The 328,567-nt window shown below is 65.3% G+C and carries 274 protein-coding genes, 3 pseudogenes and 1 riboswitch (1 of these 278 only partly in view); of the genes and pseudogenes, 191 read left to right on the top strand and 86 right to left on the bottom strand.

Annotation, left to right across the window (positions count from 1 at the left end; genetic code table 11):
- The 8 genes from CH306_RS28750 to CH306_RS29425 all read left to right on the top strand — a co-directional run.
- On the top strand, positions 1-103 hold a 103-nt coding region (locus CH306_RS28750), incomplete at its 5' end, for a biotin/lipoyl-containing protein (RefSeq protein ID WP_141215328.1).
- A gap of 11 nt (positions 104-114) precedes the next feature.
- A complete protein-coding gene (locus CH306_RS01700; RefSeq protein WP_052050232.1) occupies positions 115-579 on the top strand; it encodes a MarR family transcriptional regulator in 465 nt (154 codons plus the stop codon).
- Positions 580-745: 166 nt separating this feature from the next.
- Positions 746-2,899: an MMPL family transporter gene (locus CH306_RS01695; RefSeq protein ID WP_373453895.1), complete on the top strand. Its 2,154-nt coding sequence runs from the start codon at positions 746-748 to the stop codon at positions 2,897-2,899.
- Between the two features lie 24 nt (positions 2,900-2,923).
- The gene (locus CH306_RS01690) at positions 2,924-3,343 is read left to right on the top strand and encodes a DUF302 domain-containing protein (RefSeq protein WP_032397636.1); all 420 of its coding nucleotides are present in this window, start codon (positions 2,924-2,926) and stop codon (positions 3,341-3,343) included.
- A gap of 52 nt (positions 3,344-3,395) precedes the next feature.
- On the top strand, positions 3,396-3,665 hold the full coding sequence (locus CH306_RS01685; RefSeq protein WP_032397635.1) for a metal-sensitive transcriptional regulator: 270 nt from the start codon (positions 3,396-3,398) through the stop codon (positions 3,663-3,665).
- A gap of 157 nt (positions 3,666-3,822) precedes the next feature.
- Positions 3,823-4,302: a Fur family transcriptional regulator gene (locus CH306_RS01680; protein ID WP_032397634.1), complete on the top strand. Its 480-nt coding sequence runs from the start codon at positions 3,823-3,825 to the stop codon at positions 4,300-4,302.
- Between the two features lie 79 nt (positions 4,303-4,381).
- Positions 4,382-6,562, top strand: a complete 2,181-nt coding sequence (gene katG / locus CH306_RS01675; RefSeq protein WP_230597033.1) for a catalase/peroxidase HPI — start codon at positions 4,382-4,384, stop codon at positions 6,560-6,562.
- Between the two features lie 151 nt (positions 6,563-6,713).
- On the top strand, positions 6,714-6,848 hold the full coding sequence (locus CH306_RS29425) for a hypothetical protein (protein ID WP_254923937.1): 135 nt from the start codon (positions 6,714-6,716) through the stop codon (positions 6,846-6,848).
- A 4-nt stretch (positions 6,849-6,852) separates the two neighbouring features.
- On the opposite strand, the gene CH306_RS01665 is transcribed toward CH306_RS29425, so the two are convergent.
- Positions 6,853-7,851, bottom strand: coding sequence for a fumarylacetoacetate hydrolase family protein (locus CH306_RS01665; protein ID WP_179272938.1), 999 nt, complete (start codon positions 7,849-7,851; stop codon positions 6,853-6,855).
- A 113-nt stretch (positions 7,852-7,964) separates the two neighbouring features.
- On the opposite strand from CH306_RS01665, the gene glsA reads away from it, so the two are divergent.
- A complete protein-coding gene (gene glsA / locus CH306_RS01660) occupies positions 7,965-9,212 on the top strand; it encodes a glutaminase A (RefSeq protein WP_094645448.1) in 1,248 nt (415 codons plus the stop codon).
- Here the strand turns inward: glsA and CH306_RS01655 are convergent.
- Positions 9,168-10,367, bottom strand: a complete 1,200-nt coding sequence (locus CH306_RS01655; RefSeq protein ID WP_094645447.1) for an NAD(P)/FAD-dependent oxidoreductase — start codon at positions 10,365-10,367, stop codon at positions 9,168-9,170. The two genes, glsA and CH306_RS01655, sit on opposite strands and share 45 nt — an antisense overlap.
- A gap of 47 nt (positions 10,368-10,414) precedes the next feature.
- Entirely contained in the window at positions 10,415-10,837 is a 423-nt protein-coding gene (locus CH306_RS01650; RefSeq protein WP_143545408.1) for a hypothetical protein, read from the bottom strand.
- Between the two features lie 202 nt (positions 10,838-11,039).
- Here CH306_RS01650 and CH306_RS01645 point away from each other — a divergent pair, with 202 nt between their 5' ends.
- Positions 11,040-11,726, top strand: coding sequence for a HemK2/MTQ2 family protein methyltransferase (locus CH306_RS01645; RefSeq protein WP_094645445.1), 687 nt, complete (start codon positions 11,040-11,042; stop codon positions 11,724-11,726).
- Positions 11,727-11,772: 46 nt separating this feature from the next.
- Positions 11,773-11,937: a CDGSH iron-sulfur domain-containing protein gene (locus CH306_RS01640; protein ID WP_082074008.1), complete on the top strand. Its 165-nt coding sequence runs from the start codon at positions 11,773-11,775 to the stop codon at positions 11,935-11,937.
- On the opposite strand, the gene CH306_RS01635 is transcribed toward CH306_RS01640, so the two are convergent.
- A complete protein-coding gene (locus CH306_RS01635) occupies positions 11,919-12,926 on the bottom strand; it encodes an iron-containing redox enzyme family protein (RefSeq protein WP_094629389.1) in 1,008 nt (335 codons plus the stop codon). The two genes, CH306_RS01640 and CH306_RS01635, sit on opposite strands and share 19 nt — an antisense overlap.
- 125 nt (positions 12,927-13,051) lie before the next feature.
- Here CH306_RS01635 and CH306_RS01630 point away from each other — a divergent pair, with 125 nt between their 5' ends.
- Entirely contained in the window at positions 13,052-14,233 is a 1,182-nt protein-coding gene (locus tag CH306_RS01630) for a zinc-dependent alcohol dehydrogenase (RefSeq protein WP_094645444.1), read from the top strand.
- A gap of 65 nt (positions 14,234-14,298) precedes the next feature.
- Here CH306_RS01630 and CH306_RS01625 read toward each other — a convergent pair whose 3' ends face one another.
- Positions 14,299-15,252: a hypothetical protein gene (locus CH306_RS01625; RefSeq protein WP_094629387.1), complete on the bottom strand. Its 954-nt coding sequence runs from the start codon at positions 15,250-15,252 to the stop codon at positions 14,299-14,301.
- Between the two features lie 212 nt (positions 15,253-15,464).
- Here CH306_RS01625 and CH306_RS01620 point away from each other — a divergent pair, with 212 nt between their 5' ends.
- Together CH306_RS01620 and CH306_RS01615 are read left to right on the top strand one after the other, a co-directional pair.
- Complete coding sequence (locus CH306_RS01620) at positions 15,465-15,857, top strand: OsmC family protein (protein ID WP_032398274.1); 393 nt, start codon at positions 15,465-15,467, stop codon at positions 15,855-15,857.
- A 39-nt stretch (positions 15,858-15,896) separates the two neighbouring features.
- Positions 15,897-16,733 carry a YihY/virulence factor BrkB family protein gene (locus CH306_RS01615; protein ID WP_094645443.1) on the top strand — a complete coding sequence of 279 codons (837 nt, stop codon included), beginning with the start codon at positions 15,897-15,899 and terminating at the stop codon, positions 16,731-16,733.
- Here the strand turns inward: CH306_RS01615 and CH306_RS01610 are convergent.
- The 4 genes from CH306_RS01610 to CH306_RS01595 form a co-directional block, all read right to left on the bottom strand.
- Positions 16,681-17,505, bottom strand: coding sequence for a CDP-alcohol phosphatidyltransferase family protein (locus CH306_RS01610; protein WP_094629385.1), 825 nt, complete (start codon positions 17,503-17,505; stop codon positions 16,681-16,683). The genes CH306_RS01615 and CH306_RS01610 overlap by 53 nt on opposite strands.
- A gap of 13 nt (positions 17,506-17,518) precedes the next feature.
- Positions 17,519-17,749 carry a hypothetical protein gene (locus CH306_RS01605; protein WP_230596994.1) on the bottom strand — a complete coding sequence of 77 codons (231 nt, stop codon included), beginning with the start codon at positions 17,747-17,749 and terminating at the stop codon, positions 17,519-17,521.
- 85 nt (positions 17,750-17,834) lie between these two features.
- A complete protein-coding gene (locus tag CH306_RS29420; RefSeq protein ID WP_256981001.1) occupies positions 17,835-20,156 on the bottom strand; it encodes a glycosyltransferase in 2,322 nt (773 codons plus the stop codon).
- Positions 20,153-21,088: a WcbI family polysaccharide biosynthesis putative acetyltransferase gene (locus CH306_RS01595; RefSeq protein ID WP_256981000.1), complete on the bottom strand. Its 936-nt coding sequence runs from the start codon at positions 21,086-21,088 to the stop codon at positions 20,153-20,155. Before CH306_RS01595 ends, CH306_RS29420 begins: the two co-directional genes overlap by 4 nt.
- A 168-nt stretch (positions 21,089-21,256) precedes the next feature.
- Between CH306_RS01595 and CH306_RS01590 the strand changes: the two genes are divergently transcribed.
- From CH306_RS01590 to CH306_RS01570, 5 genes are read left to right on the top strand one after another with little or no spacing between them, the layout of a single operon-like run.
- Positions 21,257-22,342 carry a glycosyltransferase gene (locus CH306_RS01590; RefSeq protein ID WP_094645441.1) on the top strand — a complete coding sequence of 362 codons (1,086 nt, stop codon included), beginning with the start codon at positions 21,257-21,259 and terminating at the stop codon, positions 22,340-22,342.
- Positions 22,339-23,448, top strand: coding sequence for a glycosyltransferase (locus CH306_RS01585; protein ID WP_032397620.1), 1,110 nt, complete (start codon positions 22,339-22,341; stop codon positions 23,446-23,448). The genes CH306_RS01590 and CH306_RS01585 overlap by 4 nt, the downstream gene beginning before the upstream one ends.
- On the top strand, positions 23,445-24,452 hold the full coding sequence (locus CH306_RS01580) for a glycosyltransferase (protein ID WP_094645440.1): 1,008 nt from the start codon (positions 23,445-23,447) through the stop codon (positions 24,450-24,452). The genes CH306_RS01585 and CH306_RS01580 overlap by 4 nt, the downstream gene beginning before the upstream one ends.
- Positions 24,449-25,279 carry a galactosyltransferase-related protein gene (locus CH306_RS01575; RefSeq protein ID WP_094629380.1) on the top strand — a complete coding sequence of 277 codons (831 nt, stop codon included), beginning with the start codon at positions 24,449-24,451 and terminating at the stop codon, positions 25,277-25,279. Before CH306_RS01580 ends, CH306_RS01575 begins: the two co-directional genes overlap by 4 nt.
- A 34-nt stretch (positions 25,280-25,313) precedes the next feature.
- On the top strand, positions 25,314-26,336 hold the full coding sequence (locus CH306_RS01570; RefSeq protein ID WP_032397617.1) for an LLM class flavin-dependent oxidoreductase: 1,023 nt from the start codon (positions 25,314-25,316) through the stop codon (positions 26,334-26,336).
- A gap of 42 nt (positions 26,337-26,378) precedes the next feature.
- Here the strand turns inward: CH306_RS01570 and CH306_RS01565 are convergent, their stop codons facing one another.
- Positions 26,379-27,575, bottom strand: a complete 1,197-nt coding sequence (locus CH306_RS01565; protein ID WP_045196069.1) for an esterase/lipase family protein — start codon at positions 27,573-27,575, stop codon at positions 26,379-26,381.
- Positions 27,576-27,923: 348 nt separating this feature from the next.
- Here CH306_RS01565 and CH306_RS01560 point away from each other — a divergent pair, with 348 nt between their 5' ends.
- The gene (locus CH306_RS01560; protein ID WP_179272937.1) at positions 27,924-29,180 is read left to right on the top strand and encodes a PucR family transcriptional regulator; all 1,257 of its coding nucleotides are present in this window, start codon (positions 27,924-27,926) and stop codon (positions 29,178-29,180) included.
- Positions 29,177-29,905, top strand: coding sequence for an EAL domain-containing protein (locus CH306_RS01555; protein WP_094629377.1), 729 nt, complete (start codon positions 29,177-29,179; stop codon positions 29,903-29,905). The genes CH306_RS01560 and CH306_RS01555 overlap by 4 nt, the downstream gene beginning before the upstream one ends.
- An 82-nt stretch (positions 29,906-29,987) precedes the next feature.
- Here CH306_RS01555 and CH306_RS01550 read toward each other — a convergent pair whose 3' ends face one another.
- Complete coding sequence (locus CH306_RS01550) at positions 29,988-30,185, bottom strand: CsbD family protein (RefSeq protein WP_027496220.1); 198 nt, start codon at positions 30,183-30,185, stop codon at positions 29,988-29,990.
- 120 nt (positions 30,186-30,305) lie between these two features.
- Between CH306_RS01550 and CH306_RS01545 the strand changes: the two genes are divergently transcribed.
- Positions 30,306-30,767: a hypothetical protein gene (locus tag CH306_RS01545; protein WP_094629376.1), complete on the top strand. Its 462-nt coding sequence runs from the start codon at positions 30,306-30,308 to the stop codon at positions 30,765-30,767.
- Between the two features lie 66 nt (positions 30,768-30,833).
- On the opposite strand, the gene CH306_RS01540 is transcribed toward CH306_RS01545, so the two are convergent.
- From CH306_RS01540 to CH306_RS01530, 3 genes are all read right to left on the bottom strand, one after another.
- Positions 30,834-31,382 carry a Dps family protein gene (locus CH306_RS01540; RefSeq protein ID WP_032397614.1) on the bottom strand — a complete coding sequence of 183 codons (549 nt, stop codon included), beginning with the start codon at positions 31,380-31,382 and terminating at the stop codon, positions 30,834-30,836.
- A 79-nt stretch (positions 31,383-31,461) separates the two neighbouring features.
- Complete coding sequence (locus CH306_RS01535) at positions 31,462-32,529, bottom strand: TerC family protein (RefSeq protein ID WP_032397613.1); 1,068 nt, start codon at positions 32,527-32,529, stop codon at positions 31,462-31,464.
- A gap of 354 nt (positions 32,530-32,883) precedes the next feature.
- Positions 32,884-34,098 carry a PucR family transcriptional regulator gene (locus CH306_RS01530; RefSeq protein WP_094645438.1) on the bottom strand — a complete coding sequence of 405 codons (1,215 nt, stop codon included), beginning with the start codon at positions 34,096-34,098 and terminating at the stop codon, positions 32,884-32,886.
- A 176-nt stretch (positions 34,099-34,274) separates the two neighbouring features.
- Here CH306_RS01530 and CH306_RS01525 point away from each other — a divergent pair, with 176 nt between their 5' ends.
- Positions 34,275-35,717: an amino acid permease gene (locus CH306_RS01525; RefSeq protein ID WP_032398266.1), complete on the top strand. Its 1,443-nt coding sequence runs from the start codon at positions 34,275-34,277 to the stop codon at positions 35,715-35,717.
- Positions 35,714-36,613 (top strand): universal stress protein, encoded by a 900-nt coding sequence (locus CH306_RS01520; protein ID WP_094645437.1) that lies wholly within the window; start codon positions 35,714-35,716, stop codon positions 36,611-36,613. Before CH306_RS01525 ends, CH306_RS01520 begins: the two co-directional genes overlap by 4 nt.
- 10 nt (positions 36,614-36,623) lie before the next feature.
- Here CH306_RS01520 and speB read toward each other — a convergent pair whose 3' ends face one another.
- A complete protein-coding gene (gene speB / locus CH306_RS01515; RefSeq protein WP_094645478.1) occupies positions 36,624-37,583 on the bottom strand; it encodes an agmatinase in 960 nt (319 codons plus the stop codon).
- Between the two features lie 117 nt (positions 37,584-37,700).
- Here speB and CH306_RS01510 point away from each other — a divergent pair, with 117 nt between their 5' ends.
- The 3 genes from CH306_RS01510 to CH306_RS01500 are packed head-to-tail and all read left to right on the top strand — an operon-like array spanning position 37,701 to position 40,863.
- Positions 37,701-38,333: a helix-turn-helix domain-containing protein gene (locus CH306_RS01510; RefSeq protein ID WP_045196061.1), complete on the top strand. Its 633-nt coding sequence runs from the start codon at positions 37,701-37,703 to the stop codon at positions 38,331-38,333.
- A complete protein-coding gene (locus CH306_RS01505; protein ID WP_094645436.1) occupies positions 38,330-39,181 on the top strand; it encodes a carbon-nitrogen hydrolase family protein in 852 nt (283 codons plus the stop codon). The genes CH306_RS01510 and CH306_RS01505 overlap by 4 nt, the downstream gene beginning before the upstream one ends.
- Positions 39,178-40,863 (top strand): flavin monoamine oxidase family protein, encoded by a 1,686-nt coding sequence (locus tag CH306_RS01500; RefSeq protein ID WP_094645435.1) that lies wholly within the window; start codon positions 39,178-39,180, stop codon positions 40,861-40,863. The genes CH306_RS01505 and CH306_RS01500 overlap by 4 nt, the downstream gene beginning before the upstream one ends.
- A 5-nt stretch (positions 40,864-40,868) precedes the next feature.
- Here the strand turns inward: CH306_RS01500 and CH306_RS01495 are convergent, their stop codons facing one another.
- Both CH306_RS01495 and CH306_RS01490 read right to left on the bottom strand, forming a co-directional pair.
- Positions 40,869-41,579 (bottom strand): YoaK family protein, encoded by a 711-nt coding sequence (locus CH306_RS01495; protein WP_094645434.1) that lies wholly within the window; start codon positions 41,577-41,579, stop codon positions 40,869-40,871.
- Positions 41,580-41,607: 28 nt separating this feature from the next.
- Entirely contained in the window at positions 41,608-43,104 is a 1,497-nt protein-coding gene (locus tag CH306_RS01490; protein WP_094645433.1) for a PucR family transcriptional regulator, read from the bottom strand.
- 130 nt (positions 43,105-43,234) lie between these two features.
- On the opposite strand from CH306_RS01490, the gene gabT reads away from it, so the two are divergent.
- Both gabT and CH306_RS01480 read left to right on the top strand, forming a co-directional pair.
- A complete protein-coding gene (gene gabT / locus CH306_RS01485) occupies positions 43,235-44,599 on the top strand; it encodes a 4-aminobutyrate--2-oxoglutarate transaminase (RefSeq protein WP_094645432.1) in 1,365 nt (454 codons plus the stop codon).
- 1 nt (position 44,600) lies between these two features.
- A complete protein-coding gene (locus CH306_RS01480; RefSeq protein WP_094645431.1) occupies positions 44,601-46,052 on the top strand; it encodes an NAD-dependent succinate-semialdehyde dehydrogenase in 1,452 nt (483 codons plus the stop codon).
- An 83-nt stretch (positions 46,053-46,135) separates the two neighbouring features.
- Here CH306_RS01480 and CH306_RS01475 read toward each other — a convergent pair whose 3' ends face one another.
- Genes CH306_RS01475 through CH306_RS01455 form a run of 5 tightly spaced genes read right to left on the bottom strand, consistent with a single transcriptional unit; the run spans position 46,136 to position 52,470 of the window.
- Positions 46,136-47,368, bottom strand: a complete 1,233-nt coding sequence (locus CH306_RS01475) for an NADP-dependent isocitrate dehydrogenase (RefSeq protein WP_094629369.1) — start codon at positions 47,366-47,368, stop codon at positions 46,136-46,138.
- A gap of 41 nt (positions 47,369-47,409) precedes the next feature.
- Complete coding sequence (locus CH306_RS01470) at positions 47,410-48,531, bottom strand: ABC transporter substrate-binding protein (RefSeq protein WP_094645430.1); 1,122 nt, start codon at positions 48,529-48,531, stop codon at positions 47,410-47,412.
- Positions 48,532-50,295: an ABC transporter permease gene (locus CH306_RS01465; protein WP_094645429.1), complete on the bottom strand. Its 1,764-nt coding sequence runs from the start codon at positions 50,293-50,295 to the stop codon at positions 48,532-48,534.
- Entirely contained in the window at positions 50,292-51,407 is a 1,116-nt protein-coding gene (locus CH306_RS01460) for an ABC transporter ATP-binding protein (RefSeq protein ID WP_094645428.1), read from the bottom strand. Before CH306_RS01460 ends, CH306_RS01465 begins: the two co-directional genes overlap by 4 nt.
- 28 nt (positions 51,408-51,435) lie before the next feature.
- Positions 51,436-52,470: an Ldh family oxidoreductase gene (locus CH306_RS01455; protein WP_094645427.1), complete on the bottom strand. Its 1,035-nt coding sequence runs from the start codon at positions 52,468-52,470 to the stop codon at positions 51,436-51,438.
- A 173-nt stretch (positions 52,471-52,643) separates the two neighbouring features.
- On the opposite strand from CH306_RS01455, the gene CH306_RS01450 reads away from it, so the two are divergent.
- Entirely contained in the window at positions 52,644-53,561 is a 918-nt protein-coding gene (locus tag CH306_RS01450; protein ID WP_094645426.1) for a LysR family transcriptional regulator, read from the top strand.
- A gap of 49 nt (positions 53,562-53,610) precedes the next feature.
- On the opposite strand, the gene CH306_RS01445 is transcribed toward CH306_RS01450, so the two are convergent.
- Together CH306_RS01445 and CH306_RS01440 are read right to left on the bottom strand one after the other, a co-directional pair.
- Positions 53,611-54,639 (bottom strand): Glu/Leu/Phe/Val family dehydrogenase, encoded by a 1,029-nt coding sequence (locus tag CH306_RS01445; RefSeq protein WP_094645477.1) that lies wholly within the window; start codon positions 54,637-54,639, stop codon positions 53,611-53,613.
- A gap of 255 nt (positions 54,640-54,894) precedes the next feature.
- Entirely contained in the window at positions 54,895-55,374 is a 480-nt protein-coding gene (locus CH306_RS01440) for an Lrp/AsnC family transcriptional regulator (protein WP_032397602.1), read from the bottom strand.
- A 134-nt stretch (positions 55,375-55,508) separates the two neighbouring features.
- Between CH306_RS01440 and pdhA the strand changes: the two genes are divergently transcribed.
- The 4 genes from pdhA to CH306_RS01420 are packed head-to-tail and all read left to right on the top strand — an operon-like array spanning position 55,509 to position 61,109.
- Positions 55,509-56,591: a pyruvate dehydrogenase (acetyl-transferring) E1 component subunit alpha gene (gene pdhA / locus CH306_RS01435; protein ID WP_094629361.1), complete on the top strand. Its 1,083-nt coding sequence runs from the start codon at positions 55,509-55,511 to the stop codon at positions 56,589-56,591.
- Positions 56,588-57,583, top strand: a complete 996-nt coding sequence (locus tag CH306_RS01430; protein WP_032397600.1) for an alpha-ketoacid dehydrogenase subunit beta — start codon at positions 56,588-56,590, stop codon at positions 57,581-57,583. Before pdhA ends, CH306_RS01430 begins: the two co-directional genes overlap by 4 nt.
- Positions 57,584-57,631: 48 nt before the next feature.
- A complete protein-coding gene (locus CH306_RS01425; RefSeq protein WP_094645425.1) occupies positions 57,632-58,924 on the top strand; it encodes a dihydrolipoamide acetyltransferase family protein in 1,293 nt (430 codons plus the stop codon).
- 37 nt (positions 58,925-58,961) lie between these two features.
- Entirely contained in the window at positions 58,962-61,109 is a 2,148-nt protein-coding gene (locus tag CH306_RS01420; protein WP_094645424.1) for a thiamine pyrophosphate-dependent enzyme, read from the top strand.
- Between the two features lies 1 nt (position 61,110).
- Here the strand turns inward: CH306_RS01420 and CH306_RS01415 are convergent, their stop codons facing one another.
- Complete coding sequence (locus tag CH306_RS01415) at positions 61,111-62,580, bottom strand: MDR family MFS transporter (RefSeq protein ID WP_094645423.1); 1,470 nt, start codon at positions 62,578-62,580, stop codon at positions 61,111-61,113.
- 147 nt (positions 62,581-62,727) lie between these two features.
- On the opposite strand from CH306_RS01415, the gene CH306_RS01410 reads away from it, so the two are divergent.
- Positions 62,728-63,345: a TetR/AcrR family transcriptional regulator gene (locus tag CH306_RS01410; RefSeq protein ID WP_032397596.1), complete on the top strand. Its 618-nt coding sequence runs from the start codon at positions 62,728-62,730 to the stop codon at positions 63,343-63,345.
- Positions 63,346-63,413: 68 nt separating this feature from the next.
- On the opposite strand, the gene CH306_RS01405 is transcribed toward CH306_RS01410, so the two are convergent.
- Positions 63,414-64,559, bottom strand: coding sequence for an NAD(P)/FAD-dependent oxidoreductase (locus CH306_RS01405; RefSeq protein WP_094645422.1), 1,146 nt, complete (start codon positions 64,557-64,559; stop codon positions 63,414-63,416).
- Positions 64,556-65,047, bottom strand: coding sequence for an Lrp/AsnC family transcriptional regulator (locus tag CH306_RS01400; RefSeq protein WP_094629356.1), 492 nt, complete (start codon positions 65,045-65,047; stop codon positions 64,556-64,558). The genes CH306_RS01405 and CH306_RS01400 overlap by 4 nt, the downstream gene beginning before the upstream one ends.
- A 171-nt stretch (positions 65,048-65,218) precedes the next feature.
- On the opposite strand from CH306_RS01400, the gene CH306_RS01395 reads away from it, so the two are divergent.
- The 3 genes from CH306_RS01395 to CH306_RS01385 are packed head-to-tail and all read left to right on the top strand — an operon-like array spanning position 65,219 to position 67,128.
- Positions 65,219-65,791 (top strand): antibiotic biosynthesis monooxygenase, encoded by a 573-nt coding sequence (locus CH306_RS01395; protein WP_094645421.1) that lies wholly within the window; start codon positions 65,219-65,221, stop codon positions 65,789-65,791.
- A gap of 25 nt (positions 65,792-65,816) precedes the next feature.
- Positions 65,817-66,587 (top strand): tyrosine-protein phosphatase, encoded by a 771-nt coding sequence (locus tag CH306_RS01390; RefSeq protein ID WP_094645420.1) that lies wholly within the window; start codon positions 65,817-65,819, stop codon positions 66,585-66,587.
- Between the two features lie 16 nt (positions 66,588-66,603).
- Positions 66,604-67,128 (top strand): peroxiredoxin, encoded by a 525-nt coding sequence (locus CH306_RS01385; RefSeq protein ID WP_032397591.1) that lies wholly within the window; start codon positions 66,604-66,606, stop codon positions 67,126-67,128.
- Positions 67,129-67,141: 13 nt separating this feature from the next.
- Here the strand turns inward: CH306_RS01385 and CH306_RS29415 are convergent, their stop codons facing one another.
- A complete protein-coding gene (locus CH306_RS29415; protein WP_254923930.1) occupies positions 67,142-67,264 on the bottom strand; it encodes a hypothetical protein in 123 nt (40 codons plus the stop codon).
- 82 nt (positions 67,265-67,346) lie between these two features.
- On the opposite strand from CH306_RS29415, the gene CH306_RS01380 reads away from it, so the two are divergent.
- Positions 67,347-68,474, top strand: coding sequence for a class I SAM-dependent methyltransferase (locus CH306_RS01380; protein WP_094645419.1), 1,128 nt, complete (start codon positions 67,347-67,349; stop codon positions 68,472-68,474).
- A 4-nt stretch (positions 68,475-68,478) separates the two neighbouring features.
- Here CH306_RS01380 and CH306_RS01375 read toward each other — a convergent pair whose 3' ends face one another.
- Positions 68,479-68,904: a hypothetical protein gene (locus CH306_RS01375; protein WP_032397589.1), complete on the bottom strand. Its 426-nt coding sequence runs from the start codon at positions 68,902-68,904 to the stop codon at positions 68,479-68,481.
- A gap of 197 nt (positions 68,905-69,101) precedes the next feature.
- Here CH306_RS01375 and CH306_RS01370 point away from each other — a divergent pair, with 197 nt between their 5' ends.
- Positions 69,102-69,950 carry a Bax inhibitor-1/YccA family protein gene (locus tag CH306_RS01370; RefSeq protein ID WP_032397588.1) on the top strand — a complete coding sequence of 283 codons (849 nt, stop codon included), beginning with the start codon at positions 69,102-69,104 and terminating at the stop codon, positions 69,948-69,950.
- Between the two features lie 67 nt (positions 69,951-70,017).
- Here the strand turns inward: CH306_RS01370 and CH306_RS01365 are convergent, their stop codons facing one another.
- Together CH306_RS01365 and CH306_RS01360 are read right to left on the bottom strand one after the other, a co-directional pair.
- Complete coding sequence (locus CH306_RS01365) at positions 70,018-71,238, bottom strand: acetyl-CoA C-acetyltransferase (RefSeq protein WP_032397587.1); 1,221 nt, start codon at positions 71,236-71,238, stop codon at positions 70,018-70,020.
- A 71-nt stretch (positions 71,239-71,309) separates the two neighbouring features.
- Positions 71,310-72,323, bottom strand: a complete 1,014-nt coding sequence (locus tag CH306_RS01360) for an SGNH/GDSL hydrolase family protein (protein WP_094632317.1) — start codon at positions 72,321-72,323, stop codon at positions 71,310-71,312.
- A 96-nt stretch (positions 72,324-72,419) separates the two neighbouring features.
- Between CH306_RS01360 and CH306_RS01355 the strand changes: the two genes are divergently transcribed.
- A complete protein-coding gene (locus tag CH306_RS01355; RefSeq protein ID WP_032397585.1) occupies positions 72,420-73,805 on the top strand; it encodes a cystathionine beta-synthase in 1,386 nt (461 codons plus the stop codon).
- A 53-nt stretch (positions 73,806-73,858) separates the two neighbouring features.
- Here CH306_RS01355 and CH306_RS01350 read toward each other — a convergent pair whose 3' ends face one another.
- Entirely contained in the window at positions 73,859-75,031 is a 1,173-nt protein-coding gene (locus CH306_RS01350; RefSeq protein ID WP_094645418.1) for an acyl-CoA dehydrogenase family protein, read from the bottom strand.
- 81 nt (positions 75,032-75,112) lie between these two features.
- On the opposite strand from CH306_RS01350, the gene CH306_RS01345 reads away from it, so the two are divergent.
- The 12 genes from CH306_RS01345 (at position 75,113) to CH306_RS01290 (ending at position 89,556) form a co-directional block, all read left to right on the top strand.
- Positions 75,113-76,285 carry a cystathionine gamma-synthase gene (locus CH306_RS01345; RefSeq protein ID WP_032397583.1) on the top strand — a complete coding sequence of 391 codons (1,173 nt, stop codon included), beginning with the start codon at positions 75,113-75,115 and terminating at the stop codon, positions 76,283-76,285.
- Entirely contained in the window at positions 76,282-77,058 is a 777-nt protein-coding gene (locus CH306_RS01340) for a glutamate racemase (RefSeq protein WP_094645417.1), read from the top strand. The genes CH306_RS01345 and CH306_RS01340 overlap by 4 nt, the downstream gene beginning before the upstream one ends.
- Positions 77,059-77,181: 123 nt before the next feature.
- Complete coding sequence (locus tag CH306_RS01335) at positions 77,182-78,366, top strand: MFS transporter (RefSeq protein ID WP_094632323.1); 1,185 nt, start codon at positions 77,182-77,184, stop codon at positions 78,364-78,366.
- A gap of 199 nt (positions 78,367-78,565) precedes the next feature.
- Positions 78,566-79,837, top strand: a complete 1,272-nt coding sequence (gene mdo / locus CH306_RS01330; protein ID WP_032376592.1) for an NDMA-dependent methanol dehydrogenase — start codon at positions 78,566-78,568, stop codon at positions 79,835-79,837.
- 82 nt (positions 79,838-79,919) lie between these two features.
- The gene (locus tag CH306_RS01325; protein ID WP_094645416.1) at positions 79,920-80,957 is read left to right on the top strand and encodes a MadB family AAA-type ATPase; all 1,038 of its coding nucleotides are present in this window, start codon (positions 79,920-79,922) and stop codon (positions 80,955-80,957) included.
- Positions 80,954-82,471: a MadC family VWA domain-containing protein gene (madC, locus tag CH306_RS01320; protein WP_094645415.1), complete on the top strand. Its 1,518-nt coding sequence runs from the start codon at positions 80,954-80,956 to the stop codon at positions 82,469-82,471. Before CH306_RS01325 ends, madC begins: the two co-directional genes overlap by 4 nt.
- Before the next feature lie 197 nt (positions 82,472-82,668).
- Positions 82,669-83,856, top strand: a complete 1,188-nt coding sequence (locus CH306_RS01315; protein WP_256981006.1) for an iron-containing alcohol dehydrogenase — start codon at positions 82,669-82,671, stop codon at positions 83,854-83,856.
- On the top strand, positions 83,853-85,241 hold the full coding sequence (locus CH306_RS01310; protein ID WP_179272936.1) for a MadS family sensor histidine kinase: 1,389 nt from the start codon (positions 83,853-83,855) through the stop codon (positions 85,239-85,241). The genes CH306_RS01315 and CH306_RS01310 overlap by 4 nt, the downstream gene beginning before the upstream one ends.
- Positions 85,238-85,918, top strand: a complete 681-nt coding sequence (locus CH306_RS01305; RefSeq protein ID WP_303396071.1) for a MadR family response regulator transcription factor — start codon at positions 85,238-85,240, stop codon at positions 85,916-85,918. Before CH306_RS01310 ends, CH306_RS01305 begins: the two co-directional genes overlap by 4 nt.
- A 120-nt stretch (positions 85,919-86,038) precedes the next feature.
- Positions 86,039-88,219 carry a molybdopterin-containing oxidoreductase family protein gene (locus tag CH306_RS01300; protein WP_094645414.1) on the top strand — a complete coding sequence of 727 codons (2,181 nt, stop codon included), beginning with the start codon at positions 86,039-86,041 and terminating at the stop codon, positions 88,217-88,219.
- Between the two features lie 36 nt (positions 88,220-88,255).
- Positions 88,256-88,570, top strand: a complete 315-nt coding sequence (gene fdxA / locus CH306_RS29330) for a ferredoxin (RefSeq protein ID WP_032397576.1) — start codon at positions 88,256-88,258, stop codon at positions 88,568-88,570.
- Positions 88,567-89,556, top strand: a complete 990-nt coding sequence (locus CH306_RS01290; RefSeq protein ID WP_218829650.1) for an NAD(P)/FAD-dependent oxidoreductase — start codon at positions 88,567-88,569, stop codon at positions 89,554-89,556. Before fdxA ends, CH306_RS01290 begins: the two co-directional genes overlap by 4 nt.
- Before the next feature lie 18 nt (positions 89,557-89,574).
- On the opposite strand, the gene CH306_RS01285 is transcribed toward CH306_RS01290, so the two are convergent.
- Positions 89,575-90,600: a helix-turn-helix domain-containing protein gene (locus CH306_RS01285; RefSeq protein ID WP_082322636.1), complete on the bottom strand. Its 1,026-nt coding sequence runs from the start codon at positions 90,598-90,600 to the stop codon at positions 89,575-89,577.
- A 247-nt stretch (positions 90,601-90,847) separates the two neighbouring features.
- Between CH306_RS01285 and CH306_RS01280 the strand changes: the two genes are divergently transcribed.
- The 8 genes from CH306_RS01280 (at position 90,848) to CH306_RS01250 (ending at position 99,547) form a co-directional block, all read left to right on the top strand.
- Complete coding sequence (locus CH306_RS01280; RefSeq protein ID WP_179272935.1) at positions 90,848-91,408, top strand: molybdenum cofactor biosynthesis protein MoaE; 561 nt, start codon at positions 90,848-90,850, stop codon at positions 91,406-91,408.
- Positions 91,291-92,430, top strand: coding sequence for a GTP 3',8-cyclase MoaA (gene moaA / locus CH306_RS01275; RefSeq protein ID WP_306437702.1), 1,140 nt, complete (start codon positions 91,291-91,293; stop codon positions 92,428-92,430). The genes CH306_RS01280 and moaA overlap by 118 nt, the downstream gene beginning before the upstream one ends.
- A gap of 18 nt (positions 92,431-92,448) precedes the next feature.
- Positions 92,449-92,691, top strand: a complete 243-nt coding sequence (locus CH306_RS01270; RefSeq protein ID WP_045196011.1) for a MoaD/ThiS family protein — start codon at positions 92,449-92,451, stop codon at positions 92,689-92,691.
- Entirely contained in the window at positions 92,688-93,950 is a 1,263-nt protein-coding gene (locus CH306_RS01265; RefSeq protein ID WP_094645410.1) for a molybdopterin molybdotransferase MoeA, read from the top strand. The genes CH306_RS01270 and CH306_RS01265 overlap by 4 nt, the downstream gene beginning before the upstream one ends.
- Positions 93,951-94,083: 133 nt before the next feature.
- Positions 94,084-95,100: a helix-turn-helix domain-containing protein gene (locus tag CH306_RS01260; RefSeq protein ID WP_094645409.1), complete on the top strand. Its 1,017-nt coding sequence runs from the start codon at positions 94,084-94,086 to the stop codon at positions 95,098-95,100.
- 151 nt (positions 95,101-95,251) lie between these two features.
- Entirely contained in the window at positions 95,252-96,517 is a 1,266-nt protein-coding gene (locus CH306_RS01255; protein ID WP_094645475.1) for an acyl-CoA dehydrogenase family protein, read from the top strand.
- Between the two features lie 291 nt (positions 96,518-96,808).
- Positions 96,809-97,096, top strand: coding sequence for a hypothetical protein (locus tag CH306_RS28745; protein WP_179272934.1), 288 nt, complete (start codon positions 96,809-96,811; stop codon positions 97,094-97,096).
- 105 nt (positions 97,097-97,201) lie between these two features.
- The gene (locus tag CH306_RS01250) at positions 97,202-99,547 is read left to right on the top strand and encodes an HNH endonuclease (protein ID WP_094645408.1); all 2,346 of its coding nucleotides are present in this window, start codon (positions 97,202-97,204) and stop codon (positions 99,545-99,547) included.
- A 35-nt stretch (positions 99,548-99,582) separates the two neighbouring features.
- Here the strand turns inward: CH306_RS01250 and mftM are convergent, their stop codons facing one another.
- A complete protein-coding gene (mftM, locus tag CH306_RS01245) occupies positions 99,583-100,410 on the bottom strand; it encodes a mycofactocin oligosaccharide methyltransferase MftM (protein WP_094645474.1) in 828 nt (275 codons plus the stop codon).
- A gap of 291 nt (positions 100,411-100,701) precedes the next feature.
- Here mftM and mftA point away from each other — a divergent pair, with 291 nt between their 5' ends.
- Genes mftA through mftD (CH306_RS01220) form a run of 5 tightly spaced genes read left to right on the top strand, consistent with a single transcriptional unit; the run spans position 100,702 to position 104,803 of the window.
- Entirely contained in the window at positions 100,702-100,815 is a 114-nt protein-coding gene (gene mftA / locus CH306_RS01240) for a mycofactocin precursor MftA (protein ID WP_082073741.1), read from the top strand.
- A gap of 2 nt (positions 100,816-100,817) precedes the next feature.
- A complete protein-coding gene (mftB, locus tag CH306_RS01235) occupies positions 100,818-101,117 on the top strand; it encodes a mycofactocin biosynthesis chaperone MftB (RefSeq protein WP_032397573.1) in 300 nt (99 codons plus the stop codon).
- Positions 101,118-101,151: 34 nt separating this feature from the next.
- The gene (gene mftC, locus CH306_RS01230; RefSeq protein ID WP_094645407.1) at positions 101,152-102,384 is read left to right on the top strand and encodes a mycofactocin radical SAM maturase; all 1,233 of its coding nucleotides are present in this window, start codon (positions 101,152-101,154) and stop codon (positions 102,382-102,384) included.
- A complete protein-coding gene (mftD, locus tag CH306_RS01225; protein WP_094645406.1) occupies positions 102,384-103,562 on the top strand; it encodes a pre-mycofactocin synthase MftD in 1,179 nt (392 codons plus the stop codon). The genes mftC and mftD (CH306_RS01225) overlap by 1 nt, the downstream gene beginning before the upstream one ends.
- Before the next feature lie 8 nt (positions 103,563-103,570).
- Positions 103,571-104,803 (top strand): pre-mycofactocin synthase MftD, encoded by a 1,233-nt coding sequence (mftD, locus tag CH306_RS01220; protein WP_256980999.1) that lies wholly within the window; start codon positions 103,571-103,573, stop codon positions 104,801-104,803.
- Between the two features lie 43 nt (positions 104,804-104,846).
- Here mftD (CH306_RS01220) and CH306_RS29410 read toward each other — a convergent pair whose 3' ends face one another.
- Entirely contained in the window at positions 104,847-105,173 is a 327-nt protein-coding gene (locus CH306_RS29410) for a LuxR C-terminal-related transcriptional regulator (protein ID WP_256980293.1), read from the bottom strand.
- Positions 105,174-105,397: 224 nt separating this feature from the next.
- Between CH306_RS29410 and CH306_RS01210 the strand changes: the two genes are divergently transcribed.
- Together CH306_RS01210 and CH306_RS01205 are read left to right on the top strand one after the other, a co-directional pair.
- The gene (locus tag CH306_RS01210) at positions 105,398-109,171 is read left to right on the top strand and encodes an nSTAND1 domain-containing NTPase (protein WP_094645405.1); all 3,774 of its coding nucleotides are present in this window, start codon (positions 105,398-105,400) and stop codon (positions 109,169-109,171) included.
- A gap of 27 nt (positions 109,172-109,198) precedes the next feature.
- Positions 109,199-109,390 carry a hypothetical protein gene (locus CH306_RS01205; protein ID WP_094645404.1) on the top strand — a complete coding sequence of 64 codons (192 nt, stop codon included), beginning with the start codon at positions 109,199-109,201 and terminating at the stop codon, positions 109,388-109,390.
- A gap of 9 nt (positions 109,391-109,399) precedes the next feature.
- Here the strand turns inward: CH306_RS01205 and CH306_RS01200 are convergent, their stop codons facing one another.
- Together CH306_RS01200 and CH306_RS01195 are read right to left on the bottom strand one after the other, a co-directional pair.
- Positions 109,400-110,146, bottom strand: a complete 747-nt coding sequence (locus CH306_RS01200) for an IclR family transcriptional regulator (RefSeq protein ID WP_230596990.1) — start codon at positions 110,144-110,146, stop codon at positions 109,400-109,402.
- Between the two features lie 2 nt (positions 110,147-110,148).
- The gene (locus CH306_RS01195) at positions 110,149-111,657 is read right to left on the bottom strand and encodes an APC family permease (protein ID WP_032397566.1); all 1,509 of its coding nucleotides are present in this window, start codon (positions 111,655-111,657) and stop codon (positions 110,149-110,151) included.
- A 250-nt stretch (positions 111,658-111,907) separates the two neighbouring features.
- On the opposite strand from CH306_RS01195, the gene CH306_RS01190 reads away from it, so the two are divergent.
- The gene (locus CH306_RS01190) at positions 111,908-113,485 is read left to right on the top strand and encodes a flavin monoamine oxidase family protein (RefSeq protein ID WP_032397565.1); all 1,578 of its coding nucleotides are present in this window, start codon (positions 111,908-111,910) and stop codon (positions 113,483-113,485) included.
- A gap of 32 nt (positions 113,486-113,517) precedes the next feature.
- On the top strand, positions 113,518-114,168 hold the full coding sequence (locus tag CH306_RS01185; RefSeq protein ID WP_094645403.1) for a Rid family hydrolase: 651 nt from the start codon (positions 113,518-113,520) through the stop codon (positions 114,166-114,168).
- A 62-nt stretch (positions 114,169-114,230) separates the two neighbouring features.
- Here the strand turns inward: CH306_RS01185 and CH306_RS01180 are convergent, their stop codons facing one another.
- The 3 genes from CH306_RS01180 to CH306_RS01170 form a co-directional block, all read right to left on the bottom strand.
- Positions 114,231-114,962 (bottom strand): aspartate/glutamate racemase family protein, encoded by a 732-nt coding sequence (locus tag CH306_RS01180; RefSeq protein WP_094645402.1) that lies wholly within the window; start codon positions 114,960-114,962, stop codon positions 114,231-114,233.
- A 10-nt stretch (positions 114,963-114,972) separates the two neighbouring features.
- Positions 114,973-116,526 (bottom strand): NCS1 family nucleobase:cation symporter-1, encoded by a 1,554-nt coding sequence (locus tag CH306_RS01175; protein WP_094645472.1) that lies wholly within the window; start codon positions 116,524-116,526, stop codon positions 114,973-114,975.
- 125 nt (positions 116,527-116,651) lie between these two features.
- Positions 116,652-117,368 carry a GntR family transcriptional regulator gene (locus CH306_RS01170; RefSeq protein WP_032398253.1) on the bottom strand — a complete coding sequence of 239 codons (717 nt, stop codon included), beginning with the start codon at positions 117,366-117,368 and terminating at the stop codon, positions 116,652-116,654.
- Positions 117,369-117,438: 70 nt separating this feature from the next.
- Here CH306_RS01170 and mftE point away from each other — a divergent pair, with 70 nt between their 5' ends.
- From mftE to CH306_RS01105, 13 genes are all read left to right on the top strand, one after another.
- Entirely contained in the window at positions 117,439-118,125 is a 687-nt protein-coding gene (mftE, locus tag CH306_RS01165; protein ID WP_094645401.1) for a mycofactocin biosynthesis peptidyl-dipeptidase MftE, read from the top strand.
- 125 nt (positions 118,126-118,250) lie between these two features.
- Complete coding sequence (gene mftF, locus CH306_RS01160; RefSeq protein ID WP_094632433.1) at positions 118,251-119,648, top strand: mycofactocin biosynthesis glycosyltransferase MftF; 1,398 nt, start codon at positions 118,251-118,253, stop codon at positions 119,646-119,648.
- 33 nt (positions 119,649-119,681) lie between these two features.
- Entirely contained in the window at positions 119,682-121,175 is a 1,494-nt protein-coding gene (mftG, locus tag CH306_RS01155; RefSeq protein ID WP_094645400.1) for a mycofactocin dehydrogenase MftG, read from the top strand.
- 50 nt (positions 121,176-121,225) lie between these two features.
- Positions 121,226-121,363 carry a hypothetical protein gene (locus CH306_RS28940; RefSeq protein ID WP_176459466.1) on the top strand — a complete coding sequence of 46 codons (138 nt, stop codon included), beginning with the start codon at positions 121,226-121,228 and terminating at the stop codon, positions 121,361-121,363.
- A 109-nt stretch (positions 121,364-121,472) separates the two neighbouring features.
- Positions 121,473-122,768 (top strand): transcriptional regulator, encoded by a 1,296-nt coding sequence (locus CH306_RS01150; protein WP_032397560.1) that lies wholly within the window; start codon positions 121,473-121,475, stop codon positions 122,766-122,768.
- A 146-nt stretch (positions 122,769-122,914) separates the two neighbouring features.
- A complete protein-coding gene (exaC, locus tag CH306_RS01145; protein WP_032397559.1) occupies positions 122,915-124,438 on the top strand; it encodes an acetaldehyde dehydrogenase ExaC in 1,524 nt (507 codons plus the stop codon).
- Complete coding sequence (locus CH306_RS01140) at positions 124,438-124,977, top strand: DUF779 domain-containing protein (RefSeq protein WP_176459467.1); 540 nt, start codon at positions 124,438-124,440, stop codon at positions 124,975-124,977. Before exaC ends, CH306_RS01140 begins: the two co-directional genes overlap by 1 nt.
- 80 nt (positions 124,978-125,057) lie before the next feature.
- Entirely contained in the window at positions 125,058-126,035 is a 978-nt protein-coding gene (locus CH306_RS01135; protein WP_094645399.1) for a cation diffusion facilitator family transporter, read from the top strand.
- Positions 126,036-126,175: 140 nt separating this feature from the next.
- Positions 126,176-127,630 (top strand): ethanolamine permease, encoded by a 1,455-nt coding sequence (gene eat, locus CH306_RS01130; protein ID WP_032397557.1) that lies wholly within the window; start codon positions 126,176-126,178, stop codon positions 127,628-127,630.
- On the top strand, positions 127,627-129,039 hold the full coding sequence (locus tag CH306_RS01125) for an ethanolamine ammonia-lyase subunit EutB (protein ID WP_032397556.1): 1,413 nt from the start codon (positions 127,627-127,629) through the stop codon (positions 129,037-129,039). The genes eat and CH306_RS01125 overlap by 4 nt, the downstream gene beginning before the upstream one ends.
- Positions 129,040-129,128: 89 nt before the next feature.
- Complete coding sequence (gene eutC / locus CH306_RS01115) at positions 129,129-129,902, top strand: ethanolamine ammonia-lyase subunit EutC (protein WP_094645398.1); 774 nt, start codon at positions 129,129-129,131, stop codon at positions 129,900-129,902.
- A gap of 54 nt (positions 129,903-129,956) precedes the next feature.
- Positions 129,957-131,573, top strand: coding sequence for an AMP-binding protein (locus CH306_RS01110; RefSeq protein ID WP_179272928.1), 1,617 nt, complete (start codon positions 129,957-129,959; stop codon positions 131,571-131,573).
- A gap of 31 nt (positions 131,574-131,604) precedes the next feature.
- Positions 131,605-133,551, top strand: coding sequence for an acetoacetate--CoA ligase (locus CH306_RS01105; RefSeq protein WP_094645396.1), 1,947 nt, complete (start codon positions 131,605-131,607; stop codon positions 133,549-133,551).
- Here CH306_RS01105 and CH306_RS01100 read toward each other — a convergent pair.
- A complete protein-coding gene (locus tag CH306_RS01100; protein ID WP_094632367.1) occupies positions 133,527-133,961 on the bottom strand; it encodes an acyl-CoA thioesterase in 435 nt (144 codons plus the stop codon). The genes CH306_RS01105 and CH306_RS01100 overlap by 25 nt on opposite strands.
- Positions 133,962-134,034: 73 nt before the next feature.
- Between CH306_RS01100 and CH306_RS01095 the strand changes: the two genes are divergently transcribed.
- The 10 genes and pseudogenes from CH306_RS01095 to CH306_RS01050 form a co-directional block, all read left to right on the top strand.
- Positions 134,035-135,492, top strand: coding sequence for an amidohydrolase (locus tag CH306_RS01095; protein WP_094645395.1), 1,458 nt, complete (start codon positions 134,035-134,037; stop codon positions 135,490-135,492).
- A gap of 80 nt (positions 135,493-135,572) precedes the next feature.
- Positions 135,573-136,022 carry a hypothetical protein gene (locus tag CH306_RS01090; protein WP_094645394.1) on the top strand — a complete coding sequence of 150 codons (450 nt, stop codon included), beginning with the start codon at positions 135,573-135,575 and terminating at the stop codon, positions 136,020-136,022.
- On the top strand, positions 136,019-137,509 hold the full coding sequence (locus tag CH306_RS01085; protein ID WP_094645393.1) for a sensor histidine kinase: 1,491 nt from the start codon (positions 136,019-136,021) through the stop codon (positions 137,507-137,509). Before CH306_RS01090 ends, CH306_RS01085 begins: the two co-directional genes overlap by 4 nt.
- Before the next feature lie 10 nt (positions 137,510-137,519).
- A complete protein-coding gene (locus tag CH306_RS01080; RefSeq protein WP_094645392.1) occupies positions 137,520-138,179 on the top strand; it encodes a response regulator transcription factor in 660 nt (219 codons plus the stop codon).
- 72 nt (positions 138,180-138,251) lie between these two features.
- Entirely contained in the window at positions 138,252-139,751 is a 1,500-nt protein-coding gene (locus tag CH306_RS01075; protein ID WP_094645391.1) for an SLC13 family permease, read from the top strand.
- Positions 139,752-139,781: 30 nt separating this feature from the next.
- Positions 139,782-140,975 carry a glycerate kinase family protein gene (locus tag CH306_RS01070; protein WP_094645390.1) on the top strand — a complete coding sequence of 398 codons (1,194 nt, stop codon included), beginning with the start codon at positions 139,782-139,784 and terminating at the stop codon, positions 140,973-140,975.
- 155 nt (positions 140,976-141,130) lie between these two features.
- Positions 141,131-141,556 (top strand): PPOX class F420-dependent oxidoreductase, encoded by a 426-nt coding sequence (locus CH306_RS01065; protein ID WP_094645389.1) that lies wholly within the window; start codon positions 141,131-141,133, stop codon positions 141,554-141,556.
- 283 nt (positions 141,557-141,839) lie between these two features.
- Positions 141,840-162,710: a non-ribosomal peptide synthase/polyketide synthase gene (locus tag CH306_RS01060; protein ID WP_256980998.1), complete on the top strand. Its 20,871-nt coding sequence runs from the start codon at positions 141,840-141,842 to the stop codon at positions 162,708-162,710.
- A 53-nt stretch (positions 162,711-162,763) separates the two neighbouring features.
- Positions 162,764-184,537 carry a non-ribosomal peptide synthetase gene (locus CH306_RS01055; protein WP_094645388.1) on the top strand — a complete coding sequence of 7,258 codons (21,774 nt, stop codon included), beginning with the start codon at positions 162,764-162,766 and terminating at the stop codon, positions 184,535-184,537.
- Between the two features lie 242 nt (positions 184,538-184,779).
- Positions 184,780-190,503, top strand: a pseudogene (locus CH306_RS01050) (amino acid adenylation domain-containing protein); the annotation flags it as partial.
- A gap of 70 nt (positions 190,504-190,573) precedes the next feature.
- Here CH306_RS01050 and CH306_RS01045 read toward each other — a convergent pair.
- The 8 genes and pseudogenes from CH306_RS01045 to CH306_RS01010 all read right to left on the bottom strand — a co-directional run bounded on the left by CH306_RS01045 (position 190,574) and on the right by CH306_RS01010 (position 197,811).
- Positions 190,574-191,512, bottom strand: coding sequence for an esterase/lipase family protein (locus tag CH306_RS01045; protein ID WP_094645470.1), 939 nt, complete (start codon positions 191,510-191,512; stop codon positions 190,574-190,576).
- Between the two features lie 149 nt (positions 191,513-191,661).
- Positions 191,662-192,576, bottom strand: coding sequence for a glycosyltransferase (locus CH306_RS01040; protein ID WP_094645386.1), 915 nt, complete (start codon positions 192,574-192,576; stop codon positions 191,662-191,664).
- A 21-nt stretch (positions 192,577-192,597) separates the two neighbouring features.
- The gene (locus tag CH306_RS01035) at positions 192,598-193,452 is read right to left on the bottom strand and encodes an ABC transporter permease (protein WP_045195971.1); all 855 of its coding nucleotides are present in this window, start codon (positions 193,450-193,452) and stop codon (positions 192,598-192,600) included.
- Between the two features lie 10 nt (positions 193,453-193,462).
- Entirely contained in the window at positions 193,463-194,320 is an 858-nt protein-coding gene (locus tag CH306_RS01030) for an ABC transporter permease (protein WP_032397547.1), read from the bottom strand.
- Entirely contained in the window at positions 194,317-195,288 is a 972-nt protein-coding gene (locus CH306_RS01025; RefSeq protein WP_032397546.1) for a daunorubicin resistance protein DrrA family ABC transporter ATP-binding protein, read from the bottom strand. Before CH306_RS01025 ends, CH306_RS01030 begins: the two co-directional genes overlap by 4 nt.
- A gap of 120 nt (positions 195,289-195,408) precedes the next feature.
- The gene (locus CH306_RS01020; protein WP_094645469.1) at positions 195,409-196,362 is read right to left on the bottom strand and encodes an AurF N-oxygenase family protein; all 954 of its coding nucleotides are present in this window, start codon (positions 196,360-196,362) and stop codon (positions 195,409-195,411) included.
- Between the two features lie 32 nt (positions 196,363-196,394).
- Positions 196,395-197,303 carry a prephenate dehydrogenase dimerization domain-containing protein gene (locus CH306_RS01015; RefSeq protein WP_094645385.1) on the bottom strand — a complete coding sequence of 303 codons (909 nt, stop codon included), beginning with the start codon at positions 197,301-197,303 and terminating at the stop codon, positions 196,395-196,397.
- Between the two features lie 12 nt (positions 197,304-197,315).
- Positions 197,316-197,811, bottom strand: a pseudogene (locus CH306_RS01010) (hotdog fold domain-containing protein).
- 491 nt (positions 197,812-198,302) lie between these two features.
- Between CH306_RS01010 and rpsJ the strand changes: the two are divergent.
- The 11 genes from rpsJ to rpsQ are packed head-to-tail and all read left to right on the top strand — an operon-like array spanning position 198,303 to position 203,603.
- Entirely contained in the window at positions 198,303-198,608 is a 306-nt protein-coding gene (rpsJ, locus tag CH306_RS01005; protein ID WP_003938093.1) for a 30S ribosomal protein S10, read from the top strand.
- A 14-nt stretch (positions 198,609-198,622) separates the two neighbouring features.
- The gene (gene rplC / locus CH306_RS01000) at positions 198,623-199,288 is read left to right on the top strand and encodes a 50S ribosomal protein L3 (RefSeq protein ID WP_032398245.1); all 666 of its coding nucleotides are present in this window, start codon (positions 198,623-198,625) and stop codon (positions 199,286-199,288) included.
- A complete protein-coding gene (gene rplD, locus CH306_RS00995) occupies positions 199,285-199,962 on the top strand; it encodes a 50S ribosomal protein L4 (RefSeq protein WP_008718317.1) in 678 nt (225 codons plus the stop codon). The genes rplC and rplD overlap by 4 nt, the downstream gene beginning before the upstream one ends.
- On the top strand, positions 199,959-200,264 hold the full coding sequence (gene rplW, locus CH306_RS00990; RefSeq protein ID WP_027496310.1) for a 50S ribosomal protein L23: 306 nt from the start codon (positions 199,959-199,961) through the stop codon (positions 200,262-200,264). Before rplD ends, rplW begins: the two co-directional genes overlap by 4 nt.
- A gap of 39 nt (positions 200,265-200,303) precedes the next feature.
- Positions 200,304-201,140 (top strand): 50S ribosomal protein L2, encoded by an 837-nt coding sequence (rplB, locus tag CH306_RS00985; RefSeq protein ID WP_008718311.1) that lies wholly within the window; start codon positions 200,304-200,306, stop codon positions 201,138-201,140.
- A 13-nt stretch (positions 201,141-201,153) separates the two neighbouring features.
- Positions 201,154-201,435 carry a 30S ribosomal protein S19 gene (gene rpsS / locus CH306_RS00980; RefSeq protein WP_008718309.1) on the top strand — a complete coding sequence of 94 codons (282 nt, stop codon included), beginning with the start codon at positions 201,154-201,156 and terminating at the stop codon, positions 201,433-201,435.
- Positions 201,432-201,854: a 50S ribosomal protein L22 gene (gene rplV, locus CH306_RS00975; RefSeq protein WP_037188319.1), complete on the top strand. Its 423-nt coding sequence runs from the start codon at positions 201,432-201,434 to the stop codon at positions 201,852-201,854. The genes rpsS and rplV overlap by 4 nt, the downstream gene beginning before the upstream one ends.
- Positions 201,854-202,663: a 30S ribosomal protein S3 gene (gene rpsC / locus CH306_RS00970; RefSeq protein WP_027496312.1), complete on the top strand. Its 810-nt coding sequence runs from the start codon at positions 201,854-201,856 to the stop codon at positions 202,661-202,663. The genes rplV and rpsC overlap by 1 nt, the downstream gene beginning before the upstream one ends.
- A 3-nt stretch (positions 202,664-202,666) precedes the next feature.
- Positions 202,667-203,083 carry a 50S ribosomal protein L16 gene (gene rplP / locus CH306_RS00965; protein WP_027496313.1) on the top strand — a complete coding sequence of 139 codons (417 nt, stop codon included), beginning with the start codon at positions 202,667-202,669 and terminating at the stop codon, positions 203,081-203,083.
- A complete protein-coding gene (gene rpmC / locus CH306_RS00960) occupies positions 203,083-203,328 on the top strand; it encodes a 50S ribosomal protein L29 (RefSeq protein WP_027496314.1) in 246 nt (81 codons plus the stop codon). The genes rplP and rpmC overlap by 1 nt, the downstream gene beginning before the upstream one ends.
- Positions 203,325-203,603, top strand: coding sequence for a 30S ribosomal protein S17 (rpsQ, locus tag CH306_RS00955; protein ID WP_032397542.1), 279 nt, complete (start codon positions 203,325-203,327; stop codon positions 203,601-203,603). The genes rpmC and rpsQ overlap by 4 nt, the downstream gene beginning before the upstream one ends.
- A 63-nt stretch (positions 203,604-203,666) precedes the next feature.
- Here rpsQ and CH306_RS00950 read toward each other — a convergent pair whose 3' ends face one another.
- Genes CH306_RS00950 through CH306_RS00935 form a run of 4 tightly spaced genes read right to left on the bottom strand, consistent with a single transcriptional unit; the run spans position 203,667 to position 209,853 of the window.
- On the bottom strand, positions 203,667-205,004 hold the full coding sequence (locus tag CH306_RS00950; RefSeq protein WP_045195954.1) for an AIM24 family protein: 1,338 nt from the start codon (positions 205,002-205,004) through the stop codon (positions 203,667-203,669).
- Positions 205,005-205,031: 27 nt separating this feature from the next.
- On the bottom strand, positions 205,032-208,157 hold the full coding sequence (locus CH306_RS00945) for an ATP-binding protein (RefSeq protein WP_094645468.1): 3,126 nt from the start codon (positions 208,155-208,157) through the stop codon (positions 205,032-205,034).
- A 17-nt stretch (positions 208,158-208,174) separates the two neighbouring features.
- Positions 208,175-208,819 (bottom strand): hypothetical protein, encoded by a 645-nt coding sequence (locus tag CH306_RS00940; protein ID WP_094645384.1) that lies wholly within the window; start codon positions 208,817-208,819, stop codon positions 208,175-208,177.
- On the bottom strand, positions 208,816-209,853 hold the full coding sequence (locus CH306_RS00935) for an endonuclease domain-containing protein (RefSeq protein ID WP_094645383.1): 1,038 nt from the start codon (positions 209,851-209,853) through the stop codon (positions 208,816-208,818). The genes CH306_RS00940 and CH306_RS00935 overlap by 4 nt, the downstream gene beginning before the upstream one ends.
- 239 nt (positions 209,854-210,092) lie before the next feature.
- Between CH306_RS00935 and rplN the strand changes: the two genes are divergently transcribed.
- Genes rplN through CH306_RS00915 form a run of 4 tightly spaced genes read left to right on the top strand, consistent with a single transcriptional unit; the run spans position 210,093 to position 211,543 of the window.
- Positions 210,093-210,461, top strand: a complete 369-nt coding sequence (gene rplN / locus CH306_RS00930; RefSeq protein ID WP_032397538.1) for a 50S ribosomal protein L14 — start codon at positions 210,093-210,095, stop codon at positions 210,459-210,461.
- Positions 210,462-210,779, top strand: coding sequence for a 50S ribosomal protein L24 (rplX, locus tag CH306_RS00925; RefSeq protein WP_032397537.1), 318 nt, complete (start codon positions 210,462-210,464; stop codon positions 210,777-210,779).
- A gap of 1 nt (position 210,780) precedes the next feature.
- Positions 210,781-211,353, top strand: a complete 573-nt coding sequence (rplE, locus tag CH306_RS00920) for a 50S ribosomal protein L5 (protein ID WP_008718275.1) — start codon at positions 210,781-210,783, stop codon at positions 211,351-211,353.
- 4 nt (positions 211,354-211,357) lie between these two features.
- Positions 211,358-211,543 carry a type Z 30S ribosomal protein S14 gene (locus CH306_RS00915; RefSeq protein ID WP_008718273.1) on the top strand — a complete coding sequence of 62 codons (186 nt, stop codon included), beginning with the start codon at positions 211,358-211,360 and terminating at the stop codon, positions 211,541-211,543.
- 92 nt (positions 211,544-211,635) lie between these two features.
- Here CH306_RS00915 and CH306_RS00910 read toward each other — a convergent pair whose 3' ends face one another.
- Positions 211,636-212,334 carry a DUF6885 family protein gene (locus CH306_RS00910; protein WP_094645382.1) on the bottom strand — a complete coding sequence of 233 codons (699 nt, stop codon included), beginning with the start codon at positions 212,332-212,334 and terminating at the stop codon, positions 211,636-211,638.
- Between the two features lies 1 nt (position 212,335).
- On the bottom strand, positions 212,336-213,703 hold the full coding sequence (locus tag CH306_RS00905; RefSeq protein WP_094645381.1) for a glutamine synthetase family protein: 1,368 nt from the start codon (positions 213,701-213,703) through the stop codon (positions 212,336-212,338).
- A 395-nt stretch (positions 213,704-214,098) separates the two neighbouring features.
- Between CH306_RS00905 and rpsH the strand changes: the two genes are divergently transcribed.
- The 9 genes from rpsH to map all read left to right on the top strand — a co-directional run bounded on the left by rpsH (position 214,099) and on the right by map (position 219,786).
- A complete protein-coding gene (gene rpsH, locus CH306_RS00900) occupies positions 214,099-214,497 on the top strand; it encodes a 30S ribosomal protein S8 (protein WP_008718266.1) in 399 nt (132 codons plus the stop codon).
- A 14-nt stretch (positions 214,498-214,511) separates the two neighbouring features.
- Positions 214,512-215,051 (top strand): 50S ribosomal protein L6, encoded by a 540-nt coding sequence (rplF, locus tag CH306_RS00895; protein WP_032397535.1) that lies wholly within the window; start codon positions 214,512-214,514, stop codon positions 215,049-215,051.
- A gap of 1 nt (position 215,052) precedes the next feature.
- Positions 215,053-215,469, top strand: coding sequence for a 50S ribosomal protein L18 (rplR, locus tag CH306_RS00890; protein ID WP_032365631.1), 417 nt, complete (start codon positions 215,053-215,055; stop codon positions 215,467-215,469).
- A 34-nt stretch (positions 215,470-215,503) separates the two neighbouring features.
- A complete protein-coding gene (gene rpsE, locus CH306_RS00885) occupies positions 215,504-216,175 on the top strand; it encodes a 30S ribosomal protein S5 (RefSeq protein WP_032397534.1) in 672 nt (223 codons plus the stop codon).
- On the top strand, positions 216,175-216,354 hold the full coding sequence (gene rpmD / locus CH306_RS00880) for a 50S ribosomal protein L30 (RefSeq protein ID WP_032397533.1): 180 nt from the start codon (positions 216,175-216,177) through the stop codon (positions 216,352-216,354). Before rpsE ends, rpmD begins: the two co-directional genes overlap by 1 nt.
- A gap of 2 nt (positions 216,355-216,356) precedes the next feature.
- The gene (gene rplO / locus CH306_RS00875; protein ID WP_032397532.1) at positions 216,357-216,800 is read left to right on the top strand and encodes a 50S ribosomal protein L15; all 444 of its coding nucleotides are present in this window, start codon (positions 216,357-216,359) and stop codon (positions 216,798-216,800) included.
- 315 nt (positions 216,801-217,115) lie between these two features.
- Positions 217,116-218,438, top strand: coding sequence for a preprotein translocase subunit SecY (gene secY / locus CH306_RS00870; protein ID WP_032397531.1), 1,323 nt, complete (start codon positions 217,116-217,118; stop codon positions 218,436-218,438).
- Positions 218,435-218,989: an adenylate kinase gene (locus CH306_RS00865; RefSeq protein ID WP_032397530.1), complete on the top strand. Its 555-nt coding sequence runs from the start codon at positions 218,435-218,437 to the stop codon at positions 218,987-218,989. The genes secY and CH306_RS00865 overlap by 4 nt, the downstream gene beginning before the upstream one ends.
- On the top strand, positions 218,989-219,786 hold the full coding sequence (gene map / locus CH306_RS00860) for a type I methionyl aminopeptidase (protein WP_032397529.1): 798 nt from the start codon (positions 218,989-218,991) through the stop codon (positions 219,784-219,786). The genes CH306_RS00865 and map overlap by 1 nt, the downstream gene beginning before the upstream one ends.
- 2 nt (positions 219,787-219,788) lie before the next feature.
- Here the strand turns inward: map and CH306_RS00855 are convergent, their stop codons facing one another.
- The gene (locus CH306_RS00855) at positions 219,789-220,682 is read right to left on the bottom strand and encodes a glycosyltransferase (RefSeq protein ID WP_179272929.1); all 894 of its coding nucleotides are present in this window, start codon (positions 220,680-220,682) and stop codon (positions 219,789-219,791) included.
- Between the two features lie 347 nt (positions 220,683-221,029).
- Between CH306_RS00855 and infA the strand changes: the two genes are divergently transcribed.
- The 9 genes from infA (at position 221,030) to CH306_RS00810 (ending at position 226,343) form a co-directional block, all read left to right on the top strand.
- Positions 221,030-221,251 (top strand): translation initiation factor IF-1, encoded by a 222-nt coding sequence (gene infA, locus CH306_RS00850; RefSeq protein ID WP_005140011.1) that lies wholly within the window; start codon positions 221,030-221,032, stop codon positions 221,249-221,251.
- A gap of 89 nt (positions 221,252-221,340) precedes the next feature.
- Positions 221,341-221,454: a 50S ribosomal protein L36 gene (rpmJ, locus tag CH306_RS00845; RefSeq protein WP_025347279.1), complete on the top strand. Its 114-nt coding sequence runs from the start codon at positions 221,341-221,343 to the stop codon at positions 221,452-221,454.
- Between the two features lie 204 nt (positions 221,455-221,658).
- The gene (gene rpsM / locus CH306_RS00840) at positions 221,659-222,033 is read left to right on the top strand and encodes a 30S ribosomal protein S13 (protein WP_008718227.1); all 375 of its coding nucleotides are present in this window, start codon (positions 221,659-221,661) and stop codon (positions 222,031-222,033) included.
- Positions 222,033-222,446 carry a 30S ribosomal protein S11 gene (gene rpsK / locus CH306_RS00835; RefSeq protein ID WP_027496331.1) on the top strand — a complete coding sequence of 138 codons (414 nt, stop codon included), beginning with the start codon at positions 222,033-222,035 and terminating at the stop codon, positions 222,444-222,446. The genes rpsM and rpsK overlap by 1 nt, the downstream gene beginning before the upstream one ends.
- Before the next feature lie 21 nt (positions 222,447-222,467).
- On the top strand, positions 222,468-223,073 hold the full coding sequence (gene rpsD / locus CH306_RS00830; protein ID WP_032397528.1) for a 30S ribosomal protein S4: 606 nt from the start codon (positions 222,468-222,470) through the stop codon (positions 223,071-223,073).
- 99 nt (positions 223,074-223,172) lie between these two features.
- Positions 223,173-224,237: a DNA-directed RNA polymerase subunit alpha gene (locus tag CH306_RS00825; protein WP_008718222.1), complete on the top strand. Its 1,065-nt coding sequence runs from the start codon at positions 223,173-223,175 to the stop codon at positions 224,235-224,237.
- A gap of 34 nt (positions 224,238-224,271) precedes the next feature.
- Positions 224,272-224,859 carry a 50S ribosomal protein L17 gene (gene rplQ, locus CH306_RS00820; RefSeq protein ID WP_032397527.1) on the top strand — a complete coding sequence of 196 codons (588 nt, stop codon included), beginning with the start codon at positions 224,272-224,274 and terminating at the stop codon, positions 224,857-224,859.
- Positions 224,860-224,864: 5 nt separating this feature from the next.
- Positions 224,865-225,755, top strand: a complete 891-nt coding sequence (gene truA / locus CH306_RS00815) for a tRNA pseudouridine(38-40) synthase TruA (RefSeq protein ID WP_094645379.1) — start codon at positions 224,865-224,867, stop codon at positions 225,753-225,755.
- Between the two features lie 30 nt (positions 225,756-225,785).
- A complete protein-coding gene (locus tag CH306_RS00810; RefSeq protein WP_032397525.1) occupies positions 225,786-226,343 on the top strand; it encodes an NADPH-dependent FMN reductase in 558 nt (185 codons plus the stop codon).
- Between the two features lie 7 nt (positions 226,344-226,350).
- Here the strand turns inward: CH306_RS00810 and eccE are convergent, their stop codons facing one another.
- A complete protein-coding gene (gene eccE, locus CH306_RS00805; RefSeq protein WP_179272930.1) occupies positions 226,351-228,045 on the bottom strand; it encodes a type VII secretion protein EccE in 1,695 nt (564 codons plus the stop codon).
- Between the two features lie 94 nt (positions 228,046-228,139).
- Between eccE and eccB the strand changes: the two genes are divergently transcribed.
- Positions 228,140-229,633 carry a type VII secretion protein EccB gene (gene eccB / locus CH306_RS00800; protein WP_256981003.1) on the top strand — a complete coding sequence of 498 codons (1,494 nt, stop codon included), beginning with the start codon at positions 228,140-228,142 and terminating at the stop codon, positions 229,631-229,633.
- A 7-nt stretch (positions 229,634-229,640) separates the two neighbouring features.
- Here the strand turns inward: eccB and mycP are convergent, their stop codons facing one another.
- The 3 genes from mycP to CH306_RS00785 all read right to left on the bottom strand — a co-directional run bounded on the left by mycP (position 229,641) and on the right by CH306_RS00785 (position 233,814).
- A complete protein-coding gene (gene mycP / locus CH306_RS00795; protein WP_373453959.1) occupies positions 229,641-231,062 on the bottom strand; it encodes a type VII secretion-associated serine protease mycosin in 1,422 nt (473 codons plus the stop codon).
- Entirely contained in the window at positions 231,029-232,696 is a 1,668-nt protein-coding gene (gene eccD, locus CH306_RS00790; RefSeq protein WP_094645376.1) for a type VII secretion integral membrane protein EccD, read from the bottom strand. The genes mycP and eccD overlap by 34 nt, the downstream gene beginning before the upstream one ends.
- Before the next feature lie 128 nt (positions 232,697-232,824).
- A complete protein-coding gene (locus CH306_RS00785; RefSeq protein ID WP_032397521.1) occupies positions 232,825-233,814 on the bottom strand; it encodes an LLM class flavin-dependent oxidoreductase in 990 nt (329 codons plus the stop codon).
- A gap of 212 nt (positions 233,815-234,026) precedes the next feature.
- On the opposite strand from CH306_RS00785, the gene eccCa reads away from it, so the two are divergent.
- From eccCa to glmM, 8 genes are all read left to right on the top strand, one after another.
- On the top strand, positions 234,027-238,025 hold the full coding sequence (eccCa, locus tag CH306_RS00780; RefSeq protein WP_094645466.1) for a type VII secretion protein EccCa: 3,999 nt from the start codon (positions 234,027-234,029) through the stop codon (positions 238,023-238,025).
- Positions 238,022-239,476: a type VII secretion-associated protein gene (locus CH306_RS00775; protein WP_094632405.1), complete on the top strand. Its 1,455-nt coding sequence runs from the start codon at positions 238,022-238,024 to the stop codon at positions 239,474-239,476. Before eccCa ends, CH306_RS00775 begins: the two co-directional genes overlap by 4 nt.
- 159 nt (positions 239,477-239,635) lie before the next feature.
- A complete protein-coding gene (locus CH306_RS00770) occupies positions 239,636-240,001 on the top strand; it encodes a WXG100 family type VII secretion target (RefSeq protein WP_176459470.1) in 366 nt (121 codons plus the stop codon).
- A 64-nt stretch (positions 240,002-240,065) separates the two neighbouring features.
- Positions 240,066-240,347 (top strand): WXG100 family type VII secretion target, encoded by a 282-nt coding sequence (locus CH306_RS00765; protein ID WP_032397518.1) that lies wholly within the window; start codon positions 240,066-240,068, stop codon positions 240,345-240,347.
- Positions 240,348-240,471: 124 nt separating this feature from the next.
- A complete protein-coding gene (locus tag CH306_RS00760) occupies positions 240,472-240,813 on the top strand; it encodes a TraR/DksA family transcriptional regulator (RefSeq protein WP_094632409.1) in 342 nt (113 codons plus the stop codon).
- Between the two features lie 199 nt (positions 240,814-241,012).
- Entirely contained in the window at positions 241,013-241,456 is a 444-nt protein-coding gene (gene rplM / locus CH306_RS00755) for a 50S ribosomal protein L13 (protein WP_032397517.1), read from the top strand.
- On the top strand, positions 241,453-241,977 hold the full coding sequence (gene rpsI, locus CH306_RS00750; protein WP_032397516.1) for a 30S ribosomal protein S9: 525 nt from the start codon (positions 241,453-241,455) through the stop codon (positions 241,975-241,977). The genes rplM and rpsI overlap by 4 nt, the downstream gene beginning before the upstream one ends.
- A gap of 106 nt (positions 241,978-242,083) precedes the next feature.
- Complete coding sequence (gene glmM / locus CH306_RS00745; protein WP_094632411.1) at positions 242,084-243,439, top strand: phosphoglucosamine mutase; 1,356 nt, start codon at positions 242,084-242,086, stop codon at positions 243,437-243,439.
- 4 nt (positions 243,440-243,443) lie between these two features.
- Here glmM and CH306_RS00740 read toward each other — a convergent pair whose 3' ends face one another.
- A complete protein-coding gene (locus CH306_RS00740; RefSeq protein ID WP_032397514.1) occupies positions 243,444-244,484 on the bottom strand; it encodes an LLM class F420-dependent oxidoreductase in 1,041 nt (346 codons plus the stop codon).
- Positions 244,485-244,635: 151 nt separating this feature from the next.
- Here CH306_RS00740 and CH306_RS00735 point away from each other — a divergent pair, with 151 nt between their 5' ends.
- The 3 genes from CH306_RS00735 to CH306_RS00725 are packed head-to-tail and all read left to right on the top strand — an operon-like array spanning position 244,636 to position 247,063.
- On the top strand, positions 244,636-244,941 hold the full coding sequence (locus CH306_RS00735; protein ID WP_094645375.1) for a type VII secretion target: 306 nt from the start codon (positions 244,636-244,638) through the stop codon (positions 244,939-244,941).
- Entirely contained in the window at positions 244,938-246,779 is a 1,842-nt protein-coding gene (locus CH306_RS00730; RefSeq protein WP_094645374.1) for a hypothetical protein, read from the top strand. Before CH306_RS00735 ends, CH306_RS00730 begins: the two co-directional genes overlap by 4 nt.
- A complete protein-coding gene (locus CH306_RS00725) occupies positions 246,776-247,063 on the top strand; it encodes a hypothetical protein (RefSeq protein WP_143545406.1) in 288 nt (95 codons plus the stop codon). The genes CH306_RS00730 and CH306_RS00725 overlap by 4 nt, the downstream gene beginning before the upstream one ends.
- A gap of 21 nt (positions 247,064-247,084) precedes the next feature.
- Here the strand turns inward: CH306_RS00725 and CH306_RS00720 are convergent, their stop codons facing one another.
- Positions 247,085-247,945: a dienelactone hydrolase family protein gene (locus tag CH306_RS00720; RefSeq protein ID WP_032397510.1), complete on the bottom strand. Its 861-nt coding sequence runs from the start codon at positions 247,943-247,945 to the stop codon at positions 247,085-247,087.
- A gap of 98 nt (positions 247,946-248,043) precedes the next feature.
- Here CH306_RS00720 and glmS point away from each other — a divergent pair, with 98 nt between their 5' ends.
- The 8 genes from glmS (at position 248,044) to tsaD (ending at position 256,402) form a co-directional block, all read left to right on the top strand.
- Positions 248,044-249,906 carry a glutamine--fructose-6-phosphate transaminase (isomerizing) gene (gene glmS, locus CH306_RS00715; RefSeq protein ID WP_032397509.1) on the top strand — a complete coding sequence of 621 codons (1,863 nt, stop codon included), beginning with the start codon at positions 248,044-248,046 and terminating at the stop codon, positions 249,904-249,906.
- Between the two features lie 8 nt (positions 249,907-249,914).
- A complete protein-coding gene (locus tag CH306_RS00710; RefSeq protein WP_094632419.1) occupies positions 249,915-251,348 on the top strand; it encodes an NAD(P)H-hydrate dehydratase in 1,434 nt (477 codons plus the stop codon).
- Positions 251,349-251,428: 80 nt separating this feature from the next.
- The gene (gene alr, locus CH306_RS00705; RefSeq protein ID WP_094645372.1) at positions 251,429-252,631 is read left to right on the top strand and encodes an alanine racemase; all 1,203 of its coding nucleotides are present in this window, start codon (positions 251,429-251,431) and stop codon (positions 252,629-252,631) included.
- Between the two features lie 3 nt (positions 252,632-252,634).
- Positions 252,635-253,654 carry an alpha/beta fold hydrolase gene (locus tag CH306_RS00700; protein ID WP_094645371.1) on the top strand — a complete coding sequence of 340 codons (1,020 nt, stop codon included), beginning with the start codon at positions 252,635-252,637 and terminating at the stop codon, positions 253,652-253,654.
- The gene (tsaE, locus tag CH306_RS00695) at positions 253,647-254,156 is read left to right on the top strand and encodes a tRNA (adenosine(37)-N6)-threonylcarbamoyltransferase complex ATPase subunit type 1 TsaE (RefSeq protein WP_094645370.1); all 510 of its coding nucleotides are present in this window, start codon (positions 253,647-253,649) and stop codon (positions 254,154-254,156) included. Before CH306_RS00700 ends, tsaE begins: the two co-directional genes overlap by 8 nt.
- A 52-nt stretch (positions 254,157-254,208) precedes the next feature.
- On the top strand, positions 254,209-254,880 hold the full coding sequence (gene tsaB / locus CH306_RS00690) for a tRNA (adenosine(37)-N6)-threonylcarbamoyltransferase complex dimerization subunit type 1 TsaB (RefSeq protein WP_094645369.1): 672 nt from the start codon (positions 254,209-254,211) through the stop codon (positions 254,878-254,880).
- Positions 254,877-255,368 (top strand): ribosomal protein S18-alanine N-acetyltransferase, encoded by a 492-nt coding sequence (gene rimI, locus CH306_RS00685; RefSeq protein WP_032397504.1) that lies wholly within the window; start codon positions 254,877-254,879, stop codon positions 255,366-255,368. The genes tsaB and rimI overlap by 4 nt, the downstream gene beginning before the upstream one ends.
- Positions 255,365-256,402: a tRNA (adenosine(37)-N6)-threonylcarbamoyltransferase complex transferase subunit TsaD gene (gene tsaD / locus CH306_RS00680; RefSeq protein WP_032397503.1), complete on the top strand. Its 1,038-nt coding sequence runs from the start codon at positions 255,365-255,367 to the stop codon at positions 256,400-256,402. The genes rimI and tsaD overlap by 4 nt, the downstream gene beginning before the upstream one ends.
- On the opposite strand, the gene CH306_RS00675 is transcribed toward tsaD, so the two are convergent.
- Positions 256,387-258,015 carry an Hsp70 family protein gene (locus CH306_RS00675; protein WP_094645368.1) on the bottom strand — a complete coding sequence of 543 codons (1,629 nt, stop codon included), beginning with the start codon at positions 258,013-258,015 and terminating at the stop codon, positions 256,387-256,389. The genes tsaD and CH306_RS00675 overlap by 16 nt on opposite strands.
- Before the next feature lie 533 nt (positions 258,016-258,548).
- Here CH306_RS00675 and groES point away from each other — a divergent pair.
- Complete coding sequence (gene groES / locus CH306_RS00670; RefSeq protein ID WP_008718149.1) at positions 258,549-258,848, top strand: co-chaperone GroES; 300 nt, start codon at positions 258,549-258,551, stop codon at positions 258,846-258,848.
- A gap of 97 nt (positions 258,849-258,945) precedes the next feature.
- Positions 258,946-260,559 carry a chaperonin GroEL gene (groL, locus tag CH306_RS00665; RefSeq protein ID WP_032397502.1) on the top strand — a complete coding sequence of 538 codons (1,614 nt, stop codon included), beginning with the start codon at positions 258,946-258,948 and terminating at the stop codon, positions 260,557-260,559.
- 67 nt (positions 260,560-260,626) lie between these two features.
- On the opposite strand, the gene CH306_RS00660 is transcribed toward groL, so the two are convergent.
- On the bottom strand, positions 260,627-260,920 hold the full coding sequence (locus CH306_RS00660) for a WhiB family transcriptional regulator (protein ID WP_027496361.1): 294 nt from the start codon (positions 260,918-260,920) through the stop codon (positions 260,627-260,629).
- A gap of 719 nt (positions 260,921-261,639) precedes the next feature.
- On the opposite strand from CH306_RS00660, the gene CH306_RS00650 reads away from it, so the two are divergent.
- The 3 genes from CH306_RS00650 to CH306_RS00640 all read left to right on the top strand — a co-directional run bounded on the left by CH306_RS00650 (position 261,640) and on the right by CH306_RS00640 (position 264,185).
- Positions 261,640-262,467, top strand: a complete 828-nt coding sequence (locus CH306_RS00650; RefSeq protein WP_254924058.1) for a hypothetical protein — start codon at positions 261,640-261,642, stop codon at positions 262,465-262,467.
- 136 nt (positions 262,468-262,603) lie between these two features.
- On the top strand, positions 262,604-263,182 hold the full coding sequence (locus CH306_RS00645; RefSeq protein ID WP_032397500.1) for a sigma-70 family RNA polymerase sigma factor: 579 nt from the start codon (positions 262,604-262,606) through the stop codon (positions 263,180-263,182).
- Positions 263,175-264,185 (top strand): anti-sigma-D factor RsdA, encoded by a 1,011-nt coding sequence (locus CH306_RS00640; protein WP_094645367.1) that lies wholly within the window; start codon positions 263,175-263,177, stop codon positions 264,183-264,185. The genes CH306_RS00645 and CH306_RS00640 overlap by 8 nt, the downstream gene beginning before the upstream one ends.
- An 84-nt stretch (positions 264,186-264,269) precedes the next feature.
- On the opposite strand, the gene CH306_RS00635 is transcribed toward CH306_RS00640, so the two are convergent.
- Positions 264,270-264,674 (bottom strand): DUF5319 domain-containing protein, encoded by a 405-nt coding sequence (locus CH306_RS00635; protein ID WP_032378069.1) that lies wholly within the window; start codon positions 264,672-264,674, stop codon positions 264,270-264,272.
- Between the two features lie 298 nt (positions 264,675-264,972).
- On the opposite strand from CH306_RS00635, the gene guaB reads away from it, so the two are divergent.
- From guaB to guaA, 4 genes are all read left to right on the top strand, one after another.
- Complete coding sequence (guaB, locus tag CH306_RS00630; protein ID WP_179272931.1) at positions 264,973-266,496, top strand: IMP dehydrogenase; 1,524 nt, start codon at positions 264,973-264,975, stop codon at positions 266,494-266,496.
- Between the two features lie 57 nt (positions 266,497-266,553).
- A complete protein-coding gene (locus CH306_RS00625; RefSeq protein WP_032397499.1) occupies positions 266,554-267,693 on the top strand; it encodes a GuaB3 family IMP dehydrogenase-related protein in 1,140 nt (379 codons plus the stop codon).
- 186 nt (positions 267,694-267,879) lie between these two features.
- Complete coding sequence (locus tag CH306_RS00620) at positions 267,880-269,634, top strand: GMC oxidoreductase (RefSeq protein ID WP_094645366.1); 1,755 nt, start codon at positions 267,880-267,882, stop codon at positions 269,632-269,634.
- A gap of 30 nt (positions 269,635-269,664) precedes the next feature.
- Complete coding sequence (gene guaA / locus CH306_RS00615; RefSeq protein ID WP_032397497.1) at positions 269,665-271,254, top strand: glutamine-hydrolyzing GMP synthase; 1,590 nt, start codon at positions 269,665-269,667, stop codon at positions 271,252-271,254.
- 5 nt (positions 271,255-271,259) lie between these two features.
- Here the strand turns inward: guaA and CH306_RS00610 are convergent, their stop codons facing one another.
- Together CH306_RS00610 and CH306_RS00605 are read right to left on the bottom strand one after the other, a co-directional pair.
- A complete protein-coding gene (locus tag CH306_RS00610) occupies positions 271,260-271,511 on the bottom strand; it encodes a hypothetical protein (RefSeq protein WP_094629821.1) in 252 nt (83 codons plus the stop codon).
- Positions 271,508-272,896, bottom strand: a complete 1,389-nt coding sequence (locus CH306_RS00605; RefSeq protein WP_256980996.1) for a PspC domain-containing protein — start codon at positions 272,894-272,896, stop codon at positions 271,508-271,510. The genes CH306_RS00610 and CH306_RS00605 overlap by 4 nt, the downstream gene beginning before the upstream one ends.
- Before the next feature lie 264 nt (positions 272,897-273,160).
- Here CH306_RS00605 and CH306_RS00600 point away from each other — a divergent pair, with 264 nt between their 5' ends.
- From CH306_RS00600 to CH306_RS00570, 7 genes and pseudogenes are all read left to right on the top strand, one after another.
- Complete coding sequence (locus CH306_RS00600; protein WP_373455174.1) at positions 273,161-274,450, top strand: sensor histidine kinase; 1,290 nt, start codon at positions 273,161-273,163, stop codon at positions 274,448-274,450.
- Complete coding sequence (locus CH306_RS00595) at positions 274,447-275,094, top strand: response regulator (protein ID WP_032397495.1); 648 nt, start codon at positions 274,447-274,449, stop codon at positions 275,092-275,094. Before CH306_RS00600 ends, CH306_RS00595 begins: the two co-directional genes overlap by 4 nt.
- Positions 275,095-275,160: 66 nt before the next feature.
- Positions 275,161-275,355: pseudogene (locus tag CH306_RS29820) on the top strand (MerR family transcriptional regulator); the annotation flags it as partial.
- Between the two features lie 41 nt (positions 275,356-275,396).
- Complete coding sequence (locus CH306_RS00585) at positions 275,397-276,203, top strand: hypothetical protein (protein WP_094645363.1); 807 nt, start codon at positions 275,397-275,399, stop codon at positions 276,201-276,203.
- Positions 276,204-276,292: 89 nt separating this feature from the next.
- Positions 276,293-276,994 (top strand): YqeB family protein, encoded by a 702-nt coding sequence (locus CH306_RS00580; protein ID WP_256980287.1) that lies wholly within the window; start codon positions 276,293-276,295, stop codon positions 276,992-276,994.
- 7 nt (positions 276,995-277,001) lie between these two features.
- Positions 277,002-278,138: a sensor histidine kinase gene (locus tag CH306_RS00575; protein ID WP_045195882.1), complete on the top strand. Its 1,137-nt coding sequence runs from the start codon at positions 277,002-277,004 to the stop codon at positions 278,136-278,138.
- On the top strand, positions 278,117-278,806 hold the full coding sequence (locus CH306_RS00570; protein ID WP_032397492.1) for a response regulator: 690 nt from the start codon (positions 278,117-278,119) through the stop codon (positions 278,804-278,806). The genes CH306_RS00575 and CH306_RS00570 overlap by 22 nt, the downstream gene beginning before the upstream one ends.
- A gap of 8 nt (positions 278,807-278,814) precedes the next feature.
- Here CH306_RS00570 and CH306_RS00565 read toward each other — a convergent pair whose 3' ends face one another.
- Complete coding sequence (locus tag CH306_RS00565; protein ID WP_256980995.1) at positions 278,815-280,038, bottom strand: serine/threonine-protein kinase; 1,224 nt, start codon at positions 280,036-280,038, stop codon at positions 278,815-278,817.
- Between the two features lie 205 nt (positions 280,039-280,243).
- Here CH306_RS00565 and CH306_RS00560 point away from each other — a divergent pair, with 205 nt between their 5' ends.
- From CH306_RS00560 to CH306_RS00545, 4 genes are read left to right on the top strand one after another with little or no spacing between them, the layout of a single operon-like run.
- Positions 280,244-281,056: a hypothetical protein gene (locus CH306_RS00560; protein ID WP_179272933.1), complete on the top strand. Its 813-nt coding sequence runs from the start codon at positions 280,244-280,246 to the stop codon at positions 281,054-281,056.
- A complete protein-coding gene (locus CH306_RS00555; protein WP_094629814.1) occupies positions 281,053-282,627 on the top strand; it encodes a Y-family DNA polymerase in 1,575 nt (524 codons plus the stop codon). The genes CH306_RS00560 and CH306_RS00555 overlap by 4 nt, the downstream gene beginning before the upstream one ends.
- Positions 282,628-282,649: 22 nt before the next feature.
- Positions 282,650-283,414 carry an alpha/beta fold hydrolase gene (locus CH306_RS00550; RefSeq protein ID WP_373453511.1) on the top strand — a complete coding sequence of 255 codons (765 nt, stop codon included), beginning with the start codon at positions 282,650-282,652 and terminating at the stop codon, positions 283,412-283,414.
- A gap of 9 nt (positions 283,415-283,423) precedes the next feature.
- Positions 283,424-283,933, top strand: coding sequence for a hypothetical protein (locus CH306_RS00545; RefSeq protein ID WP_094645360.1), 510 nt, complete (start codon positions 283,424-283,426; stop codon positions 283,931-283,933).
- A 10-nt stretch (positions 283,934-283,943) separates the two neighbouring features.
- On the opposite strand, the gene CH306_RS00540 is transcribed toward CH306_RS00545, so the two are convergent.
- Together CH306_RS00540 and CH306_RS00535 are read right to left on the bottom strand one after the other, a co-directional pair.
- Positions 283,944-285,944 (bottom strand): SDR family oxidoreductase, encoded by a 2,001-nt coding sequence (locus CH306_RS00540; protein WP_094645359.1) that lies wholly within the window; start codon positions 285,942-285,944, stop codon positions 283,944-283,946.
- Between the two features lie 34 nt (positions 285,945-285,978).
- Positions 285,979-288,108 carry an MMPL family transporter gene (locus CH306_RS00535; protein ID WP_094645358.1) on the bottom strand — a complete coding sequence of 710 codons (2,130 nt, stop codon included), beginning with the start codon at positions 288,106-288,108 and terminating at the stop codon, positions 285,979-285,981.
- 140 nt (positions 288,109-288,248) lie between these two features.
- On the opposite strand from CH306_RS00535, the gene CH306_RS00530 reads away from it, so the two are divergent.
- The gene (locus tag CH306_RS00530) at positions 288,249-291,524 is read left to right on the top strand and encodes an error-prone DNA polymerase (protein ID WP_094645461.1); all 3,276 of its coding nucleotides are present in this window, start codon (positions 288,249-288,251) and stop codon (positions 291,522-291,524) included.
- A gap of 23 nt (positions 291,525-291,547) precedes the next feature.
- Positions 291,548-292,048 carry a metallophosphoesterase family protein gene (locus CH306_RS00525; protein ID WP_032398227.1) on the top strand — a complete coding sequence of 167 codons (501 nt, stop codon included), beginning with the start codon at positions 291,548-291,550 and terminating at the stop codon, positions 292,046-292,048.
- Between the two features lie 15 nt (positions 292,049-292,063).
- On the opposite strand, the gene CH306_RS00520 is transcribed toward CH306_RS00525, so the two are convergent.
- Entirely contained in the window at positions 292,064-292,789 is a 726-nt protein-coding gene (locus tag CH306_RS00520) for an SDR family NAD(P)-dependent oxidoreductase (RefSeq protein WP_094645357.1), read from the bottom strand.
- 75 nt (positions 292,790-292,864) lie between these two features.
- Here CH306_RS00520 and CH306_RS00515 point away from each other — a divergent pair, with 75 nt between their 5' ends.
- The gene (locus CH306_RS00515; protein ID WP_032397483.1) at positions 292,865-293,704 is read left to right on the top strand and encodes a helix-turn-helix transcriptional regulator; all 840 of its coding nucleotides are present in this window, start codon (positions 292,865-292,867) and stop codon (positions 293,702-293,704) included.
- A gap of 122 nt (positions 293,705-293,826) precedes the next feature.
- A complete protein-coding gene (locus CH306_RS00510; RefSeq protein WP_094645356.1) occupies positions 293,827-294,756 on the top strand; it encodes an SDR family oxidoreductase in 930 nt (309 codons plus the stop codon).
- Positions 294,757-294,771: 15 nt separating this feature from the next.
- Here CH306_RS00510 and CH306_RS00505 read toward each other — a convergent pair whose 3' ends face one another.
- The 3 genes from CH306_RS00505 to CH306_RS00495 all read right to left on the bottom strand — a co-directional run bounded on the left by CH306_RS00505 (position 294,772) and on the right by CH306_RS00495 (position 299,093).
- On the bottom strand, positions 294,772-295,656 hold the full coding sequence (locus CH306_RS00505) for a methyl-accepting chemotaxis protein (RefSeq protein ID WP_256980994.1): 885 nt from the start codon (positions 295,654-295,656) through the stop codon (positions 294,772-294,774).
- A 240-nt stretch (positions 295,657-295,896) separates the two neighbouring features.
- The gene (locus tag CH306_RS29735; RefSeq protein WP_094645355.1) at positions 295,897-298,272 is read right to left on the bottom strand and encodes an HNH endonuclease signature motif containing protein; all 2,376 of its coding nucleotides are present in this window, start codon (positions 298,270-298,272) and stop codon (positions 295,897-295,899) included.
- A gap of 266 nt (positions 298,273-298,538) precedes the next feature.
- The gene (locus CH306_RS00495; protein ID WP_176459253.1) at positions 298,539-299,093 is read right to left on the bottom strand and encodes a DUF6764 family protein; all 555 of its coding nucleotides are present in this window, start codon (positions 299,091-299,093) and stop codon (positions 298,539-298,541) included.
- Between the two features lie 176 nt (positions 299,094-299,269).
- Here CH306_RS00495 and CH306_RS28740 point away from each other — a divergent pair, with 176 nt between their 5' ends.
- Entirely contained in the window at positions 299,270-299,533 is a 264-nt protein-coding gene (locus CH306_RS28740) for a hypothetical protein (RefSeq protein WP_141214721.1), read from the top strand.
- A 118-nt stretch (positions 299,534-299,651) separates the two neighbouring features.
- Here the strand turns inward: CH306_RS28740 and CH306_RS00490 are convergent, their stop codons facing one another.
- A complete protein-coding gene (locus tag CH306_RS00490) occupies positions 299,652-300,116 on the bottom strand; it encodes a tRNA (cytidine(34)-2'-O)-methyltransferase (protein WP_179272905.1) in 465 nt (154 codons plus the stop codon).
- A gap of 33 nt (positions 300,117-300,149) precedes the next feature.
- Between CH306_RS00490 and CH306_RS00485 the strand changes: the two genes are divergently transcribed.
- From CH306_RS00485 to CH306_RS00475, 3 genes are read left to right on the top strand one after another with little or no spacing between them, the layout of a single operon-like run.
- On the top strand, positions 300,150-300,758 hold the full coding sequence (locus CH306_RS00485; RefSeq protein WP_094645353.1) for a pentapeptide repeat-containing protein: 609 nt from the start codon (positions 300,150-300,152) through the stop codon (positions 300,756-300,758).
- Between the two features lie 56 nt (positions 300,759-300,814).
- Positions 300,815-301,672 (top strand): bifunctional methylenetetrahydrofolate dehydrogenase/methenyltetrahydrofolate cyclohydrolase, encoded by an 858-nt coding sequence (locus tag CH306_RS00480; RefSeq protein ID WP_032397475.1) that lies wholly within the window; start codon positions 300,815-300,817, stop codon positions 301,670-301,672.
- A gap of 11 nt (positions 301,673-301,683) precedes the next feature.
- On the top strand, positions 301,684-302,001 hold the full coding sequence (locus CH306_RS00475) for a DUF3017 domain-containing protein (RefSeq protein WP_045195859.1): 318 nt from the start codon (positions 301,684-301,686) through the stop codon (positions 301,999-302,001).
- 15 nt (positions 302,002-302,016) lie between these two features.
- Here the strand turns inward: CH306_RS00475 and metX are convergent, their stop codons facing one another.
- Complete coding sequence (gene metX, locus CH306_RS00470) at positions 302,017-303,165, bottom strand: homoserine O-acetyltransferase MetX (protein ID WP_373453515.1); 1,149 nt, start codon at positions 303,163-303,165, stop codon at positions 302,017-302,019.
- The gene (locus CH306_RS00465) at positions 303,159-304,508 is read right to left on the bottom strand and encodes a bifunctional o-acetylhomoserine/o-acetylserine sulfhydrylase (protein ID WP_082073732.1); all 1,350 of its coding nucleotides are present in this window, start codon (positions 304,506-304,508) and stop codon (positions 303,159-303,161) included. Before CH306_RS00465 ends, metX begins: the two co-directional genes overlap by 7 nt.
- A 172-nt stretch (positions 304,509-304,680) precedes the next feature.
- Positions 304,681-304,803: riboswitch (SAM riboswitch) on the bottom strand.
- A 334-nt stretch (positions 304,804-305,137) separates the two neighbouring features.
- Between CH306_RS00465 and CH306_RS00460 the strand changes: the two genes are divergently transcribed.
- Positions 305,138-306,277: an MFS transporter gene (locus tag CH306_RS00460; RefSeq protein WP_032398222.1), complete on the top strand. Its 1,140-nt coding sequence runs from the start codon at positions 305,138-305,140 to the stop codon at positions 306,275-306,277.
- 12 nt (positions 306,278-306,289) lie between these two features.
- On the opposite strand, the gene CH306_RS00455 is transcribed toward CH306_RS00460, so the two are convergent.
- Positions 306,290-307,333, bottom strand: a complete 1,044-nt coding sequence (locus tag CH306_RS00455) for an ABC transporter substrate-binding protein (RefSeq protein ID WP_094630126.1) — start codon at positions 307,331-307,333, stop codon at positions 306,290-306,292.
- Between the two features lie 172 nt (positions 307,334-307,505).
- On the opposite strand from CH306_RS00455, the gene CH306_RS00450 reads away from it, so the two are divergent.
- The 9 genes from CH306_RS00450 (at position 307,506) to yhjD (ending at position 315,435) form a co-directional block, all read left to right on the top strand.
- Entirely contained in the window at positions 307,506-308,180 is a 675-nt protein-coding gene (locus tag CH306_RS00450; protein ID WP_094645352.1) for a response regulator transcription factor, read from the top strand.
- Positions 308,177-309,151, top strand: coding sequence for a HAMP domain-containing sensor histidine kinase (locus tag CH306_RS00445; RefSeq protein WP_094645351.1), 975 nt, complete (start codon positions 308,177-308,179; stop codon positions 309,149-309,151). Before CH306_RS00450 ends, CH306_RS00445 begins: the two co-directional genes overlap by 4 nt.
- An 87-nt stretch (positions 309,152-309,238) precedes the next feature.
- The gene (locus CH306_RS00440) at positions 309,239-310,669 is read left to right on the top strand and encodes a DUF4153 domain-containing protein (RefSeq protein ID WP_094645350.1); all 1,431 of its coding nucleotides are present in this window, start codon (positions 309,239-309,241) and stop codon (positions 310,667-310,669) included.
- 40 nt (positions 310,670-310,709) lie between these two features.
- Entirely contained in the window at positions 310,710-310,994 is a 285-nt protein-coding gene (locus CH306_RS00435) for a DUF6412 domain-containing protein (RefSeq protein WP_094630129.1), read from the top strand.
- A gap of 62 nt (positions 310,995-311,056) precedes the next feature.
- Positions 311,057-311,395, top strand: coding sequence for a DUF6412 domain-containing protein (locus CH306_RS00430; RefSeq protein ID WP_141214722.1), 339 nt, complete (start codon positions 311,057-311,059; stop codon positions 311,393-311,395).
- 63 nt (positions 311,396-311,458) lie between these two features.
- Positions 311,459-312,361: a membrane protein insertase YidC gene (yidC, locus tag CH306_RS00425; RefSeq protein WP_094630130.1), complete on the top strand. Its 903-nt coding sequence runs from the start codon at positions 311,459-311,461 to the stop codon at positions 312,359-312,361.
- Between the two features lie 71 nt (positions 312,362-312,432).
- The gene (locus CH306_RS00420) at positions 312,433-313,239 is read left to right on the top strand and encodes an exodeoxyribonuclease III (RefSeq protein ID WP_082074005.1); all 807 of its coding nucleotides are present in this window, start codon (positions 312,433-312,435) and stop codon (positions 313,237-313,239) included.
- Between the two features lie 71 nt (positions 313,240-313,310).
- Positions 313,311-314,351 carry a tryptophan--tRNA ligase gene (gene trpS, locus CH306_RS00415; protein ID WP_032397468.1) on the top strand — a complete coding sequence of 347 codons (1,041 nt, stop codon included), beginning with the start codon at positions 313,311-313,313 and terminating at the stop codon, positions 314,349-314,351.
- Between the two features lie 64 nt (positions 314,352-314,415).
- Positions 314,416-315,435 carry an inner membrane protein YhjD gene (gene yhjD, locus CH306_RS00410; protein ID WP_045200025.1) on the top strand — a complete coding sequence of 340 codons (1,020 nt, stop codon included), beginning with the start codon at positions 314,416-314,418 and terminating at the stop codon, positions 315,433-315,435.
- 22 nt (positions 315,436-315,457) lie between these two features.
- Here the strand turns inward: yhjD and CH306_RS00405 are convergent, their stop codons facing one another.
- A complete protein-coding gene (locus CH306_RS00405) occupies positions 315,458-316,768 on the bottom strand; it encodes a D-alanyl-D-alanine carboxypeptidase family protein (protein WP_094645349.1) in 1,311 nt (436 codons plus the stop codon).
- Positions 316,769-317,008: 240 nt separating this feature from the next.
- Between CH306_RS00405 and CH306_RS00395 the strand changes: the two genes are divergently transcribed.
- The gene (locus CH306_RS00395; RefSeq protein ID WP_094645347.1) at positions 317,009-317,383 is read left to right on the top strand and encodes a hypothetical protein; all 375 of its coding nucleotides are present in this window, start codon (positions 317,009-317,011) and stop codon (positions 317,381-317,383) included.
- Between the two features lie 36 nt (positions 317,384-317,419).
- Here CH306_RS00395 and CH306_RS00390 read toward each other — a convergent pair whose 3' ends face one another.
- Genes CH306_RS00390 through CH306_RS00380 form a run of 3 tightly spaced genes read right to left on the bottom strand, consistent with a single transcriptional unit; the run spans position 317,420 to position 319,881 of the window.
- Positions 317,420-318,082, bottom strand: a complete 663-nt coding sequence (locus CH306_RS00390; protein ID WP_032397466.1) for a response regulator transcription factor — start codon at positions 318,080-318,082, stop codon at positions 317,420-317,422.
- Positions 318,067-319,536 (bottom strand): sensor histidine kinase, encoded by a 1,470-nt coding sequence (locus CH306_RS00385; protein WP_094645346.1) that lies wholly within the window; start codon positions 319,534-319,536, stop codon positions 318,067-318,069. Before CH306_RS00385 ends, CH306_RS00390 begins: the two co-directional genes overlap by 16 nt.
- Positions 319,537-319,560: 24 nt before the next feature.
- Positions 319,561-319,881, bottom strand: coding sequence for a hypothetical protein (locus tag CH306_RS00380; protein WP_052050084.1), 321 nt, complete (start codon positions 319,879-319,881; stop codon positions 319,561-319,563).
- Between the two features lie 213 nt (positions 319,882-320,094).
- On the opposite strand from CH306_RS00380, the gene CH306_RS00375 reads away from it, so the two are divergent.
- The 4 genes from CH306_RS00375 to CH306_RS00360 all read left to right on the top strand — a co-directional run bounded on the left by CH306_RS00375 (position 320,095) and on the right by CH306_RS00360 (position 324,274).
- Positions 320,095-321,099 (top strand): substrate-binding domain-containing protein, encoded by a 1,005-nt coding sequence (locus CH306_RS00375; RefSeq protein ID WP_094645345.1) that lies wholly within the window; start codon positions 320,095-320,097, stop codon positions 321,097-321,099.
- A gap of 29 nt (positions 321,100-321,128) precedes the next feature.
- On the top strand, positions 321,129-322,187 hold the full coding sequence (locus CH306_RS00370) for an ABC transporter permease (RefSeq protein ID WP_094645344.1): 1,059 nt from the start codon (positions 321,129-321,131) through the stop codon (positions 322,185-322,187).
- A gap of 2 nt (positions 322,188-322,189) precedes the next feature.
- Positions 322,190-322,972: an ATP-binding cassette domain-containing protein gene (locus CH306_RS00365; protein ID WP_094645459.1), complete on the top strand. Its 783-nt coding sequence runs from the start codon at positions 322,190-322,192 to the stop codon at positions 322,970-322,972.
- A 96-nt stretch (positions 322,973-323,068) separates the two neighbouring features.
- Complete coding sequence (locus CH306_RS00360; RefSeq protein WP_094645343.1) at positions 323,069-324,274, top strand: acyl-CoA dehydrogenase family protein; 1,206 nt, start codon at positions 323,069-323,071, stop codon at positions 324,272-324,274.
- A gap of 64 nt (positions 324,275-324,338) precedes the next feature.
- Here CH306_RS00360 and CH306_RS00355 read toward each other — a convergent pair whose 3' ends face one another.
- From CH306_RS00355 to sdhC, 4 genes are read right to left on the bottom strand one after another with little or no spacing between them, the layout of a single operon-like run.
- The gene (locus CH306_RS00355; protein WP_008718029.1) at positions 324,339-325,121 is read right to left on the bottom strand and encodes a succinate dehydrogenase iron-sulfur subunit; all 783 of its coding nucleotides are present in this window, start codon (positions 325,119-325,121) and stop codon (positions 324,339-324,341) included.
- A 1-nt stretch (position 325,122) separates the two neighbouring features.
- Positions 325,123-326,874 (bottom strand): succinate dehydrogenase flavoprotein subunit, encoded by a 1,752-nt coding sequence (gene sdhA, locus CH306_RS00350; RefSeq protein WP_032397463.1) that lies wholly within the window; start codon positions 326,872-326,874, stop codon positions 325,123-325,125.
- Positions 326,875-326,890: 16 nt separating this feature from the next.
- The gene (locus tag CH306_RS00345) at positions 326,891-327,343 is read right to left on the bottom strand and encodes a succinate dehydrogenase hydrophobic membrane anchor subunit (protein ID WP_032397462.1); all 453 of its coding nucleotides are present in this window, start codon (positions 327,341-327,343) and stop codon (positions 326,891-326,893) included.
- The gene (sdhC, locus tag CH306_RS00340) at positions 327,343-327,753 is read right to left on the bottom strand and encodes a succinate dehydrogenase, cytochrome b556 subunit (RefSeq protein WP_082073728.1); all 411 of its coding nucleotides are present in this window, start codon (positions 327,751-327,753) and stop codon (positions 327,343-327,345) included. Before sdhC ends, CH306_RS00345 begins: the two co-directional genes overlap by 1 nt.
- Before the next feature lie 265 nt (positions 327,754-328,018).
- Here sdhC and CH306_RS00335 point away from each other — a divergent pair, with 265 nt between their 5' ends.
- Together CH306_RS00335 and CH306_RS00330 are read left to right on the top strand one after the other, a co-directional pair.
- Positions 328,019-328,432, top strand: coding sequence for a cytidine deaminase (locus CH306_RS00335; protein ID WP_032398212.1), 414 nt, complete (start codon positions 328,019-328,021; stop codon positions 328,430-328,432).
- Positions 328,425-328,567, top strand: partial view of a thymidine phosphorylase gene (locus CH306_RS00330; protein ID WP_094645342.1) — the start only. It continues 1,141 nt past the right edge of the window; 143 of the gene's 1,284 nt are visible here — the first part of the coding sequence; its start codon is at positions 328,425-328,427; the stop codon falls past the right edge of the window. Before CH306_RS00335 ends, CH306_RS00330 begins: the two co-directional genes overlap by 8 nt.

The raw sequence follows: 328,567 nt of genomic DNA, 5'->3' as shown, positions 1-328,567 counted from the left end.
GGAAAACCCCGTCAACGCCCACAAAGCAGGCACCATCACCGGCCTGACCGTCACCGCAGGCGACGCCATCACCCAAGGCACCGTCCTCGCAGAGATCAAGTAGGGGAGTGTCCGATGACTGCCATCGCTGAATCGTTCGACGGTGGTACCTCGCCGGTGCATTCCACCGAGCTCGAAATCGTGTCCACGGTGCTGCGCATGGCGTCGGCCGCGCGGGTCCGTCTGGCGGAGGCACTGGACGCGCAGGGGCTGAGCTGGGCGAGGTACGAGGTGCTGGAACTGGTGTCCAGGCGAGGGCCGATGTCCTACAGTGCGCTGTCGCGGGAGTTGGTGCGGCACCGGACGAGTATCACCGCCACGACGGCCAGTCTCGTCGAGTCGGGGCTGTTGGTGCGGAGCGCCAATCCGCGAAATCGGCAGCAGTACATGGTCGAGGCCACCGACTCGGGGCACCGTGCGGTCACTCGGGCCGAGCGTGCGCTCGAACGCGCTCGGTCGAGGATGGCAGTCGATGCCGATTCTGCTCGGACGCTCGAGGTGTTGCGCGGCATCGAGAAGCAGTGGAACGGTCGGCGCTGACCGGCAGGTGACAACACCGGGCCGTCGGCTCTGAATGCAAGTACCCCTGGGGTGATACCCCCAGGGGTACTTGCATACCCCCTTGGGTATGTGCGAAGGTGGGCATGTTCGATCGATCCGGGGTTTCGTCTGCCCCCTTCGATACCCCCACCCGTATAGGAGCACCATGTCGCTGCGTGATGCCGAAGTTCTTCGTCCACCGGATGATCGGCCGGTAGCCGCGCCGGGCCTACTCGGCCGTGCGGGCGGCGCGATGGTGACCCATCGACGATGGGTGTTCGGTGTGTGGCTCATCGCGCTCGTCGGCCTCGGTTCGTTCGCGCCCTCGGTGTTCTCGTCCCTCGCCGGAGCGGGATGGCAGGCGAACGGATCCGAATCCGTTCAAGTTCGAGAATTGGCCCAGCAGCACTTCGGCGGTAATTCCTCCGCCGCGGTGCAGGTGGTCGTCCACTCCGACGCGGAACCCATCACCGATCCCGCTGTTCGGAACGTGATTGCCGACGTGTCCGATGTGTTCGCCGGTGACACCAGATTCGGGGACGTCGTTGCGCCGCAACCGGGGATGACGATCAGCCCGGACGGCCGAACCGGCATCGTCATCGCCGGGGCGAACGGCACGACCGACGAGATGGTCGAAGCCGTCGACGATGTGAAGGAGCGGTTGACCGCGCTCTCGACCGACGGAATCGAGGTGTACCCCACCGGTTCGTCGGCCCTGTGGTCGGACTTCAACCAGGCGAACCACGACGCGATGATCCAAGCCGAATTGTTCTCGTGGCCGGTCACATTGGCGATCATGGTGCTTGCGTTCGGATCACTCGTCGCCGCCGGATTGCCGCTGCTGCTCACCGTTGCCGGTCTCGTCGCATCGGCTGGTGGTCTCGTTCTGCTCAACGGAGTCACGCCGATCTCGGTGTGGGCCATGAACTTCGCGATGATGTTCGCGCTCGCGCTGGGAATCGACTACGCGCTGTTCGTCGTCGCTCGATTCCGCGATGCGTTGCGTCACGCAGACCCTCGGGCGGCAGTGGCCGAAACCATGGACACCGCAGGCAAAGCCGTCGTGTTGTCCGGGCTGACGGTGCTGGTGAGTCTGTCCGCAGTGTTGCTGGTCCCCGCGCCTGCGGTGCGCACGATGGCTGTCGGAATCATGCTGGCCGTTGCCTTCGTGTTGCTGGCGACCATGACACTGCTCCCTGCGGCGTTGGGCGCGCTCGGACCCAGGGTCGACGCCGCCTCGTTGCCGTACGCCAAGCGGCAGGAACATCGATCCCCGAAGTTCGCGGCCTGGGGCGAGTTGTTGCACAAGCACCCGTGGCCGTTCGCCGTCGTCTCCGTGGGAATTCTGATCGCCCTCGCCCTACCTGTGCTGGGATTGAAGGTGGCGATGCCGTCGATCGCGGTGGTGCCCGAGAACGCACCGGTGCGCCAGGGCTACGAGCTCGTACAGGCCCAGTTCGGGCCGGGTGCACCGGGAGCGCTGCAGATCGTGGTGCCCGACGCCGATGCTCTCGGCACCGCGACCGCCGCTGCCGGGGTCGACGGGATCTCGATGGTGACTCCGCCACAGAGTGCGGCTGACGGTTCGGGATATGCTCTGCTGCAAGCAATTCCGTCGGTGGATCCGTCCGACGAATCGATGGGTACCATTCTCGCCGATCTGCGATCCACGCTGCCCGATTCGGCACTCGTCGGCGGAGCACCCGCGGAGAACCTGGACCTTCAGCAGGCTCTGAACGACTACCTGCCGATCGTCGTCGGGATCATCCTGGTCCTCGGGTTCGTGCTGCTTCTGGCCGCGCTGCAGGCTCCGCTGATCGCGCTGCTCGGCACTCTGGTGAGCCTGCTGTCCACGGCGGCGGCCTTCGGAGTTGCCAAGTTGATCTTCCAGGACGGCCACGGCGCGTCACTGCTCGGTTTCACCCCGCAGGGATTCCTGGACGGGTGGGGCCCGGTGTTCTTCTTCGCGATGATCTTCGCGATCGCCATGGACTACACGGTTTTTCTGCTGGCCACCGCGAAGGAACACTACGAACGCTCGGGCGATCCCAAGGCTGCTCAGGTCGACGGCTTGGCCCACTCGGGGCGAGTCATCTTTGCTGCCGCGGCGGTGATGGTGGCAGTGTTCTTCACGTTCGCACTGTCGGATCCGTTGCCCCCGAAAGAGATGGGCATCATCCTGGGTGTTGCGGTACTGCTCGACGCGTTCCTGGTTCGACTCGTCCTGCTTCCGGTCCTGCTACGGCTGACCGGACACGGCGCGTGGTGGTCGCCGGCGTGGCTGCGTGCGGTGCTGCCCTCCATTCGCTTTTCGCACTGACACAACAATTTTCGAGGAGTCATCATGAACATCGCATTGTCCACCACACTGACCGACACCGATTTCGCCGACGCGATCGAGAGCACGAGAAAGGCGTTGTCGGAGCAGGGATTCGGAGTTCTCACCGAAATCGACATGCAGGCCACGTTGAAGGCCAAGCTCGGCGAGGACATGGAGCGCTACGTGATCCTGGGCGCGTGTAACCCGGGACTGGCTCATCGCGCCGTCGGAGTGATGAAGCAGATCGGTCTGCTGTTGCCGTGCAACGTCGTGGTCCGCGAGAACACGTCGGTAGCGGGGTCCGTCGTCGTCGAGGCGATGAACCCGGCCATCATGGTCGAGGTCACCGGTGAGCCCGAGTTGGGTGCGGTCGCCTCCGAGGCCACCGTGAAATTGCAGGCGGCGATCGCGGCACTGGGCGGTACCGGATCCGATCTCGCTTGATGCCCCCGGGGGTACCATCGGGTTCACTACCGCAACCACCGAGGAGATCGACATGATCGGCGACGAAGACAGCATCGCACTGGTATTGAACCGGCTCAAGCGCGCGCACGGTCAGCTCGCCGGCGTCATCGGGATGATCGAGAACGGACGCGATTGCAAGGATGTGGTCACTCAGCTCGCTGCTGTTTCCAGAGCGCTGGACAAGGCCGGATTCAAGATCGTGGCAACGGGCCTGCGTGAATGCATGACGGGCGAGAGTGCGGGGGAGAAGGAGCCGATGACCGAGGCCGAACTGGAGAAGCTGTTCTTGGCACTGGCCTGATCCCGTCCCGAATCCAACCGAGGAGTGTAGGGACAGCGAACAGTAGGAGTCGCGGTTGCTCGGTGACGGCGCTGTTGTTCGGCGTCCAGGTCGACATCCGGCGAATTCGTCTGCATACTTGACTTTGTCCAGAAAAGCGGAGGATAGTATTGCTGTGATGCCGATCTCACCGTACGCGGAGCTGTTACGCACCGCCGACATGCGCGTGACCCGTCCCAGGGTCGCGGTGCTCGAGGTCGTCGGATCCAATCCTCATGCAGACACCGACACGATCCTCGGACTCGTGCGATCGGTGCTGCCCGAGGTGTCGCGGCAAACCGTGTACGACGTGCTCAATGCGTTGACCGCGGCGCGCCTGGTGCGGCGAATCGAACCGGCAGGATCTCCCGCTCGGTACGAATCTCGCGTCGGCGACAATCACCACCACGCGGTGTGCCGCTCCTGTGGCGTCATCGCAGACGTGGACTGCGCGGTGGGCGAAACGCCATGTCTCACCGCATCGGACTCCGTCGGTTTCACGATCGACGAGGCGGAAGTCATCTACTGGGGCTTCTGCGCACAGTGTTCGACTGCTCGACGGCAGTCGACAGCTCCTGTTTCGTTCCCTCCCGGTTCTCGGACACAGCAGAGTTCGTGAACCGACCTCGATCACAGCCCGATCGTCAGACCCTGGAAGGAAGCACGTGTCAGAAGATCACACAACACGCGAAAAAGAGATGAACGAGGATCAGCCGCAGGAGTCGGGTGGCAAGTGTCCCGTCATGCACGACTCGATGCCGATGCCCGTCGAGGGCGGTAGCAACCGTGAGTGGTGGCCCAAGTCTCTGAACCTCAAGATTCTGAAGAAGAACCCGGCCGTCGGCGACCCGATGGGTGCCGACTACGACTATGCCGCCGAGTTCAACTCCCTCGACCTCGCCGAGGTCAAGCGCGACATCGAAGCGCTCATGACCAACTCGCAGCCCTGGTGGCCTGCCGACTTCGGTCACTACGGCCCCTTCTTCATCCGCATGGCGTGGCACGCCGCGGGCACCTACCGCAAGCAGGACGGACGCGGCGGTGCCGGAGCGGGCATGCAGCGCTTCGCACCCCTGAACAGCTGGCCGGACAACGCCAGCCTGGACAAGGCTCGCCGGCTGATCTGGCCGATCAAGCAGAAGTACGGCCGCAAGCTCTCCTGGGCCGACCTCATCGTGCTCACCGGCAACGTCGCGATCGAATCGATGGGTCTGCCCACCTACGGTTTCGCCGGCGGACGCGTCGACGCCTGGGAGCCGGACGAGGACGTCTACTGGGGCCCGGAGCAGACCTGGCTGGGCGACGAGCGTTACGACGGTGATCGCACGAGCCTCGAGAACCCGCTCGCCGCAGTGCAAATGGGTCTGATCTACGTCAACCCCGAAGGCCCCAACGGCAACCCGGACCCGGTGCAGTCCGCGCTGGACATCCGCGAGACCTTCGGCCGGATGGCCATGAACGACATCGAGACCGCGGCACTGGCCGTCGGTGGGCACACGTTCGGCAAGACGCACGGCGCAGCCGATCCCGACGAGCACATCGGTGCCGAGCCCGAGGGTGCACCCATCGAGCAGATGGGCCTCGGCTGGAAGAACAGCTACCAGAGCGGTGTCGGTGCGGACGCGATCACCAGTGGCCTCGAGGTCATCTGGACGCCCACGCCCACCCAGTGGGACAACAGCTTCCTCGAGACGCTGTACGGATTCGAGTGGGAGCTCTACAAGAGCCCCGCAGGCGCGCACCAGTGGCGTCCGAAGAACGGTGAGGGCGCAGATCTCGTTCCCGACCCCGCCGATCCCACCAAGCGTCGCCACCCGTCGATGCTGACCTCCGACATCGCGATGCGTGTCGACCCGATCTACGAGCAGATCACCCGTCGCTGGCTCGACCACCCCGAGGAGCTCGCAGAAGAGTTCCAGAAGGCCTGGTTCAAGCTCACCCACCGCGATATGGGACCGGTGTCGCGTTACCTCGGCCCCGAGGTTCCCTCGGAGACCCTGCTCTGGCAGGACCCGATCCCGGCCGTCGATCACGAGCTGATCGGTGAGGCGCAGATCGCCGAGCTCAAGCAGACGATCCTCGACTCCGAACTGACTCAGGATCAGCTGATTTCGGCTGCGTGGGCCGCGGCGTCGTCGTTCCGCGTCAGCGACAAGCGCGGCGGTGCCAACGGTGGCCGTCTGCGTCTGCAGCCGCAGGCAGGCTGGGAGGTCAACGAGCCCGACGAGATCGCACAGGTCATCCGCGTGCTCGAAGGCATCCAGCAGTCGTTCTCCGGGACGGTCTCGTTCGCCGACCTCGTCGTCCTCGGCGGCGTTGCCGCACTGGAGAAAGCGGCGGGAGTCAGCGTTCCGTTCACCCCGGGCCGCATGGATGCGACGCAGGAGCAGACGGACGTCGATTCGTTCTCCGACCTCGAGCCCAAGGCGGACGGTTTCCGTAACTTCCTCGGTAAGGGCCAGAAGCTTCCGGCGGAGTACTCCCTCGTCGATCGGGCAAACCTGTTGTCGCTCAGCGCACCCGAGATGACCGTGCTGGTCGGCGGACTGCGTGTGCTCGGAGTCAACTTCGGAAAGTCGTCGCACGGCGTCCTGACCGACAAGGTCGGAACGCTCACCAACGACTTCTTCGTCAACCTCCTCGACATGGGCACCGAATGGGTCCCCACCGCTGAGGACGGCATCTACGAGGCCAAGGATGCCGCGACCGGTGAGACGAAGTGGACCGGAACCCGTAACGACCTGGTGTTCGGATCGAACTCCGAATTGCGCGCTCTCGCCGAGGTTTACGCCTGCGACGACGCCAAGGACAAGTTCGTTCAGGACTTCGTGGCGGCGTGGGACAAGGTCATGATGCTCGATCGGTTCGAGCTGGCCTGACCTTCTCTACCGAACTCGAAGTTATGGATGGAAACCGTGCTCGATCCATCCATAGCTTCGAGTTCGTCGTTACCGGTCCGTGACCTTTCGTTGCCGATTCGTGTCCTCGGTCCCCGGCTCGCTGCAATTTGCGAGCGGCAAGCTACAAGACATGACACACGACGAGGGGGCGGCAGGAGCCGTCGACCACAACATGGACGAATCACGCAAGGGAGCATCCGGCTTCGGGTCGTTCCTGGAGATGTTCCAGGATGCCTCCACCGACAAATCCGACATCGAGCGCTGAATCCTCAGCGAGTACCGATCGTGTTGGTAACCGATCCGATTCGTTCGATGCTCAGTTCGACGCGATCGCCCGGGGCTATCCAGCGGTCGAGCTCCAGGCCGCATCCGCGGGGAAGCGTGCCGGAGGTCAACAACTCACCGGGGTAGACGTTCTCGCCGCGACTGGCGTACGCGAGTGATTCTCCGATCGAGTACCGCATGCCTGCGGTGCCCGTGGTCGACCACACTTCGTCGTCGACCGTCACGGTGGCCGTCAACGAGTCCAGATACGGTGACACCTCGTCAGCGGTGACGATGTCGGCTCCCATGGAGCTGGCGAAGGTCTTGGTCTTGACCACCGGGCCGAACGGGGTGCGGCGCTGCTCCTCCCACTGGGTGTCGCGAGCACTGATGTCGTCGAACACCACGTACCCACCGATCGCAGCGGTGGCTTCCCGCTCGGACACGTCGCGAACGGGCCTGGTCACCACGGCTCCGAACTCGAGCTCGAAATCCAGTGCCCGGCTGTAGGACGGCCACTCGACCGGAGCTTCGTCGGCGACGACGGTGAGGTGATTGCCCGTGTAGTAGACCGGATGGTCGTCGAACCCCGGTCCCGGACGGAGTGCAGGAAACGTCGACCGTGTGACGGCCTCGAACCCGCGGATGAAGGGGACAGCTCTCGGGAGGTTACGGCGAACCAGGTTGTGCGCAGCCAGATCCCAGTGCGCCTCCCAGCCGAGGAAGCACCGAAGCGACGCAGGAACCACCGGCAGTGTCGGTGCCGGTCGGTCGATCACCGCAACTCCCTCGGACACCGCACGCTGCACCACGGACCGAGCCGAGTCGCGCGCACGTTCGCCGGCGTCGAGAAATCCGAGCACCGTGCGGGTGAGTGGGCGCAGAGCCTCGTCGGCACCCAGCGTCGACACTGCGGCATCGAGATCGACCCAGGCACCGGACTCGGGTGCGTACACGGCCAGACGATCTGTCGAGTCGGCAGCGATCAGGCGTCGCAATCGCACGTCAGGAATCCGATCTTCGCGGGAGGGGCCCTACAACGGTTGAGGAACCAGGAGTGTAAGCGGCAGTACGGCCGCGATGTCAAGGCCTGTTCGTCGAGGACTAGCGTGGACACATGAGATCGCCTGTTCCCGAATACCTCGCATCCGTGTTGGAGGACTGTCGAGAGTTCGACGGCGGGACCGTGACCGAGGGCAACCCGGTAGTGGCCTCGGCGGATCCCGACACGTTCGCGGTCGCACTCGCCACCGTCTGGGGATCGCTGCACGGAGCGGGCGATACCGACACCGAATTCTCGATCCAATCGATAGCCAAAGCGGTCGCATATGCGCTCGCCATCGAGGACAACGGCATCGAGGCGGTGCTCGAGGCCGTCGACGTCGAACCGTCGGGCGACTCGTTCAACGAGATATCGCTGGAAGCAGAGACCGGAAGGCCGCGGAACCCGTTGATCAATGCCGGTGCGCTGGCAGTGCATTCGATGATTCGAGGCCACGGGAGCGAAGAGCGGGCGGGGCGAATGTCGGACCTTCTGAGCAGGATGGCAGGCCGCGAACTCTCCGTCGACCGTCAGGTGTACGAGGCCGAACTGGAATCCGACGACCGGAACACCGCGATCGCGCACCTGCTGAAGTCGGTCGGCCACCTCGGAGCCGAGCCCGCCGATGTCGTCGACGGCTATGCGCGTCAGTGTGCGGTGACCGTGACCTGTAACGACCTGGCCCGGATCGCCGCGGTGATGGCGAACGGCGGCAAAGATCCTCGGACGGGCGAGCAGACACTCGATTCGGCGATCGATCGTCACGTACTGGCGGTCATGGCGACCTGTGGAATGTACGACGGCAGTGGCAGCTGGCTCGCGACCGTGGGTATACCCGCCAAGAGCGGGGTGGCCGGGGCGATCATCGGTGTGTTGCCGGGTCAGGTGGGTATTGCCGTCGTCTCACCCAGACTGAACGAGCATGGCAACAGTGTGCGCGGGGTGGCGGTGTTCGAGAGACTCTCGCGCGATCTGGGCCTGCACATGATGAACGTCGCGCCCAGCGGTGAATCGGCCATCCGCAGCGTGACCGAGGCGGACGGCGTGACCACCGTGGAGCTGCAGGGCGATCTTCGGTTCGCGGGTGCAGAGGCGGTCACGTCCCGTTTGGTCGCCGATGTCGGCGAAAACACCTGTACTACGGTCGATTTCAGTGAGGTACGTGCCATGGACGGCGCGGCTCGACGGCTCCTGCGCGATGCGTTTCGCGCCCTGGACGACGACGGACATCGGGTCGTCGCTCACGACCCCGACGGGTTCATGGAGTCGCCCGACCGGTCAGAGTCGGCCGGCGAGAATCATGTTCCAGTAGGACAGCGGTAGGCCGTATCGGTCGAAGGCCCAGGCGGAGCGCCTCGGCTTCAGCGAATCGAGGAACGACGGCAGCGACGGTGTCAGGGTTCCGGTGCGGTCGAATTCGGCGGCGATCAAGCTGTGTGCGCCGACGGCGATGGGGGCAACGGTGTAGCCGTCGTACTCCGACAACGGTTTCCCGCTACGCGCTGCGATCAGATTGTCGACGAGAATCGAAATCTGTTTGCGCAGTGCGCCACCCGAGGAGTCGGTGTCGATTGCTGCTCCGTCACCCGCGGCCCAGACCTCCGGATACACCCGGTGGCGCAGAGTCCGACCGTCGATGTCGACGACACCGTGCGCCGCAGATCCGGTCAGGTTCGACTCCTCCAGCCACGTCGGACCGCGGAACGGCGGTACGAGGTGCAGCATGTCGTAGCGGATGCGATCGTCGACGCCGTCGTTGTCCGTGACGGTGATGTGTCCGGTCTCCGGATGCAGAGCCGTCACTGCGGTACGGGGGAGTATTCGCACGCCGAGCTCGCGTAGTCGCCCGACGACGATGGCGTCGAGCTCGGGATTGCCCAACATTCGATGTCGATCCACCACCAGTGTGATGTCGATTCCCGGCAGGCGCCCGCTGCGCATCCAGTGGTCCGCTGCGAGAAACAACGGCTTGAGCGTGGTGCCGGTACAGCCCACCGGTGGGCGGGGCACTGTGAACACAGCACTGCTGCCGACGGGGAGATCCCGTGTCAGGCGCCAGGTGGCTTCTGCTCGGTCGAGGTAATTGCTTGCAACACCGGGGAATTCGAGTGCCGCGTGTACTCCGGGCAGGGCGTCGGTGTCCACCACGAGACCCTGGCCGAGAACGAGGTCTCGATAGCCGTACGCCCTGCCGGACGTGCATCGCACCAGACGGTTCACCGGATCGATCGCTGTCACCGAGTCTTCCAGCCAGACGCATCCGGTCGGAATCACCGAACGCTGTGTGCGTTCCGCCTCGGTCAGCGCTGCCTGACCGGAGCCCACGTAGGACAGCAGTGGACGATACGTGTGCACCTGCTCGGGCTCGATGACAGCGACGTCGGAGATGCCCTTCTTCAGCAGCCGCGCAGCCGCGCTGATGCCTGCGTTGCCTCCGCCGACGACGAGCACGTCGTAGGTCTTGCTCGGGGTGGTCACTTACGACACCTCTCGCGAATCGGCAGGCCATACCGTCGCCGAACGGATCACCTGGTGTCTGCTGCCGGTACCGCCACGGACTCGGTCGTCGAGCGACGAACGTCGACTCGCTCCGGTACGAGACCGATGACGGACTGCTGCAGATCTGGTGAAAGCACCACTGCCAGTTTCTGATTCCATCGTCCGAGTCGGATGGAGGTGGCGTCGAGCACGGAGCGGACGCCTGTGGCGACGCCTGCCACCGAGGACAGATCGAGGATCAACGTGCGTCCGCGTTCGGCGGCCTCGCCGAGTGTTTCGGCGAGAACGGGGACGTCCGCGTCACCGATCGTTCCGATCACTCGCACGATGATGTCGGCACCCGCGCTCTCGTTCACCGACAGCGTCATCTCGGGTTCGAGACTCGACGACTCGGACAGCGACGGAACGACTTCCGCGAGGCGTGGCGTAATGGACGGTACGACGATCATGGACACTCCTGTGCAGCCGAACTCCCCACCGGGTGCACGTGAGAAATCGACAGTCGACATTCGGGGACGGCGGGCTACTCCTCAACCACGCTCGACAGGACTACCCCGGGAGGCCGGATCGTAAGCATCGAGACAGCAACGGGTTTGACTGCGAGTCTCACGGGAATACGACTTCGATCGCTACACCGTGGGAGGCACGCCGATGACGACAGCCGAAACCGAATCCGCCAGAACCCTGGCGGCCGTGCACGCCGATCCCGGAGTGTACGAACCGCAGGAGGATTCGCTACTGCTGTGCGATATCGCCGCCACGACGGGCATCGTTCCCGGTGCGCGAGTGCTCGACATGTGCACCGGCAGCGGTGCCGTGGCCATCACCGCCGCACTGTTGGGTGCGCGTGAGGTCGTCGCGTTCGACATTTCCGCACGGGCCGTCGACTGCGCGCAGCGCAACGCGCGCTCGGTGGGCGTCGAGGTGGACGTCAGGTTGGGTTCCCTTGCAGAGGCGGACGCACTCGAATCGTTCGACGTCGTGCTGTGCAATCCTCCGTACGTTCCGTCCGAGGCAGAGCCGACCGGAATGGGACTTCACCGGGCCTGGGACGCAGGTGAGGACGGCCGCATGGTGCTCGACCCGCTGTGCCTGGCAGCCGCCTCGCTGCTGGTTCCGGGTGGAACACTGCTGGTTGTACATTCCGAGTTCTCCGGGCCGCGACGCACCGTCGACATGCTCGCGGACAACGGATTCTCGGTCGTCGAAGAGATCAGGCAATCCATCGATTTCGGCCCGGTGATGCACCGCCGTGCCGGGTGGCTCGAAGCCCGCGGTCTGTTGGCTCCGGGGCGTCGAACGGAGGAGTTGGTGGTGATTCGTGGCGACAAGCGATGACTCGGCCGGCACACGGACGACGGTGAGAATCGTTCGTGGTGGCCCGATGCTGATCGACGGACCGGTGAACATCGAACTCGACGACGGCACGAAAGTGGAGTCGGACCGCTTCGTCGTCGCGGTGTGCACGTGCAAGCGGAGCAAGAGCTATCCGCTGTGCGACACGAGCCACCGCGCGAAGAGGCGACCCTCTCAGTCCAGCGAGGACTGACCGGCCGACCATCGCCGCATCACGTGGTCGGCGAGTTCGTTCTCGACGAAATCCAGTGCGCGCATTCCGAACACCACATCTGCTTCGAGTTCGGGCTCGTGGCGAAGAAGAGTGCCGACCACGTCGTGACGTAGCACCTGCTCGTGCACGGCGTCCGCCTCGACGTGCTCGGCGTAGAACGCGATGCATGCCGACGGTGCATCGAGCCTCCGCAGTCCCTGCACGTAGCGCTGCGAGCCGGGCGACGACGTGATCTCGGTTGCCGCCAAGTGGCCCACGGTGGCACCGCGCAGCCCTCGATGCAAACCGAACAACGACATGAGATTGACCCAGGCCAGTGTCTGTGCCGGGACGCGATCGACGTAACCGAGATACGTCGGGTCGAGATCGGCCGCCACCATCGATTCGGCCCACAGATGCTGGTGCAGGCGGTCGCCCTTGCCGCCGCCGTACTCGTCGAATTCGACCGCGACGTAGGAGGCCTTGGTCTGGCCCGTCAGACGGGGGATGGCCCACGCGTGCGGGTCGGCTTCCTTGAGGTGGTAGACGGACCGGTGCACGAAGTACTCGCGCATCTGCTCCCACGAACCTTCGTCGCGAAGGAACCACGAGGGGCCGCTCCCCGAGGTCGCTTCGATCGACAGCGCGTCCATCTCCGCCACTGCGTCGGTGCCGGGTTCCACGTTCTCTCGCACGTATCGCAGAAAAGCGGATTCCAGCCCTCCTCGTAGCCGGAGGAGCTCGGGGTCCCACTCCCAGGCGTCGTCCACGCCCTCGAACCCGCGGTAGTGCAGTTCGTAGCAGATCAGAAGCGCGAGTTGCGCGTCTCGGGACGTGGGATCGGCCTCGATCGGATCGGGCATCACCGGGGTTCCGGTCGGCACACCCGCGGCCAGCGACCGGGTGACGGCTTCCGAGATCGGCCCGCAGGGGGTGGGTAGGGCGGGAGATCGAGCGGTGGACGGATCGACGGAGAACAACGCGGTCATAGTGGTGGCTACCCGCTGCCGGGCGGTACCAACCACTGCAGGCATATGTGTTTGTGACCTGTCACAACAGGCAATGCGCAGTGCAGCGAACATCGAACTTCGAAGTCGCTTCATGGAAGGACGTCATGCGCGCAGTGACCTGGCAGGGCAAGAGAAAAGTCAGCGTCGACACCGTTCCCGATCCGCGGATAGAACTTCCGACGGACGCGATCGTGAAGATCACGACCACCAACATTTGCGGCTCGGACCTGCATTTGTACGAAACGCTCGGAGCCTTCATGGACGAAGGTGACATTCTGGGGCACGAGCCGATGGGCATCGTCGAGGAAGTCGGCTCGCAGACAGGCGATCTGGCAGTCGGAGACCGAGTGGTCATTCCGTTCCAGATCTCGTGCGGACACTGCTACATGTGCAATTCGAGCCTGTACACCCAGTGCGAGACCACACAGGTTCGCGAACAGGGAATGGGCGCGGCACTGTTCGGCTTCTCCAAGCTCTACGGTCAGGTCCCCGGTGGGCAGGCCGAGTACCTCCGTGTGCCGCAGGCGCAGTTCACGCACATCAAGGTGCCGGAGGGACCGCCGGATTCGCGATTCGTATACCTCTCCGACGTACTGCCCACCGCTTGGCAGTCGGTCGAGTACGCGGCGATTCCCGACGGGGGATCGGTGACGGTTCTCGGTCTCGGGCCCATCGGCGACATGGCAGCACGCATCGCGCAGCACAAGGGCGCACGAGTGATCGCCGTCGACCTGGTCCCCGAGCGCCTCGCCCGCGCCGCGGCACGGGGTATCGAGACGGTGAACCTGGCCGAGCACAGCGGTGGCGTCGGCGACGTCATTCGTGAGATGACCGACGGCAGGGGTACCGATTCCGTCATCGATGCGGTGGGCATGGAGGCGCACGGATCTCCGGTCGGCAAACTCGCTCAGCAGATCGTCGGCATGCTCCCCGATGCCGTTGCTGCGCCGATGATGCAGAAGGCCGGTGTCGATCGACTGGGCGCGCTGTACTCTGCGATCGACATCGTTCGACGCGGCGGAACCATCTCGATCATCGGTGTGTACGGCGGTATGGCCGATCCACTGCCGCTGATGACCATGTTCGACAAGCAGATTCAGCTCCGCATGGGCCAGGCGAACGTCAAGAGGTGGGTGGACGACATCATGCCGCTGCTCGGCGACGACGACCCGCTCGGTGTCGATTCGTTTGCCACACACGAGCTTTCGCTCGAAGAAGCCCCGCACGCATACGAGATCTTCCAGAAGAAGCAGGACGGTGCCATCAAGGTGTTGCTCAAGCCCTAGCGGGTTGCTTCGAATACAGCGATGCGGCCCGGAAGTTCACGGGCCGCATCGGTATTCGCAGAAGGTCAGTCGATCGAGATGACGTCCTTGGCGATTGCTGCCACGCGCGTCTGTCCTGCGGACACGACTCCGTGGCGGTTCTTGTGTGCCTCTTCGTACGCCACGACGGTGCGAACGTCGGTCGGGTTCGTGAGGTCCTTGATGGCGGCAACGGCGTCCGAGACGTTCAGGTCGTCGTAGTCCGCGATCGGCAGCTCGTCGGCGTCCAGGGTTCCGCTGGCCGACCGTGCGGTGTGGATCGCGTCGGCGACGGTGTCGACTCCCTCGCTACGAGTGACGTCCTCGGCTGCTTCGAGTGCTGCATCGCGGCTCGCCGTCAGCGTCTTGACTGCCACGTCACCGGCGTGAGCTCCGCGGCCCAGCAGAGCGGCGAGGCGATCCGGGGTGGCTCGGGCTGCGTCCAGTGCGCGGTCGAGACCGCGGGCCGACCAGGTTGCCGGAGCGTTGACGATCTTGACTGCGGTGCCCGTGGCGGCCTGGAACGGAGTGCGGCGTAGCGCTGCGGGTCCGCCGAGTGCGTCTTCGGCGAGCACGGTTTCGAGCCACTCCACCGTTGCGCTGTGTGCTGTGGCCAGCCGGGTCGCCAACGCGACGACGGTGGGCTCGTTCGCTGCCGTGGCCAGTGCCTTGATGTACTTGGCGCGGCCCAGCAGCTGCTGCTCGAGTGCGAGATCGCCCAGCAGGGCCTCGTCGAACGGCTGCGCCTGCTCCGCGACCGTCTTGACGGCGGCGAGTGTGCGCCCCAGGAACGGTGCAACCAGTTCGGGTAGTCCGCCGAGTCCGCGGATTGCTTCTTCGATGGCTGCCGCGCGCTCACGGCCGTTCGCGGCGTTCTGAGTCAACTCCCTGCGTACCGCCTCGGTGCGCGCCTGAACGACGCGAGTTTCCGCGATCTGAATTTCGGTGTTCGTCAACTGCAGTGCGACACGCAACTGCGCGATCAACGTGGATGTGCTCATGGTGCTCCCCTTTCGGTTCGGTGGTCGTTTGCTCTGGCCGATGCCTGTGGGTCACAGCGTTATGCTCGGCCCTGACAGCAGCGTTACCCGTCGGTAGGTTCGGTCAAACTGATGTATCCGATGTGTGAACATCGACACGTACCCCTCGGTCTCGACCCGGGCGCGTGGACTCCGCCGGTTTCGATCGGCTGCCGAGTGGACATCCGACATCGATGAACACCGAGCTGTACACAGCAACTGTCTCAGCCACCGCGACGGGAGTCACCTCCGACGACGGGGTTCTGTCCCTCGGTGTGCGAGAACCGAAGCAACTCGGAGGGCCGGGGGAGCACACCAACCCCGAGCAACTGATGGCTGCCGCTCTGTCGAGCTGCCTGGTCGAGTCTCTGCGTATCGCGCTCGGAACCGTCGGCGGTAGCGTCGACGACCTCGCAGTGAAGGGCACCGTCGTACTCACCGACTCGGATGCATCCGGCTACGACGCCACGTTCGCCCTCGCAGTATCTCTTCCCGGCACCGACGATCCCGAAGCGGTACTGGCGCAGGCAACCTCGATCTGCCCGTTTCTGAAGGTCATCGATGGTGTGGACATCACCCTTGAATGACGCCGTCGCGGTCGGCGCGTTACTCGGTGCTCGCGCGAGATGACCTCGATACGCACGAGGGCCACGCGCGGAGTCGGCGCGATCAAAGCCGGGTTCGCCCGCGAGGACACCACCTTGATCGCGGGCGGCTTGACCTTCTACGCCGTCATCGCTGTGGTGCCGCTACTGCTGCTGACCATCCGCGCCTGCACCCTGTTGGTGTCGGCGGACTGGGTACGCGGCGGGTTCGACGCCATGTCGGCGTTGTTGCCCGACGCCCTGGGTGCTCGCGCGGCGGTGGATGGATTGGCCACGGCCGGAGTCGAACTCGGCCCGATCGGTGTCCTGATCGCCATCTTTCCCGCGACGTTCTACGGGGAGGGCCTGCGCCGGGCCATCGTGCGGTTCGCACCGACACGAGAGTCGTTCACCGGTTGGCGGGGTCGACTGGCGATGGTCCCGTTCTTCGCCGCCGCACCGGTCTTGCTGGCCGGGGTCCTCTGCGTCGCGCGGCTGCTCGACGCGTCGACCGGCGGTGGCGGAATCGGTGCCATGACGCTGCGCGTGTTCCTCGGCTTCAACTGCCTGTGGGTGATCCTGTCGGTCCCCCTGGCTTGGACCTATCGCGTGATCGCGCCACGCGCGGTGAACTGGCGGGCGTTGATCGTCGGATCACTCGTCACCTCGTCCATCGTCACCGGATTCGTACACGGATTCATCTTGTTCCTGGCGATACCGGTGGACCTGGGTGCGCCGTTCGGAGGCCTCACCGCGATCGGCGGCGGGGTCGCAATCATGTTGTGGATGTTCGTGTTCCATGTACTGGCACTCGCCGGCTGGCTGGTCACCGCCGAATTCGATCGGCTCGACGATGCAGCCCGAACATCAACTGGGTGAACCCGACGGCGGCGAGCGCGCACGTCACCGACATCCCGATGGTCGCCGACGTTCCCGCAGCAGCAGGCGCTGCCCCGGCGACCGTCGCCGTGACCGCAGCCGCGATCACCCGCGAGGGACGCTCCCATATCGTCAGGAAGCCGACGTCCTCGATGCCGGAACCCACCGCGCGGGCACGGGCCATCTCGTGCAGCAACGTCACCACGCCGACCGCGACGACGAGCGGCATCGGGGCACCCAGAGCGAGACCGCTTGCCAACAGCAGCAGGTCGCTGCAGCGATCGGCGACGGTGTCGAGCAGGTACCCCCACTGAGATTGGGAACGGCCGATCATCGCGACCCCGCCGTCGATGCCGTCCAGCAGGCCGGAGATCACGATGAGCAGCGCCGCGATCAACGGTGCGGAGGTACCGGGTCGCGACAGCGCCACTGCAGCCCCTGCCACGACCACAGCGGTGAGGGTGACGGCGTGGGCGGAGACGGACGCGCGAACCAGCGGCGCGCTCAGCGAATAGACCACGCGAAGCCAACCCGAGACCAACGCGGACGAGGAAGGATCGATGCCGTTGTGCAGTGTCGACCACGTCGACAGATACTCGTCGCGAGTCGCCGGCCGTGCCGACGTTCCGTGCTGCTGCGACGTACTGCGCTGATTGACCATCGAGAACCCTTGCTCGCCACTGACTGAGAGGAACTCGACGAGCAGGTGACCGGCTGTTGCGCGTCGAGACTTCGGAGCGGAGTACCCGCCCACGGCGTTCTCAATCCGCACCTCGGCGGACTCGTCAGTCGTTCTCGGAATTGCTCGCTCTGCGGCGCGCTTTCAGTCGGGAGATCTTGATGCCCACGGCTGCGAGCACGATGAGCCATCCCGAGATCAGTACGCCGCCACCGACGAACGCCGCACGGCGCAGTGGGTGTTCATCGGCGTACACGTAACCGACTGTGCCCCAGATCAATGCAATGAGAGCGATGATCGCCATCATCCAGAGCATCGAATACAGCGTTCTGTTCATCGTCCACCCGACCTTGCTGTTCCGTCGTCCCCGACGACCGCCGATACATATTCTTCCATCAGTCGCCGCCGCGCCGTATTCGACGTCACCAGGACAGATCCGGTTGATGCTCACCGGTCGAGATCCCGAACTCGACGGCTGTGCGGTGCATGTGCCCGAAGAGATCCTCGGCCACGTCGAGCGGATCACGACCGAGTGCATCGGCCCACCGCGCCGCGCGCGTCCGCGAACGCGAACTGCGACACTCGACGACGCCGCTGCCGCCGACGTCCACGGTCATACGATCGGCACCGGTTGCCAGCATGCGGCGCAGAGAGTGCTCACCGAACAGTACGAGTCCGCGCACGTGCACGACGATATGGCTGCGGCCGGTGTCGCCGGGCCGACCCGAACGAATGCGCGGGTCGACGTCACCCCACTGCTCTCGCAACGACGCTGCGTCGGGACCGTCGATCCACACCGCGCAGTCATGTTGGCGCAGAACCGATCCGACGGTGGACAGCAGTGACGCCGAGCTGTGTCCGGTTGCATCGACGATCACGATCGTCTCGGGCACGGCATAGACGAGACCGTGGGTACGAGCGGCCGGGTCGGTGATGCGGGAAGACAGCATCAGCGCTTCGAGGTTCTTGCGTTCCCGATCCCCGCCCGTACGCTCGGCCCATTCGGGTCCGTCGTGCCAGGCGACGGCGGCAGGCAGGTGCGCCAGGACGGCACCGGCGTCGTACGCGCGATGCGCGAACTCCCAGTCCTCTCCGCCGTATCCGACGAAGGTCTCGTCGAATCCATCTATGTCGGAGAACAATTCACGGCTGCACGACATCACGGCGCTGATGACGAATCGGTACGAACGTCGATCCGCATCGAGCAAGTCGCGTGAGCGCGAGTACCCGTCCCGAAGCCACCCCGGCTCCGACAGTTCCGGCGGTCCGTGCAAACCTCCGCCGAACCACCCGGCCACGTCCTCGGCGGTCCAGCCCGTCAGATCGGCGTGGCGTCGCCGACCCACGGTGAGCGCATCGGGAACTGCCCCGGTCAGCCGCACCGACTCCGCGATGTACTCGGGTTCGGGGACCGTATCCGCGTCCAGAAAACACAGAATCTCCCCGTCGGCGACCGATGCACCGAGATTGCGCGCCGCCGCTGCACGGAAGCCGCGATCCTCCTGTCGAACGACGGTGATGTCGAGAGCGGGCAGGAAGATATCGACGTCCGGCGCGTCGGGCGACCCGTCGTCGGCGACGATCACCTGGAGCAGGGTGGCCGGATAGCTCTGCAACGTCAGCGCAGTGAGTACGAACTCCAGCTGACGCTGCTGACGAAAGTACGGAATCACCACGGACACTCGCGGGTTGCGATCGACAGACGGGGCGAGATCCCACCGATTGCCCGGTACCACCCACCGGCCGTCGGGCAGCTCCTTGGCCGCTTTCGCACGCTGTTCGTCGAACAATGCGCGGTACAGCACGGCCGCCTGCTCGAGCGTGGGGTAGGCGACCACGTCGTGCTGCTGCCATGTCATGTCGGGATGGCGTAGAGCCTCTGCCATCGCAGCGGCGAGGCCCTCGATCGAATTGTCGTGAATCCACAGGGCCCCGGGGGAGTTGGTCTCCATCTCCTCCACGTACCGACCCCGCGGGACGAGTGGTCGACGGCCTGCCGCGATCCAGGAATTGATCGAACCCGATGCCGATACATGTCGGTGGAACGCAACGGGAATGGCGACCGACTGCAGGATCTCGTCCAGCTCGGCGTCGGGAACGAAACCGGTCGAGGTGAACGATCGGCCGAGTTGCTCTGCAGCAGAACAGAGTTCGTCGATCATGGATTCGTGCCCCGGTGACGCGGAACCGATGGAGAGAACGTCGACGTCGGTGTCCAGCGACGTCATGGCACCGAGTACCTCCTCGTGCCCCTTACCCGGATAGACGAACCCGAGTACACCGACGACCTTTCGCGGGGCGACGCCGTCCGCTGTCCGCTCCGCCGCGCGTCCGATCGGGAGCGGGATGACCCGAACGTCGTGCCGGCGATCCAGGATGTCCTCGAGCAGTAGTCGCTCGTGCATGCTGGAGACCACCACGATTGCCGCGCAGTCGATCACCCGTCGGTAGCAGTCCTTCCGCGCCTCGAATGCGTGGCCGTCGGATGCCTGCGGCACATCGTGGACCGTGACGGTGATGGGCGCTAGATGGCGTTCGGCGAGCGCGGTGAATGCGTCTGCGGCCTCGGTTGCGTTACGTCCGAACAGCCGGTCGGTGAAGTGCACGTGGAGTGCCGTGTCGGAGGGAGGATGCTCGAGGTCGGAGATCACCGGACTGCCTGTTGCGGAGGCCAATTCGCGGGCGCAGCGGACGACACCGTGCTCGTCCGGTCCCACCACCAGATGATGTACCGGCCCGGTCACGGTGCCAGCTCCAGGGTTCGGATCAGCTCGGCGTGTCGTTCGAGGGCCGCGCCGACGAATTCGGGACGAGCTGCGTACCACTGCAGGTGAGCGCGGTGAACGGAATCCGGCGTCAGGTCGGAGCCGTCGACCGACCAGTTCGGCCGTGGATCGCCGTGCAGGCCGAGCGCATTCAGCACTCGACCCTCGACGGGCGCGCGAACACCTCCGAGCAGCTCCCGCCCTGGATCCCGCACCGTGCTACCGATGTTCAGGTGGTCGAGTACTCGCTGAGCCAGGCCGGTGAGCACCACGTTGGTCGCGTGGTTGATCGTGTGGGTGGCATGGCGGCCCGCGTCTCGAAACAGATCGGACGCAACGATATCGGTGTCTCGGTCCTCGCGTCGACGCAACTCGTCGAGACTCGCATCGGCTGCCCGACGTAGACCGTCGTCCGAGACCGGAACGTCCCAGTCCGCGTCGCTGCCGAGGCCGCGATGGACCGCGAGGATCGTGCGCAAGTCGTGATAGGGCACCATGTTCGGAACTGCAGCCGGGGCACTGGGGTGGCGAACGATGACCTGGAAGGGGTGCAACCCCGAATATCGGAGCACCGGCCAACGCACCACGGTGGCGTCGGGCGGTAGCGCGTCGACCAGATCGGGCACGCCCAGGGGCAGCGACCGATAGCCGGCTCGAACCGGTTGGGTGAGCAGCACCGACGCCTGCCGCACGAGTCGGTCGACGTGGGGCAGATCGGAGGATTCGAGTTCGTGCACCGGTGGAATGCGGACGGTCCGCATGGGCATGGCCGGATCGGAGGCAAGGAGGATGCGCAGCGCCTCGGCCTGGCAATTTCCCCAGACGAGGAGGAGCAGTCCGTCGTGCTCGGAGCGACTCGGCTCGTCCGATATGCCGTAGAAGTCGCCGTAGTGGCGGGTGCGCCCGTCCATGCTTGCCCCGACGTCGTGTGCTCGTTCGTGTTGGACCATTCTCTCGTCAACGTAGACCCGGGGGACGGGCTTCGCCAACCCCGATTGAACCTGGGTGCAACTGGGTACTGACTACGTATCGCGTGTCGGGAACAGGCACGATCCACCTGCCTGAACCCGAAGGAATTCATGATTCGCGTTGCATCGGTTCCGTCCTCGCACGCCTATGTCCGACACCTGCAGCCCGTCGTCGGCGACTCCGCACACGCGGCGTCGGCCGAACCGTCGGTGATCGTGCTGCCCGATCCGGCCCCTGTTCGAGTCGACGTACCCGACCAGTGGTGGCCTCCGCGGTTGCTCGATGCTCGGTGGCTCGCCGAACAGACTGACGTGGACTTCGACGTGCTGCACGTGCATTTCGGGTTCGAGTCCTTTTCCCCGGACGAGCTCACCCGTACCGTCGACCATCTACGCGCCCACCGGCAGCCGTTGGTCCTGACGGTCCACGACCTGCACAATCCCCATTTCGCGGACAACGCCGATCACCTGCGGCAGTTGGACGTACTGGTTCGCGCGGCCGCCGCCGTCATCACCCTCACCGCGGGTGCTGCTGCTCGGATTCACGATCGGTGGGGCGTCGAGGCAACGGTGGTCGAGCATCCGCACGTCGTGCCGCTCGAGCGGATGGCACTCCCGCGCCCGGTGTCGGATTCGTTCGTCATCGGTGTCCACGCCAAGAATCTGAGGTCCAACATCGACGCGTTGGCAGTGATGGACGCAGTGGTCGAGGCTGCTCGGGCGCTACCCGACGCAACGGTGAGACTGGACATCGACGAGGACGTCTTCGAGCACTCCAGCCACTGGTACAACCCGACGGTCGGCGCGAAGCTGCTGGACTACAACAGCTTTCCCGACGTCGACGTACGCGTGCACCGACGTTTCGACGACGACGCGCTCTGGGACTATCTTTCGTCGATCGATGTCTCGGTGCTGCCGTATCGATTCGGAACACACTCGGGCTGGCTCGAGGCCTGCCGCGACCTCGGTACCGCCGTCGTCGCATCCGACTGCGGCTTCTACGCAGATCAGGCGCGGGTGCACAGCTTCCGGATGGGCATCGACTCGTTCGATCCCGCCTCGCTCGTCTCTGCCGTGCGGGCATCGCACGCAGAACGCGTTCCGGCAGTCGATTCCGGAACCAGATCAGAACAACGTCAACGAATCGCAGCAACTCATGCGGCGATCTATTCAGCAGTGATCAAGGAGATGCGTTGAACGAGAACCCACTTCGCATCGCGGTGCTGGCGTCATCGAGTTTTCCGGTGGCACAGCCTTTCGCGGGCGGCCTGGAGGCACATGTCTACAACCTGGTGCGTGCGCTCACCGAGCGCGGGCATCAGGTGAGTCTGTTCGCTGCGGACGGGTCGAGCGTCGACCTGGATGCGACCCTGCTACCGGTGCGGACGTTGGATCTGACTCCGATCTCCATCGCCGACGTCGCGATCACACCCACCGCGATTCGTGAGCATCATGCGTATCTGGCGGTGATGCTCGAACTCGCCGGAACACTGTCTCGGTCCTTCGACATCGTGCACAACCACAGCCTGCACTACCTGCCGCTGGCGATGTCGGCGACGCTGTCGGTACCGATGGTGACGACACTGCACACACCGCCGTTCGCGTGGCTGGAGTCCGCAGTTGCGCTGGCTCCTCCCGGTGCCAACACGTTTGCCGCGGTCAGCGAGTTCGCCGCCTCGCAGTGGGCCGATGTCACCGCCGGGACCGTCGTCATTCGCAACGGAATCTCCCTGGCGGACTGGCCGTTCGGTACCGGCGGAGACTACGTGGTGTGGTCGGGTCGGGTGGTCCCCGAGAAAGGGGTGCACCTGGCCATTGCGGCTGCGAAGGAAGCAGGCCGCTCGCTGCGTATCGCCGGACCGCTGAGCAATCTCGAGTATTTCCACGAGTTCGTCGAGCCGATGCTCGACGAGAACATCCGCTACGTCGGTCACCTCGATCAGCCCGCTTTGGCGGCGTTGGTGGCCGGTGCCGAGGTAGCGCTCGTCTCACCGGTCTGGTCCGAGCCGTACGGCCTGGTGGTGGCGGAAGCACTCGCCTGCGGCACCCCGGTCGCCGCGTTCGCACGAGGCGGCATACCGGAGATCGTCGATGCATCGTCGGGAGTGCTGGTAGCGGCCGACGACGTGCACGGCCTCGCGGCGGCGATCCCCGCGGCGGCAGCGCTGAGAAGGTCGGACGTCCGGGCGCGCGCGGAGCAGGTGTGCTCGATGGATCGGATGGTGGACGAGTACGAGGCCCTGTACCACTCGACACTGGCTGCGGCTGCGGACAAGCTCGACGACCGGCTCGCGATCGCATGATCGGGTATTACGCCCACCACCACGGGGTCGGTCACATCACCCGTTCCGATGCCATCGCGCGGTCGATGGCAGAGCCGATGACGGTGCTGTCCTCGCGCGCTCGACCGGCAACGCATGCGGCGGCCGAGTGGATCTCGCTTCCGCTCGACGTCGACGATTCCGTCGAAAGTGCTGCCGCGGAGGATAGTTCGGCCGGAGGGGTGCTGCACTGGGCGCCTCACGACGTGGACGGTCTGACCGAGCGGATGGCGATCATCGCGGAGTGGGTGGCGCGCGAGCGGCCGCGAGCGGTGGTGGTCGACGTATCGGTGGAAGTGGCGATGTTCTTGCGACTGATGGGTGTTCGGGTGATCGTGATGGCAATACCCGGGGAGCGGGACGATCCGATTCACGACCTGGCCTATCGCGCGGCGACCCACATCGTCGCGCCGTGGTCACGCGAGGTCTACGACCCGACCTGGCTGCGTCCCTTCGCGGAGAAGACCACCTATGCCGGCTCGATCAGTCGATTCGCCGAGCGCGAGCGAGTCACTGCCCACGCCGATCCGACGGTGGTGGTTCTGGGTGCCGCCGGTGGCACGGAGCTGACCCGAGACCTGGTGGACTCGTGGTCGGCGGTGGACGCCCGATTCGAGTTCCGCGCACTCGGCGTGGCAGGGGGCGACTGGGTGGACGACGTGTGGCCGGCGTTGTGTTCGGCAGCGCTCGTCGTCACGCACGCCGGCCAGAACGCCGTCGCCGACGTCGCCGCCTCGGGCGTGCCCGCCATCGTCGTGCCGCAGGCTCGACCTTTCGACGAACAGTCGGCCACCGGACGGGCCCTGGCCCACGGGTCGGTCGCCGAGGTGCTCGACACGTGGCCGTCCGTCGCGCGGTGGCACGCAGCGGCGAACCGCGCTCTCGACATCGGTGGCGGTCGGTGGTCGGCTTTGCGTACCGCGGGTGCACCTGCCCGCGCCGCCAGGGCGATCGAGCAGGCCGCACCTCGCGCGGTGCGACAGTGAAGACCGTCGTCGTCACCGTGGTGTCCGGACGACACGAGCACTTGGCCGCGCAGGTGCGTGGTCTGGGTACATCGACCGCAGAGCAGGTCGAGCACGTCGTCGTGTCCATGGGCGACAACACGATTGCCGACCTGCTCGACCGAACCGGTTCGCCCGCCACCTATCTCGAGATGCCTGCGCAGCATCCGCTGCCGCTGGCGGCTGCTCGCAATCTGGGTGCGGCCGCGGCAATCGATCGCGGCGCGGAGTTGCTGGTGTTCCTGGACGTGGACTGCATCCCCGGTCCGGAGACGATCGAGCGATACCGGCGTGCGGCAACACTGCCCGGCAACGAGCGATCGCTGCTCTGTGGTCCGGTGACCTACCTGAAAGAGAAGGACATCGGTGCCGAGGGTGAGGTCCTGAACTCTCTGACCGCGCCGCATCCGGCGCGGCCGAATCCACCGGTCGACACCGTCGAGCACGGAGACAACTTCGACCTGTTCTGGTCGCTGTCCTTCGCGGTCGGGGCGGCGACCTGGGCCGAACTCGGCGGCTTCTGCGAGGACTACACCGGCTACGGCGGTGAGGACACCGATTTCGCAGCGACCGCGGAGGCGTCGGGCATCGGGTTGCGGTGGGTCGGCGGGGCGCACGCCTACCACCAGTTCCATCCGGTCTCCGATCCTCCGGTGGAACATCTCGACGACATCGTCACCAACGCGCGCACGTTCTTCGATCGATGGGGTCGGTGGCCGATGATCGGCTGGCTCGACGCCTTCGCCGCACGCGGCCTCGTCGAGTTCGACGGCTCCCGGATTCGCCGCACGGCCGACCGATTCGTTTAGGCTGGGTCCAAATTCGGCCGAATGGAGTCTGGACGTGCCTACGCCTTCTCACCCGTTGCTTTCGCTCGGATTTCTCACGATCGGGCTCTTCGACGAGTCCGATCCAGCACGCGGCCACGAATCGACGTTGAACATCATCGAACTCGGCGAGCAGCTCGGCTTCGACAGTGCATGGCTTCGGCATCGCCACCTGCAGTTCGGAATATCGTCGCCCATCGCAGTCATGGCTGCGGCGTCGCAGCGGACCCATCGGATAGCGCTCGGTACAGCAGTGACGCCACTGGGTTGGGAGAACCCACTGCGACTGGCAGAGGACCTGGCGACGGTCGACGTGTTGTCCGGTGGGCGGATCAATCCCGGAGTCAGTGTGGGACAACCGATGCAGTTCGACCGGGTCAAGCATTCGCTCTATCCCGACACCGCGGATACCGAGGATTTCGGGTACGAACGGGTATCGAGGCTACTCGGGTTCGTCGCCGGGGAGCCGGCGTCGACGTGGTCGGGGACCGAGGGCATCGAGTCGTATTCCGCTCGCGTGCAGCCGCATTCACCCGGTCTGCGTGGTCGGATGTGGTACGGGGGAGCGAGCCTGCGGTCGGCGCAGTGGGCCGGTGAGAACGAGATGAATCTTCTGGTCAGCAGCGTGGTGCGCGCCGAGGAGTCGACCGATTTCGACGACATCCAGCTCTCCCACATCCGGCGCTTTCGTCGGTTTCACCCGGCCGGGAACGATGCGAGGGTCTCGCAAGGGTTGGTGGTGATCCCGACCGACAGTGCGAGCCCGTCGCAGACGGCCAAGTACGAGGAGTACGTGCGTGGGCGATCGGCACGCACGCTCGAGCCACAGGGTCCGGCTCGGATGATGTTCGCGCCCGACCTCGTCGGGACTTCGGACGTGATCGCCGAGAAGTTGTACGCCAACAAGTCTTTTCGTGAGGTGGACGAGGTGGCGTTCGCACTGCCGTTCAGCTTCGACCACGAGGACTACGTGCAGATTCTGACCGACATGGCACACACGCTCGGGCCCGCACTCGGATGGGCACCTGCACAGCAGTGAGGGCGATCGGGTCGGTGCCCGATCGCCCTCACCCAGGTGTGACTAGCCGCCGGTGATCGGTGAGTTGAAGGCACACGGGATCGACTTCGTGGGGAAGCCCTTCGGATCCAGTGCGTTCTTCACGATGCCGATCGCTCGAGGCGAGACCGAGATCGACAGGTGATCGGACAGATCGATGCCGCAGCCGTCCTGCAACGTGACGTTGTTGACGGTGGCACCGGGACCCGCGGTGAGGAACGTCGTCTTGTAGGGGGTCACCACCTCGTCGTACTTGGTGCCGATCACGGTGTACTTGATGCCGGGGTCGGTGTCGCCGCCCACTGCCAATCCCTTGACCAGAGCGGAATCGATGACCTGGTCCGAGGCGGCGGGTCCGGCGATGGCACCGACAACGCCGAGCACGTTCAGACCCAGGTTGTTGATCGTGCGACCGAGCGTGCCGATTCCGACGAGAGTGGTGCCGTGGTTGGACCCGGCGACGCTCACGACGGTGTTCACCTTGTTCTTGGTCGGATCGGCGGGGTTGGCACCACCCTCGAAGCGAAGGTACTGGCGGGTGACGAGTCCGCCCTGGGAATGGCCGACGATATCGACCTGCGCAGAACCGGTCGCGGTACGCACGGCGTCGATGTACGTGGCGATCTCCTTCGCGCTGGATGCAACGGATGCGGTACCGCGCAGTGACGGGAGGTTGCCGACGATGCTCGGGTCGCTGTCACCGTAGTTCAGCGCGAAGATGCAGTAGCCCTCCTTCTTGAGCGCAGGCGACATCCGCGCGAAGTTGTTGTAGGCGTTCTCCCAGGTGCCGTGCAGCAGCACGACCGGACGCGGATGCGCCGCCGACGGCTTGCAGTTCCAGTCGTTGGCACCCTGAGGTGCGACATTGGGATTGACGATGCTGTAGAGGAATCCGGCCAGGAAGTTCTTCTGTTCCGGTCCGTAACCCGTGGTCTCGGTCCGTGGGTCGTAAGTGACGGTCGCGGGAGCGGCCGATTGGATGTTCGGCTGGGCGATACCCTGGTCGGCTGCCTTCGGTGATGCCTCGGTCGGGCCGGGGGGAACGACAGTGGCACCCTGCACGGTGGCAGGCGGGGCAGGCGGGGCAGGTGCGGGCGCGGGCTGTGCCTGTGCTGCGACACCGGCACCGAGGGTGAGTGAGCACGCCATTGCCGCGATCATCGCAGCGCGCACCGTCGCTGCCTTCCGCGTTGCGCGGAGGGTGGACCGAGAAGTGGTCATGGAGCCTGACTTTCGACGAGGGTTGATGGACAAGGCGGAACAGTAGGTGCGGATTCGGGTCGTATGCGCCCTCCTGCCAGGCGTTTGGAATCTGGCCGCAACCGACGCGTCATCTGTGAGAAATCGTCACAATTGAGCTCCGGGGGACGAATCTGGATGGACTGCCGGATATATTCGGTAAAACAATCCACAGGTTTGATTTTTGTTCTACTGTTCGTGTGTCTGCCGCCCGGTCTCGCTCGATGTGGCTGCACGCGCAACGGTGAGACCGAGCGATCCGTCGAGGAGCCGGTCGGACGGGGAAGCGAACCCGAAGAGGGTGTCGAGTTTCGAGGGGTGGGGTCTTCGGTGACGGCAGCAGAGAGCGTGCACGTGTCGCAAGAGGAGTACGTCAGCGGGCGGCGGGCCTCCGACCGTCTGCGGACGCCGAGAGAGACAGCCGCACGCATGTTGGATCAGTACTTCGGTGAACCCGAGGACACACCACCACCGCGCGAGTGTGCCCGCGGTGAGCTCGACGACATGACGACGACCTGCTGCGAACTGGCGACCGGTGTCCTCGAATCCGGGCGGCTACCGATACCCGGTGCCATGGACGTCTTTCGCGACGCGGCAACCCGATGGGCCCGAGACGGTGTACCGCTCGGCCGGATCCAACATGCCATCAACGAGGGCTGCGCGCTCGCTGTGCGACAGGCGTCCCGTTCGGTCGACGAGGACGCGGGCGATCGGCTGGTCGAGGTAACCGTCCTGGTCATGGAACTGTTGGACGTCGTCACCGCGGCGGTGTCCGACGCCTACCTGGTCGAATTTCGGACGCTGACCCAGAACGGTCCCCGTCACGACGTGGAACTGCTCGACGCGCTGCTGACCGGTGACGGCACGGCTCGTAAGATCGCCGACCGGATGGGTACGCTGCTTGCCGAGGATTATCACGTTGTCGCCCTGCATATTCCGGCGCACGCCGAAGAGGGTGGCCGACGGATCGACGCGGCGATGACGGCGGCTCGAAAGCTGCGAAGAATGCACTCGGCGCTGGCGACGTTCGACGCGGAGTACCTGCCCATCGCCTCGATCAGCCCCACCGGCGGAACCGTCCTGCTGCCCGATGTTCCCGGTGTCGACATCGGCGAACTCGTCGATCGTCTGGCCGACGCGGGTCAGGTGGTGATGACCGCGACGACCGGGTCGGCCGCGGTCGACGACATCGCCACGACCGCGCCCCACCTGTACGAACTGCTCGGTCTGGTGCGTCGACTCGGATACGCACCCGGGACGTACCGGATGTCGGATCTCGTGTTCGAGTACCAGGTGAGCAGGCCGGGCCTGGGTCGCAAACATCTCGTGACACTGATCGATCCGCTGCGCGATTCCGTCGATCTGTTGCCGACGCTGCAAGCGTTCGTCGACTCGGACTCCAACCGAAAGAAGACGGCCACCTGGCTGACGGTGCATCCCAACACCGTCGACTACCGCTTGAAGAGGGTGGAGCAGCTCACCGGGCTCGATCCGATGAAGCCGTCCGGACTGCGAAGACTGCATGCCGCGCTGATCGCCGACCGCCTCGAGGCCCGCCGCGTTCCGGTGGACGAGCGATCACTGTGACTGCGCCGGACGGCGCGGTGCTGGCAGCATCGGCGGCGCTCGATTCGGTGGAGTCCGTCGCTGCTCTGTTTCAGCCCGTCGTCGAACTCGCCACCGGTACCGTCGTGGGATACGAGGCCCTGGCCAGGTGGCCGTCTCCGAGCCTGGCCGTTCCCGAAGACGTCTTCGCGCTGGCCCGAGAGCGTGGGATGGTGGGTCGCGTCGATGTGGCGTGTCGCGCCGCCGCGTTGCGGGCAGCACGCGAGTGCGCGTATTCGCGTCGGGTGCGCTTCTTTCTCAACATCGAGCCGGGTTGTTTCGCCGACGAACGTGACGTCGCCACCCACCTCGATGCGATCGGTGACGACCTCGACGTCGTACTCGAGATCACCGAGCGAGACCTCGACCGAAACGTCCCGTTGCTGATGGCCCTGGTTCGAGGAGCCCGCGCTCGCGGCATGTCGGTGGCCATGGACGACGTGGGTGCCACGCCCGCGACGTTGGAACTGCTGGCCGCCGTCGCGCCGGACATCGTCAAACTCGACGCGTCGATCATCCGATCTCCGTATCGGTCGCGTGCCGCGGTGCGGCAGGTGCGCGCGTACGTCCGCACGAGCGATGCAGTCCTACTGGCCGAAGGAATCGAAACCCACAGGCATCTGCGTCGTGCCAAGTCTCTGGGAGCAACCCTCGGTCAGGGTTGGTTGTTCGGCCGTCCATTGCCGTTGCCGAATCCGCCGATCTGATCGGTGGCCTGCAACGAGGAAACCCCGCACCTTCGACGGCCGAGGCCTGGGTGCGGGGTTTCGATACGACCGATCGAGACGATCAGTTCGTGAACTTGTCCTTGATGTTGCCTGCAGCGTCCGAGACGTCGTCGCCGACCTGCTTGGTCTTGCCCGACGCCTGATCCTTTGCGCCTTCGGCAGCAAGATCGTCGTTGTCGGTCTTGTGGCCGATCTTTTCCTTGGCTTCGCCCACGAGCTCTTCTGCCTTGTGTTTTGCCTTGTCGATGAAATCAGCCATGAGAACTCCTCGAAATCGATTGTCTTCGTCCGTTCGGGGAGAGCTATACCCGCGATCGGAGTCGGTAATCATGCACAGCGCGTCCGGGTTGTGCCGGGCCGATTCGGGTAAGCGCGCTCCATGGATCAACACAACGACGCCGAGTCGGCCTCCGAGACGCCCTCGCCCGAACACCAGCGCCCGAGCGGCGTGGACGACGCGACCGTGGCCGCGGTGGGAAAGCTCTCCGAGGCCCTCGAATGTGTCGAGCGTGCTCGTGGGCATCTCTACTCGTTTCACCAGCTGATGGGGCATGCAGATCTGCTGCTCGGCGACGCGGTCGATGCACTTGCCGATGCAGGCCACACCACTGCATCCGAGCGGATCGACACGGACATGGTCGGTCGTAACATCGCACCGGGGCGGTGGACATTTCAGCTGGTCGAAGAATTCGACGACGGATATTGGGGCCCGTTGCGCGAACACGATCGTGCGGTGCGAAACGAGTTGATGGACGGGCGTCGCCACGTCTTCGAGGCCGAGATGAAGGAGAAGCGTCGAACCCACGGCCGCAGCGGGCACGAGGCCAGGCCGACCGACTGACCCTTCGAAACGACGAACACCGACCTCGTCGGGTCACGACGAGATCGGTGTTCGGATGGACGGTGTCTAGCCTGCTTGCTTCGCCGCGTCGACCTCGCTGGTCGCGTTGGCGGTGGAGAGCTGACCACCGGAATTCTCCAGGTGTGCCCGCACGAACCAGTGGAAGAGTTCGAGTTGCGCGCTCTGACCGATCAGCATGTCCTCGGTCACCGGGTCGATCTCGCCGACCTCTTCGATGTTCTTGCGAGTGGTCTCGATGACCCCGGTGTACACCAGGTCGAGTGCACCGAGGTGCTCGATGGCCGTCGCGCGACCGATCGAGTAGTCGTCCCAGCTGCGCTCGGAGACGATGGTGCCCGGTGTGCCCTTGGCCGAGGAGCCGAGGGTCGCGATGCGCTCGGCGACGTCGTCCGCGAAACCGCGAACTGCTTCGACCTGAGGATCGAGCATCTCGTGTACCGAGATGAAGTTGGGCCCGACGACATTCCAGTGAATGTGCTTGAGAGTCAGATGGAGATCGTTGTAGGCGTTCAGTCGATCCTGAAGGATCGCGGCGACGCGCGCGCCCACTTCCGAGGTGAGTCCGGGAACGGTGTACGAGTTCTTTTCAGCCATGCGCGTTGTTTGCCCCATCCCCTCGGAACACAAACATGCCCCGCCGAATCGAATTCGGCGGGGCATGTGTGGTGAGCGGTCAGGACTTGTCGAGTCTCGGCGAGTCCGTGCCCGACGTTCCGGTCGACGAGGTGCCGGCCGAGGAGGTTCCGTTCGTCGGATCGACGATCGGGCTGTCGGCAGCGACCTGGTCGATCGCGTCTGCCGTGTCTTCCTCGGGAGGATTCTTCAGGCTCAGGATGATCGAGCCTGCCAGGACCACGATGATGACCACCAGGCTGACCAGAGACGGGATCTCGGGGATCGATGTGCTGATCACCTTGTGTCCGGCCTGCAGGATCAGCTTGACGCCGATGAAGGCGAGGATGATCGCCAGTCCCTTGGACAGGTAGTGGAACTTCTCGAGCAACCCTGCGAGCAGGAAGTACAGGGCGCGGAGGCCGAGGATGGCGAACGCGTTCGAGGAGTAGACGATGAACGGGTCGTCGGTCACCGCGAGGACGGCAGGAACGCTGTCCACGGCGAAGACCAGGTCGGCGGCTTCGATCGCCACCACGACGGCGAGAAGTGGTGTGGCCACCCGCTTGCCGGCTTCCTTGACGAAGAACTTGGTTCCTTCGTATTCGTCGCGGACAGGAATGATCTTGCGAAGCAGGCGAACTGCGATCGAGGTACTCGGGTCGTACGAGTCGTCCTCGTCCTTCATCAGCTTGTAGGCGCTGTAGAGCAGGATCGCTGCGAAGACGAACAGAACGGCAGCGAACTTGCTGACGATGGCCACACCTGCGGCCAGGAAGATCGCGCGGAAGACGAGGGCACCGATCACACCGAAGAACAGCACCCGGTGCTGGTACTCACGGGGAACCTTGAAGTAGCCGAAGATCAGCGCGAAGACGAAGAGGTTGTCGACGGACAGACTCTTCTCGAGCAACCAGGCCGTCGTGTACTCGACTCCGGCCGTGGTTCCCAACGTGAAGAACACCACGATGCCGAAGATGATCGCCACGCCGACCCACAGTGCGCTCCACCATGCGGCTTCCTTGAAGCCGATGATGTGCGCACCGCGGTGCGCCAACAGGTCGATGGCCAACAGGATGAGGACGACGGCACCGAATGCCGCCCATGCCCACCACGGGACGACGTTCATGAACGGCCACCTCTATTCGTGAATTTGCTGCCGAGTTGCTTCAACTTCGCCTGATTCTCGGGCTTGGTTGCGTACCGACGTGCTTGATCGATCATCTTCTTGCCCTGTGGGCTGCGAGCGAACGATGTCAATTTCTGTGTCAACGACGCCATCTGTCACACGCTCCTTTTCGTTCTCGTCTGTCTTCGTCCTACCGGTGTTCCGGCCGTGCGTTCGGGCCTCTGCGGAAAACGCTCGGTCATTCCGCGACTACTCCAGTGTGACTGTTCGCTTTCCTGCAGGCATGGTCGTTTTGCGGACACGTTTCGACCGATTTGGTTGCCTGGTTACGGCAATTCGAGCAGTCTGTACCCGTTACGACGGCGAGCGAACCTCGGGCCAGTCGAGCAGCTTCGCTCCGAGTACCGCCGTGTGCAGCGCGAATGCCTCGACGGGGTTGCCCACATTCTGCCCGGTCAAATCCTTTATTCGAGACAATCTGTAGGTCACTGCCCGCACCGACAGATGCATCCGGCGTGCGGTGGATGCGGTGTTCGCGCCGGTGTCGAAGTACACCTGCAACGTCTCCAACAGGGGACCCGCCCCGCCTCGCGCGCCCAGCAACGGTGTCAACAACGTGTCGACCAGATCGGCGATCGCCGCACGGTCACTGATCAGGACGCGGTAGACGAGCAGATCACGCGCATCGATCACGGATGCGTCGAACCCGAGCGAGGCGGCGAGATCGAGCGCGTCGAGGGCTTCCCGATACGACGCGGCGACACCGACCGCCCCGCTGCGTGGGCGGCCGATCCCGATCTGCGTCCGGCCGTATTCCCCTTTGCGCCGGAGGTCGACCGATTCGCTCGACGCCGAGTTGGACGTACCGAGGGCGCGTCCGACCCGGTCGAGGACATGGTCGACGGCGTCGAGGTCGGGTGCCGGGAACACCAGAATCAACCGGTCCTGCTTGGTGGCCACGAGCAATTCGGCGTCTCCCTTGCTGCCCTGCACGCTGCGCTCGACGAGGGTGATGGCAGAGCTGGCGTCGGTGAACGGCTTGGTCGACGTCACCACGGCCACCACGTGCGGGCTCGACAGGTCGAGGCCGAACGTCTGCGCGCGCCCGAGGACCCCGGCGACATCGGAGGTGCCCGAGAGCAGATCGTCGACGAATTCACGGCGGGCGAGTACTTCGGCTCGCACGAGAGTGCGCCGGGCGAGCTGAAATCCCTCGGCCAGTTCGGCCACCGCGTCGTCGACCGCGCGCAGCATGACCTCGCCTGCGGTGACGACTCCGGCCGGGTCGTCCGCGGCGGCGGCGACAGCGGGTAGTTCCCGCCACAGCCGCCACGCAGAGGTCAGGTACAGGTCCAGCAACGCCCGCAGTGCGACGCCTGCGCGGGCAGCAGCATCACCCTGCGCTCGAAACTCCTGCAGCTGCCCGCGGTTCAGTGGGACGCCGGCATCGACGGCGTCGGCGAGAACGTCGAGGAAGCTGCCCAGTAGAGCGACGTCGAGTCCGCCTGCGTCCGAGGCGGCCTGCGCAGCGACCGAATCGAGCGGTAGCGCATCGCGCTGTGTGGCCATCAGTTCTCGTGTCTCCCATCCGACTCGAGGCCAATGGTAGGCATCGAGGCTGCGGCGAAGAAACGGACCGGTGTGGAATCGACCGATTCCACCGCGTGTTCGGCGTGCGAGAGGCGGTATCGGGGAGCACAATCAGCCGATCCGCACCGTTCGTCTCCACGTTGGGAGTGCCGGCCATGACATCGTCGAACAGACCTGCATCGAGTCTGCGATCTCAACTGCTTCGCAGAAAGCCGATCGTGGATCCGGACCAGCAGAGCAGTGGCGGGCTGGAACGGACCATCGGCACCTTCCAACTGACGATGTTCGGCGTCGGTGCCACCATCGGTACCGGCATCTTCTTCGTGCTCTCGCTCGCGGTCCCTGAAGCCGGTCCCGCGGTGGTGCTCTCGTTCCTGGCCGCGGGTGTGGCGGCCGGTCTCGCAGCCATCTGTTACGCCGAAATGGCTTCGGCGGTACCGGTTTCCGGCTCGACCTACTCGTACGCGTATGTGACGATGGGCGAGGTTGTCGCGATGGGCGTCGCCGCCTGTCTGTTGCTCGAGTACGGAGTGTCCAGCGCTGCCGTCGCCGTCGGGTGGAGCGGGTACCTCAACGAGCTGTTGAACAACCTCTTCGGCTTCACCATCCCGCACGCGCTGTCGGCTGCGCCGGGTGACGCCGACCCCGGCATCATGAATCTGCCTGCAGTCGTGCTGATCGTGCTGTGCGCCGTTCTGCTCATTCGTGGCGCGAGCGAGTCGGCGGCGGTCAACGCAGTCATGGTCGTCATCAAACTCGGTGTGCTGGCTCTGTTCGCGATCGTCGGATTCACCGCCTTCGACTCCGGCAACTTCTCGGACTTCATGCCCCTGGGCGCAGCAGGGGTGACGGCGGCCGCGGGCACGATCTTCTTCTCGTTCATCGGACTCGACGCGGTGTCCACTGCGGGCGACGAGGTGAAGGATCCTCAGAAGACCATGCCGCGGGCCATCGTTGCGGCGCTGATCGTCGTCATCGTCTTCTATCTCGTCGTGGCCGTGGCCGCCCTGGGGACGCAGCCGTGGACCGACTTCGCCGGCCAGGAGGAAGCCGGGCTGGCGGAAATCCTGCGCAACGTCACCGGGCAAGCCTGGCCGGCAACGATTCTGGCTGCAGGTGCGGTCATCTCGATCTTCTCGGTGACGTTGGTGACGATGTACGGGCAGACTCGCATCCTGTTCGCGATGGGCCGAGACGGCATGTTGCCCAAAGCTTTCGCCAAGGTCAGCCCCCGCACGCACACGCCGGTCAACAACACGATCGTCGTCGCCGTCGTGATTTCGATCCTCGCCGCGTTCATTCCGCTCGACAAGCTGGCGGACCTGGTGTCGATCGGCACCCTCGTCGCTTTCATCGTCGTATCCATCGGGGTGATCGTGCTGCGCCGTTCGATGCCCGATCTCGAACGGCCGTTCAAGGTTCCGGGATACCCGGTCACTCCGGTGCTGTCGGTCCTCGCCTGCCTGTACATCCTGTCCGGACTGCACTGGACCACGTGGTTCTGGTTCGGGCTCTGGCTCGCGGTGGTGTTGGCGTTCTACTGGTTCTGGGGTCGGCACCACTCGACGCTGCGCGGAGCAGAGCAGGACCTGCGATGAGTGTCCTGATCGCATTCGCGCCGGGGAAAGGCAGCGTCGGTGCCCTCGATCTCGGTGCCCAGATCGCTCGGTCGCTCGGCACCGACATCGATGTGGCGACGGTGGTGCCCAAACCGTGGTCGACTCCGTCGATGGCACGGGTGGATGCGGAGTTCGCCGACTGGGCCGCGACGACTGCAGCCGAGTCGGAGGCGAAAGCGCGCCACTACCTCGAAGACCGGGCACCCGACATCACTGCATCGTTCCACCGATTCGCACACCGCTCGGTCTCGACGGCATTGACCGAGGCGGCCGAGAGCATCTCGGCCTCGATACTGGTTCTCGGCTCCTCGGGCGACGGCGCTCTCGGGCAGGTGGTCGTCGGGTCGACGGCAGACAAGCTTCTGCACTCGTCCCCGGTGACCGTGGCGCTCGCTCCCCGCGGCTATCGGATGCGCGAACGAGCCACACTGACCCGGATCACGTGCGCGTTCTCCGGCGACAGCGAGGCGTCGCGCGTCGTGGGTCCGACCGCCGAACTCGCCCGAGACGCGGGTATTCCGCTCCGCTTGGCGTCGTTCGTCGTCCGGGGAGCGACGATGTATCCGCCCGAGGTCGGCCTACGCGTCGAGGACGACGTTGCCGCAGAACTCGCCGTCGGGTTGACCGAGGCACTGACCGCGGCGATGGACGACGCAGTCGCGGTTGGGCTTTCGGCCGAGCAGGTCACGACCGAACTGGCCATGGCCGGCAGTTGGCGCGAGGCCCTCGACGAGGTTCACTGGCAGGACGGCGAAGTACTGACCATCGGATCGTCCGGGCCGCTGGGGCCGATCGCTCGGGTGTTCCTCGGTTCGCGCGCCACCAAGATCATCCGCCATTCGCCGGTGCCGATCCTGGTGTTGCCGAAACGGTGAGGCGGGCGTCCTACCGGTTGAGGGCGAGCACCGACAACAGCTCGTAGGCGACATGTGCCGCTGCAATCCCGGTGATGTCGGCGTGATCGTATGCGGGTGCCACCTCGACGATGTCGGCCCCGACCACGTGGAGGCCCACGAGTCCGCGCAGGGTGTTGAGCAACTCTCGGGACGTCATGCCACCGGCCTCGGGCGTGCCGGTGCCCGGCGCGTGTGCCGGGTCGAGAACATCGATGTCGACCGAGACGTACACCGGACCGCCGTCGAGGCGTCGACGCATCCGTTCGACGATGCTGGCCACGCCGTCGACCTCGTAGTCGTCGGACCGAATCACCTGGAAGCCCAGGACACGATCGTCCTCGAGATCCTGCTCGCTGTAGAGCGGGCCGCGGATGCCGATGTGCTGTGAGCGTTCGAGATCGATCAGACCTTCCTCGCTGGCTCGTCGGAACGGCGTGCCGTGGGTGTAGGGAGCACCGAAGTACGTATCCCACGTGTCGAGGTGCGCGTCGAAGTGCAGTACCGCGATCGGCCCGTGATCGCGTGCGAGCGAACGCAGAATCGGCAGGGCGATGGTGTGGTCGCCGCCGAGGGTGAGAACCGAGGAGCCGTCGGCGCGCAGGTCCGTCACCGCGTCGTGCACCGTGGTCAAGGCCTCGGTGATGTCGAACGGATTGACGCCGATGTCACCGAAATCCGCCACCTGTTGGCGGGCGAAGGGTGAGACCTTCAGCGCGGGGTTGTACGGACGTAAGAGTTTCGAGGCCGCCCTGATGTGCCCCGGGCCGAAACGTGCGCCGGGGCGGTAACTGACGCCGGAATCGAACGGCACACCGAGGATGGTGACGTCGGCGCGGGACACCTCGTCGAGACGGGGCAGCCGCGCGAACGTGGTCGGCTCGGCGAAGCGAGGGACCTTGGTGGCGTCGACCGGACCGATCGGCGGGTGTTCGGGATTGCTCGGGTTCATCGAGAATTCCTTCCGAATTTTCATCAGTCCGGTGACGTTCGAGTCGACCAGTTCGCCCGGCAAGCGTTACTCTGATGCTCGATCTTGTCAACACAAGTTTCCTGGAAGGCGAGAGCAGTGTCCCTTGCTACGTCGGTCGTCGGCGATGCGCCGCGTATCGGCGCACGGCTCAAGGAGGCTCGGCAGAAGAAGCGACTGACCCTCGACGCACTCGCCGACGCCTGCGGAGTCACCAAGGGATATCTGTCCAAGCTCGAACGCGACCAGGTCAATGCGTCGGTGGCGTCCCTGGTTCGAGTCTGCGCCGCCCTGGAGCTTCCGGTCGGCTCGCTGTTCGACGACGCGCCATCCGGTGAGGTGGTCCGGGCGCAGTCGTTGCCGCGCATCATGTTCGGCGGGGAAGCGATGACCGAGTACCTGTTGACGCCGGTGGGGGAGCGCCGGGTGCAGGTGTTGCTGGGTCACATCGACGCCGGTGGCGGCAGCGGAGCCGAGGCGTACACCCTCCCGCTCGACGTGACGTTCGTGCACGTGATCACCGGCGGGTTGCGGGTGACCTTCGACGCCGAAGCGGACGGCACCTTCGCGGGCGACGAGGTGCTGCTCGGTCCGGGAGATGCGTTCACCTTCTCGCCGCGTCGCAGGCACAGTTTCCGAGCCGAAGGCGCAGACGGTGCTCAGGTCCTGTGGGTACTGGCACCCGCGCTACCCGAGGAGTTGCCGACGAGGAAACAGGAGTTGCAGCCATGACCGTGACCGTGTCTCTCTATCAAGGGCCGGAACTGGCCGGCGATGTCCACGCGAACCTCGCCGCACTCGACGACGCAGCGAGAAACGCGGCCGCAGCAGGTGCATCGATCCTGGTGACCCCGGAGATGTCGGTCAGCGGATACGACATCGGTGATCTGGTGCTCGAACGAGCAGAACCGTTCGACGGGCCGATCTTCGAGAAGGTGTCGACGATCGCTCGATTCCACGGCCTCGCGATCGTCTACGGATATCCCGAACGCAGTCGATCGACGCTCGGTGGCGAGGTGGTGTTCAATGCGGTGCAGGTGGTCGATGCATCGGGACTGTCGGTGGCGCGCTACCGCAAGACCCACCTGTTCGGTGAACTCGATCGCGCGCACTTCACTCCCGGGTCGGAACTGTTGGTGCAGTTCGACTTCGGCGGACTGCGCTGCGGTCTCCTCACCTGCTACGACGTCGAATTCCCGGAAACCGTTCGCGCTCACGCCGACGCCGGAACGCAGTGGTTGATCGTCCCGACCGGCCTGATGACCCCGTTCGAGATCATCGCAACCCACGTCGTTCCGACGCGCGCGTACGAGAGTCAACTGTTCGTCACCTACGTCAATCGCTGCGGCACGGAAGCGAGTCTGACGTACTGCGGACTGACCTGCGCCGTCGCGCCGGGTGGCACCGACCTCGCGCGGGCAGGCGCGCACGAACAGCTTCTGACGGTGGATCTGGATCCGGCCGAACTCCTTCGATCTCGCGCCGTCAACACTCACCTGGACGATCGTCGCCACGATCTGTACCGGACAGTTCTCGACCCGACAGGACCCTCGCGGTCCGAGCAGGAGACCGACCGATGACCACACCCGTCACCCCGGACAGCGCGATCGAATCCGAGGACGACCAACCGCTCACGATGTTCGGTCCTGATTTCCCGTTCGCCTACGACGACTATCTGGCGCACCCGACCGGCCTCGGGAGCGTTCCCGACGCTGCCCTCGGTACGAAGGTCGCGGTGATCGGGGGCGGACTCGCGGGTATGGTCGTCGCGCGCGAGTTGCTCAGGCTCGGCCTGGAACCCGTTGTGTACGAATCGGATCGAATCGGCGGCCGGATGCGGTCGGTGCCGTTCGAGGGGCACCCGGGTGTGGTGGCCGAGATGGGTGCGATGCGGTTTCCGCCGTCGTCGACGGCACTGTTCCACTACCTCGACGCAGTCGGGCTGGAGACCACGCCGTTTCCGAACCCGTTGGCAGAAGCGACCCCCAGTACGGTGATCGACCTCAAGGGCGAGAGCCACTACGCCCAGAAGCTCGAGGATCTACCGCCGGTGTTCGCCGAGGTCGCCGACGCGTGGAACCGGACGTTGGAGGAACACGCCGAACTGATCCCACTGCAGCGGGCCATCCGCAGGCGCGACGTTGCCGAGATCAAGCGAATCTGGAACGAGCTGATCGTGAAGTTCGACGATCAGACCTTCTACGGATTTCTCGCTGCATCCGAACACTTCTCGTCGTTTCGGATGCGAGAGCTGTTCGGCCAGGTCGGTTTCGGAACGGGCGGATGGGACACCGACTACCCCAACTCGATCCTCGAGATCCTTCGAGTCGTCATCACGGCGGCGGACGACCACCACCGCGGAATCGTCGGCGGCTCACAGCAACTGCCGATGCGGCTGTGGACCGATTCGCCGGCGAACATGGCGCACTGGCCCGCGGGAACGTCGGTGGCATCGCTGAACGGCGGCACCACGATGTCGCGTGTCACCGAGATCAGACGTACCGACGGCGGCACCACGATCCACGACGACCGCGGCAACATTCGTACCTACGCGGCCGCCGTCGTGACCGCCCAGAGCTGGATGCTGCTCAGCAACATCAGGTGTGACGACGATCTGTTTCCCATCGACCACTGGACCGCCATCGAACGCACCCACTACATGGGGTCGACCAAGGTGTTCGCACTCGTCGACCGGCCTTTCTGGAAGGACAAGGATCCGGTCACCGGCCGCGATGTGGTCAGCATGACGCTGACCGACCGGATGAGCCGTGGCACCTACCTACTCGACCAAGGGGAGGGCAGGCCTGGGTTGATCTGCCTGTCCTACACGTGGTCCGACGATTCGCTCAAGCTGCTGGCCCTGGACCCGACCGAGCGAATGAACATCATGCTGCGCTCGCTCGAGGAGATCTATCCCGGCGTCGATTTCCGCAGTCACATCATCTCCACGCCGGTCACGCTGTCCTGGGAAACCGAACGCGACTTCATGGGTGCCTTCAAAGCCAACCTGCCCGGTCACTACCGCTACCAGGAGAGGCTGTTCACGCACTTCGTGCAACACCGACTCGACCCGCGACATCGAGGAATCTTCCTTGCCGGCGACGACATCTCGTGGACGGCGGGGTGGGCCGAGGGTGCCATTCATACCGCACTGAATGCGGTGTGGGGCGTCGTGCATCATCTGGGAGGAAAGTCGGCAGTGGGCAATCCGGGACCGGGCGACGTCTTCGATGCCATCGCACCACTTCGATTGGGTGACTAGGTCGCTCAGTGTTTCGGCGATCGCGGCCGGGGAGAGCGCTCGTCGAACACGAACAACGCCAGGGCGATCGTCAGCATGAGGGCAACCACCCAGATCGCCCGTAGCCCGAACAACTCGACCGCAACCGCCCCGAGCAGCGCCCCGCCGAAGAATCCCGAGATCACCGCGCCGAACCGTCGGGCGCGGGTTCCGGCCTCCAGATCGTGTTCGACCACCCGATGGAATGCGGCCATCGCCATGCTGCGGAGATTCCCGGTCGTCATGGTGGTGTTGTACGGCGAATCCACCAGTACGCGAAAGGTGGTCACCTGCACGCCGGCAACGTGAGCGAGAATCACCGAGACCACCGCAGCGGGCACGGTCGCCGGCAGAAAACCGACGACGAGGACCACGAGGATCTCGAACACCAGCACCGCCCGTACCGGTCGTCGCACGATTTTCGCAACCGCGGGCAGCGCGATGAACTCTGCGGTCGCGACGCCCAGGACGAAGGCAGCCAACGGCGGCAGAAAAGCCAGCGCCTCGACCCACCGGCCACCGGCGACATCGACGCCGAGCAGCACCACGTTGCCGGTCTGCGCCCCGGCGAACACCCCGCCACGGGTGATGAAGGTGTACGCATCGAGGAATCCACCGACTGCCGCCAACAGAACACCGAGTCGGACCGATTTCGCAGTTGCGACGGCGATGTGGGGTTCGGGACGAGGCGTGGTCATCGGGAGATCCTGACACGATCGCCGATATTCACGTTGTCGAGGCAAGCAGTGAGAGCAACAGTTCGGCTCGTACCCGCGCCGAGGTCAGATCCACCGCGAGCAGTTCCTCGCACCGCGTGATGCGGTTTCGCAGCGTATGACGATGAACGGACAGATGCGCCGCAGCGGTTTCCCAATGCCCGTTCGCCTCGAGGAACGCCCGAAGCGATCCCACCAGATCGGCGGAATGGGTGCGGTCGTACTCGGCCAGTACCGCGATGGTGACTGCAGCCATGGCACGCAACGACTCCTGCACCGGTTCGGACGCCAACAGCATCGATCCGGTGAACTCGACGATCCGATCGCTCGCGCCGGCTGCGGCGCACGCGAGCGAAGCCTGCTTCAGAGCAACAGGGGTCTCGGAGATGTGTCGGCTGGAACTGAGGCCGACGCACACCGACCTCGGCAGTGAATCGAGCAGTCGAGCAACGACATCGGAGTCATCGCTACCGCGCAACAACACCGCGACACCGGCGTCGGTCGTGCGCGCGAACGTGGGCCGCGCCCGGGCCCGGCACTCGGCATCGACCGCCTCGACGACGCGCTCGGCGGGTCCGCGGACCATCGCAACCCTGACGCGAGAGTCGTCGTCGGCCGCGTCCACGAGGTAGCTCGGTAGCGCGGTGCCGTCGGGGGCAGGCAGATGGCCGTCCAGTAACAACCCGAGCGCGAGCGTGTTGAGTCGGGACTGTTCGGCGCGCAGACGTGTGGGCTTCTCGAGCTCGAGGGTCACCAGCGACACCGCGTGCCCCAGCAGGATCTGCTCGACACCCGTCACCGGGCCTGCGGTACGGATGGCGAGAAAGCTCGACGCCCCGCCGGAGATCGCGACGGAGTGCAGAGTGACGGTGCACCCCGGTTCGCTGACCGAGACCGTGGCCGGTGACGACGACGGGCGAATGCTGCGAGCGACCTCGCGGGCGCGCTCGACGAGATCGGCTGCGGCGGCGGGATGAAACGATTCGGTGCGATTGCCGATCAGCGCCACCGACGTGGACGTGGCGACGGCCAGTTCGCGAACGATCGCGTCGACGCCGCCGTGCAACGCTGCCCGAGTGATACGCGTCTGGACCGAGGCCGCACGGAGAACCTGCTCGTATTCCTGCTCGGCTATGCGCTTCATGACCGCCCTGATCACGGCCGCGAACGGGGTGTCGTACGGGACCTCGACGACGGGAAGGCCGACGGCCTCGGCCGTGTCGAGAATGTGACGCGGGATCGTGCTGTGGGACAACCCGACTCCGAATCCGAGGCAGGCGACACCCGCGGCCGCCAGGGTCCGGACGTAGGTGGCGAGAGCCGGGCCGTCGGCGTCGAAGCCCAGCCCGGTCGTGAGAATAAGTTCACCGCCGGACAGCCAGGGGCTCGGATCGGTGAGCTCGGTCGCCTGCGCGAACGTGATCGGCACACTGCTGCGCTCCGGTCCGCCGCGATGACTCAGGCGGAGGTGTTGCTGCCTCAGCAGCCAGGACATCTGCACGCTCACCTGTGGAACTGTAGCGCTGTGCCTGCCGAAATGGAGTGTGATCCAGCCCTGATGTGTACGAAATGGCGTCGCGCTGTCTCGCTCGGAGAGTCGCATACTGACTGCACAAGCCCACACGAAAGGTGCGACCATGGCCTCGATCGAGTACCGACTTCCGCAGGAACGCAAGATCGTCACCGCCTTCCCCGGTCCGAAGTCCGCGGCGTTGGCGCAGCGCCGCAAGGCCGTCGTCGGTGCAGGCGTGGCGTCGACGCTGCCGGTGTACGTGGCCGATGCCGACGGTGGCGTCGTGGTCGATGTCGACGGGAACTCGCTGATCGACCTCGGGGCCGGAATCGCAGTGACGACAGTCGGTGCCTCGAACCCGGCAGTCGTTGCTGCAGTGCAGGATCAGGTCGCACACTTCACCCACACGTGTTTCATGATCGCGCCGTACGAGGGGTACATCGAGGTCGCCGAGAAGCTCGCCGAGTTGACGCCGGGGGATCACGACAAACGCAGCGTGCTGTTCAACAGTGGTGCCGAGGCAGTCGAGAACGCCGTGAAGATCGCACGGCACGCCACCGGGCGGTCGGCCGTCGTCGTGTTCGACCACGCCTACCACGGTCGTACCAATCTGACGATGGCGCTGACCTCCAAGTCGATGCCGTACAAGAGCGGGTTCGGGCCGTTCGCCCCCGAGGTCTATCGGGCCCCGATGTCCTACCCGTTCAGGGAGGGCCTGAACTCCGACGGTTCCGCGGTCACCGGTGCCCAGGCGGCGGCGCGAGCGATCTCCGTCATCGACAAGCAGATCGGCGCGGGCAATCTGGCCGCGATCCTGATCGAACCCATTCAGGGTGAGGGCGGCTTCATCGTGCCCGCAGAAGGATTCCTGCCTGCACTGGCGGACTGGGCACGCGAGAACGGCGTGGTGTTCATCGCCGACGAGGTACAGGCCGGATTCACCCGCACCGGCGCGTGGTTCGCGAGCGAACTCGAGTCCGTCGTGCCGGACCTGATCACCATGGCGAAGGGGATAGCAGGAGGAATGCCGCTGGCCGCGGTCACCGGCCGGGCCGATCTGATCGACGCCGTGCATCCCGGTGGACTCGGTGGAACCTACGGCGGAAACCCCGTCGCCTGCGCCGCGGCCCTGGCGTCCATCGAACAGATGGAGACACTGAACCTCAACGCCCGAGCCCGCGACATCGAACGAATCGTGTTCGAGCGACTGAATGCGTTGAGTGCCGAGGTCGGCATCATCGGTGAGGTGCGTGGCCGGGGAGCCATGCTTGCGATCGAGCTCGTCGTGCCGGGTGGACGTGAGCCCAACCCCGAGGCCACCAAAGCCGTTGCGGCGGCGGCACTCGCGGCCGGGGTGATCGTGCTGACGTGCGGTACCTACGGCAACGTCATCCGGTTGCTGCCGCCACTGGTGATCTCCGACGAGTTGCTCGGTGAAGCGCTCACCGTGCTCGAAGACGCGCTGCGCGCCGTGGCACAGGAGAACTGACATGTCGGCTGTCGACCTGATCTCCAAGCTGCCCACCGAACTGTGGCTCGGTGGCGTGCAGACTCCCTCTGCGTCGGGCGCGCGATTCTCGGTGCTGAACCCGGCGACCGGCGAGGAGTTGACCACTGTCGCCGACGCCACCGCAGCCGATGGCATCACCGCGCTCGACCTTGCCGCCGAGGCGCAGCCGGGGTGGGCGGCGACGCCCGCTCGTGAGCGAGCCGAGGTTCTGCGGCGCGCCTTCGATCTGCTGCAGGAGCGTGCTGCCGACTTCGCTCTGCTGATGACACTCGAAATGGGAAAGTCGTTGGCGGAGAGCCACGGCGAGGTGAAGTACGGCAGCGAATTCCTACGCTGGTTCGGTGAGGAGGCCGTCCGGATCGGCGGTCGGTTCACCCCCGCTCCTGCGGGCAACGGTTCGATCCTGGTCACCAAGTCGCCGGTCGGTCCGGTCCTGGCGATCACCCCGTGGAACTTCCCGTTGGCCATGGGCACACGCAAGATCGGGCCTGCGCTGGCGGCGGGGTGCACCGTCATCGTCAAACCGGCCGAGGACACCCCGCTGACGATGCTTCTGCTCGGGCAGGTGTTCGCCGACGCCGGGTTGCCGCGTGGCGTGCTGTCGATACTCCCGGCCTCCGACGCCGCGTCCGTCACCGGACCGTTGATGGACGATCCGAGGCTGCGAAAGATCACGTTCACCGGTTCCACCGGAGTGGGAAAACTGTTGGTGCGCAACGCTGCCGATCGTCTGTTGAGGACGTCGATGGAGCTCGGTGGCAATGCCCCGTTCATCGTGTTCGACGACGCAGACGTCGACGCCGCTGTCGACGGAGCGATGCTGGCCAAGATGCGCAACGGCGGCGAGGCGTGCACGGCAGCGAATCGTCTGTACGTCGCGAACTCGGTGCGCGAGGAATTCACCGCGAAGCTGACCTCACGGATCGACGCGCTGACCGTCGGTCCCGGTGATGCGGACGGTACCGACATCGGGCCGCTCATCAACGACAAGCAGCGTCGAACGGTCACCGCACTGGTCGACGACGCCGTCGCGAAGGGAGCCCGAGTGCGCACCGGCGGAGCCGCACCCGAGGGACCCGGATTCTTCTACGCGCCGACGGTGCTCGACCGAATCCCGGCCGACGCGAATCTGTTGCAGGACGAGATCTTCGGGCCCGTCGCGGCAATCATCGGATTCGACACCGAGGACGAGGCCGTCGCCGCAGCCAACGACACCCGGTACGGGTTGGTGGCCTACTTCTACACCGAGAGCCTCGACCGAGCACTGCGGGTGTCGGCAGCACTGGACACCGGCATGGTCGGGGTCAACCGCGGTGCGATCTCCGACGCGGCCGCCCCGTTCGGTGGGGTGAAGGAATCGGGTTTCGGACGCGAGGGCGGGTCGGAGGGCATCGAGGAATACCTCGAGCCCAAGTACATCGCTCTACGGTAGAGCCGCACAATTCGCTCCACTCCACGCTCGGGCACACGGAAGTACGTGACTTCGAGCCTGGAGTGGAGCGTCGTGTGCCGAGATCATCGCCGCATTTCTCGGTCCAATTCGTAGCGGACCGCGTCGAGGAACTGCTCGGTGGTCAGGTAGTGCTGGTCTTCACCGATCAGTGTTGCGAGGTCCTTCGTCATTCGACCGTCTTCGACGGTCCTCACGACGACGTGTTCGAGTGTGCGGGCGAACCGGCCCACGTCGGGCGTTCCATCCAACTTGCTGCGGTGTTCGAGGCCGCGAGTCCAGGCGAAGATCGACGCGATCGGGTTGGTCGACGTGGGTTCACCGGCCTCGTACCTACGGAAGTGGCGTCGCACGGTTCCGTGGGCAGCTTCGGTCAGGCATGTTCTGCCGTCCGGTGTGAGCAGGATGGACGTCATCAAGCCAGGTGAACCGAATCCCTGTGCGACCGAGTCCGATTGCACGTCTCCGTCGTAGTTCTTGCAGGCCCACACGTACCCGCCTTTCCACTTCATGGCCGACGCGACCATGTCGTCGATGAGGCGGTGTTCGTACGTCAGTCCGGCTGCCTCGAACTCGGTCTGGAACTCGGTCCGATAGATGTGCTCGAAGACGTCCTTGAATCGGCCGTCGTACGCCTTCAGGATGGTGTTCTTCGTCGACAGGTAGACCGGATAGTTCTGCTGCAAACCGTAGTTCAACGAGGCCCGCGCGAAATCGATGATGGACTGGGTGAAGTTGTACTGACCCTGCACCACTCCGCCGAGGCTTTCGTCGGTGAACCTCACCAACTCGTGCTGTATCGGTTCGCCTCCGTCGTCGGGGGTGTAGGTGATGGTGACGGTACCCGGCCCGGGCACGGTGAAATCGGTGGCGCGGTATTGGTCGCCGAAGGCGTGACGCCCGATTACGATGGGTTCGGTCCACCCGGGCACGAGTCGGGGAACATTCGAGATGATGATGGGGGCTCGAAAAATAGTCCCTCCGAGTACATTCCGAATGGTGCCGTTGGGCGAGCGCCACATCTGTCGCAGAGCGTACTCCTCCACTCTGCCGGCGTCGGGTGTGATGGTGGCGCACTTCACGCCGACACCGTGGTTCTCGACAGCTCGTGCAGCGTCGACGGTGATCTGATCGTCGGTGGAGTCGCGGGACCGTATTCCCAGGTCGTAGTACTCGAGGTTCACGTCGAGATACGGAAGGATCAGATGATCCCTGGTGTAGTGCCAGATGACTCGGGTCATCTCGTCGCCGTCCAGTTCGACGACGGTGCCCTCGACTCGGGTTTTCGGCTTCGGCATGAGAGGTAGGTCCCTTCAGTGGACTCTACACTGCGGCAGGGTCATTCGTTGTATCCGAAGATCGAGTTCCACGCAGTCTGATCCTCGGCGGAGTGGGTGGTCGATTCCTCCGGGGTGATCCGGTGCACCTTGGGATCGGTGAAGTCGGGGAGCTGAACACCGAGAATGTTCGGCGGATCGACGTCGGTCCGTACCGAGTATTCGCCGAGGTCGGTGAACACCCGCTGGCCGCGGGTGGAGAGGTTCCAGTTCATGAATACCTGTGCGGCAGCAAGATTGCGTGCGGTGTCGGCAACTCCCGTGTAGTAGTCGTACGAGGTGACTCCCTCGTCCGGTACGACGAAATCGACAGGAGCGTTCTCGTTGTTCGCGATGTTCACGCTGCTCACGACGACGGTGCCCGCGTTGATCTCGCCGCGGGCCAAGGCATCGAGCTGGGCACCGATCGAGTCGAACACTCGCGCCTCCGAGGAGTATCTGCGGAGGTAGTCGTCGCCGAGAACATCGCGCTGAAATCGAGTCAGAGCGAGCGCGCTTCCGCCCGAACCGGCCTGCGCGATACCGAGTTTGTCGTCCCAACGATCCTCGAGAAGAGAATTCCACGACGTGGGGGCGTCGGCGTCGTCGACGACAGCGCGGTTGTAGCCGAAGGTGTAGATCGGGTTGAACGTGCGGAAATATCGGTTGTCGTCGAACGAGACGTCATCCTGCAGATTGTCCGCAGTACCGGGCAAGTAGGGCTGGAACAGTCCGCGCTCGGCCAGACCCCGAACGAATCCGGGGTCGGAAATCCGGATGACGTCTGCATCGAGGCGACCGGTACTGTATTCGGCCGTGAGGCGTTCGTAGAGCCGATTGGAGGTCAAGCGAACGAGTTTCACCTCGATACCGGTGTCGGCCTCGAACTGTTCGAGCACCTCGGATTCGGTGTCCTGGGTGTATCCGCTGTACAGCGTTATCGTGCCCTCGGATTCTGCGCGCGACCACAGATCCGGGTCTGCGATCTGCTCGCCGTCGATCACCAGAGCCCCACCTGGTTCGGTGATGGACGCGGCCGACCGTGCCAGCGATGGGGCCTGCGGTGGTGGACTGCATGCGGTCACCGCGGCGACCGCGATCGCGCACACTGCGGCCCCGAACCGCCGGATCGTCGATGTGGTCATCTACTTGGACTCCTTTGCGCCGAATCGGCGGGACAGTGCAGCAAGAACGCCGATCACGACGCAGTAGAGCAACCCGAGTTCGGCTGCCGATCGGATGGATCCGTTGTCGTAGGCGTCGAAGATCGCTATGGACAGCAGTCTGGTGTCAGAGGTGAAAAGGAACAGGGCCGCAGTCAATTCGCGCATCGACAACATGAGCAGCAGCAGAAAGGTCGAGGACAGCCCGATTCGGAGCAGGGGCACTGTCACGAATCGGATGGCCTTTGCTCGGCTCGCGCCGAGCATCACTGCGCTGTCCTCGAGGTCCTGGTCGAGCTGAACGATGGAGGAGGACACTCCGCGGTATCCCTGCGGCAGGAAGACTGCGATGAATGCGACGACGAGGACGGCGAGAGTTCCGTAGATCGGCACCGGCAACGCCAGCCAGGTCCAGAGCAAACCCAGCCCGAGCACGATGGCGGGAACTGCCAACGGCAGCATTGCCAGGTACTCCAGCACCGATCGTCCGGGCGACCTGGTCCGGTACCGGGTGTACGCCAACGCAAAACAGAAAGTCGTGCCTATGGCCGCGGTCGACACACCGACGATGACACTGTTGAGCACAACGTTGTGGAAGTCCGGGTCCTGAACTGTTTGCCCCAGGCTCCACAGGGACAATGCGCCTGCGTCGAACAACTCCCCGAATCGGGCCAGGTACGGGCTGGTCTGGAGCGACGCCACCACGAGGGCTCCCATCGGGAGTGCCACGGCGAGAACGAAGTACAGCCATGCGAGAGCGGCGGCCGGCCAACGCCAGCCCCGAAGTGGCACCTGTCGTGCGCGCACTCCCTTGCCGCTGACGGTGGTGTATTCCTTGCTGCCGGTCACTCTGTTCTGCAAGGCCACGACGATCACGAGCAGAACGGTGAGGACGACGGCGATGGCTGCCGCGTCGTTACTGCGGGCAGGCGCAGCGTTCATGAGTCGATAGATGAGGGTGGGCAGGGTGTCCACGCCGCCGGGTACACCGATGACCTGTGCGACGGCGAAGTTCTCGACGGTCAGGGCGAACACGAGTATGCCGGATCCGATCGTGGCAGGAAGCACGAGCGGAAAGGTGATCTTGCGGAGCATCTGGGTGAGCCCTGCCCCGTGCAGGCTGGCTGCATCTTCCAGATCCGGATTCATCAACGACAACGCCGAGTGAATCATCAGGAACGGATACGGAGCGTAATACAGGCCGAGAACGAAGATCATTCCGGCGAAACTGTAGATGTCGACGAATCCGGGGAGTCCGAGGGCAGTCAGGGCGAGATTGAGGTAACCGGTTGCGGGGCCGGCGAGCAGAGCCCACGCCAGCGCACCGACGAGCGACGGCAGGAACAGTGGGGCAATTCCGATGCCGTAGATCAATTTTCGACCCGGGATGTTGGTTCTTGCGGCCAGGAACGCCAATGTCGCACCGATGAGGAGGGCGAGAATCGACGATCCGATTCCGACGATCGCGGAGCTCCACATCGCCTCTCGAGCCGACTGGCGTCCCAGTAGAGCGAAGTTGTCGAAAGTGAAGTGACCGAAGTCGAAGACGTTGCTGCGGTCGGGATTGTCGGTGAAGGCACCCATGACGATGAAGAACATCGGGCACAGGACGATGAGCGCGAGAAGCGCGATTTGGACGAGTGTCGGAAGGCTCCGCCGCAGCCGACGGTTGCGGGTGCGCGACACCGAGACGCTCGGCGTCGGTGCCGGTGCGTGCCGCGGACGGTCGGTGGTGGGGGCGCTCACGAGTGAGCCCCGACGAGTTGCGTGCGGTCGTCGACCAGCAGCTGTGCGGCTCCGGGTGTGATGTCGACGGCGACCCGTTCTCCCACGTGCAGCGCCCGTTTCGCGGCCCCGGTGGCGAGGGCCTCGATGTTCGGCCCGCCGTCGAGAGTGATGCGGTAACGAATGGACGCCCCCTGGTAGCTCGCGACGTCGACACGCCCTGCCCAACCCACTCCCGTAGCCGGCTCGTCGTGTACGGGCGTGACGGTCATGTCCTCGGGACGCAGGCACACGAGCAGTCGGTCGGCATTGTCGGGCACGGTGGCATCGATTCGGACCGTGAAGTCGTGGTCGGTGAGCGTGACTGCTCCGGACATGCCAGGAGTGGGTGAGCACGCGAACAGGTTGCCCACGCCGAGGAACTCTGCGATCGACCCACTGGCGGGCGCGGTGTAGATCTGATCGGGTGCGCCGCTCTGGACGATTCGGCCGTTCTGCATCAGCGCGATGCGGTCGGCCAAGGCGAATGCTTCCACCTGATCGTGCGTGACGTAGATCGTGGTCAGGCCGAGTCGCAGTTGTAGTTCACGTAGTTCCATTCGCAGGCGTTCGCGCAGACGCGCATCGAGATTGGACAACGGCTCGTCGAGCAACAGGACGTTGGGGCGCATGACCAGGCTCCGTGCGAGGGCTACCCGCTGCATCTGGCCACCGCTCAACAGGCTGGCTCCGCGCTCGGCCAACTCACGCAGCCCGACCAGATCGAGTGTCTCGTACACGCGGGAGACGAGTTCGTCCTTACCGACTTTCTGCATCTGCAGCGAGAATGCGACATTCTCGAACACGGTGCGATGAGGCCATACCGCGTACGACTGAAACACCATTCCGACGTTGCGCTTGTTGGGCGGTACGGTTCGGCCACTGGATGAATCGTGCATCACGTTGTCGCCTACGGTGATTCGTCCTTCGTTCGGACTTTCGAGACCTGCGACGCAACGCATGGTGCTGGTCTTGCCGCAGCCGGATTGACCGAGTAACACGAGCGATTCTCCGTCGGCAATCTCGAGATCGAGGTCGCGGACGACGGTGTTCTTTCCGTAGGCGAGGGTCAAATTCTCTATCGATACCTTCATGGGAATTCCTTCGACTTGTCGGTTCTTCTCAGACCCGAGACTCGACGAGCTGATGCAACGCTCGAATATCACTGTCGTCGAGCGTGATCCCGTCTCGGATCTGCTCGTGGTAACGCGCCATCTCGTATTCGCCCGGTAGTCGAACGGGATCGGCGGGATCTGTTGCCGGAACCGAATGCAACCGATCCCCGAAGTCCTGGACGCGCTCGTGCAGATCGGGCCCGGAGAGCAGCAGCTCGGTGTCGACGAGGACGAAGAAGTGCCCCAGGTTCTGGGCCCGCTCGGGTGAGACGCTCCATGAGCTGACCTTGTCCAGATATGCCGCACCGGAAAGTAATCCGGCGAACAGGTCGACCATGACCGCCAGCCCGTATCCCTTGTGGCCCGCGATGGGCTGCAGGAACCCCGAGAGCGCAGCGCTCGGATCGGTCGTGGGGTGGCCTGCGCTGTCGGTGGCCCACGTGGCGGGAATGGTGCGGCCATCGGTTTGCGCGGCCCGAATCTTCGCTCGTGCTGCGACGCTCAACGCGATGTCGAGAAGAATGGGGTCGCCACCCGGATTGGGGACACCCCATCCCATCGGGTTGTTGCCCACCCGGGTGGCCTTCCCTCCGGACGGTGCGATGGTGGTCGTCGCATTACTGGCGATGATCGCCGCGAATCCCTCCGAAGCAGCCTTGAAAAGGTACGGCATGACCGGCCCGAAATGGTTGCTGTGCCGTGCGAACGCCGCTCCCACACCGCATGTTCGGGCACCGTCCATGGCTGCGGTGAGTGCAGCACTACCGACCAGAGGTCCCACTGCGTTGGCACCGTCGATCAGCGCGAGAGCGGGGGCAGGTCTGGTGGTGGTGACGTCGGCGCGCGGATCCATGCCCCCGATCGCGGCGCGGTCGAGGTACTGGGGGACCCGTTGGATTCCGTGTGTGTGGATGCCGAACAGGTCGGCCAACACGAGGACTTCTGCGATGGTCCGAGCTGACGCCTCGGACATGCCGCACGTGATCAGTGCTCGCGATGCGAGATCTTCGAGTTGGGCGGCGGAAACCGTAACTGTCGACATGGTGCCATGGCTTTCTGTGCAGTCGGGGAGTGTCGAGGAACGTTCGCGGAACAGGTCCGGTGAACGGTGGCCTATGGCCTGGATCACTCTCGAAAGCCACTATGGCAGCGCCGATAGATAAGTAGTAGCCAAGGTTTCTTGAGTCCGACATAAGTGATGCTAAAGTTGGGTAGATGAGGGCCGATTTGACCCGGCTGAAGATCTTGTCGGCTGTCGGACGACACGGATCTATGGCCGCGGCAGCCGACGAGCTGAGATACACCTCGTCGGCCATCTCGCAGCAAATCAGCAAGTTGGAGTCCGAACTCGCCGTCGAGCTCGTCGAGCGACATGCACGCGGTGTGCGCTTGACCGAGGCCGGGCGAGCGGTTGTCGTGAGGGCACGCGCCATCGACGAGCAACTCGACGGGATGAAAGACGATCTCCGTGAGCTCGCCGAAGGGTTCACCGGGACAGTTCGCTTCGGAGTATTTCCCACGTTTGCCGCGTCGTTGTTGCCCGACGTCGTCATCGGACTACGTGAGGCGCACCCGGGAATTCGTCTGTCGATACATTCGAGCCGAATCGCACCTTTGCGGGAGTTGCTCGAGACGCGGCAGCTCGATCTGGCGCTGACGTGGGACTATCCGTGGAATCGAACCGTCGACGAAGGTCTGACCGTTCGCGAAATTCTCAGCGACTCAACGGTATTGATTGTTCGGCGTGATCACGAACTGGCGCACGCGGATACGGTCGAGCTCCCGGATCTGAGCAACGACGACTGGATCGTGCGAGCTGGAGGTCACCCCACCACAGAGCATCTCTGGCGCTGTGCCGACACCGCCGGCTTCACGCCGACGGTGGCGGTCGAAGCGAGCGACTATCAGGAAACGCAGGCCATGGTCGCCGCGGGTCTCGGTGTCACGCTGTGCCCCCAACTCGCCACCAGCTACGTCCGCGGCGAGGTCGTCGTCAAGCGGCTCGCCGCGTCCGTACCGGCACGGCGGATCTGTACGGCTCGTCCGTCGGACGTCAAACCGTCCGTTGCCAGTCTCCGCCTGGAAGGGCTGCTTCATCGGGTCGTGAAGGGATACAACCTTTCTCAGGGGTAGTCCTCCGACAGGCCGTCGTCGGTGCGGGATGCCGGAGGGATACCACCTCTCAGCCCTGGGCGGCCGCGATTCGATCCTCGGCCAGACGATCGGCCGCTGCCCCGAGCAGGATGCCCTCGGCGCGGGCGATGGCGAAGATGCCCGTGACGGTGTCGCGGATCTTGCCGATCGTGGCCATCACCTGAGCCGAATCCTTGCCGCGCAGTTCGCCTTCCACCTGGATCAGGCCGCCGGCGTTGGCGACGTAGTCGGGTACCCAGACGATTCCGCGGGCAGCCAGCATCGCTTCGACGTCGGGTGTGAGCAGTTGATTGTTGGCCGCGCCGCAGACGATGGACGCCGACAACCGGGCCACCGAGGACGCGTCGAGAGTGGCACCCATGGCGCACGGCGCATAGACGTCGATGTCGGCACCGATGATGTCGGATCCCACGGTGACACCGGGGAAGTCGGCGACGATGCGATCGAGGGCAGGCGGATAGGAGTCGCTGACGACCACCTCGGCACCGGCTTCGCGAAGCAGTGAGACGAGGTTGTAGCCCACCTTGCCCGCGCCCTCGACGCCGACACGCTTGCCGGTCAGATCGTCCGAGCCCCATGTGGATTCGGCTGCGGCCAGGAGTGAGAGAAAGACTCCGAGCGCAGTCTGGGGGCCGCTGTCGCCGGTGCCGCCGGCGGTGGTGTTCTTGCCGACGACGTGCGCCGTCTCCTCGGCGATGATGTCGAGATCGTCGCTGTTGGTGCCCACATCGCCCGCGGTGACGTAGGTTCCGCCGAGCGACTTGACGAATCGGCCGTACGCGCCCAGTAGCGTCGGGGTCTTGATGGCGTTGGGGTTACCGATGATCACTGCCTTTCCGCCGCCGAGATCGACTCCCGCGACGGCCGCCTTGTACGTCATTCCGCGGGAGAGGCGCAGCACGTCGGTCAACGCTTCCTGCTCGGAAACGTAAGGGTAGAAGCGAGTTCCGCCGAGAGCCGGACCGAGGACCGTGGAGTGGACCGCAATGATCGCGCGCAGACCGGTGTCGGGGTCCTGGCAGAACACGACGCGTTCGTGTGCGCAGTCGCGCGGCATGTCGGGACGATCGAAGACGCCGGTCGCGGCGGGGAAGGAATCGGACGAGGTGCTCGATGCGGCGGGTTGGTCGGCAACGACGGACACAGGCGGTCTCTTTCGGGTGATGAGGCGGCGGTACCGGAAATGGGTGGTATCCGGAATTCGTGTCCCCGAAGGGTGTCGTGAACGTGCACGCTGGTCAACCGCTGTTGCCGAGAATGTGCATGTTGCACGGTGCATCTCGGATCGACCGAGCCGGGATGGTCGGGCTGCTCAGCGACGACCGTCCTCGGCGAGTTGTTCGAGCAACGGCTTGGTGCGGTACTGGATCAGCTCGCTCATCGCGATGGACATGTTGGTGCGCTCCACCCCGGGGATGTCCAGAATGAGACCTGCGATGCGGTACAGGTCGTCGGCATCGACGGCCGCGATGCGGATGTGCATGTCCGCGGCCCCGGACAGCCCGAACACTTCGAGCACTTCCGGGATGGTGCGAAGGTGTTGGGTCACTGCGGCGAGCGTGTGTTGGTTGACCTGCGCGGTCACGAACGCCTGCAACGGGCGTCCCAACGACTTCGGTGGGATGCGGTGATCGATGGGCGTGAGCGATCCCTTGTCGTCCCAACGGCCGAGGCGCGCCTGCACGGTGTTGCGGGACAGCCCCAACGTGGTGGCGAGTTCGACGCCGGTGGCGCGCGGTTTGGCGCAGAGGGCGAGGAGGAGTCGGGCGTCGGTCTTGTCCAGATCGGTCATTGCGCACTTCCTGTCGCTCGGTCGTTACCCAATATTGTGCACACTGCGCAGTTGTGAAGTCATCACTTGTGCAGGGTGGATGTCGGTGGTGTTCTTGTGAAGGACATCACATCACGACGGAGAGTGCGACGATCATGACTACCACCTCGCTGGTACAGCTGATAAAGGAATCTGGGACGGTGGTCCGCAACGAGACCTACTCGCCGCTGGTCGCCGACATCGACACGGCCGCGATGATGGACTTGTACCGAGATCTCGTGGTCGTTCGCCGCATCGACACCGAGGCGACCGCACTGCAGCGACAGGGCGAACTGGGGTTGTGGGCACCGCTGCTCGGTCAGGAAGCGGCGCAGGTCGGTTCGGCCCGCGCTCTCGACACCGAGGACTTCGTGTTCGCCAGCTACCGCGAGCACGGGGTCGCCTATTGCCGGGACGTCGACCCGACGCAGATGCTGCGCTTCTGGCGCGGATCGACCCTCTCCGGTTGGGACCCGTACGAATACCGCATGACGACGCCGGCCATCATCGTCGGATCTCAGGGCCTGCACGCCACCGGGTACGCCATCGGCATGCAACTCGAGGGGGCCGAGGGCGCAGCCATCACCTACTTCGGCGACGGCGCGACCAGCCAGGGCGATATTTCCGAGGCACTCGGCTTCGCCGCGAGTTTCCACGCACCGGTGGTGTTCTTCTGCCAGAACAACCAGTGGGCCATCTCCGAACCGGTCACGGTGCAGACGAAGGCCACGATCGCCGCTCGCGGTGAGGGATACGGCATCCCGTCGGTGCGCGTCGACGGCAACGACGTTCTCGCCGTCCTGGCCGTCACCAGGGCAGCGCTCGCCCGCGCCCGCGAAGGTAGCGGCCCGACGCTCATCGAGGCCGTCACCTACCGCATGGGCCCGCACACCACCTCCGACGATCCGACGCGATACCGCTCGGGTGCCACCGACGACGAATGGCGCGCCAAGGATCCGATCGATCGAATCGAGAAGTTGCTCAGGCGAATCGGCGTGTTCGACGACGCATTCGCCGCCTCGGTGAAGCGCACCGCCGACGAGGTCGCAGCCGAGCTTCGCCGCGGCTGCCTCGAAACCGTCGAGCCGACCGCGATGTCGGTCTTCGACAACGTCTACGCCGATCCCCACCCCCTACTCGACGACGAGCGCGCCCAATTCGCCTCGTACCAGGCCGGATTCGAAGGAGCTACGTCATGACCACCCTGGAACGGCCCACCAGTCTCCCGTTGGGCAAGGCCATCAATGCAGGTCTGCGACGAGCGATGGAGAACGACCCGAAGGTCCTGCTGATGGGCGAGGACATCGGCAAGCTCGGCGGTGTCTTCCGCATCACCGACGGCCTGCAGAAGGACTTCGGTCCCGGTCGAGTACTCGACATGCCGCTGGCGGAATCGGGAATCATCGGCACCGCCGTCGGCCTCGCGATGCGAGGTTTCCGGCCGGTGTGCGAGATTCAGTTCGACGGTTTCATCTATCCGGCGTTCGACCAGATCGTCTCGCAGGTGGCGAAGTTGCACTACCGCACCAGTGGCAACGTCAAGATTCCGATGACCATCCGGGTGCCCTACGGCGGCGGTATCGGTGCCGTGGAGCATCATTCGGAGTCTCCCGAAGGATACTTCGCGCAGACCGCGGGTCTTCGCGTGGTCACCTGCAGCAACGCCGCCGACGGCTACTCGATGATTCAGCAGGCCATCGCAAGCGACGATCCGGTGTTGTTCTTCGAGCCGAAGCGTCGGTACTGGGAGAAGAGCCCCATCGACCTCGATGCCGACGCGTCGTACCCGCTGCATCGGGCACGGGTGGTCACCGAAGGCACCGACGTCACCCTGATCGCGTACGGACCACTCGTCGCCACCGCACGCAAGGCCGCCGAAGTCGCTGCCCACGAGGGAGTGTCGATCGAGGTCATCGATCTCCGCTCGCTCTCGCCCATCGACTTCGAGACCATCGAGGCCTCGGTACGCAAGACCGGGCGTCTCGTCGTCACCCATGAGGCACCGGTGTTCATGGGACTCGGTTCGGAGATCGCAGCTCGAATTTCCGAACGGTGCTTCTACAACCTCGAGGCGCCGGTGTTGCGCGTCGGTGGCTTCGGCACTCCGTACCCGGCATCGAAACTGGAGAGATTCTTCCTTCCCGATGTCGACCGGATTCTCGACGCAGTCGACCGCTGCCGCTCGCACTGACCTCGCGCTCACCGACCGCCGCCGATACGTACCGAACAGGATTCGACGATGCCCACCATCAAGAGCTTTCCGTTGCCCGACCTCGGGGAAGGACTCACCGAAGCCGATCTGCTGACCTGGCTCGTCGCCGTCGGTGACACCATCGAGCTGAATCAGAACATCGCCGAGGTCGAAACGGCCAAGGCCGCCGTCGAACTTCCCTCACCGTTCGCCGGGGTCGTTGCCGCCCTTCACGTGTCGGAGGGTGACACCGTCGAGGTCGGCGTACCGATCATCGACATCAGGGTCGGTGGCGACGACGAGGGCGGTGTCGAGCCGGAGCCTGTGGCAAGCGAAACCGACGGTGGGGCCGCGGTCGAAGACGGGGACGAGCGCGTTCCGGTTCTCGTCGGCTACGGCGTGGCGAAGGAAGGCTCCAGTCGACGCGGCGGCCGAGGTGCAGCACCGGCCACCCCGACACCGACCGGACAGAACGGGAAACCGCTGGCTGCGCCACCGGTACGAAAGATGGCCAAGGACAACGCCGTCGACCTCGCCGAGGTGCCGGCCACCGGAGACCGCGGCGACGTCACCCGTGAGGACATCGACACCTACCTCGCGGGTGACAACCCGGTCGAGGAGCGGACAGCGGGACGGTTCGGTCGCGAGGAGCGCACACCGATCAAGGGAGTGCGCAAGCACACGGCGGAGGCGATGGTGCGCAGTGCATTCACCGCTCCGCACGTCACCGAGTTCGTCACCGTCGACGTCACCGAAACTCTCACTCTGCTGGACTCCCTCCGTGCGTCCGCTCTCTTCGCGGACGTTCGTCTGACCCCGCTGGCTCTGGTCGCCAAGGCGGTTCTCGTTGCGCTCAAATCGAATCCGTCGCTGAACTCGTCCTGGGACGAGACGAGTCAGGAGATAGTGACCAAGCATTACGTCAATCTCGGTATCGCCGCCGCGACTCCGCGCGGGCTGATGGTGCCGAACATCAAGGACGCTCACGAGAAGTCTCTGGTGGACATCGCCCGCGCACTGTCGGATCTGACGCGGACGGCCAAGGAAGGCAAGAGCAGTCCGGCCGATCTCGCCGACGGCACGATTACCATCACCAACGTCGGGGTGTTCGGAGTCGACGCCGGTACGCCGATCCTCAACCCCGGCGAGGCTGCCATCCTCTGTTTCGGCTCGATTCGCCGCATGCCGTGGGAGCACGAAGGCGAGATCGCACTACGGTCGGTGACGACACTGTCGCTCTCGTTCGACCATCGCCTCGTCGACGGGCAGCAAGGATCGCAGTTTCTCGCGCTCGTCGGCCGGTTGCTGAGCAGCCCGGTGGATATGATCGCGCTGGGCTGATTTCCCGGCTCGTACCGTGTGAAGAAAAGGGGCTTGCGTGGCGGAAGCGATCGACGCGCATTTCCTGGACCGGATTCGGGACGCGGCGACGAGCGGGCCGGAGCTCGCCGATCCGGATCGTGTGCTGAGGTACTTCGATGCGCAGCTCGCCAGTCGGCACCTGGACTTCGCAGCCCGCTGGTTGCAATCGACGGGCTTCGGCTACTACACCATCGGATCGTCCGGGCACGAGTCGAATGCAGCGGTCGGTGCCGCGACGACGGTCACCGACCCGGCTCTGCTGCACTACCGCTCCGGTGGCTTCCATGCCGCACGCGCACAACAGCATTCGGGGTCGAATTCGATCCACGACGTGCTGGCCGGCTTGGTCGCCTCCACCCGCGACCCCATCTCCGGCGGGCGGCACAAGGTGTTCGGGCACCCCGATCTGGGCATCGTGCCGCAGACGTCCACCATCGGGTCGCAGGTCCCGCGCGCGGTCGGTCTGGCATTCGCGCTGGGGCGAGCGAAGGCGCTGCGCCACCGAACGCCATGGCCCGAGGACGCCATCGTGGTGTGCAGCTTCGGCGATGCCTCCGCCAATCATTCGACGACGGTGGGTGCGCTCAATTCGGCTGCGTACTGTGCCTACCAGTCGATTCCTATGCCGATCCTCCTCGTCTGCGAGGACAACGGCATCGGAATCAGTACCCGGTCACCGCGGGGCTGGATCGAGCGGTCGCTCAGCCGATTTCCGTCGATCGAGTACGTGCGAGCCGACGGGACCGACCCGGTCGCGCTGATGCGAACCGTGGACGCCGCTGTCGCCGCGGTGCGGTCGGGGCGTCGGCCGGTGATGGTGCATCTCGAGACGGTGCGGTTGATGGGCCACGCCGGATCCGACGCCGAGCTTGCGTACCGCACCAATGCGGACATCGTCGGCGACTATGCACGAGATCCGTTGCTCGCCTGCGCACGTGCGCTGATCGGGGCCGGTGTGCTCTCGGCAGCCGACGTCGAGGGCCGCTACGAGGCAATGCGCGAGACCGTGATGAGCGAGGCCGAGGCGATGGTCGAGTCGCTGCGGTCCGGGGCGTCGTCGCGCCTGGCCACCGCCGAGGCGGTGATGGCTCCGCTCACCGAACGGAGACCGATCGCGGTGGCCGCAACCGAGCAGAGCCTGCGACCGGCACAGGGCGGGCCGCGGCTGACGCTCGCCGCCATGATCAACAGCACGCTCACAGACATCATGGCGGCGCGCCCGGACGTGCTCGTGTTCGGCGAGGACGTGGCCGTCAAAGGCGGCGTCTACGGAGTCACGAAGGGCTTGCGTAAAAAGTTCGGCGCAGCACGAGTTTTCGACACGCTTCTCGACGAGCAAACTGTGCTCGGCACCGCCCTCGGTACTGCGCTCGCAGGATTCGTCCCGATACCCGAGATTCAGTATCTGGCGTACCTGCACAATGCCGAGGATCAGCTGCGCGGTGAGGCCGCGTCGCTGAAGTTTTTCTCCGACGCCCAGTACACCAACGGGATGGTGGTACGCATCGCTGGTTTGGCGTATCAACGCGGTTTCGGCGGACACTTTCACAACGACAACGCGGTAGCGGTTCTGCGCGATATTCCGGGCATCGTGGTTGCGGTTCCGAGTTCGGCGGCCGAGGCCGCCGGTCTCTTGAGAACCTGTGTGGCACTGGCCACGGAGGAGGGGCGAGTGTGCGTGTTTCTGGAGCCCATTGCGCTCTATCACCGCACCGATCTGCGCGACGGCGACGGAGAGTTGCGGTGCGCCGACGACGCGTCCGCCGAGTTCGCCACCACCGCAATCCATTCGGACGGTGACGATCTGGCCATCGTCACCTTCGGTAACGGGGTGGTGATGAGCAGGCGTGCGGCATCGAGGTTGCGTGAGCGCGGGATCGGCGCGACGGTCGTCGATCTGCGCTGGATCGTTCCGCTGCCGGTCGACGACCTTCTGCGCCGGCTCGACGGCTTCGATCGCGTGTTGATCGCGGACGAGACCCGACACGACGGGGGAGTGGGAGAAGGCGTCGTGACGGCTCTCGTCGAGGGTGGCTACGCGGGTACGGTCCGCCGAGCGGCGAGCAAGAATTCGTTCGTACCGCTGGGCGCCGCAGCCGATCTCGTCCTCCTGTCGGAAGACGAGATCGTCTCTGTGGCGTTGGAGATGGTCGAATCGGATTGACTCAGTGCACCGGCTGTACGGGAGCGACCTCGTCGACATCCTTGCGTGCCGGAGCGCGGATGAAGAACGACGCCGCCACCGCCACCAGAGATACCGCACCGCCGTAGAGGAACGCGGCATGGATGCCGGCCTCCGAACCGCCGAGCTGGGTTGCGCCGTCGGAGATTCGGGCCGCCGCGGTGTTCGACATCACGGTGACGAAGAGCGCGGTTCCGGCAGCGCCTGCCAACTGCTGCACCGTGTTGAAGATTGCGCTTCCGTGCGAGTACAGCGGGGTGGGCAGCGAACCCAGTGCCGATGTCATCAGTGGCGTCATGATGAAGGCGAGTCCCGCCGAGAGAAGCATGTGGATGCCGATCACCACAGGCAGGGCGGTCTGCGCGTCGAGCACGGTCATCGACCACAGGGCGGCGCTCATCACGATGGCTCCAGGAATCACCAACGGGCGCGGCCCGACTCGGTCGAAGATGCGGCCGACGAACGGAGCGAGCAGGCCCATCAGCAATCCGCCGGGGAGCAGCATCAGGCCGGTGTCGAGTGTGTCGAGGCCGCGGACGTTCTGCAGGTACATCGGCAGCAGGATCAGCGCACCGAACAGGGCCATCATCGAGATCGCGATCATGCCGAGGCCGATGCTGAACGTGGTGGTGCGGAACGGTCGCATGTCCAACAGTGCGCCGCCACGGTCCTGGCGCGAGATCTGACGCAGCACGAACACCAGCAGTGCGATCACACCGACCGCCAGTGGTAGCCATACCGGTACCACCGATTCTTCGGCCGAATGTCCCAGGCTGCTCAGGCCGTAGACGATGCCGCCGAACGCCAACGCGGACAACACCACCGATGGGGGATCGAACGAAGGCCGACCGGTTTGCGTCACGTTCTTCACCAGCGTGGTACCGATCGCGAATGCGATCAGTGCGATGGGGAGAACGAGCCAGAACATCCAACGCCAGTTCAGCGAATCGAGGATGACTCCCGAGATCGTCGGGCCGACGGCCGGAGCGACGGCGATGACGATCGAGATGATTCCCATCATCGCGCCGCGCTTGTGCGCAGGGACGACGGTGAGCACCGTCGTCATGAGCAACGGCAACATGATGGCCGTGCCGCTGGCCTGGGTGATGCGTCCGAGCAGGAGCAGCTCGAAGCCCGGGGCGGATGCCGCGAGCAGCGTGCCGACGGTGAACAGCGTCATCGCTGCCACGAAGACCTGACGCAACGTGAATCTCTGGAACAGATACCCCGTGATGGGAATGACCACGGCCATGGTCAGCAGGAATCCGGTGGTGAGCCACTGCGCCGTCGTTGCCGTGATGCTCAGGTCGACCATCAGGGTAGGGAGCGCCACGCTCATGATCGTCTCGTTGAGGATCATGACGAACGCTGCGATGACGAGGATGCCGATCAGCAACTTGCTTCCCGGCGCGAGCTGCGCGTCGGGTGCGTGGGCGGTCTCAGGTGTGGTCATGTGTCGGGAACTTTCGCGTATGGGTTCAAGTGTGGAGAAAAGGTCGTGTTGCGACAGCCTGACTCATTGTGACAGTGACTGTCAACTTGAACATTGCTGGTAAGTTGACGGCGAGAATACGAAGAAGTAGGCGATGGGTGGAGGACAATGAGCGAGCACGTGCCGGACCTGCGAGAGCGACGTCGCCGGGAAACCCAGCTCGAGATCACCCGTGCCGCGCTCGAACTGTTCGAGACGCAGGGTTGCGCAGCAACGACGGTCGACCAAATCGCACGTCGGGCCGGAGTATCGCCCAGCACGTTCTTTCGTAGCTTCGCATCCAAGGAAGAGTCGGTTCTCGGGCTCGCCCCGGAGTTCGAGCTCGACATCGACGCCTGGCTGGCATCGACGGCCCCCGCGAACATCACCCTTGCAGCTATCGAAGCACTGTACGAGCGATCCGTCGAACGATTATCCGCGGCACCGCACGAAGCGCGAGATCGACTACTGCGTACCCGACGGCTGATCGGGCGCGACGATCACCTGCGGTCCGCCGCCTTCGCGACCGACGCCATGACGCTGTGTCGCGTCACCGACTCGGTGGCCGCCAAGCTCGATGGCCACGAATCACGTTCGTACGCACGATTGCTGATCGAGGGTGCCGGGATGGCCATGCGAATCGCCTTCGACGACTGGGCCGAGCGCATCGATGCCGGGCAGGACGCCGACCTGGTGGATATCTACCGAACCACGCTGCGCGATCTACGACGCGTAGTCGCCGGATGACGGTAGACGTCGTGAGTGGAACTTCGTAGCAGGGGTCGCGTTTTCGTGCACGTGGCGCGAAGCGCCTCTCACCCGAAGCGCTGCGGAGCCAAGTCTTCCGCCCGCAGTCCGCGCGCAGTCACGTCGATCGGAAGCGGTTCTCCGCGAACGATTGCCGCGCCGACTCGTGCCAGTGCCGCACAGGTCTGGATTCCGTACCCACCCTGACCTGCGCACCAGAAGAAGCCTTCGATGCTCGGGTCGAAGCCCACGACCGGGGTGCGATCGGGAACGAAACTGCGCAGACCCGCCCAGGACGAGCGCAGATGCCGGCCCGTCAGTGTGGTGGCCTCGGCGATGTCGTCGAACGCCCGCGCGATCTCCAACTCGTCGGGGCGCGCGTCACTCGGCTCGGTGGGCGTCTCGTCTGCAGGGGAGCACAAGAGTTGTGCGCCTTCGGGTTTGATGTAGAACTTCTCGTCCATATCGCTCAACGTCGCCAGATTCGCGGTGTCGAGCTCGTCGGGCGCGGCGACCATGAACACCGACCGACGCATCGGGACGAGTCCGATCGGATCGGCACCCGCCATGCCGCCCACGACGTCCGCCCACGCGCCTGCTGCGTCGACGACGAGGGGAGCAGTGTGGACCGACCCGTCCGTGGTGTGCACGTGCCACAGTCCGTCGACGCGTCCGAGCTGCGTCACGCCTGTCCCGGTGTGGACCTGTCCACCTCGATCGCGCAACCCCCGTACGAAACCCTGATGCAGCGCGTGGACGTCGACCTCCATCGAATGTGGTTCGTAGAGTGCGCAATCGATCAGGTCGGGGCGCAGCGGCGGGAAGAGTGTGCGCGCGTCGGTCGGGGTGACCAATCGGGCGTCGGGTGTCAGTCGGCTGACGTCCGCATACATTGCCTGGAGCGCGTCGCCTCGCCCGATGGCCGCGAACTGCAACAGCGGACGCGGGGCCAGCAGCTCGGTTCGGAAGTGCTCCGGTGGGTCGACCAGAAAGGCCCGGCTGGCCGTCGTCAGGGCCCGAATGGTGCTGTTGCCGTATGTTTCCAGGAACAGGGCGGCCGAACGTCCGGTGGTGTGGAAGGCCAGGGTCGATTCGCGCTCGAGCAGTGTGACGCGTCGGTCGCTCGCGAGTTCGTAGCCGAGCGAGACACCCCCGATTCCGCCGCCGATCACGATGACGTCGGTGGAGTTCCGTTCCCGCTCGGACGTGGTCATGGATTGCTCCCGTTCGTTGTCTCTGCGGTCCACTGCGCGCCGGGTCCGATCGCCTCGTCGAAGATCAGCCAAGTTCGCGTCGACAGTATCCCGTCGAGTCCCTGCAGTTTGTCGAGCACCAGGTGTCGTAGCGCCGAGGTGTCCGGAGCTCGCACCAGAACGAGGGCGTCGAAGTCGCCGCCCATGAGGCTGACGTGTTCGACGAAGGGGAAGGTGCTCAGATCGTCGGCGACGGCGCGCCAGGAATCCTGCCGAATGGACAATGCCACATACGCCGACGCGCCGAACCCCGCTTTCTCGTAGGCGATGCGTGCGGTGAATCCCTCGATGACCCCTTCGTCGACGAGACGGTCGACGCGCACGTAGGCGTGTGCTCGCGAGATGTGGGTGGCCTCCGCCAGGGCGCGCATGGACATCCGGCCGTCACGGCTGAGCTCGGTGACGATACGTCGGTCCACATCGTCGAGCTCGTATTCCTTCTGTGCCATCCGTCCACTCCAGCCGGTTCGTCAGGGGTCTGTGTGGACGAATTGTCACATTGTTTCCGGCATCGAGCCATCGATCTCTGATTCGGCTCCTGATTTGAATGTCGGTCCATATGGCCGCACTCTGTGTAGAACACATCGATCCGCGACGAACACGCGCAGGAGGGGTACCGCATGACCACGACCGACACGCTCGATCACGTCACGACCTCGGTCGCGCGACGCGTTCGTCGGGGATACGAAGCCGACTTCGTGGAGTGGACCGATCGCGGGATGGACATCGTCCGAACCTTTCCCGGATTTCTCGGTGGCGGTTGGCTGCGCAGTTCCGGCGATTCCAACGACTACCACGTGGTGTATCGCTTCGAGACACACGCCGACCTCGACGCCTGGCTGCGCTCGGATGTCAGGCGCACCTGGCTCGGCACCGGCCGTCCCATCGCCGACGACGTTGCGACACATCGACTCTCCGGTGTGGAGGGATGGTTCGAGCCGCAGTCCAACCTCACCGACGCCGTCCGGGTGATCGGTGGTCCGCCGCCGCGGTGGAAGCAGGCAGTCTCGATCGGGGTTGCCTTCTACGCCGTCAGTCTGCTCGTCAACATCGTTGTGACGCCACACCTGACCGACCTGAACGTGGCCCTGCGTACCGCGCTGGTAGTGCTGATGTGCACGCCGCTGATGGTGTACGTGGTGATGCCGTTCGTCACTGCCCGGCTGCGTCGCTGGCTGGTACCGCGCTCGTAGCCTCGCTTTCGATAGGGTCGAACCCATGCCCGACGCCCCGGTACACGATCAATTCGCCCTCGACGGGGCCTGGAACTTCCGTGATCTCGGCGGTGCGCGCACCACGGACGGGGCGACGGTTCGGCCTGGATTGTTCTATCGCGCTTCCGAATTGAGCGCGCTGTCCGAGAGCGGTCAGCGTTCTGTCGGTGACCTCGGGATCCGCACGGTGTTCGATTTTCGTAGCGGTTCGGAGATCGATCGCAGTGGCGCGGACCGAGTTCCGCCGGGCGTCGAGTCGATCTCGGTTCCCTTCGAGATCGTTCGAGGAGTGCGCGCCCCCCACGAAGCTCCCATGCAGGACGAGCAGAGCCAAGTCGAGTACATGATGCGGGCGTACGCGTCCTTCTCGGCTCTCGACGGGGCATCGCACGCGATCAAGCGGGTGGTCGACGCGATCGTCGAGGGGCGCGGTGGCGTCCTGGTGCACTGCGCAGCGGGCAAGGATCGGGCCGGGTGGACCGTCGCGACGGTGTTGCGGGCGGCCGGTATCAGCGAGGACGACATCGTCGCGGACTACTTACGCAGCAACGACGGGATCGAGCCCCTACTCGCTCACGTGCGCCGAACCTGGGTGGGGGCGGCCGACACGGAGGTCCGACCCACCGAGGCGATACTGGGTGTTCGCGCGTCCTATCTGGAGCACGGGCTCGACGTCATGAAGTCGACGCACGGATCGTTCGACGGATATCTGACGCACCTGGGTATCGATCGGGACCTCCGGCGACGTCTGACCGCCGCCCTCGTGAACGACTGAGCGGTAGCCTCGCCCCATGCGTATCGGACATACCGCCCCGGATTTCGAGCTACCGGACCATTCCGGGGAACTGCGTGCGCTGACCGACCTGACTGCGTCGGGCCCGGTCGTTCTGTTCTTCTACCCGGCGGCCAACAGCCCCATCTGCACGGCCGAAGCGTGTCATTTCAGGGACTTGGGCACGGAGTTCGAGAGATTCGGCGCGCAACGTGTCGGCATCAGTACCGACACCCGAGATCGCAACCAGCATTTCGCGCTGCAGAGGTCGTTCGACTATCCGTTGCTGTCCGACTCCGACGGTGCGGTGGCCGAGCAGTTCGGAGTGCGACGAGGCGGGTGGTTCACCCGGCGGCGTCGGCTTCGTGAGCTCGAACGCGGGCGGGCGCATGCAGCCAACCGTGGGTACCTGCGGCAGCTACTGTCCGTGAAGCGGACGACATTCGTGATCGATCGGAACCGAGTGGTGCGGATGGTGGTGCAGAGCGAACGCGGTCACGTACATGCGACCAAGGCGTTGGAGTACCTGCGCTACCTGTCGTGAAGGGCTGTTCTCGCTATTCGTTCGCGCCGCTGAACAGGGCGGTGTAGACGGCAGGCTTCGATGTTTCGGCGTGCGCATCGGTCGATGCGTCGTCGGGATGGCTGAAGAGCGCCTCGTTCTTGTCCTTGTGTTCCATTCCCCGAGCATGCCCCTGATTCGCGGCAATAGCCACTCGCCGCGCGGGCTGTCCGGGCTCGGCCGGGTGGGATACTGCTCGAGTGCCCGATGAATCCCTGTTCGACGCCCTTCGTCGCGAGCCCGACGCCGAGGCACCCAACCTTCACGCCGTCGACGCCGCGGACCGCCTCGTCCTCGATACCGTCGACGAACTGACCGGAATCGACAGGACCAGGCCGATCGCGGTGATCGGCGACCGGTACGGAGCCCTGACCCTCGGGGCCGCCTCTGTCGGGTTCTCCGCGATACGCGTGCATCAGGACGCCGTCACCGGAGTGCGCGCGCTCGAGCTGAACGCCGCGCGGGTCTCGATGGCCGGGACTTACACCCAGCACGCGCTCGGTGCCGAACTTCTCGACGGCGTCGGCGTGGTGCTGATGCAGTTGCCGCGAGGTCTGGCCGAACTCACCGAGATCGCCGAGCACATCGCCGCACACGCATCGTCGGACGTCGTCGTCCTCGCGGGGGGACGAGACAAGCACATGACCCCGGCGATGAACGACGTCCTGCGGAAGTCGTTCGAGACGGTGACGGCCGGCCGCGGACGACAGAAGGCCCGAGTGCTCACCGCACGTGGGGCGGTGGCGTCGGGAATGACGTATCCGGTGAGCAAGAGGATTGCCGACCTGGACTTGACGGTGGTGGCGCACGGGGCAGTGTTCGCAGGTGCGGGCCTCGACATCGGGACCAGGTATCTGCTCGAGTTTGTTCCGAAGATGCTCCCGCGAGCTCGGGTTGCCGTCGACTTGGGCTGTGGCACAGGAATTCTCGCCACCGAGCTGGCGCGCACCAGGCCCGACCTCGAGGTGATCGCCACCGACCGCTCGTCCGCAGCGATTGCATCGGCGGCGGCCACGGCCGAGGCCAACGGGACGCGTGTGTCGGTGCTCGCCGACGATGCGATGTCCACGGTCGAATCGGAGTCGGTCGATCTGGTGGTGTGCAACCCGCCGTTCCACGAGGGTGCTGCGGTGCACACGGGCGGCGCGAGCAAGTTGTTCGCGGCGGCGGGCCGCGTGCTGAGGCCGGGAGGACAACTGTGGACGGTGTTCAACACCCATCTGAACTATCGGCGCGAACTGGCCGACGCCGTCGGCCCCACCGACCTGGTGGGGCGCAACGGCAAGTTCACCGTTGCTCGCTCGGTGCGTTCGAGCGAGCAACGGTAGACGGTCAGGTGACCGGGCCGCCGTCTTCGGGAGCTCCGTCGATCTGTCCCCGGTTGCGTCCGAGGTCCTCGACGAGAGTGCCTTCGACTATTTCGGCCTGACGCTGGCCTTCTGCGTAATCGACGTCCGGATCCTCGTCGGATTCCTCGATGACGTGGTCGACCAGTTCCTCGGTCAACTCGTCGTCGGGGGTCTCGGTGATCGGGCGGTCGAGATCGTCTTCGACGGCGATGTCGGGTTCTTCCTCGCTGAGCTTGAGGTCCAGACTCTCGCCCTCGGCTGCTTCGCGAGCAGTGGTGCCGAAGCTGTTGGCCTCGCTCCAGTGATCGGGGGGATCGACCACGGTGTCACCGTCGTCGTTGCGCACCTCGTCGGAGTCGACGCTCTCGCTGGGGTCCAAGGTCTGGTCGGGTCCGTCTTCGATTGCCATTTCCTCATAGTGCCCGTTTCGATTCGGTGTCACACACGCCGTCGTCTCCGCGTGTCGAGCCCCCACCCGGTAGAGTCCGATTTGTCCGTCGTAGAAGTTCTCCTCCTGGGAACTTTTGTCCGGATGTCAGACGTTCTACTGATGACCGACGGGGAGATCCCCGGTGGGGATCAGAACTTACGAAGGGAAGAGACACGGTGCGCACCTCCAGCAACCCGGTGTTCCGCAACCTGCCCAAGCAGCAGGGCGGCGGCTACGCCACATTCGGATCTGCGACGGCTGGAGCCTCGCAGGCCGCCACCTTCGGCCAGCATCCCGGAACGCAGGCCGACCCGTACACAACCCAGCCCGCACAGCGGGCAATGACCATCGACGACGTGGTCACCAAGACCGGCATCACCCTCGGTGTGCTGAGCGTCACGGCGATCATCTCGTACCTGCTGGTCTCCAACAACACCGCGTTGGCCGCTCCGTTCGTCATCGGCGGTGGCTTGATCGGCTTCGGCCTGGTCATGTTCGCGACCTTCGGTCGCAAGATGGACAACAAGGCCATCGTCCTCGCCTACGCCGCAGCGGAAGGCGTGTTCCTCGGCGCACTGTCGCTGATGTTCACCGGTGTCGCGTTCGGTGGGGTCGGCGGATCGGCCCTCATCGGTCAGGCCGTCCTCGGCACGTTCGGCGTGTTCTTCGGCATGCTGATCGTCTACAAGACCGGCGCGATCCGCGTGACCCCGCGCCTGACCCGCATGGTCGTCGGTGCCCTCATCGGTGTCGTCGTCCTCATGCTCGGAAACCTCGTCGCCAGCTTCTTCATGGAGGACGGTTTCGGTCTTCGTTCCGGCGGACCGCTGGCCATCATCTTCAGCCTCGTCTGCATCGGCATCGCCGCGTTCAGCTTCCTGCTCGACTTCGACCAGGCCGATCAGCTGATCCGCGCACAGGCACCGGAGAAGGCAGCCTGGGGCGTCGCCCTCGGTCTGACCATCACGTTGGTCTGGCTGTACGTCGAGATCCTGCGACTGCTGAGCTACTTCCAGAACGACTAGTACTCACGAGAAAAGCCCCGCCACTCCTTCGGGAGAGGCGGGGCTTTTCTCGTTGTGCTGTCTCGGATCAGCTGAGACGTTCCAGCACCATGGCCATGCCCATGCCGCCGCCGACGCACATGGTCTCGACGCCGAACGTCTTGTCGTGTGTCGTCAGGTTGTTGAGCAGCGTGGTGGTGATCCGGGCACCGGTCATACCGAACGGGTGGCCGATGGCGATGGCACCGCCGGAGACGTTGAGCTTGTCCTCCTCGATGCCGAGGTCGCGCGCCGAACCGAGGACCTGCACCGCGAAGGCCTCGTTGATCTCGAACAGGTCGATGTCGGAGATCGACATGCCCGCGATCTTCAGCGCCTTGCGGGTGGCCTCGATCGGTCCGAGGCCCATGATCTCGGGAGAGGTGCCGGTGACGCCGGTGGAGACGATGCGCGCCAGCGGGGTCAGGCCCAGTTCCTTGGCCTTGGTGTCGCTCATGATGACGAGCGCTGCTGCGCCGTCGTTCAGCGGGCAGGCGTTGCCGGCAGTGATCGTGCCGTTGGGTCGGAAGACCGGCTTGAGCTGGCTGATCTTCTCGTACGTGGTGCCGGCGCGAGGGCCGTCGTCGGTGCTGACCACGGTGCCGTCGGCGAGGGTCACCGGGGTGATCTCCCGCTCGAAGAATCCGGCGTTGATGGCCTCTTCGGCGCGGTTCTGGCTGCGCACGCCCCAGTGGTCCTGGTCCTCGCGGGTGATGCCGGTCAGAAGCGCGACGTTCTCGGCCGTCTGGCCCATCGCGATGTACGCGTCGGGCAGCTCGCCGTTCTCGCGGGGGTCGGTCCAGCTGTCCGCGCCCTCTTCCTGTGCCTTCTTGGTACGGGCCTCGGCGTCGGCGAAGATCGGGTTGTGGCTCTCGGGGAGCGAGTCGGAGCTGCCGTGAACGAAGCTGGACACGCTCTCGACACCGGCCGAGATGAACACGTCACCTTCGCCCGCCTTGATCGCGTGCAGCGCCATGCGGGTGGTCTGCAGCGAGGACGAACAGTATCGCGTGATCGTCGTTCCGGGCAGGGAGTCGTAGCCGAGCTGAACCGCGACGATGCGAGCGAGGTTGTTGCCCTGCATGCCGCCGGGCAGTCCGCAGCCCAGAAGCAGGTCGTCGATGTCCTTCGGGTCGAGCGAGGGCACCTTGGCCAGCGCAGCGGCGACCATCTGAGCGGTGAGGTCGTCGGGGCGAATGTCCTTGAGCGACCCCTTCATCGCCCTGCCGATCGGTGAGCGCGCGGTGGCGACGATGACTGCCTCTGGCATGAGATCTCCTTCGAATCGATACTGCGTACCTGCTTTGCTACCGCCGGGTAGGCGATGTCTCCTGACCGAACTTACAACCCCGCCGAATCGGCGCTGCCGCGACGTACGAGATCCTCCGACGCAGTGGTGATCTCGGCGTCGAGTTCTGCTGTTCGCCGGCGCAGAAATCGGTCGAGGGCTGCGGTGGCACGGGGGATCGGCTTGCGCGATTCGACGGCAGCAGACACCGTCGGCAGTTCGGGCAGCGGACCACCGTGCCACACGCCGAGGGCGGAGGCGAGCACCGGCAGAATCTGCTGTGCGGCAAGCTCGTAGCCGGCCGCCGAGGGATGGAAGCGGTCCGCCGAGAACATGGTGTCGGGGGCCGCCAGAAACTCGGGAGCCAGCAGATCGGCCAGGGCGACCGGATGCCCGCCCGCGCCGAGCGTGCGGGCAGTCTGGGCGTGGGCGAGGCGGCGACCCCAATTGCGGACGACGGTACGCAGCGGCTGCGGAATGGCCGTCACGACACCGAGATCGGGGCACGTACCCACGGCGACGACGCAGCCCTTGGCGGTGAGCCGCTCCACCGCGTCGCCCAGTCGGGCCGCCGAAGCCGGAATGGAGAACTTCTTGGTGACGTCGTTCGCGCCGATGAAGATGACCGCAGCGTCGGGAGGGGCACCTGCGACGAACATGGCGTCGACCTGGCCTTCGAGTCCCTTGGATGTGGCACCGGCAATTGCCTTGGTGCTCAAGCGAATTCGTTGGCCTGTTTCCTCCGCCAATCCTCTGGCCAGCAGAACGCCGGGAACCTCGTCGGCGACGGTGCAGCCGACGCCTGCCGCGGTGGAGTCGCCGAAGATCATCAGATGAATATCTGCTGAACTTCCCAATCGCCACCGTTCCGGGGCCACGCAGCCCGCTGTGTAGACGCCGTCCGCCTCCGGTGGTTTGGCCGTGGTGCGCCCGATGACGCCACGCGCCGCAGCGGCCTGTGCCATCAGATGTCGGTACGCGGCCCAGGACGCCGTCCCTGCTCCCGAGCCTGCCAGCACTGTCGCGGCGCTCGCTTTCGCAGCGGTACGCCATCCGCTCGCCGTCACAGATCGATCCCTCTCCTCATGCCTTCCTCACCATCGTATGCGGGTGTCGACGGCCGTGACCGAGAGTCGAATACCTGCATCTGGGAAGATGGAGCAATGCGCATCGCACAGCACATCACCGAACTCATCGGCAACACCCCGTTGGTGAAGTTGTCCACCGTCATCGGCGACGGCGCCGGCACTGTCGCGGCCAAGATCGAATACCTCAACCCGGGTGGTTCGTCCAAGGACCGCATCGCCGTCAAGATGATCGACGCAGCCGAGGCGTCCGGCGAACTGAAGCCCGGCGGCACCATCGTCGAACCCACGTCCGGCAACACCGGCGTCGGTCTCGCACTGGTCGCGCAGCAGCGTGGCTACAAGTGTGTGTTCGTGTGCCCCGACAAGGTCGGTGAGGACAAGCGCAACGTGCTGCGCGCGTACGGAGCCGAGGTCGTCGTCTGCCCCACGGCCGTCGCGCCCGAGGACCCCAACAGCTACTACAGCGTCTCGGATCGACTCGTTCGCGAGATCGAGGGAGCCTGGAAGCCCAACCAGTACTCGAACCCGGCGGGCCCTGCCAGCCACTACGAGACTACCGGTCCCGAGATCTGGGCCGACACCGACGGCAAGATCACCCACTTCGTCGCAGGCGTCGGTACCGGCGGCACCATCTCCGGCACCGGCAAGTACCTCAAGGAGGTCTCCGGCGGCAAGGTCAAGGTCATCGGCGTCGACCCCGAGGGCTCGGTGTACTCCGGAGGTACGGGCCGCCCGTACCTCGTCGAGGGCGTCGGCGAGGACTTCTGGCCGACCGCCTACGACCCGTCCATCCCGGACGAGATCATCGCGGTCTCCGATGCCGATTCGTTCGACATGACCCGTCGCCTCGCACGGGAGGAGGGCCTGCTGGTCGGCGGCTCGTGCGGCATGGCTGCCGTTGCTGCTATCCAGGTCGCCGAGCGTGAAGGTCCCGACGCGCTGGTCGTCGTGCTGCTGCCCGACGGCGGACGCGGCTACCTGGCCAAGATCTTCAACGATTCCTGGATGTCCTCGTACGGATTCCTGCGTTCACGCCTGGACGGCACCACCGAGGAGACCTCCGTCGGTGCAGTGCTGCGCGGCAAGTCCGGCGCGCTCCCGGACCTGGTGCACACCCACCCGTCGGAAACCGTGCGTGACGCCATCGAGATCCTGCGCGAGTACGGCGTCTCGCAGATGCCCGTGGTCGGTGCCGAGCCGCCCGTCATGGCAGGCGAGGTTGCCGGCAGCGTCACCGAGCGCGATCTGCTGAGCGCCGTGTTCGAGGGACGGGCCGCGTTGGCCGACCCCGTCGCCAAGCACATGAGCGCGCCGTTCCCGCTGATCGGTGCCGGAGAGACTGTCTCCGACGCCACCAAGGCACTCGGCGAATCCGATGCGCTGATGGTCGTCGAGGAAGGCAAGCCCGTCGGCGTCATCACCCGCCACGATCTGCTCGGATTTCTCAGCAAGGGCGCATAGCGGCAGTGGTGCGGTCGAGCGCCCCAGGAGGCACTCGACCGCACCACTGCGCGTCAGCGCACCGCGCTGGTGCCGGTGAGCGCCTGTCCGATCACGAGCTGATGAACCTCGGACGTGCCCTCGTAGGTGAGGACCGATTCGAGGTTGTTGGCGTGTCGTAGCACGGGGTATTCCAGCGTGATTCCGTTGGCGGCCAGGATCGTTCGGCATTCACGAGCAATCTTGATCGCTTCGCGCACGTTGTTGAGCTTGCCGAGCGACACTCGCTCACCCGGTAGCTGACCCTTGTCCTTCAGTCGGCCCAGGTGCAGCGCGAGCAGCTGACCCTTGCCGAGTTCGAGGGCCATGTTGGCGAGCTTGGCCTGGGTGAGTTGGTACCCGGCCAGCGGCTTGTCGAACACCGCGCGGGTCTTGGAGTACTCGATCGCCGACTCGATGCAATCCCGCGCCGCGCCCATGGCACCGAAGACGATGCCGAAGCGGGCCTCGTTCAGGCAACTCAACGGGCCGCTCAGGCCGCGGGCTTCGGGCAGCATCGCGTCGGCAGGAAGCCGGACGTCGTCGAACACCAACTCGCCGGTGATCGACGCGCGGAGCGAGAGCTTCTTCTTGACCGTGTTGGCGGTGAATCCGGGGGTGTCCGTGGGGACGACGAAACCCCTGACCTTGTCGTCGGTCTGGGCCCACACGACGGCGACGTCGGCGACCGGCCCGTTGGTGATCCACATCTTGCTGCCGTTGAGGATCCAGTCGTCACCGTCGCGCTTGGCGCGGGTGAGCATGCCTCCTGGGTTCGATCCGAAGTCGGCCTCGGTGAGCCCAAAGCAGCCGATCAGCGATCCCTCTGCCATGCCCGGTAGCCATTGCTGCTTCTGCTCCTCGGAGCCGTACTTCCAGATGGCGAACATCGCCAGCGAGCCCTGCACCGAGACCAGCGATCGAATGCCGGAGTCGATCGCCTCGAGCTCGAGGCAGGCCAGGCCGTACGCCGTCGCGGAGGTTCCGGCGCAGCCGTAGCCCTCGAGATGCATGCCCAGCAACCCGAGCGAGCCCAGTTCCTTGGCCAGTTCACGGGCCGGCACAGTGCCTTCGTCGAACCAGTCGGCGATGTGTGGACGGATGCGCTCGTTGCCGAACTTGCGGACGGTGTCTCGGATCTGACGCTCCTCGTCGTCGAGGAGTGAATCGATCGCGAACAGTTCGTCGACGCTCTGGGAGTTGGCCACGGTGCCTCTTTCCGCTGGGGGTTGTCTTCGCAGGTTACCCACGACCCCGCCGGGCGACGCAGGCCGATTAGGGTGGAGGGCATGAGTGAGCAGCGCAGCAAGGCAGACAACACCTCCTGGCAGGGCTTTTCCACGAAGGCGGTGCACGCCGGCTACGAGCCGGATCCGCTGACCGGCGCGGTGAACGTGCCGATCTACGCCAGCTCCACCTTCGCTCAGGACGGCGTCGGCGGTATGCGCAGCGGTTTCGAATACGCGCGCACCGGCAACCCGACGCGTCGGCCGCTCGAAGCCAACCTGGCGGCCATCGAGTCCGGCACCTACGGGCGCGCGTTCTCCTCGGGCATGGCGGCGACGGACTGCCTGCTCCGCTCGGCGCTTCGCCCCGGTGACCACCTCGTCATCCCCAACGACGCCTACGGCGGCACGTACCGATTGATCGACAAGGTCTTCACCCAGTGGGGCATCGAGTACTCGGTGGCTGCGGTGTCGGATGTCGACGAGGTCCGCGCGGCGATGCGCCCGAACACCAAGCTGGTCTGGGTCGAGACGCCCACCAACCCGTTGCTCAACGTCGGTGACATCGAGGCGCTCTCGGGCGTCGCGCACGAGGGCGGGGCCAAGCTGGTCGTCGACAACACGTTCGCGTCCCCGTACCTGCAGCAGCCCCTGAGTCTCGGTGCCGACGTGGTGCTGCACTCGACCACCAAGTACATCGGCGGACACTCCGATGTCGTCGGCGGCGCTCTGGTGACCGACAGCGAAGAGCTCGATACGGCGTTCGCGTTCCTGCAGAACGGCGCCGGCGGTGTTCCGGGACCGTTCGACGCGTTCCTGACCTTGCGCGGCATCAAGACTCTCGCGCTGCGGATGGAGCGACACAGCGACAACGCCGAGAAGATCGTGGAATTCCTCGAGGGGCATCCGGCCATTTCGCAGGTCATCTATCCCGGACTCGAATCGCACCCGTCTCATGCGGTCGCGGCGAAGCAGATGCGACGGTTCGGTGGCATGGTGTCGGTGCGTCTGGCCGGCGGCAAGCAGGCTGCACTCGACTTCTGCGCGAAGACCGAGATCTTCACCTTGGCGGAGTCCCTGGGCGGCGTCGAATCGTTGATCGAACATCCCGGCGCGATGACCCACGCCTCGACGGCCGGTTCGTTGCTCGAGGTACCCGACGATCTCGTGCGGCTGTCGGTCGGCATCGAGGACGGTGCCGACCTGGTCGGCGACGTCGAGCAAGCATTGGCATGATCGTCGCACTGATCGACTCGGGCCTGGGGATGCTCCCTACGGCTGCGCGGCTTCGCCACGTGCGTCCCGAGCTCGATCTGGTGCTGATGATGGATCCCGACAACGCTCCCTGGGGACCCAAACCGGATCGGTGGGTGATCGACCGGGTGGTCGCCTCCGCCGAGCACGCCGTCGATCTCGGTGCCGAGGTGGTCGTGCTTCCGTGCAACACCGCCAGCGTGACGGCGCTGAGCCACGTTCGGGCCGCGCTCGGTGACCCGATCCCGGTGGTGGGTACCGTCCCGGCGATCAAACCCGCTGCGGCGCAGAGTGATCGGATTGCGATCTGGGCAACGGCAGCAACGACGGCCAGTGCCTATCAAGCGCGGTTGATCGAGGAGTTCGCCTCGCATCGGACGGTGACGAGCGTGGCGTGCCACGGTCTGGCGGATTCGATCGACCGCGGAGACGAGCGGGGGATCAGCGCTGCGATCGCCGCCGCCGTGGCTGCCACGCCCGACGACGTCCAGTCGGTCGTGCTGGGGTGCACGCACTACCCGCTGGTGCGGGGCGAGATCGTTGCGCAGCTGCCCACCGAGGTGACGATGTTCGACAGCGCCGAGGCCGTGGCCAATCAGACCGTCCGACGCGTCGACGAGGTCGGCTCGAGCGGTTCGGGTACCGGCCGCGTCTCGGTGTGGCTCAGCGGAATCGAGGGCGGGTTGCCTGCGAGCGCGCAGCGGTATCCCGAAGGAAAGCTGCTACTCGACGACCTGCGAGCAGAGCAGCACTGACCCGTCGGGGAATGCAGGACGCTCCCGAGCGTTGTCTTTCACTGAGCTAACGGTCACTGCGGTGAAGGGAAACACATGGTCGGCGTCGAAGTGCGCGGTAGTGCCGGAAGGACCGCGGCGAGGATGCCGCATCGATACGCCTTCTGGGTGGTGGGCGTTGCCTTCATCGTGCTGATGGCGTCGTCGGCAGCACCGTCTCCGCTGTATCCGGTGTACCAGCAGTCGTGGGGATTCAGCGCGATCACACTCACGCTCATCTTCGCCGTCTACGCGGTGGCGCTCCTGGCGACGCTGCTCACCGTCGGCAGCCTGTCGGACCACATCGGTCGTAAGCCGATTCTGATTGCGTCGCTGCTGATGCTCGTGGTGAGCCTGGTGCTGTTCATCGTCTCCGACAGCGTGCCGCTCCTCATCGCCGCTCGGGTGGTGCAGGGGATTGCTGCAGGCGCGGCCACGGGTGCGATGAGTGCGGCCATCATCGATCTCCAGCCCGACGTGTCCACCGGGCCGCTGCTCAACAGCGTGGCACCTTCGTTCGGTCTGGCGGCCGGGGCGCTCGGTGCCGGGTTGCTGGTGCAGTTGGCTCCGGCACCGGAGATCCTCGTGTTCGTTCTGTTGATCGGCGCGGCGCTCGTCCTCGCGGTGGCGCTGCTGTTCGTCCCCGAGACATCGGCGTTGCGCGGCTTCGATTCCCGACGCCACCTCGCGTCGACCCTGCTGCCGAGAATGTCGATCCCGAAGTCGGTGCGGGCACCGTTCCTTCTCATCGCTCCCGCCCTGTTCGCCACGTGGTCTCTCGGTGGTTTCCACCTCTCGCTCGGTCCGTCCATCATCGGCACTGTCTTCGGTGTCGACAACCACATCGTGGGCGGATTGGAGATCTTCGCACTGTTCGGTTCCGGTTCGATAGCAGCTGCCGTGGTGCGCAACGGATTTCCTCGCAGGGTGATGATGATCGGCGCGTCCGTGCTTGCGATCGGTGTGGCGCTGACCTTGGTATCGGTCGAGATCGGCTCGATCGGGCTGTACTTCGTCGGGGCTGTCATCGCCGGGTCGGGTTGGGGAGCAACTTTTCTCGGCGCGATGCGCACGCTCGGTGCCCTGGTTCCCGCAGCGGAGCGAGGCGGGGTGTTCGCCACGACGTTCGTCATCAGCTACCTCGCCTTCAGCGTGCCCGCCGTGGTCGCCGGTCTGTCGGTGCATCGGCTGGGGTTGAGCACGACGGTGGAGGTGTACGGCGCGTTCGTCATCGCGATGGCGTTGTTCTCGGTTCTCGGATTCTCGCTGGCGCAGCGCCGAGATCGGTAGTGCGCCAGAGTCTGTGGTTCTTCCTCTGCCGAGGGTGAGCGAGTACTCCTACCCGATCGGGTAGTTCGGTCGGGTCGTTGGCAGGGTTCCCGCCTCGAGGTGTTCCCAACGCGGTGTGCGGCGGTGGAGTGTGGTCATCAGTGAGACGCCGATCACAGCAGAAGGCGTCTTGTCACTCACACTCACCGAGGAGACACCGATGGTTATCGAGCTCAATCAGATCTGGGAATTCCCCATCAAGGAGTTTCATCCGCTGCCGCGCGCCAAGCTGGGAGTCGGTGCCCACGACATGATCGGTGTCGAGGCCAAGGAACTCGGGTTCAAGCGCTCGCTGCTCGTCACGACCGGTCTGCGCGGTTCCGGAATCATCGAGGAACTGATCGGCAAGATCGAGTACCAGGGCGTCGAGGTGGTCCTCTACGACAAGGTCGAGTCCAATCCCAAGGACTACAACGTCATGGACGGTGCCGCGCTGTACCAGAAGGAGAAGTGCGACAGCGTCATCTCCGTCGGTGGTGGTTCGAGCCACGACGCGGCCAAGGGCATTCGCGTCGTCGTCGCGCACGACGGACGCAACATCAACGAGTTCGAGGGATTCTCCAAGTCCACCAACAAGCAGAATCCACCGCACATCGCCGTATCGACCACTGCAGGAACGGGTTCGGAGACGTCCTGGGCCTACGTCATCACCGACACCTCGGACATGGAGAAGCCGCACAAGTGGCTGGCGTTCGACGAAGCGTCGACACCGACTCTGGCACTGGACGATCCGCTGCTCTACTACACCTGCCCGCAGCAGTGGACCGCGTTCTGCGGCTTCGACGTTCTCGCCCACGGTGCCGAGCCGTACGTCTCGCGTCTCGATTTCGCGCCGTCGCTCGGCAACGCCATCTACTCGATCGGCCTGGTGTCCAAGCACCTTCGTGAAGCGGTGTACGACCCGGGCAACCTGAAAGCTCGCGAGGGCATGATGAACGCCCAGTACATCGCCACGCAGGCGTTCAACTCCGGCGGACTCGGTGTCATCCACTCGATCTCGCACGCGATCAGCGCGTTCTACGACAGCGCTCACGGCCTCAACAACGCCATCGCGCTGCCGCGCGTGTGGGAGTACAACCTGCCCTCGCGCTACGAGCGCTACGCCGAGATCGCCGTGGCCATGGGCGTCGATACCAAGAACATGACCACCGTGCAGGCGGCCGATGCTGCCGTCGAAGCCGCCATCAGGCTCGCCAAGGACGTCGGAATTCCCGACAACTTCGGCTCCATCCGTTCGGCGACGTACGACAAGAACAGGATGAACACCGGCAAGTACGCGGGCAAGGGCGACGTGATCAAGGGCGACGAGAAGTCGGTGCTGAAGATCTCCGAGCACATCCAGGAGGACTGGTGCACCCCGGGCAACCCCCGTGAGGTGACCGTGGAGTCGATGATCCCCGTCGTCTCGCACGCGATCAACGAGTCGTACTGATGCTGCGCAGTGGTGCGGTTATGTGCCCCGGGCGGCGCATGACCGCACCACTGCGGCTCCGCCGCACCACGAAGGGAAACACATGACCTCGCTGTCGACAGTGCGTAGCGACGACACCGGCACCGTTCGATTCACCGACGCCGCCGATCTGCAGCGCGCGCTCGGTGAGCAGGACTACATCGCCGACGACGACCTCGCCACCGTGGTACATCTGGCGACAGCGCTCGATCGCCCACTGTTGCTCGAAGGCCCTGCGGGCGTGGGCAAGACCGAGTTGGCCAAGTCTCTCGCTGCGGCGAGCGGACGGAAGCTGGTTCGGTTGCAGTGCTACGAGGGCCTCGACGACAACCGAGCCCTCTACGAGTGGGACTACGCCAAGCAATTGCTGCATGTGCAGATGCTGCGCGAACACATCGGCGCGCTCACCCAGCACGTCACCGATATCGACGACGCATCGAAGCTGCTCGCCGCCAAGGACTTCGGCCTGTACTCCGAGCCCTTCCTCGCCGTGCGCCCCCTGCTGGAGTCGGTGCTCTCGGAGGAGCCGGTGGTGCTGCTGGTCGACGAGGTCGATCGCACCGAGGAGTCGATGGAGGCACTGTTGCTCGAAGTGCTCGCCGAGAAGCAGGTGACGATCCCCGAGGTCGGCACCTTCACGGCGCGCAGCGATCCGTGGGTGATATTGACCTCCAACGACACTCGTGAGCTGTCCTCGGCGCTCAAGCGACGCTGCTTGCACTTCCATCTCGATTACCCGACGGCTGCGCGGGAGCGCGAGATCGTCACCGCTCGTGCGCCCGAGGTGCCCGCACACATCGTGGCCGAGATCGTCGATTTGGCAACCGAACTGCGCGAACTACCGCTGCGCAAGAGCCCGTCGATCTCGGAGGTGATCGACGCGGCTCGTATCGCGTCGGTTCTCGGACACTCCGAGGACACCCGCAAGTATCTGCTCGCCGCGCTGGTCAAGTACTCCTCGGACATGAAGATCGCCTTGGCCGGGTCGGTCGCCGAAAAACCCTCTGCCGCAACGTCACTGGGAACGATCGTCAACACGACCGCGACGGCCTTTCGCGGACACGGTGGACGCGACAAGGGTGGCATCGGAATACGACGATGACCGGGCACGAGTCGTTCTCGGCATCGGTGGTGCTCGACGTGCTTGCGGCTGTCTTCGGGCGGACGCTGCGGCGCTTCGGAGTAGCGGCGTCGCCGGCCGAGGTGATCGAGGTACGACGCGTCCTCGGTCTCCTCGGGGGCCGGGACCTCACGATTCTGCGTGCGGCCCTGCGCGCGACGTGCGCCAAGTACGACCACGAACAGCACGGATTCGATCTCGCGTTCGAGTCGATGTTCGAGGCCGCCATCGACAGTGCCGTGGACGAGCATCGATCGCCGTTGGGTGCGCAGGTCGCCGGCGGACTTCCGACGGACCTCGAGGTGGGAGCGGACCAGGAGGCCGCCATGTACGCCGAGTACAACGAACGGGCCGTGGAGATCGGGGATCTGCTCGACGCGCCCGAAGCCGACAAGGGCTTCAACCCGCACAAGGACGACGACGACATCAGCCTCTCCTCCGAGGATCACGATCTGTCGATCGACACCGACGGCGACATGGGCCGTCGCGGGGTCACCTACACCGTCGACCTGGAGCGGTCCGGATCGACGGCGGCAGGAGAGTTGGCGTCGAGTACCAGCGGAGCGGTTGCGGGACAGCTGAACTGGGAAGATCCGGCGAGCGTGCTGGCGTGGTTCGACGCCTATGATCCGCGGAGCGTCTACGGCGACGGCGGTGATTCGGGTCCGCTGAGTGCCGCGATGCTGGATCGGATCACCGATGCCGTCGAGGCTTTCGTCGCGGCATTGGGTGAGCTGACCGGCACCATGCCCTCACCGATACCGATCGACGGTGCGGCGCAGGTGATCGGCAGGCACGCCGAGATCGAGCGCGCGAGTCACGAACTGCTGCGGCACATGCGCGGCACCCCGCGCCCTCGGCCGCGCGAGCACTCGCGCGGGCCACTGGACATGAGGCGCACCGTCCGGTCGAGTCTGCGAACCGACGGAATTCCGTTTCGCTTGGTGACGAAGACACCGGTACCGGACAAGGTCCGACTCCTCGTGCTCGCCGACGTTTCGCTGTCGGTTCGGCCGATCACGGCGTTCACGCTGAGGCTCGCACAAGCCATGCATGCGCGAGCGCACCGATGCACGGTGATGGGGTTCGTCGATGCTCCGGTGGACGTGACGACCACCCTGCTCGGCAGCACCGGGGACGGCGCGCTGGCTGCCGTGCTCGCGGATGCGCGTCTGGACCTCGAAGCCAGTAGCGACTACGGCAGCATGTTCGCCGATCTGCTGGACTCGCACGCCGACATACTGAACAAGCGCACCGCGGTGATCATCGTCGGCGACGGCCGGTGCAACGGCCGCCCGGCGGGACTCGATGCGCTGGAGAAGATTCGGTCCAAGGTGCACCGCGTCGCGTGGATCACCCCGGAGGCGCGCCGCTACTGGGCTCAGGCCGCGTGTTCGATGGAGGACTACGAGCAGATCTGCGACCGGGTCGTGGTGGCGAGGGACGGGGAACAGTTGACGGCGCAGGCGGCCGAACTGGGGCATGCGCTGTCCTGAGCAGCGTCCGACCCTGACCGTCGGGGTTCGGGTACCTACCCGATCGGGTAGGTGGGAACCTGGTCCGGTGCTGGTGGGATTCGACGGGCCCCCCTCGTAGGGTTGTAACCTGAATCACATGCCCGGATGTCTCGGGCCGATGGACAGCGAGGGTGTGAACGGTGGACCAGGCAGCTACTGCGAACGTAGGCAAGGCGCTGCACGACCTCGATGATCGACGCAGCCGCCCGGAGGCACCGCGCGTGCTCAAGTTCCATGCCCCGGAGATCGTGTTCGGTCAGGATTCGTTGGGTGAAGTGGCGCACGCGACGCTTCGGCTGGGCGGAGTGCGTCCGCTCGTGGTCACCGATGCCGGTCTGATCGACAGCGGGTGGGCGGGTCAGCTGATCGATCTGCTCACTGCACAGGGCCTGTTTCCCCAGGTGTGGAGCGAGCTGACGCCCAATCCCAAGGATGTCGAGATCGAAGCCGGGTATGCGGTCTACACCGAGTCGGTCTGCGATGTGCTGGTGGCCATCGGCGGGGGATCGGTGATGGATGCGGCCAAAGGCATTGCGATCCTGGCCGGTAACGGCGGCAGAATCCTCGACTACGAAGGTGTCGATCAGGCCACGCGCCCGATCCCACCCTTGGTCATGGTGCCGACGACGTCCGGTACGGGTGCCGACGTGTCCCAGTTCTGCATCGTCACCGATACGGCGCGCTCGACGAAGATCACCATTCTCGGCAGAGCTCTGGTCCCCGATATCACCGTGATCGACCCGCGGCTGCTCACCACGATGCCCGAATGGCTCAACGCAGCAACGGGTTTGGATGCCCTGACTCACGGTATCGAGGCCTTCGTCTCGCTCGGACACAACCAACTCACCGATCACCATGCGCTACGGGCCATCACCATGGTGATGTCGCAGCTGGCACGCACCATCGACGAACCCGCCGACATGGTTGCACGCGGATCGATGGCCCAGGCGAGCCTCGAAGCCGGCCTGGCTTTCACCAACGCGATCCTCGGTGCAACGCATGCCATGAGCCATCAGGTGGGTGGACTGCTCGACCTGCCGCACGGAGTGATCAACGGCGTACTGCTGCCTCATGTCATCCGCTTCAATGCAGCCGAGGATCCGCTGCCGTACGTGGCCATCGCGACGAGCCTCGGACTTCCCGAGGGCAGAGCCCGGCCGGAGGAGGCCGCGATGGCCGTGGCAGACCGCGTCGACCGCCTCGCGCGACAGGTCGGTGTCCCGTCCGGCCTCGCACAGATCGGAGTCAGTGAGTCGGATCTCGATGTGTTGGCCACCAACGCTCTGCACGATGCCTGCATGTCCACCAATCCGCGCTCGGCGACGCACCTCGAGATGGTCGAACTGTTCCGGAGTGCGCTGTGACGTCGGGACCCGATGTGACGTCCGGACCCGACCTGTCGCTACTGACGGGACTGCGCTCGGGCAAGAACACGTTCTACCCCCAGTATCGCGGCGCGGCCGAACGGCTCGAACGCGTCGTCTATGCGCTGGAACTGATTTCGCGGGCGCTGGTGCGGACGGTCGACGGCCCCGAGACGCTCGTGTGCGCGGTCGCGGAAGCAGCTCGTGCTCATCTGAGCGCACAGTGGGTCGTGTTCGCGCTCGCCGACGGTGCACTCCCCGATGCCGGTCCCCGGCGACTGGTGCTCGGACCGGACGCCACGCCGTTCCTTGTCGACAACGTCGAGGGTCCGCCGCTGCCGGACGACGTCATCGACTGCCTCGAGTCGATTCGGACGTCCACGTGCGGTGACGGGCAGACTCCGGTCATCTCGGCCCATCACGCTTTCGTGCCGATCGCGTTCGACGGTGGCGTCGTCGGCGCGTTCGCGGCGTGGACCGGCGACCACCGGGTGCTCGACGCGACCGACGCGGCTGTGTTGAGCATTCTGGCGAGTCAAACGGCTGTGGCACTGCAGAATTCGGCTCTATTCCAGAGTCGTCGACAGCTGCTAGAACGCACCGAGAACGCGTACGCGCAGGCCCACCGCACAGCAGCGGATCTGGCGGCCCGCAACGCCGAACTCGAGGTGACTCAGCGGCAGCTGGGCGCCGCGCATCGACATCAGGTGCTCGACGACGAACGCCATCGCATCGCCCGCGAACTGCACGACAGCGTGACGCAGGCGGTGTTGTCGGCGGGTATGCAGATCGAGGTGTGCCGCAGCGACATTCCGGCCGAGGAACGCGGTGAACGGCTCGATCTGGCCAAGGAGTTGACGCGTCGAGCCGTCGAACAGTTGCGGTCTGCGATCTATGCGCTCAACCATCCGCAGGATGCCGATCGAACGTCCCTGCCCGAGATGCTCGAGCAACTGTCGGTGGTACACATGCCCGACGAGTTGCAGGTGTCGTTGCGAGTGGAGGGAACTCCGGTCGAGCTGAGCAGCGAATGCGAGCACGCTCTGCTGCGCATCGCCGGCGAGGCACTGTTCAACACCGCGGTGCACGCCCATGCGTCGCGAGCAATTCTGAGACTGACCTACTCGCCCGATCAGGTGCAGTTGTCGATCGCCGACGACGGGGACGGCGATCCGGCCCATCTGCGGATGATGCTGCATCTGTCCGAGTCCACCGACGTCGACGGCAGGCATCGAGGATTGGCGAACATGGCGGCCCGGACCCGCGAGCACGGTGGCGTCTTCGAGATCAGGCGTGCCCGTACCGGAGGAGTGCGAGTGACCGTGCGAATCCCCCTCGGGAGCGATCCCCTCGGCAGTACATCGGAGAAGGGCGACACCCTGTGAGCGTACCGACGATCCGCGACGGCCAAGGGCATGTGGCTGCACCCACGGTGCGCATCGTGCTGGTCGACGATCACGCGATCCTGCGCGAAGGGCTACGGTCGGTGCTCGAACGCGAGGCGGATCTGACGATCGTGGGGGAGGCGTCGACGCGGGAGGAGGGACTGGCCGTCGTCGCGCGGGTGGAGCCCGACATCGTGCTGATGGATCTCAAGCTGTCGGCCAGTTCGGATTACGAGGGTCTTGCCTTGTGTGCGCAGTTGGCGAAGGCACACAACGGAATCGGACTGTTGGTGCTCACGACCTTCCTCGACGACCGGCTCGTGGTGGAGGCCGTGCATGCGGGTGCGCGGGGATACGTGGTCAAGGACGTCGACACCACCGAGTTGGTACGCGCGATCCGCGCGGTCTCGCGCGGCGAGAGTGCCTTCGACTCGCGGAGCGCCTCGGCTGTCGTTCGCTCTCTCAACGGCACACCGAGCAGCATCGAGCGCCTGACCGAGCGTGAACTCGAGGTCCTCAGGCTGCTCGCGACGGGCCTGTCCAACAACATGATCGGAGCGCGCCTGTTCATCTCGGCGACGACGGTGAAATTCCACGTCAGCAACATCATGCGCAAGCTCGCGGTGTCCAGACGAGCCGAGGCCGTGTACGCGGCGAGTAAGCAAGGCTTGATCTGACTGCAGAGCCTTCGGGCGCAGAGTGCAAAGTAGACGGCGCTCGGTGTCCTGTCGAGAGCGTCTGGGCGGTGCAGGCTTCGGATAACACATACCAGTGATATCCATGCCGAGGAGCACCCCATGACGACTGTTCAAGAAGGCACACGCCAAGACGACGCTCCCGCAGACCGCCCCGCGGAGCTCACCGTTCTCGGAGCCTGCGGCCAGGACTGTCCGGATTCGTGCTCGATGGTGGTCACCGTCGCGGACGGTGTGGCGACCAGCGTCAACGGTAGCAAGACCAACCCGTACACCAACGGTGGATTGTGCGTGAAGGTGGACAACTACCTGGACAAGGTCTACAGCCCCGATCGAGTCCTGTACCCGCTCAAGCGATCCGGACCCAAAGGCTCCGGTCGCTTCGAGCGAATTTCGTGGGACGAGGCCGTTGCGACCATCGCGGAGAAGTTCACCGACATCGCCGAGGAATTCGGCCCGGAAGCGATCATGCCGTGCAACTACCTCGGCACCCAGGGGATCACGCAGGGGCTCAACGTCGGCGACGCATTCTTCAACCGTCTCGGGGCAACGGTTGCCGAGCGCACCTACTGCGATGCAGGGTCGTGCACTGCGTACGCGATGACGGTCGGCGATACGGCGGGAGTCGACCCGGAAAGCTTCGTCCATTCGAAGTTCATTCTGATCTGGGCGTCGAACATCATGAGCACCAACCTGCACCTGTGGCCGTATGTGGCCGAGGCCAAGAAGCGCGGGGCCAAGGTCGTCGTGATCGACCCGGTCAAAACCAGGACCGCGAAGGCTGCGAGTTGGTACATCCCGATCCGGCCGGGCACCGACGGCGCGCTCGCGCTGGCGATGATGCACGTCATCATCGACGAGGGGTTGACGGACGCGGACTACATCGAGCGTCACACCATCGGTTTCGACGAGCTGGCCGAGCGGGTGAAGCAGTACACCCCGCAGTGGGCATCGGAGGAGACGGGCATCCCCGTCGAGGACATCTACACCCTGGCGCGGGAATACGCGCAGAGTCAGCCTGCCGTGATTCGCATCGGTGTCGCGATCGAACGGAGCGCCGGTGGCGGGCAGAGCGTCCGAGCCATTTCCTGCCTGCCGTCGTTGGTGGGTGCCTGGCGCAAGCCAGGAGGCGGAATCCTGCAGCTACCTCTGTGGGCTTTCCCGGTGAACTGGCCCGAGTTCCTGCAGACGGATCTGCAAACGCCAGGCACGCGGGTGATCAATCTGTATCAACTCGGCGAAGCGCTGACCGGCGGGCTGAATCTGGACACGCCCCTCAAGGCCCTGATGGTCTACAACTCGAATCCGGTGGTGGTGTGCCCGGATCAGAAACGGATGATCGACGGGCTCAGCCGCGAGGATCTGTTCACCGTCGTCAGTGACCATTTCATCACCGACACAGCCGATTACGCTGACATCATCCTGCCGGCGACCACACAGCTCGAGCAGGACGACATCAACTTCTCGTGGGGGCACCTGTTCGTCACCTACAACAATCGGTCGATCGAGCCGATGGGAGAAGCGGTCCCCAACACCGAGCTCTTCCGGCGACTGGCCAAGGCCATGGGCTTCACCGAGCCGGTGTTCTCCCGAACCGACGAGGAACTCATAGCCCTGTCGTACGACTGGAATGCGCCTGCCATGGAGGGCATCTCGATCGACTCGCTCAAACAGCTCGGGTGGCAGCGGCTCAACCTTCCCGGTCCCGACGAGTACGCACCCCACGCCGAGGGCAATTTCCGGACGCCGTCCGGCAAGACCGAGTTCCTGTCCTCGGCAGCGGCGGGCGGCAACTTCGTTCTGCCCCTCTTCCGGCAGGGATCGAACGATCACCAGCCGGGCCAACCGGTGGATCCGCTTCCGCACTACATTGCGCCGCGCGAATCGTCTCGCACCAACCCCGAACTGGCGCAGAAGTATCCGCTCAACCTGCTGACGCCCAAGTCGCACGCCTACCTGAATTCGAGCTTCGGAAATCTCGACATGCATCGCAAGGTGCAGAAGGAGCCGACCCTGCTGATCAACCCAGCCGACGCCGAGCGGCGGGGTGTCGCCTCCGGTGATGTGGTTCGAGTGTTCAACGACCGCGGTGAGTTCACCGTCCTGGCCAAGCTGGACAAGTCGGTCATGGAGGGCGTGACGGTGTGCGCGATGGGCGCGTGGCGCAAGAACATGCTCTCCCTCTCGACCCCGGCCTCGCTCAACCCGACGGCATTCGCGGACCTCGGGAATGCCCCGACGTTCTCGGACACTCTAGTCGACGTGCGACCGCTCGACGCCTGACAACACCTTCCCTACTACGAGAACGAGGATTTCGAGATGGCCTACGTCGTCACCGAACCGTGCATCGACCTGCTGGACAAGGCATGCACCGAGGAGTGCCCCGTCGACTGCATCTACGAGGGTGCTCGGATGATGTACATCAATCCCGACGAGTGCGTCGACTGCGGCAAATGCATGCCTGCGTGCCCCAACGACGCGATCTTCTGGGAACACAAGATCCCGGACGAGCAGAAGCGGTTCGTCGACATCGCAGTGGAGTTCTGCGAGGATGCCGATGCGTCGGGTGGCGCGGAGGATCTCGGTCCGGTCGGACACGACCACCCGGCGATCGACGAAGTGGCGAAGAAGTGAGTGGCGCAACCGATTTCGAGTGTGACCTGATCATCGTCGGCGCGGGCCCGGCCGGCCTCTACGGTGCGTACTATGCGGGCTTTCGTGGGCTGACGGTCACCGTCGTCGACGCCTTACCGCATCCCGGTGGTCAGCTGGCCGCGCTGTACCCGGAGAAGAAGATCTTCGACGTCGCCGGCTTTCCGGCAATCAAAGCGCAGCATCTGGTCGACGCCTTGGTGGAGCAGGCAGAGCAGGCGAAACCGACGTATCTGATGGGACACGTCGCGACCGAGCTCGAAGAATCCGAGGAGGCCGTCCGGATCACGACGGACAAGGGTGTCACCGTCGTCGGGAAGGCGGTTCTGGTGGCAGCGGGGATCGGCAAATTCACGCCGAGACCGCTGCCGGCGGGTTCGGAGTTCCACGATCGTGGGCTTCGCTACTTCGTGCCGAGACTGAACGAGTTGGCCGGCGAACACGTGATGATCGTCGGGGGCGGTGATTCGGCGGTGGACTGGGCTCTGAGTTTGGAGCCGATCGCGAAGTCGGTGGTACTGGTGCACCGCCGCAACGAGTTTCGGGCTCATGCTCACAGCTTGGGACTGTTGGAGCGGTCGAGTGTCGATGTACTCACCCCGTACGAGGTCGAGGAGATCGCGGGCTCGGACGCCGTCGAATCGGTGACGATCGTCGACGGAGCCGGAACCGAACGCCGTCGACTCGCAGTGTCGAGTGTCGTTGCCGCACTGGGCTTCAAAGCGGCATTGGGTCCCATCGGGACGTGGGGTCTGGACAAGCACCAGCGCGATATCGCCGTCGACCGGACGATGCGGACCAATCGTCGGCGAGTATTCGCGGTGGGTGATGTTGCCGGACACCAGGACAAGGTCAAGCTGATCGCGGTCGGATTCGCCGAGGCCGCTACGGCGGTCAACCACATCGCACCACTCGTCGACGGTTCGGCACCGATCGTGCCGGGCCATTCGAGCGACTCGATCCACTGACTCGAGTCGCTCGTCGCGTCAGTACCTCTGTTCTCGGTCGGTCGGCCGTGTCGAGCGCGTCACCGCACGCGGGTCGTCCGACCGGGCACAGACGCTGGCGCGGTACTGCCGCGGACTCATGCCGTACTGCTCACGAAAGGCGCGGCTGAAGACGGCGAGGTCCGCGAAGCCCCATCTCCGGCTGATCTGCCCGAGCGACTTGTCCAGAGTGATGCTGCCGACGATCTCGCGGCGGCAGCGCTCGAGCCGTTTGGTTCTGATGGTGCGGGCCACCGTCGTGCCGCTCGAGGCGAACACACGATGCAACTGTCGCGTCGAGACCAACATCGCCGACGCCACCGAGGTGGGTGAGAGCTCGGTATCTGCGAGGTGGTCCTCGATGTACCGCTGCGCTGACCGAACCAGAGCTGCGCTGGGCGAGTCGACGGTCGAGTTCGTGGTGGTGTTGCGGGCGATCACGCTGACGAGATCGCCGACCTCGTCCGCTATCGCCTGCGCTCCGGTGATGTCCAGTGACGAGCGCGTCGAACTCAGATCGTGAAGAAACCGGCCCAGTAGCCCACTGAATCCGGCGGATCCGTCGAATGCCATCGCCGTCATGTCGCTGGACTCACGGGCGTCGAGCCGAAGCATGTGACGGGGCCAGGTGAAGACCTCCAGTTCCCACTGATCGTCGTCGGGGTGGCCGTCGATGATCCAGTCGAACGGGCGTGAGGTGTCGTAGATCGCGAAGTCGCCCCGCGTCAGAGTGCATTCGCGGCCGTCCTGCACGACGATGGCCGAGCCGCGTCTGATCATTCCGATCTGGACGTACTCGATGCGATCCCGATCGATCAACGAGTCGGTACGCGCGATGTGCTGCGTGGTGGATCTGACACTCGAAACCTGAAGGTGTGCAAGCGACATCGACCGGACGGCCCCGGTGAATCGGCTGTCGGCCACGTCCGCGACGTCCAGTGCGACGAAATGCTCGCTGAGCATGTCGCACCAGTCACTGCGGCTGGTCGTCCGAGTCGGGATCGAGAATCCGGATCTGGACAGCATGGGAACCCCTTTTCGTCGAAGCCCACCGTCGTCGGTCCTGGTGACCGTGTCGTCACTGCGATGCAGGAGCTTTGTTCGAGGTTAGCGCGCAATGTTTCCGGTTGATTCGCTGTTCGTAACATTGCCGGAAAGTCCGATCCGGACGGCGTGGCGAGGTCTCTGCAGGTCAACTAACGGTCGCTGGCGGTCAAATGCACTGCAGCCCTCTGGACCAAGCTGGAACCGAATTCGACGAAAGGGGTGCACCATGGGCGACGTCGATACAGTCGTGCAGCTGGACGGGAACGACAGTGAATCCTGCGCAAGCGGGGTGCGAGTCGCAGTCACCTCCGACGCGTTGTCGGTCGAGGCGGCGACCGCCTGGGCCACCATGCCCCAGTGCGGGGCCGTTGTCACCTTCACCGGGGTTGTGCGCGAGTATTCGAGGGACTCCGCAGGTCAACGGACCGACGGGGTCGTGTCGATCGACTATCAGTCCTACGAGTCGGTCGCGCGCGGACGCCTGTTCGAGATTGCCGAGACGGCGCAACAGCGTTGGCCCGACATCGGCCGTATCGCCCTGCTGCACCGGACCGGATCCGTCGCGGTGGGTGAAGCGAGTGTCCTGGTCTGTGTGTCCGCGGGTCATCGCGTCGCCGCGTTTCTGGCGGCTCAGTTCTGCATCGACATCGTCAAGGCATCCGTTCCGGTGTGGAAGCTCGAACAGCGGGACGCCGCGCAATCCTGGGTGGAGACCGGTGTGCAGATCGAGAACGTCCACCATGCAGCCTCGCAGTGGTCGCCGCTCACCTGCGGTGCCGCCTCGTGAGGGATGTCGTGGCCGACGCGAGAGACGTTCGGGGCCGGCCACTTCGGGACCTGCGTATCTCCGTCACCGACCGGTGCAACTTCCGGTGCGTCTATTGCATGCCGCGGTCCGAATTCGGTCCCGACCACGAATTCTTGAAGACCGCGAAACTGCTGTCGTTCGAGGAGATCGACAGAGTCGCCCGAGCTGCTGCCGACATCGGTATTCGCAAGGTGCGCCTGACCGGTGGAGAACCGCTGCTGCGAACCGGAATTGTCTCCCTCGTCGAGCGACTGAGCGCCATCGACGGTATCGATCTGGCGATGACCACCAACGGTTCTCTGCTCGGCGCACATGCTGCGAAGTTGGTCGACGCGGGGTTGGGGCGGGTGACCGTCAGCCTCGATTCGACGGATCCGGCAACGTTCGCTCGCATGAGCGACACTCGGGTGCCCGTGCAAACGGTACTCGACGGTATCGACGCGGCGGTGGACGCGGGCATGTCTCCGGTGAAGGTCAATGTCGTGGTGCGTCGCGGGGTGAACGAGGATTCGATTCTGACTCTGGCGGAGCGGTTCAAGGGGACCGGCGTCGTGGTGCGCTTCATCGAGTACATGGACGTCGGTGCCACGAATCGGTGGGAGTTGTCCCAGGTCATGGACGTGCAAGCGATCGTGGAGACGATCGGCCGCGTCCACCCGCTGGTGCGGGTCGAGGCGGTGTACGACGGTGAGGTGGCGACTCGATATCGATACCTCGACGGCAGTGGAGAGATCGGCGTGATCGGGTCGGTGTCCGAGCCGTTCTGCGGAACGTGCACGCGCGCGAGGCTGTCTGCCGACGGCAAGGTGTACACCTGTCTGTTCTCGTCGACCGGAACGGACCTGCGCGCGTTGCTGCGCTCGGGGGCGTCGCAGGACGAACTCGTATCCCGCCTCACGGCGCTGTGGGTGCGACGGGACGATCGGTACTCGGAACTTCGAGCGGAAACGAACGAGGATCCGGTGCGAGATCGGATCGAAATGTCCTACATCGGTGGATGATCGAAGGGGGCTGATCGTATGGCCGAGTTGGTGATGTTCGCTGCGGCACGACAGATTGCCGGGGAGGCGTCGAACAGCATGTCGGGATCGACCGTCAGAGAGGTGCTCGATACTGCGGTCGAACGATACGGTGCGTCGTTCGCGGAGGTATTGGCGGTGTCGCGCATCTGGATCAATGGACGATCGCTGGCACGCGACGAGGATTCACCGTGCTCCGATAGGGACGAGATCGCGGTCCTGCCTCCGATCTCCGGCGGATGATGTCGACGACAGTGGACAGCGTCCAGGTCCATCTCCGAACGGTGGACCAACACCGCTGCGCGATAAGAAAACTGGGAGTATCGGCGTCGGTGCGTTCGGTGCCGATCGGCAATGCGGTAGGGGCAACGCTCGCCGAGGATGTCGTTGCCGACCACGCACTGCCGGCCTTCGACAATTCGGCGGTCGACGGATTCGCCGTTCGCGCTGCCGATGTCGTCGGTCCGGAACATCTGCCCGTACGTCTGCTCGTCTCCGCGCGCAGTGTCGCAGGTGGACAACCGGCACCGCTGCACCTTCATCCGGGTGAGTCGGTACAGGTCATGACCGGTGCCGCAGTTCCGTACGGCGCAGACATGGTGATTCCGGTCGAGGGAACCAGTGGGTTCGTCGAGACATTCGGTATCGAGGAGGTGACGATCCACTCGGTCGGCTCGAAGAGCAACATCCGCAGTCGTGCCTCCGACTTCGAGGTCGGCGACGTCGCCGTCCGGGCAGGCACGTCGGTCACGCCGGCACAGGTCGGTGTTCTGGCGGCGCTCGGTCGCACCCATGTGCTGATCGAGTCGGCTCCGATCGTGGCGGTGCTGTCGACAGGATCCGAGGTTCGGCCGGTCGGGACCGAACTCGCACGCGGCGAGTGTTACGACGCGAACTCGGCGATGATCGTCGCGGATCTGCTTCGGTGCGGTGCCGACGTTCACCTCGAACCGGCCGTCGCCGACGACGTCGATGGGTGTCGGGCGGCACTGGCCCGATGCGCGGCGGTTGCCGACCTCGTCGTCACGACCGGTGGGATCAGCGCGGGCACCGAGGAGGTGATCCGGCTTGCGCTTGCAGACCAGGACGTCGAATTCGTCTCGGTTGCAGTCAAACCGGGCAAACCGCAGGCGTGCGGAAAGGTCGAGGGAACTCCGATCGTCTGTCTGCCCGGAAACCCTGTCAGCGCGTTGATCTCGTACGAACTGTTCGTCCGGCCGATCATCGTTGCGGCACTGCGAAACCCGCGAGCAGAGCGAACGATCAGAACGGTCAGGGTAGCGGGGGAGGCCGTTTCTGCCTCACCGGTACCCCGGGTCATGCTGGGCATCGTCGACGGTGAAGGGGCCAGAATCATCCGATCGCATTCTGTCGGTGCGCTCGCCGACGCCAACTGTGTGATCGTGATCCCGCCCTCCGACGGCGACCTCGGGCGGTCCGGTGAGTACCCCGCGTGGATGCTCGACTCTCTCGCCTCGTCGCGGCGAGGCACGTGCATCTGAAGATCCGAGAAATTCTCTCGGCGCACCACTCGTCGATGTGAGGAGAGTGCACGCATTTCGTAACGCAAACGCCTCGGATGGCTTACGCCAAGGGCCTACCGTTGGTGCACTCGAACCTATCGCGGAGTGCATCATGACGTCATTTTGGACAACCCGGGGACTCGGCCCTGCCGATCAGATGAGCTACTGGGCCGACGTCCTGTGTCAGGCATTCACCCCACTGGCACCGTGGCGATCCCGCGATCACGTCGAACGCAGTTCGTCCCGGTCCGGACTGCCCGGGTGGGTGCGCTCTGCGGCTGTCGGAGGTGGCAATGCCGCGGAGATCGCCTCCTGCACCCAGCGAATCGACCACGGAAAGCGTGAAGTCGCCCGCGCGGACGAGGACGTCGTCTTCGTCAACCTCCAACTGGATGGGCACTGTACGACCACCCAGGACGGGCGGCAGTGCACCGTCTCCCGAGGCGAATTCGCCGTCGTCGATTCGACCCGCCCGTACCGCCTCGAGTTCGTCGAACCGGGCAACGACGAACTGTGGCGGGTCCTGTCGTTCCGTCTGCCACGGCCATTGCTGGCAGACGTCGTCGCACCGTCGGCGGGGACCACTGCTCGGCGCTTTTCGAGCTCGTCGGGCTCGGCTCGCTTGCTCGGCTCACTGATGGTCGAGACCTGGCGGAGCGATTCCTCACTGCACTCCACCGAGCGGCAGATGATCGGTGCCGCCCATGTCGATCTGCTCCGCGCGGTGCTGGGAGCAACGGCCGAGCGGGACACCGCGTGCTCGTTGCAGACCGACGAAGCACTCCGGGTGTCCGCGGTTCGGTTCATCGACTCCCGGCTTCCCTTCGGCCGAGTTCCCGCCACCGAGGCAGCCCGCCACGTAGGGGTATCGGTTCGCACTCTCCATGCACTGTTCGAGAGGGCGGGAACGACTTTCGGTGCCGTGGTACGTGAGCATCGAGTCGAGGCGTGTCGTCGTGAGCTTGCCGATTCGCGCGACGATCGGTCGATCGGAACGATCGCAGCGGCGTGGGGATTCTCGGATTCGGCGCACCTGGCCAAGTCGTTTCGATCGCACTTCGGATGCAGTCCGGTCGAATACCGAGCGTCGATGAAGACCAGGGAACTGCCGCAGCTGGTGCAGCGGTAGCGAAACGTTCTGTCCGAGTGTGCAGAACGGTACCGATCACGGCGCAGTCCGGTACAAGACCAGGACGACTCACCCGATGAAACTGGTGTGCAGGGCAGCGTCGCCCGATTCCGTTCTTCACCCCACCAGGACAGACATCGAGGAGTCCCACATGACCCTGAGTTTCGAGCTCAGCCCCGAGCAGATGGCCGTGCGCATGCAGGCGCGGCAAGTGGCAGACGAGATCCTGAGCGAAGTAGCAGCCGCCATTTCGCCCTTGCCCCGGCCGGAGGATCGCTTCTACGCATTGCAGCCGGTCTACAAGCAGCTGGCCGGGCTCGGATTCGTCAAGGGACTGGTTCCCGATCAATACGGCGGCGCGTACTTCGACAATCTGACGTTCGCCCTTGCGGCCGAGGAACTCGCTCGGGTCGACATCAACACTCCGACAGCGTTGCTCGGCACCGGATTGGGACTGAATCCGATCATCAATTTCGGCACCGAGGAACAGAAGAATCGCTGGCTCCCGCTGTTCTGCGACGGCGAGCCTCGGCTGGCTGCGATCGCATACACCGAGGTGACCGGTGGGGCCAACTACGACTCGGAGGACCCGACCGTCGGAATTCGGACCTTCGCGCGACGCGAAGGCGACGAGTGGGTCATCAACGGTGCCAAGCACTACACCACCAATGCTTCGGGCTGGGACGGTCAGGGTGCCGACCTGATCAGCGTGGTGTGCCGCACCGATCCTGCGCTCCCGCCGTCGGAGTCGCTCGCGGTCATCGTCGTGGAGAAGGGGACGCCGGGGGTCGAGATCACCGACATGATCGACACCATCGGACACCGCGCCACCAACTCGCCGCGAGTCGAATTCCGCGACGTGCGAGTGCCGGTCGGCAACCTCATCGGTAAGCCGGGCGACGGGCTGGACATCGTCGCCACCGCCTTCTCCTGGACCTGCTCGTCCATCGCCGCCGCGTGCGTGGGCAGGATGAGGGCTGCATTCGACTACTCTCTGCAGTTCGCCAAGACCGACCACCGGTCCGGTCCGGTACCCGTCATCGAGTACCAGAACGCGGGATACATGTTGGTGGACATCAAGACTCGGATCGAGGCGGTCCGCTACTTCGCATGGAAGGCTGCCGATCACTTCGATCGCACCGGTGGACGCGACCGTGAATTGGCCAACGAAGCAAAGATATTCGCGTCCGAGACGGCCGTGCAGGTGGTGTACGACGCCATGCGTCTCGTCGGCGTCGATGCGTACACGAACCTGACCCCGATCGCTGCGATCATGGAAGACGTCCTCTGCTTCCCGGTGTACGACGGCGGAAACATGGGCGTTCGCCGGCGCAACGTCCACAATCTGCTCAAGGCAGACGGATTCGACTCCCTCGCCGCGGCAGAGAATCGACTGTCGGTACCCGAGACCGCCTAGGCCGATGGCGCTCGTGGTGTCAGGATCCGATCGATCCTGACACCACGAGCGGGCTCGCGCGCTGATCCGGCTCGTACTCACTGGCGAAAGTGCAACGAGGCCAATGGTTCTCGGTCGTTTGGCCGGATGATTCTAAGAATGTTGCGATGCTGACCGATTGTCGGGTCGTCACGGACCGTGAGGTAGTCGGGCACGTGCGGAATCACGTCTTCGACGCTGCGCTGGACGATATGGCCGCGGGTTTCGAGACGGAGAGATCTACGACATGTACGCATTCGGCTCGCGTACCCGGTGCACCGGGCAGCTGACTTCTTGTTCTGCACGGCAGACGTGGTACTCGTCGGCAAGGATCTTCCACACGTCGACGTTTCCAGGGTCATCGCGCGGCGATTCAACGACCGTTGCGGCGAAGTGTTGGAGAAACCGCACGCCCTACTGACGTCGAGACATCTCCTATGGTCGGGCTCCACAAGGCCAGGGTATCGGCACTGCTCACTGTGGTCGGCACCGCACGACCGCGGCTCAGATCACGACATTCCGAGTTCGAGCTCGGCTGATTTGTGCTGCTCGGGGTGGTGAGCACGAGCAGCCGAGTCTGCGCTTTCGTTACTTGTCGGTGGCCCGGGTTAGTCTTCTTTCAGTTCGAACGCACGTTCTGAAATGCTGCTCGCCGGGGGGTGAAAGATGGGTGCACTGCCAGCTGTGTCACTGGAGGCGTTGACCGCTGCCGCGCGTGCGGAGAATCGGCAGGCGGCCCGCAAGATCACCGCCTGTTACGAGGTTCATCGGAGCTGGATCACCCTCGACGCCGAACACAAGCATTACAGCCGGTACGGGCGCACCGAAATGGCCGTCGCGTTGGGGTGCTCGGCGACGGTCGCCGAATCGTATATCTCGGTCGGCGTCGCCTTGCACACCCGACTGCCCCTGTTACGGAAAACATTCGAGACCGGCGAGATCGACCTTCCACGGGTGCGGACGGTGTGCCGGATCCTCGACAACCTCTCCGACGACATCGTCACCTCCGTCGAAGCCGAGGTCGTCGAGGCAGCCCACCGGTTGTCGCCGGGTCCGCTCGAGAAGGAGATCTGGGACATCCTGCTGCGGGTCGCCCCGGAAGAAGCAGCAGCACTACGCGAGTTCGCGAAGAGGTTCCGCACCGTCACCTACACCCCGGCCGGGGAACTGGCCCGGATCCGGGCGGAGTTGACCGCCCCGGAAGCTGCCGCTGCGTGGCAGTTGCTCGAGGAGATGGCCGACACCTTGTGCCCGAAAGACCCGCGCGGGAAGAAGGAACGCCTGTGCGATGCGTTCATGGCCCGCATGCACGGCGAACCCCGACTGGCGTGCCTGTGCCGACGGGATGACTGCCCCAAGGCGGATGCGGCGTTGCCCGATCGGCGGGTGCCGTTGACGATGGTCACCGTCGACATCGCCACCTTGATCGGGTTGCTTGCGAACCCGGCGTATCTGGCCGGGCACGGTTCCATCGACCCTGATCTGGCCCGGGAGTTGGCGCGCAGCAGTCAGTGGCAGATCCTGCTCACCGACGCAGTTACCCTCGCCGAGAAACTCGGACTGGCTGTGCAGAACCCGGCAACCGGGGAATGGGAACGCACTCCGAAAGAGCAGACGCAGGAACAGGACCCAGGGTCGGAAGCGACAGCGGACACGGACGCGGACTCAGGGACGAACACTGCGTCGGGAAGACGCGCTACCGAGACCCACAGCCGCACCGACAGCAACCCGGAGCCCGAGATCGACGCCGAGTCAGAACCCGAGACCGAGACCGAGTCGGAACCCGAGTCCGAGACCGAGACTTGCACGACCACAGGTGCTTCCGTCGACGTCGTCACCGATGCGACCACTGCCCCGGAGGCGGATCCGTCGGACGGATCCGCTGCGCGCGGTGAGCCTGACATCGAATCAACCACCCCAGCTGCACCGGTGTCGGCAGCTCAATCTGCATCCGACCCGGGACCCGATTCCGGCAGTGGCTCCGACGCAGCGCAAGCGCCTGGGCCCATGCTCTCACCGGAGTCCGGCACTGCACCCGACCGAACCGAAACAGGCTCTGCTCCAGAGCGACCCGGGACGGTCCCGCCGACATCAGTATCACCACCGACAACGGGCCCCACGCCAGGAACAGTTATCCCGCCGGAACCGGGCGCGGCGACATCACCGATTTCGAAGCACGATCAAACGGAGAATCATCAGACGGAGGATTCCGCGGGGGACACCTCTGCCCATTCAGCGGCCGATCCAGCTCCTTCCGAGACCGACACCGAGACCGGGGCAGGCGCGGACAGGCAACGACGCACGCAATCGCTGGCCTCCGCCGCAGCCCTGTTCTGTACCCACACTCCCGTCGGCCGGGGCACACGGCACAGCTCTGCCCTCGGTCTGCCCGCCAGCGACCTGGGCTCGACACTGCGGCCGAACCGAACCATTCACAGAGCAGGCCGCACACCCGGCGGCCTCTATCTCGGCACCGCCTCCCTTGCCGCCGCACTCGAAGCCGCCATCGCCGCCGACCCCACCCTCGGAAAGTCGGTACCCCGCGACCCCCTCACCGACCGGGCCCTGATCTACCGACCCGACGCCCTCACCACCGCAGCGGTCCGATTCCGCGACAAACACTGCCGCTTCCCCGGCTGCCACCGCCCCGCCGCACGCTGCCAACTCGACCACGTGAACCCGTTCGACCACAGCAACCCCGTCGGCGGCGGCTGGACCACCGTCAACAATCTGCAGTGCCTCTGCGAGTACCACCACTGCGTCAAGACCGCCGGCTACTGGAAAGCCGTCATGCTCCCCGGCGGAGCGATCCTGTGGACATCGACATCGAAGACCACCCGAATCACCCTGCCCGCCAACGGCACCGCCGTCCCCATCCTCGGAAACGACCTCAGACCACACATCCCCACCCAACCGAGGAACTCCGGCATCATCGCCTATCCCGACCCACCGGACAACCATGAGTCGATAACAGAACCGACCGCCGAAGACACCGGAGAGCCGCCGTTCTAGGTGTGCTGGGGTAACGCCTCGGATGCGAAACCTGTTCAGGTGAACTGGCGTGCCCTGGTCTTGTCGATCACGAGCCACCCGCCGTGGTGCTCCGAGGTCTCGAACATCGAACCCGTCGACCGACCCAATTCCACCAGCGATGATTCGTCGAACGTGCGAACGTGTCCGTGGCAGGCGGTGGTCTCGGTCTCGAAGGGCACTGCAACAACGACACGGGTGCGCGCGATGCGTAGTGCCTCTCTCACGATGCGAGATCCTGTCTCCGCGTCGACGTGTTCGAGGAGATGCAGTGCAGTCACCGTGTCGACGCTGCTGTCTGCGACGGGAACGTTCGCAGCGTCGCACACCACGGTGTCGAGTGTGATCCCGAGATGCGGGGCCACGACGGTGAGTAACCGCATGGTGCCGGCGGAGAGGTCCGTCGCGGTCACCGAGTGGCCTTTCATCGCCAGCCGTAGCGGAAAGAAGCCGAAACACGATCCCATATCGAGCACCGATCCGACGATCAGGTTTTCTGCGTGATCGTGGACGGGAGCGAAATCGGCAGTGCCGGATAGTAGTTCGTCGAGCGAATTGCGATAGTAGGTGGCCCAGGCGTCGACGGGATCGGCGACGGTGGTGCGGACGATCCCGACCAGCACCAACTCGAATTCCCGCTGCGAAAGACCCACATGACGTGCCTGTGCGGTCACGATCGGAACGAGGCGCTCACCGATCTGGGCCGACGTCAGCCCATGACACACCTGCACGGTCGATCCGGTTCGGACCGCGTCGAACTCGAGTCCATGCAGGTGTCGGACCACCACGTTCTCGTGCGCCCAGACTCCATCGGGGCTCGGTGCGAGTGCATCCAGTTCGGTCATCGATGTCATTTCTGTTCGTCGCACGTCCACTCGGCGTGGCCGCCCCTTCGGTGAGGTCGAGCGTTCCACACATCGGTCGACGAATCGGCCACTCCCGACCAGGTCGGGCCGCTCGGACGATGCTGGCCCCGCACGCCGGACGGGACGATACCTACCCATATGGACGGTTGATCGCGACGGCCGACCAGTTCTGCTCTCACCCCGCTTCCGAGTCGTGATCGGCCGCTAGCGTGGTGATCCGAGACACAACCAATCGGATTGTGACCGAGCATATTTCGCAGGAGGTTCCAGATGTCGAAGAAGAACGAGAACGCTGTGGTCGGTACGGCTGTCGTCGAATCCGACTTGATCGAAGAGTCGTTGGTCGAGGAAGTGTCGATCGACGGCATGTGCGGCGTGTACTGATCATGACCACTGCAGTGCGCGACGACCTCGATGCGGTCGGGCTGGATCTGGATTCGCGTTGGGTGTTGCATCCACAGGTGGCGTTGCGTCCGGAGTCTTTCGGGGCTCTGCTCTATCACTTCGGAACTCGCAAGCTCTCGTTTCTGAAGAACCGCACGATCGTGGCGATCATCACCTCGTTTCCCGATCATCCGGACATGCGGTCGGCGATCGAGGCCGCAGGGATCACCGAAGAGCAGTCGGCCCCATACGTGAAGGCCCTCGCAACGTTGGCCGACTCGAGCATGATCACTCGCCCGTAGAGCCTGACCCATTAGTAGAAGAGGACTTCCGCCCATGACCTCCACCCTCGAAAGGCCCGCTCCGGTAGGCAAATTGGTCGACCAGTTCGAACTCGGACTCGACGCGCCCATCTGCTTGACCTGGGAGCTGACCTACGCTTGCAATCTGTCGTGTGTGCACTGCCTGAGCTCGTCCGGTCGCCGTGATCCACGCGAGTTGAGCACCGAACAGTGCAAGTCGATCATCGACGAGCTGCAGAAGATGCAGGTCTTCTACGTCAATATCGGTGGTGGGGAGCCGACGGTGCGCTCGGACTTCTGGGAGCTCGTCGACTACGCGACCGCGCACCAGGTGGGTGTGAAGTTCTCCACCAACGGAGTCAAGATCGACCAGCAGGTGGCGGCGCGGTTGGCCGCGTCGGATTACGTCGATGTCCAGATCTCCATCGACGGCGCAACCGCCGAGGTCAACGATGCGGTCCGCGGACCCGGTTCGTTCGACATGGCGTGCCGGGCGTTGGAGAACTTGAAGGAGGCCGGCTTTCGGGACGCGAAGATCTCCGTCGTCGTCACCCGACACAACGTGAGTCAGCTCGACGACTTCAAAGCTCTCGCCGACAAATACGCTGCGACACTGCGGATCACCCGGTTGCGGCCATCCGGCCGGGGCGCGGATGTGTGGGACGATCTGCACCCGACGGCCGGTCAGCAGCGCGAGCTGTACAACTGGCTCGTCGCCAACGGTGAGGGTGTGTTGACCGGGGATTCGTTCTTCCATCTCTCGGCGTTCGGTGACGCTCTGCCCGGGCTCAACCTCTGTGGTGCCGGGCGGGTGGTGTGCCTGATCGATCCGATCGGCGACGTGTACGCGTGCCCGTTCGCCATTCACGAGAACTTCCTCGCCGGCAACATCGTCCGCGATGCAAAAGACGGCATGGGTGGATTCCAATCGGTCTGGCAGACATCGGAGTTGTTCCAGGATCTGCGCTCGCCGCAGACCTCGGGCGCGTGCACCAAGTGTGCCCACTTCGACGCGTGCCGTGGCGGATGTATGGCTGCGAAATTCTTCACGGGCCTGCCGATGGACGGCCCGGATCCCGAATGCGTCATCGGGAACGGTGAAATGGCGTTGGCGGCGGCGGGGGAGATCCCCAAGTCCAGTGTCGACCATTCCCGTACCGGTCAGCGCAAGACCCCACGAAAGTCGGTGCCGCTCACATTGATGATGCGTCCGCCGGCGAAGATCTGCGACGAGAATCCGCTCGCAGGAATGGAGCAGGAAAGCTGATGGCCAAGAGTGCGTGGTTCGAGACCGTTGCCGAAGCGCAACGGCGTGCGAAGAAGCGTCTACCGAAGTCCGTGTACGCCGCTCTGGTGGCAGGCTCGGAGCGCGGACTGACGATCGACGACAATACGGCGGCGTTCGGTGAACTCGGCTTCGCCCCGCACGTCGCCGGGCTGTCGGACAAGCGTGACCTGTCGACGACGGTGATGGGGCAAACGCTGTCGTTCCCGGTGATGATCTCGCCGACGGGCGTGCAGGCGGTGCATCCCGACGGGGAGGTCGCCGTCGCGAGAGCTGCTGCAGCGCGGGGTATTCCGATCGGGCTGTCCTCGTTCGCGAGCAAGTCCGTCGAGGAGGTAGCGGCGGCGAATCCGCAGACCTTCTTTCAGATGTACTGGGTCGGATCGCGCGAGATACTGCTGCAACGGATGGAGCGCGCACGCGCAGCCGGGGCGGTCGGACTGATCATGACCCTGGACTGGTCGTTCTCCAACGGCCGCGATTGGGGTAGCCCGTCGATTCCGGAGAAGATGGACCTCAGGGCGATGGTGCAGTTCGCTCCGGAGGGCATCGTGCGGCCGAAGTGGTTGTGGGAGTTCGCGAAGACCGGAAAGATTCCCGATCTGACGACCCCCAACCTGACCCCGCCCACGGGTGGTCCGGCTCCGACGTTCTTCGGGGCGTACGGCGAATGGATGGGTACCCCGTTGCCGACGTGGGAGGACGTGGCGTGGCTGCGTGAGCAGTGGGGTGGGCCGTTCATGCTCAAGGGCGTGATGCGCGTCGACGATGCGAAGAGGGCTGTCGACGCCGGGTGCACGGCAATCTCGGTGTCCAATCACGGCGGCAACAATCTCGACGGCACCCCGGCTCCGATCCGGGCGCTGCCCGCGATTGCCGAGGCGGTGGGCGATCAGGTCGAGATCACCCTCGACGGTGGGATTCGGCGTGGCAGTGACGTGGTGAAGGCGCTGGCGTTGGGTGCGCGAGCGGTGTTGATCGGGCGGGCATATCTGTGGGGCCTGTCGGCGAACGGTCAGGCGGGTGTGGAGAACGTACTCGACATCCTGCGCGGCGGAGTCGATTCCGCTGTCCTGGGGCTCGGGCACACCTCGGTACAGGATCTCTCGCCGTCGGATGTGGTGATACCGGCCGGGTTCGACCGCAGACTCGGCGTCTAGAGCGCTGCGTGCTCACCGAGTCCGGTTGGTTCGAGTCCGTCGCGCAGGCCCAGCGGCGCGCGCAGATGCGTCTTCCGAAGTCCGTCTACTCGGCGTTGGTGGCGGGATCGGAGCGCGGAATCACTGCGTCGGACAACACCGCTGCGTTCGCCGAACTCGGGTTCGCCCCGCACGTGGCAGGGCTGTCGAACACCCGTGAGTTGTCGACGACGCTGATGGGGCAACCGCTGTCGTTTCCGGTGATGATCTCCCCGACGGGCGTGCAAGCGGTGCACCCCGACGGCGAGGTTGCCGTCGCGAGGGCGGCAGCGGCACGCGGTGTGGCGATGGGGTTGTCGTTGTTCGCGAGCAAACCCATCGAGGAGGTCGTCGCAGCGAACCCGCAGACGTTCTTTCAGCTTCACTGGGTCGGATCACGGGAGTTGTTGCTGCACATGCTCGATCGGGCACGCAATGCGGGTGCCGTCGGGCTGATCGTGACGATGGACTGGTCGTTCTCCGAGGGGCGAGACTGGGGGAGTCCGGTGATTCCCGATCGCCTCGATCCGAGGGCGATGCTCCGATTCGCACCGGAAGCACTCGCGCATCCGCGATGGCTTGCGCGATGGGCACGCACGGGCACCCTCCCGGATCTGACGGCACCCAACCTCGCTCCGCCCGGAAAGCCCGCGCCGACGTTTTTCGCCGCATATCGCGAATGGAAGTCCACGCCGCTACCCACGTGGGAGGACATCGCCTGGCTACGTCAGCAGTGGGACGGTCCGTTCATGCTCAAGGGCATCTCGCGGGTCGACGACGCGTTACGGGCCGTCGACGCCGGCGTCACCGCGATCTCGGTGTCCAACCACGGTGGCAACAATCTCGACGGTTCCCCGGCGTCGATTCGGGTGTTGGCGTCCATCGCCGAGGCAGCGGGAGAGCAGGTCGAGATCACCCTCGACGGTGGCGTCCGGCGGGGAAGCGACGTGGCGAAAGCGCTCGCGCTGGGTGCGCGGGCAGTGCTGATCGGTCGGGCCTATCTATGGGGGTTGGCCGCGAACGGTCGAGCAGGAGTGGAGAACGTGCTCGACATCCTCCGCGGCGGACTGGATTCCGCGGTACTCGGTCTCGGGCATGCATCGGTGCACACGCTCGGACCATCCGATGTCGTACTACCGACCGACTTCGCTCGCGCCGATCGACTCCCCGTTCCGGAATACCCGACGCCGATGCGAACGAGGACGGCACAACCCATCCGGTGATTCGCGCCCGGCCATCCCGCGCGAGGGGCAGCCGCATCGGCGGTCACCAATCGGACAGTTGAGTGTGACCGTCCTGCAGGGCGCGGGCGAACAGGGCCGCCTTCGTCGGCGCGCTGCGGCCCACTGCCGCGTACTTCTGTCGGACCCGGGTGATGTGTGTGTTGATCGTGCCCACCGATATGTAGACGGACCGAGCTGCGACCGTTTTCGAGTCGGAGGCGAACCAGGCCAGCATGACCTCGATCTCGCGCGCGCTCAACGCAGGCTTGGGGCGACGAGTGTCGGTCGGTGTCGGGAGTGCAGTGGGTGGAAACTCTCTCGGCCTTCGAAACGGGTGATGTACCGCCGATGCCGACGTCTGCTCGAGCACGAAAATTCTCCCCCTCGTGTATCCATCCATCCCCGACCTCAGCGTCCATCGTCGAAGCAATGGCGTCGCGGATCCAGCTGTGCGCGCAAGTCCATACAAGGTCAATACGGACGACTCCGGGTTCCACGTGTGCGTCATTCAAACGCAGCAATTTGCTGTTTGTCCTGCTCAGTGGGCTGTTCGAGGCATCGGTGCATGATCTGCCGGCTCTATAGTTTTCGCCCATGACCTCCGATCGCCCGGATCCCTCGTCGATCTCGGATCGCACCGAATTCGCCGCGGCGTTGCGTGTGATCAGGATCCAGGCGAATGCCACGGTCCGCGACATCGTCGAGCGTTCCGGTGGCCTGCACGGCACGATCAGCGGCTGGTTCTCCGGTCACCACGTACCCACGAAGGCCAGCGCCGAGATGTTCGCCGCGGTACTGGTCGCCTGCGGAGTCGACGACGAGGACGAGCGGGCGCGGTGGTGGGACGCGGTGTCGAGGGTGCGGTCCGTCTCGGGCAGGCGCACGGTCGACCCGGCGAAGGGCAGCCCACCGTACAAGGGCCTGGAGGCGTTCGGGACCGCCGATTCGGAGTGGTTCTTCGGCCGCGACGACGTCATCGACCGTCTGAGTATGCGCGTCCGCGGTGTTCTCGACAACGGTGGAGGCATCGTCTTCGTCGTCGGTGCATCGGGCTCGGGGAAGTCCTCGCTGCTGCGCGCCGGCCTGGCATCGAGGTTCGCTAATTCGGAAATCTGTTCGGGCGTGGGCGATATCCGTGCCTTTCCCGAACGAGTCGGGTCGTTCGCGTCGGGATCGGTCGTCGTTCTGGATCAGGCCGAGGAGTTGTGGACGCTGGCGACAGCGCGCGAGCGCGAGAACTTTCTTCGTGCGGCCTCCGACTCGACCGACTCCGGGTCGGTCCTCGTCATCGGTCTGCGGGCCGACTTCTACCAGAACGCCGTGTCGGAGGATGCTCTGCTGGCCGGACTGTCCGACAACCCTGTGGTCGTCGGCCGCCTCACCGAATCGCAGTTGCGGGAAGTCATCGTCTCGCCTGCAGCGAAGGCGGGAATCACCGTCGACGATGCCCTCGTACAGGTACTGGTCGGGGAGTTGGGTCCGCGTGGATCGCAGTTCGCCCACGACTCGGGTGCCCTGCCGTTGCTCTCGCACGCATTGCTGACGACGTGGCAGGTCTCGAGCGGAAGGACGCTGACCGTCGCGGACTATCTGGCAACCGGCGGAATCGGCGGAGCGGTCGGCCAGAGCGCCGAGGAAGTGTTCTCCGCCTTGACGTTCGAGCAGCAGCGCGAAGCACGCCGCATCTTCATGCGTCTGGTCAATCTCGACGACGACGTGGTCACTCGTCGCCGCGTCGATCGTGTCGAGCTGTTCCACGGAGACGACGACATGAACGTGGTCACCGACGTCGATGTCGTCATCGAACGGTTCGCCGCGCGCAGACTGCTGACCGTCGACGAAGAGACGGTCCAGGTGACGCACGAGGCGTTGCTCACGGCATGGAAGCGGCTGCGTGAGTGGCTCGACGACGACCGTCAGTGGCTGGTCGAACACCGTCGGCTCACCCAGGCGGCCGAACTGTGGGAGAACAACGACCGCGACGAGGGCTCGCTGTTGCCGGAGTCCAGGCTGCTGGTTGTACAGGAATCCGTCGGGCCGGTGCGTCGGCGCGACCTCAACTCCACCGAGAAGCTCTACCTCCAAGCGAGCGCGAATCGAGTCGAGCAACAGTACAGAAACGACAGACGTCGACGACGCACCCTGGAAACGCTCGTCACGGCACTGGCGATTCTGACCGTACTGTCGGTGACACTGGCAGTGACGGCGTTCGTCGCCCGATCGGACGCGAACGCCGGACGGCTCGCGGCCGAACACGCCGAGGCCGAGGCCGTCTCGCGTCAGATCGCCGGCGTCACGCAGCAATTACGAACGCAGGATCCCGGGCTGGCGGCCTACTTCGCGCTGGCGTCCTACGAGGTGGACCGAACGTCCGAGGCGCGATCGGCACTGCTCGATTCCTCGGCGATTCATACTCCGGTGCGGCTGCTCGGTGTCGAGGGCAATGCCGTGACCGCGGTCGACCCACGCGGAGTCATGGTGGCAACAGGCGGTTCCGACGGGCACGTGCGGATGTGGTCGCTCGCCGACGGCCACGCGCGGCTCGGTGAGATCGTCACGCGTGACTCGCGGGTGCTGACGTTCGATCCACGCGGAGGAGTCATCGCTGTCGGTGGAACCTTCGGTGTCGAGCTGTGGGATGTATCGGACCCGGCGACACCGACGAAGTTGTCGAGCACGGATGTGGTCGGTGTGGGGAACCTGTCGTTCTCGCCGGACGGACGATTTCTGCTCGTCGGCACCCAGGACGACAGATTGCCTCTTCTCGACGTGGCAGAACCCGCCACGCCCCGCACGGTCGGTGAAATCGCCCAACCAGGTTCGCCGTCGGCCACGGAATTCAGCCCGGACGGCCGGTTTCTGGTGACGGTCGGTGCCGGCCGCGCGCTGCGATTGTGGGACGCAAGGCAGCTGACCTCGTCTCCGGCAACCCCCACCGTGCCGTTGATCGACATCCCCTCGGACGGATCCACCTACACCGCACTGCAGTTGGCATTTTCTCCCGACAGCAGGACGTTGACAGCGGGTACCACCGGTCGTGAGGTTCTGCGGTGGGCCGTCGACGCGGGCGGACTTTCTCCTCTGCCTGCGTTGACGGGATTCACCAGCTATGTCAACGATGTCGCGTTCAGCGGCGACGGAGTCCAGATCGCTGCGGCGAGCTCGGACAATTCGTCCAAGGTATGGGACGCCGCATCGGGGACGCTGCAGCTCACGCTTCCCGGTCCGATCGAGGTGAGTTCGCTGGCATTCACGCCGGATCGCTCGTCGATCGTGACCGCCAGTGGTGATGGCACAACCCGAATCTGGCCGCTTCCGGGTCCGGCCCTCGCGGACGCCGGAGACACGATCTTCCAGAATCCTGTCGGTGCAGCGGGCACCCGGCTACTGGTCGGTGCAGGTCGTCGCGCGTCCGCAACAACCCTCTGGGATGTCGAGGACGTGGAGCATCCGGTGCCGTCGAAGCCGTTGGTCCTCGGTGACGGAATGGCGCAGACGGGTGCGGTTGCGCTCACGGCCGACGGCACTCTGGCCGCGGTCGGCACCGCAACTGGGGGATTTCAGCTTTGGGACACAACCGATCTCGACGATCCGGTGGCCCTGGGTTTCGTTCGGGAGGCGACCGGCAGCCTGACCGCGGTGCTGGCGTTCGATCGCTCGGGGACGATGTTGGTCGCGTCGGGTCAGAACTCGAACGACGTGTCGGTGTGGTCGCTCCAGGATCCGGCTGCCCCGATGAAGATGTCGACCTTGCAGGCGGGGAACTATCCGGCGGGCATGGCGCTGTCTCCCGACGGTTCGGTACTGGCCATCGCCAGTGTCGGGGGCGTGGTCGAACTGTGGGATATCAGTAACCCGACCGACCCGCGCCGCACGACCACACTCGGCGGATTCGGAGGCTCCGTTCAGGCCGTGGCCATCTCACCGGATGGGCGAACTCTCGCCGCCGGCGGTGCGGATCGTTCGATTCGACTGTGGGACATGACGAATGCGGCTGCCCCGCAACACCTATCTCGCATCGTCGGGCCCTCCAGCCCGATCTACTCGCTCTCGTTCGATCGGTCCGGCACGCGGTTGGCCGCGGGCGACGGGGGATCCTCGGTGTGGCTGTGGAATGTCACGGACCGTGCCGCGCCATCGCAGTACGCTGCCCTCACCGCGTATGGCATGCGTGTCAACGATGCTGTGTTCGCCGCGGACGGACGAGTGCTGGTCGGCGGTGGCACGGCTCGCGATGTCCGCATCTGGCGGACCGACCCCGACGAGGTTCGTACTCAGCTGTGCGAATCCGGGGGGTCGGTGGTGACGGAAGCCGAATGGGCACAGTACCTACCCGGTGTTCCCTATCGGAGGTTGTGCGAGACCTGATGGACTCGTAGATGGTGTATTGGCACCATGACCGACAAGTCTCCGAAGGTCCCCCCGACACTGTCTGCTCTCATCGCGATCGTTGCGTCCTGTGTCGTGGTCTACGTAGCGTCGTTCGAGGACTCGATGTCGACTGCTCTGCAGGTTGTGTTGCTGCTCGTCGGCGTGCTGGTCGCCGGCGGAGCGATCGGCTACACGATCGCGTCCGTTCGTCGCTGAATTGGACTGTCATGGGCGCAGCCTCCCCGCTGATGCTCGGAGCAGATCGATCAGATCGGAGTCGTCCGTCCGTAGTCGTCCGGTCTTGCCGATCGCTGCCAGACATCCACTGACCGAGCCCGATTCGTCTCGAAGTGGAACCGCAATGGCCGAACGCCCGATTCTCATCTCGTCGGTTTCGGTGGCGAGGTCCGACGTGCGAACTCGGGTCAGCTCCGCGGACAGTGCGTTGCTGTCGGCGATGGTGTGTGACGTGAAAACCCGCAGTTTCCCGGTCGGGAGGGTCTCGGAGCGACGTGCCAGCATCATTTTTCCGATGGCCGATGCATGGGGATGTATCAAGATGGCGCTCTCTGCGACCAAATCGTGGTCCGGATCTCGATCCACCAGACTGATGCGGCCGCCTTCGTACGACGCGAGGTACACACCGAATCGAATGTGGGATCGCAGACTGTCCAACACGTCGCGGCGAATGGAATCGGGATCGTGACCGGGATCGGGTCCCGCGAGTTCGCGCGTACGTCGACCGAGCGCGAACCCGGAAAGGTCGTCGATGCGTACGAGGTACCCGTCTGCGACCAACAGATTGAGCAGCCTGTATGCAGTTGCGGGCGCAACCCCTGTTGCCTGTGCGATCTCCTTGGCGCTCGCCCCTGGTCCGATGTGTGCGACGGCTTCGAGGAGAGCGAGCGCTTTCTGTACTGCGCGCGGCTCGTGACCCGAGACCTCGGCGACCCGCGGTGTACGCACGGCCACTGTCATCGCTCCCTGCGCGGCTGCTTGACCAAAGCGACAGCGCCACGGGAGTTCTCACCGTAGGACGCGGAACCGGGCAGCACGTCCGTGGTTTCCGCGCTGTCGAACACACCGATGGATCGAAGGCCGAGAGGTGAGCGCGTACGCAGCCACGAGGCCCATATCGTTCCGGACAGTGCAATGACCGAGAACACCGAGATCAGAACGAGGTTGTCGGTGATCCCGTCGGTGAACAACAGCAGCATCAGGACCCCGACGCCGCAGCCCGAGGCGAGCGCGGCTGCGACGACAACAGGTGTCTCGAGTTCACCGATGCGGCGCAGGAACAATACGGCGGCGACCGCGACGAGTACGTATCCGACGATCAGGGCGGCGCGGGCAGCAAGTTTCACGTTGTCGATCAGCGGCCCTTCCGACACGACCGAGAACAGGATACTGGCCGAAGCGAAGCCGACGACAACACAGACCAGCGCCACGGACGGAGTGCGGAATCGTCGGTGAACAGAGCCGAATATTCGGGGTATCACCCTTTCGATCCCCAGCGTGTAGACCAAGCGAGACGCCGCATTGGAGGAGGCCATCGAGGAGGCCAGCCACGAGCAACTCAGTCCTACGTTCACCGCGATCACGAGCGACGGATCGATGCCGGTGGACGAACCGTGCAGGTACGCCTCGATGAGAGTGCTGCCTCGGCCGGACCACACAGCCCACGCAGCGAAGGTGAACAGTGTTCCGCAGATGATGGGGGTGAGCATCACCGTGCGAGTGACGTTGACGAGCGGGCGACGTGCCTCGGGAGCAAAGAACGTGGCGCTCTCGAAGCCTGCCAGTGAGAACATCGCCGCCAGCGCGACCAGCAGTAGCCCGTGTGACGACTCTGCGGTCTCCACATCGACTGCGCGGCCCGCACCATCGGGAATCATCAGCAGTACGAGGATGAAAACCAGTGAACATACTTCGACGACGAGTATCGCCGTTGCGGCGAACCTGACACCGCGCAGCAGACAGGCCAGGATCGATGCGGCGATCAGCAGGTAGATGGTGATCGTAGGAATGCCTCCGCGCGCATCGATGTGGAACTGGTCGAGCACAGTCATGACGGCCTGGCCGCCGCTGTAGAGAGTCAGCGCTCCACTGGCGCAGTACTTCACGAGCATGGCAGTACCGACGGTGAGCGCAGCGCGAGCTCGCGCGCCGTGGAAGGTGAAGCTGTACAGCCCTCCGGATGCGGCGAGCCTGCGGGTGAACTGCGAAATACAGAATGCGATGAGCGATACGACGATCGTCGCGGCAGCGATCGTCAACACACCTCCGAGCATTGTGTCGTTCGTCAGCATGGCGATGGGCAGCACCACCATCGATGCAGCGGGTGCAGTAGTGGCGATCGACTGGGCGAGTACCTCGACCCCGGACAGCTGTCGCCTTCCGAGCGCGCGGAGAGGTGACAGTGCGGGCTGCGCCGGCTCACCGGCAGAGAACGACCTGGCGATCGCGTGCTCGAGTGCGGACATGGTTGCCGAAAATAGTGGGCGCATGTTGCACGGGCATTGCGAACATGAATCAGCTGGAACCGTACGAGTGGGAATTCCTCGTCCGAAATCCTGTCCGTTCTCACTCGCGCTTTCTCGATGGTTTCCCGAGGTTGATCTTCCCGAATTACCTGCCGTTCAGGATTGCACTCGAAACTTTTCGATCCCGGACCACCGAGGCACCGGGCAGCACGAATGGGAGCATGAATTGCCAGTAACACGGAGATCGTTCATGCGAGGTCTCGGAGTCACGGGAGGGGCCGGGCTCGCCTATGGAGCGATGTCGACGATCGGCCTCGCTCCATCCGCTCAGGCGGTGCCCACACGGTTCAGACCGCCGGCGAGGTCCGACCTGATCGGGAGGGTCGAGGGAAGTCCTTCGGTGGTCGTGCTCGGCGGTGGTCCTGCAGGACTGTGTGCGAGTTACGAGCTCCGCAAAGCGGGATACTCCGTGACGATTCTCGAAGCGAGGAACCGGCCGGGCGGCCGTGTGTGGTCTGTTCGCGGTGGTGCCGAGGAGACGGATCTGAACGGGGAAACTCAAACGTGCACGTTCTCCGACGGCCACTTCTACAACGTCGGCGCGACCCGAATACCGCAGAGCCACATCACGATGGACTACTGCAAGGAGCTCGGTGTCGAGCTCCAGACATTCGGCAATCAAAATGCCAACACCGTAGTCAACTACAAGAGCGACACGGCGCTCAATCAGCAGTCGGTGAGCTACCGAGCGGCGAAAGCAGACACGTACGGATACATGTCGGAACTGCTTCAGAAAGCCGCAAACCGGGGTGCTCTGGACGACGTGCTCAGCCGCGACGACAAGGACGCCCTGTCCGAGTTCCTCAGCGATTTCGGTGACCTGTCCGATGACGGGCGGTATCTCGGATCGACGCGGCGCGGCTATTCGTCCGAACCGGGCGCAGGTGTCGACTTCGGTGCCGAAACGAAGCCGCACAGCATGTCCGACGTCATTCGCAGCGGGATAGGCCGCAACTTCAGCTTCGAGTTCGGTTACGACCAAGCGATGTTGATGTTCTCACCTGTCGGTGGCATGGACCGAATCTACTACGCCTTCGAGGAGTCGATCGGCGTCGACAACATCGTCTACGGAGCCGAGGTCACGTCGATGAAGAACGCCGGCGAGCGCGTCGCCGTCGAATACACGAAAGACGGAAAAGCGGAATCGATCGACGCCGACTACCTGATCTGCACGATTCCACCCAACCTGATCGGACGCCTCGATACGAATCTACCCGCAGACGTGTTGGCGGCGAACAGAGCGGCCAAGCCGTTCTCGTCGGGCAAGCTCGGGATCGAGTACTCACGCCGATGGTGGGAGACCGACGAGCGCATCTACGGGGGTGCCAGCAACACCGACCTCGACATTTCGCAAATCATGTTCCCGTACGACCACTACAACTCCGATCGCGGTGTCGTCGTCGGGTACTACAACAGCGGCAAGAGGCATCAGGCCTTCGAATCCCTCACTCACAAGCAAAGGTTGGCGAAAGCAATCGCCGAAGGATCCATGATTCACGGCGACAAATACACCCGCGATATCGTGAGTTCCTTCTCCGGCAGTTGGCGTCGTACCAAGTATTCGGAGAGTGCGTGGGCCAATTGGGAGGGGTCGGGTGGTTCGCACGGCGGTGCCGCCACGCCGGAATACGAAAAACTGCTCGCACCTGTCGAGCGAATCTATTTCGCAGGCGATCACCTCTCCAATGCAATTGCCTGGCAGCACGGTGCCTTCACATCGGCTCGCCAGGTCGTCACCGCGCTGCACGAGCGCGTCACCACGTCCTGATCGAAATCCCATACCTGTCGAAAGGCACCACGTTGTCACACGTCACTCGCTCACTCATCGCCGCTGCAGCAGCGGGAACCATTCTGTTCACCGCAGCGTGCTCCTCGGATTCCGAGGCCTCGGGCGACACAACCGAAACCACCGCGGGCGCACGGTCGGTGATCGAACCCGGCGAGGACAACCCGATGATCGCGCAAGGCGTCGAGATATCCGGCGATGCAACTGTATACAAGACCAGCGGTATCGGAGGTACAGCCATGAACGACGCTGCTGCGACCGGTACCCCCGAGTCCTACATCGACACCGAAGAGTTCCCGGGTGGCACGTTGCCTCCAGGTGTCACAGTCACCGAAGCGCAAGGCATCAACGTACTGAAGAAGATCCGCGACAACCTCGAACAAGAGGGCTACACACTCGAGGACGTCGTGACGATGCGCGTGTTTCTCGACAACGCGCCCGGCACCGACATCGCCGATTATGCGGGCTGGAACCGTGCTTATCGGCAGTTCTTCGCAAATACGAATCTCGATACGGATGAGACAGAACTCGTTCCGCTCGGTAGCGCGGAGCCTGCGGCACCGCTGGAACGCAACTCCGCGCGACCTTCCCGATTCGCGTTGGAGGTCGCCTCGCTTCCGGTTCCGGGCTGGCTCGTCGAGGTAGAAGTGGACGCGGTCAAGTAGTTGTTCGAGTGCATCGATCTTGCGATCGGATCGAGAAATTGCACTCCAGTGGATTTCGGGCGCTACTGCCTACTGAATCCCTCGAGCATTCCTGTGTAGAGCTTGGCCGGCGGAGAGGCAAATTCGCCGCGCTTTCCGGTACCCAGTCCCAGCGAGACCAGGGACTGCACGAACAACGTGCCCGCGGCCACACCGTCGACCACAGGTACTCCGATCTCGGCCGAAATGTGTCGGCACAGATCGGCCATACCCGCGCAGCCGAGAACCACAGCATCGCTACCGTCCGTCTCGACGGCGACGCGGCACGCCTCGGTGACGATCTTGCGGGCGTCGGGATCGGTCTCGAGATCGAGGACCGGCAGTTCGCACGCATGAATGCCGAGGCAGTGGCGTCCGAAGCCATAGTGGTTCGCCAGATCCTGGGCACGTCCGATGGTGCGTCCGAGTGTGGTGACGACGCTGAAACCTCGACCCAGGAAACTCGCGGCGTGCATGGCCGCCTCGGCGATACCGACGACCGGCCCGGCCGCCAGCTCGCGGGCCGCGTCGATACCGGGATCTCCGAAGCAGGCGATGACGTAACCGTCGACCCCAGCGGCCTCGCCCCGGGCGATCTCGGCGAGAATGCCTGGGACACTGAGTGCTTCGTCGACATGACTTTCGATGGACACGGGCCCCATCGAGGGGCTGACCGCATCGACGACCGTGCCCGGGCCGACCACGGCCCGGGCACAGTCACCGATCGTTGCGGTCATCGAACTGGTGGTGTTCGGATTGATGACCTTGATGAGCACGGAAGAAATCCTAAGCCGTCGCTGGGGCGTCGAAGTTGGTGACAGCCAGCTTGGTTCGTGTCGCCAGGTAGAAGTACATGACGAATCCGATACCGCAGCCGATGAACCAGCTGTACTTCGACGCCGTCGACATGCCGGCGATCTCCATGCCGTCGATGGCCCCGTTGAAGAGGACGGTGAACATCGCGACCAGCGCGCCGACGACGGTGGAGTACACCGCCGCCGGGTTGTAACCCTTGGAGTACCAGTACAGCCCGGTGGACGACATCGAGAACAGCTCGTCGACGACGACCTTCTGCTTGCGGACGAGGTAGTAGTCGGCGATGAGGATGCCGAACAGTGGTCCGATGAATGCACCGAGGGTCTCGAGCGTCAAGTGGATGACGTCGGGGTTGTTGTAGAGGTTCCACGGCGTGATCAGCACCGAGCCGATGGCGGCGATCATTCCGCCCGCGCGCCAGCTGATGCGCTGGGGGCTGACGTTCGAGAAATCGAATGCAGGGGAGATGAAGTTGGCGACGATGTTGATACCGATGGTGGCGATCGTGAAGGTCAGCGCGCCCAGGACGATGGCGAACGTGCTATCGATCCGTGCCACGGTCTCGACCGGGTCGGTGATCAGTTCACCGAACACCGGAAGCGTCAACGACGCAGTGACGACGACGAGTATCGAGAAGACCAGGAAGTTCACCGGTAGACCGAGGAAGTTGCCCTTCTTCACGGCGGCGTAGGACTTTCCGTAACGCGAGAAGTCGCCGAAGTTGAGCATGGGGCCCGAGAAGTAGGACACCACGAGAGCGATCGCACCGAGCATGACCGGAATGGAGCTCAGACCCGTGTGCTCGACTTCTCCGAGGTTCAGATCGATTGCGCCCCAGCCGGCTTTCCAGATGAGGTAGCCGCACAGCATGAACATCACGACGTAGACAGCGGGGCCGCAGAAGTCGATGAACTTGCGAATGGACTCCATGCCCCGCCAGAACACCGCCGCTTGGACGACCCAGAGAAACAGGAAGCTCGCCCAGCCGAGCAGCGAGAGTCCGGCGAAACCGTAGTCGGCGGTGACGGCATACGGAGCGAGAGACGGGAACAGCTTGATCAACACGATGTCGAGAGCGGCCGAGGCCAGGAATGTCTGAATTCCGTACCAGGCCACGGCGATCAAGCCACGAATGATCGCCGGAATGTTGGCACCGAGAACACCGAAGACACTGCGGCAGATGACCGGATACGGAACTCCGGACACCTGGCTCGGCTTGGCGACGAGGTTGCAGAAGAAGTACACGATCGTGATGCCGACGAGCAGCGCGATCAGCACCTGCCAACTGGCCAAGCCGAGCGCGAACAGGCTGCCCGCGGTCACGTAGCCACCGACCGAGTGCACGTCGGACATCCAGAAGGCGAAGAGATTGTACGAGGTCCACGTCTGCTTCTTCAGCGGAGCGAGATCCTCGTTGGTCAGCCGCGGGTCGTAGCTGTCCTTGATCAGGCCACCGCCGACGGGGTGGCCCGCGGCTTCCACGAGATCTCCCGTTTGAGCGGGACCGTGCGCTGTATCTGTCATCGATGCTCCTGACGGCATGGCATTGAGGTGAACGAAGGAGGTGAACGAGCGAATGAGGAAAAGCTAGCGGCGCAGTGTTGCGCACTCGTGACGCGAGCGATATATCTTTCGGATTCGTCCCTCGGCTATTCCGACGGCGGATCGGCAAACAATCCATGGTCGTTCGACAGTGTCGAAATGACCGAATTGAGACGCGTGTGGTGATGTTGTGCTGCGCCGAGCAGTCCCGCGGAATCACCGTCCAGGAATGCCGTGAGCATATCGGCGTGGTCGCTGTGCAGTGATGCCCTGTCGGAACCGGCGACATGCACCATCGGCTGCACGGGTTCGGTGATGTTCCAGGCGGATTCGAGCATGTGCAGCAACCGGTGCATCCGAGAAGGCCGCGTCAGGGACAGATGGAATTCACGTGAGAGTCGGTGATACTCCCGCGAGTCGTCGCGAGCCAGTGACGCTTCGAGCTGCCGATTGATCTCGATGAGGTGTTCACGGTCGGCATCGGTGGCGAATTCGACGGCGATCGGCAGCGCTGCAGTCTCCAGAACCTCTCGGACGATGTACATTTCGCGTAGTTCGGCCGCGGTCAATTGGGCGACCGTGTAGCCGAGATTCGGCCGATGATCGACCAAGCCCTCGCCGATCAGCGTCTTGAGGGACTCGCGCACCGGTATTCTGCTCACCCCGAACAGTTCGGCCACTTCGTTGAGCGGAATAGGGGTATTCGGTGGAGCGTCGCCCGCGAGAATTACCCGACGCAATTCGCGCAGGATCGACGGCTGCGGGCCACCGGGTGCCGATATCGACAATTGCGAGAGCAATATGGACCGACGGCGGGGTGGCACGAATGGAAGATTAACGACCGTGTGTTTCGGCGGCGTGACGGCTTCGTTCCATCCGATATCATCTGCATCCATGTCCAGGGACTCACTCGGTGCTCAGTACTGGCCGGACGTCGACCGGTCGAGGACCCTCGTCGTGCCGGTCGGTTCGATCGAGCAGCACGGACCGCACCTTCCCCTCGACACCGACACTCGTATCGCCGACGCCGTGGCGCGAACCGTTCCGCATGCAACCGTTGCCCCGCCGATCGCCTACGGAGCCAGTGGTGAGCACGAAGGATTTCCCGGCACCGTCTCGATCGGTGCGGCCGCGCTCGAAACGCTTCTGGTGGAGTACGGACGCTCCGCCTGCCGGTGGGCCGAGCGGGTGGTGTTCGTCAACGGCCACGGCGGAAACGCACCGACGGTGCGGACCGCAGTGCTGCAGCTCCGGTACGAGGGCCGCAATGTCGTGTGGTTTCCGTGCGCGATACCCGGAGCAGATGCTCACGCCGGCCGGACCGAAACGTCGTTGCTGCTGCATCTTTCGCCCGAGGCGGTGGACATGACGAAGGCGCAGGTGGGAAATGTGACCGATATCGCCGCCCTGCTCCCGGCACTTCGCGACGGTGGATTGGCTCCGGTCACCGCCAACGGCGTGCTCGGCGATCCGACCGGGGCCGATGCGGAGGAAGGGCGTCGCGCCTTCGAGCAGATGTGCACCCGAGCGGCCGATGCAGTCGGGAGATGGAGTCCCTCCGAGCAGGGCGTGATCTCATGACCGAACCCGGTGAAACGCCTGGTCGCGACCCCGGGCAGAAGCTGCGGAAAACGGGGAACAGGTATGTTCCGTCCGATTTCTCGGGTGGCCGACGCTCCGGCGGCTTGTCCGCTTACGATCTCCTGATGGGTGAAGGTCGGTTGCCTGACGGCTTCGGGGTGCGAGTCGATCCACGCGTACGTACATTCTCCGAAGGGCGCGTCCTGATCGGTGGTTCACCGACCCGCATGCTCAAGCTGGCACCGACCGCTGCGGCCATGATCGGCGACGGGTTCATCGAAGTGACCGACTCGCAGTCCGCGCTCGTGGCCCGCAAATTGCTCGACTCCGGAGTCGGGAATCCGCGGCCGATGTCGATTCCCTCGCCGAGCGACGTCACCGTCGTCGTGCCGCTCAAGAACAACGAGGCGGGGTTGGAGCGCTTGATCGCGTCGCTCCACGGGCTGCATGTCATCATCGTCGACGACGGCTCGGACGTGCCGGTCGCCGTACCGCGGATCTCCTGGAGCGTGGGCAGCATGACGGTGCTGCGGCACGAGCGCTCACGTGGACCTGCTGCCGCACGAAACACTGGCTTGCGATGTGCAACAACGGATTTCGTAGCCTTCTTGGACTCCGACGTCGTGCCACGTAAGGGGTGGCTGGAGGTGATGCTCGGCCACTTCTCGGATCCGGCGGTCGCCCTGGTGGCCCCCCGCATCGTCGCACTCGAGCCCGAGGGCAGTGCGCTGGCCAGGTACGAACATGCCCGCTCGTCGCTCGACCTGGGTCGCAAGGAAGCGGCGGTACGGGCAGGCAGTTCGGTGTCGTACGTCCCCAGCGCCGCGATGTTGATGCGTCGGTCGGTGGCGATGGACTGCGACGGATTCGACGAGTCGATGCACGTGGCCGAAGACGTGGACCTGTGCTGGCGATTGCAGGAAGCGGGGTGGAGGCTGCGCTACGAACCCGTCGCCCACGTCGCGCACGAGCATCGCGTCACCTTCGCCGAATGGTTCGCCCGCAAGCTGTTCTACGGCACCGGTGCCACACCGTTGTCGGCACGTCATCCGGGAATGGTGCCGCCCATCGCGATGTCCCCGTGGACGTTGGTTGCATGTCTGCTCGCCGCGAGTCTGACGCGGATCGGTCTCGTCGGCGCTGCCGCCACACTCGGCGTGACGATCGTTCGCCTGCGCAGGATGTTCGTCGGTCTGGACCAGCCCACTCGGATCGCGGCCATCCTCGCGGCCGAGGGTTTCGTGGCGGGGTTGTGGCAACTGGCGTCGGCCCTGTGTCGGCACTATTGGCCGATCACCCTGCTCGCCGTCTTGTTGTCGAGTCGTATTCGTAGAATCGCACTGGGATTGGCTGTCGCAGAGGCGTTCTCGGATTGGTACAAGCACCGGGAGCCCGGCGGTCTCGATCCGGTGCGTTATGCCTTCTACAAACGAGCCGATGACGTCGCCTACGGAGCGGGGCTGTGGCACGGTGCACTGTCCGCCCGCAGCGTCGACGCCCTCAAGCCCCGCCTCGACGGCTGACGTGGTGCCACCCCGGTCTGCTCCGTCGACGGTGTGAACCCGATCGAGTTCGCCGACGTCATCGTCGTCGGAGGTGGTTCCTGCGGCTGCGTTCTCGCATCGAGGCTCAGTGAGAACCCCGATCGGTCGGTGCTGTTGCTCGAAGCCGGGCCTGCGTTCCACAGCGTCGCCGACGTTCCGGCGGCCGTGCTCGACGCGTCGACACTTCCCATCGGCCCCGGTAGCGAATGGGTGGGAACCTATACGGCCGAACTCGCGGCCGGTGTGTCCCGGACGATCGCGCGAGGCCGGGTGCTGGGAGGCTCCGGCGCAGTGAACGGCGGCTACTTCGTCCGCGCCACGCCGGGTGACTTCGATGCCTGGCCGCAGTCTTTGTGGTCGTTCGATCAGGTGCTGCCGTTCTACATCGGCTCCGAAACCGATCTCGATGCCGACGCGGTCGATCGGTGGCACGGTTCCCGCGGGCCGATGCCGGTCTCGCGCACGTCGGAGCAGGACCGACATCCGCTGACCGCATCGTTCGTGCAGGCGGCCGCGAACGCAGGTTTTAGATTCCACGAGGACATGAACGCACCCGACGCGGCCGTGGGAGGAGTGGGCGCAGTTCCGTCGAACATCCGAAACGGTACCCGTGTAAGTGCCGCTCTGGCATACCTTCTGCCGGTCATCGATCGAAAGAACCTACGGGTACAAGGGAATACGACGGTGTCGTCGTTGATGGTCGAGAAAAACAGGGTGGCCGGGGTCGAGATCATCGTCGACGGTGTACGCAGTATCGTGAAGTCCGACAGGGTGATTCTGTCTGCTGGTGCTGTGCACACCCCCGCGTTGCTGCTTCGATCCGGCATCGGTCCGGCCGAAAGCAGTGTTGCGCTGGGGATTCCGGTGATCTCCGACAATCCGGGCGTCGGCCGTGGCTTCAGCGACCACCCCGAGGTTGCCGTTCCGGTAGCGACGACCGAAGAATTCTCGACGGTATCTCGTGCTCTGGAAGCGGTGTTGCACTCGGGCGACGTCGAGATCAGGCCGTACACCAGGAGATTCGATCGATTGATCTCCGGTCTTTCGCGTGGGCCGCACGTGTTCGGTGTCGGCCTCATGCGCTCGACGGCACGCGGGAGCATCACGCTGCGAAGCTTGGATCCGTTCGAGTCCCCGGACGTGCGATACCGCTATCTCGAATCGGAGGTCGACCGGCGCGCTATGCGCGAGGGCGTCGAACTCGCGCGCGATCTACTGGCGTCGCCGATCATGTCGGAGATCGTCGATGTGCCCGCGATCGACGACCCCCTCGCGGCACTCGGTACGTCGCTGCATCTGTCCGGCAGCGCCAAGATGGGCCCGGAATCGGACCCGGAGGCGGTGCTCGACGACCACTGCCGGGTGCGCGGTGTCGACGGTGTCCTCGTCGTCGACACCTCGGCGTTTCCGGTGGTGCCCAGCCGCGGCCCGCATGCGACGGCGATCATGTTCGCCGAGCGCGCAGCGGCCTTGATTGCAGACCACGGTAGGGGTGTCGAGGCGTAGCGTTCATGGTCTGGGGACCGTTCGGGTTCCCCGATAGATGGGTTACTGCCATGTCGGACAAATCGCCCCGCAACACGATGACCAAGAAATCCGGCAAATCTCTCAAGGACAAGCGCGCGGACAAGCGGGCCAAGTCGAGTGGTGACACCAGCAACGACATCATCACGTCGAGCGCCAAGAAGAAGTAGGCAACCGGGGTCGGCGCGACCGGCCACAGCCGCGCGCGCCGGCCACGGCTGTATCCTGGTCTGTGAGCTGGGTAACAACGATGTGGACAGGTCACGGAGGAAGCGTCGAATGGCAAGCCGATCGGACAGTGGCGGCAACCCCTGGGTCGCAGTGCGTCCCGGCGAGGACGTCGCTGTGCTCGCGCGCCAGATGTCCAGTGCCCACCAATCTTTCGTGGACGACCTCCGTACTCACGGTTCGACGGTGAGGTCCGTCGTACTCGACTCGTGGATGCGCAGTCGCACCAAGGGGGTCGATCCCGACGGCGGAAACGACACTCCGGCATTGACCGGGCCGGATCTCGAGCGCTACCGCAACGGGCATCCGATGGCGATCATTCGTCCGGTCATCCGAAAGCTGCTGGTCGAGGACGCGGCGGACACCGGCTTACTCGTCGCCATCTCCGATGCCGAAGGCCGGCTGCTGTGGGTCGAGGGTGACTCCGCAGCCAAGGACCGAGCGCTCACGATGGACTTCGCCGAGGGGGTCGATTGGAGCGAGGAGAACAAGGGCACCAATGCCCCCGGCACCGCGCTCGCAGTCGACCACAGTGTGCAGATCTTCGCGTCCGAGCATTTCTCTCGGTCGGTGCACGAGTGGAGCTGCTCGGCGGCACCGGTTCACCACCCCACCAGTGGCCACATCCTGGGGGCGATCGACATCACCGGTGGCCCGCGCGTCGCGGTGCCCGAGGTGCTCTCGCTGGTGCGTGCCACCGTCGCCGCCGCCGAGTCCGAATTGCGCCTGCATCTGATGAACTCGCCGAAATCGTTGGGCGACACTGCTCCTCGGCTCGAGGTTCTCGGATCCGGACGGCCGGGAGTGGTGCGTGGTTCCGGCCGGATACCGCTCTCCCAGCGACACGCGGAGATACTGCTTCTACTCGGTGAGCATCCCGAAGGGCTCAGCTCCGACCACCTCGCGGTGCTGCTCGACGAGCAGGAGCTGGACTCGGTGACGATTCGCGCCGAGATGTCGAGATTGCGCAAGGCATTCGGTACCGCAGGCCTGGCGTCGCGGCCCTACCGTCTGGTCGGCGAGCTGTCCTCGGACGTCGGCGACATCCGGCGTGCCCTCGACCGCGGAGACGTCGAGGCTGCTCTTCGTATCTACTCGGGTCCGGTGCTGCCCGGATCGTCCGCGCCCGGCATCGAGGAGATCCGCGAGGAACTGCGGTCCCGAATGCAGGCCGCGTTGCTCCGACTCGGAGATCCGGTGTTACTGGCGCAGTGGACGTCGTCGATTCACGGTCGATCGGACGTGATCGCGTGGGAGGCCTACCGGGCCACCCTGAGCCGAGACTCCGCGCTGTACGGGCAGGTCAGTGCGCGTATCGATCTCCTCGACCGCGAACTCGGAATCTGACGCTATCGCCACTGTCGGTACCTCCGGCAGCAGCGGCAACACAGATGCAGTCGCATCGGCAACGTAGTTGCAACGTTGCAAGCCCTAGTGTCCTGAATCACACACCGCATCAACTGTGAAGCACGTGTCGATCAGGAGGATTTTCAATGTCCGTCTACTCCCGTCCAGGTTCCGCCGATTCCGTCATGTCGTTCCAGTCGCGTTACGACAACTGGATCGGCGGCGAGTGGGTACCGCCGGTCAAGGGTCAGTACTTCGAGAACCCGACTCCCGTCACCGGAGAGAACTTCTGCGAGGTCGCCCGCTCCACGTCCGAGGACATCGAGCTCGCGCTCGATGCCGCACACGCCGCAGCGCCCGCATGGGGCAAGACCTCCGCCGCCGAGCGCGCCGTGATTCTCAACAAGATCGCCGACCGAATCGCCGAGAACCTCGAGTCCATCGCACTGGCGGAGTCCTGGGACAACGGCAAGCCGATTCGCGAGACTCTCAACGCCGATATTCCGCTCGCCGTCGATCACTTCCGCTACTTCGCCGGCTGCATCCGCGCGCAGGAGGGATCACTCTCCGAGATCGACAGCGACACAGTGGCATACCACTTCCACGAGCCGCTCGGAGTCGTCGGGCAGATCATCCCGTGGAACTTCCCGATCCTCATGGCCGTATGGAAGCTCGCGCCCGCTCTCGCGGCCGGAAATGCCGTGGTGCTCAAGCCCGCCGAGCAGACCCCCGCATCGATCCTGCACCTGATCTCGATCATCGGCGACCTCCTGCCTCCGGGCGTCGTCAACATCGTCAACGGATTCGGAGTCGAGGCAGGCAAGCCGCTGGCGTCCAGCCCGCGCATCGCCAAGATCGCCTTCACCGGGGAGACCACCACCGGCCGTCTCATCATGCAGTACGCGTCGCAGAACCTGATTCCGGTGACTCTCGAACTCGGCGGCAAGAGCCCCAACGTCTTCTTCTCCGACGTGCTGCAGGCCAACGACGATTACCAGGACAAAGCGCTCGAGGGCTTCACGATGTTCGCCCTCAATCAGGGTGAAGTGTGCACCTGCCCGTCGCGCTCGCTGATCCAGGCGGACATCTTCGACGAGTTCCTCGCCTTGGCCGCCATCCGCACCAAGGCTGTGCGACAGGGAGATCCGCTCGACACCGAGACCATGATCGGCGCACAGGCGTCCAACGATCAGCTTGAGAAGATTCTCTCGTACATCGAGATCGGCAAGGGCGAGGGCGCACAGGTCGTCACCGGCGGTGAGCGTGCGCAGCTCGGCGGAGATCTGAACGGTGGCTACTACGTCCAGCCGACGATCTTCACCGGCAAGAACAACATGCGCATCTTCCAGGAGGAGATCTTCGGCCCGGTCGTGTCGGTCACGTCCTTCAAGGACTACGACGATGCCATCGACATCGCCAACGACACCCTCTACGGACTCGGTGCAGGCGTCTGGTCTCGCGACGGCGGCGTCGCCTACCGAGCCGGACGCGACATCAAGGCCGGCCGCGTGTGGACCAACACCTACCACCAGTACCCCGCGCACGCCGCGTTCGGTGGCTACAAGCAGTCGGGTATCGGCCGCGAGAACCACAAGATGATGCTCGATCACTACCAGCAGACCAAGAACCTGCTCGTCAGCTACGCCCAGAAGGCCCAGGGCTTCTTCTGATGAACAGCGCTGCGCAGCCCGCGCGGCTGAAGACCACCGTCGAGGCGATGGACCTGCTCCGTCGCCTCGGCGGTATCCACGGGGAACTGATGATGCATCAGTCCGGGGGATGCTGTGACGGGTCGTCGCCGATGTGTTATCCCGCAGGCGAATTCATCGTCGGCGACCGGGACGTTCTCCTGGGGTACATCGACCTTCGGCTGGGGGTCGGTGATGTCCCACAGGACCTGCCGACCGGGAGCGACGGTGTGCCGGTGTGGATCTCGGGATCCCAGTTCCAGGCGTGGAAGCACACCCAGCTCGTGCTCGACGTGGTTCCCGGCCGCGGCGGTGGATTCTCGCTCGAATCGCCCGAGGGAGTGCGGTTCCTCAGCCGCGGACGTGCATACACCGCCGAGGAGAACGACATTCTCGCGCAGCATCCACCACTGGTGGGAGTCGACTGGGAAGAAGGTCGACGGCCGGAGGTTCCCGCAGACCCCTTGGTGGTCGCCGAGGCCGTCGATGCGTGTCCCGTCCCTGGGATGCTTCAGGGCTGAGTGCCTGCGGCAGTGGTGCGGTTGGATGCCGCAGGTGGCACACAACCGCACCACTGCGCGCAGCGCATACAGTGCGAGCGATGAAGAGTTCATCGAAATCCGACGCGGCCGAGGGCGGCGAAAGCCTGCGTACCGTGGTGATCGCATTCGTCGCCAATCTCGGCGTCGCGATCGCCAAGACGTTCGCCGCAGTGTTCACCGGGTCGGCGTCGATGGTTGCCGAAGCCGCGCACTCGTGGGCGGATACCGGTAACGAGATCTTCCTGCTCGTCGCCAATCGTCGAGGTTCGCGCGGGCCCGACGATCGGCGGCCGCTCGGCTACGGGCGCGAGACCTACTTCTGGTCGACGCTCGCAGCCATCGGTCTCTTCGTCGCCGGTGCTGCGGTATCGGTGTGGCACGGCATCACCTCGTTGCTCGCCGGCGAATCGAGCAGCGAGAACTACCTCGTCGCGTATGTGGTGCTCGCCGTCGCATTTCTGCTCGAGGGAGCGTCGTTCCTGCAATCGGTTCGGCAGATTCGCGGTGAAGCGGCCGAATACGACAAGGACTTCCTCGACTACGCACTCGAGACCTCGGATCCGACGCTGCGCGCGGTGTTCGCGGAGGACAGCGCCGCATTGATCGGCATCGTGATCGCCGGTGCGGGAATCGGGTTGCATCAACTGACGGGGTCCGCGGCCTTCGATGCCATCGGATCCATTCTGGTGGGTGTACTGCTCGGAATCGTCGCCTTCGTGTTGATCGATCGAAACCGCCGATTCCTGACCGGCGAACCAGGATCGAGAGCATTATGGAACGCGGTGGTGCAGCGGATCGAGCAACTTCCCGAGGTGGCGTCGGTCAGATTCGTGCGCATCGAGTTCGTCGGTCCCAAACAGATCTACGTGGTGGCGAGTGTCGATCTCGTCGGTGATTTCGCAGAATCACGCATCGCGCACACGCTCCGGCGGCTGGAGCGTGAGTTGGAAACCAACAGGGCTGTGGTGGACGCGGTACTGACAGTCGCCGAACCGGACGAGGGAGACATCGGCGACGTCAACGCCGTCGGAACCTGACGTAATTCGCCCGTCACTCACCGATGACGCGGCGCTTACATCACGGGCCTATCTTGAACCGATTCGCGCGCCACACGTGTTGTGAATCGTCCCCTCGGGCGTGACCCCGCTCCGAGCGAACTTGCTACGAGAGGCTTGCAATGTCCGTGGTAGACCCCCAGTCGTCTCAATCGAAATCCGGCTCTCACGAGGGCACTCGGTCGCACGTCGAGGGCGGTGACTACCTGGCCAAACGTACCCTGAAGAAGGGGACAGCGGGCTGGGTCCTGCTGGCAGGCCTCGGAGTCAGCTACGTCATCTCCGGCGATTACTCGGGGTGGAACCTCGGTCTCGCGGAGGGCGGTTTCGGTGGCCTCCTGATTGCGGCGATCATCATCGCGGGCATGTACCTGGCCATGGTCCTCGGCATGGCAGAGATGTCCTCGGCGCTGCCTGCAGCGGGCGGTGGCTACACCTTCGCCCGCCGAGCGCTCGGGCCGTGGGGCGGATTCGCCACCGGCACAGCCATTCTCATCGAGTACGCGATCGCCCCGGCGGCAATCGCCACGTTCATCGGTGCCTACGTCGAATCACTCGGACTGTTCGGTATCACCGACGGCTGGTGGGTCTACCTGGTGGTCTACGCCGTGTTCATCGGGATCCATCTGTCCGGCGCAGGCGAAGCCCTCAAGATCATGTTCGTCATCACCGGAATCGCACTGGTCGGACTCGTGGTCTTCGCCATCGCCGCCATCGGACAGTTCGACGCGAGCAACCTGACCGACATCGCCCCCACCGACGCCGCCGGAGCCTCCGGATTCCTGCCGTTCGGCTACCTCGGAATCTGGGCTGCCGTTCCGTTCGCCATCTGGTTCTTCCTCGCCATCGAAGGTGTTCCGCTGGCCGCGGAAGAGGCCAAGGATCCGACGAAGAACGTCCCGCGCGGCATCATCGCCGCCATGGGCGTGCTGCTCGTCACCGGTGCCGTCGTGCTGTTCCTGGTGACCGGGGCCGGCGGTGCCGACGCCGTCAAGGAATCGGGGAACCCGTTGGTGGAAGCTCTCGGTGACGGAACCGCGAGCAAGATCGTCAACTACATCGGCCTGGCCGGACTCGTCGCGTCGTTCTTCTCGATCATGTACGCGTACTCACGCCAGCTGTTCGCGCTCTCGCGCGCCGGGTACCTGCCGAAGACGCTGTCCATCACCAACTCTCGCAAGGCCCCCACACTGGCGTTGATCGTGCCGGGCGTCATCGGCTTCTTGCTCTCGTTGACCGGTCAGGGCGGAATGTTGCTCAACATGGCCGTGTTCGGTGCGGCTCTGAGTTACGTTCTGATGATGGTCAGCCACATCGTGCTGCGTCGTAACGAGCCGAACATGGAACGCCCGTACCGAACCCCCGGCGGCGTCGTGACCACAGGATTCGCGTTGGTCATCGCAGCCCTCGCCGTTGTCGCCACCTTCGTCGTCGACTCCACCGCAGCGCTGTGGTGCCTGGCCGTGTTCGTCGCGTTCATGGCCTACTTCGGCATCTACAGCAGGCATCATCTGGTTGCGAATTCGCCGGACGAGGAATTCGCCGCACTGGCCGAGGCCGAGGCCGAACTGGAATGACGATCTACACCCAACAGGTCTCGGGAACCACCTACACCTTCGACGGTCTGGTGGACCTGATGGCCAAGGCGACCCCGCTGCGGTCGGGAGACGAATTGGCCGGTTGCGCAGCTGAATCCGATGCCGAACGAGCTGCAGCGCAGTGGGCATTGTCGGAGGTCTCGCTCGATGTCTTCCTGCACGATCTGCTCGTTCCGTACGAGAGCGACGAGGTCACCCGGCTCATCATCGATTCACACGACCGAATCGCGTTCGGGGCGGTCTCGCACCTGACCGTCGGAGGTCTGCGGGACTGGCTGCTGCAGGTCACCGCAGGGCCGAACGCGGCGGCGACGTTGCGCTCGGTTGCTGCCGGACTGACCCCGGAGATGGTGGCGGCGGTCAGCAAGATCATGCGGAACCAGGATCTGATCGCGGTGTCGCGGGCCGCGCAGGTGACGTCGGCGTTCCGTACGACGATAGGGCTGCCCGGAACACTGACCACGCGACTCCAGCCCAATCACCCGACGGACGATCCCCGCGGAATCGCCGCGGCCACGCTCGACGGACTGTTGCTCGGATCGGGCGACGCGGTGATCGGGATCAACCCGGCCACCGACTCACCGCAGGCGACGGCCGACCTGCTGCATCTGCTCGACGAGATTCGGCAACGCTTCGAGATTCCGACGCAGTCGTGCGTTCTCTCGCACGTGACGACGACGATGGAACTGATCGACAAGGGCGTTCCGGTCGATCTGGTGTTCCAATCCATCGCGGGCACCGAAGGAGCCAATTCGAGCTTCGGAGTGAACGTTCCGCTGCTGCGGGAGGCCAACGAGGCCGGAAGATCGCTGCACCGCGGAACCGTCGGGAACAACGTCATGTATCTCGAAACCGGTCAGGGTTCGGCATTGTCGGCGGGTGCGCATATCGGCACCGGCGACCGCCCCGTCGATCAGCAGACCCTCGAAACGCGCGCGTACGCCGTGGCCCGCGATCTCGAGCCGTTACTGATCAACACCGTCGTCGGATTCATCGGGCCCGAGTACCTGTACGACGGCAAGCAGATCATCAGGGCGGGCCTGGAAGATCACTTCTGCGGCAAGCTGCTTGGACTGCCGATGGGAGTGGACGTCTGCTACACCAACCACGCCGAGGCCGACCAGGACGACATGGACACCCTGCTGACGCTCCTCGGCGCGGCCGGGGTCGCGTTCGTCATCGCGGTTCCCGGTGCCGACGACGTCATGCTCGGATACCAGTCGCTGAGCTTTCACGACGTGCTCTACGTCCGACAGGTTCTGGGTCTGCGGCCGGCACCGGAATTCGAGTCGTGGCTCTCCCGTCTCGGCATGGTGGACGCCGACGGCCGGGTCCTCGACGTCGATGCGGCGGGTTCACCGCTACGGGCCTTGATGAGTGCGCGATGATCGGTGAATCGGAGGTGGCAGGAGTGGAGCCCGCGGAACGACCAGGGAGTGCAGGAGTGGAGCCCGCGGAACGACCAGGGAGTGCAGGAGTGGAGCCCGCGGAACGACCGGAAACAGAGTTCTGGGGCGAGATGCGGGCGATGACGCAGGCCCGGATCGGACTGGGGCGCATCGGTGATTCGTTGCCGACCACGCGGGTGCTCGAGTTTCGCTCTGCTCATGCCGCCGCGCGCGATGCGGTGCACATGCCGCTCGAGGTCGAGGAGTTCGTGGGCCGGGTCGAGCAGGTCGGTCTCGGTGCACCGTCGGTGGTGACGTCGTTGGCGACCAGTCGTGCGGAGTATCTGCGACGGCCCGATCTGGGTCGGCAGCCGAAGGATCTGTCGGCGGTGCCGCATTCCGAGGACGAGATCGGCATCGTGTTGGGCGACGGCTTGTCCCCGCGTGCGCTCGCCGATCACGGTGTGGCGATGCTGGACGCGTTGAAAGCAGAGCTCTCCGATCGTTATTCGATCGCGGCTCCGGTGATCGCGACCGAGGCGCGGGTGGCGCTCGGTGATCATATCGCCGCGGCGATGGGTGTTCGGACGGTGCTGGTTCTGATCGGGGAGCGTCCGGGGTTGTCGGTTGCCGACAGTCTCGGCATCTATTTGACGCATCTGCCGAAACCCGGGTGCACCGACGCCGATCGCAACTGCATCTCCAACATCCATCCGCCGGAGGGACAGGGGTACGCACAGTCGGCACGAATCGTGGCCGGCCTGTTGGCCGGTGCCAGGAGACTCGGGCGGTCGGGTGTGGCGTTGAAGGACACCTCGCGAGCCGATGTGCTCGAAGCGGCCGAGGCCCTCACACTCGAGTGACGTCCCCCTATTCGGGGGTGGCTGTACGTGACCGGGCTCACTACCGTGGGGTCCATGGACAGTTATTCTTCCGGCGCGTCGGATACCGCAGTTCTGGACGACACGATCGGTGCCGATCTGGATCGCACCGCGGCGCTGTACTCGGATCGTGACGCGTTGATCGATGTCGCGTCCGGGCGGCGGTGGACCTACTCGGAGTTCGTCGCCGACGTCGACCTGTTGGCGGCCGGCTTGCTCGTGGCCGGAGTCGAGGTGGGGGACCGTGTCGGAATCTGGGCTCCGAACTGCCCGGAATGGGTTCTCGCGCAATACGCGACGGCCAAGATCGGTGCCGTGTTGGTCAACATCAATCCCGCCTATCGCTCACACGAGTTGCAGTTCGTGCTGAAGCAGGCCGGGGTGTCGGTGCTGTTGTCGGCCACGGAGTTCAAGGGATCGAACTACGTGGCGATGATCGACGACGTGCGCCCCGAGGTGGAATCCCTGCGTGCGGTGCTGTTCATCGGGAGCATCCAGTGGGAGGCGATGACCGATCGCGGGCATCGAGCGTTGGCGAAGACTCCGCGGATGATCACCGATGTGTCCGAGCGACTTGGTCCCGACGATGCGATCAACATCCAGTACACCTCGGGGACAACGGGATTCCCCAAGGGTGCGACTCTCAGCCATCGCAACATCCTCAACAACGGCTTCTTCGTCGGCGAGCTCTGCCACTACACCGCAGAGGACCGCGTCTGCATTCCGGTGCCGTTCTACCACTGCTTCGGCATGGTGATGGGCAATCTCGCGTGCACCTCGCACGGCGCAGCGATGGTGATTCCCGGTCCCTCGTTCGATCCGGTGGCGACGTTGACGGCCGTCGCCGCCGAGAAGTGCACGTCGCTCTACGGAGTCCCGACGATGTTCATCGCCGAACTGGCACTGGAGAATTTCGACGAATTCGACCTCGGCAGTCTGCGTACCGGCATCATGGCCGGATCGCCGTGTCCCACCGAAGTGATGAAGCAGGTCATCGACCGAATGGGGATGGCCGAGGTGTCGATCTGTTACGGCATGACCGAGACGTCTCCGGTGTCGCTGCAGACTCGAAGCGAGGACTCCATCGAGCAGAGGGTGTCGACCGTCGGACGCGTCGGTCCGCACCTCGAGGTCAAGATCGTCGACCCCGTCCTCGGCGAGACGCTGCCCCGAGGCGAGGCCGGCGAGCTGTGCACTCGCGGCTATTCGGTGATGCTCGGTTACTGGCAGCAGCCAGACAAGACCGCGGAGGCGATCGACGGCGAGGGGTGGATGCACACCGGCGACATCGGGGTGATGGACGAAGACGGCTACGTGGCGATCACCGGGCGGATCAAGGACATGGTGATCCGCGGCGGCGAGAACATCTATCCCCGCGAAGTGGAGGAGTTCCTCTACACCCACCCCGACATCCTCGACGCCCAGGTGATCGGTGTGCCCGACCCGAAGTACGGCGAGGAGCTCATGGTGTGGATCAAGATGAAAGACGGTGCAGCGCCTCTCGATTCGACTGCGGTGCGCGCCTTCTGCGACGGACGGCTGGCGCACTACAAGATCCCGCGATACGTGCACGTGGTCGACGAGTTCCCGATGACGGTCACCGGCAAGGTGCGCAAGGTGGAAATGCGCGAACGGTCGCTCGGATTGATCTGAATATCGCCCTCGGGCTGCCATACTCGCTGCCATGACCAGTGCGCTGTGGACACCGACGGATTCCGACGTCGCCGAGGCTTGGGTGACCGAGTTCGCGCGATTCGTCGAGAAACGCCACGATGTGCTGCTACCGGACTACTCGTCTCTGTGGCGATGGTCGACGAACGAGTTGGAACTGTTCTGGCGAGCGGTGTGGGATTTCTTCGAGGTTCGCTCCTCCAGCGTGCCGACGACGGTGCTCGCAGAGCGCGGTATGCCGGGAGCACACTGGTTTCCGGGTACCGAACTGAACTACGTGGACCAGGTCGTTCGGCACGCTCGATCGGGCCGCGCCGCGATCGTCCACGCCCGCGAAGACGGTTCGACGCGGACCGTGACGTGGGAAGAGATGATCGATCAGGCCGGGGCGCTGGCAGGCATGCTGGCCGACGCGGGAGTCCGACGCGGCGACCGCGTCGTCGGATACCTGCCCAACGTCCCCGAGGCGGTGATCGCCTTCCTGGCGACCGCGAGCCTGGGGGCGGTCTGGTCCGCGTGCGGGCAGGACTACTCGGCCTCGGCGGCTCTCGACCGTCTGGGCCAGCTCGAACCAACGGCACTGATCACTGCCGACGGGTACGTGTACGGAGGGAAGTTCCGAGACAAGGCCGCCGACGTCGACGCGCTCACGTCGGGGCTGCCGACACTGCAGGTCGTGGTGACGGTCGGCGAGGCGTCGGGAAACGCAGTGGGCTGGTCTGCCGCAACGGAGCACAGTCGTGAACTGACCCCGGCGTCGGTGCCTTTCGACCACCCGCTGTGGGTCGTGTTCTCCTCGGGCACCACGGGTCTGCCGAAGGGAATCGTGCACGGTCACGGCGGTGTGGTACTCGAGCACCTCAAATCCGTTGCCCTACAGTCCGATCTGGGCCCCGAAGACGTGTTCTTCTGGTACACCAGCCCCAGCTGGATGATGTGGAACTTCCAGATCGCCGGCCTGCTGACCGGTGCCACCATCGTGTGCGCCGACGGCAACCCGGCGTTTCCGGCACCGGATACACTGTGGGACATCGCCGCTCGGTTGGGTGTGACGTACCTCGGTACCAGCCCCGGGTACGTGCTCTCGTGCATCAAGGCCGACACGCATCCCGGCACCGACCACGATCTGTCGGCGCTGCGGGCCGTCGGCATCACTGGGTCCGCGATGCCTGCATCGTCGTCGATCTGGTTGTCGGAGAACATCGGAGCGCACCTGCCGGTCTTCTCCATCTCCGGCGGGACCGACGTGGTGTCGGCGTTCGCCGGGGGAGTGCGGACCGCCCCGGTCTGGGCGGGGGAGCTGTCGGTGCCGTTCCTCGGGGTCGCGCTCGACGCCTACGACGAGGACGGCGAACCTGTCCGCGGTACCGTCGGCGAACTGGTCGTCACCGAACCGATGCCGTCGATGCCGCTGTACTTCTGGAACGACGCCGACGGATCTCGATACCGGGACGCCTATTTCGACACCTATCCGGGCATCTGGCGGCACGGTGACTGGATCACGATGACCGACCGCGGCAGCGTCGTCGTGCACGGAAGATCGGATTCGACGCTCAACCGCAACGGAATTCGCATGGGCAGCGCCGACATCTACCAGGCCGTCGAATCTCTGGACGAGGTGACCGAGGCGCTCGTCTTCGGCATCGAGCTACCCGACGGTGGATACTGGATGCCCCTGTTCGTGGTGGTCCCGGACGGTGTGACCGACGAACTGCGGGAGCGCATCGCATCCGTCATCAGAACACAGGCATCGCCGCGACACGTTCCCGACGACATCATCGCCGCACCCGCGGTACCCCACACCCGGACCGGGAAGAAGCTCGAGGTGCCACTCAAACGCCTCTTCCAAGGTGCCACTGCTGCAGGCACTCTGGATGCGAGTGCCGTCGACGATCCGGCCGCGTTGGCGTGGTTCCTGGATCGGGCGACCGAGTTTCAGCGCGTCCAGCGGGCCAGGTAGGCCTTTTCCTCCGGCGCGATGCGGCGCAAGGTCTCGGCACCGACGTCGACCATCGCCATCCGGGTCGTCGCCACCACGGCGGGCGGTGAATCGGGTGCTGCGCCCGCGGCACGGACCTCGTACCCGATGGTGAAATCGACTGCGCGCACCTTCTCGAACCACAGCGTGACGTCCAGCGGACCGTCCGAGTGCCGAAGCGGCTTCTTGTACGCGATGGTGACATCGGCGATCAACGCACTCTTGATCAGAGACTCGTTGGCCTCGCCCTCGCTGAGCAGCCATTCGATGCGCGCTTCTTCGAGCAGGGTGACCATCCGGGCATGGTTGATGTGTGCGAAGGCGTCCATATCGGACCAGCGCACCGTCACGCTCGCGTGATATCCGACGGGCTCGGTCGACTCTGTCCGCATCGCAACAGGCTCTGGCTTCATCGCTAGAGGATGGCATGCGCGCCCGTGCGGAGGACGCTCTAGAGTCCCAGGAGTGATTATCGCCAATGTCGCACTGGATGGTTCCGGGCTGCTCGTCGACATCGAACTCGCGGGCTCGGTCATCGCGTCGATCACCCCTGCGGGCACCCGACGAGCATCGAGCGACGAGGTACTCGACGGTGGTGGCGGGGTGGCGCTGCCCGGGTTCGTGGACTCGCACGTGCACCTGACACAGTGGGCGGCGGCGCGGCGACGAATCGACGTCGGGCCCGCGGCGTCGGCGGCCGATGCCGTCGCACTGGTGTATCCCTATGCTCGGACAGCAGGCGAATCGGTGGTGCGCGCCAACGGCTTCCGTGACGCGCACTGGCCGGAGGAGCCGCACAAGGACCTGCTCGAGAATGCGCTGCCCGGTGCCCGCGTGGCGATGACGAGCATGGACCTGCACACATTGTGGCTGAGCCCGGCGCTGCTCGACGATCTGGGTATCGATCACCCCACCGGTGTGCTCCGCGATGTCGACGGCCTCGAAGCGGTCATGGCGCTCGAGGAGCAGGACGACCCGGCCGAACTCGATCGGGCCGTGCTCGACGCGACCGCAGCACTGGCGGTCCGCGGTGTCACCGGCGTCGTGGATTTCGAGTTCGCGGACAACAAGACGGTCTGGGATCGACGGTTGACGGCCGGCTCGCCTGCCGTCCGCATCGACACGACGGTGTGGCCCCAATGGCTCGACGAGGCACTCGATCGCGGCGAGCGGACCGGAGACGTCTCGGCCCACTCGGACCTGATCAGACGCGGCCCGCTCAAGGTGATGCTCGACGGTTCGCTGAACACCCGAACCGCGTGTTGCCACGATCGATACCCGGGGATCGACGGGGACGACGCGTACGGGCTGTTGCTCGAGACCCCGGGCAGTCTCTTCGATCTCGTCGCGCGGGCGTCACGCGGCGGCATCGAGTCGGCCGTCCACGCGATCGGTGATCGCGCCAACACCGTCGCGCTCGATGCGTTCGAGCGCGCCGGCTGCGGCGGTCGAATCGAACATGCGCAGCAGATCCTGCCGGAGGACATCACGCGGTTCGCCGCCTTGGGTGTCGCTGCATCGGTGCAGCCGCAGCACGCGATGTCCGATCGCGACATCGCCGAGGATCTGTGGGCAGGACGGCGTTCGGTGGCCTACGGCTACGGAACGTTGCACCGCAGCGGTGCGAGGCTGCTCTTCGGTTCCGACGCCCCGGTCAGTCCGCCGGAGCCGTTGGCGGGAGTCGCGGCTGCGGTGTTCCGTACCGACGACGAGCGACCTCCATGGCACGTCGACGAAGCAGTACCCCTCGAGGTTGCTCTGCGCGCGGCGTGCGGTGGCCGTGGGCCACTCCGAGTGGGGGATGCGGCGGACATCGCCGTGCTCGTCGAGCATCCCGTGCACCGCTCGGTGCACGATCTCGCCGAGACGGAGATCAGAGCCACGATCTGCGCCGGTGCGCTCACTCACGCAGCTGGGGGGTAGGCACCCACTTCGGCACGGACATGAGACATTACTCATGTCGCCTTCATCGCCGTCTCACACACCGCAGAGACCGTGGTGACGTGAAGTTCGCACCCAAGATCGCAGTCCTGGCAGCCGTGGTGATCGTTCCGGTGGGCGTAGCGCTGGCGAGCACCGTACTTGCCGATACCCCGCAGGCACCGAGCTTCGAGCCGCGGGTCACCGTCGGAGTTGCGCCATCGAGCGCGTCGCCCCAGCCGTCCGACGCGGCACCGTCGGCGGCCCCATCGACCGCCCCGGCCCCACTGGGCGATACGGCGCCATCGGCCGACCCGGGCCCATCGATGACCGCAGCTCCTCCCATCGCCACGGGCGCAGCGGGCGCGACGACTCCGGCGGCAGCAGCAGACCCTCCGGCAGCGCCGCAGTCCATCGTCGTCCCCGCCCCGCCGCCTGTCGAAGTCCTACCGGACCCGGACCGGGATGACGACGACGACTTCGGCGACCAGGACGATGCGGACAGCGACGACGCGGAAGACGACGACGGGTGAACTCGACCGAAGAATTGATCGACGACACGAAGGCTCGCACCGAGGCGCTCGCGCCGAAGGGGCCGGTGCCCGAGCCTGCGCTCCGTAGCGCCCGGGTAGGGACGCGGGTTCCGGCGCGGGTGCGCATTCTCGGCTGGCTGTTGTTCGTCATGGCGCTGGCCATGCTGGCCGTCGGGGTTGCCGTGCGAACGATCCTCCTCGCGGAGGTCGAGCGAGACACCGCAGTAGCTCTCGAGCAGGAGATCGGCGAGTTCAGCGAGTTCGCTGCCACCGGTCGCGACCCGGACGACGGGTTGCCGTTCGGCAACGTCGCCGGTCTGCTCCAGTTGCACCTGCAGCGCCAATACCCGGACGATGACGAGATCCTGTTCGGCTACACCGATCGACTGTTGCGTCAGGAACGCAGCGGTCCAGGAGATCTGGTCGCCGATGCGGCTGTCGTGTCGGCCATCGTGAACTCACCCGACAGTGTTGGATCCACGCAGACTTCGGAAGGCGAAGTCGCCTGGGCGAAACAGGTCGCCGAACCGTCCGGCGGGGGCCAGGCCGGAACTTTCGCGATCGGAATTCTCGTCGACCGCGAGCGCGGCGACGTGTCCGACACCGTTCGCGTAGTGGTCGGAGTGTCACTGATGGCATTGCTGTTCACGGGCGGCATCGCCTGGGTGGTGGCCGGACAGATCCTTGCGCCCGTGCGCCTGGTTCGCCGGACCGCGGCCCAAATCACCACCGACGACCTGTCCAGGCGGATCGAGGTGGGCGGTCGCGACGATGTTGCCGAGCTCGCCGACACGTTCAACGACATGCTCGATCGACTGGAGGCCGCGTTCGCCGCGCAGCGACAATTCGTCGACGACGCGAGCCATGAGTTACGAACGCCGATCACGATCGTCCTCGGGCATCTCGAACTGATGGGCGACGATCCCCGTGAGCGCGAAGAGACGGTCCGGCTCGTCACCGACGAGTTGGACCGAATGAACCGGATCGTGGAGGACCTGTTGCTCCTCGCCAAAGCCGAGCGCCCGGATTTCGTCCACAAGCGGCCGGTGGATCTCGAAACCCTCACGCGCGACATCGACGCGAAGGTCCGCGCGCTCGCCGACCGCGACTGGATACTGGGGCACGTCGGTACGGGCTCGGTACGGGTCGATCCGCAACGAGTCACCCAGGCAGTGCTTCAGCTGGCGCAGAACGCGGTGTCGCACACCAGGACCGGTGACCGGATCGTGGTGGGATCGGAGCGTGCCGAAGATCGAGTTCTGTTGTGGGTGAGTGACTCCGGACCCGGTGTGTCCAGCGAGGACGCGAGAACCATCTTCGAGCGGTTCGCCCGGGGCAGTACCGGATCGAGTCGCTCGGACAATGGCGGCGCGGGTCTCGGTCTGTCCATCGTGCGTGCAATCGCCGATGGGCACCACGGTGCCGCGACGCTCGACAGCAGGCCCGGTGCGGGTGCCACATTCGGGCTCGACCTGCCGGCCCGATGAGTGAGCGACGATGAGCCGAATACTGATCGCCGAGGACAACGAGCGCATCTCGTCCTTCGTCGAAAAGGGATTGAAGGCCAACGGCTTCACCACCACCACTGTTGCCGACGGCATCAATGCGATCGACTGTGCGTCGACCGGAGACTTCGACCTCGTCGTGCTGGATCTGGGCCTGCCGGGCAAAGACGGGTTCGAGGTGATCGCATCACTGCGCGGCGCCGGTGTCGGAGTTCCCGTGATCATCCTGACGGCCCGTGATTCGGTGCACGACACCGTGACCGGCCTCGAAGGCGGAGCGGACGACTACATGACCAAGCCGTTCCGATTCGAGGAGCTACTCGCACGTATTCGATTGCGTCTGCGTGGCGGTGACCGAGAGCCCTCGGTCTCCGTTCTGCAATCGGGCTCTCTGGCAGTGGACCTGTTCACCAGACGTGCCGTGGTGAACGATGCGGTGGTGTCGTTGACCTCACGCGAGTTCGTTCTGCTCGAGATGTTTCTCCGTCACCCGCGGCAGGTCCTCTCGCGTGAGCAGATCCTCAGTCACGTATGGGGATACGACTTCGACCCCGGTTCCAACGTCGTCGATGTCTACGTTCGTATGCTGCGCAAGAAGATCGGTTCCGGCCGAATCGAGACGGTGCGCGGGATGGGGTATCGACTGGCCTGAGCGGATCGCTCATGAAAGAACGCTCATCGACTGTTCATCGACGTTTCATCGGTCGGCCCGAGACTGGTTCACATGAACACGGTCAGCTTCAGAACGCAGCCACCTCCGGTCCCGGAACCCTTGCAGTCGTGGCGCTTTCGCGACCTGGTGACCCGCAGGGTGCTTCAGGTCGTCTCGAGTTCGGTTGCGCTGCTGGTGCTCCTGGCCGTACTCGCAGGCGCGGCGGACGGATTACCCGCCGCGGGACGCACCACGCTCGTGGTGTTCACTGCAGCTGTCGCACTCTGGGTGTTCACGAAGATCGACGACACCTACGTCGCCCTCGGTGCCGCACTGGCTCTGGTACTGACCGGTGTGGTGAGCACCGACGGACTGTTCGACACCCTCGGCGAGGAGACCATCTGGCTTCTCATCGCGGCGTTCATCATTGCCGCTGGAGTTCGCGAGTCCGGTTTGGCAACGCGCGCAGCAGTGTTCATCGTCAGCGGCGCGGGCACCGTACGCCAGCTGGCGCACCTGGTGACGGCCGCACTGATCGTGACCGCCTTCGCGATCCCCGCCACCTCAGGTCGTGCGGCACTTGCGCTGCCCGTATTTCTGGCGCTGGCGCAGGCGCTAACCGAGCGCAAGCGAGTGGTGCGGGCGTTGGCAATCCTGTTTCCTACCGTCATCCTGCTGTCCGCCGTGGCGACCCTCATCGGCGCTGGGGCACATCTGATCACCAGCCAGGTGCTCGAGAGCGCCACGGGCACCGGCATCAGCTTCACCGCGTGGTTGTTGCTCGGTGTTCCGCTGGCCGTGGTCAGCAGCCACTGCGCAGCGGAACTCGTGCTGCTGCTGTTCACCGATCGTGAGGATCGTCGAATCCCACTGGCGGTCGACGTGTCCGATCTGGCGTCGCGGCTGCCTACCCCGGTGACGGGACCGCTGACCATCGCAGAGAACCGGGCCGCGACCCTGCTGGCCGTCGTCATGGTGCTGTGGTGCTCCGAACCGTTGCACGGCGTGCACCCTGCCGTCATCGCTCTGCTGGGTGCGTTGATCTCCACGTCACCGCGCTTCGGTACGACCGAGTTCGGGAAGGCTCTCGCTACTGTGCCGTGGTCGCTGCTGCTGTTCATGGCGGCGACGCTGGCCCTGGGGACCGCGTTGACGACGTCCGGTGCGGCAAGGTGGCTCTCGGACGGGTTGTTCACGGTGGTCCCGATCGGGTCGGCACCGCCCTGGGTGTTCATCGCGGTGGTGATCGTCGTCTCGGTTGCCTCGCACCTTCTGATTCAATCTCGCTCGGCGCGTTCGTCCGTCCTCGTTCCGCTGGTCGTGACCACGGCTCTGGCGCTCGGAGTCGATCCCGTGGCCGCGGCATTCGCCTCGACGGCAGCAGCGGGTTTCTGTCACACCATGCCGTCGTCGGCGAAGCCGGTGGCAATCTTTGCCAAAGCCGAAGGTGTGGAGACGTATTCACCGAAGGACTTGCTACGCCTGTCCGCCTTTCTCGCGCCGCTGACCGCAGCGACCGTGCTGTTCTTCGCCGTGGCCGTGTGGCCCCTGCTCGGCACCCCCATCACCTGATCTCCCACTCTCGACAAGGAACCGATCACCATGCCGTCTTCCACTCCACTTCGTTTCGTCGTCGCCCCGTCCGGGTTCAAGGAATCTCTCGGTGCCGACGAGGTCGCGTCGGCTATTGCCGCTGGTATTCGCCGGGTGGTGCCCGGGGCCATCGTCAACTCGGTCCCCCTGGTCGACGGGGGTGAGGGGTCCGCTCGCGCCCTTGCCGGTGCCACCCTGGGCAAGGTGATCGACACCGTCGTGACAGGGCCGGTGGGCAAGCCGGTCGATTCCCATTTCGCTCTTCTGGGAACGGACGGGCCGGTCACAGCGGTCGTGGAGATGGCGGCAGCGGCCGGTCTGTCGCTGGTTCCGCGAGACATGCGCGACCCGACGGTGACCACGAGTCGCGGAGTCGGTGAGCTCATCCGCACCGCCCTCGACTACGGTGCCGAACGAATCCTGTTGGGCTGCGGCGACTCCGGCACCTCGGACGGCGGTGCGGGGCTCCTACAGGCGCTCGGAGTGCGACTCCTCGATGCCGACGGCCTCGAATTGGGCGACGGCGGAGGCGAGTTGACTCGGCTCGACCACATCGATGTATCCGGCCTCGATTCACGGCTGACTCCGGGAAGCGGTGTGGAGATCAGGGTCGCATGCAACCCACACAACATTCTCTGTGGGCCCGGCGGGGTCGCACGGGTCTTCGCACCGCAGAAGGGGGCCAGCTCGACGCAAGTGGAGATCCTGTCGGCTGCGATGGACCGCTGGGCCGAGGTGTTGGAGCGTGACGTGTCGACGCGACCGGCCGGTCTGAACCTCCGCACCGGGCCCGGTACCGGTGCGTCCGGCGGGATGGGGGCAGGCGTGGCAGCGGTCCTGCGGGCCGAGCTGCTACCGCGCTTCGAGGTGATGCTCGATCACGTCGACCTCGACAGTCTCATCGCGACAGCCGACCTGGTGTTGACCGCCGAGGGGGCCATCGACAAGCAGACGCCGAAGGGGAAGATCCCGACGGAGGTCGCCCGCCGAGCCAAGCTTCACGGCAAACCTGTGGTGGCACTCGCGGGAACCATCGGTCTCGACGCCCGCGCCAACTACGACTCGGGTATCGACGCCTTCGCCGGCATCCTGCCCTCTCCGGTCGAGTTGGTCGAGGCGCTCGAACGGGGTGCCGAGTTCCTGACCGACGCCACGGAGCGAGCGATGAGATTGATTCTGGTCGGAGCGACCCTGGGCCACTGAGTCGGCACCGGTCGAGCGGAATCGACCGCGCGCATCGTCCGTACGACGCACGAGAGCTGGTCGGGGATGTCCGAGCAGTGCGAATCGGCCCCGCAGACCTGCGGAAGTGTCCGAGATCGCCGCTTCTGTCGGACCACCCGCGTAGCGTGACAGCGATGACGTCGATCACCGATCCGCGCGTACGCGAGTTTCTGTCCGCGGGTACCCGCACCGGAAAGCTCGGGTACCTCGCCTCCGACGGGAGGCCACTGGTGGCACCCATCTGGTTCGTCGTCGAGGGCGACGCGATCGTGTTCAACACCGGGGGAGACACGGCCAAGGGAAAATCGATCCGCCGTGATCCCCGCGTCGTCCTCACCGTCGATCTCGAGGAGCCGCCGTACGGATTCGTCCAGGTGCAGGGCATTGCGTCGGTCGACGAGGACCCGGCGGAGTTGGTCCGCACAGCGACCGAGATCGCGGCCAGGTATATGGGCCGCGAGCGAGCCGAGGAGTTCGGCATCCGCAACGGCGTACCGGGCGAATTGATCGTTCGGATCACGCCGACCAAGGTAATCGCCGCTTTCGACATGACGGGATGACGACCGACGGGATCCGCGCTGTCGGGCCTGTAGATTGACCGGGTGCCGAATGGAGTCGGAGTGTGTCGGGCGACTCCGAATCGGGTACCGACTTGTAACGACCCGGTGCATACACACGGATATGTACTGAAAGGTAACTTCGACTTGTTTCCGGTGAGAAAATAAGGAACGACGTAGGCAATTTGCTCGATGTGTTCGGTGCCCACCGATCGCTGCCGATTCGGCAGCCGGTGGGGGCGCATGTGATTGTGGGAAAGAGAGGATTCGATTGGACCCGCTAGGTGTGGAAGGTGCTGGACGCGACGACGGAGTCGGCGGTCCTGAGCATTCGTCGTTCCCACTGTCACCGGCCCAATTGGGAATGTGGTTCGCGCAGCATGTGGACCCCTCGGTACCCGCGAACATCGCCCAGTACATCGAGCTGCACGGCGACCTCGATGTGGATCTGCTTCGTCGAGCGTCCTCGCAGGCAGCACTCGAGCTGCAGTCCGGATTCGTGCGCATCGTCGAGATCGACGCCGAGCCCCGGCAGGTCGTCGATCCCACCCTCGACGACTCTCTGAACTACCTCGACCTGCGCGGCGAGGCCGATCCGCGGGCAGCGGCCCTGGCCTGGATGCACGGCGACTACAGCGCGCCCATCGACATTCTCCGCGACCGACTGATCGCCGCGACCGTCCTGCGCCTCGAGGACGACGTCTGGTTCTGGTACGAGCGCGTGCATCACGTTGTGCTCGACGGATTCGGTGCCGTCACGTTCATGAACCGCGCGGCCGAGCTCTACACCGCGGCGGTCGAGGGCACCGAACCGAGCAAGAATCTCGCATCGGACCTGACCAAGGTCTACGACATCGACGTGGCCTACCGTGACTCGAGCCGCTTCGAGGCCGACCGTGAGTACTGGGCTTCGCGGATCGACGGTATCGACGGAGTCACCACTCTCGCCGGTCACACCGCTGCCCCTGCGGCGACGAGCCAGATCGACAGCACAGCTCTGTCCGCCGAGACGATGGAAAGACTCGAAGCCCTGCGTGTCGAGACCGACACGACGATGGCGACCATCGTCATCGCCGGCTTCGCCGCCTACCTCGCGCAGATGACCGGACGTGAGGACGTCGTGCTCTCGCTCCCGGTCACCGCGCGCACCACGGCAGTGTTGCGCCGCTCCGGCGGCATGGTCTCCAACGTCGTTCCTCTACGTCTCGACGTCTCGGGTGACACCACCGTCGAGACGCTGCTCGCGCGCGTCAACGCCGAGGTCTCCGGGGCGCTGCGTCACCAGCGCTACCGGCACGAGGACATTCGGCGTGATGCCGGAGCGGTCAGCGGCCAGGCCTCGTTCTTCGGCCCGTGGGTCAACATCATGCTGTTCTTCGGCGAGGTGCGCCTCGGTTCGATGGTCGGCGGCATCAACATTCTCTCGACCGGCCTCATCGAGGATTTCGGGCTCAACCTCTACACCAGTGTTGCCGGGTCGACCACCCACATCGACTTCGAGTCCAATCCCAATCTGTACGGACCCGAGCAGTCCGGTCGGAACCACGAGAGGTTCGTCGATTTCTTCGCCCGGTTCGTGGCATCGGGGCCGAAGGACGCGGTGTGGGATCTGGCCCTGACCGAAGGTGTCGAACGCGAACTCGTCGTGGCGGAGTGGAATGCCACCGAGCACCCGACCGAACCACGCACGTTGCTGTCCGCCTTCGAGGCCGCCGCGGCCGCGCACCCCGACGCGACGGCCCTGGTGTACGAGGGGGAAGCGCTCACCTACGGCGCACTCTCGGCGCGGGTGAACGGTCTGGCTCGCCACCTGATCGACATGGGGGTAGGCCCCGAGACTCTCGTCGGACTCTCGATCCGCCGTTCGTTCGACCTCGTCGTCGGCATGTACGCGATCGTGGCGGCCGGCGGTGCCTGGGTGCCCATCGACCCCGACCACCCTGCCGATCGCACCGCGTACATTCTGGACTCCGCGCAGCCGCGCTGCGTGCTGATCTCCTCTCGCGACGACGTTGCGCTGCCCGAGGGAACCGAGACGGTTGCGGTCGACCTCGTCGACTGCATGTCCAGGTCCGCGGAGCCGGTTCGGGATGTCGAACGTATTGCGCCACTGCGACTTTCGAACACCGCATACGTGATCTACACCTCCGGTTCGACCGGACGTCCGAAGGGTGTCGCGGTCGAACACGCGGCGATCCACAATCAGATGGAATGGATGCTCTCGGAGTATCCGATGGACGCCTCCGACGTCTACCTGCAGAAGACGGCCACCACCTTCGACGTCTCGCTCTGGGGTTTCTTCCTGCCGCTGCGGGTCGGCGCGACGATGGTGCTCGCCACTCCCGACGGCCATCGAGACTCGGTCTACGTGGCCGACAAGATCGCCGAACATCGAGTCACCGTCACCGATTTCGTGCCGTCGATGCTGACGGTGTTCGTGGCCAACGCGCCCGCGGGCACCTGCAGTTCGCTGCGCCACGTGTTCGTCATCGGCGAGGCACTGCCGGTCGAGACCGCGGCGGCGTTCCGCTCGATGTGTCGAGCCGGTCTGCACAATCTCTACGGCCCCACCGAAGCCGCCGTCTCGGTCACCTATCACCCCAGCGGCCCGCAGGACACCCGCACCGTTCCGATCGGTGTGCCCGAGTGGAACACGAAAGCCTTCGTTCTCGACGGTCGCCTGCGACCCACCCCGATCGGCGAATCGGGAGAGCTGTACCTCGCCGGGGTCCAGTTGGCGCGCGGCTACGTGGGCAGGCCCGATCTGAGCTCGGATCGTTTCGTCGCCAACCCTTTCGGCACCGGCGGCGACCGGATGTACCGCACCGGCGACCTCGTGCGCTGGCGCAGCGACGGCGTGCTGGACTACATCGGCCGGACGGATTTCCAGGTCAAGTTCCGCGGACAACGCATCGAGCTCGGTGAGATCGAAACGGTTCTGCTCGCCCACGAATCCATCTCGCAGGCAGTGGTGTTGGTGGTCCAGACGGTCACCGGTGATCAGTTGGTGGCGTACGTCGTCGCGACCCCGGGACGATCCATCGAATCCGCCGCGGCGATCGAGTTCGCCGGTCACTCCCTACCGTCGTACATGGTGCCTGCAGCGGTCGTCGTACTCGACGCCCTGCCGCTGAACACCAGCGGCAAGCTCGACCGAAAAGCGTTGCCGGAACCGATGTTCAGCAGTGCGAAGAAGTACCGGGCCCCGCAGAGTCGGGCGGAGTACGTCGTCGCCGGTATCTACGAGGATCTGCTCGGGGCCTCGAAGGTCGGTCTGGACGAGGACTTCTTCGAGCTCGGCGGCAACTCTCTGATCGCCACGCAGTTGGTGACCCGAGTGGGCAGCGCTCTCGGAGTTCGCCTCGGCGTTCGTGAGCTGTTCGAGGCTCCCACCGTCGGGGCACTCGCAGCCAGGGCCGAATCGGCGGCTCGGCTCGGGGCGGACACCCCGGTGCTGGAGTCGCGGGAACGGCCCGAGCGTATCCCGCTCTCACCTGCGCAACAGCGCATGTGGTTCCTCAACCGCTTCGACCCCACCACAGCGGTGTACAACCTGCCGTTCTCCGTGCGTCTGACCGGGCCGCTCGACGTGGTGGCACTTTCGGCCGCATTCGCCGACGTCGTCGACCGGCACGAGACGCTGCGTACCGTCTACCCCGAGGTGGACGGCTCTCCCGAACAGGTCGTACTCACGGCGGCGCGGACCCCGGCGACGATTCTGCCGGTCCGTGTCGAACGCGACGAACTGGGCGGTCGCCTGCACGAACTGGTGGGCAAGGGATTCGACGTCACGGTCGATACACCGTTCCGCATCGCACTGTTCGAGATCTCACCGACCGAGCACGAACTCGCGATGGTGTTGCACCACATCGCCGCCGACGGGGCGTCGTTCGGTCCGCTGGCGCGGGATGTGCTGGTGGCGTACTCGAGCCGGATCAAGGGACGCGCCCCCGAGTGGACGCCTCTCGAGGTCCAGTACGCCGACTACGCATTGTGGCAACGTGCGGTACTCGGTCCCGAGACCGATCCGCTGTCGCTGGCGTCGCGCGAAATCGCTTACTGGAGAGCGACTCTCGAGGATCTACCCGATCAGCTGACTTTGCCGTCGAGCAGGCCGCGCCCCGCAGTGTCCTCGAACGCGGGCAGCAAGCTCCGGGTGGACGTTCCGGCTCGTCTGCACGCCTCGCTGGCGAGCCTGGCCCGTGCCAACAACGCCTCGCTGTTCATGGTCATGCAGTCCGCGTACGCGCTGCTGCTCGCCCGGCTCAGCGGCACCACCGACATCGCCATCGGTGCTCCCGTGGCCGGTCGAGGAGAACCCGCGCTCGACGACCTGGTCGGCATGTTCGTCAACACCCTCGTACTGCGCACCGAAGTCGATCCGGCGCTGACGTTCGAGGAACTCCTCTCGCGCGTTCGTGACACGGACCTGTCCGCCTTCGCGCACGCAGACGTGCCGTTCGAACGCCTCGTCGAGGTGCTGAACCCGGTGCGTTCGACGTCCCGGCACCCGCTGTTCCAGGTCGCGATCTCGCTGGAATCGGCAATGTCTCGCGAACTCACCGTCGGTGGCCTGCGCGCCGAAGCCGCCGAATTCGATGTACCCATCGCCAAATTCGACGTACAGCTGTGGCTGACCGAACATCTCGACGACGGCGCACCCGCAGGTATCGACGCGGTGTTCGAGTACGCAACGGATCTGTTCGACGCAGATCTCGTCGAGAGTTTCGCGCGTCGCTTCCTGGCCATTCTGGATGCGGTCACCACGGACGCCACCGTGCCGGTCGGCGACGTCACGATCGTCGATGCCGCGGAGCACCGGTCCGTGCTCTCGCAGTGGAACGCCTCTGGAGACGACGTCTCTCGCGAACTCACGCTGGTGGATCTGCTCGACGCTGCTGCCGCGGCGCACCCCGACGCCGTCGCAGTTCGCTTCGACGGCTCGTCGATGACCTACGCCGAGTTCGACGCTCACACCAATCGCCTTGCCCGCGTTCTGATCTCCCACGGTGTCGGCCCGGAAAGCCTGGTCGCCGTCGCCCTCCCGCGCTCGGCGGAACTCGTCGTCGCGCTCGTCGCGGTGATCAAAGCCGGCGGTGGATACCTGCCCGTCGACCCCAGCTACCCACTCGACCGAGTCGAATACATGCTCGACGACGCGCGGCCGACAACCGTTCTGCTGTCCGGCTCGGACCGAGTGGAACTTCCGTCCGACGTCGAAATTCGCACCGGCGCAGCACTGCTCGACATCGACACCGTCGATCTGTCGTCGGTGTCCGGCGATCCCGTCACCGACGGTGACCGGACGAGTCCGCTGCGGCCCGAGAACGTCGCCTACGTCATCTACACCTCGGGTTCGACGGGCAAGCCCAAGGGCGTGATGATTCCGCATCGCAACGTCGTTCGGCTGCTCGACAACACCGAGTCGGTCTACGGCTTCGGCGCCGACGACGTGTGGACGATGTTCCACTCGTACGCCTTCGACTTCTCGGTGTGGGAGCTGTGGGGCCCGTTGCTCTACGGCGGCACGTTGGTCGTCGTCGACTACTTCACCTCGCGATCGCCGGAGGCATTCCACCGGCTGCTCGTCGACGAGCAGGTCACGGTGCTCAACCAGACACCCTCGGCGTTCTATCAACTCTCCGAGGCCGATCGCACCACGGCAACCGAGCACGGCGAACTGTCGCTGCGCTACGTGATCTTCGGTGGTGAAGCCCTCGAACAACGACGGTTGACCGGGTGGTTCGAGCGGCACGGTCACCGTGCGCCCCAGCTCGTCAACATGTACGGCATCACCGAGACGACCGTGCACGTGTCCTACCGAGCGCTCGACGCCGCGTCCGTCGAGAGCAGTGCGTCGGTGGTCGGCAAGCCGATCGCCGGACTGCGGGTGTTCGTGCTGGACACCCGCCTGCATCCGGTTCCGGTCGGGGTTCCCGGCGAAATGTACGTTGCCGGTGGACAATTGGCCCGTGGTTATCTCGGTCGCCGAGAACTGACATCGGTTCGCTTCGTGGCGAACCCGTTCGCGTCGGGAGCCGACGAGGGGTCGCTGCTGTACCGGACCGGTGACCTCGCACAGTGGAACGCTGCAGGCGAGCTCGAGTACCTCGGTCGTTCGGACGATCAGGTCAAGGTCCGGGGATTCCGCATCGAGCTGGGCGAGGTGGAGGCAGCGGTGACCGCGCAGCCGACCGTCACCCAGGCCGCCGTGATCGTTCGTGAGGACTCTCCCGGTGCAGCTCGGCTCGTCGCCTACGTGGTGTCCGCTGCGGTCGACGGTCGGCCGATCGTCGATATCGAGGACATCAGAACCGGTATCGCAGAGATGCTTCCGGAGTACATGGTGCCGTCGGCCTTCGTGGTGCTCGACGCGATCCCGCTGACCGTCAACGGCAAGCTCGATCGCCGGGCACTGCCGGCTCCGGTGTTCGAGGTGCGCGAGTTCCGTGCTCCGACGACACCGATCGAGGAGATCGTCGCCGACGTCTTCGCCGACGTCCTCGGAGTCGAGCGTGTGGGTCTGGACGACGACTTCTTCGAGCTCGGCGGTAATTCGCTGATCGCCACGCAGGTGGTCTCGCGTCTGGGAGTTGCTCTCGATGCCACCGTGCCGGTGCGCATGCTGTTCGAGGCATCGACCGTGGCGTTGCTTGCAGTGCGGGTGGAGCAGGCCGCAGGAGAAGGTGGCCGCATCGCGCTCGTCGCGACCGTGCGGCCCGAGCGAATCCCGCTCTCGCTCGCGCAGCAGCGGATGTGGTTCCTCAATCGATTCGACGCCGACTCCACCGCGTACAACATTCCGTTCGCACTGAGACTGACCGGCGAACTCGATGTCGCGGCGCTGCAGGTGGCGATCATGGACGTGATCGACCGGCACGAGTCGCTGCGCACCGTCTACCCGGACACCGCAGCGGGCCCGCAGCAGTCCATCCTCGACGCCGCTCAGACGGTGCCGAACCTGATGCCCGTTCCTACGTCCGCGGCCGATATCCAGCGGCAGGTCTTCTCGCTGGCATCGACGACGTTCGACGTGACGGTCAACGTTCCCATTCAGGCACGCCTGTTCGAGATCGGTCCTCGCGAACACGTCATCGCCATGGTGGTGCACCACATCTCGGCCGACGGCTGGTCGATGGGTCCGCTGGCGCGCGACCTCATGATCGCGTACGCCTCGCGCACCGCGTGGGAGAACCCGGCGTGGATGCCGCTGGAGGTGCAGTACGCCGACTACAGCCTGTGGCAACGTTCGGTACTCGGCTCCGAGGACGATCCGCAATCACTGATCTCCGGTCAGGTCGATTACTGGGCCGACATGCTGGCCGGTCTGCCCGACCAGCTCGATCTCCCGACCGATCGGCCGCGCCCGAATCGCCAGTCCTACCAGGGATCGTCGATCCGATTCGACGTACCGGCCGAGGTCCATCGGGGACTGTCCTCGCTGGCCCACACGCACAACGCCTCGCTGTTCATGGTCGTGCACGCTGCTCTCGCGGTGCTGCTCGCGCGTCTGTCCGGTACCGAGGACATCGCGATCGGTACCCCGGTCGCAGGCCGTGGCGACGCAGCCCTCGACGACGTGGTCGGCATGTTCGTCAACACCCTCGTGTTGCGCACCGACATCGAGTCGGGTCGGACGTTCTCGGAGCAGATCGGGCGCGCCCGCGAAGTGGCGCTCGGCGCGTTCGGACATGCCGATCTGCCGTTCGAGCGTTTGGTCGAGGTGCTCAATCCGTCCCGATCGCAGGCGCGGCACCCCCTGTTCCAGGTGATGCTCTCGTTCGAGAACCTCACCCGCACGCACGTGGACCTACCGGGTCTGTCGGTGGACAGCGTCGCTCTCGATGCCGAGGTGGCGAAGTTCGACCTGCAGTTGACCGTCACCGAGTCCATCGGAGTGGACGGTCGCGGGCAGGGCATGGCCGCCGAGTTGACCTACGCGACCGACCTGTTCGACGCCGCGACGGTGAGAGGGTTCTCCGAACGTTTCGTGCGGATACTCGGTGCCGTGGTGGCAGATCCCTCGCTGTCGGTGGGAGACATCGACCTTCTCGACGACGGCGAGCGCGACCGAGTCGTGACAGCGTGGAACCGCACCGAACACGAGGTACCGGACCAGGTGACGCTGGTCGACCTGTTCGATCGTCAGGTGGCCGTGACTCCGGATGCGCAGGCGTTGGTGTTCGAGGGTGAGCGGTTGACGTATGCGGAGTTCGCGGGGCGTGCGAATCGTCTTGCGCGACTTCTGGTGTCGGTGGGGGTTGGTCCTGATTCGCTGGTGGGGCTCGCGATCGGGCGGAGTCTGGACCTGTTCGTGGGTATGTATGCGATCGTGAAGGCCGGTGCGGGGTACGTGCCGATCGATCCGTCGCAGCCGGCGGATCGTAACGAGTACATCGTGGCGACGGCGGCTCCGGTTCGGGTGTTGTCGACGACGCGTGATCATGTGGAGTTCGCGGGGGTCGAGACGGTCGATATCGACACTGTCGATGTGTCGGGTCTGTCGCCGTTGCCGTTGTCCGATGCCGAGCGCACGGCTCCGTTGCGGGCGTCGAATCTCGCGTATGTGATCTTCACGTCGGGTTCGACGGGTCGTCCGAAGGGTGTGGGGGTTTCGCACGAGGCGATCGTGAATCGGTTGTTGTGGATGCAGCACGAGTACGGGTTGAGCGCCGGGGATGTGGTGTTGCAGAAGACTCCGTCGACGTTCGATGTGTCGGTGTGGGAGTTCTTCTGGGCGTTGCAGAACGGTGCGTCGGTGGCCATCGCTGTTCCGGATGGTCATCGGGATGCGTTGTATCTGCTCGATGTGATTGCTCGTGAGCATGTGTCGGTGGTGCACTTCGTGCCGTCGATGATGTCGGTGTTCGTACCCGAGGTGGAGCGACGCCGAGCGTCGGGTGCCTCGCTGCGGTTGGTGTTCGCATCCGGTGAGGCATTGGCTCCCACCACGGCCCGCGCGCTACGGCGGGCAATCGCGGGAGTGGAGCTGCACAACCTGTACGGCCCGACCGAGGCTGCGGTCGACGTGACCTATCACGCTGTTACGGACGAGGATTCGGAGGTGATGCCCATCGGAGCACCGGTGTGGAACACCTCTGTCTACGTGCTCGATTCGCGACTGAATCCCACTCCCGTCGGTGTCGCAGGTGAGCTCTATCTCGCGGGTACTCAGCTGGCACGTGGCTATGTGGGACGCTCGGACCTGACCGCGGACCGCTTCGTGGCACATCCGTTCGCTACCGGCGGGCGGCGCCTCTATCGCACCGGCGACGTCGTGCGGTGGAACCGCAACGGCGAGCTGGAATACGTGGGACGGTCGGACTTCCAGGTGAAGCTGCGCGGCCTGCGCATCGAACTCGGCGAGATCGAATCGGCATTGCTGGCACAACGCTCGATCTCCCAGGCGGTCGTCGTGGTCCGCCACGAGCAACTCGTCGGGTACGTCGTACCGGCCGGTGCCTCGGTGGAGACCGGTGCCGTTCTCGGCGCGCTGCGGTCTCGGCTCGCGGAGTACATGGTGCCGTCGACGCTGATCGTGCTCGAGGAGTTTCCGCTCGGCGCGAGTGGAAAGCTCGACCGTAAGGCGCTGCCCGATCCCGCTTTCGAGGTGACCGAGTACCGGGAACCGACCAACGACATCGAACGCACCGTTGCCGAGGTCTTCGCCCAGGTCCTCGGAGTCGAGCGTGTCGGTCTCGACGACGACTTCTTCGAGCTCGGCGGAAACTCCCTCATCGCAACGCAACTGGTCTCGCGACTGGGCGTGGCCATGGACACCAGAATCGCGGTGCGAGAGCTGTTCGACACCTCCACGGTGGCCGATCTGGCCGCGCGGTTGGGCACACTGGTCGCCACGGGAAGCCGCCCGCCGTTGGTGCCTCAGCAACGGCCGCAACACATTCCGTTGTCGCTCGCGCAGCAGCGAATGTGGTTCCTCAACAAGTTCGACGTCGAATCCGCAGCCAACAACATTCCGATCGCCGTGCGACTGTCCGGTCTGCTGGACCGCCGCGCAATGCAGATTGCGGTCGCGGACGTCGTGGCCCGGCAGCAGTCCCTGCGCACGGTGTTCCCGGAGACCGACGGAACCGCACACCAGGTCATCGTCGACGCAGCCTCGGCCACGCCGGATCTGACGCCCATCGACATCGCCGCACACGAGGTCGCGGATGCGTTGCGAGAACTCGCGACCACCGGATTCGACCTGTCGAAGGACCTGCCCTTCCGAACCAGACTCTTCGAGGTCAGCCCCACCGAGCACCTGTTGGTGTTCGTCGTCCACCACATCGCGGCCGACGGGTTCTCGCTGGGCCCGCTGACCCGAGACGTGATGAACGCGTACGCGGCTCGCTCGCTGAACCAGGAGCCCTTCTGGTCTCCGCTGCCGATCGACTACGCCGATTACAGCCTCTGGCAGCGCCAGGTACTCGGTTCCGAGGACGACCCGCAGTCTGTCGTCTCGCAACAGATCGACTACTGGACAACCGCTTTGGCCGGTCTGCCGGACCAGCTCGACGTGCCGTCCGACCGCCCGAGGCCCGTCGTGGCGTCGAACAGTGGTGCGCTCGTGCGCTTCTCCATCGACGAGGATCTGCACCGCGCACTGATCGATGCCGCCAGAGCAGAGAATGCCTCGCTGTTCATGGTGGTGCACACCTCCTTGGCCGTACTGCTGTCGCGGTTGTCCGGCGAAGCCGACATCGCGATCGGCACCCCGGTCGCCGGACGCGGTGAAGCTGCCCTCGACGACTTGATCGGCATGTTCGTCAACACGCTGGTGTTGCGCACCGAGATCGACACGGCGCGTCGATTCGACCAGGTACTCGCCGACACCCGCGAGACCGACCTGTCGGCTCTGGCCCACGTGGACGTACCGTTCGAGCGACTGGTCGAAATCCTCAACCCCGCCCGATCCACGGCTCGTCATCCCCTCGTGCAGGTGGTGCTCGCGTTCCAGAACCTGGGACAGAAGGATCTCGAACTGCCGGGACTGTCGGTCTCCGGTGTCGATTTCGAGACGCTGGTCGCACTGTTCGATCTGCAGTTCACGTTCGTCGAGTCGATCGGACCCAGCGGTGCTCCGCAGGGCATGACCGTCGACGTCACCTACGCCACCGATCTGTTCGACGAAGCCACGGTCGTCACGCTGGGCGATCGCCTGATCACAGTTCTCGAAGCCGTCGCGGGCAACCTCTCGACCGTGGTCGGCGACATCGAACTGCTCGAGCCCGTCGAACGCAGGCGTGTGCTGGTCGACTGGAACGACACCGAGCACGAGGTCGACCGAGCTCAGACGTTGGCCTCCCTCGGCGGACAGGTCGATTCGTCCTCCACCGCACTGGTTTTCGGAGACGACACGCTCACCTACGGCGAATTCCAGGAGCGGGTCGCCCGCCTGGCTCGGTACCTGATCGCCCACGGTGTCGGACCCGAGAGCGCGGTGGGCATCGCTGCCCGTCGCTCGGTGGAACTGCTCGTCGGAATTCATGCGATCATCGCCGCCGGTGGTGCGTACGTTCCGATCGATCCGGACCAGCCGGCCGAGCGGATCGCGCACATTCTCGGAACCGCGGCACCGGTCTGCGTGCTGACCACGTCGCGCGACGAGGTGGCGGCCGACGGCGTCGAGGTCATCGACATCGACACCCTCGATCTGTCGGGCTTCTCCGATGCGCCGATCACCGACGCGGACCGAATCAGTGCGCTGGCACCGTCGAACACCGCCTACGTCATCTTCACATCGGGTTCGACCGGCCAGCCCAAGGGTGTGGCCGTCACGCACGAGGCGATCGTCAACCGCCTGCTGTGGATGCAGTCGGAGTACGAGCTCGCCGCCGACGACGTCGTGCTGCAGAAGACCCCTGTCACGTTCGACGTGTCGGTATGGGAACTGTTCTGGCCGTTGCAGATCGGTGCCACACTGGTCATCGCGAAGCCCGAGGGCCATCGTGATCCGCAGTACCTGCTCGAGACGATCGAGGCGCAGTCGGTCACCACGGCACACTTCGTACCGTCGCTGCTCGAGGTCTTCGTCTCCGTCGTGGCCGCGGCACCGTCGCCTGCGGCCACCTCTCTGCGGACTCTGTTCGCGTCCGGGGAGGCGCTGCCCGCCGAGGTCGGCGACCGGCTCCGACGCGTCCTGCCGGGCGTGGCGCTGCACAACCTCTACGGTCCAACCGAGGCTGCGGTCGACGTCACCTATCACGCGGTGACGGAGGCGGACGTCGACCTCGTTCCGATCGGTGTGCCGGTGTGGAACACCAGAACGTATGTTCTCGACGCTCGACTGTCTCCGGTCGCTCCCGGGGTGGCGGGCGAGCTGTACCTCGCCGGGGTTCAGCTGGCGCGCGGCTATCTCGGACGGACGGACCTGACGGCCGATCGGTTCCTTCCCGACCCGTTCGGAGAACCGGGTACTCGCATGTACCGCACCGGTGACCTGGTGCGCTGGCGTGCAGTGTCCTCGGGTTCGGGACGGTTGGAGTACCTGGGCCGCACCGACTTCCAGGTCAAGCTGCGTGGACTGCGCATCGAACTCGGCGAGATCGAGACCGTGTTGCGCAGACACCCGTCCGTGGAATCCGCCGTCGTTCTGGTTCGGCAGACCGCTGCCGCGGGCGACCAGCTGGTCGCCTACGTGGTGCCCGCGGTCGGCGGGACCGTCGACGTCGCCGAGCTGGCCGACTTCGCGTCGCGCTCACTCGCGAGCTACATGGTTCCGGCCGCGACCGTCGTGCTCGACGCACTGCCGCTCACGCCCAACGGCAAGCTCGATCGTCGCGCGCTGCCGGAGCCGAACATTGAGCAGCGCCCATTCCGCGCGCCGTCCACCACATCGGAAATCGTTGTGGCAGAGGTGTTCCGCGATGTTCTCGGTATCGACGTCGTCGGTGCCGACGACGAGTTCTTCGCTCTCGGTGGCAACTCCCTCGTCGCCACGAGAGTCGCGTCGAGAATCGGCGCGGCACTCGACACCACCGTGACCGTTCGGACGATCTTCGAGGCCTCGACCGTGTCCGCACTGGCGGCCAAGCTCGACGAGCTCTCGGGTTCGGGCCGTCGAATTCCTCTGGTGCGCACCGATCTACCGGACCTGGTACCGCTCTCGCTCGCGCAGCGCCGGATGTGGTTCCTCAATCGGTTCGACCCCGAATCCGCGACGGAGAACCTCCCTGTCGCCATCGAGCTCGGCGGCGATCTCGACATTGCCGCTCTGCGCGCGGCAGTGGCCGACGTGGTCGAGCGACACGAGTCCCTGCGAACGGTCTACCCGGAGGTCGACGGCGTCGCCTCTCAGGTGATCGTTCCTGCGGAACAGGTGACGCCGGATCTGGTGCCGACTGCGACCACCACCGCCGAACTGCCGTCGGCCCTGGCGGCGCTGGCCATGGGCGGGTTCGACGTCACCGCTGCGCCGCCGTTGCGTGCGGCGTTGTTCGAGCTCGACTCGGACCGCCACGTTCTCGCGTTCGTCACCCACCACATCGCTGCGGACGGCTTCTCGATCGGTCCCATGACTCGGGATCTGATGGTTGCGTACGCAGCCCGTAGCGCGGGCACCGAGCCCGGTTGGACTCCACTCGCCGTCCGCTACGTCGACTACACCCTCTGGCAGCAGGCCGTCCTCGGTTCCGAGGACGATCCGACGTCACCGGTCTCGAACCAGATTCGGCACTGGACTCGTGCGCTGTCCGCGTTGCCGGACGAGGTCACCTTCCCCGGCGATCGTGTCCGCCCGGACCGGTCGTCGTACCGCGGCGGCAACATCACGCTCGCCCTCGACGCCGAGACGCACGGCCGCCTCGGCGACGTGGCCCGCGCCAACCAGAGCTCGCTGTTCATGGTGTTGCACTCCTCGCTCGCCGTGCTGCTGGCCCGACTGTCCGGTGAGACCGACATCGCGATCGGAACCCCGGTCGCAGGGCGCGGTGAGGCAGCCCTCGACGACGTCATCGGAATGTTCGTCAACACACTGGTGCTGCGGACCGACATCGATCACGGCGACGCGTTCACCGAGCTTCTGGCTCGGGCACGCGAGACGGACCTGTCGGCGTTCGCCCACGCCGAGGTGCCGTTCGAGCGGCTCGTCGAGGTACTCGACCCACCGCGGTCGGCTGCTCGTCACCCGCTCGTCCAGGTGATGCTCACCGTGCAGAACATGGAGCAGACCGAGCTCGAACTCCCCGGCCTGAGCGTGCGCGCAGTCGACCTCGACGTCGAGACGGCCAAGTTCGACGTTCAGTTCACCTTCACCGAGAACCACGTCGACGGCGGCATGACCATCGACGTCACCTTCGCCCGCGACCTGTACGACGACAGCACGGCACGTGCACTCGGTGAACGCCTGATCCGCGTCCTCGAGTCCGTCGCCGGCGATCCGGGTCAGCGAATCGGCGACCTCCCGGTGATGGACGAAGCCGAACGCGGCCGGGTGCTCGCGCTCGCCCAGGACGCGCCTGCCGTCGCCGATTCGCTCGACACGATCGTCGATCTGTTCGCCGCTCGGGTGGCCGAGGACCCCGACGCTCCGGCAGTGGTGTTCGAGGGTGCTCACAGAAGTTACCGAGAGATCGACGAGTCCTCGACTGCGTTGGCGAGAGTCCTCGCCGCTCAGGGAGTAGGGCCGGAGTCGTTGGTGGCCGTCGTGCTGCCGCGCACCGCCGATCTCGTCGTGGCACTGCTCGCGGTGCTCAAAGCCGGTGGTGCCTACGTCCCGATCGATCCGTCCTACCCGGCCGACCGGATCGAATTCGTGCTCACCGATTCTCGTCCGGTTGCCGTACTGACATGGACCGGTGTGGACGTCGCGCTTCCCGCAACGCTTCCCAGGATCGATATCGACACGGCCCCGGCCGAGGGCGACGGGGCGTCGGCCGATCCGGTTCCGGCGTCCGCGGCATCGACGGCGTACGTCATCTACACCTCGGGCTCGACGGGCAAGCCGAAGGGCGTTCTGATCCCGCATCGCAACGTCGTACGGTTGTTGGCGAACACGGCTCGGCACTTCGATTTCGGTCGACACGACGTGTGGACGCTGTTCCACTCGTTCGCGTTCGACTTCTCGGTGTGGGAACTGTGGGGCCCGCTGACCACCGGCGGTAGCGTCGTCGTGGTCGACTACTTCACCTCCCGGTCGCCGGAAGCATTGCGGGAGTTGCTCGTTCGTGAGCGTGTCACCGTTCTCAACCAGACTCCGTCCGCCTTCTACCAGCTCGATCAGGTCGATCGCACCGCTGGCTCGGCAGACGACTATTCGTTGCGGTACATCGTGTTCGGTGGTGAGGCGTTGGAACTGCGACGACTCACCGGTTGGTTCGAGCGTCACGGCGACGATTCCCCGCAACTGGTCAACATGTACGGCATCACCGAAACCACGGTGCACGTCTCGCACCGTGTCGTGGACGCGCGGTCCGCGGCGCAGGCATCGGGATCCCTTGTGGGACGCGCCATCTCCGGACTGTCGGTGTACGTACTGGATTCACGGCTGTCGCTGGTACCCGCAGGTGTACCGGGGGAGATGTACGTCTCCGGTGGTCAGGTCGCGCGCGGGTATCTCGGTCGCGCGGGATTGAGCGCGACGAGGTTCGTCGCCGATCCTTTCGCAGGCGACGGATCGGTGCTCTACCGCACCGGCGACGTGGCACGGTGGTCCACCGACGGCGAACTCGAGTTCGTCGGTCGCGCCGACGACCAGGTCAAGATCCGTGGTTTCCGCATCGAGCTGGGCGAGGTCGAATCCGCCGTCGCATCCGCTCCCGCCGTCGGGCAGGCAGCGGTGATCGTGCGCGAGGACACTCCCGGTGCCGCACGCCTGGTTGCGTACGTCGTGCCCGCGGCCGAGTCGACGATCGACATCGACGTCGTCAGGGCAGCGGTCGGGGAGAATCTTCCCGAGTACATGGTGCCCTCGGCGTTCGTGGTTCTCGACGCGATTCCCTTGACCGCCAACGGAAAACTGGACCGACGAGCCCTGCCCGAGCCGGCGGCGCGCACACGTGAGTTCCGGCCACCGACCACTCCGGTGGAGGGCATGGTCGCCGATGTCTTCGCCGACGTTCTCGGCATCGAACGGGTCGGTCTCGACGACGACTTCTTCGAGCTCGGCGGCAACTCGCTGGTCGCGACGCAGGTGGTGTCCAGGCTGGGTGCTGCAGCGCAGACGACCGTTCCCGTCCGCGCGCTGTTCGAGGCCCCGACGGTCGCTGCTCTGGCAGCGCGGGTCGAGCAGGGTTCGGGCGCAGCTGCGCGTCCGGCGCTGGTGGCATCGACGCGACCGAGCCGAGTGCCGCTCTCGCTCGCACAGCAGCGGATGTGGTTCCTCAACCGCTTCGACTCCGAGTCCACGGCGTACAACATCCCGTTCGCGCTTCGGCTCAGCGGACGCCTCGACGTCGACGCGTTGCAGCGTGCCGTCTCCGACGTGATCGAGCGTCACGAAACTCTGCGATCGGTGTACCCGGATTCACCCGAAGGCCCACACCAGGTGATCGTGCCGATGTCGGAGGTGCCGACCACACTCGAGGTGATCGACACCGACGCGGAGTCGGTGACCGCTCGGGTTCTGGAACTTCTGTCGGCGACCTTCGACGTCACGACCCGAGTTCCGCTGAAGACCGCGCTCTTCCGGGTCTCGGACACCGAGTTCGTACTCGGAATGGTCATCCACCACATCAGCGCCGACGGTCTGTCGGTGATGCCGTTGTCCACAGACGTCATGACCGCATATGCCGCTCGCACCCGTGGCTCCGATCCCGCGTGGGCGCCGCTGCCGGTGCAGTACGCCGATTACGCACTGTGGCAGCGCCAGGTCCTCGGATCCGAGGAGGACTCGGAATCTATTGCTGCGCAGCAGATTCGGTACTGGGAAGCTGCGCTGGCCGAGCTGCCCGAGCAGATCGAACTTCCGCTGGATCGTCCGCGTCCCGCCGAGCAGACCTTCCGGGGCGGCCGTATCGATTTCCGGATCGACGCAGCCGCGCACGCTCGACTGACCGAACTGGCACGTGCGCACAACGCGACGGTGTTCATGGCGGTGCACGCGGCGTTCGCCGTCCTGCTCTCGCGTATATCGGGATCGCCGGACATCGTCGTCGGAACCCCCATCGCGGGTCGCGGTGAAGCGGCCATCGAAAACCTCGTCGGCATGTTCGTCAACACGTTGGTGCTGCGGCTCGACGTCGAGGGGGGAGAGAGCTTCGAGGACCTTCTCGACGCGGCTCGAGAGACCGACCTGCAGGCGTTCGCCAACTCCGACATACCGTTCGAGCGGCTCGTCGAGGTGGTCAACCCCACCCGGTCGACGGCGCGTCACCCGCTGTTCCAGGTCGGCTTCTCGTTCCAGAACTTCGCTCGCCGAGAATTCGAGCTCGACGGACTGGACATCTCGGCACTGGACACCGAGACCGGGACGTCGCAGTTCGACCTGCACCTGATCGTCTCGGACGCCCCGCGCGAGGACGAGGTGTCGGGCGGCTTCGATGCCTTGTTGACGTACGCGACCGATCTGTTCGACGAGCGCACCGCTCGCTCGCTCGTCGCCCGGTTCGAGGCCGTTCTCGACGCCGTCGCGGCGTCCCCGTCGACGCCGGTCGGCGATCTCGATCTGTTCCTCGACGGTGAGCTGCCCGCCATCGTCGACGAGTGGAACGACACCGACCGCGACTTCGATTCCGCAGACGGCACCACGCTCGCCGATCTGTTCGTGGACTCGGCAGCGCGCAACGGTGACGCCGTTGCACTCGTGCACGAAGACGGGACGCTGACGTACGGTGAGTTCTCCGAACGGGTCTCGCGTCTGGCCCGCCACCTGATCGGCCTGGGCGTCGGACCCGAAGTGCCGGTGGGGCTTGCCATTCGGCGATCGGTGGATCTGCTCGTGGGCATGTACGCCATCTCCGTGGCCGGTGGTGCCTACGTCCCGATCGATCCGGATCAGCCGGCCGAGCGCAACGCGCTCGTGTTGGAGACCGCAGCTCCGCTGTGCGTGCTGACATCCGGTGCCGTCGGTCCGGAGATCTCCTCTGCAGCCACGGTCGTCGATCTGACACAGCTCGATCTCGCGAGCTTCTCGCCCGCGCCGGTGGATGCCTCGGAGCGCTCGGGTGTTCTTTCCGCCGACAACACCGCTTACGTCATCTTCACGTCCGGCTCCACCGGACGCCCCAAGGGCGTTGCGGTCTCGCACGGTGCCGTGGTCAACCAGTTGAACTGGTTGCGTGCGGAGTACGGCCTCGACGAGACCGATGCGGCGCTGCTCAAGACCGCAGCGACATTCGACCTGTCGGTGTGGGAGTTCTGGTCGCAGTTGACTTCGGGCGGACGACTCGTCGTCGCGAATCCGGAGGGGCATCGCGATCCCGATTACCTGCTCACGCTGGTCCGTCGACACTCGGTGACGACGTTGCATCTGGTCCCGTCGATGTTGTCGATGCTCGGCACCGTTGCCGCGGGCGAACTGTCACCCGATCTGCGACGCGTCCTGGCCATCGGTGAAGCACTACCCGCGGCGGTTGCGCAGGATTTCCGGCGGCACAACGGTTCTGCCGAGCTGCACAATCTCTACGGCCCGACCGAGGCAGCGGTGTCGGTGACCTCGCACCCGGTCACCGATGCCGACACCGTCGCCGTGCCGATCGGTGTGCCCGAGGCCAACACCGCCGTGTTCGTGCTGGACTCTCGCCTGCATCCGGTTCCGGCCGGGGTCACCGGAGAGCTCTACCTCGCGGGCACGCAACTCGCGCGGGGATACTTCGGGCGAGCAGACCTCACCGCGGAACGGTTCGTGGCCAATCCGTTCGACACGAACGGAACGCGGATGTATCGCACGGGCGATCTCGTGCGGTGGCGGGTTCCGCTCGTCGACGGCGAACCGGCAGCGGCCCGCCTCGAGTACATCGAGCGCGCCGACTTCCAGGTCAAGATCCGCGGATTCCGCATCGAACTCGGTGAGATCGAGGCAGCCCTGCGCGCTCAGGCAACGGTGGCCGACACCGCCGTCGTGGTGCACAGCGGCGAATCGATGGGGGACCAGCTGGTCGCCTACGTCGTCGGGCAGTCCGGGGCGATACTCGACGTGGCGAGTGTCGAAGCCGAACTCGCTCGCGCCGTGCCGTCGTACATGGTTCCGGCAGCGTTCGTCGTCCTCGATGCCCTGCCGCTCAACGCCAACGGCAAACTGGATCGACGGGCCCTTCCGGCACCGCAGTTCGAGGTTGCCGAGTTCCGGGCCCCGGTCACTCCGATCGAGGAGATCGTCGCGTCCACCGTGGCGGAACTGCTCGGCCTCGACCGCGCCGGACTCGACGACGACTTCTTCGCGCTCGGTGGAAACTCCTTGGTCGCAACACAATTGGTCTCGAGGTTGGGTCAGGCGCTCGACGCTCAGATTCCGGTGCGAGCAGTGTTCGCGGCGTCCACCGTCGCGGGCCTGGCCGCCCACATCGCTCCGCTCGTCGGTGGCGGTGCGCGCCGAGAACTGACCGTCCGAGAGCGACCCGATCTGCTTCCGCTCTCGATCGCTCAGGAAAGAATGTGGACGATCAACCGGATCGACCCCGGTTCCTCGGCCTACAACATCCCGGTCGCGGTCCGGTTGACCGGCGAGCTCGACATCGACTCCCTGCGCGGGGCATTCGACGACGTTCTCGGACGCCACGAGATTCTGCGCACGGCGTACCCCGACTCGGTGGACGGGCCGGTCCAGCAGATCGGTTCCGTCGCCGAGGTAGGAATCGAGCTGACGCCCAAGCAGGTGGAACCGGATGCGGTGATCTCCCGCCTGACCGAAACCCTCGGTGCCGGGTTCGACGTCACGAAGTCGGTTCCGGTGCGGGCTGCTCTGCTGCAGGTCGGCGTGAACGAACACGTACTGGCCGTGGTGGCTCACCACATCGCCGCCGACGGCTTCTCGATGGGTCCGCTGATCCGGGATGTCATGGTGGCCTACACCGCTCGGGTTGCGGGGGAGATGCCGGCATGGACGCCGCTACCGGTCCAGTACGCCGACTTCGCGCTGTGGCAGCGTGAGGTGCTCGGCAGCGAGAGCGATCCCGACAGTCCGCTCGCGAAGCAGCTCGCGTACTGGACGACCGAGTTGGCGGGAGCACCGGAACAGTTGGCGCTCCCGCTGGATCGACCACGGCCGCCTCGCCCGACGATGCAGGGTGCCTCGTACGATTTCTCGTTCGGCACCGACATCGCATCGGCGATCGAGAAGATCGCTCGCGAACACTCCGCGACGACGTTCATGGTGGTGCACAGCGCCTTCGCCGTGCTGCTCTCGAGGCTGAGCAACTCCTCCGACATCAGCATCGGCACACCCACTGCAGGTCGCGGCGAACAGCAACTCGACGAGCTCGTCGGCATGTTCGTCAACACGCTCGTGTTGCGCACTCGACTGAACCAGAGCGGTACGTTCGTCGAGCTGTTGCAGCAGGCCAAGGACAAGGATCTGGCGGCGTTCGGTCACGCTGACGTCCCCTTCGAGCGACTCGTCGACGCACTCGGCCGGGCGCGATCGAGTGCCTACACTCCGCTGTTCCAGGCGATGTTGACGTTCCAGAACCACGTGACCGGAACGTTCGAGCTGCCGGGTCTGCAGGTGCAGGCCTTGCCCGCGGGCGAGGACCAGGCCAAGTTCGATCTGCAGCTGACCGCCGTCGAACGATTCGACGACACCGGGGCACTGCGCGACATCGAGGCGACGTTCACCTACGCAACGGCGATCCTCGACGAGTCGTCGATCGCGACCTTCGCCGATCGGTTGCTGCGGATTCTGAACGCCGTCGTGTCGGATCCGGACGTGGTGCTGCGGTCGATCGACATCCTCTCCGACGAGGAGAAGGCGGAGTTCGCACCGCGAACCAAACCCAAGACGGTGGACGATCTGCCCGAACTGGTTGCCCGGGCAGCGACCGTCGCACCCGATGCGGTGGCCATCGAACACGAATCGACAACGGTCGATTTCGCTGCTCTGCACGCCAAACTGGCGCAGATGTCGGCAACGATGGGCTCTGCGATGAAGCCGCAGGCTCTGGTGACGGTCACGCTGTCGGCACTGATTCCGGGTATCTTGCCCGCCCTCGGTGCGGAGGGGCTGACCGCCGCTCTGGCATCGTTGATCGAACGGGCGGAGTCGGTGATCGCGTCGTCGTGACGAATGCCGAGTTCGCCGGTTGTGCACGTGGATCGATCAGGAGGAAAAGTTAGATGGCGGTAGGACGTCGAAGCGATGCAGCTCTGACGGTCGAGGACCTTCCGCGCTTGGTTCGGAGCGTTGCAGCGGTCGAACCCGACCGCGTGGCTCTCACGCACCTCGGTACGGAACTGACCTACGCCCGCCTGGACGAGGAGATCACCACCCTCGACGCGGCCATGGGAGGCGTCCTCGGCCCCGACGCGCTGGTCCCGGTCGTGCTGTCCAACACCCTCGCGGGCCTGATCGAGGCCACCGAAGGTGGTCTGGACTCGGTCGTGTCGACCGTCGTCACCGATGCTGTGTCCGTTCTCGGTGCCGACGATTCGACGTCGAGTTCTGCCGATCCCGAAGCCACCACGCTGTACGCGCTGTTCGCCGATCAGGCCGAGCGCACCCCGGACGCACCTGCGCTGGTCTTCGGCGACGAGACTCGCACCTACGCCGAGTTCGCCGCTTCTGTCGAGCGTCTCGCCAGAGTACTGATCGCACAGGGTGTCGGCCCCGATTCAGCGGTGGGACTGTCGATCCGTCGATCGTTCGATCTGCTGGTGGGTATGTACGCGATCTCCGCAGCAGGCGGAGCATACGTTCCGCTGGACCCGGACCATCCGGTCGATCGACTCGGGTACGTTCTCGACATCGCGAACCCGGTCTTGGTTCTGACGACCACGACGGACATGCCTCGGTTGCCCGAGGGCACCGTCACCGTTCTCGTCGACGACGTCGACCTGACCGAGGTGCCGGAAGGGCGGATCACCGATGCCGACCGGCGCGGAGCCCTGACCGAGGACGACCTCGCCTACGTCATCTTCACCTCCGGTTCGACGGGACGTCCGAAGGGCGTGGCGGTGAGCCACCGGGCCATCGTCGCCAACATCTCCTGGCGTCAGCGCGAATATGCGATGAGCACCGACGACGTCGTGCTGCAGAAGACACCGTTCACGTTCGACGTATCGGTGTGGGAGTTCTTCTGGCCGTTGCAGATCGGTGCCACGCTCGTGATTGCGGAGCCCGAGGGCCACCGCGACCCCGCCTACCTCGCCCGCGTCATCGGCGAGCGCAGCGTGAGCGTGACGCACTTCGTCCCGTCCATGCTCTCGGTGTACGTCGCCGAACCCACTGCTGCGCAGGCCGATTCACTCCGAATGGTGTTCGCCTCCGGCGAGGCACTCCCGGCGCGCACCGTCAACGCGTTCCACTCCATCTCGAACGCGGAACTGCACAATCTGTACGGGCCGACGGAAGCGGCCGTCGACGTCACGTACTACCGAACCCAACAGGTGGAAGAGGCCTCGGTTCCCATCGGCGCCGCCGTCGACGACACCGACCTGTATGTGCTCGACGAAGGGCTGCGGCGATCGCCCCGCGGAGTCGAGGGTGAGCTCTATCTCGCGGGCGTGCAGCTCGCTCGCGGATACCTCGGACGCGCCGACCTGACCGCCGACCGGTTCGTGGCCGACCCGTTCGGTGAGCCGGGTGACCGCATGTACCGCACCGGCGACCTGGTGCGCCGACGCGGCGACGGCCTCATCGAGTACATCGGGCGCACCGACTTCCAGATCAAGCTACGCGGCCTGCGCATCGAGCTGGGCGAAATCGAATCGGCGCTGCTCGCCGAGCCCGAGGTGACTCAGGCGGCCGTGCTGCTCCATTCGTCCGAGCAGTCGGAACAGCAGCTCGTCGGATACGTCGTCAGCACCGATCCCGATCTCGATCACGACGGCCTCGCGGACGCCGTGCGACGGCGCATGCCGGAGTACATGGTGCCGTCGGTGTTCGTCGTCCTGGACGAGTTTCCGCTCAACGCGAGCGGCAAACTCGACCGGAAAGCGCTGCCTGCACCCGATTTCGCATCGCAGGTGCAGGAATACCGCGCACCGAGCACCGAGACCGAGACCGCGTTGGTCTCGATCTTCGAGACCGTGCTCGGTATCGAACGCATCGGTGTCGACGACGACTTCTTCGCACTCGGCGGCAACTCCCTCAACGCCACCCGCGTGATCGCGCGGGTCAACGCCGAACGTGGTTCGGCCGTCGACGTCCGTGCCTTCTTCGACGCTCCCACCGTTGCCGAACTCGCCGCGGCCGTTGACGCGTCGGATTCGACCGGCCACCGCATTCCGTTGACCGCGCAGCCGGATCACGACCACGTCCCGCTGTCGCTGGCTCAGCAGCGCATGTGGTTCCTCAACAGATTCGAGCCCGAATCCGCCGTCAACAACATCCCGGTGGCCCTGACCCTGTCCGGTGCACTCGACCTCACGGCGCTGCGTGCCGCGCTCGCCGACGTTCTCGATCGGCACGAGTCGCTGCGCACCGTGTTCCCGGACCGCGACGGTGTCGGCTACCAGCACGTACTCCCATCCGATTCGGCCACAGTCGAACTGGAGATCTCGGCGGCGGACGAGGCGGAGCTTCCCGCCACCCTGCTCGAGTTCGCTCTACGCCCGTTCGACCTGTCGGTGCAGCTACCCTTCCGGACATTGCTGCTCGCGTTGTCGGACACCGAGCACGTGCTCGCGTTCGTGGTCCACCACATCGCCGCCGACGGATTCTCCATGGGTCCGCTCACTCGCGACGTGGTGACGGCCTACGTTGCCCGCTCGAACGGCCACGATCCGCAGTGGACTCCGCTCGAGGTGCAGTACGCCGACTTCACGCTGTGGCAGAGAAAGGTTCTCGGCAACGAGGACGACCCCGAGTCGGTGCTCTCGGCTCAGCAGGAATATTGGCGCGGACGCCTCGGCGGAGCGCCCGACCAACTGGAACTGCCGACCGACCGGCCCCGTCCTGCCGTCGCCACCACCCGAGGTGGCACGTACAAGTTCGAGATCGATGCAGACCTGGTTTTCTCGCTCGAGAAGCTCGGCCGCGCACACGGTGCGACCACCTTCATGGTCGTGCACGCCGCACTGGCGATTCTGCTCGCCAAACTCTCTGCCAGCGAGGACATCTCGATCGGAACACCGGTGGCCGGACGTGGCGACGCAGTGCTCGACAACGTCATCGGTATGTTCGTCAACACCCTGGTTCTGCGCACCGCCGTCGAATCGGACGCGACGTTCGAGGACTTCCTGCGTGAGGTGAGAGGCGTCGACCTCGCGGCGTTCTCGCACGCCGACGTACCGTTCGAGAAGCTGGTCGACGCGTTGGCTCCGGCGCGGTCGCAGGCCCGCCATCCGCTGTTCCAGGTTATGCTCACGTTCCAGAATCTCGACCAGACCTCGGTGGAGATCCCGGGTCTTCGCGTTGCCGCACTCGACTACGAGGCGGATCTGGCGAAGTTCGACCTGCAGGTGACGTTGTGGAATTCGATTGCCGCAGAAGGCGAGCCGTCGGGTCTGACCGTGGCGCTGACCTACGCCGCCGACCTCTTCGACGAATCCACCATGGCCGAATTCGGTCGGCGGTTCGAGCGGATTCTGGCAGCGATCACCGACTCGCCCACGGCCACGATCGGTGACATCCACCTGATCGACCCGGCCGAGCGTACGTCTGTTCTCGCGCTCGGTGCCGGAGAGCCGTCCGAAATCGATTCGGGCACAACGCTGGTCGACCTGTTCGATCGTCAGGTGGCCGAGACTCCGGATGCGCAGGCGTTGGTGTTCGAGGGTGAGCGGTTGACGTATGCGGAGTTCGCGGGGCGTGCGAATCGTCTTGCGCGACTTCTGGTGTCGGTGGGGGTTGGTCCTGATTCGCTGGTGGGGCTCGCGATCGGGCGGAGTCTGGACCTGTTCGTGGGTATGTATGCGATCGTGAAGGCCGGTGCGGGGTACGTGCCGATCGATCCGTCGCAGCCGGCGGATCGCAACGAGTACATCGTGGCGACGGCGGCTCCGGTTCGGGTGTTGTCGACGACGCGTGATCATGTGCAGTTCGCGGGGGTCGAGACGGTCGATATCGACGCTGTCGATGTGTCGGGTCTGTCGCCGTTGCCGTTGTCCGATGCCGAGCGCACGGCACCGTTGCGGGCGTCGAATCTCGCGTATGTGATCTTCACGTCGGGTTCGACGGGTCGTCCGAAGGGTGTGGGGGTTTCGCACGAGGCGATCGTGAATCGGTTGTTGTGGATGCAGCACGAGTACGGGTTGACCGCCGGGGATGTGGTGTTGCAGAAGACTCCGTCGACGTTCGATGTGTCGGTGTGGGAGTTCTTCTGGGCGTTGCAGAACGGTGCGTCGGTGGCCATCGCTGTTCCGGATGGTCATCGGGATGCGTTGTATCTGCTCGATGTGATTGCTCGTGAGCATGTGTCGGTGGTGCACTTCGTGCCGTCGATGATGTCGGTGTTCGTACCCGAAGCTCGGCGCGCACCGCACGCTGCCGAATCGCTCCGCCTGGTCTTCGCCTCCGGCGAAGCGCTTCCCCCCACGACAGCGCATGCGTTGCGCGCTGCCCTGCCACAACTGTCACTGCACAACCTGTACGGCCCCACCGAGGCTGCGGTCGACGTGACCTATCACGCGGTCACGGACGAGGACTCGGAAGTCATGCCCATCGGTGCGCCGGTGTGGAACACCTCTGTCTACGTACTCGACTCGCACCTGGTTCCGGTACCGGCAGGGGTGACCGGCGAGCTCTATCTCGCAGGCACCCAGCTGGCCCGCGGCTACGTGGGACGCCCCGACCTGACCGCGGACCGCTTCGTCGCGGATCCGTTCGGACCCGGGGGTTCTCGGATGTACCGCACCGGTGACGTGGTGCGGTGGCTCCCCGATGGTGAACTGGAGTACATCGGTCGGTCGGACTTCCAGGTGAAGCTGCGTGGCCTGCGTATCGAACTCGGCGAGATCGAATCGGCATTGCTGGAACTGTCCGGCATCGAGCAAGCGGTGGTGCTGGTCCGTCGAGACCAGCTGGTGGGCTACGTCGTTCCCGCCGACGGACCGGTCGACCACAGCCAGGTCCTCGGGGCGCTGCGTGAACGATTGGCCGAGTACATGGTTCCGGCCGCACTGGTCGAACTGGCCGAGTTCCCACTCGGTGCCAGTGGCAAGCTCGACCGAAAAGCGCTGCCGGATCCGCACTTCCAGGCGACCGAGTACCGGGCTCCGACGAATCCCATGGAGGAGATCGTCGGCGAGGTGTTCGCTGCCGTTCTCGGCATCGACCGCATCGGCGTCGACGACGACTTCTTCGCCCTCGGCGGAAACTCGCTCGTCGCAACCCGGGTCGCCTCGCGGCTGGGTACCGAGTTGCGCACGACCGTGCCCGTCCGCGTGATGTTCGAGGCCAGTACCGTTGCGGCCCTGGCGGCAGCATTGGAAAGCCATGTCGGAAACGGGACTTCGGCACCGTTGGTGCCGCAGGAGCGCCCCGAGCAGATCCCGCTCTCCCTGGCACAGCAGCGGATGTGGTTCCTGAACCGCTTCGAGCCCGAATCCGCCGTCAACAACATTCCGGTGGCCATCCGGCTCTCCGGTGCGCTGAACGTCTCCGCGCTGCAGTCCGCAGTCACCGATGTCCTCGACCGACACGAAGCGCTGCGCACCGTGTACCCGAGCGTGGACGGCACCGGGCACCAGGTGGTCCTGTCCGCCGCGTCCGTCGCACCGGACCTGACCCCGATCGCCTCCTCGGCGGAACAGGTGATCGGCGACCTCGTCGCCTTCGCGTCCGAGGGCTTCGACGTGACGGAGTCGGCTCCGTTGCGCGCCAAGCTCTTCCGAATCTCGGACGACGAGTACGTGCTCGTGTTCGTGGTACACCACATCAGCGCCGACGGTTGGTCGATGGGTCCGCTGACCCGCGACGTCATGACTGCGTACGTGGCCCGAGTGGCCGGAGACTCTCCCGCGTGGACACCACTGGCGGTGCAGTACGCCGACTTCGCCGTATGGCAGCGTGACGTTCTCGGAGACGACACCGAACCGGGCAGCCTGATGGCAACGCAGGCCGACTACTGGCGTACTGCACTGGCGGATCTGCCGAGCGAGCTGACCTTGCCGTACGACCGGCCCCGTCCGGCGGTGCAGTCGTACGAGGGCGGGCGATTCCAGTTCGACATCGATGCCGAGGTGCACGAGTCGCTGACCGAGCTGGCCAAGTCGACCGGAACCACGTTGTTCATGGTCGTCCACGGTGCCCTCGCCCTGTTCCTGGCGCGGATGTCGACCTCCGACGACGTCGCCGTCGGTACGGCCGTGGCCGGACGAGGCGAGGCAGTACTCGACGACGTGATCGGCATGTTCGTCAACACGTTGGTGCTGCGCACGAAGGTCGACCGAAGCCGAGGATTCACCGAACTGCTGGCACAGATCCGTGACGTGGACCTCGAGGCGTTCGCGCACGCGGACATCCCGTTCGAGCGACTGGTCGATCTGCTCGAGCCCGAACGGTCGACGGCGCGTCATCCGCTGTTCCAGGTGGCGATCGCCTTCGAGAACCTCCCGCCGAGCCACTTCGAGCTTCCGGGACTCACGGTCTCCGCCGTGGACGTCGAGGTCGACACCGCCAAGTTCGACCTGTCGTTGACCCTGCACGAGAAGCCCGGTGGAGCCGGTCTCGCGGCCAGCTTCGTCTATGCGCGGGATCTGTTCGACGAGAAGACGATCGAAGTGTTCTCGCGCCGATTCCGGTGGTTGCTCGACGCGGTTGCCACCACACCGGACGTTCCGGTCGGCGACCTGTCGATTCTCTACGACGACGAGTACGACCGCCTCACACACGTGCACGGTGACGACGTGCTGGCCGGCGGCACCCTGGCCGAGATACTCACGGCCGGAGCCGCCCTCGATCCGTCGGCCGTGGCCATCAGGTACGAGGGACGATCGATCTCCTACGCCGAACTCGACGCGACCTCCTCCCAGCTCGCCCGCGTTCTCATCGAACGCGGTGCGGGCCCCGAATCCGTTGTGGCACTGGCATTTCAACGCTCCTACCTCATGGTGCTGGCGGTGTGGGCAGTGGCGAAGTCGGGTGCGGCCCACCTGCCCGTCGATCCCACGTATCCGGAGGACCGAATCGGGCACATGATCGCGGACTCCGGTGCCATGCTCGGTCTGACCACCAGCGCGCATTCGGATGCGCTGTCCGCCGGACACCCGAGTCTTCCGTGGTCGAGCCTCGACGACGACGAGTTCGTGGCCGAGGTCCGCACGCGGTCCGCCGAGCCGGTCACCGACGCCGACCGACTGCGGCCCGTCACGTTCCAGAACCCGGCCTACGTCATCTACACCTCCGGCTCGACGGGTAAGCCGAAGGGCGTCGTCGTCACACACGCCGGACTCGGCGGTGTTCTCGATGCAGCAACCGACCTGTACCACCTGAAGCCGGCCTCGAGGTTCCTGCACGTCTGCTCGCCCAACTTCGATCCTTCGGTCCTGGAGTGGATGGCAGCGTTCTCCGTCGGCGCGACGTTGGTGGTCGTACCGGCATCGATTCTCGGCGGCACCGAGCTGTCCGAACTGCTGAAGGCGGAGAAGGTCACCCACACCATCATCACCCCGGCAGTTCTGGGCACGATGGATCCGCACGGTATCGACTCGCTCGAAGTGCTCTCGGTCGGCGGCGATGTGACCACTCCCGAACTGCTCGCCCGATGGGCACCGGGCCGAAAGTACTTCAACGGATACGGGCCGACCGAGACGACGATCATCTCGAGCTTCGCCGAGTTGACGCCCGGCGCACCGATCACCATCGGTCGACCCATCCACGGCATGTCCGTGCTCATCCTCGATTCCCGACTCGAACCGGTTCCGACCGGTGTCGCGGGTGACCTCTATCTGTCGGGCGGTGCGCTCGCTCGCGGCTATCTCGGAAGGCCCGGTCTGTCTTCCGAGCGCTTCGTGGCCAACCCGTACGGCATCGACGGCGCACGGATGTACCGCACCGGCGACGTGGTGCGGTGGACGGACGACCTGCAGCTGCAGTTCGTGGGACGCACCGATTTCCAGGTGAAGGTGCGCGGATTCCGCATCGAGCTCGGCGAGATCGACTCGGCGCTCGCCGCCGATCCCAGCGTCGATTTCGCAGTGACAGTGGGTCATCTGCTTCCCTCCGGCGTCACGACTCTCGTGTCCTACGTTCTGCCCGTGCGCGGCAGCGTGATCGATGTCGAGGAACTCGCCGCCTTCGTCGGAAAGTCATTGCCGGGGTACATGATTCCGGCGTCCATCGTGGTTCTCGATACGATCCCGCTGACCCCGGTCGGCAAGCTCGACCGGACCGCACTACCTGCCCCGGTGTTCGAGGCCGGTCGGTTCAGGGCACCCACCACCGCGGTCGAGGAGACCGTCGCCGATGTGTTCGCCGGTGTGCTCGGCATCGACCGGGTGGGGCTCGACGACGACTTCTTCGCACTCGGCGGAAACTCGCTGATCGCAACGCAGGTCGTCTCGCGGCTCGGCGCGGCTCTGGACACCGTGGTGCCGGTACGGGCCCTGTTCGAGAGCCCGACCGTTGCGGCGCTGGCGGCGCACGTGGAGACAGCCGTCGGGTCCGGTTCCAGGGCGACACTGGCACCGAGACCGCGTCCGGAACGCCCGCCCCTGTCGTCGGCCCAGCAGCGCTACTGGTTCCTGAACCGGTTCGACACCACGTCGTCGGTGGACAACATCCCGTTCGCGGTGCGGCTGTCGGGTGACCTCGACGTCGCGGCGTTGCACTCGGCCGTTCTCGACGTTCTCGAACGTCACGAATCGCTGCGGACGCAGTACCCCGATTCGCCCGAAGGCCCGTACCAGCAGGTACTTCCGGCCGCCGAGGTCTCCCTGGACCTGACCGTCCGCGACCTGTCCGCCGGTGAGCAGGACGATGTCGCGGCGGTCGTCGGGGAATTCTTCCGACGCGGCTTCGACGTCACCGCCGAGGTGCCGGTCGATGCCCGACTGTTCCGCGTCGCCGATGCCGAGTACGTTCTGGCATTCGTCGTCCACCACGTCTCGGCGGACGGAGCCTCGATGGGCCCGTTGGCAGTGGACATCATGACTGCGTACACCGCGCGCTCGACCGGTAGCGCGCCGGACTGGGAACCGCTCCCCGTGCAGTACGTCGACTTCGCCTTGTGGCAGCGTGACGTACTCGGTTCCGAATCCGATCCCGATTCACTTGCCGCCCGGCAGGTTTCGTTCTGGAAGCAGGCTCTGGCCGAGCTGCCGGATCAGCTGGCGCTTCCCGCCGATCGCCCACGCCCGCCGAGCCAGAGCTTCCGTGGCGACACGGTGCGTTTCACCGTCGACGCGGGACTGCACGAGGGTCTCGCCGAACTTGCACGCGCACATCGGTCCACGCTGTTCATGGTCGTGCACTCGGCGTTCGCGGTGTTCCTGGCCAAGCTCTCCGGTTCCGAGGACATCGCCATCGGCAGCCCCATCGCCGGCCGCGGCGAGCGTGCCCTCGATCCCATGATCGGAATGTTCGTCAACACGTTGGTGTTCCGGTCGACGGTCGAGCCGTCGATGACGTTCGAGGAGCTGCTCGCGCAGTCGCGCGAGCGTGACCTGTCCGCATTCGCGCATGCGGATGTGCCGTTCGAGCGCCTCGTCGAGGTTCTCAACCCGGTCCGTTCGACCGCCCGCAACCCGTTGTTCCAGATCGGCCTGAGTTTCCAGAACCTCGCCGATTCGACGTTCGAGCTCCCCGGGCTGACGGTCAGTGCGGTCGACGCCGACACGACGACGGCCAAGACCGATCTGCAGCTGTCGATATCGGACCAGTACGAATCGGATGGTTCACCGGCCGAGTTGGCGGCCGAATTCAGTTACGCCACAGACCTGTTCGACCGATCGACCATCGACGGTTTCGTCGAGCGATTCGTCGAGGTGCTGCGGGCCGTGGCGAACGACCCCTCGGTCGTCGTCGGGGATCTCGATGTCCTCACTGCGACCGAACGCAACACCATCGTGCACGAATGGAACGACACCGCGCATCCGGTCGACTCCGATCCGACCCTGGCGGCACTGTTCGACCGTCGGGTGCAGGCGGACCCGGACGCGATCGCGCTGATCGATGCACGGCAATCGCTGACCTACCGTGAGTTCGACGCACGGATCAACCGGCTTGCGCGGGTCCTGATCGCTTCGGGGGTCGGCCCCCAGGTGACCGTGGCCCTGGCGATCCGCAGGTCCGTCGAGTTGCTGGTGGCCATGTACGCAGTCACCAAGGCCGGCGGCGCGTACGTGCCGATCGACCCCGATCAGCCCGCGGACCGGAACACCTACATCCTCGAGGTCGCCGCTCCGGCGCTCGTGCTCAGCACCGCCGGTGTCGACATCGACACCGCAACGGTGCCGGTCGTGTCGATCGACACCGACCCCAGGCTGCACGGTTCGGATGCGGCGTTGTCCGATGCGCCCGTCACCGACGCCGAGCGCACCGCTCCGCTGCGCGCCGCCAACACCGCGTACGTCATCTTCACGTCCGGATCGACCGGTCGACCCAAGGGCGTCGCGGTGAGCCACCGCGCGATCGTCAACCAGTTGCTCTGGCAGGCAGAGCATTACGGAATCGACAGCACCGACCGGGTGCTGCTCAAAACCGCAGCGACGTTCGACCTGTCCGTCTGGGAATTCTGGGTTGCGACGATCTCCGGCGGTGCCGTCGTGATCGCCGAGGCCGGTGCACAGGGTGATGCGGCCTATCTGGTGGACCTGATCGCCGAACGATCGGTCACCACGCTGCACACCGTGCCCTCCGTGCTCGACGCCCTCGTCGCCGCGTCGGCGGGATCACTTCCCGAGAGTCTGAAGAGGATCCTGGCGATCGGTGAGGCGCTTCCGGTGGCGACCGCAGACCGCGCACTGCGTGCCTCCACCGCGCGACTGGACAACCTGTACGGCCCGACGGAAGCCGCTGTGTCGGTGACCGCACATCGCGTCGCCCGGACGAGCGGCACCTCCGTACCCATCGGTGAACCCGAATGGAACACTCGGGTCTACGTCCTGGACTCACGCCTGGCACCGGTACCGGTTGGCGTGGCAGGCGAGCTCTATCTCGCGGGCGTGCAGCTGGCCGAGGGCTACGTCGCTCGGCCGGACCTGACCGCGGAGCGCTTCGTGGCCGACCCGTTCACTCCGGGCGGACGGCTGTACCGCACCGGCGACCTCGTCACCTGGCGCAAGGACGGCCAACTCGAGTACGTCGGCCGAACCGACTTCCAGGTCAAGATCCGTGGATTCCGCATCGAACTCGGTGACATCGATGCTGCACTGGGGTCGCTGAGCGAGGTCGGCGACGTTGCGGTGCTTGCACTCGACGACACCGGACTCGGTGCCCGGCTCGTGGCCTACGTTGTGCCCGCTGCCGGTGCCACGGTGGACCCCGACGGGCTGCGCTCGGCTCTGTCCGGCCGGCTGCCGTCGTACATGGTTCCGTCGGCTTTCGTGATCCTCGATGCATTGCCTCGCAACGCCAACGGGAAGCTGGACCGAAAAGCGTTGCCGGAGCCGCAGTTCGAGACCGTACAGTTCCGCGCACCGACCAACCCGGTCGAAGAGGCAGTGGCGACGGTGTTCGCCGAGGTGCTCTCGGTGGAACGCGTCGGTCTGGACGACGACTTCTTCGCGCTCGGCGGCAACTCGCTGATCGCGACCCAGGTGGTCTCCCGACTGGGAGCCGCGCTCGACACTCAGGTGCCGGTGCGATCGATATTCGAGTCGCCGACCGTTCTCTCGCTCGCCCGTGCCGTCGAATCCAAGGTGGGCACCGGTGCACGACGGGCCCTCACGGCACGTCCGCGGCCCGACGTGGTTCCGCTGTCGATGGCGCAGCAGCGCATGTGGTTCCTGAGCCAGTTCGATCCGACCTCTGCCGTGAACAACATTCCGGTGGCAATTCGGTTGTCCGGCAATATCGATGCCGATGCTCTGTCGAGTGCCGTCCTCGATGTGATCGCACGCCACGAAATTCTGCGCACCGTCTACCCGGAGGTCGACGGACGAGGCAGTCAGGTGGTTCTCGGTACCGCCGAGGCGGGCGTGACGGTGGCCGTCGACGACGTCGATGCCGGCTCCGTGGAGCAGGTCCTGCGAACCTTCGTCTCGGCCGGATTCGACGTGACCCGTGCCGTTCCGGTTCGGGTCCGGATTCTGCGGCTGAGCGAGTCCGAGTACGTACTGGCGTTCGTGGCGCACCACATCGCCGCGGATGGATTCTCGATGGGACCGCTGACCCGGGACGTCATGCTCGCCTACACCGCCCGCGTAGCGGGGGAGAGTCCGCAGTGGGCACCACTTGCCGTGCAGTACGCGGACTACACCCTGTGGCAGCGGGACGTCCTCGGTTCGGCGGACGACCCCGAGTCGCCACTGGCAGCTCAGTTGGCGTACTGGACGGCGGTCCTCGCGGGAGCGCCGGCGCAGCTCGATCTGGCCACCGACCGTCCACGGCCCGCCGTGGCGTCGTATCGTGGTGCGGCGTACAACTTCTCGATCGATGCGGCCCTGCAGTCGAACATCGCCCGCCTCGCTCGATCCGCCAATGCGACCGACTTCATGGTGGTGCACACCGCCCTGGCCGTGTTGCTGTCTTCGATGGCGGGAACCGACGACGTCACGATCGGAACCCCGGTGGCAGGCCGAGGCGACGCCGATCTGGACGGACTCGTCGGCATGTTCGTCAACACGCTCGCGCTGCGTACCGGGGTGAACCCGGCGGCGTCGTTGCGCGAGCAACTGGCGCTCGTCCGAGACGCCGATCTCGGTGCCTTCGGGCATGCCGACGTGCCGTTCGAGCGGCTCGTCGACGAGCTGGCACCGGACAGGTCTCAGGCCAGGCATCCGATCTTCCAGGTCATGCTGACCTTCCAGAACCTCGAACGGCAGACGTTGACGCTGCCCGAGCTCGTTGTCGAGGGAATAGACCTCGGCAGCGCGTTCGCCAAGTTCGATCTGCAGGTCACACTGTGGGAGAACGTCGACGAATCCGGCGCTCCCGCCGGTATCGACGTCCAATTCGATTACGCCACAGATCTGTTCGACGAGTCGACCATGAGTTCGCTCGCGCGTCGCCTGGTGCGCGTTCTCGGCACTCTCGTCGACGACCCGGATCGCGTGGTCGGTGACGTCGACATTCTCGAGGACGGTGAGCGCTCGCGCGTCCTGGAGGAGTGGAACGCGACCGGGCACGAGGTGGATGTTGCGGCGACGCTGGTGTCCCTGTTCGAGTCCCGGGTTGCGGCGAGCCCGGAGAACATCGCGACGAGCTTCGGCGACGAACGGGTGAGCTATCGCGAGTTCTCGGACCGCGTGAACGCACTGGCGCGAGTTCTCGTCTCGGAAGGGGTGGGCCCGGAAACCGTCGTGGCGACCGCCATGCGGCGATCGGTCGACATGCTGGTGGGCATCTATGCGGTGCTCACCGCCGGTGGTGCCTACGTTCCGGTCGATCCGGATCTGCCCTCCGAACGAATCGGGTACATCCTCGACACCGCGGCACCGGTGGTCCTGCTCACGACCGAGCGAGACGGCACCGAACTCCGATCCGATGTCACCCGAATCCTGGTCGACGCCGTCGACACCACAGGTGTGTCCGCTGCACCGATGACCGACGCCGAGCGGATCGCACCGCTGCGGCCCGCCGACATCGCCTACGTCATCTTCACGTCCGGATCGACCGGTCGCCCCAAGGGTGTCGCGGTGAGCCACGAGTCGATCGTCAACCGATTGCTGTGGATGCAGGCGGAGTACTCACTCACCGAGAGCGACAAGGTGTTGCAGAAGACGCCGGTCACGTTCGACGTGTCGGTGTGGGAGCTGTTCTGGCCGTTGCAGATCGGTGCCGAGCTCGTGATCGCCGAACCCGACGGTCATCGGGATCCGATCTACCTGGTGAACACCGTCGCCGAACGCGGTATCACCGTTGCCCACTTCGTGCCCTCGCTGCTCGCGGTGTTCGCCGCCGCCGACGGCGTCTCGAAGTGCACCGGTTTGCGTGCGGTCTTCGCCTCCGGCGAGGCGCTGCCTGCCTCGGTCGCCTCGGCCCTGCGCGCTGCACTGCCGACCACCGAGCTGCACAACCTGTACGGGCCGACCGAGGCCGCAGTCGACGTGACCTACCACCGCGTGGTGCCGGCCGACATCGCGTCGGTCCCCATCGGCGCTCCGGTCTGGAACACCCGAGTCACCGTGCTCGATGCACGCCTGCACCCGGTTCCGGTCGGGGTACCCGGGGAGCTGTATCTCGCCGGGGTTCAACTCGCCCGTGGATATCTGGGGCGGGCGGACCTCACCGCGGACCGGTTCGTCGCCGACCCGCACGGCACTGCCGGGTCGAGGATGTACCGCACCGGAGACCTGGTTCGGTGGACCACCGACGGTGAGCTCGAATACCTCGGTCGCACCGACTTCCAGGTCAAACTGCGCGGACTGCGGATAGAGCTGGGCGAAATCGAGGCCGCGCTGACGGCACACCCGTCCGTCGACCAGGCTGTGGTCCTCGTGCGTCGGACGCCGTCGGCCGGTGAAATCCTGGTGGGCTACCTCGTGCCCGCTGCCGGGGCGGCGATCGACGCCGACGCGGTCACCGCTGCCGTCGCCGCATCGGTGCCCGAGTACATGGTTCCCGCCGGTCTCGTGACTCTCGACGCCTTGCCGCTCGGCCCGAACGGCAAGCTCGACCGACGAGCGCTACCGGAACCGGAGTTCGGAAGCGACGCCGAATACCGCACCGCCAGTACCGATACCGAACGCATCATCGCGGAGGTCTTCGCGGACGTGCTCGGACTCGACACCGTCGGCGTCGACGATTCGTTCTTCGCGCTCGGGGGCGACAGCATCGTCTCCATCCAGCTGGTCTCCCGCGCGAAGGCACGGGGAATCCAATTCGGGCCACGAGATGTGTTCGAGCGCAAGACCGTCGCGGGTCTCGCCGAGATCGCGGTGACCGTCGGCGAAGGCAGCGACGCGGTCGTGCTCGAGGAACTCGACGGCGGTGGAATCGGCTGGATGCCGTTGCCGCCGTTCGGTGCCGCACTGATGGAGCGCAGTGGGGGCCGGTCGCGCTTCCACCAGGCCGTCACGCTCGAACTCCCGATCGGCATAGACCGAGCCGGAATTCTCGCGACGCTGAACGCCGTGATCGATCGACACGACGTGGTGCGCTCCACCCTGGTCCACGACGACCGTGGGTGGGGGCTCGACGCTGCGGCACCGGGGAGTGTCGACGCGGGCTCGTTGCTGACCGTGGCCGACACGGATTCCGCTGCAACGGCATTCGATTCCGCTGTCGGAACCCTCGACCCCGAGGCCGGGCGCATGCTGGCCTTCGTATGGGTCGATCACGGCCCCACCGAAGCAGGCACGCTCTCCGTCATCGCCCATCACCTCGTGATCGACGGAGTGTCCTGGCGAATCCTGATCCCCGACTTCGTCTCCGCGTGGGCACAGTTGTCCGCGGGAGCGAACCCGGCTCTTCCCGAGGTGGGAACGTCGATGCGGCGGTGGACGCATGCGTTGGTCGATGCGGCCTCGAGCCAGGCGCGCCTGGCGGAACTGCCGATGTGGCGTCGGATCGCCGACACCGAGGACCCCGTTCTCGGCGAGCGTCCCTTCGATCCTGCACTCGACGTCGTTGCCACCCTCGACAGGGTCGATGTCGAACTGACACCCGAGGTGACCCGCAGTCTGTTGACGACCGTGCCGGAGATCTTCCGCGGTGGCGTCGCCGACGGGTTGCTCGCCGGGTTGGCGCTCGCGGTCACGAAACTGCGTGCGGAGCACGGAATGTCGGCACCGGCCACGCTGGTGCAGCTCGAAGGGCACGGCCGCGAGGAAGCAGTGGTGCCTGGAGCCGATCTGGGACGCACCGTCGGCTGGCTGACCAGCCTGTTCCCGGTGCGCCTCGACCTCACCGGTATCGACGTCGATGCCGCATTCGCCGGTGGCCGGCAATTGAGCGAGGCGGTCAAGGCGGTCAAGGAGCAGATGCTGGAGCTGCCCGAGCGAGGAATGGGCTGGGGACTGTTGCGGTACCTCAACCCCGAGACCGCAGCGGAGCTCTCCGAACTCGGCACCGGCCAGATCAGCTTCAACTACCTCGGACGCGTCAACACCGGCGAGGTGCCGGACGAGATGAAGTCGCTCGGATGGCTACCCGCAGCGGACAACGAGCTGTCGGCGGCCGGTGACGCCGACATGGCTGCCAACAAGACCGTCGACATCAATGCCATCGTCCTCGACACCGACGACGGCGGCGTACTGAGTGCGTCGTTCGCATTCCCGACCGGAGCGGTGGCCGAGGCGACCGTCGAGCGGCTCGCACAGCTGTGGTCGGACGCGTTGACCGCGCTCGCAGCGCATGCCGAGGCCCCCGGCTCGGGTGGCCTGACGCCGTCGGACGTGCCGCTGGTTCGGCTCTCACAGCCCGACATCTCGTCCTTCGAGGCGCGGTACCCGGAGCTGACGGACATCTGGTCTCTGTCGCCGCTGCAGCAGGGACTGCTCTTCCACGCACTGTTCGCGGACGCGTCGATCGACGTCTACACGATGCAGGTGGTGCTCGACCTCGCCGGTGACGTCGACGACGATCGCCTGCACCGCGCGGCGCAGACACTCCTGGACCGGTACGACAATCTACGGACGTCCTTCACCGCGACCGCGGACGGCGAGACGGTGCAGATCGTCCAGCGAAATGTTCGGCTGCCCTGGAACACGATCGATCTGTCCCATCTCGACGGACCCGAACGCGACGCTGCCGTGGCCGACGCTCTGGCCGCGGATCAGCGTCGACACTTCGATGTCTCCACCGCGCCGCTGTTGCGATTCCTGCTCGTCAGGATCACGCCGACCACGTACAAGCTCGCGATGACCAATCATCACGTGTTGCTCGACGGATGGTCGTTGCCGCTGGTGATGAAGGAACTGTTGTACCTGTACGCGGCGCAGAGCTCCACCGAGTCGCTGCCTCGGGTGCGGACGTATCGCTCGTACCTGGCGTGGCTCGATCAACAGGACCCGGCTGCGTCTCTGAGCGCGTGGACTCGGGCACTGGACGGTGTCGAGGAACCGACCTTCGTCGCTCCGCCGAGTGTCGGACGAGAGATCTCGTCGAGATCGGCCGAGGCGGAGTCGTCGACCGATGTCGAGACCACTGCGGCGCTCGTAGCGCTCGGTGGCAGGCTCGGCGTCACCGTCAACACTCTGGTGCAGGCGGCGTACGGTCTGCTGGTCGCTCACATCACCGGACGAACCGACGTCGTGTTCGGTGCAACGGTTTCCGGTCGGCCCGCAGGTCTGCCGGGCGTGGAGTCGATGATCGGGCTGTTCATCAACACCATTCCGGTCCGAGTGCGATTCGACCCGGCGGAGACGGTGGAGTCGTACCTCGGCCGGATCCAGGGTGAACAAGCAGATCTTCTCGACCATCACCACATGGGGCTGGTCGACATCCAGCGGGCGATCGGCGTCGGCAATCTGTTCGACACGCTGACCATCTTCGAGTCCTACCCGGTGGACGAAGCGCAACTGACGCAACAGGCCGCGGCCATCGACGGCATGACCGTCGAGGGCGTGAGCTCCAACGACAACACCCACTACCCGCTGACGCTGCTCGTCGTGGCCGAGGACCGAATCTCGTTCACGCTCAAGTACATCAGTGATCTGTTCGATCCCGCGTACATCGACTCCGTGCTGGCACGCCTGGTCGGCATACTCGAGACCTTCGTATCCGACACCACGGTCGCGGTCGGCGACATCGATCTACTCGGGGCTCGAGAACGAACCCGCGTGATCGAGACCTGGAACGACACCGCGCACGAGGTCGACGCAGGCGTCATGCTGACCGAGCAGTTCCGGGCCCGAGTGGTTGCGAATCCGGATGCGCCGGCAGTGGTGTTCGAGGACACGACCGTCACGTATGCGGAGTTCTCGGATCGGGTCGAACGCCTGGCGCGACACCTGGTGTCTCTCGGTGTCGGGCCGCAATCGCTCGTCGCACTCGGAATGCGGCGCGGGATCGACCTCATGGTCGGCATCTATGCCGTCCTCGAAGCCGGTGGTGCCTACGTGCCCATCGATCCGGACCACCCCTCGGATCGAATCGAGTACATCCTCGACACCGCGGAGCCGGTCGTCGTCCTCTCCACCAGTGGTGATCGGGCGGGTCTACCCGAGCGTTTCCCGATTCTCGAACTCGACACTCTCGACCTCACCGTTCACGCGACCGGTGCGTTGACCGACGCCGATCGACTGGCACCGGTGCGCCCGGGAAACACCGCCTACGTCATCTTCACCTCGGGATCGACGGGACGACCCAAGGGCGTTGCGGTGTCGCACCGAGCCGTCGTCAACGAGATGGCCTGGATGGTGCAGCAGTATTCGCTCGACGCGAACGATGTCTACATGCAGAAGACTGCAACGACATTCGACGTGTCGCTGTGGGGATTCTTCCTACCGCTCTGGGTCGGTGCAACGGTTGTTCTGGCCACACCGGACGGCCATCGCGATCCCGCGTACGTCGCCGATCGGATCGCTCGGCACGGCGTGACCATCACCGATTTCGTACCGTCGATGCTCACGGTGTTCGCCGCGTACGCCACAGCGGAACAGTGCCGTTCGCTTCGGCACGTGTTCGTGGTCGGCGAAGCGCTACCGCCGGAAACGGTGACCGATTTCCGAGCGATCAGCTCGGCCGGCATTCACAACCTGTACGGGCCGACCGAAGCCGCGGTGACGGTGACGTTCTGGGAGACCAGGCCGGGGGATGTCTCGACGGTTCCGATCGGTGCGCCGGAGTGGAACACCCAGGCCTACGTTCTCGACGGGCGACTGCACCCGGTGGCAGCAGGAACCGCGGGTGAGCTGTATCTGGCGGGCACCCAGCTCGCCGACGGCTATCTCGGCCGCGTCGACCTGACGATGGACCGGTTCGTGGCCAACCCGTTCGCCACCAACGGTGACCGGATGTACCGCACCGGTGACCTGGTCAGATGGCGTCCGGGCCAGGACACGGTCGGGGTGCTCGAGTACATCGGACGCACCGACTTCCAGGTCAAGTTCCGTGGCCAGCGTATAGAACTCGGCGAGATCGAGACCGCGCTGTTGACTCATCCCGACGTCAATCAGGCCACCGCGGTGGTCGCGACGACAGGTGCCGGAGATCAGCTCGTGGGCTACGTCGTTCCCGGGCCGGACCGAACGCTGGACCCGGCCGAGGTGCGCACGTTCGTCGGCGGTGCACTGCCGGCATACATGGTGCCGTCCACGGTGATGGTGCTCTCGGAGTTCCCGCTCAACACCAGTGGCAAGCTGGACCGAAAAGCATTGCCGCAACCAGTGTTCGAGGTCAAGACGTTCCGCGCTCCCGCAACTGCCGTCGAGGAGACGATCGCGCAGATCTACGCCGAACTGCTCGGCGTGGAGCGCGTCGGATCGGACGACGACTTCTTCGATCTCGGCGGCAACTCGCTCATCGCGACCCGGGTCGCCGCACGCGTCGCTGCGGCGCTCGGCAAGAAGGTCGGTGTTCGAGATCTGTTCGAGGCCTCGACCGTTGCCGCGCTCGCAGCTCGGGCCGAATCGCGTATCGACGACGCGAACGACGTGCCGTTGCGGCGACGGGCACCCGGCGGACGGGTTCCGCTCTCGCTCGCCCAGCAGCGCATGTGGGTACTCAACCGACTGGACCCCGATTCCGGGGCGTACAACATGCCGTTGGCCCTGCGTCTCCGGGGTGAATTGGACGTCGCTGCTTTGCAGGCTGCGGTGACCTCGACGGTGGAACGCCACGAGTCGCTTCGTACCCGGTATCCGGAGGACACCGATGGTTCGCCCTACCAGGAGATCATGGACGTCGAGGGTGTCGTTCCCGACCTGACGCCCGTCGATGCGCCGAGCGATGCCGACACCGCCGATCGTGTTCGCGCGATGATCCACGGCGGCTTCGATGTCACCGCGGCACCACCGATCCGCGGAGCCCTGTTCCGCACCGGCCCGGACGAGCACGTGTTCGTCATCGTCATGCACCACATCAGTGGGGACGGCGCGTCCATGACGCCCCTGGCCCGCGACGTCATGACCGCTTACCTCGCTGCAGCCTCGGGAAATGCCTACACTCCCGAACCGCTGACGGTGCAGTACGCCGACTTCGCCGTGTGGCAACGTCAGGTCCTGGGATCGGACAGCGATCCCAGCTCGATACTGTCCGAGCAGTTGGCATTCTGGGCGGACGAACTGGCCGGCATCACTCCGGTCGTGTCGCTGCCGTGGGACCGACCTCGGCCTGCCACCGCGACACTGCGCGGGGCCGGATTGAGTACCCAGCTCGACGAATCGACCCACTCCGGGCTCGTCGCCATCGCGCGCGAGAACAACGCCACCCTGTTCATGGTGCTGCACGCGGTACTCGGCGTGTTGTTGTCGAGAATGAGTGGCTCGCGCGACTTCGCGGTCGGCACACCCATCGCCGGCCGCGGGCACGAACAACTCGACGGGCTCGTCGGGATGTTCGTCAACACACTGGCGTTGCGGACGAACGTCGACCCGGACGCCACCTTCGCAGAACTGTTGAACACGCTGCGCGAGAACGACCTTCGGGCGTTCGCCAACTCCGACGTGCCGTTCGAGCGAGTGGTCGACGCCATCGCCCCGGACCGACATGCCGGGTACACCCCGCTGTTCCAGACCGTCCTGTCGGTCGAACCGCACGGCGATGCGCGCTTCGAGCTGCCGAACCTGGTGGTCGAACCCGTGAGCGGCTTCGAGCCGACGGCGAAGTTCGATCTGCAGGTGACGGTGGAGACACAGCACGCCGAAGGGGAGTCGGGGACCGGAACCCTGATCGTGGAGTGGGTGTACGCCGCCGACATCTTCGACGAGTCCACCGTGGCATCGCTGGCAGCCCGATTCACTCGTATCGCCGAGGCCGTGGCGGTAACACCGTCTGCGATCGTCGGAGACATCGACGTACTCGATGCCGCCGAACGAGCGGTGCTGTCCGACGCGCGAGAGACCACGGATACCGGTTCGGCACCGGTTCGATCGGATCTGACACTGCCCCAGGTGCTCACCACCGCGGTCGACACCGATCCCGATGCGCCCGCACTGTCCACGGGCGGTGCCGAGACGACCTACCGTGAGCTCGACGAGCAGTCGTCGCGTCTGGCCCGCCTCCTGATCGACCACGGCGTCGGGCCGGGCGTCGTCGTCGCCGTCGCCATCGTGGACGGGGTTCAGGCCGTCGCGACGCGTTGGGCGGTCGCGAAAGCGGGAGCGGCCCTCGTTCCCGTCGATCCGGCAGATTCGGACGGTACGACCGCGTCGGTCGAGCCGACGGGCGCGACGGTTGCGGTCGTCGACGAAGACGACGTACCGGCATGGGCCGGGTCGATGACGGTCGTCCCACTCGGCCGCACCGACATCGTCGATGCGATCGCCGCCCATTCCCCGCGACCGGTGACCTACACCGATCGGACCGCGGTTCTCGGGCCCGACAGTCCGGCCCTGGTCGGGAACGACGGAACCGTCGTCGATCACGGAACCCTCGCGGCACTGGCGGCGAGAGCCGTCACCGAGTGGTCGGTCGAATACGATTCGCGGCTCGCGGTTCCCGCTCGTTTCGACACCGCTGCGGCGGTGCTGGCCGGAGTGGTCGCGGTGACGGCAGGTGCGGCCCTGATCCTCGATCAGGCGCAGTCGGCCGAGGACGCCGCCGAGATCGTGTCCGCGGAATGGGCGACGCACGCGTTCCTCACCGCAGCAGCGATCGCTGCCCTCGAAGAGTCGGCATCCGACGATCGGGAGGATCTCGTCGCCGTCGTTTCGGTCGACGGTGACCGCCACGAGGCGATGCAGGACGGGATCCCGGTGCACCGTCTGCCTGAACCGATCGGGACGGGCCGACCGATAGGCTGAGGCCAACTGCAACGCCGACCACCGCGTGAACGATCAACCGTGGGGGTGACCGTCGGTCGCCTCCACGGTCGACGGTGCGGCGAAGAACTGGTGAGGAGTCATTGCTTAACATGAGTGCGGATGGATCGACCGGCACACCGTCCGAGTCCGGCGGCCGAGCGGGGGGCCGGCCGGCCCGTCCCAGGCCCACCCGGTCTCGGCCGACGCGTACTCGGCCCGCCCGTACCGTTGCGCTGCCGACTCTGCTGGCGGCCGCGGTGGAGAAGAACCCGGACGGCATCGCTGCCGAATTCGGGGACCGGTCGCTGACCTACCGGGAGATCGATTCCCGATCCTCCCGGCTGGCTCGCCTGCTGCTCGCACGTGGAGTCGGGCCAGGGGACTTCGTGGCGCTGGCCCTGACCCGATCGATCGAATCGGTCATGGCGGTGTGGGCGGTGGCCAAGACCGGGGCAGCGTTCGTGCCGATCGACCCCAATTACCCGGCTGCTCGTATCGAGCACATGGCCACCGATTCGGCTGTCCGAATGGGTGTCACAGCAACGCAGTTCGAGGCTGCGATGCCGAACGCGGTGTCGTGGATCGTGCTCGACGCATCCGATGTCGAGGACGAACTGAGTGGGCTGTCGGACGGCCCGGTGGTCGCGGACGATCGCCGCGCACCGATTCGCGCGTCCGATCTCGCGTACGTCATCTACACCTCGGGCTCGACGGGCCTACCGAAGGGTGTCGCCGTCTCCCAGGCGGGCCTGGCACCACTGGCCGCGACCCAGGTCGAGACGTACGGCCTGGACTCCGGTTCGCGCACACTGCATTTCGCGTCCCCCAGTTTCGACGCGTCCGTACTCGAACTGCTCATGGCCGTCGGTGCCGGTTCGACGATGGTCATCGTCGAACCGGGCGTCTACGGTGGTACCGATCTGAGCGAGGTGTTGCGCCGCCACCGAGTCACGCATGCCTTCATCACGCCGGCGGCGCTGGCCTCGCTGGACCCGGCAGATGTGCCCGACCTGCGAGTGCTCGCCGTCGGTGGTGAGGCCTTCTCGTCGGAACTGATGTCGAAATGGGCCACCGACCGCCGGTTCCACAACGTCTACGGGCCGACCGAAGCGTCCATGGTGTGCAACATCTCGCAACCGCTGACCGCAGGCGAGGCGGTGTTGCTCGGGCAGTCGACCAGGGAGATGGGTCATCACGTTCTCGACGACCGGCTGCGTCGGGTCCCGGCCGGCGTGCCGGGCGAGTTGTACCTCACCGGGGCCGGCCTTGCTCGCGGCTACCATCGTCGGTTCGGCCTGACGGCAACCCGTTTCGTCGCCAATCCCTATGCGGTCGAGGGGGACTCGAATCAGGCGAGGCTGTACCGAACCGGAGACATCGTGCGCTGGCGCGACGGGCCGACCGGACCCGTCATCGAATACATGGGCCGCAACGACTTTCAGGTCCAGATTCGAGGATTCCGGATCGAACTCGGTGAGATCGACGCCGTTCTGACCGCACTCGACGGTGTCGAGTTCGCAGCGACCCTCGGCTACCGGGGGCCGACGGGAGCAACGGTTCTCGCGGCCTACGTACTGCCGACGACAGGTGTCGAGCTCGACGTCGACAACCTGCTCGAGGCCGCCGGACGCAGTCTGCCTGCGCACATGGTGCCGTCCGTGGTCACCCCGATCGAGTCGATTCCGCTGACCCCCACCGGCAAGCTCGACCGAGATGCGTTGCCGGAGCCGGTGTTCGAGGTCGCCGAGTTCCGCGCTCCGACGACCCCCACCCAGCAGACGGTAGCCGACATCTTCGTCGAGTTGCTGGGGGTCGAACGCGTCGGTCTCGACGACGACTTCTTCGCGCTCGGCGGCAATTCGTTGATCGCCACCAAACTCGCTGCGAGGTTGGGATCGGCACTCCGCGTGCACGTGCCTGCGCGTTCGGTGTTCGAGTCGTCCACCGTCGAAGCGCTCGCGAACGCAGCCGACTCCGTCGACGCTCCGGTCCGGGCCCGGCTCGATGCCTCGAGGGCCCGGCCGCAACACATTCCGCTCTCGTCCGCTCAGCAACGCATGTGGTTCCTGAATCGACTCGACACCACGTCCGCGATCAACAACGTACCGGTTGCCCTACTGCTGCGCGGGTCGCTCGACGTCGATGCGCTGCAGGCCGCCGTCCTCGATGTGGTGGGTCGCCACGAATCGCTGCGCACCGTCTACCCCGACATCGACGGCAGCGGATATCAGCGAGTGCTCGACGAGGCCGACACGCAGGTCGACACGGCGGTGGTGCCTGTCACCCGCGAGAGCGCCCTGGCCGAGGTGACGCAGTTCTTCACGCGTGGGTTCGACGTCACGACCGAAATTCCGTTCCGCGTTCGACTGTTCGAGGTCACCGATCCCGCCGGTTCGGTACCGGAGTACGTACTGGCCTTCGTGGCGCATCACATCTCGGCCGACGGACTGTCGATGGCTCCGCTGTCTCGGGACGTCATGGCGGCATACCTCGCGCGACGGAGCGGATCGGCACCGCAGTGGACGCCGCTGCCGGTTCAGTATGTCGACTACACGCTGTGGCAACTGGACATGCTCGGTTCCGAATCGGACCCGAACTCTGTTGCCGACAAGCAGATTCGGTACTGGCAGCATGCGCTCGACGGCCTACCCGAACAGTTGGAGCTGCCCGCCGACCGGCCGCGCCCTCGGGTCGCGTCGGGACGAGGGGCGGTGGTGTCGTTCGACATCGAACCCGAGCTGCACGCCCGAGTGCTCGAGTGCGCCCGCACGAGCGAGTCGACCCCGTTCATGGTGGTGCACGCCGCGCTGGCCGTGCTGCTGGCGAGACTGTCGGGCACGGCCGACATCGCCGTGGGTGCGCCGGTGGGTGGCCGCGGCGACGCCCGGCTCGACGATCTGGTCGGCATGTTCGTCAACACGGTGGTGCTGCGAACCCCCGTTGCCCCGGATGCCTCGTTCGCCGAGGTTCTCGACACGGTACGTACGGCCGACCTCGAGGCGTTCGACAACGTCGACGTGCCCTTCGAGCGTCTGGTCGAGGTACTCGATCCGGTGCGCTCGCAAGGACGACATCCACTGGTGCAGGTTGCACTGTTCTTCCAGAACTTCTCACAGGGTTCCTTCGAGCTGCCCGATCTCGGGGTCGAGGCATTCGGTTCCGGCGTGGCATCGGCGAAATTCGACCTCCAGGTGACCTTCACCGAGCGGGGCGACGGCGCAGGACCGGCCGTCGAGTTGATGTATGCGACGGATCTGTTCGACGAGTCGACCATGACGTCCTTCGGGCAGCGGTTGGTGACCGTTCTCGAGGCGGTCACCGCTCGTCCGAGTGTCGTGGTCGGTGACATCGAGATTCTCGATTCGGCTGAGCGCGAACAACTTTCGCTGCGGGGCAACGGCAGCACGGTGGCTGCCGATTCGGGCGAGGTGCTGCTGGACGGCTTCGATCGCACGGTGGTCGAATCGCCGGATGCGGTGGCGTTGGTGTTCGGTGAGCGGTCGCTGACGTATCGGGAGTTCTCGGACCGGGTGGATGCCACTGCGTCGTTGTTGCAGGAGCGTGGGGCCGGCCCCGGCGTGCTGGTGGGGTTGGCCATGCGTCGATCGGTCGAGCTGGTGGTCGGGATGTACGCCGTGCTGCGATCCGGTGCGGCGTACGTTCCGGTGGATCCGGATCAGCCCGCCGAGCGTAACGACTACATTCTCGACACGGCATCGCCGATTGTCGTTCTGTCGACGGCGCGGGACGAATTCGTCACGGGGACAGCGATTCCGGTCGTCGACATCACGGACCCACCGGTGCCGAGCGGGCCGGTGGTGTTCCCTCGCGCGGTGGGTGGCGATCTGGCGTACGTGCTCTTCACGTCGGGGTCGACCGGCAGGCCCAAGGGGGTCGCCGTGGAGCATCGTGCGATCGTCAACCAGATGGAGTGGATGGCGCAGGAGTACGGTCTCGACGCGTCGGATGTCTACTTGCAGAAGACTGCCACGACGTTCGACGTGTCGTTGTGGGGGTTCTTCCTGCCGCTGCGCACCGGGGGCCGGTTGATCGTGGCGGCCCCGGGCGCGCAACGTGATGTGGAGGCCGTTGCGGCCGATATCGCCCGTCACGGCGTGACGGTGACGGACTTCGTGCCGTCGATGCTCACGGTGTTCGCCGAATCGGTTGCTGCGCAGTCCATCTCTTCGCTTCGGCACATCTTCGTGATCGGGGAGGCGTTGCCCGCGCGGACCGTGAGTGCGTGCCGGGCAGTGTCGAACGCGCGGGTGCACAATCTTTACGGGCCAACCGAGGCCGCGGTGAGTGTCACGTATCGCGACGTCTCCGAGGACGTCGCGGTGGACGGTTCGGTGAGCATCGGGGTGCCGGAGTGGAACACCTCTGTCCACGTTCTGGATTCGCGGCTGCATCCGGTACCAGCGGGTGTGCCGGGTGAGCTCTACCTCGCCGGCGTGCAGTTGGCTCGGGGCTATGTTGCGCGGCCCGATCTGTCGTCGGAGCGTTTCGTTGCCGATCCGTTCGGTCCTGCGGGGGCGCGGATGTACCGCACCGGTGATCTGGTCCGGTGGTCGATGGATGCCGGACGGCTCGAGTACATCGGTCGCACCGATTTTCAGGTCAAGTTCCGCGGGCAGCGCATCGAGTTGGGGGAGATCGAGACGGCGTTGACGGCGTTGTCGTCGGTGAGTCAGGCCGTCGTGGTGGTCGCGCAGTTGTCGGTGGGGGAGTCGTTGGCTGCCTATGTGGTGCCTGCTGTCGGTGCCGCGGTCGATGCCGAGGCGGTGCGGTCGGAATTGGGGTCGGCGGTGCCGTCGTACATGGTGCCGTCGGCGTTCGTGGTTCTCGATGCGTTGCCGCTCAATGCAGCCGGGAAGCTGGACCGTCGGGCGTTGCCGGCCCCGGAATTCGAAACCCGTGAGTTCAGGGCTCCGCAGACTCCGGTCGAGGAATCGGTCGCCGCGGTGTTCGCGGAAGTGTTGGGCGTCGAGCGCGTCGGGCTGGACGACGACTTCTTCGCGCTCGGTGGCAACTCGTTGCTGGCGGTCAAGTTGGTCTCCAAGCTCAGAGCAGCCCTCGGCGGCGCGCCGGTACCGCTGAACTGGTTGTTCGTCGACGCGTCGGTGGGCTCGCTCTCCGCGCGGATGACGGCTGCGACGGAGTCGAGCGAGGGGGCGGACTCCACCGGGCTGGGGACGTTGATTCCTCTTCGGCTCGGTGGCTCCTCGTCACCTCTGTTCTGCATCCATCCCATCGTGGGGCTGTCCTGGGCCTTCGGCGGACTGTCGGCGTACCTCGGCGACGACCGTCCGATCTACGGATTGCAGTCGCCTGCCCTCTCCGGTGCCGAGCCGCTGCCGGAATCGATCGAGCAGTGGGCAGCCCTGTTCGTGGACAGGATTCGTACCGTGCAGCCGTCGGGCCCGTACCACCTGCTCGGTTGGTCGATGGGTGGATCGATCGCTCACGCGATGGCCGTGCAACTGCAGCGTGAAGGCGAGTCGGTGTCGACACTGGCCATGATGGATTCGTTCGTCGCGGGCAGGACCGACCACGTCGTGGACCGTCCTGTGTCGGCCGGAGAGATGCTCGGTGGCCTCGGCTTGGGAGCGGACTCCGATCTCGAGATCGGCGAGCTCACGGTCGATTCCGTGGCGGATCTGTTGGCATCGATGCCGGCTCCGTTCGACGAAATTTCCCGCGACCGGGTCGCCGGGATACTGGACGGGATCGCCCGTTCGGCAGAGCTGATCGACTCGTACGTGCCCCCGACATTCGTCGGGCGGTCGATACTCTTCGCGTCGGTCGTCGACGACCCGACCGGAATAGTCGCGGCGTCGACGTGGGAGGACGCGGTCGACGGGGACGTCACCGTGGTTCCTGTGCATTCGACGCACTGGCAGATGGCGTCGCAGTCCGCACTGGCCGAAATCGGACCCGTGTTGCAGACCGAGCTGGACCGGTAGGTCTTCGAACGCGACCGGGGCCTCGCGACGTGATGTCGTCGAGGCCCCGGTGGCTACGGATCGTGCAGTGTCAGCAGGGTGGCGGGGTGGTCGCTGCGTACCCGGGGTCGAGCGCCGACTTGACCATGTACAGCGGCGCGGGATCGGTGACGAGGCCGATGTGCGACGTCGTGGCGGCCGGGCACACGTCCTGAACCCATACGTTGTGCACCGTCGACGGATCACCCGACCGGAGGAACGTGTTGCCCGGAGGTGTCGACACCGTGTCGTTGCGGGTGGCGATGACGGTGTACTCGACTCCCGGTTGGACGTCTCCGCCGTCGTTCAGGCTCGTCAACGTCGTGGAGCCGACCAACTGCTGTGCACCGGCCATGTTGTACGTGAGCGGGGTGAGCGCGTCGCCGGGGAGTCCGAGCGAGGTGAGCAGTTCGGAGAGCTGCTGCAGACCGCCGAACGTCGTTCCGTGGTTGGTGGCACCGAGGGTGACCAAAGTGTGCACCTTGTTGCGGGCAGGATCCTGCGGATCGGTGCCACCGTCGAACTTCATGTACTGGCGCGAGGACGTGCCGCCCTGTGAATGACCGACGAGATCGACCTGTTCTGCACCGGTGGCGGCAAGCACCTCGTCGACGAACCGACCGATCTGCCGTCCCGACTCGGCGATATCACCCGAACCCCAGATGGTCGTGCTCGGATCGAACAGGAGCGAGACGCCGCCGTAGTTGGGCGCGAAGACGCAGTAGCCCTCGCTCTTCAACTGCGGTGCGAGCGTCTTCCACGTCGACGCATCCATCTTCGTTCCGTGCACGAGTACCACCGGACGTGGATGAGCCGCACTGGGCACGCAGCCGAAGTCGTTCGCGCCCTCCAGGACAGGAGTGGCAGACACGGAGGTGCCCGTGGGGGAGGCGGGTGCCGCGGTAGCTGTTCCCGCCCCGGTCAGGCACAGGGCACCGGCAACGGCGGCAGCGACCGCCGTGGGCAGTACTCGGGAAAGCGTGTTCGACATGGCCTCGATCTCGTGTGAAGGCGTGCGATGTGCCGCCGGTTTCGGCAGCTCCGTGTTCTCGACCGTAACATCGGTCATCCATCCGTTACAGGCGCGCGACTCAAGACTGCAGGCCGGGCAGCCCGGCGATCCAGTGGGTGTGTCGGACGTCACCAACAGAAGGCGCGATAGGCGATGCCGCCGCGAACTTCGCCGACCCGGATGAACAGGGCCCTCGCCCAATGACCACGGGCCAATCCGGTCCACGAGGTCGGCAGAAGCGGATTGCGAACCAGTAGGGCGGTCCACCACGAGGCGACGGTACGGACCCTCATGGCCGGGCACCCCTGCGTCCGATAGATTCCGCGCAATTTGGCGAAGCCGAAGCCGAGCCGGAACGATTGTCGCAGCATGGGCCGGAGCTCGGCTCGGAGCCGATAGGCGACGACAGCCTCGGTGCTGAAGCCGAGGGTGTAGCCGGCCAATTGTGCGCGCCAGCAGAATTCCACGTCCTGGCTGGCCCGGAACCGGTTGTCCATGCCACCGACATCGCGATAGACCGACGCCCAGCAGGCCATGCTGGCCCCGATGGCGAAGGGCAGGAAGTCGGTGCGGCCCTGCTCCTCCGGCGGTGTGGTCGGAGTCCAGGACAACGCCCGTGCACTGTTCAACGTGTACGTCTCCACCGCGGTACCGGCTACGTCGAACGACCTGGCCAGCTCGGCGAGGGTTCGTAGCCACGACGGATGCACCACGTCGTCCGCATCGCAGAACATCAACAGCTCACCGGAGGCGTTCTCGGCACCGCGATTGCGGGCATGCGCCGCGCCGACCTGCTGGGATGCGTCGACACAGGTCAACTGCAGTCGATCCCGTAGGGGGTGCGAGGACACGTGATCGCCGACTCGTCCGTCACCGGCATTGTCCGAAATCAGCACATCGAACCGATAATCGGAATCCTGCTCCGCCAATGCCTGCAACTGAGCGTCGAGCAGGGGATCGAGCGAGCTCACCGGAATGATCACCGAGATCGACGGGTGCTCGGGGTGCCCATGGGCCACGACGTCACCTCCCAGCGTGGCCATCGACGGCCGGAGCCTACTCGATCAGCCGGTCGCGGATGCCTTCTTGTACCCCCGAATTGCAGGATAGAGGAACACCACGACCAGACCCAGAGACCACGCCAACGTCTGGAGCACCGGTGTCATGACCGGACCTCCGAGAGCGAGGTTCCTCATGGCATCGACCGCGACCGACATCGGTTGAGCTGCGACGACCGGCTGCAGCCAGAGCGGATACGCCAGAACCGGAACGAAGCCGGCATTGAAGAACATCAACAGGGTGCAGAAGATCGAGACCAGTTCCACCAGGGGAGCATTACCGGCGACGGTCGCGAGGAACGTGACCATCACCGCGAACCCGATACCGAACACGACCGGAATCAGAAGCAACAAGAGTCCGGCCTGGAACCCCTGGGTGAATCTGAACCCCATCGCCACCCCGGCAGCGATGATGACGGTGGTGGTGACGAGCACTCGGACGGCTTCGGCGATCATTCTGCCGAGCAGGCCGGCGGCACGGTGAGTCGGTGTCGTCCAGAACCTGGACAGCAAGCCCGATTTCCGCTCGCCCTTGAGACCGACAGCGCTGACGATGGACCCGAACATGGCCCCGACGAGAGCGATCATCGGAACCTGGCCGTAGATGGCCGGGGCTCCGGTGGCCGCGGAGATCGAGTTGCCGAGTACGACCCGGAACATGACCAGCATCAACGCGGGGTACAGCAAGGCTTGGATCATCGTCGACGGATCGCGCATCCACCGCATCAGAAGTCGCTTGGCCTGGATCAGACTGTGCGTCCCGAGCGCGCGGATCGACCCTTCTCGCAGGGCCATGTTGGGTTCGGGAAAGGTCAAGTTGGATACGCGAGCAGCGTTCACCGACGCTTCGGACATGGTCATCTCGGACTCGTCATTCCGGTCTAGAGCTCGCCCAGATGGCAAGCGGGACGAAGAACACGATCAGGCCTGCGATCCAGGCGAGGGATGGCCACAGCACCTGAAAGGTGACTCCGCCCTCGGCCATGTCCCGCATCGCGAACGAGAACTGAGAGATCGGTTGATTGCGAACGAAGGGGCGGATGAGTTCGGGAAAACCGCTCTCCGGAACGAATCCGCACGAGGCCATGCCGAGGATGAGCTGGGGCAGGGTCAACACCTGGCTGGTCGCTTCGGGGCTCTTCGACAGCGTTCCGATCGCATCGGCACCGATCGACAACGTGGTGCTGATCAGCATGGCCAGTGCACAGAACAACAGGGCCTGACCGAATCCCGCAGTGAATCGAAAGCCGATGACGTAACCGAAGCCGAGAGCGGACACAAGAGACACCAGTGAGCGGACGACACCACTCGAGATGCGCGACACCAGCGGCACACCCCGCACGACGGGCATGGTCTTCAACCGGGAATTCAGGCCACTCATCGCCTCGGCCGAGGCACGCTGCGCCGCGGAGATCGCGGTGAACGCCATGGCCTGCAGCACGATGATCGGCATCAGGAACTGGGCGTAGTCGATGCCCTGCAGACCCATGACGAACTTGAGCGGCAGGTAGAAGCCGACGGTGAAGATGAGCGGGGCGATGACCGCGACCAACAACTCACCCTTGGTGAGCATCGTCCACAGCGCACGCCCGGTGAGGGCCTGCCACTGCACGAATCCCGACGGCTTCGTCCTCGACCGTCGCTTGGGCTGCTGAGCCGTCGAACCGACATCGGTCCGCTGCACGGTCCTCGCCTGCGAACCGGCTACGCCTCGCGTCGTGGCCGTCATGGTGTGGTGCTCGTCTTCGAGTGACCGGTGAGGGTGAGGAACACGTCGTCGAGCGACGGGCGGCGCAGGGCGATGTCGGCGAGCACGATGCCCACCGCATCGATGCGGCGCAGGATTTCCGACAGCGTGGCTGCGCCGTCGGGGGCAGGAACGGAGAGCCGGTCCGAGGCAGCGGTGATCTCGGCGTGAACTGCAGCGGGAACCATGTCGCCGAGGGCTTCGGCGGCCGCGCGGAGTTGGCCGGGATCGAGGGGAACGACCTCGCAGTAGCTGCCGCCGGTCATGGCCTTGAGATGGTCCGAGGTGCCTTCTGCGATGACCGTGCCCTTGTCGATGACGATGATGTTGTCGCTCAGGACATCTGCTTCTTCGAGATACTGCGTCGTCAACAGCACAGTGATGCCCTGCGACTTGAGTGCCTCGACCAACGACCAGACGCCCTGCCGACTGCGGGGATCGAGTCCGGTGGTCGGCTCGTCCAGGAACACGACCTCCGGCCGCACGACGAGGCCGCAGGCGATGTCGATGCGGCGACGCATACCGCCCGAGTAGCCACGGACGGGGCGCTTGCCGGTATCGGACAGGTCGAACTCGTCGAGCAGGGCCTTGGCTCGGGCCTTCGCGGCCTTCTTGTCCAGACCCATCAGACGGCCGAACAGCTCGATGTTCTCGCGGCCGGACAGAGTGTCGTCGAGGGCCGCGTACTGCCCGGTCATCATGATCGAGCGGCGCACTGCCGGAGCGTCGGTCGCGACATCGTGACCTGCGACGAATGCCCTGCCCCGGTCGGGTGCGATCAGAGTGGAGAGCACCTTCACCGTCGTCGTCTTGCCTGCACCGTTCGGGCCCAGAATCCCCAGCACCGTTCCGCGCTCGGCGGAGAAGCTGATGCCGCGCAACGCCTGCACATCGCCGAAGGACTTGTGTACGTCCTCCACGTGTACGGCTGCGTGTTGAGCTGACGACATCGAATCTCCGAGCTGTCGGGGGGAGTGGTGGGACCGGACCCCGTGGAGTCGAGGGCCACTACTTGATAGCGAAATTCGCCGTGGATGTTACTTGTGGGTCGTCGCTGCGTGACTCCGCAGTCAGTCCCAGTCGATATCGATACTGTTCTCGACGTCGAGTTTGCGGCACAGAGACCGCAACCCGCTGTAGTCCTGAACCAACGCGCGGCGGCTCTTGTCCTGCTCGACGTCGACGAGCATCTGCCCGCCACCGCGCACGCCCTCGAGTTCGAGAATGCGTCCCCAGGTGGAGAAGTCGCTGCTCGAGAACGCGTCCATGCCGTCGACCAGCCCGTCCAGGAACTTCTGGCGGTCGTCGGGGCGGAGCCTGTCGAAGACGATCGCAGCCATGTCGTCGGCGATCGACGCATGGCAGTACTCGTCGCGGTTGTGCAGTTTGACGGTGGCCCGGTTGATGGGCTGAATGATGTCGTCGTCCTCGATCAGGTCCAGATACGAGGTGATGGAGATCTCTGCAACCGTCATGAACGCGAGCGAGCTGATCGCCGCCGACCAGGGGTCGTCACTGGTCGCCTGCGCCGCACGCTGCCTGCGCACGGTGGAGCTGAACGGCAACGATCGTTCCGACAGAGCCCACCCGCGTCCGCGTCTGGTCGCAGCGCTCGCGTTGAGGTGCATGAGGGTGTGGTACTGCTCGTCCACCATGGCCTGGGTGACCGCCACAGCGAGGGTGTCACCCATCCCGGTCTCGAACACGTCCTGCGCCAACAGAGCGAAACCGGGATGAACGACGTGCTGCTCGACGTCCATCACGTTCTTGTTGAACGCGATCCAACCCCAGGCACGCAGTCGATCCTGCTGCTCGGCAGTGGCACCGGTGAAGGTGTCGTGCTCGCCGAAGGGGATCAGAGCGTCGGGAAAATCCTGCTTGGTGGTGTCGAACAGATCGTCCAGCTCGGGCTCGGGCTTCTTGACCGTCGCGCGCTGCGACCAGTTCTTCGCCAATCGAGCGACGACCGCACTCTCGACGACATCGTCGGAATCGAACTCCGGCAACGACGGCTGTTCCAACATCGTGTGCCTCGCCTCCGCGCTCGTACTCGTGGTCATCGGTTACCACTGCTACCTCGAACGATACCGAACATCTCCGCGCACACCGCCCGATACCGATCCCCGTTCCCACCCAGAGCGGCCTCGGCCTGCGCCAACAGAGCGGCGAAGTCGGCCTCGGAACCGGAATCGACGGTCTCGCTCACCGTCTGCGTCGCGCGATGCAACGCCGCCCTGGCCTCGGCCGCGTGGGGATTGCCGGCCTGAACATCCCAGTAGACCTCGGGTTCCCCGCCGGTGATCCGCGCCAGTATCGCGAGCATCGACGCGTGCGGGGGAGGCGCAACGGCGTCGATGTCGACGAACGGAAGGTCCAGTTCGGCCAGAGCCAGTCCGAACGCCAGGACGCTGGCGTGCGTCAGCGCCTGCGTCGCCGCGGCGAGGCGATCATGACGTGCGGCGTCGAGAAGGACCACCCGAGCGCCCCACCGCGAGATGCCGTCCAGGAAGGCATCCACCGGCGGGCCGGGTCGATGCACGACGGCCGCAACCGGGCGTCCGGCCATTCCGAGCGACGGGGCGAACATGGGATTGATTCCCAGCGTGGCACCGATCGGACGCGCGCCTTGTACATGGTGGGAGAAGCCGGACTTCACCGACAGGGTCTCCACCAGCAGGGCGTCGGCGCGCACCGCGGACAGGTCGGCCCGCAGCGCCACGGATTCGGGGACGGCCAGAATCACCGTCGTCGCTTCTCTCAGCACCGATTCGACCGGCTCGGCGGGGGCGGTGATGTCGCCGGCGATCACCGTCGAACCGTCGAGCTCCGGGCCAGCGTGCACGTCCACGACGGTCACCGGTACGCCGTCCGCGAGCAGCAGGTCGACCATCAGGCGGCCCACCGCTCCCGAACCTCCGACCACCACTACCGAGTCATGGGACCGCGACCGTGTCACCGAGTTCATCGGTCGAGTATGTCAACGGGACGCCGCGGAGACCCAGATGGTGATGTCCGCGTGCACCACCTCGATGCCCGAGGTGTCTCGGATCGCGACGGGCACGACGATGTCGATGCCGTCGGTGATCGTTCCGAAATCGGGGACCTCGTCGAGTTCGGCGACCGCGCGCAGCGACGTCGTGGCCTTCGTCAGGTACTGGACAGTCATGGACTTGGGAATCCATCGGTGCGTGGTGGGGACGGTCGCCTCGGCGAGCATGCCCATGGCGACCTCGGCGAGGTTGCACGCGGCGATGGCGTGGAAGGTGCCCAGGTGGTTCCGAATGCCGAACCACTTGGGGCGCGGTGACCTCGCAGCGTCCCGGCTCGAGCGCGACGACACGGGGAAGCACGGATGCGAAGTACGGAACGCGCAGACACATGCCGACGGAGAAGAGAGTGGACCCGACAGTGTTGTTCGGTAGCTTCGACCAGGCGCGATAGGTCGCCCCGGTAGTGTTCTCGAGGGTGGTCATGGCGCTACCTTACTGCCCGGTAAGGTAGCTCGGTACCGATCGATCGGCCCCGAGTTGATCTGCTGCCCGGTCTGCGGCATACTGGTCGGGTTGCCTGGACACGGGACGCGCTTGCGTGCGGCCTGAAACAGGTGAGTCGGCCGAAAGGTCGACTGAGCAAGAACATGAGACCAGCGCTCCACGTGAGCGCGTCCGGAACACCAGCTCGATCGGTGCGGATTTCGTTAGATTCGGATGGTTGAAGCGAAAGTTTCAGCGCAGAAGAATGAGCGGAATCGCGACACGCCCGACCGCGTGGACCGGAGAACCATGACAGATGAAGAGCGGCAACGGAATCAGGCCACGCCTGGTCGTCAACGTTTTTCACTGTCGTGTGTGCACGAAGGCAGTTCGAGTCGGTGGGTTTTCCACGGCTCGGGGACTGTGCAGACGAGGTGGAGCAGGCCGAACGGCCCGTTCTACGACCAAGCGGCAAGAAAAGGACACTAAGCGTGGCGGGACAAAAGATCCGCATCAGGCTCAAGGCCTACGACCATGAGGCGATCGACGCGTCAGCGCGCAAGATCGTCGAAACGGTCACCCGTACGGGTGCCCGCGTCGTCGGACCGGTGCCGTTGCCGACAGAGAAGAACGTGTACTGCGTCATCCGTTCGCCGCACAAGTACAAGGACTCGCGCGAACACTTCGAGATGCGTACTCACAAGCGGCTCATTGACATCCTCGACCCGACACCGAAGACGGTGGACGCGCTCATGCGCATCGACCTCCCGGCCAGTGTCGACGTCAACATCCAGTGAGCGCGGAGACAACGATGACTGATAACAAGAACCGGCCTGCGACAGGAATTCTGGGCACCAAGCTCGGAATGACCCAGGTCTTCGACGAGAACAACCGCGTCGTTCCGGTGACCGTGATCAAGGCAGGCCCCAACGTGGTCACCCAGATCCGCACCCAGGAACGTGACGGCTACAGCGCCGTCCAGGTCGCATTCGGTGCGATCGACCCGCGCAAGGTGAACAAGCCCACCACCGGCCAGTTCGAGAAGGCAGGTGTCACGCCGCGTCGCCACATCGTGGAGATTCGCGTAGCCGACGCCTCGCAGTTCGAGATCGGCCAGGAGCTCACCGCTGCAGTGTTCGAGGACGGCGCATACGTCGACGTCACCGGCACCAGCAAGGGCAAGGGCTTCGCCGGAACCATGAAGCGTCACGGCTTCAAGGGTCAGGGTGCGAGCCACGGTGCACAGGCCGTGCACCGTCGCCCCGGATCCATCGGTGGCTGCGCAACACCCGGTCGCGTCTTCAAGGGAATGCGCATGTCCGGACGTATGGGTGGCGACCGCGTCACGACGCAGAACCTCTCGGTCCACAAGGTGGACAGCGAGAACGGTCTGCTGCTGATCAAGGGAGCGATCCCGGGCCGTCGCGGCAACGTCGTGATCGTCAAGTCTGCATTGAAGGGTGGTGCACGGGCATGACCAGCCTCGAGAAGAACACCGAGACCAAGCTGACGCTCGATGTCAAGGAAGCCGGCGGCAAGACCAACGGCACCGTCGATCTCCCCGCGGAGATCTTCGACGCTCCGGCGAACATCGCGCTGCTGCACCAGGTCGTCATCGCACAGCTGGCAGCTGCTCGTCAGGGAACCCACTCCACGAAGACTCGTGGCGAGGTTCGCGGCGGCGGCAAGAAGCCGTACCGGCAGAAGGGCACCGGCCGCGCCCGTCAGGGCTCGACCCGCGCTCCTCAGTTCGTCGGCGGTGGCACGGTCCACGGACCGCAGCCGCGCGACTACAGCCAGCGGACCCCCAAGAAGATGAAGGCAGCCGCCCTGCGCGGAGCCCTCTCCGATCGGGCCCGCAGCGAGCGCCTGCACGTCATCACCGAACTGGTTGCCGGACAGGTTCCGTCCACCAAGGGTGCGAAGACGTTCCTCGCCGAGATCTCGGACCGCAAGAAGGTCCTGCTCGTCGTCGGCCGCGAGGACATCGCAGCCTGGAAGAGCGTGCAGAACCTGGACGGCGTGCACCCCATCGCACCCGACCAGCTCAACACCTACGACGTGCTCAACGCCGATGATGTCGTTTTCAGCGTGGAAGCGCTGAACACCTTCATCGCTGGGCCTGCAAAGAACGAGGAGGCAAGCAAGTGACCACGATCGCCGATCCCCGCGACATCTTGCTGGCACCGGTCATCTCCGAGAAGTCCTACGGACTGATCGAAGAAGGCACGTACACGTTCCTGGTGCACCCGGACTCGAACAAGACGCAGATCAAGATTGCCGTCGAGAAGATCTTCGACGTCACCGTGACCAGCGTCAACACGATGAACCGTCAGGGCAAGCGTAAGCGGACCCGGTTCGGTTACGGCAAGCGCAAGGACACCAAGCGCGCGCTCGTAACGCTCTCCGCCGACAGCAAGCCCATCGAGATCTTCGGAGGTCCGGTCGCGTAAGCGGCTGGGACTCTTCGGATATAGAGGACGAGAAGACTCATGGCAATCCGTAAATACAAGCCGACAACCCCGGGCCGTCGTGGCTCCAGCGTTTCCGATTTCGCTGAGATCACGCGTTCGACCCCCGAGAAGTCGCTGATCCGCCCGCTGCACGGCCGCGGTGGACGTAACGCACACGGTCGCATCACCACCCGGCACAAGGGTGGCGGTCACAAGCGTGCATACCGTCTCATCGATTTCCGTCGCAACGACAAGGACGGCGTGCCGGCCAAGGTCGCTCACATCGAGTACGACCCCAACCGCACCGCGAACATCGCACTGCTGCACTTCGCAGACGGCGAGAAGCGCTACATCGTCGCACCCAAGGGCATCGCCCAGGGATCGCCGATCGAGCAGGGTGCCAATGCCGACATCAAGCCCGGCAACAACCTGCCCCTGCGCAACATCCCGACGGGTACGACCATCCACGCGGTCGAGCTTCGTCCGGGTGGAGGCGCGAAGATGGCCCGCTCCGCTGGAGCGAGCATCCAGCTCCTCGGTAAGGAAGGCCCCTACGCCACGCTGCGTATGCCGTCCGGTGAGATCCGTCGCGTCGACGTGCGCTGCCGCGCAACCGTCGGCGAGGTCGGCAACGCCGAGCAGTCGAACATCAACTGGGGCAAGGCCGGCCGCATGCGCTGGAAGGGCAAGCGCCCGACCGTTCGTGGTGTCGTGATGAACCCGGTCGACCACCCGCACGGTGGCGGCGAGGGCAAGACCTCCGGTGGACGCCACCCGGTCAGCCCCTGGGGACAGCCGGAAGGCCGTACCCGCAAGAACAAGGCGAGCGACAAGCTGATCGTCCGTCGTCGTCGTACCGGCAAGAACAAGCGCTAGGAGGGAGTTCAGAATGCCACGCAGCCTGAAGAAAGGCCCGTTCGTAGACGATCACCTCCTCGCGAAGGTTGACGTCCAGAACGACAAGGGAACCAAGCAGGTCATCAAGACCTGGTCCCGTCGATCGACAATCCTGCCCGACTTCATCGGTCACACTTTCGCCGTCCACGACGGTCGCAAGCACGTACCGGTGTTCGTGTCCGACTCCATGGTCGGCCACAAGCTCGGGGAGTTCGCACCGACCCGCACGTTCAAGGGTCACATCAAGGACGACCGGAAGGCGAAGAGGCGATGACCAACTTCACCCCCACCGCCAATCCGACTGCCAAGGCCGTAGCGAAGCACGTTCGCGTCACGCCGATGAAGGCACGTCGCGTCGTGGATCTGGTTCGCGGGCGCTCCGTCGAGGACGCGCTCAACATCCTCAAGTTCGCGCCGCAGGCAGCGAGCGAGCCGGTCGCCAAGGTGATCGCGTCCGCAGCGGCCAACGCCGAGAACAACCTGGATCTCGATCCCAGCACACTGATCGTCGCCACTGCATTCGTCGACGAGGGTGCAACCCTCAAGCGATTCCAGCCGCGCGCTCAGGGCCGGGCATTCCGGATCCGCAAGCGCACCAGCCACATCACGGTGATCGTCGAAAGCCTGCCCAAGACCGGCGGAACGTCTCGTAACCGTCGTAAGGGCCAGGCGTCCAAGGAAGGGGCTCAGTAGTGGGTCAGAAAATCAACCCGCACGGCTTCCGCTTGGGTATCACCACTGACTGGAAGTCGCGTTGGTACGCAGACAAGCAGTACTCGGAGTACGTCAAGGAAGACGTCGAGATCCGCAAGCTTCTTGCCACCGGCATGGAGCGCGCAGGCATCGCGAAGGTCGAGATCGAGCGCACCCGTGACCGTGTTCGCGTGGACATCCACACGGCACGCCCGGGCATCGTCATCGGTCGCCGTGGCGCCGAGGCCGACCGTATCCGCGGAGCTCTCGAGAAGCTGACCGGCAAGCAGGTTCAGCTCAACATCCTCGAGGTCAAGAACGCCGAGTCCGAAGCTCAGCTCGTGGCTCAGGGTGTTGCCGAGCAGCTCAGCAACCGCGTCGCATTCCGTCGGGCAATGCGCAAGGCCATCCAGTCGGCCATGCGTCAGCCCAACGTCAAGGGCATTCGTGTTCAGTGCTCCGGCCGTCTCGGTGGCGCTGAAATGTCTCGCTCGGAGTTCTACCGCGAGGGACGCGTTCCCCTGCACACGCTCCGTGCCGACATCGACTACGGGCTGTACGAGGCCAAGACCACCTTCGGCCGTATCGGCGTGAAGGTCTGGATCTACAAGGGCGACATCGTCGGCGGTCGGCGTGAACTCGCCGCCGCTGCGGCTCCGGCCGCCGGTGCAGACCGTCCCCGTCGTGAGCGTCCCACTCGTCCGCGTCGCAGCGGTGCCTCGGGCACCACAGCGACCAGCACCGAGGCAGGCCGCGCGGCATCCGCAACCGAGGCTCCGGCCTCGACCGAGCCCACTCAGGAGGGCTGACGCATGTTGATCCCCCGCCGGGTCAAGCACCGCAAGCAGCACCACCCGAAGCGTTCGGGTGCCGCCAAGGGCGGAACTCAGGTGACATTCGGTGATTACGGCATCCAGGCTCTCGAGCCCGCCTACATCACCAACCGTCAGATCGAGTCCGCTCGTATCGCGATCACTCGCCACATCAAGCGTGGCGGCAAGGTCTGGATCAACATCTTCCCGGACCGCCCGCTCACCAAGAAGCCTGCCGAGACCCGCATGGGTTCCGGTAAGGGTTCGCCCGAGTGGTGGATCGCGAACGTCAAGCCGGGTCGTGTGCTCTTCGAGCTGTCGTACCCCGACGAGACCATCGCGCGTGAGGCACTGACTCGCGCCATCCACAAGCTGCCCATCAAGGCACGCATCATCACCAGGGAGGAGCAGTTCTGATGGCTACCGGAACCCCAGCCGCAGAGCTCCGCGAGCTCACCGGTGAAGAGCTGGTCACCAAGCTGCGTGAGTCGAAGGAAGAGCTGTTCAACCTTCGTTTCCAGATGGCTACCGGCCAGTTGGACAACAACCGTCGACTGCGCACCGTCCGTCACGAGATCGCGCGCATCTACACCGTCCTGCGCGAGCGTGAGCTCGGCTTGGCATCTGGTCCTTCCGAGGACACTGCAGGTGACGCGGCATGAGCGAGGAAAAGACTGTGACTGAAGAGCGCAACAACCGTAAGGTCCGGATCGGCTACGTCGTATCCGACAAGATGGAGAAGACGATCGTGGTCGAGCTCGAGGACAGGGTCAAGCACCCCCTCTACAGCAAGATCATCCGTCGTACCACCAAGGTCAAGGCACATGACGAGAAGGGCGACGCCGGCGTAGGCGATCGCGTTCAGCTCATGGAGACCCGCCCGCTGTCCGCCACGAAGCACTGGCGACTGGTCGAGGTTCTCGAAAAGGCCAAGTAGTACCTGCACACAAATGCCCGCTCCCTTCCTGGGAGCGGGCATTTTGCGTTCCGGTGTGCGGCCCTACCTGCCCAGCAATCCTCCGAGCGCGCCGCCGACCCCGGCCTGCTCCCCGCTGCCGCTGCCACCGACCAGGCCACCCGGCGGCTGCTCCGATGGCTGAACCACGACGAATCCCTGACCCGAGAACTCGAGGGTGAAGCGCTCACCCGTCGTTCGACCGATCAGCGTGCCGAGTCCGAACGAATCGTTCTTCTTGACTCTCGTCTGCAAGGACGACGACCACGCGACCGCAGCCTGTGGATCCGCGAAGGTCGGCTGGTCGACGTTCAGCACCACCGGAACCCCGTCCGTGGTGATGGCAATCCGGCCGCGTCCGGAGAACACGCAGTTGAAGAAACCGGCATTGCCGCCTGCCGCGGCACCCTGCACCCGCTTGATGTCGTAGCTCAGCGAACTCTCGAAAGCCAGCACATTGGCACCGTTGATGGTCAACCCGTCCGTGCCGTCCAGGTCGATGAGATGAACGTCCTGAGCGGCGTTGGCGAGAAAGAGGTCGCCCTGACCGGTGACCTTCATCAGAGGAACACCCTCACCCGAGAGCGCCTGTTTCAGAGCCCGGCCGATCCCACCGGACCCCTTCGCCTCGAACTGCAGATTGCCCTGATACGCCACCATCGAACCGGCCCGGGCCATCACCTCGCCGTTCATCCCGATGCGGCACATCTTGCTGCCCTGCTTCTGGATACCCGAACCGGGAACCTCGGCGTGAGCGGGCGCGAACAGTTCACTTCTCATGGCCAGAACTCCTCGAGGGGCTGATGAATCGGTGGACGACGCAGGTGACTGCGTGGGACGGAGAGGTTGCTCGACGGAGGCCGTCGGGTCGGGCGTCGGGTCGTCCTCGTCGATGCTGATGCCGAACGCCGTGGCCAAACCGGCCAGGCCATCGGCGTATCCCTGGCCGACGGCGCGGATCTTCCACTGCTCGCCGCGCCGATAGAACTCCAGACACACCAGTGCGCTCTCGTCGCCGAGTGCATCGGCAGTGAAGCCGACCAGTGCTGTGTCCGACGCATCGGACACCGTCACCGCAGTCGGGCCCGCGGCCGCGAACGTCGCGGGTCCCGTTCCGTCGAGGGACGCAGCCACGGCCACGGTGTCGACGCCGGCGGGGACGGCAGCGGCGTCGAACATCAGCAGGTGACCGGTGGGGGTGCGGCGATACTCGACGCCCGAGGCGGAGGGCTGGTTGTAGAACACCAGGTCCGCGTCCGAACGCACCCGACCGTTCGGACCCAGCAGCAGCGCGGAGACGTCCACCGAGGTCGATGCCGTGAGCGTGACCGTCAGAGGACCGGCCGGAGCGGGGCAGTTCTCCCCGCGAGCGAGGGTTTTCACCGAACCCAGTGTGCCACTGTCATGGCGTCAGGGCTGTCGCGCCAGCTCGATGACCTGTTCCTCGGTCGGCGGACTCTTCGGATGGTAGGACAGGCACAGGGGAGTGGCGGTGCGTCGGAATTCGGCGCCTTCCACAGCCGCGTAGAACTGACCGGCGGGCAGGCGTCCGACATCGGGAACCGAGCCACCCTTCACCCGCGCCATCTCCTTGGCTGCGTCGACCTGCGATGGACTGTTGAGCAGACCGTAGAACTGCGTGGACGCATTGCCTGCGATGCGGTTGTGCAGGCCCTTCGGGGATTGCGTGGCGAACACCAGTCCCAGTCCGTACTTTCTGGCCTGCGACGCCAGGGCCAGGGTGCTGTGCGTTGCCGCTGTGCTCCGGTCGGAGGGTGCGAAATTCTGCGCCTCGTCCATCACGAACAACCCCCCGAGTGGCCGGTCGCCCGCCGGATTCTTCTTGATCCAGGCGAACAACCCCATCTGGAGTTGATTGACGAAACTCTGCTTCTGCTCGTCGGTGGTCAGCCCCGCGAGGTTGATCACCGATACCCGAGCCTTCTTGCCCTCGGCCGGCGTCAGCAGCACAGCTGGGTCGACCGGCGTGCCCGCGCCTGCGAACATCGGATCGTTCGCGGCGGCGGCCTTGAGATTCTCGGCCAGTCCGGCAGCGATGCGTACCGCATCGCGCATTTCGCTCGCGTCCTCGGGGAATTCTTCCAACAGGTCGATGAAGTCGGACAGATCCCCGCCCCGCGAACGACGACCGAACTGGTCGAGGGCCGATTTCAGCACGGCCCGACCGTGTTTCGCCTTCTGTGACGTCCCGAGTACACCTGCGGCCGGTTCGAGCGAGGCCAAAGCGGACTCGATGGAGGCCTCGAACTCGTCCGCGTCGCCGACGACACTGGCGAAGTCGGGTAGCGGCTGGAAGCTAAGCGGCCGGCCGGCCGACTTGCGCGGGGTCCACACCACGACGTCGGTGTCGCGAAGGTACGCCGTTGCCTTGGCCTCGTCACCCGGTGGCCACGTCCTCTCGTCCTCGGGCCACGCGGTGCCCAGCCGAGCCAGGTCGTTGTTGACGTCCAGCACGATCGCCGAAACACCTTGTAGGGCACATTCTTCCACCAGCCGGCGAATCAGAACGGTCTTTCCCGAGCCGGATCCCGCGAAGATCGCCGTGTGCTTGCGCAGCGCCTCGAGTGGAATGGCGACATCGGCACCGGTGCTGACCTCGGCACCGACGACGATGGACGGCTTTCGGCTCGTCGACGACTCCGGTACGGAGGGTGTCGCTTCCGGTTCGATGAGGGCGGTGTCGTCGTCCACGACACTGACTGCAGGCAGCACCGCAGAGAACAATTCGACATCGTGCGCCGGCTTGCGTGCGAGCAACCAGGACGTGAGCGCGGGGGAGTTCTCGGCCAACAGGATCGACAACGCCGCCAGCGCCCTGCGGTCCTCGTCCCCGAGCGGCACCACGACGCCACCGGCGCGGTGCAGGGCCGCGATCGTCTGCTCGGTTTTCGCGCCGTTCGGCCACGGGTCGTTCCTGATCAGGATCAGCCGTCGCCTCGGCATGTCGACGCGCAGGCCCGCCGTCGTCACGGCCCGCTCGACCCGGGCCAACGCGGCCCGCGCGTTGCCGGACGTCACGGCGCGGAAGCACCAGTGCTCTTCGTCGTCGGTGTCGGTGTCGACGGTGTGACGCAGGCGGGCGTGCAGCGCCGGCTTGCCACTCGGCGGCGGATCCTGGGCCAGGCTGTCGTCGGACGACTGATGCTCGTGAATCCACGCCGTCAGACCCGCGGACAACAGTGCGGGAACGATCGAGTCCTCGCTGTCGGGTCGCAACGGAACGGAGACGTCGACCTGTCCACGAAGTTGCTCGTAGCGATCGTCGAGCGCATCGAGTTCGTTGACCCGCGCCGTGGGCAGGTCGGGCGCATCGGTAGGACCGGATCTGTCGGTGAAGCTCTCCAACTCCGACGCGACCCCGGTGTCGAGGCAGTGCCTGATGTGCCGATCGACGGCGATGAGAAGCTGGCGCGGAGTGAAATCCGGGGCCTGCTCGAACGCGTCGGGCGCGACCGGCCACGTCGGGTGCGGTGGCGTGAACCCGGCCTCGAGGAAGCACGCGGCCAGCCGTCGTCCGAGTAGCAGGCGACCGATGTCCGAGGAGGGAATCGGCTTGAGCGACTGGGTGACTCGGAAGCGGTCACGCATCGGCGCGACTCCGCGTGCGGCAATCAGTTCCCAAGCGCTCGACAGCGCGGAGAGCACCGAGGCAGTCCGGGGGAGGGTCTCGCGCAGCGACATCAAGCCGTGTGCGAGCTGTTCGACGACCTTGTCTTCCTGCGCGTCGGCGAACTCCTGATCCGATCCGGTACGAGACTGCGCCACGAGCGTGTCGATCTGATCGATCGCGAGGATGGTCGGACCGGTGATGGCGAGCAGACGCGAGATGTTCTCGGCGATGCCCTGATGGCCGAGCTCGGCCCGGCGGATGCCCCAGGCCGAGAACTCGTCGGGATCGACGTCGTCGATCGACTGCAGGTAGGCGTCGCCCAGATCCTGAACGGCCGAATCGGGGGCGATGGACAGCACGAGCGCGCGCAGCGTGTGCTGCGACGTCCGTCGATGGCGCGGGTGAACCTTGTACACCGCGGTGACGAAATCGTTGAGCGTATCCGCGTCGATCATGCTCTCGCCCATGATCTTCGCGCGCTGATCCTCGGCGATGTCGCCGATCTCGCAGAGCCGTCGAAGCAACAGCCCGAGCTGGCTGTCCGATCCGCGGCCGGACGGACGCATCAGGTCGTCGAGCATCCCCATCAGCGTCGAACGCCAGAATCCGGCGGCGTCGAGCAACCTGATCAGGAAGAAGTACCCGCCCTTGAGCTGTACTTCTTCTCGCACCTGGCCGAGCAGGTGCGTCTTGCCCGAACCGGCCGGGCCGCGCACGACGACTCCGAGCGGACTCGCGTCGTCGGAGGCGTCCGCGTCGTCGTACGCGTTCATCACCTCGAGGAACACGCGTTCGTGCATCCCCGGTACGTGCACGTTCGACTGAGAACGCCACACGTCGTCGGGTGTCGGTGCCCAACTCAGCCGCACCGATTCGAGAGCTCGGATCTGCTCGCTGTCCGTCATCGTCGACTCAACGCCCATCATGGTTCGATCGAGAGAAGGTGGTTCTGCTGATTTCCGACGACGACGGCCGCGGCGCGCTCCTCGTCGGTCAGCGTCTTCTGATTTTCCTCCGGTATCAACGAGACGTCCGGGGCGCGACGCAGGCGCGCGAGAGCGTCGTCCAGATCGGTTCTGGGTATGTCGCGCAATTCGTTTCGCAATCTGGACAGTCGGACGGTGCTGCCGGGTTCGCGGGCGAGCCCGGCGTAGGCCGCGCGAATCGAGGCTTCGATGTCGACTGTCGTGTCGGTCTTCTCGACGGGTTCAGGCTCCTCTGTTCGCGGCGAGAACACATCCGCCGGGCGGGCGTCGGTGCGATCGAGCCACCGTCGCAACCCCGCCAACACGGTGAACATTGCCTTGCCCGCGCCGGTCGATCGAGCCGGTGGTTCTCCGCCGATGAGTTCGCCGCAGATCCGCCATCCCTTGTCGGTGAGTTCGAGAGTCATCGGGCGCACGGACGAATTCACTTCGACGAGACCGGCGTTCTTCAGCTTGTCGCGGGACGCCCTCGCGAGCTCGGGGCCCATCGCTTTGAGTTCGGAGTTCTTGACCGGGCTTGCCTCGGCCATCAGGACCAGCAGCACTGCCGCCTCGGTCCCGTTCAGGTCTTCGGTACTCATCGAGGATCCCCCTTCGATCGTCTTCTCGATACTGCCTCGCGGATGGTAGCTACCGCACGTTGCGGATCGTCGATCACCTGAGCGTTGGTGAAGCGCAACACCATGTAGCCGTGTGTCTGCAGTTGGTTGTCGCGCACGCGGTCATCGGCGAAGCGGTCGACGGCGCGGTGCTCGTTGCCGTCGATTTCCACGACGATCTTCTCGGTGCGCCACAGTACGTCGACCGTGAACGGTCGGCCGAGTTCGCCGAGCCGGATCGAACGATTGTGCTCCCGCCCCGCAGCCCAGTCGTGCACGTCCAGCGCTCGATACAAGCGCTTCTCCGGATCGCTGGCCGGGTGCGGATGTCCCGCGATCGGCGGATAGCTCAGGGGTCGGAACCGATCGACCACGGTCTCGACCCCAGCGGGCACGGCGGGCGCGTGTACCGCCACGGACCGGAACCGGTCCATGTTCGACGCCCCGTCGCCCGTCACCCACACCGCTGCACCGGCGTGCGTGCACAGCCATTCCGCAGCTGTCCCGACGACTCCGGCATCCGTTCCGGCCGGCACGACCAACACGAGCGCAGCAAGGCTTCTTCGACGAGCCGAGGCAAGTATTCGGGTCGAGCCTGCTGCGCGAGTTTCGACGGTGAATGCGGCTCGACGCGGCGCACTCCCCGCGACGGCTGCGTTTGCCAGAGCCCCGACGTAGGGGCCGAAGTGTGCGGTGTCGGCACCGAGCCGAGCGGCGGCGACGCGAGCAGCGCGTCGATCCAACGACGACGAGCCGGAGTGATGGTCGAAGTCGGTGAGCCACAGCGGAACCGAATCGACGGCGGCGTTCTCGAGTTCCGTGACCACTGCATCGACGAGATCGACGGCACGATCGGCCGTCGTGGGATCGATCGCGAAGAACACGATCGCAGGTGCGTCCACCGGTAGAGGGTTCACGGATTCGGCGAGATCACGCTCGGTGACCCCGTGGATGCGCACGACCCGGTCCAGGGGCAGACTCGACCACCACGCGGTGTCGTCGCGCTCCGACGTCATCGCCGCGCCCCGTCGATCCGAAGATGTCCCATCCCCAGAACCGTACCGATTGCCCCGAAGGGCGCAGGTGACGGCGGGTGGCCCGGTGACGACGATTTGGATGCCGGGGACCCGTTCCCCTACACTTGACCGGTTGCCTGTGGCATCGGTGTGCCTTCGTGTGCCCGTACCCAGCAGCCGACCGCGCGTGTCGGGACGGAAATCCGGCACGTACGTACATCCAGGTCAAGGAGAAGTTAGTGATTCAGCAGGAGTCGCGAGTACGCGTCGCTGATAACACGGGCGCGAAGGAAATCCTTTGCATCCGCGTTCTCGGTGGTTCGTCACGTCGCTACGCCGGAATCGGCGACATCATCGTAGCTACGGTGAAGGACGCCATTCCCGGTGGAAACATCAAGAAGGGTGAGGTCGTCAAGGCCGTCATCGTCCGCACCATCAAGGAGCGTCGCCGTCCGGATGGCTCGTACATCCGTTTCGACGAGAACGCTGCGGTGCTGATCAAGCCGGACAACGATCCCCGTGGAACTCGTATCTTCGGCCCGGTCGGCCGTGAGCTGCGTGAGAAGAAGTTCATGAAGATCGTCTCGCTCGCCCCGGAGGTGCTGTAAATGAAGGTGCACAAGGGCGACACCGTTCTCGTGATCGCAGGCAAGGACAAGGGTGCCAAGGGCAAGGTCATTCAGGCCTACCCCGCTGACTCCAAGGTTCTGGTCGAGGGTGTGAACCGCATCAAGAAGCACACTGCGGTCTCCGCCAACCAGCGCGGCGCATCCTCGGGTGGAATCGTCACCCAGGAAGCCCCGATCCACGTATCGAACGTCGCAGTGGTCGACTCGGACGGCAACCCCACTCGCGTGGGCTACCGGACCGACGAAGAAACCGGCAAGCGCGTTCGTGTTTCCCGGAAGAACGGGAAGGACATCTGAGATGACTACCACCGAAAACATCGCGGGCGAACAGCCCCGCCTCAAGGCGCGCTACCGCGCCGAGATCAAAGACGCCCTGAACACCGAATTTGCATACGAGAACGTCATGCAGATCCCCGGCATCGTCAAGGTCGTCGTCAACATGGGTGTCGGCGACGCCGCCCGTGACGCCAAGCTGATCAACGGTGCAGTTGCCGACCTCGCTGCCATCACCGGCCAGAAGCCGGAGATCCGCAAGGCACGCAAGTCCATCGCACAGTTCAAGCTGCGCGAAGGAATGCCCATCGGCGCACGCGTCACCCTCCGTGGAGACCGCATGTGGGAGTTCCTCGACCGTCTGGTCTCCATTGCCCTTCCCCGAATCAGGGACTTCCGCGGCCTCTCGGGCACGCAGTTCGACGGCAACGGAAACTACACGTTCGGCCTCAACGAGCAGTCGATGTTCCACGAGATCGACGTGGACAAGATCGATCGTCCGCGCGGCATGGACATCACCGTAGTAACCACCGCAACCAACAACGAAGAAGGCCGCGCGCTGCTCAAGCACCTCGGCTTCCCGTTCAAGGAGAACTGAGTCCATGGCGAAGAAGGCATTGGTCAACAAGGCCAACAAGAAGCCGAAGTTCGCGGTGCGTGCATACACTCGCTGCAACCGCTGCGGCCGTCCCCATTCCGTGTTCCGCAAGTTCGGCCTCTGCCGTATCTGCGTGCGCGAGATGGCACACGCCGGAGAGCTTCCCGGAGTTCGCAAGAGCTCCTGGTGATCTGAGGCCTCCGGGCTTCACCACACCACGCTGATGGGCGTGGGTTCCGAAAGGAACCCACGCCCATTTCGCGTTTGCTCGGGCATCCCGTCTCAGACCGACCACACGTCGTTTCGTAGATCGAGTGACCGAGTCAGATCCAGTGCGGCAGAACGGTCGTCGTTGTCGACGAGAAGGAGCAGGCCACGTTCGGACATCGCAGACGCGAGAGTGTCGGTGGGAACGGTTCGACATCCGGCCGGCATGCCCGCGACTCCGAGCTCTCGATAGGTATCGGCAATCGCAACCGCGTCCTCGACTGTGTCCATTCCCAGGACGGTCACGAAATGTCCTACGCTCCAATTGAATTCGGTCAGGTTCTCGGTGTGCACATTCGCAATCAGGCCGAACCGGAACTGCACGTCGGCCAGGCGGGTCAGGAGCAGGCGGAGCCCGTCGGAACCGGGGCCCACGATCGGAACCACCACGACGCGTCCTTCGGTCGCCGTCTCGATGCCCGTCGCAAGACCTGACGCTGTGGTCCCGGCCGCATCGATCGATGCGGCCCTCGGTAGGCAATCCCACCCGTCGGTGATCCGGGGCGTTCCGGGCGGACGGGCCGCGACGGTCTCGCCCGGCCAGATCGCGGATCCCGATGCGATCGCGAGTGCAGTCACGTCCGGTGCGTCGTCGCCCACGACGGCCGTCGACGCTATCGATGCCGAGAACGGTCCGCAGAGCTGATCCGGTTGCGGCAGAGCGCTGTTGAGGGCAGAGACGATTGCGCCGACGCCGGGGAACTGTCGCAACATGTCAGTAGATCCAGCGCAGTGATTCGAGCAGTTCGTCCTCGGTGTGGCTCTCCGCCCACGCTGCATCGGCGTCCCGGCAGGCAACGAACGCGCCCAGAAGGTCTTCGCCCAACACGTCTGCGACCAGCGCCGACGACAGTAGGTTCTCCCGTTGTTGGGCATGGGTCGTCGCGAGTGGGGAGATACCGGCGGCGTCGCGACGGGCGTCGTCCCAGCCGCCCACATCCGCCTGAACCGGTGGCGACAACGTCGCCGAATCGGCCACTCCCGACATGCCGGCCGCGATGGTGACGGCAAGCGCCAGATAGGGGTTGGCGGAAGCGTCGCACGCCTTCAACTCGACGTTGGTGTGATCGGGACCGAGTAGGGCAGAACCGGGTATGAGCCGTACTGCCGCTTCGCGGTTCTCGACGCCCCAGAACCCGAAGGCACCGGCCCAGTATCCGGGTCGACGTCGGAGCAAGGATCCCGAACTCGGTGCGGTGACGGCAGTGAGTCCCGGCAGCTCTCGAACCAGGCCCGCGATGTACGACTGCCCGGTCTCCGACAATCCATGCTCTCCGTCTCCGGTGAGAGCGTTGTGCCCGTCGCGAACCAGTGACGTGTGCAGGTGCCATCCGTTGCCTGCACTGCTGGACGCGGGCAGGGGAGCGAAGCTCGCCCGCAGGCCGTGAGCTTTGGCGGCAGAGTGGATCGTCTGCCGCGCGAGAACTTGCGCATCGGCTGCAGCAAGGGGATCGAGTGGCGCGAGCGCGATCTCGATCTGGGACATGCCGTACTCGGCATGAATCTGACCGATGCTCACACCGTTCGCAGACAGGGCGTGCAGCAGCGATACGACGAATTCGTCGACATCGCGGAGCGCGTTGGCGGAGTAGGCAGGTCCTCGATGGGCGGACAGTCCGTCCGATTCCCGGGTCAGGGCGAACTCGATCTCGAATCCGGCCCGCACCTCGAAACCGGCATCGGACGCCTTCTGCACCTGCCGCTCGAGAACAGCGCGTTGGTCGTAGGGCCAGGGAGAGCCGTCCGCGGAGAGCTGCCTGCCGTGTACCCAGGCAAGCCCCGGTTGGCCGGCAAGTGGAACCACGCTCGACGCGTCGTCGATCACCGGAATCAACCGAACATCGCCGGACGGCGTCGACAGTCCCTCGTGAGCGAAGGTGATCCCGTCGTGTGAATCGAACACCGCGAACACCGCGGTGACTCCTACGCCGCGACGTGCGACGGCGGTCAGTTCTGCGGTGGGCACGGTGCGTGATCGGACGATGCCGTTGTTGTCGACCCACCCGATCGTCACCCCGGCGATGGTGCGGTCACGCAGAGTGTGGGTGAGGTGATCGATGTCGACTGCCTTCGAGTCCGTCATGGTCCGACGTTAGCGAAGAAGTGGACGCCGGGGTGTCCGACTGGACCCGAGCCGTCGCGCAATGGTAAGGCGATTTGGTCTTCGGGTGCGCGATGCCTACACTAGAGCGGTTGCCCGGGCTTCGTCGTGCCTGCACGCGAGTCCTTGCAATGGAAACGCAACCTCGAGTTCTCCGCACGTCAGCATCGAAATGCGGAAGCTCGAAACACCTGGCAGTGCAGCGATGCATTGCTTGGAGCGCAACCCCTGACCGGCAACAGTCGGTCAGGACATGTTCACTTCGTTGTAGGCCCACGATGTGACGAGCCAGGCCCGCCGGGTTTTCAAGAATCCAGGGGCACCAGCTCGCGCGTGCTGCATGGGAACCGCTGCGAGAAAGGTGCACAGGTCACACCATGACGATGACCGATCCAATTGCAGACTTCTTGACCCGTCTGCGCAACGCCAATTCGGCGTACCACGACGAGGTGAAGCTTCCCCACTCGAAGCTCAAGGCGAACATCGCCGAGATCCTCAAGCGCGAGGGCTACATCTCCGACTACCGCACGGAAGACGCCGAGGTGGGCAAGACCCTCATCGTCGATCTGAAGTACGGCCCGAGCCGTGAGCGCAGCCTCGCCGGCGTGCGACGCGTCTCCAAGCCCGGTCTCCGGGTATACGCAAAATCCACCAATCTGCCCAAGGTTCTCGGCGGCCTGGGCGTGGCGATCATCTCCACGTCCACAGGTCTGCTCACGGAGCGTCAGGCGGCCAAGCAGGGTGTGGGCGGAGAAGTCCTCGCCTACGTCTGGTAGGGGAGGCCACCACCATGTCACGTATTGGAAAATTGCCGGTACCGGTCCCCGCTGGAGTCGATATCACCATCGACGGCCAGAACGTTGCGGTCAAGGGCCCCAAGGGTGCCCTGAGCCTGACGGTCGCCGAGCCCATCCAGATCGCTCGCGCCGACGACGGCACCATCGCCGTCACCCGGCCCGATGACGAGCGCAAGAGCCGTGCACTGCACGGACTCTCGCGCACTCTCGTCGCGAACCTCATCACCGGTGTCACCAACGGTTACACCAACAAGATGGAGATTCACGGCGTCGGTTACCGCGTCGTACTCAAGGGCAAGGACCTCGAGTTCGCACTCGGTTACAGCCATCCCGTGCTGATCGAAGCACCCGAGGGCATCACGTTCACGGTCGAGTCGCCCACGCGATTCACCGTTGTCGGCATCGACAAGCAGAAGGTCGGTCAGATCTCTGCCAACATTCGTCGTCTGCGGCGTCCGGACCCGTACAAGGGCAAGGGCATCCGCTACGAGGGTGAAGTGATCCGCCGCAAGGTCGGAAAGACGGGTAAGTGATATGAGCCAGCAAACAGCAGACAAGGCGAACGTCGTCAAGCGCACTCCGCGTGGCACCGACGTCTCGACGAAGCGTCGCCTGTCGAAGGCACGTCGTCACTTCCGCCTTCGCAAGAAGATCTCCGGCACGCCCGAGCGTCCCCGCTTGGTCGTCAACCGGTCCTCGCGTCACATCCACGTGCAGTTGATCGACGACCTCGCCGGCCACACGCTGGCCAGCGCGTCGAGCATCGAAGCCGATGTGCGCGCCCTCGAGGGCGACAAGAAGGCCGTCAGTGCGAAGGTCGGCGAGCTCATCGCCAGCCGCGCGAAGGCAGCAGGCGTCGAGGCAGTCGTGTTCGACCGCGGCGGCAACAACTACAGCGGCCGCATCGCGGCACTCGCAGACGCAGCCCGTGAAGGCGGGTTGACGTTCTGATGATGACAATGACTGACAACGGAAGGACAGCCTGATGCCGGGACGTCAACGGCGTGACGGCGGAAGCGGCCCCGCCGGACAGAACAGTGGCCCCAACGCAGGTGGCGACAACAACCAGCGCGGCGACAACCGCGGTGGCGGTCGTGACCGTCGTGACAACGGCCGTGGCGGCAACGCTGCGGACAAGTCGAACTTCATCGAGAAGGTCGTCACGATCAACCGCGTCTCCAAGGTGGTCAAGGGTGGTCGACGCTTCAGCTTCACCGCCCTCGTCATCGTCGGTGACGGCAACGGACTGGTCGGCGTCGGCTACGGCAAGGCCAAGGAAGTTCCCGCGGCCATCCAGAAGGGTGTCGAGGAGGCTCGCAAGAGCTTCTTCCGCGTCCCGATGATCGCCGGCACCATCACGCACCCCATCCAGGGCGAAGCCGCAGCAGGCGTCGTCATGTTGCGTCCGGCCAGTGCCGGTACCGGCGTCATCGCCGGTGGCGCGGTGCGTGCCGTGCTCGAGTGCGCCGGTGTCCACGACGTGCTGTCGAAGTCGCTCGGTAGCGACAACGCCATCAACGTCGTGCACGCGACCGTCGCAGCCCTCAAGGGTCTGCAGCGTCCCGAGGAAGTTGCGGCTCGCCGCGGCCTGACCCTCGAAGAGGTTGCACCCGCCGGAATGCTGCGCGCACGCGCACAGGCAGGAGCGGTGAAGTAATGGCTCAGCTGAAGGTCACCCAGATCAAGAGCACCATCGGCCAGAAGGCGAACCAGCGTGACAGCCTGCGTACTCTCGGGCTCAAGGGCATCCGCCAGACGGTCGTCCGCGAGGACAACCCGCAGAACCGCGGACTGGTCAACACGGTGCGCCACCTCGTAATCGTTGAGGAGGTCTAACCATGACCATCAAACTGCACCACCTGCGCCCCGCAGCCGGATCCAAGTCGACGAAGATTCGTGTCGGCCGTGGTGAAGGTGGCAAGCGTGGCAAGACCGCAGGTCGCGGTACCAAGGGAACCGGCGCACGCAAGAACGTGCCGGCACGCTTCGAGGGTGGCCAGATGCCCCTTCACATGCGGCTCCCGAAGCTCAAGGGCTTCACCAACCGCAACCGTGTCGTGTTCCAGGTCGTGAACCTGCGCGACATCGAGCGTCTGTTCCCCGAGGGCGGTCAGATCGGTATCCCCGAGCTCATCGCCAAGGGTGCCGTTCGCAAGAACGAGCCCGTCAAGGTTCTCGGCGACGGAAACCTGACCGTGAAGGTCGAGATATCGGCCAACAAGTTCACGGGCTCCGCCAAGGAAAAGATCGCCGCTGCCGGCGGTTCTGCAACCGAGGTATGAGCATTGCTCCGATGCGTTGAGTAGCAGCGCATCGAGCAGCAGTTCGTGACGATGGCCGCAGCCACAGCTCTTGGAGCTGAGCTGCGGCCATCGTTGCCTCGGCACCACGTGCCGTACTCGACCGAACGGACAGGGTCCAACACTGACCGTCGGGCGGTTCGATACGCACTGTTAGAGTTCTAGAGTTCACAGAAGTTCGTTTCGATGCGGGCGATGCATGTCGCCTGCAGTCCATGCTCGTGAGGCTCACAGGAGCGCCGGTTGCGCTCCTGACGAAGCACTCGCAGCGTCAACGCAGTCGTGCCAGGAGGATCTTTGCTTTCCGCCTTCGTGTCGGCCCTCAGGACTCCTGACCTGAGACGGAAGATCCTCTTCACGCTCGGTCTGGTGGCCCTGTATCGCTTCGGTGCCACGCTGCCGTCGCCGGGTGTCGACTACGCCAATGTCCGAGCATGCATCGACCAGGTCTCCGGTGGAGACTCGGCGGGCATCTACTCGCTGATCAACCTGTTCTCCGGTGGAGCGCTCCTCCAGCTCTCGGTGTTCGCGATCGGCATCATGCCGTACATCACCGCCAGCATCATCGTGCAGCTGCTCACCGTCGTCATCCCGAAGTTCGAGGAACTCCGCAAGGAGGGACAGTCGGGGCAGGCCAAGATGACGCAGTACACGCGTTATCTGTCGATCGCGCTGGCCATCCTGCAGGCGACCGGCCTGGTGGCCCTCGCCTCCCGCGGCCAACTTCTTCAGGGTTGCCAGCAGGACATCATCGCCGACCAGAGCATCTTCGGCCTCGTCATCATCGTGCTCGTCATGACCGCAGGTGCAGCCGTCGTGATGTGGTTCGGTGAGGTCATCACCGAGCGCGGCGTCGGCAACGGAATGTCGCTGCTCATCTTCGCCGGAATCGCCTCGCGTATTCCCTCCGAGGGCAACTCGATCCTCGAGAGCCGCGGTGGGCTGGTGTTCGGATTCGTCTGCTTCGCAGCGTTCCTGATCATCACCGGCGTGGTGTTCGTCGAGCAGGGTCAGCGCCGAATTCCCGTCCAGTACGCCAAGCGCATGGTCGGTCGAAAGATGTACGGCGGCTCCTCCACCTACCTTCCGCTCAAGGTCAACCAGGCCGGCGTCATCCCGGTGATCTTCGCGTCCTCGCTGCTGTATCTGCCCAACCTGATCGCCCAGCTCACCTCGGCCAGCACCGCGGTCGATCCGAGCTGGTGGCAGCGCATCATCAACGAGTACCTGGTGAACCCGGCCAACCCGGTGTACATCGCGATCTTCTTCGGTCTGATCGTGTTCTTCACGTACTTCTACGTGGCGATCACGTTCAACCCCGAAGAGCGCGCCGACGAGATGAAGAAGTTCGGCGGGTTCATCCCGGGCATTCGTCCGGGCAAGCCGACCGCCGACTATCTGAACTACGTCCTCAGTCGCATCACGTTGCCGGGCGCGGTCTACCTGGGCACCATCGCCGTGCTCCCGAACCTGTTCCTCGATATCGGCAGTTCGGGTGGAGGACAGAACCTCCCCTTCGGTGGCACCGCCGTGCTGATCATGGTCAGCGTCGGCCTGGATACCGTGAAGCAAATCGAAAGCCAGCTGATGCAGCGTAACTACGAAGGGTTCCTCAAGTGAGACTTGTTCTGCTCGGTCCCCCCGGTGCCGGCAAAGGCACCCAGGCCGTCCTCCTGTCCGAGAAGCTGGGCGTTCCGCACATCTCGACCGGCGACCTGTTTCGCGCGAACATCGGTGAGAAGACGCCGCTCGGACTCGAGGCGAAGAAGTACCTCGATGCAGGCGACCTCGTTCCCAGTGAGCTGACCGTCGACATGGTCCGCAGCCGCCTCTCCGAGCCCGACGCCGTGAACGGCTTCCTGCTCGACGGCTTCCCACGTTCGGTGGGTCAGGCCGAGGCACTGGTCGGCATCCTGGCGGACCTGAACGCGAAGCTCGACGCCGTACTCTCGTTCGTCGTCGACGAGGACGTCGTCGTCGAACGCATGCTCGCGCGTGGACGCGAGGACGACAAGGAAGACGTCATTCGGAACCGACTCAAGGTGTATCGGGACGAGACCGCGCCACTGCTCGATTACTACGAGGGCCAACTCGTGACGGTCGACGCGATCGGTGAGGTGGACGAGGTCAACGCTCGCGCGCTGAAGTCCATCGAGGACCACGGCAAGTAATGGCATTCGGCCGTAAACGGAAGGTCGTGCCGTTTCGCAGTGCCGGCGAACTCGACGCCATGGCTGCGGCCGGCGCGGTCGTCGGCGCTGCTCTGGTGGCAGTGCGGGCAGCGGCGGTTCCCGGTGTCTCGACGCTCGAGCTCGACAGAGTTGCCGAGGCCGTCATCCGTGACGCCGGTGCGGTGCCGTCGTTCCTCGGTTACCACGGCTTCACCGGCAGTATCTGTTCGTCGGTCAACGACCGTGTGGTGCACGGCATTCCGTCGGCGGACGAGCTCCTGGTCGCAGGCGATCTGGTGTCCATCGACTGTGGGGCGGTTCTCGACGGTTGGCACGGAGACTCGGCGTGGACATTCGGTGTCGGCGACATCATCGAAGCCGATGCGATGCTGAGCGAGGCGACGAGGCTGTCGATGGAGGCAGGTATCGCCGCGATGCTTCCCGGCAATCGGCTCACCGACGTCTCGCACGCCATCGAATCCGGAACCCACGCGGCCGAGCAGGCGCACGGCCGCAAGTACGGGATCGTCGACGGATACGGCGGTCATGGCATCGGTCGTGAGATGCACATGGACCCGTTCCTCGCGAACGAGGGTGCGCCGGGTAAGGGACCGGAGTTGGTCGTCGGATCCACTCTGGCAATCGAGCCCATGCTGACCCTCGGCACGTACGACACCGACATTCTCGACGACGGCTGGACGGTCGTGACCACCGACGGATCCCGATCGGCGCACTGGGAACACACCGTTGCCGTCACCGAGGACGGGCCGCGGATCCTGACACTACGACCCAGCTAGGGTCACCAGGCCAGTGATCCGTAGCGTCGGCCGCCGCGGACCAGTCCGAGATGCGCAGCCACCAGACGAAGCCAGAGTCGAGTCGGCATCCTGGTCACTGCAGTGGGAAGCAATGGGTTTCGTACGCCGAGCATCAGCAGGGCGACGGAGATCGTGCGAGCCCGGAAGGGCGGGCAGCCGTGTGCTCGGTGGAGTCCGCGTACGTGAGCCGATCCGTACCCGAGCGCGCCTGCCTGCTTCCAGTTCTCCCGACGTCCGGTGCGAAGTCGGTACGACACCAGTGGTTCGGCGATGAAATGCAGTCGATACCCCGCGTGCTGTGCGCGCCACGAGAACTCCATGTCCTCGCTGGCGTGAACGTACTCGAGCATGCCGTCGAGCTCGACGTAGGTCGATCTGCGGCACGCCATGCTGGCACCGATGGCGAACGGTAGGAATGTCGACTTGCCCTGATCCGAGGGCGGTGCGAACGGTGTCGATGCGCGCGTGGCAGCGGAGTTCAGGGTCTCCGTCTCCAGGCCGGTACCCACGATGTCGTACTCGTCGAGGCCGGCGACGATGCGCCGGAGCCAGTTCGGGTGGACCGCGTCGTCGGCGTCGCAGAAGGCGAGCAGGTCGCTGGGGGCGGCGTCTGCACCTCTGTTACGTGCGAACGATGCGCCCGGGGATCCTGCAGCGTCGACGTACTGCAGGTCGAGCGCTCCACGGAGGCAATGGTTCTCGATGTGTTCGCGAAGGCCGTCGGTCGAGCCGTTGTCGCTGACGATCACCGTGAAGGGATGCTCGTAATCCTGTCGAGCGAGAGCTCGCAGTTGATCGTCGAGAACATCCTTGGAGTTGTGAACCGGAATGATGACGGATACGCCCGGGTTGCCGGCGCGCGTGTCTGAGCTCAAGAGGGGTGCCTCGTGGTCGTCGTCGCGGACACGGCCGCCGCTGCGAGGGCAGGCGGGACGGCCCGTGTTGTGCGGCTGGGATACAGCCGGGCAGAACGCTAGCTCAGGAAATCGAACTGGGGCAACCGTTGACCCGGAGCATGGATGCGGAACGCATTTGGCCAGACGTGCATTACCCGGTAACATGGATCGACGGTGCGCCCTGCGTACCGGATGTTCGCGTGCCCTGGTGGCCTGCGAACCGTTCCGGCGACACGTCGGCCCGTCGATTCGGGTCGGTCAGTGGGCACCACGGTAACGGAAACAGATGCAATCAACCAGGTGTGAGAGCCAGGATCGCGGAGGATATGGCCAAGAAAGACGGTGCTATCGAGGTAGAGGGCCGAGTTGTCGAACCGCTGCCCAATGCGATGTTTCGCATTGAGCTCGAAAACGGCCACAAGGTACTCGCTCACATCAGCGGAAAGATGCGTCAGCACTACATTCGCATCCTTCCCGAGGATCGCGTCGTGGTAGAGCTCTCGCCCTACGACCTCACGCGTGGACGCATCGTTTACCGCTACAAGTAAGAGCTTCCCCGGCCACGTCCGGTCGGGGGGAACCATGCTCGGAGCCGCTGCCTGCAGTGGGGCCGAGCTACACACAGGAGATCAACGACGTGAAGGTTCAGCCGAGCGTCAAGAAGATCTGCGAAAAGTGCAAGGTGATTCGTCGTAACGGGCGCGTCATGGTGATCTGCGACAACCTGCGTCACAAGCAGCGTCAGGGATAACCACCGAGCATTTCGCACGTCGGCTTGGCAACAGCTAGAAGATGACCTCCCAGCACCAACCGCGACACACGCGTTGCGGCATACCCCCGGCACGGAGGCCGGGGCCCCACTGAGTTTGTTGAAAGACGCTTCACACCCCAGCGGTGAGAAGGACACAGGGGACGGACTGGGAGCAGACCTCCGGACAAGAAAAGGAAATGCCACATGGCACGTCTCGCAGGTGTGGATCTGCCGCGCGAAAAGCGCATGGAGATCGCACTGACTTACATCTACGGCGTCGGCCGTACCCGCTCGAAGGAAATCCTCACAGCGACGGGCGTCAGCCCCGACCTGCGAAGCAAGGATCTCGGCGACGACGATCTGCGCAAGCTCAGCGATTACATCAACGAGTCCCTCAAGGTCGAGGGCGACCTGCGCCGCGAGGTTCAGGCCGACATCCGCCGCAAGATCGAAATCGGCTGCTACCAGGGTCTTCGCCACCGTCGTGGTCTGCCCGTCCGTGGACAGCGCACCAAGACCAATGCGCGTACCCGTAAGGGACCCAAGCGCACCATTGCCGGCAAGAAGAAGGCGAAGTAATGCCCCCCAAAGCACGCGGTACCGGTCCGAAGAAGGCGCAGAAGACGCGTCGCAGGGACAAGAAGAACGTCCCGCACGGATCTGCGCACATCAAGAGCACGTTCAACAACACGATCGTGTCGATCACCGACCCCGCCGGAAACGTCATCTCGTGGGCGTCCTCGGGACACGTGGGCTTCAAGGGCTCGCGCAAGTCGACTCCGTTCGCCGCACAGCTCGCAGCCGAGAACGCTGCGCGCAAGGCACAGGAGCACGGCGTCAAGAAGGTCGACGTGTTCGTCAAGGGTCCCGGCTCCGGCCGTGAGACCGCGATCCGCTCGCTTCAGGCCGCTGGCCTCGAGGTCGGCACCATCTCCGATGTCACCCCTCAGCCGCACAACGGCTGCCGTCCGCCCAAGCGGCGTCGGGTCTAGCGGGAAGGAAAGGTTTAGAAAATGGCACGTTATACCGGTCCTATCACCCGCAAGTCGCGTCGTCTGCGCGTCGACCTCGTCGGAGGCGACCAGGCGTTCGAGCGTCGTCCCTACCCGCCCGGCCAGCACGGCCGCGCGCGGATCAAGGAGAGCGAGTACCTGCTCCAGCTGCAGGAGAAGCAGAAGGCTCGCTTCACCTACGGCGTCATGGAGAAGCAGTTCCGTCTGTACTACAAGGAAGCCAACAGGACCGTCGGCAAGACCGGCGAGAACCTGCTGACCATCCTCGAGAGTCGTCTCGACAACGTCGTCTACCGCGCCGGACTGGCACGTACGCGTCGTCAGGCCCGTCAGCTGGTCACGCACGGTCACTTCCTGGTGAACAACAAGCGCGTCGACATCCCCAGCTACCGCGTCTCGCAGTACGACATCATCGACGTCCGTGAGAAGTCGGCTCAGACACTGCCGATCCAGATCGCCCGCGAAAGCTACGGCGACCGTCCCGTCGCCCCGTGGCTGCAGGTCGTTCCCAACCGTCTTCGCATCCTGGTTCACAGGTTGCCGGAGCGCGCACAGATCGACGTGCCGCTCCAGGAGCAGCTCATCGTCGAGTACTACTCGAAGTAAGGCGCGGCACGCATGTGAGTCTCCCCGCGAGGCTCACATGCGTCTTCGCCTCCACACGTGGGCGTCAAATAGCGGACGCCCGTACAGGAGGAACACACAATGCTCATTTCACAGCGCCCGACGCTGACCGAAGAGGTCATCGCCGACAACCGCTCGAAATTCGTCATCGAGCCGCTCGAGCCCGGCTTCGGTTACACACTCGGCAACTCGCTCCGCCGCACCCTGCTGTCGTCGATCCCCGGCGCTGCTGTCACCAGCATCCGTATCGACGGCGTCCTCCACGAATTCACCACCGTCCCCGGAGTCAAGGAAGATGTCACCGACATCATCCTGAACCTCAAGGGCCTCGTGGTGAGCTCCGAAGAAGACGAACCGGTCACCATGTACGTCCGCAAGCAGGGCCCAGGCGCCGTGACCGCAGGCGACATCGTGCCTCCGGCCGGCGTCACGGTGAACAACCCCGATCTGCACATCGCGACCCTGAACGACAAGGGCAAGTTGGAGATCGAGCTCGTCGTCGAGCGCGGTCGCGGCTACGTCCCCGCCGTTCAGAACAAGGCATCGGGTGCCGAGATCGGCCGTATTCCGGTCGACTCGATCTACTCGCCCGTGCTCAAGGTCACCTACAAGGTGGAGGCCACCCGCGTCGAACAGCGCACCGACTTCGATCGGCTCGTTCTCGATGTGGAGACCAAGAATTCCATCACCGCGCGGGACGCGCTCGCTTCGGCGGGCAAGACCCTGGTTGAGCTCTTCGGCCTCGCCCGTGAGCTGAACGTCGAAGCAGAAGGCATCGAGATCGGACCCTCGCCCGCCGAGGCCGATCACATCGCTTCCTTCGGACTCCCCATCGAGGATCTGGACCTCACCGTCCGGTCCTACAACTGCCTCAAGCGCGAGGGTGTTCACACCGTCGGCGAGCTGGTTGGTCGTACCGAGTCCGATCTGCTCGACATCCGTAACTTCGGGCAGAAGTCCATCGACGAGGTGAAGGTCAAGCTGCATTCGCTCGGCCTCTCCCTCAAGGACAGCCCCGCGTCGTTCGATCCGAGCACCGTGCCTGGCTACGACGCCACCACGGGCACGTGGAGTGACACCGACGCCGGCTCCTTCAGCGACACCGAAGGTGCCGAGCAGGACTACGCCGAGACAGAACAGCTGTAATCAGCTCGCTGGAGCTCTTACTAGGAGATTCATCATGCCCAAGCCCACCAAGGGCCGCCGTCTCGGCGGGTCGGCGTCGCACCAGAAGGCCATCCTGGCCAACCTGGCGACGTCACTCTTCGAGCACGGCCGCATCACCACCACCGAGTCGAAGGCCAAGCGCCTTCGTCCGCACGCCGAGAAGCTCGTCACCCACGCCAAAAAGGGTGACCTGGCGCATCGTCGTGAGGTTCTCAAGACGATCAACAACAAAGATGTCGTGCACAAGCTGTTCGCCGAGATCGGGCCTTTCTTCGCCGATCGCGACGGTGGCTACACACGCATCATCAAGACCGTCCCCCGCAAGGGTGACAACTCGCCGATGGCCATCATCGAGCTCGTCAACGAGCAGACGGTGTCCAACGAGGCAGATCGCGCACGCCGCGTGAAGGCTTCGCAGGCTGCTCCCGCCGCAACCGAGGCTCCGGCCGAGGACGCGACCGACGAGAACGTCGTCGAGGCTGTCGAAGCCGACGCGACCGACGCCGAGGTGGCCAACGCCGACGCAGTCATCGACGGCATCGAGGACAACGACGCACACGCGTCGGACGCCCCCGAGGCCGAGGAAGCAAAGAAGGACTAGTCCTTTTGAGCTCCGAGCACGATCGAAGCGGGCCCGCCATTCCCTCAGGGGAAGGCGGGCCCGCTTTTTCGGTACCGACCAGATTTCGGCTCGACATCTCCTACGACGGCACGCACTTCTCCGGGTGGGCGCGTCAACCGGGCATCCGCACCGTCTGCGGAGTGCTCGAGGAAGCCTTCACCACGGTGTTGCGGCAGCCGATCGAGCTGACCGTGGCGGGCCGAACCGACGCGGGAGTCCACGCAACGGGTCAGGTGGCGCACTTCGATGCCGTCGACGTTTCGGTCGATCACGACAGGCTGGTCCGGCGAATGGCCCGGTTTCTGCCCACCGATGTTCGAGTGCGAGCCATCAGCACCGTCTCCGGTGATTTCGACGCGCGGTTCTCGGCGTACCGCAGGCACTACGAGTACCGATTCGGCACGGCGCTCTACGGCGTCGACCCCCTCGACGTGGCCGGTGTCGTCTCGTGGCCGAGGCCCATCGATCTCGGTGCGGTGCAGGAGGCATCCGCGAGATTGATCGGTCTGCACGATTTCGCCGCGTTCTGCAAGCGACGTGACGGGGCGACCACCGTTCGAGAACTGCAGCGGTTCGACTGGGAGCGCGACGGCGATCGACTCACCGCGTACGTCAGTGCCGACGCATTCTGCTGGTCGATGGTCCGCAGTCTCGTCGGTGCCATGCAGGCCGTGGGGGAAGGTCGGCGAACTCCCGACTGGGCGCAGTCGCTGTTGACGCGCCGCGAGAGAGCGAGCGAGGTGGCCGTTGCTCCGGCGCACGGCTTGTCCTTGGTTCGAGTCGACTATCCACCGGCCGACGAACTGGCCGCCCGGAACGCGGCCACCCGCGAGGTGAGATCGGCGATCACCGGTTGCTGTGGGGGAGAGGGCTGACCGAACGCCCCCGGGTCTACTGTCGGAGCGATGAAGCCGATACAGCTCGCCGTCGTCGTCGGTAGTGTGCGCGCCGGTCGAGTGGGCCCGACCGTCGCTTCCTGGGTTCGAGGTGTTGCCGCCGAACGCGCCACCGTCGAGGTGGTCGAGGTCGACTTGGCCGATTTCGATCTGCCGAACTCGCTCGTTCCGTGCGAGGACTCCGAGCGCTTCACCAGGACCGTCGGCGGCGCCGACGCCTTCGTGTTCGTCACCCCCGAGTACAACCACGGCGTGCCCGGTGCGTTGAAGACCGCCCTGGACACGGTGAAGTACGAGTGGCGTGGCAAGCCGGTGGGATTCGTCTCGTACGGTGGGCTCGGCGGGGGAATTCGAGCCACCGAACAGCTACGCCAGATCACCGCCGAACTGCACATGGTCTCCGTCCGAGACGTCGTGTCGCTGCATCGGGTGCGCAAGCGGTTCGACGAGTCGGGACGGATCGACGACGCAGCCGCCGTCGACGGCCTCGGGCGTCTTCTCGACCAGCTCGAGTGGTGGGCGGACGCGGTGGCAGGCGCTCGTGGGCGGGCCGACTACCCCGGTTGAGAATCGGTCAAGCACGCACGGCGGGGCGCAGGCTCCGGGGCCGGCCGATGAACGCCGTCTCCTGAGGAATCGTGACAAGCGTCAACTCGACGTCGAGTGGACCGGACCGGACTCGAATTCGATCACCCGACGCATGGGGCTGGACGATCGTCAGATCCGGTTCCGGTCGCGGGGTGCTTCGCTCCTGCTCGGTGTGGCCGATCCGCGGCACGTGCTCGGACAACGAGATCACGGTGACGCCCGAAAGTTCCTGTTGCGCAAGGGGTGCCGAACCGTCGGCGAAGTCGGTGAGGATTACGTCGTACGACGGGCGGGAACGGAACGTGGTGCCGTCGACCAGTAGTCGATCGGGAGCACCGATGGCGTCGAGGAGCGCTCGCCAGGCATGGGGGCGGTCGGTGCGGACGAGGATTCTGGCGCCGGTGGCGATGGCGCGGAAGAGCAGTTGCTGAGCGAGGTAGAGCTCTCCGACGACCCGAACCCGACTCAGACCCGGTCCGAACAGCCGGACCGCGACGCCGTGTCCGCCGGCGTCGGATCCCAGCAGCTGGCCGCAGCCACTCACCGGTAGCAACAACTCGTCGACCGACGAGATATCGAGAACTCGGCTGGGAGACAACGACTTCGGTACGGGTATGGCCAACGGAAGCTGTGCGAGGATACCGTCGCGTTGACTTGCGCTCATCGAGGTCAACGCGTGTACACGAGGCTTCGTGATCGGTGTCCGGGCGGAGAAACTGCACGACCCACGCACGCGCACCTTCCCGGTGTCGCGGGTCGGCTGCAGGTGGAACGACATCGTCGTTCCGAGTGACGGTGTTGCCCACAGGGTGGCGATGTCCTCGGCAGTGATTGCGCTGCAATCGATTCCGAACACCGTGCTCGACGCACCCGGCAGGGGTGCTGTCGACCATGTCTGGGTCAGATCGTCGATACCGACCCCTCGGCACAGGTGCAACACGGCCGACCGAAGCTCGGAACCCGTCAACAGTCGCGAGGACAGACCGTGGGCGTGCAGAGCGCGAAGGACCCGCGTGGTCGCAACGACAGCGGTACGGGCGGCTCCGGCTCTCCCTCCGCCTCTGACCTCGATCGCCCGAGCATTCGCGCGCAAGTCGAGAGTCACTGCTACCCAGACGGTTCGCACCGCTACCGCAGGCAGTGGACCGATGAGTCCCTCGTAGACCTCGGTGGCGACCGAACCTGCCGAGCTGCGGCAGCCGAGTGCGACGACGTCGATCGCGCGGACCTCGATGTCGTGCTGCCGCAGACACGACGCCAACGCATCGACGGGAAGTGCGTGCTGCGTAGCGGCGCTCGCCCTGCCGAGGACGGTGGTGGCGTGCCGGGGCGGGACGATCTCGAGGGTGCAGGTGACGGTGTCGCGCTGCCAATGGACCCCGACCGGGCCGTCTGCGGTGCCGGTGTGTTCCGTGGTGACGCCGACAGCGGGGACACGATCGGCGAGGAGCCGCCAGATGGACCGAACCCAGTCGACGACCGATCTGCGCCGGATCGCCACGAACGGAACGAGCGCCACCGCCGCAGCGACGAGCAGCACCGCCCAGGGCCGCATCTGCGCCGCGAACAGCGGCAGACCGATCGCCACGGCTGCGGTCTCGGCCACGATCACCCGCCGAACCGTGGGTGCGACGAAAGGAACGGCGGCTCGCCTACGCCCTGCCGAATCGGTACGCCTCATCGAAACCCTCCCCCCCGAAGGTCGCACAGCCATCGACGACCGCAACACGGTCGCCGAGGTGTGCGGACGAACTGTACTGTGTCGCGTGACCCGAATGGGGATCGGGTCGTCTGCACAGTCCTGGGGAGGAATCGTGGCGTCGACGCCGACAACGAAGTGGCAGGTCGGCGGTTACCGCTTCCTCGTCCGCAGGATGGAACACGCGTTGATCAGGCGCGACGCTCGAATGCTGCACGATCCGATGAGGTCGCAGACGCGAGCGCTGCTGGTGGGTGTCGTCATCGCCTGCATCGGTTTGGCGGGATGCGCTGCCCTGGCACTGTTTCGGCCACAGGACAAGATCGGCGACGCATCGATCGTGGTCGGCAAGGACTCGGGCGCGATGTTCGTGAAAGTGGACGACGTGTTCCATCCGGTGCTCAATCTCGCATCGGCTCGATTGATCGTCGGCAAGCCGGACGATCCGTCGACGGTCCAGGAATCCGAGTTGTCGTCACGACCTCGCGGCGCACTGGTGGGTATTCCCGGTGCACCGTCTGCGCTGCCGCACGACGGCGACGGCAACGCGCAGTCGTGGACCGTCTGCGACACCGTCGACCCGATCGCAGGAGTCACCTCGACGACGGTGCTGGTGGGCAGTCCTCGCTACGGCGACAGCACGGCTGCGCTCGCCGAGTCCGAGGCGTTCCTCTGGACATCCAACGGCACTGCGTATCTCGTGCACGACGGCACCAGATCTCCGGTCGACCTGAACAACAGGGCGGTGGTCCGCGCACTCGGACTCGAGGACGCGACGCCGTCCCCGGTCAGTACGGGTCTGCTCAACTCCGTGCCCGAATCACCACCCATCGCAGCGCCGTTCGTTCCCCGAGCAGGAGAGGCTCCCGCGTTCCCGTTCGACGGGCGGACGATCGGTTCGGTCGTCAAGGTCGCCGGGCGCGACGTCCAGTACTACGTGGTACTCGAGGACGGAATCCAAGCGATCGACGAAACAGCGGCCCTGCTCATCAAATTCACCGATTCGCAGGGCAGTCCGGATATCGCAGCCGTCAATCCCGACCTGCTCGCTGACGCCCCCACAACCTCGTCCGGACTGGAGGTGTCGACGTTCCCGGCGACCACTCCCGAGATAGTCGATACCGGTGAGCGTCCTGTGGGCTGCCTGACGTGGGAGCCGCTCGCAGTGGCGGACGGCGGACCGTCTGCTCGACTGGTCGAGTCCGCCGGCCGTGGGTTGCCGCTCGAGACCGGTGCACTACCGGTTGCGTTGGCTCAGGCCGATGGGGGCGGTGACGCCGTCGACCAGGTCTATCTGGCACCCGGTAGCGGCGGGTTCGTACGCAGTACCGGCATCTCGACGTCGAGTACACGCCAGGGCAGCGTCTTCTTCGTGGCCGACACCGGAGTGCGCTACGGCGTCGATGGTCCCGAGGCCGCGTCGGCGCTGGGGTTCGGACCGCCGGCACCCGCACCATGGCAGATCCTCCAATTGCTCGGCAGCGGGCCCACTCTGGGGCGCGGACAGGCACTGACGATGCACGACGGAGTCGGCCCCGACCCGCGGGCCGCCGCACTTCCGACGAAGTAGTGCCGGTTCAATCGGATCTACCCCGTCGGCGCAGTGGCACCGACAGGGCGAGCCCGAGCGCCAGGATCACCGCCACCAGCACCGAACCGGTGACCGCTGCGGTCCGCGGGCGATGATCCGGCGCAGGCGGTGGCAACGGCGCAGTCATCGCGACACTGTTCGCAGGCACCGACAGGGGAGCAGCCGTCACCGAATCGGTCACCGCGGCAAGCGGATCGACGATGCCGTGGCCGACGAGGGGGTTCCACCCCTCGGCCGGCGCATGCGCCGTTCGTTGGATCCGGTCCACCACCTCCAGCGCCGACAGTTCGGGGCGGTGGGCGCGCACCAGCGCCGCCACCGCAGCAACGAGCGGTGCCGCAAAGCTCGTTCCGGTCATGGGAACGACGCCATCGGTGCCCCGGGTGCCGTTCGCCAGTCCGTTTCCCGTCGGCGACAGTGAGGTCATATTCGAACCAGGAGCCGCGACGTCGACCCATGGACCGCCCAGGCTGAACGAAGACGGTGTGCCATCCGATTCGACCGAACCGACGGTCAACACGTCGTCGAACCACGCCGGAGTCGCGATGGTCGCGAAGGAGGCCCACGGGTCCGCGTCGGGCCGAAGCGGGTCCGTCATCGGGTTCTGGGCCCGGCAGGCCGCGCTGCCGAGATTACCGGCTGCTGCAACGACGACGACGTTCTTCTCTCGGACGGCGTACTGCACGGCCGCACCGAGCGGACCGTCGGGCACACCGCCTCCGGCGGGCACGCAGGCGACCTCGGAGATGTTGATGACCGAGGCCCCCGCGTCCACCGCAGTTCGGATGGCCATGGCCATGGTGCGTACGTTGCCGTAGCCGGCGGCGTTCTCCGGCTCGCCCGCCTGCTCCTCCTCCGACCTGTTGTCGACGATCTGAAAGACATTGCTGGACTGACGAATCGACAGAATTCGTGCATCGGGTGCGCCTCCGGCGAATCCGCTGCCCGGTGCGGACTGTGCGGCGATCAGGCCGGCGACCATCGTCCCGTGCGCATCGCAGTCGAACAACCCGTCACCTGCGCTGACGTAATCACCGCCGGCGATAAGACCCGGTAGGCGTGGATGAGCGGTCACTCCGGTGTCGATGACGGCGACCACTTGACCTGCCCCACGGGTGATCGGCCAGACCGATGCGAAGTCGAGCGCCTTCAGCGCGGTCGGCACGTCCTGAACATCGGTGGCCGCGGACGGAAGCGCGCAGGCGTTCTTCTGTTCCGTGGGTTCGAGAGGGCCGGGAGGACTCGGCGGAGGCAGCTGGAACGGGTCGATCACCGGACGTTCGGCGCCTGCCGGATACACCCCGATGACCGCGTTCGAAAACAGGGCGAGAGCAGTGAACGCCGCGATGACGATCGTTCGCTGCCGGCGCGGACTCACAGCCCGCGGACGACGCTGTACAGACCGCACACCCACACTGCGATCGGAATGACCAGGGCGATGGCCGCGTACTCGAGCAGTTCGGCCGACCGCCGCATCACCGGCGAGTACGTGCGTGTGGGCACGAAAGCTCCGAAGATCGATGCCGTCACCGCGCCGGCCAGTGCCGCACCGAACAGGGCGAGCGCGTGTTCGGGCAACGCAACGAGCGCACCGATCGACAGCGCCAGCAGAATCGTCGTTCCCCCTGCAACCAACGGAACTGCATGCGTCACCACCGCATAGGTGCGTCCGCGCAGAAGCAGGACGAGCGCACACAATCCCGCGAGCGCGACCCCCGGCCACCGCACGCCGCCGTCGGAATCGGCCGCTGCCGCAACCAGCACGCCCGCCACGACAGCGACAGTGAACGCCGACAGCAGGCCGGACAGACAGCTACGCGCCACAGCTGCGGAGGCCTGCAGATCCGCGAACGAGATCGCGTCGAGCTCGGCTTCCTCGACCGTGTCCAGCGGTGCTCCTGCGGTGGGAACCGGTGGAAGCGGCAACTTGGCCTGCATCATCGACACCCGGGCAGAGAGCGCAATTCCCGCCAGGCCGGTGAGAGCGACCGCGGTGCCGATCGACGGTTGGGGCACGGTGGTGAAAAGCGCGCACACCGACGCGGCGAACGTCAGAACTGCGAGCACGATCGCAGCGGTGAACAGTGCGAACCCGGTCCCGCCGATGCGAAGGGACAGCAGAGCCACAGCGCCCGCCATGGCCGAACCCAGCATCAGCTGAGCCGCACCGAACTGCCCGGGTACCAGCACAGTTCCGCTGGTGAACATCAGCGCTACGGCACATCCGCCGAAGACGACAGCGACGGCGTACTGGTCGTACACCCGCCCCAGAATCACCCCCGCGATCGCGAAGAGAATCGACGCAGTGACGGCAGCGAATCCCTCGATGACACTGCCGACATGCTCGGCTCCCGCACGGATCGGCTCCCGCGCCAGGACCGCGCATGCCACCAACACCGACAGACCGGTGACGACCGAACCCACCGTGCGCGCCGTACGTGCAGTCCACTGCCGAACATCGTCACCACCCGACCGTGCAACCGAATACATGAGGTCGTCGAACAGGGGAACCGGAGCGGGCCGCTCGGCCACACCCAGCACGAGCAACTCCCCGTCGCGCACCGACAGCTCGGCCAACGTCGCAGTCGGCGACAACGGTGGAAACCCGATCCGCGCAAGCGTCCACGCCACCGGCAACCCGTCCGACACGGGATCCCCGTCGCTCGGCACACCGCCTCCCGAACCAGGCGGCACTCCCGCTCTCCCGGGTCGTTCCGCGGGCTCCACTCTTGCTCTCCCGGGTCGTTCCGCAGGCTCCACTCCCGCTCTCCCGGGTCGTTCCGCGGGCTCCACTCCCGCCGCCGCAATCATGTCGACGATTCCCGGAACGAGAAGGGAGACAGGAACGTCGATCGGCAGCGCCATGTCCACCTGCGTGGACCTGGCCAACACCGTCACCCGACAGACGTCCTGCGCGAAGACGGACTGTGCGCCCGATGCCCGCCGACTCGCGTCCGGCGCGGTGGGCGATTGTGTCGGATCGGCAGGTGCCGTGCGCGGTGGCACAATGCCGGCCGATGGACGGCTGTCGGCGCGTGTCATGAAGATCCCCCCGGATACGTACGATTCGCGTGCCGATGCCCGCCCCAGTGGGCATCGGTGTCCAAACCTTACGACATCGCTGCGACAATCAACCGGTCGTCGGAATCCACCTGCGACGTGCGCAGCTCTCAGGCAGGAACCAGATCGCTGACCTGTGCGAGCAACTCGAACGAGCGAAGCCACGACGCGCGGTCGGACACACCGGACGCGACGATCAGCTCGTCCGCCCCTGTGCGTTCGGCGAATCGATCGAGATAGTCCTTCACCATGTCAGGAGTGCCCACCGCCGAGTACTTGGTCATGTTCGCGATCTGTTGGCCCGCAGGCGCTTCGAGGACCATGTCGGCTTCCTCGTCGGTGAAGGTTCGGCCGCGGCCGAGCAGCAGGCTGACGCGACTGCGCTTGGTGCGCAGGAACTGAGCCTGTGCCTCGGCCATCGAATCGGCCGCGATCACATTCACACCCACGATCAGGTGCGGCTCCGACAGTTGCGCGGACGGTCGGAAGTCTCGCCGATAGATCTCGACGGCCTGCTCGAGGGCGTCGGGTGCGAAGTGCGACGCGAAAGCATAGGGCAGGCCGAGTGCGGCCGCGAGCTGCGCGCCGAACAGCGAGGACCCGAGGATGTACAGCGGTACCTCGGTACCCGCGCCGGGAGTCGCGCTCACTCCGGGAATCAGGGACTCCGCCGACAGGTAGCCCTGCAGTTCCTGGACATCCTGGGGAAAGCGATCGGCCGACGCGGGATCTCGCCGCATCGCCCGCATCGTCACCTGGTCGCTGCCGGGGGCGCGGCCGAGACCCAGATCGATCCGTCCCGGGTGCAGCGTCGCCAGAGTGCCGAACTGCTCGGCGATGGTCAGCGGCGCGTGATTGGGAAGCATGATCCCGCCGGATCCGAGCCGAATTCGCTCGGTGTTGGCAGCGACATGCGCGATGAGCACCGACGTGGCCGACGACGCGATCGTCTTCATGTTGTGGTGCTCGGCGTACCAGATGCGTCGGTATCCCCAGTTCTCGGCATGCTGAGCGAGAGTGACGCTTGCATCGAAGCTGTCGCGGACTGTTTCGCCCTCGCCCACATGAGCGAGATCGAGGATGGACAAGGGTACGGACACGGTTGGGGCCAGCCTTTCGTTCGTCGAGCACGCGGCAGAAGAGCCACATCGATGTGCAACGGCGTCGGGCAGCGTTCTATTTCTCGACCGTCCGACGGGCGCGACGGCAGCTGTGGACCGGCCGGTCTTCGATGCGTTAGCCTGTCGTCCTGCGGCCTCGGGGGGAGGCCGCCGCGATGGTGTTCTGGGGGCGTGGCCGTGGGGGCGGATCGATGAGTACCGTGCGCTTCGTTCGCGGTGCCAGACGGGAAGTGCCTCGATCTCCCGGCGGTGAAGTCACCCTGCAGTCGCCACCCGAGATCCCGCGCGCCGTGCCGGGCAATCTGCTGATGAAGCTGATGCCACTGGTGATGGTGTCCGCGATGGTAGGGATGGTCGCGCTGATGTTCACCTCCGGGGCAGCGGCGAACCCGATGATGTTGATGTTCCCGGCCATGATGTTGATGTCCATGGTGGGGATGTTGGCAGGCGGCGGGAAGTCGGGCGGAGCGCGTACGGCCGAGGCGAACGAGGACCGCAAGGACTACCTCCGCTATCTGGATCAGCTCCGCCGCGACGTCGCCGAGACCGAGCGCGCACAACGCCGAGCCCTCGAATGGAGTCACCCGGCACCCGAGACGTTGTGGTCGATCGCCGGAACCGAGCGCATGTGGGAACGGCGACTGTCGGATCCGGATTTCGCGCACGTACGAGTCGGCTGTGGGGATCAGCGGCTCGCCACTCGACTGGTTCCGCCGGGGACCGGGCCGGTGGAAGAACTCGAACCCGTCTCGGCAGTGTCTCTGCGCCGCTTCGTGCGAGCTCATTCGGTGGTGGCCGCGCTGCCGACCGCGGTGTCACTGAGAGGATTCGCGGCGCTGTCCGTATCGGGAGATCGCGACGAGGCCCGGGCGATGGTGCGCGCGATGTTGGCCTCGCTGTGCAGCTTTCACGGACCCGACCACGTCGCTGTCGCGATCGTCTGCGGGCCGGACACCGTGCAGCAATGGGAGTGGGCCAAGTGGCTCCCGCACACTCAGCACGACGCTCTGCGCGACGGTGCCGGGTCCGCTCGGATGATCTTCGGCAGCTTCCTCGAACTCGAGGGAGCACTCGGCGACGTGCTGTCCATGCGCAATCGGTTTGCGCGCGGAGCTGTTCCCGTCGCAGGCGTCGTGCAGTTGGTGATCGTGGTGGACGGCGGGCTTCTGGACAACCGATCGACCGATCTCACCGACACGGGCCTCGATTCCGTCACGATCATCGATCTGTCCGGCCTGTGTCCCGGACTCGCCGCATCGCGTGGCCTTCGGCTGTTCGCCGAGAACGGATCCATCGGAGCGGTCAGCGGAACCACGGTCGAGGTGTTCGCCGTCGCGGATTCGATGAGCACCACCCAGGCGCACACCGTGGCTCGACGCCTGTCGCCGTATCGTGCGCCGTCGTCCTCGTCCGTCGTCGATGTCGTCGACGACGGCGGAGTCCCGATCTCGGGATGGAACAGCCTGGTCGGTATCGCCGATGTCGGTGCACTCGACACGGACCGAGCGTGGACGACGCGGCGCGGACGCGAGAGGCTGCGGGTACCGATCGGTGTCGCCCCCGACGGCAGCGCCGTCGAGATCGATCTGAAGGAATCCGCCGAGAACGGTATGGGACCTCACGGATTGTGCATCGGGGCAACGGGTTCGGGAAAATCGGAGTTCCTCCGCACGCTCGTGCTGGGCTTGGTGTCGACTCACTCGCCGGACCAGCTGAACCTGGTGCTCGTCGATTTCAAGGGCGGTGCGACGTTCGCAGGCCTGGAGTCGGCACCGCACGTGGCCGCGGTCATCACCAACCTGTCCGAGGACCTGGCGTTGGTGGATCGAATGCGCGATGCGCTGGCCGGTGAGATGAACCGTCGGCAGGAATCGCTGCGTTCGGCCGGCAACTTCGCGAACGTCTCCGACTACGAGAGGGCACGAGCCGCGGGAGCGGATCTGGCACCGATGCCCGCCTTGTTCGTGGTTGTCGACGAATTCTCGGAATTGCTCAGCCAGCAACCGGAATTCGCCGAGTTGTTCGTCGCGATCGGTCGGCTCGGGCGTTCTCTGCACATGCATCTGCTGCTCGCCAGCCAGCGCCTCGAAGAAGGCAAGTTACGCGGTCTCGACAGTCACCTGTCCTACCGAATAGGCCTGAAGACGTTCTCCGCGAACGAGTCTCGGTCGGTGCTCGGAGTTCCCGACGCCTATCATCTGCCTGCACAACCGGGTGCGGGCTACCTCAAGTGCGATTCGGCCGAGATCGTCAGGTTTGCCGCGGCGTACGTCTCCGGCCCGTACTCGCCGCCGCGTTCCGGTCCTGGCGTTCGGCCCTCACTCGGAGGCGACATCGGGCCGAAACCCTTCACCGCCTACGCGGTACCGCTCGACTCGGTCGATCTCGGCCGCATCGAGGCTGCCACTGCGCCCGAGGCAGAACCGGATCCGGTCGACTCCCGGAGCACCGGCCCGACGGTGCTGGATGTGGTCGTCGGACGAATTCGGGGTCGCGGAACGCCGGCCCACGAGGTGTGGTTGCCGCCGCTGGACACCGCACCGACCTTGAACCGGTTGCTGCCCGACTCGGTTCTGACCGAGCGCATCGGTCCGCTCGCCGCCCTGCGTGCCCCGATCGGCATCATCGACCGGCCTTTCGATCAGCGCCGTGATCTGCTGACCGTCGATCTGTCCGGTGCTGCGGGCCACGTCGCCATCGTCGGTGCCCCGCAATCGGGTAAGTCGACGGCGCTTCGGTCGTTGATCCTGGCGCTCGCGATGACGCATTCGCCGGCGCAGGTCCAGTTCTACTGCCTGGATTTCGGCGGCGGAACGCTGGCCGGGCTGGCCGATCTGCCGCACGTCGGATCGGTGGCCAACCGGCTCGATGTCGACCGGGTTCGGCGGACCGTGGCCGAGGTCGCCGGCGTCGTTCGGCAGCGAGAGAAGACCTTCCGTGATCGCGGGATCGACTCGATGGCGGAGTTCCGACGGCGTCGTGCAGCGCACCCCGTCGACCCCGAGGATCGGTTCGGTGACGTCTTTCTCGTCATCGACGGCTGGCCGTCCATCAGGTCCGATTTCGAGAGTCTCGAACAGCAGATCGCAACCTTGACGACGCAGGGCCTCGCCTTCGGTCTGCATCTGATCCTCACCGCCTCTCGGTGGGCGGAAGTTCGGCCCGCGACCAAGGACCTGATCGGTACTCGACTGGAACTGCGGCTGGGAGATCCGTCGGATTCGGACATGGGCCGAGCCAAGGCCGCGAGCGTTCCCGAGGGGCGTCCGGGCCGGGGTATGACCAGGGACGGACTGCATCTGCTGATCGCACTTCCACGAGTGGACGACGTCTGTTCCGTCGACGGACTCTCTCGCGCGGTCGGTGAGTCGGTCGCCGCGATCGCGGCTGCATCTGCGGGAACCCCGGCACCGCCGGTGCGCATGCTGCCCGAGCTGCTCGAACGATCCGCGATCGTCGATCGGCTCGGTGATACGTGGCCACGAATCCGCGGCGGTATCCCCGAGCTCGGAGTTCCCATCGGCATCGACGAAGCCGAGTTGGCGCCGGTCGTGGTCGATTTCGCGGAGAATCCACACTTCGTCGTGTTCGGTGACAGCGAGTGCGGCAAGACTTCTCTGTTGCGCGGAATCTGTCGATCGCTCGTCGAGGCGAACTCGTCCGACACCGTCAAACTCGTCGTCGCCGACTACCGCCGAACTCTCCTCGGCGCATTCGATTCCGAGCATCTGGCCGGGTACGCGGCCTCGCAGGCGACGCTGACGGCCATGCTCGTCGACCTCGCGGGCCGCATGGCCGACCGCATGCCGGGGGCGGATGTGACCCAGCAGCAGCTTCGCGAGCGGTCGTGGTGGAACGGCCCCGAGGTGTTCGTCGTCGTCGACGATTACGATCTGGTCGCCACGTCGTCGGGAAATCCGTTGGCCCCGTTGGTGGAACACCTTCCCCATGCACGAGACATCGGGCTGCATCTCATCGTGGCGCGTCGTTCCGGCGGGGCAGGCCGGGCGCTGTTCGACCCGGTGATCGGACGGTTGCGCGATCTGGTCACGCCGGGACTGGTCATGAGCGGAAGCCGCGACGAAGGGAATCTGCTCGGGACGGTACGTCCCAGTGCCATGCCGCCCGGACGTGGGGTGTTCGTCGACCGCTCGGGCCAGGCACTCGTTCAGCTCGGACATTCGAGTTGACGAGCCCCTCGTGGCGTTATGCCGCAGTGCATCTGGGCTACACGCAGATCTCCGTCGTCGCGACGGCCGGAGCCTTCGAGGGTCCGAGAGAGAGCGTCGGATCGGCGTTCGCCACGGCCGAGGGTGGTCGTCTGGTGTTCGGCCGGGGCACGGAGGGAGACGAGATTTCGCCCCTGCTCTGTATCGACGATGCGTCGGTCCCGGTGGGGAGCTCGGTGTGGGACCGGGAGGCGGTACTGCACGGAATCGTGTGGTCGGCCCTGAACGGTGCCGGGGTGCACGACCGACTCGACGTGCTCGAGATCGCGTATCCATCGACCTGGGGCGAGCAACGGACGAGCATCCTTCGTGCACTGTTTGCGACCTCGGCGAACGAGGTGGTGCTCGTGGAGACGGCCGAGGCGGCCCTGTCGTGGTCGGGTGAACGCGCGCCGTCCGCCGCGGTCGTCGTCGAAGTCGGGCCTCTCGACACGTCCGTCGTCGTTCTCGACGAATCGGGGGCGCACGGCGGAGACACCGGCGCGATCCTGCCCTTCGGTACGGGTGACGACGACGGTTGGCGACGAGCGGTCGGGGAGTACGTCCGGTCGTCGGTCACGAACTGCCCCGACGAGGTGTACGTGGTGGCGGCGCCCCGCGTCGGAGAGGATCCCGTCGCCGATCACCCCACTCGATGGTTGACCGGACTCGATGTCGCCCGGTCGCTGTATCGGCGAGCCGGGGCGGATCTCGTCCCCGCGCCATCGGTCCGTGCTGCGACGACGCGATCGGCGGCATGGCTCGACGACGTGGCCGCCCCGCCGCGGCCGCGGGAGAAGCGGCGTCCCCAGCTGCTCGCGGCCGTGAGTGCGGCAGCAGCGGTCATCGTATTCGTCTGCGCAGCTGTGTATTTCACCGGACGTCCTCCCGTTGCTTCCGATAGCGTTGCAGCGCAACCGTTGTCGCCTACCGAGGCCCCGAGTGCTGTGTCGTCCCTCGTCGAACCGTTACCGACCACGACGACCGATCCGCCGACGCCGGTCGAGACGGTGACGTTCGTGTCCGGGCGGGTGTCGATGCGGTTGCCGGACACCTGGACGAAGGTGGACGAAGCGGACCGCATGGTGCTGATTCCGCCGACCCCACCCGAGCGTCGGATCGTCGTCACCGTGGCAGAGCTGTCACCGGGTTCGACGCAGCAGCAGGTTGCCGACGAGCTTCGGTCGGCCATCGATGCCCGTGGGCCGGATTCCACCATCGGATCGCTCGAATCCACCCGCGATTTCGGCGGCCGCGTCGGGATCGCCTACACCGAGAGACCGATCGACGACTCGACGGTGCTGTGGCGCGTGTTCGTCCAGTCCGACCTTCAGGTCAGCATCGGCTGCCAGTTCGAGGGAGACGACGCGACGGTGATCGACGCCGAATGCGGTCAGGCAACGCAGACTCTGGACATCGTTGCGCCGTCGTGAGAGCGGCCCACAGTTTTTCGTGCACGGCCGGAACCGAATCGAGGGGTCGTTGCGTCCAAGGAGATGTAGGGGAGTGAGCGGGCCGACAGTGGCCTCTCGGTCGATCGGCACGTGCGCCGCGGGTGCATGTGAATCGAGTATCGGAGACAAGGAGTCGAAGTGGGATATCCAGGGGGACCGGAAGTTACGGGTTCGTCGAACGGCGTCACGGTCACACCGCAGGAGCTCGTGGCCGCCGGTGCCACGATCGAAGGCCTGAGTGTGTCGATCAACGCGTCCAATTCGGCCGTTCGGTCGATCGTCGAGCAGACCGCCGAGGCGTGGGTCGGCAAGGCAGGCAAGTCTTTTCAGGACGTCATGGCTCAGTGGGACACCAGTGCGCAGAAGATGCGGAGCGCGCTCGAGCAGATCTCCGCGGACATCAAGACGAACGGCCACGGCTATTCGGACGCCGACGACGACAACGTGTCGGCCGTGAACCAGGTGGCCGGATCGCTGAATTCGGGACTGTCCTCGTTCAGGTGAACGTGCATCCGGTGACCACACGACAATCCACACGACCACGCTCGACCAAGGAGACCGATCCGACATGAAATACGACTTCGCGCAGATCGCGGCGCTGACCGAGGCGATGAACAAGCAGGCGAACGTGACCAAGGACCTTCTCGGGGACGTGGACAGCACCGCGAAGCGGCTCTACCAGTCGTGGGAGGGCGACGCGATGACGTCCTACTACGAGCTGCAGCGTCAGTGGAGCTCTGCATCCGACGAGCTCAACCTCATTCTGTCGAGCCTCGTCGCGGCCGCCCGCACCGGTGGCGAGACGATGCACGGCGTCGAGATGGCCAACAAGGCGCGGATGGCTCGCTGACCCGTCGTCACGAAGAGCGGAAGCCCCGACCGAGACCTCGGTCGGGGCTTCCGTCTTCCTCCAGCTCGGTTCTCGTGAGCCGGAGAAACTGGTCACGACGGCGGTCCGGGTGTCTACTGGTTCGGTGACGGACGTCGGAGCAGTACTTGGGGCCGAGCGGTCTCGTGCCGACCGTCGACTGGCGTCGCTTCGGGCCGAACTTGCGTCGGTGATCGAAGGATCGCGGCTGACCACCGACGACGACGAGCACGATCCCGAGGGGTCGACGATCGCGTTCGAGCGAGCGAAGATCGCCGCGCTGATCACCGACACCCAGTCGGAGATCCGCGAGATCGACGCGGCGGTCTCGCGGCTCACGGCCGGGACCTACGGTTCCTGCGAGCGGTGCGGAAGCGAGATCCCGGCGATCAGGCTCGAGGCTCTTCCCGCTGCCCGTCGATGCATGCAGTGTGTGCGCCTGCGCTGACGAGGTCGACGAGTCGAGGCGTCGACGAGCGGAGGTGTTTTGACCTGGGCGTCCGCTCCCGGTATCGTTCCCCGTTGGCGTGTATGGGCTCGCCGCGTACTTCTGTGCGTATCGAGCTCTTGTCCTCGGGTCTCAACTGGCCGCCGAGGGCATCCACTCGTCTTGGCCAGCAGCGACATCATGAAGACAGGAATTTTCTGTGTCTACTTACGCCCCGAAGGCCGGGGACACCACCCGGACGTGGCATGTGATCGACGCCACGGACGTCGTGCTCGGACGCCTCGCCGTCCAGGCCGCGACTCTGCTCCGCGGTAAGCACAAGCCCACCTACGCACCCAACGTCGACGGTGGCGACTTCGTCGTCATCATCAACGCCGAGAAGGTTGCCATCAGCGGCAACAAGCTCGACGGCAAGTTCCACCACCACCACTCCGGCCATCCGGGCGGTCTGAAGTCGCGCTCGACCCGTCAGGTCCTCGAGAGCAACCCCGATCGTCTCGTGGAGAAGGCCGTCGTCGGCATGATCCCCAAGAACAAGCTCGGTAATGCCATCGCGAGCAAGCTGAAGGTCTACGCGGGACCGAACCACCCGCATGCCGCTCAGCAGCCCGTTCCGTTCGAGATCAAGCAGGTGTCCCAGTGACGGCGCCGGAGGGAAATGACGTGACGTCGCAGGAGAACATCGAAGAGATCGCCGCCGACGAGTTCGTGGCAGTCGAAGATCCCGAGGTCGTCTCGGACATCGAAGCCGCAGCCGCTCCGGCCCCGATCGTGTTCGATCGCCCGATCCAGACCGTCGGTCGCCGTAAGGAAGCCGTCGCTCGCGTTCGGCTGTCCTCGGGCACCGGCGGATTCAAGCTCAACGGCCGCACCCTCGAGGATTACTTCCCCAACAAGGTGCACCAGCAGCTGATCAAGGCTCCGCTCGTTCTGGTGGACCGCGCAGAGTCCTTCGACATCGTCGCGCTGCTGCACGGCGGCGGACCGTCGGGACAGGCAGGCGCACTGCGTCTGGCCATCTCGCGTGCACTGATCGAGCTTGCACCCGACGATCGCCCGCCGCTCAAGGCCGCGGGCTACCTCACGCGTGACGCGCGTGCAGTCGAGCGCAAGAAGTACGGCCTGAAGAAGGCCCGTAAGGCGTCGCAGTACTCCAAGCGCTGACGCGTCTTACCCGTTTCATCCTCGAGGGCAGGCATCCAGCAGTATCGGACGCCTGCCCTCGAGGCATTTTCCACCACATTCTCTCCGCTCGAAGGGGTCTTGGTTCATGGCGCGATTGTTCGGCACCGACGGAGTTCGGGGACTTGCGGGCGGGGTTCTGACCGCTGAGCTGGCGTTGAGGATCGCGCGAGCCGCAGCCGCCGTGTTGGCACCGAACGTCGACGGCGTCAGGGCCGTCGCAGTGGTCGGTCGTGATCCGCGGGTGAGTGGGGCGATGCTGAGCGCAGCCGTGTCCGCCGGACTCACCGCATCGGGTGTCGACGTGATCGACGTCGGCGTACTGCCCACACCCGCAGTCGCCTACCTCACCGCCGAATACGACGCGGCGCTCGGCGTGATGATCTCGGCGTCCCACAATGCGATGCCCGACAACGGAATCAAGATCTTCGCTGCCGGTGGACACAAGCTGGACGACGACGTCGAGGACCGGATAGAAGCTGCCCTCGATCCCGAGGGGCGCTCCCGGAACGACGAACCGCCCTACGACGCCACCGGTGCAGCGATCGGCCGTATTGAACTCGCGCACGACGCCGCGGCGCGCTACACCGAACATCTGGCCGGATCGGTATCGCATCGACTCGACGGCGTGACCGTCGTGGTCGATTGCTCGCACGGTGCCGCCTCGGTCGTCGGGCCCGAGATCTACCGGCGGGCCGGTGCGACGGTCGTGGCGATCAATGCAGAACCCGACGGTCTGAACATCAACGACGGGTGCGGGTCGACGCACCTGGAGGGCTTGCAGAAGGCCGTCGTCGAGCACGGAGCCGACCTCGGGATCGCGCACGACGGCGACGCGGACCGATGCCTCGCCGTCGATGCGTCGGGTTCCGTGGTGGACGGCGACGCGATCATGACGGTACTGGCCATCGCGATGCACGACGCGGGCCACTTGACCGACGACACGTTGGTCGCGACGGTGATGAGCAACCTCGGTCTGCACATTGCGATGCGCGAGGCCGGAATCACGTTGCGCACCACCGCGGTCGGAGATCGGTACGTGCTCGAGGAGTTGCGCCGCGGCGGCTTCGCGCTCGGTGGCGAGCAGAGTGGGCACGTGGTGCTGCCCGCGGTCGGAACGACCGGAGACGGGATCGCCACGGCGCTGCGACTGATGGAGCGGATGGCGCAGACCGGGCGTTCGCTCGCGGATCTGGCGTCGGCCATGCGGACCCTGCCGCAGGTTCTGATCAACGTGCGCGTGTCCGACAAAGCAGCGGTGGCGTCGGCACCGTCGGTGTCGGACGCGGTGGCGTCGGCCGAACGGGAACTCGGGGAATCGGGTCGAGTTCTGTTGCGCCCCAGCGGTACCGAGCAGTTGGTGCGTGTGATGGTCGAAGCGTCCGAACTCGACGTCGCGACCCGGCTCGCCGAAGAGCTGGCGGGCCGGGTCGCGTCGGTCTGACGTCTCAGGCGGTGAGTTCGCGCAGTGCGGTCAGCTGCGCGACGCGTCCTGCGGTGTTCTCGGCGAGCGGCGCGACGTTCAGAGTGGTCACACCGGCCTCGGCGAAAGCTGCCACTCGCTCCTTGACGAAGCTTTCCGGGCCGATGAGGTTGACCGCGCGAGCGAGCTCGTCGGGCACTGCCGCGGCGGCCTCCTCCTTCTTGCCTGCCAGGTACAGGTCCTGGATTTTCTCGGCCTCGGCCTCGTACCCGTATCGCTGGGCCAAGGAGTTGTAGAAGTTCTTGCCCTTGGCTCCCATGCCGCCGATGTACAGCGCCAGGTGTGGCTTGACCCAGGGGAGGTACTTCTCCGCATCCTCGCCGATGGCGAGGGTGGGACTTGCGAAGACCTGCAGTTCGCCGAGTGACGGGTCACGCTTGGCCTTGCCTGCGGCGAGCGACTCGCCCCACACGTCGGCGGCCTTCTCCGGGAAGTAGAAGATGGGCTGCCAACCTTCGGCGATCTCGGCGGTGAGTTCGACATTCTTGGGTCCGAGTGCGGCGATGACGACCGGAATGCGATCGCGCACAGGGTGATTGATCAGCTTCAGGGGCTTGCCCAGGCCGGTTCCCCGGTCGGCGGGCAGTGGAATCTGGTAGTACTTGCCCTGGTGCTGCACCTTCTCGCGGCGCCAGACCTGGCGGCAGATCTCGATGACCTCGCGGGTTCGGGCGATGGGTGCGTCGTACTTGACGCCGTGGAAGCCCTCGACGACCTGTGGTCCCGACGCGCCCAGTCCGAGTACGAACCGGCCGTCGGAGACGTAGTCGAGACCGGCGGCGGTCATGGCGGTCAGTGACGGAGTCCTGGTGTAGATCTGGAAGATGCCGGAGGCGATCTTGATCGTGCTCGTCTTGGCCGCGAGGAACCCGAGTTGGCTGACGGCGTCGAACGAGTAGGCCTCGGGCACGAAAATGATGTCGAGACCCGCCTTCTCGAGCTCGGCCACCTCGGCGACGGTCTCGTTGAAACCACCGCTGTAGTTCAGCATCGTTCCGATGTGCATGGGACTCCTCGTTCGGTGAGCAGCTGGTGCAGCCACTTCAGGTACCTGTTACTGACATTTCACATCGGGACGTTACCGCTCTCTGCGGAACCGATGTGAGTCGGCGCACGTCATAGTGAGATAGGGGCACTGCGAGGGGGGACGGGAACGTATGAGCGATGGGGTTCGGGTGGACGTGGACCGAGTTCGCGGCGTGGCGGATGCATTGGCGTTGTCGGCGGAGGCGCTCGGCGACGCCGCCGATTCCGTGGCGGACGCAGGCTTCGGTACCGCGGGGGCAGGACGGATCTACGGTGACCTGGGCGCTGCCTATTCCCAGGCGCACCTCGGGCTCGGGCGTGCAGTCAGGGCCTGGAGGTCGTCGGTCGAGGACATTTCCGAAGCCCTCACCAGCGCGATGAACGAGTACGAGCAACAGGACGACGCCGCCTCGTACGCGATCGAGTCACACCGGTGACACTTCCGTCGGCCTCGTCCGGTGACGGGGCGTCGATCGACGACATTCTCGATGCCAACGCACAAGGACTGCTGTACTTCGAGCGCTTCCTGCCACTGGCGAGCCGCGTTCCGGGCGTCGACATCCCGCGATATCAGGACGTGTGCGCCAGGTACGACGAGCAGCGCGGACTGAACCTGGGCGCGCTCGGAGCCGATGCCGACGCCGTCGGGACGGTGTCCGCCGTACTCACCGATCAACTCGAGGAGCAGGTGCAACTTCGCCGGGTCCTTCAGTTGCGGTGGCACGGTGATGCGGGGGAGGCGGTTCGGACCTACCTTTCGGCCGAACAGGAGAAGGCTTCTCAGTTCCTGGCGTCGATCGAGGACTCTCATCAAACGATGTGTGCGGCCGTCGACGTTCTCCGTGACGCCGTGACCGACAAGGCCGAGCTCGTCGGCGGCATCGACATCGAGCTGGTGGACGGCAAAGATGTCGACCAGATCGACGCGATCGTCGTTGCGTCGGGAATCGAGTGCCTCCCGGTAGATCGAGAGGCGGTGTTCCCGCGATTGGCGTCTGCGTTCGAGGATCTGAAGGACAGGGCGCTCGGCGGTGATGTCTCCGACGAGTTCGCCGCCGAGGTGACCGAACGCTGCAGGCGGTGGATCGACACCGAGTTCGTACCGCGGGTGCAGGGTACGTGCGAGGCAGTCCTCGCAGCATGTACTGCCACGGACATCGCCGTCGAAAGATGTCTGGCTTTGGTGGTGGACGTTCTGGGAAGTGTTCACGAGCCATCGTTCGGCGAACTCGACGAGAGCAGTTGGGCGATGGAACCCGGGACGTCGGCGCTGTGGCCGGGGCCCGACGGCTCGTCCGCCGACCCGGGTCCGGCCGAGATCGGTTCTGCACCGGCCGTTTCCGGAGCCGAACCTGCAGCCGTCGGTTCGGCCGCGGTCGGACCTGCGGCGGTCGGACCTGCTGCGGTCGGACCGGCGGCGTCACTGCCGGGCGGCCACGGACCGGCCGGCGCAGACACCGTGCTTTCGGCCGGATATCCGACCGCTGACAACCCCGCCGGTGACGAGGTGGGGGATTCTCTGGACGGGCTCGTGGATCGAGTCGTCGCCGGCATCGTCGACCGGATCGACGATGCTCTGACCGAGACGATCGACGGTCGAGATCTCGACGGTTCCGGCGACACCGCAGTCGAGAGCCGGGCCGGTGAGAACGACACGAAGGACGCTGCTCCGGACGGCGACCGGCGACCCGAGCCGGCTCCGCTGCCGCCGCCCGGGCAGGCGTCGCCCACGCCCGGCGACGAGCGTGGTCATCTCGAGGCCGAGCTCGATGGGCATCGGGCCCGCATCGCGCTCGAACACGACGGTGTGGTGTCCCTCGAACTCGAGACTCCCGGACTCGGAACACGCTCGTTCGAGATGAGAATCGGACCGTTCGGCCTACCCGAGATCGTCGAGATTCCCGGAGTCGCCGACGCGGTGGACGTACCGGCTCCGGCTTCGGCGTTGCCGTCCGAACCCGTGCTCTCGTCCGAACCCGTGCTCCCGTCCGAACCGGTGCCTGCGACCGAGCCGGTCCCTGCGGCGGAATCGGTGCTCCCATCCGAGCCGGTGCCTGCGACCGAGCCGGTGCCCAACCCCGAGCCGGTCCCTGCGACCGAGCCGGTGCTTCCGTCCGAAGCCGATTCGGATGTGCAGGCGCAGTGCTCACCCGAATCGCCCGACCTCGAGCAGCCTGCCGAACAACACCCGGTGGCTGCCGACAGATCGGTGGCCGATGCACAGCCCGCCGCCCCGAGCACGGGTGCGGGACTGAGCGAAGCAGGGGCGCTGTGAGCACCGACACTGGGTGGCGACGGAAGTTGCATCGAATACGCGACGAGCACCGGGCCGCGATGTCGCGGGCGGCCGAGGCGTTGAGCCGGGCGCAGGCTCCTTCAGTCGACCGAGTCGACCGAGTCGACCGAGTCGACCGACGTTCGGCCGAGGTGAGCGGAGCGGACTCCGACGTCGAGCAGAGGTCGGGCTCGGTGCTGCAACCGGCTCACCTGGACCGGCGAGAACCCCCACCGCGTGTCGAGACCGACCCCGACAACGGGCCGCGATCGTGGCTGGTGTGACACCGTTCGGTGACGATGGGACTAGCCCCGTCCGAGCAACGCCTTGATCGAAGCCGTGGCCTTGGGCTTGGGCTGCTCGTCCAGTGGAGCATGTGGATCGACCGCTCGGGTGCCGTCGATGTCTCCTGCGGTTCCGGCCAGTTCTTCGTAGTCGGAGTCGCCGGTCAGATGGAACAGCAGGAAGGCGGTGAGGACGGCGCGGGTGCGTTGCTGAGTCTTGCGGTCGGGCTTGTTGATGCCGAGTGCGCCGAGGATCCGGCGGCCTTCGACGAATCCGTCCGCCGTCGAGCCGTCGACTCGCCGCAGAATGGACGGTCCGTTCCAGGCCTGGGCGAGCGCGAGTGAGTTGTCGGTGAGCGAGTCGGCGTTCGAATTGTCTCCGACGACGAGTCCCGGCACGGTGAGGCCCGCGGCGGCGTCCTCGGACGAGGGTGCCGTCGGAGCGGGGAACAGCGCGGCGACGGCCTTGATGTCGGATCGCCGGGAGGCGGCGAGAACTGCGGTGCCTGCCCCCATCGCGTGACCGGCCGTGGCGAGTTTGTCCGGATGCACGCTGATGTTGCCCGGGCCCAATCGGACGCCCGTCATGATGTCGAGCACAGTGCCCAGATCGGTGGCAAGACCGCGATGGGACGGTACGAGCCCGCGCTCGGTATCCGGTGCCGCAACCACGATGCCCCAGGACGCGAGATGCTTCAGGGTGTCGGTGTAGTGCTGGGGGCGCAGCATCCAGCCGTGTGCGAAGGCCACGCCGGGCAGGCCGAAGCCCTCGGCGGGGGTATAGACGACACCGGGTTGCCCGGCGAGGGCCAGGTCGCCTCGGAGCACCTTGTGCGGGCCGCGCTTGGAGAGAGCAGATGCCAGCTTCTTCGGTTTCGCCACGAGAGATGACGCTACCGAACCGCGGCGCGTCAGGTGACGGGGACACGTCCACCCGAGCGAATGGGTCGTGCGCGCCCCGCCGAGTACCCTGATTGTCCATGTGCGGAATCGTGGGTTACGTCGGCCACCGCCCAGCTCTGGGTGTGGTGGTCGAGGCGCTTCGGCGTATGGAATATCGGGGTTACGACTCTGCGGGCATAGCAATTCTCGACGGCGCGGGAGCGACGGCAGTCGAGCGCAAGGCCGGTCGCCTGGCCAATCTCGAAGCGGAACTGGACGACATCGGCACCGACACGTTCGTCGGCACCACCGGAATGGGACACACCCGTTGGGCGACGCACGGCCGTCCCACCGACCGCAACGCGCACCCGCATCGGGACGCGTCCGGCACCGTCGCGGTGGTGCACAACGGCATCATCGAGAACTTCGGTCCGCTGCGTGCGGAACTGGAAGCAGTCGGAATCGAGTTCCTGTCCGACACCGACACCGAGGTGGCCGTCCATCTCGTCTCGCGGGCCTACGCCGACGGCCCGACGGCCGGCGATTTCGTGGCCAGCGCGAAAGCAGTTCTGCGTCGCCTCGAGGGTGCGTTCACCCTGGTGTTCACCCATTCCGATCACGCGGACACGATCGTCGCGGCTCGTCGCTCGACGCCCCTGGTACTCGGTGTCGGCGAGGGTGAGATGTTCCTCGGGTCCGACGTCGCTGCGTTCATCGAGCACACCCGCGACGCCGTCGAACTCGGGCAGGATCAGGTCGTCGTCATCACCGCCGACGGCTACGACATCAGCGATTTCGAGGGCAACGAGGCGCAGGGACGTCCGTTCCGAATCGACTGGGACCTGGCAGCCGCCGAGAAGGGCGGCCACGACTACTTCATGCTCAAGGAGATTCAGGAGCAGCCCGCTGCTGTGGCGGATACGTTGCTCGGTCACTTCGACAACGGTCGAATCGTGCTCGACGAGCAGCGATTGTCCGACCAGGAGCTGCGCGACGTCGACAAGGTGTTCGTCGTGGCCTGCGGTAGCGCGTACCACTCCGGCCTGCTGGCCAAGTACGCGATCGAGCACTGGACCCGGCTGCCGGTCGAGGTGGAACTGGCCAGCGAATTCCGGTACCGCGACCCGGTTCTCGACCGTTCGACCCTCGTCGTGGCCATCTCGCAATCCGGTGAGACTGCGGACACACTCGAAGCCGTTCGGCACGCCAAGGACCAGAAGGCGCGGGTTCTCGCGGTGTGCAACACCAACGGCTCGCAGATTCCACGTGAGGCCGACGCTGTGCTCTACACGCGGGCCGGTCCGGAGATCGGCGTCGCGTCGACCAAGGCCTTCCTCGCCCAGGTGACCGCCAACTATCTCGTCGGACTGGCGTTGGCGCAGGCACGCGGCACCAAGTACCCCGACGAGGTCGCGCGCGAATTCGCCGAACTCGAAGCGATGCCCGAGTTGGTGCAGCGGGTGCTCGAGACGGTCGAACCGGTTCGGGCACTCGCGCGCGAGCTCTCGACGGCCACGACCATTCTGTTCCTCGGCCGACACGTCGGATACCCCGTTGCTCTCGAGGGCGCGCTCAAGCTCAAGGAACTCGCGTACATGCACGCCGAGGGTTTCGCGGCGGGCGAGCTCAAGCACGGTCCCATCGCGCTCATCGAGGACGGTGTCCCGGTGATCGTCGTGATGCCTTCGCCCAAGGGTCGGGCGGTGTTGCACTCGAAGATGCTGAGCAACATTCGCGAGATTCAGGCGCGTGGGGCGAGAACGGTCGTCATCGCCGAAGAAGGCGACGAGGCAGTGCGGCCCTTCGCGGACAACTTGATCGAGATCCCGGCGGCCTCGACGCTGTTGCAGCCGCTGTTGTCGACGATCCCGCTTCAGGTCTTCGCCGCCGAGGTCGCCCAGGCACGCGGCTACGACGTGGACAAGCCGCGCAACCTGGCCAAGTCCGTCACCGTCGAGTAGCGATCGGCATGCGCGGCTACTACACACCCGAGCAGATTCGGAACGCGGAAGCGCCGCTGCTGGATTCCCTGCCGAACGGCGTGCTGATGCGCCGCGCCGCGTACGGATTGGCCGCGGTCGTGGCAGGCGAGCTGACCGTGCGTACGGGCGGCGTCGTGGGGCGGCGGGTGACGATTCTGGTCGGTACCGGCGACAACGGCGGGGACGGTCTGTGGGCAGGGGCGTTCCTGCGTCGGCGCGGCGTCTCGGTCTCGGCACTCCTACTCGATCCGACGCGGGCGCATCCCGAGGGTCTCGCGGCCCTGCGATCGTCGGGTGGACGCGTGGTGAGCAGGTGCGGACCTGCCGATCTCGTGGTCGACGCCATCGTGGGCATTTCCGGCAAGGGCCCGTTGCGGCCCGATGCTGCTGCGGTGGTCGAGCAGATCACTGCTCCGATCGTGGCCGTGGACGTGCCCAGTGGAGTCGACGCGGAGACCGGTGCGGCACCGGGGCCTGCCGTGTCGGCCGCTGTGACGGTGACGTTCGGTGCGCGCAAGCCGGTTCACGCGTTGGCCGTACCTCGTTGCGGCCGAATCGAACTCGTGGACATCGGCTTGAAGCTGCCGGCTCCGGCGATGACGTCCTTCGAGCCGGTCGACGTGGGACGGATATGGCCGATCCCGACAGCTACCGACGACAAGTACTCGCAGGGGGTTGTGGGTGTTCTGGCCGGCAGCGACACGTTCCCCGGTGCCGCGCTGCTCTGTGTGGGAGCGGCAGTCGCGGCGACCTCCGGAATGGTCCGCTACGTGGGTAGCGCAGGCGCAGAGGTTGTCTCGCACTACCCGGAGGTCGTGTCCGCACCGAATCTCGACGCGGCAGGGAAGGTGCAGGCGTGGGTGGTCGGTCCCGGATTCGGCACCGACGAGGAGTCGGCGGAGATCGTGCGTCGAGTTCTGGACACGGATCTGCCCGTCGTCGTCGACGCGGACGCGCTCACGGTCCTCGCCCGCAACGAGCGCTGGGTCGCCGGACGTGCGGCACCGACTCTGCTGACCCCGCATGCCGGGGAGTTCGCCCGCCTGACCGGATCCGACCCGGCACCCGACCGAGTGGGATCGGTCCGAGATCTCGCCGCGCGCTGGGGCGTCACCGTGCTCCTCAAGGGACGAGCGACGATCGTCGCCGATGCGGACGGCACCACGTTCGTCAGCGACGCCGGAGGGTCGGCGGCGTCGACCGCGGGCTCGGGCGACGTACTGTCGGGCATCCTCGGGGCCCTGCTCGCGTCGGGGATGGCACCGTCCACTGCGGCTGCCTGCGGCGCGAAGGTCCACGCACTGGCCGCGGCCCGTGCGGCTCACGGGTCGGACGGAGAGTTCGCGGCACCCATTTCTGCGAGCCCACTGTGCGAGTCCATCCGCGACGCCATCCGAACCGTGCGCTCGCTCACGATGTGACCCCGGTCGTGCGTGGCCCACGTTCGATGTCGGATGTGTCACGGGTTGTGGCACCCTGATCCGTCGTATTCGCGGCTCGGATGGCACTATCGAATGTTGTGAGTATCGGTTGTGGCGACGAGGAGACCGATCCTCGGACGGGTTCGGGTGCCGTCGCGACCGTCGACCTCGACGCAGTTGCGCACAACGTCCGCGTGTTGCAGCAGTTCGCCGGGGACGCCGCCGTGATGGCGGTCGTCAAGGCCGACGGATACAACCACGGTGCCGTCGAGGTAGCACGCGCCGCGGTCGCCGCGGGGGCGCAGGAGCTCGGCGTCACCACCATCGGTGAGGCCCTCGAGCTCCGTGCTGCTGGTGTGACCGTCCCGGTGTTGGCGTGGCTGCACCGAACGGACTCCGATTTCGCGGCGGCGATAGCCGGGCAGGTCGGGATCGGGGTATCCACGGCTGCCCAGCTCGACGCTGTGGTCGACGCTGCACGCAGGGTCGGTTCCACCGCTGATCTCTCGCTCAAGATCGATACCGGGCTCAATCGCAACGGGGTCGCGGAACCGGATCTCGACGCCGTTCTCGACGCTACTGCCGTCGCGGTCGCGGAGGGCGCTGTGCGATTGACCGGAATGTTCTCGCATCTGGCCTGCTCCGACGAACCGGCTCACCCCGCCAACGACGCCCAGGCCGAGCGGCTTCGCGACGCGGTGCGGCGCGCCACCCGGCGCGGAACCCCTCCCGCCGTCGTGCACCTGTCCAACTCGGCAGCGGCGCTGACCAGACCCGATCTCGGTTTCGACATGGTCCGCCCGGGTATTGCTCTGTACGGCCTGTCCCCGGTGCCCGAACTGGGAACGTTCGAACTGCACCCGGTCATGACTCTCACGGCGCAGGTGGCGAACATCAAGAAGGTGAGCGAAGGTGAATCTGTGTCCTACGGCTACACCTGGACCGCTCCCGCCGACACCGTGGTCGCCCTCGTCGCTCTCGGATACGCCGACGGGGTCGTCCGCCGCCTCAGCGGGCGGTTCGAGGTGACCATCGCAGGTCGTCGCTATCCCTCCGTCGGGCGCGTGTGCATGGATCAGTTCGTCGTCGACCTCGGCGGCAGTGACTCGGGTGTCGCAGTCGGCGACGAGGCGTTACTGTTCGGACCGGGGGACAGGGGAGAGGCACACGCCCAGGATTGGGCAGACGCGCTCGAGACCATCAGCTACGAAGTCGTGACCGGCGTTCGTGGACGTGTTCGGCGACGGTTCGTCGGCGCTCGCTCAGGGGAGGCGACGATCTAGATCATGCTCGGATTGCTGGAGAGTATTGCAATTGTGGTGCGCGAGACGGCGTTCCGGTCCAACAAGGACCCGCTGGCCACCGAGAACCTCGACCTGATGGACGCAGACCGGGGCAGCATCGTCACGGCGGACGACGGTGTACCCCTCGCGGTGCGCGAGGTGGGTCCGGCGGACGCCGAGACCACCGTGATCTTCGTCCACGGTTACTGCCTGCGCATGTCGTCCTGGCATTTCCAACGGCGGGCGCTCGAACAGCAGTGGGGTTCGACAGTGCGCATGGTCTTCTACGACCAGCGCGGTCACGGGCGTTCCGGGGTACCGAGCCCGGAGAGCTGCACCATCGGCCAGCTCGGCCTCGATCTCGATGCGGTGATCCGCTCGGTGGTACCACGCGGACGCATCGTTCTGGTCGGGCACTCGATGGGCGGCATGTCGATCCTGTCCATGGCGCGGCAACGGTCGGAGGTTCTGCGGCAGCGAGTCATCGGAGCGGTCCTGATCTCGACGACTGCTGCCGGTCTCGCGCAGTCCGGGGTGGGTCGTAGTCTGCAGAATCCGGCGGTCGATGCGTTCCGCGCGGCAGTGCGGACGTCACCGGGCCTGGTGCAGTTCGGCCGCGGCGCGGTACGTGCGCTCATCTCGCCGGTCCTGCGCGCGGCGTCGTACGGTACCCGGGTCTCGCCGCGGTTGGTGGCGTTCTCGCAGTCGATGATCGACGACACCTCCGTCGTCACGATCGTCAACTTCCTCGAGACGCTCGAGTTGCACGACGAGTCCGAAGCTCTGCTGGAGTTCGAGAACATTCCGGTGTCGGTGGTGTGCGGGGACGAGGATTGGATCATTCCGTTCGCCAGCTCGGAGGCTCTCGCTCAGGCCCTGCCGCGTTCGGAGATGGTGCGGGTGCGCCAGGGTGGGCACCTGGTTCAACTCGAATTCCCCGAACAGGTCAACGGCGCGATACAGCGGCTCGTGGCACGGGCGACGGAGGTCGCGGGCAAGAAGCGACGGTGGGGCGTTGTCTGACGAGCCGCTGACCTTGCCGGTGGACGTCGAATTGGTCACTGCCGCAGACACTGCCGAGTTCGGTGCGCGACTGGCGGACGTTCTGGTCGCAGGCGATCTGGTGATCCTCGACGGCCCGCTCGGGGCCGGAAAGACCGCCATGACCAAGGGGATCGCGGCCGGACTCGGTGTGCAGGGCCGCGTCACCTCGCCGACGTTCGTCATCGCGCGAGAGCATCGGCCCGGCCCACGGCCCCGTGGGCTACCGCCGGTTGCGCTGGTCCACGTCGATGCTTATCGGCTCGGGATGACGGGGCAGTCGGCCGTCGACGAACTCGATGCACTCGACCTCGATACCGACCTCACCGACGCCGTCGTCGTGGTCGAGTGGGGCGAGGGATTGGTCGAGAAGCTGACGGACGGCCATGTGTCGGTTCGTCTGACGCGTGATCCGGACTCCGATGTTCGCCGCGCGACGGTGAGTCGGGTGCCCGGCCGGGCGGATCCGCGAGATCGATCCTGACCGGGTACCGGGTGTGCGGCCGAATCCCCGGTGACGGGTAATCTGAAATATCGTGCTTGTACTTGCCGTCGACACCTCGACCCCCGCCGTCACCGCAGGTGTGGTGAGCCTGACCGAGTCCACGGCCGGTGCAGCGACCACGACGCTCGCCACCCGGGTTCGAGTGGACGCGCGATCGCACGCTGAAATCCTGACGCCCAACATCGTCGAGTGCCTGGCCGAGGCCGACATCACCGCAGCCGAACTGGGTGCCGTCGTCGTGGGCGTGGGCCCCGGGCCCTACACCGGCCTACGGGTGGGAATGGCGACGGCTGCGGCGTTCGGGGACGCACTCGGTCTTCCGGTATACGGCGTGTGCAGTCTCGACGCCATCGCCGCAGATGTCTCCGAGCCCGGGTCGCTTCTGGTGGTGACCGATGCGCGCCGACGCGAAATCTACTGGGCGCGTTACGAAGCCGGCGTGCGGGTGGCGGGACCCGACGTTGTCGCCCCGGCCGAGCTCGATAGTCTCGGAGTCGACGCGGTCGCTGGATCGGCCCCGCATGCTGCGGCATTCGAACTTCCGATTCGTGATGTGCAGGCGCCGTCCGCAGCCGGATTGGTTGCGGTTGCTGCCGCCGATATCGGCAGCGGTATCGTCCCGGGCCCGCTCGTCCCGTTGTACCTGCGCCGCCCCGACGCCAAGACGCTCGACGAGCGCGCCGCAGCGAAGGCTGCGAAGTGACGGTGTCGATCGAGTCGATGACGGCGGCGGACGCTGCTCGGTGCGCGTACCTCGAGACCGTGCTGTTCCCGGGTGACGACCCGTGGGCCGAGGATGCGTTCATCGCGGAACTGGCGGCACCACACAATCATTACGTCACGGCGCGGGAGAACGGTGAGGTCGTCGGCTACGCAGGCATCTCTCTGTTGGGGCAGCCGAGCCGCGGAGCGTTCGTCGTCGGAGAGTCCGAGGTGCACACCATCGGTGTCGATCCGGCGCATCACCGCAGAGGAATCGGCGGGCGACTGCTCGACGAACTGCTGCGCGTGGCCGACGAGCACGGTGGGCCGGTCTTTCTCGAGGTCCGCACCGACAACGAGCCTGCCATCGAGTTGTACCGACGCGAAGGGTTCGAGATCGTGGGCACCAGGGCGAAGTACTACCAACCGAGCGGGGCCGATGCCTTCACCATGCGTCGGTTCGAGAAGACGGAAGGACCGGCCCGATGATCGTCATGGGTATCGAAAGTTCCTGCGACGAAACAGGAGTCGGGATCGTCCGGTGGGGCGGGGCAGGCACGTGCGAGCTGATGGCCGACGAGGTGGCCTCGAGTGTCGACGAACACGCGCGGTACGGCGGAGTGGTGCCCGAGGTGGCGTCGCGCGCGCACCTCGAGGCCATCGTGCCGACCATGCGGCGGGCTCTGGCAGCCGCGGACATCGAGCGTCCCGACGCCGTCGCGGTGACGATCGGACCGGGGTTGGCAGGGGCCTTGCTGGTCGGGGTTGCCGCCGCCAAGGCCTACGCCGCGGCCTGGGGTGTGCCCTTCTACGCGGTGAACCACCTCGGTGGGCACGTCGCGGTCGACACGCTCGAGCACGGGCCGATGCCGTCGTGCGTGGCACTGTTGGTCTCGGGTGGTCACACTCATCTGCTGCACGTGGACGATCTGTCTCGGCCGATCGCCGAGCTCGGGACCACCGTCGACGACGCAGCCGGGGAGGCCTTCGACAAGGTTGCACGGCTGCTGGGATTGGGCTATCCGGGTGGTCCGGCCCTCGATGATGCTGCGCGCGAAGGTGATCCGGCCGCGATCGCGTTTCCCCGAGGAATGACCGGCCCACGCGACGCCCGCTACGACTTCTCGTTCTCCGGGGTCAAGACGGCTGTCGCCCGGTTCGTCGAGGCCCGGCAGCGCGCGGGAGATCCGATTCCGGTCGCGGACATCGCCGCGTCCTTCCAGGAATCCGTCGCCGATGTCCTGACGATGAAGGCCGTCCGTGCGGCAACCGACGTCGACGTCGACACGATAGTTCTGGGTGGGGGTGCCACCGCCAACTCTCGCATCCGTTCGCTGATCGAAAGCCGTTGTGCCGAGCAGGGTTTGACGCTCAGAATTCCGAAGCCGCGATTGTGTACCGACAACGGGGTGATGATCGCGGCACTGGGCGCGCACCTCGTCGCGGGCGGAGCACAGCCTTCGGCCTTGACCGCAGTGACCGATCCCGGCCTGTCGGTCGCGATCAGTCAGGTGCCCGGCTGAGGGGCCTGCGCGGACGCGGCGGTGGTCTCGGACGAACGGGTTGTCGACGGCACGGCCGCGGACAGAGGCTCACTCGAAGGGGCCGGTGCAGGCGGCGACCACACCGTCGGTGGTGCCGTCAGTTCCGGCGTGGGCTCCGAACCGCTGACATCGGTGGTCGGCGCGCCGATCGACTCGGTCGGCACCGGCGTGACCTCGGTCGTCGGTACCGGCACGATCTCGGTCGTATCGCTCGGGTCCGAAGACTCGATCGGTTCGGAAGGCTCTACCGGAATCGTGGTGACCGAGGTCGGCGGTTCGATGGGAACTGCGGTGGTGACATCGGGGGACGCAGGATTCGACGTGGGATCGATCGGCCATTCGATCTGCGGGAGATCGGGGGCCGGCCGCAGCGTCGGGGTGCTGGTCGGCACAGCGGTGGTCGTGAACCGAGCCGACGATCCGTCGCCGTCGACGGAGGTTGCCGTCGGGTCGGACCGATCGCCCGGGGTGAGCCCGGCGGTGGGGCGGTTCTCGTCGGGGGACCAGCCCTCGGTGACCGGCGTACCGGCGTCGCTCGATTCGGTCGCGTCGCGGGCGGTACTTCCGGCCGGTGAGACGTTGGGGTCTTCGGCCGGTGCCATTGTCTGCACACCGTAGGCGAGTACCAGTCCGCCCGCGACGACGGCAGCCGCGATCGCACCGGAGTATCGGCTCATCCGGCTCGCGGTGTTGCGCGTGGCCGAGACGAGTTGGTACCCACCACCGACGGCCGATGCGGCGACGGCAGCAGCGCCGACGGCAAGAACGGCGTCGGGTTCCGGCAGTCGAAGGACCGGGGCGTGGAACATGTCGGTGAGCGTGGACGCGAGCAGGGGAATGTGCGCCCCTCCGCCGATCAGCACGATGACCTCGGGTTCGTGAGTGCTCTCGTCGAACACCTGCCGGACGAACCGAGCTGCGGTGTCGAAGGTGGGGGTCGCGGCGGCTTCGAACGCGTCACGGGTGACCGTCAGCGGGATTCCGCTGTAACGCTCGATGCGGACCTCGTCCTCCTGGGAGAGGCGTTCCTTGATCGATCGGTACCGCGCGGAGCCGATTCCTCGGTTGTCGCGGATGTCGTCCCGAAGATTGTCACGGGTCATGTCCTGCACGAGGTTCTTGACGAGCACGTCGAGTGCGTCGCCGGCGACGGCGTCCGACCGGCCGTGCGCCAGTACCGTCTCGGCGGTCCGATCGGTGACGGTGACCGACATGCCCGAGGCTCCGAGATCGACCAGCGCGATCGTGTCGTACCGGTCGATCAGGCCGGTGGTCGCCAGGTGCGCGGATGCGGCTGCGGACTCCGGCACCAGTCGAACGTCACGAGTGGTGTGGGCCAGCGCCGCGCGAATGCCCGCAGCGTGCTCCTCCGTGCGGTAGGTGACGGCGATCGCGTCGGGGGACCGGTGGCCGGGGATCAGGGAGGCCATGAGTTCTATGGACGAGGTGACCAGATCGCCGATGTCGGTGTTGGCTTGACGGTCGGCCGAGACCGTTCGGTACTCGACTGTGCGAGAACCGTCGGTGTCGACGGTGACGAGGGCTGCGCACACGACCTCGGATCCGGTGGATATGCCCACTCCTACCCGCATGCTTCACCTCCCGCCCCTGTGTATCTGTCGGAAATCGACTGCCCTGAGTGCCTTGTCGCGGCACAGCTGCCGATCGTTATCGTTCGTACAGCTCCGTTATCGTAACGTTACTTCGGGCTCCGGCGCGAGTGTAATAGGCCGCTCGGTCCGTTACCCGATGACTGTTCATGGCCTCCTACCTGGCCTTTCGGAGACTTCACGGAGTCCGGGAAAACAGCGAGAAACGACGTGGGTGTTCGGCGTTTCGGGCCCCGATTCAGCAGTCGTCGGATGTGCGTGGTTGCGCGAAGCGGTGGGCGATCGCCCTCGTGCCCACCCGTGCGACCACCGCGCCGCGAACCTGGCGAACCCAGCCCTTGAGTGCTGGCACTCTCGTGTATAGAGTGCTAGTTGGCACCGAGCGAAGTCCCGGCACCCGCGACGACGGGAACGAGTTCAGGCCGTGATTGTCAGAACCGCACGAGAAGTACATACACACAGCTGTCCGGGGATCCGACCCCGGGCGCGTACCCCATAACTTTGGAGGGCTCAACGTGGCGAGCGTGAAAATCAAGCCGCTCGAGGACAAGATCCTCGTCCAGGCCAACGAGGCCGAGACGACGACCGCCTCCGGTCTGGTCATCCCCGACACAGCCAAGGAGAAGCCCCAGGAGGGCACCGTCGTCGCCGTGGGCGAAGGCCGTGTCACCGAGAAGGGCAACCGCATCCCGGTCGACGTCAAAGAAGGTGACACCGTCATCTACAGCAAGTACGGCGGCACCGAGATCAAGTACGCCGGCGAGGAGTACCTGATTCTGTCGGCACGCGACGTGCTGGCTGTCATCGCCAAGTAGGCCACAACGCATCCGCCCCGGTATCCGATTTTCGTGTCGGTCCCGGGGCGGTGTGCGTTCGATCGAGTTTCTTTGCTCGAAGGAGTAACACCGAAACATGGCAAAGCAAATCCAATTCAACGAGGAAGCGCGCCGCGCACTCGAACGCGGCGTCGACAAGTTGGCCGACGCAGTCAAGGTGACGCTCGGGCCACGGGGACGCCACGTCGTCCTGTCCAAGGCATTCGGCGGTCCGACCGTCACGAACGACGGTGTCTCCATCGCTCGTGAGATCGACCTGGAGGATCCGTTCGAGAACCTCGGCGCGCAGCTGGTCAAGAGCGTCGCCACCAAGACCAACGACGTTGCAGGCGACGGAACCACCACCGCGACGGTCCTCGCGCAGGCGCTCGTGCGCGGCGGTCTGAAGAACATCGCCGCGGGCGCGAACCCGATCGCGCTCGGTACCGGCATCTCCAAGGCGGCCGACAAGGTCGCCGAGGCCCTGCTCGCCGCCGCAACCCCGGTCGAGGGCAAGCAGGCGATCGCTCAGGTCGCCACCGTGTCCTCGCGTGACCCCGAGATCGGTGAGCTCGTCGGCGAGGCGCTCACTCGCGTCGGCGCAGACGGCGTCGTCACCGTCGAGGAGTCCTCGACGCTGCTGACCGAGCTGTCGGTCACCGAAGGCGTGCAGTTCGACAAGGGCTACCTGTCGCCGTACTTCGTCACCGACGTCGACGCGCAGGAAGCAGTTCTCGAGGACGCGTACGTCCTGCTGTACCGCGAGAAGATCACATCGCTTCCGGACTTTCTGCCTCTGCTGGAGAAGGTTGCCGAGAGCGGCAAGCCGTTGCTCATCATCGCCGAGGACACCGAGGGTGAAGTTCTCTCGACGCTGGTCGTCAACTCCATCCGCAAGACGATCAAGGCCGTGGCGGTCAAGGCACCGTTCTTCGGTGATCGCCGCAAGGCATTCCTCGACGATCTCGCGGTCGTGACGGCCGGTCAGGTCATCACCGCCGATGTGGGTCTGAGTCTCAAGGAAGCCGGCCTCGAGCTGCTCGGTCGCGCTCGTCGCGTCGTCGTCACCAAGGACGACACGACCATCGTCGACGGTGCGGGCACGCAGGACGACATCGATGCGCGCGTCGGTCAGCTCCGTCGTGAGATCGAGAGCACCGATTCGGAGTGGGATCGCGAGAAGCTCGAAGAGCGTCTGGCGAAGCTCTCGGGCGGCATCGCGGTCATCAAGGTCGGCGCAGCCACCGAGACCGAGCTCAAGGAACGCAAGTTCCGCGTCGACGACGCCGTGGCTGCGGCCAAGGCTGCGGTCGAAGAGGGAATCGTCCCCGGCGGCGGCTCGGCTCTGACTCAGGCAGCGTTGGCTCTGGCCGACGACCTGGGCCTGACCGGTGACGAAGCTACCGGCGTGGCCGTGGTGCGCACCGCGCTCAACGCACCGCTGTTCTGGATCGCCTCCAACGCGGGCATCGACGGCTCCGTCGTCGTCAGCAAGGTGGCAGAACTGCCGAAGGGTCACGGATTCAACGCCGCGACGCTGACGTACGGCGACCTGCTGGCCGACGGCGTCGTCGATCCGGTCAAGGTGACTCGCTCCGCAGTGGTCAACGCCGCGTCGGTTGCACGCATGATCCTGACGACCGAGAGTGCGATCGTGGAGAAGCCGGAAGAGGCTTCCGAGCCTGCTGCCGGACACGGACACGCTCACTGACGTTCGGTGACACCGAGAAAGCCCCCCAACCCGAACGGGTTGGGGGGCTTTCTCGGTGTTGGGGTGACTACACCGCGATGCGGCGGCGATTGTGACGAGCGTGCAGTTCCCGCTCGGTCTCGGACATCCCGCCCCAGATCCCGTAGGGCTCGCTGACATTGAGAGCGTGTGTACGGCATTGAGCGAGTACGGGGCAGCTGCGGCACATTTCCTTGGCTCGCATCTCGCGCTGTGCTCGTGCCCGGCCCCGCTCGCCGTCCGGGTGGAAGAACATGGACGAATCGACGCCACGGCACAGGCCGTGCATCTGCCAATCCCAAATGTCGGCGTTCGGCCCAGGGAGGTGATTCGGCTGCGGCATGGAAACTCCTAGGGTGGTGTGGCTTCTCGGATTCGTGATCCGAATGTCGACAACGTTATGTGGATCGACGAAATCGAGTCAATAGTTCTCTGTCGTGGGCAAATGCATAGTTATGGGGCAAAGAATTAACACGGGCGATATTTACTTCGACTCACCCGCATGCGTGTCCTTCCTGTTGAAGAATCCGCCGACACGCGAGACGATGAGAGTGCACAGGCTGTGCGGCTGCCGATGCGGTGCGCTCCGACGCAGACGTCCCGCGGCGGTTCGACGAGACTCCAGCTGGATCCGACCGGAACCTTGTTGTCGGTATTTCTGCTGATCACAGCAGTGTCGGTGGTGCCGAGCGTAGTCCGGATCAACACCTCGGGCTCGACGTCGGTTCCCTCGACCGAGCCCGCACGGAGTGTCCGAGACGATCGCGTGGATCGCGGGGCGACGTTCGAGTGGGCGCGGATTCGGCAGGCTGTGCGTCGTGAGCCGAATGAGCGATCGAGTGTGCCGATTAACCTATTCGCCACACAGCGTTCAGATTCTCGTCTTCGAATCGGCCCGTGTTCACATTGTTAATTCCTTGAAAACTGCTTTCTGCGCACAGGAAACGATGCGCCGATGCCCCTTTCGGTCCGATAGCGAATTCGCCCCACGTAATAACGTCGCCACGAATCGGTAGGACTCGGGCGCGGTTCGGCGCAGGCTCAGGCCCTACCCTTGCGTCCGTGCCATCAGAGCAGAGCTCGCTGTTCACCGCGACGCAGTCCGAACTCTTCGACGCTGCCTTCGGCAGCAACCCCGGCCGATTTCCGCTCCCGGCCGCCACCGATTCGCGAGAGAGCTGGTTTCGCAGTGTCGCGTTGGCGGGCCAGGGTCGATACAGCGCCGCCGAAATCGAGCTTCGGAGGCATCGGCCCCGTGGCCCGGAACTTCGGTCGCTGCACGCCTCGACCAGAGCGTCGTGGCTGCGTCAGGTGGGCGAACACGAGCGAGCCCGCCGATTCGACGGCATGGCTGTCATTCTCGTCGGTCTCGTAGGGCCGTCGGAATCCGAGGACTCCGTTCAGGCCCGTAGCGATGCGCTGACCGGCCTGGCCGCAGATGCATTGGGAAGCGGACGGTTTCACCTCGCGGACACCCTCCTGGCCCGCAGTGCGGGCCAGCGGCACGGCCACGTCGGTCGGGGATCGTGGCGCCCGGCACTGCGGGCGGCGTGGGTGGCGGCCGAGTTGGCGATGATGCGCGGCGACGGACCCGAGGCAGTCCGACACGCCGAGGCCGCTCGAGCTCTCGCCGAAGATGCCGATTCGTTACGGCACATCGTCAAGACCGACCTGGTGGTTGCGGCCGCACTGAGTTGTGCCGGTGAGACCTCCCGTGCCCGTGAGTCGGCCGTCCAGGTGGCCTGTGCTGCGGAGATGGCAGGTCTGCTACCCCTGCGCTGGGCCGCCACGATGCTCTTCGAGGGAACAGGCGGGGTCGATGCCGGGATGATCGCCTCCGGCGACTTGGCTGCCGCCATCGATCGCCTGGGTGGTTCGACGGTCGGTTGACCAGGACCTGGGTCGGAGTCGGACCGATTGGTTCGGTTGTGACCGGGTGGTGTCGCTATCCTTGGTCTCGTTCCACCACCACGTGGAAGCGCTCCCAGGCGGGTGCGTACCTGTAACGCGGGGAAATTTGTCGACGATGAACAGTGCGGGTGAGGAGCTTGACTCTTTCGTCGTTGCCGCAGCGCAAGGCGATCGACTGGCTCTGTCCCGGGTCTTGGAGTTCATCCGACCACTCGTCGTTCGGTACTGCCGGGCACGGGTCGGTTCGGCCGAACGCGGTCAGCTTTCGGCCGACGACGTGGCGCAGGAGGTCTGTTTGGCAGTCATGACCGCCTTGCCGCGATACCAGGACCAAGGTCGTCCGTTCATGGCATTCGTGTACGGCATCGCGGCTCACAAGGTCGCCGACGCCCATCGCAGCGCCTCGCGTAACAAATCGGACCCGGCCGCCGAAGTACCAGATGTCGTGTCGATGGAGCACGGACCGGAGCAACGCGCTCTCGAATCCGAGTCGAGTCGACAGATGACTGCACTGCTGGACACCTTGCCCGCCAAGCACCGCGAGATTCTGGTGCTCCGACTGATAGTCGGATTGTCGGCCGAGGAAACAGCAGCCGCCGTCGGCAGCACTGCAGGCGCTATCCGCGTGGCTCAGCACCGAGCTATCGCAAAACTGAAGAACGAAGTTGTGAGAGCAGGTGAAATGTATGGCTAGGGACAATGGTCACGGTGGCCCCGGTGAGACCCCGCGTCGCGGAATCTCGCGTATCGGTGAGCACGTGAACTCCACTGGACCGAAGCAGAACGATCCCTATGCCGACATCGGCGCAGACGGTGGTCCAGTGGACCTCGTCGCCGTACGTCGTGACGATGCGTTCATCGACGCGATCAGTGGTGACGGACCGATTGCCACCGATGACGCAGACGAGTACCAACTCGCCCTACTGTTGGCCAACTGGCGAGCAGACGTGGTCACGCCGGCGATGCCGTCCGGACCCTCCCTCGACGTGGTCGTCGCGTCGGTCGAACGCGAGAAGCTCGCCGCCGACATGGCTCGCTCGAGCTCGGCCAACCGCAGTGGACGGATGCGTTTGTTGCGTCCCATCGCCGGTGCCGCAGCCGCGATCGCCGTCGTGATGGGTGGCCTGGTGGTCATCTCGTACAACTCGACACCGGACGATCCGCTGTGGAGCGTCAAGTCGGTCGTCTTCTCCGAGCAGGCCGATTCGACCGTGGCGCAGATCGATACGACGTCCAAACTGCAGGAGGCGGAAAATCTTCTGTCCTCCGGGGACACCACTGCCGCTCGCGCACTGCTCGACGGTGCGTCGAACAGCAGTTCCGCTGTGCTCGACGACGCGCAGCGAGCCGAGCTCGATCAGTGGCTGGCGCGTCTGCTGCAGGAACTGCAGGCTCTGACGCTGCCCGCGCCCGTCCCGCCGCCTGCCGATGTGATCCCGGCTCCGGTGCCCAGCTCGGAGGTCGTGTTGCCACAGGCTCCGGTGGATCAGGTCGCACCCGACACCACGGGTGTGCCGATCACTCCGGCTCCGACGACGACACCCGTGGTTCCGCCCACCACGACGACCCCGAGTCCGACGACGACCACCGATGTCACGCCGACGGTGGTTCAGGAGCCCGATCAGCCGACAGCGACCGCTGGAGGCAGTTCGTCGGAGAACCGCGACCGCATGTCGGTTCCGTCCGGCGGCAGCTGACCGGGTTTCGATTCCCCACCGAACGACGAAGAAGCCCGACACGATGATCGTGTCGGGCTTCTTCGTGTGAAGATGCGGAAAGGGTCAGCTGTCGAATCCGTCGCCGTGCAACGCGTCGTTCATCGAAGCGTCGGCGAACCCGCGGCAGTAATCCCAGGTCACGTAGGCGTCGGGGACGGGGTCGTAGGCGGGCTCGTGCGGACGGACGGTTCCGTCGACCAGAAGCTGCAGAAGGTTCGCCCGCAACATGTCCCAGTCGTGGTAGTGGTCCTGCTGGCAGTCCTCGCAGCACACGACCAGTCCGCGGATGCCGCGGTGGCCGAGCAGTGCCTCGTAGACAGCCAGGTCCGCCAGGTCTTCCTCGACGGCCAGGCGCTCCTGAGGATCGAGAGGTTGGCCGGGCTCGATGGCGTCGAGGGCGGCCGACGGGTCGGCTGGGTCTCCGGCGAACGGATCCGGGGGTAGACCGGGAGGCAGTTGATCGCGCACGCCTCCACGGTACGCAGGACTTGTGGGTCTGCGCCAGCCGTTCGAATGCGACATGCCGGACGCGCCCGCCGCCGACAATGCTGCGGACTGCGATTTCGGTGCTCGAAGCCACTCACAGCGGGAGGCATTCGCACTGGTTGTGCCCTAGCCGATACCATGGTTCACGGCGCTGAACAGATGAGTGCAAGTGCCGAAACTCCATCCGTTCTCCAACACCGCATTGCGGTGCGCCTGCGAGCTCTCACCGGCCGCACGCCGCGCCGAAGTGCAACCAGGCTCTAGGGAGGGCCAGATTCGTATGAGTAGTCCCGGAGCCCACGTCCGCACAGGCGGCGACGATCCCAACAAGGTCGCGATGCTCGGCCTCACGTTCGACGACGTCCTGCTGCTGCCGGCCGCTTCGGATCTGATTCCCAGCTCGGTCGACACCTCGAGCCAGATCACCCGCGAGATCCGCCTGCGGGTACCGCTGGTCAGCTCCGCCATGGACACCGTCACCGAGGCGCGGATGGCCATCGCCATGGCCCGCGCCGGCGGTATGGGCGTGCTGCACCGCAACCTGTCGCTGCAGGATCAGGCGTCGCAGGTCGAGACGGTCAAGCGCTCGGAGGCCGGGATGGTCACCGACCCCGTCACCTGCAAGCCCACCGACTCGTTGGCCGAGGTCGACGCCATGTGTGCGCGCTTCCGGATCTCCGGTCTTCCGGTCACCGACGAGACCGGCGCGCTGGTCGGCATCATCACCAACCGCGACATGCGGTTCGAGGTCGATCAGAACCGCCGCGTCGCCGACGTCATGACCAAGGCACCGTTGATCACCGCGCAGGAGGGCGTCACCGCGGAAGCGGCGCTCGGTCTGTTGCGTCGCCACAAGATCGAGAAGCTGCCGATCGTGGACGGCAAGGGCGCGCTCACCGGCCTGATCACCGTGAAGGACTTCGTCAAGACCGAGCAGCACCCCGATGCCACCAAGGACCGTGACGGTCGCCTGCTGGTCGGTGCCGCGGTGGGAGTCGGGCAGGACGCCTGGGCTCGATCGATGGCTCTGACCGACGCCGGGGTGGACGTCATCATCGTCGACACCGCGCACGGCCACAATTCGCAGGTACTCGAGATGGTCAGCAAACTCAAGGCCGAGGTGGGCGACCGCGTACAGGTCGTCGGCGGCAACGTGGCCACCCGAGCGGGCGCACTCGCCCTCGTCGAGGCGGGTGCGGACGCGGTCAAGGTCGGCGTCGGGCCTGGATCGATCTGCACCACCCGCGTTGTCGCAGGCGTCGGCGCTCCGCAGATCACCGCCATCCTCGAAGCCGTCGCGGCGTGCAAGCCACACGGTGTGCCGGTCATCGCCGACGGCGGTCTGCAGTTCTCCGGCGACATCGCCAAGGCGCTCGCTGCGGGTGCGTCGACCGCCATGCTCGGATCGTTGCTGGCCGGAACCGCAGAGTCGCCGGGCGAGCTGATTCTGGTGGGCGGCAAGCAGTTCAAGAGCTACCGCGGCATGGGTTCGCTCGGCGCGATGCAGGGGCGAGGGGGAGCGAAGTCGTTCTCCAAGGACCGCTACTTCCAGGACGACGTGCTGGCCGAGGACAAATTGGTGCCCGAGGGCATCGAAGGTCGCGTCCCGTACCGCGGTCCGTTGACCCAGGTCATCCACCAGCTCACCGGTGGTCTGCGCGCTGCGATGGGGTACACCGGTTCCAACTCGATCGAGGACCTGCAGAAGGCTCAGTTCGTGCAGATCACTGCGGCCGGGCTCAAGGAGAGCCACCCGCACGACATCACGATGACCGCAGAGGCCCCGAACTACACCACCCGATAGTCGCCTCGGCCCTTCCTCGGCCGATTCGATTCGCTCTCGAAGTAGAAAGGTGCGCGCGTGCGCGACCTCGTTGAAATCGGCATGGGCAGAGAAGCCCGCCGCACCTACCAGCTGGACGACATCGACATCGTGCCGTCCCGTCGTACCCGGTCGTCGAAGGAGGTGTCGACGGCATGGCAGCTCGATGCGTACCGCTTCGACATTCCCGTTCTGGCGCATCCGACCGATGCTCTGGTCTCGCCCGAGTTCGCGATCGAGCTGGGTCGCCAGGGTGGGCTGGGTGTCATCAACGGTGAAGGACTGTGGGCGCGCCACGCGGACGTGCAGGCGAAGCTCGATCAGCTGATCCACATCGCCGAGACCGATCTCGATCCGGACGCACCTATCGCCTTCCTGCAGGAACTGCACGCGGCACCGCTTCGGCCGGATCTGCTGGCCGCGGCCGTCGGTCAGGTCCGTGACTCCGGGGTGACCGTCGCCGTTCGGGTGAGCCCGCAGAACGCTCGCTCGCTCACCCCCGCCCTGGTGGCGTCGGGTCTCGATCTGCTGGTCATCCAGGGCACGATCATCTCCGCCGAGCACGTGGCTCACGGTGAGGACGAGCCGCTGAACCTCAAGACCTTCATCGCGGAGCTGGATGTTCCCGTCATCGCAGGCGGCGTGAGCGATCACCGCACCGCGCTGCACCTGATGCGCACCGGCGCTGCAGGCGTCATCGTCGGTTACGGCTCGGTCGAAGGTGGCACGACCACCGGTGAGGTGCTCGGCATCGGCGTTCCGATGGCCACCGCCATCGCCGATGCGGCCGCGGCACGTCGGGACTACCTGGACGAAACCGGCGGGCGCTACGTGCACGTCATCGCCGACGGCGACATCACCACCTCCGGTGCCCTCGCCAAGGCCATCGCCTGCGGTGCCGATGCTGCGGTTCTCGGTGCTCCGCTTGCCGTCGCCGCGGAGGCTCCCGGCGGAGGTTGGTACTGGCCGTCGGCCGCGGCGCATCCGTCCATGCCGCGCGGGGCGCTGCTGCCGATGTCGGCGGGGGAGCGGCCGAGCCTGGATCAGGTGCTCAACGGACCGTCGCGTGAGTCGTACGGCTCGATCAACCTCGTCGGCGGGCTGCGTCGGTCGATGGCGAAGTCCGGGTACTCCGATCTCAAGGAATTCCAGAAGGTGGGCCTGAACGTCAGGGCTTGATCGACACTGCTCCGACAGGGCGCGTACTCCTTTCACTCAGGGGTGCGCGCCCTTTCTGCTGTATGTCGTCCACGTAAGCCGACCCTGTGTTGGTGATACCTCTCGTAACAGCTAGAATCGGTTGTGGCGGTAGTCACATGGGGGTGTGCATACTGTTCGACAGCATCGGATGTAGCGGAGGTCACCATGGGTTCAGCTGTTCGCGCAACGGATTACGACGTCTTGATCGTCGGTTCGGGCTTCGGCGGAAGCGTCACCGCGCTTCGGTTGGTGGAGAAGGGATACCGCGTCGGCATCCTGGAAGCCGGACAACGCTTCGAGGACAAGGACTTCGCGAAGAACAGCTGGGATCTCAAGCGCTTCCTGTGGGCACCGAAGCTCGGCCTCTACGGCATCCAGCGGGTGCACCTGCTGCGCGACTGCCTCATCCTCGCCGGTGCCGGAGTCGGCGGCGGTTCGCTGAACTACGCGAACACCCTCTACAAGCCCCAGGCACCGTTCTTCGAGGACAAGCAATGGGCGCACATCACCGACTGGAGCAGTGAGCTCTCCCCGTTCTACGACCAGGCCACCCGCATGCTCGGTGTCGTCCGCAACCCGCACATGACCCCCGCCGACGAGGTGATGAAGTCGGTCGCCGAGGACATGGGTGTCGCCGATACCTTCATCCAGACACCGGTGGGAGTGTTCTTCGGCGAAGAACCGGGCAAGACGGTCCCGGACCCGTACTTCGGCGGAGCAGGCCCCGAGCGCACCGGATGCATCGAATGCGGCGAGTGCATGACCGGTTGCCGCCACGGAGCCAAGAACACCCTGCTCAAGAACTACCTTGGCCTGGCCGAGCACGCAGGAGCCGAGATCGTCCCGATGACGACCGTCACCGGTCTCGTTCCCCGATCCGACGGGACCTGGGACGTCGACACCGAACGAACCGGTGCCCGGCTGCGCAAGGGCCGCAAGACCTACAGTGCGGCCAATGTGGTTCTCGCTGCGGGCACCTGGGGTACGCAGAACCTGCTGCACAAGATGAAGGACACGGGTGCGCTGCCCCGTCTGTCGGACACGCTCGGGGAACTGACCCGCACCAACTCCGAGTCGATCGTCGGGGCCGCGAAGCTGGCGGTCGATCCGAACATGGACCTCACACACGGTGTGGCCATCACGTCCTCGTTCCACCCCAGTCCCAGCACACACATCGAACCGGTCCGGTACGGCAAGGGCTCGAACGCGATGGGCATGCTGCAGACACTGATGACCGACGGCGGCGGAAGGATCCCGCGGTGGCTCAAATTCGTGTTCGCGATGATCGCTCATCCGATCCAGTTCGTCCGCGTCGTCAACGTCCGGCACTGGAGCGAGCGCACCATCATCGCGCTCGTCATGCAGAACCTGGACAACTCGATCACCACGTTCACCAAGCGCGGAGCCTTCGGCCGCAAGATCTCGAGCAAGCAGGGGCACGGTGAGCCCAACCCGACGTGGATCCCGGAGGGCAACGACGCCACCCGACGCATCGCCAAGAAGATCGGTGGTGTGGCAGGCGGTACGTGGGGAGAGTTGTTCAACATTCCGCTCACGGCCCACTTCCTCGGTGGCTGCGCGATCGCCTCGGATCCCGAGCACGGCGTCATCGATCCGTACCATCGCGTCCACGGCTACCCGACGCTCAGTGTGGTCGACGGCGCTGCCGTATCGGCCAACCTCGGAGTCAACCCGTCGCTGACGATCAGCGCGCAGGCCGAGCGTTCGGCCGCGCTGTGGCCGAACAAGGGCGAGCTGGATCTCCGTCCGGCGCAGGGGTTGCCGTACCAGCGCCTCGATCCGATCGCCCCGAACTCCCCGGTCGTGCCGGTGGATGCTCCGGGTGGTCTGCGACTGCCGATCGTCGAGATCCGGTCGGGTTCGTCGGCGATGCCCGTCGAGCATTCGGGTGTTGCATGACCACTGCGGCAGTCCCACTAGACTGACCCGGTGACCGACTCCTCTGCACACGATCCCGCACACGCACGCCCGGTTCTCGTCGTCGATTTCGGCGCCCAGTACGCGCAGTTGATCGCCCGCCGTGTGCGCGAGGCCAATGTGTACTCCGAGGTGATCTCGCATACCGCCACTGCCGAGGAGATCGCGGCGAAGGACCCTGTCGCGCTCGTTCTGTCCGGCGGACCCTCCAGCGTCTACGCAGAGGGTGCGCCCGAGCTCGATTCCGCGCTCCTCGACCTCGGCATCCCCGTGTTCGGCATCTGCTACGGATTCCAGGCCATGGCCCAGGCTCTCGGCGGAACCGTCGAACACACCGGAACGCGGGAATACGGCCGCACCCAACTCAGCGTGGACGGCGGTCGTCTGCACGACGGTCTGCCCGCCACGCAGCCGGTCTGGATGAGTCACGGTGATGCCGTCACCGCGGCCCCGGAGGGCTTCACCGTCACCGCCACCAGCGCAGGCGCGCCGGTCGCTGCCTTCGAGAACGAGGGCAAGCGTATGGCGGGCGTGCAGTATCACCCCGAGGTTCTGCACTCCCCGCACGGGCAGCAGGTGCTCAGCCGATTCCTGCACGAGACGGCGGGTATCGCGCCGGACTGGACTGCAGCCAACATCGCCGACGCTCTGGTCGACGCCGTGCAGGAGCAGGTCGGCCCGACGGGCAAGGCCATCTGCGGCCTCTCGGGCGGCGTCGACTCCGCAGTGGCGGCGGCGCTGGTGCAGCGGGCGATCGGTGACCGTCTGACCTGTGTCTTCGTCGACCACGGACTACTGCGCGCCGGCGAGCGTGAGCAGGTGCAGCAGGATTTCGTCGCCGCGACGGGTGCCAAGTTGGTCACCGTCGATGCGGTCGACACCTTCCTCGGCGCACTCGAGGGTGTCTCGGACCCCGAGGAGAAGCGCAAGATCATCGGCCGCGAGTTCATCCGAAGCTTCGAAGGCGCGGTGGCCGAGGTGCTGGGCGAGAACGCCGAGCACGGCGACGCAGTCGAGTTTCTGGTGCAGGGCACGTTGTACCCGGATGTCGTCGAGTCCGGCGGCGGGTCCGGTACTGCCAACATCAAGAGCCACCACAACGTCGGCGGCCTGCCGGACGATCTTCAGTTCGCCCTGGTCGAGCCGCTTCGCGCACTGTTCAAGGACGAGGTGCGTGCCGTCGGACGAGAACTGGGATTGCCCGAGGACATCGTCGGCAGGCAGCCGTTCCCAGGACCGGGTCTGGCGATTCGCATCGTCGGTGAGATCACCCGCGACCGTCTGAACACGCTCCGTCATGCCGATTCGATTGTCCGAGAAGAACTTACGGTCGCGGGCTTGGATCAACAGATCTGGCAGTGCCCGGTGGTGCTGTTGGCCGACGTACGCAGTGTCGGGGTGCAGGGCGACGGCCGTACCTACGGCCATCCGATCGTGCTCCGTCCGGTCTCGAGCGAGGACGCCATGACGGCGGACTGGACTCGTTTGCCCTACGACGTGCTCGAAACGATCTCGACTCGGGTGACCAACGAGGTTCCTGAGGTCAACCGAGTCGTTCTCGACGTCACGAGCAAGCCGCCGGGCACCATCGAGTGGGAGTAGCGGACTCAGCTCTTCTTGCTGGGTCCCAGCAGTAGCGCGAAGCCGACCACCACCGCGACGACGACGAACACCCAGCGGAACTGGACGTCGCCCAGTGCCGCTATCGCTCCCTGGCCGATGAGTGCTGCGACCGAGACGACCATGGTGGCCAGCCCGGCGAGCAGCAGCAGTGCCGAGGGGCCGCGTCGGCTCGAAGTGCGATTCTCGCCGGAGGGATCGTCGTAGTCGCCGACACGGTCGGTCTCGTTCTTCTTCACCGGTTCCCCACTTTCAGTTCGCCGAGTGCCAGATCGCCGACGATCGTCAGTACCGGATCATCGCTGCTCGTTCCCGGGCCGAACCGTGTGTCGGTGGGGCACGAACCCAACGCCGCCTCGCACTGCACGATCACGTTCATCGAATCGGGCACGGTCACCGACGCACTGCCCAGCGCCACGTCGATCTCGACGGTGCGGTTCTCGGTGAGGGCGAGGCCCGTGAGGTCGAGGTCCAGTTCACCCATACCGACGTCGTAGGTGTCCGCGAGATCGGCAACGGCGGTCGGTGCGACGCGCTGGGTTCCCGACGCACTCTCGCCCATGTCCATCGGATCGACCGCTGAGGCCAGGACGACGAAGCCGGCCAGAGGTGCCGCGATCACCAGCAATCCGTAGCCCTTGCGCAGGAATGCGCCGATCACGAGTCCGACGGAGACGACGGCGAGAGCGACGGCTCCGACGCGGCCCGGCGAGGCCCAGTCGCCACCGGTTGCGGCACCGACCGCCGCGGTGATGCCGGCAGCGAGCAGGGCCAGGCCGAGAAAGCTTGCCGTCCACCGTGATCGACGCTTCCGTTCGATCGCCGCGGGCGGGAATGTCCCGGTCGGTTCGGGAAGATCCCAGGCGAACGGTGCCACCCCGAGCGGGTCCCACGACGGCGGAGTCACGGTGTGCATGTCGGTCGGCGTCTCGGTCGGCTTCTCGACGGGTGCGGTTGCCTTGCTCAGGTTCACGGTGTGCGCGTCTGTGCCGGTGCCGGTGCCGGAGCCGGAGTGCTCGACGGTCTTCGGAGTCGGAACGTAGCTCTTCGGCAGAGTCGTGTAAGGCGTGTATCGCTCGTACTGGAACTGCGGCGGACGATACTGCGCGGCCGTCCACTGTTCTGCCGACGTGTTGGAGCCGAAAGGCATGGGGGCGTAGCGGTTACGGGAGAACTCCGCCGTCCGCATGTACGGCGGCGGCTCCGGGCACCGTTGGTGCAGCAACCACAGTCCACCGAGCATCGCCACCAGAGAGATCAGCCCCGAACCCCCGAGTCCGACACCCACCGGGCCGATCGTCGACACCGCGATGACCAATGCCACCGCCACGACCACCATCTTGGTCGTCGAATCGGAGCTGTTGCCGCGCCCGACGAGCGACTCCGCACCCGACGCCGTGTCACCGGCGCGGCTGAGCACCAGCCACGCCGCCAGATACAGCACGATGCCGGTACCGCCGAACAATGTGGAGACGACGAACGCGATCCGAATCAGAACGGGGTCGACGTCGTAGCGATAGCCGATACCGGCCGCAACACCCGCCACATGCCCGCGTTGCGGCAAGCGGTGCGGACGGGTGCGCCACATCTGCTGAAGTTGATCCGAGACGGTCACGTTGCTCATGCCAACCATCGTGTCCGCCACGACCACCGAACACATCAGGGATACCCCTGATCTTCGTCCCCGACATCGGGCCCACCTCGACAAAGCCGCGAAAAACATCAGGGCGAACCCTGATGCGACCACCACCGCATCCGTGCCAGGATCGAGGGCGTGCACCCTGTCGACAATCCACCCGTCGACGCCGCCCGGAACACACCGTCCCCGGCAGGCGACGCGACGGCAACCCACACCACGTCAGCCGTGCCCGTCACAACTGTTCAGCCCATTGCTCCTGCGGGCTCCGCTCCTGCTTTTCCTGTCGCTTCTGCAGGCTCCGCTCCTGCCCCCTACCAACGCCGCGGCGGCGGACGCATCGTCGGCGGCGTGGCAGGCGGGCTCGCCGACCATCTCGGCGTCGACGTGTTCAAGGTTCGGGTGGCGTTCGCGCTGCTGGCCGCATCCGCCGGTGCCGGAATCGCCGCATACGGATTGATCTGGATGTTCACGCCCGCGGGCGAGGACACTGCGCATCCGAGTGCTGCCGAACGCCAGCGTGCGCTCGGGTTGGCTGCCATCGGACTCGGCCTCGCCGTCGGGCTCGCCTGGCTGCTCAGCGGTACCGCTGCATCGGTCATCGTGCCGGTCATCGTCGTGGTGATCGGTGCAGCCCTGGTCTGGCGTGAGTTCGACTCCGAGGGACCACGAACTGCTCTCGGCCTGCCCAAGCATCCGAGCGTATTGAGTTGGGCGAGGGTCGTCGGCGGAGCGACGTTGATCGTGCTCGGCCTCGCCGTGGTGGTGCTCGCCCGCGTCGATCTGGCCGCGCTGCGCTCGTCACTGCTGGCGGTGGTGGTCACTCTCGTCGGCGTCGGCCTGTTGACGGTTCCCATCTGGTTGCGCACCTGGCGCGCGCTCGGTGCCGAGCGGTCCGCACGCATCCGCAACGACGAGCGCGAGGAAATCGCCTCGCACCTGCACGATTCGGTGCTCCAGACACTGGCCCTGATCCAGAAGCAGTCCGATCAGCCGCACGAGGTGATGCGGTTGGCGCGCGGGCAGGAGCGCGAACTGCGCAAATGGCTGTTCGACGGCGGAGACACCGACAACTCCAGCTTGGCCGACGCACTCAAGACCATCTCCGGTGAGGTCGAGGATCAGCACGGCGTGACGGTTCGACCCATCACTGTCGGCGACGTGCACCTACTGCCCGACGACATCGAGTCGGGTCTGTCCCGTGAGAGCTTCACCGCGCTGCTGGGTGCCACACGAGAGGCTCTCGTCAATGCGGCCAAGCATTCCGGTGAGACCAATATCGATCTGTTCGCCGAAACCGAACCGGAACAGGTCAGCGTTTTCGTCCGCGATCGCGGTACCGGGTTCGACGAATCGGAGGTACCCGAGGATCGACAGGGACTGGCGAAGTCCATTCGGGGACGCATCGAGCGTCGCGGTGGCACGGTGCAGGTACGGTCGACCGTCGGCAAGGGAACCGAAGTGCGAATCTTCATGCCTCGCAACGGAGCCTCCGTCACCACCGAATCTTCCGAATCCACCCAGCAGGAGCAGTCGACGTGACCGAACCTTTCCGCGTTTTCCTCGTCGACGACCACGCGGTGTTCCGTTCCGGTGTGCGAGCCGAACTCGCTCGCGAGGCGGACATCGACGTCGTCGGGGAAGCCGGAGGCGTCTCCGAGGCGGTCTCGGGCATCGAATCGACGAAGCCGGACGTGGTGTTGCTCGACGTGCACATGCCCGACGGCGGCGGCGTCGCGGTGTTGAACCGCATCTCCGAGGGGCCGGTCTGTCTCGCCCTGAGTGTGTCCGACGCCGCCGAGGACGTCATCGCCGTCATCCGTGCCGGGGCGAGGGGGTACGTCACCAAGACGATCTCCGGCTCGGAGCTCGCCGACGGTGTTCGACGCGTCGCCGGGGGAGATGCCGTCTTCAGCCCCCGTCTGGCCGGGTTCGTCCTCGACTCGTTCACCGGTCGCAGCGCTGCCCCGGAGCCCCCGCTGGATCCGGAACTGGATTCGCTGACGCCCCGTGAACTGGAGGTGTTGCGGTTGTTGGCACGCGGGTACACCTATCGTGAGATCGCCGAGGATCTGTTCATCTCCGTCAAGACCGTCGAGACCCATGCCTCGAACGTTCTCCGAAAGACTCAGCAGTCCAACAGGAATGCGCTCACGCGATGGGCGCACAAGCGTCGAATCGACTAGGCACCCGACGTCCGGGCACAGGATCACGCTTGACCTTCGACCAACCCGAAGCCTCAGGATTTCACCATGACTGATTCGGCGGAAGAATTCCTGACCATCGGTGCGTTCGCTCGCGCGAGCGGACTCACCCCCAGTGCTCTACGGTTCTACGACGACTGTGCGTTGCTCGTCCCGGCTTTCATCGACGCCAAGTCCGGCTATCGCTACTACTCCCGTGCACAGTTCGAGAGAGCGAACATCATTCGACAGTTGCGCGACATCGGCATGCCTGTCTTCATGGTCATTCCTGCAGGCTCCACTCCTTGCTGGACAAGGTGGCCTCCGCACTCGCCGGCGACGGAGCTGCAGCGGTCGACATCGTGGATCGGCACGTCGACGACCTCGTCGCACGCGCGCGGGCAGCCGCCGAGGCCGCGATCTCGATCCGCCGATTGTTCGACGAAAGATATTGCACAGCAACACTTTCTGCCGTCGAGTTCGCGTCTGCGGTCGAGCAGGTCGCGTCTGCAGCCGGAACGGGCGAGGAGTTTCCGGTGCTGCGGGGTGTGCTGGTCGAGGTGGACGGTGGCACTGTCACCCTCACCGCGACGGATCGGTATCGACTCACCACCCGAAGCCTCGTGGCACAGAGCTCACCCGGCGCAGCCTGGTCCCGTATCGCATCGGTCGGCTCTCTCGGGACGCTACCCGCGTCGGGAAACTGTGTGCTGACGGCAACCGACGACGCGATGGTGTTCGAGTCCGAAGGCGTCCAGCACACTGTGGATCTGGTCGACGGCGACTTTCCCGACTGGCGCACGATCATCGACGGTCTGGCTCCGACCGCGACGAGGGTTGTGGTGCAACGAGATTTCGTTCCTCTCGACAGCGGTACGCTGCGGATCGACGCCGGCCAGGACGGCCTGACGGTCGAGGGTGTCGCGGTCCCCGCTCGGGTGACCGGTTCCGGCATGACGGTGTTCTTCGACGCGGCCGTCCTGCAGGCTGCGGTCGCATCGGCCGTCGGACCGGACCTGATGCTCGATATCGCCGCTCCTGACCGTCCGATGCTGGTGCGGTCGGCGGTCGACGGCGCTCTGACGACACTGGTGATGCCCGTTCTCGGCTGATCGACGGTCGGCGGTCGTTCGGAAGTCGGTGCAGAAGTATCGACTTTCGATGACTGGGTACTTGCTCCCACTCTCGATACCGTGAGGGTATGGACGACAAGATGCTCGGGGAGACGCCACCGGCGGTGCTGTGGTTCTCCCGCGGCGATCGGCTCTTCCTGATCGCCGGTGCCGTGATCATCGGGGGACTACTGGGGTTCGGGCTGCCCTATGTGTCTTCCTGGGGAGCATCGCTCACCTGGATACCGTTTCAGGGTCCGCTGGAGTTGATCGCTTCGTGGTCGCAGTGGTGGGTGCGGTACGTCTGTATCGGGCTGGGAGTACTGCTCGGGCTGGCTCTGGTGGCGGCCGCGTTCTACGACACTGCACGGGTGGCGGTGTCGGAGGTGCAGGTACGTATCACCGAGAGAGGCGAGACCGCCACGATCTCGAAGTCCGAGGTCGGCACAGTCTTCGTGGACGGCAAGGAACTGGTTCTGCTCGACGGTGCCTCGCGTCAGCTGGTGCGGGTGCCGAGCGAGGAGAAGCGTGATGCCATCGAGGCGGCGTTCGAGAAGCGAGGTTGGTCGGTCGCGACCGGCGATCCCTATGCCGATCTCTATCGCCTGTGGGTACCCGAAACTCCCGGTCTGGCACCGGAAGTGAACGCGGTGCTCAAAGCCCGCGCGATGGCCCTGAAGAAGAAGGCCGCGTCCGATGCGCGTGAATTACGTACGGAACTGGACCGACTCGGCGTCGTGGTGCGAGACAAGAAGACGAGCCAGTACTGGCGTCCCCTGGTTCGATCGTGACGGTTCGATGACAACTCTGCTTCGACGGCATCGGGAACGCGCATGGGATGTCGCCGCCATCGCGTTCGCGCTGCTGTTGGTGCTGTCGGTGGCCGCAGGCACCGAGGGGATGACCACCACGCGAACGGTCGTCTCGATCGTCGTCGGCGTTGTCGGTGCCGTGTCGTTGTGGTGGCGTCGCCGGTGGCCGATCGAGATCGCGGTAGCGCTGGCGGTGTGCACGATCCTGACCGACGCTGTCGGTGGTGCCGAGTTGGTGGCCGTCTTTACCGTTGCCACTCGAAAGTCGTGGCGGGTCACCACCGCGGTGGTGGTACTGCATCTCGCGGCGTCGATGATCTGGACGATTCTGTGGGTCGAACAGTCGATTGCGTACACCGCGATGGCCAGTCTCGCCTTTCTGAGTATCCCGGCCGCGTGGGGCATCGTCGTCAAGTCGCGCCGCGAGGTGATCGATTCTCTACGAGAGCGGGCAGAGCGAGCGGAACACGAATCGAATCTGCGCGCCGAGACCGTTCGGGGACTCGAACGCGAGCGGATCGCGCGCGAGATGCACGACGCTCTCGCACATCGGATCTCGTTGGTCAGCCTTCATGCCGGAGCGCTGGAGGTGCGGCCGGACGTCGGTGCGAAAGAAGTCGAGGCGATCGCATCGACCATCAGACTCGGTGCACACGGTGCCCTGGAGGATCTGCGGGAGATATTGGGAGTGCTCCGATCGGGTGTCGCGGCCTCGGCGCGTCCACAGCCGGGGGTGGCGGACATCGGCGAACTGATCGAGGATTCGGAGAAGGCCGGTACTCGGGTGTCGTTCGTCGACGAGTTGCCTTCCGGCGCAACGCTGACGCCCTCTGTTTCCCGCACCGTTCATCGGGTGATCCAGGAAGGTCTGACCAACGCCAGAAAGCATGCGCCCGGCCTGCCGGTGCGCTGCGGGCTTGCGACGGCCGGTGGTGAGCTTCGGGTGTGGCTCGAAAACGGTCTCGGTACAGAGGGTTTCGCGGCAGTACCCGGTTCGCGGTCGGGAATGATCGGTCTGAGCGAACGTGTCGAATTGGCAGGCGGACGAATCGAGTACGGAATCGCGCGTCGCGGCGACGGAGTGGTCTACCGTCTGGAAGCGTGGTTGCCGTGCCCGAAGTAGCCGACGGTCCCGATGTACTCACGGTGTTGCTGGTCGACGACGACGCGTTGGTCCGCGCGGGCTTGTCGCTGATCCTGAGCTCGGATCCTGGAATCAGGGTGGTCGGTGAGGCGGCCGACGGTCGCAGTGGCATCGAGGCAGTGCACGCGTTGTCTCCCGACGTGGTTCTGATGGACGTGCGGATGCCGGTCCTCGATGGGCTCGCGGCCACCGAAATGCTTCGCGCGGAGGGGTTCACGGCTGCCATCGTGGTGTTGACCACGTTCGATACCGACGAGTACCTGCTGCGGGCACTGCGGGTCGGCGCGAACGGATTCCTGCTCAAGGACACGCCGCCGCGGGACATCGTCGACGCGGTGCATCGCGTCGGAACCGGGGAATCGATGCTGTCGCCGACCGCCGTCGGACGCTTGGTTGCCCACTGGCGCGAGCAGGACGCTCGATCGCACGACTCCGCCACCGCGCGGGCGCGGGCCCTGCTCGAGTCCCTGACCGATCGCGAACGCGAGGTGGCGGGTGCTGTCGGGTCGGGGAAGTCCAATGCGGAGATCGGTGCCGAGTTGTACATGAGTGTCGCGACCGTGAAGACCTACGTCTCGCGGATTCTGACGAAATTGGCGTGCAGCAACAGGGTTCAGATCGCGATCGTCGTGCACGAGTCGCGTTGAGGGTTCGTCTACAGCAGGAGTGCGATCACCAGAACGAAAACGACCACGATGGCGAGCACGAGTGCTGCGAGGATCGCGGTAGATGGAATCGACGTTCGGTCGCCGACGACGTCCTCGATGCGCATCAGGACGTCCTCGATCGGGTTCTTCTTCTTTCGCGGTAGATCGAACGGCGGTGGCGAATACGTCGACGGGACCGGATTGGCTTGGCTCTCACCGGGTTGCACGGCCGGCAGGCCCGCGATGGTTCTTCCGAACTCCCTCGACGGACGACGAGATTCGGAGACCGGTGTCGAGCGCCTCGCCCATGCCGGGACCACGCCGTCCGCGGACGTCAGAGGCACCCCGCGCAGCTGAGCTATGCTGCCGCGCTTGCTGATCGCGGCGACGATCATCTCGTCGCGAGCCTGCGCCATGGTGGGGCGTCGGGCAGGATCGGGTTCGAGCATGTGCAGCAACGGGCCCGTGAGATCGCCGCTGCGGGTGGGAGCGATGATCTGCCCCTTGGCAACTCGGTGCAGCAGTGCGATCGAATCGTGATCGATGTCGAACGGCGGTTTGCCTTCGATGGCCGTGTACAGCGTTGCGCCGAGGGAGAACACGTCGCTGGCCGCGGTGGGATCCTGTCCGCGTGCGACCTCGGGTGCGAAATATGCCGGGGTGCCGGTGATCACGCTGTCGTCGGCTGCTTCGACGTCTCCCTTGGCGCGGGAGATGCCGAAGTCGCTGATCTTGACGATGCCCAGATCCTTACCGCGATCGGCGATCAGAATGTTGCCCGGCTTGATGTCTCGGTGCACGATCCCGGCCTCGTGCGCTTCGGTCAGGGCGTCGGCGATCTGCGCGCCGATCTGAGCTACCTCGAACGGTGGTAGCGAATCGGTGGTGCCGAGTGCCTGCGCGAGACTGCGCGATGACAGGTATTCCATGACCAACCACGGCTCACCGTCGACGAGAGCGACGTCGTGCATCGCGATGGCGTGGGGACTGGAGAGTCGGGCTGCGATGCGACCCTCGCGCATGGCCCGGTTACGTACTTCCACGGCCTGCTCCGGGGTCAACCGAGTGGTGGACGTGACCTGCTTGACGGCCACCTGGCGGTGCAGAAGTGTGTCGGTGGCGAGCCATACCGCGCCCATGCCTCCACCGCCGAGTTTGCCGGCCAGGCGGTATCTGCCTGCCAGGAGGTAGTCGGGCCCGACGCCCCGTCGAACACGCTGCTGATCCGTCACGCCCACAGGTTAGTTGACGATGGCTGGACGTGCCCGCAGCCGAGCGACGGAGGCATCTACCAGGGGCTTCGGCATCACCTTGACGAGTTGCCGTCCGAGCGGCTTTACTGAGTGCAGATCGAAATTGTGTTCGAATACGCCACTTCCCGCGTTCGTCGGACACCGAAGTTTCGGCTCGATTTTCTACGCCGCGAAGGGGAGTGACATGACTGTATCGGGAGCTTCCGTCACGCCGGATGTGCTCGTCGGGTTGTCGCTGCCGGAGCGTGTGGCGTTGCTGCGTAGCCGGATGGCCGCCGTGCCTTCTCGGGGCGAAACGGCATCGGTGCGTATCGAGAATTCGGACCCCGTCGAGCCGGTGCACCCGGAACCGTCGATACCGCGTCCGACCCGTCAGCGGCCCGTTCTTCCGGTGCCGTCCGCGCTGATCGAGGTGCTGCCGCACGGTGGACTGGTACGTGGAACGGTGGCCTCGGTTTCCGGTGCCGGCTCGCTCCTGATCGGGTTGGTGGCCGCGGTGACCGGTGCCGGCGGGCATGTCGTCGTCATCGGGCAGCCTCGTTTCGGAATTCTGGCCGCGGTGGAAATGGGTGCACAACTGAGCAAGCTGGCTCTGATTCCCGATCCCGGTCCCGACCCGGTGGAAGTGGCGGCCATTCTGCTCGACGGTGTCGATCTCGTGGTACTCGGTCTCGGCGGTCTGTCGGTTTCGCCCACTCGGGCCAGGGCCGTGGTGGCCAGAGCGCGGAGCAAGGGGTCGACGCTGCTGGTGACCGATGGGCACTGGGACGGGGCAGAGCTACGACTGGACGCATCGGTGCACGGATACGACGGCCTCGGCACGGGCCTGGAGCTGGGCCGCGGCCGACTACGCGGCGTCCGATTGTCGGTGTGCGCTCGCGGCAAGGCGATGCGGCCCCGCACCGTTCGACTCGACCTGCGTTCGGAGAACGGCCGCATCGAGTGGCATGCCGAGGAGCGCGAACAGAATCCGTTGTCGATCGCGGTCTCGACATGAGCATCGATCGTTCCAGCCGTGTTCTTGCACTGTGGTGTCCCGATTGGCCCGCCGTCGCAGCAGCTGCTCAGGCCGATCTCCCTGCGACGCATCCGGTGGTCGTCACCTCGGCCAATCGGGTCGTCGCGTGCTCGGCGACGGCACGGGCGTCGGGTATCAAGCGCGGCCTGCGCCGTCGGGAAGCGCAGGCGCGGTGCCCGGATGTGCACGTCGCTCTCGCCGATACCGATCGTGATGCGCGATTGTTCGAGCCCGTGGTCTCGGCCGTCGCCGCCATCGCGCCGGGAGTCGAAGTGCTGCGACCGGGCTTGCTGGTTCTCTCTGCCCGCGGCGTCGGACGGTATTTCGGTACCGAACATCGGGCCGCGGAACGGTTGATCGACGAAGCGTCGGCTGCCGGTGTGGAATGTCAGATCGGTATCGCCGACGAGCTGTCCACCGCGGTCGTCGCCGCACGGTATGCGCAGGTGGTGCCGCGCGGCGGGGGTGCAGGCTTTCTCGCACCGTTACCGGTGGCAGAACTCTCGGCCGAACCGAGCATGTCTGCGGCCGATCGCGGTGAGCTGGTGGATCTGTTGCGACGCTTGGGTCTACGAACGATCGGCGACTTCGCGGCCCTGTCTCCCGGGGATGTCGCGTCGCGCTTCGGTACCGATGCGGTGTTGGCCCATCGCAGTGCCAGGGGCGAGCCCGAACGTCCGCCGTCGGCCAGGGCTCTGCCGCCGGACCTGGATGTGGAGTACCTGTGCGATCCGCCGATCGATCGGGTCGACGCAGCTGCGTTCGCCGGGCGCGGGTTGGCCGAGCAGTTGCACACCAAGCTCGCTGCCGCTGCCGTTGCGTGTACTCGTCTGCTGGTGCACGCCAGTACCGGTAACGGCGAGAATCTGTCGCGGATATGGCGCTGCGCCGAGCCGTTGACGCCGGAGGGAACAGCCGACCGCGTGCGCTGGCAGCTCGACGGCTGGATCACGGGGCGTAGCGAGAACAAGCCGACGTCCGCGATCACCGTGCTACGGCTCGAACCCATCGAAGTGGTGGCCGCCGGTGAGCTGCAGCTGGGTTTGTGGGGCAGTGTCGGGGACGAGGACGAGAGGGCGCGTCGGGCCTTGGTGCGTGTGCAGGGTCTGCTCGGCGGCGAATCGGTGCTCGGTGGTGTGCTCAGCGGTGGCCGCGGGCCGGCCGAGCGGATCACCCTGCGTCCACTCGGCGACGAACTGGTGCCGATGTCCGATCCGTCGGATCCCTGGCCGGGACGGCTCCCGGAGCCTGCTCCGGCGGCAGTGATCGAGACACGTCCGACGGTGACGCTGATGAATCGGTCGGGGACCGGAATCGGCGTCACCGATCGTGGTGTGTTCGATGCACCGCCGTCGCGATTGCGCTGGGGCACCAAGGAATGGGAACTGACGGGTCTGGCCGGGCCGTGGCCGGTGGACGAGCGATGGTGGGACAGTGGCCACGCGGCGACGGGTCCGACGGCGCGAGCCCAGGTGGTGCTCGACGACGAAAGGGCCTTGCTGCTGGTGTTCGACGAGGGTCGGTGGCGGGTGGAAGGAATCTACGAATAGCGGCACCGCTACCGTCGAGAGAATGCAGATGATGTCGGAGACGGTCGACCTCGATGGCGTCGACATCGCGTATCGCTCGTTCACCCCGCTGGGGCACGCCAACTCGGATTCGGTACCGGTGATGCTGGTGCACGGAATGGGCGGTGACAGCACAACCTGGGATCGGTTCACCCGTGCACTCACCGCGCAGGGCAGCCGAGTGATCACCGTCGATCTGCGCGGACACGGCAAGAGTGCGCACACGTCCACGTACGAATTCGATTCCTTCGGGGCAGACCTGCTGGCGTTGATCGACCACCTAGGGCTCGACGAAGTCGATCTCGTCGGGCATTCCCTGGGCGGATACGCGGTCTCGCTCGTCGCGCAGCGTCGCCCGCAGCTCGTCCGCCGTCTGGTCCTCGAGGAGCTTCCGATACCGATTCGGCCGGGAGACGCTCCGCCGACGCTGACCGGCAGGATGCCGTCGGTGACCGAACTCTGGCACGCAGCGACCAGTGTCGTTCTGCATCCCCGCGCGGTACTCGCCTTCGATCGCTCGATGACCACCACTGCTCTCGAGCAGTTCCGTCGGCCCAATCCACAGTGGTGGGAGTCGTTGGCCGACATCACGGCTCCGACGCTGGTACTTCGCGGAGGTCCGGGCGGAATGGTCGATCCGGACCGGCTGGACGCGATGGTCGCCGAGATTCCGACCTGCCGCGTCGAGGCGTTCCGCACCGGGCACAGCATCCATCGCGACGGATACTCGGCGTTCGAGGCAGCAGTTCTGCCGTTTCTGACGAACTAGGATCCGTGCATGTCTCTGAGCGTGCTCGATCGCAGAATGCTGGGCTGGTCGGCGCTGTTCGTCGTATCCCAGGCCAACATCGCCCGACTGCTCGGCCCCGCAGCTCCGAAAGTGCTTGCCGTACAGACGGCGTGGTCCGCCCAGCGTTACCGGCAGATCCTGGCGAGCATGGACGAGACCGAGATCGCTCGGTTCCGCAGCCACTATCTGCCCGACTTCGTACATCCCGCGATCTATGCCGTCGCGCTGCGTGCAGGCGCGAGGAGCCTGGCGGAGAAGACTCAGCTGAGCCCCGCAGTGACGACGGCATTGGCCGTCGCTCCCGTTGCCTCCGCCGCCGGGGACTACATCGAGAATGTCGTCGGACTGGTGTTGGTCGACAACCGAGAACGGATCGCCGACACCGTCGTCCGCGCCACCACCGTGGTCAGCACCGTCAAATGGACACTCGCCATCGGCACTCTGACGTACCTGAGTCAGGGATTTCTGCGAGTGTGGGCAAAGGCTCTGTTGCGCTGAGTTCTGCCGGTCACCAACTGGTACCGGGGACCAGTCTTCCGACTCGTCGGATCACCTTGCCGATGCGTGCGCTCGGAGCCTTCGGATCGTAGGGACGCACCCGATAGGGCACCTTCCCGTCCTCGATCGTGACCGGCGTTTCACCCTTGGCTGCCGCGGATTCGGGAAATTTTCGGTAGTGCTGATGCATCGTGCGGTCTTTGCCCTTGGGGGCGAACATGGCACCGAATTGCCCGAGTGTTCCCAGTGGAGTGTCGATTCGCTTCGGCTTGTCGCTCAGTGCGCGAATGACGATCGCGGCAGCCTTCTCCGGTGAGAACACCGGACCGACGTTCTTGTCTCCCGTCGGGGTGATCATCGGTGTGTCCACCAGGGGCATGTGAATGGTGGTGTAGGTGATTCCATCCGAGAGTGTCTCTGCGGCAGCCACATCGGTGAAGCCGTCGAGCGCGGCCTTGCTGGCCACGTAGGCCGAGAACCGAGGCGGGTGTCCGAGGACCGCAGCGCTGGAGATGTTGACCACGTGCCCGAACTGACGTTCACGCATGTGTGGCAACAGTGTCAGCACCAAACGGATCGCCCCGAAGTAGTTGACGGCCATGGTGCGCTCGTAGTCGTGCAATCGATCGGTGGATCGATAGAGCGCGCGGCGGATGGATCGTCCGGCGCTGTTCACCAGCATGTCGACGTGATCGTGTTCGCTCAGAACCGTTTTCACGGTCTGATCCACCGATTCGCTGTCGGTGACGTCGCACGAGTAACCGTAGGCGGTGCCGCCCGATTCGCGGATGTGCTCGACCAACTCGTCGAGTTGATCCTGACCGCGCGCGAGCAGAATGACCACCGCACCCTTGCGGGCAGCTGCTTCGGCGCTGGCACGGCCGATTCCGGACGAGCCACCGGTGATGACGATGTGACGGCCGAACAGCGGCCCGCGTGGGTCGTTTCGGCGGTTGCGCTTGGGATCGAAGTTCTCCCGCCAGTGAGTCCACACTCGATCGGCGTACGTCCGCAGCGGTGGCGGCGTGATCGAGCTGCCCTGCAACGCTTTCTGTGTCGATGCCGACTCGAACACGGTGGGCAGAGTCAGGTGTTCGAGCATCACCGGAGGTACTCCGAGATCACGGAGGGCAGCGTCGCGTTGCTTGCGCACGGCCCTGGACCTGGGGGAGACCACGGGAGCGACCAGCGCTCCTGGCACGTCGACGATTCGCGCGCGAGATCCCGCTGCCGACGAGAACGCGGCGTAGACCTCTGCCATCGACTGAGGCGTCGGATTGACCAGATGGAACACGCTGCCGGGAGCGGTGTTTCGATGCACGAGCTCGACGATGGCGTCGGCGACGTAGTCGACCGGAACCAGGTTGGTAGCGCCCATCTTAGGCACCGTGATCGGTACGACGGAGGGCAGCTTGGCCAGCTCCGCGAAGAACGGGAAGAAGAAGTACGGTCCGTCGACCTTGTCGATGGCACCGGTCTCCGAGTGCCCGATGATCGCGGCAGGCCGATACACCCGCCAGTCCGCAGCGCTGTCGCGGACCAACTTCTCGGACTCGAACTTGGTGCGGTGATAGGCAGTCGGAAAATTCTGGCCGAGGTCGAAGTCGTTCTCGGAGAACGTTCCTCGATAGTCGCCCGCAACGGCGATCGACGAGATGTGGTGCAGGCGGGCCCCGGTCTTCTCGGCGAGGCCGATCACCGAGGCAGTTCCGGCGACGTTGGTCGGGGCTTGCTCGTCGCCTGCGGTCAGGTCGTAGACGGCTCCGAGATGGAGGATGTGGTCGATGTCGGTAGGCACGTCTCGGAGTCCGAGCTCCGGCTCGGTGAGATCGCCGACCAGCGGGTGAATTCGGTCGCCGTCGTCGAGGTGCTGTGCCAATCGCTCGAGACGGGCCACCGATCCCGGACGCACCAGCACGTGGATCGCGGCGAGCGCATCACGTTCGAGCAATCGGGGCAGGACGTTCTTCCCGAGAAACCCGGTACCGCCGGTTACGATGTAGTTCGCCATGCGAGCCGACCTTACTCCAAGGTAAGTTCCGGTGCTAGTGCCCGATACCTGCTTTTTCGTGCACTTTCTTCATCCAGGCCGGTGCCCACCAGTTCGCCTCGCCCATGAGTTTGACTAGTGACGGAACCAGCAACATCCGGATGATGGTGGCGTCGATGATCAGCGCCAGGATGACTCCGACGCCGAGGAACCTCATGATCGACAGACCCGAGACGGTGAAGGCCCCGGTGACGACGATCAGTATCAGCGCCGCCGCGGTCACGATGCGTCCGGTGCGTTGAGCGCCGAAGATCACCGCTTCCTCGGTGCTCGCTCCAGCCGCGCGAGCCTCCACCATGCGCGACATCAGGAACACCTCGTAGTCGGTCGACAAGCCGAAGATGACCGCGAGAATGAGAACCACGAACGTCGATTCGAGCGGACCGGGGGTGACGCCGAGCAGGCCGGCTCCGTGGCCTTCCTGGAACACCCACGTGAGTGCGCCGAAGGTGGCGGCCAGGCTCAGTCCGGCCATCAGGACCGCCTTGATCGGCAACACGATCGATCCGAATGCGAGGAACAGCAACACCAGCGTCGAGACGACCATGATCGTGATCATCACCGGTAGCCACTTCGCGATCGCCGCATTGCCGTCGTCGACGTTGGCTCGTCCGCCGCCGACGAGGATCTCGGTACCGTCCGGAGGAGTGATCGCGCGCAGCGTCGCCACTGCGTCGGATTGGGATTCGGCCTCGCTCAGCCCGCCGGTCGGTTCGCTGTAGGACGCCTGCAGCGTCACGAAATCGTCTTTCGAGCCCAGGAATTCGGCTCGGGCGATACCGGGCGTGGATTCCACGGCGGAGGTGAGCGCCGCAATCGGTGCGCCCTGAGGCTTGACGCCGTCCAGGCCGCGCAGAACCACGGTTGCGCCCTCGCCGGTGGATTCGAAGTCGGAGCCGAGAGTCTCGAACGCCATGCGCGCAGGGTTGTCCTTCGGCAGTGCCGTGTAGTCGACCTCTCCGAGCGATACCTTCAGGATCGGGGTGGCGATGATCAGCAAGCCGGCGACGATGACGGCAGCGACGATGCCCGGATGCTTCATGACGCGGGTGACGACGCCGCCCCAGAACTTGTGTGCGCGTGCATCGCCTCGGTCGGACGCTGTGCGCGACCACGTCCAGGAGTTGATGCGGGTACCGAGAATGGCGAGCAGGGCGGGAACCGCGGTCAGTGACAGGACGGCTGCACTCGCCACTGCGGCCATGGCCCCGAACCCGAGAGATCGGATCACTGCCTGCGGGAAGACGAGCATCCCGGCGAATGCGCAGATCAGCAGCAGTCCGGAGAAGACGACGGTCTTGCCTGCGGTGGCGACGGTGCGGATTGTCGCGTCGATCGGCGTCGATCCACCGCGCAGTTCCTCGCGGAACCTGCTGACGACGAACAGTCCGTAGTCGATGGCCAGGCCCAGTCCCAGCAACGACGCGACGTTGATCGAGAACGAGCTGACTTCGGTGAACTCGGTGAGCACTCGCAGGATGGCCAGGGAGCTGAGCACGCTCAGAATGCCGACGAAGACCGGAACCGCTGCGGCGATCACGCCGCCGAAGATGAAGATCAGCAGCAGCAGTGTGATGGGAACAGCGATGATCTCGGAGCGGATCAGGTCGCGTTCGAGGGTTTCGCTGAGCGAGACTCCCACCACCGTTGCGCCGGCGAACTGAGATTCGATGCCGGGCACTTCGAGCTGTGGTGGAAGCTCGCCGAAGGTGTTGAACGTGACGCCCGAGTTCGCGCCGAGGTACACCGTGGCCAACGCCTTGGTTCGGTCCTTGGAGACCAGGAATTCCTTGCTGATCGGGTCTGCGCTCCAGTACGAGGCGACGTTGCCGAGGGTGTATCGACTGCTGAACTCGTCGAGCGTCGCTTGCACCTGTGGTCCGATGTCGTCGATCGACCGGCCCTCGGGGGCGGTGTAGATCGCGACGATGTCGGGGGTCGGTTGGCCTATGCCCTGCACCAGCCGTGCGACCTCGGACGATTCGCTGCCTGCGTCGGCGTAGCCGCCCTCGCTCAGTTTCGAGAAGACGCCGAGTCCGAAGATTCCGCCGACGGCGACGACGGCGACGACAACTGCGAGTGCCCATCGTTTGTGCGATACGACGAACGAGGCCCAACGCGTCACGTCTGTGCTCCGGCTCTGTGAAAGGGATTCGGCGAAAAAGGGTCAGTGGCGATTCGACTCTAGTTGATCCGTGTCGGACCCCCGTGTTCTCATTAGAACAAGTGTTCGATGAGGTGGTGACGTGAGGGAAGGTGGTCTCGATGGGATGGAACGACGGACCACCCACGTGGTCGGAGATGGAACGAGTCCTGTCCGGACGCCCGAAGCCCGTGGCCGAGGGTGACGGAGGTGACAGCCCGGCGTGGTCACGAAAGAGGGACGTCTACGACCGCACCATCGACAAGCCCACTCTGTCGGTGACTCCCTACGCGGAATTGCACGCGCACTCGGCGTTCAGTTTTCTCGACGGTGCCTCGCAGCCCGAGGAGATGGTCGAGGAAGCGGTACGCCTCGGCCTCGAGTCCATCGCCATCACCGACCACGACGGTTTCTACGGGGTCGTGCGGTTCGCCGAGGCAGCCAGAGCTCTCGGTATCGGAACCGTGTTCGGTGCCGAACTCTCGTTGGACACCCATCGATCCCGAGCCGGAGAGACCGATCCCGACGGCACCCACCTACTGGTGCTCGCTCGCGGACAGGAGGGGTATCGCCGGCTCTCGCGTCGGATCGCCGCTGCACACCTGGCGGGCGGGGTCAAAGGTAAGCCGCAGTACGACATCGACGAACTCACCGAATCGGCGGGCGGTCACTGGCAGATTCTCACCGGTTGCCGGAAGGGGCATGTTCGCCAGGCGCTCTCGCGTGGTGGTCCGGAGGCAGCAGAGGCCGCGCTGCGCACACTCGTCGACCGGTTCGGATCCGATCGTGTCACCGTCGAACTCACCCGGCACGGCGTCGCAGACGACGACGAGCGCAACGACGCACTCGCGACTCTGGCGCAGCGGTACGGCCTTCCGACGATCGCCACCACGGCCGCGCACTACGCCGGTCCGCGTAGCAGGAGATTGGCCATGGCGATGGCGGCTGTGCGCGCACGGAGCAGCTTGGACGAGGCTGCCGGTTGGTTGGCACCGACCGGCGGTGGACATCTACGGTCCGGGGCGGAAATGGCCGAACTGTTCCGTCACTATCCGGGCGCGGTGCGCAGTGCCGTCGAGCTCGGTCGTGAGTGTTCGTTCGATCTGAAGCTGATCGCGCCGCGCCTGCCACCGTTCGATGTGCCCGACGGATACACCGAGATCAGCTATCTGCGTCGACTCACGTTCGAGGGAGCCGCCCGTCGGTACGGCTCGCAGTCGGCGAACCCGGCCGCCTATTCGCAGCTCGAGTACGAGCTCGACATCATCGAGAGGCTCGAATTCCCCGGCTACTTCCTGGTGGTCCACGACATCGTCCACTTCTGCAAGACTCACGACATCCTCTGTCAGGGAAGGGGTTCGGCGGCCAACTCGGCTGTCTGCTTCGCGATCGGCATCACCAACGTCGATCCGGTGGCGAACAAGCTGCTGTTCGAGCGGTTCCTCGCACCCGAGCGCGACGGGCCGCCCGACATCGACATCGACATCGAATCCGATCGTCGAGAAGAGGCGATCCAGCACGTCTACGCCAAGTACGGCCGCACTCATGCCGCCCAGGTGGCCAACGTCATCACCTACCGCGGCAAGTCGTCGGTACGAGACATGGCGCGTGCGCTCGGCTTTTCGCAGGGACAACAGGACGCGTGGAGCAAGCAGATCACCCGCTGGTCCGGAATCGGTGATCAGGACGGCGACGGAATTCCCGACTCCGTTCTCGACCTGGCCCGTCAGATCGAAGGCTTCCCACGTCACCTCGGCATTCACTCCGGCGGCATGGTGATCTGTGATCGTCCGATCGCCGACGTCTGCCCGGTGGAATGGGCGACGATGGAGAACCGCAGTGTGCTCCAGTGGGACAAGGATGACTGTGCCGCAGTGGGTTTGGTGAAGTTCGACATGCTCGGACTCGGTATGCTCTCGGCGCTGCACTACATGATGGACCTGATCGCCGAGCACAAGGGCATCGACATCGAACTCGCCTCGATCGATCTGTCCGAGCCCGAGGTGTACGAGATGCTCCAGCGAGCCGATTCGGTGGGGGTGTTCCAGGTCGAGTCCCGCGCGCAGATGGCCACTCTGCCGCGTCTGAAGCCGCGCAACTTCTACGATCTGGTGGTCGAGGTCGCGCTGATCCGTCCCGGTCCGATCCAGGGTGGTTCGGTGCACCCGTACATCAAGCGCCGCAACGGACTCGAGCCGGTGATCTTCGAGCATCCGTCGCTGAAGAAGGCGCTCGATCGAACACTCGGTGTGCCGCTGTTCCAGGAACAGCTGATGCAGATGGCCATCGATGTTGCGGGTTTCAGTGCCGCCGACGCCGATCAACTACGCCGTGCCATGGGATCGAAACGGTCACCGGAGAAGATGGAACTGCTGAGGGGACGGTTCTACGACGGGATGCGCGACCTGCACGGCATCACCGGTACAGCTGCCGACCGAATCTACGAGAAGCTGTCGGCCTTCGCCAATTTCGGCTTCCCCGAGAGCCATTCGCAGAGCTTCGCCTCACTGGTGTTCTACTCCTCCTGGTTCAAGCTGCATCACCCGGCGGCGTTCTGTGCCGGACTGCTGCGCGCTCAGCCGATGGGTTTCTATTCACCGCAATCTCTGGTCGCCGACGCCAGGCGACACGGCGTGCTGGTCCACGGTGCCGACGTCAATGCCAGTCTCGGTCATGCGAACCTGGAGGGAAACGGCCTCGAGATTCGGATGGGGTTGGCGGACGTGAAGTTCATCGGTACTGCTCTGGCTCAGAAGATCGTCGACGCGCGAGACGCACACGGGCCGTACACCTCGTTCCTGGACCTGACGGGACGCGTCGAACTGTCGGTGGCGCAGGCGGAAGCGCTGGCAACGGCAGGCGCACTCGGGTGTTTCGGCATCACCCGTCGAGAGGCACTGTGGGCTGCGGGTGCGGCGGCGGGGGAGCGTCCCGGCCTGCTGCCCGGCATCGGAGCGTCGACGAAAGCGCCTGCGTTACCGGGCATGTCGGATCTCGATCTGGCGTCGGCCGACGTCTGGGCAACCGGTGTGTCACCGGATTCCTATCCCACGCAGTTCTTTCGAGATCGGCTCGATTCGCTCGGCGTGGTTCCCGCGAATCGACTGCTGCAGATCCCCGACGGAGACAGAGTGCTCGTCGGCGGTGCGGTGACGCATCGCCAGCGGCCGGCCACGGCCGGAGGCGTCACGTTCATCAACCTCGAGGACGAGACCGGCATGGTCAACGTGGTGTGCTCGGTCGGGTTGTGGGCCAAGTACCGCAAGTTGGCAATCACGGCTCCGGCGTTGCTGATTCGCGGCAAGGTACAGAACGCCGAGGGTGCGGTGACCGTGGTTGCCGATCATCTGCAACTGATGGATTTACGAGTTGCGTCCAGATCGAGGGACTTCCGATGAAGGGCGGCGTGCACAATCGACGGGTGAAGTTGCTGCTGATCGCCGACACTCATCTCCCGAAACGTGCACGCGACCTGCCCGACGAGGTGTGGGCGGCCGTCGACGACGCGGATGTCGTGATCCATGCCGGTGATTGGGTGGACCTCGCATCGTTCGAGGAACTGTCACGGCGGTCGCGTCGTCTGGTCGCGTGCTGGGGGAACAACGACGGTGACGAGTTGCGCGCGCTGATGCCCGAACGCGCCGACGTCGTGCTCGGCGGGGTTCGGTTCACCGTGATCCACGAGACCGGAGCTGCGACGGGACGTGAACGACGCATGGCCGCGGCGTACCCGGAGACGGACGTGCTCGTGTTCGGCCACAGTCACATCCCGTGGGACACGTTCGCGGACAACGGTCTTCGGCTGCTCAACCCCGGGTCACCGACGGATCGGCGCCGCCAACCGTACTGTACGTACATGACCGCCACAGCCGAAGACGGTGCGCTGACGAACGTGGAGCTGCATCGCATCGCCCCTCGGTAGTCACGACCGAAGTACTCACATTCCGCCGGCCACCCTGACGACGGTTCCGGTCGCGTATCGCGCATCATCGGAGAGCAACCAGGACACGGCTCCGGCGATCTCGTCCGGCGCACCGGGGCGGCCGAGGGGAATGCTCGACGCCATCTTCTGTGGTCGCTGTCGATCGCGATGGAAGTCGGTCTCGATGATGCCCGGTGCCACCGCGTTGACGCGAATGTTCTGCGCAGCAACTTCTTTCGCCAGACCGACTGTCAGCGTATCGACGGCGGCCTTCGCCGCCGCGTAGTGGACGTACATGCCGGGGCTGCCCAAAGTCGCGGCAGCTGAGGAGATGTTGACGATCGAGCCACCCGATTCGACCATCGCCGCGATCGCGTACTTGCAGCAGGTGAGCACACCGACCAGGTTGACGTCGAGGTCTGCTCTGATGGTCTCGATGTCGTTGTCGACCAGCAGCCCGACTGCGCGTGCCGAACCGGCGTTGTTGACCAGACCGGTGACAGCCCCGATCTCGCCGGCGGCACCGAACAGATCGATCACCGCCTGCTCGTCGGTGGTGTCGGCGCGTACGGCGATCACGGTTCGGCCGGATGCCGACAGCTCGGCGGCCAACCCTTCCGCGGCGGTGGCGTCGGAGCGATAGCCGATCACCACATCGTGCCCGTCGGCCACCAGCCGTCGGGATACGGCGGCACCGATTCCGCGACTTCCACCGGTGACGATGGTCAGGGGAGCGCTCATCGTTGAACAATAGCCATCGCGGAGAGGGCACAATTGCGGCAGAGGCAACCGCGTTCGACCGGAAGGGGCTCCGCGGTGATCGATCGATCGGAATTGGCAGTGTTTCTCCGGCAGCGGCGCGAATCTCTGCAACCCGAGGACGTCGGGCTGCCGCGAGGGCAGCGCAGACGGACTCAGGGCCTACGCCGCGAAGAGGTGGCCGAGCTGTGCCACATGTCGACCGACTACTACGCACGACTCGAACGTGCTACCGGACCCGCTCCGTCGGCGCAGATGATCGCCTCGATCGCGCAGGGACTGCATCTGTCGCTCGGTGAGCGTGATCACGTGTTTCGATTGGCCGGGCACAATCCTCCTGCCCGCGGTTCGTCGAGCGAGCACGTCAGCCCGGGAATGCTCCGAATTCTGGACCGCCTGAACGACACGCCCGCCGAGATCGTGTCCGAAATCGGAGAGACGCTGCGTCAGACGCCGCTGGGTGCGGCACTGACAGGTGATGCGTCGCTGCGCACCGGGCCGAACCGGAGTCTGGGATACCGATGGTTCACCGACCCCGAGGCCCGGCAGTCGTACCCGCCCGAAGAGCGTGCGGTGCTGTCTCGGGTGTACGCGTCGGGGCTGCGCGAGATCGTCACTCTTCGCGGACCCGACTCGAGAGCTGCGCACCTGTCCGCAGAATTGCTCGAGGTCAGCGAGGAGTTTCGAACCCTGTGGGCGAAGCGCGAAGTGGGAGTTCACCCACCCGAGTCGAAGCGGTTTCTGCACCCGACGGTCGGCCTGCTGCAACTGAACTGCCAGACACTGCTGGACCCCGAGCAGGCGCATCGACTGCTGGTGTACACGGCAGTGCCCGGCAGCGAGAGCTACGCCAAATTGGAACTGCTCGCGGTGGTGGGAACTCAGGTTCTGTCCTGACGCGATTCGACGGTGGCGGTCGTATCAGTGGATCGGCAAGTCCTGGATGAGCCCGCGGCAATCGTCGAACATGGGTTCTGCAGGTCGAATCCACACGATCAACACCGACACAGGAGCTTGTCATGAGCCGAACAGCACACACATCCCTTCGCGATCTGACGGGCAAGGTGGCCGTCGTCACGGGAGCGAGCGACGGGATCGGAACGGTCATCGCCACGCAGCTCGCCCGCTCCGGTGCCGAGGTCGTGATGCCGGTGCGCTCGGCCACCAAGGGGGAGCGGGCCGCCGAATCGATCCGAGCCGCCGTGCCGGGAGCGAAGGTCGCCACTCGGGCGCTGGATCTGTCGTCGTTGGAATCCGTTTCCGCTCTGGTGAACGATTTCTCATCCGATGGACGGGCGATCGACATACTCGTCAACAACGCCGGTGTCATGCAGCCACCTGCACGCCAGGTCACCCAGGATGGTTTCGAGCTGCAGTTCGGCACCAATCACCTCGGCCACTTCGCGCTCACCCTCGGTCTGTTGCCGCTGCTGCGCAAAGGTGATGCGAGAGTCACCCATCAGACGAGCATTGCGGCACGGTCGGCGACCATCAATTGGGACGATCTCAACTGGGAGCGTTCCTACGACGTCATGAAGGCCTACGGTCAATCGAAGCTCGCGGTGGCTCTGTTCGCACGCGAACTCGAGGCGCGCAGCAGGGCCGGCGGCTGGGGAATCACCAGCAACATCGCTCACCCCGGAGTTTCGCCGACCAATCTGCTTGCGGCACAACCGGAATTGGGGCGCCCGAAAGATTCGGCAGGAAGACGATTGATCGGCGTTCTTGCCCGCGTCGGCATCGCGGGCACGGTGGACAGTGCAGCACGGCCGGGATTGGTTGCAGCCGCGGGTGGAGCCGCGGGTGGGGATCAGTTCTTCGGCCCGAAACGAGTCATCGGCGGGCCACCGACCGAGGTCGGCATGTGGAAGCCGATGCGCAGCATGGACGATGCACGCCGACTCTGGGAGGTGTCCGAACAGCTCACCGGGGTGCGGCTCTCGTCCTGATCCACTCGAAGGTCCTCACTGGGGTGTCGGCGCGGGCTCCCTGGCGTGATCGACGAGATCGTGTACCAATCCGATGATGACGTCCATCTGAGCGATGACCTCGACGCGCAGTCGGTCCTGCTGGTCTTCGGACATCGACGGTGCGTCGGGCCCGTCGAGCGACATCAGTAGGTCGATGTTCGTACGCAGGGCCGTCAGGGGCTCCATCAGTTCCGCTCCTGCGTCGACGATCAGTTGCCCCTGTCGTGCTCGCGAACGAGACAGGGACGCCAACATCTCGTTGAAGCTGTTGGCCAGTGAAGCCAGTTCGTCGTCACCGTTGACATCGATGGGCTCGAAGTCCCCGGTCCGGGCCACACGTTCGGTGCCCGCGCGAAGTCGGCGTACCGGCCTGAGGCCGGTACGGGCCACGGCTGCACCGGCGACGCCGGCAAGCGCGACGAGAAATGCTCCGACGATGACGAGTGCGAGTGTGAGCTTGGCCAGCAAGGGTGACGCTTCATTGAGCGATTCGGCCACCATGATCGTTCCGCCGGAGCCGGTGCGTGCTGCCGACAGGTAATAGCCTCGTACCTCGCGCAGCGACTGCTCGACGGTGCCGTCCACGACAGATTTCTCCGCGTCGTCCAGAACTCCGTCGGAATTGGTGAACGGCTCGGTGCCAGTCGTCGACGTCACCAACGTGCCGTCGGGCGTCACCAGCGCTGCTTTCACCGCGGTGCCTTCGGTGTCTTCTATACCGAAGCCGAAGAGACCCGCCGGAACGCCGGATGCGGCGCTGGCAATGAGAGCGTCGCTGTTGCGTTCGACGCGGTCCACGATCTGTGAGCGGAGGGCCTGTTCTGCGACGAGATAGATCGCGAGAGCACTCACTGCGACTGCCAGGGCTGCCACGCTCATCGTCAATACTCTGATGCGGCCGTGCAACGATAGTGCCCGGGGGCGAGCTCTTGCACGTGAATTGCTCATTTCTCGAGTATGCCGGTCGATGAGCGATGACCATTCTGCAGGCCGCACGGACCGATGTCGTCGTTCGGCCGAGGGCCGACGGTTCATCGTGTTCGTGCACGTGGGTTCGGGTTCCCGACCTCGACGCGAGCGCCGGCACGGGTCCCCAAGGCCTTCACGAAAGTTCGATCTTCAGAAGGGCGGGGTGTCGGTGTCCTGACTGTCCGACGGTGATTCCGACTTCCGGTGGTCGGGTGGGTGGGGGTAGGCGATGATGCCGGAGTTTCTCGGTTGGGTGGGGATGTGTGGTCTGAGGTCGTTGCCGAGGATGGGGACGGCGGTGCCGTTGGCGGGCAGGGTGATTCGGGTGGTCTTCGATGTCGATGTCCACAGGATCGCTCCGCCGGGGAGCATGACGGCTTTCCAGTAGCCGGCGGTTTTGACGCAGTGGTGGTACTCGCACAGGCACTGCAGATTGCCCACAGTGGTCCAGCCGCCGCCGACGGGGTTGCTGTGGTCGAACGGGTTCACGTGGTCGAGTTGGCAGCGGGCGGCGGGGCGGTGGCAGCCGGGGAAGCGGCAGTGTTTGTCGCGGAATCGGACCGCTGCGGTGGTGAGGGCGTCGGGTCGGTAGATCAGGGCCCGGTCGGTCAAGGGGTCGCGGGGTACCGACTTTCCGAGGGTGGGGTCGGCGGCGATGGCAGCTTCGAGTGCGGCAGCAAGGGAGGCGGTGCCGAGATAGAGGCCCCCGGGTGTGCGGCCTGCTCTGTGGACGGTTCGATTCGGCCGCAGTGTCGAGCACGGGTCGCTGGCGGGCAGACCGAGGGCAGAGCTGTGCCGTGTGCCCCGGCCGACGGGAGTGTGGGTACAGAACAGCGCTGCGGCGGCGGTCAGTGATTGCGTCCGTCGCTGTTTGTCGCCGCCGTCGGGTACAGGTGAGGATGTGTCTGCGCCTGGAGTGGTCGCTGCGTTGTTCGTCGCCGGCGGTAGTCCAGGTGTCGGCGGGACCGTCCTGGGTTGCTCGGGTCGATCCGAAGCAGAAGGAGTTCGGGTTCGATCGGGTGCAGTGCTGGGCGGCATCGGTGTTGGTGCAGGTGCCGGATCCGGTGTTCGAGGTGGTTCTCCGGTCGGGACGGGTGTCGAACTCGATGTGCCGACCGCACCTCGTGCCGATGCTGCATGCACGACTGCTGGATCTGAGTCACGGTCGGGATCTGTTTCCGGGTCGGACGCAGATCCCGCCGCTGTCGGTGGTGCTGATGCGGGCGAGGGCGAGGGCGAAGGTGAGAGTGAGGGCGAGGTGGTCGTGTTCGTTACCGGCGTGCTGGTCGGAGATGGCGAGGATGTCGGCGATGCAGCGGTGACGGATCCGTTCGCCGGTTCCACCTCCGGGGCAGTGGTCGCATCGGTGACGACGTCGACGGGAGCACCTGTGGTCGTGCAAGTTTCGGTCTCGGTCTCGGTCTCGGTCTCGGTCTCGGACTCGGGTTCCGGGTTGCTGTCGGTGCGGCTGTGGGTCTCGGTAGCGCGTCTTCCCGACGCGGTGTTTGTCCCTGAGTCGGCGTCAGTGTCAGTGTCCGTGTCCGCTGTCGCTCCCGACCCTGAGTCCGACTCCTGCGTCTGCATTTTCGGTGTTCGTTCCCATTCCCCGGTTTCCGGGTTCTGCACGGCCAGTCCGAGTTTCTCGGCGAGGGTAACTGCGTCGGTGAGCAGGATCTGCCACTGACTGCTGCGCGCCAACTCCCGAGCGAGGTCAGGATCGATGGAACCGTGCCCGGCCAGATACGCCGGGTTCGCAAGCAACCCGATCAGGGTGGCGATGTCGACGGTGACCATCGTCAACGGCACCCGCCGATCGGGCAACACCGCATCCGCTTTCGGGCAGTCCTCCCGTCGGCACAGGCACGCCAGTCGGGGTTCGCCGTGCATGCGGGCCATGAACGCATCGCACAGGCGTTCCTTCTTCCCGCGCGGATCTTTCGGGCACAAGGTGTCGGCCATCTCCTCGAGCAACTGCCACGCAGCGGCAGCTTCCGGGGCGGTCAACTCCGCCCGGATCCGGGCCAGTTCCCCGGCCGGGGTGTAGGTGACGGTGCGGAACCTCTTCGCGAATTCGCGTAGTGCGGCTGCTTCCTCGGGGGCGACCCGGAACAGGATGTCCCAGATCTCCTTCTCGAGTGGACCCGGTGACAACCGGTGGGCTGCTTCGACGACCTCGGCTTCGACGGAGGTGACGATGTCGTCGGAGAGGTTGTCGAGGATCCGGCACACCGTGCGCACCCGCGGAAGGTCGATCTCCCCGGTCTCGAATGCTCTGCGCAGCAGTGGGAGTCGGGTGTGCAGGGCGACGCCGACCGAGATATACGATTCGGCGACCGTCGCCGAGCATCCCAACGCGACGGCCATTTCGGTGCACCCGTATCGGCTGTACTGCTTGTACTCGATGTCGTGGGTGATCCAGCTCCGATGGACCTCGTAACAGGCGGTGATCTTGCGGGCGGCCTGCCGATTCTCCGCACGCGCGGCCGCGGTCAACGCCTCCAGTGACACAGCTGGCAGTGCACCCATCTTTCACCCCCCCGGTGAGCAACGTTTCAGAACGTGCGTTCGAACTGAAAGAAGACTAACCCGGGCCACCGACAAGAAACGGAAGGGCGGTTGGGGAGTGCCGACTTGTATGCCCGAAGGCGGTGATCCGCCGGTGTACGGGCTGTCGTCACGCCGATCGAGAAGTCCGGCCACACCGTATATGTCGGCGGAGCCGATTACCTCGACGAGTTCGTGTCGGGGTAATCGGCTCCGTTCGACTGAATATCTGTTGTGGAACCGGGCAATCAGCTACCGAGGACGCAGAACTGGCCGCTCGTGAGGTTCAGTGCCAGAGACAGGGGTCCCACACAATCGACGCCCTGAGCCTCCGAGGTAGCGCCGGATCCCCACCCGGCGACTGCGAGGGTCGTCTGCCCGGCATCGGCCCACGAGTGCGCGATTCCGCCACCGAGTGCCAGTGCGTAGGCAGTGCCCGCATTCTTGCTCGCTCCGAGGGCGACGCCGTATCCGTTGGCGTACGTAGTCGTCGCGCCGGGGCCGTCGTTGACGCTGACTGCGGTGCCACTGTCGGCAGCACCTGCGGTGGCCCGTCCGGTGCCGTTCGAGGTCGCTCCGCAGCTCGCGGTGTCGTCGACCTGGATGTCGTTGGCCGAAGGCGGAGACACGCAGTTGACGGGGGCTGCCGACGCAGTGGCCGTGCCCGACAGGGCGGCGACCGTCAATCCCGAGCCCATGGCGAATATTGCTGCGGTGCGGGCAATTCGACTGGAGAACCGACTGGATGTGCGCGCGGAGGAGGAGTTGGCGGACGAGAAACGGGGCAGGGAAACAGAGAACAAAAGAAAGCTCCTTCACGAGCGAAACGGGCCGGTGCGGCACACGGTACCCCGCCCCGCCAGTCCATGGCAGCAAGCAGGCGCAGTTTGTGTAACGGTGCCGCAGGCATCCGGTGACGGATCGCCGTAGAAGTCCGGTTTCGCGCACCCCGGCTGCCGCGGTTGGGACCGTCCGAGCCATGTTCAAGTCGCCATCGTGCTCGGTGTCCGATGCGGCGAATTATGTTCCATCTCTTGATATTTCAGTGCATCGAACAGATCTCTTGCTCGTGCCAGAGGTGGCTGGGGGCTCCGAGCGGCAGCAATCCTGGGTGCCGGGCGAACGAAAGAAAATCGTTACCGGGCAGCTGCCGATTGTCGCCGACGATTTGTCGACGCTCACAATGAGTTTCACCGCCGATACCGAAGGCAGCCGTTCGCCTCCGTCGGAGAGTTCTACGTAGTGGTGCAGGTCGTGCACCGGCATCCCGACAACCGCATCCGGGTCGGCAACACGGTCGGTCGGCCGCGAGTAGGGCGTCGCCGGCCGTCCCGGTCAGCGCGCGCTCGAACGCAAACCCGTCAGACGCTGCCTTCGTACCCGTGTTGCCGCCATGCTTCGTACATCGTCACCGCTGCTGCGTTGGCGAGGTTGAGCGATCGACGGCCCGGAATCATCGGAATACGGAGTCGATCGGTCACGCGGGGATCGTCCAGAACCTCGTCGGGCAATCCTGTCGGTTCCGGTCCGAACAGAAGAACGTCGCCGGGTTCGTACGCGACGTCGGCATAGGACCGACTCGCGTGAGCGGTGTAGGCGAACACTCGCGTCGGTGCCAGTGCGGACCAGGCCGACGGCAGGTCTTCGTGAACGGTGACCGACGCCAGATCGTGGTAGTCCAAGCCTGCCCGCTTGAGTTTCGGCTCGGACATGTCGAAGCCGAGCGGGCCCACCAGATGCAGTTCGCAGCCGGTCCCGGCGACCAGGCGTATTGCGTTGCCGGTGTTCTGTGGAATGCGGGGCTCGAAGAACATGAGTCGAAACACCCGGTTCACTCTGCCATCACGAGCCCGGGAAGTATGGGGCAGGTGGACGACGAACAGACGATCGGTGAGGATTTTTCCGACACGCGGCTCGACGGGCAGGAGTGGACCGGTAGGCAGTTCGTTCGATGTACCTTTCGCGACGCGGACATGAGCGGCGTCCGAACCGACTCGGTGGTGTTCTCCGAATGCGACTTCACCGGTACCGACCTGACCGAATCGGTTCATACGAACTCTGCATTTCGATCGTGCACTTTCACTCGGACCAATCTGCAGCACAGCACTTTTCGCCATTCGACCATGATGGGCTCCGTGTTCGTCGACAGTCGCATGCGTCCAGCGACCTACGACGAAGTCGACTTCACCCTCGCATCGCTGGGCAACGCGGACCTTCGCGGCCTCGATCTGACGGGGTGCCGGATGCGGGAAGCGAACCTCGTGTTCGCAGACTTCCGGAAGGCAACCGTGCGCTCGGTCGATTTCTCGGGTGCCAGGGCAATCGATGCGAAGTTCGACGAGGCGGATCTTCGTGGAGCCGTCGCCGACGCATCTCTGTGGGTGAGCGCGAGCGTGCGCAACGCGAAGATCGAGCTGATGCAGGCGGTGGCCTATGCGGCAGCTCATGGGCTCGTCGTCGAGGGTTGACGGTGGTGATCGGACCGGTGCGCCGCTGCTGACGCCGAACCTGGAACAATGACCGGGTGACTGCAACGATTCTCGATGGCAAAGCGACCCGTGACGAGATATTCGTCGATCTCACCGCCCGCGTGGCAACGCTGCGTGAGAAGGGCATCACCCCAGGTCTGGCGACCGTGCTGGTGGGCGATGATCCGGGTTCGGCCGCGTACGTCCGGGGCAAGCACAACGACTGCGCCAAGGTCGGCATCACCTCGATTCGTCGCGATCTGCCCGCGGACATCACCCAGGCAGATCTCGAAGCCGTCATCGACGAACTCAATGCCAACCCCGAATGCACCGGCTACATCGTCCAGCTGCCCTTGCCGAAGCATCTCGACGAGAACGCTGCGCTCGAGCGAATCGATCCGGACAAGGACGCCGACGGTCTGCACCCGATCAATCTCGGACGGCTGGTACTGGGCAAGGATGCCGCACTGCCGTGTACACCTCGCGGGATCGTGCACCTGCTGCGCCGCTACGACGTTGCTCTCGACGGTGCGCACGCGGTGGTCATCGGCCGCGGAGTGACGGTGGGGCGACCCATCGGCCTGTTGCTCACGAGGCGTTCCGAGAACGCAACAGTGACGTTGTGCCACACAGGAACTCGTGATCTGGCCGCCGAGGTCTCACGCGCGGACATCGTCATCGCTGCTGCCGGAGTACCCGGGTTGATCACTGCGGACATGGTCAAGGCGGGTGCTGCGGTGCTCGACGTCGGGGTCACCCGCACCGAGGACGGACTGCGCGGCGACGTCGCAGGCGATGTCGCGGAGGTGGCCGGATTCCTGTCGCCCAACCCCGGAGGTGTCGGCCCGCTGACGCGGGCCTTCCTGCTCACCAATGTCGTCGAACGCGCCGAGCGCGTCGCTGCCGAGAGCTGAGCGAACCGGACGTGAACCATCCAGAGGATGCGCGGCGGGAGCTCGACACAGGATTTCGCGCTGCAGTCACGCGCAATCTACCGATCGTCGCAGTCTCGGTCGTCGTCCTCGCCGCGCTGATTCTGGTGCTGGCCGATCGCTGGCGGCGCGGCGCATTCATCTTCGGATGCGCCGCACTGCTGGCGGCCGTCCTGCGGCTGTGCCTGCCCGAAACACGAGTCGGCACACTGCAAGTGCGCAGTCGCGTGTTCGATGTGCTGGCGCTGGGCTGCGTCGGCGGAGCGATCGTCTTTCTGTCGCTGTCGATCGATCCGCTGGGGACCGACTGACCTTGTCCGGCGGTGTCAGCGCCGTCCGAGGCGGGCCAGCTCCATCGTCTCGGCGAGCAGCTTCGCCACCGAATCGGCCTCGGTGAGGAAACCGTCGTGTCCGTCGCGAGACTGGATCACTTCGAGTCCACGGCACTGCGGGAGTTCGCGAGCGATCTCCTTCTGCAGGCGAAGCGGATACAGGCGATCGGAGTCGACTCCGCCGACGATCGTCGGAACCGGCGTGGACGCAAGGGCTTCGGCCACTCCGCCGCGACCACGGCCCACATCGTGACGGTTCATTGCCTCACTGAGCAGTACGTACGTCGCCGCGTCGAACCGGTTGACGAGTTTGGCAGCCTGATGCTCCAGGTAGCTCTGCGCGGAGTATCTGCCGCCGGCCCACGGGTCTTCGTCGTTCTGCGGTGTGTTCCCGAACCTGTTGTCGAGTTCGCTCTCGGTCCGGTACGTCAGGTGCGCGATGCGTCGCGCGATGCCGAGTCCGGCGGTCGGCGAGGTGCCGGTGTCGTGGTAGTTGCCGCCGAGCCACCCTGGATCGGCCTTGATCGCGGCGATCTGTGTCGTCTGGGTACCGATCTGGTCGGCAGTTGCCCTGGCGCCGACTGCCAGGACCAAGGCGGCCGCCACTCGGTCGGGATGGCCCACGATCCATTCGAGAGTGCGCATCCCGCCCATCGAGCCGCCGACGACGGCTGCGAACCGCTCGATTCCCAGTACGTCGGCCACGGCCGCCTCGGCAGCGACCTGATCACGGATGGAGATGTCCGGGAAGCGAGATCCGTACGGCATGCCGTCGGGAGAAATGCTGCTCGGGCCCGTGGTCCCGCCGCAGCCGCCGAGCACGTTCGTCGCCACGACGCACCACTCGTCGGTGTCGATGGGGCAGCCGGGACCGACCATTCCGTTCCACCAACCGGGCAGAGCGTGATCGGCATCCGGCGGACCGGATACATGCGAGTCCCCGGTCAGGGCGTGCTCGACGAGCACGACGTTGCTGCGGTCGGTGGCGAGTTCGCCCCAGCGTTGCACCGCGACGGTGACCTGGGGGATTCGAGCGCCGTTCTCGAGATCGAGACCACCGATGTCGATGGTTCCCAACCGCCCGTCCGGAGACGGAAGTACCGCCTCCGGACGAACGCCTGTGTCGCAGCTGTGGCTCAAGATGCCGCCGCGCTGAATCCGACCTCGAGGTCGGCGATGATGTCGTCGATTCCCTCGATGCCCACGGCGAGACGCACCAGGCCGGGAGTGACACCCGACGCCAGCTGCTCTTCCGGAGTCAGCTGGGAATGGGTGGTGGAAGCGGGATGGATGACGAGTGAACGCACGTCTCCGATGTTAGCGACGTGGCTGTGGAGAGTGAGTGCGTTGACGAACTTCTTGCCCGCGTCAACGCCTCCCTTCAGCTCGAACGCGATGATCGCGCCCTGCCCCTTCGGCAACAACTCCTGCCCGCGCTGGTACCACGGCGAGGATTCGAGTCCGGCGTAGTTGATCGAGACGACGTCGTCGCGACCGGCGAGGAAGGCGGCAACCTTCTGTGCGTTCGCCACGTGCCGCTCGATCCGAAGGCTCAACGTTTCCAGACCCTGGCTGATGAGGAAGGCGTTGAACGGCGAGACCGCAGCACCGATGTCGCGCAACAGTTGAACGCGTGCCTTCAGCGCGAATGCGGGCGCACCGAGATCGGCGAACACGACGCCGTGGTAGCTCGGATCCGCGGTGGTGAAGTTGGGATGACGGCCCTGCGTCCAATCGAACGTCCCGCCGTCCACGATGACGCCCGCGATCGCCGTTCCGTGGCCGCCGAGATACTTCGTCGCGGAGTGCACCACGATGTCGGCCCCGTGCTTCAACGGCTGCAGCAGGTACGGCGTCGCCACCGTGTTGTCCACGATCAGCGGGATGCCGTTCTCGTGGGCCACGGCCGAGATCCCCGGGATGTCGAGAATGTCGTTCTTCGGGTTCGAGATCGACTCGCCGTAGAACGCCTTGGTCGACGGAGTGATCGCGGCACGCCACTGCTCGAGATCGTCGGGATCGTCGACGAACGAGACGGTGATGCCCAGCTTGGGGAGCGTGTAGTGGAACAGGTTGTACGTGCCGCCGTAGAGCCGCGGGCTCGACACGATGTGGTCGCCTGCCTCCGCGAGATTGAGGATCGCGAACGTCTCGGCGGCTTGACCCGATGCGAGCAACAACGCCGCGACTCCACCTTCGAGGGCGGCGATGCGCTGCTCGACGACATCCTGCGTCGGGTTGATGATGCGGGTGTAGATGTTGCCGGGTTCTGCCAGGCCGAACAGGGCAGCTGCGTGATCGGTGTTGTCGAACGTGTACGAGGTGGTCTGGTAGATCGGCAACGCACGAGCCTTGGTGGTGCCGTCCGGAGTCTGGCCCGAGTGGATCTGCTTGGTCTCGAAGCTCCAGTCGGCGGCAGGATCGGTGAACGGATCCTCGGTGGGGGCCCCGGTGGCGTCGACGACGTCCGGTGTGGAATCGGTCATGGCTGGTGATACTCCGTTTTCTTTGGACGAGTCCGTCTAAGACGATTCGAATGTCGAATGAAGCTCGAGAAGTCGAGCGCTACGGGGCGTATCGGTACAGCAACACATGAGAGAACCTCCTGACAGGCTTCGGACCCTGGGGGCCGAAGGTTCAGTGGGTCCGCTTCCTGCGGACCCGCGCTTGTCGATACGGCACTCGCATACCGGATCGGCCTGGTCGTTCACCCGGGGCACCCCACCGCGGTTGGAGGGTTGCCGGCCAGCAAGCCGGGGCTCGATGCTGGCACTCATGACCTGGCGAATATCCTAGCGGGTGACGGCACATCACCGGAACAAGGGCTCGGCCGGAACTCGAGCAGATGCTCGGGTGAGGACTATCACCGCTCGTAGACGCGAAAACGGGACACCTTCGGGAAGACAATTGACCGGAGCTACGTTCCTGCTTCGGTCGGCCTTCTTTCACAGGCTCGACTCCAGGACGCTTCCTCTGCCCCCGATCTCCACACGAAGGTTGTATTGCTGTGACTGTCACCGATTCCGCTCTTGCCCGAGTCAGCGCTGCGCGCGGCAAGGTGTCGAGTGGCCTGAGTGTCAGTCACCGACCGCACTCCACCCGCCGCAAGCTCGCGATGCTGGCTCTGTCCATCGGCGGCTTCGGAATCGGCACCACGGAGTTCGCGTCGATGGGTCTGTTGCCGGACATCGCGACGACGATGGGGATCTCCGAGCCCTCGGCCGGCCACATGATCTCCGCGTACGCGCTCGGTGTGGTCGTCGGTGCCCCGACCATCGCAGCCCTGGCTGCCCGCGTTCCGCGCCGGATGTTGCTGTTGGCGCTGATGGTGGCCTTCACCCTCGGAAACCTCGGCACCGTGTTCGCGCCGAGCTTCGACGAGCTGGTGGCCTCGCGATTCGTTGCGGGTCTGCCGCACGGTGCGTACTTCGGTGTTGCGGCCCTGGTCGCTGCCCACCTCGCCGAACCCGGCAAACGAGCCAAGGCCGTGGCGATGGTGATGATGGGACTCTCGGTCGCCAACGTCGTCGGCGTACCGGTGGCGACCTGGATCGGGCAGGCGCTGGGATGGCGCAGTGCGTTCACTCTCGTGGCCGTCATCGGTGCCCTCACCGTCGCCGCGCTCGTTCTCTGGATGCCGCGACTCGACGCGATGCCGACCACCAGCCCCATCACGGAGCTCGGCGCACTGCGCCGCAGCCAGGTGTGGATGACCCTGTTCGTGGGCATCGTCGGATTCGGCGGCATGTTCGCGGTGTACACCTACATCGCGTCGACGCTGACCGATGTCGCCGGGCTGGCCCGCGCACTCGTCCCGGTCGCCCTGATGATCTACGGCCTGGGAATGGTCGCCGGAAACTACGCGGGCGGATGGCTCGCCGACCGTTACCAGCTCAAGGGCACCTTCGTCGGCCTGGCCGCCACTGCCGTGTTCCTTGCGGTGTTCGTCGTGGCCGCACACAACCCGATCACCGCGCTACTGCTGGTGTTCCTCATCGGTGCGTCCGGCTCCTCGGTGGTACCCGGTCTGCAGACGAGGTTGATGGACGTGGCCGAGGACGCCCAGACGCTCGCCGCATCGCTCAACCATGCCGCGTTCAACCTGGCCAACGCCATCGGAGCGGCAGTCGGTGGTGCCGTGATCGCCGCCGGATTCGGCTACACGGCACCCGCCGCTGTCGGCTCGGGCCTGGCGGTGGCCGGTCTCGGTGTTCTCGCCACCGCCATGTGGATGGACAAGCGTTCGGCTGCGTAGAGTCGCGCCGAATCAGCCGGTGATGGTCGCGGCAGTTCCCCCGAGAGCTTCGGTCAGTGCCGGGGTGAGCTTGTCGATCACGTACGGCAGGCTGAGCACGCTGGTGAAGTAGATCGCTCCTGCCGTCACACCGTCGGTGAACACGAGGTTGCCGTCCTTCACCGGCTCGAGTGCGTTGTACACCGCTTCCTTCTCCAACTGTGCGCGGTCGCCGGGCTCCTCGGTTCCCCAGATCAACACGTCGGCCGCGTTCAGAACCGACAGGTTCTCCAGCGGGATGCTCGCCTGCGCACTGCCGTCGGCAGGCACGTACGCGTCGATGTCATCCGGGATGACGAAGCCCAGTTTCGTCAGGAAGTCCGTGCTCAACCCGTCCTGGTACGCGATCGCCTTGCCCTCGTAGAACGCGTTCTGGAGGAAGATCGCCTTCTTGCCGGCAAATTCGGGGTGGGCGGCCGCAGCGTCGACGAACTTCTGGTTCACGCCCTCGATCAATGCGTCGATCTCGGACTTCTTTCCGAGTGCACGGCCGATCTTCTCGGCCTGGATGTCCCAGGGTTCGAAGTAGGCAGTCGATGCGTCGGACTGTGCGAGCGTCGGCGCGATGTCGCTGAGCGTGCTGTAGCTCTCCGCCGTGAGACCTGCGTTGGTGGCGATGATCAGATCGGGCTCGAGTGCGGCGATCTTCTCCGTCTCGAATCCGTCGTCGTTCGAGAGCACCTCGGGCTGTGCGTCGCCCAACGCTGCCTGGGCCCACGGCCAGGTGGCGTACGGCTGGTTGCCGTACCACTCGGTGACCCCGACGGGTATCACGCCGAGTGCCAGGACCGTGTCCTGCTCGGTGTACCCGGCCACCACGACGCGAGTGGGCTCGTCCGGGACTACGGTCTCACCGAACGCGTGCTCGATCGTCACCGGGAACGCCGCCGAAACGGACGCGCCACCGGCCGTCGGCGGTGCCTCGTCGGCGGAACTCGAGCACGCAGTCAGCATTCCCGCGGTGGTCAGCGCAATCGCGCACACCGCCCAGGTTCGGTGAAGAGGTCGGATGAGCATCGAGACGCCTTTCGTAAGGGTTGGCTAACACCGGGAAGGGTAGCCGACCCTAATTTCAGCGCGCCACCGAGTCCGCCTGGCCCCGCGACGGCAAACGAGCTGCTCGAACCTTCACCGAACCTCCACATTTCCCGACGGGCTCCTCCACGTGCGCCCTCTAGGGTCGATTCTCATGAGCCGCACAGTTCTCGTCGTCGACGACGAGCCCACGATCTCCGAGGCCGTTGCTGCCCGGCTGCGCGGCGAAGGGTACGAGGTCGTCACGGCCGTCGACGGCCCGTCCGCCGTCGACGCGTGCGCCCGGATCGATCCCGACGTGGTGGTGCTCGATCTGATGCTGCCCGGGTTCGACGGGCTCGAAGTGTGTCGCCGGATTCAGGCGTCCCGCCCGGTGCCGGTGTTGATGTTGACGGCCAAGTCCGACGAGACGGACATGCTCGTCGGCCTGGGCGTCGGCGCGGACGACTACCTGGGCAAGCCGTTCAGTATGCGCGAGCTGGTCGCTCGCGTACACGCCCTGGTTCGGCGTGCCGAGCGTGCGGTGGCCGTCGAACCACAGGCAGTTCGAATCGGTGACGTGCAGATCGACCACCGGGAACGGCGGGTTACCGATCCCTCCGGCGACATCCATTTGACCAGAACGGAATTCGACATCCTCGCCTATCTGGCCGCGCGGCCGCGCACCGCCGTCTCGCGTGAAACCCTGCTGTCGGAACTGTGGGGCTGGGACGATTCGGCCAGTAGCAGGACGGTCGATTCTCACGTCAAAGCGTTGCGGCGCAAACTCGGTGGCGATCTCATTCGCACCGTGCACGGCGTGGGCTACGCCGTGGAGTCTCCGCGATGACGCGAATGCTGCCGCGACCGTTGGATCCGTTGCGGTCGTTCAAGCTCAAGGTCTCGCTCGTCGTGGGCACAGTGTTGGTCCTCGCGAGCGTCGTGTTCTGGATCGGGGCGGGTTGGCAGTTTCGCTACACCCTCCTCGCCGCGCTCGTCGTGTCCTTGGCCGCAACCCAATTCGTCGCCCACGGGATGACGTCACCACTGCGCGAGATGACTTCGGCCGCCAAAGCGATGGCGCGAGGCGACTATTCGACGCGAGTGCGGGCGACATCCAGGGACGAGGTGGGGGAGTTGGCCTTGGCGTTCAACACCATGTCGAGTGATCTGGAAGCAGCCGAGAAGTACCGCCGCGAACTCATCGGCAATGTCTCGCACGAGTTGAAGACGCCCATCGCTGCGTTGCGTGCCGTGCTCGAGAACATGGTCGACGGGGTGACCGAGCCGAATCCCGCGACGCTGGCGGTGGCGCTGCGCCAAACCGAGAGACTCGGAGATCTGGTCAGCGAACTGCTCGACCTGTCGCGGGTGGAGGGCGGTGTGCTCACCATTGCCCCGGAGGAGTTCGCAGTGCGGCAATTCCTCGAGGATGCGACAGCCGTGCACCGCGAACGTGTGTCGATCGTCGTCTCGCCCGGTGATTCGACTGTGGTGGCCGACCGATCTCGCATGACACAGGTGATCACCAACCTCGTCGACAACGCCGTGCGGCATTCCCCCCATTCGAGCACCGTGACGATACGGGCCCATCGGATCGGCGGAGCGTATGCATTCGACGTCGTCGACCAGGGTCCAGGCATCGCGCTCGCCGATCGCCATGCGGTGTTCGACCGATTCACCCGCGGCGGATCCACCGACGGCGGAACAGGTCTGGGCCTCGGCATCGCCCGCTGGGCCACCGAACTGCACGGCGGAACCATCGAAGTTCTCGACAGCGAATTCGGCTGCCACATCAGAGTGGCCATCCCCGAACACTGACTTGCTCGATCCATCCGAACCGCGACTGCATGTCCCCGTACCGCAGCCGCCGACCTTCCATGCCGAAACACAGAAGAAGGAAGCGCCATGACCACGATCGACACTCCGGTTCATCCGACAGCGAAGCACGGTCACTCCTTCTGGGGGCCTCGCACCTGGCCGGTGCTGAGGTATGCGCAGGCTCCCCGTGCGGCGCTGATCGGGGCCGCTGTCGCCGGGCTGATCGGTTCGGTGACGCTGGTGAACAACACATTCGGTGTGCTGATCACTGCCCTCGCCTTCGTGGCCGTCGTGCTCGCAGCGCGCAGCGGCAGGCTCACGCGGTGGGAATGGGCAGGGGCGGCAGGAGTGATGGCATTGGCGAGCGTGTCTGCGCTGAGAGCGGCCGAGTGGATCGTGACGATGTCGACGACGCTCGCCATCGTGGTCGCGGTGGTGGTCCTCTCTCGTGCCTGGACGTGGACGGGAATCGCACTCGGCGCTCTGGTACCGGTGTTTCTGCCGGTGCGCGTGGCTCGGTGGACCCGACGCGGAGCTAATTCGATCGATCTGGAAGGGCCACGGCCGGCGCGGATAGGCATGGTCTCGGTTGTCACGATCGCGCTGCTCGTCGTGTTCGCGGCGTTGTTCGGTGCGGCCGACAAGCGTTTTGCGGATGCGCTGAGTGCGGTGACACCCGAGTTCGATGCCGCGTCCGTCGTCGGGCGCATTGTCGTTTTCGTTCTCACCGCAGCAGGTGCGCTCGCCGTCGCCTACGTCGCGCTGCATCCGCCTCGGTTCGATCGGCTCGCACCGTCGCCGCGTCGAACAGTGCAGTTGTGGGAGTGGATGGTTCCGCTCGGGGCGGTGGTGGCCCTGTTTGCCGTGTTCGTGGGGTTTCAGGTGCCGACGTTGTTCGGCGGGCAGGGACACGTCCTCACCACCGAGGGTCTGACCAATGCCGAATACGCCCGACAGGGCTTCTGGCAATTGCTCGCGGTCACGGTACTGACACTGCTCGTCATCGCTGTGACGGTCGCGAAGGCTCGACGAGAAGACCGGGGAGATCGCATCGCACTGCGGGCGTTGCTCGGAGCGCTGTGCCTGCTGTCGTCGGTGATCGTTGCGTCGGCCCTGCATCGAATGTCGTTGTACGAGCAGCAGTACGGCTACACGACGCTCAGGTTGTTCGTCACGGCTGTCGAGTGGTGGCTGGGATCGGTGTTCGTACTGGTTCTGGTGTCGGGCGTGCGGATGTCGGGGCGCTGGCTACCGAGAGCCGTGGGCGTCGGTGCAGTTCTGACCGTGCTCGCGCTGGCCGCCCTGAACCCGGATGCGTACATCGCTCGGCACAACGTCGATCGCTTCGAGCAGACCGGACGCATCGATACGTCCTACGTGGGTGGGTTGTCGGCCGACGCCGACGCGGAGCTCGACCGACTGCCGAAGTACGTGCGTCCGTGTGTACGGGCCCGCGGTCCGGTCATCGTCGGCGACACCTGGCACCTGTGCACGGACCCCTCGGTATCTGTACCCTGAGCAACGACTCGGGTTCAGTGACACACCAGGGAGGTGCGCGATGCGATACCAGAGCATGGTCGTCACCTCGCTGCTTCTCGTGGCGCTGCACCTGACGATGCCGACCGCAACCGCAGATTTCGCCCTGCTTCTCGTTGCGGCACTGACGACGCTGATGCTGCTCGCGCACCGCGTCGATGTTCCGGCACTGCTGCGCCTGCTGCCGATTATCGGCCCCGCCGCAGAGGAACGCCACCGTCGAGGTGCGTTCCGGCGTCAACATCGACCGGATGCCCCTGGACGCCCGCAGCCGCGCGCGCCCGGTATGCCGGTGGGGGCACTGTAGCTCGAAAGTTCCCCCACGCCTTCGCAACCCGTTGTCCGCGAGGCTGTCACGAGGAACCGAAGATGCTCGATTCTCGACCTGTCCACATGGCGATTCGACGCTACGCCGGGACGCTGGTCGGCGTCCTGGCCGTCCTGCTCGTCGTCTTTGCCGTCGTCGACGCCCAACCCGCCGCACAGATAGCGATGTTCGGTGCGCTGGTCGCGGCGTCCCTGGTCGTGCTCGGTGCGCCGTCCGACCTCGCACTGATCGCACCGCTGTCGTCGTGCGCTGCAGGCGCCGACGGGCGGCGACTTCGGGGATCGTTCCGCAGGCAACAGCAACCCGATGCGCCAGGTCGCCCCATGCCCAGAGCACCCGGTCCGGTCCGTGGACCGGACCGGTGGCTCCACTTCGTCTGAGCCACTGCGAGATCCGGTCGAGACGCCAACCGACCGACTTCTCTCACAGTGAGGTGCTCCACCATGCTCGATTTCGTCTACTATCCCGTCTCCGCCGTGCTGTGGTTCTGGCACCGAGTCTTCGGGTCCGTGCTCGGCCCCGACAACGGTGTCGCCTGGGCCCTGGCGGTGATATTCCTGGTGTTCACACTTCGGGCGCTGCTGATCAAGCCGTTCGTCGGCCAGATTCGTTCGCAGCTCGCCATGAAGAGGCTCCGACCACAGATCGAGGCCGTACAGAAGAAATACTCCGGGGACCGTGCTCGGCAGGCCGCCGAGATTCGGAAGTTGCAGCAGGAGCACGGTTTCAACCCGTTGATGGGGTGCCTGCCCCTGCTGGCGCAGGGCCCGGTTTTCATCGGTCTGCTGCACGTGCTGCGCTCGTTCAATCGAACCGGAACCGGATTCGGTCATCTGGGTATGACGGCGCAGGAGAATGCGAACACTGCGAATTACGTATTCGGCACCGCCGATGTGCAGTCCTTTCTCGACGCACGCCTGTTCGGCGCGCCGATCTCTGCGGCCGTCAACAGTTCTCGGGAGGTGCTCGAGGCCTTCGGTCCGTTCGGTGGAGTGCCGTCGGTGTGGAGCATCGCGTTCGTGGCGGTCCCGTTGATGATCGTCGCTGCGGTGGCCACGCACATGAACTCGCGGGCGTCCGTCGCCCGGCAGGACGCAGCGGCGCTCGCCAACCCACAGACCGCGATCATGAACAAGCTCGTGCTCTGGGTGTTCCCGGCGGGCGTGCTCGTCGGCGGGCCCGTGCTTCCGGTCGCGGTGTTGTTGTACTGGGTGAGCAACAACATCTGGACCTATGCCCAACAGCACCTCGTCTACCGACGCATCGACCGAGAACCGAGTATCTCGCCGGAGGTCACATCGGTGGTCACCGCCCCGAAACCAGGGGCAAAGCCGAGGCGACGGTAGGAGCCTGCGGGAACGACCTCGATGTGCAGCCCACGTCCCGTGTGTCGGTGGGCTCCGCTACCGTCGTCGGCGTGCCGATCACTGTCTCCACTGTCAACGTCAACGGAATTCGCGCTGCTGTTCGCAAGGGCATGCTGCCGTGGCTCGAGGCCACCGATGCCGACGTCATCTGCTTGCAGGAAACCCGCGCCAACGACGGGGAACTGACCAAGGCGCTGGCCCCGGCCCTCGATGCGGGATGGCATCTGGCCTCGGCGGAGCCGTCCGCGAAAGGCCGCAACGGGGTGGCCTTGCTGTCGAAGGCGGCTCCCGATGCCATTCGTACCGGTATCGGGGCCGTCGAGTTCGCCGATGCCGGTCGCTACATCGAAGCCGACTTCGGCGACGTCACCGTGGCCAGCCTGTATCTGCCGTCGGGTGAGGTGGGTACCGAGCGTCAGGACGAGAAGGAACGTTTCATGGCGGCTTTCGCGAAGTACCTGGCGAAGACGGCCAAGTCCGCGAAGTCAGAGAATCGCGATGTGGTGGTCTGCGGCGATTGGAACATCGCACACACCGAGGCCGATCTGAAGGCATGGAAGACCAACCGGAAGAACTCCGGTTTTCTGCCCGAGGAACGGGAGTGGGTGTCGCGGTTGCTCGCCGAGAAGGCCCCGTGGACCGATGTCGTCCGGGTGCTGCACCCGGGTGTCGAGGGTCCGTACAGCTGGTGGTCCTACCGCGGCAAGGCCTTCGACAACGACGCCGGCTGGCGGATCGACTATCAGTTGGCCACCAGTGATCTGGCCGAGCGTGCCAAGGAAGCGATCACCGAGCGGGCCGAGGCGTACGACCAGCGATGGTCCGATCATGCTCCGGTAACCGTGCGCTATCGCTAGAGCGGAGCCTGCGGGTGACGATCTCGGCAGGCAGGAAGTGGGCGTCGATGGGGTCGTGAAAAGATTGCATCATGTCTTCTTCCGACTCCATCGACACTCCGCAGGGTCCGCGTCGGCGGGTGCTCTCCGGCATCCAACCGACTGCCGATTCGTTCCATCTCGGTAACTACCTGGGTGCGGTGCGGAACTGGGTGGAGTTGCAGGACGAGTTCGATGCGTTCTACTTCATCCCGGACCTGCATGCGATCACCGTGCCGCAGGATCCCAAGGAGCTTCGTCGCCGTACCCGTGTGGCCGCAGCGCAGTTGCTCGCCGTGGGCATCGATCCGGAGAAGTCGACGCTGTTCGTGCAGAGTCAGGTGCCCGAGCATGCACAGTTGGCGTGGGTTCTGAACTGCATCACCGGATTCGGTGAAGCTGCGCGGATGACGCAGTTCAAGGACAAGTCCGCCAAGCAGGGTCGCGATCACACCAGCGTCGGACTGTTCACCTATCCGATTCTGCAGGCCGCCGACATCCTGCTCTATCGGCCGAACCTGGTGCCCGTGGGTGAGGATCAGCGGCAGCACCTCGAGTTGACTCGCGATCTGGCACAGCGTTTCAACACGCGGTTCAAGAAGACGTTCGTCGTGCCCGATGCGCACATCATCAAGGGCACCGCGAAGATCTTCGATCTGCAGGATCCCACCGCGAAGATGAGCAAGTCCTCGTCGAATCCGGCGGGCATCGTCAACATCCTCGACGATCCGAAGGTGTCGGCGAAGAAGATTCGTTCGGCCGTGACGGACAACGAACGCGACATCGTGTTCGATCCGGAGAACAAGGCGGGCGTCAGCAACCTGCTGGTGATTCAGTCTGCCCTGTCGGGCGCGAGCATCGACGATCTGGTTGCCGGGTACGCAGGTAAGGGGTACGGCGACCTCAAGTCCGACACCGCCGACGTTCTGACCGAGTTCGTCGTTCCCCTGCGGGAGCGGATGGACGGGTTCATGGCCGATGTGGCCGAACTCGATCGCATCCTCGCGGCCGGTGCGGATCGAGCCAGGGAAGTGGCGAGTCGAACGCTCGCTCAGGTCTACGACAGGGTGGGTTTCCTGCCGCCGGGTGCATAGCATCTACGGCACACCGCGGCGACACGATCCGACAGCAGGCGACGACAGCGAGAAGGTGAGTGCCATGCCAGATTTCAAGGCGATCCTCGAAGACCGACGCAAACGGTGGCCCTGGCTCGATCACACTGTTGTTGCGGCACAGCGGTATCAGGGTCAGAAGGGCGATTACTACGCGGCAGGCATGACGTACTTCAGTGTGTTGGCCTTGTTCCCACTGCTGATGGTCGCCTTCGCGATCGCTGGGTTCGTGCTGGTGAATCAGCCCGAGTGGCTTGCCGAGATCCAGTCGCAGATTGCCGAGAACGTGCCCGGCAGCTTCGGCGAGACGATCAATTCGCTGATCCAGACGGCCATCGAGTCACGGACCAGTGTCGGCATCATCGGTCTGCTCGGTGCCTTGTATGCGGGTCTCGGTTGGATCGCGAACCTGCGCGAGGCACTGACCGCCATGTGGGAGAGCCAGCACGAGCAGGGTGGATTTCTGGCTACCAAGGCCAAGGATTTCGCTGCGCTGCTGGGGCTTGGGACCGCGCTGGTGCTGTCGTTGGCGTTGTCGGCACTGGCCGGAGGTGGGCTGATGCGCAGCATTCTCGAGTGGGCCAATCTCGATTCCGTCCCGGGAGTGGGCGTGGCCCTGCGCGTCTTCTCGATTCTTCTCGCGCTTGCAGGTACCTGGGCGTTGTTCACCTGGGTGATCTCGCGTTTGCCGCGCGAGCCGGTCTCGTGGCACAGCGCAGCCAAAGGAGCCTTGCTCGCTGCCGTCGGGTTCGAGATCTTCAAGCAGCTCGGTGCCATCTACCTGGCCTCGGTGACGAGTGGCCCAGCAGGGGTGGTCTTCGGACCCATCATCGGTCTGCTGGTGTTCGTGTTCACGACGTCACGGCTGGTGCTGTTCTCCACGGCGTTCGCTGCGACCACTCGCGAAAGCCTCGCCGAGGCGCATGTTCCGGCACCGGAGCCGGCGGTGATCAACACCAGGGTCGAGGTCAGCGAAGGGCCGGGTGTGACGGGCGGTCTGGCGCTGGTGGGTGCCGGTGCCCTCGCTGCGCTCGGCGTCGCAGGATTGCGCAACAGACGCCGCTGATCGCTCTGTCGGTCGAGCCGGCTCAGCGGTTGCGTGACAGCCGTCGAGCTCCCCACAGCAGCCCGATCACCACGATCGAACCGATGACACCGATCGCGATGCGAACGACGGTGTCGCCTTGGGCCTGCATCTCCGACTGGCGGGAGCTCGACCCGGACGCCGATGCGGGCGGCTGGGCGAGCGTCGGACCGGCCGCGGGCGTGCGCGTACTCGTCACCGCGGATGTCGATCGCGGCTCCACGAGTTCGCCGACGCCGCGGCCGGAATCGAGCGCGAACCCGTAGTCCAACAGGCGGGCCGCCTGCTCCCACGGCCGGATCGGCAACACGTCACCCTTCATGATCGTCACGACCAGACGCCTGCCGCCCCGCTCTGCTCCTGCGACGAATGTCTGGCGCGCATCGTCGGTGTACCCGGTCTTGCCGCCGAGAGCTCCCTCGTAGTTGTAGAGCAGCTGATTGTCGTTGGAGAGGGCGAACCCGGGTCGGTCTTGGTCGTCCGGGATCGTTGGGTCCCTCGGGTAGCCGGGAAACTGAACGGTTTCGGTCGAAATCAATTGCGCGAAGGTCGGATTGCGCATGGCCGCGCGGTAGATCAACGCCAGGTCGTAGGCCGAGCTCGCCATGCCGGGACCGTCGAGACCGGACGGCGTGGCGGTGCGCGTGTCGAGCGCACCCAGTTCTGCGGCCTTGGCATTCATTTTGTCCACGGTGGCCGCTTCCCCGCCCAACTGCCTGGACAACGCGTGTGCTGCATCGTTTCCCGATGCCATCACCAGACCCTGCATCAATTCGAGATTGGTGTAGACACCGTTCTTCCCGATGCCGACGGCACTGCCCTCGGCGTCGGCGTCCTCTGCGGTCGCGGTGATACGAGAGTTCAAATCCAGCTCGTCGAGGGCGACGATCGCAAGCAGCACCTTGATAGTGCTCGCCGGCCGGTACCGACCGTGCGGATCCTTGGCGGCCAGTACTGAGCCGGAGTCCATGTCGGCCACCACGAACCCGGTGGCCGAGATATCGGCAGGCAACGGGGGAGCCCCGTCCGGCAGCACCGCCCCACATTCGGCGAGCCGGTCGCCGCCGACGGCCTCGGCGGGAATCGGGAGTGGTTGCGGGGCAGTGCTTCCAGGTGCCGGTACCTCGGACAGATCGATCGCCGGGGGCGGTGACGCGGCGAACGGGCAGCTGTCGGTGTCCGGCGTCGTGAACGGCGGTGTCGTCGTCGGAACCGGAGGCTCGGCGGCCGGCTGTGCCAGGGCAGGTCCAGCACCGATTCCGACGAGCGCAATCGATACCGCACATACAGCCGCGAAACTTCTGATCCTTTTCATCGCGAATCACCATAGGCGCTCGGGGGTCGGTCGACGTGGCGACCCACCGGCGAGCATCACCCGAACCACCCTGGTTCTCGTCCCGACATCGTCACCGGCAACGGACGAACGTCGACCCACGAGCCCGTCGCGAGTATGAGAACTCGCTCATGTTGTGCTCCTTCGCTTCTCACGTTCGACCGCGATCGTTGAGTCATCACCGAAACGGTGGCCCACAGAACTCGGATCGAAGGAGCAGACATGAGAATGCCAGGAAAGTTCATGATCGTCGGTGCAGCAGCCGTTGTCGTCACCCTCGGAAGCGTCGGCGCACTCGCGATCGCCGACGACGACCCCACCCAGCAGCGCCCGTCCTCGATCTCGGTGGAACAGCCGCTGCCGGAGGCAGATTCGGCTCCGAACCCGCCGGCAGCTCCCCAGCAGCCCGAGCCGACCCAGATCCCGGACGACCGCTACGACGACGACTGGGACGACCGCAACGACGACTGGGACGACCGCAACGACGATCTGGACGGTCGTGACGACGACTGGGACGATCGCAACGACGACCTCGACGACGATCTGGACGACGACGATCTGGAAGATGACAACGACGACAACGATCGGGACGACTGATGCTCGATCGGTGGCGTCGGCACCGGCCGACGCCACTCATGTCTCGGACAGTCGGTATCCCATGCCGCGGACGGTCTCGATTCGTGCGGCACCGAATTTCGCTCGGAGGTAGCGGACGTAGACGTCGACGACATTCGATCCAGGGTCGAAGTCGTAGCCCCACACCTGCGACAGGAGTTGCTCTCGTGAGAGGACCTGTCCGGGGTGGCGCATGAAGGTTTCGGCCAGGGCGAACTCGCGGGCGGACAGGTCGACGGTGCGGTCTCCCACCACGGCCCGCCGGGTACGCAGGTCGAGGGTGAGGTCGGCGACCGCGAGCTGAGTGGTGTCGACGGTTCGTTTGGTGCCCAGGCGAACTCGGATGCGCGCCAGCAGTTCCTCGAATCGGAACGGCTTCGCCATGTAGTCGTCGGCACCGGTCTCGAGACCGGACACCACGTCCTGGACGCTGTCGCGTGCGGTCAACACGATCACCGGTATCTCGCACTGCTCTCCGCGCAGTCGCTGCAGTACCTCGAAACCGTCCATGATCGGCAGGCCGATGTCGAGTACCACCAGATCGAAGTCACCGCTGCGGGCGTGTTCGTACGCGGACCTGCCGTCGGAGACCGTCGTCGTGCTGAAACCGCTCGCCCTGAGCCCCTTGTGGACGAACGAAGCGATCCGGGGTTCGTCTTCGGCGATCAGGATGCGGGCCATGGTCGATCCTTCTGTGGGGGAGGGGAATCGGGCAGGGGAATCGTGATGGTGAACGTGGCCCCGTGCCCCGGAGCGCTGCCGACACTGACTCGCCCACGGTGGGCCTGTGCGATGGCGGTGACGATGGACAATCCGAGCCCCGCACCCTCGGTGCGTCTGGTTCCGTTGCGGCCGCGGGCGAAGCGCTCGAAGATTCGTTCCTGCTCGTCACGCTCGATTCCCGGGCCGGAGTCGGTGACCCAGAAGCGGATGTCACCGTCGGACAGTTGCGATCCGATGCCGACACGACCGCCGGGGATCGTGTGGTGAGTTGCGTTGTCCGCCAACGCCAGCAGTGCCTGGGTCAGTCGTTGCGCATCCAGCGGCGCGTGGACCGTTGCGCTCGCCTCCAGCACCCATTCCCGGTCGGCGAGGGTGGTCACCTTCTCGAACACGCTTCGAGTGAGGGCGTCGACATCGGTGTCCACCGGCGTGACGAAGCTCGTCTGGTCGGCCCGGGTGAGCAACAACAGGTCGGCGACGAGTCGATTCATCCGATCGAGTTCGTCGTCGACGAGCGCGACGGTATCTCGAACGTCGGCGGGGTCCCCGTGGTCGAGCACGTCGAGATGACCTCGAACGATGGTGATGGGAGTGCGGAGCTCGTGGCCGGCGTCGTCGAGGAATCGGCGCTGACTCGCCGCGCCGGACTCGATGCGGTCGAGCATCGAGTTCAGGGTGTCGATCAGGTCTGCGATGTCGTCGCCTGGACCCGTCGTTCTGGCGTCGGTGATTCGGCCGGACAGGTCGGTCTCGGTGATCGTTCTGGCGGTGGCGGCGATGTGTCTGATCGGCGACATGATGCGGCCCGCGACGAACCATGCCCCTACTGCGGCCAGCACCGAGGTGACGCCACCGACGACGAGCATCAGGGTCGCGGTCTCGTCGGCCGAGGCGCGTTCCTGATCGGCAAAGTAGGCGGCGACCACGACGCCCGGCACCGGGTCGCCCGCCAGCGAGACCGGCACCGCGAGGTACACCACTTCGCCTGCCGCGCTCGAATACGAACCCTCGACCGGTGCGGTGACGGAGCCGACCTCGGCGGTGAAGCCGGTGTCGTCGGACAGTCGCACCGGTGCCTGCTGCCTGCTCTGTACGGCGAACGCACCGTCCACGTAACCCAGGAACTTCTCGTTGGGGCGGGCGAGGTTGTAGGTGATCACCACGCGGAGAACGTCGTTGATGTCGTCGAACGGTGCGCCGGTTCCCGGATCGACGCCTGCGTCGGTGAGGGTGGTGAACTCGGCGATCTCGGTGCGCAGAGATTCGCGCATGCGATTGTCGGTCGCGCGGATCATCAGCAGCCAGGTGGTGACGGTGACGGCCGCGAGAGATGCCAGCACCAACAGCAGTACCCACGAGAAGATCCTGCTCCGAGCGCTCGTCGGGCGCAGGGCGAGCAGTCGCGTCCGCATCACGTGGTCGGTCTCGCAGCAGGGTCAGTCGTCGTCATCGTCATCCCAGTCGTCGTCGAAGTCATCGTCCCAGTCGGCAGGCGGCAGCGGCGGTGGGGGCACGAATCCGTCCGGTGCCACCGGCTGTGGCGCGGGGGTGGGGGCGCTACTGGGCGCGGCGCCGCCCGGTCCCGGTGCAGGGGGAACGGACCCCGGAGTACCCGGGGCGGATTGCACGGGTGCAGCGGGTGCAACGATGGGTGCGGGCAACGGGCTCTGCTCGCCCGTCGATCGAGTCGTCAGCACTGCTGCGACGAGCACGGCGAGGGTGAGCAGTCCCAGGGCCGAGACGATGATGGTTCGCACACGGACGAGTCTGATGACGGCGGATTGTGGCCACGTGAATCGGAGATGAGAGTTCTCTCATGTCCGAGGTCCGGTGCTGCGCACACCGGTTTCGTCGCCTGACGAATAATCGTCGAAGATGCGTGGCGGGTACCGATCGTTTCTTACAGTGATCAGGTCGGCGGGGTGGATTCGTCGGTCGTTCGAGAGCCGGTTGTTGGAAAGGGAAGTGCAATGAGGTTTCGGCAAAGGCGCGGGCCGATCGCGATCGGAGCGGTCTGTGCGGTCGCGGCTCTGACCGTCGCTGCCTGTTCGAGCACCGGCGGTGCTCCTCGCTCCTCCGACGACGGAAACAACGCGGGCGTGGCCGACACGCCGTCGGCAACGATCGCGATGATCACGCACGAGGTTCCCGGCGACACGTTCTGGGATCTGGTGCGCAAAGGTGCCGAGGCCGCCGCGGCCAAGGACAACATCGAACTGCGCTACTCGGCAGATCCGGAGGCACCCAACCAGGCCAACCTCGTCCAGAGCGCGATCGATTCCCGGGTCGACGGCATCGCGGTCACCCTCGCCAAGCCCGACGCGATGGCACCCTCGGTCGAGACGGCAACCGCCGCAGGCATTCCGGTGGTCGCATTCAATTCCGGTTACGACTCCTGGAAGAACATGGGAGTGCAGCAGTACTTCGGTCAGGACGAGACCATCGCCGGACAGGCTGCAGGGGCTCGCCTCACCGAGGACGGTGCACGAAAGACCCTGTGCATCATTCAAGAGCAGGGTGCCGTGGCACTCGAGGCTCGCTGCGCCGGGGTCAGGCAGGGCTTCACCGGTGGCACCACCGAGATCCTGAACGTCAACAGCGAGGACATGCCGTCCGTCGAGTCGACCATCACGGCCAAGTTGCAGCAGGACCCGAGCATCGACCACGTCATCGCGCTGGCCGCTCCGATCGCTCTGACGGCCGTGCAGTCCAAGAACAATGCGGGCAGCGACGCCACGATCGTCACGTTCGACACCAATGCCGCACTCGTCGATGCGATCGAGTCGGGCGACGTGGCGTGGGCCATCGATCAGCAGCCGTACCTGCAGGGTTACCTGGCGATCGACTCGCTGTGGCTCTACCTCAACAACGGCAACACCATCGGTGGCGGTACCCCGGTGCTGACCGGTCCCGCGTTCATCGACACGACCAATATCGGCGCGGTCGCCGAGTACGCCCGAAACGGCACACGCTGAGTGCGTCGCCTCGGCGCGGAAGGAATCTCATGTCCACACAGGCCGATCCGGCTCTGTCCGAACACACCGTGACAGCGGACGAGCGGGTCAAGAAGCAGAAGCCGTTGCAGCGGTTACTGATTCGCCCGGAGGTCGGGGCGCTGTTCGGCGCGGTCGCCATCTTCGTCTTCTTCTGCATCGTGGCACCGCCGTTTCGGTCGCCCGAGGCTCTCGCCACCGTGCTGTACGCGTCCTCGACCATCGGCATCATGGCGATCGGTGTCTCGCTGTTGATGATCGGCGGTGAATTCGACCTCTCCACCGGGGTTGCGGTGACGTTCTCCTCGATCATGGCCTCCATGCTGGCCTACAACCTGCATCTGAACGTCTGGACCGGCTCGGCGCTGGCGCTGGTGCTGGCACTGGCGGTCGGGTTCTTCAACGGATACCTGGTGATGACGACCAGAATTCCGTCGTTCCTGATCACATTGGCGTCGTTCCTGATGCTCACCGGCATCAATCTCGCCGTCACCAAGCTCGTCACCGGCCAGGTCGCCACTCCGTCCATCTCGGACATGGAGGGATTCGACTCGGCCAGGGCGGTCTTCTCGTCCTCGTTTTCGCTGCTGGGGGTCTCGGTCCGCATCACCGTCGTCTGGTGGATCGTGTTCACCCTCGCCGCGACCTGGGTGCTGATGAAGACCCGTACCGGTAACTGGATCTTCGCTGTCGGCGGCAACCAGGAATCGGCCCGTGCGGTCGGTGTCCCGGTCACTCGGGTCAAGATCGGCTTGTTCATGTTCGTCGGCTTCTGCGCCTGGTTCGTCGGCATGCACCTGTTGTTCGCCTTCGACACCGTTCAGTCCGGTCAGGGCGTGGGCAACGAGTTCCTCTACATCATCGCCGCCGTGATCGGCGGATGCCTGCTCACCGGTGGATACGGCACGGCCGTCGGTGCGTTCATCGGAGCGTTCATCTTCGGCATGACCAACCAGGGCATCGTCTATGCAGGCTGGAACCCTGACTGGTTCAAGTTCTTCCTCGGCGCGATGCTGCTGTTCGCAGTGATCGCGAACAGCTCCTTCCGCAACTACGCGGCGAAAAGGTGACCATGACGTCCTCGGACAACACGCCCCTCATCGAACTGAAGGGCGTGGGCAAGAGCTACGGCAACATCATCGCGCTGCGCGGGATAGACCTCCGCGTCGGTGCCGGTGAGGTCACCTGCGTCCTCGGTGACAACGGCGCAGGCAAGTCCACTCTGATCAAGATCATGTCCGGGCTGCACAAGCAGTCGGAGGGGGAACTGCTCGTCGACGGCACCGCAACCACGTTCGGCTCGCCCAAGCAGGCAGTCGACCAGGGCATCGCCACGGTCTACCAGGACCTCGCCGTCGTCTCCCTGATGCCGGTGTGGCGCAACTTCTTTCTCGGTCAGGAGCTGCGCAGGGGCAAGGTCGTCAAGACCCTCGACACCAACGCGATGCGCGCGAGAACCATCGACGAACTCCGCAAGATGGGTATCGATCTGCCCGATGTCGATGCCCCCATCGGCTCACTGTCCGGTGGCCAACGTCAGTGCGTGGCCATCGCTCGGGCCATCTTCTTCGGTGCCCGAGTACTCATTCTCGACGAGCCGACCGCCGCTCTCGGCGTCAAACAGTCCGGCATGGTTCTCCGGTACATCTCGGCGGCCAGGGAGAAAGGCTTCGGCGTCGTGTTCATCACTCACAATCCGCATCACGCGTACATGGTCGGAGATCACTTCGTCCTCCTCGATCGTGGACGTCAGACGTTGGACTGTGCGCACGAGGACATCTCGCTCGACGACCTCACCACAGAGATGGCGGGCGGCGACGAACTGGCGACCCTCTCCGACGAACTACGTCGCTGACATCTCGGGGCGGCGGTTGCATGCGTGAGAATCGGGCGCGGCGGGTAGAAGTTCGGTAGCGGTGCCCGACGGAGGCACCAGACGAAGGAGCCGAACATGAGCGAGCACGAGCCCCTCGGACCACTGGCGCCGGACTTTCTCGAATCCGATTTCTACGGGTACCAGAGCATGCTCGACGACACCGAGACCGAGGTGGTCCTGCGTACCCGCCGGTTCCTGCAGGACGAGGTCGCGCCGCGGGCGAACGAATTCTGGGAGAAGGCCACCTCTCCGGTGCACCTGATGCCGAAGATCGCCGAACTCGAGATCGCCGGTCTCGGCTACGCGTTCGATGATCGCAAGGCCTCACGCAAGCTGCTCACCGGCTGGCTCGAAATGGAGTTCGCCCGGGTCGATCCGTCCACGGGAACGATGTTCAGCGTGCACAGTTCGCTGGCGATGAGCAGTATCTCGATTCTCGGGTCCGAGGAGCAGCGCGAACGATGGTTGCCCGCCATGCGCCGAATGGAGAAGATCGGCGCGTTCGGACTGTCCGAACCGCACGGTGGCTCCGACGTCGCAGGCGGACTCGAGACCACAGCTCGCCTCGACGGTGATCACTGGATCCTCAACGGCAGCAAGCGCTGGATCGGCAACGCGACCTTCGCAGACCTGACCATCGTGTTCGCCAAGGACGAGGCCGACGGTGAGGTCAAGGGTTTCGTCGTCGAGCAGGGATTCGAGGGGTTCCGGGCCGAGAAGATCGAGGGCAAGTACTCGCTCCGCGCGGTCGAGAACGCGGACATCCATCTGGAGAACTGCAGAGTCCCGGTCGCCAACAAGCTGGCCGACGCCAACTCGTTCGCCGATACCGCGAAGGTGCTCCGTCTGACCCGCGGAGGAGTGGCGTTCCAGGCGGTGGGCGTGATGATGGGCGCGTACGAGCGGGCGGTGGCCTATGCGCGCGAACGCGAACAGTTCGGATCCCCGATCGCGTCGTTCCAGCTGATCTCCGACCTGATCGCACGCATGACGGCCAACATCACCGCCTCGCTCGGGATGGCGATCCGTGTCTCTCAGTTGCAGGGCAACGGCGTCCACCACGACGAGCATGCGGCGCTCGCGAAGACGTTCTGTACGACGCGGCTGCGCGAGGTCGTCGCCTGGGCCCGAGAGATTCTGGGCGGCAACGGAATTCTCATCGAGCACGACGTCATCAGATTCTTCGCCGACGCCGAGGCCCTGTACTCCTACGAGGGAACCGCGCAGATCAACAACCTGATCGTCGGCCGCGGAGTGACGGGCTTCGGCGCGTTCGTCTGACCGACGAACGCCGAACGCCCCTTCGCGTGTGCGAAGGGGCGTTCGGCGTCGGTGCGAGACGGTGTCAGCGTGCGAAGAGCAACGCGCGCTTGACTTCCTGGATGGCCTTGGTCACCTGAATGCCGCGAGGGCACGCGTCGGTGCAGTTGAAGGTGGTGCGGCAGCGCCACACACCCTCGACGTCGTTGAGGATGTCCAGACGCTCGGTTGCACCCTCGTCACGGCTGTCGAAGATGAACCGGTGCGCGTTGACGATGGCGGCCGGACCGAAGTAGCTGCCATCGCTCCAGAACACGGGGCACGAGGTGGTGCAGCACGCGCACAGGATGCACTTGGTGGTGTCGTCGAACCGGGCGCGGTCCGCTGCGGACTGGATCCGCTCACGGGTCGGCTCGTTACCGGTCGTCATCAGGAACGGCTTCACGGCGCGGAAGGCGTCGAAGAAGGGTTCCATGTCGACGATGAGGTCCTTCTCCACCGGCAGACCCTTGATGGGCTCGATGGTGATGTTCAGCGTCTTCGACGAGTCCTTGGGGAGCATGTCGCGCATGAGCACCTTGCAGGCGAGACGGTTGACACCGTTGATACGCATCGCGTCGCTGCCGCAGACTCCGTGTGCGCACGAGCGACGGAACGTGAGCGTGCCGTCCAGGTAGCCCTTCACGTACAGCAGCAGGTTGAGCAGACGGTCGGTGGCCAGGGTGGGGACCTGGAAGGTGTCCCAGCGCTGACCGTCACCGCTCTCGGGATTGAAGCGCGCGATCTTGAGGTTGACCATCACCGCGCCCTCGGGGACGGGCGGCAGATCGGACTCGTTGGACTTCTTGTCCAGGGTGGGTGCGCTCATATCAGTACTTCCGCTCCATCGGCTCGTAGCGGGTTTGGATTACCGGCTTGTAATCCAAGCGGATCTCGGTGAGCAGACCTTCGCCCTCTTTGTAGGCCATGGTGTGCTTCATGTACTCGGCGTCGTTGCGCTCGGGGTAGTCCTCGCGAGCGTGTCCGCCGCGCGATTCCTTGCGGTTGAGTGCGCCGACGACCGTGACCTCCGCCATTTCGAGCAGGAAGCCGAGTTCGATGGCCTCGAGCAGGTCGCTGTTGTAGCGCTTGCCCTTGTCCTCGACGGTGATCTTGTTGTACCGCTCCTTGAGGGCGCGGACATCCTTGAGCGCCGTCTCGAGACGCTCTTCCGTACGGAACACCGATGCGTTGTTGTCCATCGACTGCTGCATCTCGGTCCGGATGTCGGCTGCGCGCTCGTGGCCGTGATCGGAGAGGATCAGCTCCAGCCAGTCCTGCACCATCTTCGCCGGCTCCTCGGGGAGCGGGGTGAAGTCGACCGAGTTCGCGTACTCGGCGGCGGCGATGCCGGCACGACGCCCGAAGACGTTGATGTCGAGCAACGAGTTGGTGCCGAGACGGTTGGCTCCGTGCACGGAGACGCAGGCGCACTCTCCGGCCGCGTAGAGACCGGGAACGATGTCCTCGTTGTTGCGCAGAACCTCGCCGCGAATCTTGGTGGGTATGCCACCCATGACGTAGTGGCACGTCGGGTAGACGGGCACCGGCTCCTTGACGGGGTCGACACCGAGGTACGTGCGGGAGAACTCCATGATGTCCGGGAGCTTCTCGTCGAGAACTTCCTCGGGGATGTGCGTGACGTCGATGTAGACGTAGTCCTTGTTCGGGCCGCCGCCGCGTCCTTCGAGCACCTCGAGCACCATCGAGCGCGCGACGATGTCGCGGGGCGCGAGGTCCTTGATGGTCGGTGCGTAGCGCTCCATGAAGCGTTCGCCCGACTCGTTTCGCAGGATGCCGCCCTCGCCTCGTACGGCCTCGGAGATGAGGATGCCCAGGCCTGCGAGACCTGTCGGGTGGAACTGGTGGAATTCCATGTCCTCCAAGGGAAGACCCTTGCGGAACACGATGCTCATGCCGTCACCGGTGAGGGTGTGGGCATTGGAGGTGGTCTTGTAGATCCGGCCCGAGCCGCCGGTGGCGAAGATGATCGACTTCGCGTGGAAGATGTGCAGCTCACCGGTGGAGAGCTCGTAGGCGATGATGCCGGTTGCGACGGGACCGTCGTCGGTCTCGGTCAGACACAGATCCAGTGCGTAGAACTCGTTGTAGAACTCGACGTCGTGCTTGACGCAGTTCTGGTAGAGCGTCTGCAGAATCATGTGGCCGGTGCGGTCGGCTGCGTAGCACGCACGACGGACCGGAGCCTTGCCGTGGTCACGGGTGTGACCGCCGAAGCGTCGCTGATCGATCTTGCCCTCGGGCGTCCGGTTGAACGGAAGACCCATCTTCTCGAGGTCGAGAACTGCGTCGATGGCTTCCTTGGCCATGATCTCCACCGCGTCCTGGTCGGCGAGGTAGTCGCCGCCCTTGACGGTGTCGAACGTGTGCCACTCCCAGTTGTCTTCCTCGACATTGGCCAGTGCGGCACACATGCCACCCTGAGCAGCGCCGGTGTGCGAGCGCGTGGGGTAGAGCTTGGTCAGTACGGCTGTCCGAGCACGGGGTCCGGCCTCGATCGCAGCACGCATACCGGCACCGCCTGCGCCGACGATCAGTACGTCGTAACGATGTTCCTGCATGTAAGCGTCAGTGTCCTTAGCTCGCCGTGATGTTGGGATCGAACGTGAAGATGACGTAGGTGCCGACGCCCATGATGAGGATCATCGACAGCACCAGCAGCGTGGTCAGCCAGAAACGCGTCGAGTCCTTGCGGGAGTAGTCCGCGATGATCGTGCGCAGGCCGTTGCCGCCGTGCAGCTGCGCCAGCCACAGCATCGTCAGGTCCCAGAACTGCCAGAACGGGCTGGCCCAGCGACCGGCGACGAATGCGAAGTTGATGCGGTGCACACCGTCGTCGAGCATGAGCATGATGAACATGTGGCCCAGCACGAGCACGACGAGTGCCAGGCCGGAGAAGCGCATGAACAGCCATGCGTAGAGCTCGAAGTTGCCCTTGCTCTGGCGCCGCGGCGAACGCGGGTTGGCCAAGCTGGCCGGACGGTCGTAGTTCGTGCCGAGGACCTTCGCCTCGGGACCCTGCGTCGACATCAGTGACCACCCGCCGTGAACATGTTGTAGAAGATTCGTCCCGCGCCGGGGATCATGACGACGAGCCAGACCACTGCGATCGCCCACAGCATCGGCTTCTGGTACTGCGGTCCCTTGGACCAGAAGTCGATCAACATCACTCGGATGCCGTTCAACGCGTGGTACAGCACAGCCGCGACGAGGCCGATCTCCATCAGGCCGACGAGCGGGGTCTTGTAGGTCTCGATGATGGCGTCGTACGTCTCGGGGTTGACCCGAACCATCGCCGTGTCGAGGACGTGGACGAACAAGAAGAAGAACGTCAACACGCCAGTGATGCGGTGCAGAACCCAGGACCACATGCCCGGATCCCCGCGGTACAGAGACCGCTTGCGCTCCTTGACCGGAGCGACTTCCGTCGTGCTACTCATCGAGTGCAATGCCTCCAACGTCGTTGGTGGACGCATCGAGCCCCGGTGGCCGGTCTTGCCTGGCTCGATTTGTCGCGATTCGGCCCTAGTGCTGGTTGTACTAGCCGCTTACTCGAAACTGTAAACCCATTCGAAACACGGAACTAATTCGACTCGAGGTTCGTACGCTGCCGAAATCCGGTGTTAGGTTTGCCTTCCCAATTGCCGCAGGCACTTTCGGCCGGATCTCTGCATCAATTCAGACACCGTGATTGGATGGTTCACCATGAACGAAATCGACTGGAAGACGTTGCGCGACAATGCTCATGAGGCAATGAGCCGTGCCTACGCCCCGTACTCGAACTTTCCGGTCGGAGCCGCAGCTCTGGTGGACGACAATCGGATAGTCACCGGGTGCAATGTGGAAAATGTCTCATACGGTTTGGGGCTGTGTGCGGAGTGCGGGTTGGTCTCGAACCTGCACACGACCGGCGGCGGCAGACTCGTGGCCTTTTCGTGCTGCGATTCCCGACGTGAAATTCTGATGCCGTGCGGGCGATGCCGACAGCTGCTGTACGAGTTCGGCGGCCCGGATCTGCTCGTCGACACCGTCTCGGGACCGGCTCGACTGGCAGAGTTGCTCCCGAATGCTTTCGGCCCCGACAACCTCGACGAAGGACGCGTGAACAACCATGCCTGACGCCGTATCGATCATCAGCGCCAAACGCGACGGGCGGGTTCTCGACGACGAACAGATCGAATGGGTGATCGCGGAGTTCACCCGCGGATCCGTCGCGCCGGAACAGATGTCGGCTCTCGCGATGGCCGTTCTGTG

Origin of the sequence: Rhodococcus sp. 15-725-2-2b (assembly GCF_002259075.1) — a bacterium.
Classification (GTDB): Bacteria; Actinomycetota; Actinomycetes; order Mycobacteriales; family Mycobacteriaceae; genus Rhodococcoides.
The sequence above is the reverse complement of the archived record's forward strand: the minus strand, read 5'-3'. Positions and strand labels throughout refer to the sequence as shown.

Coding starts and splice junctions, on each gene's coding strand:
- CH306_RS01480 (WP_094645431.1), top strand. CDS start 44,601: ATGTCGGCTGTCGACCTGATCTCCAAGCTGCCCACCGAACTGTGGCTC.
- CH306_RS00940 (WP_094645384.1), bottom strand. CDS start 208,819: ATGAGTACCGAAGACCTGAACGGGACCGAGGCGGCAGTGCTGCTGGTC.
- CH306_RS01410 (WP_032397596.1), top strand. CDS start 62,728: ATGAGCGAGCACGTGCCGGACCTGCGAGAGCGACGTCGCCGGGAAACC.
- CH306_RS01255 (WP_094645475.1), top strand. CDS start 95,252: ATGACCCTGAGTTTCGAGCTCAGCCCCGAGCAGATGGCCGTGCGCATG.
- CH306_RS00440 (WP_094645350.1), top strand. CDS start 309,239: ATGACCACGATCGACACTCCGGTTCATCCGACAGCGAAGCACGGTCAC.
- CH306_RS01680 (WP_032397634.1), top strand. CDS start 3,823: ATGCCGATCTCACCGTACGCGGAGCTGTTACGCACCGCCGACATGCGC.
- rpsH (WP_008718266.1), top strand. CDS start 214,099: ATGACGATGACCGATCCAATTGCAGACTTCTTGACCCGTCTGCGCAAC.
- CH306_RS01250 (WP_094645408.1), top strand. CDS start 97,202: ATGGGTGCACTGCCAGCTGTGTCACTGGAGGCGTTGACCGCTGCCGCG.
- CH306_RS01445 (WP_094645477.1), bottom strand. CDS start 54,639: ATGCCGCGCGACTGCGCACACGAACGCGTCGTGTTCTGCCAGGACCCC.
- CH306_RS01595 (WP_256981000.1), bottom strand. CDS start 21,088: ATGGACGGGCGCACCCGCCACTACGGCGACTTCTACGGCATATCGGAC.
- CH306_RS01690 (WP_032397636.1), top strand. CDS start 2,924: ATGAACATCGCATTGTCCACCACACTGACCGACACCGATTTCGCCGAC.
- mftB (WP_032397573.1), top strand. CDS start 100,818: ATGACCACTGCAGTGCGCGACGACCTCGATGCGGTCGGGCTGGATCTG.
- glsA (WP_094645448.1), top strand. CDS start 7,965: ATGAGATCGCCTGTTCCCGAATACCTCGCATCCGTGTTGGAGGACTGT.
- rplR (WP_032365631.1), top strand. CDS start 215,053: ATGAGCCAGCAAACAGCAGACAAGGCGAACGTCGTCAAGCGCACTCCG.
- mftF (WP_094632433.1), top strand. CDS start 118,251: ATGGGTGAAGGTCGGTTGCCTGACGGCTTCGGGGTGCGAGTCGATCCA.
- CH306_RS00905 (WP_094645381.1), bottom strand. CDS start 213,703: ATGACGGACTCGAAGGCAGTCGACATCGATCACCTCACCCACACTCTG.
- eccCa (WP_094645466.1), top strand. CDS start 234,027: ATGAGTACCGTGCGCTTCGTTCGCGGTGCCAGACGGGAAGTGCCTCGA.
- CH306_RS00445 (WP_094645351.1), top strand. CDS start 308,177: ATGACGCGAATGCTGCCGCGACCGTTGGATCCGTTGCGGTCGTTCAAG.
- CH306_RS01700 (WP_052050232.1), top strand. CDS start 115: ATGACTGCCATCGCTGAATCGTTCGACGGTGGTACCTCGCCGGTGCAT.
- CH306_RS01695 (WP_373453895.1), top strand. CDS start 746: ATGTCGCTGCGTGATGCCGAAGTTCTTCGTCCACCGGATGATCGGCCG.
- guaB (WP_179272931.1), top strand. CDS start 264,973: ATGAGTAGTCCCGGAGCCCACGTCCGCACAGGCGGCGACGATCCCAAC.
- CH306_RS01645 (WP_094645445.1), top strand. CDS start 11,040: ATGACGACAGCCGAAACCGAATCCGCCAGAACCCTGGCGGCCGTGCAC.
- CH306_RS01625 (WP_094629387.1), bottom strand. CDS start 15,252: ATGAGCACATCCACGTTGATCGCGCAGTTGCGTGTCGCACTGCAGTTG.
- CH306_RS00345 (WP_032397462.1), bottom strand. CDS start 327,343: ATGTCGACGCAGGGTCCCGAGGCGAAGGTCCTCGGCACGAACTACGAC.
- CH306_RS01070 (WP_094645390.1), top strand. CDS start 139,782: ATGCCGTCTTCCACTCCACTTCGTTTCGTCGTCGCCCCGTCCGGGTTC.
- CH306_RS00455 (WP_094630126.1), bottom strand. CDS start 307,333: ATGCTCATCCGACCTCTTCACCGAACCTGGGCGGTGTGCGCGATTGCG.
- CH306_RS01105 (WP_094645396.1), top strand. CDS start 131,605: ATGACCAGTGCGCTGTGGACACCGACGGATTCCGACGTCGCCGAGGCT.
- CH306_RS01525 (WP_032398266.1), top strand. CDS start 34,275: ATGACATCGTCGAACAGACCTGCATCGAGTCTGCGATCTCAACTGCTT.
- CH306_RS00485 (WP_094645353.1), top strand. CDS start 300,150: ATGGGGCAGGTGGACGACGAACAGACGATCGGTGAGGATTTTTCCGAC.
- CH306_RS28940 (WP_176459466.1), top strand. CDS start 121,226: ATGTCGGACAAATCGCCCCGCAACACGATGACCAAGAAATCCGGCAAA.
- sdhA (WP_032397463.1), bottom strand. CDS start 326,874: ATGCAGGAACATCGTTACGACGTACTGATCGTCGGCGCAGGCGGTGCC.
- CH306_RS01280 (WP_179272935.1), top strand. CDS start 90,848: ATGGGCGACGTCGATACAGTCGTGCAGCTGGACGGGAACGACAGTGAA.
- rplO (WP_032397532.1), top strand. CDS start 216,357: ATGACCATCAAACTGCACCACCTGCGCCCCGCAGCCGGATCCAAGTCG.
- CH306_RS00660 (WP_027496361.1), bottom strand. CDS start 260,920: ATGCCGCAGCCGAATCACCTCCCTGGGCCGAACGCCGACATTTGGGAT.
- CH306_RS00450 (WP_094645352.1), top strand. CDS start 307,506: ATGAGCCGCACAGTTCTCGTCGTCGACGACGAGCCCACGATCTCCGAG.
- CH306_RS01265 (WP_094645410.1), top strand. CDS start 92,688: ATGATGTCGACGACAGTGGACAGCGTCCAGGTCCATCTCCGAACGGTG.
- CH306_RS00530 (WP_094645461.1), top strand. CDS start 288,249: ATGGGATGGAACGACGGACCACCCACGTGGTCGGAGATGGAACGAGTC.
- CH306_RS01425 (WP_094645425.1), top strand. CDS start 57,632: ATGCCCACCATCAAGAGCTTTCCGTTGCCCGACCTCGGGGAAGGACTC.
- CH306_RS00550 (WP_373453511.1), top strand. CDS start 282,650: ATGCAGATGATGTCGGAGACGGTCGACCTCGATGGCGTCGACATCGCG.
- CH306_RS00555 (WP_094629814.1), top strand. CDS start 281,053: ATGAGCATCGATCGTTCCAGCCGTGTTCTTGCACTGTGGTGTCCCGAT.
- CH306_RS00465 (WP_082073732.1), bottom strand. CDS start 304,508: ATGACCGATTCCACACCGGACGTCGTCGACGCCACCGGGGCCCCCACC.
- CH306_RS00915 (WP_008718273.1), top strand. CDS start 211,358: ATGGCGAAGAAGGCATTGGTCAACAAGGCCAACAAGAAGCCGAAGTTC.
- CH306_RS01495 (WP_094645434.1), bottom strand. CDS start 41,579: ATGACCACGCCTCGTCCCGAACCCCACATCGCCGTCGCAACTGCGAAA.
- rplC (WP_032398245.1), top strand. CDS start 198,623: ATGACTGATAACAAGAACCGGCCTGCGACAGGAATTCTGGGCACCAAG.
- CH306_RS00435 (WP_094630129.1), top strand. CDS start 310,710: ATGCGATACCAGAGCATGGTCGTCACCTCGCTGCTTCTCGTGGCGCTG.
- CH306_RS01065 (WP_094645389.1), top strand. CDS start 141,131: ATGACGTCGATCACCGATCCGCGCGTACGCGAGTTTCTGTCCGCGGGT.
- yidC (WP_094630130.1), top strand. CDS start 311,459: ATGCTCGATTTCGTCTACTATCCCGTCTCCGCCGTGCTGTGGTTCTGG.
- rplQ (WP_032397527.1), top strand. CDS start 224,272: ATGCCCAAGCCCACCAAGGGCCGCCGTCTCGGCGGGTCGGCGTCGCAC.
- glmS (WP_032397509.1), top strand. CDS start 248,044: ATGTGCGGAATCGTGGGTTACGTCGGCCACCGCCCAGCTCTGGGTGTG.
- CH306_RS00700 (WP_094645371.1), top strand. CDS start 252,635: ATGCTCGGATTGCTGGAGAGTATTGCAATTGTGGTGCGCGAGACGGCG.
- CH306_RS00395 (WP_094645347.1), top strand. CDS start 317,009: ATGAGAATGCCAGGAAAGTTCATGATCGTCGGTGCAGCAGCCGTTGTC.
- CH306_RS01100 (WP_094632367.1), bottom strand. CDS start 133,961: ATGCGGACAGAGTCGACCGAGCCCGTCGGATATCACGCGAGCGTGACG.
- CH306_RS01470 (WP_094645430.1), bottom strand. CDS start 48,531: ATGACCACATCGACGATCCGGCGGTTCGGGGCCGCAGTGTGCGCGATC.
- CH306_RS00825 (WP_008718222.1), top strand. CDS start 223,173: ATGCTCATTTCACAGCGCCCGACGCTGACCGAAGAGGTCATCGCCGAC.
- mdo (WP_032376592.1), top strand. CDS start 78,566: ATGGTTATCGAGCTCAATCAGATCTGGGAATTCCCCATCAAGGAGTTT.
- CH306_RS01020 (WP_094645469.1), bottom strand. CDS start 196,362: ATGTTGGAACAGCCGTCGTTGCCGGAGTTCGATTCCGACGATGTCGTC.
- rpsQ (WP_032397542.1), top strand. CDS start 203,325: ATGAGCGAGGAAAAGACTGTGACTGAAGAGCGCAACAACCGTAAGGTC.
- CH306_RS00710 (WP_094632419.1), top strand. CDS start 249,915: ATGCGCGGCTACTACACACCCGAGCAGATTCGGAACGCGGAAGCGCCG.
- CH306_RS01540 (WP_032397614.1), bottom strand. CDS start 31,382: ATGGCTGAAAAGAACTCGTACACCGTTCCCGGACTCACCTCGGAAGTG.
- rplV (WP_037188319.1), top strand. CDS start 201,432: ATGACCAACTTCACCCCCACCGCCAATCCGACTGCCAAGGCCGTAGCG.
- CH306_RS00385 (WP_094645346.1), bottom strand. CDS start 319,536: ATGCGGACGCGACTGCTCGCCCTGCGCCCGACGAGCGCTCGGAGCAGG.
- infA (WP_005140011.1), top strand. CDS start 221,030: ATGGCCAAGAAAGACGGTGCTATCGAGGTAGAGGGCCGAGTTGTCGAA.
- CH306_RS01630 (WP_094645444.1), top strand. CDS start 13,052: ATGCGCGCAGTGACCTGGCAGGGCAAGAGAAAAGTCAGCGTCGACACC.
- CH306_RS00935 (WP_094645383.1), bottom strand. CDS start 209,853: ATGACGTCGGAGCGCGACGACACCGCGTGGTGGTCGAGTCTGCCCCTG.
- CH306_RS01390 (WP_094645420.1), top strand. CDS start 65,817: ATGCCCGACGCCCCGGTACACGATCAATTCGCCCTCGACGGGGCCTGG.
- eccD (WP_094645376.1), bottom strand. CDS start 232,696: ATGACACGCGCCGACAGCCGTCCATCGGCCGGCATTGTGCCACCGCGC.
- CH306_RS01415 (WP_094645423.1), bottom strand. CDS start 62,580: ATGACCACACCTGAGACCGCCCACGCACCCGACGCGCAGCTCGCGCCG.
- CH306_RS01035 (WP_045195971.1), bottom strand. CDS start 193,452: ATGACCATGTCCGAAGCGTCGGTGAACGCTGCTCGCGTATCCAACTTG.
- rplB (WP_008718311.1), top strand. CDS start 200,304: ATGGCAATCCGTAAATACAAGCCGACAACCCCGGGCCGTCGTGGCTCC.
- CH306_RS01430 (WP_032397600.1), top strand. CDS start 56,588: ATGACCACCCTGGAACGGCCCACCAGTCTCCCGTTGGGCAAGGCCATC.
- CH306_RS01135 (WP_094645399.1), top strand. CDS start 125,058: ATGAAGAGTTCATCGAAATCCGACGCGGCCGAGGGCGGCGAAAGCCTG.
- CH306_RS01640 (WP_082074008.1), top strand. CDS start 11,773: ATGCTGATCGACGGACCGGTGAACATCGAACTCGACGACGGCACGAAA.
- CH306_RS00605 (WP_256980996.1), bottom strand. CDS start 272,896: ATGAGCAACGTGACCGTCTCGGATCAACTTCAGCAGATGTGGCGCACC.
- CH306_RS01450 (WP_094645426.1), top strand. CDS start 52,644: ATGAGGGCCGATTTGACCCGGCTGAAGATCTTGTCGGCTGTCGGACGA.
- CH306_RS01400 (WP_094629356.1), bottom strand. CDS start 65,047: ATGGCACAGAAGGAATACGAGCTCGACGATGTGGACCGACGTATCGTC.
- rplP (WP_027496313.1), top strand. CDS start 202,667: ATGTTGATCCCCCGCCGGGTCAAGCACCGCAAGCAGCACCACCCGAAG.
- CH306_RS01030 (WP_032397547.1), bottom strand. CDS start 194,320: ATGACGGCCACGACGCGAGGCGTAGCCGGTTCGCAGGCGAGGACCGTG.
- CH306_RS01365 (WP_032397587.1), bottom strand. CDS start 71,238: ATGCCAGAGGCAGTCATCGTCGCCACCGCGCGCTCACCGATCGGCAGG.
- CH306_RS00640 (WP_094645367.1), top strand. CDS start 263,175: ATGGCTAGGGACAATGGTCACGGTGGCCCCGGTGAGACCCCGCGTCGC.
- alr (WP_094645372.1), top strand. CDS start 251,429: ATGGCACTATCGAATGTTGTGAGTATCGGTTGTGGCGACGAGGAGACC.
- CH306_RS01045 (WP_094645470.1), bottom strand. CDS start 191,512: ATGTCGAACACGCTTTCCCGAGTACTGCCCACGGCGGTCGCTGCCGCC.
- eat (WP_032397557.1), top strand. CDS start 126,176: ATGTCCGTGGTAGACCCCCAGTCGTCTCAATCGAAATCCGGCTCTCAC.
- CH306_RS29425 (WP_254923937.1), top strand. CDS start 6,714: ATGACACACGACGAGGGGGCGGCAGGAGCCGTCGACCACAACATGGAC.
- CH306_RS00390 (WP_032397466.1), bottom strand. CDS start 318,082: ATGGCCCGCATCCTGATCGCCGAAGACGAACCCCGGATCGCTTCGTTC.
- CH306_RS00540 (WP_094645359.1), bottom strand. CDS start 285,944: ATGGCGAACTACATCGTAACCGGCGGTACCGGGTTTCTCGGGAAGAAC.
- eccE (WP_179272930.1), bottom strand. CDS start 228,045: ATGAGGCGTACCGATTCGGCAGGGCGTAGGCGAGCCGCCGTTCCTTTC.
- CH306_RS01260 (WP_094645409.1), top strand. CDS start 94,084: ATGACGTCATTTTGGACAACCCGGGGACTCGGCCCTGCCGATCAGATG.
- CH306_RS01545 (WP_094629376.1), top strand. CDS start 30,306: ATGGATCAACACAACGACGCCGAGTCGGCCTCCGAGACGCCCTCGCCC.
- CH306_RS01440 (WP_032397602.1), bottom strand. CDS start 55,374: ATGACCGATCTGGACAAGACCGACGCCCGACTCCTCCTCGCCCTCTGC.
- CH306_RS01270 (WP_045196011.1), top strand. CDS start 92,449: ATGGCCGAGTTGGTGATGTTCGCTGCGGCACGACAGATTGCCGGGGAG.
- CH306_RS01635 (WP_094629389.1), bottom strand. CDS start 12,926: ATGACCGCGTTGTTCTCCGTCGATCCGTCCACCGCTCGATCTCCCGCC.
- CH306_RS00335 (WP_032398212.1), top strand. CDS start 328,019: ATGAACGAAATCGACTGGAAGACGTTGCGCGACAATGCTCATGAGGCA.
- CH306_RS01110 (WP_179272928.1), top strand. CDS start 129,957: ATGGACAGTTATTCTTCCGGCGCGTCGGATACCGCAGTTCTGGACGAC.
- trpS (WP_032397468.1), top strand. CDS start 313,311: ATGTCTTCTTCCGACTCCATCGACACTCCGCAGGGTCCGCGTCGGCGG.
- CH306_RS28740 (WP_141214721.1), top strand. CDS start 299,270: ATGTTCAAGTCGCCATCGTGCTCGGTGTCCGATGCGGCGAATTATGTT.
- fdxA (WP_032397576.1), top strand. CDS start 88,256: ATGGCCTACGTCGTCACCGAACCGTGCATCGACCTGCTGGACAAGGCA.
- rpmD (WP_032397533.1), top strand. CDS start 216,175: ATGGCTCAGCTGAAGGTCACCCAGATCAAGAGCACCATCGGCCAGAAG.
- CH306_RS01535 (WP_032397613.1), bottom strand. CDS start 32,529: ATGAACGTCGTCCCGTGGTGGGCATGGGCGGCATTCGGTGCCGTCGTC.
- CH306_RS01475 (WP_094629369.1), bottom strand. CDS start 47,368: ATGCCGAAGCCGAAAACCCGAGTCGAGGGCACCGTCGTCGAACTGGAC.
- mftD (WP_094645406.1), top strand. CDS start 102,384: ATGGCCAAGAGTGCGTGGTTCGAGACCGTTGCCGAAGCGCAACGGCGT.
- CH306_RS00545 (WP_094645360.1), top strand. CDS start 283,424: ATGTCTCTGAGCGTGCTCGATCGCAGAATGCTGGGCTGGTCGGCGCTG.
- CH306_RS01650 (WP_143545408.1), bottom strand. CDS start 10,837: ATGATCGTCGTACCGTCCATTACGCCACGCCTCGCGGAAGTCGTTCCG.
- CH306_RS29415 (WP_254923930.1), bottom strand. CDS start 67,264: ATGGAACACAAGGACAAGAACGAGGCGCTCTTCAGCCATCCCGACGAC.
- map (WP_032397529.1), top strand. CDS start 218,989: ATGGCATTCGGCCGTAAACGGAAGGTCGTGCCGTTTCGCAGTGCCGGC.
- CH306_RS00460 (WP_032398222.1), top strand. CDS start 305,138: ATGCTGGCTCTGTCCATCGGCGGCTTCGGAATCGGCACCACGGAGTTC.
- speB (WP_094645478.1), bottom strand. CDS start 37,583: ATGAACCCGAGCAATCCCGAACACCCGCCGATCGGTCCGGTCGACGCC.
- rplX (WP_032397537.1), top strand. CDS start 210,462: ATGAAGGTGCACAAGGGCGACACCGTTCTCGTGATCGCAGGCAAGGAC.
- CH306_RS00910 (WP_094645382.1), bottom strand. CDS start 212,334: ATGTTGCGACAGTTCCCCGGCGTCGGCGCAATCGTCTCTGCCCTCAAC.
- CH306_RS01565 (WP_045196069.1), bottom strand. CDS start 27,575: ATGACCACTTCTCGGTCCACCCTCCGCGCAACGCGGAAGGCAGCGACG.
- yhjD (WP_045200025.1), top strand. CDS start 314,416: ATGCCAGATTTCAAGGCGATCCTCGAAGACCGACGCAAACGGTGGCCC.
- rpsM (WP_008718227.1), top strand. CDS start 221,659: ATGGCACGTCTCGCAGGTGTGGATCTGCCGCGCGAAAAGCGCATGGAG.
- CH306_RS00810 (WP_032397525.1), top strand. CDS start 225,786: ATGAAGCCGATACAGCTCGCCGTCGTCGTCGGTAGTGTGCGCGCCGGT.
- CH306_RS00360 (WP_094645343.1), top strand. CDS start 323,069: ATGAGCGAGCACGAGCCCCTCGGACCACTGGCGCCGGACTTTCTCGAA.
- CH306_RS01580 (WP_094645440.1), top strand. CDS start 23,445: ATGATCGGGTATTACGCCCACCACCACGGGGTCGGTCACATCACCCGT.
- CH306_RS01175 (WP_094645472.1), bottom strand. CDS start 116,526: ATGACAGATACAGCGCACGGTCCCGCTCAAACGGGAGATCTCGTGGAA.
- CH306_RS01590 (WP_094645441.1), top strand. CDS start 21,257: ATGATTCGCGTTGCATCGGTTCCGTCCTCGCACGCCTATGTCCGACAC.
- tsaD (WP_032397503.1), top strand. CDS start 255,365: ATGATCGTCATGGGTATCGAAAGTTCCTGCGACGAAACAGGAGTCGGG.
- CH306_RS01505 (WP_094645436.1), top strand. CDS start 38,330: ATGACCGTGACCGTGTCTCTCTATCAAGGGCCGGAACTGGCCGGCGAT.
- sdhC (WP_082073728.1), bottom strand. CDS start 327,753: ATGAGTAGCACGACGGAAGTCGCTCCGGTCAAGGAGCGCAAGCGGTCT.
- CH306_RS01405 (WP_094645422.1), bottom strand. CDS start 64,559: ATGACCACGTCCGAGCGGGAACGGAACTCCACCGACGTCATCGTGATC.
- CH306_RS00405 (WP_094645349.1), bottom strand. CDS start 316,768: ATGAAAAGGATCAGAAGTTTCGCGGCTGTATGTGCGGTATCGATTGCG.
- CH306_RS01210 (WP_094645405.1), top strand. CDS start 105,398: ATGACCTCCGATCGCCCGGATCCCTCGTCGATCTCGGATCGCACCGAA.
- CH306_RS01385 (WP_032397591.1), top strand. CDS start 66,604: ATGCGTATCGGACATACCGCCCCGGATTTCGAGCTACCGGACCATTCC.
- CH306_RS01550 (WP_027496220.1), bottom strand. CDS start 30,185: ATGGCTGATTTCATCGACAAGGCAAAACACAAGGCAGAAGAGCTCGTG.
- CH306_RS01530 (WP_094645438.1), bottom strand. CDS start 34,098: ATGGCCACACAGCGCGATGCGCTACCGCTCGATTCGGTCGCTGCGCAG.
- glmM (WP_094632411.1), top strand. CDS start 242,084: ATGGCGCGATTGTTCGGCACCGACGGAGTTCGGGGACTTGCGGGCGGG.
- CH306_RS01335 (WP_094632323.1), top strand. CDS start 77,182: ATGCCGCATCGATACGCCTTCTGGGTGGTGGGCGTTGCCTTCATCGTG.
- gabT (WP_094645432.1), top strand. CDS start 43,235: ATGGCCTCGATCGAGTACCGACTTCCGCAGGAACGCAAGATCGTCACC.
- rpsD (WP_032397528.1), top strand. CDS start 222,468: ATGGCACGTTATACCGGTCCTATCACCCGCAAGTCGCGTCGTCTGCGC.
- CH306_RS01195 (WP_032397566.1), bottom strand. CDS start 111,657: ATGTCCGCACTCGAGCACGCGATCGCCAGGTCGTTCTCTGCCGGTGAG.
- CH306_RS00510 (WP_094645356.1), top strand. CDS start 293,827: ATGAGCCGAACAGCACACACATCCCTTCGCGATCTGACGGGCAAGGTG.
- CH306_RS00620 (WP_094645366.1), top strand. CDS start 267,880: ATGGGTTCAGCTGTTCGCGCAACGGATTACGACGTCTTGATCGTCGGT.
- pdhA (WP_094629361.1), top strand. CDS start 55,509: ATGACTACCACCTCGCTGGTACAGCTGATAAAGGAATCTGGGACGGTG.
- CH306_RS00945 (WP_094645468.1), bottom strand. CDS start 208,157: ATGACGGACAGCGAGCAGATCCGAGCTCTCGAATCGGTGCGGCTGAGT.
- CH306_RS00675 (WP_094645368.1), bottom strand. CDS start 258,015: ATGCGGGTAGGAGTGGGCATATCCACCGGATCCGAGGTCGTGTGCGCA.
- CH306_RS01025 (WP_032397546.1), bottom strand. CDS start 195,288: ATGTCGTCAGCTCAACACGCAGCCGTACACGTGGAGGACGTACACAAG.
- CH306_RS01285 (WP_082322636.1), bottom strand. CDS start 90,600: ATGCTGTCCAGATCCGGATTCTCGATCCCGACTCGGACGACCAGCCGC.
- CH306_RS00735 (WP_094645375.1), top strand. CDS start 244,636: ATGAGCGATGGGGTTCGGGTGGACGTGGACCGAGTTCGCGGCGTGGCG.
- CH306_RS01375 (WP_032397589.1), bottom strand. CDS start 68,904: ATGGCAATCGAAGACGGACCCGACCAGACCTTGGACCCCAGCGAGAGC.
- mftE (WP_094645401.1), top strand. CDS start 117,439: ATGTCCAGGGACTCACTCGGTGCTCAGTACTGGCCGGACGTCGACCGG.
- CH306_RS00505 (WP_256980994.1), bottom strand. CDS start 295,656: ATGAGCGTGGCAGCCCTGGCAGTCGCAGTGAGTGCTCTCGCGATCTAT.
- CH306_RS01340 (WP_094645417.1), top strand. CDS start 76,282: ATGATCGTCGCACTGATCGACTCGGGCCTGGGGATGCTCCCTACGGCT.
- CH306_RS00365 (WP_094645459.1), top strand. CDS start 322,190: ATGACGTCCTCGGACAACACGCCCCTCATCGAACTGAAGGGCGTGGGC.
- CH306_RS01150 (WP_032397560.1), top strand. CDS start 121,473: ATGGCAAGCCGATCGGACAGTGGCGGCAACCCCTGGGTCGCAGTGCGT.
- CH306_RS01325 (WP_094645416.1), top strand. CDS start 79,920: ATGACCTCGCTGTCGACAGTGCGTAGCGACGACACCGGCACCGTTCGA.
- CH306_RS01140 (WP_176459467.1), top strand. CDS start 124,438: ATGAACAGCGCTGCGCAGCCCGCGCGGCTGAAGACCACCGTCGAGGCG.
- mftC (WP_094645407.1), top strand. CDS start 101,152: ATGACCTCCACCCTCGAAAGGCCCGCTCCGGTAGGCAAATTGGTCGAC.
- groL (WP_032397502.1), top strand. CDS start 258,946: ATGGCAAAGCAAATCCAATTCAACGAGGAAGCGCGCCGCGCACTCGAA.
- rpsS (WP_008718309.1), top strand. CDS start 201,154: ATGCCACGCAGCCTGAAGAAAGGCCCGTTCGTAGACGATCACCTCCTC.
- CH306_RS00765 (WP_032397518.1), top strand. CDS start 240,066: ATGAAATACGACTTCGCGCAGATCGCGGCGCTGACCGAGGCGATGAAC.
- exaC (WP_032397559.1), top strand. CDS start 122,915: ATGTCCGTCTACTCCCGTCCAGGTTCCGCCGATTCCGTCATGTCGTTC.
- CH306_RS01395 (WP_094645421.1), top strand. CDS start 65,219: ATGACCACGACCGACACGCTCGATCACGTCACGACCTCGGTCGCGCGA.
- mftM (WP_094645474.1), bottom strand. CDS start 100,410: ATGACCGAACTGGATGCACTCGCACCGAGCCCCGATGGAGTCTGGGCG.
- CH306_RS01605 (WP_230596994.1), bottom strand. CDS start 17,749: ATGAACAGAACGCTGTATTCGATGCTCTGGATGATGGCGATCATCGCT.
- CH306_RS01075 (WP_094645391.1), top strand. CDS start 138,252: ATGAACACGGTCAGCTTCAGAACGCAGCCACCTCCGGTCCCGGAACCC.
- CH306_RS00430 (WP_141214722.1), top strand. CDS start 311,057: ATGCTCGATTCTCGACCTGTCCACATGGCGATTCGACGCTACGCCGGG.
- CH306_RS00375 (WP_094645345.1), top strand. CDS start 320,095: ATGAGGTTTCGGCAAAGGCGCGGGCCGATCGCGATCGGAGCGGTCTGT.
- CH306_RS01685 (WP_032397635.1), top strand. CDS start 3,396: ATGATCGGCGACGAAGACAGCATCGCACTGGTATTGAACCGGCTCAAG.
- CH306_RS00575 (WP_045195882.1), top strand. CDS start 277,002: ATGACAACTCTGCTTCGACGGCATCGGGAACGCGCATGGGATGTCGCC.
- CH306_RS00740 (WP_032397514.1), bottom strand. CDS start 244,484: ATGCACATCGGAACGATGCTGAACTACAGCGGTGGTTTCAACGAGACC.
- CH306_RS00355 (WP_008718029.1), bottom strand. CDS start 325,121: ATGAGCGCACCCACCCTGGACAAGAAGTCCAACGAGTCCGATCTGCCG.
- CH306_RS01460 (WP_094645428.1), bottom strand. CDS start 51,407: ATGAAGGTATCGATAGAGAATTTGACCCTCGCCTACGGAAAGAACACC.
- rpsE (WP_032397534.1), top strand. CDS start 215,504: ATGCCGGGACGTCAACGGCGTGACGGCGGAAGCGGCCCCGCCGGACAG.
- rplD (WP_008718317.1), top strand. CDS start 199,285: ATGACCAGCCTCGAGAAGAACACCGAGACCAAGCTGACGCTCGATGTC.
- CH306_RS01455 (WP_094645427.1), bottom strand. CDS start 52,470: ATGTCGACAGTTACGGTTTCCGCCGCCCAACTCGAAGATCTCGCATCG.
- rpsK (WP_027496331.1), top strand. CDS start 222,033: ATGCCCCCCAAAGCACGCGGTACCGGTCCGAAGAAGGCGCAGAAGACG.
- CH306_RS01055 (WP_094645388.1), top strand. CDS start 162,764: ATGGCGGTAGGACGTCGAAGCGATGCAGCTCTGACGGTCGAGGACCTT.
- rplF (WP_032397535.1), top strand. CDS start 214,512: ATGTCACGTATTGGAAAATTGCCGGTACCGGTCCCCGCTGGAGTCGAT.
- CH306_RS01040 (WP_094645386.1), bottom strand. CDS start 192,576: ATGGCCACGCTGGGAGGTGACGTCGTGGCCCATGGGCACCCCGAGCAC.
- CH306_RS01620 (WP_032398274.1), top strand. CDS start 15,465: ATGAACACCGAGCTGTACACAGCAACTGTCTCAGCCACCGCGACGGGA.
- CH306_RS01080 (WP_094645392.1), top strand. CDS start 137,520: ATGAGCCGAATACTGATCGCCGAGGACAACGAGCGCATCTCGTCCTTC.
- CH306_RS01345 (WP_032397583.1), top strand. CDS start 75,113: ATGAGTGAGCAGCGCAGCAAGGCAGACAACACCTCCTGGCAGGGCTTT.
- CH306_RS00560 (WP_179272933.1), top strand. CDS start 280,244: ATGACTGTATCGGGAGCTTCCGTCACGCCGGATGTGCTCGTCGGGTTG.
- CH306_RS01205 (WP_094645404.1), top strand. CDS start 109,199: ATGACCGACAAGTCTCCGAAGGTCCCCCCGACACTGTCTGCTCTCATC.
- rplE (WP_008718275.1), top strand. CDS start 210,781: ATGACTACCACCGAAAACATCGCGGGCGAACAGCCCCGCCTCAAGGCG.
- CH306_RS01615 (WP_094645443.1), top strand. CDS start 15,897: ATGACCTCGATACGCACGAGGGCCACGCGCGGAGTCGGCGCGATCAAA.
- CH306_RS00520 (WP_094645357.1), bottom strand. CDS start 292,789: ATGAGCGCTCCCCTGACCATCGTCACCGGTGGAAGTCGCGGAATCGGT.
- eccB (WP_256981003.1), top strand. CDS start 228,140: ATGGGGATCGGGTCGTCTGCACAGTCCTGGGGAGGAATCGTGGCGTCG.
- CH306_RS00370 (WP_094645344.1), top strand. CDS start 321,129: ATGTCCACACAGGCCGATCCGGCTCTGTCCGAACACACCGTGACAGCG.
- CH306_RS00645 (WP_032397500.1), top strand. CDS start 262,604: ATGAACAGTGCGGGTGAGGAGCTTGACTCTTTCGTCGTTGCCGCAGCG.
- CH306_RS01190 (WP_032397565.1), top strand. CDS start 111,908: ATGCGAGGTCTCGGAGTCACGGGAGGGGCCGGGCTCGCCTATGGAGCG.
- CH306_RS01125 (WP_032397556.1), top strand. CDS start 127,627: ATGACGATCTACACCCAACAGGTCTCGGGAACCACCTACACCTTCGAC.
- rpmC (WP_027496314.1), top strand. CDS start 203,083: ATGGCTACCGGAACCCCAGCCGCAGAGCTCCGCGAGCTCACCGGTGAA.
- CH306_RS01015 (WP_094645385.1), bottom strand. CDS start 197,303: ATGAACTCGGTGACACGGTCGCGGTCCCATGACTCGGTAGTGGTGGTC.
- CH306_RS00580 (WP_256980287.1), top strand. CDS start 276,293: ATGGACGACAAGATGCTCGGGGAGACGCCACCGGCGGTGCTGTGGTTC.
- CH306_RS01300 (WP_094645414.1), top strand. CDS start 86,039: ATGACGACTGTTCAAGAAGGCACACGCCAAGACGACGCTCCCGCAGAC.
- CH306_RS01500 (WP_094645435.1), top strand. CDS start 39,178: ATGACCACACCCGTCACCCCGGACAGCGCGATCGAATCCGAGGACGAC.
- CH306_RS01520 (WP_094645437.1), top strand. CDS start 35,714: ATGAGTGTCCTGATCGCATTCGCGCCGGGGAAAGGCAGCGTCGGTGCC.
- CH306_RS01355 (WP_032397585.1), top strand. CDS start 72,420: ATGCGCATCGCACAGCACATCACCGAACTCATCGGCAACACCCCGTTG.
- mftA (WP_082073741.1), top strand. CDS start 100,702: ATGTCGAAGAAGAACGAGAACGCTGTGGTCGGTACGGCTGTCGTCGAA.
- CH306_RS29735 (WP_094645355.1), bottom strand. CDS start 298,272: ATGGGTGCACTGCCAGCTGTGTCACTGGAGGCGTTGACCGCGGCCGCG.
- katG (WP_230597033.1), top strand. CDS start 4,382: ATGAACGAGGATCAGCCGCAGGAGTCGGGTGGCAAGTGTCCCGTCATG.
- madC (WP_094645415.1), top strand. CDS start 80,954: ATGACCGGGCACGAGTCGTTCTCGGCATCGGTGGTGCTCGACGTGCTT.